Source organism: Pseudomonas gingeri (assembly GCF_013386165.1).
In the GTDB taxonomy this organism is placed as follows: Bacteria; Pseudomonadota; Gammaproteobacteria; order Pseudomonadales; family Pseudomonadaceae; genus Aquipseudomonas; species Aquipseudomonas gingeri_C.
The window spans coordinates 98205-533869 of record NZ_JACAOS010000022.1 but is presented as its reverse complement, the minus strand read 5'-3'; the positions used below and the strand labels follow the sequence as shown (position 1 = coordinate 533869).

The following is a 435665-nucleotide window of genomic DNA, read 5'->3' as shown; positions in this document are numbered from 1 at the left end:
GTAACTTCAACCACTTGCGCTTCCGATCTCTCGTCAGCGGGAGGCGAATTCTACAGCGTTACACGCTGCTGTCAACACCTCTTTTTCAGCGCTTCCGGACTTCGATGAACTGAAGTCCTGCTCTGTCGAAACCTACGTAACTCGTTGAATCTCAAGGAGTTTTCCGTTTCGACTGCGCCGGAAGTGGGGCGAATTATAGGCCTCCAGAATCTGCCGTCAACCCCTATATTCACTTTTATGTCACAAAGCCCGGAAACACTGCAAAATCTAACGTGTAGGAGCCGGCTTGCTGGCGATGGCGTCCTTAATAGGCGGCGCAAGTCTCAAAGGCCCCATCGCGAGCAAGCTTGCTCCTACAAAGGTCGAGGCAGCCCTCAAGTCTTGCAGCGTTCGAACCAACGCCATCGCCAGCAAGCCGGCTCCTACAATCAGGACCGTGTTGTCGTGGGGAGCGGCTTTCTTGCCACAAGCCGGGGAATGCGACGTGCCACCAACGGAATACGCAACACTAATAGCAGCGCACCTATACAGGCATACACCGTCCACTCCTTGAGGTCTGCCCGCACGATCCACAACATATGCAGCAACCCCAACCCGAGAATCGCATAGACCAGGCGGTGCAACTTCTTCCAGCGCGTACCCAGGCGACGCTGACTGTAACGGTTCGACGTCACGGCCAGCGCCAACAGGCAGAGGAAGCCCAGCGCACCGACAATGATGTAAGGCCGCTTGCGCAACTCAACCGCCAATTGCGACCAGTCCAGCCCAAGCACAAACACCAGGTAAGCCGCCAGATGCAGCACCACATAGGCAAAGCACCACAAACCCAATTGGCGCCGTACCGCGATCCAACCCGGCCAACCACTGAGTTTCTGCAGCGGCGTCATGCCCAAGGTCACCAACAGCAGAATCAGCGTCCCCAAGCCCAACCGGTCAACCATGACCTTTCCCGGATCCGGCCCCAGGGCCTGGCTCCAGGCCTGATACAACCAGAGCAACGGCCAGATCGCCGCTGCGATAAAGACGCCGACTCGCCAGAATGGATAGCGCATCAGTAGTTCTTCCGCAGGTCCAGGCCACTGTATAAAGAGGCGACCTCATCCGAGTAGCCGTTGAACATCTGCGTCTCGCGCACATTGGGACTGAACAGACCGCTGGGCAACCGCCGCTCCCGGGCCTGGGTCCAGCGCGGATGGTCCACGGTAGGGTTCACATTGGCATAGAAACCATACTCATCCGCGGCAATGCTCTGCCAGGTGGTCTTGGGCTGCTCTTCCACCAGGCTGATGCGCACAATCGACTTCACGCTCTTGAACCCATACTTCCAAGGCACCACCAGACGCAACGGCGCGCCGTTCTGATTCGGCAGCTCCCGCCCATACATACCCACCGCCAGAATCGCCAACGGGTTCATCGCCTCATCCAGACGCAGCCCCTCTACATAAGGCCAGTCGATCAGGGCAAAACCGGAACGCTGGCCCGGCATGCTCTTGGGGTCCTGCAGGGTTTCGAAACGAATGTACTTGGCCTTCGAGGTCGGCTCGACCTGCTTGAGCAACGCCGAGATGGGAAAACCGATCCAGGGAATCACCATGGACCAGGCCTCGACACAGCGCAGGCGATAGATACGTTCCTCCAGCTGGTAAGGCTTCATGAAGTCTTCCAGGGAATAACGCCCCGGCTTGCCCACCTCGCCATCCACCACCACCGACCAGGGTTCGGTCTTCAGGGAGCCGGCGTTGCGCGCCGGATCGCCCTTGTCGGTCCCGAACTCGTAGAAGTTGTTGTAGTGGGTTGCATCCTTGTAGGGGGTAATCGCTTCATCCTTGACCGTCACCGCGCCCCATTGGGTCCCGGGCAATTTCCCGGCAAACCAGGACGGGGCATTCCCCGCGTCCACATCGGCATACCGCGCGGCCTCGGCGGCACTGGCCCAACGCGGCAGGCTGCCGATCGCCAATCCGGCAACGGAGGCTCCGAGCAAGGTACGACGGGAGAGATAGAGGGATTCGGGCGTGACGTCCGACTCTTGGCAATCGGATCGCTTGGGAAGCTTGATGAGCATGGCAACTCCGTAGCATTGGTGGACTGATGCACCAATAGACTACGGAGTCTGCGGGAAATTACATCACTCGCCGGCTTTGTGCCGACGAAGATGCAACAGGTACTGGATCGGACCGGAAGCCGCGTAGGCGAGGAAAATCAGCAGCAGGATGCGCGGCGGATCGCTGAACACCACGGCGAACACCAGCACCACGGCCAGAATCGCCACGAAAGGCACGCGCCCCTTGAGGTCCAACTCCTTGAAGCTGTTGTACTTGATGTTGCTGACCATCAGCATTCCGGCCGCCGCTACCAGCAAGGCCACCAGGAACGACATCTTCGAACCCTGGATCCCGTAGTCGCTGAACGCCCACACCGTACCCGCTACCACACCGGCCGCAGCCGGGCTGGCCAGGCCGATAAAGTAACGTTTGTCGGCCGTGCCGACCTGGGTATTGAAGCGCGCCAGACGCAACGCCGCACCCGCCACATAGATGAAGGCGACCATCCAGCCAACCTTGCCCATGTCGCCCAGGGCCCAACCGAAGGCCAGCAACGCCGGGGCAACGCCAAAGGCGACCATATCGGACAGCGAGTCATACTCGGCGCCGAAGGCACTCTGGGTATTGGTCATGCGTGCCACGCGGCCGTCGAGGCCGTCGAGCACCATGGCCACGAAGATCGCAATGGCGGAAAAGGCGAAGTACTTGCTCGCCCCCGCCGGATCACCGGCACTGGCGGCGCTCTGCGCACTCATCGCACTGATAATGGCGTAGAAGCCGGCGAACAGGTTCGCGGTGGTGAACAGGTTCGGCAACAGATAGATACCGCGATGGCGGACTTTCTGGCCGTCGGCGTCATGCCCTTCTTCGACATGCTCGTCGATGGGCAACAGGCTTTCGGCTTCGGAACCCTGACCAGGCTCTTCGGGACGTTCAGTCATTGATATTACCTTGCAGCTAAATGAATGGTTTCAACAGCACTCGGCGACCGCGATGGGAGCGCAAAACGATCCAGCTTTATACCAGAAGCGCCCTGGCCTGCGGAAAAACCCAGGACAGACAGCTCGCTCAGCCCAGGACAACATGAGGCAGGAATCGACTGCTGTCCTTGGTAATCAGACTGTCGTCTTCACGAATGCCGATCCCGGCCGCCACATCCCCCACCACCCACGAACCGATCACGGTGTAGCTGTCACCAAACCTCGGCAGCGCTGAGAAAGCCTGCAGGATATAAGGCGCATCGGTGTAAGGCCCGTCCTCGGCCACCACCTGATCGTCGCCGGTGCGGATCTCGATGTTCGCCCCCTCACGGGAAAAGAACGGTTTGCGCACCCAACCCTTGGGCACGGGCTGCTGCGGATTCCGATCGACATAAGCGGGCAGCAGGTTGGGATGCCCTTCATGAAACTTCCACAGCAACGGCAAAATGCCCTTGTTACTGACAATGGACTTCCAGGCCGGTTCGATAAATTGCGTGTCACAACCGGGCACGGCCTGGCCAAACGCCTCGTGGAAGATATGCTCCCAGGCATGCAGCTTGAACAGTCGCTCGATCCAACGCCCGTCCAGGTCGACAAAACGCCCCTGCCCGGTGAGACCGATGTCCTCGATGTCGATATGCCGCGCTTCGATCCCAGCATGGGCGGCCATCTTGCGCAGGAAGTCGGTGGTGCCGCGATCTTCTTCCGAGCCTGACATGGACGAGAAGTAGAACGCCCCACCGGGAGGAAACGCCGCAAAGGCCCTGACCAGATCTTCGGCAAGGGTATTGAACTGGTTGGCATGGGCCGGCAGCACACCCCGGGCGATCTGCTCTTCCAGCCAGAGCAACTGCACCGAACCGGCTTCGAGCAGACTGGTGGGCGTATCGTAATTGGCCTCCAGGCATTTGGCCGGACCGCTGCCGTCATAGGCCAGATCGAAGCGCCCATACAAATGCGGGTGCCCCTGCTTCCAGGAATCGCGGACCAGATCAAAAAACGCCGGCGGTATGGCCAGGCTCGTCAGCAGCTCTTCGCTTTCGACGACGCGCTCGACCACCTCCAGGCACAGGTCATGCAGCGCCTTGGTCGGCGCCTCGAGATCGCGGGTGATCTGCTCTTCGGTGAACAGGTAATAACCGCGCTCATCCCAATAACGCTCACCGCCGATGGTGTGGAAGCCGAAACCTCCACGCTCGACGCTTTCACGCCAGCGCGGGCGTTCTTCGATAATGATCTTTTTCACCCTGGCCGCTCCCCTCAACCACCGGAACTGAAGAAGCTGCTGCTCTTGCCGCCCCAACCGCTGCGCGCGGTAGCCTGGCTGCCGAAACCGCCACGCGAGACCGTCGAGGAGACCGAGCCGGAACCGCTGCCCAAGCTCTTGCCAAGGGTGGCCGGGGTGTAGGTGTTGCTGGAACTGCTGCGGGCCTGGGTCGAACGGCTGAACGACTTGCCCTGTTCGATCTGCCGCGACAGCGTCGAACTGGTATAGGTACCGCGGTTGTCGCGACTGTCGTAGATCGGCTGGGAATAGTAACGCCCGCCGCCACCGCTGTTGCTGAGCAGGTTGCCGAGCAACAACCCGGTCAGCAGGCCGCCATTGCCACCCCCACCGGAGTTGCCGCCCGACTGCGCGGTCGCTTGTTGCTGGGCCTGCTCGAAGTCCTTGCGCGGCACATCACCGGACATCGCCAGTTCAAAGCCGCCCATCTTCGGCATGTACTTGCCGTCCGGAGTGATCTGGCAATAGCCGGGGACGAAGTCGCTGTCGCAGGACGCCTGGTCGTCATAGGTCGGCGCGATCTTCCGGTGGTCGGCCAGCGCCTGCATGAAGGCGTCGGAGCAGATCTCCACCGGCACTTTCGCCGCGACACATTCCTCGACCGACTTGAAGTTGCTCTTGGTGTTGACGGCAACGGTGTCCTGGGACGCACCGCAGGCGGAAAGCGCCAACGGAAAGGTGCCGGCCAGCAACAGCTTTACGGAGCTACGGGTTCTCATCGAATGATCCTTATCCTTGCCCTGGGCTCAGGTTGACGGTGTCATGCAGGCCGAATTCAGCAGCCCGACACTGATAGCCACGGACGCCGAATAGATCGCCGCCGCCATCTCGCCGCGCACGATACGCGCGGACAATCCCTTGACGACCAGGCTGGTCACGACAAATGCGAGCAACTGCACCACCGCCGCGATCAGGACCCAGACCACGAAGTCCACGACACTGACGCTATAGGCAATGATATTGCTGGCCGGCAGGGCAAACCCCAGCAACGAGCCGCCCAACTGGATCGCGGCAGCGGTGTTGCCCTCGCGAATCAGAGCGAACTCCTTGTGGGGAGTCATGCGGGTATAGATGAACTGGAACAGCACGAACAGAACAGCCGCCACCGACATGTAGACGATGAAGCCAAGTAGGGCATGGGCGTTGAGCGACATGCGCAGCGCGTCGAGCATGGTGATTTCCTTGTCAGAGAACTTCGATATCAGTGATTTGCAGCGTCACGCCAACGGCAGTGGACAGGGTGATGACCCCTTCTTCGTCTTCCTCGACCGAAAACAGCAGGAACTCCCGGCGATTGAGCAGGCCGATCTCGCGCGCATAGAGCATGCTCAGGTGCTTGATCGAGTAGGCGCCGTCCGGACTCTTGACGAACTCCTGCATCGGCGTGAGTTCGGTCTGGCCGTCTTCGCCACCCCATTGCCGAACATATTCCTCGCCTTCGAGTTCGTAGAGCGGCATGCCGATCTTCGCATTCGGGCCGGTCAGTTGCAGCAACTGTTGCTTGCTGTTGAGGGTGGTGACGTCGTGGTAGCCGAACAGGATGAGGTCCTGAATGTCGTCGGCCCCTGGTCCATCCATGACCACTTGCAGGAAGTAATCCTCGTTATCGAGGTAAAACCGCTGCAAGCGCATCGATTGACCGAGGTCGATGTCGCCCACTGCCCAGACTTTTTCGTCATCCGGCAGCACCACATAAGACTGCCCCTCAAGCAACAGCTTCAAGGAGCGGTCCAGGCAGAGCATCCGTCCCGAGGCCAACCCCAGGGGATTGCCCGGCGCTGCCGAGGTCGCGCCCGCGGCCGGCTGCGGCGCCTCGAAGCCCATGACGCGCTTGATCCAACTCATCGTGTCTCTCCTTGCTGTCGCGACAACGCACTACCCCGCCCGTTTTCCAGACGGCAAAAAGGGCAAGGCGCTCGCGCGCTTGCCCTGTGACCGGCGGTTACTGGCCTGAGCCAGGATTCTGCCGGGCCTTCAAACGAGCCAGTACATCACTGCCGCTGCCCGATTTGGCACCGATTCCGGCGTCCTGCAGACGACGCTCCAGGTCACCGCCATTGGCCTCGTCGGCCAACTCCTGCGCGGCATCCAGCTTGGCATCCCGCTCGTCCTGGCGCTGCTTGATCCGCGCCAGCGAACCGACCGCGGTTTCCAGCTTGCCGTTCGCCCCGCCGGTCGCTGCGGCAGTAGCCACGCGGGCCTGCTGGACCGTTTCGCGAGCCTTGGCCATCTCGACCTGCTGCTTCAAACCCTTGATCTGGTTTTCCGCCTTGATCACCTGGGCATGCAGCATCTCGACCTGGGCGCCGAACTGATCGGCCAGGGTTTTCTCCTGATCGCGCAGGGCCTCGATCTCGGCCACCTTGTTGGCACACTCGCCGGCCAGGCTTTCCGCACCCTTGTCCAGCGCGGCCATGGCCTTGCCTTCCCAGTTGGCGATGTCGTTGTTCAAGCCGTCGAGGCGTTGCTGCGACAGCTTGTAGCGGGCCTTGATGTCCACCAGGCCATTCTTGGCCTTGGCCACGGCGTTCTCGGCGTCGCGCTGTTCCTGCGTGAGGATGCGAATGGCGTTGGCATCGACGATGGTCTCGCCGACCTCGGAAACACCACCACGAATGGCCGTCATGACTTTCTTCCAGATACTCATCGAAAACTCCTTGGGGACTTCATTAAACGTGGATGTGGTCTTCGAACGCTTCCACCGCGCGGATCACGTTCTCGGCCAGGGTGAAGATTTCCTGGACGATCACCGTGACCGTGGACGCCGCGCTCAACGCGCCGAACATGCAGTAGACCTCGGTGCCGTCCCCGACCCGCTCGATACCCACGGAGGACAACGGGAACAGGTCGCGGCTGCGCAGCACCAGGCTGTTGAAAACCGCCGGATCCTTGACCCGGCTCACCTCCACCAGCGTCGCGTCCACCAGGATCTGGTCACCGGACACGGCAAGATAAAGTGGCAGGTCGCCGAACTCGGTCATGCTCAGCTTGAGGCTCTGCTCCGCGTTCTCGGCGAGGGTCAGGACAATCTCCCCTCCGGAGACGACCTCCAGCTCCGACAGCGCCTTGTGCAGCGAGTTGATCGTCCAGTTGATGTTCTCAGTCATGAAAGCCTCCAGTTTGATCCGTTCACCCAGGAAGGGCTGGCGTAGCGCCTTTTCGATACCCCGCAGGGCCGTCGCATTCTCGGGAAGAATCCAGAATTCCCGTTTCACCAGACCCGCGTCGCGCAGACGTGTACGCATATCGCGGACGTAGTCGGCGGTGGTCTTGGTCTTGGCCGGTGATGACGACTTCTCACCCATCAGGGGCTGGTCGTCCGCTGCTTTTTTACGGGGCATCTGTTTTCCGAAAAATCTTACATGTAAGTAAATTACGTCCTTTATCCGGAATGTTCAACGCCTGACATAAAAGCTTTATGTGACAAAACAAAACGCCCCGACAAGTCGGGGCGTTTGTGTGCAGCCTTTTTCGGTGACCAGCCCCGCAGGGGCCAGGCACCGCTTGAGCGTCGACTCAGTTCTTGGCTTTGTCGACGATCTTGTTCGCACCGATCCACGGCATCATCGAGCGCAGTTGCTCGCCGATGATTTCGATACCGTGAGCGGCGTTGTTGCGACGCTTGGCGGTCATCGATGGGTAGCCGGTAGCACCTTCGCTGATGAACATCTTCGCGTATTCACCGTCCTGGATGCGCTTCAGAGCGTTGCGCATGGCCTGGCGGGATTCGGCGTTGATGACTTCAGGGCCGGTCACGTACTCGCCGTATTCGGCGTTGTTGGAGATCGAGTAGTTCATGTTGGCGATACCGCCTTCGTACATGAGGTCAACGATCAGCTTCAGTTCGTGCAGGCATTCGAAGTAGGCCATTTCTGGCGCGTAGCCCGCTTCAACCAGGGTTTCGAAACCGGCTTTGACCAGTTCAACGGTACCGCCGCACAGAACGGCTTGTTCGCCGAACAGGTCGGTTTCGGTCTCGTCCTTGAAGGTGGTTTCGATGATGCCGGTACGACCACCGCCAACGCCCGAAGCGTAGGACAGGGCGACGTTCTTGGCGTTGCCCGAGGCGTCCTGGTAGATCGCGATCAGGTCAGGGATACCGCCGCCTTTGACGAACTCGGTACGCACGGTGTGACCTGGAGCCTTCGGCGCGATCATGATCACGTCGAGGTCGGCGCGCGGCACAACCTGGTTGTAGTGGATCGCGAAGCCGTGGGAGAAGGCCAGGGTGGCGCCTTTCTTGATGTTCGGCTCGATTTCGTTCTTGTACAGCGCGGACTGGAACTCGTCCGGGGTCAGGATCATGACCAGGTCGGCAGCCGCAACAGCGCTGGCAACGTCGGTCACTTTCAGGCCATGGGCTTCAGCCTTGGCAACGGTAGCCGAACCTTTACGCAGGCCGACAGTCACGTCAACGCCGGAGTCCTTCAGGTTGCAGGCCTGGGCGTGGCCCTGGGAACCATAACCGATGATGGCGACTTTCTTGCCCTGGATGATCGACAGGTCACAGTCTTTATCGTAGAAAACTTTCATGAAATATCCTCTTTAGATCCAGGCCGTTCAGGCCATTCAAAGTTTAAGTTAGATGCTCAGTACTTTATCGCCACGGGCAATCCCGGTGACGCCGCTGCGTACGGTTTCCAGAATCGAGGCCGTCCCGATCGACTGGATGAAGCTGTCCAGTTTGTCGCTCGTACCGGTCAGTTGCACGGTATAAACGCTGGCGCTGACATCGACGATCTGACCGCGATAAATATCGGTAGTGCGCTTGATCTCGGCGCGCTGGGCGCCAGTGGCCTTGATCTTGACCAGCATCAGTTCGCGCTCGATGTGAGCGCTCTCCGACAGGTCCACCAGCTTGACCACTTCGATCAGCTTGTTCAGGTTCTTGGTGATCTGCTCGATCACTTCATCATGGCCCACGGTGGTCAACGTCAGACGCGACAGGGTCGGGTCTTCGGTCGGCGCCACGGTCAGGCTTTCGATGTTGTAGTTGCGTTGCGAAAACAGGCCGACCACACGGGACAGAGCGCCAGGTTCGTTTTCCAGAAGCAGGGAAATGATGTGCCGCATGATTAGGTACGCTCCGTCTTGCTCAGCCACATATCGCGCATGGAGCCGTCTTTGATCTGCATCGGATAGACGTGCTCGCTGGTGTCGACCGAAATATCGATCACCACCAGACGATCCTTCATGGCGAATGCCTCTTCCATCTGCGACTTCAAGTTTTTCGAGTCGGTGATGCGCATGCCAACGTGGCCATAGGCTTCCGCCAACTTGACGAAGTCAGGCAACGACTCCATGTAGGAGTGCGAGTGACGGCTACCGTAGCTCATGTCCTGCCACTGGCGAACCATGCCCAGAACACCGTTGTTCAGGATGACGATCTTCACCGGCAAACCATATTGCAGGCAGGTCGACAGTTCCTGGATGTTCATCTGGATACTGCCCTCACCCGTGACACAGGCAACGTCAGCATCCGGGAAGCTCAGCTTCACACCCATGGCCGCAGGAAAACCGAAGCCCATCGTGCCCAGTCCACCGGAGTTGATCCAGCGGTTGGGTTTGTTGAACTTGTAGTACTGCGCCGCGAACATCTGGTGCTGACCCACGTCGGAGGTGACAAAGGCATCGCCCTTGGTCACTTCGCACAGGGTCTCGATCACGGTCTGTGGCTTGATGATGCTGCCGTCGCCCTTGTCATAAGGGAACAGGCCACGATCACCGCGCCATTCGTCGATCTGCTTCCACCAACTGGCTACAGACTCCTTGTTCGGGGTCTCGCCGATATCCTTGAGGGTCGCCACCATCTCGGTCAGCACGCTCTCCACCGGCCCAACGATAGGCACGTCTGCCTTGATGGTCTTGGAGATCGAAGCCGGATCGATGTCGATGTGGATGATCTTGGCGTTCGGGCAGAACTTCGATGCACCGTTGATCACCCGGTCATCGAAACGCGCGCCCACGGCCAGGATCACATCGGCGTGGTGCATGGTCAGGTTGGCGGTGTAGCTGCCGTGCATGCCGAGCATGCCGACGAACTGTCGGTCGGTACCCGGGTAGGAACCGAGACCCATCAGGGTGTTGGTGACCGGCAGATTGAGCATTTTCGCCAACTCGGTCAGCGGCGCGGAGCCCCCCCCGAGGATCACGCCGCCACCGGCGTAGAGCACCGGACGCTTGGCCGCCAGGAGCATTTCGGCTGCCTTGCGGATCTGCCCGGAGTGACCGCGTACCGCCGGGCTGTAGGAGCGCAGCTTGGCTTTTTTCGGGAAGACGTATTCGAATTTCTCGGCCGGGTTGGTCATGTCTTTCGGGACATCGACAACGACAGGACCAGGACGACCGGATTGCGCCAGGTAGAACGCTTTCTTCATGACTTCCGGGATTTCCGAAGCGTGCTTGATCATGAAGCTGTGCTTCACGATCGGCCGGGAGATACCGATCATGTCGGTTTCCTGGAACGCGTCGGTACCGACCAGAGTGCTAGGCACCTGACCGGAGATGACCACCATCGGAATGGAGTCCATGTATGCCGTGGCGATACCGGTAATGGCATTGGTGGCGCCAGGACCGGAAGTGACCAGGACCACACCAGCTTTACCGGTGGCACGGGCATAGCCGTCGGCCATATGGGTCGCCGCCTGCTCGTGACGAACCAGGATGTGGTTTACATCCGGCTCTTTGAACAGGGCATCGTAGACATGAAGAAGAGCACCACCCGGGTACCCGTAGATGTATTTGACGCCTTCGTCACGCAAAAAGCGGACGAGCATCTCACCGCCAGATAAAAGCTCCACGTTGTTCACCTCTAAAACGCCAGAATACCGTCCACACCACTGGAGGACGGGTCTTAATAGGTTTACTTCTCAGCAGAGCATGAGCGACGGTAGTCGCCGACTACGTCAGCACTGACTGAGCAAGTATTGGGAGCGCCCCAAATGTTGCGGGGGTTTCCCACCCAGCGCGAGGTAACGCGTTGCGGGTGTAACAGGTCGGCGCGGATGTGCGCCTCATGATCTGCCGAGTGGGCCTGCTTCTGGCAGTCCCTCTACAGCGGACTTTGGATTGTTCTGATTCGTCCGGCCCAAGTCAAGTCATCTTGTGAGCTTTCTTCGAACTAAGCGCATGACAACGCAGAAGAAAACCTTTCCCGAGGGAATGTGCTACGTTGCTTATCGCATTGTCTGACAAGGAAACCTGATGCGTAGAAGCATTCTGATGACGGGGCTGCTGTTCGCCTTGAGCCCGCTGTGCCAGGCCGGCCAGATCTACAAATGGGTCGATGCCCAGGGCCAGACGCATTTCGATGCGCAGCCGCCGACCGGACAAACGGCGACCCTGGTCACCCCGGCGATCGGCAACGTCCCCGCACCGCCACCGCCTCCCGCTGTACCGGTGAGCAGCCCGGTGGGCGACCAGCAGGCCGTGGACGCCAAGGTCAAGAAACAGATTGCCGATCAGGAGGTGGTTCGCAAGGCCTATTGCGAGAAAGCGCGGACCAACCTGGCCCAACTGGAAAACAATGCGCGGGTGCGTGAAGAGGTCAATGGCCAGTTGCATCGCCTGAGCGAAGAAGAACGCCAGACGCGCCTGGTGGAGACGCGCAAGACCATCCAGGACAACTGCTCGTAACTGCAGGAGCTGGCTTGCCGGCGATGACTGCCGGAAGATCGATGCACGCCTCAAGGGCCTCATCGCCGACAAGCCGGCTCCTACACGTCAGCGGGTATCGGCAATCAGCTGGTCGAACTGCGCCAGCAACCGCTGCAAGCCGCGCCCCTGTCCCGGCCGCTGGGCATAGACCATTTCGGCCATGGCCAGAATCCCGGAAGCATTGGGCAGCGGCAGGTCGTCCTCGAGGATCACCTTCATCCTCGGCAGGAAGATCCATTGCAGCCACTGCTCGAACTCCAGCGTATCGACACTGAAAGGCTCGACACTGGCCAGAGCCTCGGCGCTGGGCGATACCTCATCCCAGCAGCCCTGGACGCGCAACTCCCGCTCGATCAGCAGGAGTTGCTCGGCAATCAACGGAAAACGCGCATCCATCAGTAACCGACCTTGGCCTTCTGCTGCGCCTGGGCGGCACCGGCGGCATCACCCTGCTTACTCCGCGCCTGGGCAATGATGCCCCAGAGGTTGGCCTGCAGGTCCGCACGACCGCTGGCGAAGCTCAGGCCACGACGGGCCAGTTGCTCGGCTTGCGGCGCATCGCCCTGGGCCATGCGTATCTGCGCCAGTCGATACAGGACTTGCGGTTCACGCGGGGCCACGCGCTGGGCGCGCTCAAGGCTCGACGAGGCGCCATTGAGGTCGCCGCTGGATTGCTGTTGCTGGGCGGTGGTCAACAATGCCAGGACCGGGCCGTCCAGTTGCTCGTCAGCGGACAGGCCGCCGCTGTTGCTGTTGGACGGAATACCGCTCGGCGCCACCGGGCTCGGCGCGTTGTAGGCGCCCTGATTGGCCGCCGGGTTGTAAGCACCCTGGTTATAGGCACCCGAGTCGACCGGTGCGGCCTGGATCGGCGCGTTGTTCGCCGGACCCGGGGTAATCGGCCCCGGTGTGAACGGTTCGGTACTGATCGGCGTCGACACGGCAGCGCCGCCACCCGGAATCATCACCACCACGCCGGAGTCCTGCGGCACCGCCTGGCTCTGGCTCTGGCTCGGCACCGGCCCTCGGGTCACGGTCTTGCGGAAACCGCCCGTGGACGAAATCCGCTCATTGTTTGAGACGGCCGTCCCCGAATCGACCACCGGGATCGAACCCCGGGGCACGGTGGAACAACCACCCAACACGGTCAGCGCTGCAAAAGCTGGAATCCACCACTTGTTCACGTCAAACCCTCTTCACTTAATTCAACCAGCCCTTGACCCAATCCATCACTTCGGTGGCCGGCGCAGGCGCCGTACCACCGCATCCGGCACCGGGTGCCGGTTCACTGCCGCGAATATACGGCATCTGTATCGCACCGGGGCAATTGGCATCGGAACCTTGCCCGGTATGTGGGTCGACCCATTCCTGGACCACGTTATCCGGTTGCGGCATATCCAACGGCAGCGGGTCGGCCTTGCGCATGAAACTGGTCCAGACCTGCAAGGCACCAGTGGCGCCGGTAAATGGCGTCTTGCCATTGTCATCGCGACCGATCCAGACCACCGCCAGCAGGTCCTGGCTGAACCCGGCGAACCAGCTGTCGCGGGAATCGTTACTGGTGCCCGACTTGCCGGCCAGCGTCAGGGTCTTGGGCAGCACGTTGTAGACACTGGCCCCGGTCCCCTCGCGCATCACCCGCTGCATCGCCGCCTGTATCAGGTAGATCGAACCCGGATCGAAGCGTTGCTGGATCTGGAACGGGTAACGTTTGAGCGGCTGGCCCTCGGCCGTCAGCACGCTGCGGATGCCACGCATCGGCGTATTGAAGCCGCCGTTGGCCAGGGTCTGGTACATGGTCGCCACTTCAATCGGGGTCATGCCGCCAGCCCCCAGCAGGATCGCCGGATAGGCCGGGAACTCGCGGGTAACGCCCAATTGCGCGAGGGTCTTGAGGACATTCGGCACACCGACCTCCAGGCCGAGGCGCGCCGTCGACAGGTTGTAGGAGTGCGCCAGGGCCTGATAGAGGAACAGCGTGCCATGGGAGCGGCGGTCGTAGTTCTGCGGTTTCCATATCTGGCCATCCGCGCCCTTCACCGAGAAGGGTTCGTCCGACAGCCAACTGGTCAAGGTGTACTGGCTCGGCTTCTGCAATGCGGTCAGGTACACCGCCGGCTTGATCAGCGAGCCGATGTTGCGCACCGCATCCAGCGCCCGGTTGAACCCGGCGAAACCGGGCTGGCGGCTGCCGATCAAGGCCTGGATTTCACCGGTTTCCGGGTTGGTCACGACCATGGCCGCTTCCATGTCCTCCGCGCCTTTACGCCCGGTCAGGCGCTTGAAGGTGTCGGTGACCGACGCCTCAGCCTTCATCTGCACGATCGGGTCGAAGCTGGTGAAGATGCGCAGGCCTTCCTCGGTCAAGTCTTCGTCGCGGTAGTCTTCACGCAGTTGCCGCTTGACCAGGTCGAGGAAGCCGGGGAACGAGCTGTCCGCCAGGCTGCCACGCGTGGTCACCCCCAACGGCATCTTCTTCGCCGCCGCCACTTGCTCGGCGGTCGCCACGCCCTGCTGTTCCAGCAGGTCGAGCACCAGGTTGCGCCGCTCCAATGCCCGATCCGGGTAACGCCGCGGGTTGTAGTAGGACGGGCCCTTGACCATGCCCACCAGCAAGGCCACCTGATGCAACTTCAGCTCCGACAGCGGCTGACTGAAGAAGAACTGGCTGGCCAGGCCGAAGCCGTGCACCGCCCGCTGACCATCCTGGCCGATGAAGACCTCGTTGAGATAAGCCTCGAGAATCTCCTTCTTGTCGTAATGCAGTTCCAGCAGCATGGCCATCATGGCCTCGGTGAGCTTGCGGCTCAGGCTGCGTTCGTTGGTCAGGAAGAAGTTCTTCACCAACTGCTGGGTGAGCGTACTGCCGCCCTGGCGCATCTGCCCGGCCGAGGTGTTGACCCAGATGGCCCGGGCAATCGATTTGGGCGAAACACCGAAGTGGTGATAGAAATCCCGGTCCTCGACCGTGACCAGGGTATCGAGCAGGTACGGCGGTACCTGGTCGATCTTGATCAGGATCCGGTCTTCGAGGTTCTTCGGGTACAAGCCGCCGATCAGCAGCGGCTCGAGGCGCACCACCGAGAGCTTCGCACCGCTGAGCGAGGACAGCTCGGCCACATAGTCGCCAGAGAAGCGCACGCGCACCGGCTGGGCCGACTCCATGCCTTCATAGAACTGGAAACCGCGGGTATTCAGGTCGACGGTATTGCCGCTGACGGCTGCCGTACCCGGGCCGTTGATCACGGCCTCGCGGCGATAGCCCAGGGCATCGAGTTCGGTGAGGAAGTCTTCCTTGCTCAACTTCTGGCCGGAGAACAGCTCCAGCGGCCGGGCATAGACCTTGGCCGGGATGGTCCAGCGCTTGCCGGAGAACTTCTCCTGCACGATGGCATCGAGGTAGACGGCAAAACCCGCCAGCACGACGAGGCCAACCAGGCTCAGTTTGATTGCCCAACCAAGCCAGGGGCGCAAGCGGCTGGCGGCAGGTTTGGATTTGGGACGGGAACGGGGGGATCGGGTACGAGTCATGGCGGCGGATTATACGCACTTTATTCATGATCAACATGTACGCCCGGCGGTTTGCACCAGAGCCTGCAGCGGCCATAATGACGGCCTTGAATTTACCGCCCCCTTGAAGGATCGCCTGTGAGCCAGTCCCTGATCGCCGCCCTGCAAAACCCGGCCCTCTACCCCCATCCGGTAGACGGTTTCCAGGTTATCGAAACCCATATTTCCTGGGTCCTGCTCACCGGGCCCTATGCCTACAAGATCAAGAAGCCGGTCAATTTCGGTTTCCTCGATTTCACCGAACTGAGCGGGCGCGCACATTTCTGTGCGGAAGAATTGCGTCTGAACCAGCGCCTCACCGACGACCTGTACCTGGAAGTCCTGCCGATCACCGGCAGCGCCGAGGCCCCGGCCCTGGGCGGCAGCGGCCCGGCCATCGAATACGTGCTGAAAATGCGCCAGTTCCCGCAAAGCCAACTGCTGAGCACCCTGCAGGCCAACGGCGAGCTGACCACCGCGCACATCGATGAAATGGCCCAGCAGATCGCCGCGTTCCACCAGAGCGCCCCCGAAGTGCCGAAAGACCACTACCAGGGCACCCCGGAAGCGGTCATGGACCCGGTCCGGCAGAACTTCGAACAGATCCGCCCGTTCCTCAGCGACAAGGCCGACCTGCTGCAACTCGATGCCCTGCAAGCCTGGGCCGAAACCAGCTTCGAGCGCCTCAAGCCACTGCTGGCCCAGCGCAAGGCCGAGGGTTTCACTCGCGAATGCCACGGTGACATCCACCTGGGCAACGCCACCCTCATCGACGGCAAGGTGGTGATCTTCGACTGCATCGAGTTCAACGAGCCCTTCCGCTTCACCGACGTCTACGCCGACACCGGCTTCCTCGCGATGGACCTCGAAGACCGCGGCCTCAAGAGCCTGGCCCGACGTTTTGTCAGCCAGTACCTGGAACTGACCGGCGACTACCAGGGCCTGGCCCTGCTGAATTTCTACAAAGCCTACCGTGCCCTGGTGCGCGCCAAGGTCGCGCTGTTCAGCATGTCGGCCGAAGATCCGGTGCAACGCGCCAGCAGCATGCGTCAGTACCGCAACTACGCCAACCTGGCGGAAAGCTACAGCACCATTCCTTCGCGCTTCCTGGCAATCACCAGTGGCGTTTCCGCCGTCGGCAAGAGCCACGTGGCCCTGCGCCTGGTGGAAGCACTGGGCGCCGTGCGCCTGCGTTCGGACGTCGAGCGCAAACGCCTGTTCGGCGAACAGTCGGTCGAGAACAAGGTCGGCGACGGCATCTATAACCACGATGCCAGCGTGAACACCTATAAGCGCCTGCATGAAATCGCCGACACCGTCCTGCGTGCCGGCTTCCCGGTGGTGATCGATGCCACCTATCTCAAGCGTGAACAACGCGACGCCGCCGCCCAGGTCGCCGAAGCCACCGGCGTGCCATGCCTGATCCTCGACTGCAACGCCCCGCAGGCCGTGATCGAAAGCTGGCTGGCGCAGCGTCAAGCCGATGCTGTCGACCCGTCCGACGCTACACTGGAAGTGATCGCCGCCCAGCAAGCAGGCCGCGAAGCCCTGAGCGCCGATGAAGTCCTGCGCACCAAGCGCGTCGAAACCCACGAAAGCGGGAGCCTCGACGCCCTGGTCGAGCAGATTCGCCAGCGCCTGCCAGGCCTGTAAAAACTATTTCAGCCGTGACGCCGCAAGTGCTTCACGGCTGAAACATAGTGGCATTATACTGGCGTCATAAATCCAACAGGAGACGTCTCATGAGCCATCCCAAGCTACTCGACTCACCCTTGTTTGCCCTGCTGCACAAGGATGACATCGCCGGCTTCAACAAGGCGCGTCCCAAGGACGGCCCGATCGACATGCGCGGCGGCGACTTCCGCGGCCTGGACCTGCGCGAACTGAATGCCGAAGGGATCGACTTCACCGATGCCTATTTCCGCTCCGCCGACCTGCGCGGCGTGGACTTCCAGAAATCCATCCTGATCGGTGCCAGCGTTGCCCATGCGCAGATTTCCGGCGCTTATTTTCCCGTGGAACTGACCCCGGCCGAGATCCTCATGTCGATGCAGTTCGGTACACGCCTGCGCTACAGCGCCTAGCCCTCCGGGCACCGCTGGGGATGACGGCAGCGCCTGCCATTTGCGGCCGGTTCATGACCCGGACCCTGCTCTCGCTGTACGACTTCTTCCTTTGCCCACCGCCCCTGTTCTGCGGGCCAGCGCAGGCAAAGGCTGAGGCTTAGAAGCATTTGCACCAACGCCAAGCAAAGAACCACGCTTTTTCTACTGACCGCTACACTCCTTTTCAGGCTTGCCTATTCTCGTCAACGCAGCGTTCGGCCGTCGCAAGGAGGCTTGATGAACGATGAACTGCAACACCTGAAAAACCTTGGCAAGACCTCGGCGCAATGGCTGCACGCAGTGGGTATCCACAGCGCATCGGATTTGCGTCGACTGGGAGCGGTGGATGCCTACCGCGCGGTGAGAACCCGTGGATTTCGGGCATCGAAAGTGCTGTTGTATGCGATTGAAGGGGCCTTGATGGACATTCATTGGAACGATATCCCTCAAGAACGCAAAGAAGCCTTGAATAAACAGTTGGAAGCGATATCGTCGCGTCACAAAAACTGATTTTGCAGGTTTGGCATGTATCTACTCGGGGAGCAACCGGCCTACGCCGATGAATTGATCAATCGTCTTCAGGCGATCCCGGCCCAATTGCTCAAAGGCTTGAACCCGTGCGCACCTCCCCTTGAGTTTGAGCAAATCGCTGACCTGGGTGCCTTTCTGCCCGCCGATCAGGTTTTCCTGATCGACAGCGGCCTGCTGCATGCGCGGGTCGATGAGCGTGCGCTGTTCTATTTGCACGAAGGCGACCTGGTCGGCCTGCGCCAGGGCATCGACTGGCCGCGCTGTGTATTGAACAGCGATAACCCCGTGAGCCTGATCCCCTATGACCGCCACGAGCTCTTCGCCCACATCTACGCCGACGAAAGCCGTGCCGAAGCGCTGTTGCGCTACCTGATCGGCCAGACAGCCCTGCTCTCCGACGCCGTCACCCGCCTGAAACAACCGGAGTTTCGCAGCAGCAACGGCTTCCAGCAGGTGGCCAGCGGCGAAGTGATGATCCGTCAGGGTGATGCCGCCGACCACGTATTCATCATTACCGAAGGGCACGCCGAGGCCTTTGTCGACGGGCACAAGGTCGGCGACGTGCCCAAGGATGAGATTTTCGGTGCCATGGCCGTGTTCACCGGCGAGAAGCGCAGTGCCAGCGTGATCGCCAACCAGCCCTGCACGGTCATGCTGATTCCCAAGGACCAGTTCCTCAGCCTGACCCAGAGCAACCCGCGCATCGCCCACAGCCTGATCGAAAGCATGGCTCGGCGCATTGACCTGTTGAACAAAGAGGTGACGCGCCTGAGTGCCGCCAGCACGACTCGCTGAAGCGTCAAGACCTCGACCACTCGTCGCCGACAGCACCCCGGACGAACGGTCGATAAAAAGACATTGACTTAGAAATGAGAATCGTTATGATTATCACAACTGATCGCGAGATCGGTTGGATTTTCTGGAAGGCCCTGGTTCGGACTCTCAGATTATCTCCTCATCAGGCTAATCACGGTTATTGACCCGGCTTTTTGCCGGGTCTTTTTTTGCCTGTCCGAAAGCTGGCAGCCCAACCTCTTCAGGCCTCTCCGACCAGCGGCAGCACCGGGCACGACAACCGCGCCAGCAGCTCATCCAGCAAGCCCGAAGCACCGAGCCGCACGTGATCGGCATTGATCCAGGCGGTCCCGAAGCGCGCGCGCGCCAGCTCGATATAGGTGCGCGCATCGTCGAACGTGCGGATGCCACCGGAGGCCTTCAGTCCCACCAGTCCGCCCCGCTCGGCAATAGCCTCGAGCATGATCCGCACGGCCTGCTCGGTGGCGTTGACCAGGACTTTGCCGGTACTGGTCTTGATAAAGTCGGCACCGGCGGCGATGGCATCCTGGCTGGCCTGGCGGATCATCTGGGGATCGCGCAGTTCCCCGGTCTCCAGGATCACCTTGAGCCTGGCACGTCCCGCGCAGACATCACGACAGGCGGCAACCATGCTCAAGCCGGTCTGCGCATCACCCATCAATAACGAGCGGTAGGGATAAACCAGGTCCACTTCGTTGGCACCGGCGGCGATCGCCTCCAGGGTTTCGCCGACCACTGCGGCGACATTCGGTCCGCCGTGGGGGAAATTGACCACCGTGGCGACCTGGATCGCCTGCCCGCCGAAGCTATCGAGCGCCCGCCGTGCCAGGCCGACGAAACGTGGAAACACGCACACCGCCGCCACCGGGCCAAAGGGTGTCTGCGCGCGCTGGCACAGCGCAAGGATGCGCTCGTCATCGTCGTCGCCACTCAGCGAGGTCAAGTCGAGCAGGCCAATGGCCTGGCGTGCCAGTTGTTGATCGGCTTCATTCATCTGCTTCATCTTCACTCCCAACCCGGATCGTTGCATAACCGTGACAAGCGTCCGAGGCACTTCCTCGGCAGCCGGATGGCGCGAAATACGCTAGGGAAGCAACAATAAAGGACTCGTCTGCGCCAGGGCACATGCCAACCCGAGACAAAGACCTGGCTCACAGAAGAACAGGAAATATCCCACCAAGGGTCGTTAACGGGCGATGATCAGCGGATGGCCGCGCTCGGGATGCGCCTGCACCAGCACTTCCAGGCCGAACACGGCCTTGAGCGGCTCAGGACGCAGCACCACGTCCGGACAATCCAGGGCATGGGGCCGGCCCTGTTCGAGCAGCAGGATACGGTCACAGTAACGAGCGGCCAGGTTCAGGTCATGAAGGATGATCAGCACCGCCGCGCCACGGTCGGCAAAGCTCCGGATGGCCTGCAAGGTGGTGTGCTGATGCAGCGGATCGAGCATTGAGGTCGGCTCGTCGAGCAACAGGGTCTGACCACTCTCCCCCGGCCACAGCTGCGCCAGCACCCGCGCCAGGTGCACCCGCTGGCGTTCGCCGCCGGACAAGGCCAGGTAGCTGCGCCCGGCCAGGTGAAAGGCATCGGCCGCCTGCAAGGCCGCCGTGACGATTTCCTCGTCGCGGGCCTGGCCGGTCTGGTGCGGCAAGCGCCCCATGCCCACCACCTCCTCGACCCGGAAGGCGAAATCCAGCGTCGAGGTCTGCGGCAATACCGCCAGGCGTTGCGCCCGCTCGGCCCCGCGCCAGTCGGCCAAGGGTCGTTGATCGAGCCAGACCTGTCCGACGCTCGGCTGCAGCTCACCGCTCAAGGCGCCGAGCAGGGTGCTTTTCCCCGCACCATTGGGGCCCAGGACACCGAGTATCTGACCGGGCTCGAGCGCCAGGTCGATCCCCTCCAGCACCGTCTTGAGCCCGCGACGGATCTGCAGATTCTGCGCACGCAGCATCAGGTACGTCCTCGCAACAGCAGGTAGAGAAAGAACGGCGCGCCGAGAAAAGCCGTGACGATACCGATCGGCAGTTCCGCCGGCGCCAATGCCAGACGAGCGATCAGGTCGGCGAACAGCAACAGGCTCGCGCCCGCCAGGATCGACGCCGGCAGCAGCACGCGATGGTCCGGCCCCGCGAGCAGGCGGACCAGATGCGGCACCACCAGGCCGACAAAACCGATCATCCCGGCCGCCGCCACCGCCGCGCCGACACCCAGGGCCGTGCAAAACACCAATTCGCGCTTGAGCCCTTCGACATCGATCCCCAGGTGACTGGCCTCCGACTCGCCCAGCAACAGGGCATTCAGCGCCTTGGCCCGGCGCGGCAACCAGAGGGCGACCGCCACCGTGACCAGCAGCAACGGCCACAGCCGTGCGTAGCTGGCGCCGTTGAGGCTGCCCAGATTCCAGAAGGTCAGGGTGCGCAAGGTCGCGTCGTCGGCCAGGTAGGTGAACAGACCGACCGCCGAACTGGCCAGCGCGGTCAGGGCGATCCCCGCCAGCAGCATGATTGCCACGTTGGTCTGGCCGTTGCGACGCCCGAGGCGATAGACCAGCGCCGTCACCCCCAGGCCGCCGAGAAAAGCGCAAACCGACAGCAGGTACGGACCCCAGGCGTCCGGCAGGCCACCGAAGGCGGCGCCACCGACGATGGCGATGGCTGCGCCCAACGCGGCGCCACTGGAGACGCCCACCAACCCGGGGTCGGCCAGGGGGTTGCGAAACAGTCCCTGCATGGCCACCCCGGACAGCGCCAGGACACCGCCGACCGCCAGGCCGAGCAAGGTCCGTGGCAGGCGAATCTGCCCCAGGATCAGTTCGGCCTGCTCAAGGCCGGCCGCCGGCAGCGGCAACCCCGCCAGGCGCAACGCCGCGCGCATCGTGTCGAGCAACGGCAGGCTGACCGGACCCAGTGCCAGCGACAACCAGGTCGCCAGCAGGCACAACAGGCCCAGGCCGATAAACAGCGTGCGTGGTTTGACCAGGGCGGTCATGGTTTGGCGGCTGCCGCCGGATAAAATTCATTCGCCAGTTGTTTCAGCGCCTCTGGCAGACGCGGCCCCAGGCCGCCCACCAGCAAGGTCGGGTCGAGTTCAAAAATCTGCCCGGCCTTCGCCGCCCGGGTCGAGGCAAGAATCGGATTTTCCTTCATTAGTGCCTGACGCGCCGCATCGCCCGTCAGGCTGCGATCGGCGAACACCAGCACTTCAGGGTTCAAGCCGGCCAGCGCTTCGACAGAAAACGGCTTGTAACCGCTGTGGGTTGCCAGGTTGTGGCCGCCAGCCAGGGTCAGCAACCAATCGGCGGCGGTGTCCTTGCCGGCGATCAACGGCTTGCCACCCGCATGCCCCAGCAACAACAGGACACCCGGCGCCGCCTGCTTCGCCTGAGCCTGTCGAACCCGTCCCTGCTGCTCGTCGAGTTGCTGTTGATACGTCTGGAACAACGCCGTGGCCTGTTCTTCACGCCCGAGCAATTTACCCAGGTGCTGCAGGTTGCCTTGCAGCGCCGACAGGTCCGCCTGGGCCGAGAACATTTCCACCGGCACACCGGCCTTGCGAATCTGCTCCAGCACCAGCGGCGGGCCCATTTCCTCAGTGCCCACCAGGATTTGCGGGCGCAGGCTCAGAATGCCCTCGGCCGACAATTGCCGCTGGTAGCCGATACTCGGCAAGGCCTTGAGGGATTCAGGGTGCTGGCTGGTGGTATCGACCCCGACCAATTTAGACTCTGCCCCCAGGACACTGACCCATTCCGACAACGCCCCGCCAGCGCTGACCCAACGTTGCGGCAGTTCGGTTGCCAGGGCGGCATGACTGAGCGTGAGCCCGGCGACGAGGACAAACAGGCGGGAATGCAGACGCATAGTGGATAATCCTGAAGGGAGGGCGTTTCTTTTACAGATCATTATCATTTGATAATTATTTGCATTTGAACGTCAACCCGAAACACATCCTGTTGCGTAATCGCCGACAAAAAAGCGTAAGGCCCTTACAAGGATCACTATGAAGTTTCTCTGCGACTCGAACACCCTGGCCGACAACAGCAGTCGAGGCTTTGAAGTGGACGGTCGGCCGCTATTGGCCGTGCGCCGTGCAGGGCAGGTCTATATCTACCAGAATCGCTGCCCGCATCGGGGCATCGCCCTGGAGTGGCGCCCCGATCAGTTTCTCGACCCCAGCGCCAGCCTGATCCAGTGCGCGACCCACGGCGCCCTGTTCCTGATTGAAAGCGGTGAGTGCGTGGCCGGACCTTGCGCCGGGCAGTCACTGCTGGCGATACCCTGCACGGAAGACGCCCAGGGCATCTGGCTACAACCTTGAGCCGTCAGAGCAGCACCGGCAAACGCCGGTCGACGCGGATCCCCTGCGGCGTCAGGCTCACCCCGTAAGCCAGCACCTCGACCCCGGCCGCCACCGCTTCACGCAGGGCCGTGGCATAACCCGGATCAATCTCCTCGGCCGGACGCACCGCTTCGATCCCGGTCAGGTTCACGCAATACAGCTGCACCGCCCGCACACCGTCCCGAGCCAGGGTCGCCAGCTCGCGCAAATGCTTGGCCCCACGCTGGGTCACCGCATCCGGAAAGGCCGCCACCGCGGTGCCGTCAAAGCCGAGGGTCACGCTTTTGACTTCGACAAACGCCGGCCCCGTCGGATAGTCGAGGCGAAAGTCGATCCGGCTGTTCTCCTGACCGTAGGCCACTTCACGCTTCAAGCCGGTAAAACCGTCCAGTTCGCGTATGACCCCGGCACGCAGCGCTTCCTCTACCAGGGGGTTGGCCCGCGCGGTATTCACGCAGGCCAGCCGACCCTGGGGGGTTTCACCGATTTCCCAGGTGCCGGGCAACTTGCGCTTGGGGTCGTTGGAGCGACTGAACCAGACCTGCCCGCCCGGCACCATGCAGTTGAGCATCGAACCGGTGTTGGGACAGTGAATGGTCAGCAACTCGCCGGAGGCGGTTTCGATGTCCGCCAGGAACCGTTTGTAACGCTGGATCAGACGACCTTCTTCGAGGGCAGGAGAAAAATCCATCAGCCTTGCCAGCTCTGCAAGCCGCGGGCAATCCGCTCCACTGCCTGCTCCAGTCGCGGCAGGCTCTGGGTGTAGGCAAACCGCACATGATGGCTGGCCAGGTGCCGACCGAAGTCCAGTCCCGGGGTAAAGGCCACGTGTTCGGTTTCGAGGAAGTGTCGGCAGAACGCGAAGGCATCACCGCCGAACGCGCTGATATCCGCGTACAAGTAGAACGCCCCCTCGGGCTCCACAGCGATCCCGAAACCCAGCTCGCGCAACGCCGGCAAAAGGAAGTCGCGACGCCGTCCGAACTCGGCCCGGCGCTCTTCGAGAATGCTCAGGGTCGCCGGCTCGAAACAGGCCAGCGCCGCGTGCTGAGCCATGCTCGGCGCGCTGATGTAGAGGTTCTGCGCGAGCTTTTCCAGGTCCGCCACCGCTTCCGGCGGTGCCACCAGCCAGCCGAGTCGCCAGCCGGTCATGCCGAAATACTTGGAAAAGCTGTTGAGCACAAAGGCGCTGTCATCGACTTCCAGCACGCTGGCCGCCTCACAACCGTAGGTCAGGCCATGATAGATCTCGTCCACCACCAGATGGCCATGGCGCTCCTTGACCGCCACCGACAGCGCACCCAGTTCGTCACGGGTCAGCAGAGTCCCGGTAGGGTTGGCCGGCGACGCCACCAGGGCGCCGACACTGTCCTGGTCCCAGTGGCGCGCCACCAGGTCGGCGGTGAGCTGATAACGCACCTCCGGCCCGACCGGCACCAGTTGCGCCGCGCCCTCGACCAGGCGCAGGAAGTGCCGGTTGCACGGATACCCCGGGTCGGCCAGCAGCCAGTGCTTGCCGGGGTCCACCAGCAGGCTGGTGGCCAACAGCAGCGCGCCGGAGCCGCCAGGCGTGATCAAAATCCGCTGCGGATCGATATCCAACTGGTAGCGCTGCTGATAGAAGCCCGCGATCGCCTCGCGCAGTTCTGGCAGCCCACGTGCTGCCGTGTAACGGGTCTTGCCCGCCTCCAGCGCGGCCTGGCCGGCACGGATGATCGGCGCGGCCGTGGTGAAGTCCGGTTCACCGATCTCGAGGTGGATCACATCATGCCCGGCCGCCTGCAACTCGTTGGCGCGGGCCAGCAGGGCCATCACATGAAACGGTTCGATTGCGCGACTGCGCGCACTGTAGTGCTGAGTCATTGGCCTTCCTTGATTTGGCAGGGGAATGGGCGATAGACCGATTCTACCCAACCTCGGCCACCCGAGCGTGTTTAAAGCATCCTACGCGCCCCGGAAGTTTGACTAAAATAAACAATTAACCATTGCTTCATGAAGCTGACGCCTTTCCTCCGGCATACATTCGACCGGCCGCCCCAACAATGGGCGTTCAGCCGTGACATTCGGCTCGACAAGTCCAGCCTCGACAACCGGGAGTAGCGCACCCCGATTCGATCTGGTAAGTTCGCCCGCTTGCAGCCGCAGGGCCGGCAGGTGTCGGTGATGTTGAAATCCTGCGCAATGGATTAGAAGAGTAGAGGCGGTCCATTCATGCCCACCCAAGCAAAGCAGCAAAGCACTGAGCCAAAGATCGGCGGCTTCGAACCCTATGTTGAAAGCAAGGGCGAGGAGTACATGGGCGAGCCCATGCGCAAGCACTTCACCAAGATCCTGCAGAAATGGAAGCAGGAACTGATGCATGAAGTCGACCGCACCGTTGATCATATGAAGGACGAAGCGGCGAACTTCCCGGACCCGGCTGACCGTGCCAGCCAGGAAGAGGAATTCAGCCTCGAACTGCGCGCCCGCGACCGCGAGCGCAAGCTGATCAAGAAAATCGACAAGACCCTGCAGCTCATCGAAGACGAAGAGTATGGCTGGTGCGAGTCCTGTGGCGTCGAGATCGGCATCCGTCGACTGGAAGCCCGACCGACCGCCGACATGTGCGTCGACTGCAAGACCCTGGCGGAAATCAAGGAAAAACAGGTCGGCAAGTAATAGCTGTCGAGACCTGAGCAAACGGAGCGTGCGAACGCTCCGTTTTCATTTGTGCCGCCGACGCGACCTGTCGCCTACGGACTCTCCAGTAAACGCCGACCCATGACTGCCACTCCCGCCTATATCGGACGCTTCGCTCCCACGCCCAGCGGCCACCTGCATTTCGGTTCCCTGGTCGCCGCCCTGGCCTCGTACCTCGACGCCCGCGCCGTCGGCGGCCGCTGGCTGCTGCGCATGGAAGACCTCGATCCACCGCGCGAGGAGCCCGGTGCCCAGGCGTCGATCCTCGATACCCTGCAGCGCTATGGCTTCGAATGGGACGGCGAACTGGTCCGCCAAAGTGAACGCCACGACGCCTACGCCCAGGTGCTCGAGCGTCTGTTCAGCCAGGGCCTGGCCTACGCCTGTACCTGCTCGCGCAAGGAGCTTGCGCCCTATCACGGGATCTATCCGGGCTTGTGCCGCAACCTCGGCCACGCCATCGACAATGCCGCCATCCGCCTGCGGGTGCCGGAGTTGAGCTACCGTTTCCAGGACCGGGTACAAGGTCAGTTCCAGCAGCATCTGGGCCGTGAAGCTGGCGACTTCGTGATCCGCCGTCGCGACGGGCTCTACGCCTACCAACTGGCGGTGGTGCTGGACGACGCCTGGCAAGGCATCACCGATATCGTCCGCGGCGCCGACCTGCTCGACTCGACACCCCGTCAGCTCTACCTGCAGGAACTGCTCGGGCTGCCACAGCCGCGTTACCTGCACGTGCCGCTGATCATCCAACCGGACGGCCACAAGCTCGGCAAGTCCTACCGCTCGCCACCGCTGACCGCCGACCAGGCGACCCCATTGCTGATGCGTGCCCTGCGGACACTAGGCCAACAACCGCCCGTCGCACTGGAACAGGGCACGCCCCGCGAGGTGCTCGACTGGGGCATCGGCCATTGGGATGCCACACTGATTCCCAGGACAGCGACCCTGGCGGAAGCGCAATTGCACTGACGCCCCTTGCAGGTTGGCGCCCATCCGTTACCATCGCCGCACGTTTTCGGGCACGCACACAATAAAGAGAGGCCGGGATGTACATCTATCGCTTGGTCCTGCTGCTGGTGGTCGGGATCTACCTGTTCTCGCCGGCCATCATGGACTGGTGGATCGACGCCACCGGCGCCTGGTATCGCCCTTATCTGCTCTGGCTGATCCTGATCGTCGTGACCTTCATCCTGCAGAGCCAAAAAGATGCCGATGAGCTTTAGCCTGACCCAGATGCTGCTGATCAGCGCCGCGTACCTGCTGGCGTTGTTCGGGGTGGCCTGGATCAGTGAACGCGGGGTGATCCCGCGCTCGATCATCCGCCACCCGCTGACCTACACCCTGTCCCTGGGCGTGTACGCCAGCGCCTGGGCGTTTTATGGCACGGTGGGCCTGGCCTATCAGTATGGCTACGGTTTTCTCTCCAGCTACCTCGGGGTCTCCGGCGCCTTCCTGCTGGCGCCGGTGCTGCTCTACCCGATCCTGAAGATCACCCGCACCTACCAGCTGTCGTCCCTGGCCGACCTGTTCGCCTTCCGTTTCCGCAGCACCTGGGCCGGCGCCCTGACCACAGTGTTCATGCTGATCGGCGTGCTGCCGCTGCTGGCGTTGCAGATCCAGGCAGTGGCCGACTCCATCGGCATCCTCACCCGCGAACCGGTGCAGCATCGGGTGGCCCTGAGCTTCTGTGCGCTGATCAGCCTGTTCACCATCTTCTTCGGCTCGCGCCATATCGCCACCCGGGAAAAGCACGAAGGCCTGGTGTTCGCCATTGCCTTCGAATCGGTGATCAAGTTGATCGCCATCGGCGGAGTCGGCCTGTATGCCTTGTACGGGGTGTTCGACGGCCCGCAGCAGCTTGAGCTCTGGCTGCTGCAGAACCAGACCGCCCTGGCCGCCTTGCACACGCCCCTGCAGGAAGGCCCGTGGCGCACCCTGCTGCTGGTGTTCTTCGCCTCGGCCATTGTGATGCCGCACATGTATCACATGACCTTCACCGAGAACCTCAACCCGCGCTCGCTGGTCAGCGCCAGCTGGGGCCTGCCACTGTTCCTGCTGCTGATGAGCCTGGCGGTGCCGCTGATTCTCTGGGCCGGGCTCAAGCTCGGCGCCACCACCAACCCGGAATATTTCACCCTCGGCATCGGCATTGCCGCCAACAACGAGGCCCTGGCCCTGCTGGCCTACGTCGGCGGACTCTCGGCCGCCAGCGGGCTGATTATCGTCACCACCCTGGCGCTCTCGGGCATGGCCCTGAACCACCTGGTGCTGCCGCTCTACCAGCCACCGGCCGAAGGCAATATCTATCGCTGGCTGAAGTGGACGCGGCGCGCCCTGATCGTCGCCATCATCATGGCCGGCTATGGTTTCTACCTGCTGCTGGGCGCCGAGCAGGACCTCGCCAACCTGGGCATCGTCGCCTTCGTCGCGACCCTGCAATTCCTCCCTGGCGTGCTCTCGGTACTCTACTGGCCGACCGCCAACCGACGCGGTTTCATCGCCGGCCTGCTGGCTGGGATCATCGTCTGGATGGTGACCATGCTGCTGCCGTTGATCGGCAACCTGCAGGGTTTCTACGTACCGTTGTTGAACATGATCTACGTGCTCGACGACACCAGCTGGCACATGGCGGCCATCGCCTCGCTGGCGGCCAACGTGCTGATGTTCACCCTGATCTCACTGTTCACCAGCGCCAGCCCCGAAGAGGCCAGCGCCGCCGAAGCCTGCGCGGTGGACAATGTGCGTCGCCCGCAACGCCGTGAACTGCACGCGGCCTCACCGCAGGAGTTCGCCACCCAACTGGCCAAGCCGCTGGGGGCCAAGGCCGCGCAGAAAGAGGTCGAACAGGCCCTGCGGGATCTCTACCTGCCTTTCGATGAGCGTCGGCCTTATGCCCTGCGCCGCCTGCGCGACCGCATCGAGGCCAACCTGTCCGGGCTGATGGGCCCCAGCGTGGCCCAGGACATGGTGGAAACCTTCCTGCCCTACAAGGCCGGCGGCGAAAGCTACGTCACCGAAGACATCCACTTCATCGAGAGCCGCCTGGAAGACTACCACTCGCGCCTCACGGGCCTCGCCGCCGAGCTCGACGCCCTGCGCCGCTACCACCGTCAGACCCTGCAGGAACTGCCGATGGGCGTCTGCTCCCTGGCCAAGGATCAGGAGATCCTGATGTGGAACAAGGCCATGGAAGAGCTCACTGGCGTGGCCGCACAACGGGTGGTCGGCTCTCGCCTGGGCACCCTCGGCGAACCGTGGAAGGATTTGCTGCAAGGTTTTATCAACCTACCGGACGAACACCTGCACAAGCAGCACCTGGCCCTCGACGGCCAGACCCGCTGGCTGAACCTGCACAAGGCGGCAATCGACGAGCCGTTGGCGCCGGGCAACAGCGGCCTGGTGCTACTGGTCGAAGACCTCACCGAAACCCAGATGCTCGAAGACAAGCTGGTGCATTCCGAACGCCTGGCGAGCATCGGGCGACTGGCGGCGGGCGTAGCCCACGAGATCGGCAACCCGATCACCGGCATCGCCTGCCTGGCGCAGAACCTGCGCGAAGAGCGCGAGGACGACAGCGAGCTGACCGAAATCAGCGGGCAGATCCTCGAACAGACCAAGCGCGTTTCGCGCATCGTCCAGTCGCTGATGAGCTTCGCCCACGCCGGCAGTCACCAGCATAACGACGAGGCCGTCTGCCTGGCCGAGGTCGCCCAGGATGCCATTGGTCTGCTGGCCTTGAATCGGCGCAACTTCGAAGTACAGTTCTTCAACCTGTGCGATCCCGAGCACTGGGTCGACGGCGATTCCCAACGCCTGGCCCAGGTGCTGATCAACCTGCTCTCCAACGCCCGCGACGCCTCACCGGCCGGTGCGGCGGTGCGGGTCAAGAGCGAAGCCTTCGAACACACCATCGACCTGATCGTCGAGGACGAAGGCACTGGTATCCCGAAGAACATCATGGACCGATTGTTCGAACCCTTCTTCACCACCAAGGATCCTGGCGAGGGCACCGGACTGGGCCTTGCTCTGGTCTATTCCATCGTTGAAGAGCATTATGGACAAATCACCATCGACAGCCCGGCTGACATCCAAAGCCAACGTGGCACCCGTATCCGGGTCACCCTGCCGCGTCATGTCGAAGCGACGTCCGCTGTGAACTGAGACCGTCGAGAGAACCGAATCAATGCCGCACATTCTGATCGTCGAAGACGAAACCATCATCCGCTCCGCCCTGCGTCGCCTGCTGGAACGTAATCAGTACCAGGTCAGCGAAGCCGGTTCGGTGCAGGAAGCCCAGGAACGTTTCAGCATCCCCTCGTTCGACCTGATCGTCAGCGACCTGCGCCTGCCCGGCGCACCCGGCACCGAACTGATCAAGCTCGGCCAGGGCACGCCCGTGCTGATCATGACCAGCTACGCCAGCCTGCGCTCGGCCGTGGACTCGATGAAAATGGGCGCGGTGGACTACATCGCCAAGCCGTTCGACCACGACGAGATGCTCCAGGCCGTGGCCCGCATCCTCCGTGATCGTCAGGGCAGCCAAGGCGCGCCGGCAGAAAAAGTCGCCGGCAAGGGCAATGGCACGGCGGAAAAAGCCGGTGCCAACAACACCAATGGTGAAATCGGCATCATCGGCTCCTGCCCGCCGATGCAGGACCTCTACAGCAAGATCCGCAAAGTCGCCCCCACCGACTCCAACGTGCTGGTCCAGGGCGAGTCGGGCACCGGCAAGGAACTGGTGGCCCGCGCCCTGCACAACCTGTCCAAGCGCGCCAAGGCACCGATGATCTCGGTCAACTGCGCGGCCATCCCGGAAAGCCTGATCGAGTCCGAACTCTTCGGTCACGAAAAAGGCGCCTTCACCGGGGCCAGCGCCGGTCGCGCCGGCCTGGTGGAAGCGGCGGACGGCGGCACCCTGTTCCTCGACGAAATCGGCGAGTTGCCCCTCGAAGCCCAGGCGCGTCTGCTGCGGGTATTGCAGGAAGGCGAGATTCGTCGCGTCGGTTCGGTGCAGTCGCAGAAAGTCGATGTGCGCCTGATCGCCGCGACCCACCGCGACCTCAAGAGCCTGGCCAAGATCGGCCAGTTCCGTGAAGACCTTTACTACCGCCTGCACGTTATCGCACTGAAGCTCCCAGCTCTGCGTGAGCGCGGCGCCGACGTCAACGAGATCGCCAGCGCCTTCCTCGCCCGCCAGAGTGCACGGGTGGGTCGCACCGACCTGCGCTTCGCCCCTGACGCCGAGCAAGCCATTCGTCATTACGCCTGGCCGGGTAACGTCCGTGAACTGGAGAATGCGGTCGAGCGAGCGGTGATCCTGTGCGAAAGCCCGGAAATTTCCGCCGACCTGCTGGGCATCGACATCGAACTCGGCGATCTGGAAGAGGAAGAATTCATCGGCCTGGCGCCGCAACAGGCCAGCACCAGTAACGCCAGCCACGAGCCGACCGAGGATCTGTCACTGGAAGACTACTTCCAGCACTTCGTCCTCGAGCACCAGGACCACATGACCGAGACCGAACTGGCACGCAAACTCGGGGTCAGCCGCAAGTGCCTGTGGGAACGGCGCCAGCGCCTGGGCATTCCACGGCGCAAGACCGGAGTGGCCAGCGAGAGCTGAACCGGGCGCGCGCCCACAGGTAACACTGCTTCTTGTGAAAAAACTGTTACCCCAGGATTTTCACGTAACAAAAGCCGGGTCTATCGGTAACGAAGATCCGGCTTTTTTTGCCCTGGAAAAAACCATTTTCTCGGGGAAACCCAATGTTTACGGGGTTTCGAAAAAGTTGGCACGGCACCTGCTATAGCTTTGGTACAAGAACAATAACAAGCAATGCACCAGACAATAAAAACAAGACGTATCGACTCACGCAAAATAAAAACAACACGGCGAGAGGCGTAGCTAACTGATTCTTTTGGAGAAGTACTGTAATTGGGGCTTGCCCCACGACCAGGCCGAGAACAATAAAAACTGCCCTCAAAGCAGCGCCTGAACTGGTTGGATCCTCTGGATCATGACACTACAGCGATCAAAGCAATCCGTTTGCTCTTGGCTCCCGATTGGGAGAGCCCACAGGCTTGAAGCCTAGTGGCACAGGGCGATCAACAAAAACAAGAAGCCCGCAACCATAATAAAAATAGAGCACGCAACTACTTCTGGGGGAGCTTCGGCTCCCCTTGTAGTTCCTGAACGATTCAGGCATTCCTCTCCCCCACCCTCAAGCGTTCAACGCTTGCCGCTCGGGGCTTGCAGCTCGAAGCTGCACCTTCCTACACCATCCCTCGACTAAATGCTAGAATCCTCGCCCATCGTGCGGTCATTCTTTGAAGTGGCCGAATATTCCTTCAAACAGTGCCTCCCATGCTGAAGAAGCTGTTCCAGTCATTACGTTCTCCCTCGCGTCGAACGCCACATAAACGCAGCACCCCTGAAGTGCTCAATAGCGGCCAACACTCGCTGCAAAAGGCCCAGTTCAGCCGGTACGCGGTCAACATCGTCGAACGCCTGCAGAACGCCGGCTACCAGGCCTACCTGGTTGGCGGTTGCGTGCGCGACATGCTGCTCAATATCACGCCCAAGGATTTCGACGTCGCCACCAGCGCCACGCCGGAGCAGATCCGCGCCGAATTCCGTAACGCCCGGATCATCGGTCGCCGTTTCAAACTCGTGCATATCCACTTCGGTCGGGAAATCATCGAGGTCGCGACCTTCCGCGCCAACCACCCGCTGGACGAAGACGAGGACAGCAACCAGTCCTCGCGTAACGAAAGCGGGCGGATCCTGCGCGACAACGTCTACGGCACCCTCGAAGACGATGCCCAGCGCCGCGACTTCACCATCAACGCGCTGTATTACGATCCGGTCAGCGAGCGCATCCTCGATTACGCCAACGGCGTACACGATATCCGCAATCGCCTGATCCGCCTGATCGGCGACCCGACCCAGCGCTACCAGGAAGACCCGGTGCGGATGCTGCGGGCCGTGCGTTTCGCCGCCAAGCTGGACTTCGGTATCGAGAAGCACACCGTCGCGCCGATTCGCAAGTTGGCACCGATGCTACGCGAGATCCCCTCGGCACGGCTGTTCGAGGAAGTGCTCAAGCTGTTCCTCTCGGGTTATGCCGCCAGCACCTTCGAAATGCTGGTCGACCTCAATCTGTTCGAACCGCTGTTCCCGGCCAGCTTCGAGGCCCTGGAACACAACCCGACCTACACCCACACGCTGATCAGCGAAGCCCTGATCAACACCGACCTGCGCATCCAGCAGAACAAGCCGGTGACCCCGGCGTTCCTGTTCGCCGCCTTGCTCTGGCCGGCACTGCCTGGCCGTGTGTTGCGCTTGCAGGCGAAGGGTATGCCGCCGATTCCGGCGATGCAGGAAGCCGCCCACGAATTGATCAGCGAACAGTGCCAGCGCATTGCGATTCCGAAGCGCTTTACCCTGCCGATCCGCGAGATCTGGGACATGCAGGAGCGCCTGCCACGGCGTAGCGGCAAGCGTGCCGACCTGTTGCTGGAGAACCCGCGCTTCCGCGCCGGCTACGACTTCCTGCTGCTGCGCGAAACCGCCGGCGAGGAGACCGACGGCCTGGGCGAATGGTGGACGGACTACCAGGATGCCAATGATGCCGGGCGGCGCGACATGATCCGCGACCTGGGCAGCAAGGACGACGGTACTGGCCCGCGCAAACGCCGACGCAGTACCGCCGGCAAGCGCAAGCGTGCTGCTGGTACGGACGAGTAAGTCGATGGAACACGTGTATATCGGGCTGGGCAGCAATCTGGCGGACCCGGCGGAGCAGTTGCGCAACGCCGTCCAGGCCCTGGGGCAACTGCCCGACACGCTGCTGGTGGGCGTTTCCGCGTTCTACCAGAGCGATTCGCTGCTACCCGGCCAGCCGCGTTACACCAATGCCGTCGCCGCCCTCGACAGCGGCCTGGCGCCCCTGGCGCTGCTGGACGCGTTGCAAGGCATCGAAATCGACCAGGGTCGTGAGCGCCATGAGCGCTGGGGGCCACGGACCCTCGACCTGGACATCCTGTTGTTCGGTGAGCGCCTGATCGACGAACCGCGCCTGAAAGTCCCGCATTACCACATGCAGGCCCGGGCGTTCGTGCTGTATCCCCTGGCGGAACTGGCCCCGGCCGATTTGCAGCTGGCCGATGGCCGCAGCCTCAAGGCGCTGCTGGCGGATTGCCCGTTCGTCGGCCTCGAACGCCTCCCAACAATGGCATGATCCACCTGTGTGGCGAGCGGGCTTGCCCGCGTTCGGCTGCGAAGCAGTCGCAAAACCGATCACCGCGGTCTATCTGACACAGCGCGATCACGGGTTTCAGGGCCGCTTCGCGCCCCAGCGCGGGCAAGCCCGCTCGCCACAGGTACTGTGCCAGTACACCACCGACCGCCGCGCCCTACCCTGCTGAATCGCATCAGTCGTGCCGGTAACACTCCCGGCGTAACATTGCGGTAACACACACGATTGACTTCCCCAGTTCTCCTCACGACTATAGGCGTCCCGTTGCCGCCCCTGCGGCGTTTAAAGGGCGCAATCCAGGCTTTTGCAAGCACGACATCAGAACGTGCGCCTGTATACACGACGAATCACGCGCGTTACTCGCAGTCATTTGCACGGCGCCTAATGAGGACTTTTTCATGCCAGACATTACCCTGACCACCCTGCAAGGCCTCAAGCAAAAGGGTGAAAAAATCACCATGCTGACCAGCTACGACGCCACCTTCGCCCACGCCAGCTGCGCGGCCGGTGTCGAAGTGCTGCTGATCGGCGATTCGCTGGGCATGGTTACCCAAGGGCATGACAGCACGCTGCCAGTCACCGTCGCCGACATCTGTTACCACACCGCCAGCGTCAAACGCGGCAACCAAGGCGCCTTTATCGTCGCCGACCTGCCGTTCATGGCCTACGCCACCCTCGAGCAGACCTTCCACAACAGCGGCCTGCTGATGCAGGCCGGGGCGCACATGGTCAAGGTCGAAGGCGCCGCCTGGCTGGCCGAATCCATTCGCCAACTGGCCGAACGCGGTGTCCCGGTGTGCGTGCACATGGGCCTGACCCCGCAGTCGGTCAACCTCTTCGGCGGCTACAAGGTCCAGGGTCGCGGCGAAGCCCAGGCACGGCAGATGCGTGCCGATGCCATCGCCCTGGAACAGGCCGGTGCGGCGATGATCCTGCTCGAATGCGTACCGAGCGAACTGGCCGCGGAAATTACCCAGGCGGTAAAGGTGCCGGTGATCGGCATCGGCGCCGGCAGCGCCACCGACGGCCAGGTCCTGGTCCTGCACGACATGCTCGGCCTGTCCATCAGCGGTCGCGTGCCCAAGTTCGTGAAGAACTTCATGGCCGGCCAGGACAGCCTGCATGGCGCCCTCAGCGCCTATGTCAGCGAAGTCAAAGCTGCCACCTTCCCAGGGACCGAACACGGATTCAGCGCATGAACACAGTCAAGACCGTTCGTGAACTGCGCGCCGCCGTGGCTCGCGCCCGCAGCGAAGGCAAGCGCATCGGTTTCGTGCCGACCATGGGCAACCTGCACAGCGGCCACGCGGCCCTGGTGACCAAGGCGGCCCAGCGCGCGGACTTCGTGGTGGCGAGCATTTTCGTCAACCCGCTGCAATTCGGCGCCAACGAAGACCTCGACAAGTACCCACGGACCCTCGCCGCCGACCAGGAAAAACTGCTCCAGGCTGGCTGCCATCTGTTGTTCGCCCCCAGCGTCGAGGAAATGTACCCCGGCGGCATGGGCGGACAGACCTGCGTCAGCGTTCCGCAACTGTCCGATGGCCTGTGTGGCGCCAGCCGCCCCGGGCACTTCGAAGGGGTCGCGACGGTGGTCAGCAAACTGTTCAACATGGTCCAGCCAGACCTGGCGGTGTTCGGCCAGAAGGACTTCCAGCAACTGGCGGTGATCCGTCAGCTGGTGCATGACCTGAACATGCCGATCCAGATCATCGGCGAACCGACGGTGCGCGCCGCCGACGGCTTGGCGCTGTCCTCGCGCAACGGTTTTCTCAGCGAAGAGCAACGGGCCAAGGCGCCGGCGCTGTATCGCAGCCTGAAGCAGATCGCCGAGGCCATCGAACAGGGCGAACGCGACTATCCCAAGCTGTTGGCCGAGCAGACCCGCGAGATCGAAAGCGCCGGTTTTCGCGGTGACTACCTGGAAATCCGCCACGCCCTGAACCTGCGCCCGGCCACCGCCGAGGACCGTGACCTGGTGATCCTGGTCGCGGCCTTCCTCGGCACCACGCGCCTGATCGACAACCTGCACCTGAACCTCGACAGCCCGGCCTGACCGCCCGATTGCCCGGCCCCACGGCTTCGGGCAAACTGCCGCCGCCCGGCGCCACGTCCCCTGAATGCGTGGCGCCGCTCGAGGATCCGACCAAGGAAACACCCCATGCACGCCATCATGCTCAAAGCCAAATTGCATCGCGCCGAAGTCACCCACGCGGTGCTCGATTACGAAGGTTCCTGCGCCATTGACGGCGAGTGGCTGGACCTGGCCGGTATCCGTGAGTACGAACAGATCCAGATCTACAACGTCGACAACGGCGAGCGCTTCACCACCTACGCCATTCGCGGCGAGGAAGGTTCGCGGATCATCTCGGTGAACGGCGCGGCGGCCCACAAGGCCGGGGTCGGCGACCGGGTGATCATCTGCGCCTACGCCCACTACAGCGAGGCCGAGCTGGTCAACTTCAAGCCACGCATGCTGTACATGGCCCCCGGTAACGAACTGAGCCACACCAGCCACTCGATTCCGGTGCAAGTCGCCTGATCGCCGCTCGGCCACGCCGGTAAAAACGCCTTTCAGCCCTGAGAGTGCGAAAAAGTACCGAGTAAAGGTCAGACAAAGCCAAGACAGATGCAGGCGCGAGCGGTACTGTAATCGCCCCTGCATCATTCAACCGTGCTGACGCAGGTTGCCGGACACTGCCACAAACAAAAGCAGGACGTTCCGGCGTTTCTGGTGTCCAAAAAGCCAAATGTCCAAAAGGCAGCTCTCGTAAAAGGAAACCCGCAGCGATGGCGTACTACCGCACTCCTCACGACGTGACCAACCTGCCCGCTTGGCAGGCGTTGAACCAACACCGCGACAGCATGCACAACTTCAGCATGCGCGAAGCTTTCAATGCCGATCCGCAGCGCTTCAATCAGTTCACCCTCAGCAGCTGCGGGTTGTTCCTCGACTACTCCAAGAACCTGATCACCCAGGAAACCCGCAACCTGCTGGTGGGCCTGGCCAATGAAGTCGACCTGCAAGGCGCGATCAAGTCGCTGTTTGCCGGTGAACTGGTCAACGCCTCCGAAGGTCGTCCGGCCCTGCACACCGCCCTGCGCCGCCCGGTGGGCGACAAGCTCTCGGTCAACGGCGTCAACGTGATGCCCGACGTGCACAAAGTGCTGAACCAGATGACCGAGCTGGTCGGGAAAATCCACGACGGCCTGTGGCGCGGCTACTCCGAGAAGCCGATCACCGACGTGGTGAACATCGGTATCGGTGGTTCGTTCCTGGGTCCGGAACTGGTTTCCGAGGCGTTGCTGTCCTACGCCCATAAAGGCGTGCGCTGCCATTACCTGGCGAATATCGACGGCAGTGAGTTCCACGAGCTGTCGGCCAAGATCCGCGCCGAGACCACCCTGTTCATCGTCTCGTCGAAAACCTTCACCACCCTTGAAACCCTGAAGAACGCCCGTGCCGCCCGTGACTGGTACCTGGCCCAGGGCGGCTCCGAAGCCGAGCTGTACAAACACTTCATCGCGGTTTCGAGCAACAACGCGGCCGCCGTGGCCTTCGGCATCCGTGAAGAGAACATCTTCCCGATGTGGGACTGGGTCGGCGGGCGTTACTCGCTGTGGTCGGCCATCGGTTTGCCGATCGCCCTGGCCATCGGCATGTCGAACTTCAAGGAACTGCTGTCCGGGGCCTACACCATGGACCAGCATTTCCAGACCGCGCCGTTCGAACAGAACATGCCGGTGCTGCTGGCCCTGCTCGGGGTCTGGTACGGCAACTTCTGGGGCGCGCAGAGCCACGCGATCCTGCCGTACGACCACTACCTGCGCAACATCACCAAGCACCTGCAACAGCTGGATATGGAATCCAATGGCAAGAGCGTGCGCCAGGACGGCACGCCGGTGTCCACCGATACCGGTCCGGTGATCTGGGGTGGCGTGGGCTGCAACGGTCAGCACGCGTATCACCAGTTGCTGCACCAGGGCACCCAGCTGATCCCGGCCGACTTTATCGTGCCGATCGTCAGCTTCAACCCGGTGGCCGACCACCATCAGTGGCTGTACGCCAACTGCCTGTCGCAGAGCCAGGCGCTGATGCTCGGCAAGACCCGCGGCGAAGCGGAAAGCGAGCTGCGTGACAAAGGCCTGAGCGAGGCCGAGGTGCAGAAGCTGGCACCGCACAAGGTGATCCCGGGCAACCGTCCGAGCAACACCCTGGTGGTCGAGCGTATCAGCCCTCGCCGTCTCGGCGCCCTAGTGGCGATGTATGAACACAAGGTCTTCGTGCAGAGCGTGATCTGGGGCATCAACGCCTTCGATCAGTGGGGCGTGGAGCTGGGCAAGGAGCTGGGCAAGGGCGTCTACAACCGCCTGACCGGCAACGAAGAGTCTTCGGCCGAAGATGCTTCCACCCAGGGTCTGATCAACTACTTCCGCGGCCGTCATCGCGGTTGATCGCACTATCCCGGGCAGACCTGTCTGCCCGGGATGTCACCAAGCTTGAACCCCACCGCAACAGGGCGCACCCTTGAGACTTGTCGTAGACAAGAACAAGGAACCGCCATGTTCGATCTTCGCACCTACCCCAAGGCCGATGCCGTGCGCCAGGCCGCACAGCTGAGCCAGGACGATTACCAGCGTCTCTACCGCCAGTCCATCGACCACCCCGACACCTTCTGGGCCGAACAGGCCAAACGTTTTCTCGACTGGTCAAAACCCTGGGACAGCGTCCAGCACTGGGACCTGCACACCGGTCAGGCCAGTTGGTTCAGTGGCGCGCAGCTGAATGTCAGCTACAACTGCATCGACCGCCATCTCGCCAGCCGTGGCGACCAGATCGCCCTGATCTGGGAAGGCGACAACCCCAGCGAATCGGCGCAGATCACCTACCGCAAACTGCACCACAACGTCTGCCGGCTGGCCAATGTGCTCAAGGCCCGCGGCGTAAAAAAAGGCGACCGGGTGTGCATCTACATGCCGATGATTCCCGAAGCCACCTACGCCATGCTCGCCTGTGCGCGTCTCGGCGCCATCCACACGGTGGTCTTCGGCGGTTTCTCCCCCGACGCCCTGCGCGACCGTATCCTCGATGCCGACTGCCGCATGGTGATCACCGCCGATGAGGGCGTGCGCGGCGGCAAATATGTGCCCCTCAAGCAGAATGTCGACCAGGCGCTGCTCAGTTGCCCGAACGTGAGCAGCGTACTGGTGGTCGAGCGCACCCAGGCCGACGTGAACTGGGTCCAGGGCCGCGACCTCTGGTACCACGAAGCCCTGCGCGGTATCAGCGCCGATTGCCCGGTCGAACCGATGGACGCCGAAGACCCGCTGTTCATCCTCTACACCTCCGGCAGCACCGGCAAACCCAAGGGCGTGCTGCACAGCACCGGCGGTTACCTGCTGCAGGCCGCCATGACCTTCCAGTACGTGTTCGACTATCGCCCCGGCGAAGTCTTCTGGTGCACCGCCGATGTCGGCTGGGTCACCGGCCACAGCTATATCGTCTACGGCCCCCTGGCCAACGGCGCCACCAGCCTGATCTACGAAGGCGTGCCGAACTATCCGGATGCCTCGCGCTTCTGGCAGGTCATCGACAAACACCAGGTGAATATTTTCTATACCGCGCCCACCGCCCTGCGCGCCTTGATGCGCGAAGGTCCGGCGGCGCTGGAGAACAGCTCGCGGGCCAGCCTGCGTCTGCTCGGCAGTGTCGGCGAACCGATCAACCCGGAAGCCTGGGAATGGTATTTCAATGCCGTCGGCGAGCAGCGCTGCCCCATCGTCGACACCTGGTGGCAGACCGAAACCGGCGGCATCATGCTCACCCCGCTGATCGCCAACAGCCGCATCAAGCCCGGCTGCGCGACCCAGCCGATGTTCGGCGTGCTGCCGGTCCTGCTGGATGAGCAAGGCCAGGAAATCAGCGGCGCCGGCAGCGGCGTGTTCGCGTTGAAAAGCAGTTGGCCGGGGCAGATCCGCAGTGTCTACGGCGACCCGCAACGCATGCTCGAGACCTATTTCAAACCCTACCCCGGTTACTACTTCACCGGCGACGGCGCCCGCCGCGACGAGGACGGCGATTACTGGATCACTGGCCGTATCGACGATGTGATCAATGTTTCCGGCCACCGCATCGGCACCGCCGAAGTGGAAAGCGCCCTGGTGCTGCATGAAAGCGTCGCCGAAGCCGCCGTGGTCGGTTACCCCCACGACCTCAAGGGCCAGGGCCTGTATGCCTTCGTCACGCCGATGAAAGGCGTCGAGGCCGACGACACGCTCAAGAAAGCCCTGCTGGCCCTGGTCGGCAAGGAGATCGGCAGCTTTGCCAAGCCGGACCTGATCCAGTGGGCCCCGGCCTTGCCGAAAACCCGTTCGGGCAAGATCATGCGGCGTATCCTGCGCAAGATTGCCAGCAACGAACTGGACACCCTGGGCGACACCTCGACCCTGGCCGACCCGAGCGTGGTCGACGGCCTGATCGAGCAACGCCTGAACCCCTGACCCCAGCGGCGGACGCTGTTCGCCAGCCTGCTGACCGAGTGCCCATGGAATTCCTTCGCAGCCGTATCGAAACCCAGCTCATGAGCCTGACCGGCCTGTCCCTGGGCATGCTCGACCTGGAAAACCCCAAGGGCGACCCCGGTCTCTTCGGCCCGGACTCGGTGAGCTGGCAGGTCCATGGCGACTTCAGCAGCATGCTCATCGGCGGTATCAGCGCGCTGATGCTGCAAGCCCTGCATCCGCTGGCCCTGGCCGGGGTCTGGGACCACTCCAACTTTCGCCAGGACATGCTCGGGCGCCTGCGTCGCACCAGCCAGTTCATTGCCGGGACCACCTTCGGCTCAACCAGGGACGCCGAATGGCTGATCGACAAGGTCCGCACCATCCACTTGCAGGTAGTCGGCACCGCGCCGGATGGCCGGCCCTACGCCGCCAGCGATCCGCAACTGCTGACCTGGGTGCATGTGGCCGAAGTCAGCAGCTTTCTCAAGGCCCATCTGCGCTACCGCAACCCGCACCTGTCGCCGGCGGATCAGGACCGCTACTACGATGAAATCGCTGTCATCGCCGAACGCCTGGGCGCCCAGGACGTACCGCGCTCACGCCAGGCCATCGCCGAATACCTGCAACGCCTGCGCCCGCAACTGCTTTGCGATGCCCGTAGCCGCGAAGTGTTGCGCCTGCTGCTGGCCGCCCCCGCACCAAGCCGCCTGGCCCAGCCGTTCGGCAACCTGATGATGCAGGCCGGTATCGACCTGCTGCCGGACTGGGCCGGCGAGATGCTCGGCCAGTCACAAAACCCGCTGCAACGCCAGGTCATCCGGGCCGGGGTCAAACGCAGCGCACCGTTATTGCGCTGGGCGATGCGCAACGGTTCCGCCCAGCGCGCCAAACGCCGCATGGGCCTGATCCCCTGAAGGCTGGTAAACTTGCGCGCCAAATCCGACCCCAAGGCGCCGTGCATGTCTTCCTTGAACCAGGCGCTGCGCGCCGCCCTCGATCATCGCCAGGAACTGCTGGACGAGCTGCACAGCCAGGGCACCGACTGCTATCGCCTGTTCCATGGCAGCCAGGAAGGCGCCGGCGGCCTGACCATCGACCGCTACGGCCCGCAGTTGATGGTGCAGACCTTCCACCAGAGCCTGGAACGCGACGACCTGCTCGCGCTGCACACCACGATCAATCAATACCTGGGCCTGGACACCCTGCTGGTCTACAACGACCGCTCCCGGGGCAACTCGCGTATTGATCGTGAAGACACGGTCTATCGCGCCGACGCCGCCGCCCTGGCCGATCTGGTCGGCCATGAAGGCGGCCTGAACTACCGCGTCCGTGGCCGTCATGCCGGCCAGGATCCATTGCTGTTCCTCGACCTGCGTAACGCCCGCCACTGGGTCCGCCAGCACAGTGCCGGCAAGCGTGTGCTGAATCTCTTCGCCTACACCTGCGGCGTCGGCCTCAGTGCCGCAGCCGGCGGTGCCCGGGAGGTCTGCAACCTGGACTTCGCCGAGGGCAACCTGGCGGTCGGTCGGGAAAACGGCCAGCTCAACCCACACCTGGCGCCGATGGACTTTATCCAGTCCGACTACTTCCCCGCCATCCGCCAACTCGCCGGCCTGCCCATCAGCCAGCGTCGCGGCCAGAAGCTGCCCAGCTACCCGCGCCTGGAACAACGCCAATACGACCTGGTGCTGCTCGACCCGCCGGCCTGGGCCAAGAGCGCCTTCGGCACCGTCGACCTGCTGCGCGACTACCAGAGCCTGCTCAAGCCGGCCCTGCTGGCAACCGCTGACAACGGCGTGCTGATCTGCTGCAACAACCTGGCGAAAGTCAGTCTCGAAGACTGGCGCGAACAGGTACTGCGCTGTGCGGAAAAAGCCGGTCGCCCGGTCCGTGAATGGCAGGTGCTGGCCCCCGCCGCCGACTTCCCTTCCCATGACCTGCAACCCCCGCTGAAGACCCTGGTGCTGCACCTGTAGGAATGACTCGCAAACGCCCCTTGCTCCCTCAAAACAAGGGGCTTGCTTCGGAACCGCAAACGCATGCCATACTCCAAGGCACCTCCGACTGAGAGAGACGACGCCTCACATGCCCAAAGGATTGAAACGCGCCCTCGGCGCCTTGTTGACCGGCCTCGCGCTGTACACCGTGCTCGGGTTCCTGATTATCCCGGGGGTTGGCCTGCGCATCGCCAACCAGCAACTGGCGCATTACGCCACGGTGCCTGCCAGCCTCCAGCGCCTGGAGTTCAATCCCTTCAGTTTCGAGCTGACCCTGTGGGGCCTGAATATCGGTGAGCCGGGCAAGGAACAGGTCGCCTTCGAGCGTCTCTATGTCAACCTGCAGATCGACAGCCTCTGGACCCACGCCCTGCACCTGGCCGATATCCAGCTGGACAAACCCAACACCGAGGTGACGTTCAGCAAGGACGGCACCCTGAACCTCGCCCAGTTGTTCAAGCTGCCACCCAGCGAACCGACGCCGGCCGACCCCAACGCCAAGCCGTTCCCGGTGCGCATCGATCAGATCGAACTGGCCGGCGGACGCCTGCATTTCCAGGACCTGCGTCCCAGCGAGCCGATCGAATTCACCTATACCCCGATGGACCTGGCGCTGAAGAACCTCAGTACCCTGCCTGAAGACAACGCCGACATGACCCTGGTGGCAATCGGCGGCGAAGGCGGACGCATCGACTGGAAAGGCAACCTCAGCCTGGTACCGGTCGCCTCCGAAGGCTCGCTCAAGGTCACCGACAGCCATATGAAGGCCTGGTGGCCCTATGTGCGCGATGCCCTGCCGCTGGTGCTGGAAGACGGCGTCGTGAACCTCAGCACGGACTACAAGTTCAGCCTCGCCAAAGACACCGAGTTGCAGCTGAGCAACACCACCGTCAGCGTCGCGCCCTTCGCCATGAAGGCGCCGGATGGACGTCCCCTGGTACGTCTGGAGCGCCTGGACGTCAGCGAAACCAGCGTCGACCTGGCCAAACAGCAGGTGGTGGTCGGCAAGATCCGCAGCAACAAGCTCGAAACCTGGGCCGCCCGCGAGAAAGACGGGCAACTCGACTGGCAGAAACTCTTCGCCGAACAACCTGCCAAACCGGCGCCCAAGGAAGCTCCGGCAACCTCCGACACCGCCAAGACCGAACCACCGGCGCCGAGCAAGCCGTGGCAAGTCCTGCTCAAGGATGTGCAACTGCGCGACTACCGCGTGCACCTGGCCGACCGCGCACCGAAAACCGCCGTCGCCCTGGAGGTGGGTCCACTGAACCTGGACCTGGAGAATTTCGACAGCCTCAACCAGTCGCCCTTTACCCTCAAGCTCGACACCGGGCTGGGCAAGCAGGGCAAGATCCTCGCCAGCGGCGAAGTCGACCTGAACCCGATCAGCGCCAAGCTCAAGGTCAATACCCAGGATATCGACCTGCGGGTGGCCCAGGCCTATGTCGAGCCGTTCATTCGCCTGGAAGTGCGCAGCGGCATGCTCGGCAGCGACCTCGCGGTCAATCTGAAAGGCGTCGATCCGCTGGCTTTCAGCGTGACCGGCAAGGCCCAGGTCGACCAGTTGCACACCCTCGACACCCTCAAGAGCCGCGACTTCGTGAAGTGGCAGAAGCTGACGATCGATGGCCTGAGCTATCAGCACGGCGACAGCCTCTCGATCGACAAGGTCAACCTGCTGCAACCCTATGCGCGCTTCATGATCAACGATGACCGCACCACCAACATCGATGACCTGCTGATCCCGCAACCGGCCACGGCCAAGACCGCGAACAAACCCAAGGCGCAATCCACTGCGGCGAACAGCAAGGCGCTGGGTATCCACATTGGCGGCATTGCCATCAACGACGGTTCGGCCAACTTTGCCGACTTCAGCCTGACCCCCAACTTCGCCACAGCAATCCAGCAGCTCAACGGCCAGATCGGCACCATTGACAGCCGCCAGCCGAAACCGGCGGACGTCGATGTCAAAGGCAAGGTCGACCGCTATGCGCCGGTCACCATCAAAGGCGCCGTGAACCCGTTCGACCCAATGGCCAGCCTGGATATCGCCACCAGCTTCAAGCGCGTCGAGCTGACCACCCTGACCCCCTATTCCGGCAAGTTCGCCGGCTACCGTATCCGCAAGGGCCGACTCAATCTCGACCTGCACTACCTGATCACCAAGGGCCAGTTGAAAGCCGAAAACAAACTGGTGGTCGAACAGTTGCAACTGGGTGAGAAGGTCGACAGCCCGGATGCCGTGGACCTGCCGATCAAGCTGGCGATTGCCTTGCTCAAGGACTCCGACGGCAACATTTCCATCGAACTGCCGGTGACCGGAGACCTCAACAACCCGCAGTTCAGCGTAATGCCGATTGTCTGGCAGACCCTGCGCAACCTGATCGTGCGTGCCGCCACGGCACCGTTCAAATTTATTGGCGGGCTGATCTCCGGCGGCGACTCCCAGGACCTGAGCAACGTGTCCTTTGCTCCCGGCTCCAGCGAGCTGAGCCAAGACGCCCAGTCGTCCCTGACCAAGCTGGCGGCAGCCTTGAAGGAACGTCCCAACCTGCGCCTGGAGATCGAAGGCACCGCGGCCCAGAGCAGCGATGGCGCGCTGATCGCCCAGCAGCGCCTGGATCGTGAATACCAGGCCACCTACTACAAGATGCTCCAGCGCCGTGGTGACAAGGTGCCGGCCCAGGCCACGATGATCCAGGTGCCGGAAAGTGAGAAAGCGCCGATGCTCGAAGGCATCTACCGCACCTTGCTCAAGCAGCAACCCCCTGCCGAATGGGCGAAATTGGGGAGCGACGAGCGTAGCGCCAAACTGTTGGCCGGGGTGATCAGCACCTGGAGCGGGAATGCCCCGCTGCTACGCAAGCTCGGCCAGGACCGCGCCAGCAGCATCAAGGACTTCCTCGTGGACAAGGGTCAACTGGCCGATGATCGCGTGTACCTGATCGACGCGAACCTCGGCGAGGCGCAAAGCGATGGCCGCGTCGTCACCCCATTGCATCTGGATAGCGAGTAAGCATGTTCAAACCCATGATGTTCGGCCTGGCGCTGGCCTTGCTCGCCAGTCAGGCCCAGGCCGACACACTGCGCTGTGGCAGCCAGTTGATCAGCGTGGGAGACCGCAAGTCGGAGGTGCTCGACAAATGCGGCGAGCCGCGCTCCCAGGACATGCTGGGTTATCAACGCAGCTTCGACCGACGCACCGAGGTGCAGATCGAAGAATGGGCCTACCCCCAGAGTGGCGGCATGGTCCAGTACCTGCGCTTTGTCGGCGGGCGCCTGGAGCGTATCGACAGTAAGCGCGGTCACTGAGCCACGCCCAAATAGAACAGGCCCCGACGCACAACGTCGGGGCCTGCGGTTGGTCACTCCCTGTGACCGATCATCTGAACCTCAAGGCTCGGCAAGCGTACTACAAACCCACTTGCCTCACCCTAAAGCGGGCTCAGGCGAGTTCCCTGAGCGTTACTCGGTTTTCAGGCCTGCGGCCGAAACGTCTTTGACACCTTTGATTTTCTTGGTGATGGCCACGGCAGTGTCTTTCTGCGCGGAGGTCACCGGGGTCATGGACGACAGGGAAACCACACCTTTGTTGGTTTCAACCTTGATGTCGGTACCCGGAATGCCTTTTTCAGTCACCAGATCGGATTTGACCTTGGTGGTGATCCAGGTGTCAGAGCTCGCTTCCTCGACCTTGGTGACTTCACCGGCCGCGACAACCATCGGAGCTTGAGAAGTCGATTGGGCAGCGAATGCGGCATTGGCCAAGGTCAGGGTCAGAGCGGTGGCAGTAGCGGCAGCGATAGCGAACTTCTTCATACAAGTAACTCCTGTTCTTCTGGAAAATTCTGCGCCTCAATCCTGGCGGCAGGGTTATCTGTAAGGTTGCAGGCGCTGTGCCAACCCATGAAAACAGAATAATCCGTTATAAATCAACAAGTTAAAATTAACTGCAAAAATCGGAATCGTGCAGATTGCATGACCGGTCGCCAAACTGCATGCAAGTTGCGGGTTTGCCCGGCGAGCAACCCGCTGAAATCACGGACTTTTCCCGCGCCCATAAAAAAAGCACCCCGAAGGGTGCTTTTTCTCAGCCGGAAGTCGAAGCGCGATTAAACGCCCGACGCCTTGGCTGCTGCAACGTCCTTGATGGACAGCTTGATACGGCCGCGGTTGTCCACGTCCAGTACCAGCACTTCCACTTCCTGGCCTTCTTTCAGGATGTCGGTCACTTTCTCTACGCGAGCGTCGCTCAGCATGGAGATGTGAACCAGACCGTCCTTGCCTGGCAGGATGTTGACGAATGCGCCGAAGTCGACGATGCGCTCAACCTTACCGACGTAGATCTTGCCGATTTCAGCTTCCGCGGTGATGCCCAGGACGCGCTGACGAGCTGCTTCTGCCGCTTCCTTGGTTTCGCCGAAGATCTTGATCGAGCCGTCGTCTTCGATGTCGATCGAAGCCTTGGTCTCTTCACAGATCGCACGGATGGTCGCGCCGCCTTTACCGATGACATCACGGATTTTGTCGGTGTCGATTTTCATCGCGATCATGGTCGGAGCATTTTCCGACAGCTCGGTGCGGGACTGACCAATGATCTGGTTCATCTGGCCGAGGATATTCAGGCGCGCTTCCAGGGCTTGGCCCAGAGCGATTTCCATGATTTCTTCGGTGATGCCCTTGATCTTGATGTCCATCTGCAGCGCGGTAACACCTTTGGCGGTACCGGCTACTTTGAAGTCCATGTCGCCGAGGTGGTCTTCGTCACCCAGGATGTCGGTCAGGATGGCGAACTTCTCGCCTTCCTTGACCAGACCCATGGCGATACCGGCAACCGGTGCCTTCATCGGCACACCGGCGTCCATCAGGGCCAGGGAAGCACCGCAGACCGAAGCCATCGAGCTCGAACCGTTGGATTCGGTGATTTCCGATACCACACGGATGGTGTACGGGAATTCAGCAGCATCCGGCAGCATGGCCTGGACCGAACGACGGGCCAGACGACCGTGACCGATTTCACGACGACCTGCACCGCCCATGCGACCACACTCGCCCACCGAGAACGGAGGGAAGTTGTAGTGCAGCATGAAGGGGTCTTTTTTCTCGCCTTCCAGGGTGTCCAGCAGCTGTGCATCACGGGCAGTACCCAGTGTTGCAACAACCAGGGCCTGGGTTTCGCCACGGGTGAACAGGGCCGAACCGTGGGTCTTCGGCAGAACACCGACTTCGATGTTCAGCGGACGTACGGTCTTGGTGTCGCGGCCGTCGATACGTGGCTTGCCGTTGACGATGTTTTCGCGAACGGTGCGGTATTCGATTTCGCCGAAAGCCGCTTTCACTTCGCTGGAAGAAGGCTGGCCTTCTTCACCGGACAGCTTGGCAACGACCTGATCTTTCAGTTCGCCCAGACGTGCGTAACGGTCAGCCTTGACGGTGATGGTGTAAGCCTGGGAGATCGCGTCGCCGAACTCGGCACGGATCGCGCCCAGCAGCGCGGTGGCTTCTGGAGCGGCAGCCCAGGTCCAGGTTGGCTTGGCAGCTTCGGCAGCCAGCTCTTTGACAGCCTGGATCACCACCTGGAATTCGTCGTGGGCGAACAGTACGGCGCCCAACATCTGGTCTTCGGTCAGCTCTTTGGCTTCCGATTCAACCATCAGTACGGCTTCCGAGGTACCGGCAACGACCATGTCCAGGCTCGAAGCTTTCTGTTGCTCGTAAGTCGGGTTCAGCAGGTAGCCGGTGCTTTCGTGGAAAGCTACGCGCGCGGCGCCGATCGGGCCATCGAAAGGAATACCGGAGATGGCCAGGGCTGCCGAGGTACCGATCATCGCAGCGATGTCCGGATCGGTCTTCTTGCTGGTGGAAACGACGGTGCAGACAACCTGCACTTCGTTCATGAAACCTTCAGGGAACAGCGGGCGGATCGGACGGTCGATCAGGCGCGAAGTCAGGGTTTCTTTTTCGGAAGGACGGCCTTCACGCTTGAAGAAGCCACCAGGGATCTTGCCGGCAGCGTAGGTTTTTTCCTGGTAGTGCACGGACAGCGGGAAGAAGCCCTTGCTTGGGTCCGCATGCTTGGCACCGACAACGGTCACCAATACGCTGACGTCGTCGTCAACGGTGACCAAAACTGCGCCGGAAGCCTGACGGGCGATACGGCCTGTCTCGAGGGTAACGGTCGACTGACCGAACTGGAATTTTTTGATGACCGGGTTCACGGTGTCCTACCTTCTTTTGTGGCTCTTGGGGAACTTGTCTTCTTGCGAAATTCTTGGGCAACGGCGGGAATCGGCCCGACTGTGATTGTCCAGATACTGCCTTGGGGTAAAGCAGGTACTCAGATAAAACTAGAGGCTGGGAGCTTGCCATGCGCCTGCGGGAAACCCACTGACACACGGCAAACAACCAACCTCATAGCGCAATCGCTGATTAGCGACGCAGACCCAGGCGACCGATCAGAGCGCTGTAACGGCTCACGTCTTTGCCTTTCAGGTAGTCCAGCAGCTTACGACGCTGGTTAACCATGCGGATCAGACCACGACGGGAGTGGTGATCTTTACCGTTGGCCTTGAAGTGACCTTGCAGTTTGTTGATGTTGGCGGTCAGCAGTGCAACTTGCACTTCTGGCGAACCAGTATCACCAACGGCTTGCTGGTAGTCGGTAACGATTTGAGCTTTTTCTTCAACGTTGAGAGCCATGAGGCAATCCTTTTATCAAGAAACTGTTTCAAAAAAACAGTTTCAACAGGCCAGGGACAAATCCCTGTATCTATAAATGAGCAGTGACCGTGCCTGTTGACAGCCACCCTCTCCAGCCTGCTTTGACACAGACTGGTTTCCGGTCATTCTGACCGAATCAGTCGACGCGGCGCGATGCGCCCGTCTTCGCTCACTTCACCGATACCGATGAAACGACCGTTGTGATCCTGTACCCGCACCATGCCGAACTTCGGTGCATCCGGAGCACGTACCGGCTGGCCGTTGAGCCAGTAGAACGCACTGTGCTCGGAAAAATGCAGCAGCGGCCAGTCTAGCAGACCACTGTCCGAGGGCATGAGGAAGCGATCAACCGCTTCATTGCCACCTTCGGCATGCACGGCCTCGAGCTCTTCCAGCGTAACGGTCTGGGGCAAGGTGAAGGGGCCGGCCTGGGTCCGTCGCAATTCAGCCACGTACGCGCCACAACCGAGCTTCTCACCGATATCCTCCACCAGGGTACGAATATAGGTGCCCTTGCTGCAGTCCACCACCAGCCGGGCAGTATCACCCTCGCTGGCCAGCAATTCCAAGCGCGCAATAGTAACAGAACGCGGTTCACGCTCCACTACTTCACCGGCACGGGCCAGCTTGTACAACGGCTGTCCGTCACGCTTGAGCGCTGAGTACATCGGCGGTATCTGACTGATTTGACCGCGAAATTCCGGCAACACCGCTTCAATATCGGCACGACCAACGGTCACCGGGCGCGTCTGCAAAACGTCGCCTTCAGCGTCCGCGGTGGTGGTGGTCTTGCCCAGTTGCATCAGGGTTTCGTAACCCTTGTCGGAATCGAGCAGGTATTGCGAGAACTTGGTGGCCTCGCCAAAGCACAGCGGCAGCACACCGGTGGCCAGCGGATCGAGACTGCCGGTGTGGCCGGCCTTCTCGGCGTTGAGCAACCAGCGAACCTTCTGCAGGGCCGCGTTGGAGGTGAACCCCAACGGCTTGTCCAGCAGGATGATGCCGCTGACATTACGACGGATACGTTTGACCTGAGCCACCGATTACTCCCCGGCGTCTTCTGGAGTGCTGCCTGGCGCAGCGGCGTCGCCGACATGCTGGCTGTCTTCGGCCACGGCACGCTCGATCAACGCCGACAGGTGCGCGCCACGCACGACGCTTTCGTCGTAGTGGAAGTGCAACTGCGGCACGCTGCGCAGCTTCATTTCACGAGCCAGTTGCATACGCAGGAAGCCCGCCGCCGCGTTGAGCACCTTGATGCTCTGGGCGATGTCTTCCGGGTTGTCCTGGCCCATCACGGTGATAAAGATCTTCGCGTGGCCGACGTCACGGCTGACGTCGACGGCGGTGATGGTCACCAGGCCGACGCGTGGGTCTTTGACTTCACGACGGATCAGCTGTGCGAGTTCACGCTGCATCTGGTCGCCGATACGTTGGGTACGGCTGTATTCTTTTGCCATGTCTTGTTACCTGTAGCTGCCCTGCGGTGAAACCCGCAAGGTCTGAAAGCGGCAAACGCCCGGCCTGGCAGAAGCCGGACCGGGCGTTGCGTTTAGAGTCCTGCCGCTGTGCCGCGCATTTGCATGCGACGACTCAGCGTGGCCCTTGAAGTACGCGAGTCAGAGGCTGCGAGCAACCTGAACCTTCTCGAAGACTTCGATCTTGTCACCGACTTTGACGTCGTTGTAGCTCTTCACGCCGATACCGCATTCCATGCCGGCACGGACTTCGGAAGCGTCATCCTTGAAGCGGCGCAGGGATTCCAGCTCGCCTTCGAAGATAACGATGTCTTCACGCAGTACGCGGATCGGACGGTTACGGTGAACCGTACCCTCGATCACCATGCAACCGGCGATCGCGCCAAACTTCGGCGAACGGAACACGTCGCGGACTTCGGCGATACCCAGGATGTTCTCCCGGACGTCGCTGCCCAGCATACCGGTCAACGCTTTCTTGACGTCTTCGATGATGTCGTAGATCACGTTGTAGTAACGCATGTCCAGACCTTCCTGCTCGACGATCTTCCGTGCGCCAGCATCGGCACGCACGTTGAAGCCGAACAGTACAGCGCTGGAGGCCAGTGCCAGGTTGGCGTCGGATTCGGTGATACCACCGACACCGCCACCGACAACGCGCACTTGCACTTCATCGTTACCCAAGCCGTTGAGCGCACCTTGCAGTGCTTCCAACGAACCACGGACGTCGGATTTGAGGACGATGTTAAGCGTCTTCTTCTCTTCCTGGCCCATGTTCTCGAAGATGTTTTCCAGCTTGCCGGCGTGAGCACGGGCCAGTTTCACTTCGCGGAACTTGCCTTGACGGAACAGAGCCACTTCACGGGCTTTCTTCTCGTCGGCTACAACGCTCATCTCGTCGCCAGCGTCCGGGGTACCGTCCAGGCCGAGGATCTCGACAGGGATGGAAGGACCGGCTTCCTTGATTGGCTTGCCGTTCTCGTCGAGCATGGCCCGTACACGGCCATAGTTCGAACCGACCAGGACCATGTCGCCTTGGCGCAGGGTACCGTCTTGAACCAGAACAGTAGCGACCGGGCCACGACCTTTGTCGAGACGCGATTCAACCACGACGCCACGGCCAGGAGCCGACGGAGTCGCTTTCAATTCCAGGACTTCGGCCTGCAGCAGGACAGCTTCGAGCAACTCGTCCACACCGGTACCGACTTTCGCCGAAACCGATACGAACGGGGTGTCGCCGCCCCACTCTTCCGAGGTCACGCCATGAACCGACAGTTCGCTACGGATGCGATCGAGATCGGCGCCCGGCTTGTCGATCTTGTTCACGGCAACCACCAGTGGAACACCGGCAGCCTTGGCGTGCTGGACAGCTTCAACGGTCTGCGGCATCACGCCGTCGTCCGCTGCAACCACCAGGATCACGATGTCAGTGGCCTTGGCACCACGGGCACGCATGGCGGTAAACGCGGCGTGACCTGGGGTGTCGAGGAACGTGACCATGCCGCGATCGGTTTCAACGTGGTACGCACCGATGTGCTGGGTGATACCGCCGGCTTCGCCAGCCGCTACCTTGGCACGACGGATGTAGTCGAGCAGCGAGGTCTTACCGTGGTCAACGTGGCCCATGACGGTCACGACCGGTGCACGGGAGAACGCTTCACCTTCGAACTTCAGGGACTCGGCCAGGGAATCTTCCAGGGCGGTGTCGCTGACCAGGGTCACTTTGTGGCCCAGTTCTTCAGCAACCAGCTGGGCAGTTTCCTGATCCAGAACCTGGTTGATGGTGGCCGGAGTACCCAGCTTGAACATGAACTTGATGATCTCAGCAGCCTTGACCGACATCTGCTGGGCGAGATCGCCAACAGTGATGGTCTCGCCGATCTTCACTTCACGCACGATAGGGCCGGTAGGGCTCTGGAAACCGTGGGCGTTGCGTTTCTTCAGCTTGGCTTTGCCGCGACCGCCACGACGGAAACCGTCGCTTTCTTCGTCGGTAGTGCGCGGTGCCACACGTGGCGCCGGAGCCTTTTCCTTGACCGAAGCACGATGCGGAGCGTTCTTGCGCTCGCCATCGCCACTGCCGCTACGGCGATTGCTATCGTCGGCACGTGGTTTGTCAGGGCGACGCGGCTCTTCGCGCTTGCGCTCGGCGGCCGGTGCAGGTGCTGCCACTGGGGCTTCACGAACAGGTTCGGCAGCGACCACAGGAGCCGGGGCAACAGCCTCGACCACCGCAGCGTTCCCTGGAGCAGCAGCAGGCTGGCGGCGCGCTTCTTCTTCGGCGCGACGCTTGCTTTCTTCTTCAGCCTTCTGACGGGCAGCATTTTCTACTGCACGACGTTCTTCCAGTTCGCGTTTGCGCTCGGCTTCGATTTCTTCCGGGCTGCGCTGTACGAAGACTTTCTTCTTGCGTACTTCAACGCTGATGCTCTTGCTACCAGCTACCCGCAAGGTGCTGGTGGTTTTGCGCTGCAAAGTAATCTTGCGCGGTTCTTCCACTTTCGCCTTGTGGCTGCTCTTCAAGTGAGTCAGCAAAGACTGCTTCTCACTATCGCTCACACCTTCTTCGGCGGCGGTGTGCGGCAGACCTGCCTCACGCATCTGCTGCAACAGGCGCTCTACCGGTGTTTTGACCTCATCGGCCAGTTGTTTCACCGTGACTTGCGTCATGCACTTCTCTCCTCAGGCCGCGCCTATTACTCGAACCAATGGGCTCGGGCGGCCATGATCAACTTGCCGGCACGATCATCGTCAATGCCGTCGATGTCGAGCAGGTCGTCAATAGACTGCTCGGCCAGGTCTTCGCGGGTAATTACGCCGCGCACCGCCAGTTCCATCGCCAAATCCTTGTCCATACCCTCAAGCGAGAGCAGGTCTTCGGCCGGATGGGCGTCTGCCAGCTTTTCCTCAGTAGCGATGGCTTTAGTCAACAAACGATCCTTGGCCCGAGCGCGAAGCTCGTTGACGGTGTCTTCGTCAAAGCCATCGATGTTGAGCATTTCTTCCAACGGTACGTAGGCAATCTCTTCCAGGCTGGTAAAGCCTTCATCAACCAGTACCTGCGCCAGATCTTCGTCGACTTCCAGCTCGTCGATGAAGTTGCGCAGAATGTCACCGGTCTCTGCTTGCTGCTTAGCCTGGATGTCCGATTCGGTCATCACGTTCAGGGTCCAGCCGGTCAACTGGCTGGCCAGACGCACGTTCTGACCACCGCGACCAATGGCCTGAGCGAGATTGTCTGCGCCGACGGCGATGTCCATCGCGTGGGCATCCTCGTCAACAATAATTGCCGCGACTTCCGCCGGCGACATGGCGTTGATCACGAACTGCGCCGGGTTGTCGTCCCACAGGACGATGTCCACGCGCTCGCCACCCAACTCGCCGGAGACGGCCTGGACGCGCGAACCACGCATACCAATGCACGCGCCTTGCGGGTCGATGCGTTTGTCCTTGGAGCGGACCGCGATCTTGGCACGCGAACCCGGATCACGGGAGGCGGCCATCACTTCGATCAGGCCTTCAGCGATTTCCGGCACTTCGATACGGAACAGCTCGATCAGCATTTCCGGCGCGGTACGCGACAGGATCAACTGAGGGCCACGGTTCTCGGTGCGGATTTCCTTGAGCAAGGCGCGCACGCGCACGCCAACGCGGAAAGTCTCGCGGGAAATGATGTCTTCGCGGGCCAGCAGCGCTTCGGCGTTGTTACCCAGGTCAACGATGACGTTGTCACGGGTGACTTTCTTCACGGTGCCGGAGATGATTTCCCCCAGGCGCTCGCGATAGGCGTCAACAACCTGTGCACGCTCGGCTTCGCGAACCTTCTGCACAATGACTTGCTTGGCGGTCTGAGCGGCGATGCGACCGAACTCGATGGACTCGATCTTGTCCTCGACAACGTCACCAACCTTGGCACCCGGATGGGTTTCCGCCACTTTGCTCGGCCAGGTCTCGATCGCCGGATCATCAAGATCGGCTTCCTCGACGACCGTCCAGCGACGGAAAGTCTCATAGGCACCGGTGTGGCGGTTGATTTCCACACGCAGGTCAACTTCGTCTTCAAAGCGCTTCTTGGTAGCGGTCGCCAGAGCAATCTCCAGCGCCTCAAAAATCACGCTTGCCGGTACACCCTTTTCGTTGGATACCGACTCAACAACCAGCAATACTTCTTTGCTCATCGTACGCCTCGCCTTTCGCAAGCCATTGGATCCGCGGGATCCGCGTCTCAGTCAAAACTGGGAATAATGTTGGCCTTGTCGATCAAATCGATCGGCAACAGAAACTCGTGGTCTTCCACCTGCACCACGACGTCCTGCTCTTCCACTCCGCGCAGAAGGCCCTGAAAATTACGTCGACCTTCGAAAGGCGAGCGCAACTTGATCTTCACTTGTTCGCCGGCATGCGAGGCAAACTGTTCAATCGTGAACAGCGGGCGTTCCATGCCAGGAGAGGAAACCTCAAGGGTGTATTCACTGGCGATGGGGTCTTCGACGTCCAAAACACCACTGATCTGACGGCTGACAATGGCGCAGTCGTCCACCAGCACACCGCCTTCTTTATCGATATAAACGCGCAACACGGAATGGCGACCTTGAGCCGAATACTCAATACCCCAGCATTCATAGCCAAGGGCCACGACCACCGGGGCCAACAAGGCCTGCAACTGTTCTAGCTTGCTCGACACCTGAACCCCCTCGTGCATCTCTGTGCATGCAATTGAAATAAACAAAAAATGGGCGAATCGCCCATCCCTGAAACGCCGTCGAACAGCGGCGTCATGAAGTACCCAGCCAACAAAAAGCCCCTGAAAAGGGGCTCCGCTAAAACTGGTTGCGGGGGCCGGATTTGAACCGACGACCTTCGGGTTATGAGCCCGACGAGCTACCAGACTGCTCCACCCCGCGACAAAGCTGGGGCGGAAGTATACGACCGATCCCTTGCAGGGTCAATGTAACCTTCCACCTACAAGAAAGCCCGCAACAGCGGGCTCTCCTGATAATTGGTACCGAGAAGGGGACTCGAACCCCTACACCCTATGGGCACAACCACCTCAAGGTTGCGTGTCTACCAATTCCACCACCTCGGCAATACAACGTTTACAGCGTGAAACCCGTTTTACTTCTGCTCTGGAGCCTTGGGTACATCAGTCGGTGAGGCCGACTTAGGTTCCTGGAGCACCGGTACATCGTCAGATGCCGGTTTCTGCTTTGGCACTTCCAACACTGCCGGGTTTGGCAAACCTGCTTGAGTCAGCTCATGAGCTTTCTCTTTAGCAAAGTAACCTAACCCTAAGCTGGTTATGAAGAAACCTGCGGCAAGTATAGCAGTAAACTTACTAAGAAAGGTAGAGGAACCTTGGCTTCCGAACACAGTATTTGAAGCACCTGCTCCGAAAGACGCACCAGCGTCCGCACCTTTACCCTGTTGCAGCAATACCAGAGCGACAACGCCCAGTGCACCCAACAGATGAAGAACGACTACGACTGTTTCCAGCATTTTTTCAGTTTCCCGCGGCGCGACAGATCGCACCGAACTCATCTGCATTCAGGGAAGCCCCACCAATGAGCCCCCCATCGATATCCGGCATGCCGAACAGTTCGACCGCATTGGCCGCCTTCACGCTGCCGCCGTATAGAAGCCGCACACCTTGTGCGACCTCAGAATTCTCTGCCGCCAACTGCGCGCGGATGGCGGCGTGCACATCCTGCGCTTGTTGCGGCGAAGCTGTCAGCCCGGTGCCAATGGCCCAGACTGGTTCGTAAGCGATGACAGCCTTGGCAAAAGCGCCGACACCCAGCTCCTCGATAATACTGCCCAGCTGACGCGAAACCACTTCCAGCGTCTTGCCGGCCTCACGCTGCTCCAGGGTTTCCCCTACACAGAGCACCGGGATCAGACCACAGGCTTGCGCTGCCGCAAACTTGCGATTGAGCGTGCGATCCGTCTCACCCATGATCAGGCGACGCTCGGAGTGCCCCACCAACACCAGGGAACACCCTGCATCGAGCAACTGGCTCGGTGCAATCTCACCGGTCAGGGCACCCTGCATGGATTCCACTGCCGAGTTCTGCGCACCGACCGAAATCGATTTGCCTTTCAAACCCTCAACCACCTGGCTGATGTGCAGGCAAGGCGGGAATACCGCCACGTCCACACCGTTCGGCAAGGCCAGGTTACGCAGACCCTTGATCAGCTCGACGACGCTGGCGCGGGTACCGTGCATCTTCCAGTTACCAGCTACCATTGGGCGACGCATGCTGTACCTCGCAGGTCAAAGTGGGCGCAGATGTTACCCAACCACATCCTTACTGGCAAGCCGAAATCAGGCGCAAACTTCAGTCACCAGTTTTGCCAGGGCATCGGCGTGACCACGGACCACAACTTCGTCTTCGCCTTCGACCATGACCCGTACCAGCGGCTCGGTGCCGGACTTGCGCAACAGCACGCGACCACGACCATTCATGGCCTGGGTGACCTGCTCGCAGGCCTGCACCACCTTCGGGTGTTTGACCGGGTCGACGCCACCGGCGAAACGCACATTGACCAGCACCTGCGGGCACTTGCGCAGCGCTTGGCGCGCCTGGGCCAGGCTTTCACCGCGGCGCCGCAGGGCCATCAGGGTTTGCAGCGCGGCGATGATCGCATCACCGGTGGTGGTGTGATTCAGACAGAGAATGTGCCCGGAGTTTTCGCCACCCACCAGCCACTCACGCTCCAGCAGTTCGGCAATCACATAACGGTCGCCGACATTGGCGCGCACGAACGGAATGTCCAACTCCTTGAACGCCAGCTCAAGACCCAGGTTGCTCATCAAGGTCCCGACCACACCGCCGTTCAGCTTTCCACGCTCCGCCATATCCCGGGCAATGATGAACACCAGCTCATCACCATCGACCACGGCACCGGTGTGATCGACCATCAGTACCCGGTCGCCGTCACCATCGAAGGCGATCCCCAGGTCTGCCTGCTCAGCCAGCACAGCCGCCTGGATCGGCTTCATGTGCGTCGAGCCGCAGTTGTCGTTGATATTCAGGCCGTTGGGCGCCGCCGACAGGGCAATCACTTGCGCGCCCAGTTCACGGAATACACTCGGCGCGACCTTGTAGGTGGCACCGTGGGCGCAGTCGATGACAATCTTCAGGCCCGCGAGGTTGGTCCCGGTCGGCACACTGCTCTTGCAGAATTCGATGTAGCGACCGGCCGCGTCGTTGATGCGCGAAACCTTGCCGAGCTTTTCCGACTCGACCACGGTCATCGGTGCATCGAGCAACTCCTCGATCATCAGCTCGACTTCATCCGGCAGCTTGGTGCCCGCGCCGGAGAAAAACTTGATGCCGTTGTCGTCATGGGGATTGTGGGACGCGCTGATCACGATCCCGGCCTCGGCATGAAAGGTCCGGGTCAGGTAGGCGATGGCGGGTGTCGGCATCGGCCCCAGCAGCATCACGTCGGCGCCCGCAGCGGAAAGACCGGCTTCCAGGGCGGACTCGAACATATAGCCGGAGATCCGCGTGTCCTTACCCACCAGCACCCGGCACGCACCCAGCTTGCGGAACGCCATGCCGGCGGCCCAACCGAGCTTGAGCATGAACTCCGGAGTGATCGGGAACTGCCCTACGCGCCCACGAATACCGTCGGTGCCGAAGTATTTTTTCTTCATCAGAGCTCCATCGTTCTTATTGTGCAGCGTCAACGGCGGCGATCATGCGCACCACGTCGACCGTTTCAGCGACATCGTGCACGCGAAGAATTCGCGCCCCCTTGCTCATCGCCAATGCAGCCAGGGCCAGTCCGCCATAAAGGCGTTCACCGACCGGGCGACCAAGGGCCTGCCCTATCATGCTCTTGCGCGAGACGCCGACCAAGAGCGGCCGACCCAGGGTATGCAACGCTTCCATATGCTTGAACAGACTCAGGTTGTGCGCCAGGGTCTTGGCAAAACCAAACCCCGGGTCAAGGACGATGCGTTCAGCCGCGATGCCAGCGGCCGCACACAGCGCCATGCGCTCAGCGAGAAAGTCCACCACCTCACGCGCCACATCGTCGTAATGCGGGTTGTCCTGCATATTGCCCGGCTCGCCGAGCATGTGCATCAGGCAGACCGGCAAGCCGGTGGCCGCAGCCGCCTGCAGGGCACCGTCACGCCGCAGCGAACGCACGTCATTGATCAGGCCTGCGCCCAACCTCGCGCTCTCGAGCATGACCTCTGGCGTGGACGTATCGACCGAGATGATCACATCCAGTTCCCGATGGATACGCTCGACCACCGGCGCGACACGCTCCAGCTCCTCGAGAGGAGACACCACGGGCGCACCGGGACGGGTCGACTCGCCACCGATATCGATCAGCGTCGCACCCGCCTCGACCATGGCCTGCGCATGGCGCAGGGCAGCATCGAGGTGGTTGAAACGACCGCCATCGGAAAAGGAATCAGGGGTGACGTTGAGAATGCCCATGACATGCGTCTGGGCCAAATCAAGAACCCGGTTGCCGCAAGGCAACCGGGTCGAGGACTGAACAGAAGTCATTTCAAACCTTAATGATCAGCAGCAGGACCGCCGATCGGCGCTTCAGGTCGTTCGTTCTGGATCACCGGCGGAGTGCCCGACGTGCCCGAACCACCTTCCCAATCGCGCGGTTCACGCGGCGGGCGACCGGCCATGATGTCGTCGATCTGCTCGGCATCGATGGTTTCGTACTTCATCAGCGCGTCCGCCATGGCGTCGAGCTTGTCGCGGTTGTCGGTCAGGATCTGCTTGGCCGTGCCATAGCACTGATCAATGATGCTGCGCACTTCCGAGTCGATCAGTTTGGCTGTTTCGCCGGAGAAGCTGGTGCTCTGACCGCCACCGCCGCGACCCAGGAACACTTCCTGATCTTCATCGGCATACATCAGCGGGCCCAATTTCTCGGACAGGCCCCACTTGGTCACCATGTTCCGGGCAATCTGGCTGGCACGCATGATGTCGTTGGAAGCGCCGGTGGTGACACCGTCGAAGCCCAAGGTCATCTCTTCAGCGATACGGCCACCGTACAGCGAGCAGATCTGGCTGATCAGCGCACGCTTGGACAGGCTGTAGCGATCTTCTTCCGGCAGGAACATGGTCACACCCAGCGCACGACCGCGCGGGATGATCGAGACCTTGTAGACCGGATCGTGCTCGGGCACCACACGACCGACAATGGCGTGACCGGCCTCGTGATACGCGGTGTTCTGTTTTTCCTTCTCGGACATGACCATGGATTTGCGCTCGGCGCCCATCATGATCTTGTCTTTCGCCAGCTCGAACTCTTTCATCTCGACAATGCGCTTGCCGGCACGTGCCGCGAACAAGGAAGCCTCGTTCACCAGGTTGGCCAGGTCGGCACCGGAGAAGCCCGGCGTACCGCGAGCAATCACCGCCGGTGCGACGTCGTCGCCCATTGGCACTTTGCGCATGTGCACTTTGAGAATCTGTTCACGACCACGGATGTCCGGCAGGCCAACCACGACCTGACGGTCGAAACGACCGGGACGCAGCAGCGCCGGGTCGAGTACGTCAGGACGGTTGGTTGCGGCAATCACGATGATGCCGTCGTTCATTTCGAAACCGTCCATCTCCACCAGCAACTGGTTGAGAGTCTGTTCGCGCTCATCGTGACCGCCGCCCATGCCGGCACCGCGGTGACGACCGACCGCATCGATTTCGTCGATGAAGATGATGCACGGCGCGTGTTTCTTCGCCTGCTCGAACATGTCACGGACACGGCTGGCACCCACACCGACGAACATCTCGACGAAGTCGGAACCGGAAATAGTGAAGAACGGCACCTTGGCTTCGCCGGCAATCGCCTTGGCCAGCAAGGTTTTACCGGTACCCGGAGGACCGACCATCAGCACGCCGCGGGGAATACGACCGCCCAGGCGCTGGAACTTGCCCGGATCGCGGAGGAACTCCACCAGCTCGCCGACTTCTTCCTTGGCTTCGTCGCAGCCGGCCACGTCAGCCAGGGTGGTTTTCACCTGGTCTTCCGAAAGCAGGCGCGCCTTGCTCTTGCCGAAGCTCATCGGTCCGCCCTTGCCGCCCGCGCCGCCCTGCATCTGGCGCATGAAGAACATGAACACCGCGATGATCACCAGGATCGGGAAGCTGGCCACCAGTAACTGGGTCCAGATGCTCTGCTGTTCAGGCTGTTTGCCTTCGACCACAACGTGGTTGTCCACCAGGTCGCCGATCAGGCCGTTGTCCTGGATCGCCGGACGGATGGTCTTGAAGCTGTCGCCATCGTTGCGCTTGCCGGTGATTACGTAGCCGTCCACGGCAACGCGCTCGACTTTGCCATCCTTGACCTGCTGGATGAAGTCGGAGTAGTTGAGGGTCTGTGGCTCGTTAGGGCTGGAGAAGTTGTTCATCACTGTCACCAGGACAGCCGCGATGATCAACCACAGGATCAGATTCTTTGCCATATCGTTCAATTAACTACCCTCATGAAGCGGGATCCGCTACTGGCGCGCGCTTCGCATGATATTCACCGGCATAACTTACTACATTACCTACAGATCCTGCAGGCGCCGTCTGTAACCCTTTGTGAAACAATCACTACACAATATGCGCTTATTCTCACGGGGCGAAATACGAAAAACCTATCGCCCCTGCCAAGAACCTCGAGTTACTCGGTCCGTCCGCGAAAGCCACGGCCCAGCAGATACTGCTCGCGGGACCGATCACGGGAAGACGTCGGCTTGCGCGTCTGGACCTTGTCGAACAGCTTGCGGAAGTTCTTGTGGTACTCGTCGAAGCCTTCGCCTTGGAAAACCTTGATCAAAAAATCACCACCGGGGCGTAGGACGCGTCCGGCGAGATCGAGTGCCAGCTCGCAAAGAAACATCGAACGCGGCATATCCACTTCGGGTGTACCACTCATATTGGGGGCCATATCGGAAATCACAAGGTCCACCTCGGAATTTCCCACCGCTTCGAGGATTTGCGCCAGTACGGCGTCCTCGGTGAAGTCGCCCTTGATGAAGGTCACATCGGGGATGCTGTCCATGTCCAGGATGTCGGACGCGATCAGACGGCCCTTGCCGCCAATCAGACGACTGGTCACCTGGGACCAGCCACCCGGCGCAGCGCCGAGGTCGATCACGCTCATGCCCGGGCGAATAATCCGGTCCTTCTCCTGGATCTCCAGCAATTTGTAGCTGGCACGGGAGCGATAGCCGTCTTTTTGCGCCATTTTGACGTACGGATCGTTGAAATGCTCTTTCAGCCAATTAAGGCTAGTCTTGGAACGGGCCACGGGCCACCTCAAAAAAATAGTCGAATCGCGATTAACTGGGCGGTCCCGGACGCGCTCGGGTAAACTGGCCGCCGCTTTTTACAAGATCAGACGCAGGGGTCAGATTATGCCGCTCACTCAAGAGCAGAAGAAACAGTACAAATCCATTGGCCACCATCTGAAACCAGTATTGACTGTGGCTGACAATGGTTTGACCGAAGGTGTGTTAGCCGAGCTTGAACGCGCATTGGGCGATCATGAGCTGATCAAGATCAAGCTCAATATCCTCGACCGCGAATCGCGCCTGGAGGCCATTGCGCAGCTGTGCAAGACCGGCAAGGCGGATCTGGTACAAGTCATCGGCAAGATGGCACTGATCTATCGCAAGAACTTCAGCGTCAACAAGCAGTTGTCCAACGTCCACCGCTTCAAGTGACGTAGGAACGGGTCAGGGGTACGCAGCGCGTGCCCTGCCACTCTCGCCCGGCACCGGTTGCAGCACCAGCACCAGGCCGCAAAGGCCAAGCACCAGGTAACTGAACAACTGCCAGCGCAACGCATCCGGCAGCCAGGTCCGCACCGCAAAATACATCCCGCACGCATACAGCGACATCAGCAGCAATTGCCCGCGCGTATCGCGCCACAGGCTTGCCCGGCCTTCGGCCTGGAGCAACACCAGAATCTGCACGACCACACAGGCCGTTGCAAACCCTATCAATAAAGAGCCTAGCAGGCTATTGATCTCATCGATCAACAGCGGTGCCAGGCCTATTTGCGTCAACACCGGCAGCAAGCCGATGTGCAGCAGCCACAGGCCGCCCACCCAGAGCATCTGGGTCAGCTGCCAGAGCATGGCGCCCGCACGCAGCGGGCGCCTGCGTTCAGATGTGGCGGACTTCAACAATCTCGTACTCGATAACGCCACCAGGCGTTTTGACAGCCACCACATCACCCTCTTCCTTGGCAATCAAGGCGCGGGCCAGGGGCGAGCCGACAGAGATCTTGCCGAGTTTGAAGTCGGCCTCGTCTTCGCCCACGATGTGGTAGACCACGCTTTCGTCGGTTTCGACGTTGGCGATCTCCACGGTGGTGCCAAAAATCACCTTGCCGGTGTGCGGGATGGTCGTGACGTCGATGATCACCGCGTTCTGCATGCGGCCTTCGATGTCACGGATCCGCGCCTCGACCATGCCCTGCTGCTCACGAGCAGCGTGGTATTCGGCGTTTTCCTTCAAGTCACCCAGCTCGCGGGCCGTCCCGATGTCCTGGCTCAGCTTCGGACGGACGACCTTGGTCAGGTGAGCGTGCTCCTCTTCCAGGGCCTTGGCGCCCTGGACGGTCATGGGGTATTTGGTCATGCCTTCAATCCTGCGTGTAGATCCTGCAAGCGACGCACGGTCTTCTCCGGACCGAACTTGAGCGCTTCGCAGATGGCTTCGCCAGCAGCAATGGTCGTGGTGCAGTAGATCTTGTGCTGCAGCGCGTTACGACGAATGGAATACGAGTCAGCGATCGACTGACGGCCTTCGGTCGTATTGATGATCAGGGTGACTTCGTCATTCTTGATCATGTCGACGACGTGTGGACGACCTTCTGTCACCTTGTTGACCCGACGCACTTTCAGGCCGGCCGCTTCGATCAGCTTGGCCGTGCCGGCAGTTGCCACCACTTCGAAGCCCAAGTTGATCAGATCACGAGCCACGCCTGCAACCAGTGGCTTGTCATCATCACGCACGCTGATGAAAGCAGTACCGCCGGTCGGCAGCACTTCGCTGGCCCCCATCTGCGCCTTGGCGAACGCTTCGCCGAAAGTGTCGCCGACACCCATCACTTCACCGGTGGACTTCATCTCTGGGCCCAGGATCGGGTCCACGCCAGGGAATTTGGCGAATGGGAAGACCGCCTCTTTCACACTGTAGAAGTTCGGAATGATTTCCTTGGTGAAGTTCAGTTCCTTGAGAGTCTTGCCGGCCATGACGCGGGCCGCGATCATCGCCAGGGAGACACCGATGCACTTCGACACGAACGGTACGGTACGCGAGGCGCGCGGGTTGACTTCGATGACGTAGATGTCTTCGCCCTGCAAGGCCAACTGCACGTTCATCAGGCCGACAACGCCCAACTCCAGGGCCATTTTCTTGACCTGTTCGCGCATCTCGTCCTGGACGTGTGCCGGCAGCGAGTAAGGCGGCAGCGAGCACGCGGAGTCACCGGAGTGAACACCGGCCTGCTCGATGTGCTGCATGATCGCGCCGATCACCACGTCGGTGCCGTCGCAGACCGCATCCACGTCCATTTCGATCGCGCAGTTGAGGAAGTGGTCGAGCAGCACCGGGCTGTCGTTGGACACTTTCACCGCATCGCGCAGGTAACGCTTGAGTTCTTCTTCTTCGTAGACGATTTCCATCGCCCGGCCGCCCAGTACGTAGGACGGACGCACCACCAACGGGTAACCGATCTTGCTCGCGGCACGAATCGCTTCGTCTTCGCTGCGCACGGTAGCGTTTGGCGGCTGACGCAGGTTCAGGCGCTCGACCATCTGCTGGAAGCGCTCGCGGTCTTCGGCACGGTCGATGGCGTCAGGGCTGGTACCGATGATCGGCACACCGGCCGCTTCCAGGGCACGCGCCAGTTTCAACGGGGTCTGGCCGCCGTACTGGACGATCACGCCCTTCGGCTTCTCGACACGGACGATTTCCAGCACGTCTTCCAGGGTCACCGGCTCGAAGTACAGGCGATCGGAGGTGTCGTAGTCGGTGGACACGGTTTCCGGGTTGCAGTTGACCATGATGGTCTCGTACCCGTCTTCACGCAGTGCCAGGGCCGCGTGCACGCAGCAGTAGTCGAACTCGATGCCCTGGCCGATACGGTTCGGACCGCCGCCGAGGATCATGATCTTGTCGCGACCCGATGGCGCGGCCTCGCACTCTTCTTCATACGTCGAGTACAGGTAGGCGGTGTCGGTGGCGAACTCGGCCGCGCAGGTGTCGACGCGCTTGTAGACCGGGAACACTTCCAGCTTGTGGCGATGGGTCCGCAGGTTTTTCTCGGTCACGCCCAGCAGCTTGGCCAGACGCATGTCGGAGAAGCCCTTGCGCTTGAGGCGGAACATCAGGTCGCGGTCAATGGCCGACAGACCCAGGGTCTTGACCTTCTCTTCGTCCTTGATCAGGTCTTCGATCTGCACCAGGAACCACGGGTCGATCATGTTCATGCCGAAGATGTCTTCGACGGTCATGCCGGCACGGAAGGCGTCCGCCACGTACCAGATGCGCTCGGCGCCCGGCACGGTCAGTTCGCGCTTGAGCACGCTCATGCTTTCCGGGTTGCTCAGATCGAGCTTCTCGTCCAGGCCGCAAACGCCCACTTCCAGGCCGCGCAGGGCTTTCTGCAGGGATTCCTGGAAGGTCCGGCCGATGGCCATGACTTCACCGACCGACTTCATCTGGGTGGTCAGGCGGGCGTCGGCTTTCGGGAATTTCTCGAAAGCGAAGCGCGGCAGCTTGGTCACGACGTAGTCGATGGACGGCTCGAAGGACGCCGGGGTCTTGCCGCCAGTGATGTCGTTCGACAGCTCGTCCAGGGTGTAACCCACAGCCAGCTTGGCCGCGACCTTGGCGATCGGGAAGCCGGTGGCTTTCGAAGCCAGGGCCGAGGAGCGCGAAACCCGCGGGTTCATCTCGATCACGACCATGCGGCCGGTGTCCGGGCAAATGCCGAACTGAACGTTGGAACCACCGGTTTCCACGCCGATCTCGCGCAGTACCGCCAGGGAGGCGTTACGCAGGATCTGGTATTCCTTGTCGGTCAGGGTCTGTGCCGGCGCAACGGTGATCGAGTCACCGGTGTGCACGCCCATCGGGTCGAAGTTCTCGATGGAGCAGACGATGATGCAGTTGTCCTTTTTGTCGCGGACCACCTCCATCTCGTACTCTTTCCAGCCGATCAGCGATTCGTCGATCAACAGTTCCTTGGTCGGCGACAGGTCCAGGCCACGGGCACAGATCTCTTCGAACTCTTCACGGTTGTAAGCGATACCGCCACCGGTGCCGCCCATGGTGAAGGACGGACGGATGATGCACGGGAAGCCGAGCTTCTCGAGGACCGCGTTGGCCTCTTCCATGCTGTGGGCGATACCGGAGCGCGGGCAGTCCAGGCCGATGGATTTCATCGCCTTGTCGAAGCGCGAACGGTCTTCAGCCTTGTCGATGGTGTCGGCGTTGGCACCGATCATTTCCACGCCGAACTTCTCGAGGACGCCTTCGCGCTCCAGGTCCAGGGCGCAGTTCAGGGCGGTCTGGCCACCCATGGTCGGCAGCAGGGCGTCCGGGCGCTCCTTCTCGATGATCTTGGCGACGGTCTGCCACTTGATCGGTTCGATGTAGGTGGCGTCGGCCATGGCCGGGTCGGTCATGATGGTGGCCGGGTTGGAGTTCACCAGGATGACGCGGTAACCCTCTTCGCGCAGGGCCTTGCAGGCCTGGGCGCCGGAGTAGTCGAATTCGCAGGCCTGGCCGATCACGATCGGGCCGGCACCAAGAATCAGGATGCTTTTTATGTCTGTACGTTTTGGCATGGGTTTGTCACTCAAATCCGCAGGTCAGTCGGCAAGCCGTTGAACAATCCTTGAACAGACCCCGGGGGCCGCCGCCGTGCGGGGCCGCCCTGGGTCTTCAGGCGATCAACGGCGCTTGGCCATCTCATTGATGAAGCGATCGAACAGCGGTGCAACGTCGTTCGGGCCCGGGCTGGCTTCAGGGTGACCCTGGAAGCTGAACGCGCTCTTGTCGGTGCGCTCGATGCCTTGCAGGGAACCGTCGAACAGCGACTTGTGAATCGCCCGGACATTGGCCGGCAGGGTCGCTTCATCCACCGCAAAACCGTGGTTCTGGCTGGTGATCATGACAACGCCGCTGTCCAGATCCTGGACCGGGTGGTTGGCACCGTGATGGCCGTGACCCATTTTCAGGGTCTTGGCGCCGGAGGCCAGGGCCAGCAACTGGTGACCCAGGCAGATACCGAAGACCGGGATCTCGGTTTCCAGGATTTCCTTGATCGCCTGGATAGCGTAGTCGCACGGCTCGGGATCGCCTGGGCCGTTGGACAGGAACACGCCATCCGGCTGCAGGGCCAGCACGTCACTGGCCGGGGTTTGCGCCGGCACGACCGTGACGCGGCAACCGCGCTCGACCAGCATGCGCAGGATGTTGTACTTGACACCGTAGTCGTAGGCCACGACATGGTAAGGCAGCTCAGAAGCTTCGATCGTCGCGTGGCTGTCGGTCTTCAAGTCCCAGACAGTCGAGCGCCACTCGTATTGCTCGGTGGTGCTGACGACTTTCGCCAGGTCCATGCCTTTCAGGCCCGGGAAACCTTGCGCTGCGGCAATCGCCGCGGCTTCGGAAATGTTGTCACCGGCCATGATGCAGCCGTTCTGCGAGCCCTTTTCACGCAGGATGCGGGTCAGGCGACGCGTATCGATACCGGCGATAGCCACCACATTGTTGGCTTTCAGGTAATCGGACAGGGACAGCGTGTTGCGCCAGTTGCTCGCTACCAGCGGCAGGTCGCGAATGACCAGGCCGGCCGACCAGACACGATTGGACTCGACATCTTCCGGCGTCGTACCGGTGTTGCCGATATGCGGGTAGGTCAGGGTAACGATTTGCTGGGCGTAGGAAGGATCGGTAAGGATTTCCTGATAGCCGGTCATTGCGGTGTTAAACACCACCTCACCAACGGTTTGACCGTCGGCTCCAATGGCTTCGCCGCGAAAAATGCTGCCATCAGCAAGGGCGAGTATGGCTGGCTTAGTCAAGAAGACCTCCCGTAAATAAAGCCTGAAAGGGCGATCGCAGGTTGTAAAAAAGCGGAATGACGTATGGACACGTCACCCCGCTCGTTCACTGAATTATTCTGCGCGCTTTTAGTGGACACACTAAAGCTGTAGCTTACAGAAAAAGGCTTTTTTAATCCACCGCTAATGAGCCGAAAAGGCCAGGGAATGCGACAGGGCGTCGCCAAGCGGATTGAAACTGGGGATTGGAGGCCATCTTGCCACCACGACTCACGCGATCCCTGTAGGAGCAAGCTTGCTCGCGATAAGGCCCTCAAGCCTTGCGCCGCCCTTGCGGACGCCATCGCCGGCAAGCCAGCTCCCACAGTAAATACCGCGCCGAACCTGTCAGTGCAGTTCGAGCACGTCCTGCATATCGTACAGGCCTGGCGCCTTGCCATCCAGCCACAATGCCGCACGCACCGCACCCTTGGCGAACGTCATGCGACTCGAAGCCTTGTGGGTGATCTCCAGACGCTCGCCTTCAGCCGCGAACAACACCGTGTGATCACCGACCACATCACCACCGCGCACAGTGGCAAAACCGATGGTTTCCCGCTCCCGCGCGCCGGTATGACCTTCACGACCGTACACCGCGACTTTCTGCAGATCACGATCCAGTGCCTTGGCGATCACCTCACCCATGCGCAACGCCGTCCCCGAAGGTGCGTCGATCTTGTGCCGGTGATGCGCCTCGATGATCTCGATATCCGCATCCTCACCCAGCACCCGCGCCGCCATATCCAGCAGCTTCAGCGACAGGTTGACGCCGACGCTGAAGTTGGCCGCGAAGACAATCGCAATGTCCTTGCCCGCCTCGGCCAGCAAGGCCTTCTGAGCCGCGTCCAGGCCAGTGGTGCCGATGACCATGGCCTTGCCCGCCTTACGGCAGAACGCCAGGTTCTTCAGCATCACTTCCGGCAGCGTGAAGTCGATCAACACATCGAACTTGTCCGCCACCGCCTCCAGCCCTTCGGACAACGGCACGCCGATGCACCCCAGCGAGGCCAGCTCGCCGGCATCCGCACCGACCAGCGAGCTGCCAGGACGGACGATCGCCGCCGTCAGACCGGTGAGCGGCGCGCGCTGCTGCACCGCCTCAACCAGGATCTTGCCCATACGCCCGGCGGCGCCCATCACAGCTATACGTTGCATGCCTCGCTCCTTACAGGTCGCCGAAGAAACGCTTCATGCCTTCGAACCAACCGCTGGCCTTGGGCGAATGCGAGCTGTCGCCGTCCAGGGAGGAGCGGAACTCTTCCAGCAGTTCACGTTGGCGACGGCTCAGATTCACCGGAGTCTCGACGGCCACACGGCACATCAGGTCACCCGCACCACCACCGCGCACCGGGGCAACGCCCTTGCCGCGCAGACGGAACTGCTTGCCAGTCTGGGTACCCTCAGGAATCTTCAGCTTGACGCGGCCATCCAGGGTCGGCACTTCCAGCTCACCACCCAAGGCTGCATCGACAAAGCTGATCGGCACTTCGCAGAACAGGTGCTTGCCGTCGCGCTGGAAAATATCGTGCTCGCGGACATTGATCACCACATACAGGTCGCCGGTCGGACCACCCTGGGTGCCCGCCTCGCCTTCGCCGGACAGGCGAATACGGTCGCCGGTATCGACGCCCGACGGCACTTTCACCGACAGGGTCTTGTACTCTTCCACACGACCCTGACCATGGCAGGAGTCGCACGGATCGGAAATGATCTTGCCCTGGCCATGGCAACGCGGACAGGTCTGCTGCACCGAGAAGAAGCCTTGCTGCATGCGCACCTGACCGATACCACCACAGGTCGGGCAGGTGATCGGCGCGGAACCTTTCTTGGCCCCGGAGCCGTCGCACGGCTTGCAATTGACCAGCGTCGGGACGCGGATATTGACGGTCGTGCCACGCACCGCCTCTTCCAGGTTCAGCTCCAGGGTGTAGCGCAGGTCACTGCCGCGCTGTGCGCCGCCACGGGAACCGCCGCGACCGCCACCAAAGAAATCACTGAACACATCACCGAAGATATCGGAGAAGTTCTGCCCACCGAAGCCGGCACCACCGCCACCCATGCTCGGGTCGACGCCGGCATGACCGTACTGGTCGTAGGCCGCACGCTTGCTGGAATCGGACAGCACTTCGTAGGCCTCGTTGGCCTCCTTGAACAGCTCTTCCGACGCCTTGTCATCCGGATTACGGTCCGGGTGATGTTTCATCGCGAGGCGGCGATAAGCCTTTTTCAGGTCCGCTTCGCTGGAGCCGCGCTCGACCCCCAATACCTCGTAATAGTCACGCTTTGCCATGATTCTTTGCACTCTTGAGGATGTTCGGGACACCCGACTGGAACAGCCCCGCCCCTACCATCAGCACCCGAACGCTGTCGCATGCTGTAAAAATTTGCCTATTCCAGACACGCCAACGCGGGAGCAAGCTCCCGCGCGGCGACATCCTACCAGTCACCGCCTAAAAGCAGTCAACCGGCTGACCTACAAGTGGATTACTTGTGGTCTTTGACTTCTTCGAACTCAGCGTCGACGACGTCGTCCTTGTGGTGCGCTTCTTCCTGGGCAGGCTGTGCACCGGCTTCAGGCTTGGCGCCCTGTTCGGCATACATTTTCTGGGCCACAGGCGCGGAGACCTTGGACAGCTCTTCGACCTTGGCTTCGATAGCGGCCTTGTCGTCGCCTTTGACAGCGGCTTCCAGGGCAACCAAGGCAGCTTCGATCGCGGTCTTCTCTTCAGCGGTCACTTTGTCACCGGCATCGGCGATCATCTTGCGAGTCGAATGCACCAGGGCGTCGCCCTGGTTGCGGGCACTGGCCAGCTCTTCGAACTTGCGGTCTTCTTCGGCATTGAGTTCGGCATCGCGAACCATCTGCTGGATTTCTTCATCCGACAGACCGGAGTTGGCCTTGATGGTGATCTTCTGCTCTTTGCCGGTCGCCTTGTCTTTCGCGCCGACGTGCAGGATGCCGTTGGCGTCGATGTCGAAGGTCACTTCGATCTGTGGCACGCCACGAGGTGCTGGTGGAATCTCGGCCAGGTCGAACTTGCCCAGGGACTTGTTCTGTGCGGCTTGCTTACGCTCACCCTGCAGGACGTGAATGGTCACGGCGCCCTGGTTGTCGTCGGCAGTCGAGAACACTTGGGATTTCTTGGTAGGAATCGTGGTGTTTTTCTCGATCAGCGCGGTCATCACGCCACCCATGGTTTCGATACCCAGGGTCAGCGGGCTGACGTCGAGCAGCAGAACGTCTTTCACGTCACCGGCCAGAACGGCGCCCTGGATAGCAGCACCCATGGCAACGGCTTCGTCCGGGTTGACGTCTTTACGGGCTTCTTTACCGAAGAAGTCGGTCACCAGCTTCTGAACCAGCGGCATGCGGGTCTGACCGCCGACCAGGATCACGTCGTTGATCGCGCCGACGTCGATACCGGCGTCTTTCAACGCGATACGGCAAGGCTCGATGGTGCGCTGAACCAGGTCTTCAACCAGGGCTTCCAGCTTGGCGCGGGAAATCTTCACGTTCAGGTGCTTGGGACCGGTGGCATCTGCGGTGATGTACGGCAGGTTGACGTCGGTCGACTGAGCCGAAGACAGCTCGATCTTGGCTTTTTCAGCGGCTTCTTTCAGGCGCTGCATGGCCAGCGGGTCGCCCTTGAGGTTCATGCCGCTTTCTTTCTTGAACTCGTCGACGAGGTAGTCGATCAGACGAATGTCGAAGTCTTCACCGCCGAGGAAGGTGTCACCGTTGGTGGCCAACACTTCGAACTGGTGCTCGCCATCGACTTCGGCGATTTCGATCACGGACACGTCGAAGGTACCGCCACCCAGGTCATAAACGATGACGGTGTGGTCGCCGCGAGCCTTGTCCATACCGTAGGCCAGAGCAGCCGCGGTCGGTTCGTTGATGATCCGCTTGACGTCCAGACCGGCAATACGACCGGCGTCCTTGGTGGCCTGGCGCTGGCTGTCGTTGAAGTAGGCCGGAACGGTGATGACCGCTTCGGTGACTTCTTCGCCGAGGTAGTCTTCGGCGGTTTTCTTCATTTTCTTGAGGATCTCAGCCGAGATCTGTGGCGGCGCCATTTTCTGGCCGTTCACTTCAACCCAAGCGTCGCCATTGTCAGCTTTGGCGATTTTGTAAGGGACCATCTTGATGTCTTTCTGAACGACGTCTTCGTCGAACTTGCGACCGATCAGACGCTTCACCGCGTACAGGGTGTTATGCGGATTGGTCACCGCCTGGCGCTTGGCCGACTGGCCAACCAGGATTTCGCCATCGTTGGCGTAGGCAATGATCGACGGAGTGGTGCGTGCACCCTCGGCGTTTTCGATCACTTTGGCCTTGCCGTTTTCAAGAATGGAGACGCAGGAGTTGGTAGTCCCCAGGTCGATACCGATAATTTTGCCCATTTCACTCTCCCGAAACTTTGATTTTTTTGCCGCAGCGGTTATGGCCAACTGCGGTAGCACTTAAACGCTTGACTTGTAGATGGGGGCCTTGCGACCGATTTCAAGCCTGCTCGTCGATCGTCGGCGAAACCGGCGCCACTGCCTTGCTGACCACAACCATCGCCGGGCGCAGCAGGCGACCGTGGAGCTGGTAGCCCTTCTGGAACACTTTCAGCACGCTGTTCGGTTCGACATCGGCACTTTCCTGCATGGCCATGGCCTGGTGCAGGGAGGCGTTGAAGGGTTCACCGTGCGGGTCGATGGCTTCCAGCTGATAACGCTTGAGGGTGTCCTGGAACATCTTCAGGGTCAGCTCGATGCCTTCGCGCATCGGCCGGATGTTTTCATCGTCCGGATTGGACAGGTCCAGGCCACGCTCCAGGCTGTCGATGATCGGCAGCAGGTCGGCAGCAAACTTTTCCAGGGCGAACTTGTGCGCCTTTTCCACATCCTGCTCGGCACGCCGGCGGATGTTCTGCAGGTCGGCTGCGACACGCAACCCTTGATCCTGTGCCGCCGCCAGCTGCTCTTCGAGCACCTGCACGCGGGTGGCCAAATCGTCACCCTGAGCCTGTGCGGCCGAGCCGGCTTCCTGATTTTGCGAATCCAGAGTCTGTTCGTCAGCCATAAAAAACCTCCTTTCAATATCGTCCGCGAGCTCGACTCGCGCGTCTGCCCCGATATATGGGGCCGCAATTTCCAGGTTCAAGGGCTGCAACCCAGGCAATCGTGCCCCAGCCTATCGATGCAAGATTACAGATCGAGCTAAGAAACCTCGAAATTCAAGCCAATCGGACTAAGGGCAAGCATTGTCAGTACAAATCAAAACACTGTATAAATAACCAGACCTAAAGCCTGGGAGCGGTCTTTATGCTGGTGCACCTGTCCGTACATAACTACGCAATCGTCGAACATCTCGATCTGGAACTGGATCGCGGGATGAGCGTAATCACTGGCGAAACCGGTGCCGGCAAGTCGATCATGCTCGACGCTCTCGGGCTGACCCTGGGCGATCGCGCCGACAGCGGCGTGGTCCGTCCCGGCGCGGACAAGGCCGATATCCTCGCCACCTTCGACCTCGAGGACATCCCCGAAGCCCGGGCCTGGCTGGCCGAGCGCGACCTCGACAACGACGGCCCGTGCATCCTGCGCCGGGTCATTACCGCCGAAGGTCGTTCGCGCGGCTATATCAACGGTTCACCCTGCCCCCAGGGCGACCTCAAGGCCCTCGGCGAACTGCTGATCGACATCCACAGCCAGCACGAACACCAATCCCTGCTGAAAACCGATACCCACCGTCGACTGCTTGACGAATACGCCGGCGCCACCGATCTCGCCCGCCAGGTACAGCTGGCCGCCCAGCGCTGGCGCCAGACCCGCCAGGAGCTGGAGCGCCTCTCCAACTCCGGCGACGAACAGCGCGCCCGCCACCAACTGCTCAGCTACCAGCTCGAAGAACTCGAGAACCTCGGCCTGGGAGAAAACGAGCTGGAGGACCTGGAACAGGAACACAAGAACCTGACCAACGCCGAAACCCTGCTCGGCATTTGCCGACAGGTGGTGGAACAGTGCAGTGAAAGCGACTCCGGTAATGTGCTCAATGCCCTGACCGCCAGCCTCAATCGCCTGTCCAGCGTCAATAACGGCTCCGGCGCGTTGGGCGAAGCCACCAACCTGCTGTCCAGCGCGCAGATCCAGGTCGAGGAAGCCGTCGGCGAACTGAACCGCTTCCTCGACCACTTCGATGCCGACCCGGCGCGGCTGCAACAGCTTGAAGAGCGCCTGGACGCGATCTACACCCTGGCGCGCAAACACCGGATCCAGCCGACCGAAGTGGCCACCCTCCAGCAAAAGCTGCTGGATGAAATCGAAACCCTCAATGCCAACGACGAAGCCATCGAGCGCCTGACCGAAGAGCTCGCGGCCTATGCCCGGCATTATCAGGAGCGGGCACGGGATCTCAGCGATCTGCGCCATCAGGCGGCAAGCAGCCTCGCCAGCGCCGTGGAACAGGAAATCCAGCGGCTGGGCATGCCCGGCGGCCGCTTCAGCATCGAACTGCACGCCAACACCAGCAACGAGTTGCTGCCTTATGGCCTTGAGCAGGTCGAACTGCTGGTCAGCGCCAACCCTGGCCAACCGCTCAAGGCACTGGCCAAGGTCGCCTCCGGAGGTGAGCTGTCACGGATCAGCCTGGCGATCCAGGTCATCACCGCGCAAACCTCACGCATCCCGACCCTGGTGTTCGACGAAGTGGACGTGGGTATCGGTGGCCCGACCGCCGAGATTGTTGGCCAGTTGCTGCGCCGCCTTGGCGACCGCGGACAGGTCCTGACGGTCACGCACCTGCCCCAGGTGGCCGCCCAAGGACACCATCATCTGTTCGTGCACAAGATGCGCGGCAGCGATGCCACCCGCACAGCGGTCTCGAAGCTGAGCAAGACCGAGCGGATCGAAGAAGTCGCACGCATGCTCGGGGGCATTGACCTGACCAAGGAATCCCTGGCCCACGCGAAAAAAATGGTGATCACGGCCAAGGCTTGAGCCCGGAGATCTACTCCAAGAAAAATCCGGCAACAAAAAGCACGAAGGCGACCCTAAGGTCGCCTTCGATCGCTCCGCGAACCGCTATTCGCGACAGACTTACGACTTCTTCTTGCGCACGTACAGCACCAGGTTGTGATCCACCAACTCGAAATCGTGTGCTTCGGCGATAGCCTTCTGCAGCTTCTCGATTTCCGGGCTGGTGAATTCGATCACCTCGCTGGTATCCACGTTGACCATATGATCGTGGTGCCCGCCGTCCGCCAGCTCGAATACCGCATGGCCGCCATCGAAATTGTGGCGAACCACCAACCCGGCCGCTTCGAACTGGGTCAGTACTCGGTAGACCGTTGCCAGGCCAACATCCTCGCCAGCTTCCATCAGCGCCTTGTAGACATCCTCGGCGCTCATGTGACGCTGCTCGGCAGAATCGAGCATTTGCAGAATCTTGACCCGTGGCAGAGTCACTTTTAAGCCGGCTTTACGTAGTTCGCTATTTTCAACCATGGTCAGCTTTCTCGCGATGCTGCTTCGCAGCTTCTCTTAATACGGGTATGATCGGGGTTTACGTTGTCCCAGCCAAGATAGTGGAAGTCGCCCACCGATGCAAAACACCAAGCTGTTGCTAACCAGTTTTACCTTAGTGGGACTGCTCGCACTCGCCGGTTGTTCATTCCCCGGGGTTTACAAAATCGACATCCAACAGGGCAATGTCGTCACGCAGGACATGATAGACCAGTTGCGCCCGGGAATGACCCGCAAGCAAGTAAGGTTTATCATGGGCAACCCTCTGTTGGTCGATACATTCCACCCCAATCGCTGGGATTACCTGTATAGCCTGCAACCCGGTGGCGGTGAACGCCAGCAGGAGCGCATCAGCCTGGTGTTCAATGCCAACGATCAACTCGCCAGCCTGTCCGGCGACTTCAAGCCCGGCGTAAGCCGCGACGAAGAGATCCTGGGCAAGGACAGCGGCACGACGGTGAATGCTCCGGTGCAGAACGCCGAGAAGCCACAACCTGAGAAACCGGCCAAGCCGGGTTCGCTGCTGGATCAGATCCAGAAGGACGTCGACGGCGTGAAAGCCGTACCGGTCCCGGCTCCAGAACCTCTGGACACCACACCGCAGTAAAACGGCGACACAAAAAAGCCCGGCATGTCCGGGCTTTTTTTATGCCTACAGGTTTTGTGCCTTGGCCTTCGCCGCTTTTTCCGCACGCAGGCGCCGGACCTCCTTGGGGTCGGCCAGCAGGGGACGATAGATTTCGATGCGATCGCCCTCTTCCACCATACGGGTATCGGCATCGGCCATCGCCTTGCCGAAAATCCCCAATGGACAACCCACTACATCCAGCCCGGGAAATTGCTCGGCGATCCCCGACAGGCGCACCGCCGCCCGCAAGGTCGTTCCCGCAGGCACCGAAACCGCCCGCAGGCACTGACGCCCGACGTCGGCGTAGACCACCTCTATAGCGATCAATGGCTCAGCCATGGAGTTGCTTGGCCCGCTGACAGAAAGCATCCACCAGGGTATTGGCCGCCTGGTTGAACAATGGCCCCAAGGTCGCCCGCACCAGAGGCCCGGCGTAATCGAAGGTCATGTCCAGGCTGATCTTGCAGGCTTTCTCGCCGAGGGGCTTGAACACCCAGACACCGTGCAACTGAGTGAACGGTCCTTCCTCCAGGTTCATTTCAATCGAGTGCCCCGGCACCAGCGTATTGCGGGTGACGAACTGCTGGCTCAGGCCCGCCTTGGCTACCCCCAGCGTGGCACGCATGTGCGTATCCGAGCTTTCCAGCACCTGGGCCGTCGAGCACCAGGGTAGAAACTCCGGGTAACGCGCCACGTCGTTCACCAGGTCATAAAGCGCCTGTGCCGGGTAAGGCAGCAAGGCCGAACGTTGAATATGGGTCGTCATGTCAGCGTTGATTCCACAGCTGGGCGGCAAACAAAAGTGCGCGCATTGTCCGGGATTCATCCTACGCGCTCAAGCACGCAGCTTCACCGTAGCCGAGTGACGCGCAACTCCCTATAATGCCGCCCCTATGGCTAAACAGAAGAAGCACCCCACAGGGACCATCGCGCAAAATAAAAAGGCGCGCCACGATTACTTCGTCGAACAACGGTTCGAGGCTGGTCTGGTCCTGGCCGGCTGGGAAGTAAAGAGTCTACGTGCAGGCAAGGCACAACTGGTCGACAGTTATGTACTGCTCAAGAACGGTGAGGCCTGGCTGTTTGGCAGCCACTTCACGCCGTTGACGACCGCCAGCACCCACGTCATTGCCGACCCGACGCGCACGCGCAAGCTGCTGCTCAACCAGCGCGAGCTGGAAAAGATACACACGGCCGTGCAGCAGAAGGGCCATGCCTGTGTCTGCCTGTCGCTGTATTGGAGCAAGCACCTGGTCAAGTGCGAGATCGCCCTGGGCAAGGGCAAGAAGGAATACGACAAGCGCGATACCGAGCGCGAGCGCGATGCCAATCGGGACTTGCAGCGCGCCGTACGCAACAAGGGCAAGGAAGACTGAGCCCTTGCGGGAACCTTGACCGGAACCTTGTAGGAGCCCTGAGACCGACGATATCTTGCGGTTGAATACGGACTTGTGGGAGCCGGCTTGCTGGCGATGGCGTCCGGATGTTCAACATCCCTGTCGCCTGCTAAATCGCTATCGCTGGCAAGCCAGCTCCTACAGGGACCGAGTCGATCCTGGCTGCGCTGGCCAGCCTGCACCAGGCGTTACAAGCCCTTGCGCCGCTCTGCCCGCGCCACTCGCTGCACTTCCTGGCGCACTTCCTCCAGCACCTCCTGCACGTACAGGATGTGCCGGCTGGACACGGCTCGCGCCTCTTCGGCACGCCCTTCGATAATCGCCAGGTACAACTCGCGATGCTGATTGATCAGCATGTCCCGGGTTTCGCTGCGCTGCTTGTACATGCCGCCAATGTTGGTCACCACATTGCGCTTGAGCAGATCGAACAGGCCACGGATGGTATGCAGCAACACCGCGTTATGACTCGCCTCGGCAATCGCCAGGTGAAAACTCGCGTCCGCCGCGCCCTCCTCCGCCCGACTCACCTCGTCCGCCCGACCATAGCAGCTCTGCAACTGCTCAAAGGCCACGCGCAGGCGCTCGCGATCCGCTTCGGTCGCCCGCAACGCCGCGTAATAGGCGCAGGACGCCTCCAGCGTATGACGAAACTCCAGCAGGTCACGCTGGGCTTCCGGGTTACTCTCCAGCAGATGCAGCAACGGATCGCTGAAGGTCGAACCCAGCGACTCCACGACATAATTGCCACCGCCCTGGCGGCTGAGCAGCAGCCCCTTGGCCACCAGCTTCTGGATCGCCTCACGCAGCGACGGCCGTGAGACACCGAACTGCTCGGCCAGCGCACGCTCGGCCGGCAACCGCTCACCGGCCTTGAGCGTGCCCTCGAGGATCATCCCCTCAAGCTGCTGGACAATATCGTCAGACAAACGGCGCTGACGAATCTGATCAAACCCCATCACTTACTCCTCACGATCCCGAACCCTTGCCGGGACTGCCTATTCTCGCCTATCGAGGCGGCGCCAGCACCTGCCAGTCACGACATAAATCACCCGTTCAGCCCTGCGCCGGACACCTATCAGACGAAAGTTTCAGAGCGGCAAATTGACACATACCCAACAAGGCTTTTAACCTAGCGTCCGGCGATTGTAAATTGGTATTACCAATTATCCAAATCATCGACCAGTGCCTGACCAACAACAATTAGGGGCCACCCCACTATGCAAACCTGGCAACAGCTCTACAGCCCTCTCGGCAGCCTCGGCCTGTCTGCTCTCGCAGCCGTGATTCCCATCGTGTTCTTCTTCCTGGCCCTGGCGGTGTTTCGCCTCAAGGGTCACGTGGCGGGCAGCATCACCCTGGCCTTATCGATCCTGGTGGCGATCTTCGCCTTCAAGATGCCGGTCGACATGGCGCTCGCCGCCGCCGGTTACGGATTCGCCTACGGCCTGTGGCCCATCGCCTGGATCATCGTCGCGGCGGTATTTCTCTACAAACTGACGGTCAAGAGCGGCCAGTTCGAAATCATCCGCAGCTCGGTGCTGTCGATTACCGATGACCAGCGCCTGCAAGTGCTGCTCATCGGCTTCTGCTTCGGCGCCTTCCTCGAAGGGGCCGCCGGCTTCGGCGCACCGGTCGCGATCACCGCCGCCCTGCTCGTCGGCCTGGGCTTCAACCCGCTCTACGCGGCTGGCCTGTGCCTGATCGCCAACACCGCACCGGTTGCCTTCGGCGCCCTGGGCATCCCGATCATCGTCGCGGGCCAGGTCACCGGTATCGATGCGTTCAAGATTGGCGCCATGGCCGGTCGCCAACTGCCGTTGCTGTCGCTGTTCGTACCGTTCTGGCTGGTGTTCATGATGGACGGCCTGCGCGGCGTGCGGGAAACCTGGCCCGCCGCCCTGGTGGCCGGCCTGAGCTTTGCCGTGACCCAGTACTTCACCTCGAACTTCATCGGCCCGGAACTGCCGGACATCACCTCGGCACTGGTCAGCCTGGTCTCCCTGACCCTGTTCCTGAAAGTCTGGCAACCCAAGCGTACCGCGGGGGCAAAGATTGCCGGCGCCGCTCCGGGCGTGGTGATCACCGCCAGCGTCGGCGGTTTCGGCCAGCCGCGCAGCAGTCTCTCCTCGCCCTACAGCCTGGGACAGATCCTCAAGGCCTGGTCGCCGTTCCTGATCCTCACCGTGCTGGTGACGATCTGGACCCTGAAGTCGTTCAAGGCGCTGTTCGCCACTGGCGGTGCGCTGTACAGCACGGTGTTCAACTTCGCCATCCCGCACCTGGATCAGTTGGTGATCAAGACCGCGCCGATCGTCGCGACACCAACCCCGATTGCCGCCGTGTTCAAACTCGACCCGATCGCGGCCACCGGCACGGCGATTTTCTTCTCCGCCGTGGTGTCGATGCTGATCCTGAAGATCGACTTCAAAACTGGTCTGACCACTTTTAAAGAAACCCTTTACGAGCTGCGCTGGCCGATCCTGTCCATCGGCATGGTGCTGGCCTTCGCCTTCGTCACCAACTACTCGGGCATGTCCTCGACCATGGCCCTGGTCCTGGCCGCGACCGGCGCCGCGTTCCCGTTCTTCTCGCCGTTCCTCGGCTGGTTGGGCGTGTTCCTCACCGGCTCCGACACCTCGTCCAACGCCCTGTTCAGCTCGTTGCAAGCGACCACGGCGCACCAGATCGGCGTCAACGACATCCTGCTGGTGGCGGCCAATACCAGCGGCGGGGTGACCGGCAAGATGATCTCTCCGCAATCGATCGCCGTGGCCTGCGCCGCCACTGGCCTGGTGGGCAAGGAGTCGGATCTGTTCCGCTTCACCCTCAAGCACAGCTTGTTCTTCGCCACGATTGTCGGACTGATCACCCTGCTCCAGGCCTATCTCTTCACCGGTATGCTGGTGCACTAAAGTGACAAGGGCCGGGGGTCCGTCGAAGCCCCCGGCAGCCGCTCCCTTCCACCCCACGCTGCGAGCCCCCATGATTATTTCCGCCTCTACCGATTACCGCGCAGCCGCCCAACGCAAGCTGCCGCCGTTCCTGTTCCACTATGCCGACGGCGGCGCCTACGCCGAGCACACCCTGCGCCACAACGTCGAGGACCTGGCCAACATCGCCCTGCGTCAGCGCGTTCTGAGGAACATGTCCGAGTTGAGCCTGGAAACCCAGTTGTTCAATGAGACCTTGAGCATGCCGGTGGCACTGGCGCCCGTCGGCCTGACCGGCATGTATGCCCGTCGCGGCGAGGTTCAGGCGGCCCGGGCGGCGGCGGCCCATGGCATTCCGTTTACGATGTCGACGGTGTCGGTCTGCCCGATCGAGGAGGTCGCGCCGGCCATCAACCGTCCCATGTGGTTCCAGCTTTACGTACTCAAGGACCGCGGTTTCATGCGCAATGCCCTGGAGCGGGCCAAGGCTGCGGGTGTCACCACCCTGGTGTTTACCGTGGACATGCCGGTGCCTGGCGCCCGCTACCGGGATGCGCACGCCGGAATGAGCGGCCCGAATGCGCCACTGCGGCGGGTCTGGCAAGCCATGACCCATCCACAGTGGGCCTGGGACGTCGGCCTGATGGGTAAGCCCCACGACCTCGGCAATATCTCGAAGTATCGCGGCAACCCGACCGGGCTGGGCGACTACATCGGCTGGCTGGGGGCCAACTTCGACCCGTCGATTTCCTGGAAAGACCTGGAGTGGATCCGCGAGTTCTGGGAGGGTCCGATGGTCATCAAGGGCATCCTCGATCCGCAGGATGCCAAGGACGCGGTGAAATTCGGCGCCGACGGCATCGTCGTCTCCAACCATGGCGGTCGCCAACTCGACGGCGTACTGTCCAGCGCCCGCGCCCTGCCGGCCATCGCCGACGCGGTGAAAGGCGATCTGAAGATCCTCGCCGACTCCGGCATCCGCAGCGGCCTGGACGTGGTGCGCATGATCGCCCTGGGCGCCGACACCGTACTGATCGGCCGCGCGTTCCTCTATGCCCTCGCCGTCGCCGGCGAAGCGGGTGTGAAGAACCTGCTGGAGCTGTTCGAGAAGGAAATGCGCGTGGCCATGGTGCTCACAGGCGCCAAGTCCATCAGCGAGATCAACCGCGATTCGCTGGTTCGTGAACTGGGCGCCTGAACAGCGCGCCCGGACGAATCACCGCCTGATTGAACGGGGCACGTAGCGCACCAGATGCCACGACCCCGTGAGGAGTTTGCATGAGCCTGCCCCACCCGTTCCTCCAAGCGGTCGAACGCCTGATCCCCCGCGAGCGCCGTTTCGACGATCCGCTCTCGACCCTGGCCTTCGGCACCGATGCCAGCTTCTACCGGCTGATTCCCAAGCTGGTGATCCGCGTCGAATCCGAAGACGAAGTAGTGGCCCTGCTCAAGCTGGCGAGCCGCGACCAGGTGCCGGTGACCTTCCGCGCCGCCGGCACCAGCCTGTCGGGCCAGGCCATCAGCGACTCGGTGCTGATCGTCCTCGGCGACCACTGGAACGGCCGCGAGATTCGCGATCAGGGCACGCAGATCCGCCTGCAACCCGGTGTTATCGGCGCCCAGGCCAACGCCTGGCTGGCGCCGTTCGGGCGCAAAATCGGCCCGGACCCGGCCTCGATCAATGCCTGCAAGATCGGCGGTATCGTCGCCAACAACGCCAGCGGCATGTGCTGCGGCACTGCGCAGAACACCTATCACACCCTGGCCGGCATGCGCCTGATCCTGGCCGACGGCAGTCGCCTGGACACCGAGGATGCGGCCAGTGTCACAGCCTTTCGCCAGAGCCATGGCCCGCTGCTCCAGCAGCTCGCCGCGCTGGCTCGGGAAACCCGCGCCAACAGCGAGCTGGCGGCGAAGATCCGCCACAAGTACCGGCTGAAAAACACCACCGGCCTGTCCCTCAACGCTCTGGTGGATTTCGATGAGCCGCTGGAGATTCTCAGCCATTTGCTGGTGGGCTCGGAAGGCACACTGGGGTTTATCAGCGCGGTGACCTACGACACCGTGATCGACCACCCGAACAAGGCCTCGGCGCTGATCGTCTTCCCCGATGTGGAGACCTGCTGCACCGCCGTCACAGTGCTGAAAAGCCAGCCGGTGTCCGCCGTCGAGCTGCTCGACCGACGCAGCCTGCGCTCGGTTCAGGACAAACCGGGCATGCCGGCCTTCGTGCGCGAACTCTCCGACGCTGCCTGTGCCCTGCTGATCGAATCCCGTGCAGCCTCGTCGTCACTGTTGCAGGAGCAACTGCTGCAGATCATGGCGTCGCTGGCCTCGTTCCCGGTGGAAAAACAGGTCGACTTCACCGAAGACCCCACCGAAAACGCCCGGCTCTGGGCGATCCGCAAAGACACCTTTCCCGCCGTCGGCGCCGTGCGCAAGACCGGCACCACGGTGATCATCGAGGACGTGACCTTCCCGGTCGAACAACTGGCCATCGGCGTCAACCGCCTGATCGCGCTGTTCGACAAACACCACTACGACGAAGCGATCCTGTTCGGCCACGCCCTGGAAGGCAATCTGCACTTCGTCTTCACCCAGGGTTTCAACAACCCTGCCGAAGTATCCCGTTACCAGGCGTTCATGGACGACGTCGCGCAGTTGGTGGCCGTCGAGTTCGGCGGCTCGCTCAAGGCCGAGCACGGCACCGGTCGCAACATGGCGCCCTTTGTCGAACTGGAATGGGGCCACGATGCCTACCAGTTGATGTGGGCCATCAAGCGCCTGCTCGACCCCCTGGGTATTCTCAACCCGGACGTGGTGCTCAGCGACGACCCGCAGATTCACCTCAAGCACCTCAAGCCGTTGCCGGCCGCCGACGAGATCGTCGACAAATGCATCGAGTGCGGTTTCTGCGAGCCGGTCTGTCCGTCGAAGGGACTGACCTTGAGCCCGCGCCAACGGATCGTGATCTGGCGGGATATCCAGGCGAAAAAACGCGCCGGGGTCGATACCACCGAACTGGAGGCGGCCTATCAGTACCAGGGCATCGACACCTGCGCCGCGACCGGGCTGTGTGCGCAACGTTGCCCGGTGGGCATCAACACCGGTGAGCTGGTGAAAAAGCTGCGGGGCGAACACGCCGATCACGGAAAAACCGCTGACTGGCTCGGCACGCATTTCGCCACGGTCCTGCAAGGGACGCGCTTTACCCTGCATGTCGCCAATGGCGCGCGCATGCTGCTGGGGGCACCGCGCCTGGCGAAACTGTCGTCGAGCCTGACACGTTTGTCCAAGGGTCGCGTGCCGCAATGGACCAACGCCATGCCGCAGCCGGAGCGTGCGGTGCGCTTCAGTCCGGCGGTCAACGACGAGCGACCACGGGTGGTCTATCTGGCCGCCTGCGTCTCGCGGGTGATGGGGCCGGCGGCAGGTGACAAGGAGCAGATGTCGCTGCTGGACAAGACTCGCGGACTGCTGGAAAAGGCCGGTTACCAGGTCGTGTTTCCGGACAACACCGACCAGCTCTGCTGCGGCCAGCCGTTCGCCTCCAAGGGCTACGCCGAGCAGGCCGAACACAAGCGCCAGGAATTGATCGGTGCGTTGCTGCATGCCAGCCGTGGCGGTCTCGACCCGATCTATTGCGACACCAGCCCGTGCACCTTGCGCCTGGTTCAGGACCTGGGCGATACCCGCCTCGACCTCTACGACCCGGTGCGCTTCATTCGTACGCATCTGGTGGAGCGGCTGGAATTCACGCCGCAGGATGCACCGATTGCTGTGCACGTGACCTGCAGCACCCAGCACCTGGGTGAGAGCCAGGCCCTAATCGACCTCGCCCGACGTTGCAGCCACAACGTGGTGATTCCCGAAGGTATCCACTGCTGTGGTTTTGCCGGCGACAAGGGTTTCACCACCCCGGAGCTGAATGCCCACTCGCTGCGGACCTTGAAGGATGCCGTGCAGTATTGCGATGAGGGGATCTCCACCAGTCGCACCTGTGAGATCGGCTTGAGCCAGCATGGCGGGATCGACTACCACGGGCTGGTGTACCTGGTGGACCGGGTGACCCGGGCCAAGGCGGCGCACGGATAAAAAATAGAACCCTGGCGACGGGGCGCGGTCAACCTCCTGGAGGCCTCGTAAAGACGGGGCCGTTGCCCATGTTCGGCAGCCGGTTGCGATGGCCACCGATGCCTGGATCCTCGGTATCAAGGAGAGACTCATGAACCGTTCCGTACTGCTTGGTCTATTCGTCACTGCTTCCGTTCTCGCCGCGCCTTCGTTTGCCTCGCCGAAGGATCAATGCCAGGTCAATCTGCTGACCCTGAGCAACGCCAGGGCCGAGTTGGGAACCAGCCAGCAGGCCAACCTCGACACCAGCGTCCAGCAGGCGAAGGCCGCCGAGGCGCAAAAAACCGACAAAGGCACTGACGACTGCGTCGCCATCACCGATCGGGCGATTCTGGAAATCCAGAACAGCAAGAAAGGCGGCTAGTAAACGCGGCTCGCGGCGGGATGGCCTTGCGAGCCAGATTGGCGTACACTGTGCATGCCTGCTGGTTACGTACAGCAGGCACGGGGCCGTTTAGGATTCGACGCCGGTCGCGAAACTCTAGGTGCATGCCGAGTTGGTAACAGAACTCGTAAATCCACTGTTGCAACTACTTATAGTTGCCAATGACGACCATTACGGGGAACAAGCTCTCGCTGCGTAAGCGGCGCTAGCCTTCCTCCTGGCTACTTCGGTGCCAGCAATCATTAGGGGATGTCTGTAAACCCAAAATGATTGTCATATAGAACAGAATCGCCGTGCAGTACGTTGTGGACGAATCGGCTAAAACTTACACAACTCGCCCAAAGCACCCTGCCCGTCGGGTCGCTGCGGGTTAACTCAATAGACACGGCTACGCATGTAGTACCGACAGCGGAGTACTGGCGGACGGGGGTTCAAATCCCCCCGGCTCCACCAAACACGCTACACACATCAGGCACTGAGCGATTCGCGAAAGTGCCTTTTTTGTGCCCGGAAGAATCGTTCTGGCTCGCTCATGCCAGCCTGTTGACCGCCTTTGCAGTGAATATGAAGTGCGTGCCACACGGCAGCTAATCGGCGCCGGGCTGGCCATCGCGCTTGAGGGTAAGGAAGATATGCCACAAGAACAGCTAGACCTGTTACGACTTCCAAAACCCATCCGGGACCCTATCAACGACCTGGTACGGGCCTTCAATGCCACCAGCACCGTCGCGGACGTGGAGGCGGAAAGGGCCATTCAGATTGAGCTGATCGGAGGTTTGGAAAGCGCCAAGCGCTTGCGGCCAGCCGATATCGAAGCGCTCTACATCATTTTTGACGATGCTGTGGAGGCGAAGCTGGCGCAGTTGCGATGAGCCTCAACCCTCAACTAACTCTGTGCCAACGGGTCTCCAGCGCTGATTGACCTGACAAGGGAAATCAACGCCCGAGACCCTTTGCACCATCAACGAGCGACAACGCCGATCTGCTGCAGGAACGTCAGGTTGTCTTCCAGATGCCAGTTTTCGGCGATCCGACCATTCGCGATACGGTAGATGTCGGTGGCGATGAAGTTTACCGCTTGTCCTTTGCCCTGCACGCCATTGAAGGTCCCGGTGAAATGCCCGGTGAAACGCAGGTGGGACACCACCCGGTCACCACTGACGATCATCTGCTGCACTTCACAATTCAAGTCCGGCACGGCGACATGGAAAGCCTTGGAGGCCGCCAAGGGGCCGGCAATGCCCTGTGGCCGACCTTCAGGCAACGCGCGGTCCATGAAGTCCGTTGCCAATGCTTCGCGCGCGAGAGCCGGATCGCCGGAGGACCAGAAGGTCGCATAACGAAGTGCAGCGAGGGTTTGCGCCTGGACTTGCGCCGGCTTGGCGCCGGGCTCAACCACCAGCACTTTGGGGGTGACCAAGGTAGGTTCGGCAGCCATGGCGTTCGAGCTCAAAATGGTGAACGTAAAAGCGGCGGTCAACAGGCCAGGAATCAACGAGCGCATGGTGTTTCTCCTGCGGAGATAAAAGGGTAATCGCTATAGCCCTTGGAGGTGCCGCCAAACAGAGTGCCGTGGTCAAGGGGTGCCAGAGGCAGGTCCTGCGCCAGACGCAAGGGCAAATCAGGGTTGCCTACGAAGGGCCTGCCGAAAGCGACCAGGTCCGCATAACCCTGGCCGATGACCCACTCGGCACGGGCGCGGTCGTAGTTGCCGGCGACGATGATCGGATGGCTGAAACGTTCGCGAATCGCCTGACGGAACGATTCAGTGAACACCGGGGCGTCATCCCAGTCGGCTTCCACCAGGTGCAGATAGCCAATACCCTTGCCCTCCAGGTACTCGGCTGCCTCCAGTATCGTTGGCAGAATATCCGGGCAGGCCATGCCACGAGCGGTCAGAAAAGGGGCCAGGCGGATGGCCGTGCGTTCGGCACCGATCTCGTCGCTGACAGCGTCGACGACTTCCTTGAGAAACCGCAGGCGATTGCTGCGCGAGCCGCCGTACTCATCAGTACGGGTGTTGGAAGTGGTACGTAAGAACTGATCCACCAGGTAGCCATTGGCGCCGTGGATCTCCACGCCATCAAAGCCGGCGCGCATGGCCCGACTTGCGGCCTGGCGAAAGTCTTCGACGATCTGGGCGATTTCCGTCTGAGTCAGCGCTCGTGGGACAGGGCAATCGACCATGGCGCCCTGGCCGGTGGTCGGGTCTACCTTCCAGATTTGTCCTTCGAAAGGCTCGGCAGACGGCGCCACCGGCAATTCACCCTGGTGGAAGTCCGGATGGGACAGGCGCCCGACGTGCCACAGTTGCAGGAAGATCCGTCCACCCTCGGCGTGCACCGCCTGGGTCACTTTCTGCCAACCCTCAACCTGAGCTTCACTGTGGATGCCGGGAGTGAACGAGTAGCCTTTGCCTTGCGGGGAAATCTGCGCAGCCTCGGTGACGATCAGCGCTGCCGAAGCTCGCTGGGCGTAATACTGCGCATTGAGGTCATTGGGAATATCACCGGGTTGGCTGCTGCGGGCCCGAGTCATCGGAGCCATAACCACGCGATGAGGCGCGCTCAGGCCAGCAAAAGCAATGGGAGTAAACAGTGTCGTGGGAGTGGTCATACTGAAAATTTCCTGGGCCAATGAAATGTGATGGGCTCAGTGTGCAATCAGGGATGACGATTGATAATTGGGTTAACCTTTGATGGATTTTCAAATATTTTGGAATAGTCATGGATAATCTGGGTGATATTCGTCTGTTCGTCGAAGCCGCACAGTTGGGCGGGCTGTCCGCCGCCGGCCGCAAGCTGGGCCTGTCGCCCGCTGCTGCCAGCGCGCGACTGCTTAAGCTTGAAACCTCTCTAGCCACCCGACTGTTCGAACGCACCACCCGACAATTACGGCTGACCGACGAGGGTCGGTTGTACCTGCAACACTGCCGTCAGGCGCTGCAAGCGTTGGATGATGCCCGCGCAGCACTGTCGGTGGAAAAGAAGGAAATTCGCGGCAAGATTCGCCTCTCGGCCACCTCGGACTTTGGTCGCCATGTGCTCAGCCCTTGGCTCGACGCGTTTACAGAACGCTATCCGCAAGTGGTTCCGGCGTTGCTACTGTCCGATTCGCTGTCACACCTGGTGAGTGATGACGTCGACCTGGTGATCCGCTTTGGTGTGCCACCGGACAGCTCCCTGATCGCGCGGCCCCTGGCAGCCAATCGACGTGTGCTGTGTGCCGCGCCAAGCTACCTGCAACGCAAGGGCACGCCCGAGCATCCGGAGCAGTTGGGTGAGTTTGATCACATCGTTGCAGGCCAGTCCGGCTGGTCTACCGAGTGGCGCTTGCACCGAGGCAAGGAAGAGGTGCTGTTCAAGGTGCCTCTGGACGCCGCCCGCGAAACCAACGACGGCGCCTTGGCACGCCAATGGGCCATCGCAGGCCACGGTATTGTCCTGAAGTCGATCTGGGACGTGAGCGCCGATCTTGCGGCCGGGCGCCTAAGCCTGCTGCTGCCAGAGTGGCAATCAGTGGAGGCGCCAGTACACGCACTGTACCCGCGTAGCCGTTATCTCGCACCACGGGTGCGGGCGCTGCTGGACTTTCTGCTGGAGCGATTTGAGCAGGCCTCTCGGGAGATGGCCGTCTAGACAAGCCCCTTGTCTAACCTGATACCCGAAGGCTGCCGGATCTGCTCGGCCAGCCACTCGCGCGCCGCAGCCATGGAGTCCACCCCCTCCTTGCGGATAGCATGATCAATCCGGGTAACCACGGCGTTGCCCAGGTGCAGGTCAGCCAGAATCGCCAGGGTCTGCGTACTCAACCGTGGCTCGGCGTCGCGGCGTATCAGCAATGTGGCGTCGTCCGCACCGCCCAACAGCCCCAAAGGCTCATGCAAGGCACGGATGCGATATCGATGATGCAGATACTGGGGGTGCCACAACGGCACCACTAACCAGCGTTCCTCGCTCACCGCCTGCTCGTAGCCGTCGAAGCACGCTGCCTCGCTGCCCGGTTGGAAATGGTATCCCGCCTGGGCCAGCCCATAGGCCTGCACCATGGACTGAGAAAAGCGGCTGATGCCTGCGCCCGGATTGATACCTTGCAGAGTACGATCCATACGCGCCAGTACATCGGGCTTGAGCAGGTCGGCGATCTCACTCACCGCTGATTCGGGCACATAGTCCGGCACGCCCCAGATGCAGTAGGGTTGGTAGAGCACACCCAGCTTGCGAGTGGCGTCTACCAAGGGTTTGAGGTAGGCACCGTGGCTGTCCGGCAACCAGGCGCTCACCAGAAAGTCCACCTCGCCCTCGCCGAAGCGGCGGAACATCTCTTCATGCGCAAAGGCCGACACGATGACTTCATGGCCTTCGCGCTCCAGGATCGCCTGGACCACCGCTGCGCTGGCTTGATGAAAGGACAGGTTGATGTAGCCCAGACGAATCGGCTTATTCATGTTGGCTTGCCTGCAATTAGGACAAACAGGACAGAACGAAACCCCTTCATGAGAATGCTCTCGGTAGTGAATGTCATACTATTTTCATTTCCAGCAAAAAATAGAAAAACAGCCGCAACGAGCAAACACTTTCTGGATTTTGACGAAGATGCTACGACTCGACGATCTTCAGGTTTTCGTTCAGACCGCTGAGGCTGGCAGTTTTCCTGCCGCAACCGGACAGATGGACCTCACGTCCTCCCTGGCCAGCAGTTGCATCCAGCGGCTGGAGCGGGAGTTGGACGCCCGCCTGTTCGTCCGCTCGACACGGCGTCTGCGGCTATCGGATGCCGATGTGGTCCGGCGCTGCAAAAACTGCGGGAGCTCCTGCAGTCCTGCTGCCAGGACAGGCTGCCAACGCCTTTGGCCTGGAAACAGTGATATTTCCAAATACTTTGATAATCCATCAAATGCCAGGCCAATTTTCAGATCCGCCCCCCTCTTTGCACAATGGAGCCACTTCATCGAAAGAGCTAGGCATCCCTATGCATCTGGATCACGCAAACATCGTCACGCCGGACCTCGACAGGACAGTTCGCTTTTTTACTGACGTGCTGGGATTCACAACAGGGCCCCGTCCGGATTTTCGGGTACCTGGGTACTGGCTGTATAGCGCAGGCCGGCCAGTGATTCATTTGACGCAGGCCACCCTCACATTACCTGCAGGAAAAATGTCCCCTCGCATCGACCATATAGCAGTACGAGTTGCCGATCTCGACGAATGGACCGCACTGCTCGGGCGCTTGAAATCCCACAACATCGAATACCAACTCAATGCCCGCAATGACGGCAACGATACCCAGCTTTGGGTAGCGCTGGCGGCTGGCGTGACCATTGAAATCATCGTCGCGAACGAAACCCTTTAAACCTCAAAGGGAAAATTCATGAACGATCTATGCAATACAGGTGGCTACTCTTTTAGCCAGGTAAGCATTCCCGGCGCAGTCTGCCCCAGTGAGTTGGTTTAGGGGGCAATACCAGAACGCTCGACTAACAACACAGCCGCGGCTCTTGCTGGACACACTCAACCAGAAAGTCCATCACCACCTTGACCGACGGCGAGCGACGCAGATCCGGATAGACCGTCAACCAGAGATCTCGAACCGGTGCCTCACTGTCCACTGACAGCCGCCGAAGCGCGGGATCATTGTCGCCCAGCGTGGTCGGCAGCACGACAGCCCCCACGCCAAATCGGGCGGCCATTTGCTGGGACATCAGATCGCTGGCCGAAAACACCACGGGGCGATGCCGGCGGATCTGGTGAAGCCAAGCTTGTTGGGGAAGGTGGTCGCGGCTTTCATCATAGGCAATAAAACTCCATTGCTCGGCCGGCCGCTCGCAGAACTCAGAGCTCCCATACAGCGCGAACCGCACGGCACCGATTTTTCTTCGTACCAGTGCGTCCTCCTCGGGGCGCACCGTGCGCAAGGCGATATCGGACTCACCTTTGTCCAGCGCCGCCATGGACAACGACGGCAGCAAGACAACATTCAGCTTCGGATGCTGCTCGCGCAACACCGCGATACGCGGTGCAATGCAATGGATGGCGATGGACGGCGGCGCGCTGACCCTGACCGTCCCGGCGATCTCAATCGAGGCAACACGGGACAATTGCTGCACCTCGGTAGCAATACCCGCCATGGCCGCGGTTATGCGACTCAAGGCACGTCCATCCTCGGTCAACGGTCGGCTCCTCGGCAACCGATCTACCAAGCGCAGACCAAGAGACTTCTCAAGGGCGTCTATCCGCCGCCCGACCGTCGCATGCTCCACTTGCAGCTCGCGGGCAGCCGCCGACAAGGATTCAGTCCGTGCTAGAACGGTGAAGAAATAAAGATCCTGCCAATCGAACATCGGGTTATTTCCGAACGCATGATGGGAATTATTTGGGAGTTATCGATCCGGGCAATGAGTTTTACCATGGATGAAACCCGAATGGCGACGCGCCGCAAAAACGGAGTCATCACGCAATGAAAGGCATCATGATTGAAAGTTACGGCGGTCCCGACGTCGTGCAAATCCGCACTGATCTGCCAATGCCCAAATCGACTCCCGGCCACGTCGTGGTCAAAGTCGCCTGCGCGGGCATCAACTTCATGGACGTGCACACTCGCCAGGGTAAATACGCCTCCTCCACGACCTATCCGGTGCGTTTGCCTTGCACCTTGGGTATGGAAGGATCCGGTGAAATCGTCGAGGTGGGCGAGGATGTCCATCACCTGGTGCCCGGTGACCGCGTCGCCTGGTGCATCTCCTGGGGCAGTTATGCGCAATACGCCAGCGTGCCCGCAGCGCGGGTCGCAAAAATTCCGGACGCGATTCCTTTCGACCTGGCAGCCGCCGCGATCTTCCAAGGGGCCACGGCTCACTACCTGGTTGAAGACATTGCCCAGTTGCACCCCGGCAGTACCTGCCTGATTCATGCGGCTTCGGGCAGCATTGGCCAGTTGTTGATACAGATGGCCAAGCGTCGCGGGGCAACCGTATTCACCACCGGTAGTACCGAGCAAAAATGTGCAATTGCCATGCAGCGCGGCGCTGATCAAACCCTGCTGTACGACGGGGGCCGTTTCGCCGAACGCATCCATGAGGCCACGCAGGGCAAAGGCGTCGATGTGGTGTTTGATTCGGTGGGCAAAAGCACACTGCGTGACAGCTTCAGAGCCTGCCGAACCCGCGGATTGATCATCAACTATGGCAACGTTTCAGGCTCGATTACCGACCTCGACCCTATCGAGCTTGGAGAAGCCGGCTCACTGTTTTTGACCCGCCCACGGCTGGCCGATCACATGAGCGACGGCCCAACTGTACAGCGTCGCGCCGATACGGTTTTTGCGGAGATCCTTGAAGGCTTCCTGAGCATCGATATCGAGGGCCATTACACGATGGACGAGGTGCAAGCGATTCATGCCCGTATTGAAGCCCGTGAGCAAATTGGCAAATCCGTGATGTGCATCGATCATGCATGCTGACGCAAAAAAAAACGGCCACCCAAAGGTGGCCGTTAGTCTTTCTGCCGACAGAGTCGAAGCCGGTCAACCGCAGCTTATTTGGCCATGGCCGCCGTGATTTTATCCACGTTGTAGCGGAACATCTTGGCATAAGTCGGTGCCGGCCCGTCGGCCGGTGAGAGCGCCTCTACATAGAGCTCGCCGCCCGGCTGGGCGTTCGTTGCCTTGGCGATCTGCTGGACCAGACGGGCATCATTGGAGTTCTCGAAGAAGTAGACCTTCACCTGCTCTTTCTTGATCTGGTCGATCAGCTTCGCCACATCGGCAGCAGAGGCTTCTGTTTCCGTCGAAATGCCCTGCGGCGACAAGAAGGTGACACCGTATTCCTGGCCGAAATAGCTGAAGGCATCGTGGCTGGTCAGCACTTTGCGCTTGGCCACGGGAATAGCGTTGATCTTGGTGTGTGCATAGGCGTTGAGATCCTCCACCTCCTTGGTGTAGCGCGCCGCATTGGCCTTGAAGTCGGCCGCATCTTCCGGATCGGCGGCACTGAGTGCCTTCTCGATGTTGGAGACCCAGACAACCACGTTGGCAGCGCTGTTCCACACATGTGGATCGGTGATGGTCTTGCCATCCTCTTCCATTTCCCGGGTCTTGATACCGGTGGAGACGACGACGGGCGAGCCTTGATAGCCGGAGGCCTTGACCAGGCGCTCGAACCATCCCTCCAGGCCCTCGCCGCTGACAAAGGTGACGTCGGCGGACTTCAGCATTTTCGCGTCACTCGGCGAAGGCTCGAACTCGTGAGGATCGCCATTAGGCGGGACCAGGCTGTTGACGTGGACATGATTACCGCCGACCTGGCTCACCACGTCCGCCAGCACGGTAAAGCTCGCAACAGCCTCGAGTGTCTTGGCCGAAGCAGGAGCGATACTTGCCCCGAGAGCAACAGCAACAAAGCAGCCCGATAATGGTTTCAACAGTTTCATGGAAGTTTCCTTAAGCGAGGGATCAGCCTCGGAGGTGTGACCGTGGGAACAGGCGTCGAAATACTCCGGATGGAGCGATGAGCAGCGAGAACGCGTAAAAGATGCTGGCGACCAGGATGATCGTCGGCCCAGAGGCAAACCCGAGATGGAACGACACGATCAGACCTATCAGGCCCGAGAGGCTGGCGACGACGGCGGCGATCAACACCATGAACGGCAGGGTGCGCGCCCAGAGCTGGGCGATGGCGGCCGGCAGCATCATGAGCCCCACGGCCATCAGGGTGCCGAGCGCCTGGAAACCGGCGACCAGATTGATCACCACCAGGAACAGGAACAGCAGGTGATAAAGCTGACCACGACCGCCTACAGCCCTCAGGAATCCAGGATCGAAGCACTCGGCGACCAGCGGACGATAGACCAGGGCCAGGATGACCAGCGTCAACGAAGAGATGCTGCCAACCAGGGTCAACGCGCTGGCGTCGATGGCCAGGATGGTGCCGAAAAGCACGTGGAGCAGGTCGATATTGGAGCCGCGCAGGGAGACGATCAGTACCCCAAGCGCCAACGAGGCCAGGTAGAAACTGGCGAAGCTCGCATCCTCGCGCAGAGAGGTGGTGCGGCTGACGATCCCGGAAAGAATGGCGACCGAGAGCCCTGCGATCAGTCCACCCAGACCCATGGCCGGCAGCGAAAGACCGCCAGCGATCAGGAAACCGATAGCGGCGCCAGGCAGTACGGCATGGCTCATGGCATCACCCACCAGGCTCATGCGTCGTAGCAAGAGCAGGACCCCCACGGGACCGGAACTCAGGCCAAGGGAAAAGGACGCGACCAAGGCACGGCGCATGAAGCCGTATTCGACAAAGGGGGCGATCAGGGCTGAATAGAGTGTCATACGTCCCCCGCTCCCTTGTCGTCGCAAATCGGAGCCAACTCCTCCCAGTTCTCGGCCATGGCCCGGGCACGCAAAAGGTTGGCGGAAGATAGAGCCTCTGCGGTCTCTCCCCATTCCACCGCTTGCCGCGCGATCAGCAGCGTTTGCGGGAAATGTGCCCGGACCTGATCGAAGTCATGGAGGACGGCGATCACCGTGCGGCCGTCGGCGTGCCAGTTCTGCACCACGCGCAGGAGATCCGCTGTCGTGCGGGCATCGATGGCGGTGAACGGCTCATCGAGGATGATGACGCGGGTGTCCTGCAGCAGCAGCCGGGCGAACAGGACACGCTGGAACTGACCGGCCGACAGCGCCCCGATCGAGCGCCGTTCGAAACCGCCGAGCCCAACTGTCACCAAGGCTTGGCGGCCCCGGTCGGCAGCCGCGGCGCTGATGCCGCCAAAGGCCCCCGTCTCGCGCCAGGCTCCCAGCATGACCGTATCGGCCACGGTCAGCGGGAAATGGCGGTCGATTTCAGCGGCCTGGGGAAGATAGCCAAAGTCCCTGGCCGTCAGGCCGCCGCGATCGATGGATCCGCTCGATAAGGGCAGTTCCCCCATCACCGCCTTGAGCAGCGTGGATTTTCCGGCGCCGTTAGGCCCGACGATTGCCGTCAGGCTGCCCGGTGTGAACCCCCCCGACAGGTGATGAACGGCCGGATGGCGCTCGTAAGCCACGGTCACGTTGTCGAGCCTGATGGCGGGCAAGGTCATGGCAGCGCCACTGCCCAGAAGATCGCCAGCCAGAGACAAGCAAGCACTGCGACGATGGCGGCCAGGCGGGAAATTGAAGCACGCGCCATAAGGGATGAGCGGAACGGATCAGACATGGTCAAGGATCAAGCTTCGTTTGAGTAAATTGAGATACGTTATAATGTAACATTTCGTGTTTGCATCTGAACATACTCGCCTCGGCATATGCAAGCGCGGCGCCTGCGCGAGTGCCTTGCACTGTGCACAACTTGTCGGTACGCGAACGGCTGATTGCCATGCCGCGCGGAGCCGGTCAAACCCTGCTGTAGACAGGGTCGCTTCTCCGACCGTGCCCGTGAGGCCACGCAAGGTCACTCACACATTTTTCTCTTACATGTAAGGGAACTTTCCCCTGTGGTGGTGTCAATTTGATAGCGCCCTTATAGCGCTGAAGCATATTGGCCCCAGCAGTGCCGGGCTGTTCCCTGGCAAATCATGGAAGGGTGTGATGAGAATCGTCATTGCAATGCTGTTGATGCTGAGTGGTTACGCTTATGCCGGCTGCAACAGCATCGGCGACAGCGACCAACGCCACTATTGCTATGCCAAGTTAGGTAAGGAGAGCTGTGGTTCGATCTCCAACAGCGACCTGCGCCATACCTGCGATGCAGAAACCGGCAACGGCAGTTGTGGCGCGATTTCCGACAGCGACCAGCGTGACTATTGCTACGCCAAGTCGGGTCATGGCAGCTGCCTTGCGATCTCCAACGGCGACTTGCGCAATATCTGCGAAGCGGAAACCAGCAAGGGCAGCTGTGGTGCGATCTCCAACAGTGACCAGCGCAACTATTGCTACGCCAAGACCGGCCATGGCAGTTGCCTGTCCATCTCCAACAGTGATCTGCGCGCCCAATGCGACGCCTTGAAGCCGTGACTGAAAGGTCTGCCGGGTGAGTCCTCCAACTCACTCCGCATAGACAGGCGACAAGCACTGCACACTTGAGATTGGGCATGTCCCAGTAAAGGCTTACTCAAAAAATTAATGACACCGATTTGACCGTTGTGAATTGTTAAAATTTACAGTCGTCACCGTGTGCCTTTCAAACAGCTATCGCCCGACTGTATCAGACGCTCTCTGCTCCATCAGAGTCCCGCCCAGTGGCTACTCACTTTTTTGAGCCTCTCTAAAATGAAAAACCCTGACAAAATTAGTGTTCACGAAACCTTCGATGGTTCCGTTCGGTACTCCGCACCGGTGTACCAGCGATACTATGTTTGGGGAAATGAACCATTACAGGCATTGCTGGAAGACATAGAAAGCTCTGGCGACGAAAACCCAGAGCAATTCATTGGTGCCACCGTTGTCCAGGACTTTGGTAAAAAAGGCGGTAACCAATCGCCTAATGAATACCTGATCATCGATGGCCAGCAACGCCTGACCACCATTTATCTGCTCATCTGCGGCCTGGTCTGGTCCTATCTCAAGGGCGGCATGGACGAAGATGCGCTGACGCTCGCGCAGACCTATTTGTCCTTCTCTGCGGGCCGCCATGCGGGCATGCCAAAGCTCCTGCCTACCGTCCAGGACCGTCGGCAGCTATTTAATATTCTACAATCCGAAATCACCTGTATTGAATGGAACTTCAAAGAGGAAAGTATCGATGAACACTCCAGCCGCCGGGGTATTTCAAATCAATGGGAAAACATCAAGCGGCAATTCGATGAAGATTTTTTCAGCGAGACAGGACGTATTTTAAAAAAGAAAATCGAGTACTTTCAGGAGCGCCTCCTGTCTAAAATCGTCTTTATTCAAGTCACCCTCGACGCCACGGACGACGCCAACAGCGTATTCTCGAAGCTGAATTATGAGGGCGTCAAACTGTCGCTGTCAGACCTGATCAGGAACGATATCATTTCCCGTGTCACAGACAAAAACCGGGGCGACCTGAACAAGTTTTATGAGTCCACCTGGAAGCCTTTTGAAAAAGCTTTCCCGGAAAATTCTTTTGATCAATACATCACCACTTATTCTTTCATAAAGTTCAATGGATCTGTCTCTAAGTCCAGGGCCTTTCCCGAGCTGCAGAAGGCCTGGTTCGGTATTGATCCGGGGGCCATCGTCTCGGAAATGAGCCGGTACGCAGACCTTTATTGTGCCTTGGTAAAATACGCGCCACTGAGGGGTATCAGCAAAGAAGTCGGGGAGCGCGCTCATCGATTCAGCCTGATGCCGAAAACCACCGTCACCTGGCCATACATCGTGGAGCTGCTAAATGCATCCCGTGAAGGAACAGCCGCCAAAAGCCACACGCTGCAGTGCTTGTCGATCGTCGAATCATTCCTGGTTCGTCGTGCCGTCGTGGGCCTGGAACCCACGGGCCTGCACTCCGTGTTCAAAGGCCTGTGGGGTAAAGCCGGTGCCGACCCGAAAAAGCTCAAGGAAAAACTGCTCACCGGCACCACACGTTGCCCTAACGATCAGCACATTCGGGAAACCCTGCGAAGCGGGGACATGTACTCGAGGAAAATCACCAAGTACCTGCTGATCCAGAGTGAGCTCCACTACAACAAGGAGAATGGCTATGACAACGCAACCGATGACTTCACCGTGGAGCACGTGCTGCCGCAAAGCCTGAATGCCAAATGGTCGACCTTGTTTACCAAGGAAGAACACAAGGCCCTCCTGCATACCATCGGCAATCTTGTGCCGTTGACTGAAGGGCAAAACGGCAGAATCAAGGACCAGGACTGGGCCAATAAAAAGGTCCATATAAAAGGCTCGAACTGGAAAATCACCCAGAAGGTCGCCCTGGCGAGAAATTGGGACAAGGCGCAGATCCAACGTCGAGCCAAACAGTTCGCTGACTGGGCGCTCAAGGAGTGGCCAGACGTCAAGTAACGCTGCCCACTAGGGGCGTAGCATTCCTTGTGTGAGCACGGGGAGCGCTGCGCCCTTGAGGCGTGTATCTGATTGAACGGGCACTCTATTTAGCTCGAATCCTCGGCACCCCGTGTAGCGATGGCAAACTTCCCGTTACGCCTGAGGTCCTTGGGCGCTATGACCTCCCCTAGCACCGAAAAAATACCCACACCGCCCGCAAGTGCCATGGCCCCTTTGGTCGTCAGCGCCAGCTCCAAAAGATCGGGGCTGAAAGCCGATGTCACCAGGACAACAAATGGGACAAGGGTCGCACCGTTGAGGAACGCCACGACACATTCGTCCTTTCTGATACTCAGGCGCTGCATGAAATAGCGGAGCACTACAGCGCTGAATCCGATGATGACAGTCCACGCATCGAGGGTCAGCTCTGCAACGAGCGCCGGTACCACCGTCAGATAATCGCGAGTGATTTGATTGCAATGAGCGTCGATCCCGCACCGATTGCGGCAAAACCAAAGAATGCAACGAGAGAGGAGGTATCGACACCCAGGATCCCGGCAACAGCGACGCCCACGAGGGCACCCGAGCAAACCAGGCGAAGCGTTCTGAAGTTGATGGCCATATCTCTATCTCCACGAGTGGTCGCCGCCTGATGACAAGACCGAAAGGCGACTGCAATGATCAAAGGCTAGCAATCCTCCAACTACCCATCCACTGCCGTCTCGTTAGAAATAATTTCCGAAACCACCAGTGCCTCGGACTGATCACATTGACGCAGATATTGCGAGGATCTGAAGCCTGGTGACAGTCCCTGAACCCGGCCGTCGGCGGTGGCTTTCGACCGGGCAGGAACACAATGCTCAGGACCGGCTTATGCCGCCGCAACCCCCGCAGCAATGGCATCCGCCCCGCTACTGCCAGTGAACAGAGCAGCCTCGGCGGCGCGACGACGTGTCAGACCAGCCATCACCTTGCCGCCAGCCTTGTTCCAACGCGCGAACTGCTCAACCGCCCCCGCCATGTCCTCGGCATTGATCAGGCTCAGGAGCGTCGAGGTCTGGAAGTTTCCGGCGCCCAGGTTGTAGACAAAGTCCACCAGCGCGTCGAACTGGCCCTGTGTCAGCGGCACGGTGACCGCTTTGGAGACGGCCTGCTCCCGCGATACAAGGTCGCTGGTCAGTTGCGAATCAGCCTGCTCCTGGGTCCACACCAGCCCGGGGGTCACTTCGGGACCGGTATGCCCCCAACCAATCGTCCACGGCGCGCCGCCGCTGGCCGGGTCCGGGTACGCCGTCAGCCGGCAACTCTCAAAATACTTCAGCACTGCGATACCGTTGGGCGATGTCTTCATGATCTCTCCATGTGCAAAAGAACCCGCGGTGCGGGCGTTGTTGTTTTACTTGTGTTTGCAGGAGGCAGCCGAAAGGCTCCGTGGATCACGGAAGACCTGAACGGTTCAAACAGAGAAAAGAGTTGTGCTGAAGGGCTGGTTTGTCGCATGCACCGTTGAATGGCAGAACCCACCAACGGTAATAAAAACAACATCCACGCGAGTAAAGAGTCCATTTTTACACTCACTGCCTTGCATGCGGATATGTAGCTGCTGGATCGAGAGTAGCATGGCTATTGGCCATCATCTGATAAATTGCATTCTCCGCCCTTCGCACACCGGGCTAGAGCATCGATAAAAATTTCATAAATTTACACTCGCCATTTTCTCTCACATTTTGTTACATTCGCCGAAATAACCACGGAGAACTCCCATGGACCCCAGCTCTAGTAGGCCGGTCACACTGACTGGAATGGTGCCACCTGGCAGGTAGGACTGACCCTGGTTGATCTCCCCCCGCTCGAACGCCCCGCGCTTTACGCAGTTCCCTTCAGTGTGACCTCCAAACAACCCGGACCGGCCTCGGTCAGCGGTTGAACAACCCAATTTATTGCGTTTCCCATAACGCCAGGAATGCCTGTCATTTCGTCTCCAACAACGCCCACGGTTTGTGGCCAGGAGAAGGAAGACCCGTGCACGTCTGTCCAATGGGAACCGAAAGCGGCTGCCAACGCCACGCTTTGGAGGAACTCACTATGTCCAACTTGAATGCAGAATCCGCTGTCCTCGACAGCGCCCATATCGGCGATATCCGCGGAGCCTTCGGCACCATTCGCCATGACGATATCGCCCCCCGCAACGGCTGGGCGCAGCGTCTCAAAACCCTGATGGCGATCCTCGGCCCAGGCCTGATCGTGATGGTCGGCGACAACGACGCCGGGGCGTTCAGCACCTACGGCCAGGCCGGCCAGAACTACGGCACGCTGCTGCTATGGACCCTGGCCCTGCTGATCCCGGTGCTCTACGTCAACCAGGAGATGGTCCTGCGCCTGGGTGTGGTAACCGGTGTCGGCCATGCCCGCCTGATCCTCGATCGCTTCGGCAAGTTCTGGGGCGCGTTCAGTGCCATCGACCTGTTTATCCTCAACGCACTGACCATCGTCACCGAGTTCATCGGCATCAGCCTGGGGATGGATTTCCTCGGGGTGCCCAAGGTCGCCGGCGTTTGCCTGGCAGCCGTGTTCATCATGCTGGCAGCGTGCACGGGCAACTTCCGACGTTTCGAACGGTTCGCCCTGGTCCTGGTCTTCGGCAGCCTGCTGCTGGTGCCGATCTTCCTGATGATTCACCCACCGATGACCCAGGTCGCCCATGACTTCTTCATTCCGCAACTGCCGGCTGACGGCAAGCTGTCGGATGTGTTGTTGCTGATCATCGGGATCGTCGGCACCACCGTGGCGCCCTGGCAGTTGTTCTTCCAGCAAAGCTATGTGATCGACAAACGCATCACCCCACGCTTCATCAAATACGAACGCGCCGACCTGTGGCTGGGCATCGCCCTGGTGGTGATCGGTGCGGTGGCGATGATTGCCTTCACCGCACAGGTCTTCGCCGGTAATCCGGAGTTCGGCAACTTCACCGACGCTGGCGCCATCGCAGCCGGCATCGCCAAGTACCACGGCCGTCTACCGGGCGTGCTGTTCGCGGTCGCACTGATCGACGCCAGTATCATCGGCGCCATGGCGGTGTCGCTTTCGACCGCTTACGCCCTGGGCGATGTCCTGAACCTGAAACATTCGCTGCACCGCAAACCCGGCGATGCCAAGGGCTTCTACCTGATGTACTGCGGCCTGATCGCCGTCGCAGCCGCTCTGGTGCTGATCCCCGGCGTACCGCTGGGCCTGCTGACCAACGCGGTACAAACCCTGGCCGGCGTGTTGCTGCCCAGCGCCACGGTGTTCCTGCTGCTGCTGTGCAATGACAAGGAAGTCCTCGGCCCCTGGGTCAACAAGCGCTTCACCAATGTAGTGACCGCAGTCATCGTCGCTATACTCGTGCTGTTGTCGGTGGTGCTGACCTCCGCCGTGGCCTTCCCGGACATGTCCGGTGAAACCATCACCGATATCCTGATTGGTGGCGGTGTCGTGGGCCTGGTCATCGCCATTGCGGTCAACGTGCTGCATGCCCGCGAAGCCGTGGACAAGGCGGGCCTGACCGATAAAACGCCCCTCTTCACCCAGGAGATGATGCACTCATGGCGCATGCCGCCACTGAGCAAGCTCAAGCCCATGATCCTGTCACAACGCAATCGGATCTGGATGGGGGTGCTGCGCGGCTATCTGGTCATCGCCATGGGCATGGTGATTTTCAAGGTAGTGCAGTTGGCGATGGCATAAAGGCTTCGCGCTGAAGGTAGAGACTGATGAATCGGGCCTAACGAAGCCCTGCCCTGAGCAGGGCTTCGTTAGGCCTGCGAGTTGATGGAAATCAACAGAAGGTCCTGGAATAAGACCGATAATGAAAGATTATTCAAGCCGGGTCGTTCTTCCCGGCCTGACTCCCGAACCATCACTCAATGATGTCATAATGAAATGTGACCATGGGGTCAGGGGAAGAGCCAATCAAATGCCTATGAACAGCACCAGAACACAATCGGGATTTACCCTGATCGAACTGATGATCAGTGTCGCCATCGTCGCGATCCTCGCCGCCATCGCCCTTCCGGCCTATAACAGCTACGTCATCAAGAGCAACCTCAAGTCAGCCGAGGCGGATCTGGTCGCACTGAGCCTCAACCTGGAAAACTATTACCAGAAACAATTGGTGTACCCGGTCTCAACCGCCAGCGGTGTGACCCAGATTCAATGTGCGCTGCTCGGCAGCCCGTCGCCCTGCACCAGCCCGACGTCAGGCTGGCAACCCAGCCAGGCCAGCAACTTCAGCTATTCCATCAGCGCCACCGCCACGACCTACACCGTCACCGCCACGGGCACCGGCGCCTCTGTCAGCGGCTGCACCCTTACCCTGGACCAGGGTAATAACCGCAGTCTCGCTTCCTGCAGTCCCTATAGTAGTTGGCTGTAATGCACAGCCGTGGCTTCACCCTGGTCGAGTTGATGATCACGATTACCGTCTTCGCGCTTTTGCTGGTCGTGGGTGTGCCCTTGACCCAGTCCTGGACCAACAGTGCTTATCAGCGCGATGCCGCCGGCCTCTTGAAACAAGGGATAAGCCGCGCCAAGTCGATCGCCCTGCGCAACCAGGGCGCCGTGCAGGGTAGCGCACCCGCCGCCGTGCTCTGTGTCTCCGGCCAGAGCTTTAAGTTATTGAGCCTCACTCCCGGGCAGACCATCGACTGTACCGTGACCACACCGATCCTCTGGAGTACCCCGCTCCCGACCGCCGCCGTTCTCCAGGTCGCCAACGTCAACCTGGCCTGCATCGCCTTCAACAACCGAGGTTTCGCGGTCAGCAGCGGTTCATGCACCACCGGCACGGTTCAAGTCACGGCCGGCAGCGAGATTGCAGTCAATGTCCCGCTCATCTAGATCGGCCCCGAAGCCACAACGCGGCGACATCCTGATCGAGTCGCTGGTCGGCATCCTGCTGATGATGATCATCGGTTTGGGGATCACCTATGTCGCGTCGCGGGTGGCGGTGAGCCAGCGCGACATGAAACTGGAAAATATCGTGGTCAGCCAGATGCGCGGCCTGCTGGAGCAGAACGGTGCGCTGTTGTGCACGACCAACGCCGCCCTGCTCGTCGTGTCCCTCCCCACCCAGACCACGACCCAACCGATCGTGGCGACCTGCACCATCCCCCCGGTCGTCACCGTCGGCACCAGCCTCATCACCGGCGGTACGCCGTTGAGCTCGGTGGTGCTGACCACCCGCACCCAGGACACCGCGATTTTCGGCGGCATCATTCGTGTCGGAGACGAGCCATGAGCCGCGCGCAACGTGGTTTCACGATGATCAGCATGATGGTCGGCACGGTCATTTCCATGCTCAGTATCCTGGCCATGCTCTCGCTGTATAAAAATCTGATCTATAGCTCGGTGACATCGATCCAGAGCGCCAGCCAGGATGGCCAGATCGCCTCGGCCCTGCTGACGGCTCAGCGAGAACTGATGAATGGCGGGTTCTGGAGTGGCAGCGCCACCGTGCGGGCCACCTCCGATATCGGCAATAATTTCGTGCTGCTGTCCGGCGCCACCCTGACCAATGGCACCCTGGCCGGCACCGCCACCGTGCAGACCAATTTCCCGACCCTGACCAGCGCCGCACCGAACGGCACCACCGGCAACGCGATTGTCTGGTCCTATCAGACCAGTGCCACGGCCACCGCCAGTTGCGCCGGGCTGCTGGTCATCAACGGCGCCCTGATCAGTATCAATGGCGGGACCAGTTGTACCCTGGCCGCAACACAATGGAGCAGCGCGACCTGGACCAGCACCACGCTGATCGCTGCCGGCCAGGGCACCACGCCGTTCTCGGTCGGTTTTGCGACCTGTTGGCCCTACGGTCGCAACACCGACAGCACCAATACGGCCTATCGCCTGCAAGTCGTCTTGAGCGCCAATAACAGCACGCTGGACCCCAACAGTACCAATCCGCAGCCCGCCTACGTCCAAAGCAAAGCAACGGCCTGCCTGATCAATTTCGAAAAACCCTCTTCCTGACCGAGCCTCCGATGCGAGCCACATCGTTCACCCTATCGACGCGCACCGCTCAACGCGGCATGGCCGCCACACTGATGATCCTGTTCGTCGGCATGGCCCTGACCGTGACCGCCCTGGGGATGATGTATGGCGTACGCGGCGCCCAGCAGCAGCAACTGGCGGCACACGCCAGCTCGCCGGCGGAGTCGCGGGTCTGGAGCGGCGTGGAATGGGTGCGCCTGTACTTGCAGGGGCAGTTGCTGCTGGACAGCACCCTGGCCAATGTCACCGTGGGCAACCTGCCCATCAGCGCCAGCGGGCTCACGGCGCAGATCATCTCCAAGGTCGCCAGCGGTAGCAGCACCCTGGTCACCGCCACCATTACAGCCACCAACACCCTGGCGACCAACACCCTGCAAGTGGTCTACCTGCTGACGCCGGCCACTGCCGCAAGCGCACCGGCCAGCGGCAACCTGCCACCGGCGTTGCAGTTCAACGGCGACTTCAACTACACCGGCGGCAGCCTGTCGGTCACCAACGGCACGACCCTGGCGAACATCGCCGTGACCGGCGTGCTGACCATTTCCAACGGTTCGACGGCCTATGTCTCCGGTTGCGCCAAGGGCGGTATCAACCTCAGTGGTGGCGGTATCGCGAGCAACGCGACCCTCAACACCGAGGGCACCTTCTCGATGAGCTCCAGCAGCCCGCCGGTCAACCTCACCGTCGGCGCCAAAACCATCAACATCACCCAGTCCGGCGGCAGTTACGCGGCGATCACCGCCGGAGCTTTCACGGCCAACGTCATATCGGCCGGCTCGACCATCGGCACCGGCCTGTTCGGCGGCATAAAAAACGCCGACAACTCGATCACCGCCGCCAACACCGGCACCGCACTGATCACCCTCACCAATGGCACGGTCTACACCCTGGACCTGACCAAGGTCACTCAATCCGCCGGGGTCATCACCACCACGGCCGGCGCACAGTTGATCTCCGGGACCGGCACCCTGCCCGCCACGATCTCGCTGACCTACAACGCGGTGTACGGCGGCGGCGTCAATTTTCTCACCGGCACCGTTGGCAGCTTGTGGGGCAACCTCCTCGCGCTGACCGGCTACAGCGCCACCTACAACGTGCTCAAGGCCAACAACAACGTCTCGATCCTCACCGCAACGGTGGGTCAGTTCCAGGGCGGCGGCACCTTGAGCGTCACGCAATACAACACGCCGTCGTTCACCACCGCCAGCCAGATCGCGGGGACGCTGCTCAACCAGAATGGCACGACCTACACCGGCACTCCGCTGGCGAACCTGACGCAGAACGTCGCCACCGCCTCGCCCGGCCTGCCCGGCGTGCCGTACTGCAATATCACCGCCACCGCGATAGACGTCACGCCGCTGCAAAGTCAGGCCAACTACGTGTTCTATTTTTCCGGGACCACGCCGATGCTGAAGATCCAGAACGTCAACACCGCCGCAGGCACGGCGGTATCGACGGGCCCCTACAACCTGGCGACCACCGACATGCGCACCCTGCTGGGGGCCAACTTCCTGAGCTGCAACTATGGCAATAACAGTTGCGGCAACAGCGCGACCCCCACCAGCGGCTGGACCTTCACCGGCATCAAAGCCATGCCGCCGGGTGTGCTGTGGTTCCAGGGCAACGTCACCCTCGACGGTGTGCAGAGCCTGAGCCGACTGACCAATACCGTGCTCACCACCGGCAGCGTCACCCTGACCAGCAACAGCTCGGTGCCCCTGTATTCGCCGAACTTCTCCGGCTACACCAACCTGTGCACCGGCTCCTTCTACCCGACCAACCTGTGCAACAAAACCGCCACCCCACCGGGACTGACCACCTGGACCGACTCGTCCAACGTTGTCCACAGCGGCTTGCCCATCGGCAACATCGCCATTGAAGCCAACACCGGGCTGAGCACCAGCGGCTGGACCCTCTACGGCAACGTCATCCTCGGCGGCCTGGTCAGTACCTCGGGGGCCACCACCTATATCAAGGGCGCTCTGTCCACCGGCAACAACGGCACCAGCGCGACCACCATTTCCCAAGGCGGCATCTCCATCGATGTGTCGAGCGTCACCGCCGACCAGACCGTCACCACTACCCCCACCGGCACGGGAAGCGGAAGCTCGGCGGTCCCGGCCTCGACGAAAGTGCGCTGGATCCAGGAGTATTGAGCAGCTCTTCCTGACAAACACTCGTCCTGGTTGCCGAAACGCCGATAGACCTCGCGCAAGCTTCAGTCCTGACAGATCGGCAATTGTTCCCGCCCGGGTGCCCGGACTATAGTGCCGGGCAAGTTCAAGGCAGGAGCCTACACAGTGCACTCTCGTTTTCCATCGCGGCATTTCTCTCTTCGCGCCCTGACCCTCAGCCTGGCGCTCAGCCTCGGCCAGGTGCCGTTTTCCTCCGCCGACACCAACCTGCCCGGCGCACCGGAAATCGGCACGGGCTATCGCACCAGCATGCTCACGCAACAGGCGGCCCACCACATGGCGGCGGCGGCCAACCCGCTGGCGGCCGAGGCCGGGCGCGAGATCCTGCGCCAGGGCGGCTCTGCCGTGGATGCCGCGATTGCCATGCAAGCCGTACTGACCCTGGTGGAGCCGCAAGCCACAGGCATCGGCGGCGGCGCCTTCATCATGGTCTGGGACGGCAAAAAAGTGCACGCCTACGACGGGCGTGAAACCGCACCGGCGGGCGCCACCGAGCGACTCTTCCTCAACCCTGACGGCACACCGATGGCCTTCACCCAGGCACAGATCGGCGGGCGTTCAGTCGGCATACCCGGGGTGATGCGTGCCCTCGAACTGGCCCATCGCAGCCAGGGCCGCCTGCCCTGGGCGAAGCTCTTCGAACCGGCCATCCGCCTGGCCGAACAGGGCTTCCCGATTTCGCCGCGCCTGCACAAGCAGATCGTCGCCAGTCCGTTCCTGCCCCACTCGCCCGCCATGGCCGCCTACTTCCTGAATGCTGATGGCAGTCCAAAAGCCGTCGGTACGACGCTGAAAAATCCGCAACTGGCCGCCGTGCTCAAACGTATTGCCAGCGAAGGCACGGATGCCCTCTACAAGGGGGTCATCGCCGAGGAGATCGTCGCCGCGGTCAATGGCAGCGCCAACCCCGGCACCCTCTCGTTGGCCGACCTGCAAGGTTATCAGGCCAAGGAACGCACACCGCTGTGCTCCGACTACAAGCAATGGCAGCTCTGCGGCATGCCTCCGCCGTCCTCCGGCGGGATTGCCATCGCGCAGATCTTCGGCACCTTGCAGGCCCTGGAGGCGCGGGACAAACGCTGGTCGCTGTCAGCCCTCGAGCCGGTGAAAACCGCGAGCCCCGCCGGTCTCGAACCGCGCCCGGAAGCCGTGCACCTGATCGCCGAAGCCGACCGCCTGACCTATGCCGACCGCGGCCTGTATGTCGCCGACAGTGATTTCATCCCGGTGCCGATCGCCGGGCTGATCGATCCCGGCTACCTTGCCAGCCGCGCCCGGCTGATCAGAGAACGCAGCCTTGGCCAAGCCGAACCTGGGGTCCCGGCCGGCATCCAGGTGGCCCTGGCCCCGGACCGCTCGCCGATGCGCATTTCAACCTCACAGATCGTCGCCGTGGACGACCAGGGCGGCGCCGTGTCGATGACCACCACAGTGGAAAGCTCGTTCGGTTCGCACCTGATGGTCGAAGGTTTTATCCTCAACAACCAGTTGACCGACTTCTCCTTTATCCCGAGCGAAAACGGCAAGCCGGTGGCCAACCGCGTCGAACCGGGCAAACGTCCACGCTCGGCCATGGCACCGACCCTGGTGTTCGACCGGGCGAACGGAGAGTTCCTCGGCACCGTCGGCTCACCCGGTGGCTCGCAGATCATCGAGTACGTCTCCAAGACCCTGGTCGGTTTGCTGGACTGGAAACTCGATCCGCAGTCAGCCATCAACCTGCCGAACTTCGGCAGCCGTAATGGCCCTACCGAACTGGAGCAAGGCCTGTTCTCTGCACAACTGGTCAAGGCGTTGCAGGACAAGGGCCATACGGTCAGCGAGATGGAGATGACCAGCGGCACCCAGGCGATCATGCGCGTGCGTGACGCCAAGGGTCAGTCGTCATGGGCCGGCGGCGCCGACCCTCGGCGTGAAGGCGAGGCCCTGGGCGACTGAACCGATCACGGGGTCTCTTCACATTCTGTTGAGAAGTCGCCCCGTATACTTCGCCCATCAACACACTAACTTGCAACCCGCACCCTCTCTTTCGGTATCACTATGCGAATGACACGCCCCTTCCTGCTCCTGCTTCTGCTGGGCGGCTTACTGTTCTTTTTCGGACTGGGTAACCACGAGTTGCAAGGTTCCACCGAGTCCCGGGTAGCCGGGATCGCGATGGAAATGCACCTGACCCAGGATTGGGTCACCCCGCACCTGCTGGGCGAACCCTTTCTGGAGAAACCACCGCTGAGCCTCTGGCTCGATGCCGGCGCCATCCAGCTGTTTGGCGGCACGACCCTGGCCGTGCGCCTCGCCTCGGCTTTCGCCGGCCTGTTCACGGTGCTCGCGCTCTTCGCGTTCCTGCGCAAGATCGGTCGTCCGACCGTACTGGCCTGGACCGCTGCCGCGATGCTCGCCACCATGGCCAGCTACCTGGGTAATGCACGACAGGTCGGCGAAGACGCCCTGCTCAGCCTCGGTGTGTGCCTGGCGTTGCTGGCCTTCTACCGCGCCACCGAACAACGTGCGCAAGGTAAACCGAGCCTGGGCGCCTGGGCGGTATTCATCCTCGGCATCGCGATCTCGACCCTGAGCAAGGGCGTACTGGGCCTCGCCCTGCCGGGCATCGTGATTTTCGTCTACCTGGTGAGTCAAAGCCTGATCGACAAGCGCTTGACCTTCGGCGATTGGCTACGTCCGGCGCTGTTCACTGTGCTCGGCTTGATTCCCCTGCTGATCTGGCTGGTCCTGCTCTACCAGCGCGGTGGCTTGCACGCCGTCGGTGAAGTGCTGTGGGCCAACAGCGTCGGTCGCTTCAGCGGTTCCTTCACCGCTGCCGGGCACTATGAACCCTTCCATTACTACCTGGCCAAGCTGCCGCAAGCCTTCCTGCCCTGGAACCTGCTGGTGTACCTGGGCCTGTGGAACCTGCGCAAGCGCCTGGTGGACAATCGTCACCTGCTGCTCGCCACCGTCTGGATCCTGGCCCAGTTCACCCTGCTGACCCTGGCCTCCAGCAAGCGCATGGTCTACCTGGTATCCATGGCCCCCGCCGCCGCCATCATCGCCGCCGAATACGCCGCAGTGATCCTCGAGTGGCTGCGCCGGCGCTCGGCCACCTCGCCCTTCAGCGCCACGTTGGTAAAACATCACCGCCCCCTGGCAATGGGGCTGATGGCGTTGGTGGTCGTCGGCTACCTGGTGGCGGCGGCGCTGGAGTCGCGCTCCGATGCCAAGGAATCCTTCAAGCCGCTGACCGACCGGATCATCGAACTGCAGGCCCAGGGCAAGCAGGTCGCGCTGTTCTATCCGGAAGAGCGATTGGCCTCCACTGTGTTCTATACCCAACGCCAGCAGCAGGTGCTGATGACCGAGGCCGAGTTGAACGCCTTCCTGGCCGCCTCGCCGGATCACGTGGTCATCGTCAACCAGGGGGTGAACGTGCCGACGCCGCCAGCGCCGATCAAGGTGTTGAGCAGCATCACCATCGGCGGCAAGCGCCTCTATCACTTCTACGGGCAGTAAATCACCCTGCTGGGCCCCCCCGTAATAGAGCCGGCGCCTTTGAGGCGCCGGTTTTTTTGCCTGGAAAATCGGTTTCGCAAACAAATAACACTATCCTCGTCACGGGGATGTCCTGAAACATGCCGCATGACAAAAAGCTTTCAGCTATTTGTGTTACCGCCGATACAAGCTCTACCAATAAATTCAGCTGGCTCCAAAAACAACACCTTCCAGCCACCCGATAGCACGCAACACAACGTTCCTGGAGGAATTTGATGAATAGCTGGTTTGGCAATATCAGCGTCAACCTGAAACTGGGCCTGGGTTTCGGCTTGGTGCTGCTCCTGACCACCATCCTCGCGCTGACTGGCTGGAACAGCCTGGGCGGCCTGATCGACCGCAGCAACTGGATGAGCGACATCACCCAGCTCAATGCCTCGCTGACCAAACTGCGCGTCGCGCGCCTGCAATACATGCTGACCAACGGCGACGAAACCGCCGCGCAGAACGTACAGGTCAACCTGCAAGCGTTCATCGACCAACAACAGAAGCTGATCGGCAGTTTCAAAAGTCCGGAAAACCTCAAACTGCTCAAAGAGCAGGCCGACATCATCACGCAATACCAGCAATCGCTGAACAAGATGCGCGATGCCTATCGCACGAGCAACGGCTCGCGCCAGACCATGAGCGACAACGCCGACACCGTCAGCAAGCTGATCACCACCATCAACGACCAGGTGCTGCACATGCAGCCTGGCGAAGAGGGTCGCTTCGAACGCTTCCAGGCCATCACCCGGGCCAAGGAACAGTTCCAGCTGACCCGCTATGAAGTGCGGGGTTATGCCGCCAACAGCAATCCGGACACCGAGCAGAAAGCCTTCAATCAGCTGAACGAAGCGATCGACGGGCTCAAGGCCCTGGAGCAAGCCTTCAGCAGCGCCGAACAGGCCGCCGTGACCCAACTCGAAACGGCACTGGGCAACTACCGCACCGCCTTGCAGGCCTACAAGACCGCCAACGCCGCCGCCGTGCAGGCGCGCAAGGAAATGACCGACCAGGGCAACGACATCGTATCGCGCAGCGAAGCGCTGTATCAGATTCAACTGGACCGCCGTGACATCGAAAGCGCCCAGGCCCGAACCTTCCAACTGGGCAGTACACTGCTGGCGTTGCTGGTCGGCCTCTTCGCCGCCGTGGTCATCACCCGGCAGATCACCCGCCCGCTCCGCGACACCCTGGCCGTGGTCGAGCGCATTGCCGCCGGTGACCTGACCCATAACCTGGTGGTGACCCGCCGTGACGAACTGGGTGTGTTGCAACAAGGCATCCAGCGAATGGGCAGCACCCTGCGGGACCTGATCAGCGGTATCCGCGACGGTGTCACCCAGATCGCCAGCGCCGCCGAGGAACTGTCGGCCGTCACCGAACAGACCAGCGCCGGGGTCAACAGCCAGAAAATCGAAACCGACCAGGTCGCCACGGCGATGCACGAAATGACCGCCACCGTTCAGGAAGTTGCGCGCAATGCCGAGCAAGCGTCCCTGGCCGCTGCGGCGGCGGACGGCGAAGCCCGCGAAGGTGACAAGGTGGTCGGCGAGGCCATCGCCCAGATCGAACGCCTGGCCAGCGAGGTCGGGCGTTCGACCGAAGCCATGACCGTGCTGCAAAAGGAAAGCGACAAGATCGGTGCCGTCATGGACGTGATCAAGGCCGTGGCCGAACAGACCAACCTGCTGGCCCTCAACGCCGCCATCGAGGCGGCCCGGGCCGGTGAAGCCGGTCGCGGGTTTGCCGTGGTCGCCGACGAAGTCCGCGGCCTGGCCCAGCGCACCCAGAAATCCACCGAGGAGATCGAGGGCCTGGTGGCGGCCTTGCAGAACGGTACCCAACAAGTGGCGAATGTGATGAACAACAGCCGCACCTTGACCGACAGCAGCGTCGCCTTGACCCGCAAGGCCGGCACCTCACTGGAAAACATCACCCGCACGGTGTCGAACATCCAGTCGATGAACCAGCAGATCGCCGCGGCCGCCGAACAACAGAGCGCGGTGGCCGAGGAAATCAGCCGCAGTATCGTCAATGTGCGTGACGTGTCCGAACAGACCGCCGCCGCCAGCGACGAAACCGCGGCGTCCAGCGTCGAACTGGCCCGCTTGGGCAATCAGTTGCAGATGATGGTGAGCCACTTCCGGGTCTGATCCCCGGTCTCGCCAAGCCCCACAGAAGGGAATCTGTGGAACCGGCGGACGTCGTCAGGCGCAAATCGCGTTGGTAAACACCAGCCGATTGCCGAACGGGTCATGCAGGGTCATATCCAGGCTGCCCCAGGGCATCGCCTGAATCTCCAGCGGTACTTCGCCGGTTGCCTTCTCCAGCAACTGCCCCCTGAAAGCTTCCAGTTCGTCCGTTTCAATCCGCAGCGCCGCACCCACTGCGGCATCGCCAGCGTGCTCGCTCAGATGCAGCACGCAATCCCCCCGGGACACTTGCAGGTACAACGGAAACCCGGGCTCGAAACGGTGCTGCCAATCAATGCGGAATCCAAGGAAATCAACGTAGAACGCCAACGCCTTGCCCTCCTCGAGGATCCGCAGGATGGGAGTGGTTTTACCGAAGCTCATGACGGGTCTTCCTGGCTGCCTGGATCAAAGCGCTTCGGCCTGGAAAGCCGATTCTTTAATAGCCACGTGCCACTACTGCAAAAAGCGCGAAGTGGCTCGCAAAAACTGCGTCGTAAAGCCTCTGGACGTGCAGGCAAGCAGGTCGATCCACCGCCTGATGGGCCGCCCAAGCCCGGAGCGATCAACCCGCTGTCGGGTTACACCATCTCGTTGAGAATCCACTCGGTCACCGACGTACGCTTGGGCGCCCAGCCCAGCAGCTCACGGGCTTTCTTGCCACGTACCCGACTGTTGGAACCCAGGCCATAGTTGGCCATTTCATAGCCCCATTCGGCTTCAGCGTCGGCCAGCGGCCAGTCCTGCGGTTCGCCCAGGTTCAGGGCCCGGGCCATGGCGCGGGTCATTTCGACGAACGCGGCCTCGCCACTTTCCACGAAGTAGAAAGCGCCCGCCGGGGTCTTGGTCAGAGCCAGCAGGTACAACGCCACCACGTCATCGATATGCACGTTGGACCAGATATTCCCGCCCGTGCCGACATGGCGTACCACACCACTCTTGCGGGCCTGCTTGAGCAGCCGCGGCAATTGCACGCTGTCGCGGTTCACGCCTTGGCTGTGGCCATAGATCAGTGTGTTGCAGAGCACCGCCGAGCGCACGCCGAAGGCCGCTGCGCCAAGGACCAGGTTATCGATAGCCACGCGCGCAGCCTTGTCGACGGTGGGCTCGGGCAGTTGGTCTTCGTAGTAGATGCTGTCGCTGGCCAGGCCACCAGAGGCGTCGCCGACGATGCTCGAACCGCTGGTGTGCAGGAACACCTTGTCGGAACCACGCAGGGCACCGAGCAAGGCTTCGACCGCACCACGATGGTCGCTGCTGGCGGCGTTGATCACCGCGTCGGCCTGACGCGCCTGCTCGGCGAGCAAGAGGCTGTCATCCAGGGTGCCGATCACCGGGGTAATGCCCAGCCGGCGCATTTCTTCAGCCTGCTCGGCGCTGCGCACCAGGCCCGTGACCTGATGACCGGCCTTGACCAGGCCGGTGGCGATGGAACCGCCGATAAAACCGGCAGCGCCGGTGATGAAAACGCTCATGGAAAAACTCCGTGCAAGGGTCAGTGATGGGTCCAGTATCGAAGACTTATCCGTGCCGAATAAGCCCATATGACCCAATTCACCCTTGCGCAGAGATCACGAATCCACTGAAAAGCCTGACCCTGCACAACCCCTGTAGGCGCCTACACGGCATAACCCGCCAGCTTGTCCTGAATAAAATCGAGAAAACATTGAATCCGCAACGCCAGTTGCGAGTTGCGGTAGTACACCGCGTGAATCGGCTGGCGATAGCCGCTATTGGCCTCGGGCAGAATCACCTGCAGACGCCCGGCCTGAATATCCTGATGGGTCATGAAATGCGACAGACAGACAATGCCCTGCCCCTCCAGCGCCAACTGCCGCAAGGTCTCGCCGCTGGAGGCGCTGATCCCCGGCTGGATCTGCCAGCGATCACCCTGGGCATGCCGCAACGGCCAGTGATTCAGACTTTCGGTCTGGGTAAACCCGAGCAGCGTATGTTCGGCCAGCTCGCTGACGCTGGCCGGCATTCCATGCTTTTCCAGGTACGCGGGGCTGGCCAGGATATTCAGCGGGCTGCTGCCCAGGGAGCGCGCATGCAGGGTCGAGTCCGCCAGGTTGCCGATGCGAATGGCGATATCGGTGCTTTGCTCCAGCAGGTCGATGATCAGATCGTTGCTGTTGAGTTCCAGTTGGATATCCGGATAGCGGAGACGAAACTCCGCGATATAAGGCACCACCGCATGCAACATGAAAGGCGACGCAGCATTGATCCGCAGGCGCCCGGCCGGCCTCTGCTGACGCAACGACAGGCGCTCTTCCAGCTCATCCATCTGCGCCAGGATCTGCTTGGCTCGCTCAAAGAAGAACTTGCCCTCCTCCGTCAAATCCATGCGCCGCGTAGTGCGATTGATCAAGGTGGTTTCCAACTTGTCCTCGAGCCGCGACAGACTCCGGCTGACCGCCGAAGGCGTCTGGCCGACCTGTTCGGCCGCCGCGGAAATCGAGCCGCACTCGATCACGCAGACGAAGACCTGCAATTCATCGGATCTGGCTTTCACTGGTGTCCCTCATGGAAAACTCGCTCGACAGTCGCCGTATTCCCCGGCCACTTTAATCTTGTCTGAAATGTATTAATCCAAACACAATTATTACTTGGGTATTGCTCGCCCCGGGTATGTCATCCCAGAACTAACCTGCCCCATTTATTCCCGCTTTGACGCCAATATCCCGACATCCGTCCCTATTTACCGGCATCTCGCCCCCTCAAGACATGCTGTTTCACGCCCAGGAATAATTCCTTATTCCGGAAACCACGATTATCAATTACTCTCAGCCACACAAGAATCACACTACAGAAGGCGGGCAGGGCTCTCTCTCAGATCAGAGAAAACTCCTACTTATTATGCCTACAGAAAAGACAGTTCAGCTTCCCCGATCTTTCGATGGTGAGGGAATGCATACAAGGCGAGTGCTTTAAGGATGCTTGTATTAATGCGTAACGGACTTACCCATGTCGCTTGATTTCGCCATTGATGTCCAAGACCTGAGCAAGTGCTATCAGATCTACGACGCGCCCAAAGATCGCCTGCTGCAAATGCTGCTGCGCAACCGCAAGCGATTCTATCGTGAGTTCTGGGCACTCAAGGCCTTGTCCCTGCAAATTCGCCGAGGCGAAACCGTCGGCATCATCGGCCGTAACGGCAGCGGAAAATCCACGCTCTTGCAGTTGATCTGCGGAACCTTGATGCCGACCCAGGGCAAACTTCAGATCCAGGGTCGGATAGCCGCCCTGCTGGAGCTGGGCTCGGGTTTCAATCCGGAATTCAGCGGTCGAGAAAACGTCTACCTGAACGCCGCAGTCCTGGGTTTGACCCCGGAAGAGGTCGACACCCGCTTCGAGGAAATCGAGGCGTTCGCCAATATCGGCGACTTTATCGATCAGCCGACCAAAACCTACTCCAGTGGCATGCTCGTGCGGTTGGCCTTTGCGGTGTCGGTGTGTGTGGAGCCGGACATCCTGATCGTCGACGAAGCACTTTCCGTGGGCGACGCGGCCTTCCAGTTCAAGTGCCTGAACCGCCTGGAGACCCTGACGAAAAGTGGCACCACGCTGCTGTTCGTGTCCCACGACATGAGCCTGGTCAAACGCTTTTGCCATCGGGTGATCTACCTGCGCCAAGGCCAACTGGTTGCCAGCGGCAGCCCCGAGGACATGGCCGAGCTGTACCTGCTCGATATGCGTGATGAACAGCGACGCTGGGCCTCCGGAGGCGATATCGCCGTGACGCGCAAGTCATTCCTCGACACCCGGGACGGTATCGCCTTCGGTACGCCGGAGGGGCATATCAGCAGCGCGGTGTTCACCAATACGCAAGCGCTGACCTCCTCCTACCTGTACGGCGAAAACGTCGAAATCCACGTCCAGGCGCGGATCCAGACGTCCATCCGCCAACCGTCAATCAGCTTCACCCTTCAAGAAGCCCACCTGCTGGTTATCGGCGGCGCCAACCTGGCGTTGTCCGTAGAGCCTGCGCAGGAGGGTTGGCACCACGCGTCCATCACCGTCACCTTCAAGGCGAAACTGGCGGCCGGTCGTTACCATGTCACCCTCAAGCTGATGGATGGGCTGGTCGAACACACCTCGCAACTGATCGAAAAACAAGTCGCCCCGCTGGCGTTCGAGATGCTGCCCAATGCCGAAGACTTTCTTGGGATTGTCGACCTCGGCATCCACGCCGTCGACGTATCGGCCCGTGCAACCCTTCCATCCAATAACGGAGCCACGCCATGCAAGTGACGGCACGTACCTGGCACGTAGGGATCTTCGGAACCTTCGATGTCGAGAACTATGGTGACCTGCTGTTCCCCATCCTCGCCGAGGCCGAGCTGAGCAAACGCCTTGGCTCGGTTCAACTCCATCGTTTTTCCTACAATGCGAAAACCCAGGCCGAGTGGCCCTACAGCGTGACTTCGCTAACCGAGCTGCCGGCGTTAGCCGAGCAACTCGACGGCGTCCTGATCGGCGGGGGGTTCATCATTCGCTTCGACAAAGTCGTCGCCCATGGCTATGGCCCCACCACCGCGGACATCCATCACCCCACGGGTTACTGGCTATCGCCGGCGCTGATTGCCCAGCAACATGGCACTCCAGTGGTCTGGAACGCCCCGGGCATGCATTGCAATGATATTCCCGAGTGGAGCACGCCCCTGCTCAAGCTCGCGCTGGAGCACAGCCAATGCGTGCGGGTCAGGGATGAACCTTCACGCGAAAGCCTGAGCGCACTCAGCCCGAACACTGACATCCAAGTGCTGCCCGATACAGCCTTCAACCTGCCTGACCTGATCGACGAACAGCACCCCAGCCCGGCCTTTAGCAAACTTCGCGAGACGTTCGGGCTCGATGTGCCGTATATCGTCATCCAGCCGATTCACGTGGTTGAGCCATTTTTGCAGCTGTTCGAGCGACACCCGCAAGCGCTGGCCGGTTACCGCCTGCTGGTCCTTCCGATCGGCCCGGTACTGGGCGACCATCATATGGTGGTGACGGAGCGGATACCCGAGGCCATCACCCTGCCGTTCTGGCCGGCGCCGTTGCTGCTGGCGGAAATCCTCGGCAACGCCCAGGCGGTCATCGGTCACAGCTATCACCTGTCCATCAGCGCCCTGGTGTTTGGCGTGCCGGTGTTTTCCACCGCGGACCTGAGCACCGGAAAATACACAGCGCTGGCCGAAATGGGGCAGATGCATGCCCTTCCAGAAGCGCAAGAGCTGACAGAACAGTGGTTCACCTCACGGATCGGCAAAACCCAGCCGTCCGCGCAGTTAAAAGCCACCCGGGTGGAACTGGCCGCCTATTGGGACCAGGTCGCGGCCATCATCGTCCAGGGGAAGACCTCGGCTCACCGCGCCCTCAATCGTTTCTGGCAACACCTGCCGACCTTGCTTGAAAACGGTGCCCCGCGGTCTTTGGCAGTCGTCGAGCCAACCCCTACGCTCGACTATATGAATATCGAGCTCAACGCCCGGCAGAAACAGATCTTCCAGTTGAACGAACAACTGGCAACGTTGCAAAACTCCAACAGCTTCAAACTCACGGCGCCTTTGCGCTCACTGGGGCGTGGTTTCAGAAAATTGAGAGAGCGATAAATGCAGCCCATCCTCAACCTGTCGGCGCTCAAACACGGCGCACTCAAGAACGACCCGTATTCATGGGCCGAGATCAGCAACCTGTATTCGGCGCAAGACGCGGCCGCCCTGGCGGCGACCTATCCCCACGATCATTTCAAGACCGTGACGGGCTATGGCGGCGAAAAGAATTATGACTACGAGGCTCGTGCCCTGTTACCCATGGGCAGCGAGACGATTGCCTACGAAGCGGACCTGAGCGATGTCTGGCGCCGGCTTGCCCGGGATCTGTGCAGTGCCGCCTATCGCGAGGCCCTGAGCGCCCTGACCGACCAGGACCTGCGACACGCACCGATGGAAGTGAACGTCTTTCACTACGGCCCGGGGGCCAGCCTGGGCGCCCACCCGGACCTCCCGGACAAACGGGTCACGCATATTCTCTATTTCAACGAGTCCTGGGACCGTGCCCATGGCGGCTGCCTGAACATCCTGCGCAGCAAGGACCCCGCCGAGGTGGCCGCACTGGTCGAGCCGTTGGTGGGCAACTCCGCGGTGCTGGTACGTTCGAACAACTCCTGGCACGCGGTCTCGCCCGTTATCCCGGAGCAAAGAATCTCCCGCCGGAGCATGACGGTGACCTTCTACCAGTCGGGCTCTGAAAGCTCGATGTGGCCGCCTGGCGATACCACGCCGCTGCACAGCTATCCCCGCGACTGATAAAAGAAGACCGGGGTTGGAGCCCTCCTCCCCGGTCACTTCAGGCCATCAACCGCCGATCAGCAGATGCCCACCCAGCAAGCCCATACCGATAAAGAACACCCGTTTGAACAACACGGCACTGACCCGCTGACGCAACCATTGCCCCAGCAACATGCCGACGATGGCGGGCACCAGGGCCAGCAATGAGGCGCCGAGAGCACCGTCGCCCAGCGCCCCACGCCAGAACAGACCGAGTGCCAGCGCCAGGGTCGAGACGGTGAACGACAGACCCAGCGCCTGCACCAGTTCATCCTTGTTCAAACCCAACGCTTGCAGGTAAGGCACGGCGGGAATCACGAACACGCCGGTGGCCGAGGTGATGATGCCCGTGACAAGCCCGCACGCCGGGCCCAACCAACGTTCCATTCGAGTGCCAACCCGCAGCGGTGGTAGCAACAGACCACTCAAGGCGTAGAGCAGCAGCGCGGCACCCAACGCCCGCACCACCCCGTGACCACCGTCCATCCCGCCCAACCACAGCGTACCGGCCCCCGTACCGAGAAAGATCGTCAGCAGCATCGGCCATAACCGTCGGAGCAGCGTCGACAGATGTCCGCCCGCCGCCAGCTGCCAGACATTGGTCAGGGTCGCCGGGATGATCAGCAGGGCCGCTGCCTGCGCCGGAAGCATAGCCAGACCGAGCAGACCCATGGCCACCGTCGGCAGCCCGAGGCCGATCACCCCCTTGACCATGCCGGCCATCAGAAAGGTGCCCAGCACCAGTAACGAAAGGCTCAGGCCGAGGGTTTGGTAAAACGCGAGGAATGTATTCATGCCCATAGACTGGACCCGGTCCGCGGGTTTGAAAATCTGTCATGCATTGAGCTAGCCTCTTGTAAAGAGAGAGGCTTAGCATGCACTTCGACCTGATCGACCTTCGGCTGTACCTGAACATCCTCGACGCGGGCAATATCACCGCCGGGGCCGCGCGCAGTCACTTGTCCCTGCCCGCCGCCAGTGCACGGATACGCGCCCTGGAAGCCTCCTTCGGCATGCCGTTTTTTCAGCGCGGTCGCCGTGGCGTCACCCCCACGCCCGCCGGCAAGGCCCTGGCCCAGCATGCCCGGCTGATGCTGCAACAGGCCGAACGGCTGCGCCAGGACCTGGCCGAGTACGCCCGTGGCGTGAAAGGCCAGGTCCGCCTGCTGGGCAACAGCGCCGCCGTCAGCGAATACCTGCCAGAACGGCTCGCCGACTTCCTGCGCACTCACCCGCATATCGACCTTGACCTGCAGGAACTGCCCAGCCAGCGCATCGTCCACGCCATCCGCCAGGGCGCGGCGGATATCGGTATTGTCTCCGACGCAGTGGATACCCAGGACTTGCAGACCCGGCCCTTTTGCGACGATCCGCTGGTGGTGGCGATCCCCCGGGACCACCCTTTGGCGCAACAAACGCACTTGCGCTTCAGCGACACCCTGCACCACGAACAGGTCGGCCTGCCCGCCGGCAGCGCCCTGGCGGCATATCTGGAAGAGCAGGCCCTGCATCTGGGCATGCGCCTGTCCCTGCGGGTGCGGGCCGACGGGTTTGACGGCGTGTTGCGTATGGTCGCCCGCGGCGCGGGCCCCGGCATCGTGCCCCAGGCGACCCTGGATCGCTGGCCGGGCAGCGCGCCCTTTATCAGCCGCCCACTGCCCGAGCCTTGGGCCCGGCGCAAGCTGCTGCTCTGCGCCCGATCATTCGAGCACCTGCCGGGCTATGGCCAGGCTTTGCTCGAAGCGTTATGCGCTCATGGGCAGGTCGATGTCGACCCTGGACAACTGCCCGGTGCCGGCGACCGCTAGGGTGCAGGCTTCCTCAAGCACCTGCGCCCGGAGTCCAGCATGTCCAATCCACCGATCACCGTTCTGCGCGACACTCACCCATTGCCGGTCCTCGATGCCTGCAAATGGGAAAAACTGGCGGGCGACCCGCACACCGTCAACCTCAACGCCTACACCAGCGAAGACGGCAGCAAGATCATGGGCACCTGGATCTGCACCCCGGGCAAATGGTACGTCGAGTACGTGAAGTGGGAGTACTGCCACTTCCAGGAAGGCTACTGCATCATCACCCCGGAAGGCCTGGCGCCGATCCACCTGCGTGCCGGCGATATCTTCGTGATCGAGCCCGGGATGAAAGGCACCTGGGAAGTGGTGGAAACCGTGCGCAAGTACTTCGTCTTCGCCTGATTCCACGACGCCGCAACTGGCCGCGGGTGAAACGACGGATGACCCTGTCCCCTCGTTTCACTCAGCCGCCATAGCCCCTCTAGACGGTTTCGCCGAGCGCGGAAACGGCCGTCCCCCGCCGATTGGCCAGCACATAGACAATCGCGCCACTGCCGGCACCGATCAGCCAGCCCCAGTCACCGACATTGAAGATCAAGCCGAAGGCGCCCAACAGTGCCAAGCCGATCGACAGGCTTCCCGAAACGATCAGCGCGAACAAGGCCTTGGTGTTCCAGCCGCCCTCGAAATACAGCGAGCCCTGAGGCGACAGCGTGTACAGATCCTCCAGCTTGATGACCTGGCGCTTCACCACGTAATAGTCGGCGACCATGATGCCGAACATCGGCCCCAGCACCGCCCCGAAGATACTCACAAAGATCGTGATCGCCTGGGGGCTCGATACGAACAGCCAAGGGCAGACCAGCACCGACAGGATCGAGGTGATCAAGCCACCCAGTCTGAAGTTGATTTTCTGCGGCGCCAGATTGGCGATGTCATAGGCCGGCGAGACAAAGTTCGCGACGATATTGATGCCCATGGTCGCAACGATGAAGGTGATCGCGCCGATGATCGAGACCAGTGGATTGTTGATTTTCTCGACAATCAGCACCGGGTCCATGATCGCCTCGCCAAACACCTTCATCGAACCGCCGGTCACAATCACCGTGATGATCGCAAAGACGATGAAGTTCACCGGCAGGCCCCAGAAGTTGCCCTTCTTCATCACCGCTTCACTCTTGGCGAACCGAGAGAAGTCGCCGAAGTTCAGCAGCAGTGCGGCGAAGTAGGCGACGATCAGCATCGCGGCGCTGGCCATCAGGCCGATCGACTCCAGCCCCGTGAAGTGTTTGTCGGAAAACTGCATCGAGAAGCTGTCCAGGCCGGTCTTCGAGATCATCCAGCCGGCCAGCGCGAACATGACCAGATAGACCACCGGGCCGCAGAAATCGATGAATTTGCGAATCGTCTCCATCCCGGCCAGGAAGATCACCAGCTGGAAGAACCACATGAAGGCGAAGCTGATCCAGCCCAGGGTGGAAAGCCCCAGCAGGCTGTTGTGGGTGAGATCCGCCGCTGAAGGCAGCACCGCAATCACCAGCACCTGCACGGCCTTGGAAGCGAAATAGGTCTGCACGCCATACCAGACGATGCCCACGACCCCACGCACTATCGCCGCGAGGTTGGCGCCCATGACGCCGAAGGACATGCGCGCGACCACCGGAAAGGGGATGCCGTACTTTTGCGATGGCCTGCCGATCAGGTTCATCAGGAAGTAGACGAGGGTGATCCCGACAATCATCGAGAGCAGCACCTGCCAGCCCTTCAGCCCGAGAAAGAACAGGCTGGCGGCAAAGGTATAGCCGCCGACCGAGTGAACGTCGGACATCCACATCGAGAACAGGCTGAATGTCCCCCAGGTACGTCCCTGCTGCGATGTGGGGGCGAGATCCTGGTTGTAGAGCTGAGCGTGGGCACCGGTGATGACAACCACCGGGACCTGATGTGCATCGATAGACATTGGGGTAACTCCCATGATTTTTCGCATTCTGATTGGCGTTATTTTGAATACATGTACGTGCGATATTGGCCACAACCGCAAACCTGATAGACACGCATCAGCAAAATACGCGCCAGAAAAATCATGAGCCGTCCTGTTCGTACGCGACGGTCCGATCTTGAAGGGGCAGTGCTGTGAGGAGGCTTTTCGATTGGCGCTACTAAACCACTGAAAATGGATACATCTGCTTGTGCAAATTGTTCATTCCCATGCTCGCTCAGCGTAGACGCTTATTTTCCGAGCAAGGCCATCGCCGTCTCTTTTGAGATTCGAAATCCCACTGAAGCCCCATTGAGGGGTCAGAGAAGGGGTCGTTTGGTAGCGCCAAGGCGCGAGACAGGTGCAGCCGTTGCGCCAATCTGGTGCCTGCAAGCGCCCGCTTGCGGCGCTGGGCCGCCCTTCGACCGAAAAACTATCGGTCTGATTAGTTAATTCAATCGCTCCCCCCTGCGGGCTGAAACATTATTGTGCCACCATCGTGACATTCAGAAAGAACCCGCCTTTTTTCCAGAAAACCCTCCCTACCCGACCCTGTTCAGGAGCCGTTCGTCATGCTGTTGAGGAACCTCAAGATCCCCGTTCGCGCTGCCCTGAGTTTCGCTGTCATCACCTTGCTGCTGGTGATCCTGGGGTTGTTCTCCCTGTCGAACATGCAGTCGATCCGTGGCCTGGCCGCGCAACTGGAAGAGCACTCCATGGCCGGCGTCATCGCCGCTGACCGACTCAACGTCGCGGGCCTGAAGCTCTTGCTGGAAAGCCGTCGCCTGATCGGCCAGACCAATTCCGCAACCAACTCCGCTGCGCATGACACCACCGTGCAGAACATTCACACCTTGCGTACCGATCTGCTCGCTCAACTGCAGAGCTACAACGCCTACATCAGCAGCGACCAGGAACGACAACTGTTCACGGTGGTCAGCGACGGCATGCAGCGTCTGGCCCGCCTGTCTGATAGCTGCATCGACCTCAGTCAGAAAGGCCAGTACCCCGAAGCGGCCGCCCTGCTGGACGAACAGGTGCCGCTGAATAAACAGATGCAGCAGGCGATCGACCAGTTGGTGCAGTTGAATATCGACGGTGCCAAACAGTCCGGCCGGGACTCCGACCAGACCTACCACAGCAGCTTCAACGTCATCGTCGCGCTGATCATCATCGCCGCCCTCGTCACCCTGGCCCTGGCCTTTTTCTTCACCCGCAGCATCGTCGAACCGCTGAAGTACGCGCTGGCGATCAACGACACCATCGCCCGTGGCGACCTGCGCAGCGAGATCGTGATCGAGGGCAAGGACGAGTTGTCGACCCTGCTCAAATCCGCCAGCACGATGCAGAACAACCTGCGCGAAACCATCCGCCTGATCGGCGACTCGTCCACGCAACTGGCCTCGGCCGCTGAAGAAATGAGCAGCGTCACCGGTGAATCCAGCCGCGGCCTGCAACGCCAGAACCAGGAGATCGAACAGGCGGCCACGGCGGTGAACCAGATGACCGTGGCTGTCGACGCCGTGGCCCGCAACGCCGCCTCGGCCTCGGATGCCGCACGCTCGTCCGGCCAGTCCAGCCAGGTCGGCTCCGACCGCGTCACCCACACCGTTGCCGCCATCGAGAAGCTCAGCGCCACCGTGCAAAGCACCAGCGGCGATGTCCAGCAACTGGCGGCACAGTCCCAGGACATCAGCCAGGTCCTGGAGGTGATCCGCACCATCGCCGAGCAGACCAACCTGTTGGCCCTCAACGCCGCCATCGAGGCCGCCCGGGCTGGAGAACAAGGCCGCGGATTTGCGGTGGTGGCCGACGAAGTGCGTGCCCTGGCCGGGCGCACACAACAATCGACAGGGGAAATTTCGCAGATCATCGAGCGCATTCGCCAGGGCACCGAGCAGGTCACCAGCGCCATGCAGGACAGCTGCCAGGAAGCCCAGGACACCTTGCGCATCGCCCACGAAGCGGGCACCGCGCTGACGGAAATCTCCACGGCCATCAACCAGATCAACGAGATGAACCTGCGTATCGCCGCCGGCTCCGAAGAGCAAGCCGAAGTGGCGCGGACCGTGGACCGCAACCTGACGAGCATTCGCGACCTGTCCGTGCACAGTGCCACCGGCGCCCAGCAGACCTCGGTGGCGAGTACCGAACTGTCGCGACTGGCGGCGGACATGCATCGGCTGGTGGCGCGCTTCAGTCTCTGAAGCCGGCACCTGGGCGGCTCAGAACAACCCGAGCTGCCCGCCGATCAGGGTACTGAAATCATCCTGCACAAAGGGCAGGATCGCGTCCGCCACCGGTTGTAGCTGCCGGCTGATGTAGTGGTCGTAGTCAATCGGCGCGCGGCGTATCTCCAGCGGCTCGGGACCGGCCAGGGTGATCACGTAGCTGATCCAGCCACCGCTCTGGTACTGCCGGGGTCGGCCCTGGGCATCGTTGTACTCATCGGCCAGGCGCGCCGCCCGCACATGGGGCGGCACGTTGCGCTGGTAGTCGCCCAACTGGCGGCGCAGACGCTTGCGGTAAACCAGGCGGTCATCCAACTCACCCGCCAGGGTCCGGCGCACATAGTCGCGCACATAGTCCTGATACGGCACCCGGTCGAAGATCCGGCGGTACAGCTCCTGCTGGAAATCCTGGGCCAGTGGCGACCAATCGCTGCGCACGGTCTCCAGCCCCTTGTAGATCATTTCCTGGGAACCATCGGCCTTGGTCACCAAGCCGGCATAACGTTTCTTGCTGCCCTCCTCGGCACCGCGAATGGTCGGCATCAGGAAGCGACTGAAATGGGTTTCGAACTGCAACTCCAGGGCGCTGTTCAACCCGAGTTCCTGTTGCAAGTGCTCGCGCCACCATTGGTTGACCTGAGCCACCAGGCTACGGCCGATCTGCGCGGCATCTTCATCGCTGTGGGCACGCTTGAGCCAGACGAAGGTGGAGTCGGTGTCGCCATAGATCACCGTGTAGCCCTGGGCTTCGATCAACTGCCGGGTCCGGCGCATGATCTCGTGGCCACGCAGGGTGATGGAGGACGCCAGGCGCGTATCGAAGAAGCGGCAGCCGCTGGAGCCAAGCACGCCGTAGAAGGCGTTCATGATGATCTTCAGGGCCTGGGACAGCGGCGCATTGTGCTCACGCTTGGCCGTCTCACGGCCCTGCCAGACACTCTCGACGATGGCCGGCAGGCAATGCCGCGTACGGGAAAAACGCGCGCCGCGAAAGCCGGCAACCGAGTCGCTGTCGTCGGGATGGCGCAGTCCTTCCACCAGCCCCACCGGGTCGATCAGGAAGGTGCGGATGATCGACGGATAAAGGCTTTTGTAATCGAGCACCAACACCGACTCGTACAAACCGGGTCGCGAGTCCATTACAAAACCGCCGGGGCTGGCTTCGGGAGTGCGCTCCCCCAGGTTCGGCGCGACGAAACCCTGGCGATGCATCAACGGCAGGTAAAGATGGGTGAAGGCCGCTACCGAACCGCCGCTGCGGTCAGTGGGCAGACCGGTGACCGTGGCGCGTTCGAGCAGGAAGGTCAGCAACTGGGTCTTGTCGAAGATCCGTGTCACCAGCTCGCAGTCCTTGAGGTTGTAGCGCGCCAGGGCGGGCTTGTCCTCGGCGAACATGCGGTCGATCTCGTCCATGCGCTGGTACGGATTGTCGATGGACTTGCCCTCGCCCAGCAGGTGCTGCGCCACGTATTCGAGGCTGAAGGAGGGAAAACTCCAGGTCGCCGAACGCAGGGCCTCGATGCCGTCGATGATCAAGCGGCCGGCGGCCGCCGCGAAGTAATGGGTGTTGCGCGCGCCGTTGTCGCGCCAGCCCATGACGTCGCCGCCACGGCCCAGGCGCAACGGCACCTTCAGGCGCTCGGCGTGTTCGTGCAGCACCCGCAGGTCGAACTGCACCAGGTTCCAGCCGATGATTGCGTCGGGGTCGTGCAGGGCCAGCCAGTCGTTCAGGGCTTCGAGCAGCTCGGCACGGGTGTCACGGTAGTCGAACTTGAAATCGACCGAAGTCGCGTCGCCGTTTGCCGGGCCCAACATGTAGACCTGACGCTCGCCGCAGCCTTCCAGGGCGATGGAGTACAGATCGCCCTGCATGGTGGTTTCTATATCCAGGGACACCAGTTTCAAGCGCGGTCGATAACCCGGCGCCGGCTTCATCTGGGTGTCGAGCAGCGGGCCGTCCGGATTGGCGGTGCCGCCGAACTGGGCCGGGGCGGTGATAAAGCGCTCCATCAGGTAGCGCTCGGGCGGACGGACATCGGCTTCATAGACATCGACGCCACCCTTGCGCAGCAGCTTCTCGATGTTCATCAGTTGCCGGTGCTGCTGGCAATACAAGCCAAGGACCGGGCGATGGTGGAAGTCGAGCAATTCCAGGGGACGTAGCTCGACCCCGCGCTCGCCGCGCAGCAAGGCTTCGGCGCGTTGGCGATGGGCGACGGGAATGAAGGCGACGGAGGGTTGCGGCGGTAGCCGGACATGCCGGGGACCGTTGTCGGTGGCCAGCCAGAACTCGACCTGCGTGCCCGCGGGGGTGTCGCGCCAGTGCCGGGTCAGGACAAAACCCTGCTGTAGATCCACCACCCACACCTCGAAAGCATTTTCAGGGGGATGATTCTACGCGCCCTGGCCCTTCAGGTGTCGTACATACCCAGAAGAACGCCACAAACCCTGTAGGAGCCAGCTTGCTGGCGATGAGGCCAGCAAGAACAACTCAAGGCCAGGGCCTCATCGCGAGCAAGCTCGCTCCTACAGGGGTTCGTGCAGGCCTCCTGGCGTCAGGGCTTGCGATACGCGTTGATAATCGCTGAGAAATCCTGGCCACCTTCCCCACGCAGGCTCATCGCCTGGTAAAGCTGTTGCGCCACGGCCCCCAGCACCACCGGCTGATGCGCCTGGCGAGCCGCTTCGGTCGCCAGCCCGAGGTCCTTCAGCATCAGCTCGGCACCGAAACCGCCGGTATAACCCCGTGACGCCGGCGCCGTGTCGACGATCCCCGGCCACGGATTATAGCTCTCCGAACTCCAGCAACGCCCGGTGGAACTGTTGATCACCCCGGCCAGCACCTGGGTGTCGATCCCCAGCGCCGCGCCGAGGGCCATCGCCTCACTGACGCCGACCATGGAAATCCCCAGCAGCAGGTTGTTGCAGATCTTGGCGATCTGCCCGGTGCCCACTTCGCCGCAATGGACGATATTGCGGCCCATCTGCGCCAGTACCGGCTGCAGAGTGGTGAACAGTTCTGCCGAAGCCCCGACCATAAAGGTCAGGGTCCCGGCCGCCGCACCGCCGGTACCGCCGGACACTGGCGCATCGGCCATGGCCACGCCCTGCTTGGCCGCCGCCGCCGCAACGTCCTTGGCGGTCTGCGGATCGATGGTGCTGCAATCCACCGCCGGCACGCCCCGGCCGATCCCGGCCAGCACGCCCTCTTCACCCAGCCAGACGCTACGCACATGCGCCGCCGCCGGCAGCATGGTGATCACCAGTTCGCTGCCCTGGGCCGCGACTTTCGGCGATTCGCTGATCGTCCCGCCGAGGGCTGCCAGTTCTTCCAATACGCTCTTGTTCAGGTCAAACAGGTTCAGGCTATGCCCGGCCTTGATCAGGTTGCGCGCCATCGGCGCGCCCATGTTGCCCAAGCCGATAAATGCAATCTTCATGGCAGATTCCTCGCTCAGCGCAGATTGATGGTGGTGTTCACACCATGGTTGACACTGTCATCGTCGAACCAGCGACTGGTGACGGTCTTGGTCTGAGTGTAGAACTGCACCACCTGCTTGCCGTACGGACCGAGATCGCCGAGCTTGGAACCGCGCGAACCGGTGAAGCTGAAGAACGGTACCGGCACCGGAATCGGGATATTGATGCCGACCTGGCCGACGTCGATCTCGCTCTGGAACTTGCGCGCCGAGGCGCCGCTCTGGGTGAACAGACCGGTGCCGTTGCCGAACGGGTTGGCGTTGACCAGGGCAATCGCTTCATCGAGGGTGTCGACTTCCAGCACCACCAGCACCGGGCCGAAGATTTCCTGGGTGTAGATCTGCATCTCGGTGGTCACCCCGGAGAACAGAGTCGGACCGACGAAGTTGCCGTGTTCGAAGCCCGGCACCGTGATGTCGCGACCGTCCAGCTCCAGCTTGGCGCCTTCCTTGATACCGCTTTCGATCAGGCCCAGCACGCGCTCTTTCGCCCGTTTGGAAATCAGCGGACCGACATCCGTGCCCGGCTCGCTGCCGGCATTGACCTTGAGTTTCAGCGCCAGGGCCTTGAGGTCCGGCAGCCATTGTTTCGCCGCGCCCACCAACACCACCACCGAGGTGGCCATGCAACGCTGGCCCGCCGCACCGAAACCGGCACCGACCAGGGCATTGAGGGTCTGTTCGCGATTGGCATCAGGCAGCACCACCGCGTGGTTCTTCGCGCCCATCATCGACTGCACGCGCTTGCCGTGACGGCCGGCGAGGTCGTAGACATGGGTGCCGACGGCGGTCGAACCGACGAAGGAAACGGCCTTGATGTCCTTGTGGGTGCACAGTGCATCGACCACGTCCTTGCCCCCGTGCACCACGTTCAGCACACCCGGCGGCACACCGGCTTCCAGCGCCAGTTCCACCAGCAACAGCGTCGACAGCGGGTCCTGCTCGGACGGTTTGAGGACGAAGGTATTACCGCAGGCAATCGCCATCGGGAACATCCACAGCGGAATCATCGCCGGGAAGTTGAAGGGGGTGATCCCGGCGCAGACACCAATGGGCTGGCGCAGGGTATAGGTGTCGACACCACCGGCGACGTTCTCGGCGAACTCGCCCATTTGCAGGGTGCCAATGGAGCAGGCGTGCTCCACCACTTCCAGGCCGCGGAAGATATCGCCTTCGGCGTCGGCAATGGTCTTGCCCTGCTCGGCGCTGAGGACCACGGCGATGCGTTTGGAGTGTTCGCGGATCAGCGCTTGCAGCTTGAGCATGATGCGCATGCGCGCGCCAATCGGGGTCAGCTTCCAGGTCTGGAAGGCGCGGTGCGCGGCGTCGATGGCGGCGTTGACTTCAGCGGCGGTGGCGAACGGGACTTTGGCCAGGACTTCCTGGGTCGCCGGGTTGACGATGTCGTGCCATTCGCTGGTCTGGGATTCGACCCACTCGCCATTGATCAACAGCTTGGCGGTCTTGAGGGTGGTGTCGGACTTGAGAGAAACGTTCATTGAAGTCTCCTGAATTATTGTAGGGGCGAATCCTGGACGGGCGGTCCGAGGCGGGCGAGGCAGCGCCCGAGCATGGTGACTGGACTGTTTTTGGAGTATAGATGTGCGTTCTTCTAATAAGAATGCACATAAAAACCGGACCAACATGCAAAAAAACATCACGTCTTTGGGTTCATTGAACTGGGACGACCTGAAGTTTTTCCTCGAGGTCGCCCGTACCCGCAAGGCCAGCAGCGCCGCCAAGCGCCTGGCGGTGGACTACACCACGGTGTCGCGACGGATCAGCTCGCTGGAGGGTGCATTGGGCACCTTGTTGTTCGAGAAGTCGCGGACCAATGGCTTTGTGCTGACGGCCGAAGGCCAGCGCCTGCTGGGGTATGCGGAGTCCATCGAAAGCACCTTGCACATGGCCTGCGAGCAGGTCTCGGGGTCGGGCGTGGCGCTGTCGGGGCATGTGCGCATGGGCTGCACGGAAGGTTTCGGGAGCTTTTTCATCACGCCGCAGTTGAGTCATTTCGTCGACGCCTACCCGGCGATTTCCGTCGATATCCTGCCGTTGCCACACTTCATCAGCTTGTCCAAGCGCGAGGCGGATATCGTTATTGCGCTGGAGCGCCCGGAGCATGGGCCGTATGTGTGCTGCAAGCTGTGTGACTACCGCTTGCAGTTGTATGCGACCCAGGAATATCTGGACCAGCATCCACCGATCCGACGCGCCAGCGATTTGGGGCGGCATCGGTTTGTCAGCTATGTCGATGACCTGGCGTTCAGCAATGAGCTGCTGTACCTGGCCAATGCCCTGCCGAATGCCACGGCGAATTTGCGCAGCACCAGCGTGATTGCCCAGTTTGTGGCAGCGCAGCAGGGTCGGGCGCTGGCGATCCTGCCGTGTTTCCTGGCGGCCCAGGACCCGAGGTTGCTGCCGGTGCTGGCGGATGAAGTGAATATCACCCGGCAGTTCTGGATGTATTGCCGGGAGGATCTGCGCAAGTTGAAGCGCATTACCTTGTTGTGGGATTACATCCGTGAGGTGACGGAACATAATCAGGCGCTGTTGATGGGGGAAACGCGGAGCATGGTTTTCCACGACTGAGACTGGGCGCGATGACCTGTAGGAGCGAGCTTGCTCGCGATGAGGCCCTTGAGGCTTGCATTGCTTCTGAGGCCGTCATCGCGAGCAAGCTCGCTCCTACAGGGGTCTTGTGGTGCGTCAGCTCCAGCTGTTTTGTCCCATCAAGCCGGCAAGGCGCTTGGCTGACGATCCGTAAACCGCCCCTGCATCGCATCCAATGCATCGCAGCCATCTTGCAACAACAAGTAAGCACCTGCGGCGAAGTGCTGGAGATCGCGGTCGCAGGTATTGCCGATGCTCATGCACGTCAGGCTTTGGCTCAGGTCGCGAGCGGCCTTGAGGCGCTGTATGGCGAACTCGTAGAGGTCTCGCACCGGGACATCGAGCCTGAGGTAGAGCACGGGGGTTTGGGTGAGGTTGCTTTGCAGCGGGTGGAAATTGGTCATGGTGTAACTCCGTAATAGTCATAGAGTCACCAGCATCTGCGGCTAAACAAACGAGGGTGGCAGCTGTACGCGGGTTAGCCGACCGAGACTATTACGAAACTCGGCACACCCGTAGGTGTCCCACGCACAGCCGCCATAGCAAAAAAACAGGCAGCAAAAAGCGCCGACATGATAAGGCGCTTCTGCGTTTCGTAACAGTTTCGATCGGCTAAGACCGGTCACCGATTCGTCGATGACCACCGAACTATAGTCCAGTGAATCGCCGAATAGCTGCCGCTTTTACACCCTGAAATACGTGCCAGTACTGCTGCCAGCGATGGCATTTTCACTCTCTGTGACCAGGCTTTCCGCCTTGCACAAGCCTTCAAACACCGGCCAACTTCAACCGCCGAGCATGCTCCACAAACAACCGGATCGGCTCCGCGCCCTTGCCCACCAGCCCCAGCGACTGGTTGACGATATCGAAGTGATCCAGCGGATAGTCATCGCCGATCACCGTGCCCAGATGCGAGCTGTAGCGGCCGACCATGCCATCGCACTGCCCGGCCTCGCGCACGAAGGTTTTGGCGAACAGCCGGCAACTGCGGTTGGTGCCATCGAACAGATTGCGCCCGCGATCCGTGATACCCGGCTGCAAGGTGCCGGACCAGGAGTAGTAACGCACCCCATTCACCAGCTCATCGCCCTGCCCGCCCCAGCTCTGCGGCAATCCTTGCGGGTATTGCCGATTGAACAGCTCGACGCCTTCGCGGGTCAGCGACTGGTGTGAAGCCGGCAAGTCCATGGGCAGGCGCAGCCCGTGATGACCGGTGTCCAGCCAGCCCATCACGCGCGCCACGACACAAAGCACCAGGCTGAGCAGACGCGCACGCAGCCCCTCGCGGGGGTAGTGTTTGTCGAAATAGTCCGCCAGCTCCGAGCCATGATTGGGGCCGGCGACCGAGGTCACCGAGGCCACCCACTCCGGCCGTTTCGCCGCCGCATAACGGGCGGTCAGCGCGCCCTGGCTATGGCCGATCAGGTTGACCTTGTCGGCGCCGGTGTCGCGGCGGATCTGCTCGATCCGCGCCAGCAATTGTTCACCGCGCACTTCACTGGAATGCAACGGCGAAACCGCCACCGGAAACACCTGCGCGCCACCGCGCCGCAACGCCGGGACAATCCCGTACCAGTAGGGGAAAAACACCAGGCGGACAAAACCGAGCATGCCCGGCACCAGCACCAGCGGATAACGTGTGGCAAGTTCTTGCGACATTCCGTGAGCGTCCCTGAAGATCAAGCACTAAAGCCTGGCTGCACTGCGAAACTCAAAGCATCGGCATTGAAGATGACAAATACAGGGTGGCGAACGGGCCTGGAACTACCAGGCCGTATCTTCAGCCCTTCACCGTCTTCGGCGCCTTGCCCGCCCGCATCTGTTCCAACAGCGGCGCGCATTGGTTCGGTTCATCGCCGCTCGGGGCCACCAGCGCCAGCAGCCCCGCCGCCGGCCCGGCGATCACACCCAGGGCCAGCATGCCCGCGCCGCGCAACATCAACGGCACCGCCTGCACACCCGCATCCGGCTTGATGAACTTGCCCCGGACATACAAGGGCGAGCGCAACGACAACAGGCGGAAGCCCTTGGACTCCGGAGTGACCTTCAAATCCAACTGCTCATTGGCAAAGTTGGCCGTGCCATCGATGTAGATGATCGCGTTCTCGGTATCGAAGACAAACAGCCGGGTGGTCGCCAGACCGCTCTTGATCCCCAGGTCCGCCGCCGCGCAGTTGATCTTCACTTCCTTGTCGCCAAAGATTTTCCCGACCACGTAGTTACCCACGTTGAGTCCGGCGATCTCCATCAGCCCACGGCTGATGGCACCATCGTTGACCAGCATCTTCAGGTCGCCATTGGAGGTGCCGAGCAACTTCGCCACCGAGTTGCCGGTGCCGGCGATATCCGCATCGCCATTGAGTTCACCGAAGCTGGTCTTCATCGGCTCGAAGGTCGGGAACAGTTGCTTGAGTTTGAAGTTGCGCGCCGTCAGTTTGGCCCGGCCCTGCATCGGCGTGGTGCGGCCATTGAGACGGATCTGCGCGTCGAGCTTGCCACCCGCCACGCCGAAACGCAGGGGCTCGAGGCTCAACTCGCCGTCGGTGAGCATCAGGTGGGTATACAGGTCGGTGAACGGCAACTCACTGCTGTGGACGATGCGCTTGCCGGTGAATTCGACGTCGGCGTCCATGTCGCGCCAACGCTCGGTACGAAACTCTTCCACCGGCAGCACCCTGTCCGCCGGCTGCTTGCTTTCGCCGCCACGGGCCTTCTGCTTGGCGTTGGAGTCGGCGCCGATCAGCGGCGCCAGGTCGGTCATCAACAGTTGATTGGAGACCAGGGTGCCGCTGAGTTTGGGCCGCGGCTGGCTCGCCAGATAAACCAGGCTGCCATGAATATCGCTGGTGCCGATCTTGCCGTTGAAGTTCTCGTAGGTGAACGCAGCGCCTGCTGGATCGCGCAGCTTGGCGATCAGATGGCCATCGGTCTCATACGCCGGTGAATCCGGCAGGGTGACGCCGGTCAGCGGGTACAGGTTACCCAGGCTGGCTCCCGACAGCGTCAGGCGCAGGTCGAGGGCGCCGAGATTGCGCGGATCGGTCAGGGTCCCGGCGACGGCGATACGGGTGTCGGCGATCTTCACATCCGCCTGGACCGGGAAAGGCTTGGCCGCGTCCTGCAAGGCCAGCAGGCCGCCGATCTTGCCACTGCCGGCGAGGTTCTGGCCGTGGTACTGACCTTTTACTTTCAACGCAAAAGCATAGTCCTGGGGAGCCGCGCCCTTCTCCAAAGCCTTCTTCGCCGCCTTGTCGCCGACGATATCGCCAAACGGAATCGATTTGCCCAAGGGATCGATCACCAGGTCCAGATGCGCTTTCAGGCTCTGGTCGTCGAAGGTCACGTGGCCCTTGTCAAAACCGATGGCACCGATATCCACCACCCAGCTGGACGGTTCAGCCTTCGGGTCCGTGGGGTCGAACTGAAAGGTCCAGCTGGCACGGCCATCGGCCAGGCGTTCGAGGTTGGCATTGGGCTCGGTCAGGTCGATGCGCGGGATGACCACCTGCTGCGCCAGCAACGGCAGCGGCGAAAGGCGCAACTCGACCCGCTTGAGCGTGACCATCTGCGGGTTCTTCGACCAGTCGGGATTGCCCAGGGTCAGGTCCTCGGCGATCAAGTGCGGCCAGGGCACCCACGCCCGCCAGCCGCCTTCGTCGGCTTCACGCTGCCAACGCACGCTCAGGTCACCATTGATGGCGAAGGGGCGATGGAGGATGGCCGAGACCTTGGCATTGATCGGCGGCTTGACCCGGTTCCAATCGAACAAGGCGATGACGGCAACCAGCACGGCCAGCAGAAGGACAAGGCTGGCGCCGGTCCAGGCAAGAATCTTTCGAGTGCGCGTCATTGCACAGGGCTCCTATAACGGCTGAGCGTCCAAAGTTCGACGCATTATGCCTTTACGACCGGCAAACGCCCGACAAGGTTTAACGCCAAAAACCATTAATCGACAAAGGCCGGGAACGAACGGTCCTGACCAATCCGCCAGCTTTTCGTTCACTGCATGCCCCCATGTGGCGCGGCAGTGAGTCGAAAATACCCAACACAGGGCAAAGGTAACGCGCTGCAAGCCCCGGTCTAGAGGGGTTTGGGTAGAACAATCAATTCCGTTGATTATTACCATTGTGCTTATGAACTTTTATATCGATTTTGCAAGAGTAGCATTAGCTCTGTACCCACTTTATCGCCCTCCTACGGAGCACCCAATCATGAAACGCCAATTGATCCTCAGCCTCACCCTTGCCGTCCTCGCCGCCAACGCCTACGCGTTGCCAGCCCGTGAAGAGGCGGCTCCACAGGCTCAAGCCAGCCATGCAGCCGTTAGCCAAGTGTTGAATACCCTGGCTTCCGATGGTTCCGAACACACCACCTTCAACAAGAAGGAAGACAACCTGAGCGAAGGCGGTTCTGATCGCACTCAACTGGGTCGAGCCCTGGCTTCCGACGGTTCCGAACACACCACCTTCAACAAGAAGGAAGATAACCTCAGCGAAGGCGGCTCTGATCGCACTCAACTGGGTCGAGCCCTGGCCGCCGATGGCTCCAGCAAGACCGCTATCGGTAAAAATGACGAACTCGCCGAAGGTGGCCGTGCTCGCCTGGAAGAGAAAGGCCTGGTCCAAGACGGCGGTGACCGCGTGATCGAACGCAACGGCAGCCTGAGTTAAGGCCTTGCTGGCCTGGAACAAAGCCCGATCCCCTGGATCGGGCTTTGACATTTCAGGGCCCTGAATATTCGAAACGCCCGCGATTACCCCTTCTCTTGGTTCGACGCCGGCAAAGCTGATTTGCTAGAGTGCGCCGCTCTCTTCATCCAGAAAATACCCTTGCGATGCTGCCCCGCGCCGAACAGAAACAACAGACTCGACACGCGCTCATGGACGCTGCCCGGCACCTGATGGAATCCGGCCGTGGCTTCGGCAGCCTGAGCCTGCGGGAAGTGGCGAAGACCGCCGGGATCGTGCCCACCGGCTTCTATCGGCATTTCGATGATATGGACCAGCTCGGCCTGGCCCTGGTACGCGAAGTCGGCCAGACCTTCCGCGAAACCATCCGGCTGGTGCGCCACAACGAGTTCGTCATGGGCGGCATCATCGATGCGTCGGTGCGGATCTTTCTCGATGTGGTAGCAGCCAATCGCTCGCAGTTCCTGTTTCTCGCCCGTGAGCAATACGGCGGCTCGCTGCCGGTGCGCCAGGCCATTGGAGCACTGCGGGAAAACATCAGCGCGGACCTGGCGACCGACCTGTGCCTGATGCCCAAGCTCGACCATCTGGAACAGGCCGGACTGACGGTGATGGCCGACCTGATCGTCAAAAGCGTGTTCGCCACCCTGCCGGACATCATCGACCCGCCCTCCGATCCTCTGCCGGATCACCTCACGCCCCAGGCCAAGATCACCCAGCAACTGCGCTTCATCTTTATCGGGTTGAAGCATTGGCAAGGGCTGGGTAGCACCGAATAGTTGGGACGGGTGCCCTGCACCCAGCCAGAATTCAATGCATCCCGGGTGACGGCTGCCTACGCGATGTTGCAGACGCTTCACCGCCCCTTGTAGGAGCCAGCTTGCTGGCGATAGAACCCGAAAAGCACCACAAAAGCGCGCCAATACCACTTGCGCACCATCTTGAAACATCTAGAAACATGGCTACGCTCCCTTTTCAGGCACCAAGTGCTTTCTGACGGGGCTTTCCTACGACGTTGCAGGCGATTGGCAAGCCCCTTGCTCTAGCTCAACCATCGCTCATTGCCGGAAGCCTCCTGATGTTGGTGATTCATCGCAGAATCGAACCGCAATCCACCTGGGCCGCCGAACTGCACCTGAACTTCGAGGCCCGCAGCAAAAGTCGCCTGCGCTGTTTCAGTGCCGACGGTGAAGATGTAGGACTATTCCTTGAGCGTGGTCAGCCGCCGCTGTACGACGGTGAATACCTGGAAGCCGAAGACGGCCGTATCGTGCGGGTCTGCGCACGCCCCGAACAACTGCTGCACGTGACCTGCCGCAATGCCTTCGAACTGACCCGCGCGGCCTATCACCTGGGCAACCGCCATGTCGCCCTGCAGGTTGGCGATGGCTGGCTGCGGTTGCTCGACGACTACGTGCTCAAGGCCATGCTCGAACAGCTCGGCGCCAACACCGAAACCCTCGAGGCGCCGTTCCAGCCGGAGCATGGTGCCTATGGCGGCGGCCATCACCATTCCCGTCACGGCGACGAAGACTTCAACTATCCGCCGCGCCTGCACCAGTTCGGTGTGCGCCTATGAATCCGGCCTGGGCGCTGTTGCGCCTGGCCAGCCCGCAATTACCCATCGGCGGCTACAGCTATTCCCAGGGCCTGGAAATGGCCGTGGAACAGAGCCGGGTCAAGGATTCCGCTAGCGCCCGGCGCTGGATCGCCGATCAATTGCTGCTCAACCTGGCTCGCTTCGAAGCGCCGCTACTGCTCGCCCATTGTCAGGCGGCGGCGGATGAGCACTGGGGCGAGCTCAAACAACTTGCTGAAGAACACCGCGCCAGCCGCGAAACCCGCGAGCTGCACCAGGAAAGCCGACAGATGGGCTACTCGCTGCAGCAATTGCTGACGGGGCTGCCAGAACTGGATGACGCCGCCCGGGCGTTCCTCGCGCAACAACCCGAACCCCATCTGGCCCTGGGCTGGGCGCTGGCCGCCCGCGCCTGGCAAATCAGTCCCCAGGACGCCCTCGCCGCCTGGCTCTGGAGCTGGCTGGAAAACCAACTGGCTGTGCTGATGAAAACCCTGCCGCTGGGCCAGCAAGCCGCCCAGCGCCTGACCAGCCAATTGCTGCCCCTGCTGCAACAGGCCCAGCAAGCGGCCACGACCCAAGACTTTCAATCCATCGGCAGCGCCGCCTTCGGCCTGTCCCTGGCGTGCATGGCCCATGAGCGCCAGTACAGCCGCCTGTTTCGTTCCTAGGAGAAGATGATGAACGCACAACCTCTGCGTGTCGGTATCGGCGGCCCAGTGGGCTCCGGCAAGACCGCCCTGACCCTCGCCCTGTGCCTGGCCCTGCGCGACCGCTACAACCTGGCGGTGGTCACCAACGATATCTACACCCGCGAAGACGCCGACTTCCTGGTGCGCAACGAGGCCCTGGCCCCGGAGCGGATCATCGGCGTGGAAACCGGTGGCTGTCCGCACACCGCGATTCGTGAAGATGCCTCGATCAACCTCGAAGCCGTCGATCAGTTGAACCGCCGCTTCCCGGGGCTCGACCTGATCCTGGTGGAATCCGGAGGCGATAACCTCTCGGCAACCTTCAGCCCGGAACTCTCCGACCTGACGATCTACGTGATCGATGTGTCGGCCGGCGACAAGCTGCCACGCAAGGGTGGGCCGGGGATCTGCAAATCCGATCTGCTGGTGATCAACAAGATCGACCTGGCACCGCTGGTGGGTGCCTCCCTGGAGATGATGGACAGCGACACCCGGCGCATGCGCGGCGACAAGCCGTTTGTCTTCAGCAACCAGAAAACCGGACATGGCCTGGACGCCATCGTCGCCTTTATCGAACGACAAGGCCTGCTGACAGCGGCCTGATGCCTGGGCCCCCCTCTCTCTCAACACGCCGGAGCTGCGCCCATGACATTGAATAAAATCCTCAGCACCCTCGCCCTGCTGCTGATGCCCGCCGTCGCCTTCGCCCACCCGGGCCATGGCGACAGTGGCTGGGGGCGGGTGCTGCCGCAAGCCGCGGCACCACTGGTGCGCGTGGCCGGTGTCGCGGCGGCGGCGACCGGCGGCTCCTACAAGGAACCGTATTCGCTTAACTGACTGGCATTGGGGCAAGCCCGCCCACCACAAGGAACAGCATCCTCCGTGACCGCCTGTTAACATGTCGCGCAAACACCCCCTTGCCCGACGATCCCAGCCGATGCCCGATGTTTCCAGCTCTGCCTGCACACCAGAATTGAAGACCCTGTTCGCGACCGTGCAACAGCACTTTCGCCAGACCATCGTGCCGCTGTGGCAAGGCCCCGGCTGGAACGCCGACATGGCACTGCCCTACGAAGCGCTGGACGCCGAGCATCGGCCGTTGCCAGCGCAACGCTATCGCGCCATGGCCTGCGCCCGTCAGCTGTATCTGTTTTCCAGCCTGATCGGCGACCCCGCCTTCCCGACCGCAGATGAACGCGCCGGTGCGCTGTTCCGCTCGTTGCAGCGGCACTTCCACGATGCCGAGTATGGCGGCTGGTTCTACAGCATCGACCCGCAAGGCAAACCGCTGGACACCCGCAAGGATCTCTACACCCACGCGTTCATCCTCTTCGCCTGCGCTCATTACTGGGCCAAGGTTCGCGAACCGCTGGTGGAGTCGGTGCTCAACGCCGCCCTGGAAGTGATTGCCGTGCGTTTTGCCAATGGCGACGGTTTGTATGAAGCAAGCCTGGAACGCGACTGGTCGCCGTTGGGCAGTGGGCCCTTGCAGAACCCGCTGATGCACTTGGCCGAAGCCTTCCTGGCGATCTTGTCGGTGCGCGAAGATGCAATCACCGAGAACGCACTGCAGGCCCTGGCGGCCGGCATGCAGCAACGCTTTATCGACCGCACTCACGGCGTGATGCTGGAGAAACCGCTGGGGGCTGTGGATAACTGGTTCGAACCGGGCCATCAGTTCGAATGGCTGTTCCTGCTGGAATCATCGCCTTTACTGCGCGGCACGGCGCTGCATGGCTCGCTGGATCGTGCGTTCGCCTTCGCCGAACAGTCGGGGGTCGATCCGCAAAGCGGCGCGGTCAGCGGCATGCTCGACACCAACGGCAGCCTGCGCGATGGCACCCAGCGGATCTGGGCCCAGGCCGAATACCTGCGGGCGCTGACGTTGCGTGTGGATAACTCGGCGCGCCTGCAGCACCAACTGGCCGCCTTGCAGCAGCACTTCCTGCACGCGGGCGGCTGGCATGAATGCCTGGATGCCAAGGGCGAGGTCAGCCGGCGCGATATGCCGTCGACCACGCCTTATCACCTGGCAACCTGCCTGAGTGGCCTGGCCGACTACTTCGGCTAAGCCCTCGGTCCCCCTGTAGGAGCCGGCTTGCTGGCGATGGCGCCAGTTCAGACGGCGCAAGGCTCAAGAGCCTCATCGCCGGCAAGCCGGCTCCTACAAGTTTTGTAGCGGTCTCAGACCCGATATCAGCCCTTGTTCCGCTCAATGGCAAACCCACTCCAGGTCTGGCTCACCGGCATCAGTTCCAGGCTGTTGATATTCACGTGGGCCGGGGTGTTGAGCACCCAGAAGATCGTATCGGCGATGTCCTGCGGCTGGATCGGTTCGGCACCGGCATAGGTCGCATCGTAACGCGCCTGGTCACCGGCAAAACGCACCAGCGAGAACTCGCTTTCACACAGCCCAGGCTCGATATTCGTCACCCGCACGCCGGTGCCCTGCAGGTCGCAACGCAGGTTCAGGGAGAACTGTTTGACGAACGCCTTGCTCGCGCCATAGACATGGCTGCCCGGGTACGGGTAGTTGCCGGCAATCGACCCCAGGTTGATGATCCCCGCCCCACGGCCATGGGCGATCAAACGTGGCAACAGCAGACGGGTGCTGTACATCAGGCCCTTGATGTTGGTGTCGACCATGGTGTCCCAGTCGTCCAGGTCACACTTGGGCGCCGGATCGACGCCCAGGGCCAGGCCCGCGTTGTTGATCAAGCCACGCAGCTTGGCGAAGCTCGGCGGCAGATTGGCGATGGCCTCTTCCATGGCCTTGCGGTCGCGTACATCCAATACCAGGCCATGCACTTCAGTCTGCTTCGACAGCTCCGCGCACAGGGCATTCAGGCGCTCTTCGCGACGGCCGGTGAGCACCAGCTTCCAACCGGCCTCGGCAAAACGACGGGCACAGGCCTCGCCAAAACCGGAAGTCGCGCCCGTGATAAACAACGTGGATGTCATGGAGTTCTCCTTGCTCGGCCCTCTGGGCCACCAGAAATGAATACGGTCGTTGCGCAGCATGCCTCAACGCCCGCCCGTGAAGAAATGGAATATTGAAAAGCATGAAGTTGTACGAAAAATGATCATCAACGGCAAAGCCATATAACACGTGGCCTGGAGCCTGCTGTACGCACCTTATCCACAGCCCCGTCCACAGTATCCGGGGGCAACTCGAAAACCCGCCGATCCCCGGCACACAAGGCCTCCAGCGCTACTGCCAAAGTTTTTCCCTTGACCCCGCAACATCCGTTGTGCAGCCACCCCTGAAAAAGTCCCCACGGACGATTTTTCGCCAGTGGCTCCAGGCCAGTAACTACGCCGCCCAGGGGCATGTTTCCAGAGTTTGCCCACAGAGTTATCCACAGGTAGTGCAGGGGCGCTCCCGGGCGCAGGGCGTGACAATATACCTGTTGACAAAATGCCTCGGCGCATTGCAAAACGCCACTGATCAAAAAACAACCAGACCGCTGCAAGCCACGGTTTCAAAGGCTCTCAGCCAGCTACTCCCACGTTACCCACAGCCACCTCCACAGCAAACGGGGACAAGTCAAATTGATGACAAAACAATCATTTGCAGCGGTTTCATGTCGCACTTTGGCAGGTTGTTCAGATTGTTTTCCACAATTTCGGATCCAGGCTGTGGACAGACAAAAAAACGCCCCGGATCCGAGGATCACGGGGCGTTTCAGAAGGTTCACATTACCTGTAGGAGCTGGCTTGCCAGCGATGAGGACTTCAAAGGCGATGCAAGTCTCCAAGGCCTCATCGCCGGCAAGCCGGCTCCCACAATGACCGCGCCAGGACAGAACTCAGTGCCCGCCCAGGTAGGCGTTACGCACCTCTTCGTTGACCAGCAGCTCTTTACCGGTACCACTGAGGCGAATCTCGCCGTTGACCATCACATAGGCCCGGTCCGACAAGCGCAGCGCGTGGTTGGCGTTCTGCTCCACCAGGAAGATGGTCATGCCCGAGGCCGCCAGCTCGCGCAGGGTGGCGAAGATCTGTTTCACCACGATCGGCGCCAGCCCCAGACTCGGCTCGTCCAGCAACAGCAACTTGGGCCGGCTCATCAACGCCCGGGCAATCGCCAGCATCTGCTGCTCGCCGCCGGACATGGTCATGGCGCGCTGGTTACGGCGCTCCTTGAGCCGGGGAAACAACTCGAACATGCGCTGCATGTCCTCGTCGACGAACCGGTCGCCAATGGGGATGGTGCCCATCTGCAGGTTTTCTTCCACGGTCATGTCCGGAAACACCCGGCGGCCTTCCGGCGACTGGGCGATACCGTTGGAGGCGATGTAGTGGGACGACTTGTGGGTAATATCGACACCGCGGTAGATGATCTCTCCCGCAGCGGCCCGCGGCTGGCCGAAGATCGACATCAGCAACGTCGACTTGCCCGCACCGTTGGAGCCGATCAGGCTGACGGTTTCGCCTTCATTGATGTGCAACGAGACTTTTTTCAGGGCCTGGATCGGTCCGTAGAACACTTCCAGGTTCTTCAGCTCGAGGATAGGTTGACTCATACCAGTTCCTCTTCATCGGCGCCCAGGTAGGCAGCAATCACTTTCGGGTCGTTGCGAATGGCTTCCGGGCCACCTTCGGCAATCACGTTGCCGTGGTCCAGCACCACGATGTGGTCGGAAATACTCATGACCATGCCCATGTCGTGTTCGATCAGCACCACGGTCAGGTCGTGCTCGTCGCGCAGCAAACGGATCATCGCGCTCAGCGCTTCGGTTTCCTGAGGGTTGAGGCCCGCCGCCGGTTCGTCGAGGCAGATGATCCGCGGCCGCGTGCACATGGCCCGGGCGATTTCCAGACGGCGTTGCTGGCCGTAGGACAGTTCACCGGCCAGACGGTTGGCGCAGTCCACCAGGTCGACCACTTCCAGCCAGTAGAACGCGGTGTCCAGGGCGTCGCTTTCAGCCTTGCGGTAACCCTTGGTATTGAGGATCCCGGAGAGCATATTGCGGTTGACCCACATGTGCTGGGCCACCAGCAAGTTCTCCAGCACCGACATTTCCTTGAACAGGCGAATGTTCTGGAAGGTCCGGGCCAGGCCCGCACGGTTTACCAGATGGGTGCCGCCGAACATCTTGTAGTAGAGCCGGCTGAAGAAGGTTTTCGGCGAAGCGAAATCCCCCAGGCGGAAGGATTCGCCCAGCAGCTGGATCACGTTGGTGCGCTTGTCGCGCACATTCAGTTCGATCTTGCCGCCGGTGGCCTTGTAGAAACCGGTCAGGCAGTTGAACACCGTGGTCTTGCCCGCGCCGTTAGGACCGATCAGGGCAAAGATCGAGTTGCGTTTGACCTGCAGGCTGACGTCGCTGAGGGCCTTGATCCCACCGAAGTGCATCATCAGCTTTTCGACTTTCAGAACGATGTCATCACTCATGGTGAGCCCCTCCCACCAGAACGCCCTTGCGCGGGGTGACCCCGGTGCGGCTGATGCGGATCAGGCCACGTGGCCGCCAGATCATCATCAACACCATCAAGACGCCGAACAGCAAGACGCGGTACTCGGCGAAGCTGCGCAGCAACTCCGGCGCCACGGTCAGTACAAAGGCGGCGATCACCACACCGATGGTCGAACCCATGCCGCCCAGCACCACGATGGCAAGGATCAGCGCCGACTCGAAGAAGGTGAAGGAGGTCGGGTTGACGAAGCCCTGGTAGGTGGCGAAAAACACCCCGGCCAGACCGGCGGTCGAAGCCCCCAGGGTGAACGCCGAGAGCTTCACCAGCACGTGGTTCAAACCCATGGAGCGGCAGGCGATTTCGTCTTCACGCAAGGCTTCCCAGGCGCGGCCCACCGGCATGCGGGTCAGGCGATGCTTGATGTAGAGCACGGCCAGTACCACCAGGAACAACACCGCGTAGATGAAATAGTATTTCACGTCCGGGTTGTAGGCGATGCCGAAGAACTCATGGAAGGGAATCCCGCCCTCCTTCGCCCGCTTGCCGAATTCCAGGCCGAAGAAAGTCGGCAGCGGTGCCGCCATGCCGTTCGGACCGCCGGTCAGCGACAGCCAGTTGTTGAGGATCAGGCGAATGATCTCGCCGAAACCCAGGGTCACGATGGCCAGGTAGTCACCGTGCAGGCGCAGGACCGGGAAGCCGAGGATGCAACCCGCCAGTGCCGCGGTGATGGCGGCCAGCGGCAAGACGCTCCAGAACCCCAGGCCCAGGTATTGATAACCCAGCGCCAGGCCGTAGGCACCGATGGCGTAGAACGCCACATAGCCCAGGTCCAGCAGGCCGGCGAGGCCGACCACGATGTTCAGGCCCAGGCCGAGCAGGACGTAGATCAGACCGAGGATCACCACGCCCAGCAGGTAGGAGTTGGAGAACACCGGAAACACCACCGCGATCACGATCAGCAGCGGGATGACCCAGCGCAGGCTCGACTTGTGGTCCGCCGGCAGCACATGCACGCCGGAACCGGTGCTCTCGAAGCCTTCGAGAATCCGCAGGCCCTTGGACGTTTGCAGGAACAGGCTGAGGGCAAAACGGCCGAGCATCACGATCGCCACCAGCCAGGCGACGCGGGTGGGTTGCAGGTTGAAGCTGTAGCCCTCCAGGACGACCCCGACAATGGGGCCGAAGACAATCAGTGCGACCAGGCCGGCGAGAATGGCGTCAACCAGGCTTTTTTTGATATCGAGCGATTTTTGAGTGGTTGAGGACATTGCTTACACCTTCGACACAAGAGGACGGCCCAACAGGCCTTGCGGCCGAAAGACCAGTACCAGGACCAGCAGCGAGAAGCTGAAGACGTCCTTGTAATCCGAGTTGACCAGGCCGGAGAACAACGATTCGGAGATGCCGAGGATGATCCCGCCCAGCATGGCGCCCGGCAGCGAGCCGATACCGCCAAGCACCGCGGCGGTAAACGCCTTGATGCCGATCACGAAGCCGGCGTAGAAATCGAAAGTGCCGTAGTTCATGGTGATCAGGACACCGGCCAGGGCCGCCATGGCCGCACCGATGATGAACACATAGGAGATCACCCGATCGGTGTTGATCCCGAGGATCGACGCCATCTTGCGATCTTGCTGGGTCGCGCGACACATGCGGCCCAACTTGGTGTACTTGATGACATAGGTCAAAAGGCCCATGCCGAGGAACGCAGCCACCAGGATAAAGACCTTGGTGTAGGTGAGCTGGACAAAACCGGTGCCGACATCGACGCGCCAGGCGCCGGTGAGCAGCGTCGGTACGCCTTGTTGCTTGGCGCCCTGGGCGATCTGCGCGTAGTTCTGCAGGATCAGCGAAATACCGATGGCGCTGATCAGCGGTGCCAGTCGGGTGGAGTTGCGCAGGGGCTTGTAGGCGATGCGTTCGATGACCCAGCCATACACCCCGGTGACGATGATGGTGAAGACCAGTGTGCCGAGCATCAGGAGCGGGAAGGATTCAATACCGAAGTAAGCCAGCAGAGCCAGACTGATTGCCGCGAGGTAAGCGGAAATCATGTAAACCTCGCCGTGGGCGAAGTTGATCATGCCGATGATGCCGTAGACCATTGTGTAGCCGATGGCGATCAGGCCATAGACCGACCCGAGGGTCAGGCCGTTGACCAGTTGCTGCAGGAAAATACCATCCATAACGCAATCTCACGCATTTGAGAGACTGCACAGAAGCGCACCGCGACGGCCGGGGTTCAACCGCCGTCGCAGCACAGCCATGTGCAGTTCTACGAGAAAAGACAGGTACTGCACGGACACGCTTGGCGACTGGCCGGCGCACGGGGCGCCAGCCGGGTCAGGCCTTCATGTCACTTCTGTTTTTCCAGCTGATGGTATTTACCGTCTTTGTCCCACTGGTAAACCACGTAGTCGGAGACTTTCAGGTCGCCCTTGGCGTCCCAGGTCTTCTCGCCCATCACGGTTTTGACCGGGTGCAATTTCAGCCATTTGGCTGCGTCTTCACCTTTGTTGGACTTGGCACCGTTGAAGCCGGCAGCCAGGGCCTGGATCGAAGCGTAGGCGTACAGGGTGTAGCCTTCTGGCTCGGTACCGGCTTTGCGGAAGGCTTCAACGACAGCCTTGCTGTCCGGCAGCAGGCGTGGGTCGGCGCCGAAGGTCATCAGCACGCCGTCAACGTATTGCGGGCCGCCAGCGGTGGTGACCAGCTCATCGGTGACGATACCGTCATCGGACATGAACTTGACGTCTTTCAGGCCTTCGGTACGCAGTTGCTTGACCAGTGGACCGGCTTCCGGGTGCAGGCCGCCGAAGTAGACGACGTCGGCGCCGGCGGCACGGATCTTGGTGACCAGGGCGCTGAAGTCTTTCTCGCCACGGGTCAGACCTTCATAGATCACCGGGGTCACGCCGCGCTTGATCAACTGGGCCTTGGTGGCATCCGCCAGGCCTTGGCCGTAGGTGTCCTTGTCGTGGATGACCGCGACTTTCTTGCCCTTGAGCACGTCAACGATGTAGTCGCCGGCGACGATACCTTGCTGGTCGTCACGCCCGCACATACGGAACATTGCACTCAGGCCACGTTCGGTCACCTGTGGGTTGGTGGAACCCGGGGTGATTGCGATGATGCCCGCTTCGTCGTAGATCTCCGAAGCCGGGATGGTGGAAGAGGAGCAGAAGTGCCCGACAACGCCGGCGACTTTCTGGTTGGTCAGGTCCTTGGCGACCGTCACGGCCTGTTTCGGCTCACAGGCATCGTCGCCCTTGACCAGGACGATTTTCTCGCCGTTGACGCCGCCCGCCGCGTTGACCGCATCGGCCGCCGCTTGTGCACCTTTCATGTACTGCAGGCCAAATGCTGCGTTGGCACCGGTCATCGGACCCGCTACGCCGATCTTGACATCAGCCTGGGCAAACGCAGAAACACCCAACGCGGCAGCCACTGCGAGGGCTACAAAGCCTTTCTTGTAAAACGTCTGGGACATGAGGTGGTGCTCCAAGGTTTTTTTAGTTGGCACTGCGACTTCAATGAATGCTCAGAGCAAGGGGCGTGCCATAGGTTTTTTGTTCTGCAAAAAGTCGCTGTCTTATTGTTTTATGGACTGTTTCGGACCCTTTTTAACTGGGCGTGCAACCGTCTAAACCGCTGAAGGTGAAACCTTTTAAGAAAAAAGGCGCAACCCGACGGTGCCACTATTGCAACCATGGCGCCGAAGGGCGTGCAACCACCCTGTAACAACGTGCGTCACCGAAGTGCACACTCGCGGTGCGCAACTGCTACATCGCGCACCATTACAGGCTAGCCGTGTCGAACAAAAGCGCCGTCCGATTGAGCATTTTTTGTTGTATCAAATGACAACTCGCAAGCACTGGCCCGCGTGATACAGCGAAAAACCCGCCTCATAGAGGCTACTGCGCAAGCCCACCGCAGCTATCGGCCGCATAGGTGCGAAGGGAATCGGCAGGGCTTGAGGATTTCCGTTACACAGGTAATCGGCGAACGCCTTGCCGACCACCGTCCCCGTGGTCACCCCCCGGCCGTTGTAGCCGGTGACTGCCACTAAACCGGGCGCCGGTTCGAACAGGCGCATCAGATGGTCGGGGGTGAAGGCGATACAACCGGTCCAGGTGTACTCCCAGTCGACCTTTTTCAGGTAGGGAAAATAGTGCTGTTGCACCCGATCAGCCCAGGCCCGCAGGAACCACGCCGGTTTCTGGTTGCCGTTGCCCAGGCTGCCCAGCAACAGGCGACCGTCGGCATCGCGGCGAATACTGCTGAGCACCTGGCGGGTATCCCAAGAGCCCTGCCCGCCCGGCAGGATCTGCCGCGCGGCCTCTTCGGTCAGCGGGCTGGAGGCGACCTGGTAGTAGTAGCCCGGAAAGAAGTTGCGCCGCAATTCGGTCCATTCGCCTTCGGTGTAGGCGTTCGAAGCCATCACCACCTGTTCGGCGCTGACCGCGCCCTCGGCGGTCTGCACCGACCAGCGCTGGCCCTGGCGCTCCAGGCGGGTCACCGGGGAATGATCGAACAGTTGCGCGCCGAGCCGCGATGCGGCTTTGGCCAGGCCCGAGGTATAGGCCATGGGGTTGAGGGTGCCGGCACGCCGGTCGAGCAAGGCGGCGGCGATCTTTTTGGTCCCCGTGGCGATTTCGCAGTCCTGGCCGGTCAGCAGTTCCACCGGTGCACCGCGACGTTTCCACTGCGCTTCACGGCTGCGCAGGTCGGCCTCGCCCTTGGCGTTGTGGGCCATGTGCAAGGTGCCTTCGCGGCGCAGCTGGCAATCGATGCCATGCTTGTCCACCAGGCTGAAGACCAGGGCCGGCGCCGCCCCCAACATGCGGTTGAGCTGACTGCCCACCGCCTCGCCGAAACCGGCTTCGATCTCGTCAGGGGGAATCCACAGCCCGGCATTGACCAGCCCCACGTTGCGCCCAGAACCGCCGTGGCCGGTGCGATGAGCTTCCAGCACACAGACGCTCTTGCCTTGTTCACGCAGGTGAATCGCGGCCGAGAGGCCGGTGATCCCTGCGCCGATGACACAGACATCGACCTTGAGCTCGCCCTTGAAGGACGGAGCTTCTGGCCGCTGCGGCGTCAGTTTTTCCCATAGACATTCTTCGCGTAACGGCATTGCCAGACTCCGAAAATGAAACCCAACAAACTCCTGAACTGAACACTGTCCCCGCGCCCCCTGTAGGAGCGAGCTTGCTCGCGATGGACGCAAGAACGCCGCGTGTTTCCAGATACGGCGCGTTATCGTTGACGTTTATCGCGAGCAAGCTCGCTCCTACAGGGGTGTGGGGGGCGTCTCCGGTGTTCAGTCGAAGGTAATGCCCTGGGCCAGCGGCAATTCCAGCGAGTAGTTCACGGTGTTGGTCTGACGGCGCATGTAACCGCGCCAGGCGTCCGAACCCGACTCACGACCACCGCCGGTCTCCTTCTCGCCGCCAAAGGCGCCGCCGATCTCCGCGCCGCTCGGGCCGATGTTGACGTTGGCAATGCCGCAGTCGCTGCCCACCGCCGACATGAACTGTTCGGCCTCACGCACATCGGTGGTGAAGATGCACGAAGACAGGCCTTGTGGCACCGCATTGTTCAAACGCAGGGCTTCGGCGAATTCGCTGTAGCCGATCACGTAGAGAATCGGCGCAAAGGTTTCGTGGCAAACCACTTCACTCTGCTCCGGCATCTCGACGATGGCCGGCGACACGTAATAGGCATTCGGGAAGGTGTCCTGCAACTGGCGCTCGCCACCGAATACCCGGCCGCCTTCGCTCAAGGCCTGCTCCAGGGCGTCCTGCATGTTCTCGAAGCTCTGCTTGTCGATCAGCGGACCGACCAGGTTGCCTTCCAGCGGATGGCCGATGCGCACCTTGGAATAGGCCGCTTTCAGACGGGTGACAATCTCCGCCTTGACCGACTCATGGGCAATCAGACGACGCAAGGAGGTGCAACGCTGACCAGCGGTCCCGACGGCGCTGAACAGAATCGCCCGCACCGCCATGTCCAGGTCGGCACTTGGGCCGAGGATCATCGCGTTGTTACCACCCAGTTCCAGGATGCTGCGGGCAAAACGCGCAGCGACTTTCGGCGCCACTTCGCGGCCCATGCGGGTGCTGCCGGTGGCGCTGATCAGCGCTACACGCGGGTCATCCACCAGCGCGGCACCGGCGTCGCGGCCGCCGATGATCACCTGGCTCAGGTACTCAGGCGCATCGCTGAAGTTCTTCAGGACGCGCTCGAACAGCGCCTGGCAGGCCAGCGCGGTCAACGGCGTCTTCTCCGAAGGTTTCCAGATCACCGAGTTGCCGCAAACCAGTGCCAGGGTGGTGTTCCACGCCCAGACCGCGACCGGGAAGTTGAAAGCGCTGATGACGCCGACCACACCCAGCGGATGCCAGGACTCACGCATATGGTGGCCTGGACGCTCGGAGGCGATGGTCAAACCGTACAGCTGGCGCGACAGGCCCACAGCGAAGTCGCAGATATCGATCATTTCCTGCACTTCACCCAGGCCTTCCTGGGTGATCTTGCCGGCTTCCCAGGAGACCAGCTCACCGAGGTCGGCCTTGAATTCGCGCAACACTTCGCCGAACTGGCGCACCAGCTCACCACGGCGCGGCGCCGGCACCTTGCGCCAGGCGTCGAAGGCATGCTCGGCACGGCTGACCTGCTGCTCGACCTCGGCCGGGCCTTCCCAGTTCACGCCGGCGATGCGGCTGCCGTCGATGGGCGAATGCACGGGCTGTTTGCCCTGTTGATACAGCGCCGGGTTCACACCAAGACGATCAAGCAATGCGGCAACCATGGAGGTCACTCCTGTAGGCGAAAAACGGAAAGCTTCAGTCGCAAAAAACACGACGATTCAGGCCTTCATTTGTAGCGGCCTTCAGCTTTGCCAACAAACGACGATTAGGCGAGATATCATTCCATTTATTCATGCAGCGCAAGACAGAAGAAAAAGGCCCGTCCATGCTGAATAAAAGATACCTGCCTTCGATCACGGCCCTGCAATGTTTCGAGGCCGTCACCCGACATCTGAGCTTCACCCGCGCGGCAGAAGAGCTGAACCTGACCCAGAGCGCCGTGAGCAAGCAGGTCGCACAGCTGGAAGAGCTGTTGCAGCACCTGCTGTTTCGCCGGGTACGGCGCCGCCTGCAACTGACGCCGGCCGGGGATCTGTACCTGGTGGAAGTCCGAAAAATCCTGACCCAGGTGGAGATGTCGACCCACTACCTGCGTTCCTACGGCGGTGAAACCGAAGTCCTGCGGGTGTCCACACCCTCGACCTTCGGCGCTCGCTGGCTGGTGCCGCGACTCAAGGGCTGGCGCCTGCGTCATCCGCATATCCACCTGGACCTGTGCAACGAACAGGAAGCCGACGACCTGTTGCAGGGCCGCAGCGACCTGGCGTTCTATTTCGGCCAGGGTTCGCGGCCGGGTACCGAATGCGTGAGGTTGTTCGGTGAAGAGCTGGTGGCGGTGTGCGCGCCGGCCTGCCTGCCGGAAAAACCCTTCAGCGATCCGACCCAACTGAGCGAGCTGGTCCTGCTGCAGAATGCCTCGCGCCCCCAGGCCTGGCACGACTGGTTCGACAGCCAGGGTTATCACACCGAGCACAGTTACCACGGGCCGCGGTTCGAGACCTTCTATATGTGCATCCGGGCGGCCCAGGTCGGCTGCGGCGTGGCGTTGCTGCCCAGGTTCCTGGTGGAAGAAGAGCTGGTCGAAGGCAAGCTGGTGCTCGCCTGGCCCCATGCGATGCCCGGCCATGACGCCTATTACCTGGCCTACCCGGAGCATTCGGCGGAGGTGCCCAAGGTGCGGGATTTTGTCTCCTGGATGCTGGAGCAGCTCGACCCTCTCACTCAGACCTGATCCCCCGGTGATTGTGGCGAGCGGGCTTGTCGGAACGCCGCTCTCGGCTGCGAAGCAGTCGCAAAACCTGCCCTCGCGATCTGCCAGATACACCGCGCGCAACGGTTTGAGGGCCGCTTCGCGCCCCAGCGCGGGCAAGCCCGCTCGCCACAGAGGTGGGTCCGGCATGACCTCTCGCTAAAAATCGCTGGTAAAACGGCCAACGGATATGCGCCACTAGCGGTCTTCATTCAAGAACTGCCAGGACGCCGATGCCACGCGCGACCGGCATGGAGATACCCGTTATGAGCGATAAGGCCTTTGGCGATCGCATTGTGCAGAACCTGCTGGACACCGACTTCTACAAGCTGACCATGATGCAGGCGGTGCTGCACAACTACCCCAACGTCGAAGTCGAATGGGATTTCCGCTGCCGCAACAGCGAAGACCTGCGTCCGTACCTGGCGGAAATCCGCTACCAGATCGAACGCCTCGCCGAACTGAGCCTGAGCGCCGACCAGCTGGGCTTCCTCGAACGCATCAGCTTCCTCAAGCCGGACTTCCTGCGCTTCCTCGGCCTGTTCCGCTTCAACCTGCGTTATGTCCACACAGGAATCGAGAACGGCGAGTTGTTCATTCGCCTGCGCGGCCCGTGGTTGCATGTGATCCTGTTCGAAGTGCCGCTGCTGGCCATCGTCAGCGAGGTGCGCAACCGCTATCGCTATCAGGAAACCCTGCTGAGCCAAGCCCGCGAACAGTTGTACCGCAAGTTCGACTGGCTCAATGCCAATGCCTCCACCGAGGAACTGGCCGAGCTGCAGGTCGCCGACTTCGGCACCCGCCGGCGCTTCTCCTACCGGGTCCAGGAAGAAGTGGTCAGCGTGCTCAAGCACGATTTCCCAGGACGCTTCGTCGGCACCAGCAACGTGCACCTGGCACGCGAATTCGGCATGAAACCCCTGGGCACCATGGCCCACGAATGGATCATGGCCCACCAGCAACTCGGCCCGCGGCTGATCGACAGCCAGATCGCCGCGCTCGACTGCTGGGTCCGCGAATACCGCGGCCTGCTCGGCATCGCCCTGACCGACTGCATCACCACCGATGCCTTCCTCAAGGACTTCGACCTGTACTTCGCCAAACTCTTCGACGGCTTGCGCCACGATTCCGGCGACGCGGTCACCTGGGCAGAAAAATGCATCAATCGTTATCACCAGTTGGGCATCGATCCCATGAGCAAGACCCTGGTGTTCTCCGACAGCCTCAGCCTGCCCAAGGCCCTGGGGATATTTCGTGCATTGCGCGGTCGGATCAATGTCAGCTTCGGCATCGGCACCAACCTCACCTGTGATATCCCGGGGGTGGAACCGATGAGCATCGTGCTTAAAATGACCGCCTGCAACGGCCAGCCCGTGGCGAAGATTTCCGACGAGCCGGGCAAGGCCCAGTGCAAGGACCCGAATTTCGTGTCCTACCTGCGCCATGTGTTCCAGGTCACCGACTAGAAAATCGCCCAGCCGTACCCGATCAACCCGTTCCAGACCCCATCCCGCAAGGAGTGAATCATGCAAGCCGTACAGCGCCAGATTGCTGAACAGCTCAAGGTCCAGCCACCGTTCGCCGACCAGGCCGCCCTCGAAGCCGAAGTGGCGCGACGGATCGTCTTTATCCAGGATTGCCTGCTGAGCTCCGGGCTCAAGACGCTGGTGCTCGGCATCAGCGGCGGCGTCGACTCGCTGACCGCCGGCCTGCTGGCCCAGCGCGCCATGCGCGAGTTGCGCGAGCGCACCGGCAATCTGGATTACCGCTTCATTGCGGTGCGTTTGCCCTACGAAACCCAGTTCGACGAACACGACGCCACGGCGTCGGTGGACTTCATCGGCCCCGATGAGCGCCATACGGTGAACATCGGTCCGGCAGTCAAGTCGCTGGCCGCGGAAGTCGCCGCCTTCGAAGGCAAAGCCGCGGTGGCGCGGGATTTCGTTCTCGGCAACACCAAGGCGCGGATCCGCATGGTCGCGCAATACACCATTGCCGGTGCCGCCCACGGCCTGGTGATCGGCACCGATCACGCGGCGGAAGCCGTCATGGGTTTCTTCACCAAGTTCGGTGACGGCGCCTGCGACCTGGCACCCTTGAGCGGACTGGTGAAAAACCAGGTCCGGGCCATCGCCCGGCACTTCGGCGCCCCGGAGTCCCTGGTGGAAAAGATCCCCACCGCCGACCTCGAGGACCTGGCACCGGGCAAGCCCGACGAAGCCTCCCACGGCGTGACCTATGCCGAGATCGACGCCTTCCTGCACGGCGAGCCGGTGCGCCAGGAAGCCTTCGATATCATTTGCCGGACGTACGAAAAGACCCATCACAAGCGCGAGATGCCATTCGCGCCATGATTCGTCCGGCGGGAATGTCGTAGGAAAGGTCTATTTTTCCGCGTAACACTTGAGGCAGCATCGGGCACTGGGCAGTCTTCGCCGCATCTAGTTGGCAGGGCTCCCTCCGATGCTGCTCAATCGCAAATACCCCAAGTGGCAAGCGCAAACCGTGCTCCGTCACCCCTGGTTTTTTCCGCTGCTCGGTGCTCTTGGGGTGATCTGCTGGGTCGCCACCGCCGCCAGTACCCCCGACAACCAGGCCGCCGGCCAACCCAGCAAGGCGTCTTTTTTGCTGATCGCGCAGATGCCGGCGCAAATCGCCTTGCGCGCCAACGCGCACTACATCCCGAAAGCCAACCAGACCGGCTGCCCCTATCAACCGCCAGTGCTGCACTTCAATACCTTGCTCGCCGACACGCCCCACAGTTCCGACTTCAAGGTCCCCCTGGGCTACGAATTGCCTGACTGCCAGCTGTATCTGAGTGAAGTGGACTTCGAGACCGAGGGCTTTTACGGGCCTGACAACCTGAACCGCAGCATCACCCATAGCGGCTCGATTGCCGTGCGTGACAACCTGCGACCGGGGGTATCGGGTTTTCCAACTTCAGGGGAAAAACACTATGACGGCTTGTGCGGCTGGGAGATTACCAACCCCGACGCCCTCTTCGGACCGGGCCAGGTTCTCACCTGCCATGCGCTGGACGATCAGGGGCGGGTGATTGGCGGCAATCGCAAACCCTCCAAGCTCGGCGGAACCCTGAGCCTGGATGACCTGCAAGGCAAACGTATTCGCCTGAATCTGAAAATGAAGGATCAACCCTGACCCGCGCCGCTGGGGTCAGGGTTGCAACGCGGGTTACTTGAGGACGACCGCGCCTTTCATGATCGAGTTGTGGCCCGGGAACGAGCAGAAGAACTCGTAGCTTTCACCGGCAGTCAATTTCGACACGTCGAAGGTCACAGAGTCCTTTTCACCGGCACCAATTATCTTGGTGTGGGCGATGATGCGGGTGTCGCCGTCCTTCAGGTAATTCTTGTCGATCCCGGCACCCATGCCATCAGCGGCGATCCCGGCCATGTCGGAGGCCTTGCTCAGCACCCAGTTATGGCCCATGACGTTCTTCGGCAGGCTGCCGGCATGGCTCAGGTTCACGGTGAAATTCTTGCAGCTCTTGTCGATGCTGATTTCCTTGACGGTGAAGGACATCTGGTCGGTGGAGTCGACATCGACCGAGCAATCGGCGGCAAACAACTGGCCACTGGCGAGGGCCAACAACGATACCGCAACAACTTTGGCGAACATGGTGAATCTCCAAGGCAGGGTATTAAAATCAAGGGTCAAACGGGGAGATTGCCCGAAATCAGCGGCAGTTCTCCTGATCTGTATCAACAGATTGTATACAATCCTAAGCTATCGCTTCGATGGATACAATCAAACAGCCAGACGAACTGGCGCCCCCTAACATTAAGACGTTCTCACTCAACGGAGCGTCTACCATGTCTATCAACAGCCTGCTGCAAAGCTTGCTCGCCGCTTACGCCTGTGGTGCCAGCGGTACCTTTGAAGGGCCTTCGCGCGAGGTTTAATCCTTGGAGAGTTGTCGGCCAGCCTTTACTCTGGGGTCAAGCTTGTCGCGAAAAACCATTGTTTCGTGTGCTGCGCCACGAACACAGGCAGAATACGCGCCGCTCAACCTCACCTTCGACCCCAGAGGATCGCCCATGGCCAAACCCAATTACTCCTTTGCCAAACGTCAGCGCGACCTGGCCAAAGAGCAGAAGAAAGAGGAAAAACTGCAACGCAAGAAAACCACCGCAGAAGAAGAGGCTGCGGCCCTGTTGAATCCGGAAGCGGAAAGTGCGGAAACCGAGGCGCAGGACCCAACGCCAAACGCCTGATCGATTGATGCTGTCTTGCCCGGCAACGCGCAACCACGATTGACGTAGTCCCTGTAGGAGCAGCCGGTCGACGCTCGATTGCTCGCGATGAGGCCCCCAAGCCTTGCGGCGTTCTTAGTAACGCCATCGCCAGCAAGCCGGCTCCCACATTAGGACCGCGTCTCACCACAAAAGTATCGTGTTGCCAAAGCCTCTGTAGGAGCTGGCTTGCCAGCGATGAGGCCCTTGAGCCTTGCGGCGATCTTACTGACGCCATCGCCAGCAAGCCGGCTCCTACAGGGGGGCCGGTTTAGCCGGCGGGCCGCCCCACATCCCCCATCGGCATCACCGTCACCTGGACTTCCGGGTCATGGCTGCCGCCCCCCAGAATCACCCCACGCAACGGCGACACATCGGAAAAATCCCGGCCCCAGGCCAGGGTGATGTGCTCCAGGGCCGGCTGCACATTGTTGGTCGGATCGAAATCCACCCAACCCGACACCGGACAGAACACCGACACCCAGGCATGGGAGGCATCGGCGCCGATCAGGCGCGCCTGGCCAGGCGGCGGCTGGGTCAGCAGATAACCACTGACATAACGCGCCGCCAGGCCCCGCGAGCGCAGGCAGGCGAGCATCAGGTGGGCAAAGTCCTGGCAGACCCCGCGCCGTCGCTCCAGCACCTCCACCAGCGGCGTGGCGACCTGGGTCGCTTCGGCATCGAAGGTGAACTCACTGAAAATCTTCTCCATCAACGCCTGGACACCCACCAGCAACGGACGCCCGAGCGGGAAGCAGCTCTCGGAAAACTCGACGAAGCTTTTCTTCAGATGCACGTAGGGCGATTCGAAGCGATAACGGCACGCCTCGAGAATCTGTGGATTCAACCCCTGGCCGCTATAGGTCAGGGCGTTGCGGGTGTCCTCCCAAGCGGCGGACAGATTGAAATCCACTGCCGGTCGCGCCAGCACCTCGACATTCAGCCAGGCATTGACCAGCAGTTCGTCATGGGGCCGCTCGAATGCCAGCCGGGTCAACGGATTGCCGAACACATCGAGTTCATCACGGCGACTGGTGGGCTCGGGGCTGATCTTCAGCATCTGCTCGCTGCACACTTGCCAGTCACAAGCCCGCGGCCACAGGTGGGCGAGCTGCTGGGCCAGGGACACCGGGCTGTCGTAGTGATAATGGGTATCGTGGAAAATCTGGTAGAGAGCACTCATCACACGGACACCGTCTGCTGGCTGACATCGTCGACATGGGCAAAATGCCGCAAGGCCAGGCGATCGGACACCTGGCTGCTGGCATCGGCGACCTCTTGCAACAGCTCGGCCAGACCGTCGAGCACATCACGCACGCCGGTATCGCCGAACAGGGCGCTTTCCAGGTTGCCCAGGTCGAAACGCCCCAGGCGCTCGACCAACTGGTTCAGCCCCAACTCCCGTGGGACACCGAAGTCATCGTTCAAACGGCGCAAGGTACGACTGACCAATTTCAGTTGGAACAACACGGCATGGGGGTTCTGCTCATCCAGCAGCAGCAGGTCGAGCACCGGGATCAGTTGAGGCACCGCCAGGTAGCGCGAACGGTAGGTGATGCTGCTGTTGCCCAGTTCCAGCAACCATTCCAACCCGGCCTGATCGAACACCGCAATGCCGCGCAGGAAGGCCGCGAGGCTGCTGCTGAGAAATTGCAGGCGCTCGATGCGCCGGCCGATCATCAGGAAACGCCAACCCTCGTCGCGGGTCATGTCGTCCAGGGCAAAGCCGGACAAGGCCGCCAGGGACATCACCAGGCGGTTGAGGAAATCCAGCAGCTCGCCGAAGTTCGGGTCTTCACTTTCCAGGCTCATCGCCTCGCGTTGCAGCTCCACCAGCGCCTGCCAGTTTTCCCGTGACAGCTTGCCGCGCACCTGGGAGGCCGCCCACTGCAAGCGCTGCAGGTTGGAGCGCAGGCTGAACGGCCAGTCGTCGCCGAGCAGGGCCGCCAGCAGGCGTTCGGGCAACTCGCCTTCGTCCGGCAGCAGCATCAGGCTTTCGCCGAGGTCCACCGCCGCCTGCAAGGCTTGCGGATCGTCGCCGTCGACGTAACGCGCCAGCATGATCCGCAACAGGCGCGCACTGTCATCGCAACGCTCGCAGTAGCGGCCGAACCAGAACAGGTTTTCCACCACCCGCGACGGCAGGTAGGGATCGCGCCGCACCAGATCGCGAACCCCGAGGGCACGCTGGGTGCGCCAATGCTCACCGCTGGGCGTGCGCTCGCTGAGCACCCAGGTGTCCTTGCTGGCGCCGCCGCGCTGCATCGACACCACCTCGGCGTCGGCCTCGGCCGCCACCCGCGTCAGGCCACCGGGCAACACCCGGTAGCCGTCGGCGCTGGCCGCGGCATACACGCGCATACCGATGGCCCGTGGTTGCAGGGCACCCTCCTCGGCTTGCCAGATCGGCGCCTGGGACAGTTGCGCCAGTTCCTGGGCGACATAAGCGTAAGGCCGTGCGCGTATACGCTCGGCCAGGGCCAGGCGTTGTTCGTCATCGAGGTCACGGCCAAACACCGGGACAAAACTCTGGGACGGAAACGCCGGTTTGATCAACAGTTCAGGCAGTTTTTCCAGGGCCTGAGCCAGCACCGGCGGCTCGCCGCACCACCAGGTGGCGATGGACGGCAGGATCAGTTCCTCGCCGAACAGGTGCTGGTTGATCCTCGGCAGGAAGCCCAACAGGCCAGGGGACTCCAACACGCCGCTACCCAGGGCATTGGCCACCAGCACCCGGCCCTGGCGCACGGCCTCGAGCAAACCGGGCACGCCCAGGGCCGAGTCGGTGCGCAACTCCAGCGGATCGCAGAAGTCGTCGTCGAGCCGGCGCATGATCGCATGCACCCGTTGCAAGCCACTCAGGGTCTTGAGGTAGACCGTGGCGTCGCGCACGGTCAGATCGCCGCCTTCCACCAGCGGATAGCCCAATTGGCGCGCCAGGTAGAGGTGTTCGAAATAGCTTTCGTTGAAACGGCCCGGGGTCAGCAGCACCACCAGCGGCGACTCGGCATCGCTCGGCGCCTGGCGCACCAGGGTCTCCTGCAAAGTGCGGAAGAACCCGGCCATGTGATGCACCCGCAGGTCGCGGTACAGGTCGGGGAAGGCCCGCGACACGATGGTGCGATTTTCCAGGGCATAACCGGCGCCGGAAGGGGCCTGGGTCCGATCCGCCGTCACCCACCAGCGACCGTCGGGCGTGCGCGCCAGGTCCACGGCGAACAGGTGCAGAAAGGTCCCGGCCGGCGGCTGGATGCCTTGGCAAGGCCAGAGAAAATTGTTGTGCCCGAACACCAGCTCGGCGGGCAACAGGCCGTCGCGAATCAGGGTTTGCGGGCCATACAGGTCCGCCAGCACCGCGTTCAGCAGCCGGGCACGCTGGGCAATGCCCGCCGCCACACGCTGCCATTCGTCAGCGGGAATGATGTGCGGCAACAGGTCGAGTTCCCAGGGCCGATCAGCGCCCTTGGGGTCGGCGTAGACGTTGTAGGTCACGCCGTTTTCCTGGATCTGCCGGGCCAACAAGGCCTGGCGCTGAGCCAGTTGCAAAGGCGTGCTGCGTTGCAATTGGTCAACCAGCGGCTGCCAATGGGCACGCACAGCTCCGCCGTCGTCCAGCAATTCGTGATAGGTCCCCGCTGTCAGCGGGTAGCGGTCAAGCAGGTCGGGCATGGAAAGCTCGGCAGACGGCAAGGGCAATCAGGTTAACGCAGACAGATGACGCACGGATACGCGAAAACTCCGTGCGCCCTGTCAGATTTATGTGTGTCGCAAGTCCAATGTCATCGGCAGTTCGTCGTTGATCTTCAACGTCGGAATCGGCAATGTCCCGGGACTGTGACCCAGGCGGAAAAACCGCGCCATACGCCGGCTTTCCGCTTCGTTGGCGTTCACCGGCAAGGTTTCGTAGTTACGCCCGCCCGGGTGGGCGACATGATACTGACAACCGCCCAGGGAGCGATGCATCCAGGTGTCGAGCAGGTCGAACACCAGCGGCGCGTGCACCGGGATATTCGGTTGCAGGCAGTTGGCCGGCTGCCAGGCGCGATAACGCACGCCGGCGACAAACTCGCCCACTCGCCCGGTCGGTTGCAGCGGCACCGCCACCCCATTGCAGGTCAGCAGATAGCGTTGCGGCGCAAGGCCGGTCAGCTTGACCTGCAGACGCTCCAGGGACGAATCCACATAGCGCACCGTACCGCCGACCGCGCCCTCCTCGCCCAGCACATGCCAGGGTTCGAGGGCTTGGCGGACTTCCAGCTCGATACCGCTGACGGCGTAGTCGCCGACCTTCGGAAAACGGAACTCCAGGTGCGCGGCAAACCATTCGGCACGCAGGGGATAACCGGCGGCGTTGAGGTCGACGATGACATCGGCGAAGTCCTGCTCGATAAAGTGCGGCAGCAGGAAGCGGTCGTGCAGCTCAGTGCCCCAGCGTGCCAACTTGGGCGGTGCATAGGGCTCGCGCCAGAACCGCGCCACCAGCGCCCGCAACAGCAGTTGCTGGGTCAGGCTCATGCGCGCATGGGGCGGCATTTCAAAGGCGCGCAGCTCCAACAGGCCAAGGCGACCCGTGGCGCCGTCCGGCGAGTAAAGCTTGTCGATGCAGAACTCGGCACGGTGGGTGTTGCCGGTCACGTCGATCAGCAGGTTGCGCAGCAGGCGGTCCACCAACCAGGGCGGACACTCCTCGCCCGGCTCTGGCATCTGCGCGAAGGCAATCTCCAGCTCGTACAACGAGTCGTTGCGCGCTTCGTCCACCCGTGGAGCCTGGGACGTCGGGCCGATAAACAACCCGGAGAACAGGTAGGACAACGACGGGTGGTTATGCCAGTAGCTGATCAGGCTGCGCAGCAGGTCGGGACGCCGCAGGAACGGCGAGTCCGCCGGTGTTGCGCCACCGAGGACAAAATGGTTACCGCCGCCGGTGCCCGTATGACGCCCGTCGATCATGAATTTTTCGGTGGTCAGGCGGGTCTGGCGCGCTTCCTCGTAGAGGAATTCGGTACGCTCGACCAGTTCGTCCCAAGTCGCGGACGGCTGCACATTGACCTCGATCACGCCCGGATCAGGGGTGATCCGGAAATTCCCCAGGCGGGCATCGTGGGGGGGCTCGTAGCCTTCCAGCAATACCGGGCAATGCAGCTCCTCGGCGGTCGCTTCAATGGCGCTGACCAGCTCCAGATAGTCCTCAACCCGTTCCAGCGGCGGCATGAACAGATACAAACGCCCACCGCGGGCTTCGGCGCACAAGGCGGTGCGGGTCAGCCAGGCGGCGGACTCGTCAATATTCGGCACCCGCTCTTCGCCGACCACGGGCTCGCCGTGGACCTTGAGTGCTTCGGTGCCTGGCAACTCGGGCAAATCCTGGTTCGGATCGGTCGGGTGCACGAACGGATATTCCGCCGCCGTCACCCACGGCTGGGAGGCCAGCGGCAGACGGTAACCCAGGGGCGAATCCCCCGGCACCAACCGGCAATGGCTGTCACGCAGGTACCAGCGCCCGCTCTGCCAATGGTCATTGGCGGCGGTGCGAGCCAACGGCAGCACCTGGCCAATGACCTTGTCCAGGCCCTGGGAGAACACCTTGCGCAGCCGTGCACGCTCCAGCTCGTCGTCCAGGCGCGGATCTTTGGCGCTGACGTTGATCGGCAACTGCCCTTCGCGCCAGAGATAATAGAAATTGTCTTCGTAAGCCGGGAATACAAAGCGTGCCGGCAGTTTCAGACGCTCGGCGATACTCGCCAGGAAACGCCCGGCCATTTCGCCATCAGCGCCGTAGTCTTCCTGCTCGTCGGCAATCAGCGCGCTGTTGTGCCAGATCGGCACGCCGTCGCGGCGCCAGTAGCTGTTGAGGGACCAGCGCGGCAATTGCTCGCCCGGGTACCACTTGCCCTGGCCGAAGTGCACCAGGCCTTGCGGGGCATAACGCTTGCGCATGCGCTGGAACAGTTCGGCGGACAGCCGGCGTTTGTCCGGGCCGAGGGCGGCGGTGTTCCACTCGGCGCCATCGGGGTCGTCGATGGAGACGAAGGTCGGCTCGCCGCCCATGGTCAGGCGCACATCGCCTTCGAGCAGGTCGGCGTCGATTTGCCGACCCAGGGTCTGGATCGCCAGCCATTGCTCCTCGGTGTAGGGCTTGGTGACGCGCGGCGCCTCCCAGATCCGCTCCACCGACATTTCGTGGCTGAATTCGCTCTCGCAGGGTTCCACCAGGCCGCTGATCGGCGCCGCTGATGAAGGATCGGGGCTGCACGCCAACGGAATATGCCCTTCCCCGGCGAACAGCCCGGAAGTGGCGTCCAGGCCGATCCAGCCGGCCCCCGGCAGATAGACTTCGCACCAGGCGTGCAGGTCGGTGAAATCGACCTCGGTGCCGGACGGGCCGTCGAGGGCTTTGACATCGGCGGTGAGCTGGATCAGGTAGCCGGAGACGAAGCGTGCCGCCAGGCCCAGATGCCGCAGCAGTTGCACCAGCAACCACGCCGAGTCGCGGCAGGAGCCGGAGGCGTTGTCGAGGGTCTGCTCGGGCGTCTGCACGCCGGGCTCCATACGGATCAGGTAGCCGATGTCTTCGCTGAGGCGCTGGTTGAGGGCCACCAGGAAATCCACGCTGGGCAACGGCGTGCGGTCGATGCCATCCAGGTAGGCCTGGAACTTCGGCGTCAGCGGCAGCTTTTCCAGGTAGGGCGACAGCTCGTGCTTCTCATCGGCGGCGTAGGTGAACGGGATCTTCTCGGCGTAGGGCTCAAGGAAAAAGTCGAACGGATTGAACACCGCCATCTCGGCGACCAGGTCGACCTCGATACGCAGCTCATTGGTCTTTTCCGGGAACACCAGCCGCGCCAGGTAGTTACCCTGGGGGTCCTGCTGCCAGTTGATGAAATGCTGTTCGGGCGCAACCTTCAGCGCATAGGACAAAATCCGCGTGCGACTGTGGGCTGCCGGACGCAGGCGAACGATCTGCGGACCGAGCTCGATGGCGCGTTCATAGCGGTAATGCGTGACATGGTGCAATGCGACATGGATCGACACGGCGTGCCTCCTGCGAGCCTGGGCTTGAACCGACGTGCGCAAGACTTATGCCACTTGGCCAAGCCCTGCGCTTTCGGCATGAGTCGTGCTCGCTCAGCTAAGCACAGCACCAGAATGGCGCCAGCCTAAGGGCGTAGTGCAGAGAGTCGCACAGAAACGGGGCGAATGTTCGAACCGTGTTCTCAGCGCGATTTTCGCCGGGGCTTCAGGGCTTGTTTCAGGGCTTCGCGCTGATGGCGGATGTCGACGAGCTTGCTGCGCATTTCGCGATGACGTTTGCTGTTGAGCAGCAGCAGGCCCAATAGTGGGAACAGCACCGCCAGTGCATAGATGACTTTATGCGGACGGTCCTCGATGGTCGGCAATACGCCCAACAGGCACACAACCAGTACCCCGACCACGCCCCACACCCACTGCGGCCGGCCGCGCACCACCATGAAATTGCAGTGCACCACGACCATTGTGAGCGCCGCGCCCCCCAGGACCGACCAGGTCGCTTGCTCGCCGAGTGAGGCCTCGGCGAAATAGGACATAGCCACCAGGGGAATAGCACAGGCCAATGAGAACAGCGCCGAAAAAATACCGCCGATAAAGGTCGGGAAATAGCGCGCCAGGAAACGTGGCAGATCCACCAGGAACATCATGCTCTACGCTGCGCCAGAGCACGCCGCAGCTTCTCCCGCTGCGCGCGGATATCCACCAGTTTGCGCCGCATGTCTCGCTGCCCCTGGCTATTGAGAAACAGTAACCCCAGCAAGGGAAACAACAGCGCCAGCCCATAGAGCCCACGATGCGGGGAATAGGTGATCATCGGCAGCACGAACAACAGGCAGGCCGCGAATACGCCGATCAGCAACCATACCCAGCGTGGCCGCCCCCACAGCACCATGAGGTTGCCGTGCACGATCAGCAGCGTCATGACCGCCCCGGCCAGGAGGATATATAACCCGCTGTCGGCCAGGGGCAAATGCTGGAAGTAGGTCACGAATGCCAGGACGACACTCAACCCCAGCGAAAAATAAGCCGCAAAGATCCCGGCAATAAATCCAAGAAAGTGTTCGCGGAAAAAGCCACGTAGCGTCAGTGCCTCACTCACTCGTCGAACTCCTCGTAGAGTCCCACGGCAATGGTTTTGACATTGCCGGACACAGCGCTTCCGGTCAATCCGATGGCCGCGCCGAGGGAGTCCTTGATCTGGGTGATCGTGCCATGCTTGAGCTGGGTGGGGGTGTAACGCTTGGGCAACTCGCCGGCCAACTGCTTGAGTTTGAGCATCTTCGAGGTCAATTTCGGGTCATTGATGCTGAGCAGTTCCTTGGTCAGCTTCGCCCGCTCCTGCCGGCTCAGACCCCGCAGTACCTCGCGCAGGGTTTTCCCGGTGGTAGCCTTGGCGATCCGCACCAGCTTGATGGTGGTCAGGGCGGAAGCACCCACCCCCACCAGCGAGGCCGCATCCAGCCCGATGGAAGCGTTCTGATACCAGGCTTCGCTGTCCAGCCAGTCATTCACTTCGGGCTTGGCGATTTCCAAGCCCGTGCGGACAAGGCCGTTGACGCACTGCAAGCTGCTGGCACCGGCTGCGGTATAGGCGATGGCGACCACCACCCCGCTGGCACCGGCCGTAAAGGGCACCAAGATGCTGCCGCTGGCGATCACCATCCAACTGATCACCGCCCCCGCGCACGACAGCGTAGTGTTCACCGCCTCCATCGCCAGACGCGACTCGCGCGGATTGTTTTGTACCTGCTGGGCGAACTGCGTGGGCGCGATGTACTTCTGCGCCTCACGCAAGATGATCCGCTTGGGCTGGATGCTGCAGATCGGTTGGAACTCACGCAGGGTCACGACATTGAAATCGGCATCGATATACACCACGCCCGCGCCGACAATGCCTGGATCGGCATCGATCGCGGCAAACAGCCGTGGCAGGTTGATCTGGCTTTCGATGCGCTGGCGGGCGAGGAACTGGGAAGGGTTGCTGTCCATGCCGATGCCGGGTAGCGGGGTGCTCACGCGGTGTTCATCCTTGAGTCGAGCGGTGGAAATTCGCGGCAACCTTAGCAAATGAAAGAAGCGCCCGATAGAAAGCAAAACGCCAGCATCCGTGGCCCGCAAGTGAGTTCGTCTATCCACTGTGGCGAGCGGGCTTGCCCGCGCTGGGCTGCGAAGCGGCCCTAAAACCAGTGTTCGCGGTATGTCAGGTAGAACACGGTGATCGATTTTGCGACTGCTGCGCAGCCGAGCGTGGGCAAGCCCACTCGCCACGTATCTCGGTCAGACTTGAGATTGTCCTTACTGACTGGCATTGGGCTTGGAGGCTTATTCTCGATCCGCCACCCGCTCGCAAAACCTCTGGTATAGCCGATGAAGGTCTAAACCTGCACAAATTTTCTGATACACCCTCCACCGAGTCTGAATCGCTCCCACCCAGCACGCCCCACTTGCTCGATACCCCGGATGCTCTGCTTGAGGGGACGGCCCGGTCTCAGGTGTAAAGGGCAGTCAGCAAAACGCCAGCACGAGGCTGGCGTTTTGCGTCTAACTTGCAGCTTGTCGCTCAGCGCTGCTTCAGCGCGGCACCACCGGCTTGCGGGTCGGCTTATTGCCTTTGCCCTTGGCCGCGTCGGCACGCTCCTTGGCCGCCTGCTTGTTGCGGGCAAACGCGGCGGCCTTGGCCTGTTCGCGTTTGTCCCAGGCGTTACCGCCGTCACTGGCACGTGGCGGCAAGCCGGTGTGCTGGGTGAGGATCTTGGTGGTGGTTTCCTTCGCTACCTTGTGGCTGCCAGCCGGTGTCGAGTTCTTCCGGCGGGCGCTCTGGTAGCTGTCGGTCGCCGGCTGGTGCAGCGGGATCAGTTGATCCTTGCCCGGCCCGATCAGGTCGCCACGGCCCATGCGCTGCAAAGCCTCACGCAGCATCGGCCAACCCTTCGGATCGTGGTAACGCAGGAACGCCTTGTGCAACCGGCGCTGCTCCTCGCTCTTGACGATGGTCACCGCGTCACTCTTGTAGGTGACCTTGCGCAGCGGGTTCTTGCCCGAGTGGTACATGGCCGTGGCGGTGGCCATCGGCGACGGGTAGAACGCCTGCACCTGGTCGGCACGGAAACCGTTGCCCTTGAGCCAGAGCGCCAGGTTCATCATGTCTTCGTCGGTGGTGCCCGGGTGCGCGGCAATGAAGTACGGAATCAGGTACTGCTCTTTCCCGGCTTCCTTGGAGTACTTCTCGAACATGCGCTTGAACTTGTCATAGCTGCCGATGCCCGGTTTCATCATCTGGTTGAGCGGACCTTCCTCGGTGTGCTCCGGGGCGATCTTCAGGTAACCGCCGACGTGGTGGGTCACCAACTCCTTGACGTACTCCGGCGACTCGACCGCGAGGTCGTAACGCAGGCCGGAAGCGATCAGGATCTTCTTCACACCCGGCAAGGCGCGGGCACTGCGATAGAGCTGGATCAACGACGAGTGGTCGGTGTTCAGGTTCGGGCAGATACCAGGGAACACGCACGACGGCTTGCGGCACGCGGATTCGATTTCCGGGGTCTTGCAGGCAATGCGGTACATGTTCGCGGTCGGGCCGCCGAGGTCGGAAATCACCCCGGTAAAGCCCGGCACCTTGTCGCGGATCTCTTCGATCTCACGAATGATCGACTCTTCGGAACGGTTCTGGATGATCCGCCCTTCGTGCTCGGTGATGGAGCAGAAGGTGCAGCCGCCGAAGCAGCCACGCATGATGTTCACCGAGAAACGGATCATGTCGTAGGCCGGGATCTTCTCCTTGCCATACGCCGGGTGCGGGATGCGCTGATAAGGCATGCCGAACACGTAGTCCATTTCGTCGGTGGTCATCGGAATGGGCGGCGGGTTGAACCAGACATCCACGTCGCCATGTTTCTGCACCAGCGCACGGGCGTTGCCCGGGTTGGTTTCCAGGTGCAACACGCGGTTGGCGTGGGCATACAGCACCGCATCGCCACGGACCTTTTCCACCGACGGCAGACGGATCACGGTCTTGTCGCGGGTCATCTTCGGACTGGCCAGGATCTGTACGACCTTGGCTTCCTCCGGATCATCAACCGGCCCCTTTTCCTGCTCGATGGCGCAGGCCTGGGTGTCCTGGGTGTTCACGTACGGGTTGATGATCTTGTCGATCTTGCCCGGCCGGTCGATGCGCGTGGAGTCGACTTCGTACCAACCCGCGGGCGTGTCACGGCGAATGAACGCGGTGCCGCGCACATCGGTGATGTCTTCGATCTTGTGGCCGTAGGACAGGCGCTGGGCGACTTCGACAATCGCCCGCTCGGCGTTGCCGTAAAGCAGGATGTCGGCGCTGGCGTCGATCAGGATCGAGTTGCGCACACGGTCCTGCCAGTAGTCGTAGTGGGCGATCCGACGCAGCGAAGCCTCGATACCGCCGAGGACGATCGGCACATGCTTGTAGGCTTCCTTGCAGCGCTGGCTATAGACCAGGCTGGCGCGATCCGGACGCTTGCCGGCCATGCCGCCCGGCGTGTAGGCGTCGTCGGAGCGGATTTTCTTGTCGGCGGTGTAGCGGTTGATCATCGAGTCCATGTTGCCGGCCGCGACCCCGAAGAACAGGTTCGGCTCGCCGAGCTTCATGAAGTCGTCCTTGGACTGCCAGTTCGGTTGGGCAATGATCCCGACGCGGAAGCCCTGGGACTCCAGCAGCCGGCCGATGATCGCCATGCCGAAGGACGGATGGTCAACGTAGGCGTCACCGGTGACGATGATGATGTCGCAGGAATCCCAGCCAAGCTGATCCATCTCTTCCCGACTCATGGGCAGGAAGGGTGCTGGCCCGAAACATTCGGCCCAATACTTGGGATAGTCGAATAACGGCTTGGCTGTTTGCATATCGATGACCGGTGTGAAGATGAAAATTCGCGGGCGCGGAATATAGCACAAATTTTGATCAAGTCCGACGATAACGCTCGGTTTTACCCGCGCCGATTTCTCCAGTACAGGCTGACAACTATCTAGTGCAGCCTTATCAACGCTTTGTCGTTAGCTGACGCTTCAAAAATCCGCCAAGGCTACCGACATGACGCCCTCCTCTCCTCCGATCCCCAGCGAACAGTCGCATTTCGAGGTGATCAAAGATCATTTGCCAGAGTGGCTACTCGAGGCTTCCCGCGAACAACGCAACGCCTTGCGCCAGAGCCTGATAGCCAGTTGCAATTCCCGGCATGAACTCAAGCAGATGATGGCAAAACTGCAATCGCCCGCGCAATTCGTCAAGCCGCTGCTGGAACAGGCCATCATCTTCAATTTCCGGCTCACGCTGGACGTCGAACAGGCGACCTTCGTTCATGTGCGCAAAAACGACTATTTCTTCGGCTTGGTCTCGGTCCAGGGCGAGACCCGCGAGCAAACGCTGCTGTCCGCGGCCCTGCAAAACTTCGAAGAATCGCTGACCAGCGCCGACAGCTTCGCCACAGGCTCGGGGATTTACCGGGTGCCTGGGGTCCAGGACAGCAAAACTGCGATCAAACCCGAAGAGTTCGCCCTGGTCTGTCGCCAGCTCGACTTCGGCAGCCTTTATCAGGCTCACCTGCGCTCTGTTCTGAAGGCGACCGCCCAGGCCGATCAGGACGCCGCAGACAGTGCCCAGGACACGCTGATCAAGAGTTACAGGGACGCTTTCGCCGTGACGATACACTTGGCCATTATCCGAAAAGAGCTCTCGACGACCTGCCATCGGGTACTGCTCGACGTCCTGCTGGGTCAGTATGTGGTCCGCTATGGCACGCAACCTTGCTCACGGCTCGGACTCCTTGGCATGGACGTCAGCGAAGTGCTGGTGATCGGCTTGGACGCCGAGGAGGGGACGAGTCCGTGCCTCGTCTATATACCGCAGGACCCGATCGGCACCTTGGCACGCTACGCCTCAATCGAGGATTTCGAAAACGAGCTGAGCCGCAGGCTGCTGTCGCACAGCTACCGGCGTTTCTTTTCACGATTCCTTCCGTTCAGTCATCAGGGACAGCTGCTCAGCCAGATGATCCGCCAGGCCATCGTGCAGAAATGGCGTCCGCACATCCGCCATATCCCGCCGCCCGGGCCTGCTTTCCTGACGCTGCACCCCATCGCAGGCAACGTATTCAAAGGCCTGCACGACCAGCGCGTGCAACAGATCGAACGGCACGGACGCATGGTCGTCATCCCCACGGCGGATACCGATGCCCAGGCCCGCCAACACCTGCTGGAGGCCTACGAAAACGCCGGCCTGAATGTCCTGGTCTTCGCCGCATCGTTCATCCCGGTGATCGGTGACATCCTGCTGATCTTCACGGCGGCACAGTTGCTCCAGGAGGCCTATCAAGGATTCGATGCCTGGCGGCGCCATGAGAAGGTGGAAGCACTCAACTACCTGATGGACGTCACCGAACAGGTTGCGCTCATGGGCGCAAACGCGGGCGCCCTCAAGGCCGGTCGTTTCGTCAACTCGCTGCTGCGCGTCAAGCTTTCGCCCAGCCAGTCCGGCTTGTGGAAACCGGACCTGACCCCCTATCGCCAAGCCCTTGAACTCCCTGAAGCGCTGCTCCCCGATGAACAGGGCTTGTACGACTATCAAGGCAAGCACTATCTGTCACTGGACGAGCAACTCTATGAGGTAGGCTCTGCCGGCACCCCACCGGAGTGGTCCATTCAGCATCCCGACGACCCATGGGCGTATTCACCGCCTTTGCTGCACAACGGCAGCGGGGCTTGGCGCACCCTGTATGAAAACCCACAAGACTGGAGCGAATTGAAGCGGCTCAGGCGATTGGGACCGTTCGCGGCGAGCACCTCGCCCGAAGACCTGGCGCCGATCCTGCACGCCAGCGCCAGCGATTCGAACCTGCTGTTTGAACTTCATCGCGACAACCAATCGCCGCCGGCACAACTGGTCGATACCCTGAAACGCTTCCGGCTCGACAGGCAGGTCCAGCATCAGCGACTGCTGGAAAGTCCCCCGGGCACCGACGGCGCCGGCCCTTCCGTGACCGCCGAGCAAAACACATCGACCCGCTTCGAGGACCTTTATCGACAGAGCGAACAGGTCGAAGGGCCTTTGCCCGAGCAGATCCGCCAGGACTTTCCGAACCTGCCGAAAAGTTATGTAGAGGCGATGGCGAGATCCATCAATCCCGCCGAAGCCCGGCAAATCCTGGACCAGAAAAGCCTGCCGGCCTACCTGAAAGATGAAGCCGAGCTTTCCCAGCAGAACGTGGAGACCGCCCGACTCAATGAGGGCCTTTATCTGCACGCGACCTTCAATCCGTCCTCGGATCAAATGGCGCTCCAGACGCTTGAAGCCCTGCCGGGCTGGTCGGGCAATGTTCGCCTGGAACTGTATTCCCACACACTGGCCAACCCGCCTGCCGCCAGCGTCGGGGACGACAGCGCAACGATCGTCAGGCGCCTGCTCCGGGAAGGCTCACGCTATCGGGTCTACGATGCCGACGGCGAGCAAATCCTCGCGCCGAGCGACCTCTATTCGGCCATCGGGAGAAGCCTGCCCGCAACCGAACTGGAGAACCTGGGCTTCATCGGCCCCAACCGAAACAGCGCCCTCAAGCAGTCACTGATTGATAAAATCACGCAACTGGATGCTTCGCCCCGGCGCGTACTCCGAATTCCTGCCTCTCCCCCCTCGCGGCCTTACCGGCCCGGCCGTGCACTGGATACTCACTTCGCCCTGGAAACACCACCGAGCGACCTGAAGCCGGTGGGCGACGGCTTGTATCAGGGGGCCTTTTCCCGTCGTTACATCGAGGAAGGCGAACGGTATTACGAGGTCAAGCCCTCGGACCTTGGCTGGAAGTTGATCGACGCCCGTAGCCCTTTCCGTTTTTATCGTCCGGTGCTGCGGCGCAGGGCCGGGCACTGGGAAATCAATACCGACATCGGCCTGAAGGGCGGCGCTCCGGGTCCGGTACACAGCAAGATCGAACTTGTGGAAAGTGAATCCAGCATGGTGTCGGCGCTTGAGTACATCAAGCCCGAGCCCTTCACCCGCACAGACCTGGAGCGCATGAAAGCCATCAAGTCCTATCAGCGGGCGCCCAACAGGATGGGCGACTATGACCGCGCGAACAATGGTCGCTATCCATTGCGGGACCTGTCGGGGAATCCGCTACGCATCAAGAAGATCCAGCACACCAGTGAGATCGCGGACTCGGGCGTACGCTACCAGGCCAAGGACATCCTGCCGTACTTGAAATGGGGCAGCCATGAAGAGGTCGCCAAGCTTTATGAAGAGAAGCTGCTGCTGCGCCCGTTCACCGAAGAGGACGCCAAGTTTACCCAGGAAAAAAGCATGGTGGGCCAGGCCATGGTCGTTGCCAGAAGGCCCTTGAAAGCCGGGGAAGCCATCGGCGTGTATGGCGGCAACTTCCTCCCCTTTCATGTCAGCAATGCGCGCCAGGATCCGTTCGTGATCGACATCCTGCCCGCCCCCCTCTCCCGCAGGCCGAAATGGGATCGGCTGATGCTGTCGGGAGACAACATCATTTCGCGTATCAACTCCATTTTCGAATACGAAGAAAACCTCCCGGTCCGCCAAGCCGGCAGCGGCTACAACGTCGAGGGCGCGACGTTCCCCGTCGATGTCGATATCGGCGGGGGGCGTCTGGAGCAGTTCCTGCTCAGCGCGTTCTTTACCACCCGGGACATTCCCGCCGATGAAGAGCTGCGCTGGAATTACGGTTATACCGAAGCGGGGGTTCGGACCACGTTCGCCGCCTCCGAGACGAGCCCGGAAACCGGCACACAAGCCCACGGCCCCCTAAAGTCAATCCGAGAGTGAGCAGTGCCATGCCCACGACACCCGAAGAACAGGATCACAGTACAGCGCCCCATTACACCTTCATCAGATCGCGCTTGCCGGCCTGGCTGAAAAACGCCAGCGCCGAACAATACGCCGGCCTGCGCTCGGCTATACAGGAAAGCAACATCTCCAGGATCTTTTCCGCGCACATCCTGAGCCATCTCAAAAGCATAGAGGCCTTTGCCGAACCCATTCTGGAGCTTGGCCTGAGACCGCTCTCTCCCGATCTCACCGACATGCAGGCCGCCACCCTGGTCAAACGCTGGAAAAGGGACAGCTTGCTGGGCATCCCCCTCTACGATGCCAGCCCCGAACACTCATTGCTGGAGGCCGCGCTCTACAATTTCGAGGAATGGGAAACCCGCGACAATGGTTTCGGCAGCGGATCGGCCATCTATCCCTCAGGAAAAGCCGCAGGCCTGAAAAGCAGCCTCACACCCAAGGCGTTTGCCCGGCACTGCCGCACGCTCAATCTCGGGCTGAAATACCAGCATCACCTCAAGCAGATACTCGACCTGGACCGCCCCGCCGACGAGATCATGCTCTTCGCTCACAAACGCGAGCATTTTGTACGCCATGAGTGGAGCCGCTTCAAAGTCGCGCTATGGATAGCCCTCATGAAAAAAGACATCACGGACGCCTGTGCGGTCCGCTTGAAATACTTTCTGTTGCCGGTCAGACAAAGAATCGGAAAGCTTCCGCTCTATGAAGAGGTGAAATTGCTCGGCCATACGTTGCCCGGCGTCATTCATCTCTCTTCCGACCCGGACGACAACAGCGGCCCCTGCGCCATCTACTTTTCAGACCACCCCGAGGCGGCGCTCAAGGAATACCCGTCGCTTGTCGAGTTTCAAGAGGATTACCTGGAGCAACTGCGCTCGGTGGATTTCCGGCAATTGATCAGCCGACTCATGCCGATTGACTATCAGGGCAGACTGTTGGCGGCGAAGATCAGCCAAGCCGCCAGCGGACGCTCGCCCGCCCAATTGAGGGATCTCATCAGCCTGGCAACGATTGACGGCGAGTTGTTCGAAGAGATTCATTGGCAGCGCCTGCGACGTCTTGAAAATGACGTCGGCAGACTGGCTACTCCCCGCGCGCAGGCCAATGCCATCAGCCGCGAAGCATTACTGGATGAATACCACAGCGCGGACCTGGACCTGCTGTTCGGCCTGAAGGCGTTCATTCCCCGATTCCACCAGACCCTGTTGGCACCGCCAGGTAGCCAGCTCACGGCCATTGTCTATCAGGACTTCTCTATCTGGAGCGCCTGGGAAATGAACGCCGGATTGATCCATTTGCTGAATGTGGCCGAGACGGCGAAAAACAGCCGGACATTCACCGCGGCAGAGGGACTGCCCGAGTTGATCCCCGTCCGCTTTCAGGGGCGCACGCGCCTTTGGAACCCGGACCTGACCCCCTATCAATCAGCGATAAGACCAGCTGATGAGCATTGGCAAGCGGACTCCCTGGGTTTGTACCCATGGGCGCAGGCTACCGTCCTGAAACTGGACCAGCAGTATTACCAGGTCGAGCACAATGAAGACACCGACCGCTGGCATATCGTGCTGACGGATTATCCAGGCGTTTACGCGCCACCACTGCGGCACAACGGCGTCGGCGCCTGGCGGACGATCCACGAGGACGTCTCGATGTGGTCGCAACAGCAGTTGATCACACGCCTGGGGCCACCCGCCGACAGATTGTCCGAATCCCTTGCGAGCGCCGCTCTGACGTTCAGTGGTACACGCCTTGACACACTGCGCCAGATTCATCACTACAGCCGCCGAACACCGCCCCTGCTGCTCGATAGCCTCAAACGCCTGTGGATCTTTCAGGAAATAGAGCGCTTCGATTTCGACCGGGCCAGGGGCAACGTGGTCTCGCAACTGTCTCCCAGGATCCAGTCCTATCTGCTGACCAGGCTGCCCGGATGGCCCAAGGGAAAAATGCTGGAAGTCTTGCGTGGCAGTTCGCAGGGGGCCATCCAATATGGCGCGGGGTCGAGTACGGTAAGTATTTCCGAGGAGCACTGGATGGCTGGAAAGCTGCTCGACGTGCTGCTCAAGGCACTCGACCCGGGAGAAATCGACGGGTTGCTGGAAAGCAATACTCACCAACCGGGTCAACTGAACCCATTGGCGCTGAATCTGCTGGTCCAGGCGAAACTACAAAGCCAGGCCCTGCTCGAATACCTGTATATCGAGACGGAACAACCGGACACCGCCACGCAACGACGAATACGCCAAGAGAATGCCGAACTCCCCAAAAGTCATCTGGCCGACGCGATTTTCTCATTGGACATCCAGGAGCAAAGCGCATCAGAAACAGGGTCGTCGCTAACAAGAGAGATTGACCGAGCCCTGGAACAGGTTCACATCTCCCGGGTATTCGAAGGTCTTTATCCGGGTTGGCCACACCCCCAGCAAAGTGATCGGCTGGCTTTTTCACTGCTGGAAACCCTGGGCGCCTGGCCACAGGATATTCGTCTTGAACTGTGGGACACGGACATCGACATCGACGCCGCCCTGGAGAGCATCGGGCGCCTGGACAGCCTGACCTACAGGTGCCTGAAGAAGACCGGAGCTTTCTACCTGCTTCAAGACCGCCAGGGCAACACGCTGTCCGGCCCGCACGACCTGTACACGGGCGCCTGGCTGGCGATGCCGAAACTGACGCAGCAAGCCCTGAACAGCAGGCTTGACATAAGCCTGGACGAAAAACGCGCGGCGAGGGATCTGCAACAGGCTGTCTTTTACAACGCTTCGATATTACGCAGTGAGGCGCCGGCTCTGCGCGTCGCGCAGCACACCCTCGGAAAGCCAGAGCTGGGCTTGCGCACTCGGTTCCCGGAGAGCTTCGCCGTGGGCGGAACCACAGTGTCCGGTCTGGACCTGCGCGAAGACGGTATTTTCTGGAATCTGAACAATAAGCCCCTGGCCGCCCATGCTTACTCGCACTACATCCGAGACGGCGGCCGCTACTACCCGGTCAGGCAGACCCCCGAGGGCTGGCGACTGCTGAATGCCAGGACGCCCTACAGCTTTTATCAACCGTTACTGCAACGCAAAACCAACGGTGGGTGGATGTTGCATCCAGGCACCGACCCCGCCGATCTCACGGCAGGCAGCCTCTCGGTGCAGACACAAGGCAGTGCGCGGTCCAGCCATCTCGACGACCGGAGCTTCACCCAAGCTCAACGAGTGCGCATGCGCAGCCGGAAATCCTACCGCGACCATTTGAACTCGCCCCTCACCTATGATCGCGTCGACAACGGTCGCTATCCCTTGCGTGATCTGGACGGACACCCCATGACCATTGTCGCCATTCACTACTCAGAGGCTGAAGGGAGCCACCAGTCAAAAGCGCGCGCTCAACAAGTCATTCCGTATCTGCAATTGCACGGCTATGAAACGGTCGCACGGCTCTACGAAGACAAGCTGGAAATAGGACGGTTCGAACACGACGACATCAGCTCCACGCAGGAAGAGCATCTGGCCGGGAGGTTTCTGGTTTCAGCCAAGCGCCGCATCAGGCGCGGTGAAATACTGGGAGTTTATGGCGGTATGTTGATTCCGCTGATCACCAGCCACCACCGTCGCGACCCGGGTCCGAAAAGACTCCACGCTGGAATTGATCCGCTTTCGCACCGGCCGGCCAGAACCGGCCGCTCCCTGCCTGTCCGGCGATAACATCCTGTCGAGAATCAATACGCGCTACGAATACAGCAACCATGTCCCCATTCGCCAAGCCGAGATCGGCTATAACGTGGAGTCGGTCGCATTCGCGGTCGATATCCAGGGCCGAGACGGCAGCCTCGAAAAAGACCGCTACTTCATCACCGCGCTGTTCGCCAGCCAAACCATCTTCAGCCTCAGCGAGTTACGCCTGAATCACGGTTACACCTGGGAGCAGATTGAGACCCTGGAGATTTTACCGCGCAGCCCTTAGCGCGCTAACGGGATAACACCCCAAGCCTCGTCCTCACACGTGAGGCCCTTACTCGTCATCGTCGAAGTTGTAGCTGCCCGGCGCCAGGTTCTCGAAGCGCGTGTACTTGCCGATAAAGGCCAGGCGGATAAAACCGATCGGGCCGTTCCGCTGCTTGCCGATGATGATTTCGGCAATGCCCTTGTGTTCGGTTTCCGGGTGATAGACCTCATCGCGGTACACGAACATGATCACGTCGGCGTCCTGCTCGATCGCTCCCGATTCCCGCAAGTCGGAGTTCACCGGGCGCTTGTTCGGGCGTTGTTCCAGGGAGCGGTTGAGCTGGGACAGGGCCACCACCGGGCAGTTGAATTCCTTGGCCAGGGCCTTGAGGGACCGGGAAATCTCGGAAATCTCGTTGGTCCGGTTATCGCCGCTGGAGCCGGGGATCTGCATCAGTTGCAGGTAGTCGATCATGATCAGGCCGATATCGCCGTGCTCGCGTACCAGGCGTCGGGTCCGCGCACGCATTTCCGACGGGCTGATACCGGCCGTATCGTCGATAAACAGCTTGCGGTCGTTGAGCAGGTTGACCGCCGAGGTCAGCCGTGGCCAGTCGTCGTCTTCCAGGCGACCGGCACGGACCTTGGTCTGGTCGATCCGGCCGAGGGAGGACAGCATACGCATGATCAGCGATTCGCCTGGCATCTCGAGGGAGTACACCAGCACCACCTTGTCGCTGCGCAGCACCGCGTTCTCCACCAGGTTCATGGCGAAGGTGGTCTTGCCCATCGACGGACGGCCGGCGACGATGATCAGGTCGGACGGCTGCAGGCCGCTGGTCTTCTCGTCGAGGTCGGTGTAGCCGGTGGACAGTCCGGTGATGGCGTTGTCGGTGTTGAACAGCGTATCGATCCGGTCGATGGCCTTGGTCAGCAAGTCGTTGACGCTGACCGGACCGCCGGTCTTGGGCCGCGCTTCGGCGATCTGGAAAATCTGCCGCTCGGCCTCATCGAGAATCTCCGAGGCGCTGCGCCCTTGCGGGTTGAACGCGGTGTCGGCGATTTCGGTGCTGATGCCGATCAGTTGGCGCAAGGTCGCCCGCTCGCGCACGATCGCGGCGTAGGCCTTGATGTTGGCCACCGACGGAATGTTCTTCGCCAGCTCCGTCAGATAACCCAGGCCGCCGACCTGGGAGGTCTGCCCTTCCTTGTCCAACTGCTCGGACAGGGTGACCACGTCGATCGGCATGTTCTGATCGGCCAGCTTGGCGATGGCGCGGAAGATCAGGCGGTGGTCATGTCGATAGAAATCGCCGTCCGAGACTTGATCGAGCACGCGCTCCCAGGCGTTGTTGTCCAGCATCAGACCACCGAGCACGGCCTGTTCGGCCTCGATGGAATGCGGCGGCACTTTCAGCGCGGCGGTTTGCAGGTCGTATTGCTCGGGAGCGGAGATATCGTTCATGGCCACTTGGAATCAGGGGGTTTGCAAAAGGACGTTGCCCAAAAAACAAAGGGCACGACCTGAATGAACAGAGTCGTGCCCGATGTTAACCGTCTGGCGCGCAAGTCGCCAGACGATTGGGTACTGCTTAAGCAGCCACCACAACAACGCGTACGGTTGCTTCGACTTCGGCGTGCAGGTGCACGGCCACGTCGAATTCACCCACGTTGCGGATGGTGCCGTTCGGCAGACGAACTTCGCTTTTTGCCACTTCAACGCCGGAGGCGGTCAGGGCATCAGCGATGTCGTGGGTGCCGATCGAACCGAACAGCTTGCCTTCGTCACCGGCGGTGGCAGTGATGGTCACTTCCAGCTCAGCCAGTTGGGCGGCGCGCGATTCAGCCGAAGTTTTCTTGTCTGCTGCGGCTTTTTCCAGCTCAGCACGACGCTCTTCGAACGCAGCCAGGTTGGCAGCGGTCGCAGCGGTGGCTTTGCCGAATGGCAGCAGGTAGTTACGACCGTAACCGGCCTTAACGTTTACCTTATCGCCCAGGTTGCCCAGGTTGGCGATTTTTTCCAGAAGGATCAGTTGCATGTGGAAATCCTCTTAACTTTTAACCTTCACCGTTCGCGGAACCGTTATCGGCATCTTTCGACGCCAGGCGTCCGCGAAAATCAATCAGGCTGTCGACAATGGCCAATACCATGAGCAACGGACCGAGCAAGTGCATGAATGGCACGAGCGTGACGTACAACCCCACCAGCCAGAAACTGGCCAGCTTCTTCTGCGCCACCAGCCCGTGAATCAGGGCCAGGCCGGCGAAGACCAGCGGAACACTGCACAGCGGCAACAGAATCAATGCATGCAGGCCGATGAACGGCGAGACAAACATGACGGCCAGCAGCGACAGCGCCACTTTCTTGGGGATTCGGATGGCGCGAAACTCGCGCCCGAAACCACCAGGGTTGTACAACAACGCTTGCCAATAGCGCCCAAGAATCAGGCACATCACACTAAAGACCTGCAGCGAGATCGCCGTCGAGGTGATCAAGAGGGGCACGGCCAGTGACGCGAGGAACGCTCGCTGATCTACCGACAACTTGTGGTAGACCTCACCCAGAGCCAGCGGCACGACTTGTTCAAACGTCTGCGCCAACCCTTCGATGAAGGGACTGAAAATCGTCCCCAGGCTCACTGCACATACCAACCCTACAGCCATGCTGACCAGCAGCACGCGGTTCCAGGAGTAGCCAGCGCGTAAAACCAGCGCCAGGCTGCAAGACCCGAGCAGCACCAAAAGGGCCGTGGGATCTTTCTGGATGTTGAAGTGCCAGAACAGCAGCACCGACAACACACCCAGACCAATGACGCCAAGGGCGTCCGAACCGCGCCGCAGGAGCACAAGGCACCCGGCGGCGGCACTCAACCAGAACAACAGCGGCAATGCCGCAGATCCGGCCACGACGAGCATGGCCTGCATACGTCCGCGCATGATGAATCCAGCTAAGGCGCGCATGCATTCAATCCTTTACTGCGTGTCGACTGCCCGGTCTCAGCGGCCGTGGCTGTCGGTGTAGGCCAGCAGGGCCAGGAAGCGGGCGCGCTTGATAGCGGTGGCCAGCTGACGCTGATAACGAGCTTTGGTACCGGTGATACGGCTTGGAACGATTTTGCCGGTTTCGGATACGTAGGCTTTCAGGGTGTTGAGATCTTTGTAATCGATCTCTTTCACGTCTTCAGCGGTGAAGCGGCAGAATTTACGACGACGGAAGAAACGTGCCATGTAATTGGCTCCTCAAAAGGTCCGTGGATTACTCGTCAGCGTTATCGCTGGCGTCGCTGTCATCACCATCAACGCCATCGGCGTCGGAGTGCTCAGGACGGTCGCGACGCTCACGGCGCTCACTGCGGTTTTCTTCAGCCTTGAGCATCTCGGACTGGCCGGTAACGGCTTCGTCGCGACGGATGACCAGGTTACGGATCACAGCATCGTTGTAGCGGAAGTTGTCTTCCAGCTCGGCCAGGGCCTTGCCAGTGCATTCAACGTTCAGCATCACGTAGTGAGCCTTGTGAACATTGTTGATTGCATAGGCCAGTTGACGACGGCCCCAATCTTCCAGACGGTGGATTTTGCCGCCGTCTTCTTCGATCAGCTTGGTGTAACGCTCTACCATGCCGCCGACTTGTTCGCTTTGATCCGGGTGGACCAAAAAGATGATTTCGTAATGACGCATGAATGCTCCTTACGGGTTGTAGCCTGCCGCTCAAAAACGGTCAGACAAGGAGTGAATGACACTTGTGTGTCTTGCCTGGAGTAGGCACAGATGCGCCAGCCATCAAGGCAAGGGGCGCAATTGTAGAGAAGGGGCGAGAGGGGTGCAAGACAATTGGTGATTATTTGAGCAGCCCGGTGCGCAACGAATGGCCAATTCCGTGGGAGCCGGCTTGCTGGCGATGCAGACGCCGCGGTATTTCAGGGACACCGCGTTATCGTTCATCGCCGGCAAGCCGGCTCCTACAGGGGGTGCAAGCGGTCAGGCCTTCTTGCTGGCAGCCTTGACGCTACGCTGACGCAGCGCTTCGAACAGGCACACGCCGGTCGCCACGGAGACGTTGAGACTGCTGACGCTACCGGCCATCGGCAGGCGCACCAGGTAGTCGCAATGCTCGCGGGTCAGGCGACGCATGCCCTTGCCCTCGGCACCCATGATCAGGATGGTCGGGCCGGTCAGGTCCTGCTGGTACAACTCCTGCTCCGCCTCGCCCGCCGTACCGACGACCCAAAGGCCGCGCTGCTGGAGCTTTTCCAGGGTCCGCGCGAGGTTGGTCACGGCCACCAGCGGAATCACTTCCGCCGCGCCGCAGGCCACCTTGCGCACGGCCGGCGTCAAAGTCGCCGACTTGTCCTTGGGCACCACCACCGCCAACGCACCCGCCGCATCGGCAGTACGCAGGCAAGCGCCGAGGTTGTGCGGGTCGGTCACGCCGTCGAGCACCAGGATCAACGGTGCGCCTTCAGTGCGATCGAGCAGTTCGTCGAGCATCGCCTCACCCCAGACCTGGCTCGGACTCACGTCCGCGACCACGCCCTGGTGCACGCCCTCGACCCACGCATCCATCTCGCGACGTTCGGCCTGACCGACCGACACGCGGTTCTCCGCAGCCAGGCCCAACAACACCTGGACCCGCGGATCACTGCGGCCTTCAGCCAGCCAGATCTGCTTGACGCGTTTCGGGTGATGACGCAACAACGCCTCTACGGCATGTACGCCGTAGATTTTTTCCAACTGACTCATGACTTGCCCTTGGGTTTACGCGCCCCGCCGCTTTTCGCGGGACCAGCGCCCGCTTTTGGCGGGCCTTTACGATGCTTGCTCGGCTTTTCCGACGGCGCCCCGCGAGCGGGCTTTCCCTCGGTCTTGCCTTTACCGCCGTTCTTGGCTTCGGCCAACAACGCCTGCTTCATTTCGCGACTCTTGCGCACTTCGGCGTTTTTGGCCGCCGCGTCGCTTGGGCGATAAGCCTCGTCCGACTTCTTCGCCACCGCACCACGGCGCCCGGCCTTGGCCGGCTCCGGCGCTTTTTCGACAGGCGCTGGAGCGGAGGTTTCAGCCCCACGCTTCTTGCGACCGATCGGTGCGCTGAGGGTTTTCTCGGCCATTTCGAAGTCGATCTTGCGTTCGTCGAGGTCGACGCGCATGACCTTCACTTCCACCGTGTCGCCCAGACGGAAGCTGCGACCGGTGCGCTCGCCCGCCAGACGGTGATGGACCGGATCGAAATGGTAGTAATCACCCGGCAAGGCGGTGACATGCACCAGGCCTTCGACGTAGATATCGGTCAGTTCGACGAACAGGCCAAAACCGGTCACGGCGGTGACCACACCCGGGAACGACTCGCCCACACGATCTTTCATGAACTCGCACTTGAGCCAGTTCACCACGTCGCGGGTGGCCTCGTCGGCACGTCGCTCGCTCATCGAGCACTGCTCGCCCAACTGCTCCAGCGCCGCTTCGTCGTACGGATAGATCCGCGCTTTCGGAATGGTCATCGCGCCGGCACGACGTACGTGCGGCGTGTCTTGCTTGGAGTGGATGACGCTGCGGATCGCGCGATGCGTCAGCAGGTCCGGGTAACGGCGGATCGGCGACGTGAAGTGGGTGTAGGCCTCGTAATTCAGGCCGAAGTGGCCCTGGTTATCGGCGCTGTACACCGCCTGGCTCAGGGAGCGCAGCATCACGGTCTGGATCAGGTGGAAATCCGGGCGGCTCTGGATACTGGCCAGCAAGGCCTGGTAGTCCTTCGGCGACGGACCGTCCTTGCCCTTGTGCAGGGACAGGCCCAGTTCACCGAGGAAGGCGCGGAGTTTTTCCAGGCGCTCCGGCGGCGGACCGTCATGCACCCGGTACAGAGCAGGAATCTCGTGCTTCTTGAGGAACTCGGCGGTGGCCACGTTGGCCGCCAGCATGCATTCCTCGATCAGCTTGTGGGCGTCGTTGCGGGTGGTCGGACGGATTTCCGCGATCTTGCGCTCGGAACCGAAGATGATCCGCGTTTCCTGGGTTTCGAAGTCGATGGCGCCACGGGTATGACGGGCCGCCAGCAGGACCTTGTACAGGGCGTAGAGCTGCTTGAGATCCGGAACCACTTCCGAATACTCGCCACGCAGCTTCTTCGCTTCGGTGGTCTTCGGCTGCTCCAGGATCGCGCTGACCTTGTTGTAGGTCAGGCGGGCATGGGAGTGGATCACCGCTTCGTAGAACACGTAGTCGGTCATCTGCCCGCTTTTGTTGATGGTCATCTCGCAGACCATCGCCAAACGGTCGACGTGCGGGTTCAGCGAGCACAGGCCGTTGGACAATTGCTCAGGCAGCATCGGTACGACGCGCTCGGGGAAGTACACCGAGTTACCGCGCACCTGGGATTCGGCGTCCAGCGCCGAACCGATCTTCACGTAGCTGGAAACGTCGGCAATCGCCACGTACAACTTCCAGCCGCCGGAGAACAGGCGCAGCTTGCCCGGCTTGGCTTCGCAGTAGACCGCATCGTCGAAGTCGCGAGCGTCTTCGCCGTCAATGGTGACGAACGGCAGATGGCGCAGGTCGATGCGCTTCTCTTTGTCCTTCTCCTCGACTTCCGGCTTGAGCTTGGCAGCTTCCTTGAGCACGGCCTCGGGCCAGACGTGGGGAATGTCGTAGGTGCGCAGCGCGACATCGATTTCCATGCCGGGCGCCATGTAGTTGCCCACCACTTCGATCACATCGCCCTGGGGCTGGAAGCGCGGCGTCGGCCAGTGGGTGATTTTCACCTCGACGAACTGACCGACACGGGCGTCGGCATTGCGGCCCGGGGTCACCAGCACTTCCTGCTGGATCTTCGGGTTATCCGCCACGACAAAGCCGATGCCGCCTTCTTCGAAGTAACGCCCGACGATGCTCTCATGGGCACGGGACACGACTTCGACGATCACGCCTTCACGACGCCCACGGCGATCGAGGCCGGAGACCCGCGCCAGGGCACGGTCGCCATCGAACACCAGGCGCATTTGCGCCGGGCTCATGAACAGGTCGTCGCTGCCGTCGTCCGGGATCAGGAAACCGAAGCCGTCGCGGTGACCGGCGATGCGGCCCAGGATCAGGTCGAGCTTGTCCACCGGCGCGTAGGTACCGCGGCGGGTGTAAATCAGTTGCGCATCGCGCTCCATGGCACGAAGGCGACGGCGCAGAGCCTCGATCTGATCTTCAGTGGTCAGACCGAACTCATCCACCAGCTCCTCGCGACTGGCCGGCGATCCACGCTCGGACAGGTGCGCCAGGATAAGCTCGCGGCTAGGAATGGGGTTTTCGTATTTTTCCGCTTCACGAGCGGCCTCGGGATCGAGGGACTGCCAATCGGCCATTAGATAAATTTCACCTTGTCTATATGCGGGTTAGTTTGGCATACGCGTATTGAAACGGGAAATTTCAGGCACACAGGCCGCCTTAAAACCCATTTGTCAGCGTGAAAAATGCCGCCTGAAGCACATTGAAGCGTTTTTCTTGGTTTTTTTCATGACAGGGGTTTACAGTTAAAAGGCGCGTCCGTATAGTGCGCGCCATCGACGACGGAGACGTTGACGATACTGCCCAGATGGTGAAATTGGTAGACACGCCAGCTTCAGGTGCTGGTGACCGCAAGGTCGTGGAAGTTCGAGTCTTCTTCTGGGCACCAATTCAAATTTCAGAGTAACACTCTGGAATCTCACAAAAACCCGCGAAAGCGGGTTTTTGCGTTTCTGCCCCTGCCATTTCCTGAACTCGGTGCGCCCGCCCCTCACGGAAGCATGACGAACGGCAAACTCGCACCCGAGATTTAATTAAAAGCAAAAACAGGGGTTTACAGATCAAAAGCCGCTCCGTATAGTGCGGTCCATCAACGGCGCACAACGCTGCTGATGCTGCCCAGATGGTGAAATTGGTAGACACGCCAGCTTCAGGTGCTGGTGACCGCAAGGTCGTGGAAGTTCGAGTCTTCTTCTGGGCACCAATTCAAATTTCAGAGTTTATCTGGAATTTACCAAGAACCCGCGAAAGCGGGTTTTTTGCATTTCTGTTCCCCGCAATTTCTTGGGCACTCGACACTTCTGTGGCGAGCGGGCTTGCCCGCGCTCGGCTGCGAAGCAGCCGTAAAACCGATCAACTCAATCTGCCTGATGCACCGAGTTCAGAGGTTTTGGGGGCGCTTCGCACCCCAGCGCGGGCAAGCCCGCTCACCACAAAACCGCGTTCGACTTCACCGGCACAAGGGCTAGCACCGCCACCGCAGACAGGCCCTCCTCCAGCAAACAGTCAGGCCCGGAACTGCCCCAGACTCGCCTTGAGCTGCCCCGCCAGACTGTCCAGCACCTTGCCGCTGGCCGTGGTCTCCACCACCGCCTGCGCCGCGCGCTCGGCCTGGGCATGGATCACCTCGACCCGCCCACGCACCGCATGCGCGCCCTCGGCCTGGTGCGCCGCCGCCTGGGTCGCCAGACCAATCGCCGCGTGCACCTGCTCCACCGACGACTGCACGCTCTGCTGCAGCTTCACACTGCTGCGCAACACCGCCAATCCTTCACTGGCCTGGCGCCCTGCCTGACCAATGGCCGCCACGGCCTCCCGCGCACCCTGCTGCAAGGCACCGATATGCGCCTGGATATCGCCGGTGGAGCTTTGCGTCTTGCTCGCCAACGCCCGCACCTCATCCGCCACCACGGCAAACCCGCGACCGGTTTCACCCGCCCGCGCCGCCTCGATGGCCGCGTTCAGGGCCAGCAGGTTGGTCTGCTCGGCAATCCCGTGAATCACCGTCAGCACCACTTCAATCTGTTCACTCTGCTGCGCCAACCGCTCGATCACCTTGGCACCGGTATCCACCTGCCCGGCCAACGCCTCAATCAGATTGCCGACCTGGGTCGAGGTCCGAGTGTTTTCATTGGTCGCCTGGCGAATATCCACCACCTGCTTCAACGCCGCCTGCATCGCATGGCTCTCGGCCTGGGCGTCATCCGCCATCTTCGACAGCTCGCGCAAGCTCTGCGCCACTTCGTCACGCTGCAATCCGGCGGCAGCATCGGCCCCGGCGTTGCGCAAGGTCATCTGGCCGATTTCCACCCCCGTACGCTGGGCCACATCACCCGCCTCACGCACGATGGGCTGCAGCTTGTCGACAAAGCGGTTCACCGCCGACGCCATGTCGCCGATCTCGTCATTGCTGCTGAGCTGGACACGCTTGGTCAGATCACCCTCCCCGGCCGCCAGGTCATTCAACGCAGCGATCAGCAAATGCAGTTTGTTGACCACCCGCCGCCCCAGCACCACCGCCAGCAACAGCAAGACGCCGAGACCGACCAGGGCCAGGCCCATGCCGATCCGCCAGCGCAAGGTTTGCGCGGCGTCCTGCACCGTTGCCGTGGTATTGACCTGCATTTGCGAAGCCGTGGCCTGTGCCGACTGCAAGCGGGCCTGCATCGCCTTGGAACTATCCGCAGCAGCCCCTTGCAGGCTGTCGCCCACCAGCTTGTCGCTGCTGGCGATCAAGGTACTGAAACGCTGGTCCAGCGCCTTCAGGTCCGTCTCGACCGAGGCCGTGGAAACGCCCATGCGCACCTTGCCGATTTCCACGCCGTTGGGGCTGATCGAAGCCTCGAGGTAATAGACCGAAGGATCATTCTTCGCCGCGTTGAGCACCTTGTCCAAGGCCCGCTCACCCTCGCCCTTGGCCAAAAGGGCCTGGTTGATCGGGTTTTCCCGGTTCAGGTAGCGGGTCAGGTGCTCGCCGGTGGCATCGTCATAGACCACGAACAGTACGTTCGGATTGCGCTGGGCACGTCGGGCGAATTCGGAAAGGGTGGGGACGTCGTTGTCCCACATGGCCCGCGGGGCCACGGAGGCGAGCAACTGCGCCATGTCGTTGGCCGAATCCCGTAGATCCTTCTCCAACGCCGTACGCAACTGGGCCTGCTCATCCTTCAAGCGCGAGGACAAGCCGCTGGTCAGGCGCTGGCGCGTGCTGACCGAAAGATTGTCGAGACTCGACGTCACTTCCTTGCCAGCCTGCTCCAGCTCGCCGGACAGCTTCTGGCTGTCGATCCCCAGACGAGTGCCCAGATCAGCCTCCAGCGCAGTGACTGTGCTTCGGGTCAGAGCAACCGCCACCAGCACCTGCACCAAAAGAGCGATACCCAGGGTAACGAACACAGGCCGCAGTAAACGGCTTTGTAACAGTGAGAGAACGGCCGACACTGGAGATTCCTCGACTTTGGCGCCATTAATTTGATGGCACCCTTTTTAGAGGATAATCCCAGCAAGGCCCGTGCCGAACAACAGGCAGAAACGACAAAGGACCCCAAAAGGGGCCCTTTGTGATCTACATCAATCGCTTATCAGGCGAACGGGTGACGCAGAACGATGGTTTCGTTGCGATCCGGACCTGTCGAAATAATGTCGATCGGCGCGCCAATCAGCTCTTCAACACGTTTGATGTAGGCACGGGCGTTAGCTGGCAGCTCCTCCAGGGTTTTGGCACCCACGGTCGATTCGGTCCAGCCCGGCACTTCTTCGTACACAGGCTGCAGGCCCAGGTAGCTGTCAGCGTCAGTCGGGGCAACGTCCTTACCCTCTGCATCTTTGTAGCCGACACAGATGTTGATGGCTTCCAGACCGTCGAGTACGTCCAGCTTGGTCAGGCAGATGCCCGAGATGCTGTTCACATCGATAGCGCGACGCAGGATGACCGCGTCGAACCAGCCACAACGACGAGCACGGCCAGTGGTCGCGCCGAACTCGTGACCTTGCTTGGCCAGGTGCGCGCCGACTTCGTCGAACAGCTCAGTCGGGAATGGACCCGAACCTACACGGGTGGTGTAAGCCTTGGTGATGCCCAGAATGTAGTCCAGGAACATAGGGCCGACACCCGAGCCGGTGGCAACGCCGCCAGCGGTGGTGTTGGAGCTGGTCACGTACGGGTAGGTGCCGTGATCGATGTCGAGCAACGAACCTTGGGCGCCTTCGAACATGATGTCTTTGCCAGCGCGACGCAGGTCGTGCAGCTCGGCCGTCACGTCCAACATCAGCGGCTTGAGCAGCTCAGCGTATTCCTTGCACTCGGCCAGAGTCTTGTCGTAGTCGATGGCCGGCTCTTTGTAGTAACCGACCAGCATGAAGTTGTGGTATTCCACCAGCTCACGCAGCTTGTCCGAGAAGCGCGGCATGTTGAGCAGATCGCCAACACGCAGGCCACGACGCGCAACCTTGTCTTCGTAGGCCGGGCCGATGCCGCGACCGGTCGTACCGATCTTCAGCTCGCCACGCGCCTTTTCACGGGCCTGGTCCAGCGCGACGTGGAAGGACAGGATCAGCGGGCAGGACGGGCTGATACGCAGGCGCTCGCGCACCGGTACGCCTTTCTCTTCCAGCTTGGTGATTTCCCGCAGCAGGGCATCCGGTGCAACCACAACGCCGTTACCGATCAGGCACTGCACGCCTTCGCGCAGGACACCCGACGGGATCAGGTGCAGGACGGTTTTCTCACCGTCGATCACCAGGGTGTGGCCAGCGTTGTGGCCGCCTTGATAGCGCACCACGGCGGCAGCATGTTCGGTCAGCAGATCAACGATCTTGCCTTTGCCCTCATCACCCCACTGGGTGCCCAGGACTACGACATTCTTACCCATAACACTTGTCCTCATTCGCGCAAACTTGGTGCCGGCAGCCGCCGGCGGGAAAACTCAAGAAGCCAGCGGCAATACTTGCCAAAGCCCGTTCTGCTGAATCAATTGCCGGTCGCAGTCCGCTTCGCGGGCGGCGGCCAATGGTTGTCCGGGCAAGCCCTGGACCACACGCTGACCCTCACCGCGCAACTGGCAAACCAACTGCCAGAGTGCCGCATCCGTGCTGTCAGGCATCCAGATACCGCCAGACGGTAACTCGATCTCGGCACGCCCCAGGGTCACCAGGGTTTTCAAATCGGTGGAAAAGCCCGTCGCCGGACGCGCACGCCCGAAGTCCGCGCCGATGTCGTCGTAGCGACCGCCCTGGGCGATGGCCTGGCCGACACCCGGGACGAACACCGCGAACACCACACCGGTGTGGTAGTGGTAACCGCGCAGCTCGCCCAGGTCGAAATACAGCGGCAACTGCGGGAAACGCGCGGACAGCCGCTCGGCAATCGCCAGCAGGTCGTCCAGCGCCGCCGTCACCTGTGCCGGTGCACCGGCCAGGCGCACCCGCGCCGCTGCCAGGACTTCGCGACCACCACACAAATCCACCAGCGCCCGCAGCATGGCCGCCAGATCGGCCGGCAGACCTTCGGTCAACTGGATCACTTCATCGATCGCCTTGCGCTGCAGGGCATCGAACAACTGTTGCTCCACCTCACCGGACAAGCCGGCGGCGCGGGCCAAGCCACGGTAGATACCGACGTGGCCGAGGTCCATGTGCACATCCGGCACATCGGCCAGTTGCAGCATCGCCAGCATCAGGCTGATGACCTCGACGTCGCTGCTCGGACTGGCATCGCCGTACAACTCGGCGCCCAACTGGATCGGGCTGCGTGACGAGGACAAAGCCCGCGGCTGCGCATGCAGCACGCTGCCGGCGTAGCACAGGCGGCTCGGGCCTTCGCGACGCAGGGTGTGGGCGTCGATACGCGCCACCTGCGGCGTGATATCCGCCCGGAAACCCATCTGCCGACCCGACTGCGGGTCGATCACCTTGAAGGTGCGCAGGTCCAGGTCCTGGCCGGCGCCGGTCAACAAGGATTCCAGATACTCGATATGCGGGGTGACAACGAACTCATAGCCCCAGCTCTGGAACAGGTCCAACACCTGACGCCGCGCCACTTCGATGCGCGCCGCTTCAGGCGGCAGTACTTCTTCGATGCCATCTGGCAGAAGCCAGCGATCTACCGTTGCCATTACGCCTTTCCCCTAATGATCCGGGCGGCAAGCCCACAGGCGAGCCTTGAGTGAAGCAGAAAATGGTTAACGCGCGCGCAAGAACGACGCGACGAACAGCCTGAAACCGGCTTCGTCTACCACTTTCCTCGAAAAACCTGTCGGGTCGATCAACCCGTTGTCTGCCAACCTGCTTCAGCTAATGAAGCATGCAGACGCAAAAAAGCCGGGAATTTCCCGGCTGCCGCATCATACACCCGTTTTCCGAAAGGATCACCCCGCCCGGCGTTTTAGCTGCCGGGCGGAGGGGGAACACGATGCGTTCTGGATCAGGGCTTGGCTTTTTCCAGGTAACGGAAGAAGTCGCTGCTCGGGTCCAGTACCAGTACGTCGCTCTTGTCCGCAAAGCTTTCACGGTAGGCGCGCAGGCTACGGTAGAACGCGTAGAACTCCTGGTCCTGGCCGTAGGCCTTGGAATAGATCGCGGCGGCCTGGGCGTCACCATCACCACGGGCTTCTTCCGACTGGCGATAAGCTTCGGCCAACAACACACGGCGCTGGCGATCGGCGTCGGCACGGATGCCTTCGGCCAATTCGTTACCCTTGGCGCGGTGCTCACGGGCCTCGCGCTCACGCTCGGTGCTCATGCGCTCGAAGACGCTGCGGTTGACTTCCTTCGGCAGATCGATGGCCTTGACCCGGACATCGACGACTTCGATACCCAGCTCCTTGGCGGCCATGGCGTTCAGCGAAGCAGTAATGTCAGCCATCAGCGCATCGCGCTCACCGGACACCACTTCGTGCAGGGTGCGCTTACCGAACTGGTCACGCAGGCCCGACTCCAGACGACGGGACAGACGCTCGTCGGCAATCTGCTTCAGACCCGAGGTCGCGGTATAGAAGCGCTCGGCGTCCTTGACCCGCCACTTGGCGTAGGCGTCGACCATCACCGCTTTCTTTTCCAGGGTCAGGAAACGCTGTGTCGGTGCATCCAGAGTCATCAGACGGGCGTCGAACTTGCGCACCTGGTTGATGTAAGGAATCTTCACATGCAGGCCCGGCTGGACATCGGCCTCGACCACACGACCGAATTGCAGCAGGACAGCCCGCTCGGTCTGCAACACGATGTAGAAGCAGTTCCAGGCAGCCACCGCCACTATGACCCCGAGGATCAGGGCGATCAGTGATTTATTGCTCATCAGCGGCTCTCCCGGGTACGTGTGGGTTGCGGCTCGGTGATGTGCGGGGTGACATCAGTGTTGCCACTGGCCATCGGCCCCACGCCCTTGGCCGGCGAACTGCCGCCCGAACCGCTCTGGATCATCTTGTCCAGTGGCAGGTAAAGCAGGTTGCTCTGGCCGTTCTTGTTGCCGGTCACGAGTACCTTGCTGGTGTTGCTGAAGACTTCCTGCATGGTGTCCAGGTACAGACGCTCACGGGTGACTTCCGGTGCCTTGCGGTACTCGGCCACCAGCTTGGTGAAGCGGTCGGCCTCACCCTTGGCGCGGGACACCACTTCGTCGCGGTAACCATTGGCATCCTCAAGGATACGCTGGGCCTGACCACGGGCTTCCGGCACCACGCCATTGGCATAACCTTCGGCCTGGTTGCGCGAGCGCTGTTCGTCTTCGCGAGCACGGATCACGTCATCAAAGGCTTCCTGAACTTCACGGGGCGCCGCAGCGCTCTGGACGTTCACCTGGGTCACGGTGATACCGGTGCGATAAGTGTCGAGGAACCGTTGCAGGCGCTCCTTGATCTCACTGGCCATCTGTACGCGACCTTCGGTCAGCACCTGGTCCATCGCGGTGGAACCCACCACGTGGCGCAGGGCACTGTCAGTGGCCTGTTGCAGACTGATTTCCGGCTGGTCGACGTTCAGCACGAAGTCCTGCAGGTTGCTGATCTTGTACTGCACGGTCAGCGGCACTTCGACGATGTTCTCGTCTTCGGTCAGCATCTGGCCCTGCTTGGTGTACGCCCGCTCACGCGTGACGTTCTCCAGGAACTTCTTGTCGATCGGCGGGAAATAGATGTTCAGGCCCGGCCCTACGGTTTCGTAGTACTTGCCGAAGCGCAGCACCACGGCCTGCTCCTGTTCATCGACGACGTAGACCGCGCTGTACAGCCACATGGCCGCGAGCACGACAAGGCCGATGCCGAGCAGACCGAAACCGCCGCCCTTGCCACCGCCCGAACCGCCATCATCACCGCGTTTCTTACCGCCACCGAACAACCCGTTCAGGCTCTCCTGCAGCTTGCGGAAGGCTTCGTCGAGATCCGGCGGCCCCTTGCGGTCGCCGTTGTTACGGCGCTTGCCACCCCAAGGGTCCTGATTGTTCGAGTTGCCACCCGGCTCATTCCAAGCCATAGCGCTCTCCATCTGATAAAGCAAAGACGCGCCCGCGGCGCGCCGACCAATGCTACAGAATGCCTGTCAACGCGGCACAACCGCTTTCCCAGGCTTTTATTGCAAAGTGTGTTGTTCGATGAATTCCGGCGGCTTCATCCCTTCGCGCGAGACCACTCGATTGAGCTCGGCCCTGGGCAAACGGACGGACAGCAGACAACTGCCTTCTTCGTCGTGTTCTTCCTTCTGCACTGCGCCCATCTCGAAGAACTGTGCACGCAGTCGAGCAAAACGCTGCGGCAAGCGCAAGGTGCCGACGAACAAATCGTTGCCCAGCAACTCGGCAATCGCCTGTTCGAGCAGTTCCAGGCCCTGCCCGTCCCGGGCGCTGAGCCAGACCCGCTGCGGCTTGCCGTCTTCATCACGCTGGATTTGCGGTTCGACGCCCTCGAGCAAATCGAGTTTGTTGTAGACCTCCAGGATCGGCAGATCCTGGGCTCCGATCTCGCCCAGTACCACCATGACCTGCTCGATCTGCAGCATCCGGTCCGGCTCCGCGGCGTCGATCACGTGCAGCAGCAGGTCGGAGTTGCTCGACTCTTCGAGCGTAGCCCGGAAAGCCTCGACCAGCTTGTGCGGCAGGTGCCGGATAAAACCCACGGTGTCGGCCAGCACGATCGGGCCGAGGTCGTTGAGATCGAGACGGCGCAGGGTCGGGTCGAGGGTGGCGAACAACTGGTCCGCCGCATACACCTCGGACTCGGTGACCGCATTGAACAGCGTCGACTTGCCGGCGTTGGTGTAGCCCACCAGCGACACGGTCGGGATATCGGCGCGCTTGCGCCCACGGCGAGACTGTTCGCGTTGGCTGCGGACTTTCTCCAGCCGCCCCTTGATCTGCCGCAGGCGCACCCGCAACAGTCGCCGGTCGGTTTCCAGCTGGGTTTCACCCGGGCCGCGCATGCCGATACCGCCGCCCTGGCGCTCAAGGTGAGTCCAGCCGCGGACCAACCGCGTACTCATGTGCTCAAGCTGGGCCAGTTCGACCTGGAGCTTGCCTTCATGGGTGCGGGCGCGCTGGGCAAAAATATCGAGAATCAGGCCCGTGCGATCCAGTACGCGACACTCGAAGACACGTTCGAGGTTACGTTCCTGGCTGGGCGTGAGGACGTGATTGAAAATCACGATATCGATCTGTTCGGCCTTGACCAGGTCGCGAAGTTCCTCGACCTTGCCAGTGCCAATCAGATACTTGGCGGTTGGCCGATGACGCGGCACGTTGAAAAACGCGACGGTCTCGGCGCCTGCCGATGCTGCCAACTCCTGAAACTCCTGCGGATCTTCGCGCGCCTCAGGGTCCTGACCTTCCAAGTGAACGAGAATGGTCCGTTCACCACCACCGTGGCGCTCAAAGAACAAAGGAGACTCCTATCAGGCGTTACCCGGCTCAGCGTCACCCTGTTCGTTTTCGGTTGCGCTAGGCAGACGAATTGGACGAACCGGCACCACTGTCGAGATAGCGTGCTTGTAGACCATCTGGCTGACGGTGTTCTTCAGCAGGATCACGAACTGGTCGAAGGACTCGATCGTGCCTTGCAGTTTGATACCGTTGACCAGATAGATGGAAACCCCAACCTTCTCTTTACGCAAGGTATTCAAGTAAGGGTCTTGTAGCGAATGCCCTTTTGACATGTGCCGCACTCCTTTAAGGATCAATAATAAAAAATGGGTAAATGGATGGCTTGTACCGCCTTTCCCCCAAGGATAGACGGCAATTGCAAGGACTCAGCCCAATATGGAGATCGTCCCAAGGTATTTCAAGGCGCGTGGCAGATTGTCGCAATCCAGGCTGTCCAGCCAGTGCAGATCCGTCCAGCTGCGCAACCAGGTGAACTGGCGCTTCGCCAACTGGCGCGTGGCAATGATGCCGCGCTCCTGCATTTCGGCTGACGTCAGCTTGCCCTCGAGGTGCTCCCAGACTTGTCGGTAGCCCACAGCACGTATGGACGGCAACCCGACATGCAGGTCACTTCTCCTACGCAAAGCTACGACCTCGTCTACGAACCCCTGTTCCAGCATTTGTGTGAATCTTTGTGCAATTCGGTCGTGCAGAACCTGGCGATTCGCCGGGGCGATGGCCAGGTTGGCAACAGTATAGGGCAATTGAGGCCGTCCCGAAGCGGCTGCGTCAGTACTTTGCGCAGATTGTCGCTGGCGGTGGGCGGTCATGCTCGATCCGCTGACCCGATAGACTTCCAGGGCCCGACTCAGACGCTGGGGATCATTGGGGTGGATGCGTGCCGCCGAAACCGGGTCGATGACCGCCAACTGGTCGTGCAGGACCTGCCAGCCCAGGCGTGCGGCCTCTTCTTCGATTTCGGCACGGATCTGCGGATCGGCCGCCGGCATCTCCGCCAGGCCCTCCAGCAACGCCTTGTAATAAAGCATGGTGCCGCCCACCAGCAGCGGAATCTTGCCGCGCGCGCTGATCTCGGCCATCGCCGCCAGGGCATCGCTGCGGAATTCGGCCGCGGAATAACTTTGCGCCGGGTCGAGAATATCGATCAACCGGTGCGGAAACTCCGTCAGCTGGGCTTTCGAGGGCTTGGCCGTGCCGATGTCCATGTCCCGGTAAACCAGGGCCGAGTCGACACTGATCAGCTCGCACGGCAGCACCTTGGTCAGTTCAATGGCCAGGTCGGTCTTGCCCGCCGCCGTGGGGCCCATCAGGAAGATGGCCGGTGGTAATGCCTTGGAAGCCGTCATCAGCGACCACGCAGGAACAGTTTGTCCAGATCATCCAGCCCGAGCTGGGTCCAGGTCGGCCGACCGTGGTTGCACTGGCCGCTGCGCTCGGTATTTTCCATATCCCGCAGCAAGCCGTTCATTTCCGCCAGGGCCAGGCGCCGATTGGCGCGGATCGCGCCGTGGCAGGCCATGGTGCCGAGCAATTCGTTCAGGTGCGCCTGGATCCGGTCGCTGGTGCCGTATTCCATCAGGTCGGCCAGTACATCCTGGACCAGGCGATTGGCCTCGGCCTGCTTGAGCAGGGCCGGAATCTGCCGGATCGCCAGGGTTTCCGGGCCCAGGCGCTGCAATTCAAAGCCCAGGCGCTGGAACCAACTGACGTGCTCTTCGGCACAATCGGCTTCGCGCTGGCTGACCGCCAGGGATTCCGGCACCAGCAATGGCTGGCCGCTCAGGCCTTCACTGGCCATGGCGATCTTCAGGCGCTCATACATGATCCGCTCATGGGCCGCGTGCATATCCACCAGCACCAGGCCCTGGGCGTTTTCGCTGAGGATATAGATGCCCTTGAGCTGCGCCAGCGCATAACCCAGCGGCGGCACATCGCCCTGGCTGTCGGGCAGGGTCGGCGACGCCACGGCATCCGGCAATGGCGCAAAAAACTCGCGATAGACGCCCTGGGCCTCGGCGGCAGGCGGCATCTGGGTCGATTGCGGGCGGTACTGATATTGATAACCGGCACCGGACCCCGATCCGGCCGTCGGCGCAAACGCCGACGAAGGCTGAGCCTGGGGCTGTTCCAGCAGATTGGCCGCCAGGCGCATTTCGCCCTGGGGACCGAACTCACCGGCCTCGATCCCTGTCGGTCGGACCATGCCGGACACTGCGGCGGGCGCGGCCAGATGATCTTCCGGACGCACATCGCCCAAGGCGCGATGCAGGGTGCCGTAGAGGAAATCGTGGACCATGCGCCCGTCGCGGAAACGCACTTCGTGCTTGGTCGGGTGCACGTTGACGTCCACGACCGACGGATCAACCTCGAAAAACAGCACGAAGGTCGGATGTCGGCCATTGAACAGCACATCGCGATAGGCCTGGCGCACCGCATGGGCCACCAGCTTGTCGCGCACCGCGCGGCCGTTCACATAGAAATACTGCAAGTCCGCCTGGCTGCGGGAGAAGGTCGGCAAGCCCACCCAGCCCCACAGGTGCAAGCCATTGCGCTCCACTTCGATGGGCAAGGCCTGTTCAAGGAAGCCCGCGCCGCAGACCGCCGCCACCCGCCGGGCACGGGCCGCATCGTCATGGGCCTCGTGCAGGCTGAGAATGCTCTTGCCGTTATGGCGCAGGTGAAAGGCCACATCGAAGCGCGCCAGGGCCAGGCGCTTGATCACTTCCTGCAGGTGATCGAATTCGGTTTTCTCGGCCTTGAGGAACTTGCGCCGGGCCGGGGTATTGAAAAACAGGTCGCGCACTTCCACCGACGTTCCCACCGGATGGGCCGCCGGCTGCACCCGGGCATCCATGTCGCGGCCTTCGGTTTCCACCTGCCAGGCCTGGTCGGCGTCGCGGGTGCGGGAGGTCAGGGTCAGGCGGGCGACGGAGCTGATGGAGGCCAGGGCCTCACCACGGAAACCGAGGCTCATCACCCGTTCCAGGTCTTCCAGATCGCGAATTTTGCTGGTGGCGTGACGCGCCAGGGCCAACGGCAGGTCGTCGGCAGAGATACCGCTGCCATCGTCGCGCACCCGTAGCAGCTTGACGCCAGCCTGTTCGACATCCACATCGATGCGCTTGGCGCCGGAGTCCAGGCTGTTTTCCAACAGTTCCTTGATCACCGAGGCCGGGCGCTCAACCACCTCACCGGCGGCAATCTGGTTCGCCAGGCGTGGGCTGAGCAGCTCGATACGGGCGCTGCTGTTCAGGGTTTCGCTCATTGTTTGGCCGCCAGTTCAGCACCGGGAATGGTCAGGTTCTGCCCCACCTTCAGCTCATCGCTGGTCAGGTTGTTGGCGCTGCGCAAGGTCGCCGCCGAAACCTGGTAACGCACGGCCAGCATGGCCAGGGTCTCGCCCGGCGCCACGCGATGGTCACGCGGGCCCTCGGCGATCTTGCCGGAGTCCCGCAGCCAGGCGATATAGGTGCCCGGCGGTGGGTTCTGCTGGAAGAACTGGCGGATACCGGCGCTGATGGAACGCGCCAGTGCCTGCTGGTGGTTCGAGGAGGCCAGCTTGGACGCCTCGTTGGAGTTGGAGATAAACCCGGTCTCCACCAGGATCGACGGAATATCCGGCGACTTCAGGACCATGAACCCGGCCTGCTCGACGCGCTGCTTGTGCAACGGCGTGACCCGGCCGATGTTGCTCAGGACCTTCTGGCCGACGTTCAGGCTGGAGGTCAACGAAGCGGTCATCGACAGGTCGAGCAATACGCCGGCGAGCATCTTGTCCTTGTCGTCGAGGCTGACGTTGCCAGCCCCCCCGATCAGGTCGGAGCGGTTTTCACTGTCCGCCAGCCAGCGGGCGGTCTCGGACGTGGCGCCACGATCGGACAGGGCGAACACCGAGGCACCGAAGGCTGCGGCCGAAGGAGCGGCGTCGGCGTGAATCGAGACGAACAGGTCGGCGCCCTTCTTGCGGGCGATCTCGGTACGGCCGCGCAGCGGGATGAAGTAGTCGCCGGTACGGGTCAGTTCGGCGCGATAGCCCTTCTGGCCGTTGACCTGGCGTTGCAGTTCGCGGGCGATGGCCAGCACCACGTCTTTCTCGTGCTGACCACGGGAGCCGGAGGCACCCGGGTCTTCGCCACCGTGGCCGGCATCGATCACCACGATGATGTCACGCTTGCCCGCCGGGGCCGGCGGCAGCTTGATGGCCGGCTCCGTCGGCGTCACCGGGATCGCCGGTACCGTCGCCACGGCAGGTGTCGGCGCGACGGGCGGCGCGGCATCGGCGGCATTGTCGAACAGATCGACCACCAGGCGGTTGCCATACTGCGCGTTCGGCGCCAGGACGAAGCTTTTCGGGGTGACGGCCTTTTTCAGGTCGACCACCACCCGCAGGTCGGTCGGCGTGCGCTGGGCGGCCCGCACGCTGGTGATCGGGGTGTTGGCAGTCGGCACGTTCAGCGGGCCGCCCAGGGTCGCGCCGTTGATATCGATCACCAGCCGATCCGGGGAAGTCAGGGTAAACACACTGTGCTGCACCGGGCCGGACAGGTCGAAGACCAGGCGCGTGTTGTCCGGGGCCCGCCACAAGCGAACACTCTTGACCTGTGTCGCCGCTACGGCGTCAACGGCCAGTGCCGCCAGCAACAATCCCACGACAACAACCAACGCGCGAATGCGCATACCAAACCCCATCATTTATTTAATTTCCAATGCCAGATCGGCACACCAGGAGTCGCCTCGAGCGCCCTGGGACAACAGATACAGCGAACGGCCGCCATTATGCGGGCTAATGGTAATGGTCAGGTCAGGCTTTGGCAAAAAGCCCTGGCCCTGCTGCGGCCACTCCACCAGGCACAGCGCCGCGCCGTCGAAGTAGTCGCGAATGCCCATGTATTCCAGCTCTTCCGGGTCGACCAGGCGATACAAGTCGAAATGGAAGGCACGGATATCACCGATTTCGTACGGTTCAACCAGGGTAAACGTCGGGCTTTTCACTGCGCCGACATGGCCCAGGCCGCGAATGATGCCCCGGGACAAGGTGGTCTTGCCGGCGCCGAGATCGCCTTCGAGGAAAATCACGCCGACACCACCGGTGACCTCGGCAAGGGTCCGGCCGAACGCGACCATGGCTTCTTCATCAGGCAGTTGAAGGGTTAGTTCAGACACGGTGATTGCTCCTCCAGCAACTGTCGAATGACGGGAATCAGATCGCTGGCCGCCAGTCCACGGCCGTTTTTACCCAACTGCTCACCGGCGCTGGCGTGCAGCCACACCGCCAGGCAGGTGGCTTCGTAAGCCGGCAGACCCTGGGCACGCAGGGCACCGAGCAAACCGGAGAGGACATCGCCCAGGCCAGCGGTGGCCATGGCCGGATGGCCGCGCTCGCAGATCGACAGGCGCCCGTCCGGCGCGGCGATCAGGCTACCCGCGCCCTTCAGCACGCAGACCGCCTGGTACTGCTGGGCCAAGCGGCGAGCGGCAGCGGGACGATCAGCCTGTACGGCCGCCGTCGAAATACCCAACAGCCGCGCCGCCTCCCCCGGATGCGGGGTGATGACGCTGTCCGTCGGTAACGCAAAGCCGCCAGCAGCCAGCAGATTCAAGGCGTCAGCATCCCAGACTTGCGCCAAGCCGGCATTCGCTGCCAGCGACAACAGGCTGCGGCTCCAGGCGGATTGGCCGAGTCCCGGGCCGACCACCAGCACGCTGGCTTGGGCCAACACGGTCATCAGTTGATTGGCCGATTCGATCCCCAGCGCCATAAGCTCCGGCAGCCGAGCCAGCGCGGCGGTCACATGCTCGGGACGCGTCGCCAGGGACACCAACCCCGCGCCATTGCGCAAGGCCGCTTCGGCCGCGAGCAGGATGGCACCGCCAAAACCCCGGTCACCGCCGACCAACAGCACATGGCCGAACTGCCCTTTGTGGGCGTCCAACGCTCGTGCGGGAAGGCTCGGCAGGGTGGCGAGGGTCAATGACTGAATATCGGAAAAAGGCGCTTTGGTCTGCGGCATACGTCGTCGAGCTCTGATGTCTGGCAGAATTATACGCACCAAAGCCTAGGTTTCTCCTGTCTCATGCCTGTAATTAGCGTCGACCTCCCCGCCCTCGCCCAATCCATCAAGGAATGGGGTCGTGAACTGGGCTTCCAGCAAGTCGGTATCGCCGGTCTTGAGCTGGGCGAGCATGAGCAGCACCTGCAACGCTGGCTCGATGCCGGCTACCACGGTGACATGGAGTACATGGGTGCCCACGGCAGCAAACGCTCGCACCCCGACGAACTGGTGCCCGGTACGTTGCGGGTGGTCTCGTTGCGCATGGACTACCTGCCGGGCGATACGCAGATGGCCCAGCGCCTGGGCCAACCGGAAAAGGCCTATGTCTCGCGCTACGCCCTGGGTCGTGACTATCACAAGCTGATCCGCAAACGCCTGCAACAGCTCGCCGAACGTATCCAGCAGGTCATCGGGCCCTTTGGCTATCGCGCCTTTGTCGACAGCGCCCCGGTGCTGGAAAAGGCCATTGCCGAACAGGCCGGGCTCGGCTGGATCGGCAAGAACACCCTGGTGCTCAATCGCAAGGCCGGTAGCTATTTCTTTCTCGGCGAGTTGTTCGTCGACCTGCCGCTGCCGGTGGATGCGCCCCATGCCACGGAGCATTGCGGTCGCTGCACGGCGTGCATGGATATCTGCCCGACAGCGGCCTTTGTCGGGCCCTATGTGCTGGATGCGCGACGCTGCATCTCGTACCTGACCATCGAGCTGAAAACCGCGATCCCCGAGGATCTGCGCCCGCTGATCGGCAACCGGGTGTTCGGCTGCGACGATTGCCAGATGGTCTGCCCGTGGAACCGCTTTGCCCGACCGTCCGATGAAGGCGACTTCAAACCCCGGCACAGCCTGGACAATGCCGGGCTGGCCGAGCTGTTTCTGTGGGACGAAGAGACCTTTCTCAAGAACACCGAGGGCTCGCCGCTGCGCCGGGCCGGTTATGAGCGCTGGCTGCGCAACCTGGCAGTGGGCCTGGGCAATGCACCCTCGACCATCGTGGTGCTCGAAGCCCTCAACAGCCGCCGGGATTATCCCTCGGACCTGGTGCAGGAACATGTGCACTGGGCGCTGCGCCAACATGCGGGCCGTGCGCTGCCGACGAACTCAACACCCTGACCCCAAGGCTCAGATAGACACCGCAAAACCGCTGACAGAAGCCTGAAGTTCGATATCGCAACGACTGACTTCTCTCCTGAGCAACAACAGGGAACATCCCGTCGAGTTTCTCAATGTGATCTGCGACCGGTCACCCACCACCGCCATCACCGGGTAGTTCTCGCCGCTCTTGAAGCGGATATCGGCGGGCAACTGAACGGTTCGCACCACCTGCTCCAACGCGCAGGCGCCGTGGCCATCGGCGTTAACCAGATCAAGCCGAAAGGTGCTCTTGCCCTTGAACTTGGTGACCTCCAGGGAAGAACCGGACAAGTCCAGCTCCCTCAGCGCCTCACGGGCATCCTGGCCGGACAGGTCCAGGCTCACTTGCGGCAGCGCCCCGGGTGGAACGACCAGTTCCGTGCGGCTGCCAAAGTTCGAGTCAAAGTCCTTTGACGTCATCACGCTCTTCTTGAATTGCAGCGTATAGGGCGTCCCGGGGTGCAACCTGACCTGGTATTTATTCCGGGCCTGCTCCTGGGGCGACTCTCCCACCGCCCAGCCAAAGGGATTGGCCTCCAACAGCAGATGAGGGGTGGCACCGAACAGCAGGATCGTCGGGACCGGACCAAAATCCAGCACCTCCAGGCGTGTGTTCGGCGTGGCAGGCATCGTCACCATCAGCTTGCGCTCGCGCCCTCGACGAGCCTCCCGACGTCGCAGGTACCAGCCTTTGTGGACGTGCTCAGCCGTTCCCCTGCCCTTGGCGTCCGCCCAGGAGCGCAAATCGTCCGGGCTCAACCCCCTTGGCGACAACGTATACCCCATGGGTTGGGAACCCTGGCTGAGTGCACCGATGCCCTTGAGCGGGTTGGTCTGGTCGCGGTCGTCCGAGTCATTGATCATCGGCGTCAGGAACAGATCGACGCCATCCTCCTGTACGCCCGTGGTGACCTGGCCTTGCCCAGGGTCGCGATAACCGTCGAACAGTCGATCCGCCGCCTGGCGCATCTGCTGTTGGGTCAGGATGCCTTGCAATGCCGAAGCACCGAACAGGTTGCTGAAAAACAGACCGACTTTCTCGTCCCAGCGATAGTTATCCAGTTGCGCAAGACTGACGATCGCATTCAGGAGAATATTCACGACGGCCAACGCCATGCCCACCAGGATCAACGCAACGCCCACCCCCGGTACGCCGATCAGGATAAATCCCGCCAGGTTCACCCCGAACGAGACCCCGTCGATCACCGTCATGGTGATATACAGAGCCTGCTCTTCGGCGCTCGTCGCCAACCGCGCACCTTCGACGTTGCGATACAGGCTGACCGCCGTGAACAGCACATCCAGGGGCAGCAGCACCTTGTTCATCTTGAAGAACAGATGATCCAGCCTCGGTTGCCAGAGCGCCCGCGAAGCACTGGAGGCCAGGCGCAAGGCCAGCGCCGGCCCGATATCGCTGGTGAAATCAAAGACCCCCTTGACCACTGCCAGGGAATCGCTGGTGGTGAGCAGGCCCGATCTGACCGAGGAAAAATCGAGATGGAAGGGCTGGGTGCGGAAGTCCACGAAAACCCCGAATGCCCCGAGCAATCGACTGGAGCCGGCGGCCACCCGTGCAGTGGTCTTCAGGGCGATGGGGGACAGTTGCTTTTTTTCGATGGCGTTTTTGGCGCGACCCAGGTTTTCCTGGGTCTCTTGCAGGTTTCTCAAGGACGCCGAGTCCCGCAGCAGCGCCTTTTTTTGTCGCAGGCTGTTTTCCAGTTGCTCGATGGCGGGAAGCATTCTGCTGTCCTCGCCTGATTCGAGTACCGCCCTGAGGTCCCGTGTCGATACACCGAGTTGTTCACTGCCCAAGAGACTGCGATAGAGGGGCGCGCCAAGCAATATCCGGCGCCCATACCAATCGGTAACGGGTTGTTGAGCCGTCCTGAAAATAGAGTCTGGCACACCACTCTCAAGGAACAGGTGAATCCTGTCCACCTCAATCCCGGTGATCTCCCTGTACTCCTGTTTGGTGGTGAAAAACAGAATCTGCGCCAACTGTTGATTATAGTAGGACGTCGACGCGTAATTATCAGGCTGCACACCATACACCTGCGTATCATGCGAACTATAGAATGGGAAATCCTGAAACTCCCTGTCGACAATACCCAAGTGCTCGCGAAAGCCTTTCAGTATCAACTGCCGCTTGTAATGATAGCGGTGATCTGCCGGATCAATCAAAAACTTGATTCTATTTTCTTTTCGCAGATCTTCCAGGGCCTGCTTGAACTGTCGACTATTGATCTGCGCATCAATATCAATAGTCCCGTCAGGTCTGCGAGAGCGATAGCGGTTTTTTATTCCCGCATAATAGCCGTGCAACAGACGCATGGTTTCAAAGGTGTTGACCGGTAAAAACGCCCCAGTTCCCCCGGGCCTGATGGAAACCCTCTCATAAGCCAGGTGTTCCATGCGGGCAACGTGCTGCGCCTCTGTCGAAGGCAAAAACAGCGACGAAGTCATTTCACTCATGCTCAATGTCTCTGCCCTTCTCCTCTTCCTTTCCTCTTCAAGATCGTGCTCGTAAACAGCATAGTCAGAGGTTTTTTCCTGTTTAGCCTGGTCAAACTCGGCCTCTGATACAACACCGCTCTCAAAGGCCGGTTTGACCAGGCCGGTCACGGAAAACACATGGGTTTCCTGCAAGAAGCGCTGGACCACGGGATCAGCAAAATCCAAAGTAGCCGACTTCGATATAAAATGACGAAACTCGTCCGCTGGCATGTCCTTCATGATATTCAGCACCACCCCGGGAAGTGGCGGCATCCGATCCTTCGATTCCAGCACACGGAACGGTACCAGGACCGCTTTTCCGGCAGCCATCAAAGAAGAGTGAGGGCTACAAATAACGGTGATATTCGGGATCCAGCGCCGGGTGACACCGTCGCCTCCCACGACATTAAAGCGCCCGGCCTCCAGGCAGCGCTCGACAAAAAGAACCGCGACATACTCGGCCATGGCCTTGGGGAAATTACACGCCGAAAAATTGAGATACTTGATTTCCTTGAATCTGGCCGAGCGCTCTCCAAACGCCGCGGTAAAATTACTATAGATCCAGCCGGCTATTCTCTCAGCGCTGGAGACGCCCGCCAAACCCCAGACATCCGCATGACCGACTATATTGATGATGCCGTCGAACGGAACGCCAACTCCCCCTGGGCTGATATAGTCAATCGAGAGGACATCAATCGGCTTGGGCCGGCCGCCGCCCAGCAATGTATCGATATCGTGTGATCGCGCCCGGTGGTAGCTGCTGATGCTATAGACGCCCAACTCCTGATCACTGCCAATCAGTCGATCCAGGTTATCCTTTCTGAAACGTACAAACTCCTTGTCCAGATTAGCGATATATCGATGTGCAGCCTCTGGATCGGCAGGTATGGCCGTGTTGGGCTCCAGCATATCGACAATGGTGGGGAACGTGAGTGCACTGATCCGCCATGCATCGCCATGGGTCTGTCGAACCGTCTGCCTGAACGAAATAGCGAACTTGATTAAATCCTCGGGACTTTGCAGCACGCCTTTACTTTTGTAGGAAAAATAATGCTCGATAAATATCAACGGATATTGCTCTTGATAGGACATCAGAGCCCAATACAGCAGGGGAGCGGCAACATCTTCACCAATCAGCAGATTGAGGGACGCTCCCACCGCACGTTTTACACGACCACTTGACCGGGATGGCGTCACCGGCAGGTTGACCCCCAGAAACTCCCGCTCTTGTTTTTGCGCAATACCCAGGTAATGGAGAGAAATCAAGCCCCTCAGAAAATTCAACTCATGCTGTTTTTGAACCGCGTTATTACCCTCGACCTTGGCCATTGCGATGAAGTCCTTGAGCAATGCCAAATGGACCCGCGCACGCGCGGCATCCTCTCTTGCACTCAACAAACCCGGCTCCAGCTCCGAGTACGTCGCCCGCAATGCCTCGCTCATGTCCTTCCAAAGCAGCAAGGACTGGATATCCCGAGTAAAATCGAAGCCCCATTGGTGCCGAAAACAGGGGTAGATCACTCTCTGCTCGCCAATTCCCTGGGTGTAGATATCGCCCAGCGTGTAGGTTCTCCCGGCCAGCATTGCCGTTATTTTTGTATCTTTCAGATGAAGATCCGGAAAAACAACCGCGTAGCGCCTCAAGATTTTCAGGACGGACTGAAGATAGGCCAGGCTTTCCTTGTCCAGCCCCCGGCCTGATATTTCATATTGATTCAGGCTGTAGTCGAACGATAACTTTTGCATACGTCCACCTAAACCTTCAGTGATTTTTTATATTGTTCGACCAGAGGCTGGAGCGAACCGGAAAAGCTCAGGTGGGCTAATGTCTTCACGTTATAGTCCTTGTCGACCTTGTCCCCGACCGTCAGCAAGCCCTCACGTCGCCACAACGCGCTACGCCAAAGACTCAAGTCCCGGATCGAAATCATCGGACCGTTAGCGCTTTTCTTTCCCAGGCCCAGCGTCAGGATGACTTCATCGATGGTTTGATTTTTTTGAGGTCCTGCCTGACCGATCGCATAGGTCAAAGAGGCTTCCAACTCGGCACAAAGATCACTGTCCGCGCCGGCGGCGAACAGGTTGAAGGCCCTCCGATCATCGCTCAGGGAAAGCAGCAGGAAACAGGGGAAGTCCTTCAGCTCTATCGCCCCACGGTCGTTACCCTGATCGTCGCGCAAAAGCATCTTTGCCTCATGGCTCAGCTCCCCACTCGCTGAATCCACCTTTATTCGCCTCAGTATTTGAACAGTGAAGACGACGTTGTTCTGAGGTACGGAGGCCTTGCAGGTGAGCACACCGATATCTGCTCGATGGCTGTAAAGTGCCTTTTTATCTTCGTTCAGCTTGAGCTGAAGCTGGCTCATGGTGGTCTTCAGTTGCCCCGCCACTTCAAAGTTCGACACGCTCAGTTGCCCGATAAACAGCGGAAGCTGGCTCGCCAGCGTGCTGGTCTTGATGACGTCCACGAGGGTTTGATCTTTATAGTCAGCACTGGGTACAAAAGACCCGGACGGATCAAAACGCTCTACGTCCCGCACAATCCTTTTAAGGCGCAAGCCGTGTTGTCGCCTTGAGAAAACAGACTCTGACAAGCTCCAGCGCTCGATCAGCGAGGCGACGGTCTGGAGTTCGAATGAGCGCAGTTCCTGCACCCACAGATTCAACATGAAACTGGCGCAGGCACCGCGATCTGCCGAAGGCGTCAAGGAAACAGAGACTTTATTTTCGAATGCATCGAAACACAGTCCCTGAGTCGTCTCGATAGCGAAATGAGCGTTTTCCACGGAATAAAACAAATCGTTGCCGAGCAGCCCCCATCTGTTTTTCTTAAAGGGGTAATAGGCGGACAAGCACTCCAGCGGCAATTGCCGGTATGCAAAGCTCTTCAATCGTTGTTTTTTTTCTTCCAGGTAATCCCTGAAAATCTCTTTTCCCTCTGGCTGGGCATTGCCCACCCACGCCGCCACTCGCTCCAGGCGCAAGGAATGCTGGCCATTCTTGATGGACACGGGAATGGTATTGAACTGAAATTCACTGAATCCCGAGAAAAAATCCCTGAACCCGTCACCGAAATCACTCAGGATATAGGGCTCCTCCCCGGTCTTCTCGGTATTCCAGACCTTGATGGTCGAAAGACCGTCCTTGGTTTCCAGCTTGATCACACAGGGCTTTTCATGGGAGAACATCAGCGCCTCGGTTTTTCCCGAGACCATTCGGGCAGCGACTTTCAACGCGCTTTTACTGCGCCGACTCGCCGCTGAAACCTGCCCCTGTTGATTTTCTTCCCAGACCCTGAGCATCAGGTACAACTGATCGTTCAAGCAGACCAGGGTAAAACTGCGACCCAGCCGATAGGAAAAGGCTCTTTCATCCGCAGCACCTGGCCGTTGCTCAAGCACATAATGATCTTCCCTTTCTTCGCCCATCCAGATATTCGGCTTGGCCACCAGGCTGGCGGAATCGGCATCATTGGCCTTCCAGACAGCGTTAATGGCGGTAAATTCGAAGGTGAACGCATAGTCCTTTTCTCCATAAAAAGGGCACGCCACCTTATAACGATCCTCGTTCATCTCGAACCGCTTGACTTGTGCAGACATCAGGGACTCTCCTTATTCCTTTTCGACCACGTCATACTGGTTGATCTGATCTTTCAGATACGCCTTCGAGTGCTTATCCTCGGCAACTCTGTCGGCCAATTGAACAAAGCCTTGTTGAATAGCCGGTTGCGGCAAAGCCGATTGCAAACGATAGGCCTCCTCTCGCTGACTCAACTGCGACTGTCGCAAAAAATCAATTAATTGATCGGCGCTGAACATGCCCTCCTGAAGCAGCAGGCTGAGCCGGTTTTGCGCGGCGCGTTGCCATGCCACGATGCCCTTCAAACAAAGGGTCAATAGCTGGTTTTCCGTTTCCAGAAAGAAGAACAGGTCGTTATCTTTTATTTGCGCGGTTCTGAAACTGACTGCGGCTGCCGAAAGGAAGTTGAGTGCCTCTTTTTTTGTCGACAGGAACAAAACCTTGTCGCCGCCCAGCACACCGGAAACTTCAATGGTATTCCTGTAACCATTGGCAATCACATTGTCGGTGCCGCCCTGGTCGAGATAGAAGAAGTTCTCAGGCAGGTTGCCGACCAACTGGGTTTCATGTCGGCCGCCATGCAGATAGGCCACGTCGCCACGGGCAATCAGGATATCCTGGCCGTCTTCGCTGGGATAAAGCGCTGTATCGGGTTTGCCCAGAATGCTGTTTCGCGACACGTACTCTGTCTTGCCGCTCCACTGACGAAGCACGGTGTGCTCACCCAGCGTTTCACGACTGAGGTCGACTTGCCTGCGCCAGTAAACTTTTCCGTCGGTTTGCGAAACCTCCAAGGTGTACAGACGCCCCTTTATCTCGATTTCCAGAAACTCGCCGAACGGCTCTTTCAGGAAATTGACCAGCGTCAGCGAACCCTCCTTGAGTAACGCCTTACTGCCCTCCAGGCTGGCCCGGACCGCCGAATCCTGGATCGACGCCAGCTCCTTTTCAGGATCGACCAGCAGCGCCCACTCCAGGACGATACTGCCCCAGCGCTCGTCCTCCGGACCCGGCACCTGTATCACAACGTTTTCCAACTCGACCCCCATGAGTTTCAAACGAGAAGGCGCCAGCCCTTTCTGAAGATCTTCCTCCGCGGCGAAATCAAAGGTGGTGTGGGAGTCCCACATCAGGTAAATCGTGTTCGGTGAACCTCGACCTTGAACGTTGCTGCGTCCCTGCCCCACATACAGGATATTGCTGAAGAGCGGGTCCAGTTCATATGCGTGATTGCCTTTCAGGCAGGGAATATAGGTATAAGGATTAAACTTCCCTTCGACGTTCAGGAAATACGGGGCGTCATAGGTTCCGCCCTCAAACTCCCTTTCTGCACGGTATGAGTAAGGTGAGGGGGTTGCCGAAAGCGCATCTTTTCTCATCCAGATACAGAGCACCAGTATTTCCACGCCCCGCCACCAGGCAGGCACAACTTCGATGCCGGTTTTGTGCAACCAGCGCGTACTGAACAGCTTGCTTGCCGTTTTCGAATAGCCATGGACAGAGACATTCTTCGCCACCGCGTCGGGAAAGGCTGCGCTCATGAGCACATCCTTTGCCATTCTTTCAAACGAGAAGGGAATCGCCGTATAGGCCAATGTATGCTGCTCAAGAAACGCCGGCAGTTTGGAGCCCTGGACCACGGGATCGATATCCAATCCGTCATAGGGCAGATCCACCTCTTGGGCAATCTGCGCAAATGTCAGCGTGCGATTGAAATAAAAATCGACTCCGGAGAAAAATACTTGATCCATTTCCGGCAAGGCAAGAGGTGAAGTCAAATGGATCCGATAATAACAAACCGAGGTATTTTCTTTTAAAGGGTCCTTGATATCCATCTCGAAAAAATAGGGATCGCCCCGCGTGTCCAGATTGAACAGTCGCCTCGAGGCCAGCGCCTCGACGACTTTTCGAAAGTGGCAACGCCCGACATAGGTTTCCTCGCTCAGCGGCTGATAATCCGTGCCGAGCATCTCATAGGAAAAATTGACCCATTCCTCTGGGGCCTGCTCAAAATATGCCAGGCCCTTGAGACGCAAAAAAGACTCTTGATCACGATAGGCAACCGACGCGAGCGATGCCATATCAATCAGCAGTCCATGCTCTGTTTTTTTAACCGCCGTCGAAAGATCAAGGTGATGAACACTGTTATAGGACACCTCACTGCCCGAATCATAAAAGAGCCTGAACCGGGGGAAATCGACATTCAAGTACTTGAACAGGCCTTCGCCATTCAGCAAAAATTTCATATTGAGCGATTCGAGCGCATGGCTTTTATTGATCGATTTCATATCAATGAGTTGACGGCTCGACGCGTTGACCCTGACCTGCAAAAAATCCTTTTTTTCATCCTCCAAGGCGTCTACCCGCGCGCCCCCACGGGTCGTAATGCGGTAGGAAAACTGCAGGGAACTCAAACCAAAGGCTGAAGTTGTTGCCGCCGCCAGGAGCACGAAGCCTTTTGACCGGGTATTTTTTATCTCCGCAAAACTCAGGTACCCAATGGTAGGGTTCGTCGGCTGTCCATCATGCCGGGTCAGCCTGATTTCGTAATTAATGAGGGTATCACCGGGATACCGGTCGAGCTCCGCCAGCCTTTGCGCGTTGAATACCAGCGCCGTCGAGTCATAGGATCGACTGGTCGCGCTGCCCAACGGAACAGGCTGGTTGTTTCCCGGAACCAGCAACTCTGGCAGGTCCATTTCCAGAACGTTATATAAACGATTCCCATAATAGAGATCGGGATTCAGGGTAATGCTCTGGTTCTGCAGAACGATTTTTAAATGACGTTCTATATTTTCTTTTAATACTATTTCATCGTGTTTGACTTCGCGGACAAAAAAATTGCCCTCCAGGGACACCTGAAGTTTCGCTCGATCACGATCTTCGATTTTAAATGACTGCCGGTTAAGCGTTGTCACCCGTGGGTCCAGCCAGGTGAAGAGATCATGATACCTGAGCGAGGTATCCGTCAGAATCAACTCGACCTTGTCCAACCGGGAGTCCGCCGCCGGACTATGACCGGTAATCTTTATGACCTTCCTGTCACTCATCACTTATATTTCCTTTAAGTGTTTGAATTTATTTAAAACGCCAGGCTTGCAGCTAAACGGAAAGCGCAAAACCGCTGACCGGGGCCTGTATCTCAATCTCGCAACGGCGAACCTCGCGCCTCAACAACAGCAACGAACGCCCCGACGCGTTTCTCAGGGTGACCCGCGAGCCCTCCCCCAGCACCGCCATCACCGGATGTGTCTGGCCGCTCTTGAACTGGATATGTGCCGGCAGTTGAACGGTTCGAACCACCTGCTCCAGCGCGCAGGCGCCATGCCCTTCGGCGTTCACCAGGTCGAGCCGGAACCGGCTCTTGCCCTTGAACTTGGCGACCTCCAGCGAGGACTGCGACAAGTCCAGTGCCGCCATCGTCTCGCGATCCTGGCCGGACAGGTCCAGGCTCACTTGCGGCAACTTCTGGAACGGCTCCTGCGGGACGATCAGCTGCGTCCAGCCGTCAAAGTTCGAGTCAAAGTCCTTTGACGCCATCTCACTTTTCTTGAATTGCAGGGTGTAGGGCGTCTCGGCATGCAGCCTGACCTGGTATTTGTTCAGGGCCTGCTCCTGGGGTGACTCTCCCGCCGCCCAGCCGAAGGGACTGGCCTCCAGCAGCAGGTGGGGCGTGGCGCCGAACAAGAGGATCGTCGGGATCGGGCCAAAATCCAGCACCTCCAGCCCCGTGCTCGGCGTCGACGGCATCGTCACCATCAGCTTGCGCTCCTGCCATCGGCGAGAATCCCGGCGTCGCAGGTACCAGCCCTTGTGGACCTGCCCGGCCTTGTCCTTGCTCTTGGCATCCGCCCAGGATTCCAGGTCATTCGCGTCCAGCCCCAACGGCGACAACGTATACCCCCTGGGCTGCTGGCGAACGCTGGTGTCCTGGCTCACCATCCCGATGTCCTTGAGCGGGTTGGTCTGGTCGTTGTCGTCGCGGTCATTGATCATCGGCGTCAGCAACAGATCGATGCCTTCTTCATACAAGCCGCTACTGATGACACCTTGCGTGTGATCAGCATTGCCCTCGAACAGCCGATCCGCCGCCTGACGCATCTGCTGCTGGGTCAAAATACCCGGCAGCGCCGAAGCTCCGAACAGGTTGCTGAAAAACAGACCGACCTTCTCATCCCACCGGTAGTTGTCCAGGTGGGCCAGGCTGACGATGGCATTCAAGAGAATATTCACCACCGCCAGGGCCATCCCCACCAGGATCAACGCCACCCCCACCCCCGGCACGCCAATCAGGATAAATCCCGCCAGGTTCACCCCGAACGAGACCCCGTCGATTACCGTCATGGTGATATACAGCGCCTGTTCCTCGGCGCTCTTCGCCAACCGCGCACCTTCGACATTGCGATACAGGCTGACCGCCGTGAACAGCACATCCAGGGGCAGCAGCACCTTGTTCATCTTGAAAAACAGATGATCCAGCCTCGGCTGCCAGAGCGCCCGCGAAGCACTGGAGGCCAGGCGCAAGGCCAGCGCCGGCCCGATATCGCTGGTGAAATCAAAGACGCCCTTGACCACCGCCAAGGAATCGCTGGTGCTGAACAGGCCCGATCTGAGGGAAGAAAAGTCGAGATGGAAGGGCTGGGTGCGGAAGTCCACGAAAACCCCGAATGCCCCAAGTAACCGACTGGAGCCGGCGACCACCCGCGCAGTGGTCTTCAGCACGGCGGGGGACAGTTGTTTCTTCTCGACGGCGGCTTTGGCGCGGCCGAGGTTTTCCTGGGTCTCTTGCAGGTTTCTCAAGGACGTCGAGTCCCGCAGCAGCGCCTTCTTTTGCCGCAGGCTGCTTTCCAACTGCTCGATAGCGGGAAGCATCCTGCTGTCCTCGCCTGATTCGAGCAGCGCCCTGAGGTCCCGCGTCGACACGCCGAACTGCTCACTGCCCACAAGACCCTGCCGCAGAGCGGAGTCCACCACGATGGTGTTCGACTGGGGGCTCGCCTCTTGAAAGGAATGGAACACCTGCGGAGTGAACTCTACATGCGGTATGTTTTTGAAAAACTGCCGGGCGGCCGCATCGAGATTGATGTTGGTCATCTCGAAGTAATCCTGCTTATCGAGTAGAAACAGCTTCTTGTAAGCAAGCTGGTAATTGGTCTCGCTGCTCGGTACCGGGCTACCACACAACCCGAAAATCACGTCCGTAAAGCTCCTTATCTTTAACGGACCGGCAGGATCATAAGGATCAATCAGAACTTTCAACTTCGTGCTCGTATACAGGCTATAGCCGCCCACGAAATCACGTCGCGCCCTGGCCTGTTTCAAATTCGCCAGAAAAGCCACCACCTTTTTGATGGTTTTAATTTCACCGACCGGCAATAGCTGTGAGGCCTCCGCGATAGAGGCCACCTTGACCAATGAGCGAATCGCATCAACATTCTCGGGAAAATGTTCCTGGATGAGCTGGCTGTACTCATCAACACCCTGCTGCCGGGCATTAAAATACTCTGTGACAACCCCCCTGAAATACTTGATCGATACGGTTTCCAGCTCGGAACGCTCTGTCGGAGATATCCGACTCACCTTGAGCACGTTGGTGCTCTTCAAGTACTCCACGAATGAAGGGTTGCTCAAATCGGGATCATGACCCGGCCATTCAAAATGCTCGCTGACCGCCAGCTGAATATTGGGGTAGGTATTGATGAGGTGTCTGAACGCCTTGAGCACATGACCCGGAAAAACCAGATACTGCTCTTGCCAGCGGCTCGACAGGTGCCCGAGGGGTGGCTCGGCGGTTAAGACAAGCGATGCGCTGGGACTGCTGACAACAAGTACATTGGGAACTTTATCTTTTTCAAAATGAGGCCGGGCCTTCTCCAAAAGAAGAAGCGTGATGTGGGTGGCCAGCCCTTGAGAAATATGGCAGGACTGAAAATTGACAACTTTTAACTTTCTGAATCCGTCCCCGGCATAGGCAGTGAGTAAATTATTGAACAGCCAATCCGCAACCTTTTCTGCGTGCCCGAGAACGTGACCCTCTATATCAATGCCATGCCCTATAACATTGACAATCCCATCAAAAGGCACACCCTCTGCGGCAGAAGACGCATAACCTATCAGCAAGCGGCTATTGCTTAAGGTATAGGTGGTGTCCAGATTTAAATAAGGACGATTGCCTGGGCTGAGTGCGCCCGTCAGGATTCTTCCCCTGGCAGTCGTAAATTCCTCATGGACACTGAACAGCATCCGCCGCCATTCCGCCGAGTTTACGTTAGGTAGCGAAAGAAGCGTTTGTGCCAGGTTACGCTCTCGCAAGGCGGTTAATTGGTGAAGTCCGACAAAGTGAACAAGGGGAACTGAGCGGAGATTGATGGTTGCCAAGAAATCAATGAAATCTTTCCGTGTATTGATACGCCCTTTCCATCGCGTGTAGTACGTAGAAAGCATGTGCATGGACGCTCGGTCGGTCACACTTTGCGCAGCGATGACCTGATAGAGCCTGACATCGGCAACGTCATCCCCCACCAGGAGATTCAACGAGTGTTCGGCGGCTCGTTTGCGTCGGCTGTTTTTCGTCGTGGAGACCGTGGCATGCGTCAGGACCACCCCCCGCAACGCCCTTATCCTGGCCTGTGCGACGCCCACCTGACAAAGAGAAAGCAGTCCATTCAGAAACCCAAGCTCTTCTTTTTTCTCCCTGAAGTTACCGCCTTCCAACCGGGCCTGGGTCGTGAAATCCTGGGTCAGCAAAAAATTGATTCGGTGCTCTTCGGCGGCGGGCGTTTTTATCAACTGCGACTTCAGGGCGACATACTCATCCCGTGATCCGTCATTCATCGCCGTCCAGAGAGAAAAGGTCGGTATTTCCTTTATGAAATCAAATACAAACGTCTCCCGAAAGCAGGGATAAATAATGCGTTGCTCATGCGTCCCTTGCGTATAAATCCGACCTAAAACATAGGCCTTTTCACCCAGTGCCGCGTAGATCTCCCTATCCTTCAGATAAAGACCCGGTAAAGAAACAGCGTATTTCTTCAAGGTGCGCCGAACCGCATCCAGGTAGATCAGGCTGTCTTTGTTCAAGGCACTACCCGACACCTCATAATGGTTCGCGCCATAGTCAAACAGTAGCTTTGCGCCCTGCACCAGGGCGCGCGCAGGGCGGCTGCCGGGGGGAAAAGACTCAAGCATCGCAATATCCTTATTACTCTTGATGAGTCACAAGGCTACGCGCAGTCCTTTTCTAAAGAAAAACGGAATTTATTGATCAGACCCCGGCACAACGAATCAACAATAAGGGATCAAACAATAGATAGATAGGCCCACTAGGCCTGGTCATTATAAACAAACTTTGGCATTTCCCAATGAAAGCGAATCGCCAATAAGCGGAGCAGAAAACCACCGGACAGCGTGATCAAAATCGCCTGTTCATTGGGCAACTGCCAGTAGGTACAGCCGAGAAAACACCAGGCAGCGGCGAACGAGACGCTGGCGTAGAGTTCACGACGGAAGACCAGGGGAATATCGTTGCAGAAGATATCTCGAAGCACCCCACCAAACACCCCGGTGATCACCCCACTGACCGAAGCCACCATCATGCCTTGCCCCATTTCCAGGGCGGTCATGCAGCCGATCAGGGTAAAGGCCACCAGGCCCAGGGCATCGAGCACCAGGAACAGTGAGCGCAAGTGGCGCATCAACGGCGCAATGAACACCGTCACCAGGGCCGCGACCGAGGTCAGCACCAGGTACTCCGGGTGCTTGACCCAGGTCAGCGGGTAATGCCCCAGCAACACGTCGCGCACCGATCCGCCACCCAGGGCGGTGACGCAGGCGATCAGCACCACGCCGAACCAGTCCATGCCGCGGCGTCCGGCCGACAGGGCGCCGGTCATGGCTTCAGCGGTAATGGCGACGAGGTAGAGCATCAGCAACATGATGGCGATCCGGGCAGGTAAAGGCCCGCAGTCTACTGATTTGCGCCGCGCCCCAAAAGGGCGCAGCTAACCCGCGGTGCGACTCAGAACTTGATGAAGTGCTTGCGGTAGTGCTGCAACTCGGCAATCGACTCGCGAATATCGTCCAGCGCCAGGTGCGTGCTGCCCTTCTGGAAGCTGTCACGCACTTCCGGTGCCCAGCGTGCGGCCAACTCCTTGAGGGTGGAGACATCCAGGTTGCGGTAGTGGAAATAGTTTTCCAGGGCCTTCATGTGGCGCGCGAGAAAACGCCGGTCCTGGCAGATGCTGTTGCCGCAGATCGGCGACTTGCCTTTCGGCACCCATTGCTCCAGGAAGGCGATGGTTTGCGCTTCGGCTTCGGCCATGTCGATACGGCTGTCGCGCACACGCTGGGTCAGGCCCGAGCCACCATGCTGACGGGTGTTCCACTCGTCCATGCCGGCCAGGATCTCATCGCTGTGATGGATCGCGATCACCGGGCCTTCGGCCAGGGTGTTGAGATTGCTGTCGGTGACGATAGTCGCCATTTCGATGATGACGTCGGTGTCCGGGCTCAGGCCGGTCATCTCCAGGTCGATCCAGATCAGGTTCTGTGGGTTTTGCATGGGGGGGGCTCCTCGGCGTAGCCGCACAGTTTAGCGCAGGCCGCGCTTGCCGGGCGTGCTAAACTCGCGACCGCTTGACCCTCCCCGCCGATTCAACGACACGGAACACCCATGGCCAAACGCCAGCTCAACCGCCGCCAGAACTGGCGCATCGAAAAGATCCAGGGCGAACGCGCCGCACGCGCCGCCAAACGCGAGTCCCAGGCCGTTGAGGCACTGGAAGGCGGCGACCTGGGCACCGAGCAGACAGGCCTGGTGATCGCGCACTTCGGCGTGCAGGTCGAAGTCGAGGCGCTGGAAGGTGAGCTCAAGGGCCAGGTATTCCGCTGTCACCTGCGGGCCAACCTGCCGGCGCTGGTCACCGGCGACCAGGTGGTCTGGCGCGCCGGCAACCAGGGCATCGGGGTGATCGTCGCGCAACTGCCGCGCACCACCGAACTGAAGCGCCCGGACAGCCGTGGCCAGCTCAAGCCGGTGGCGGCCAACGTCGACATGATCGTGATTGTCTTCGCCCCGCTGCCTGAGCCCCACGCCAACCTGATCGACCGTTACCTAGTGGCCGCCGAACACGCCGGCATCCGACCGTTGCTGCTGCTGAACAAGTTCGACCTGATCGACGAGCAGAATGCCCCGGCGCTGAATGCGCTGCTGGCGGTCTACCGGCAGTTGGGTTATCCGTTGCTGGAAGTGTCGGCCCATCACGGCAACGGCATGGAACAGCTCCAGCAACAACTGGACGGGCGCATCAGCGTGTTCGTCGGCCAGTCCGGGGTCGGCAAGTCCTCGCTGGTCAACAGCCTGCTGCCCGAGGTGGACACCCGCGTCGGCCCACTCTCCGAACTGTCCGGCCAGGGCACCCACACCACCACCACCGCCCGGCTGTTCCACTTCCCCGGCGGCGGTGAACTGATCGACTCCCCGGGTATTCGCGAGTTCGGTCTGGGTCATGTGAGTCGTGCCGATGTCGAAGCCGGCTTTATCGAATTCAACGACCTGATCGGCACCTGCCGCTTCCGCGATTGCAAGCACGACCGCGAACCCGGCTGTGCCCTGCTCAAGGCCCTGGAAGACGGCCGCGTGCAGCAGCAACGGATGAACAGCTACCGCTCGATCATCGCCAGCCTGCCGCAAGACAGCTACTGAGGTGACCGAAACAACAAGGCCGCGATCATCGCGGCCTTCTTGTTTGACTTGGCTGTCTGGCTTATGAGCCCGTCTTGGGCTTGCCCGGCTCATCCATCTTCAACACCCCATCCTCGAAGATGTTCAAGCGTTGCCGCACCTCGTGGGCCGGCAGCGGCTGCTTGTCGGCCGGCACGGCGTTCGGGTCCACCGGCACCTCGCCCGGAGCCCCCTGCCCTTCGGTAGGCGTCGGCGCCGCGTCATCCGCGCCCTGCTCACCTTCGATCGCCTTCTGCGCCTTCTTGGTCAAGACCACGATATCGATACGGCGGTTGACCGGATTGAACGGGTCGGCCTTGTCGAACAGGGACGAGGAGGCGTAGCCCACCACCCGCGCCACTTGCTCGTCCGGATAGCTGCCAGCCACCAGGGCACGCCGGGCCGCGTTGGCGCGGTTGGCCGACAACTCCCAGTTACCGAAACCGCCGGTGCCGGTGTAGGGCTTGGCATCGGTATGACCGCTGACGCTGATCTTGTTCGGCACTGCCTTGATGGTGTCGGCCATGGCCAGCAGGATGTCTTCGAAGTAAGGCTTCAGACGTGCACTGCCGGAGTCGAACATCGGCCGGTTTTCCGCGTCCATGATCTGGATACGCAGGCCATCGGGGGTGATCTCGAACTTGATCTGGTCCTTGAACTTTTGCAGTTCCGGGCTCTCGTCGACCTTTTTATGCAGCTCCTGCATCAGCAGTTCCAGGCGCTCTTTCTCCACCTGCTCGGCCATGCTCTCGACCTGATCGGTGTCGACCGTGACCTTGTCCGGCTGCGGCTGGGATTTGACTTCCGGGCTGAGGGTCTTGTCCGGCGCCAGCACCGGCGAGCCACCCAGGTCGATGATGTAGGGCGTACCGCTCTCGGAGAAGCCGATCGGGTCCTTGAAGTAGCCGGCGATGGCGATCTTCTGTTCCGGGGTCGCGGTGGACAGCAGCCACAACACCAGGAAGAACGCCATCATCGCCGTCGCGAAGTCGGCGAAGGCGATTTTCCAGGCGCCGCCGTGATGCCCGCCGGCAAAGCGCTTGACGCGCTTGATTATGATCGGCTGATTGTTTTCCATGACTCAGCGACCGCGAACCGCTTGTTCCAGCTCGGCGAAGCTGGGACGGTGCTTCGGATACAGGACCTTGCGCCCGAACTCCACAGCCAGCGAAGGCGGCATGCCGGAGGCCGAGGCCACCAGGGAGGCCTTGATCGCTTCGTAGATGTTCAGCTCTTCCTTGGCATCGTGGGTCAGGGAAGTCGCCAATGGACCGAAGAAACCGTAGGCGGCGAGAATACCGAAGAAGGTACCTACCAGTGCCGCACCCACGTGCATACCGATGGCTTTCTGGTCGCCTTCCCCGAGGGAAGCCATGGTCACCACGATCCCCAATACCGCCGCGACGATACCGAAACCGGGCATGGCATCGGCCACGCCGGTCACGGCGTGGGCCGGATGTTCGAGCTCTTCCTTCATGGAGAACAGCTCCATGTCGAACAGCCCTTCGAGTTCATGGGGCGCCATGTTGCCGGAGGACATGATCCGCAGGTAGTCGCAGATGTAGGCGGTCATGCGCTCGTCTTTGAGCACTGCCGGGTACTTGGCGAAAATCGGGCTGGCGGCGGCATCTTCGATATCGCCTTCAATCGCCATCATGCCTTCACGGCGGCTCTTGTTGAGGATCTCGTAGATCAGTCCCAGGACCTCAAGGTAAAAGGTGTGGGTAAACCGCGAACTGAACATGCTCAAGGACTTCTTGATCACGTGCATCGTCATGTAGCCGGGGTTGGCCTGCAAAAACGCACCGAGGGCCGCACCGCCGATGATCATCACCTCGAAGGGCTGGATCAGCGCGGCGATCTTGCCGTGGGAAAGCACGTACCCGCCGAGCACGCTCGCGAATACGACGATGATGCCGATAATTTTAGCCATAGGTAGAGAGCACTTACTGAGTCGGGTTCAAGGTCATATTCGGAAGTTAATAAATCTCTTCTTCTCCTTATCGGCGAATCTGCGCCAGACTATAGCCAGTTCAGGCGAAAAGCCAGAAAACCGGCCATGTGCCAGCTTGCACGGTCGATTGCGCAGCGCCTGCCCAGCCCTTTACGGGCCTGTTAACAGTGATGATGATCGCGCTCGAATATGGCTAACGAAACGACTGTTTCCACGCAAAAACCCAACACGTTGCAGGGCTGGATCAAGCTGCTGCAAGCCGTGCGTTTGCCCGTCCCCCAGGACAGTCACGACCGGGTCTGTCGCGCCATCCGCGACAACCGCAGCTCGCTGCGCGATATCGCCGAACTCATGCAGGATAGCCCGGCCCTGGCGCTGAGTGTGATCTGTGAAGCCAACCAGCACACCCATGGCAGCATGACCGAGCCGGCGGAAAACCTTGAGGTGGCGATCAATCGCCTGGGTTTGAAGCGCACCGAGGCATTGCTCGCGCGCCTGCCAGCCAAGGCCCCGGAAGAAATTCCAGTGGCCTTGCGTCAGCTCCAACTGATCAGCCAGCACGCCAGCCAGCAGGCCAACGGCCTGTTCGCCGCGCGCCTGGCGCGCCTCTGGCAGGACATCCATTGGGGCAGCCTGTTGTTTCTCTCGCCCCTCTGGCCGCTGGCCCTGACCCACCCGAACCTGCTCGAAGACTGGGAGTTGCGGGTGATTCACAAAAATGAGTCCGCTGCTGCCGTCGAGCAGGAACTGTTCGGCGTACGCCTGCTGGACCTGTGCCAGGCCCTGGCCGATATCTGGCGCCTGCCGAACTGGGTCACCCAGGGCTATCAGGTGCTGAAGAACGAATTGCGCCCCCTCGCCAGGGCGTTGCACATCGCCCGTGACAGCGAGCACGGCCTGCACCAGCAACAGCAACTCGACGCCGATCCGGAGCTGCGCCGCTGGCTGAACCAACCCTCCAATACGGTATTGCTGGCCAACGGCCTGGCGCTCTCGGCACAACAGGCCTGGGACAGCCCCCATCACCTGCGCTGGCAATACCTGACCAGCCTGTACCTGCAACAATCCATGGACGACTTGCAGCAGCAACTGCACCAGCAGGCCGCGCAGAGCGCCAACCAGCACAGCATGCCGGACCTCTGGCACCCGGCCGAAGCACTGATCTGGCGCGGCAGCATGCGTCGGGTCCACAGCGGCCTGCTGCCGGCGGTCGATCCTTCGCCCCAGGCCCTGGCGCTGTGGCGCAAACACTGCGCCGAACTGCTCGCCGAACCCAGCCGGTTCACCAACGCCATGCACCTGACCGGCATCGCCCGCGACGCCCTGAGCACCTGCGGTCTGCGCCGGGTGATGATCCTGATGGCCGACCGGACCCAGAGCACCCTGCGCGTGCACCAGATCGCCGGGCTGGCGAAGGAGTCGGCCAACCTGGTGATCCAGGTCGGCTCGAGCCCGGTCCTGCAACGACTGCTGAGCCAGCCGGCGCAGATTCGCCTGACCCCGGCCAACAACGCGCAGTTCTCCGCCCTGTTGCCCGGCAACCTGCGGGCACAATTCCCTGGCGAACATCTGCTGCTGCGCTCCCTGACCAGCAAGGGCCGGGTGGTCATGCTGGTACTCGCCGACCAAGGCGGCGGGCCGTTCTCGGAAATGACCGTGCAGGCCTTCGGCAAAACCGCACAATGCATCGAGAAGGCGCTCCACGCCTTTACCAACCGCGGCACATGACGCTGCGCTACAATCCCCCCTTTTGCGCCCAGGAGACCTCACATGCCTGACTTCTCTGGCTTGCCGCTGGTGATCGAGCCCGGCGACCTGCTGCCCCGCCTCGACGCCCCTGAACTGATCCTGGTGGACCTGACCAGCAGCGCCCGCTACGCCAGCGGGCATATTCCCGGCGCACATTTCGTCGACCCCAAGCGCACCCAACTGGGCCAGCCACCAGCACCCGGCCTGATGCCGCCCAAGGCTCTGCTCGAAGCGCTGTTCGGCGAACTGGGGCATAACCCGAATGCGGTCTACGTGGTCTACGACGACGAGGGCGGCGGCTGGGCCGGGCGCTTCATCTGGTTGCTCGACGTGATCGGTCATGGCCGTTATCACTACCTGGATGGCGGCCTGCACGCCTGGCTTGGCGAAGGTTTGCCCGTCGACGGCGACATACCCGCAGCCAAAGGCGGCCCCGTGGCCCTGACCCTGCATGACGAACCCACCGCGACCCGGGACTACCTGCAAAGCCGCCTCGGCGCCGCCGACCTGGCCATCTGGGACGCCCGCGGCCCGCTGGAATACAGCGGCGAAAAAGTCCTAGCCGCCAAGGCTGGACACATCCCCGGCGCGGTGAACTTCGAATGGACCGCCGGCATGGACAAGGAACGCCAGTTGCGCATCCGCCGTGACATGCCGCAGATCCTCGCAGGCCTCGGCATCACCCCGGACAAGGAAGTGATCACCCACTGCCAGACCCACCACCGCTCTGGCTTTACCTACCTGGTTGCCAAGGCGCTCGGTTACCCGCGCGTCAAAGGTTATGCCGGCTCCTGGGGCGAATGGGGCAACCACCCCGACACCCCCGTAGAGATTTGAGATTCCCAAGGACCCTTGATGAAAAAGCGTTTGTTCATCCTCAGCCAGTACCTGCTGCCCCATCACCTGCTGTCGCGCCTGGCCGGCTGTATCGCCGAATGCCGCGTGCGCTGGTTCAAGAACGCCTTTACCGCCTGGTTCGCCAAGCGCTACCAGGTGGACATGTCCCAGGCCCTGGTCGAAGACCTGACCGCCTACGAACACTTCAATGCCTTCTTCACCCGCGCCTTGAAAGACGGCGCGCGCCCGTTGGATCAAACCCCGGGGGCGATTCTCTGCCCGGCGGACGGTGCGGTCAGCCAGCTCGGCCCGATCGAACACGGTCGGGTATTCCAGGCCAAGGGTCACAGCTACAGCGTGCTGGAACTGCTCGGTGGCGACGCCGCTGCCGCCGCGCCCTTCATGGGTGGCGACTTCGCGACCATCTACCTGTCGCCCAAGGACTATCACCGGGTGCATATGCCCCTGGCCGGTACCCTGCGGGAGATGGTCTACGTGCCAGGACGGATTTTCTCGGTCAACCAGACCACTGCGGAAAACGTACCGGAGTTGTTCGCTCGCAACGAACGTGTGGTCTGCCTGTTCGATACCGAGCGTGGACCGATGGCCGTGGTGCTGGTCGGCGCGATGATCGTTGCTTCGATCGAAACCGTCTGGGCCGGCCTGGTGACGCCACCCAAGCGCGAACTGAAAACCGTGCGCTACGATGAAGCCGCCCGCCAGCCGATCCATCTGGAAAAAGGCGCGGAACTGGGACGCTTCAAACTGGGCTCCACCGCCATCGTGTTGTTTGGGCCACAGCAGGTACAATGGGCTGAAGAGCTGGTCGCGGGCTCGCCCGTGCGCATGGGCCAAGGTCTCGGCGCGCCAGTCCAGGCTTGATGCAGCTCGGTTCTTTACAGCTCGTAACAGGCATCTCGAGCTGTAAAGACCGGAGTACGGACAACGGGTCGCAGCCGGATTCGACCGGCAAGGCTGCAGCTGTCCGGCAACCCTGCTAGAGTCATGGCATTATTTTGCCATCTTTTTTCTGTCATCCTGACCCATCGAGGGTTCAGGTTGTTTCGCTGCCGGAGCTGGGCCGCTGCATGAGTAATCCGAGTCCCCATCTGTTGTTGCGCGCACCGACGCCTACGCAGTTGAGCCTGTCTTTCTGCGATGCGACACCACGCGACCTCAAGCGCTGGATCGCCGGCCTGCCGAAAGCCAATCTCGGGGAAACCGCTCGCCTGCTGTATCAGGGCCTGGGCGAACTCAACCTGTTGCTCACCCCCAGCGAAAACCGTCTGCAACTGCTCGAACTGCTGCGCCCTGAGGTGTACTACGTCTGCAAGCACCTGGAGCGGCACTTTCTCAACCAGTCCATCGTCCTCGACGAACGCCCGAGAAAAGTTGCCAACCTCTGTCAGGCCCTGCAAAACCACCTGGCCATCGGTTACAAGCAGATCGCCATGCGCGTCGCCTCCAAGGGCGGCAAAGATCGCTCGGTCCTGCTGACCACCTCCATACAACGGGCCCTGCACTGCCTCAACGGCCCCCTGGTGCGCGCCAGCCAACTGTATTGTCCGGTGCCGGAAAGCCTCTGGTTCGAGGTGCACCAACTCTATCAACTGGCCCTCGCCCATCAGGTGCACACCACCCCGGTGTTCGACGAGCAGGCCAGCCAGGCGCTGCCCCTGAGCGTCGAGCGAACCTATATTGTCGCCCTGCTGCTGGGTTGCGCACGCAGCAACCAGCTACGCCAGAACAACATTGCCCGGCTGAGCGAAGTCCTCGAGCCCTGGAGTTCCCAGGTCAAGCTGCAAGGCGCCGAGCAGGCTTCGAGCCTTTTCGCCGTGTCGCCCGGGAGCGATGCCCCGCCACGCTATACGTCGCTGTTCGCCGTTGAGCAACTGCCGAGCCTGATCGGGATCGACACCCTGCCCCTGGTCGAGGCGATCAAGGACTACCTCGATCTGCCCGCCGACCTGCGCAGCCAGTCGCGCCTGCAAGTACCCGCCGGCTTGAGTCTCGACGTGCTGCAACACCTGAGCGCCGCGTGGGGCGAAGCCGCCGAGCGCACCTTCCAGCGCACCCCGGGCCAGGGCACCGTGACCCTGTGCGTCGGCATGAGTGCCCTGCACTTCTACCTCGGTGGCCAGCGCTCCTTCAGCGACATCCTCAAGATTCCGGCAGCCAGCAAGGCCGCGCAATTCACCGTGCAGTTGTCCAACAGCGCGGAAAAAGATGCCTGGAACAACGCCTTCGATGCCCAGCGCGCCGGTGGCTCCGACACCCTGCTGCCTTACGAGGAAATCCAGTATCACGTCAGTGATGCCGACAGCAGCCAGGCCGCCTTCAACAGCGCCGAAGATTTCCCCACCCATGGCCTGCAGATCATCAACCATAGCCCCGGTGGCTACTGCCTGGCCTGGCCCAAGGAAGTACCCGCGCAATTGCAGGCCGGAGAAATGATCGGGGTCCAGGACCCTTCAAGCCAGGGCTGGAGCGTTGCCGTGGTGCGCTGGATACGCCAGGTGCGCAGCGGCGGTACGCAGATGGGCATCGAGCTGATTGCTCCCCATGCCCAACCTTGTGGCCTGCAATTGCTCCGCGGTGGCGAAGGCCACAGTCAGTACCTGCGCGCCCTGCTGCTGCCGGAGATCAGCGCCATCGGCGTACCGGCGACGCTGCTGGCGCCGCGCCTGCCCTTCCAGGAAGGGCACAAGGTGGTCATCAACAGCAACGGTGAAGAGCGCCGCGCCGTATTAAGCAAGCGCCTGGCCAGCACCGGCAGCTTCAATCAGTTCGAGTACCGGCTGCTCGAACAGCCAGCGGCACCCAAGACCGATCCGAGTGCCGGTGGCCTGGGTGTTGCCGAGGATGATTTCGGTTCGCTGTGGAAAATCCTCTAGGCGCCGGCTTGCCGGCGACTCCATCGGACAGACGCTGAAATTCAGCGTTGGCCGTCCTGATCACGCACACCCAGCAGATACAACACGCCATCCAGCCCCAGAGTCGAGATCGCCTGTTTGGCCGAGTGCCTGACCAGCGGCTTGGCGCGGAACGCCACACCCAACCCGGCAATCGCCAGCATCGGCAGGTCATTGGCACCATCGCCGACCGCGATGGTTTGCTCCAGGCTCAGGCCTTCCTTCAACGTCAACTCACGCAACAGATCGGCCTTGCGCTGGGCGTCGACAATCGGCTCGATGGCCACGCCCGTGCATTTGCCGTCCACCACTTCCAGTTCGTTGGCAAAGACATAGTCGATGCCCAGCTTCGCCTGCAATTGCTTGGCGAAATAGGTAAATCCGCCCGAGAGAATCGCCGTCTTGTAGCCCAGGCGCTTCAACTCGGCAAACAGCACTTCGGCGCCTTCGGTCAGGCGCAGCGACGCACCGATGGCGTCCAGCACACTGACGTCCAGGCCTTTGAGCAGCGCCAGGCGCTCCTTGAAACTGGCACGGAAATCCAGCTCTCCGGCCATGGCCCGCTCGGTGATGGCCGAGACCAGTTCGCCGACGCCGGCAGCCTTGGCCAACTCGTCGATCACTTCGGCCTCGATCAGGGTCGAGTCCATGTCGAACACCGCCAGGCGCCGGTGACGACGGAACAGCGAGTCTTCCTGGAGGGCGATATCGGCACCCAGCTCCTGGGCCGCGTTCAGGAATTCACGGCGCAAGGCCTGTGGATCGGTCAGTTCGCCGTTCAGGGAGAGTTCGAAGCAGCTCTTGCTCAGCGCCGAGGCTGCCGCTGACGGCGAGTGCGCCGACAACCGCTCAATCCGCTCGACCTCCAGGCCGTGGCGCGCGGTGATCGCGACCACCTGCTGCAACTGCTCGGCGGTCACCTGGCGGCTCATCAGGGTCGCGACATGGCGCTTGCGGCCCGATGTCGCCAGCCAGTCCTGATGCTCGGCCTCGGAAAGCCGATTGAAGCGCACCTGCTGCGCCCGCCCGGGAATGTTGGCCTCAATGTCCAGGTGCGTCGACGCGGACCGCGCGGAGTCAGCAAATTCCACCAGAATGCCGAATGCCAGACTGCCGTGGATAGCCGCCTGACGGATATCGAGAATGTTCACTGCACCTTGTGCCAGCACGCCAAGAATGGCTGCGGTGAGACCTGGACGGTCCTCTCCGGTGATGCTGATCAGGACGATTTCGCGCAAAGCGCACCCCCGCTCGTTAAAAAAAACGCATTCTACCCACTTTCACTGACCATCGGGCACAGCCAGCGCTTTGCCGGTCTAGGGCCTCTCGCTATACTGCGCGTCAACTTCACGGACAAAAGAGCCGCGCTCAGTGAACCGGCCCACGCCAGTCAAAACCGATAACTTCTTCCTGCTGATCTTCCGGGCCTTGCGTCACCGTCGTGTACCGCTAGCCTTGCGCATCGCCAGCCACAACGTGATCCTCGTCGCGCTGGCGCTGGTGATCTACGCCTGCGTGATGGGATTGCAGTTCAAGGAAGCCATGCACCAGCAGGCCGATGCCCTTGGCCAGAGCCTGACCACCCAGACGGCGACTTCGGCCACGGAACTGCTGGTGTCCAACGACATCCTCAGCCTCAACGTGCTGCTGAACAACCTGACGAAGAACCCGTTGGTGGCCCACGCGGCGATCTACAGCGTCGACAACCGCATCCTCGCCGAAGCCGGCCAGCGCCCGAAAAACGGCCTGCTGGGTGAAGCCGAAGGGTTGTACCAGACCAAGATCACCTTCCAGGACGTGACCGCCGGGCATCTGCGCATCAGCCTGGACATGGCGCAATTCCAGCAGCCGATGACCATCAGCCTGCAAAGCATGGGCATTCTCAGCGCGATCCTGCTGGCGCTGGCCCTGGCCTTGAGCCTGCGCCTGGGCCGGCATATCTCCACGCCGTTGCTGCAACTGCGGGTCTGGCTGCGGGACATGGACGAACATACCCCGGCCACCCAGCGCCAGGATGAAATCGGCGACCTGGCGCGCCAACTGCATTCGCGCTTCGCCCCGGTCAAACCGGAGCCTGAGCCGGAGCCGGAAATCGACTACGACGAGAATGACTACGTCGAGGAAGAAGAGGACACCGAACCGGCCTTCCAGGTCCGCAACCTGCGCGATCCGAGCTTCGACGAGACGGCAGCGGCCCCGGCGCCCAAACCGGCGCCCCGGCATTTCGTCAGCAACGTGGAAGATGAACTGGACGACGACGAAGACCCATTCGCCGACCTGCGGGAAAGCCCCCAGGCAGCCAACGCTGTCGTGCCGAAGCCGCAACCAAAACCGCTGGTCCCGGCGCAACCGCAGCACAGTGCCGTGCTGGCGGTACAACTGGGCGCCCAGGAACAACTGCGACGCCTGCCGCGCACTCGCCTGATGGAGCTGTTGCAGCGTTACCGTGATTGCCTGGACCAGGCCGCGTCGCTTTACGAGAGCGAACTGCACACCTTGAACGACGGCAGCACGCTGATGCTCTTCCACAGCGAAGACAGTGGCGACGACTACCTGACCAACGCCATCTGCTGCGGTGAACTGCTACGGGCCCTGGGCCATCAGTTGCAGATCGAAGTCGCCGACAGCGGCATCACCTTGCAACTGCAGTTGGGCCTGACACTGGGGGACGAGTTGTTCGGCCTGAGCCAGATCGACCTGCTGCTGACGGAAACCGCCCAGGATGCCCTGGCGCTGTCGCAACACAGCCGCAACCTGCTGCTGGTGGAGCGACGCATCAGTGACGACTCGCTGATTCGTCAGCGCGCGCGTATCCGCCCGATTGCCAGCCCCGAGGGCGCTTGCTGCGTGGAGCGCTTGATGGAGCCGTATCCATCGATGCTCGAGCGACAGTTGGCGCGGATGCACGAGACCCGGACCAAGAGCTGATCAAGTAGACACCGCAAACCCTGTAGGAGCTGGCTTGCCGGCGATGGCGCGCGCTGGATCGCCGCAAGGCTCAAGGTCCTCATCGCCGGCAATCGAGCGTCAACCGGCGCTCCTACAGGGGCGAGGCATGACAACAGTCCGGGTGGACAAACATACCCCCAACAAAAAGCCCGCATTCGATGCGGGCTTTTTGTTGTTTGGGCATTGGCCTCAGAAGCGGAACACTTCCATATCCGTGCGGATCGGCGAAGCCATCGGGATCTTCGGTTTCTCTGGTTCGACCTGTTTGGCCGGAGCCGGGGCCGCTGCCTTGCGGTTTTCCACCAGCGGCGCTTGATTGGCCAATGGCTTGAGCGCCACGCTCAGCTGCTCGGCCAGGCGCTGCAACAGCTCGCCCTGGGCCTGTACCTGCGCCGCCGAGGTGCCGGTGTGCTGCTGCTCCAGATGGACGATGCGGTTATCACGCACCTGTCCACGACGGTCAAGCAGACGCCACTGCGCATCGAGAATGGCCGGTTGCCGGGTACCGGAGTCCAGCCGGGTAATCGACAGCAGCACCTGCACATCCGGGGTGCTCCCGGCAATCGCCGGGGCCAGGACCACACGCTGGCTGTCCAGGCGCCAGGCCAGCTGGCGCACCAGCAACTGATTGATATCAGACGACAGGCTGCCGGCCCAGCGACCGTCGGTCGCCGCAGTCAGGCTGCCATCAGGCTGGCGTTGCAGCAGGGTTTCGCGTTGCAGGTAGTCGGCCAGGGAAATCGGGCCAAGCACCACCGACATCCCTGCGGTTTGCTGAGGCTGGCCGGGTGTGCCGCTGTCCAGCTGATACAAGGACACCGGCTGGTGCACGCTGCATCCGGCCAGGCCAAGCAGGCCGGTCAGCAGCACAATAAAAGGAAGGCGCAGAACAGTCATCATCCCATCCAGGTGGCCGCCATAAGGGCCTGCCACAGTCTGATCCAAAAATTCGTTTGGGCACGCCGCCACGCGGGTGCCGCAAGTGGCGCATATCATCCGTGAATATGCGCCATGACTCCAGTGCTGCGGTAGCGATCTTCCTGCTAATAGGCTGAACGAACGCTCTAAACCGCTTTAACCGAGACTTTCCACCAACAAAGCGTCAACCCGCTGGAAGCCCCGTGGCAGCTTGTTGCCACGCCGGCCACGCTCACCCTTATAGTGCTCCAGATCGTCGGCCTTGAGCGACAAGGTGCGCTTGCCCGCCTGCAGCACCAGGGTCGCGCCGTCCGGAATCACCGCCAGGTCAGTGACGTATTCCTCGCGGCTGGCTACGCGCTCACCGGGAATCCCGATGATCTTGTTGCCCTTGCCTTTGCCCAGTTGCGGCAGGTCGCTGACCTTGAAGATCAGCAGCCGGCCTTCGGTGGTCACCGCCGCCAACCAGTTCTGCTCACGGTCGGCCACCGGCTTGGGCGGCATCACCTTGGAGCCGTTGGGCAGGCTCAGCAGGGTCTTGCCCGCCTTGTTCTTGGCCTGCAGGTCTTCACCCTTGACCACAAAACCATAACCGGCGTCGGAAGCGATGACATACAAGGCCTCGTCTTCAGGCAGCATCACGCACTCGAAGCTGGCGCCCGGCGGCGGGGTCAGACGACCGGTCAGCGGCTCGCCCTGGCCACGGGCCGAAGGCAAGGTATGCGCCGCCACCGAATAGCTACGCCCGGTGGAGTCGATAAACACCGCAAACTGATTGGAACGCCCCGCGGCCGAGGTCTTGAAGCCATCACCAGCCTTGTAGGACAGGCCCGTGGCGTCAATATCATGGCCTTTTGCACAGCGAACCCAACCTTTTTCCGACAGAACGACCGTCACCGGCTCAGTGGGCATCAGTTCGTTTTCCGACAGCGCCTTGGCTTCGCTACGGGCAACAATCGGCGAGCGACGGTCGTCGCCGTAGGTTTGCGCATCGGCGACCAGCTCAGTGCGCACCAGCTTCTTCAACTTGGCTTCGCTGGCCAGCAGCGCTTGCAGCTTGGCCTGCTCCTTGAGCAGCTCATCCTGCTCATTGCGCAGCTTCATCTCCTCCAACCGCGCCAACTGCCGCAGGCGGGTGTCGAGGATGTAGTCGGCCTGGATCTCGCTAAGGTCGAAACGTGCGATCAACTCGGCCCGCGGGTGTTCCGCGGTGCGGATGATATGAATGACCTCATCCAGATTGAGGTAGGCGATCAGCAAACCGTCCAACAGGTGCAGACGCTTCTCGACCTTCTCCAACCGGAATTTCAGGCGACGACGCACGGTGTTGACGCGAAACTCCAGCCACTCGACCAGCAAGGCCCGCAAGTTCTTGAGCTGCGGCTTGCCGTCCAGGCCGATGACATTCATGTTGACCCGGTAGCTGGACTCCAGGTCGGTGGTGGCGAACAGGTGCTGCATCAGCTCGTCGAGTTCGACCCGGTTGGAACGCGGAATGATCACGATACGGCACGGGTGCTCGTGGTCGGATTCGTCCCGCAGGTCGGCGACCATTGGCAACTTCTTGGCCTGCATCTGCGCGGCGATCTGCTCCAGCACCTTGGACCCGGAAACCTGGTGCGGCAGGGCATGGACCACGATATCGCCGTCTTCGATACGATAGACCGCGCGCATGCGCACCGAGCCACGCCCGGTTTCGTAGATTTTCAGCAGGTCAGCCTGCGGCGTGATGATTTCCGCTTCGGTCGGATAATCCGGGCCCGGAATGAACTTGCACAGCTCCTCAACGCTGGCCTTAGGATCATCGAGCAGATGCACACAGGCGTTGGCAACTTCCCGCAGGTTGTGCGGCGGCACGTCGGTGGCCATGCCCACGGCGATACCGGTGGTGCCGTTGAGCAGGATATTCGGCAGGCGCGCAGGCAGCACCGCCGGCTCGTCGAGGGTCCCGTCGAAGTTCGGCACCCAGTCCGCCGTGCCCTGGCCCAGTTCGGCGAGCAGCACTTCGGAATACCGCGAAAGCCGCGATTCGGTGTAGCGCATCGCGGCGAAAGATTTCGGATCGTCCGGCGCGCCCCAGTTGCCCTGGCCGTCCACCAGCGTGTAGCGGTAGCTGAACGGCTGGGCCATCAGCACCATGGCTTCGTAGCAGGCGGAGTCGCCGTGAGGGTGGAACTTGCCGAGCACGTCGCCGACGGTGCGTGCGGACTTCTTGTGCTTGGCATCGGCATCCAGCCCCAGCTCACTCATGGCGTAAATGATACGCCGCTGTACCGGCTTCAGGCCGTCGCCAATATGCGGCAGCGCACGGTCCATGATCACGTACATGGAGTATTTGAGGTAGGCCTGTTCGGTGAAGTCAGTCAATGACCGGCGTTCTACGCCATCCAGGCTGAGATCAAGGGAGTCGCTCATGCGGGCCTCATCAGTTCGTAGTCTGGCGCGGCGGCTGTAGCGCCGCGCAAGTGAATTCGGTGGTGTTCAACGGGGCGGGCCCGGCAGCGCTCATTGGCCGCCGGGGCAATCGCGCATCAGGTCAGGACCTCGGCCAGGTCGCCTTTGGACTCGAGCCAGGTCTTGCGATCGCCGGCACGCTTCTTCGCCAGCAGCATGTCCATCATTTCCGTAGTGGCTTCGAAATCATCCAGGGTCAACTGCACCAGGCGTCGGGTATTCGGGTCCATGGTAGTTTCCCGCAACTGCGGCGGGTTCATCTCACCCAGGCCTTTGAATCGGGTGACCTGGGGTTTGCCGCGTTTCTTTTCCGCCACCAGGCGATCGAGAATGCCGTCACGCTCGCCTTCGTCGAGGGCGTAGTAGATTTCCTTGCCCAGGTCTATCCGATACAGCGGCGGCATCGCCACGTAGACGTGCCCGGCATCCACCAGCGGACGGAAATGCTGGACGAACAGAGCACAGAGCAGGGTCGCGATGTGCAAACCGTCGGAGTCGGCGTCGGCGAGGATGCAGATCTTGCCGTAGCGCAGCTGGCTGATGTCCGCGGCCCCCGGATCGACGCCGATGGCCACGGCGATGTTGTGCACTTCCTGGCTGGCGAGTACTTCGCTGCCGTCGACTTCCCAGGTGTTGAGGATCTTCCCGCGCAACGGCAGGATCGCCTGGAATTCCTTGTCCCGCGCCTGCTTGGCCGAACCACCGGCGGAATCGCCTTCCACCAGGAACAGCTCGGCACGCATCGGGTCCTGCCCGGCGCAGTCGGCCAGTTTGCCCGGCAGCGCCGGCCCCTGGGTCACGCGCTTGCGTTCGACCTTCTTGCTCGCCTTCAGGCGCCGGCCGGCATTGTTGATCGCTAGTTCCGCCAGTTGCATACCCAGCTCGGGGTTGGCGTTGAGCCACAGGCTGAAGGCGTCCTTGACCACTCCGGAAACGAACGCGGCGGCTTCACGGGAAGACAGGCGCTCCTTGGTCTGGCCGGAGAACTGCGGCTCCTGCATCTTCATCGACAGGACAAAGGCAATCCGCTCCCAGACGTCTTCCGGCGCCAGCTTCACGCCACGGGGCAGCAAGCTGCGGAATTCGCAGAACTCGCGCATCGCATCGAGCAGGCCCTGGCGCAAGCCATTGACGTGGGTTCCGCCCTGGGCCGTGGGGATCAGGTTGACGTAGCTTTCCTGGACGCTGTCGCCGCCTTCCGGCAACCACAGCAAGGCCCAGTCCACCGCTTCTTTATTACCGGCGAGGCTGCCGCAGAACGGCTCGTCCGGCAGGCGTTCGAACTCACTGACCGCATCCACCAGGTAGGAACGCAGGCCGTCTTCGTAATGCCACTCGACCTTCTCACCGGTGGCCTTGTCCTCGAAGCTGACCAGCAGCCCCGGGCACAAGACCGCCTTGGCCTTGAGCACATGCTTGAGGCGGCTGACGGAGAACTTCGGCGAATCGAAATACTTCGGGTCCGGCGCAAAGTACACACTGGTGCCGGTGTTGCGCTTGCCGACGGTACCGACCACTTCCAGCTCGGTGGCCTTGTAGCCATCGGCGAAGGTCATCTGGTATTCGTTGCCGTCGCGCTTGACCCTGACCCGCACCTGGGTCGACAGGGCGTTGACCACGGAGATCCCCACGCCGTGCAGGCCGCCGGAGAACTGGTAGTTCTTGTTGGAGAACTTGCCGCCGGCGTGGAGCTTGGTGAGGATCAGCTCGACGCCCGAGACACCCTCTTCCGGGTGAATGTCCACCGGCATGCCGCGACCGTCGTCGGAGACTTCCAGGGAATGGTCGGCGTGCAGGATCACCTGCACCGATTTCGCGTGCCCGGCCAAGGCTTCGTCGACGCTGTTGTCGATGACTTCCTGGGCAAGGTGGTTCGGCCGACTGGTGTCGGTGTACATGCCCGGGCGTTTGCGCACCGGGTCGAGGCCCGAGAGGACTTCGATGGCGTCTGCGTTATAAGAGCTAGCGCTGGGAGTGGCCATGGGGTCTCGTCGTCAGTCGTCTATGAATAGGGGTCATTCTCAGGGCTCCGCGCCTCAGGGCATCAGAGCTGCGAGAAATCAATCGCCTGGTATGTATCGGCAGCGATGCCGGCAAAGCTGAGCAAGGCCGGCAATTGTTCGGCAAAGCCCTGGAAACTATGATCGCCACCGGCCTGGATACGTAAGGCACAGGCCCGGTAATACTGCTGGGCGGCACGATAATCCAGGGTTTCGTCAGCGGTCTGCAGCCAGACCTGGAAACGTTGCGGATCCTGGGGAGCCGGGACTTCCAGTTCGGCCAGGGCCGTCACGTGGTCGTGGGTCAGGTCCCAGGTCTCGCCGCTGTAGAGGTTCTGCTGGGGACCGAGGTAACCGTCGAACATCCGGTGCGGCGCCACCGCCGGGTTGACCAGCAACGCCTTCAGGCCATGGCGCTCGGCCAGGCATGTCGCATAGTAGCCGCCGAGCGAGCTGCCGACCAGCAGTGGACGACCGAGTTCGGCAATCGCTGTTTCCAGCTGGGGCATCGCCTGGCGCGGATGATGGTGCAAGGCCGGTACCCGCAACTGCGCTTCCAGGCCCAGGCGTTCCATCAGTTGAATCAACTGAGTGGCCTTCTTCGACAGCGGCGAGCTGTTGAAACCGTGGATATACAGGATCGAACCGGGCATGTGATCACTCTCCATTGGCAGCCTCTCGCACAAAAAAGCCAGGCACCGCACAGGCAAAGACGCGCAGTTTAGCCTGACTCTGGCGCCCTGACTCGCCCCGAGACGTTTCCTACCTATTAAGAAGAAGTGGTCAGTAGCCGGTACCGCCGTAATCGACCTCGAAATCGAAGCCGTGGACCCGGGAAACCGCCGTCTCCAGCCGTCCGTCCGAATGCAGGCGCAGCCAGCGATAGCCCGGCGCCTTGTCGTCGACCGTGAAATCCTCGGTGCCCGGCGCGAACTGCACGCAGGTGGAGGGTGACGCCAGCAGGCGCACGCCCTTGCGCTCGCGGTCCAGTTCCTGGTGGATATGGCCCCAGAGCAGCGCCCGAACCTGGGGGAAACGGTCAAGCACGGCGAACAGGGCTTCCGGATTACGCAAGCCGATGGGCTCCATCCAGGCACAATCGATGGAAATCGGATGATGGTGGAAACACACCAGGTGATGACGTTGTGGCGCTTCGCTCAGCGATTGCGCCAGCAACTGCAGTTGTTCGTCCTGCAGATACCCCGGCACCGAGCCCGGCACCGCCGAGTCGAGCAGGACAATACGCCAGTTGCCGATATCCACCACTGCTTCGAGCAGATCGCTGTGGCGAGCGGCTTCGGCCATTTCCCGCAACTCGTCGTGGTTGCCGGGTAACCAGCGCGCCGGCGCGTCGATCGCCGCGCTCATCTCACGGAACTGCAGATAGGACGCCACCGTCCCGTCTTGGGACAGATCGCCCGTGGCCAGCAGCAGATCGACGTCAGGCTGTTCCGCCAGCACACAGTCGATGACCCGTTGCAGGCTGTTCCGGGTATTCATGCCCAACAGCGTGCCTTCCGCTTCGGCAAACAGGTGGCTGTCGGACAGTTGCACCAACAGCACCGAGTCCGCGGGGGTCGACTGAGTGGATACGCTCGGCAAAATGCTCTCCTGCAAAATACTGAGGGGTCGTTTCTGGACTGCTCGGTTAAAAACCGCACTGGACGCAATTATGGTCGGGGAATCGACAAAGAGGAAATAGGCGAAACGGACACACTTCACATTTAACCGGATACAACCTGGAAATCACCGCAGGCGTTCGCCACCGTGATGCTCGACCGCCAGTAGCATCAGCATAAGGTGCCGGGCCGTTACGGCACCTGCAGCCGCTCCCGTTTCGTGGGGGCGGCGAGGCCGTATGACGCCCGGATTACAGGGCCCTTCTATCCGCCGGAGCCACTTCAAGCTGCCCGACAAATTGCGCCCAGACCGTTTCCGGACGCATCCCCTCCACAAAACAGGCGGCATCCGCTCCGAACTTGCATTGCTGTCGATAGCAAGGCGCGCATTCGTATTCGGCGCTCAAATGCCGTTGATGCAATCCCGTCGCACCAATCAATGCCGGATCCGTTGGGCCATAAAGATGCACCGCCGGCTTGTCCAGGGCCGCCGTCAAATGCCCAAGCCCGGTATCAACACAAATAGCGCCCGCCGACTGTGAAATCATCGTCGCTTGCTGGGTGATCGATAAACGCGGCAATACGATCGCCTGTGGCGAAGCCTCGGCAAGCCGTATCGCGCGCGCCTGCTCATTGGCATTCCCCCACGGCAAAACAACCTGATAGCCGGCCTGCACAGCCAGCTTTATCAATTGCTGCCAATACCGCTCAGGCCAATGCTTGGACGCCCAGGTAGTACTGTGAACAAACACCACATAAGGCACCGGCAACACGACCGGCAACGCCGGCAATCGCTGTTGATCGATACCAAAGTCAGGCAATGAATCAGGCAGCGGGTAGCCGAGTGCCTGGGCAAACAGCTGACGTTGCCGGGCAACCGCATGCTGCTCCCGAGGAACGGCAAAGGTCTTCTCGCACACCCAGCTCGCGAACGCCTCCCGGGTACTGTGCTTGTCCATCCCACAGCGTAAGCCCCGGGTAAAACTCATGACCACTGCGCTTTTTAAATTGTTTTGCGCATCGATGACGACGTCATATTTTTTGGCCCGAACCTTTTTCCACAACTCAACAAGCTCACCCCGCTTGATGCTGCGCCACAGGTCACGACGCCAGCGACGATGCGCGGTTGTGACGACGGTATCAATCGCCCCGTGCAACCTTGGAATCTCTGCAAACGCTTCATCCACTACCCAGTCGAACTGAATATTCGGAATCGCCTTGACCGCATCACTGATAGCCGGCAGGGCGTGAAGCAAATCGCCCATGGAGGTGAGTTTGACAACCAGAACATTCATGAAGTGTTTTTACCAAAAAAACGCCTGCGCCAGGCTTTGAATTTTGCAGAAAACCGGTGGCGCGCAGCATGCTTGTTCAATACGGTCTCGTTAGTCACATAATTCATCTGCAAGACCTTGCGCGCCCCGATAAATGTTTTATGTCCATGCCAGCCATTTTCAGCCACTTTAAAAAGCAACATGGTACCGGCCGTCGGCGGGACTTCGGCGGCGTAATGGTCAAGGTCATGCTGATCATATAACAAACGCAATCGACCCTCATCGGCCGACCATTCATCGTTCAAATATAAAAGCACGGTAATCAACTTGCTTTTACTGTCAGTGTGAATACGCCCATCTTTATGATCAGCCTTGCCACGCACTGTGATCATGACAGGCTTGTCCGCGAGATCGATCGCAAACTTCTCGGCAATCACCTGACGAAAAGCATCGCTATGTAACTCATCGATCAACTTGGCGAACGCCGCCCCATAGCGAACACTCGCCAACGGAAAGCTGCCCGCATCCTCAATAGCCGGAAAGTCCTGCTGAACGTTGGCTAAAAAACGCTCGGACAATACATTGCCAATGATACTGTAAGGGAAGGGGGTCAACTGAACCGGGGTCGTCTCTATCGCGACAAGATCAATGATTTCACAAGTCGTCATACACTCATCCTTAAATCTTTTCCTCATCTGCTTTAACGGTCCCAAGGGACTTTTTATCCACTACCGCGCCGCGAGAGAATCTACTACGGCTATTGATCCTCGGCCCCCGAAAAACGAGGACACTGACTCACCAAGCGTCACGTTGAACCTTGAACAACCGCGCCGAATTTCAAGGGTATACCAGCCCACGGATGAAAATCAAAAGCCGCCCGGAAAAGAAAGATAGGCGACCGACTACCAAGCAGCCTCATCCCTCGCCGCGGTACAGGCCATCGGTTAAATATCCGGGGGGGTAAAATCCTGAGACGGGACGGCCCTCTAGCTAGCGAACCGCCTCGAATTCATGGCCACAGGCCAGGCAATGACTCAACCACTCGCCGAGGAATACATTGAGCTGGGCTTTTTCGTCCGGCTGGTGCATAGCCGAGTTCGGATACGGATAGATGCTGCGAAAACGCCGGGCGTGCTCGGCGCTGATCACCTCGGCCATGCGCGCGTCGTGGTAAACCTGCACCTGCAATTGCGGCACCGGCAACCACGGCAGGCTGTGTTCCTGTCGCACCAGCAGGGTGGTGGTGTAGGGATTGTCCTGCAACACTTCCAGCGCCAGCACGCCGAGCATCTGCTCGCCCTGGGTCATGGCAATGCGCCGCGCACGCTGCTGCTCGCGCATCTGCGGCAGCAGCCGCATGAGACGCGCATAGTTGGCTTCGCAGGCGGCCTGCAGCCCCGCCAGGTCGACCCGATAACGTTCGCGCAACAGACTTACGACCATAACCCCCTCACTTCAGCACGGTTCAATGCCAGCCATTGCAAGGCAATGATCGACGCCGCGTTGGCAATTCGCCCATCGCGCACGGCTTGCAGGGCATCTTCGAACGCCCAGACCGTGGCACGGATATCTTCATTTTCTTCTGCCAGCCCGTACAGGCCGCCAGCCCCTTCGGTGTTGCAGCGCCCCAGGTACAGATGCACGAATTCGTTGCTGCCACCCGGTGACGGAAAGTACTGGGAGATCGGCCACAGGGCCACCAGATTCAGGTCAGCTTCCTCTTGTGCCTCACGGTGGGCAACCTCTTCCGGTTGTTCGTCCTTGTCGATCAGACCGGCGACCAGTTCGATCATCCAGGGATTCTTGGCCTTGCCCATGGCCCCTACCCGGAACTGCTCCAGCAGCAGCACTTCATCGCGCCGGGGATCGTAGGGCAGGACACACACCGCATCGTGGCGGACAAAGACTTCGCGATTGATCGTATTGCCCATGCCACCAGCGAACAGTTCATGGCGCAGGTGCAGGCGATCAAGTCGGTAGAAGCCCTTGAAGCAGTTCTCCCGCTGGATGACCTCGACTTGGGTCGGGCCGGACTTGCTGGTGTCGGTCATCATGATCCTCATTGCGATAGCGGCGAGGCTCTCCCTCGACTTCGCGCCATCCTAACGCGCCGAAGTACCATGATGCAGCCCCTTTCCCCTCGCCGGGATAGACGGGCGCCCCCGAAACCTACTCTAATTAGCTTAGTGGCGAACCGAGTACGCCGCTGACAGTCGAAGCACGATCACCTGACCTTTCTTTCGCTGACGAAGGACACCCATGTCGTTTTTTAAAATCGCCGCGCTGACGGCCATCGCCCTGACCCTGGGCGCCTGCCAAAGCTTGTTCGAGCCGAGCCTGAAGACTCCGCTGAGCGTCAAGAGCGACATCTCCGAACAGCTCAAGCCGGGCTGCAACAATCCGGATTGCCCGCTGGTGAACATCGATACCGTGCATTTCCCCGATGAGCCGCAACTGGACGCCGCAGTGGAGCGGGCACTGCTGCAGATGGGCAGCACTTCGACCGACGTGCCGTTGCAGGCCTCGCTCAAGGTCTATCGCGAACAGTTCCTCGCCACTGCCGCCAGCGGCCACGGCATCTACTTGCAAGCCAAGGTACGCGAGCAGCATGACGGCTTGGTGATCATCGAGCTGGCCAGCTACCTGGACGACGGCGCCGAACATGGCATGCCGGGGCGTGGCTTCCTCACCTGGTCGCGCGAGGAGCACAAGGCCCTGGGCTTGCAGGACATGCTCCTGCCCGGCCAGGAAGAGACGTTCTGGAAGCTGGCCAAGGTCGCCCACAACAACTGGCAGATCAACAACCGGCTGGACCAGGACTTCATTGCGTCCTGGCCCTTCCAGAAAACCCCGAACGTCACCCTGGCCAGCGACGGCGTGATCCTCAAGTACAACGTGACGACCATCGCCCCCTACGCCATGGGCCTGATCGAGCTGAACATTCCCTATCAGCGCCTCAATGGCGTGCTCAAGCCCGAGCGGTTCCCCGCCCGACGTTGAATGCACGGCCGAGCAGCCCTTGCAGCAGCCCTGCCAGTACCAGTGACGGCAGGGTTGCGCCCACTTCAGGATGGAAGTTGGCCAGCAGGTGATAGGTCGACACGCCGCCCAGCCAGGCCAGCAGTGCCGGCCAGCGCAACAGCGACGAGGCGCCGCCGGCACTGCGACCGCGCAGGATGAAGTGATCCACCAGCACCACGCCGAACAACGGCGCGAACACCGAACCGATCAGCAGCAGGAAGTTCTGGTACTGCGCCAACGGTGCAAAGCAGGCGATCAGGGTACAGAGCACACCGATCGCCAGGGCCAGGTGCTCGACCTTCCAACGCAGCAGGATGCCGACGGAGACCGCCGCCGAGTGGATATCGGCAAAGGCGTTTTCCGACTCGTCGAGCAGGATCAGCAGCAGCGGAATGCCCAACCCGGCACCGGCCAGGGCCAGCAGCAAGGCATTGGTTTCACCGCTGGGAGCAAACGCCAGGGTGTAAGCCACGCCCAGGCTCATCAGCCAGAAGTTACCAATCAGAAAGCCCAGCGCCGTGCCGCCGAACACGCTTTTCGCGCGTTTGCCGAAGCGTGAGTAATCGGCGATCAGCGGCAGCCAGGACAACGGCATGGCAATCGCGATATCAAACCCTACGGCAAACGGCATCGAGCCGTCACCGGCCTGCGCCCACAGCGCCGCCAGGTCGGCCTTGGCGAAGAGGTTCCAGGTCAGCCAGAGGCAGGCCGCCAGCAACAGCCAGATACCCCATTTACGCAGGATCTTGCGCACGAAGGTCAAGGGACCGCTGACCGCCAGCAAGGTCGCCAGTGCACCGAACACCAGGGTCCAGAGCAGCGGGTTGGCCAGCAGGCTGCCTTCGCTGAACGCCCGGGCGCCCAGCAGGCTGGCCGCATCGCGCATGACGATGATCTCAAACGCGCCCCAACCCACCAGTTGCAGCAGGTTGAGCAGTGCCGGCAGGCTCGCGCCGTACTGGCCAAGGCTGAGCTTGAGCGCGGCCATGGAGGACAGGCCGGTGTCGCTGCCGATCACACCCACCGCGGCCAGCAGCAGGACGCCCACCACGGTACCGAGGAAGATCGCCAGCAACGAGCCGGACAGGCCCAGGCCCGGCGCCAGCAGGGCGCCGGTTTGCAGGACCATCAGGCCGATACCGAGGGAGAACCACAGGGAAAACAGATCACGCGCGCCGAATACACGCTTGTCGGCGGGGACCGCGAGATCGGGGGAGTAGGTGCTGCTGGGTGTGTTCAAGAGTGTCATCTCAAGGGAAGCAAAAATACCGGATGTAGATAGACCTGTGGCGAGCGGGCTTGCCCGCGCCCGGCTGCGAAGCAGTCGTAAAACCTGACATCTCGTTCTACCTGATACACCACGATCGCCGGTTTTAGGGCCGCTACGCGGCCCAGCGCGGGCAAGCCCGCTCGCCACAAAGGTTCGGCTCCCGCCAGGGAGCCGGTTTACTCAGACCTTCTGGTACAGCTGGCTGCCTTCGCGCTTGAAGCGCTCCGACTGCTCCGCCATACCCTGGGCCGCTTCCACATCGACCGCCTCGATCCGCTGGTTGGCCGCGTACTCACGGACTTCCTGGGTGATCTTCATCGAGCAGAACTTCGGCCCGCACATCGAGCAGAAATGCGCGACCTTGGCCGAATCCTTCGGCAGGGTCTCGTCGTGGTAGGACCGCGCGGTGTCCGGGTCCAGCCCCAGGTTGAACTGGTCTTCCCAACGGAACTCGAAGCGCGCCTTGCTCAAGGCGTTGTCACGGATCTGCGCGCCCGGGTGACCTTTTGCGAGATCGGCAGCATGGGCCGCGATCTTGTAGGTGATGATCCCGGTCTTCACGTCATCCTTGTTCGGCAGGCCCAGGTGTTCCTTGGGCGTGACGTAGCAGAGCATGGCGCAACCGAACCAGCCGATCATCGCCGCACCGATACCGGAGGTGATGTGGTCATAGCCCGGCGCAATGTCGGTGGTCAGCGGGCCGAGGGTGTAGAACGGCGCCTCGTCGCAGCACTCCAACTGCTTGTCCATGTTCTCCTTGATCAACTGCATCGGCACGTGGCCAGGGCCTTCGATCATGCACTGTACGTCGTGCTTCCAGGCGATCTTGGTCAACTCGCCGAGGGTCTCCAGCTCACCGAACTGCGCTTCGTCGTTGGCATCGGCAATCGAGCCCGGACGCAGGCCGTCGCCCAGCGAGAAGCTGACGTCGTAGGCCTTCATGATTTCGCAGATTTCGTCGAAATGGGTGTAGAGGAAGTTTTCCTTGTGGTGCGCCAGGCACCACTTGGCCATGATCGAACCGCCACGGGAGACGATCCCGGTGACGCGCTTGGCGGTCATCGGCACGTAGCGCAGCAGCACGCCGGCGTGGATGGTGAAGTAGTCGACGCCCTGCTCGGCCTGTTCGATCAGGGTGTCGCGGAACAGCTCCCAGGTCAGGTCCTCGGCCACGCCGTTGACCTTCTCCAGCGCCTGGTAGATCGGCACGGTGCCGATCGGTACCGGCGAGTTGCGGATGATCCACTCGCGGGTCTCATGGATGTGCTTGCCGGTGGACAGGTCCATGACCGTGTCCGAACCCCAGCGGATGCCCCAGGTCAGCTTGGCCACCTCTTCCTCGATGGAAGAACCCAAGGCGCTGTTGCCGATGTTGCCGTTGATCTTCACCAGGAAGTTGCGGCCGATGATCATCGGCTCCAGCTCCACGTGGTTGATGTTGGCCGGGATGATCGCGCGACCACGGGCGATTTCCTCGCGGACGAATTCGGCGGTGATCTGTTTCGGGATGCTCGCGCCGAAGCTGTGGCCCGGGTGCTGCTGCTTGAGCAGACCGGCGGCCCGGGCTTCTTCCAGCTTGAGGTTCTCGCGGATGGCGACGTATTCCATCTCGGCGGTGATGATGCCCTGGCGCGCGTAGTGCATCTGGCTGACGTTGGCGCCCGCCTTGGCCCGGCGCGGATTGTTCACATGAGCGAAACGCAGCTTGGTCAATTCCGGGTCGGCGAGGCGCTGCTGGCCGAAGTTAGAGCTCAGCCCGCTCAGGCGCTCGGTGTCGCCACGGCTGTCGATCCAGGCCGAACGCACGTCGCCCAGGCCCTTGCGCACGTCAATGCTCACGTTCGGATCGGTGTAAGGACCGGAGGTGTCATAGACCAGCACCGGCGCGTTGACCTCACCGCCGAAATCGGTCGGGGTCACATCCAGGCTGATTTCGCGCATCGGCACGCGGATATCCGGGCGCGAGCCCTGCACGTAGATTTTTTGCGAACGGGTAAAAGGCTTTACCGATTGCTCATCGACCTTGGCTGAATCGCTGAGGTTGGCGGCATCTTTTGGTTTTGTACTCATCACGGCTCTCCAGACGGCATCCAGGGGGATTGTCGGGACGAACCTGAAAGGCACGGACGCACCAGGACTGGTGCTGTGCTCGGTCCTCGTGAAGGCTGTTCGATTGTCGAACAACATCCCGGACGGAGCACAAGAGGACTCGCCGGGGGACGAGAAATCTTGTTCCCTACGCAGGCGCTAACCTGATCAGGTTCAACGGGATCCGGAATTATCCGATCTCAGCCTCATAGCAAGGCACCCCGACAAGAACAGGCCGAGTGTAGAGAAGACTGCGACATAATGCCATCTCCCCCTTATTCGTCTGGATAAATGGCAGATATGCAGGATTGTTGCCGACCCGCCACCGGCACTACACTCGCTACTTCTTGACGCTGGGCAAGCCAGGCAATAGCCTCGGCCATCGCATTACCACCGTAATATCTACTCTAGGAATCGTCTCATGCTGCGCAAACTTTCACTGGCCCTGGCCGTGTCTTGTGCGACCAACGGATTGGTCTGGGCAGCTGAAACGCCCCTGACGGCCAAGACCGACCTGGTCAGCGTGTACCAGGAAGCCGTGAGCAATAACGCCGACCTGGCCGCCGCCCATGCCAACTATGACGCGCAAAAGGAAGTCGTACCCCAGGCCCGGGCCGGCCTGCTGCCGAACCTCTCGGCCGGGGCCAACTTCAACAGTGTGCATACCTCGATCGATCAACCGGCGGCGTCGATGAACCGCAGCGCCAATATCTATCAGGCGACCCTGAGCCAGCCGATCTTCCGCGCCGACCGCTGGTTCCAGTTCCAGGCCGCCAAGGACATCAACGAGCAGGCGGCGCTGCAACTCTCGGCCACCGAACAGAACCTGATCCTGCAAAGCGCCGAAAGCTACTTTGCCGTGTTGCGGGCCCAGGACACCCTGGCCTCGACCAAGGCCGAGGAAGCGGCGTTCAAGCGTCAGCTTGACCAGTCCAACGAGCGCTTCGATGTCGGGCTCTCGGACAAGACCGACGTACTGACCTCCCAGGCCAGCTACGACACCTCGCGGGCCAACCGCATCGTCGCCCAGCGCCAGGTTGAAGATGCGTTCGAAGCGCTGATGACCTTGACCAACCGTCAGTACAACTCGATCCAGGGCATCGCCCACACCTTGCCGGTACTGGCGCCGACGCCCAATGACGCCAAGGCCTGGGTCGACACCGCCGCCCGCCAGAACCTCAACCTGCTGGCAAGCAACTACGCGGTCAGCGCCGCCGAGGAAACCCTGAAGCAACGCAAGGCCGGCCATGCGCCGACCGTCGATGCCGTGGCCCAGTACCAGAATGGTGACAACGATGCGTTCGGCCTGACCAACCCCAATGCGCTGGGCCAGAACTACGGCGGTCCGGTCAAGCAGACCAGCATCGGCCTGCAATTGAGTATCCCGCTGTACAGTGGCGGCCTGACCAGCTCGCAGGTGCGTGAGTCCTATTCGCGCCTGAGCCAGACCGAGCAGCAGCGTGAAAGCCTGCGCCGCCAGGTGGTGGAAAATACCCGCAACCTGCACCGGGCGGTGAACACCGACGTGGAGCAGGTGCAGGCGCGCAAACAGTCGATCATCTCCAACCAGAGTGCGCTGGAAGCGACCGAGATCGGTTACCAGGTGGGCACACGCAATATCGTCGATGTGCTCGATGCCCAGCGCCAGCTGTACACCTCGGTGCGCGACTACAACAACACCCGCTACGACTACATCCTCGACAACCTGCGCCTGAAGCAGGCAGCCGGCACCCTGAGCCCGGACGACCTGAGCGCCCTGGCGCATTATCTGAAGGCGGACTACAACCCGGACAAGGACTTCCTGCCACCGGACCTGGCGAAGGCGGCTGCGGCCAACCTCAAGGCCAATCCGAAGTACTGACAGGGCTCCGAGAACACTACAAAACTTGTAGGAGCCGGCTTGCCGGCTCCTACAAGGATCGCTAACGCGATCGCGCCAGCAATCGCCCCAACCCGTCCAGCAAACGCTGCAACGCGCCCTGGTTGGCACGCATCACCTTGAGCCCCGCCTCACCCATCTTCTGCGCATCACGCGGCAACTCGAACAGACGCTGCACCGCCACCGCCAGACCGTCGGCATCCTCCACTTCCTGCAACGCCCCCGCCTCACGCATCAACGCGGCGATCTCGAGGAAGTTGAACAGGTGCGGCCCGCTCAACACCGGCTTGCACAGCGCCGCTGGCTCCAGCAGGTTGTGCCCGCCGTTGGGCACCAGGCTGCCGCCGACGAACGCGCTATCGGCCAAGGCGTAGAGAAACAGCAACTCGCCCATGGTGTCGCCGAGCAACACCGCGGTTTGTGCACTGACCGGCGCACCACTGGAACGCCGCACCGTGGCAAACCCCTGCTCCTGGCACAACGCAAACACGCTGTCGAAGCGCTCCGGGTGACGCGGCACCAGAATCAGCAAGGCGTTCGGATAGTTGCCGAGCAATTGCCGATGGGCCGCCAACACCACCGCATCCTCACCTTCATGGGTGCTCGCGGCGATCCACACCGGCCGCTCCTGCGCCTGCCATTGCCCACGCAGTTCGGCAGCGCGTACCAGTAGTTGCGGATCGATGCTCAAGTCGAACTTGATCGACCCCGTCACCTCGACAGATTCAGGCCGTGCACCCAACTGCCGGAAACGCTCGGCTTCGGCTTCGGTCTGCACGGCGATCAGGCTCATTTCCTCTAGCATCGGCCGGGTCAGACGGGCGAATCGCCCATAGCCCCGTGCCGAACGCGCCGACAGCCGCGCATTGGCCAGCGCCACCGGAATCCCGCGCTTGGCGCACTGATGGATATGGTTGGGCCACAACTCGGTCTCCATGATCACCGCCAACTTCGGCCGCGCCGCATCGAGAAAACGCGCCGCCGCCCACGGCAAATCGTAAGGCAGGTAGCAGTGCTGGATTCGCGGCTCGTCGGCGAACAGTGCCTTGATCCGCTCGGAGCCGGTGGGCGTCATGCAGGTGACCGTGATCGGCAGTTGCGGATACTTCGCCAGCAACGCACGGATCATCGGCGCAGCGGCAATGCTCTCGCCGACCGACACCGCGTGCACCCAGATGCCGTCCGGGCGCAACGCCGGCAGGCCGCGGGCAAAGCGTTCACCCACGCGCCGGGCATAAGCCGGCGCCTTGCGAGCCCGCAGCCATAGACGCAACGCCACCAGCGGCAGCCCCAGATGAAACAAAAAGCTGTAGAGAGTTCTATTCATGGCGACGGAGTTTATCGGCTTTTTCAGCCGATCGCCTGCAAGTGCTCGGCAAACCGTTCGGCCAGCCAGCGCGCCGCCGGCCCCAGGGGTTCGTCGCGCCGCCAGACCAGCTCCACCACCAGCGCCGGCGGCGTCCATTCGCTGCTCAGCTCGACCATCTGGTTCTGGTACGCCGGGTATTGCACCACATGGCGCGGCAGCCAGGCCCAGCCCAGGCCACGCATCAACAGTTCGGCCATCACGTAGAAGGAGTCCGCCCGCCAGACCTGCGGGCTGAGCTGCTCGCCACCGGGATAACCACTCTGCTGCGGGGCGATGAGCAATTGCCGATGCCGGGCCAGTTGCTGGCGGTTGACCCGCAGCGACGCCGCCAGCGGATGATTGACCGCACACACCGTGACCATTTCGACACTGCCCAGCGCCCGCCGCTCCAGGGTCTGCGGCATCTGGTCATGGTGGAACAGCAAGCCCAGGTCCGCCCGTCGCTCCACCAGCTTGCGCGCGACATCGCCCTGGGCGCCGCTGGCCAGTTGCACCTCGACGCCGGGGTAGTGCTCCGACAACGCCTCCAGGCTGTCGAGCACCGGCTGATAAGGCATGGCCTCGTCCTGGGCCAGGCGCAAACAGGCCTCCTCGCCGCGCATCAGGGCCAGCGCCCGGCCATTGAGACGCTCGCACTGGCGCAGCACTTCCCGCGCCTCCTCCAGCAACGCGACCCCGGCCTCGGTCAACTTCGGCTGGCGACCGCTGCTGCGCTCGAACAACGCCACCCCCAGATCGGCCTCCAACAGGGCGATGCCGTTGCTCACCGCCGATTGCGCCTTGCGCTGCTCACGGGCCACGGCGGAAAACGAACGCTGCTCGGCAACGCCGACAAACAGGCGCATCTGTTCCAGGTTCCACTGAATACTCATGGCAAACCCATCTTATTTTCAGATAGGTAATGACTTTACCCCATCTGCGGAATCTCTAGAATGCCCACATTGTCAGCAAGCCCAAACACGAGAGATTGCCCCATGCACGCCTACTACTACCTGGCCATCGCCATCTGCGCCGAAGTCATTGCCACCGTTTCCATGAAAGCGGTCAAGGGCCTGAGCACGCCGCTGCCCCTGCTGCTGATCATCGTCGGTTATGCCATCGCGTTCTGGATGCTGACCCTGGTGGTGCGCACGGTGCCGGTGGGCGTGGCCTACGCGGTCTGGGCCGGAATGGGGATCGTGATGGTCAGCGTCGCGGCGCTGTTTCTCTACGGCCAGAAGCTGGATATCCCGGCGATGCTGGGCATGGGCCTGATCGTGCTCGGGGTGGTGGTGATCCAGCTGTTCTCGAAGACTGCAGGGCATTGAAGCAGCTGCGAGCCTCAAGCTTCAAGCGGCAAGCAAACGCGGCACCGACCTGCTTCTAACTTGCAGCTCAAAGCTTGCAGCTCGCCGCTACCCTGTATACTCGGGCCTTGTTTTGAACAATGAGGTCGTCGCATGCCATCCGCTCTTTCCACCGATGTCCTGATTGTCGGCGCCGGCGTTGCCGGTCTCTGGCTCAACGCGCGCCTGCGCCGCCAGGGCTTTTCGACGGTGCTGGTGGAAAGCGCCAGCCTTGGCGGCGGGCAGAGCGTCAAATCCCAGGGCATCATCCACGGCGGCGCCAAGTACGCCCTGCACGGCGCCCTGAGCGGCGCCTCGGAAGCCATCGCCGATATGCCCCGACGCTGGCGCGAAGCCCTGGCCGGCAACGGCGAACTCGACCTGACGGGCGTGCGCCTGCTGTCCGAAGCTCACTACCTCTGGTCCCCGGGCACCCTGGCCGGCAACCTCACCAGCTTTTTCGCCAGCAAGGCCGTGCGCGGCCGGGTCGATCAGGTCAAGGGCGAGCAACTGCCGCCCGCCCTGCAAGACCCGCGCTTCAAGGGCAAGGTCTATCGCCTGGCCGAACTGGTGATCGACGTGCCGAGCCTGATCAGCCGCCTGGCCGAGCTGGCCGGCGACGGCCTGCTCGCCGGCCAAGACATCGAACCGCTGCTGGACAACGGCCAACTGGTCGGCCTGCGGGTCGATGGCCGGGATATCCACGCCCAGCGCATCGTGCTCAGCGCCGGCGCCGGCAACGCCGCGCTGCTCAAGGCCCTGGGCCTGAGCCAGCCGGCCATGCAGACACGCTCCTTGCACATGGTGCTGGTCAAGGGCGCGAGCCTGAAACCGCTGTATGCCCATTGCCTGGGGGGCGGACCCAAGCCGCGCATTACCGTGACCACCCATCCGGCGGCCAATGGCCAGTGGGTCTGGTACCTCGGCGGCGACATCGCCGAAGCCGAAGGCGTCGCCCGCGAGCCCGCCGCGCAGATCGCCACGGCGCAGAAGGAGCTGGGCAACCTGCTGCCCTGGGTCGACCTGAGCCAGGCGCAATGGGCCACCTTGCGGGTGGAACGCGCCGAACCGCTGCAATCGGGCCTGACCCGCCCGGACAACGCTTTCCTCGCCGAGCAGGATCGCCTGCTGGTGGGCTGGCCGACCAAACTGGCCCTGGCGCCGGACTTTGCCGACCGTGTGCTCAAGAGCCTGGAGCGCGACGGTATCCGTCCCGGCCCGGCAGCCAGCCTGCCCGAATTGCCAAAGCCGGCCATGGCGCAAACCCCATGGGAGCAACTGCTGCCATGAGCCAGCCGACCCTCCACGACCTGCATCGAGCCCTCGGCAGCACCGGTTTGCAGGTCTCGCCCCTGGGCCTGGGCACCGTCAAGCTCGGCCGCGACCAAGGGGTCAAATACCCCAACGGTTTCAAGATACCGGACGATCAGGAAGCCCGTCAGCTGCTGCAACTGGCGCGCAACATGGGCATCAACCTGATCGACACCGCGCCGGCCTATGGCCGCAGCGAAGAACGCCTGGGCCCGTTGCTGCGCGGACAACGCCAGGAGTGGGTGATTGTCAGCAAGGTCGGCGAAGAGTTCGAAGCCGGTCAATCGAGCCATGACTTCAGCGCCGCCCACACGCGCTTTTCCGTGGAGCGCAGCCTGCAACGCCTGGAAACCGATTTTATCGACCTGGTGCTGGTGCACTCCGACGGCAACGACCTGGCGATCCTCGAACACAGCGAGGTCTACCAGACCCTCGCGGCCTTGAAGGGCGAAGGCAAGATTCGCGCTTTTGGTTTTTCCGGCAAGAGCGTCGAAGGCGGCTTGAAGGCTCTGGAACAAGGTGATTGCGCCATGATCACCTACAATCTGAACGAACAGGCCGAGAAGCCGGTCATTGACTATGCTGCCCGTCACGGCAAGGCGATCCTGGTGAAAAAGGCCCTGGCCAGCGGCCACGTCTGCCTGGACCCCGGTATCGACCCGGTCCGGGCCAGCTTCGAACTGCTATTTGCACAGCCCGGCGTTGCCAGTGCTATTGTCGGCACCATCAACCCGCTGCACCTCGCCCATAATGTGGCGACGGTCGCCCGGGTCATTCGCCAAAACTGATGCCGCCCAGGCGGCCGACCCCGACGCAAGAAGGAGCCGAGATGCCGCGGACGCTGATACGCAAGAACCCCAGCGACTTCAAGACCCTGCCATTACTCGTCGAGGCGACCCCCGAAGGCTTGTGCTACCAGAGTGTCGGGATGCCGCTGAACTTCGCGCAAACCTTGCACAAGCGCAAGCCGGTCTCGGTGCCCGACCCCGAGCGTTTCAGCGTGGAGCTGGCCAACCTCGGGGTATCGGTACGGCTGACGCTGCACTGGCACAACCGCGACTACTGGGTACTGGTCCGCCAGCGCCGCCAGGACCGTGGCGATGTGGTGCTCAAGCTGATTTCCGGTTATGTCCCGGCCCACGAACTGGCCATTCCACTGCTCACCGCGATTGCCGAAATCGCCGAAGAGTGCCTGCTGGAAACCCCGGAAGGCTGGCTTATCGGGCGCTTCAACGACACCTGGTTACCGGCCCCCTACTCGACGGCGCTGCACTATCGAGAAGCCCTGCCCTTTCGCCTGACGCCTTTGTCCGGCGCAGCACGACCCGTGCGTTGCGGCGCCCTGCAGTTGATGGAGCGACCGCAAACCTACGTGCACCTGCCAACGGCCTCATTGCAGTTGATCTATGACCTGCGGCTTGAGGTTCCCCGCGAGGCCAAGTCCCTGAGCCTGTTCCATGTCGACGAACGCCTGGAGAACGATCAACTGGTGGCGCGCCTGGACCGCAGCCGACCCGACCTGTACCTGATGCCGCTCAAGGACGGGCAGCCCTGTGCCGAGCTTTACACCCTGAAAAAAGATCAACTGCATCCGGCGAGCACCCGTGGCCTGTACCTGGCGGAAAGTTTTGCCCAACAGGAAGGCTGGGTGGTACGCGAGGAACGGATTCGCTGGAAGGATTGGGTCCATCAGCAAGGACTGGCGGAGCCTGAAAAGGACTCGAAGATCAGACGCCTGACCGGCAAGGCGCGGCAGATCCTGCGCAAGATCGTGCCGGTGAAAAGCGGACGCTGACACAGGAAGGGGAGCCGGCTTGACGACTCCCTTCCCGCGCTTCAGTTGCTGCGGATCTTCTCGACAATCGCCGTGGTCGAGCTGTTTTCCACCAGCCCCAGCACTTTCACCGTACCGCCATAGGCCGTCACGATGGAAGCGCCGACCACCTGGTCGATCCCATAATCACCGCCCTTGACCAACACATCCGGCTTGACCTGGGCCAGCAGGTTTTCCGGCGTGCCCTCGGGGAAGCTGATCACCCAGTCCACCGCACCCAGGCCGGCCAGTACGGCCATACGCCGATCAACGCTGTTGATCGGACGCCCCGGGCCCTTGAGACGGCTTACCGAAGCATCGTCATTGACCGCGACAATCAAGCGATTGCCCTGGGCTCGCGCCTGCTCCAGGTAGGTCACGTGACCGGCATGGAGAATGTCGAAGCAACCATTGGTGAAGACGATCGTCTCGTTGTGCGCGCGGGCATCGTCGACCGCCAGCAACAGTTGTTCGAGGCCCAGCACACCGCGCTCGGAACCTTCCTCACGCTGGATTGCCCGGCGCAACTCAGGCGCACTGATGGCCGCCGTACCCAGCTTGCCGACCACGATGCCAGCAGCCAGGTTGGCCAAGGCCACGGCGTGGGGCAGTTCTTCACCCGCGGCAATGGCTGCCGCCAGGGTCGAGATCACCGTATCGCCGGCACCGGTCACATCAAACACTTCACGGGCCCGGGCCGGCAGGTGCAGCGCCTGATGATCAGGACGAAGCAAGGTCATGCCATGCTCGCCACGGGTCACCAGCAAGGCGCCGAGGTCCAGGTCCTGCATGAGCTGGGCACCCTTGGCCACCAGTTCATGCTCATCGGCACAACCGCCGACGATGGTTTCGAACTCGCTGAGGTTCGGGGTGATCAGGCTCGCGCCACGATAGATCGAAAAGTCCTTGCCCTTGGGGTCGGCCAGCACGGGAATGCCCCGCGCCCGGGCGGCCTGGATAAGGACCTGATGATTCTTCAAGGCGCCTTTGCCGTAGTCGGACAACACCAGCACCTTGACGCCTTCGAGCAGGCTGTCGACTTCGGAGGCCAGGGCCAGGGCATCGGTGGCAAAAGGTTCTTCAAAGTCGATCCGCAGCAACTGCTGGTGACGGCTCATGACCCGCAGCTTGACGATGGTCGGCTGGTGCGCAATGCGCTGGAACAGCGCCCGGACCCCGGCGCCCTTGAGGCTGTTGGCCAGGCTGTCGGCGGCCTCGTCGTCACCGGTGACGCCCACCAGCGATGCCGGGGCACCCAGGGCAGCGATGTTCAGGGCAACGTTGGCGGCGCCGCCAGGACGATCTTCGATATGCTCGACCTTGACGACCGGTACCGGTGCCTCAGGAGAAATCCGTGAGGTACCACCATGCCAGTAACGGTCGAGCATGACATCGCCGACCACCAAGACAGGGGCTTGATCGAATCGCGGCATGGACAACTTCATGGAGCAACCCACATAAAAAATGAACAGGGGCGCGATATTAACACAGGGTTGCCGAAGGCTTGCCTAGACAAAAAACAGGGCGCAACGATCAGCATCGTTGCGCCCTGCTGACGGATCAGACGATCCCGGCGTGTGCCGGTTCGTCCAGGCCCATGGCATTGAGCCGGGCGTAGTAACCGTTCTGGGCCAGCAGCTCGGCATGGGTGCCGCGCTCGACGATACGGCCCTGGTCCATGACCAGAATCAGGTCGGCCTTCTCGATCGTCGACAAGCGGTGAGCGATCACCAGGGTGGTGCGCCCTTGCATCGCATGATCCAGGGCGGCCTGGATATGCCGCTCCGACTCGGTATCGAGGGCCGAGGTCGCTTCGTCGAGGATCAACAGCGGCGCGTTCTTGAGCAATGCCCGGGCGATTGCCAGACGCTGGCGCTGGCCACCGGAGAGCAGCACGCCGTTTTCACCAACCAGGGTGTCAAAGCCCTGGGGCAGTTGCTCGACGAAATCCTTGGCATAGGCGTCTGCTGCCGCGGCCTCGATATCGGCCCGGGGCGCGCCGGCCAGATCGCCATAGGCGATGTTGTTCGTCACAGTGTCGCTGAACAGCGTGACATGCTGGCTGACCTGGGCAATGTGTCGACGCAGGTTCAGCAGTCGATAGTCCTCGATCTCCACGCCATCGAGAAGAATCTCCCCGCTGTCATGGTGATAGAAGCGCGGGATCAAGGCCGCCAGGGTCGACTTGCCGCTGCCGGAACGACCAACCAGCGCCACCATCTGACCGGGTGCGACACTGAAGCTGACGTTATCCAGAACCTGACGTTCGGTACCCGGATAGGTGAAGCTCAGGTTGCGCACTTCCAGATGGCCCTTGACCGACTCACGCTCCACGGTCCCGGTGTCCACTTCAGGGGCAACGTCGAGTTGCTCGAAGATACTTTCGGCGCCGGCCACACCCTTCTGGACCGTGGAACTGACTTCGGACAACTGGCGAATCGGCTTTGGCAGCAAACCGGCCAGGGTGATGTAGGCGATCATGTCGCCCGCCGAGGCGTCGCCACGCAGGTAGAGCACCAGGAACAGGAGCACGGCCATGGCGCTGTAGATCACCATCTGCAGCATGGGCGTATAGATCGCACCGGTGCGGGTCATGCGCAACTGCCGGTCGGTGTTGCTCAAACTGGCCTTGAGGAAGCGCCGCTGCTCGTAGGCTTCACCGCCGAAACTGCGAACCACGCGATAGCCCTGGATGGTTTCCGAAGCAACGTGGGTGACATCGCCCATGGCGACCTGGATTTTCTTGCTCTGCTTACGAAACTTCTTGCTCGACGTGCTGACCATCACCGCGATCAACGGCAGGATGGCAACCATCACCAGGGTCAGGCGCCAGTTCATCCACAGCAGCGAGAGGAACAGGAACACCACGGTCATGCCTTCGCGGATCACCACCTTGATCGCGTCGGTCACAGCTCCAGTGACCATGGTCACGTTGAAGGTGATGCGCGAGATCAGATGCCCGGAGTTGTGGGTGTCGAAATAACGATTGGGCAAGGTCAACAGGTTGTTGAACAGCTCTACCCGCAAATCGTGGACCAGTCCCAGGGACACCCTGGCCAGGAAGAAGTTACCCAGGTACGAACCCAACCCTTGCCAGGCGGCGATCAGTACCAGCAGCAGGGGCACCGCCTGCAGCAACCGCAGGTCACGCAGGTAAGGCACTGTTGGGAACAGAGCAGCCTGCGGATCGGAAAGGCCGTCAACGAAATATTTCAGAATGTAGCCGAGCATCGGCTGGGTCGAAGCGAATATCAGGAAACCCACGATACTCAGGGCGAACAGGCCGATATAAGGCCGTACGTAGCCGAGTAGGCGGAAGTATACTTTCAAGCTCGAGGGGCTTGCGCTGAGACTGGATTCGGTCATATCACGCGGCGATTATGAAAAAGGAGGCTGACTTTAGCACAGCTTCCCGGCTGTACCTGCACGCGGTACAACCAACAATACCAGGCCTCGACCAATGACATTGCAATGCCGCCCACTTATCATGGGCACTGAACACTCTTGTGGAATGACCTGCCTGCATGCAAGCCAATCGTCTTACCTCTGCGTCAACGCGTATTTTCGACTTCCTGTGTCAATGGATTCTGCCGCTGGGCTTGCTGATCCTGCTTTCAGGGATGTTCTATCTCAGGAGCCGCAGTGCGCTGGCCACCTTTTACCTCGGGCTGTTCGGTATCCCCTCGCTGCTGATGCTCTGCCTGCGCCCAAGGGAAATCAAGACCCTGCTGGGAGAGCCGATTATTGCCGGGTTCCTGGCGCTCTGTATCTGGCTGTGCCTGAGCGTACTGTGGAGCCCTCCGGCAAACCCGGATTTCGGGATGATGAAAATCCCTCTGCAACCGCTCATGCTCTTCGCCGGTTGCGCCATGCTGCTGCAGTACCGCAATGAGGCCTTGAAACCCCTGATGTTCTGCGCGGCGATCATCGCCCTGGTCGCGACCATCAGCTATCTCGTGCCGTTCATCAGTACCTATGCGCCAGGTGAACGCATGATCGGAAGAGCAGCCTTCACCAACCCGCTGCTGAGTTCCCATCTGTTCGGCTTTTTCTGTATTTACTGGTTGTGCATGTGCATTACCACCCAGCGCCTGCCAACCCTCTGGCTCAGCGTGCCAGCCATGGCCATCATGTTGATCGCGATCATCGCAACGGGGTCGCGGACACCGCTGGTAGCCCTTGTGCTGTCCAGCGTGTGGCTAAGTATTGTCAGCCGCAATCGAAGGGCCTTGATCATGGTCGCGGGCGTGCTGTTGGGCTCAGCCGCCATCCTGCTGTTATTCCCGGAAATCCTCGGCGACCGCGGCGGCTCCTATCGCCTGCAGATCTGGCAAGTCGCCTTGGGGAAAATCGCCGAGCATCCCTGGATCGGTCACGGATACAACTCCGACCTGCATATTGATGTTGGTATCGGCTATCTGCTGGCGGAGCCCCACAATTTTGCCCTGGGGGTTCTCTACTACATCGGGATTATCGGCATGATCCCCTGGGCCTTCGTGTTGTTCTGGGGACTGCTCAGCGGCTATCGGCAGCGCCTCCAGCCACTCTTCGTCCTCGCCTCGACACTGCTGGTCTACGGCATTGGTGCCGGCCTGACCGAAGGCGGCGCAGTACTCACAAGACCGCGCGAGCACTGGTTCCTGCTGTGGATCCCCCTGGCCCTGATCGCGGGCCTGAGCATCGTCAATCGCCGCAATCAACTGGCAAAGAGCAAACAAGCTCAAATTTGAGTCATGTCCTGCTCGCTGACAATCCATGCCGTCGTGACCCACACGACGGCAAGAGGACCAACAAGCGAGCAGCGGGCATCAGATAGCGTTTAAGCCAACCCACGCTGCTATCCCTTATTCTGCGGCGAGAAAAACAAGCGACCCACACCCCGCCAGGTCTTGCTATCAAAGTATTTGAACGGGAGTTGCTTGAGCAACTCGCGAGCCAATGGCCGATCTCGACTGGCGGTTTTGACAAACATCGAGTTCAGGAATTTGTACCGCGCGATATCGTAGCCCGGATGGTCGCTGAACAAGGCATAGGTCTTGAGAACGTTATCGATCATGAACCGGTGGTTCTTGTACGAATTGGTCGGATGTTGGCGGTACTGGGCCATGACCACATTCAGGATATCGATGTAATAACCGGCGTGACTGATCTTGAGCTCGATGTACAGATCTTCCAGGGGAATCTGCGGATCGAAGCCACCGACCTTGTCCAGGGCCTCACGGCGCAGCATCAGCGTCGGTGCCGGCGGAAACGGCTTGAGCCCCATGAACATGTCGTCGAAGCTCAGACGCCGAAAGGGTAGATCACGGCGCTGGCGTTTTTCCGGCCTCAGCTCGCCATGGCTATCAATCAGCTCGATATTGCCGGCACAGATACCCACTTCGGGCTTATCGGCCATATAGGCAACCTGGGCGGCGATCCGATCAGGGCACATGATGTCATCGGAGCCGAAAGAGACAATCAGGCTACCCTTGGTCCTGGCAATGACACCGTTGAGGGTCCGCGTCAGCCCCTGGTTCTCCTGGGTCCGGAAATCAAAGCCATGCTCGGCCTGCAAGCGCGTGATGCGCTCGACGCTGTCGTCTTTCGAACCATCGTCGACCACCAGCAGCTCAATATTCGGATACGTCTGTCCAAGCACGCTCAGAATGCTCTGCTCGATGTAGGGCCCATGGTTGTAGGACGCAATGACGACTGATACCAACGGCTGCGAACTCATGCCCGGCCTACCTCACGCAGAGTGTTTTCAATCAGGTCCAGGTACTTTTGCCGGAACTCCGCCAGGGTGTGATTCTCTTCCAGGTAACGATAGGCCTGCTCGCCCTTGGCGCGCAGTTGCTCATCCGTCATTGCCAGGTAGGTATCCAGTGCGGCGGCCAGTTGCTGCACATTGCCCGGGTCGTGGGACAGGCCGCCGGCACCTTGCACCAGCGGCAACATCGCCGGGACGTTGGAAGCGATGACCGGCAAGTGCCCGCTCATCCCCTCCAGCAACGCCAACCCCAGCCCTTCGGTCAACGAAGGCATGGTCCAGATATCAAACGCCCGCACGTACTTCATGGCATCTTCGCGGAACCCGAGCAGATGCGCACGCCCCGTCAGTTCCAGGCGCTCGATCTCCGCCCGCAAGTCCGCTTCAGCGCGCCCGGAGCCGATAATCGCCACCTGTGCATTCGGGTACTTGTCCTTGAGCAAGGCAAAAGCCTGCAGCAAATGGTTATGCCCCTTGAGCGGCACCAGTCGCCCCAAAGCCCCGATGACCCTTGGCTCGGATGCAAGGCCCAACGCCTCGCGGGCCTCGTCACGTGTCAACTGCAACGCCTCGGACTGTTCGATATCGATGGCATTGGTGACATAGGTGGTGTTCTGCGGCGTGAAGCCACAGTTCAAGCCCACGAGATAGTCCCTGACTGCCGGCGAAACACCGACGAACTTCCAGCTCGGGCTGACCCAACGCTGATGATGGCTACGACGATAGCTGCGCTCGTACTCTTCAACGGCGTGGACGACCGCCATGCACAGTGGGATTTTGAGCCAGCGATTGAGCGTCAGCATCATGTTCACTGACTTGTAGCGGTTGCAAATCACCACATCGAACTTCTGCTCGCGGCAGTACTTGTAGATCCGCCACATGGCTCCCAGGCGACGCACGCCCTTGATGGCCGCATAGGAAAATTCGAAATACTTGGAGTGCTCCGCCACGCTCAAGGGTTGCCCTGGTTCCGGATGCCCCCGGAGAAAGGCTGACGTCACCTCGAAGCGATCGACTGGAAGCGATTTGACAATCTGCTCTCCCAGATCGGCAAAGTCATTTTCCTTTACCCGGTAATCCGGCAGTAGCTGCAAAACCTTGAAACGGGGCTTCATATATTCTCCATGCTGCAATGATAGTGGCGCCGCGACCATGAAAGTGGATCAATGGGCTAACAGTCCTGCTCGCGGCCAGCCTTACAAGCAGCGGAGCCTCAGCCGCCGAAAAAGACGACATCAGTCCTGTGAGTCATAGGCCTGCGCCCCGTCCTTGACCACTAGGATGTCTTCCATGATCAGGTATTGCAGGTCCGAACCGAAGAACATGTTCAGGGCATCGGTCGGCGAACAGATCATCGGTTCGCCGCGACGGTTCAGCGACGTATTCAGGGACACACCGTTGCCGGTGAGCACCTCCAGCGCCTTCATCATGTCGTAGTAGCGCGGATTGTATTCGCGCTTGAGCACCTGGGCCCGCGAAGTACCGTCCTCATGGACGACTTCCGGTACGCGGGTCTTCCACTCTTCAGCCACTTCGAAGGTGAAGGTCATGAACGGCGCCGGGTGATCGATCTTGATCATCTGTGGCGCCACGGTGTCGAGCATCGACGGGCAGAAAGGCCTCCAGCGCTCGCGGAACTTGATCTGGTGGTTGATCCGATCCGCCACGCCAGGGATGCTCGGGCAACCGATGATCGAACGACCGCCCAGGGCCCGTGGACCGAACTCCATGCGCCCCTGGAACCAGGCCACCGGATTACCATCGACCATGATCTTGGCGATCTGCTCCGGCATGTTATCGAGCTTGCGCCACTTCGGCGCATTCTCGTGACGCGCACAGGCGGCGATCACGTCTTCGTTGCTGTAGGACGGGCCGAGATAGACGTGTTCCATCTTCTCCACCGGCACACCACGGGCATGAGAGACATAGGCCGCCGCACCCACCGCCGTACCGGCATCACCGGAAGCCGGTTGCACGAACAGCTCCTTGACGTCGTGGCGGGCGATGATCTTCTGGTTCAGCTTGACGTTCAGCGCGCAACCGCCGGCGAAGGCCAGCTTGCCGGTTTGCTTGAGAACATCGCCCAGGTAGTAGTCGATCATCTGCAGCGAGATCTTCTCGAACAGCGCCTGCATGCTGGCCGCGTAGTGAATGTAGGGCTCGTCGGCAATATCGCCTTCGCGCTTGGGCCCCAGCCATTCGATCAGTTTCGGCGAGAAGAAGAAGCCCTTGCCCTTTTCCTTGTAGCGACGCAGGCCGACGACGTTGGCGTAGTCGGTGTTGATCACCAACTCACCGTTTTCGAACGAGGCCAGACGTGAGAAATCGTACTTGCTGGCATCGCCGTAAGGGGCCATGCCCATCACCTTGAATTCGCCGTCGAGCATTTCAAAGCCGAGGAACTCGGTGATCGCGCCGTACAGGCCGCCCAGGGAATCCGGGTCGAAGAACTCCTTGATCTTGTGGATCTTGCCGTTTTCGCCATAGCCGAAGAAGGTCGTGGCGTACTCGCCCTTGCCGTCGATACCGAGGATCGCGGTTTTCTCTTTGAAACCGGAACAGTGGTAGGCGCTGGAGGCGTGGGCCAGGTGGTGCTCGACCGGCTCGATCTTGATTTTCTTCGGATCGAAGCCCAGTTGCTCCAGGCACCAGACGATCTTGCTGCGATAACGCTTGTAGCGGCGGTTACCCATCAGGATCGCATCCAGGGCGCGATCCGGGGCGTACCAGTAACGCTTGGCGTAGTGCCAGCGAGCCTTGCCGAACAGGCTGATGGGGGCGAACGGAATCGCCACCACGTCAACGTCGGACGGTTTGATACCGGCCTGTTCCAGACAAAATTTCGCCGACTCGTAAGGCATGCGGTTCTTTGCATGCTTATCGCGTACGAAGCGTTCTTCTTCGGCCGCAGCAATCAATTTGCCATCGATGTACAACGCTGCGGAGGGATCATGACTAAGGGCGCCAGACAGGCCGAGAATCGTCAATGCCACAGGGGGTTAGCCTCTCAAAGTCTACAGACAGGCGACAGGGCGCCTGGAAAAAATGCGTTGCCACCAAAGGGGCGGCGAACAACTAAAGGGCGGGATTATAGCAAGGATTGCCCACTTAGGAGCCGACCGCGGGCAGACGAGCGCTCTGGCTCGCCTGTCCCGGCCTCCTGCGGCAGGGGCATCAGCCCTGGTGGGGCGCGGCCGAACGGGGCAAACGCTGATCGATCACCTGGTACAAAGCGCTGCTCGTTGGCCAGTTGCGCATGAAGCGCGCCCGGTCTCGGGCATAGGCCTTGGCGAAGCTGTGCGCCGAACTGTGTTGGCGCATCGAGTCCAGGTCGATCAGGGTCCAGCGGTCGTCCTGCCAGAACAGGTTATGCCCCTTGAAATCACCGTGACTGATACGCTCGCGAATCAACTCGGTGAACAGTTGCTCCAACCCGTCGAGCTCGGCCGACGGCACTTCGCCCGACTCCACGTAGGGCGCCAGGTGTTCGATCACATCCGCTCCGGACAGATGCTCGGTGAGCAGATAGGCGCGGCTGCGCAGCCAGAAAAACCGTCGTTCCAGCACCGCGAGGGGCTTGGGCGTGGAGAACCCGAGGAACGCCAGGCGATTGCCCTCGCGCCAGGAGTGCCAGGCTCGGCTCGGCCGCCAGAAACGCTTGAGCCAATGACTGAAGCCCTTGATGTTGTAGCGCTTGAGCACCAGCGGACGGCCGTCGACATCCACTCGCCCCACCGTTGCCGAACCACCATTCTTGTACAGCGGGCCTTGAGCGAGCAGCGCATCGGCCTGCTCCAGCACCGGTCCCAGCACCGCGCTTTCTTCGCGGCGAATCGCCCGCAGGCCGAAGGCGCCACTGCGCACGCTGAACAGCGAGCACTCGCGCGCGACCTTGCGCAGAAAGTCCTTCAACCGCCAGGCCCGGACCTTGTCCACCTGCTTGAGCAACGCCTCCAGCGGTAACGCATGCTCGCCATTGCTCAGCAGGTAATGCACCAGCAGCTCTTCGATAAAGGGTTCGAGCGCCTTGGGCAACTGGGCGAAAAACACCCCGAGGTTTTCCAGCACCTTCTCCCGCGACAACGGCTTGCCCGCCTGTTCGACACGGATCCCGCCCCCATCGATCAGATAGAGGGTACCGTCACGGAGCAGCAGATTGTCCAGGTGCAAGTCGTCCTGCCAGAGGCCCTTGCTGTGCATCTGCGCAATCGCCGTCAGCGCCTTGGCCAATACCGCTTGTTGCTCATCGGCCAGCAACGGCAGCGACTCGACCTTGCTCCAGGCGGTCGCCAGGCTCTCGGCGCCTTCGATAAACTCGAACAGCAACCAGCCGCCCTCGCCCTGCTTCAAGCCGTCGACCAGCAACAGCGGCGTGCTCAGGCCCTGCTCGGCCAGCAGCCGAACACCCCGCAACTCACGCTGGAAGTGCCGCGCCGCCTTGCGGCCCACCAGTAACTTGGCCAGCACCGTGCGCCCACGCCAGACCCCGGCACCGACATAACGCTGGCCAGGCAGCACGCGCAACAGGCTCAGCAACTGCAATTGTGCGCTACCGGCGGCGTCCTCCAGTGCAAGGCTCAAGGGTAATGCCGGAGCCCGTCCGGCCGCTTTCAATTCAGACAAATGCATCAACGAGTTCCCTTCACAAACGACGCAGGCGCAGCGACATCAAAGTGCGCCGCCGTAGCGCTGCTTGCGCTGGTAGAGTTTTTCCGCCTTGGTTTCCATCCAGGCCAGCAGCGCTGCTTCATCACGCAGGATCTGGCGCAACGGCTGCAGGAAGTAGCCCTTCAGGAAACGCAGCTTGTCGCGCTGGGTCAAACCGATATCCAGCGCCGAGAAATAGAGCCCGGCCAGATCCTTGTTGCGCCAGCGGGGCGTGATGGCCGCACGGGTCTGGGCACGATGCAGGTCGATGACCGAAATCTTGAGGTCATCGGCCGTGACCGGTTTGTCGGTATGCAGCAGGAAGTGGCAGATATAGCAGTCGCGGTGGTTGACCCCGGCGCGGTGCATCATGCCGGTCATACGCGCCACTTCAGCGATCAGCGCATGTTTGAGCCGAGGCTCGGGCGGCTGCGTGGGCCAGTCCATGCAGAAGAATTCAAGACTGATGGTCGGCGCCAGTTCTTCAGTGATGATGAACGAATGCTGGTCCGCCGGATTGTTGCCACGCTCGCCATAAGCCACGGCGGTCATGGTTGGCACACCGGCTTGCTGCAGGCGCTGGATCGCCTGCCATTCGAGGCCCGCCCCCAGGACCGGCAGCTTGGCGGTCAGCAGGTTCTTGAAAATCTCGCGCCAACCGATGCCACGGTGGATCTTCACGAAATAACCACGACCGGCCACTTCCGTACGCAAGGTGCGCCGCACCTCCATCTCACGGAAAATCTCGCCTTCCAGGCGCTCGACCTCAGCGAACGCATCGCGCCCACTCCACAAATGTTTGAACGGCTCAGCCAGGATCAGCTTCATCGTTATTACTCCTCCAGAATCTTGTCTGCTGCGCGTTGCGGCAGGCTGTAGAGGTCAGTCGTCTCGGCGAAGGCCAGACCATGCTGGCTCCACGTCAGGCGCGCAGCCTGATCGGACAACATCCGCGCCAGATATTGATTGAGCTGGGCCTGCCCGAAAGGCTCATCCAGCACCAGCCCGCTGTCGGCTTCGGCAATGTAATGGGCATAACCACAGACCGCGCTCACCAGCGCCGGCAAACCGGCCACCAGGGCTTCAAGCAGAACCATGCCGGCATTTTCGTCATAGGCCGGATGAATCAGCAGATCGGCACCCAACAGGAAGCGCGGGATATCGCTGCGCCCCTTGAGGAACTGCAGCCGCTCGCCCAAGCCCAGTGCATCACCCTGCGCCTGGAAAGCCTTGGCGTTGTCCTGGCCGATCACAAAAAATCGCGCGCGTTTTTTCAAGTCCGGCGGCAACGAAGCCATGGCCTTGAGGCTGCGATCCAGGCCTTTTTTCTTGAACCCGGAACCGATCTGCACCACCAGCAGGTCATCGTCAGCCAGCTTGAACTCACGGCGAAACTCGGCGCGGATCTCAGCGGCATCGGGCGGTGCCCGGCGATCCAGGGCAATCCCCGGCGGCAGCATGTGCAGGCGTTCCAGCGGCGTGTCGTAATACTTGATGAACAGCTCTTGCTCCGCTTCGGAGATCATCATGATTTCAGTCTTCGTATCACTGGCGAACACGGCCCGCTCATACGCGGCGAAATGACGATAGCGGCTCCAGAGGCGATACAACGGACCGTGCAGATTCTGCGCCTTGTCTTCAAAGCAACTGTCGGCGGCGTAATAGACATCCAGACCGGGCATTTTGTTGAAACCGACCACCCGATCCACCGGATCCTTGGCCAGATCGGCGTTCATCCAGGCCGTGAACTTTGCATAACGCCAATGATTGAACAACGCCTTGACCGGCACCACCCGCACGTCGAAGCCCGGCGGGATATCGCCGTCCCAGCGCAGGACATAGACACGGATCTGATGCCCGCGCTGCTGGCATTCCAGGGCGATGCGCATGAAGTCACGCTGCAAACCGCCAAAGGAAAAATATTTGTACAGTACAAAAGCCAGTTGCATCAGTGCTTATCCTCAGTCATTAACAGGGCGCTCAGTCGGCTGGCCACACGTTCGGGATTCAACCGTGTGAAGCACAGAGGCAACTCGCGTTTCAGATCGAAGCGCTGCTGGTCCTCCGCTGTCGGAACGTAGGTGCATTTCTTTTGAAGACAGGGCGAGCAGGAGAAATTGCTCGCCAGATGGATCTGCGAACGGCCATAGGCCCCCGTCAGCATCGAGCTGGTCGGACCGAACAACGACAGCGTCGGCACATCCAGCGCAGCCGCCAGGTGACCGAGACCGGTATCCACTGCCACACAGGCCGTGGCGGCGGCAATCACTTTCGCGACCCCGGCCAGATTCAGCCTGGGCAGGACCACGACATGTTTCAGGTTGCGGGCAATCCGCTCGGCCCGGGCCTTTTCCTCGGCATTGCCCCAGGGCAGCTTCACCGGCACGCCTAACTGGCCCATGCGCACGGCCAACTCGCGCCAGTAGGCTTCCGGCCAGTGCTTGGTGTCCCAGGTGGTGCCGTGCAGAAAGAGCACGAAAGGCGCCTTGCGCGGCAATTCGACCAGTTTGTCGACATCCAGGCCGTAGTCGCCGATGCCCCTGGGCAGGTCGTAGCCCAGCGCCAAGGCAAACAACTGGCGCATGCGATCAACCGCATGCTGATTGCGCGCCACCGCCAGGCGCCGCGAATAAAAGCGGCTGGCCAGGGGCTCGCGGGCCGACTGCTTGTCCGGGCCGGCCACCGGGGCCTTGGCATAACGGGTCAGCAACGCGCTTTTCACCAGGCCCTGGGCATCGATCACCAGATCGTACGGGTGGGCGCGCAGGCTCTCCTTGAAACGCCGCCACTCGCCGCTCTTGATGGTCTGCCAGACATTCTCACGCCAACGGCGGATCGCCACCGGGATCACTTTATCCACCGCCGGGTGCCAGCCCGGGAGTTCGGCGAAGCCTTCCTCGACCACCCAGTCGAAGCGGATCCCGGGAATCGCCCGCGCGGCATCGGTGAGTGCCGGCAAGGCATGGATCACATCCCCCAGGGAGGAAGTCTTGACCAGCAATACGCGCAATTAGTGGACCTCGACCGCAGTACCTTGCAAACGCTGCAAGGCTTCGTTCACAGGGGTCGGCTCAAGCTGGCGCAAACAGTTGTAATGGCCGAAGCGGCAGGTCCGGTCGAAACAGGGGCTGCACTCCAGGCCCAGGCGAACGATTTCCACCTGGTCGGCCAGCGGCGGGGTAAACGCCGGCGAAGTCGAGCCATAGACCGCCACCAGCGGGCGGTTCAACGCGGCGGCGACGTGCATCAGCCCCGAATCATTGGAGACCACCGCATCGGCGCACGACATCAGGTCGATGGCCTCGGCCAGGGACGTGGCGCCACTGAGGTTCACCGCCTCCTCCCGCAGCCCCGGGATCAAGCGCTGGCGAATGTCCTCGCCGACGCCATGATCGTTCTTCGAACCGAACAGCCAGACCTGCCAGCCTTCACGAATCCGCGCCTCGGCGACTTTCGCGTAGTGCTCCGACGGCCAGCGCTTGGATTCGCCGAACTCGGCTCCTGGGCACAGCGCCAGCACCGGGCGATCCAGACTCAGCTCGAACTTGGCCAGCGCGGCCTCGCGGCTGGCCGGGTCGATCTGCAAGCTCGGCCGCGGATACGGCGTCGGCAGGCTCTCACCCGGCGCATAGGCCAGGGCCATGAAGCGCTCGATCATCAGCGGATAACGTGCTTTATCCAGCTTGCGCACATCGTTGAGCAGACCGTAGCGCAACTCGCCGCGCCAGCCGGTGCGCTTCGGCACGCCGGCAAAAAAAGGCACCAGCGCCGACTTCAGCGAGTTGGGCAACAGGATCGCCTGGTCGTACTGACCGACCAGGGACTTGCCGATGCGCCGCCGCGTGGCCAGTTCCAGCGCGCCGTGGCCGAGCGGAAAGCTCAAGGCGGCCCGTACCTCGGGCATGCGCTCGAGGATCGGGCGGCTCCACTCGGGGGCCAGCACATCGATCTCACACTGCGGATGACGCTGCTTCAGACACTGGAAGAGTGTCTGGGCCATCACCATGTCACCGACCCAGCTGGGCCCAACGATCAGAATATTCATAGGTTTCCACAAACGATGCGGGGAGGCTTCTGCCTCCCCGCCTCTAAAATTCTGTAGGAGCGAGCTGGCTCGCGATGGCCTCCCGGAGGTCGGTGCAAGATCAGGGGCCTCATCGCGAGCAAGCTCGCTCCTACAATAACCAGACTTCAGCTCAATCCCAGTTCGGCCCAGATCCGCATGACATCCTGTCGTTCGACGACGAACTGATCGCCGGTAATCACCCCTGCCTCCTTCTGCAACGCCTGACGGTGGGCGGCGGAACGATAAGCCTTGTAGGCCTCGCGCAGCAGGTTGGCGTCCGTGGCGGGGATCAGGCCCGCCTGCTCCAGCCCTTCGAGAATACGGATATTATCGGTATAGCGGAGTAACGCCGGGTGCGCTTTCGACCAGGCCAATGTCGCGTATTGCACCATAAATTCAATATCGACGATACCACCGGCATCCTGCTTGATATCGAAGGGTGCCGTGGCTTCGAAGGCATTGGTCGCCGTGCCCGCCGCGGTGGCCTTGCTCCCCAGGTTGTCACGCATCTTGGCGCGCATCTCGCTGACTTCCTGGCGCAAGGTCGGCAAATCCCGCTCACGCCCCAATACCGCCGCCCGTACCTTCTCGAAGGCCGTGCCGACCTCGTTGCACCCCACCAATACCCGGGCGCGGATCAGCGCCTGGTGCTCCCAGGTCCAGGCTTCGTTCTGCTGGTAACGCTCGAAAGCCCCCAGGGAACTGACCAGCAGGCCCGAAGCCCCGGACGGGCGCAGGCGCATGTCCACTTCATAGAGCTGACCGGAGTTGGTCTGGGTGGTCAGCAGGTGAATGATCCGCTGGCCCAGGCGGGTGAAGAACTGCGCGGTATCGATCGGCTTGGCGCCGTCGGTCTCGGCATTCGGGTCGCCGTCGTGGATAAACACCAGGTCCAGGTCCGAACCATGGCCCAGCTCGATGCCGCCGACCTTGCCGTAGCCGACAATAATGAAGCCCGGGTCGCACAAGCTGCCGTCGACGCGCCGCGGCGAACCGTAACGACCGACGGTCTGGCGCCAGGACAGGGCCAGCACCTGCTCGAGGATCGCCTCGGCGAGCCAGGTGAGGTAGTCGCTGACCTTCATCAACGGCAGGCTGCCGGAAATTTCCGAGGCCGCGACCCGCAGGCGATGCGCCAACTTGAAGTGCCGCAAGGCCTCCATCTGCTGCTCGAGGTCGTCTTCCGGGATCCGCGTCAGGCGTTCACGCAATTCCGCCGCCAACTCCGGCGCCAACGGCGGCTTGAACAGCCGGCCTTCGTTGAGCAACTCGTCGAGCAGCATCGGGAAACGGGTGATCTGTTCGGCAATCCACGGGCTGGCCGCGCACAAGGTCAGCAAGCGGCGCAGAGCGCCGGGGTTTTCCGTGAGCAGTACCAGGTAGGCCGAGCGCCGGGCCACGGCTTCCACCAGGGGCAACACGCGCTCCAGCACCAGATCCGGCTCGGCGTGCTCCACTGCCTGGGCCAACAGACGTGGGATAAAGGCATCGAGACGCTCCCGGCCGAGACGCTGCATGGCGCGCAACTGCGGACTGGTACGCAGCACCGTCAATTGCTTCAGGGCCTTGGCGGCATCCTTGAAACCACCCTCCTGCAACTGCCGACAGGCTGCTTCCTCGTCCTGGGACTCTTCCCACAGCGGCAACCATTCGCCACCGACCATTACTTCGCTCTCGGCGCCGTCTTCTTCGTCCGGATCGGCGATCACCTGGCGGAAATGCCAGTCGACCCGACCGCGCCAGTGCATCAGTTGTTCATGGAACGCCGCCCAACTGTCGAAGCCCATCATGAAGGCAATCCGCGCGCGGTCCTTATCGCCGTCAGGCAGCATCTGGGTCTGGCGGTCGGCAATCGCCTGGATCGCGTGCTCGGTGTAACGCAGGAATTCATAGCCGCTACGCAATTCGCCGATCACGGCCGGCGGCAGGTAACCCTGGCCTTCCAGGGTTCCCAGCACCTTCAACAGCGGTCGCTGCTGCAGGCTCAGGTCGCGCCCGCCGTGAATCAGCTGGAAGGCCTGGGCAATAAACTCGACCTCGCGAATGCCACCGGAACCCAGCTTGATGTTCTCGGCCATGCCCTTGCGCCGGACTTCCTGCTGGATCAGCTGCTTCATGGTGCGCAGCGCTTCGATGGCAGAAAAGTCCAGGTAACGCCGATAGACGAAAGGCCGCAGCATCTCCAGCAATTGCGCGCCCGCCACCTGGTCACCGGCCACGACCCGCGCCTTGATCATCGCGTAGCGTTCCCAATCGCGCCCCTGATCCTGGTAATACTGCTCCAGCGCATTGAAGCTCAGCACCAGCGCACCCGCCGAGCCATAAGGCCGCAAACGCATGTCCACGCGGAACACGAAACCGTCGACGGTGATCGGGTCCAGGGCCTTGATCAAGCGCTGGCCCAGGCGGATGAAAAATTCCTGGTTGTCCAGTGGGCGCTTGGTCCCGACCGTCTCGCCGCCTTCCGGGTAGGCAAAGATCAGGTCGATGTCGGAGGACAGGTTCAACTCCACGGCACCAAGCTTGCCCATGCCGAGGATGACCATCTGCTGCGGCTCGCCGCTGCGCCGTCCGGTGGGCGTGCCGAACTGCTGGCAGTGCCGTGGGTAGAGCCACTGATAACCCTGGTCGATACAGGCGTCGGCCAGATCGGAAAGGTCGCGACAGGTCTGCACCAGGTCCGCCTGGCGCGTCAGGTCACGCCAGATGATCCGCACCTGCTGGCGCGTGCGCTGTCGGCGCAGGGCCCGACCCAATTCGTCCTCGGTTTCAGCCTGCTGCAGCGCCGCGGCGACCTGCCCGCACATCTCCCCCGGCGCAAAGCCGCGATCAAGGTCGCCGAACTGCGCCAGCTCCAGCAACATCAAAGGGTCACGTACCGATTGTTCAATAAAGAAGTCGCTGGCCGCGCCGACCCGGGCGAACTGCGCCCAGCGCTCAGCGGGCCATTCGGCCAGCCCGTGATCGTCCTCCAGGGCGGCGACGGCGGCACGAAACGACTGCTCGGCACGACTGGCGGCAGGCAGGAGAATGGCCGGCAGATCGGCCAACGTTGGAAGGCTCATGGTCTATCCTTGGTGATCGAACAATCAGCCGCAGTCTGTGATAGCGAGAAACACGCTCTGGAAAGGACTGTCGAACAAAAGTTAGAAATAGCTGATAATGGTTATTTTTTGGCAGCCACCCTCAAAAAGATGGTCGCCTTGATTGATTTCCAACCAACAATATCGATTACGCTCACAACATAGCAGGAAGTTTTTGCTCGTCGCCCTGTAGTTTTACTACTCGTCTATACATTCGAAAGGCTGAAATGGCCGACGATTTGTAGTAAAACTACAGGACTCCGGTACAACCTCCGGACATCCAAGAATTTATGTCGTCTGCCCACAAGGCCAGTCGCAAACTCAGGCAACCGATTCTGGAAGCCTTTCCGCCCTGGAGCAAGCCATGCAAGACCTCGATCCCGTCGAAACCCAGGAATGGCTGGACGCCCTGGAATCGGTTCTCGACAAAGAAGGCGAAGACCGTGCTCACTACCTGATGACCCGTATGGGCGAACTCGCGACCCGCAGCGGCTCGCAACTGCCCTACGCCATCACCACGCCTTACCGCAACACGATTCCCGTCACCCACGAAGCACGCATGCCTGGCGACCTGTTCATGGAACGCCGCATTCGCTCGCTGGTGCGCTGGAACGCGATGGCCATGGTAATGCGCACGAACTTGAAAGATTCTGACCTGGGCGGTCACATCTCCAGCTTCGCCTCCAGCGCCACCCTGTATGACATCGGCTTCAACTACTTCTTCCAGGCCCCGACCGACGAACACGGCGGCGACCTGATCTACTTCCAGGGTCACACCTCGCCAGGCGTCTACGCCCGTGCGTTCATGGAAGGCCGCATCACCGAAGAACAAATGAACAACTTCCGCCAGGAAGTCGACGGTCAGGGCCTGTCGTCCTACCCGCACCCTTGGCTGATGCCTGACTTCTGGCAGTTCCCGACCGTTTCCATGGGTCTGGGCCCGATCCAGGCGATCTACCAGGCACGCTTCATGAAGTACCTGGAAGCCCGTGGTTTCATCCCGGAAGGCAAGCAGAAAGTCTGGTGTTTCCTCGGCGACGGCGAGTGCGACGAGCCGGAATCCCTGGGCGCGATCTCCCTGGCCGGCCGCGAGAAGCTGGACAACCTGATCTTCGTCATCAACTGCAACCTGCAGCGCCTCGACGGCCCGGTTCGCGGCAACGGCAAGATCATCCAGGAACTCGAAGGCGTGTTCCGTGGTGCCCAGTGGAACGTGACCAAAGTCATCTGGGGCCGTTTCTGGGACCCACTGCTGGCCAAGGATGTCGACGGCATCCTGCAACGCCGGATGGACGAAGTCATCGACGGCGAGTACCAGAACTACAAAGCCAAAGACGGCGCGTTCGTGCGTGAACACTTCTTCAACTCGCCAGAACTCAAGGCGATGGTTGCCGATCTGTCCGACGACGAGATCTGGAAACTCAACCGTGGCGGCCACGACCCGTACAAGGTCTACGCGGCGTACCACGAAGCGGTCAACCACAAGGAACAACCGACCGTCATCCTGGCCAAGACCATCAAGGGTTATGGCACCGGCGCCGGCGAAGCGAAGAACACCGCGCACAACACCAAGAAGGTTGATGTTGAAAGCCTGAAGCTGTTCCGCGATCGTTTCGACATTCCGGTCAAAGACGACCAGCTGGAAAACCTGCCGTTCTTCAAGCCGGAACCGAACAGCGCCGAAGCCCGCTACCTCAGCGAGCGTCGCACCGCACTGGGCGGTTTCGTGCCACAGCGCCGCGCCCAGAGCTTCAACATCCCGACGCCGCCACTGGATACCCTCAAGGCTATCCTCGACGGTTCGGGCGACCGTGAAATCTCCACCACCATGGCTTTCGTGCGGATCCTCGCGCAACTGGTCAAGGACAAGGACATCGGCCCGCGCATCGTCCCGATCATCCCGGACGAAGCCCGTACCTTCGGTATGGAAGGCATGTTCCGCCAACTGGGCATCTACTCCTCCGTCGGCCAGCTCTACGAGCCAGTCGATAAAGACCAGGTGATGTTCTACAAGGAAGACAAGAAGGGCCAGATCCTCGAGGAAGGCATCAACGAAGCGGGCGCCATGAGCTCCTTCATCGCTGCCGGTACTTCGTACTCCAGCCACAACCAGCCGATGCTGCCGTTCTACATCTTCTACTCGATGTTCGGCTTCCAGCGCATTGGCGACCTGGCCTGGGCCGCAGGCGACAGCCGTACCCGTGGCTTCCTGATCGGCGGTACCGCCGGCCGGACCACGCTGAACGGCGAAGGCCTGCAGCACGAAGACGGTCACAGCCACATCCTCGCGGGCACCATCCCGAACTGCCGTACCTTTGATCCAACCTACGGCTATGAGCTGGCGGTGATCATCCAGGACGGCATGAAGAAGATGACCGAAGAGCAGCAGGACGTTTTCTACTACATCACCGTGATGAACGAGTCCTACCAGCAGCCAGCCATGCCGGCCGGTGTCGAGGAAGGCATCATCAAGGGCATGTACCTGCTCGAAGAAGACACCAAGGAAGCGGCTCACCACGTGCAACTGATGGGCTCCGGCACCATCCTGCGCGAAGTGCGTGAAGCGGCGAAAATCCTGCGTGAGCAATTCAACATCGGCGCCGACGTCTGGAGCGTGACCAGCTTCAACGAACTGCGTCGCGACGGCCTCGCCGTGGAACGCAGCAACCGCCTGCACCCTGGCCAGAAGCCAAAGCTGACATACGTCGAAGAATGCCTCAACGGCCGCAAAGGTCCGGTGATCGCTTCGACCGACTACATGAAATTGTTTGCCGAACAGATTCGTCAGTGGGTCCCATCCAAGGAATTCAAAGTCCTGGGTACCGACGGTTTCGGTCGCAGTGACAGCCGCAAGAAGCTGCGTCACTTCTTCGAAGTCGACCGTCATTTCGTGGTGTTGGCAGCCCTGGAAGCCTTGGCTGACCGTGGTGAGATCGAACCCAAGGTGGTGGCGGACGCCATCGTCAAGTTCGGGATCAACCCGGAAAAACGCAACCCACTGGACTGCTGAGGAGACACCCTGTGAGCGAACTCATTCGCGTACCTGACATCGGCAGCGGTGAAGGTGAAGTAATCGAACTGTTTGTGAAGGTCGGCGACCGTGTCGAAGCCGACCAGAGCATCCTGACGCTGGAATCGGACAAGGCGAGCATGGAAGTGCCCGCGCCGAAAGCCGGTATCATCAAGAGCCTGAAAGTGAAGCTGGGCGATCGCCTGAAAGAAGGCGACGAACTGCTGGAACTGGAAGTCGAGGGCGCCGCGGCTGCGGCTCCTGCGGCGGCGCCAGCACCGGCGGCCCAAGCGGCCGCACCGGTTGCTGCCGCTGCACCGGTTGCCGCGCCAAGCGCTGCGCCTGCTGCCGCCTCGGCCCAGCAAGTACACGTGCCGGACATCGGCTCGTCGGGCAAGGCCCAGATCATCGAGATCTCGGTCAAGGTCGGCGACACCATCGAAGCTGATCAATCGCTGATCACCCTCGAATCCGACAAGGCCAGCATGGAAATCCCGTCGCCGGCTGCCGGTGTCGTGGAAAGCATCAGCGTCAAGCTCAACGACGAAGTCGGTACCGGCGACCTGATCCTGGTCCTGAAAGTCGCGGGCGCAGCAACTGCCGCGGCTCCAGCACCGGCCCAGACTGCCGCCGCTCCTGCCGCTGCCGCCCCGGCGCCAGCCGCTGCACCGGCCGCTCCGGTTGCCGACAGTGTCCAGGACATCCACGTGCCGGATATCGGTTCGTCGGGCAAGGCCAAGATCATCGAGCTGTCGATCAAGGTCGGCGACACCGTCGAAGTCGATCAATCGCTGATCACCCTCGAATCCGACAAAGCCAGCATGGAAATTCCATCGCCGGCCGCCGGCGTGGTGGAAAGCATTTCCGTCAAGCTCGACGACGAAGTCGGTACCGGTGACCTGATCCTCAAGCTGAAGGTCAAGGGCGCCGCCGCGCCAGCCGCTCCTGCTCCTGCTCCCGCCGCAGCCCCTGCCGCACCGGCAGCGGCTGCAGCAGCACCGGTTGCTGCGCAGGCTCCAGCCGCTGCGCCAACCGCCGCCCCGGCCAACCCGGGCGCCAAGGTTCACGCCGGCCCGGCAGTCCGCCAACTGGCCCGTGAATTCGGCGTCGAGCTGAATGCGGTCAGCGCCAGCGGTCCTCACGGTCGCATCCTCAAGGAAGACGTGCAGGTCTACGTCAAGGCGATGATGCAGAAGGCCAAGGAAGCACCGGCCGCTGCGGCTGCCGGCGCAACCGGCGGGGCTGGCATTCCGCCAATCCCGGTCGTCGACTTCAGCCGCTTCGGCGAAATCGAAGAAGTGCCGATGACCCGCCTGATGCAGGCTGGCGCCGCCAACCTGCACCGCAGCTGGCTGAACGTGCCGCACGTGACCCAATTCGACTCGGCGGATATCACCGAGTTGGAAGCGTTCCGCGTGGCCCAGAAAGCCGTGGCCGAGAAGGCTGGCGTCAAGCTGACCATCCTGCCGCTGCTGCTCAAGACCTGTGCTCACCTGCTCAAGGAACTGCCGGACTTCAACAGTTCGTTGGCCCCAAGCGGCAAGGCGATCATCCGCAAGAAGTACGTCAACATCGGCTTCGCTGTGGACACCCCGGATGGCCTGCTGGTCCCGGTGATCAAGAACGTCGACCAGAAGAACCTGCTGCAACTCGCTGCCGAAGCGGCTTCCCTGGCTGAAAAGGCCCGGACCAAGAAGCTCTCCGCCGACGACATGCAGGGCGCCTGCTTCACCATTTCCAGCCTCGGGCACATTGGCGGCACCGGCTTCACGCCGATCGTCAACGCGCCGGAAGTGGCGATCCTCGGTGTTTCCAAGGCCACCATCCAGCCAGTCTGGGACGGCAAAGCCTTCCAGCCCAAGCTGATGCTGCCGCTGTCGTTGTCCTACGATCACCGTGTGATCAACGGCGCAGCCGCCGCGCGCTTCACCAAGCGCCTGAGCGACCTGCTGGCGGATATCCGCACGATCCTGCTGTAACCGCGAACCCGGTCTCTTCTTCCCCCGGAGAGACCGAGCCCGCGTAGCGATTTCCGAGCGCCACGCTCGTACCTCAACCCCGCCAATTGGCGGGGCTTTTTTTGTCCGTTTTCCGGACAGTCGCCCAAACGATTCAGCTAACGCCGTGGGACTCGCGAAATAGACGGGTCACACCGCTCGTTCACTGAAGAAATTCTTCCTCCTGCCGATACATTGAAGGCACGGAGCCACTGTTGTGCTTGTCAGCCTGACCCGCTTAATGCAACCTTGCCCAACACGCCAGAAAAACGGTCTTTACCCAGCGTGACCCGTACTCTTGAAGCGAGCTCTCAATGAAAAGCCAACCGGATGTCGCCAATAGATTGGCGGCCGAGGTAGTAACGCAATTGCCGGTGCCCTCGCGGCTCGGCATGCTGCGTTTCGAACGGCTGAATGAAGCAAGCTGGGCCCTGCTGTTTCTCGATCCCAATTGCGAGCGCCAGTTCGGCCAGCCGGCCATCGAACTCTGCGCCCTGGTCGGCTCGCCCTATGCCAGCCTGATGGAGCCCGAAGCCCGTTATCGCCTGCACGACACCATCCAGCAGCAACTGCTCGACAGCCCGCATTACCTGATTCGCTACACCCTGCACACCGCCCAGGGGCCGCTGAGCCTGCTGGAAGTCGGTGAAGCCTACAAACAGCACAACCGCCACCTGCTGCGTGGCTACCTGCTGGTGGTCGAGGGCCTGCTCGGCCAGGAAGCGAGCTTGCCGCCCGCCGACCTGGAAACCCAGAACAGCCGCCTGCAGATTGCCCTGGAACTGAACCAGCGCGCCCAGCAGGAACAACTGCTCCACCTCGACCGGGTGCGCGCCCAGCAGGACCTGATCCTGCGTCTCGCGCGCCAGCGCTACAGCGCCGGAAAATCCCTGCTCGAAGCCGCCGAACTGATCACCCGTTGCGCGTGCGACATCTACGAAATCGACGCGGCGAGCATCTGGAACCTCGAAGGTAATCGCCTGGTGCCGATCTGCGCCTATTACCGCGATCGCCAACAATACGTGCTGCCGGAGGTCATCGACGCCAGCGGTTTCCCCAACTACCTGGAAGCCCTGCATACCAGCCGCGCCATCGATGCCCACAACGCGATCCGTGACCCGCGCACCCGGGAAATGGCCGAAAGCCTGCGCCCACGGGACACCAATGCCATGCTCGACGCCAGCATCCGCATCGACGGCCAGGTGGTCGGCGTGTTGTGCCTGGAACAGACCGGCAGGACCCGCGCCTGGCAGTCCGATGAAATCGCCTTTGCCGGCGAACTGGCGGACCAGTTCGCCCAGGTCATCAACAACCACAACCGTCGGGCCGCCACCAGCGCCCTGCACCTGTTCCAGCGCGCCGTGGAACAGAGTGCCAACGCCTTCCTGCTGGTCAGCAGCGACGGCGTGGTCGAGTACGTCAACCCCAGCTTCACCGCCATCACCCAGTACAGCACCGAGGAAGTCCACGGCCAGAAGCTCTCCGAGCTGCCGGCCCTGGAAAACCTCAGCGAACTGCTCTTCGACGCGCCCTCAAGCCTGGCCAAGAGCAACAGCTGGCAAGGCGAGTTCAAGAGCCGGCGCAAGAACCTGGAACCCTACTGGGGCCAGCTGTCGATTTCCAAGGTCTATGGCGACAACCGCGAACTGACCCACTACATCGGCATCTACGAAGACATCACCCAGACCAAGCTGGCACAACAGCGCATCGAACGCCTGGCCTACACCGACAACCTGACCAACCTGGGCAACCGTCCGGCCTTTATCCGCAACCTCGACGAGCGTTTCGCCCGCGACAGCGACTCGCCCATCAGCCTGTTGCTGGTGGACATCGACAACTTCAAGCGGATCAACGACAGCCTTGGCCACCAGACCGGCGACAAGCTGCTGATCAGCCTGGCCCGGCGCCTGCGCAACAGCCTGAGCCCGAGCGGCAGCCTGGCGCGCTTTGCCAGTAACGAATTCGCGGTACTGCTGGACGACACCGACCTGGAAACCGGGCAACAGATCGCCAGCCAACTGCTGACCACCCTCGACAAGCCGATGTTCGTCGACAACCAGTTGATCAGTGTCACCGGCTCCGTGGGCCTGGCCAGCGCGCCGCTGCACGGGCGCGACCCGCAGACCCTGATGCGCAACGCCGGCCTGGCCCTGCACAAGGCCAAGGCCAACGGCAAGCACCAGGTCCAGATCTTCACCGAGGCGCTGAACGCCGAGGCCAGCTACAAGCTGTTTGTCGAGAACAACCTGCGCCGGGCCCTGACCCAGAACGAGCTGGACGTGTTCTACCAGCCCAAGCTCTGCCTGCGCACGGGTCGCCTGCTGGGCATGGAAGCGCTGTTGCGCTGGAATCACCCGGAACGCGGCATGATCCGCCCGGACCAGTTCATCAGCGTCGCCGAAGAAACCGGCCTGATCATCCCGATCGGTAAATGGGTCGCCCGCCAGGCCTGCCGCATGAGCAAGCAACTGACCGCCTCCGGGCTGGGCAACTTGCAGGTGGCGATCAACCTGTCGCCCAAGCAGTTCTCCGACCCGGACCTGGTGGCCTCCATCGCCAGCATCCTCAAGGAAGAACAGCTACCCCCGAGCTTGCTGGAGCTGGAGCTGACCGAAGGCCTGCTGCTGGAAGCCACCGAAGACACCCACCAGCAACTCGACCAGTTGAAAAAGCTTGGCCTGACCCTGGCCATGGACGACTTCGGCACCGGCTACTCGTCCCTGAGCTACCTGAAGAAATTCCCGATCGACATCATCAAGATCGATCGCAGCTTCATCCATGAAATCCCGGACAACCAGGACGACATGGAAATCACTTCCGCAGTGATAGCCATGGCCCACAACCTGAAGATCAAGGTGGTGGCCGAAGGGATCGAGACCTACGAACAGCTGACCTTCCTGCGCCGCCATCGCTGCGACGTCGGCCAGGGCTACCTGTTCGACCGCCCGATCCCCGGTCTCGACCTGATCCAGCAGCTCAAACGTTACCCGCGCGGCCCTTTGGCCTGACAGCGCTGTAACACTCGGGCACACTGGCGGTCTACTTTCCTGTATCGCTTATCCCAACCTGACTGAGAGGACTGCGACATGGTCTTGCGCTCGGAAATACTGGTGAAAAAAAACGTGCTCCCCACCAAAGAACAAGCTCTGCCTGGCCGTGAAACCCCAATGACCGTGCCGGAGAATCATTTCGTCAACGGCAATCCACTGCTGGGCCCATTCCCCGGCAGCGTGGAATTCGCGATCTTCGGCCTGGGCTGCTTCTGGGGCGCGGAACGGCGCTTCTGGCAACGTGAAGGGGTGCACAGCACCTCGGTGGGTTACGCCGGCGGCCTCACGCCGAACCCGACCTACGAGGAAGTCTGCTCGGGCCTGACCGGCCATAGCGAAGTGGTACTGGTGGTCTATGAGCCGGAAATCGTCAGCTACGAACAGCTGCTGGCCTTGTTCTGGGAACTGCACGATCCGACCCAGGGCATGCGCCAGGGCAACGATATCGGCACCCAGTACCGTTCGGTGATCTACGCCACCAAGCCGCAGCAGCTGGAAGCGGCGCTGAAGAGCAAGCAGCTGTTCCAGGCCGAACTGAGCAAGGCGGGCCACGGCACTATCACCACGGAAATCGACGAAGCACCGACCTACTTCTACGCCGAGGCTTATCACCAGCAGTACCTGGCGAAGAACCCCGAGGGTTATTGCGGGATCCGTGGCACGGGCGTGACCTGCCCGATCTGAAGCGGAACAATTGTTGATCACCGACAATTGTGGCGAGGGGGCTTGCCCCCGCTGGAGGGCGAAGCCCTCCTAAAACCCGACACTGCATTGCCTCAGAATGAACGAGGCTGCTGACTTTACGGCTGCTACGCAACCGAGCGGGGGCAAGCCCCCTCGCCACAAAAAACCTTCACAGCAAGCCACACCCTCGCAGCAAACCCTTGCCAGCGTTGCAAGCTACTCCGCGATCAACCAATCCATCCGCCAGTCGCCCTGGGTCTGGCCCAGTTTCTGCGCCAGCCATGGCAGCAACTCCCGCAGTTCCTCCTCCAGCCCCCACGGCGGATTGGCAATCGCCAGGCCCGAACCGTTCAGGCTCGCCGGCGTATCCAGGGGATGCACCAGCAATTCCACCCGCAGCAGCTTCGGCGCGCCGCTACCGGTCAGGTCCTGGTAGAAGCGCTTCAACGCGCGCTGATCCTTGATCGGATACCAGATCGCCGCCACCGTCTGGCGCATGCGCCCGATGGCCTCCTTGAGCGAAGCGGCACAGCGCTGCATCTCATCCAGTTGTTCGAACGGCGGATCAATCAACAACACCGCACGTTTCTCCGCCACCGGCAGCAGCGCCCGCGCCACATGCCAGCCTTCGCCCAGGTGCACTGCCACGCGCCGGTCGCCCTTCATGTTGTCCTTGAGCAGCTTGCCGTCTTCCGGATGCTTCTCGTTGAGCAGGATGCGCTCGCGCTCACGGGTCAGGCGCCGTGCCAGCTCAGGCGAGCCCGGGTAGTAGCGCAATTCGCCGTCCGGGTTCATCTCATGCAGCACGCGCATGTAATCGGCGGTCACTGCGGGCAGTTCCTGCTCGCCCCACAAGCGGGCGATCCCCTCCAGGTATTCGCCGGTGCGGCTGGCCTGGTCGCCCTTGAGGTCATACAGGCCAATGCCGGCGTGACTGTCGAGATAGGCGAACGGCTGCTCCTTGCGCGCCATCAGGGCGATCAGGCGAGTCAGGATCAGGTGTTTCAAGACGTCGGCGTGGTTGCCGGCGTGGAAGGCGTGACGGTAGTTCATGGCGACTCCTGCGAAGGAGGCGAAGTTTACCTTGTGCCCGAGCCTACGTCAGGTCGCAGCGTACCGGCGGCATCGGAAGTGTCTGACATATTCCCGAGAGCCAGCAGTGATAAGGTCGTTTTCCCGCCTATCGGAAAGAAGGATCCGAGCAATGACCAGTCGCTACGCCAAGATCATCCTCACCCTGGCCCTCGCGGCCTTCGCCTTCATGGTCACTTTCAGCAACATCACCGATTACGGCTCCAACTTCGCCTTTGTCCAACACGTCCTGAGCATGGACACCACTTTCCCGAACAATGCCGCCATGTATCGGGCGATCACCACGCCCGCACTCTGGCACGCCGCCTATTGGCTGATCATCTTCGGCGAAGGCCTGACCGCCGCGCTGCTGACCTATGGTGCCCTGTCGTTGTGGCGGGCGCGCAAGGCCGATGCCGCCACCTTCGCCCTGGCCAAGAAATGGGTGATCGCTGGCGCAACCGTGGGTTTCCTGGTCTGGTTCTTCGGTTTCATGGTGATCGGCGGCGAATGGTTCCTGATGTGGCAATCACATATCTGGAACGGCCAGGAGCCGGCCTTCAAGTTCTACATGGCGATCCTCGGCGTGCTGATCTTCGTCAATCAGGCGGACAACGAGCCGGCTTAAGCCGGTTCACTTGCCGATTGAGCGCCAGTATCGGACACTGGCACGCCGGTTTGCGGTCCGACCGTGGGCGCAGAACCCAAGGTCATTGGCGACTCAGACACACGAGACCATTAAGCGACCGCATCTGCCTGGCAGTGCTCATTAATGGAATTTCACTGAGTCGAGACTTTATGAAAGACGCAACGATTGCGCTCCATCACGGTTTCAAGTCGGACCCGACCACCAAGGCCGTGGCCGTGCCCATCTACCAGAACGTCGCCTTCGAATTCGATAACGCCCAGCATGGCGCCGACCTGTTCAACCTGGATGTGCCGGGCAATATCTACACCCGGATCATGAACCCCACCAACGACGTGCTGGAACAGCGCCTCGCCGCCCTCGAAGGCGGGATCGCCGGGCTGGCGGTGTCCGCCGGCAGCGCCGCGATCCACTACGCGATCCAGACCCTGACCCGCGCCGGCGACAATATCGTCTCCACGCCGCAACTCTACGGCGGCACCTACACCCTCTTCGCCCACCTGCTACCCAGTTTCGGTGTCGAGGTGCGTTTTGCCCGCGACGACTCTGCCGAAGCCATCGCCGAACTGATCGACGAGAACACCAAGCTGATCTATTGCGAAAGCATCGGCAATCCGGCGGGCAATATCGTCGATCTCGAGCGCTTCGCCGAGGTGGCTCACGCCCGTGGCGTACCCTTGATGGTCGACAACACCGTGGCCACGCCGATCCTGTGCAAGCCGATCCAGTTCGGCGCCGATATCGTCGTGCACTCGGTGACCAAATACGTCGGCGGCCACGGCAACTCCCTGGGCGGAGTGATCGTCGATGCCGGCACCTTCCCCTGGGCTGACTACCCGGAAAAATTCCCCGGCCTGAATACCCCGGAAGCGGCGTATCACGGCGTGGTCTACACGGAAAAATTCGGGCCGGCGGCCTTTATTGCCCGCGCCCGCACCGTGCCGTTGCGCAATACCGGGGCGGCCCTGGCGCCGATGAACGCCTTCCTGCTGCTGCAAGGCCTGGAAACCCTAGCCCTGCGCATGGAGCGTCATACCGAAAACGCGATCAAGGTGGCACAGTTCCTCAAGGCCAACGAACAAGTGGCCTGGGTCAGTTACGCCGGCCTGCCGGACCACCCGCACCATGAACTGGCGCTCAAGTACATGAAAGGCAAGCCGTCGGCGATCCTCTCGTTCGGTCTCAAGGGCGGCTATGAAGCGGGGGTGCGGTTCTACGATGCGCTGCAGATCTTCAAGCGCCTGGTGAATATCGGCGACGCCAAGTCCCTGGCCTGTCATCCGGCCTCTACTACCCACCGGCAGATGAACGAGGAAGAGCAGGCCAAGGCCGGCGTGAAGCCGGAGATGATTCGGCTGTCGGTCGGTATCGAGGCCATCGAGGACATCCTCGAAGACCTGCAGCAAGCACTGCGCGCCTGAAACAAAACGCGGTCTTGTGGCGAGCGGGCTTGCCCGCGCTGGGCTGCGAAGCGGCCCTAAAACCGGTGATTGCGGTGTATCAGGCAGGCCGCGATCACCGGGTTTACGACTGCTTCGCAGCCGGACGCGGGCAAGCCCGCTCGCCACAAATCTCGGCCAACCTTGAGATGGCTCTTAACTGACGGACATCGGCCTCAGCCCCCTGCCGATCAGTGCTCCTGGCGGAACTGGTTTTCCGCTGCGGCGAAACGCTGCAGCATCAGCGCCGAAGGGCTGCCCATCTTGCTCACCAGGTAGATCGCAACACTGGCGAACAGGAAGCCCGGGATGATTTCGTACAGGCCCAGCAGATTGAAGTGCTTCCAGACGATCACGGTAATCGCCCCCACCAGAATCCCGGCCAACGCGCCATTGCGGGTCATGTCCTTCCAGATCACCGAGATCAACACCACCGGACCGAACGCCGCGCCAAAACCGGCCCAGGCATAACTCACCAGGCCCAGCACGCGGTTTTCCGGGTTGGCCGCCAGGGCAATGGCGATCAGCGCCACCAGCAACACCATGGCCCGACCGACCCAGACCAGTTCGCGCTGGGAGGCCGATTTACGCAGGAAGGTCTTGTAGAAGTCTTCGGTCAGGGCACTGGAACACACCAGCAACTGGCAGCTCAGGGTACTCATCACCGCTGCCAGGATCGCCGACAGCAATACCCCGGCAATCCACGGATTGAACAGGATCTTCGCCAGCTCGATAAACACCCGCTCATGGTTCTCCGCCACAGGACCGGCCACCTCGGGGTGCGCCGAGAAGTAGGCGATGCCGAAGAAGCCCACCGCCACGGTGCCGCCCAGGCAGAGGATCATCCAGGTCATGGAGATGCGACGAGCCTTGGCAATCGACTTCACCGAATCCGCCGCCATGAAGCGCGCCAGGATATGCGGCTGACCGAAGTAACCCAGACCCCAGCCCATCAGCGAAAGGATGCCGACGAAAGTGGTGCCCTTGAGCATGTCGAAGTTGGCCGGGTCCTTGGCTTCAATGGCCAGGAAAGTGGTATCGATGCCACCGGTGGCCAGCAGCACGATGATCGGCGTCAGGATCAGCGCAAAGATCATCAAGGTGGCTTGCACGGTGTCAGTCCAGCTCACGGCCAGGAAACCACCGACAAAGGTGTAGGCAATGGTCGCTGCCGCACCGGCCCACAGGGCGGTTTCGTAGGACATGCCGAAGGTGCTTTCAAACAGACGCGCGCCGGCAACGATGCCCGAGGCGCAGTAGATAGTGAAGAACACCAGGATCACCACCGCCGCAATGATCCGCAGCAGGCCGCTGTGGTCCTCGAAACGACTGGAGAAATAGTCCGGCAGGGTCAACGCATCGCCGTTGTGCTCGGTTTGCACCCGCAGGCGCCCGGCGACGAACAGCCAGTTCAGGTAGGCACCGACGATCAGGCCGATGGCAATCCAGCTTTCCGACAGGCCGGACAGGTAGATCGCGCCGGGCAAGCCCATCAGCAACCAGCCGCTCATGTCGGAAGCCCCGGCCGACAGCGCGGTGACCACGCTGCCGAGACTGCGGCCGCCGAGAATGTAATCGGACAGGTTATTGGTCGAGCGATAAGCCATCAGGCCGATCAGCACCATGGCGGCGATATAGATCACGAAGGTGATCAGGGTGGGGTTGCTTACACTCATTGAAAAATCCCTGGCATTGTTTTTATTGAGCGACGGTCCGACCGAGGCAAAGCATGATGTTTGTCAGACGATTAAACGCGACAGGCATTTATGACCGATATTTCCTCAGGGAAATCGTCCATCACTGCCTACGACATGTAGGAGGTTGCACTGCGGCGGCGAATGCTATTCAACAACCTGAATAAGGTGCAACCCATTTCGCCCGAATAAGTTGCACCTATTGAATTTTGCGTGCTTTCCGACGTTTTCCCGCACCTTTTCAGTGCGGGAAATACGCCAGCCGCCCGAAAAACCCCGGCCGAGAGCCCATAACAGCCTGCGGGAAAATAATTCCTGATCTGTCGCCATTTTTTCCTGAAAAAAATAGGTTGCACCCGGTTGCACCTCAGCCAAGCCAGCGCTACTCTTTCCGCCAGCTGATGCCACGCCATCGTGGTAACCATGAGGATAAGAAAATGGCTACGACCACCCTTGGGGTCAAACTCGACGACCCGACCCGCGAGCGCCTGAAGGCCGCGGCCCACTCGATTGACCGCACCCCCCATTGGCTGATCAAGCAAGCCATTTTCAACTACCTGGAAAAGCTCGAGAGCGGTGCAACCCTGGGTGAAATCAACGGTTCGTCCCGTAGCGACGCCGAAGACAGCGGCGAAACCCCGAGCGACCACGCCCATCAGTGCTTCCTCGAATTTGCCGAAAGCATCCTGCCGCAATCGGTACTGCGCGCCGCCATCACCGCCGCCTACCGTCGACCGGAACCGGAAGTGGTGCCGATGCTGCTGGAGCAGGCGCGCCTGCCCGCAGCAATGGCCGACGCCACCTACAAGCTCGCCTCCTCGATTGCCGAGAAACTGCGCAACCAGAAGAGCGCCGGGGGCCGTGCCGGCATCGTCCAGGGACTGCTGCAGGAGTTTTCCCTGTCGTCCCAGGAAGGCGTGGCGCTGATGTGCCTGGCCGAAGCGTTGCTGCGCATCCCCGACAAAGGCACCCGCGACGCCCTGATCCGCGACAAGATCAGCACCGGCAACTGGCAACCGCACCTGGGCAACAGCCCTTCGCTGTTCGTCAACGCCGCCACCTGGGGCCTGTTGCTGACCGGCAAGCTGGTCGCCACCCATAACGAGACCGGCCTGACTTCGTCCTTGAGCCGCATCATCGGCAAGAGCGGTGAGCCGATGATCCGCAAGGGCGTCGACATGGCCATGCGCCTGATGGGCGAACAGTTCGTCACCGGCGAAACCATCGCCGAAGCCTTGGCCAACGCCAGTCGCTTTGAAGCCAAGGGCTTCCGCTATTCCTACGACATGCTCGGCGAGGCGGCACTGACCGAGCACGACGCGCAGAAATACCTGGCGTCCTACGAGCAGGCCATCCATTCGATCGGCAAGGCCTCACACGGTCGCGGTATCTACGAAGGCCCGGGCATCTCCATCAAGCTCTCGGCCCTGCATCCGCGCTACAGCCGCGCCCAGTACGAACGGGTGATGGACGAGTTGTACCCGCGCCTGCTGGCGCTGACCCTGCTGGCCAAGCAATACGATATCGGCCTGAACATCGACGCCGAGGAAGCCGACCGCCTCGAACTGTCCCTCGACCTGCTCGAACGCCTGTGCTTCGAACCCCAGCTGAGCGGCTGGAACGGCATCGGCTTCGTGATCCAGGCCTACCAGAAGCGCTGCCCGTATGTGATCGACTACGTCATCGACCTGGCCCGCCGCAGCCGTCATCGCCTGATGATCCGCCTGGTCAAGGGCGCGTACTGGGACAGCGAAATCAAGCGCGCCCAGGTCGAAGGCCTGGAGGGCTACCCGGTGTACACCCGCAAGGTCTATACCGACGTGTCCTACATTGCCTGCGCACGCAAGCTGCTGTCGGTACCGGAAGTCATCTACCCGCAGTTCGCCACCCACAACGCCCACACGCTGTCGGCCATCTACCATATCGCCGGGCAGAACTATTACCCGGGCCAGTACGAATTCCAGTGCCTCCACGGCATGGGCGAACCGCTGTATGAACAAGTGGTCGGCAAGGTTTCCGAAGGCAAGCTGAACCGTCCGTGCCGTGTCTACGCCCCGGTCGGCACCCACGAAACCCTGTTGGCCTACCTGGTCCGACGCCTGCTGGAAAACGGTGCCAACACTTCCTTCGTCAACCGTATCGCCGACCAGTCCATCTCGATTCAGGAGCTGGTAGCCGATCCGGTGGCCAGCATCGAGCAGATGGCGACCCTGGAAGGCGGCTTCGGCCTGCCGCACCCGCGTATTCCGCTGCCGCGCGACCTTTACGGCCGCGACCGTGCCAACTCCGCCGGCATCGACATGGCCAACGAACATCGCCTGGCCTCGCTCTCCTGCGCCCTGCTGGCCAGCGCCCACAACGAGTGGAAAGCCGTGCCGCTGCTGGGCTGTGTTGCCAGCACCGAAACCCCGGTGCCGGTGCTCAACCCATCGGACCATCGCGACCTGGTCGGCTATGTCCAGGAGGCCACGGCCGAAGATGCCGACAATGCGATCCAGTGTGCCCTGAACGCCGCGCCGATCTGGCAGGCCACCCCGCCGGGCGAACGCGCGGCGATCCTCGAACGCGCCGCCGACCTGATGGAGGCCGAGATCCAGCCGCTGATGGGCCTGCTGGTCCGCGAAGCCGGCAAGACCTTCGCCAACGCCATCGCCGAAGTGCGTGAAGCCGTGGACTTCCTGCGCTACTACGCAGTGCAGGCGCGCAATGACTTCAGCAATGACGCCCACCGCCCGCTGGGCCCGGTGGTCTGCATCAGCCCATGGAACTTCCCACTGGCGATCTTCAGTGGCCAGGTGGCCGCGGCACTCGCGGCCGGTAACCCGGTACTCGCCAAGCCCGCCGAACAAACGCCACTGATCGCGGCCCAGGCCGTGCGCCTGTTGCTCGAAGCCGGAATCCCCGAAGGCGTGGTGCAACTGCTGCCAGGCCGTGGCGAAACCGTCGGCGCGCGCCTGGTGGGTGACGAGCGGGTCAAGGGCGTGATGTTCACCGGCTCCACCGAAGTCGCTCGCCTGCTGCAACGCAATGTCGCCGGTCGCCTGGACAACCAGGGCCGACCGATTCCACTGATCGCCGAAACCGGCGGGCAGAACGCGATGATCGTCGACTCCTCGGCACTGACCGAGCAGGTGGTGATCGATGTGGTGTCCTCGGCCTTCGACAGCGCCGGCCAACGCTGCTCGGCCCTGCGCGTGCTGTGCCTGCAGGAAGATTCCGCCGACCGCGTCATCGAAATGCTCAAAGGGGCCATGGCTGAATGCCGCCTGGGCAACCCGGAACGCCTGTCGGTGGATATCGGCCCGGTGATCGATGCCGAAGCCAAGGCGGGCATCGAGAAACATATCCAGGCCATGCGCGACAAAGGGCGCACGGTCTATCAGGTGGCCATCGCCGAAGGCGAGGAATGCAAGCGCGGCACCTTCGTGATGCCGACCCTGATCGAACTGGAAAGCCTCGACGAACTGCAACGGGAGATCTTTGGCCCGGTACTGCACGTGGTGCGCTACAAGCGCAAGGACATCGACCAGCTGATCGCGCAGATCAATGCCTCGGGCTATGGCCTGACCCTCGGCGTGCACACCCGCATCGACGAGACCATTGCCAAGGTGATCGACAATGTCCACGCCGGTAACGTCTATGTGAACCGCAATATCGTCGGCGCCGTGGTCGGCGTGCAGCCGTTCGGCGGCGAAGGTTTGTCGGGCACCGGGCCGAAAGCCGGTGGGCCGCTGTATCTGTATCGCCTGCTGTCGACCCGGCCGACGGACGCCATCGAGCAGTCCTTCGCTCGCGGCGACGCCCTGGCGGCACCGGATATGCGCCTGCGCGAAGTGCTGCTCAAGCCACTCAATGCCTTGCAGGCCTGGGCTGACAGCCAGAAGCTGGCGGACCTCGGCGCGTTGTGCGTGACCTTCGCGGCACAGTCGCAAAGCGGCATTACCCGTGCGCTCAACGGCCCGACCGGCGAGCGCAACAGCTACGCCATCCTGCCCCGCGAGCATGTGCTGTGCCTGGCGGATATCGAAGGTGACCTGCTGACACAACTGGCGGCCGTGCTGGCCGTGGGCGGCTCGGCGGTCTGGCCGGAGGGTGAGGTGAGCAAGGTGCTCTACGCCCGTCTGCCGAAGGAAGTGCAAGCGCGCATCCAGCGCGTGGCTGACTGGAGCAAGGACGAGGTGCTGTTCGATGCGGTGCTGCACCACGGTCATTCCGACCAGTTGCGTGGTATCTGCCAGCAGATCGCCCAGCGCAGCGGGGCGATTGTCGGGGTTCACGGCCTGTCCCAGGGCGAAACCGGCATTGCCCTGGAGCGCCTGGTGATTGAGCGGGCGTTGAGCGTCAACACCGCAGCGGCGGGCGGTAACGCCAGCCTGATGACCATCGGTTAAGACCTCCTGGAGAGCCGGGCGCCTGCAATGGGTGCCCGGCTTTAGAGTTTTTATCGCCAGGACGGCCGCCATCGCGAGCAAGCTTGCTCCTACAGGAATCCGGGTTGTACGCATCTTTTGTGCATGGCGAAAACCTGTAGGAGCAAGCTTGCTCGCGATGAGGCCAGCCCGAACAACATTACCCCCACATTCTGCCTCCCCATCACCCACATCAATCTTGCTAGGCAACCCTTATTCAGCCACCTAGACTCGGCCGACTCCCCAACAGGTAGGCCGCCATGTCCGAGATGCTGCTCAGTTCCCGCAATCTGGCTTTCGAGCTGTACGAAGTCCTCGATGCCGAGGGCCTGACCCAGCGCGAGCGATTCGCCGAGCACTCCCGGGAAACCTTCGATGCCGCCATCGGCACCGCCCGTACCATCGCCGAAAAGTTCTTCGCCCCGCACAACCGCAAGAACGACGAAAACGAACCGCGCTACGAAAACGGCGAAGCCATCCTGATTCCGGAAGTGAAACCGGCCGTCGACGCATTCCTGGAAGCCGGCTTTCTCAACGCCGCGCGCAGTTTCGAGGATGGCGGCATGCAGTTGCCGACCCTGCTGTCCCAGGCCTGCTTCGCCCACTTCCAGTCAGCCAACGCCGCCTCGACCTCCTACCCATTCCTGACCATGGGCGCGGCGAACCTGATCGAGAGCTTCGGCAGCGACGAGCAAAAACGCCGCTTCCTGCAACCGATGATCGACGGCCGTTTCTTCGGCACCATGGCCCTGACCGAGCCCCATGCCGGCTCTTCGCTGTCGGATATCCGCACCCGCGCCGAACCGGCCGCCGACGGTACTTACCGGCTCAAGGGCAACAAGATCTTCATTTCCGGTGGCGACCACCCGCTGTCGGAAAACATCGTGCACATGGTCCTGGCCAAGCTGCCGGACGCACCGCCCGGGGTAAAGGGCATCTCGCTGTTTATCGTGCCCAAGTTCCTGGTCAACGACGACGGCAGCCTCGGCCCGCGCAACGATGTGCTGCTGGCCGGGCTGTTCCACAAGATGGGCTGGCGCGGCACCACCTCCACCGCGCTGAATTTCGGCGATAACGGCGCCTGTGTCGGCTATCTGGTAGGCAAGCCGCACCAGGGCCTGAGCTACATGTTCCAGATGATGAACGAAGCGCGGATCGGTGTCGGCATGGGCGCGGTCATGCTCGGTTATGCCGGTTACCTGTATTCCCTGGAATACGCTCGGGAGCGTCCGCAAGGCCGCCTGCCCGACAGCAAGGACCCGACGACCGCGCCGGTTTCGATCGTCCAGCACGCCGACGTCAAGCGCATGCTGCTGACCCAGAAGGCCTACGTCGAAGGTGCCTTCGACCTCGGCCTGTACGCCGCTCGGCTGTTCGATGACACCAGCACCCTGACTTCGGAAGTCGAACGCCGGCAGGCCCATGAACTGCTGGACCTGCTGACCCCCATCGTCAAATCCTGGCCGTCGGAGTTCTGCCTGAAGGCCAACGAACTGGCGATCCAGATTCTCGGCGGCCACGGCTACACCCGTGAATACCCGGTGGAACAGTACTACCGCGACAATCGCCTGAACCCGATCCACGAAGGCACCCACGGCATTCAGTCCCTCGACCTGCTGGGGCGCAAACTCGCGCAGAACGGCGGCGCCGGCTTGAAGCAGTTGATTCGACTGATCGCCGACACGGCGAAACGCGCTGCCGCCTATAGCGCCCTGGACGCCTTGCGTCAGCCGCTGGAGGCGCTGGTGGAGCGCCTGCAAAGCGTGACCATCGGCCTGCTCACCGACCTCGCCCAGGGCAAGGTCAACAGCAGCCTCGCCAACTCGGCGTTGTACCTCAAGGCCTTCGGCCATACGGTCATCGGCTGGCGCTGGCTGGAACAGGCGGTGCGGGCCGAGGAAGGCCTGGCCAAGGGCAATCCGGCGGACCTGCCCTTCTACAAGGGCAAGCTGCAAGCGGCGCGCTACTTCCTTACTTGGGAAGTTCCCGGTTGCCATCATGAACTGGCCATTCTCGAAGCCCGCGACGATACCTGCCTGTCGATGCAGGACGCCTGGTTCTAAAGCTTTTGACAGCGGTACATTTCAACAGGTTAGAATCGCTGGCACGCAGACTGCATGGTCAGTCTGCGCCCAGCCTTTGCAAGCTTTCCTGGAGTACTGCCTTTGAATGCGACGACCATCAACAGCCTGTTCTTGATCGGCGCGTTGCTGGTAGGCGCAAGTATCCTGGTGAGCTCGCTGTCCTCGCGCCTCGGCATCCCGATCCTGGTGATCATCCTCGCCGTGGGCATGACCGCCGGCGTCGACGGCGGCGGCATCATCTTCGACAACTACCCCACCGCCTACCTGGTCGGTAACCTCGCCCTCGCCGTGATCCTGCTCGATGGCGGCCTGCGCACGCGGGTCGCGAGTTTCCGCGTGGCGCTCTGGCCGGCGTTGTCGCTGGCCACCGTCGGCGTGCTGATCACCACCGGCCTGACCGGCATGGCCGCCGCCTGGCTGTTCAACCTGAACATCATCCAGGGCCTGCTGATCGGCGCCATCGTCGGCTCCACGGACGCCGCGGCGGTGTTCTCGCTGCTGGGCGGCAAGGGCCTGAACGAAAGGGTCACCGCCAGCCTGGAAATCGAGTCCGGCAGTAACGACCCGATGGCGGTGTTCCTCACCGTAACCCTGATCGACATGCTCGCCAGCGGCCAGACCGGCCTGCACTGGAGCCTGCTCGGCCACCTGATTCGTGAATTCGGCATCGGCGGCATCATCGGCCTCGGCGGCGGCTGGCTGATGCTGCAAATGGTCAACCGTATCAACCTGGCCAACGGCCTCTACCCGATCCTGGTGATTGCCGGCGGCCTGGTGGTCTTCGCCCTGACCAACGCCCTGCACGGCAGCGGCTTCCTCGCCGTGTACCTGTGCGGCCTGGTGATCGGCAACCGCCCGGTGCGCAGTCGCCACGGCATCCTGCACATGCTCGACGGCATGGCGTGGCTGGCGCAGATCGGCATGTTCCTGGTGCTGGGCCTGCTGGTCACCCCCCATGACCTGCTACCCATTGCGCTACCGGCCCTCGGCCTGGCGCTGTGGATGATTTTGTTCGCCCGGCCACTGTCGGTGCTGGTCGGACTGCTGCCGTTCAAGGCCTTCCATGGCCGGGAAAAAGCCTTTATCTCCTGGGTCGGCCTGCGCGGCGCGGTCCCGATCATCCTCGCGGTGTTCCCGTTGATGGCCGGCCTGCCCCATGCGCAGCTGTACTTCAACCTGGCGTTCTTTATCGTGCTGGTCTCGCTGCTGGTGCAAGGCACCAGCCTGCCCTGGGTGGCCAAGCTGCTGAAAGTGACGGTCCCGCCGGAGCCGGCGCCGATCTCCCGGGCCGCCCTGGAAGTGCATGTCACCAGCGAGTGGGAGCTGTTCGTCTATCGCCTGGGGGCCGAAAAATGGTGCATCGGCGCCGCCCTGCGCGAGCTGAAAATGCCCGAAGGCACCCGGATCGCCGCGCTGTTTCGTGGCCAGCAACTGCTCCATCCGTCGGGTAGTACCACCCTGGAAGTCGATGACCTGCTCTGCGTCATCGGTCACGAACACAACCTGCCGGCCCTCGGCAAGCTGTTCAGCCAGGCACCGCAACGCGGGCTCGATCTGCGCTTCTTCGGCGACTTCGTACTCGAAGGCGACGCCCAGCTGGGCGCGGTCTCGGCGCTCTACGGCCTGAAGCTCGAAGGCGTCGACCCGAACACCCCACTGGGTGCCTTTATTGCCCACAAGGTCGGCGGCGCACCGATCGTCGGCGACCAGGTGGAGTGGAACAACACGCTCTGGACTGTCGCGGTCATGGACGGGAACAAGATTGGCAAAGTCGGCGTCAGATTCCCCGAAGGAAGTCGCCCGGGTCCGGGTCTCTTCCTCTAAACTGCCCACTTTCTTCACGCTGCTTGACCGGTATCTATGTCCTCCTTGCGCACTTTTCTTGCCATGGCCCTGCTGGGCCTGAGTCTTTCCGTCGGCACGCTGCAGGCTGCCGAGCCCCCCTCCGCCGAATCGGTCCAGCAGAGCCTCGACAAAATTGCCGACCGCAAGCTGGCTGACGCCGACCAGAAAGCCCTGCAAGCGGTGTTGCAGCAAACCCTGCTGTTCCTGTCGAGCACCGACGACTACGACAAGCGTCTTGCCGCGACCAAGCAGCAAGTCGCCGATGCGCCGCGCCAAACCGTCGAAAACCAGCGTGAACTGGCCCGCCTGAAAGTCACCAAAGTGATCCCGGTGGCCCAGCGCTATGCCAGCCAGTCGGTCCCGCAACTGGAACAATTGCTGACCGAGCGCACCACCCAACAGGGCGATCTGCAAAAAGCCCTGGCCGATGCTAACAGTCTGATCATCACGGCCCAGACCCGCCCCGAACGTGCGCAGTCGGAAATCAGCACCAGCCAGACCCGCATCCAGCAGATCAACAGTGCCCTCAAGCTGGGCAAGGACAGCGGCAAGTCCCTCAGCGCCGACCAGCGCAACCAGCTGAATGCCGAACTGGCTTCGCTCAACTCGCTGATCCTGTTGCGCCGCCAGGAGCTGGCCGGCAACAGCCAACTGCAGGACCTGGGCAACAGCCAGCATGACTTGCTGATGGAGAAAACCGCGCGCCTGGAACAGGAAATCCAGGACATGCAGTCGCTGATCAACCAGAAACGTCTGGCTCAGTCCCAGCAGACCGTCACCCAGCAATCCATCGAAGCACAGAAGGCCGGCGACAGCAGTGTGCTGGCCACCGAAAGCGCCACCAACCTGAAGCTCTCCGACTACCTGCTCAAAAGCACCGACCGCCTCAACGAGCTGACCCAGCAGAACCTGCAGACCAAGCAGCAGCTCGACAGCGTGACCCAGAGCGACCAGGCCCTGGACGAGCAGATCAGCGTGCTCAAGGGCAGCTTGTTGCTGTCGAAGATTCTCTACAAGCAGAAACAGGCCCTGCCGCGCCTGCAAGTGGACAAGAACCTGGCGGATGAAATCGCCGATATCCGCCTCTACCAGTTCGAGGTCAACCAGCAGCGGGAACTGATCAGCAGCCCGGCCACCTACGTCGACAACCTGCTGGCGACCCAGCCACCGGAACAGGTCAACGCGCAGTTGCGCAGGACCCTGCTGGACCTGGCCGTGACCCGCAGCGACCTGCTGGAGCGCCTGAACCGCGAACTGAGCGCCCTGCTCAATGAATCCATCACCCTGCAACTGAACCAGAAGCAGCTGCTCAGCACCGCCCAGAGCCTGCGCGCGACCCTGGATGAGCAGATGTTCTGGATTCCGAGCAACAAGCCCCTGGACCTGGACTGGATCGAAAGCGTACCGACACGCCTGCAAAAGCAAGTCACCACCCTGCCCTGGGCCTCCAGTTTCAGTGAGCTGACCGACGGCCTGGGCCAGCATCCGCTGTTGTTCCTGCCGCTGGTGCTGCTGATCGGCGCCCTGCTGTGGCGCCGCAAGTCCCTGTATGCGCGCCTGAGCAAGGTGCACAAGGACATCGGCCACTTCAAGCGCGACAGCCAGTGGCACACGCCGCTGGCCATCCTGGTCAACATTGCCCTGGCGATGCCCATTACCCTGGCATTGGCGTTGTGCGGCTACGCCCTGCAGATCGACGCCCGCGGCCAGAACGCCAGCCTGGGCGCCGCGCTGCTGCAGATATCCCTCGCCTGGCTGGTGTTCTACACCGCCTACCGGATTCTCGCCCCGGGCGGCGTGGCCGAGCTGCATTTCCGCTGGGAAAAACCCCAGGTCGAATTTCTCCAGGGCTGGGTCCGCAAGCTGGGCTTCGTGGTCCTGGCGCTGGTGGCCATTGTCTCGGTGGCCGAGCTGCAACCGGCCTCACTGGCCGGTGACGTACTCGGCATCGCCGTGGTCCTGACCTGCTACGGCCTGATGGCCTGGCTGCTCAGTCGCCTGCTGCTGGGCACTCCGAATCACGGCAGTGCCTCGCTATTTCGCAAACTGATCGGCGTGATCTTCACGGCGATGCCCATCGCGCTGTTTATCGCGGTGTGTTTCGGCTACTACTACACCGCCCTGAAACTCAGCGACCGGCTGATCGAGACCCTCTACCTGCTGATGTTGTGGCTGGTGATCGAAGCGACCTTCGCTCGCGGCCTCGGGGTTGCGGCCCGACGCCTGGCCTACCAGCGCGCCCTGAGCAAACGCCAGGCGGCCAAGGACGCCGGCGACGGCGAGTTGCTGATCGAAGAACCGACCCTGGACATCGAACAGGTCAACGAACAATCCATGCGCCTGATCCGCCTGGCCCTGCTCGGCGGCTTCGTCGCGGCGCTGTATTGGGTCTGGTCGGACCTGATCAGCGTGTTCTCCTACCTGGACAACATCACCCTCTACGAATACACCAGCGGCACCGGCGCGACCATGAGCATGGTGCCAATCAGCATCGGCAACGTCATCGGTGCACTGGCGATCATCGGCATCACCTTCGCCCTGGCGCGCAACCTGCCGGGCCTGCTGGAAGTGCTGGTGCTGTCCAAGCTCGACCTGGCCCAGGGCAGCGCCTACGCCACCACCACCTTGCTCTCCTACGTGATCGCCGGCATCGGCTTCGTCTCCACCCTCTCGACCCTCGGCGTGAGCTGGGACAAGTTGCAATGGCTGGTGGCGGCGCTGTCGGTGGGCCTGGGTTTCGGCATGCAGGAAATCTTCGCCAACTTCATCTCCGGCATCATGATCCTGTTCGAGCGTCCGGTGCGGATCGGCGACACCATCACCATCGGCACCCTGTCGGGCACGGTGAGCAAGATCCGCATCCGCGCCACCACCATCACCGACTTCGACCGCAAGGACATCATTGTCCCGAACAAGACCTTTATCACCGGGCAACTGATCAACTGGTCGCTGACCGACACCGTCACCCGCGTTACCCTCAAGCTCGGCGTCGACTACGGTTCGGACCTGGACCGGGTCAAGGAGCTGCTGCTCAAGGCCGCCCGGGACAACCCACGGGTGCTGAAAGAGCCCGAGCCCCACGTGTACTTCCTGAACTTCGGCGAAAGTACCCTGGACCACGAACTGCGCATGCACGTGCGTGACCTGGGCGACCGCAATCCGGTGGTCGACGAGGTCAACCGCTTCATCAACCGCGAGTTCAAGAAAGAGCACATCAACATCTCGTTCCGGCAGATGGAGGTCTATCTCAAGAACCTCCATGGCCAGGAATACAAGCTGGTGCCGGTGGAAGGCGAAACCCCTGCCGCCGCACCGCCGGCAGTGGCCAAACCCAGCCAATTGCCGCCGCCGGACAAACTCGACTGAGGCGCTACAAAGCTGGCGATCATGCCGTTTGCCTGTCGCCACTGGTGTCTGCCGGCTAATCGCAGCAGAATGCTCGGACATTCTGCTGGAGCCGGCCGTTGAAAGCCCTCGACGAACTGACCTTCGATAACCGCTTCGCCCGCCTGGGCAACGCGTTTTCCACCCATATCCTGCCCGAGCCCCTCGACAACCCGCGCCTGGTGGCGGTGAGTCCGGCGGCCATGGCCCTGCTCGACCTGGACCCGGCCATTGCCGAGGAACCGGTATTCGCCGAGCTGTTCGGCGGGCACAAACTCTGGGCCGAAGCCGAGCCACGGGCGATGGTCTATTCGGGGCATCAGTTCGGCTCCTATAACCCGCGTCTGGGTGATGGTCGCGGCTTATTGCTGGGTGAGGTCTACAACAACGCGGGCGAGCATTGGGACCTGCACCTCAAGGGCGCCGGACAAACGCCGTATTCGCGCATGGGCGACGGCCGCGCGGTGTTGCGCTCCTCGATCCGTGAGTTCCTCGCCTCCGAAGCCCTGCATGCCCTGGGCATTCCCAGCAGCCGGGCGCTGTGCGTGATCGGTTCCGACACGCCGGTCTGGCGTGAGAAACAGGAACGTGGCGCCATGGTCCTGCGCATGGCCCCCAGCCATGTGCGCTTCGGTCATTTCGAATACTTCTACTACACCAAACAACCCGAGCAGCAGAAGCAGCTCGGCGAGCATGTGCTGGCCCTGCATTTCCCCGAATGCCTGGAGCAGCCGGAGCCTTACCTGGCGATGTTCCGCGAGATCGTCGAGCGCAATGCCGAACTCATCGCCAAATGGCAGGCCTATGGTTTCTGCCACGGCGTGATGAACACCGACAACATGTCGATCCTGGGCATCACCTTCGACTTCGGTCCGTTCGCCTTTCTCGACGATTTCGATGCGAACTTCATCTGCAACCACTCCGACGACCAGGGCCGCTACTCGTTCAGCAACCAGGTGCCCATCGGCCAGTGGAACCTCAGCGCGCTGGCCCAGGCGCTGACGCCGTTCATCAGTGTCGAGGCGCTGCGTGAAACCCTGGGCCTGTTCCTGCCGCTGTACCAGGCCCATTACACCGACCTGATGCGCCGCCGCCTCGGCCTCACCAGCGCTGAAGACGACGACCTGAAGCTGGTGGAAAACCTGCTGCAACTGATGCAGGCCGGCGGCGTCGACTACAGCCTGTTCTTCCGGCGCCTGGGGGATGAGCCGGCGGCCCTGTCCACAGCGCGATTGCGCGATGACTTTATCGACATCAAGGGCTTCGATGCCTGGGCCGAACGCTACAAGGCCCGGGTCGCCCGCGAAGCGGACCAGGACGAAAGCCGGCGCAAGGCACGGATGCAGGCGGTCAATCCGTTGTACATCCTGCGCAACTACCTCGCACAGAAGGCCATCGATGCGGCGGAAGGTGGTGACTACGAGGAAGTGCGGCGCCTCCACGCGGTACTGAGCAAACCGTTCGAAGAGCAACCGGGTATGCAAGGCTATGCCGAGCGGCCACCGGAGTGGGGCAAGCATCTGGAGATCAGTTGTTCGTCGTAACCACCGCGTACCACTGTCCAAATGGAAGCCGGCCCCAAAAATGGGGCCATTGTCGATGACTTATCAGAATCGACGTCTCTCGCTCAGACCTTTCAGATAAACGTCTCCGCTGACACGCCAAAACGCTTGGCCAGCCAACGAATCTGCCGCAGATTGAGTTCGCGCTTGCCACTGAGGATTTCCGAAACCACCGACTGAGCCCCGACGCCCGGCAAGTCACTCTGGGTCAGGCTGTGCTCCTGCATGATCGAGCGCAGCACACTCACGCCGCTGGCCTTTGGCATAGGGTGATGCAGGTGATCATATTCCTCGATGTAGTCGCTGATGATATTCACCAGGCTCATGAGCGGATTCGACTCGTCTTCACCGATCGTTTCCAGCAACGCGTCGAGAGCCCCCACCAAGGCGTCGTAGTCGGCCTCGTTTTTTGGCTTGCGTAGCAACGGTTCCACAAAGGGCCAATGCTCGCAAGCCTGTTTGACGACAGCATTCATCAACACCTCTCCTTCCATTTACCTTTGTCATATTCACAGTGATCCAGCACATGTTTGATGTACAACTGCTGGGCGCCGTAGTGCACCCCAGCAATCAGGCGCAGCTTGTTCCCGCCGATATCAAACACATGCAAGCTCCCCACCTTGTCGGTCGCCGGGAACATCGCCTTGAGGGCCGCAAAGTTTCCGGGACTGCTTCCCTTGACCCTTCGACACCAAGCATCCAGCGCACTGGCCGTGTCGGGCCATTTTTCCTTGGCTTCACGGATCCGTTTTTCGGTAATCACGCGCATGCAACATCCTTATCGCATCTTGCTATGGAGACTAGCCGCCGAGTCCAATTATCGCAATCCGCTATGGACAGAAATAGACCGGCGGCGTGTCCCTTCAGGCTAGATTCTCAAGGCGACCTTCATCGTCTGAAAATGTGAGGGCATGCGACAAGGCTCCGAAACCTTGATAAAGCCTGCTTGCGACTCCAGATAGAGCCCATTGGCCACTTCTCTGGAGCCCCCCATGTCCGAACCCCTGCTGATCCCCTGCCCCCACTGCAACGGCCTCAACCGCATCCCCGCCGACCGCCTCGGTGACCAGCCGAAATGCGGGCGCTGCAAGGCCGAGGTCCTGCTGGATAAACCGTTCGAATTGAAACAGGGCGACTACGCCAGCCAGATCAAGGGCGACCTGCCGTTGCTGGTGGACGTGTGGGCGGACTGGTGCGGGCCGTGCAAATCCTTTGCGCCAGTATTCGAACAGGCGGCGACCCAATTGGCCGGCAAGTGCCGCCTGGCCAAGCTCGACAGCGAGGCCAACCAGCAGCTCTCCGCACAGTTGGGGATTCGCTCGATTCCCAGCCTGATCCTGTTCAGAAATGGCCAGGAAGTGGCACGCCAGAGCGGCGCGTTCCCCCTGCCGCAGTTGATGGCCTGGCTGCGCAGCCAGGGCATCTGAGCCCCGCGCCCGCCAGGCGCCAGCGAAAAGGCGTTAAGCGTTGTTTTCCAGCAGGGCGTGCAATTCGACGAACTGCTGGGTCAGCTTGTGCCGCGGGTCGAAGTGGATCAGCGGGCGGTTCGCTTCATGGGACTCGCGCATCTTCACCGAACTGGTGAGGTACACCGGCAACACCGGCAAGCCCTCGGCGATCAGGCTGTCGAGCATTTGCTGCGGCAAACTGGCCCGGGCCTGGAACTGGTTGACCACGATCCCTTCCACTTGCAGATCTTCGTTGTGATCTTCCTTCAGCTCTTCGATCTCGGCCAACAGACCATACAGCGCCTGACGGGAAAAGCTGTCGCAGTCGAAGGGAATCAATACGCGGTCGGCGGCAATCAACGCCGAAACCGCATAAAAATTCAGTGCCGGCGGCGTATCCAGATAGATGCGGTCGTAATCTTCCGACAACTCATCCAGCAGTTTGCGCAGCTTGTTGATCTTGTGTTTCGCCTCAAGCTTGGGCTGCAGATCCGCCAGCTCGGCCGTGGCGGTGATCACGTGCAGGTTGTCGAAAGGCGTCTCGTAGATGTCCACCTGGTTTTTCTTCGAGAACGGCCCGGACGAGAGGATCTGCTTGAAAAAGTCGGCGATGCCCATGGGAATGTCCTCGCCGGTGAGCCCGGTGAGGTATTGCGTGGAGTTGGCCTGGGCATCGAGGTCCACCAACAGGGTCCGATAGCCCTCGCTCGCGCTCACCGCCGCCAAATTGCAGGCAATGCTCGACTTGCCGACCCCACCCTTCTGATTGAACACCACACGCCGCATGACAAGACCTCCGTGTATCAATGGATCACCGAGTGTAGAGGGCTTGACCGCTACCGCGCCACCTTGGCGGGACGAGGACTACCTCTCAGACCACAATAACTTCACTCAACCGAGGTAATTTCCCTTTGATCCGGGAAATCTCTGACATACGTATCGAAAAAAATACGAATAATAGCCAGTTGCTAGCTATTCCTTCACGTTTTGCACATTTAATCGTGCAAAATGTAACCAATAATTTGCTACAGGCCTTGTGCACCGGGATAATGCGCGCCACTCGGCCATCGCGCCACGCCAGGGTTGGTAGGGGTTCAGGGATCAACCACAGCGTTCAAGGAAGCCCGCAGGGGCGGGAAGACATTCAGTGATCAACTTCAACATCGCCCAATGGCGCGCCTGGGCCCCGGGCCTGGAAAGTGCGGACGACTGGCAGGCCTGGAGCCGCCAGCCCTGCGTGCCCACGCCCAGCGATGCGGCACCGGATGTGTCCTTTCTGCCGGCCATGCAGCGCCGCCGCCTCAGCCGCCTGGCGCGCATGGCCTTCAGCGTCGGCTGGCCGCTGGCCGAGGGTCACGTACAACTGCCCCTGGTGTTCATCTCCCGACACGGCGAAACCCCACGCACCTTCGACATCCTCAGCGACCTGGCCGCCGACCAGCCACTGTCGCCGACCCAGTTCAGCCTCTCGGTGCACAACGCGGTGATTGGCCTGTGGTCGATCCTGCGCGGCTCGACCTGCGAAATGACCGCCCTGGCGGCCAACGGCGACGGCCTCGAACACGGCATGCTCGAAGCCGCCGCGCTGCTCGCTGAAGGCGCCCCCGCGGTCTTGCTGGTGATCACCGAAGAACAACCACCCGAGGCCTACCGCCACTGGATCGACGACGTGCCGTTCCCCTACGCCCTCGGCCTGCTGCTGACTCCGGGCGACGAGTGGCAGCTGTCCCTCGAAAGCACCACGGACGAACAGCCCCCGAGCGAGTGGCCCCATGCCCTCGATCTGTTGCGTACCCTGTTGGGCCAACACACCACCTGCCAACACCAATGGAAGTCCCGGGTATGGAACTGGCAACGCCGACCATGACCAAGCCCAGCGACGCCTATTACTGGCGCCTGCTGGCCACCGCCGTGAGCTTTGCCCTGTTCGGGTTGGGCGGCCTGTGCCTGCGCCTGGTGGTCTTCCCCCTGCTCGGCTGCCTGCCGGGCAATGCCGAACGCCAGCGCCTGCGCGCACGACAGACGGTCAGCCGACTATTCTGGCTGTTCATCCGCTTCATGGCCCGCACCGGCGTGCTGACCTATGAAGTCCAAGGCGCGGAAAAGCTCGGGCGCCCCGGCCAGATGATCATCGCCAACCACCCGTCGCTGATCGACGTGGTGTTCCTGATCGGCCTGGTGCGCCATGCCAACTGCGTGGTCAAGCAGAGCCTCTGGCAAAACCCCTTCACTCGCGGGCCGGTGCGCTCCACTGAATACATCAGCAACGACGGCAGCCTGGAGATGCTCGACACCGCCGCCGACGCCCTGCGAGAAGGCCAGACCCTGATCGTGTTCCCCGAAGGCACCCGCACCACACCGGGCGCGGCCCCGACCTTTCATCGCGGCGCCGCCGCGATTGCCCTGCGCGGTGCGAATATCATCACCCCGGTCGTGATCAAGGTCAGCCCCAGCACCCTGACCAAGGCCGAACCCTGGTATCGCATCCCACAACGCCGGGTGCACTTCAGTTTTCGTGTCGGCGCCGATATAGATCCACACAGCTTTGCCGCACAGGGCCCCGCGCCCCAGGCCTCACGCAAACTCAACGATTATCTGCACCATTACTTTATTAAGGAGCTCGCCTCAGATGAGCGATCCAACCCCCGCCCTGCACCTTGAGATCAAGGAACTGATTATCGAGGCCCTCGGCCTGGAAGACATCAGCGCGCAAGACATCGGCAACGAGCAAACCCTGTTCGGCGAAGGCCTGGGCCTGGATTCGGTGGACGCCCTCGAACTCGGCCTGGCGATCCAGAAGCGCTACGGCATCAAGATCGATGCGGACGCCAAGGACACCCGCAACCATTTCTCCAACGTGGCCAGCCTTGCGGCTTTCGTCACGGCAAAACAGGCAGCGTGAGGCCGTACCATGCAAACCCGTGACGATATCTTCAACACCCTGCGCGATGCCCTGGTCGAACTCTTCGAGCTGGAACCCGAACGCGTCACCCTGGACAGCAATCTGTACCAGGACCTGGAAATCGACAGCATCGACGCCGTGGACCTGATCGACCACATCAAGCGTCAAACCGGCAAGAAAATCGCCGCCGAGGAATTCAAGTCGGTGCGTACCGTCAACGATGTGGTCGAGGCGGTGTTTCGCCTGGTGCAACCGGCCGCATGAAACGCCTGATCGGCCTGGGCCTGCTGCTGGCGGGCCTGCTGTACCCCTTTGCGGTGTATTTCGGCATGGAGCATTTCGCGCCCTGGCAGTTCGGGCTGTTGCTCGGCGGCCTGTGGCTGGCCCGGGCCCTGACCGGCGAACGGCGACCCGGCAGCCTGTGGATGGCCCTCTGCGCCATCGCGTTCTGCGGCTTGCTGGCATTGCTCAACAACCCGCTGCTGCTGCGCTGGTATCCGGTGCTGATCAGCGCCTTCATGCTCGGCCTGTTCAGCCTGAGCCTGAAATTCGGCCCGCCGGTGGTCGAGCGGCTGGCCCGCCTGCGCGAGCCGCAACTGCCGCAAGTGGCCATTGTTTATACGAGACAGGTGACCAAAGTCTGGAGCCTGTTTTTTCTCTGTAACGGCCTGATCGCCGCCGCCCTGACCCTCTGGGCGCCGCTGAGCTGGTGGACGTTGTACAACGGCTTGATCGCCTACGGGCTGATGGGCTTGCTGTTTGCCATTGAATGGCTGGTACGACAACGGGTAAGAGGCCGCGCATGAATTGGATAAACCTTGAGCAGTTGTTGCTCAAGTCGCACGCACTCCGTGCGGTCACCCTTGATCCGCCGCTGGATCATGCCGGACTGACGCAACAGGCCTTGAGCCTGGCGGCCGGCTTGCAGGCCCGTGGCGTGAAACAGATTGCCGTGCACCTGGAAGACGCCGGGGACTTGGCCATCGCCTTGCTCGCTGCCTGGCGCGCCGGCGTTCGGGTGCTGCTGCCCGCCGACCTGCAAGAGCAGACCCGCCAACGCTGGGCGCCGGACGTCGACCTGTGGCTGACGGACCGCAGCGCCATCGAATACCTCAGCGCCGATCCCTTGAGACCGGCCGCGCTCGAGCTCGATGACTGCCACCTGAGCCTGTGCACCTCCGGTTCCAGTGGCGAACCCAAGCGCATCGAAAAAACCCTGCGCCAGCTGGCCAATGAAGTCCTGGCCCTGGAACAGCTGTGGGGCGCCGACCTCGGCCAGGCCTGCATCATCGGCAGCGTCGCCACCCAACATATCTATGGTTTGCTGTTCCGCGTGCTCTGGCCGCTGTGTGCCGGCCGGACCTTCGTGCGCAAGCAACTGGCCTTTCCCGAAGACCTGCAACGCGCCAGCCGTGAACACGCGCAATTCGCCTGGGTGGCGAGTCCGGCGCTGCTCAAACGCATGGGCGACAACCTCGACTGGCCGGCCTTGAGCCAGGTCCGCCAGGTGTTCTCCTCGGGCGGAGCACTCCCGCCGGAAGCGGCCTCCAGCCTGCAACAACGCCTGCGACAATGGCCGACGGAAATCCTCGGCAGCTCGGAAACCGGCGGTATCGCCTGGCGCCAGGGCGACCCGCTGTGGCGGCCTTTCGCCGATGTGCGACTGAGCCAGGACCCGGACGGCGCCTTGCAGGTGGCTTCGCCTTATCTGCCCCACGGTCATATCGAACAGACGGCGGACGCGGTGCGCTTCGAAGCCGATGGGCGGTTTGAACTGCTGGGTCGGCTGGACCGCATCGTCAAGCTGGAAGAGAAACGTATCTCCCTGCCGATGCTCGAACAGGCCTTGATGGCACACGACTGGGTCGCCGAAGCACGGCTGGGCGTGGTGCAGGAAAACCGCGCCTATCTCGGGGCGCTGCTGGTGCTCACCGCTCAAGGGCTGCACAGCCTGCGCAACCAGGGCCGCCGCGCCCTGACCGAAGCCCTGCGCGCGCACCTGCTCAAACATTGCGAAGCCCTGGCGCTGCCACGGCGCTGGCGTCTGCTGCGGCAATTGCCGCTGAACCCCCAGGGCAAGTTGCCGCAAGCCGAGGTCCAGGCGCTGTTGCGGGCTCCGCGTCCCAAAGGTCCGGAAGTGCTGGCGCAACAGGAGATGGATGGTGAATGGCTGTTGCAGTTGGCCGTTCCGCCGGACCTGGCCTACTTCAGCGGGCATTTCCCCGCTACTCCGGTGCTGCCTGGTGTCGTGCAAGTGGATTGGGCCCTGGACCTGGGACGCGAGCGTCTCGAACTGCCGGAAAAATTCGCCGGCATGGAAGTACTGAAATTCCAGCAACTGGTCCGTCCGGGCGATCGCCTTGAACTGAGCCTGCGCTTCGACCGCGAACGCAGCAAACTGCACTTCGCCTTCCGCAACGCCACCGCCGCCTGTTCCAGCGGGCGCATTGTGCTGGAGGCCAGCCATGCATAAGCCCTGCGCCGTCATCCCCGTCTATAACCATGAGACCGCCGTGCCCGCAGTGGTCGAAGCCCTGTTGCACGCCGGTCTGCCCTGCGTGCTGGTGGACGACGCCAGCAGCCCGGCCTGTGCCGCGGTGCTCGAACAATTGGCCAGCCACGAGGCCATCTTCCTGGTGAAACTGCCGGTCAACCAGGGCAAGGGCGGCGCGGTCATGGCCGGGCTGCGGGAGGCCTCACGTCTGGGCTTCAGCCACGCCCTGCAGGTGGATGCCGACGGCCAGCACGACCTGGCCGATGTCACCACCTTCCTCGACGCTTCACGCGAGCATCCCGAGGCGCTGATCTGCGGCTACCCGCAATACGACGAGAGCGTGCCCAAGGGCCGGCTCTATGCCCGTTACCTGACCCATGTCTGGGTCTGGATCAACAGCCTGTCGTTGCAGATTCCGGACTCCATGTGCGGCTTCCGGGTCTATCCGCTGCCGCCGGTGCTGGCCTTGATCAACAACGCCCGGCTCGGCAAACGCATGGACTTCGACCCGGAAATCCTCGTGCGCCTGGCCTGGCGCAACCAGCCCATGCGCTGGTTGCCGACCCGGGTCCACTACCCCCAGGACGGCCTCTCGCACTTTCGCCTGTTCCACGACAACGCGCTGATTTCCGGCATGCACACCCGGCTGTTCTTCGGCATGTTGCTGCGCCTGCCAAACATTCTCTGGCGACGGTGGCGGGCATGAGTGCCGAACCGAAACACTGGGCCGACCAGCAGGAACGCGGCAGCTTCTGGCTGATGAAACTCACCGCCTTCGGCATCAAGGTGCTCGGTCGCAAAGTGCTCAGCCCGGTGCTGCACGGTATTGTCCTGTACTTCTTCCTGTTCGGCCGCAGCGCCCGGCAAAGTGCCTGGCAATACCAGCAACGCCTGGCTGACTGGAGCGGTCAAAACGCCCTGCGCCCGACCCGCATGAAGGTCTTCCGGCAGTTCATGGCCTTTGCCGATGCGCTGCTGGACAAGCTCGACGTGTGGAACGGCAAGTTGCGCATCGAGCAGATCGAGATCGTTGACCCGGCGCTGCTGCGCGATCAGTTGCGCGGCGAGCGCGGGCAGATGCTGGTAGGCGCCCACCTGGGCAACCTGGAAGTCTGCCGCGCCCTCGCCGAACTGGGCGAAAAGGTCACCATGAACGTGCTGGTTCACACCCGCCACGCCGAAGGCTTCAACCGCCTGCTGGGCGAAGCCGGGGCGACCAACCTGCGGCTGATCCAGGTCAGCGAACTGGACCCGGCGGTCATGCTGCAACTCAGCCAGCGCCTGGACCGTGGCGAGTGGCTGGCGATTGCCGGCGACCGTGTGCCGCTGCAAGGTGCACGCCACGTGCGGGTGGATTTCCTCGGCCAGCCGGCCGCCTTCCCGCAAGGCCCGTGGCTGCTGGCCGGATTGCTGAAATGCCCGGTCAACCTGTTGTTCTGCCTGAAGCTCCAGGGTCGCTACCGCATTACCCTCGAACCCTTCACCGAAGCGGTGCAGTGGAAACGCAGCGACCGCGACCAGGTGATCGCCCACTGGGCCGCCCGCTACGCCGAACGCCTGGGCCAGTACTGCCTGCAGGCACCGCACCAATGGTTCAATTTCTACCCTTTCTGGAAATCCGATGACAACGCATCCGCTTGAGCCGGTCACCTTCGGCGAACTCCCGCTGCGCATCAAAGATGTGCTGGCCCTGGCCAACCGTCAGGTGCCCACCCAGCTGCAAGGCGACCCGGCGTTCCGCCAGCGCATTGCCAAGGGCGCGCAGTTCCTTGACTCGTTGCTGGACAAGGAAGGCGTGATCTACGGCGTCACCACCGGCTACGGCGACTCCTGCGTGGTGGCGGTGCCGCTGCAGCATGTCGAGGCGCTGCCGCGTCACCTCTACACCTTCCACGGCTGCGGCCTGGGCCAGTTGCTCGACCCGCAGGCGACCCGTGCGGTGCTGGCGGCGCGGTTGCAGTCGCTGTGCCATGGCGTGTCCGGGGTGCGTGTGGAACTGCTGGAGCGCCTGCAGGCCTTCCTCGACCAGGATATCCTGCCGCTGATTCCCGAAGAGGGCTCGGTCGGCGCCAGCGGTGACCTGACACCGCTGTCCTATGTGGCCGCAACCCTTTCCGGCGAACGCGAAGTGCTGTTTCGCGGCGAACGCCGCCAAGCCTGCGACGTGCACCGTGAACTCGGCTGGGACCCGCTGGTGCTGCGGCCCAAGGAAGCCCTGGCGTTGATGAACGGCACCGCCGTCATGACCGGCCTGGCCTGCCTGGCCTTTGCCCGCGCCGACTACCTGCTGCAACTAGCGACCCGCATCACCGCCCTCAACGTGGTGGCGCTGCAAGGCAACCCCGAGCACTTCGACGAACGCCTGTTCGCCGCCAAGCCGCACCCGGGGCAGATGCAAGTCGCCGCGTGGTTGCGCAAGGACCTGGCCATCGACGCACCGACCGCGCCGCTGCACCGTTTGCAGGATCGTTACTCGCTGCGCTGCGCGCCCCATGTTCTCGGGGTCCTGGCCGACAGCCTGGGCTGGTTGCGTGCGTTCATCGAAACGGAATTGAACAGCGCCAACGACAACCCGATCATCGACGCCGAAGAAGAACGCGTGCTCCACGGCGGGCACTTCTACGGCGGGCATATCGCCTTCGCCATGGACAGCCTCAAGACCCTGGTGGCCAACGTCGCCGACCTGCTCGATCGCCAACTCGCGCTGCTGGTGGACGTGCGCTACAACCATGGCCTGCCGAGCAACCTGTCCGGTGCCAGTGCCGAACGCGCGATGCTCAATCATGGCTTCAAGGCCGTGCAGATCGGCACCAGCGCCTGGACCGCCGAAGCCCTGAAAAACACCATGCCGGCCAGCGTTTTCTCGCGTTCCACCGAATGCCACAACCAGGACAAGGTGAGCATGGGCACCATTGCCGCCCGCGACGCGATCCGTGTGCTGGAACTGACCGAACAGGTCGCCGCCGCCACCTTGCTCGCGGCCAATCAAGGTGTCTGGCTGCGCAGCCAGGCCGACGATGCACGGCCGCTGCCGCCGGCCCTGGCGGCGATGCACGAAGCCCTGGCCAAGGATTTCCCGCCGGTGATCGAAGACCGCGCCCTCGAAGCCGAGCTGCGCCTGTGCCTGAAACGCATCGCCGAGCAACACTGGAGGCTGCATGCGTAGCCGCGGCGTGTTGCATGTCGATACCGAGATCCTGGTGCCGTTTTTTGACGTCGACACCATGCATGTGGTCTGGCACGGTCATTACGTGAAGTACCTGGAAGTCGCCCGCTGCGCGTTGCTGGACCATATCGGCCACAACTACACGCAGATGCTCGAATCCGGCTATGCGTGGCCGGTGATCGACCTGCAACTGCGCTATGTGCGCGGGGCGGTGTTCGGCCAGAAGATCAATGTGCGGGCCAACCTGGTGGAGTGGGAGAACCGCTTGAAGGTCAGCTACCTGATCACCGACCTGGCCAGTGGCGAACGCCTGACCCGCGCCAGCACCGTGCAGGTGGCCGTGGAGATCCAGAGCCGGGAAATGCAGTTGGCCTCGCCAAAAGTCTTCGTCGACGCTGTCGAAAAGGTGCTCGCATGAGCCCCCTCACCTGGATACAACACACCCTTTGTAGGAGCTGGCTTGCCAGCGATGGCGTCCGCAAGCTCTCCACAAATCTCGCGGGCCTCATCGCCGGCAAGCCGGCTCCTACAGGGGTCGTGCGCGACCTGTTGCTCGTGTTCTGCCTGGGCCTGTCCACCCACGCCTCGGCCTTCGACCTGCAACAGCTCAGCGAGCAGCTGGCCAAACCGTCGGTGATCCACGGCAGCTTTATCCAGGAAAAACACCTGCGCGCCTTGCCGCAACCGCTGACCAGCAAGGGCACCTTCGTCCTCGCCAAAGACCACGGCCTGCTCTGGCTGCTCAAGACCCCGTTGCAACAGGACTACCGCATCAGCGCCAAAGGCATCGCCCGGCGCGACCCGAGCGGCTGGCAAATGGTCCCGAACAAAAGCGCCGGGGCCGAACAGAACCGCTTGTTCATCGCCGTGCTGCAAGGCGACAGCAGCGGCCTGCAACGGGACTTCGAACTGCAACTGCAAGGCGAGGCCCAGCACTGGCAACTGACCCTGATTCCGCGCTCGGTACTGCTCAAACAGATCTTCACCCGGATCAATATCGACGGTGGCGATCTGGTGCAACGCATCGAACTGCTGGAAACCCAGGGCGACAGCACGGTCCTACGCATGCAGGACAGCACCTCGGCCCTGCCCCTGAGCGACGCGGAGCAGCACGACTTTGCCGAGTGAACGCCTGCTGCCGCGTCTGTTCCTGATCCTGCTGCTGGCCGTGCTGGCGCTCGCCGGCTGGCAATGGCGCCATGGCGCGCCCGTGTCGGCCGACCTCATGGAACTGGTTCCGGGCTCGGCACCCAATGCCCTGGAACTCAAGGCCGAACAGCGCATGCAGGAGCCCTTGAACCGGGAAATGCTGGTGCTGGTGGGCCAGGCCGATCGCCAGAAAGCCATTGCCCTGGCGCAACGGCTGGGTGAACGCTGGCAGGCCAGCGGGCTGTTCGAAACGGTGCAATGGAGCTTGCAGGCTGACCTCCCGGCCTTGCGCCAACAACTGCTGGCCAGCCGGCTGGCGATGCTCACCCGCGCGGACCGGCAACAACTGATCGAGCACCCGGCGGCGTTTATCCAGCAACGAGTCCAGGCCCTGTTCGATCCCTTTGCCGGGGTCAGCCTGGTGCCGAGCCAGGACGACTGGCTCGGCCTGACCGGACGGATCCAGGACAGCCGCCCGAAACCCGGCGCGGTGCAATTTGATATCGGCAGCGGCGCGCTGGTCGCCGAGGCCGACGGCAAAAGCTGGGTGCTGTTGCGCGCCCGGACCCAGGGCAACGCCTTCGACATGAAGCTGCCCGTGCAAGTCGCCGAGCTGCTCAAGCACAGTCGCGAAGAAGCCGCCCAGGACGACGCCCAACTGCTCGCCGCCAGCGGCCTGCTGTACGCCGCCAATGGCCAGCAACAGGCGACCCGGGAAATTACCTGGGTCGGCGGTGGCGCCACTGTCGGCATTCTCCTGCTGCTGTTGCTGGCCTTCCGCCGCTGGCGCGTCTTGCTGGCGTTCGTCCCGGTGCTGGTGGGCATGCTGTTCGGCACCGTGGCCTGCGTGGCGCTGTTCGGCCATCTGCACGTGATGACCCTGGTGCTGGGGGCCAGCCTGATCGGCGTGGCCGTCGACTACCCGCTGCATTACCTGTCCAAGAGCTGGAGCCTGAAACCCTGGCACAGCTGGCCGGCCCTGCGCATCACCCTGCCCGGGCTGAGCCTGAGCCTGGCCACCAGTTGCATCGGTTACCTGGCCCTGGCCTGGACACCGTTTCCGGCCCTGACCCAGATCGCCGTGTTTTCCGCCGCCGGTCTGCTCGGCGCCTACTTAACCGCCGTGTGCCTGCTGCCGGCGTTGCTCAAGGGCACCGACCTGCGTCCGGCGCAATGGCCGCTGCGGGTCTGCGAAGTTTTGCTGAGGCTGCGTGAAGCGCTGCTGCGCAAGGTGAGCAGCCGCCTGCTGCTGGCGCTGCTGGTGCTGTTCTGCGCCGGTGGCCTGTGGCACCTGAGTACAAAGAACGATATTCGCCAGTGGGTCGGCGCGCCGCCGCAATTGCAGGCCGAGGCCCAGGCCGTCGCACGGATCACCGGCTACCAGCCCACCAGCCAGTTCTTCCTGGTCCGCGGTGCCGATCAACAACAGTTACTGGAGCGTCAGGCCACCCTCGGCGAACGTCTCGAACAACTGGTGCAGCAGGGCAAACTCCAGGGCTATCAGTCCCTGGACCAGGTGGTCAGCCTGCCTCGGGAACAACAACAGTTGCACAATTCCCTCAAGCAACTGCCGGGGTTCTGGCAACCCTTGCTCGACCTCGGCGTACCGGCCGTGGCCTTGCAAAACGAATTGGCACAACTGCAAGCCTTGCCGATCCAGGATATCGACAGCGCCCTCAAAGGCCCGTTGTCCGAACCCTGGCGCCTGCTGTGGCTGGGCGCGGACGCCGACGGCGTGGCGGGCATGGTCAGCTTGCGCGGCTTGAACAACGCCGACCTGTTGCGGTCGCAAACCGTGGGTCTGCCGGGCGTCCAACTGGTGGATCGGCTGGGCGAGCTGAACAAGGTCTTTGCCGCCACCCAGGTCAGCGCCGCCGAACTGAAACTGGCCTCCTGCGTACTGATCGTGCTGTTGCTGATCCTGCCGTTCGGTCTCGGCGGCGCTCTGCGAATCGTTGCACTGCCACTGCTGGCGGCCCTCTGCAGCCTGGCCAGCCTCGGCTGGCTCGGTCAGCCGTTGACGCTGTTCAGCCTGTTCGGCCTGCTGCTGGTGACCGCCATCAGCGTCGACTACGCGATCCTGATGCGCGAGCAGATCGGCGGGGCTGCCGTCAGTCTGTTGGGCACCCTGCTGGCGGCGCTGACCACCTGGCTGTCATTCGGCCTGCTGGCGATTTCCAGTACCCCAGCGGTGAGCAATTTCGGCCTGGCGGTCAGCCTGGGGCTGGCCTTCAGCTTCCTGCTCGCGCCTTGGGCCGCACGTCCGAGCGACAAGACACCAGCGCCGCAGAACGCCCAGCCGATCACGGCCGCCAAGCGTGACGACAGCAAACCTATCCCTATGAATCCGTCGAACCCCGCAAGGAGCCTGTGTGCCAATGATTGAAATGGAGCGTCGCGAAGTCGTGGTGATTGGCGCCGGCCCTTCCGGCGCCATCGCTGCCGCCTTGCTCAAGCGCAACGGTCACGACGTGCTGATTGTCGAGCGCCAACACTTCCCGCGCTTTTCCATCGGTGAAAGCCTGCTGTCCCACTGCCTGGATTTCGTCGAAGAAGCCGGCATGCTCGACGCCGTCAACGCCGCCGGGTTCCAGTTGAAGAACGGCGCGGCCTTCGCCTGGGGCGAACACTACAGCGCCTTCGACTTCGGCAAGACATTCAGCAACGGCAAGCCGACCACCTTCCAGGTCCAGCGTGCCGATTTCGACAAGCTGCTGGCGGATCAGGCACAACTGCAGGGCGTGGAAATCCGCTACGGCGAAGCCGTGGTCAGCGTTGATTTCGACCTTCCACAACCGCAACTGCGGGCCCGTCGCGAAGACGGCAGCGAGTACCTGATCGAAGCCCGCTTCGTCCTCGATGCCAGCGGCTACGGCCGGGTGCTGCCGCGCCTGCTCGACCTCGAAGCACCCTCGAATTTCCCGGTGCGCCAAGCCGTCTTCACCCACGTCGAAGACCGTATCGAACACCCCGGTTTCGAGCGGGAAAAGATCCTTATCACCACCCATCCGCAAAAGCGCGATATCTGGTTCTGGACCATCCCGTTCAGCAATGGCCGTTGCTCCATCGGTGTGGTCGCCGCCGCCGAACACTTTGCCGGGCGCACCGATGACCTGGATGCCTGCCTCAAAGGCTTCGTCGCACAAACTCCGAGCCTGCAAGCGGTGATGGAAAACGCCGTGTGGGACACCCCGGCACGGACCATTGGCGGCTACTCGGCCAACGTCAAAACCCTGCACGGGCCGGGCTTCGCCCTGCTGGGCAACGCGGCGGAATTCCTCGACCCGGTGTTTTCCTCCGGCGTGACCATCGCCATGCGTTCGGCGAGCATGGCCGCCGGCCTGCTGCATCGTCAACTGCAAGGCGAAAGCGTTGACTGGCAGACCCAGTTCGCCGAACCGCTCAAGCGCGGAGTCGACACCTTCCGCTGCTACGTCGAAGGCTGGTACGCCGGGACTTTCCAGGATGTGATTTTTCATCCCGGCAGCTCGCCGGAAATCCGCGCCATGATCAGTGCGATCCTCGCCGGCTATGCCTGGGACGAGCGCAACCCCTTTGTCAGCGAACCTCGGCGCCGTCTGCGGATGCTGTCGGAAATCTGTGCGAGTACCCCGGCATGAGCAACCCCTACCTGAGTGACACCTACGTCGAAGAAACCCGTTTCGGTTTCTGGTTCCTGCGCAGCCACACCTGGCAGCACCACGTGCTGCGGGTGGCAATCAACGATCTGCGCGGTCTGTTCAGCGACGCCCTGCCGGCCAACCCGGTGATCCTCGATGCCGGTTGCGGCCAGGGCAAGTCCTTCCAGTATCTGCAGCAGGTCTTCGCCCCGTCGCGCCTGATCGGCCTCGACGCCGATCCCCAGAGCCTGAAATTGAGCGGCGAAGAAGCGCAACGTCGCGGCCTGCAGGTCGAGTTGATCGGCAGTGACTGCGCGACCCTCGACGTGCCCTCGCAAAGCGTCGATATCCTCTTCTGCCACCAGACCTTCCACCATCTGGTGCAGCAGGATCGCGCCCTGGCCGAGTTCTATCGCGTGCTGAAACCGGGCGGCTATCTGCTGTTCGCCGAGTCCACCGAAGCCTATATCGACACCTGGGTGATCCGCTGGCTGTTCCGCCACCCGATGCATGTGCAGAAAAGCGCGGCGCAGTACCTGGACATGCTCAGCGACCAGGGTTTCGAATTCACCCCGCAGAATGTCTCCTACCCGTACCTGTGGTGGAGCCGGTCCAAGGACTTCGGGCTACTGGAACGCATGCGCCTGAAGAACCCGCCGCCGATCGGCCAGCGTGAGGAAACCCTGGTCAACGTGGTCGCCCGCAAACCCCTCGGCGGGCCTGTCGAATGATCCGTGCCCTGTTGCTGGGCTGCCTTGTGCTGCTGAGCGCCTGCGCCAGCCGCGCACCGCTGCCCGTGCAAACGCCGACCCTGGCCTTGCCGCTGCAATTGCATATCGAGCGCGAACAGGCCGGACAGCGCCAGGACTGGCTGTTGGTGATCCAGCGCGAAGCGAACAGTCTGCGCTGGTCGCTGATGGACCCGCTGGGCATTCCCCTGGCCCGCCAGCGCCTGTCGGACGGTGAGTGGCAGGCCGACGGCCTGTTGCCGCCCAACCCCCAGGCCCGCGAATTGTTCGCGGCGTTGCTGTTCGCCCTGACCCCGGATACCGAACTGGCGGGCAACTACCCGACGGCGCAACACCAGGCCACGGAACGCACCCTCGATGCCCGCTGGCGAGTCAGCTATCGCCAGCCGCTGGACTTCACCCTGAGCCTGCCGGACAGTCTGCAATACCGCATCAGTCCGTTGAGCGAGAACACCCCATGACCGCCTACCTGAACGCCCTCGGCGTGATCTGCGCCCTGGGTCGCGACAAGCAGACGGTGGCCCGCAACCTGTTTGCCGGCGACTGCTCGGGCATGCGCGTGGAAAGCGGCTGGGTGCCGGAGCGCAGCCTGCCGGTGGCCGCCGTGCTCGGCGACTTGTCGGCGATTCCTGCTGAGTTGAGCACCCAGGCCAGTCGCAACAATCAACTGCTGATGGAAGCCACACAGCAAATTGCCGCGCCGATCCAGCGCGCCATCGACACCTACGGTCGCGAGCGGATCGGTATCGTCCTGGGCACCAGCACCTCGGGCATCGACGAAGCCAGCCGTGGCATCGCCAATTATCTGCGCGAGGGCCACTTCCCCGAAGGTTATGACTACCAGCAACAGGAACTGAGCGCCCCGGCGACCTTCCTCGCCGACTGGCTGCAACTGCGCGGCCCGGCCTACGTGATCTCCACCGCCTGCACGTCCAGCGCACGGGCACTGATGAGTGCCCGGCGCCTGCTTGATCTGGGGCTGTGCGACGCCGTGTTGTGCGGCGGGGTCGACAGCCTGTGCCAACTGACGCTCTGCGGCTTCACCTCGCTGGAGGCCGTGTCGGCGCAGCGCTGCAACCCGTTTTCGGTTAACCGCAACGGCATCAATATCGGCGAAGCGGCGGTGCTGTTCCTGATGACCCGACGGGCCGACCATGGCCCTGCCATTGCCCTGCTGGGGGCCGGCGCCAGTTGCGACGCCCACCATATTTCCGCCCCAGACCCAACCGGCCAGGGCGCCGTGCAAGCCATGCGCAAAGCGCTGAAGCAAGCCAGCCTGCAACCGTCCGATATCGGCTACCTGAACCTGCACGGCACCGCGACCCAGCACAACGACGCCATGGAAAGCCTGGCCGTGTCCAAACTGTTCCCGGCGAGCCTGCCCTGCTCCTCGACCAAACCCATGACCGGCCACACCCTGGGTGCCGCCGGTGCACTGGAGGCAGCGTTCTGCTGGTTGAGCCTGAGTGCCGACAACCCATCCGCCGCCTTGCCACCGCACCTCTGGGACGGCCAGGCCGACCCGGCGCTGGCGCCCCTGAACTGGGTCAAGCCGGGCGACCGCCTCGCTGTCCATCCACTGCGCCGCCTGATGAGCAACTCCTTTGCCTTCGGCGGCAACAACGTCAGCCTGATTATCGGAGACGCCCCATGATCGATTGGCCGCTCGCCGAATTGCTGCCCCATGCCGGGGACATGATCCTGATCGACCAGGTCCTATCCTTCGATGAAGAACAGATCCACACCTGCCTCACCGTACGCCCGAACGGCCTGTTCAATCGCGAGGACGGCAGCCTGCCGGCCTGGCTCGGGATCGAGCTGATGGCCCAGAGCGTCGCCGCCTATGCCGGTTGCCGCGCCCGTGGCGAGGGCAAACCGGTGGAGCTGGGTTTCCTGCTCGGCACCCGCAAGTTCGAGTGCAACGTCGAGCACTTTCCCGTCGGCAGCCAATTGCGCATCCACGCCTTGCGCTCGCTGGAGGACGACAACGGCATGGGTGTGTTCGAATGCCACCTGACCGGTCCCGACATCCATGCCAGCGCGCGCCTGAACGTGTTCCGTCCGCCCCAGGCCGCCGCTTATCTATCCGAATCACAGGAGTCGCGTCATGACTGAATCCATCCTGGTCACCGGCTCCAGCCGCGGTATCGGCCGTGCTATCGCCTTGCGCCTGGCCCGGGCCGGCTTTGACCTGGTGCTGCATTGCCGCAGCGGCCGCGCCGACGCCGAGTCCGTGCAGGCCGAAATCCAGGCACTGGGGCAACAGGCCCGAGTGCTGCAATTCGACGTGTCCGACCGTGAAGCCTGCCGCACCCGCCTTGAGGCCGATGTCGAAGAACATGGCGCCTACTACGGCGTGGTGTTGAACGCCGGACTGACCCGTGACGGCGCGTTCCCGGCCCTCTCCGAAGAAGACTGGGACCTGGTCCTGCGCACCAACCTCGACGGTTTCTACAACGTCCTGCATCCGGTGATGATGCCGATGATCCGTCGTCGTGCTCCTGGGCGGATCGTCTGCATCACCTCGGTGTCCGGGCTGATCGGCAACCGTGGGCAGGTCAACTACAGCGCCTCGAAGGCCGGCCTGATCGGTGCCGCCAAGGCCCTGGCCATCGAACTGGGCAAACGCAAGATCACCGTCAACTGCGTCGCCCCGGGCCTGATCGACACCGCCATGCTCGATGAAAACGTGCCGGTGGAAGAACTGCTGAAAATGATCCCGGCGCAACGCATGGGCACACCGGAAGAGGTCGCCAGCGCGGTGAATTTCCTGATGTCCGGCGAAGCTTCCTATATCACCCGGCAAGTGCTGGCCGTCAACGGAGGCCTGTGCTGATGAAGCGCGTCGTCGTCACCGGCATGGCCGGTATCACCTCCCTGGGCAGCGACTGGGCCAGCATCGAAGCCAACTTCCGCGCCAACCGCAGCGGCATCCGCTACATGGCCGAGTGGGAGCGTTTCACTGAACTGAACACGCGCCTGGCCGGGCCTATCGATGACTATGCGGTGCCGTCGCACTGGACCCGCAAGCAGCTGCGCAGCATGGGTCGGGTCTCGCGCTTTGCCGTTGGCGCGGCGGAAATGGCCCTGGCTGACGCCGGCCTGCTGGGCAACGACATCATCCGCGATGGACGCATGGGCGTGGCCTGCGGCTCGTCCACCGGCAGCACCGACGAGATCAAGGCCTTCGGCATGATGTTGATCAACTCCGTGGCCGAGGGACTCAACGCCAACTCCTACGTGCGCATGATGCCCCACACCACGGCGGCGAATATCAGCATTTTCTTCGGCCTGACCGGACGCCTGATCCCCACCTCCAGCGCCTGCACCAGCGGCAGCCAGGGCATCGGTTATGCCTACGAGGCGATCAAGTTCGGGCGCCTGCCGTTGATGCTGGCGGGCGGCGCCGAGGAACTCTGCCCGACCGAAGCCATGGTGTTCGATGCGCTCTACGCCACCAGCCTGAAAAACGATGCACCGCACACCAGCCCGCGCCCCTACGACAGCGGCCGCGACGGCCTGGTGATCGGTGAAGGCGGTGGCATGCTGGTGCTCGAAGAGCTGGAGCATGCCCTCGCTCGTGGCGCGCCTATTCATGCGGAAATCGTTGGTTTCGGCAGCAACGCCGATGGCCAGCACGCCACCCGGCCGGAGCAGAGCACCATGCGCCGGGCCATGGAGCTGGCCCTGGAAGATGCCGGCGTAACGGCGGACGCCATCGGCTATGTGAACGGCCACGGCACTGCCACCGAGCAGGGCGATATCGCCGAAACCCTGGCCACCAGCAGCCTGTTCGGCAAGCGCATGCCCATCAGTTCGCAGAAGAGCTTCTTCGGCCACACACTGGGTGCCTGCGGTGCACTGGAAGCCTGGTTCAGCATCGAGATGATGAACCGTGACAGCTACGTCCCGACCTTGAACCTCGACCAGATCGACCCGCAGTGCGGCGACCTGGATTACCTGCGCGGCGAGTTCCGGCAGATGAGCAACGAGTATGTGATGAACAACAACTTTGCCTTTGGCGGCGTGAACACCTCCCTGGTGTTCCGTCGTTGGCGCTGATTTTTTAACCCTCCTGGAGAAAACGGAATGTCTTCCCTGCTTCGTGTTGCACTTGTCACCCTGGCCCTGCTGCTGACCGCGGGCTGTACCAGCAAACCCATCGTCAACCCGAGCCGCACCCTCACGCCGCAAGTGCAGGCCAGCGAGGAAGAGGTGAAACAAGCGATTGTCACGGCCCTGACCAAGCGCACGTGGAGCGTGCAGCGCGTCAACCCGGGCCAGGTCCAGGCCGAGATCACTGTGCGTGAGAAATTCCACGTCGAGATCGACATCAACTACAGCGCCAACGCCTACACCATCGTCTACCGCGACAGCAGCGGCATGGGTTACCAGGACGGCAAGATCCACAAGAACTACCTGCGCTGGGTACGTTTTCTGGACCAGGACATCCTGGCCGAGCTGCGCGCCCATCATGACCAGCCCACCGCGCAAGCCATCGGCGTTGGCGAGGCGCAACCGCTTTCCCGGTAACTGAGTTTCTTCCCTGCATCACACAAGGAGTTGAGCATGAAAACAAACCTCTGGGCCGCGGCGGCCACGCTGGTCTTGTGCAGTCTGCCGGGCTTAAGCCAGGCCCGCGATACCCTGTTGAACCTGCCGTTCGACAAGGTCGTGGCTGAAGCGGTGAGCACCGGCAAGATTGATGGCAGCGTGAAGTTCTATCTGGCGGGCAATACACCCAAGGGCAAGGTCAGCGTGGTCAGCCCGGATGCGGTGACCAACAAGAAGACCAATGCCTTCAACAAGAGCGACGAGGAGGCCTGTGCCTGGGCCCTGCAGTCGGCGCTGATCACCCTGAACGATGCGGCGAAGAAGGTCGGGGCGAATGCCGTCACCAATATCGTCAGCTACTACAAGCGCAACGAAACCAAGAGCCCGAGCACCTATGAGTGCCATGCGGGTGCGTTTATCGGTGGTGTGGCGTTGAAGGGTGATTTGGCCAAGGTTCAGTAAGCTGCCGGTCGAGCTGAATACGCTTTCCCAAGCGGGCTTGCCAGCGATTGCGAGGTGACATCCACCGTCGCTATCGCTGGTGAATCATGGGACTACCGGCCCTGCAAAAGCTCGTCGACCACGGCCATGAATGCCTCGACCAGCAGCGTACGACCTTGTGCTCGGGTCAGGATCAGCAACTGCGCGTAGGCGTCGGGGTCTGCCAGCGGTCGGTAGGTCACCCCCTTCCTGGCCAGGCTCATGGTGCACTCGGGGACCAGGGCGACACCTTGGCCCGCGGCCACCAGGGCGATGATCGAGGTGATCTGCCGCCCGCACGGGCCCGGACGCATGGACAGGCCATTGCGTCGGTACAGTTGTTCGATGGAGTCATTGAGCCCGGAACCATAGTCGGCCGGAAACAGAATCAGTGGATGCGCGCTGAGCTGGGTCAGGGTGACTTCGTCCAGGCCGGCCAGCGGGTTATCGCTGCAAAGGGCGGCCACCAGGGGTTCTCTCCCATGGGACACAACCTGCACTTCGGTTTGCCCGCTGTCGGGCAGCAACCGGCTCATGCCGATATCGATGCTTCCCTCCACCACTTGCGAGTAAAGACTGCTGGAAGCACTTTCCACCAGTGTCAGGTGAACGTCGGGGAAGCGCTGGGCAAAGGCTTGAATCGTTTGGCTGAAGAGATCCGACAGCGCAATCGAGCTGGCGTAACCCAGCGTCAGTTGACCGGCCGATCCGGCGGCCAGCTTGCTGGCGATGACCTCGGTCAGATTGGCCTGTTCCAGCACGGCGCGCGCGTAAGGCAGAAAGTGCTGGCCTTGCGCAGTCAGCGTGACCGTACGGCTGGTGCGGTCGAACAGACGAAAGCCCAGTTCGGACTCGAGGGCCGAAATCTGTCGGGTCAAAGGTGGCTGGGCGAGGTGCAGGCGCAACGCTGCGCGGCCGAAGTGCAGTTCTTCGGCGACCGTCAAAAAATAACGTAACTTGCGTAGGTCGAGCATCCTGTTCCCTGGGTATTGATCCGTCCGAATTTGGTATTGGTGTTTGGCCGGCTGCGCATTCTATAAAGACCTTCGAGGATAAAACGAGAGGTCTTATGAGTTCGCGCTTGCATAGTGCCAGTGTCGCTCTGTTTCTGTGCGGCTGTGCGGCCTTTCTCAACCTCTATTCAACCCAGAGCATCCTGCCAGCGCTTGCGCTGGATTTTGAGGTGAGCGCCCGAGAGGCCGGATGGAGCATCACGGTGACCACCCTGGCGGTCGCCCTGACGGCGCCCTTTATCAGCCGCCTGCTCCATCGCTTCGAACAACACTCGGTGATTGTCGTCGCGGCGCTGCTATTGGCGGTGCCGGCGCTGCTGGCCGCCAATGCCGACAGCTTTGCCGAGCTGCTGGTCTGGCGCTTTATCGAAGGCATGCTGATCCCTGTGGTATTCGCCACGAGCGTGGCTTACATCGGTGATCGCTGGAGCGGTGGCACCGTCACCGAAATCACCAGCCTGTATGTGGCGGGTACGGTGTTGGGCGGTTTTGCCGGGCGCTTCGTGTCGGGGCTCATGACGGAGTACGCAGGCTGGCGTGAGGCTTTTGCATTGCTGGCGGCGATGAGTCTGTGTGTCGGTGTCGCCATCTACTTTCTGTTGCCCGCCAATCCGATCGCCGCGCCGAAAACCTCACCTGTTCGTCTGAGCGCGTTTCGCGAGCTGTGCAGCAGGCCTTTGCTGGCCGCGTATGGCGTCGGTTTTTGCGTTCTGTTCTCACAAGTGGCGACTTTTACCTACGCCGGCCTGTACCTCGGTCAGGCGCCATTCAGCCTGGGCGCGGGGGCACTGGGGACGATTTATACGGTGTTCCTGCTGGCCCTGGTGGTTATCCCGATTGCGGGGCGCTTGAGTAAATCGCGACCGCAATCCGAATTGCTGATGGGCGCGGTGCTGTTAGGTGTCTGTGGCTCGATCCTGACCCTGCTGCCTTCGTTGTGGCTGATCGTGCTGGGCCTGGCCTTGAGTTCGACCGGGGTATTCCTCGCCCAGGCGTCCGCCAATGCCTTCATCACCACAACGGCCCGAGACAACAAGGCCGGGGCGGTGGGGCTGTACCTGACGGGTTATTACCTGGGGGGGAGTTTCGGCGCCATCGCCCCTGCGCTGATCTGGACTCGTTGGGGCTGGCAGGGCTGCGTGGCGATGATCACCGGCTTCCAGTTGTTGTCGCTGCTGATCGCCTTGATCGGATGGAGACCTCTCAATTCCGATACAAGGAGCCCAGCGTGAATATAGCCAACTGGCTGAATACAGCCGGCCTTTGTCATCCGAAACGCCCGGCTCTGTTCGAGGGACAGCAGCCCGTTGCCAACTACGGTGCCTGGGTCGCCCTGGTGCGGCACCGGGCCGCCACTCTGATCAATGAGTATGGTCTTGCCCCGGGTGACCGGGTCGCACTGTTCATGAAGAACTGTTGCGAATACCTTGAGCTGCTCTACGCCATCTGGTGGGCGGGTGCCGTAGTCGTGCCGATCAACTGCAAGCTGCACCCCGTCGAGGCCAGCTGGATCGTCGATAACACACAGGCCCGGCTGATTTTTACCGATGGCGGCCAGGTGTTCTTGCCCGGAGCTCTGCCCCAGACCTGTCGAGAGCTGGATCGAGAGGACATGGGGGCACTCATGTCGATCACTTCCCAACAGGACAGCCCTTATCCGCGTCATACCGATGACCTGGCTTGGCTGTTCTATACCGTCGACCCCACCGGGCGTTCCAAGGGGGTGATGCTGAGCCACGGCAACTTGACGGACATGTCGCAGTGCTGTCCGATCGACGCTGATGAAGCGTTGGTCTATGCGGCGCCGATCTCTCACTGCGCCGGTCTCTACAGTCTGAGCCATGTGCGCCGGGCCGCTCGCCACGTTGTCCCAGCGTCTCGCGACTTCAAGCCCGACGAGTTGTTCGGGCTGGCGAGGCAGTTCGGCAATATCAGATTGTTCGTCGCCCCCGCCCTGTTCACGAGCATGGTCGAGCAGGCCCGCAGCCTGGGCTACAGCGGCGAGGGGATCAAAACCATCATCTACGGGGACATCCCCATAGGCTCGACTGACTTGCGCAATGGGCGGTTCAGGAACAGCTATGGTGATCTGCTCAAGACAGAACTGCGCCTGTGGTTGAAGGCCAGTGCAAACGACATTTCTGCCGCCTGAAGCCCACCTTCAACTTCAGGCAAAAACTTCCATGCCGGCAATGGTGCCGGGGTCCGCCGTCAGTGGCTTTCTACAGGTGAATAATCATGCGTGTCGAGTCCGATTCAATGGGTTCCATCGAGGTGCCCTCCGATAAATATTGGGGTGCCCAAACCGAACGTTCCATTCTAAATTTCCCGATTGGCCGGTCGCGTTTCCAATGGGGTACGCCGATGATCAAGGCGATGGGGCTTCTGAAGAAATCGGCGGCGTTGGCCAATCTCAAGCTGGGTGAGTTGCCCGAGGCTATCGCCCTGCCGATTGTCGCGGCGGCGGACGAGGTAATTGCCGGGCAGTTGGATGCACACTTTCCATTGGTGGTGTTTCAGACCGGCTCCGGGACCCAGTCCAACATGAATGCCAACGAAGTCATTTCAAACCGCGCCATCGAGATGGCAGGCGGCGTCATGGGGAGCAAGACGCCTGTCCATCCCAATGACCACGTCAATCGGGGGCAATCGTCAAACGATACCTTTCCGACCGCCATGTACATGGCCGTGGTCAGTGAGATCTTCGAAACCTTGCTGCCTGATGTCTCACGATTGCGCGATACCCTGGCCGACAAAGCCGTGCAGTATTCAACGGTGGTGAAAGTCGGGCGGACCCACCTGCAAGATGCTACGCCGATCACCCTCGGGCAAGAGATTGGGGGCTGGGTCGAGCAGATCGATTATGCGCTGGCGTCGATCAGGCACACGATGACCGGCCTCTACGACCTGGCCATTGGCGGCACCGCTGTGGGGACAGGCTTGAATGCCCACCCGTTGTTTGGTGAAACCTGTGCGGGTGTCATTGCCGAGTTGACCGGTTACCCGTTCAAGGCCTCCGCCAACAAATTCTTCTCCTTGTCCGCCCATGATGCGCTGGTGAACACCTCCGCTTCGATCCGCACCCTGGCCATGGCCCTGCTCAAGATTGCCAATGATGTGCGCTGGCTGGCGAGTGGGCCTCGATGCGGTATCGGCGAGATCGATATTCCGGAGAATGAACCGGGTTCGTCCATCATGCCGGGCAAGGTCAATCCGACCCAGTGCGAAGCGCTGACGATGGTGTGTACTCAAGTCTTCGGCAACGATGCGACCGTGGCATTCGCCGGCAGCCAGGGCAACTTTCAGCTCAATGTCTACAAGCCGGTGATGGTCCACAACGTGCTGGAGAGCATCACATTACTGGCCGATGCGTGTCGGGCCTTCAATGACAACTGCGCCGTCGGTATCGAACCGAACCTGGGGAAAATCAACGAAAACATCGAAAAAAACCTGATGCTGGTGACCGCACTCAATCGGCATATCGGCTACGACAAGGCGGCGGTGATCGCGAAGACGGCCCATCACGAAGGGAAGTCGCTGCGTGAGGTGGCCGAGGCGCTGGGCTGGGTTTCCATGGAGGACTTCGACCGGTATGTGGTGCCTCTGGAGATGACTCATCCTTAGCGGTCAGCCACTGCTCGCCCTATGATAAAAATGGAGCTTGGATTTAGTGGCCGCGTTTTATGGTGGCTGTGCGTGGGTGACCTTCGGGTCAGCCGGTGTGCCTGATGTTCCGGTCTTGCAGGCTCGCGTACAGCTGCCACCTTTAACTGACACGCGTAGGTGCTGGCGTTCTCGGCCATACACCTGGTGGAGATGGCGAAAGCCGAGTTGGATAATCTGCACCGCAACCCTCTCCACATCACCGCCGATCCCCATGTAGGAGCAAGCTTGCTCGCGATCGGGCGCGCAGCGGCCGCAATTGGCTTGACTCGGTGTGTCAGGAAAATCGCGTTCTGAGGTTTTACGACTGCTGCGCAGCCGATCGCGAGCAAGCTTGCTCCTACAAGTGTCCGCGTCGCTCAGGGTTTAGTGTTCTGCGACTCAATATTCTCAAGTCGATGCGTGGAGCTTCAAGCCCAATGCCTTGACCACTTTCAGAATGGTCCCGAACTCAGGGTTTCCTTCGCCGGATAGCGCGCGATAAAGGCTTTCACGGGAAAGACCCGACTCACGGGCCACTTGCGTCATCCCACGTGCTCTGGCGAGAGTACCCAGCGCCTTGGCAATAAACGCCGGATCATCACCCGCCTCCTCCATGCAGGCATCGAGGTAGTTAGCCATGTCCTCTTCAGTCTTGAGGTACTCGGCCGAATCCCATTTTGCAAATTGCTCGGTCATGCTTTTTGTTCCTTCCAGGCCTTGGCAATCAGAGAAGCTTGCTTGATATCGCGGCGCTGACTGCTTTTATCTCCGCCACAAAGGAGGATCACCAAATGCCGGCCTTGATAGGTGAAATACAGCCGATAACCAGGTCCATAGTCGATTCGAGCCTCACTCAGCCCATCACCCACTGACTTCACATCACCAAAGTTACCTTCGGCCATACGATCAATCCGAACCTGCACACGAACCCGCGCACGGCTATCGGATAACTCGCTGAGCCAATCGGAAAATACCGCACTTCGAATAATTTCAATCATGCGGCCCAGTGTCGCCCACAGGCTACACCAAGTAGATCAGTCGAATAAGCACCCTCTGTCAGAAATCCTTCTTGAGCTCAACAGAATCAAACTCGATCCTTCGTCAGACGTGTCAGCAACTCGATAAACGCCTTGGCCATCGGCGACTTCTGGTCCTTCCTCTGCACCAGCCACACTGCCGACACGGCGTCCGGGTCCAGCAACGGTCGATAAACCACCCCCTCGATCCGGATCCTCTGGTAGGACGCCGGCAACACCGACACCCCCAACCCCGCCGCCACCAGACCGATAATGGTCATCGCCTCGCCTGCCTCCTGGGCAAAGTGCGGGCTGAACCCGGCCTGCCGCGCCAAGGTCAGCAACTGCGCATACAAACCACTGCCGTAACTGCGCGGGAAAAACACAAAAGGCTCCAGCGCCAACTCGGACAAATACATCCCCTCCTCGCTGCCACTGGCCAACGGATGCTTGGCACTGAGCACCGCCACCAACGGCTCATGCATCAATTCCACGACACTCAAGGCCTCCGGTAGCGCCAAAGGCCGCATCAAACCCACCTCGATGGACTCATCCATCAAACCATCGGCAACCGTCTTGCTGCTCATCTCCCGCAGGTTCAGGTGCACCGCCGGGAACGCCTGGCGAAAAGCGAAAATCGCCTGGGGAATCGTCGAGTTGAACGGCGCCGACGAGGTAAAACCGATCTTCAATTCCCCCAACTCCCCCAACTGCGCCCGCCGCGCCACATCCGCCGCCTTGTCCACCTGGGCCAGCACCAACCGCGCCTCTTCCAGGAACAAACGCCCCGCCTCGCTCAACTCGACCCGACGATTGGTACGGTCGAACAAGCGCGCCCCCAACTCCTGCTCCAGCGCCTGGATCTGCTGGCTCAACGGCGGCTGGGAAATCCCCAGCACCTCGGCCGCACGGCCAAAATGCAGTTCTTCGGCCACCGCGATGAAGTAGCGCAAATGCCGCAATTCCATGAACACCTCATCAAGTCGTAAAACCTATCAAACAGGTCGAATAATATATTGGAAAGAATCGTTAGCCAGCTATATGCTTTTTCCACTGCCCGACCGGTTGCTCCCCCCGAGGTCCCCGTGAAAACTGCTGTCGCTCCCCTCGCCCACGAAATTCCCCCCACTGCGCTGGACGATGTGGTCGCCCAACTCAACGACACCTATATCGAAAAAGGCACCCCGGCGTTTATGCGTACGGTGCTGGCGCTGTTCTCCGGCGGCTTTGCGACCTTTGCCCTGTTGTACTGCGTACAACCGATGATGCCGGTGCTGTCCAAGGAATACGGGATCAACGCCGCCCAGAGCAGCCTGATCCTCTCGGTGGCCACCGCGATGCTCGCCATCGGCCTGCTGATCACCGGCCCGATCTCCGACAGCCTCGGGCGCAAGCCGGTGATGGTGGTGGCGTTGTTTGGTGCGGCGCTGTTCACTATCCTCGGCGCGATGATGCCCAGCTGGCAGGGCGTGCTGGTGATGCGGGCCCTGGTGGGCCTCTCCCTCAGCGGCCTGGCGGCAGTCGGCATGACCTACCTGAGCGAGGAAATTCATCCCAAGCACATCGGTCTGGCGATGGGCCTGTATATCGGCGGCAACGCCATCGGCGGGATGAGCGGACGGCTGATCACCGGCGTGCTGATCGACTTCGTCAGCTGGCACATGGCGATGCTGGTGATCGGCATCCTGGCGCTGATCGCGGCGACGGTGTTCTGGAAAATCCTGCCACCGTCGCGCAACTTCCGCGCCAGCCAATTCAATACCCGCAGCCTGATCGACGGCTTTACCGTGCACTTTCGCGATGCCGGTCTGCCGTGGCTGTTCCTCGAGGGTTTCCTGTTGATGGGCGGCTTCGTCACCCTGTTCAACTACATCGGCTACCGCCTGCTGGCCGAACCCTACGGCATGAGCCAGGCGTTCGTCGGCCTGCTGTCCATCGTCTACCTGTCGGGTATCTACAGCTCGGCGAAAATCGGTGCCCTGGCCGACAAACTCGGCCGACGCAAAGTGCTCTGGGGCATGATCCTGATGATGCTGGTGGGCATCGCCTTGACCCTGGTGACGCCGCTGCCGGTGGTGGTGTCGGGCATCCTGCTGTTCACCTTCGGCTTCTTCGGCGCCCACTCGGTGGCCAGCAGCTGGATCGGCCGGCGTGCGCTGAAAGCCAAGGGGCAGGCCTCGTCGCTCTATCTGTTCTGCTACTACGCCGGTTCCAGCGTGGCCGGGACCCTGGGCGGCATGGCTTGGCACTATGCGGGCTGGAATGGCGTCGGCCTGTTTATCGGCGGGCTGCTGGTGGTGGCCTTGCTGGTGGCGCTGAAGCTGGCGCGGTTGCAGGCATTGCCAGGCAATGTAACAGTCTGATCAGAAGGTGGGTGCCAGCCAGGGCATAGGGGCTCGAACCGTCAGGAGAAAGCCCCTTGCGACCTTAGTCAGCCCGCCACGCAACCTGCGCCATCAACCCGTTGTCGCGCTTCTCCAGACTCAAAGACTGCAACACCGCGCCCGCTTGCTCGGTCTGATCCAACCACTGCAGCAAGGCCAATGCATTGCCAGCCAGCGTGACCCGCAGCGACTGGCCGTCCTGATCCAATTGCTGCAATTCCAAACCCGCCGCGATCACCGTTTCACTCAGACGGGTCGACAAGGATCGCGATGGGCTGGAGCGCTGACGCACAGGCTGCGCACGCTGGACTTCAGCCGCCAGCAGCAGGCGTTGTTGGTACAAGCGCTCGCCCCGCTCCAGGCGCTGTTGTGCCGGTTGCCACACAGCGCTGAACAAGGTCACCACCAGCAGGAAAACAGCCAGCCCGATCAGCATTCGCCGATCCCGAAGACCCAGGCCCTGCCACCTTTGCGTGAGCATTGTCGGTAATGCCAGTGACCTGATCATCCGTTTTTCTCCTCCAATACCAACACGGCCTGCACCCGCTCGCGATCCTTGCTGGCGCTGCCCAGCCTGATCGGTAAACCGCTGCCATGGCCGCGCTCGCGCAAACCCTCAAGCTCGCTGAAGCTGCCGGCCGTCAGCAGCAGCGTCCAGCCCGTGCCGGCCCGGTATTCGATACGCTGTACTTCAACCCTGCTGCCACCAACCACTTGCTCGATCAGTTGCAGCAGACGGCCCATCTGGCTGTCCGATTGCTCGCTCCGGCCCTGCAACGCCTTGAGCTGGGCCGAGAGGTCGACAATACGAGTCTGCTCGGGATACAGGCTCTGGAAGCGTTGCACACTCTGCTCGTACAACTGCTGTGCAGCACTTTCCAGGTAGTGGGCACGCGCCAGGGTAAAACCCCAGGACAGCGCGAATAGCGCCAGCGCCGACACCACCAGCGCTCCCCACGGCCAACGCGCTCGCACCTGACGAAACTCACCTTGCAGCAAGTCCAGCGCGCCCGGATGACCGGCCATCAGCAACGCGGCTATATCACCCTGTCGATCGGCGTCCATCCAACACAGCGCCTCCGGCAATCTCGGCCGCAGCACTTCAAGATCCTCGGGCGACAGCGCGAGCCGGGCCTCGATGGCCCCACCCAGCAACCAGCGTCCGGCCCACCAGACGCCATAAGCCTGATGATCCGGTAACAAATCGGCGTCCACCTTGACGCTGACCACCTGCAACCCCGAGCCCTGCAACAACGCCAGGATCGCCTTGAAGCGCTGCTTGTTGATCGCCAGCAACGGGTAACGCGATTCCTTGGACGCCACACCGACCGCGATATGCAGTCCATCCAGCTCCTCGGCCAATCGATCTTCAACGGCATAGGCCAGCGCCTGGACCGTGGGTTTGCGTCGACCGGGCCAGGGCTCGCTGCGCAAGTGGCTGCAGATTTCCATGGGCAGGATCACCCGCACCGATTGCCCCGCCAGGAACGTCGCCGCCTCAGCCAGGGTGATACGGCGGTACTCGCCTCCCACCTGCCAATAACCAACCGGCCAGGTAGCGTCGCAGGCGGCCAGGCCTTCGGCAGTGAGATAAAGCCAATTGCTCATAACGGAGATTCACCTTGAATCGGAGCCAGGAAGCGGCGTTGCAGGACACGCAGGCGACGGCTGTCGCGAGGCCGCTCAAGATCGCTGACCAGCCGCAGTCGCGCCGTGCCCGCACTGGCCTCGACCGTGACCCGGAACCAGCGGCTGTCGACGCCCAGGCCATGGCTGGCAATACCCAACCCATCCAGGCCCGGTGCACGGGTAAACTCATGGGCGTCGACATAACCTTCCTGCGGGCGCTGGGCAACAAAGTCCCGGGCACTGGCGACGGTCATGCCCTCCAGCGTCGCCAGCAGCGTGGCCGACGCGGTATTGACGTTCAGCGTCGCATCGGCCGGCAGCAACGCGACGAAGGGTTGCAGGCGCTGCAAAATACTCTGGTCGACGCCAGGCAACAGGCGCAACTGGCTGCTGTCGCTGACCTCGGTGCCCCGTAGCGGCGCCAGGTCGAATGCAGGGATCTCCAGCGCCGCCAGCAACCGAGCCCAGCGCTCCAGGCTGATTTCATCAGCCTTGCCGGGCAGCAGCAGGCGGGTCAGGTTGAACCGCCCGGCCAGGTCTTCGATCTCGATCCGCACCTCGACGCCCGGCAGCTCGAACGGCAGCGACGGATGCGCCCAGGGCTGGGAAAGATTGATCGTCTTCACCTCATGCGGATCAGGCGGCAGCAACAACGCTTGTGCCCAGCTCTCCCCGGCGATTGCCCACTGGCGCAATTGCACCTGATGAATATGCTGCGCGCCGCTCTGCACGGCCCGTGTATGACTACGCAACAGACCACCGACCACGAACAGGGCCAGGGTCATGATCAGCAGCACGCTGATCAAGGCCACGCCGCGTTGACCGGTTCGGCTCATAGGCCCTCCGGCAACAGGACCACACGGCGGATCTGCTCGAAGCGATCAACCGACAGGGTGATTTCCAGCGCCCGTGGATGCACGGCGCTACGGCCCGGCGTAGACGCGCCATCACTGCGCCAACCGACCTTGTCCACATACAATCGCCACTGCAAGGCACGGACATCCTTGAGTACCAACTGCTTGTGCGTCTCGGGCAGATCCAGGTGGCGCTGGTAACGCCACAACACGCCGTCCTCCAGGCGATAGGCAAGCTCCTGGCGCTCGCTGCGAGGCTCATCCAAGGGGTTGCGCGCATTGCCGCGTTGCAGGTTCAACTGCCCCGCGTTCAGTGTCACGGCCACGCCCTCTTTCGGGATCGTCGCCTGCATGACATCGCGCTCCAGCAGCGCCATCGCCCGTTGCAGGCGGCGCAAGCCCTGCTCATGCGCGCTGACCCGCGCCTGGGTCAGCAGCACCCCTTCGTACAGCCGATAACTGGCCAGGCCGATCAGGCTGAAAATCGCCAGGGCGATGACCAGTTCGACCAGGGTAAATCCGCCCTGTCTATTCATCCGGGGTCCGTACCCAGGCGCTGGCGCTATGCAGCACTGGCCCACCACTGTCCAGCCGCACGGCGATCTCGACCTTGAGCAGACGCGGGTCGGAGGCCTGCGTGACCACTTGCTCCAGGCGCCACTCACGCTGGTCGAAACCCACGCGTTGCTGCTGCCGGCCCTTGGCCGGAGGGGCCTTCAAGCGCAGTTCATTCAACTGATTGTCCGCCAGCCAGGTCGCGAACAACCGCTCCTGCAAAGTGCCGCTCTGCTGCACCACGAACTGGCTGGCGGACAGCACGGTCGCGGACAACAGGGCAAAGATTGCCAGGGCGACCATCACCTCCAGCAAGGTAAACCCCGACTCAGCTTTCATCGATGGCCGGATCACCGAGGCCGTCACCGGACACACTCAACCAGCGCCGCTGCGCGGATTCGTAATGCAGGGTGAAGGCGCTCATTTCATCGCTGCTCAGCACCAGCAGTTGCGGCTGGTTCACCCGGTCGCCCAACTTCAGCGGACGGCCCTCAAGCTCAAGACGAAAATACAGGCCGTCGGGCAACCGATAGGCCGCCCCCGCCGGACGCCAGTCGGGTCGTTCGAAGACCATCACCTGATAACCCTCGGCACCGATTCGCAAGCCATACTCCTGACTGTTGAGCACCGCGTATTCACGCAGATGTTGCAGCAGGTGCACCAGCGCACCGGCCTCCTGGCGCGCCTGACGCACCGGGCTGGGGTTCATGCCAACGGCGATCATTCCAGCCAGCACGCCGATCACCACCATGGACACCAGCAACTCCAGCAGGGTGAAACCACGGGAATGTCCGGGCATCGGTCAATCGCTCCAGTTGCCGATATCGGCGGCAAACTCTTCGCCGCCGGACACGCCGTCGGAGCCAAAGGAATACAGGTCGTAGCCCTTGGTCCGGGTGCCCGGGCTCAGGTATTGGTAAGCCGTGCCCCAGGGATCGACCGGCAGTTTTTTCAAATAACCCTGGGGGTTCCAGTTCCTCGGTTCAGGCACGCCCAGCGGGCGTTTGACCAACGCCTCCAGCCCCTGCTGGGTCGAGGGATACTGGAAGTTGTCGAGCCGGTACATTTCCAGCGCGGTGCCGATGGCCTTGATATCGGCATGGGCCGCCGTGACCTTGGCCTGGTCCGGGCGGCTCATGAACTGCGGCAGGACCATCGCCCCGAGCACACCGATAATCACCACCACGACCATGATCTCGATCAGGGTGAAACCGCGTTGTCGCTGCATTCCAAAGGTTTTCATAAGATCAGTTCACCAGTTGGTTGAGGCTAAGAATCGGCAACAGAATCGCCATGACGATCAACAGCACGATGGCGCCCATGAGCACCAGCATCGCCGGCTCGAACAGGCTCACCACCAGGGCGATACAGGCCGCGAGGGTTTTCTCCTGCTGCTCGGCGGCGCGGGCGAGCATGCGGTCGAGTTCGCCAGCGCGTTCGCCACTGGCGATCATGTGCAACATCAGCGGCGGGATATCACCGCCGCGCTCCAGGCCACGGGTCAGGGTGCCGCCCTCGCGCACCGAGCGCGCGACCTCACCCATACGGGCGCGAATCGGCAGGTTGCCGATCACCGCCGCGGCGATTTCCAGGGCGTCCACCAGGGGCACGGCGCTCTTGCCGAGCAACGCCAGGGTGCTGGCGAAACGGGACGCCTCCATGGCCTTGAGGACACCGCCGATCAGCGGCGCGCGCAGCAACCAGGCATGCCAGCGCCAGCGCACCGCGGGACGAGCCAGAGCCCAGCGCACCAGGAGAGCCAGCCCCGCCAATCCAATCAGCAACAACCCGCCGTAACGCTGCAGGCCGCTGCTCAGGGCGATCAGGCCCTTAGTCAGCAGGGGCAGGGCCTGACCATTGTTGATAAAGACCTTCACCACATCCGGCACCACATAACCGAGCAAGCCGGCGACGATGGCCAGCGAGGCAAACAGCAAGATCATCGGATAGACCAGCGCCATCTGGATCTTCTGCCGGGCCTGCTGACGGGCCTCGGTGTATTCGGCCAGCTGTTCGAGCACCGCGCCCAGGTGCCCGGCGCGTTCGCCAGCGGCGATGCTCGCGCGGTACATGTCCGGAAACGCCTTGGGAAAACCTCCGAGTGCCGAGGCCAGGTCATAACCTTCCATGACCCGGCTGCGCAGCGCCGCCAGCAGGTTGCTGACCCGGCGCTTTTCACTCTGCGCGGCCACCGCCCGCAACGCCTCTTCCAGCGGCAAGCCGGCCTGGATCAGGGTCGAGAGTTGCAGCGTCAGCAAGGCCAGTTCACCGGCCTTCAAGCCGGCCGAGCGCTGACTGCCGTTGCCGGTCACCGCCTGGCCGCGAGCGCTGTTCAACTGCGTGGGCAACAGGCCGCGCTCACGCAGCAACTGGCGCGCGTGGCGCGGGCTGTCGGCCTCCTGCTGACCGCGACAGCGGCGACCGTTGGCATCCTGGGCCTGATAATCGAACGTCGGCATCCTCAGTCCTCCTGGGTGACGCGCAGCAGTTCGTCGAGGCTGGTGTGGCCTTCGAGGACCAGCCGCAGGCCATCCTGGAACAGGCTGCGCGATGCCTTGCGAGCTTCACGGATCAGCTCCGGTTCACTGGCGCCGTTGTGGATAAGTACTGCCAGGGCCGGGGTAATGCCGATCAGTTCGTAGAGCCCGATACGCCCGCGATAGCCTTGCTGGCAGTGTTCACAACCGTTGGCCCTGAAGAGCCTGGGCGGGTTGCTCGCCTCGACACCCAGGCGCTGGCAGGCCGCCGCATCCGCCACATAGCCGCTCCTGCACGCTCGGCACAGGGTACGTACCAGGCGCTGGGCCAGCACCCCGACTAGGGACGACGCCAGCAGATAGGCATCCACGCCCATGTCGAGCAACCGCGTGACCGCGCCCACCGCGCTGTTGGTGTGCAGGGTCGACAGCACCAGGTGCCCGGTCAACGAAGCCTGCACGGCGATCTCGGCGGTTTCGCGGTCACGGATCTCGCCGACCATGACCACGTCCGGGTCCTGGCGCAGGATCGCCCGCAAACCCCGGGCGAAGGTCATCTCTACCTTGGGATTGACCGGCGTCTGGCCGATGCCCGGCAGGTGATACTCGATGGGGTCTTCGACGGTGAGGATATTGCGCGTCTGGTCGTTGAGGCTGCTCAGCGCCGCATAGAGGCTGGTGGTCTTGCCCGAACCGGTCGGGCCGGTGACCAGGAAGATGCCGTGGGGTTTGCCGAGAATCTGCTGGAAACGCTCCAGGGTCGGCGCCGGCATGCCCAGGCGTTGCAGGTCGAGACGTCCGGCCTGCTTGTCCAGCAGGCGCAGGACCACCCGTTCGCCATGGGCCGAAGGCAAGGTCGAAACCCGCACATCCACCTCATGCCCGGCCAGCCGCAAGGCGATCCGACCGTCCTGGGGCACGCGCTTCTCGGCGATGTCCAGCCGGGCCATGACCTTGATCCGCGACACCAGCAGGTTGGCCAGTTCACGCCTGGGCTTGAGCACTTCACGTAACTGGCCGTCCACCCGCATGCGCACCGACAGCGTGTGCTCGAAGGTTTCCAGGTGCACATCAGAGGCTTTCTCGCGCACGGCTTCACTGAGCAGGGCATTGATCAGGCGGATGATCGGTGCATCGCCCTCCTGCTCCAGCAGGTCGGCGGTCTGCGGCAACTGGTCGGCCACGCTCATCAGGTCCAGCTCGTCGTCCAGGCCTTGCGCAACCTGCTCGGCGGCACTCTGCCCGTCGCTGTAGGCGGCGGCGAGGCGCGCGGCGAACAGCGACTCATCGAGTACCTGCAACGGCAACCGACCAGGGATCAGGCGACGGGCCTCGGACACGGCGGCCAACGGCGTATCAGCGCGGATCGCCAGGCACGCCGCCTCGCCCTGCTGTTCCAGCAAGATCCCGTAGCGACGGGCAAAGCCGAACGGCAAGCGTGGCGTTGTCATGGCGCCCCGACCTTCTGTCGGCGCAGGTCGATCGGCGGCTCGTCATCGTCGCCGTCGAACAACTGCCGGGCCTCACGCGGCAGCAACAGCGAGTTGCTCTTCCCGGCGGCGGGCTGGCTGAGCTTGCGCAGGCCGTTGTAGCGATGCTCGCTGACCTCGGCGATATCCTCCTTGGAGCGGACGATGGTCGGCCGCAGAAACACCATCAGATTGGTTTTTACATGTTTCTCGCTGTTCCAGCGGAACAAGGCCCCCAGGTACGGGATATCCCGCAGCAGCGGCACACCGCTTTGCTGGACACTCACACTGTCCTTGATCAGCCCACCGATAACGATGATCTCGCCGTCGTCAGCCAGGATGGTGCTTTTCAGGGTGCGCTTGTTGGTGATCATGTCAGTGGGCGTCAGCGTATTCGGGGCGAGTTCGGAGTTTTCCTGCTCGACCTGCAGGCGCAGGGTCGACCCTTCGTTGATATGCGGACGGATCTTCAGCTTGATCCCGATATCATGGCGCGTGACCGTGTTGAAGGGCCGGTCGGTACCCGTACCGGAGGTCTGGTAGGAGCCGCTCTGGAATGGCACGTTCTGCCCCACCAGAATCTCGGCCTCCTGGTTGTCCAGGGTCAACAGGCTGGGCGTGGACAACACGTTGTTATGGCTATTGCTCGCCAGGGCCGACACCAGCATGCCGAAGCGATCGTTGCCGATGCGCAACACGGCACCATCGGGCAGCTTGGTCTCGCTGCCATTGAAATTCGGCAGGGTGATATTGGTTCCGGCAAAGCTCACCCCGCCCTGGGCACTCCCGGTGTTGGCGCCCCACTGCACACCCAGGGCCTCGTTGATATCCCCGGAAATCTCGACAATCGCCGCATGGATCAACACCTGCGAACGCGGCTGGTCGAGCTGGCGAACAATGTTTTCCATGGTACGGACCTGGCTCGGTTCGGCGATCAGCACCAGGGCGTTCTGGCTTTCATCGGCCTTGACCACGGCCTTGCTGGAAACCGCATCCCGGCTGGTGGCAGCCCCCGCTTCCTGGCCGAGCCCCTGGCCCATGGCATCCAGCACTTCGGCCAACTGCTTGGCATCGCTGTAGCGCAGGCGGATCACCCGGGCATTGTCGGCCATGGCCGCCGTCGGGGTATCGAGGGAGCGGGCCAGATCGCCCAGGCGCTTGCGTACGTCCTGGGTGCCGATAAGCACCAGGCGGTTGTTGCGCGAATCGGCAATGACCTGACTCCCCGCTTCGGCGCCTTGCCTCCCCAGGGATTGCTCCAGCATCCGCGCCAGCTCATTGGCCAGTCCATGACGCAACTGGATGACGTCATGGGCATTCTTCTGCCCCAGGTCCAGCTGCCGGACGATCTTCGCGATCCGTCGGACATTCGCCGCGCTGTCGGTGATGACCAGGGCATTGGCCGACGCCGATGGTCCGACATAGCCGTTGACCGAGACCAGTGGCCGCACCAGCCCGGCAATATCCGCCGCGACGCTGCTACCGAGCGCCACCACTTCGGTGACGAACTGACCCGTCTGGGCACTGGCGCTGTCGGCGCTGCTGGCGCGGGTGCGGGCATCGGCCACGGGGGCGATCAGAATGCGGTCGCCTTCGTCGATCACCGTGAAGTTATGCGCGTCGAGTACCGAATAGAACAACCGGCGGACCCCTTCACGATCCAGGGCCTGCTCGGAGAGGACGGTGATCCGCCCCTGCACCCGCGGGTCGAGCACCACGGTGGTGCCGAGAATCGAGGACATTTCCCGCACCACATCACGCAACTCGGCATCGTTCATCGCCAGTTGCCATTGCGGTTCATTGGCCCGCACGCCCGACGCCAGCATCAGGCCGACGATCAGACCCAAGAGTTTCAGGCAGCGCCGACCGGATTCGAAGGATGGGTTCATTTACTCACTCTGACGCGGTGTGGCCGTCGGCCGCAGATAAAGGGAAGACACTGGGGCGCCGGCGACGGGCTCCTTGAACGCCTGCAAGATGGGGCGGCCGGGGGGCTCCAGCGACAACAGCTCCTCGCGGCCATTGCGCCAGAGCACCACCCGACCGCTCTCGATCCGCCGCAGGACGCTGCCACCCGGCAGGCTTTCGCCCACCCGGTAGATGCGCTGACCACTGGCCCCCGCCAGCAGGGCTCGGGAATCGCCGGCGCTGGAGACAAAGCTGGCCTGCAGCTTCAAGGGTTCAGCACTGCGAGCCAGGGATTCCTGGGCGACCAGCCCCATCACCGTGGCGACGGCGGCATGATTGAGCGGCGCACGTTCGGCAGGCACGGATCGGCTGTTGGCTTGCACCGTGGGTAACGTCGGCAATGCCTGACGGAAGATCCGCTCGCCCCACAACGACAGCGCCGCATAACCCAGCGGCAGCGCACATAACGCAAGGCTCAGAAAGCCCATTCGCCCCCTGAGCGTTACCACAGCATCCGCCTGAGTATTCGATGACCGGAGACTTCATGACGAATAACCGCGCCAATATGCAAAACCACCAGGACGGCCAGAACAACGCAGGAAACATCATGGAGTTTTTTAAAAACAGCGATGAGGCCAGCACTATCAATCGGTGCGGGTATCAAGAGCAGGTCGAATAGATTGATGGCCCGGTCCATCATCATGACGCCCGTTGCCAACACGATGCCGGTCACCAGATAAATAACTTTATGAACCCAAAAAGCCGTCCATTGTGCGAGCGTTCTGGCCGTCTGTTCTCTCGGAGAAAAAGAAAGAAAAATCCTGACAACAAAAAACGGAATAAACAGCGCCGTGACAGACACATTAAAAGAACCTACGACTTGTTTAAGCGCCAGCGAAGTGCTCAAGAAAGCCACATAAAAACCGCTGACCAACGCCCATAAAATAATGGCGGCGGACAGCCAATGAAGAAAAATTTGTGCTCTAGAGTAAAACAATGGTGTTCACCCAAAAACCAGCCGACAACAACATCGCCAATAAACCGAATACACCGGGCTGCCCAGCAGCCCGGCGCTCAACCTTGAGGGATTACTTGACGGTCCAGGCGTCTTGCCAGCTTGGGCCGACACCCGGGATATAGTGGTGACTGTTGATCTTGCACCAGGCGCCTGCGGGGAATGGCAGACACTCGTAGACGTTACCGTTGGACAGGACCTTGGTCCCGGACTGATAACCTTCGATGCCTTCCGGATAGGCGAAGTCGTAATCCTGACTGCCACCCTCGCCGCCAAGCTCTACGGACACCAGGTCCTGGCGAGTGCTGCGACCGTCTTCAGTCACGCCCACCAGCTTGAGTTCATGGGTACCCGGCTCACTGCGCACGTCCACGTTCAGCCAGGTGCTACCAGCCTCAACCAACTGCGTCATGACGCCTACCGGCTTGTTGGCCGCATCGAAGACCGTGGCCTCGAGGTTCATTTTCCGGTTCGTGAGCACCGGGAAAGGCATCGCCAAGCGTCCTTCCTTGAGTTCCAAATCAGTGCCAATAGTGGAAATGCTCATACTCGCATCGGCGTCGTCCTGCATCTGCACATCGAGCTCATAGCGATTCACACCGCTTTCAGCCTTGGCGAACAGCTGGTTAACGCCCTTGATCGGCTCGATGGCACCGTTTTCACCACGGACACCGGCTCGGACCAGTGTCTGGCTCCGGTTGATTTGCTCGGCCAGCTTGAACGCCCAGTTCTCCGGCTTGCCGTCCTCGCTGTCGACGATGGTGATTTCAGCGCTGTACTCGGCACTTTCACCCTCGCCGGTCAAGGCCCGGGCCTTGACCTTGTCAGCGGCCAGCAGGGACTGGGTCGGCGTGATGTTGCCGACGGTTTTCCAACCGTCCGGCGCCTGTTCCTCAGCCACGATATTCACGTCGACCACGTTGTGGAACGCCCCGCCGGTATCAGCCACGGTCCACATCCCGAGGATCACGTGATACCCGCTCTTGTCGGCGGGTATCTCGCAGGGGTGTTTCTCACGGGCAGGCCCGTCACTGCCCTGGGGTTGGTCGGTGGGCAGCCGGCCGCCCGCGTCCACGGAGCAGAACGGCGTCAGGTCGAACGAAGCGCGTGCCAAGGGCTGGTTGGGGTTCCAGCCGTTCCTGGTGATGAAGTACTCATACTTGCTCGCCGGATGAGTGGCCCTGTAGTACCAGTCAAAGTTGATCGCACGGTCGGTGATTTCAGTCTTGTACCAGCGGCTCGCCGACTGGATATCCATTGGCGCGAACAACGCGATCGCACCACTGGCGATCTTGCCATCCGCCACGCCGGTCGCCGGGAAGCCCTTGGCGGTTTCACCGACGCTTTGCGGCTCGTATTGCGCCTGACCGCAGTCATTGTTCAAGCCTTTCTGGCAAGCAAAAGCCCGGGACGGCGGATCATTCAGGTAACCGTGCGCGGCGACATGCTGCGAGGCGACCAGGGTCGCGATCACCGCCAGGGAAGAGACACACCCCGACGCCTTGCCAAGTGCCGACATCTTTCTTTTCATTCGATTCAACTCCAGACTTATCCTGTTTATTGGGTTGCCAGACATCCCTCCAAGATGAACGCACCCTTTTTTACTTTCATCAGTGCTCAAATCGATCCACGCCGCCGTCCTGACTGCAAAGATCAACCGCGAAAGTTCCCTACTTCATCAATTGATTTTCAAGGTACGCATTGTACGAACTTGTATTTTTTTATATGTAGGAAAGGTCTTATGAGGGTGCGCGACAGCTCTGGACTTCACTTATTCATACAAGTGCTCGAACTTTGCCTAGGACTTTGTAACCAAACACAACAAACCACAAAGACATCAAGCAAATGTCTCCGCATTAACGTTCAGAAAAAGAATACTCCGACATCTTCAGGGAGAAAGACGGCATGGCACTTTGATAACCCGCTCAGATCCTCCGGCGGCCCTCCGAATATATGGCGACACATGAGCCAGTCGCATCAGGAAAGGAAAAGCCGCAAAGGGCTAAACGCAAAAACCCCGCCGAGGCGGGGTCATTGAAGAGGCAGGGTAACAATCAGCGATGGTACTGCGCGGAGAACTCGTGCACGGCATTGATAAACGCACCGGCGTGTTCCGGATCGACTTCCGGCGTGATGCCGTGGCCGAGGTTGAACACATGGCCGGAACCTTCGCCATAGCTGGCGAGAATCCGCGCCACTTCAGTACGGATGGCTTCGGGCTTGGCGTACAGCACGGTCGGGTCCATGTTGCCCTGCAAGGCCACCTGGTGGCCGACCCGACGACGGGCCTCGCCCAGGTCGCAGGTCCAGTCCAGGCCCAGGGCATCGGCCCCGGCGTCGGCAATGCTTTCCAGCCACAGGCCGCCGTTCTTGGTGAACAGGATCACCGGTACCTTGCGCCCTTCGTGTTCGCGGATCAGGCCGCTGACGATCTTGCGCATATAGGCCAGGGAAAACTCCTGGTAGGCCGCCGCCGACAGGTTACCGCCCCATGTGTCGAAAATCTGCACGGCCTGGGCCCCGGCAAGGATCTGGCCATTGAGGTAGGAGGTGACCGACTGCGCCAGTTTATCCAGCAACAGGTGCATGGCCTGGGGGTTGTCGTAGAGCATGGCCTTGGTCTTGCGGAAGTCTTTCGACGAACCGCCTTCGACCATATAAGTGGCCAGGGTCCAGGGGCTGCCGGAGAAGCCGATCAGCGGCACGCGACCGTTGAGCTCGCGACGAATGGTGCTGACCGCGTCCATGACATAGCCCAGGTCCTTCTGCGGATCGGGGATCGGCAGGGCCTCGATATCGGCCAGGGTGCTGACGACTTTGCGAAAGCGCGGGCCTTCGCCGGTTTCGAAGTACAGGCCCTGGCCCATGGCATCGGGGATGGTCAGGATGTCGGAGAACAGGATCGCCGCGTCCAGGCCCGGGTAGCGGTCCAGAGGCTGCATCGTGACCTCGCAAGCGAACGACGGGTTCATGCACAGGCTCATGAAGTCGCCGGCCTTGGCGCGACTGGCGCGGTATTCCGGCAGGTAGCGACCGGCCTGGCGCATCATCCACACAGGGGTGACGTCCACGGGTTGCTTGAGCAGGGCGCGAAGGAAACGGTCGTTCTTCAGGGCAGTCATGTCGGCATCCGGAAAAAAAGTGCGGGCATTTTCTCAGAGCGCGACGCAAAAGGCACGGCAAGAGCCGTGCCTTTTATCTATCGGGTCAATTTGTCGCGGGCATAACCCACACTTGTAGGAGCGAGCTTGCTCGCGATCGCGCCCTTCCAGGCGCCGCAAAATCCACCTGCCGGCGGATCGCGAGCAAGCTCGCTCCTACAGGGGCCGGGGTCGGCCATTGTGTGAGAATGACCGGCCCCAGGATCAGACATCGAGGTAGTCGAGGATCCCTTCGGCGGCATTGCGCCCTTCGAAGATCGCCGTCACCACCAGGTCGGAGCCACGCACCATATCGCCACCGGCAAAAATCTTCGGGTTGCTGGTCTGGTGCTTGAACTGCGCCTGTTCCGGAGCCACTACACGTCCCTGGCTGTCGGTCTGGATGCTGAACTGCTCGAACCATGGCGCCGGGCTCGGACGGAAACCGAAAGCGATGACCACGGCGTCGGCCGGGATGATCTCCTCGGAACCCGGGATCGGCTCAGGGCTGCGGCGGCCACGGGCGTCCGGTTCGCCGAGACGGGTCTCGACCACTTTCACGCCTTCGACCTTGTCTTCACCGACAATCGCGATCGGCTGGCGGTTGTAGAGGAATCTCACGCCTTCTTCCTTGGCGTTCTTCACCTCTTTGCGCGAGCCGGGCATGTTCGCCTCATCACGACGATAGGCACAGGTCACCGACTTGGCGCCCTGGCGAATCGACGTACGGTTGCAGTCCATCGCCGTGTCACCACCCCCGAGCACCACGACCTTCTTGCCTTTCATGTCGACGAAATCTTCCGGCGACTTTTCAAAGCCCAGGTTGCGGTTGACGTTGGCGATCAGGAAATCCAGGGCGTCGTAGACACCCGGCAGGTCCTCGCCGGCAAAGCCGCCCTTCATGTAGGTGTAAGTGCCCATGCCCATGAACACGGCATCGTATTCGGCGAGTAACTGCTCCATGGTCACGTCCTTGCCCACCTCGGTGTTGAGGCGGAACTCGATGCCCATGCCACTGAAGACTTCGCGACGATTGCTCAGCACGGTCTTTTCCAGCTTGAACTCGGGGATGCCGAAGGTCAGCAGGCCACCGATTTCCGGGTTCTTGTCGAACACCACCGGAGTCACGCCACCGCGCACCAGCACGTCGGCACAGCCCAGGCCCGCAGGCCCGGCACCGATGATCGCGACCCGCTTGCCGGTCGGCTTGACCTTGGACATGTCCGGACGCCAGCCCATGGCGAACGCGGTGTCGGTGATGTACTTCTCCACCGAACCGATGGTCACCGCGCCAAAACCGTCGTTGAGGGTGCAAGCGCCCTCGCACAGACGATCCTGCGGGCACACCCGACCGCAGACTTCCGGCAGGGTGTTGGTCTGGTGGGACAGCTCGGCGGCGGCGAGGATATTGCCCTCGGCCACCAGCTTCAGCCAGTTGGGAATGAAGTTGTGCACCGGGCACTTCCATTCGCAATACGGGTTACCGCAACCCAGGCAGCGGTGGGCCTGGTCGGCCGACTGCTGGGGTTTGAAGGGTTCGTAGATCTCCACGAACTCTTTCTTGCGCTGACGCAACAGTTTCTTCTTCGGATCCTTGCGCCCGACATCGATGAACTGGAAGTCGTTACTCAGACGTTCAGCCATTACAAAAACCTCATCAAACTCTTCAGGCGCATATCACTGCGGATTGGCACGGATGCTGGAAAGCAGCGATTTCAGGTTGGCAGCCTTGGGCTTGACCAGCCAGAAACGACGCAGGTAATCATCAAGGTTTTCAGCGAGGTTGCGACCCCATTCGCTGTTGGTTTCCTCGACGTATTCGTCCAGCACATGCTGCAAGTGGTTGCGATAGGATTCCATGGCTTCGCCGCTGATCCGCTGGATCTCGACCAACTCATGGTTGACCTTGTCGACGAAGGTGTTGTCCTGGTCCAGCACGTAGGCGAAACCGCCGGTCATGCCAGAACCGAAGTTGTAGCCGGTCTTGCCCAGGACCGCGACAAAACCACCGGTCATGTATTCGCAGCAGTGGTCGCCCGTGCCTTCAACCACGGTGTGGGCACCGGAGTTACGCACCGCGAAACGCTCACCCGCCGTCCCCGCCGCAAACAGCTTGCCGCCGGTTGCGCCGTACAGGCACGTGTTGCCGATGATGGCACTGTCTTGAGTCTTGTAGATGCTGCCTTTAGGCGGAACGATCACCAGCTTGCCGCCGGTCATGCCCTTGCCCACGTAATCGTTGGCGTCGCCTTCCAGGTACATGTGCAGACCGCCGGCGTTCCAAACGCCGAAGCTCTGGCCAGCGGTGCCCTTGAAGCGGAAAGTGATCGGCGCCTTGGCCATGCCCTGGTTGCCGTGACGACGGGCGATTTCACCGGAAATCCGTGCGCCGATGGAACGGTCGCAGTTGCAGATATCCAGGGCGAAGTCGGCACCGCTGAGATCGCTGATCGCCGGCAGGGCCATCTCGACCATCTTCTCGGCCAGCAGGCCCTGGTCGAAGGGCGGGTTGCGCTCGACCTGGCAGAACTGCGGCTTGTCCGCCGGGATGTGATCGCTGCCCAACAGCGGCGTCAGGTCCAGGTGGTTCTGCTTGGCGGTTTCGCCTTTGAGGATTTCCAGCAGATCAGTACGCCCGATCAGCTCCTCAAGGGTCCGCACACCGAGCTTGGCCAGCCACTCACGGGTTTCCTCGGCGACGTAGGTGAAGAAGTTCACCACCATGTCGACGGTACCGATGTAGTGATCCTTGCGCAGCTTCTCGTTCTGGGTCGCGACGCCGGTGGCGCAGTTGTTCAGGTGGCAGATGCGCAGGTATTTGCAGCCCAGGGCGATCATCGGCGCGGTGCCGAAGCCGAAGCTCTCGGCGCCGAGGATGGCCGCCTTGATCACGTCGAGGCCGGTTTTCAGGCCGCCGTCGGTCTGCACCCGGACCTTGCCGCGCAAGTCGTTGCCGCGCAGGGTCTGGTGGGTTTCGGCCAGGCCGAGTTCCCACGGCGCACCGGCGTACTTGATCGAAGTCAGCGGCGAAGCACCGGTGCCGCCGTCGTAGCCGGAGATGGTGATCAGGTCGGCATAGGCTTTCGCCACACCGGCGGCGATGGTGCCGACACCGGCTTCCGCCACCAGTTTCACCGAGACCAGCGCCTTCGGGTTGACCTGTTTCAGGTCAAAAATCAGCTGCGACAAGTCTTCGATGGAGTAGATGTCGTGGTGCGGCGGTGGCGAGATCAGGGTCACGCCAGGTACCGCATAACGCAGCTTGGCGATCAGGCCGTTGACCTTGCCGCCGGGCAGTTGACCGCCTTCACCGGGCTTGGCGCCCTGGGCCACCTTGATCTGCAGCACTTCGGCATTGACCAGGTATTCCGGGGTGACACCGAAACGACCGGTGGCCACCTGCTTGATTTTCGAGCTCTTGATGGTGCCGTAGCGCGCCGGGTCTTCGCCGCCTTCGCCGGAGTTGGAACGCGCACCCAGGCGGTTCATGGCTTCGGCCAGGGCTTCGTGGGCTTCCGGCGACAAGGCGCCCAGGGAAATACCCGCCGAATCGAAGCGCTTGAGGATCGACTCCAGCGGTTCGATGTCGCTGATCGCCAGCGGCGTGTCCAGGGTTTTCACCTGGAACAGGTCACGGATCATCGAGACCGGACGGTTGTCCACCAGCGCGGTGTATTCCTTGAACTTGGCGTAGTCGCCCTGCTGCACGGCGGCTTGCAGGGTGCTGACCACGTCCGGGTTGTAGGCGTGGTATTCACCGCCGTAGACGAACTTCAGCAGACCGCCTTGCTGGATCGGCTTGCGCGCGCTCCAGGCTTCGCCGGCCAGCAGTTTCTGTTCGGCTTCGAGGTCGACGAAACGCGCACCCTTGATCCGGCTCGGCACGCCGCGGAAGCTCAGGTTGACCACTTCCTCGGACAAGCCGATGGCTTCGAACAGCTGCGCACCGCGATAGGACGCGATGGTGGAAATCCCCATTTTCGAGAGGATCTTCAGCAGACCCTTGGTGATGCCCTTGCGGTAGTTCTTGAAGACTTCGTAGAGATCGCCCAGCACTTCGCCGGTACGGATCAAGTCGCCGAGCACTTCGTAGGCCAGGAACGGATAGACCGCCGAAGCACCGAAGCCGATCAGCACGGCAAAGTGGTGCGGGTCGCGCGCGGTGGCGGTTTCCACCAGGATGTTGCTGTCGCAGCGCAGGCCTTTCTCGGTCAGGCGGTGGTGCACCGCACCGGTCGCCAGGGACGCGTGCACCGGCAGCTTGCCCGGGGCGATATGACGGTCGCTGAGGACGATCTGGGTCCGTCCGGCGCGCACGGCTTCTTCGGCCTGGTCGGCGATGTTGCGCACGGCCGCTTCCAGCCCGAGGCTCTCGTCGTAGTTCAGGTCGATGACCTGGCGAGCGAAACCCGGACGCTCGAGGTTCATCAGCGAGCGCCACTTGGCCGGGGAGATCACCGGCGAGCTGAGAATCACCCGCGAGGCGTGTTCCGGCGACTCTTCGAAGATGTTGCGCTCGGCACCGAGGCAGATCTCCAGCGACATGACGATGGCTTCACGCAGCGGGTCGATCGGTGGGTTGGTCACCTGGGCGAACTGCTGGCGGAAATAGTCGTACGGCGTGCGCACACGCTGGGACAGGACCGCCATCGGCGTGTCGTCGCCCATGGAGCCGACCGCTTCGTAGCCCTGCTCGCCCAACGGACGCAGCACCTGGTCGCGCTCTTCGAACGTGACCTGGTACATCTTCATGTACTGCTTGAGCTGCTCGACGTTGTAGAACGCCGAACCGTGGTCGTTGTCTTCCATGGTCGCCTGGATGCGCAAGGCGTTCTTGCGCAGCCACTGCTTGTACGGGTGACGCGACTTGAGGCGGTTGTCGATGGCATCGGTGTCGAGGATCTGGCCGGTTTCGGTGTCCACGGCAAAGATCTGCCCGGGGCCCACACGGCCCTTGGCGATAACGTCTTCCGGCTGGTAGTTCCACACGCCGATTTCCGACGCCAGGGTGATATAGCCGTTCTTGGTGGTCACCCAGCGCGCCGGACGCAGGCCGTTGCGGTCGAGCAGGCAGACCGCGTGACGACCTTCGGTCATCACCACGCCCGCCGGGCCGTCCCACGGTTCCATGTGCATGGAGTTGTATTCGTAGAACGCGCGCAGGTCGGCGTCCATGGTGTCGACGTTCTGCCACGCCGGCGGAATCAGCATCCGCACGCCCCGGAACAGGTCGATACCACCGGTCACCATCAGCTCCAGCATGTTGTCCATGCTCGAGGAGTCGGAACCGACACGGTTGACCAGCGGGCCCAGGTCGTCGAGATCGGGGATCAGGTCATTGGCGAACTTGGTGCGACGGGCCTGGGCCCAGTTGCGGTTGCCAGTGATGGTGTTGATCTCGCCGTTGTGCGCCAGGAAGCGGAACGGTTGCGCCAACGGCCATTTTGGCAGGGTGTTGGTGGAGAAGCGCTGGTGGAACACGCAGATCGCGGTTTTCAGGCTCGGGTCGCTGAGGTCTGGATAGAAGGCGGTGAGGTCCGCCGGCATCATCAGGCCTTTGTAGATCATGGTCTTGTGGGAAAAGCTGCAGATGTAGTGATCGGTGTCGGCGGCGTTGGCCACCGACGAGCGACGACGGGCACTGAACAGCTTGATGGCGAACGCCTGGTCACTCAGGCCCTCACCACCGATGAACACCTGCTCGATCTGCGGCAGGCGCTCCAGGGCCAGGCGGCCGAGGACGCTGGTGTCGATCGGCACCTTGCGCCAGCCCACCAATTGCAGGCCGGCCGCGAGGATTTCGCGATTCATGTGCGCACGGGCGGCTTCGGCTTTGACCGGGTCCTGATTGAAGAACACCATGCCCACCGCATATTGCTTGGGCAAATCGCTACCGAATGTCGCTTTGGCGACAGTACGCAGGAACTGGTCCGGCTTCTGAATCAGAAGGCCGCAACCGTCACCGGTCTTGCCGTCGGCGTTGATCCCACCGCGGTGGGTCATGCAGGTCAGGGCCTCAATGGCCGTCTGCAACAGGTGATGACTGGGCTCGCCCTGCATATGGGCAATCAGGCCGAAACCACAGTTATCCTTGAATTCATCTGGTTGGTACAGACCTGCTTTCATAGACACTTTCTCACCAGGCTGCCTCTTTATAGAGACAAATTTCTTTTCAATTCAACCATTTACCATCCGCGCCGAACGTACGCCAGCTTTGCAGGGGCAAAAGGGAGGTCATTGTACACACGGACATACACGCCCACAAATTTAACGACGAATCGTTGAAAATTCATGTCGCATTTATGAAAGGTTTAAAGCGATATCTCGTGCTAGTCAAAACATTTTTAAATTTTGACCGTGACGACTCAAAACCACTGTGACGCAGACACCACAAGGCACGCGGCTTTGAAAGCAGCATGCGCTTGCGGAAATTTTGAGGTGCTGGGAAGGCGGCCTGGATAAGGCCGCCGATTCTTCAGCGAGTTGTGGCCAGGTCCTGTTGGACGCTGGCGACAGTACGAGGCCAAGGTTTACCAGCCTGAACCTTCGCTGGCAAGGCCTTGATGGCGCTGACGGCCGCATCGCGGCTGGAGAAACTACCGTAGGTGATCACGTAAAGCGGCTTGCCGTTAAGGACTTTCTTGAAATAACGGTATTCGCCGCCCTGTTCCTTGACGAAATTTTGTGCCGTGGTTTCCGAGCTCGTGCCCAGGATTTGTACCACATAGTTGCTCGACGACTGACCGGCGTACCAGCTATGGCCAGTCGCGGCAGCCTTGGCGACCACGACAGGTTTCTCGGCAGCCCTCTCAACGGCCTTCTCCGGCGCCCTGGCGACCGGTTTTGGTACCGGAACCGGGGTCTGGGCCGGTTTGGCAGTGGCGACCTGAGCCGGCACCGGCTTGACCACCGGCGTCGGCGTCGGGCCCGCCGGCACGCCGACAGGCGGTGCAATGGTGGTGACGGTCGGCGGCTTGGCCGGACCACCATCAACCGGTGGGGCGATGCCATCATCGCCTTCCATGCTGCCACCCGCGGCCTCGGCCAGCGGACCGCGCATCACCGGCTGCGACTGGCCGACCAGCGGTAGCGGCATCGGCTGCGAATTACCGGCGAACTCCACCGTCGGGTTACCCGAGGCGTTCGGCTTGGGCGCTTGCCCCAGCGGCAGTTGCGCCTGCTCGCTGGCGGTTGTACCGGCAGTTGCCGGCGCCTTGTTGCGACCCGGAATCATCCAGGCGGCCGCCACGGCAACCACTACCACGGCGGACAACGCCAATACCTGCTTCTTAGGCATCTTGAACCCCATACTTGGACGCTTTACCGCGGAGCGGCTGGCGATCATCGCTTCGATCATGGCGTCACGGGCGACCTGGTTGATGTTGCCAGGCCAACCTTCGGCGCTTTCGTGAATCTCAGTGATCTGCTCAGCGGAAAAAAGTTCGATTCCCTGACCCGCGCCATCAAGACGCTGGGCCAGGTATTCACGTGTTTCTTCTTCGGTGTAGGGCTGCAATTCGATCACGTGGAAGCGTTCTTCCTCCGCCCCGTGCTGCTCCAGCGCCGCGATCAGCGACGATTCACCAAACATGAAGACATGCGGGCGGCCTTCCGGTGCGCCGGCCGCCAGGGCCAGCAGGGCCTCGATGGCGGACTCGTCGAGCGACTCGGCATCGTCCACCAGCAGGTAGACCTCCTGGCCGGTCAGCGCCAGTTGCACCACCTGGTTGAGGATCTCGCGGATCTCGGCCTGGGCGACATTCAACGCCTGGGCGATCTGCCGCAGCACACCCCCCGCATCGCCGGCACCACGCGCGGAAACCACCACGCTCTGCACCGACTGCTTGTTGGTGCTGGCCACCAAGGCCTGGCGCAGCAGCGTCTTGCCGCTGCCCTCCGGACCGGTGACCACCAGCAGCAGTTGGCTGTACCGGGCCAGGTGATGCAATTGCCCGAGCACAGGCTTGCGCTGGGCGGGGAAGAACTTGAAGCCAGGCACCCGGGGAGCGAAAGGGTCGTGACTTAACTGGTAATGGCCGAGGAAAGCCTCGTCGGCATGCAAACTGGTCATCGGAATCCTATCAACCTTTAAGCTGAGCCAGAGTGCGGTAGTCCGCCCCCAGCGTGGCCTGTAGAACTTCTTTCGGATAATCGTCGGTTACCACGGCTTCGCCCATTCGGCGCAACAGCACCAGGCGCAGGCGACCGTCGATCACTTTCTTGTCAATTGCCATGTGTTCGAGAAAATCGGCTTCGGTCATTTCCTCAGGCGGAATGACCGGCAAACCGGCACGCTGGAACAGACGAATACCGCGATCACGCTCCTGGGCACTGATCCAGCCCAGACGCGTGGACATTTCCAGGGCCATCACGGTACCCGCCGCCACGGCTTCACCGTGCAGCCAGACACCATAGCCCATGTGGGTTTCGATGGCATGGCCGAAGGTGTGCCCGAGGTTGAGCGTGGCACGCACGCCGGACTCGCGTTCATCGGCACCGACCACCGCCGCCTTGGCCGCGCAGGAGCGTTCGATGGCGGCCGTCAGGGCGCTCTGGTCGAGGGCGCGCAACGCGTCCATGTGCTCTTCCAGCCAGGTCAGGAAGGGTTCGTCACAGATCAGACCGTACTTGATCACTTCCGCCAGGCCCGCCGACAGCTCGCGCGGCGGCAGGGTGTTCAGGGTGGCGGTATCGATCAGCACCACATTGGGCTGATAGAAGGCGCCGACCATGTTCTTGCCCAGCGGATGGTTGATGCCGGTCTTGCCGCCCACCGACGAATCGACCTGGGACAACAAGGTGGTCGGCACCTGGATAAAATCCACGCCGCGCTGGTAGCAGGCCGCAGCGAAGCCGGCCATGTCGCCGATCACCCCGCCGCCGAGGGCGATCACCGTGGTGCGACGGTCGTGGCGAGCCGTCAGCAGGCCGTCGAAGATCAGTTGCAGGGTTTCCCAGGTTTTGAAGGCCTCGCCGTCAGGCAACACCACCGACACCACGGAGTAGGCCGACAGACTGCGGGTCAGGCGCTCAAGGTAGAGGGGCGCGACGGTTTCATTGGAGATAATGGCAACCTGCCGACCGGCAATGTGCGGCGTCAGCAGCCCGGGCTGATCCAGCAGCCCTTCGCCAATGTGAATCGGGTAGCTACGCTCGCCAAGATCGACCTTAAGTGTCTGCATGTGTCCCCACAGTGAAGATGGACGCGGGCGTCCAGTCTCAGGATTAACGATTGTCGGCGGCGCCTGGTATGGACGCGGCCCGATGGCTCTAAGCCATGACCGACACCGAGCATGGCGATTGCCGAGGATAGCGCATTTCCTCCCGCGCTTTAACGGGGAGGCAGCTGCTGCAAGCGTTCAAGAATGTCCAGCACCACCATGCGCGGAGGTCGTTCGTCGGTTTCAATCACAAGATCGGCGATTTCCCGATACAGCGGATCACGGATCGCCAGCAGGTCACGCAGGGTCTTGGCCGGGTCGGCGGTGCGCAGCAAAGGCCGGTTGCGATCACGCGCGGTGCGCCCGACCTGCTGCTCCACCGAGGCGTGCAGGTAGACCACCCGCCCCCCGGCGTGCAGGGCCTGGCGGTTTTCGCCGCGCATGACCGCGCCGCCGCCGGTGGCCAACACCACACCGTCAGACGCGCACAGCTCGGCAATCATCGCCTGTTCGCGGTCGCGAAAGCCCGGCTCGCCTTCCTTGTCGAAGATCCACGGAATATTCGCACCGGTACGCAGTTCAATTTCCTTGTCGGAATCTTTGAAAGGCAGGCGCAGCTCTTTGGCCAGCAAACGGCCTATGGTGCTTTTTCCAGCCCCCATAGGCCCTACAAGAATCAAATTTCGCACAGAATCAACGACTCACAGCAATCGCCTGGTTATTCATGATACGCGGAGTCAGGAATACCAGCAGTTCGGATTTTGCTTCCGAGACAATGTCTCGACGGAAGAGGCGGCCAACATACGGCACATCGCCGAGAAATGGCACCTTCTCTTCGGTTTTGCTCTGGGTATTGGAGAACACACCACCGATCACCACGGTTTCACCGTCATTGACCAGAACCTTGGCGTTGACCTGGTTTTTCTTGATCGGTGGAACGTTGTTCAGCACGTTCTGGTAGTCCGGCTCATCCTTGGTCACTTTCACTTCCATGATGATCCGGTTGTCCGGGGTGATCTGCGGGGTCACTTCCAGGGACAGCGAAGCCTCCTTGAAGGACACCGAGGTCGCGCCACTGGAGCTGGATTCCTGGTACGGAATCTCGGTGCCCTTGAGGATCTTGGCGGTTTCCTTGTCGGAGGTGACCACCTTGGGCTGGGAAACCACTTCACCGTTGCCGGTTTTCTCCATGGCACTGAGTTCCAGGTCCAGGGTCGTGTTGTTGGTCACGAAGCCGATGCCGATCCCGGAGGTGGCGGTGGTCGCCCCGAGGTCGACGAACGGTGTGCTGGCGCTCTGCCCGGTGAGGCTGGTGAGGGTCGGCGAGCCGCCCGTGGTATTCCAGTTGCCACCGCTGATCTTGCCACCCCAACGGGCGCCGAGCTGCTTGTCGTAACCGACGGTGGCTTCGACGATCCGCGCCTCGATCATTACCTGGCGCACCGGAATGTCCAACTGGGCGACGATGCGTCGCAGTTCGTCGAGGCGGTCCTGGGTCTGGTAGGCGATGATGTTGTTGGTGCGGTCATCCACGGTGATCGAGCCACGCTCGTCGGCCTTGGACTCGGCACTGGTCACCGACTGGAACAATTTGGCGATATCCGCCGCTTTGGCGTAGTTGACCTGCAACAGCTCGCGGCGCAAAGGCGCCAGTTCGGCAATCTGCTTCTGCGACTCCAGTTCCTGACGCTCGCGGGCAGCAATCTCGTCCGCCGGGGCCACCAGCAGTACGTTACCGATCTTGCGCTTGTCCAGGCCCTTGGTTTTCAACACCAGGTCCAGCGCCTGGTCCCACGGCACATTCTGCAGGCGCAAGGTGATCCCGCCCTGCACCGTGTCACTGGCCACCAGGTTGAGATTGGTGAAGTCGGCGATCAGTTGCAGCACCGAACGCACGTCGATGTCCTGGAAGTTCAGCGAGAGTTTTTCGCCGCTGTAGACGAAGCGCTCGGCATTACGCCGCTGCAGGTCGTCGACAGTGAGCGGGCGCACGCTGATGGTCAGCTTGTTGTCGGTCTGATAGGTCGAGTAATCGAAGGCACCGCTGGGCTCGATGGAGATATTGGCCTTGTCGGCGACGACGCTGGCGTTGACGAACTGCACCGGCGTGGCGAAATCCTTCACGTCCAGGCGCACCCGCAGGGGGTCGGGCAGTTGGGTCTTGGCGAAATCCACGCTGATCTTGCCGCCACGTTCCTGGATATCCGGGCTCATGGTCGGATCGGACAGCTCGATGACCACATTGCCTTCACCCTGCTCGCCGCGCTGGAAGTCGACATTGCGGATGGCCCTACCCACCGCCCCATAGGACTTGGTAGCCGTCCGCGCCGGCGACGTCACCGCAGCAGCAGGCCTTGCTGCACGGGCCTGGACCGGAGCGACCGAGCTGCCACCCTGCCCTACCACCACGAACAGGTTGCTGCCTTCGATACGCGTGCTGTAAGGCGCGAGCTTGGTCAGGTTGATGATCAGCCGCGTGCGATCCTTGGCCTCGACCACGGTCACGCTGCGGGCGTTGCCCACGCCCAGATCCTGGGTCTTCTTGAGCAACTGGCTGGTGACACCGGTCAGGTCCAGGGCGATCCGCGCCGGCTGGTCGGTGGTATAGCCGTGGGGCACGGCGGGAGGGCCGTCGAAGCCCAGCTTCAGCTCTACCCGGTCTCCGGGCAATGACGCCACATCCAGGGTTTTCAGGTTGGACGCCAGCACCATCGGCGACACCAGCGCTATCCATAGCGAAATGCCGAGGGATGAAATAATCCTGTTCATGTCGAATTCCACTATGAGTGCTCTTTCAAAGGGATGGAGCGCGGTCGTTCCAGCCAGGCGCCTTCGCCATCCGGAACGATCTCGATCACCTCAACCTGGGAGTCGGTGATAGCCACGATACGGCCATCATTGCGTCCCAGGTAATCGCCTACTTTCAATCGATGGACACCACCGGCCCCACGCACCAGGGCAAAGGTGCCGCTGGCATTGGAGAGGGTACCGACCATCTCGAATTGCTCGATGTTGAAGCCCTCGAGAAATTGCTTGGTCCGATTCGGATCAGGCTTGACCTCGTGGGAACCTTTCTGGCGGTTGACCAGGTCGATTTTCATCGGCGGCTGGAACGGGCTGCGCAACGCCGCGGCACTGTAGGTGAACATTTCGAAGGCGCGAAATTTCGGCGTCGGCTCGATACTGCCCGCCGGGCGCGCACGCACTTCTTTCATGTACGCGTCCAGGTCGCTGAAGTCGTTGCTGTTGCCGCAGCCGGCCAGCATCAGCGCCAGCAAGGCCATACAGATCGTTTGCAAGCGGCTCATTTCTGCAGCCCCTTGTCGTTGTAGCGATAGGTCTTGGCCAGGATGCTCATGCGCAACTTGTTGCCGCCGGCCGGTGACGCCGCGACCGGTTTGATCTCGAAATCATGCAGGGTGACGATCCGTGGCAGGGCCGCCACGCCGCTGACGAAGGTGGCCAGGTCATGATAGGCGCCGGTCACGGTGATCTGAATCGGCAACTCGATATAGAACTGCTGGGTGACTTCCGGCAACAGCTTGATTTCCTCGAACTCCAGCCCACTGCCCAACCCGGTGCGCGTGATGTCCTCCAGCAGTCCCGGCACCTCTGTGTCGCTCGGCAGTTGCTTGAGCAAGGTGCCGAAGGAGGTTTCCATCTCCTCCATCTGCCGGGTATAGGCTTCCAGGTTGGCGGCCAGGTGGGCCTTGGTGGCGAACTGCTCCTTGAGGGTCACTTCCGTCAGGCGCTGCGTGTCCAGTTGATCGGTCAGGTCCTTGATGTAGAAGTTGTAACCCAGGGCCAGTACCAGGATCGCGGTCAGTATGCCGCTGACGACCTTGACCACCACGGGCCAGGAGCCGATGTTCTGCAAGTCGAGCTCAGCGAGGTCGATCTTGCGCAGGTTTTCCATCCAGACGGAGACATTCATTTGGCTGCCCCCTCGGACTTCGGCTGGGTCTGGCGCACGCTCAACTGGAAGGTGTTGGCCTGGTCCACCGCACCGGCGGTGGTCGCCTTGACCTCGGTCAAAACCGGCGCCGTGAGCCAATCGGAAGCATCGAGATTACGCATCAGGTCCGAAACCCGGTTGTTGGACTCGGCCGCGCCGGTGATCGCAATGGTTTTATCAGTCATCTTCACTTCGGTGAAATACACGCCGTCCGGCAGGGTCCGCACCAGTTGATCGAAGATCCGTCCGCTGATGGTCCGGTTGCCCTGCAGGTCCTGGATGATCTTCATGCGCTCGATCAGTTGCTGGCGACGCGCCTTGAGTTCGCTGATCTGCTTGATCCGGCCGTCGAGCTGGGCAATTTCCTTGTTCATGTAGGCATTACGCGCGACCTGGCGGTCGACGGCGCCGCTGAAGTACTGGTCCGTCAGCAATACCACGCCGACCGCCGCCACCAGCACGCCGACCAGGGCGGTGAGGAAACGTTTGCGTCGCTCTTCGCGCAGTTGCTCGCGCCAGGGCAGAAGGTTGATCCGCGCCATCAGTCAAAACTCCTCAAGGCCAGACCGCAAGCGATCATCAGCGCCGGCGCATCGCTGGCCAGGGCCCCGGCGTTGACCTTGCTGCTCAAGGCCATGTCGGCGAAGGGGTTGGCCACCAGGGTCGGCGTACCGAGCCGCTGCTGAATCAGGTGATCGAGCCCGGCAATCGACGCGGTGCCACCGGCGAGCAGGATGTAGTCGACATCGTTGTATTGCCCGGAAGCGAAGAAGAACTGCAGGGAACGCGACACCTGCTGGACCACGGCATCCTTGAACGGCTGCAACACCTCGGCGACGTAGTCGTCGGGCAGGCCACCCTGCTTCTTCGCCAGCCCCGCTTCTTCGTTGGACAGGCCGTAGCGGCGCTGGATTTCCTCGGTGAGCTGGCGACCGCCGAACAATTGCTCGCGGGTGTAGATGATCCGGCCATTGTGCAGGACGCTGAGGGTGGTCATGGTGGCACCGATGTCAACCACCGCCACGGTCAGCTTTTCATGGTCGCTGGCCAGTTGCGCGGCGAGCAGCCCAAAGGAACGCTCCAGGGCGTAGGCCTCGACATCGACCACCTGGGCCTCGAGTCCGGCCAAAGCCAGGGCCGCTTCGCGAACCTCGACGTTTTCTTTCCGACAGGCGGCAAGCAAGACTTCGACACGCTCGGGATTGCGCGCCGAATAACCCTGGATCTCGAAGTCGATGGCCACTTCTTCCAGGGGATAAGGGATGTATTGGTCAGCTTCGATCTTCAGCTGGTTTTCCATTTCGTCATCGGAAAGCCCGGCGTCCATCTCGATGGTCTTGGTGATCACCGCGGAACCGGCCACGGCCACGGCCACGCCGCGCACATTGGTCTTGGCCTTGAACAGCACCCGTGAAAGGGCCTGCCCCACGCCTTCGAGCTCGGCGATGTTCTTTTCGACCACAGCATTGGCCGGCAAGGGCTCCACGGCGTAGGACTCGACTCGATATCGGTTGCCGGAACGGCTCAATTCGAGGAGTTTTACCGAGGTGGAACTGATGTCGATCCCCAGGAGCGAATGCGCTTTTTTGCCAAAGAGTCCAAGCACTACCGATTCCCTATTACTATCCGCGACTTACGGACCCTTTATGATGATGGGCATTTAATAGCAGTCTTGACATAAGCGCAAATGACGCTCACGCCCAAAAATGCTTATAATGCCCAGCGTTTTTTTCCGAACCGTAGAACCTGCGCTTGCTGCGAATTTAGCCTGACGCCTAACCCATTCTTTTATCTGGAAATCCACAAGCCTTGATTCGTCTGCTGAAGTTTTTCGGGTGGTCTTTCGTCGCCGTGTTCTGCGGGCTGCTGCTCGTCCTGAGCGGCGCTTTTCTTTATCTTAGTCCGGGCCTGCCGTCCGTCGAGACTTTGCGCAGCATTCAATTGCAGATTCCGCTCAGGGTCTACACCAGCGATGGCAAGCTGATCGCCGAATTCGGCGAGATGCGCCGTTCGCCGCTGAAGTTCGCGGATATTCCGCCGAACTTCATCAACGCCCTGCTGAGCGCCGAGGACGACAACTTCGCCAACCACTATGGCGTCGATCCCAGCAGCCTGATGCGTGCCGCGACCCAGTTGGTCAAAAGCGGCCATATCCAGTCCGGCGGCAGTACCATCACCATGCAGGTGGCGAAGAACTTCTTCCTGTCCAGCGAGCGTAGCTTCTCGCGCAAGACCAACGAAATTCTTCTGGCCCTGCAAATCGAGCGCCAGCTGACCAAGGATGAGATCCTCGAGCTGTACGTGAACAAGATCTACCTGGGTAACCGCGCCTACGGTATCGAGGCGGCATCACAGGTTTATTACGGCAAGTCGATCCGTGACATCACCCTGGCCCAGATGGCAATGATTGCCGGCCTGCCGAAGGCCCCGTCCCGTTTCAACCCGCTGGCCAACCCGGTACGCGCCAAAGAGCGCCGCGACTGGATCCTGGGCCGCATGTACAAATTGGGCAAGATCGATGAAGCCGCCTACCAGGCCGCCATCGTCGAGCCGATCAACGCCAGCTATCACGTGCCGACGCCGGAAGTGAACGCGCCGTACATCGCCGAAATGGCCCGTGCGGAAATGGTCGGTCGTTATGGGAGCGAAGCCTACACCGAAGGTTTCCGCGTCACCACCACCGTGCCGAGCAACCTGCAGGAACTGGCCAACCACTCGATTGAAGAAGGCCTGATCGCCTACGACCAGCGCCACGGCTACCGTGGACCGGAATCGCGCCTACCGGGCAAAACCCGTGACGCCTGGATTGCCGAACTGGGCAAGCAGCGCACCATCAGCGGCCTGGACCCGGCCATCGTCACCCAGGTCGACAAGACCAGCCTGCACGTACTGACCCGCAACGGCCCGGAAATCGTCAACTGGGACAGCATGAAATGGGCGCGTCCGTACCTCAACACCAACAGCCTCGGTGCCGCACCCAAGCAGCCATCCGACGTCTCCCAGGTCGGCGACCTGATCCGCGTCCAGCGCCAGGCCGACAACAGCCTGAAGTTCAGCCAGGTACCGGTGGCCCAGGGCGCGCTGGTCTCGCTTGACCCGCAAAACGGCGCGATCCGTGCGCTGGTCGGTGGTTTCGCCTTCGAGCAGAGCAACTACAACCGCGCCACCCAGGCCAAGCGCCAACCGGGTTCGAGCTTCAAGCCGTTCATCTACAGCTCCGCGCTGGACAACGGCTATACCCCGGCGAGCCTGGTGAACGACGCGCCGATCGTGTTCGTCGACGAATACCTGGACAAGGTCTGGCGTCCGAAAAACGACACCAACACCTTCCTCGGCCCGATCCGCTTGCGCGAGGCGCTGTACAAGTCGCGTAACCTGGTTTCGATTCGCCTGCTGCAAAGCCTGGGCGTCGACAAGACCATCGACTACATCACCCGGTTCGGTTTCAACAAGCAGGACCTGCCGCGCAACCTGTCCCTGGCCCTGGGTACCGCGACCCTCACACCGATGGAAATTGCCACCGGCTGGAGCACCTTCGCCAACGGCGGCTACAAGATCACCCCGTACCTGATCGACAAGATCGAAAGCCGCAACGGTGAAACCCTGTTCGTCGCCAATCCACCGAGCGTGCCGGCGGGCGCGACGGCCAGCAGCGGCATCGCGGCACCGAGCCAGCCATCGTTCACCGTCAACAGTACCGGCGAAGCTCCTGCACCGGCTGCCCAGGCGCCGGCGGTGGCCGAGCGGATCGTTGACGGACGTACCACCTACATCCTCAACAGCATGCTCGAGGACGTGATCAAACTCGGTACCGGGCGTCGCGCCCTGGCACTGGGTCGTAGCGACCTGGCGGGCAAGACCGGTACCACCAACGACTCCAAGGATGCCTGGTTCACCGGTTACAACGCCGACTACATCACCACCGTCTGGACCGGCTTCGACCAGCCCGAGAGCCTGGGTCGTCGCGAGTTCGGCGGCACCGTGGCGCTGCCGATCTGGATGGACTACATGGGCGCCGCCCTCAAGGGCAAACCGCCCCACACCCAGGCGGAGCCGGAAGGCATCCTCAGCCTGCGGGTGGACCCGATCAGCGGTCGCGCGGCCACACCGGGCACGCCGAATGCCTACTTCGAGCTGTTCAAGAGCGAAGACACGCCACCGTCGGTCAACGAGATCGGCAATGGCGGCAGCGCCCCAGGCAGCCCGCTGCCGGCGGACGAGGCGGCGCCAATCGATCTGTTTTAGAGGGGCAGCGGCAAGCTGCAAGAGAAATCAAAAGCGACGCAATGCGCTTTTCACTTGCAGCTCAAAGCTTGCCGCTTTGAGCCCATAAAAAAACCCGGCTGATAAGGCCGGGTTTTTTATGGGCGACTGCTTTTAGCCGTTGAACACATCATCCACGCTTTTCAGCGGGTAGTTCTTCGGATACGGCAGGGTCGCCACACCAGTCTCGATTGCAGCCTTGGCCACAGCATCGGAGATCAGGGTGATCAGACGGGCATCCATTGGCTTCGGAATGATGTACTCACGACCGAATTCCAGCTTGATACCGCCGTAGGCGTCGCACACTTCCTGAGGCACCGGCAGCTTGGCCAGTTCGCGCAGGGCGTTGGCGGCAGCCACTTTCATCTCTTCGTTGATGCGCTTGGCGCGAACGTCCAGGGCACCACGGAAGATGAAGGGGAAGCCGAGGACGTTGTTGACCTGGTTCGGGTAGTCCGAACGACCGGTGGCCATGATCACGTCGCTACGAGTGGCGTGAGCCAGCTCTGGCGAGATTTCCGGATCCGGGTTCGAGCAAGCGAACACGATCGGGTTAGCCGCCATCGACAGCAGGCCTTCTGCATCCAGCAGGTTCGGGCCGGACAGACCGACGAACACGTCAGCGCCCTTCAGGGCGTCAGACAGGGTGCGCTTCTCGGTAGCGTGGGCGAACACCGCTTTGTACTGGTTCAGGTCGTCACGGCCAGCGTGGATCACGCCAGTACGGTCAACCATGAAGATGTTCTCGATCTTGGCGCCCATGCTCACCAGCAATTTCATGCAGGAGATAGCGGCGGCGCCGGCGCCCAGGCAGACAATCTTGGCTTCCGGCAGGGTCTTGCCGGCGATTTCCAGGGCATTGATCATGCCGGCCGCGGTAACGATCGCGGTGCCGTGCTGGTCATCGTGGAACACCGGAATATCGCACTGCTCGATCAGAGCACGTTCGATCTCAAAGCACTCAGGTGCCTTGATGTCTTCCAGGTTGATGCCACCGAAGGTGATGGAGATACGCTTGACGGTGTCGATGAAGGCTTGCGGGCTTTCCGAATCAACTTCGATGTCGAACACGTCGATACCGGCAAAGCGCTTGAACAGCACGCCCTTGCCTTCCATCACTGGCTTGGAGGCCAATGGGCCGAGGTTACCCAGGCCGAGAATCGCGGTGCCATCGGAAATGACTGCAACCAGGTTGCCCTTGCCAGTGTACTTGTAGGCCAGCTCAGGATCGCGGGCGATTTCGCGTACTGGCTCAGCGACGCCAGGGCTGTAGGCCAGCGACAGGTCACGGGCAGTGGCGGTGGCTTTGGTGAGCTCGACGCTCAGCTTCCCTGGACGAGGATTGGCATGATATTCGAGAGCGGCAGTTTTCAAATCTGACATGTGGGCATTCCGCTTTTTACTGTGGGACTGACGGACCGCCGAGGATACGCGTGTCGCCAAGTCCTCACAAGACTGACCAGTCACAGGTGTCAAGCGCCTGTCCCTACGACTTTGGCCCAAGAGCCGCGGAATACAAGGCGACAACTGTTCACAATCGATCGTAAAAATGTCTACAATTTTTTATGCGACAGCCATCGATACAAATGCCGCCCATAAAAAAAGGCGTCCACGAGGGACGCCTTTTTCATCGGCCGGGAAAAGCCTGAGGCCTGTTTTCCCGGAGCGATCAGTCTCAGGCCTTTTTGGCGCCGAACATGCCGAAACGGTCGGCGAACTTCTGTACGCGGCCGCCGGTGTCCAGGGTCTTCTGCTTACCGGTGTAGAACGGGTGGCATTCGTTGCACACGTCGATTGGCAGTGCTTTGCCGTGAGTCGAACGGGTCACGAACTTGTTACCGCAGCTGCAGGTAACGTCGATGTCTACGTATACTGGATGGATATCGGCTTTCATGGGTACTTCCTCGGGCTGGCGTGCCGCCGCTCAACACTATTGTTGAACACCGCACGTAATTTAGCCGGCGATCATACCAGAGCTTTGCCATGACGCAAGCGGCCAGCAGGCCCCTCTGTCGGGAAGACACTGCCCGGGCCGTCTGCTAGGCTCGCGCCCTCCATAAAGCCTGACCCGAGAAAACCGCGTGCCCGACGCCATCCTGCGCCTTGCCCTGCCTTCGCCATTGCGTCGCCTGTTCGATTATCGGGCACCGGAAGGCGTGCCGCGCGCCGCGCTGCAGCCTGGCATGCGCCTGCGGGTGCCGTTCGGCCGCCGGGAAATGATCGGCATCCTGGTGGAGGTCGCCGAACACAGCGAAGTCCCGGCGGACAAGCTCAGGCGCGCCACGGCCCTGCTCGACGCCACGACGCCGCTGCCGCCGGCGCTGTTCAAGCTGTGCCTGTGGACCGCCCAGTATTATCAGCACAGCCTCGGCGACACCCTGAGCTGGGCACTGCCGGTACTGCTGCGCCAAGGTGAACCGGCCGAGGCCCGCCAGGAACGCTTCTGGTCGATGGTCCCCGGCGCGCGCCTCGACGATCCGCGCATTGCCCGGGCCCCGCGACAACGTGAAGCCCTGGCGACCCTGGCCCAGCATCCCCACGGCGTAGCCCATCAACTGTTGAGCAAACTGATGCTGAGCAAGGACAGCCTCGACCTGTTGCTGGCCAAGGATCTGGTGCAGGTCGAGGTTCGCCGCCACGCCCCCGGCGAACGCCACGAACACTGGCTGGCGCAACCGGAACTGCCGCTCAACAGCGAACAACGCGCCGCCTGCGAAGCGATCCGCGCCGGGCTCGACAGTTTTCACGCATTCTTGCTGGCCGGCGTGACCGGCAGCGGCAAGACCGAAGTCTATCTGCAACTGATCCGTGAAACCCTGGAAGCCGGCAAGCAGGCGCTGGTGCTGATCCCGGAAATCAACCTGGGGCCACAGACCCTGGCGCGCTTCGAGCAGCGGTTCAATGCCCGCATCGCCCTGCTGCACTCGGCGGTGAACGACCGCGAACGCCTGGACGCCTGGCTCGCGGCCCGCGACGGCGAAGCCGACATCATTATCGGTACACGTTCGGCGCTGTTCACCCCGATGAAAAACCCCGGGCTGATCATCATCGATGAAGAACACGACGGCTCCTATAAACAGCAGGAAGGCCTGCGTTATCACGCCCGCGACCTGGCGCTGGTACGCGCCCGCCAGGAAAACATCCCGATTGTGCTGGGTTCGGCCACGCCGTCCCTGGAAAGCCTGCACAACGCCTACACCGGGCGTTATGGCCTGCTGCGCCTGAACGAGCGCGCGGGCGGTGCCAAGCAACCGCGCTTCCTGCGCCTGGACGTTAAAAGCCGTCCACTGGACAGCGGCATTTCCGGCCCCATGCAGCAGGCCATCGGCCAGACCCTCGCTGCCGGCCAGCAGGTGCTGGTGTTCCTCAACCGGCGCGGCTTTGCGCCAACGCTGCTGTGCCACGACTGCGGCTGGATGTCCGAATGCTCGCGCTGCGATGCACGGATGACCGTGCACCAGCGCTCCGGCGAACTGCGCTGCCATCACTGCGGCTACGTCGAACGCGTGCCGCGCAATTGCCCGCAGTGCGGCAAGGTCGACCTGCGCCCGGTAGGGGCCGGGACCGAGCGCGCCGAGGAGCGCCTGGGCATCCTCTTTCCCGATTACCCGGTGCTGCGGGTCGACCGTGACAGCACCTCGCGCAAGGACGCGATGAACCAGCTGTTCGCGACCATCCAGAAAGGCCAGCCGTGCATCCTGGTGGGCACGCAGATGCTCGCAAAAGGCCATCACTTTCCCCGAGTGACCCTGGTGTCGATCCTCGATGCCGACGGCGGCCTGTTCTCCGGCGACTTCCGCGCCAGCGAACGCATGGCCCAGTTGATCGTCCAGGTGGCGGGCCGGGCCGGCCGGGCGGAGGAACCGGGCAAGGTGATTATCCAGACCCATCTGGCAGATCATCCGCTGCTGATTCAACTGACCGAGCAGGGCTATTTCGCCTTTGCCGAGCAGGCCCTGAGTGAGCGCCGGGCCGCGGGTTTGCCGCCCTTTGCGCACTTGGCGCTGCTCCGGGCCGAAGCCCACAAGCCAGGGCAGGCCGAGGGTTTCCTTGATGAGGCCTGTAGCGAGGCCGAGCGTTTGCTGGCTGAAATGAACCTGGGCGGCATCGAGTTGCTGGGGCCGGTGCCGGCACCCATGGAACGCCGGGCCGGACGTTACCGGGCGCAGTTGTTGTTGCAGGCCAATGGCCGGGCTTCGCTGCACCGATTGCTGAGCAGTTGGTTGCTGGTGCTGGAGCAAATGCCCAGCGGGCGGCAGGTGCGCTGGTCGCTGGATGTCGATCCGGTGGATTTGTATTGAGCCAACGGACGTCATCGCCAGCAAGCCGGCTCCTACAGGAGGCCGTGAGTTATCCACAACCTCTGTAGGAGCCGGCTTGCCGGCGATAGCGATCGAATAGGCACCGCGGCACCCCGCTCCGTCGACTAAGGTTGGCAAGCTCGCCCCGGCAACGGATAATGCCCAGTTTTTCCACCTGCGCATCGAAGCGCCGCCGCGCTTGCGGTCGAAAGAGAAGACCATGAAAGACACCATTCGCCAGCTGATCCAACAAGCCATCACCCAACTCGTCACCGAAGGTGTGTTGCCTGAAGGGCTGTCGCCGGCGATCCAGGTGGAAAACACCCGGGACAAGACCCACGGCGACTTCGCCAGCAATATCGCCATGATGCTGGCCAAGCCGGCCGGCCTGAAGCCCCGCGACCTGGCGGAAAAGATCATCGCCGCCCTGCCCGCCGCCGAGAGCGTGAGCAAGGCCGAGATCGCCGGCCCCGGCTTCATCAACTTCTTCCAGAACACCCAGGCCCTGGCCGCGCGCCTCGATGCCGCCCTGGCCGACGCCCATATCGGCGTACGCAAGGCCGGTCCCGCACAACGGGTGGTGGTCGACCTCTCGGCCCCCAACCTGGCCAAGGAAATGCACGTCGGCCACCTGCGCTCGACCATCATCGGCGACGGCGTGTCCCGGGTCCTCGAGTTCCTCGGCGACAGCGTGATCCGGCAGAACCACGTCGGCGACTGGGGCACCCAGTTCGGCATGCTGATGGCCATGCTCGAAGACAATCCCGACATGCTCAAGAGCGCCCTCTCGGACCTGGAAGACTTCTACCGGGCGGCCAAGAAGCGCTTTGACGAAGACCCGGCGTTTGCCGATCGCGCCCGCAAGCTGGTGGTCGACCTGCAAGCCGGCGACGAGACCTGCATCAAGGCCTGGAGAAGCTTCACCGATATCTCCCTGTCCCACTGCCAAAGCACTTACGAGTTGCTGAACGTCAAACTGACCATGGCCGACGTGATGGGCGAAAGCGCCTACAACGACGACCTGATCAATGTCGTCAACGACCTCAAGGCCAAGGGCATGCTGGTCGAGAGCAACGGCGCCCAGTGCGTTTTCCTCGACGAATTCAAGAATGCCGAAGGCGAGCCGCTGCCGGTGATCATCGTCAAGGCCGACGGTGGTTATCTCTATGCCACCACCGACCTGGCGGCCGTGCGCTACCGCAGCAATGTGCTGAAAGCCGATCGTGCCCTGTACTTCGTCGACCAGCGCCAGGCCCTGCACTTCCAGCAGGTGTTCGCGGTGGCACGCAAGGCCGGCTTCGTCGGCCACCCGATGGAAATGGAACACATGGGTTTCGGCACCATGAACGGCGCCGACGGCCGTCCGTTCAAGACCCGCGACGGCGGCACCGTGAAGCTGATCGACCTGCTGACCGAGGCCATGGACCGCGCTTATCTGCTGGTCAAGGAAAAGAACCCGGAGCTGGCCGAAGACGAACTGCGCACCATCGCCCGTGTGGTGGGCATCGGCGCGGTCAAGTACGCCGACCTGTCCAAGCATCGCACCAGCGACTACAGTTTCAACTTCGAACTGATGCTCAACTTCGAAGGCAACACCGCGCCGTACCTGCTCTACGCCTACACCCGCGTGGCCGGTGTGTTCCGTAAACTGGGCACGGATTTCAGCCAGGTCGAAGGGCAGATCGTCCTTGAAGCCCCCCACGAGCAGGAACTGGCCGCCAAACTGGCGCAGTTCGGCGAAGTGCTCGGCAGCGTCGCCGAGAAAGGCACGCCGCACGTGTTGTGCACCTACCTGTACGATGTCGCCGGGTTGTTTTCCAGCTTCTACGAGAACTGCCCGATCCTGTCCGCCGAAACCGCCGAACAGAAACAGAGCCGCCTGCGCCTCGCCGCGCTGACCGGTCGCACCCTCAAGCAAGGCCTGGAACTGCTGGGTCTGGAAACCCTGGAGCGTATGTAAGTTGGCTGCCAAGAAAACCCCTGCACCCAAACGTGGCGCCAGCCGTTACCAAGCTCCTGCGAAAAAGCCGATCCCGGGCTGGTTGTGGCTGGCCATCGGCCTCAGCGTGGGCGCCTTTATCGTCTTCCTGATGAAGCTGGAGCCGGGCAGGGGCGATGACGTCAAACGGGTCAAGCAGGAACAGCTGAAGGCGAGCAAGATCGCCGAAGCCAACAAGACCCCACCGAGCCCGACCCAGCCGGTGAAGCCCAAGTACGACTTCTACACCTTGCTGCCGGAATCGGAAGTCATCGTGCCGCCCGAAGCCGTGCCGGAAAAAACCCTGCCGACGCCGCAGACCGTGCCGACGCCGACCACGCCGGTGACCCCGGCCGAAGCGGCAAAGATCGACACGGCCCGGGCCCAGGCCGCGTTGTCCGGGATTACCCCGCCACCGCCACCTCCCGTGGCGGTGACAAAGCCGGCGGCGGTGACGCAGTTCTTCCTGCAGGCCGGCTCATTCCGCAAGGAAGCCGATGCGGACAAGGTGCGGGCGCAGATCATCCTGCTCGGCCAGGCGGTGGCGGTGGAGTCCGGAACCGTGAAGGACGAGACCTGGTATCGGGTATTGGTCGGACCGTTCAGCAACCGCGAACAATTGACCAAGGCCCAGAAACAACTGGCCGGCAGCGGCTTCAACAACCTGTTGTTGCAGCAACGGCAGAACCGCTGAACACACTGAAATTTGTGGCGAGGGGGCTTGCCCCCGCTGGGGTGCGAAGCGCCCCTAAAACCAGAGAATTCGTTGTGCCTGACACAGCGAGGTGTGCGGTTTTCCGACTGCTTCGCAGCCGAACGCGGGCAAGCCCGCTCGCCACAAAGGTTAAGTGCAGCCTTGAAGCCTGCGGCATAAGATCAAACACAGCATTTCCTACGCCGCTCATCCTCTAGTCCCGCCCACGGTTGAAAATCCCACCACCACCCCCATATGAGTTTCCATCAGGCATTTTCGCCCCGCTGCGTGGAGATTCTCCCTTGACCACCATCGTTTCAGTTCGTCGCCACGGCAAAGTCGTCATGGGCGGCGACGGCCAGGTTTCCCTCGGCAACACCGTCATGAAGGGCAACGCGAAAAAAGTCCGGCGCCTCTACCACGGTGAAGTTCTCGCCGGTTTCGCCGGTGCCACCGCCGACGCCTTCACCCTGTTCGAACGCTTCGAAGGCCAACTTGAAAAACATCAAGGTCATCTGGTCCGCGCCGCTGTCGAACTGGCCAAGGAGTGGCGCACCGACCGCTCCCTGAGCCGCCTGGAAGCCATGCTGGCGGTCGCCAACAAAGATGCTTCACTGATCATTACCGGCAATGGCGACGTCGTCGAACCGGAAAACGGCCTGATCGCCATGGGCTCCGGTGGCGGCTATGCACAGGCCGCAGCCAGCGCGATGCTGAAGAAAACCGACCTGTCGGCCCGTGAAATCGTCGAAACCGCACTGGGTATCGCCGCCGACATCTGCGTCTTCACCAATCACAACGTCACCATCGAGGAGCAGGACCTCGCGGAATAACCAGCCCATCCGGCTGCTCGTTCCCGCTTGAGGACCCACATATTATGTCCATGACCCCCCGCGAAATCGTCCACGAACTCAATCGCCATATCATTGGTCAGGACGATGCCAAACGCGCCGTCGCCATTGCCTTGCGCAACCGCTGGCGGCGGATGCAGCTCCCCGAGGAGCTGCGTGTTGAAGTGACGCCCAAGAACATCCTGATGATCGGCCCGACCGGCGTCGGCAAGACCGAAATCGCCCGGCGCCTGGCCAAACTGGCCAACGCCCCGTTCATCAAGGTCGAAGCGACCAAGTTCACCGAAGTCGGCTATGTCGGCCGTGACGTCGAATCGATCATCCGTGACCTCGCCGACGCCGCGATCAAGCTGCTGCGCGAGCAGGAACTGGTCAAGGTCCGCCATCGCGCCGAAGACGCCGCCGAAGAACGCATCCTCGACGCCCTGTTGCCACCGGCCCGCATGGGTTTCAACGAAGACTCGGCCCCAGCCCAGGACTCCAACACCCGCCAGCTGTTCCGCAAGCGCCTGCGCGAAGGCCAGCTGGATGACAAGGAGATCGAAATCGAAGTGGCCGAGTCGTACGGCGTCGAGATCGCCACGCCGCCGGGCATGGAAGAGATGACCAACCAGTTGCAGAACCTCTTCGCCAACATGGGCAAGGGCAAGCGCAAGAGCCGCAAGCTCAAGGTCAAGGACGCGCTCAAGCTGGTCCGTGACGAAGAAGCCGGGCGCCTGGTCAACGACGAGGAATTGAAGGCCAAGGCCCTGGAAGCCGTCGAGCAGCACGGTATCGTGTTCATCGACGAAATCGACAAGGTCGCCAAGCGCGGCAACGTCGGCGGCGCCGATGTCTCCCGTGAAGGCGTACAGCGCGACCTGCTGCCGCTGATCGAAGGCTGCACGGTGAACACCAAGCTGGGCATGGTCAAGACCGACCACATCCTGTTCATCGCCTCCGGTGCGTTCCACCTGAGCAAGCCGAGCGACCTGGTACCCGAGCTGCAAGGCCGCCTGCCGATCCGCGTCGAACTCAAGGCCCTGAGCCCGGAAGACTTCGAGCGTATCCTCAGCGAACCGCACGCCTCGCTGACCGAGCAATACCGCGAGTTGCTGAAGACCGAAGGCCTGACCATCGAGTTCCTGCCGGACGGCATCAAGCGCCTGGCGGAAATCGCCTGGCAGGTCAACGAGAAGACCGAGAATATCGGTGCCCGTCGCCTGCACACGCTGCTGGAGCGCCTGCTGGAGGAAGTCTCGTTCAGCGCCGGTGATCTGGCCAGCGCCCACAACGATGAGCCGATCCGCATCGACGCCGAATACGTCAACAGCCACCTCGGCGAATTGGCGAAGAACGAAGACCTGTCGCGGTATATTCTTTAAAGCGGCGAGCTGCCAGCTTCGAGCTGCAAGCTGATGTTCACTGGCTTGTAGCTTGTAGCTTGTAGCTTGTAGCTTGTAGCTTGTAGCTTGTAGCTCGAAGCTTATACTCCTCCCATGACTAGACTTCCTGTTTCCATCAACCTGCACAAAGCCTCGAAAACCCTGACCCTCAAATACGGTCCGGGCGAGGAATATCACCTGCCCGCCGAGTTCCTGCGGGTGCACTCGCCCTCCGCCGAGGTCCAGGGCCACGGCAAACCCATCCTCCAGTTCGGCAAACTCAACGTCGGCTTGAGCCAGCTCGAACCCGCCGGCCAATACGCACTGAAACTGACCTTCGACGACGGTCATGACAGCGGACTGTTCACCTGGGACTATCTCTACGAGCTGGCACGTCGCCAGGATGACTTGTGGGCCGATTATCTTGTCGAACTCAAAGCGGCCGGAAAATCCCGCGACCCCTCCGAGTCCGTCGTCAAGCTGATGCTCTAGCCCGGACCTCTGGTCGTTTTGGGGGGCATTTTCTAATCACATCTGATTCAATCCCCCACGGCGTGGCTAACGATTGGCCCGCTTGCGAAAAAAATCAAACTCGGGTAACCAATGGAACTGGCAAGTTCCGTGCATTTAACGATGCGCAATCAACGGTCACCCGAGCAGTAGTACTTGGCATTCGCTGTGCCATTTGCACAGCTGTACCCGGTACTCGTCTCAGGACAATGGAGCGTCGTAGATGAGTAACAAGAACAACGATGACCTGCAGCGGCAAGCCTCGGAAAACACCCTGGGCCTGAACCCCGTCGTCGGCTTGCGTAGAAAGGATCTTCTTACTTCTGCACGAATGGTATTGACCCAAGCCATCAAACAACCCATCCACAGCGTCAAGCATGTCGCCCATTTCGGCGTCGAACTCAAGAACGTGCTGCTGGGCAAGTCCGGCCTGCAGCCGGAAAGCGATGACCGTCGCTTCAACGACCCGGCCTGGAGCCAGAATCCGTTGTACCGGCGGTATCTGCAAACCTACCTGGCCTGGCGCAAGGAGCTCCATTCCTGGATCGACGAGAGTTCGCTGTCGCCACAGGACATCAGTCGCGGCCACTTCGTCATCAACCTGATGACCGAGGCCATGGCCCCGACCAACACCGCGGCCAACCCGGCCGCGGTCAAGCGCTTCTTCGAAACCGGTGGCAAGAGCCTGCTCGACGGCCTCTCGAACCTGGCCAAGGACCTGGTGCACAACGGTGGCATGCCGAGCCAGGTGAACATGGGCGCCTTCGAGGTCGGCAAGAGCCTGGGGACCACGGAAGGTGCCGTAGTGTTTCGCAACGACGTACTGGAACTGATCCAGTACAGCCCCATCACCGAACAGGTGCATGAGCGGCCGTTGCTGGTGGTACCCCCACAGATCAACAAGTTCTATGTGTTCGACCTGAGCCCGGACAAGAGCCTGGCGCGCTTCTGCCTGCGCAGCCACGTGCAGACCTTTATCGTCAGTTGGCGCAACCCGACCAAGGCGCAGCGCGAGTGGGGCCTGTCGACCTATATCGACGCCCTCAAGGAAGCCGTCGACGTGGTCACCGCCATCACCGGCAGCAAGGACGTGAACATGCTCGGGGCCTGCTCCGGCGGCATCACCTGCACCGCCCTGCTCGGCCATTACGCCGCCCTCGGCGAGAAGAAGGTCAATGCCCTGACCCTGCTGGTCAGCGTGCTCGACACCACCCTCGACACCCAGGTCGCGTTGTTCGTCGACGAACAGACCCTCGAGGCCGCCAAGCGCCACTCCTACCAGGCCGGCGTACTGGAAGGCAGCGACATGGCCAAGGTCTTCGCCTGGATGCGCCCCAACGACCTGATCTGGAACTACTGGGTCAACAACTACCTGCTGGGCAACGAACCGCCGGTGTTCGATATCCTCTTCTGGAACAACGACACCACGCGCCTGCCGGCCGCCTTCCACGGCGATCTGATCGAGATGTTCAAGAACAACCCGCTGGTGCGTCCCGACGCCCTGGAAGTGTGCGGCACCGCCATCGACCTGAAGAAAGTCGACGCCGACATCTTTGCCCTGGCCGGCACCAACGATCACATCACGCCCTGGAAGTCCTGCTACAAGTCGGCGCAACTGTTCGGCGGCAAGGTCGAGTTCGTGTTGTCCAGCAGCGGCCATATCCAGAGCATCCTGAACCCGCCAGGCAATCCGAAGTCGCGCTATATGACCAGCAGCGAGATGCCGGCCAAGGCCGACGACTGGCAGGAAAACTCCACCAAACACACCGATTCGTGGTGGCTGCACTGGCAGGTGTGGCAGGCCGAGCGTTCGGGCAAACTGAAAAAATCGCCGACCAGCCTGGGCAGCAAGGCCTACCCGGCGGGCGAGGCGGCACCGGGCACTTACGTGCACGAGCGCTAGGGTTTCAAGAACACCGCAACACCTGTAGGAGCCGGCTTGTCGGCGATGGGGCCCTTGAACCTTGCAGCGTTCATACGGGCGCCATCGCCGGCAAGCCGACGCCCACAATGACCACGTTCAGTTTTTCCCCCTGAACCAACAGGGATAGCGTTAGATCAGGCAAACAGGTTCAACCACAGGGCTTCGAGCATGCCGCAACCGTTTATCTTCCGAACCATCGATCTGGATGGCCAGACCATCCGCACCGCGGTTCGCCCCGGCAAGCCTCATCTGACGCCTTTGCTGGTCTTCAACGGCATCGGCGCCAACCTGGAGCTGGTGTTTCCGTTCGTCCAGGCCCTGGACCCGGACCTGGAAGTCATCGCCTTCGACGTCCCCGGTGTCGGCGGCTCGTCGACCCCCAACCGACCCTATCGTTTTCCGGGCCTGGCCAAGCTCACCGCGCGCATGCTCGATTACCTGGATTACGGCCAGGTCAACGTGGTGGGCGTGTCCTGGGGTGGCGCCCTGGCGCAGCAGTTCGCCCATGACTACCCGGAGCGCTGCAAGAAGCTGATTCTCGCCGCCACCGCCGCCGGTGCCGTCATGGTTCCGGGCAAACCCAAGGTGTTGTGGAACATGGCCAGTCCACGGCGTTATATCCAGCCTTCCCACGTTATCCGCATTGCCCCGACCATCTACGGCGGCGCCTTCCGCCGCGATCCGCACCTGGCAGCCGAACATGCCGCCAAGGTCCGTTCGGCCGGCAAGCTGGGCTACTACTGGCAACTGTTCGCGGGGCTGGGCTGGACCAGCATCCACTGGCTGCACAAGATCCACCAGCCGACCCTGGTACTGGCCGGCGACGACGATCCGCTGATTCCGCTGATCAATATGCGTCTGCTGGCTTGGCGAATTCCCAATGCCCAGCTACACATAATCGACGACGGCCATTTATTCCTGATCACCCGGGCCGAGGCCGTGGCGCCGATCATCATGAAGTTCCTCGAGGAAGAACGCCTGCGGGCGGTGATGCACCCGCAACCGGCGCCCTTCAAGAACACCTAGGAGTCGTTCCCCGGCAGTAAGCGCATGCGGGCAGGACGTCCGTGTCGCGCACCAGATCCGTGACCGACAGAGCTGTCCGTCGCGGTTTCCTGTGTTGGTTGATAGCTTGATGACGAAGGAGTGTTGACTCATGCGAGACAAACCAGCGACGGGCTCGATGCCCGCACCCGCCGCGTTCATCAACGCACAGAGTGCGATTACCGGCCTGCGCGGCCGGGATCTGTTTTCCACCCTGCGCAGCGTAGCCGCCCATGGCCTGCGCAACCCGCTGCACACCGCCCGGCACGCCCTGGCCCTGGGCGGACAACTGGGCAAGGTACTGCTCGGCGATACGCTGCACAAACCCAACCCCCATGACCCGCGCTTCGCCGACCCGGCCTGGAGTCTCAACCCGTTCTACCGCCGCAGCCTGCAAGCCTATCTGGCCTGGCAGAAACAGGTGAAACACTGGATCGACGAGAGCCACATGAGCAACGACGACCGCGCCCGTGCGCACTTTGTCTTCTCTCTGCTCAACGATGCCATGGCGCCGTCCAATACCCTGCTCAATCCGCTGGCGGTCAAGGAAGTGTTCAACTCCGGCGGCAACAGTATCGTGCGCGGCATCAGCCACTTGGTGAACGACCTGCTGCACAACAACGGACTGCCCAGCCAGGTCACCAAGCACTCGTTCGAAGTCGGCAAGACCGTAGCCACCACCCCCGGCGCGGTGGTGTTTCGCAATGAGCAACTGGAGTTGATCCAGTACAAGCCGATGAGCGAAAAACAGTACGCCAGGCCACTGCTGATCGTGCCGCCGCAGATCAACAAGTACTACATTTTCGACCTGAGCCCGTCCAACAGCTTCGTCCAGTACGCCCTGAAAAATGGCTTGCAGGTGTTTATCGTCAGTTGGCGCAACCCGGATGTGCGTCATCGCGAATGGGGCCTGTCCAGCTATGTCGAGGCACTGGAGGAAGCCCTGAACGTCTGCCGGGCGATCACCGCCAGCCGCGAGGTCAACCTGATGGGCGCCTGCGCCGGCGGCCTGACCATCGCCGCCCTGCAAGGTCACCTGCTGGCCAAGCGGCAACTGCGTCGGGTGTCCAGCGCCAGCTATCTGGTCAGCCTGCTCGACAGCCAGCTGGACAGCCCGGCGACCCTGTTCGCCGACGAGCAGACACTGGAAGCGGCCAAGCGCCGCTCCTACCAGCAAGGTGTGCTCGACGGCCGCGACCTGGCGAAGGTCTTCGCCTGGATGCGGCCCAACGACCTGATCTGGAACTACTGGGTCAACAACTACCTGCTGGGCAAGGAACCGCCGGCGTTCGACATCCTCTACTGGAACAACGACAACACCCGCCTGCCCGCGGCCTTCCACGGCGACCTGCTGGATTTCTTCAAGCACAACCCGCTGAGCCATCCGGGCGGCCTGGAGGTCTGCGGCACCCCCATCGACCTGCAGAAAGTCACGGTCGACAGCTTCAGCGTCGGCGGCATCAACGACCACATCACGCCCTGGGACGCGGTCTACCGCTCGACCTTGCTGCTGGGCGGCGATCGCCGCTTCGTGCTGTCCAACAGCGGGCATATCCAGAGCATCCTCAACCCGCCGAGCAACCCCAAGGCCAACTACGTCAACAACCCCCGGCTGAGCAGTGATCCACGGGCCTGGTACTACGACGGCAAACAGGTTGAAGGCAGTTGGTGGACCCAATGGCTGAGCTGGATCCAGGAGCGCTCGGGGGCTCAGCGTGAAACCCAGATGCCCCTCGGCAACGCCAATTACCCCCCCATGGAGGCGGCACCCGGCACCTATGTGCGAGTCCGCTGACAGATACCGGCCACGACTGCCGGACAGCCGTGGCGAACGGTCGGAACGACCTAAGAAGACTGGATGAAAACCCGCGACCGGATCCTTGAATGCGCCCTGCAACTGTTCAACCAGAAAGGTGAGCCCAACGTTTCGACCATGGAGGTGGCCAATGAAATCGGGATCAGCCCGGGCAACCTCTACTATCACTTCCATGGCAAGGAGCCATTGATCCTCGGTTTGTTCGAGCGCTTCCAGGGCGAGTTGGCGCCCTTGCTCGACCCACCGGCCGATGCCCGGCTGGCGCCCGAGGACTATTGGTTCTTTCTACACCTGATTGTCGAGCGGCTGGCCCACTACCGCTTTCTGTTCCAGGACCTGTCCAATCTGTCCGGGCGCCTGCCCAAGTTGGCCAAGGGCATCCGCAACCTGCTCAATGCGCTCAAGCGGACCCTGGCGTCGCTGCTGGCGCGCCTGAAGGCGCAAGGTTTGCTGCTGAGCGAAACCCAGGCGCTGGGGCAACTGGTGGAACAGATCACCCTGACATTGCTGTTTTCCCTGGATTACCAGCGGATTCTCGGGCGCGAAGGTGAAGTGCGACTGGTGGTGTACCAGATCATGATGCTGGTGGCCCCGCACCTGCTGGGCCCAGCGCGGGTGGTGACGGAGCAGATGGCGTTGCAATACCTGGAGGATCACGACTGAGGCTCCGGCAGCGCCCTTACGGGCGCTATCTCGAGCAAGCTCGCTCCTACATGGGAATCGCGGGACGCCGAGCCTTCTGCGTTGAAACACCGCTCCCCCCTGTAGGAGCAAGCTTGCTCGCGATGGGGCCCTAAAGCCCTGCACCGCCTTCGCGAACGCCATCGCCGGCAAGCCAGTCCCACCTCACAGCACCACCCATAAAAAAACGCCCGACCTTCACAGGCCGGGCGTTTTCATGCGAACAACGACTCAGGCTTGAGAAGCAGGTGTCGGTGCGCTTGGCGCCGCCGTTGGGGCGGTGGCCGGTGCCGGAGCGGCAGAGTTGGCTGCCGATACCGGAGCTACAGCAGGCTTGGCCGCCGCAACAGGCGCCGGCTTCGCAGCAGCAGGCTTTTTCGCCACGGCCGGTTTGGCCGCTGGTTTCGCGGCGGGCTTGGCTGCCACAGGCTTGGCCGCTGGTTTCACAGCCGGCTTCGCCGCTGCTGCCGGTTTAGCGGCAGGCTTGGCGGCAGGTTTTGCCGCTGGCTTGGCAACCGCTTTCGCTGCCGGTTTGGCCGCTGCGGTTTTCGCCGCAGGCTTGGCAGCAGGTTTAGCTGCTGGCTTGGCCGCTGCTTTGACCAAAGGCTTGGCTGCCGCTTTCGCCGCAGGCTTGGCCGCTGCCGTTTTCGTCGAGGCCGCAGGCACCGAGTGACCGGTGAGCTTCTCGATCTGCTTGGTCAGGGTATCGACCTTGCTGTGCAGCGCTTTCACTTCATTGCGGCTCGGTACACCAAGGCGCGAAATGGCGCTGTTCAGGCGCTTGTCGAAAGCCCCTTCCAGCTCGTCCCATTTGCCCAGGGCACGATCTTTCACGCCACTGATACGCGACTTGGCCGAACCGGCGGTGTCTTTGGCCGCATCAACGGTTTTACCAACAGCACTCTTGGTGAGCTTTTCGGCTTTCTCACCATCCTTGACCAGCGTATCGAAGTATTTGCCGCCGTCAGTGCTCGCCTTCGAGTACACGCCTAAACCAGCAAGCCAGATTTTGCGGGAATACTCTTCAACCTTCCCGATCCACGAGCTGCTTTCTTTCTCGGTATTCTTTTTGCCAGCCATCCCGTTCTCCTTAATGTTTACGCGCGACACGTTCGAGCAATGCCGTCAGCTCATCGAGCTTAGCAGAGAGTGTCTCCACATCATGTTTAGACGGAATCCCGATGCGATTCAAGGCACTGGCGACACGGTTGTCGAAGGCCTTCTCGACCTTGTCCAGTTGCACTTCCACCTTGCCCTTGAGGCTGGTGACTTCGCTCTTCACGTTATCGATCTGGCTGTTGGCCGCATCACGCTGCACGCCAATCAGTTTTTTGCCTTCTTTTTCAACGTCTTGACCGGCTTCCACGAGTTCCTTGAAGTACTCGCTGCCTTCGCGGCCGACCTTGGCATAAGCGCCCAGACCCGCCAGCCAGATCTTGCGGGCATACACTTTCACCTCAGCCAGGGCGGTTGGCTGACCGTCGGATTTTTTCTTCAGACTTACTTTGGCCATGGTGCACCTCACACGTGAAGGGTTGGAGGATCTGCCCACCGAAATGGGGGCTTGTGCACAAAGTAATGACAAAAATTAGAATGGGCACCCTAACCCATGCGATGGCAGGGTCTTTTGTGGGGGCCGGCCCCCACAGGAATGCCTATCAGACCAGCACCTTGTCCAGGGCCTTTTCGATCTCGGCCTTGATGGTGCCGCTCATGGCCGACATCAGCAGCCCCAGCTCGACATCGATGCGGATCGTTGCTTCGCTCACATGCACCGCGCCTTTGACCCCGGAACGCTTGAGGTTCAGGGTATCGCCGGACCATTGCGGCTCCAGGCCATATTGCCCGGCCAACTTCTGCGCCACCTGGTCGGCCTTCTCGCGTGCACCGGCCTTGCCCAGGCCATGGGCGCGTTCAACACTAATACGGGCCATCGAATGACTCCTGCTCTATCGGGACTTGCCCGGAGCATCCTGACCCTGCTGCGTCAAAACGTCCCGGCGGTTGCCTATCTTACATGCACCCTTGCCAAGACAAAGCCGGCCACCGGGATTAGAATGCCCGCATTCTCTTCTGGTGACAGCGACATGACTGATCAGCGCAAAGGCAGCGATGCCGAACCCACCACGCACTTCGGCTTCAAGAACGTACCGGAAAGCCAAAAGGCGGAAAAGGTCGCCGAGGTGTTCCACTCCGTGGCCGCCAAGTACGACCTGATGAACGACGTGCTGTCCGCTGGCATGCATCGCCTCTGGAAGCGCTTCACCATCGAACTGTCCGGCGTGCGCACGGGCAACCGGGTGCTGGATATCGCCGGCGGCACCGGCGACCTGGCGCGCAAGTTCTCGCACCTGGTCGGCCCTACCGGTCAGGTGGTGCTGGCGGACATCAACGCCTCCATGCTCAAGGTCGGCCGTGATCGCCTGCTCGACCTGGGCGTGGCCGGCAACGTCGAGTTCGTCCAGGCCGACGCGGAAAAACTGCCGTTCCCGGACAACCATTTCGACTGCGTGACCATCGCCTTCGGCCTGCGCAACGTGACCCACAAGGAAGACGCCCTGCGCTCCATGCTCCGGGTCCTCAAACCCGGCGGTCGCCTGCTGGTGCTGGAGTTCTCCAAGCCGACCAACGCACTGATGTCGAAGATCTACGACGCCTACTCGTTCGCCTTCATGCCCCTGGCCGGCAAGCTGATCACCAATGACTCGGAAAGCTATCGCTACCTGGCCGAATCGATCCGCATGCACCCGAATCAGGAAACCCTGAAGTCGATGATGGTGGACGCCGGTTTCGACCGCGTGACCTACCACAACATGACCTCGGGCATCGTCGCCCTGCATCGCGGCATCAAGCCCTGATGATCCTCAGCGGCCTTCTCGCCGGCGTCGAACACGGCCTCAACCGTGTGTTGCGCCTCGACAGCACGGCCTTGAGCCGCCTGGGCCACCTGACCGGCAAAGTCATCGAAGTCGACTGCGCCAGCCCGGCCCTGAAGCTGTTCATCCTGCCCAGCGACGAAGGCCTGCTGCTGGCCGCGCACTGGGCCGCCGAGGCCGACTGCATCCTCCGCGCCCCGGCCGCGAGCCTGCTGAACCTGGCCCTGAGCCGCGACAAGACCGCCGTGTTGCATGGCCCCGAGGTGCACCTGGAAGGCGACAGCGCGGTGCTGCTGGACCTGGCCGGCGTGCTCCAGGACCTGGAGCTGGACTGGGAGTACGAACTCTCGCGCTGGCTCGGCCCGATTGCCACGCCCCTGCTCAGCGGCCACCTGCGCAGCCGCGCCGGCTGGTACAAGCAGGGTTTTGCCAGCCTCAAGCAGAACCTCGCCGAATACCTCAGCGAAGAGTCCCGCGCCCTGGTCGGCACCCACGAGGCCGAAGCACGCTTCGCCGAACTGGACCGGGTCAAGCTCGACCTGGAACGTCTCGAGGCGCGTGTCGAGCGCCTTTCCCGATCCCTCAAATCCAGCGATAACGCATGAAGCTGCTTGCCGTCCGCCGTCTGTTGCGCATCCAGCGCGTCGTGATCCGTTACCGTCTCGATGACCTGCTGTTCGAATTGCCCCTGCCCTGGTTCCTCCTGGCGCTGCGCTTTGCCCTGCCCTGGCGCTGGTTTCCGCGCAAGCCCCTGGACCTGAGCCGTGGCGCACGCCTGCGCCTGGCCCTGCAGGACCTGGGACCGATCTTCATCAAATTCGGCCAGATCCTCTCGACCCGCCGCGACCTGCTCCCCGAAGACATCGCCGACGAGCTGATGCTGCTGCAGGACCGCGTGCCGCCGTTCGACTCGCAGACCGCGGTCAAGCTGATCGAATCACAGCTGGGCAAGAGCATCAGCGAGGTCTTCAGCCGCTTCGATATCGCGCCCCTGGCCTCGGCCTCGGTGGCCCAGGTCCACGCCGCCCAACTCAAGAGCGGCGAAGAAGTGGTGGTGAAAGTCATCCGCCCGGGTCTCAAGCCGATCATCGCCCAGGACCTGGCGTGGTTGTTCCTGCTCGCCCGGGCCGCCGAGCGGGTCTCGGCCGACGCCCGCCTGCTGCACCCGGTGGACGTGGTCAGCGACTACGAGAAGACCATCTACGACGAACTCGATCTGTTGCGCGAAGCCGCCAACGCCAGCCAGCTGCGACGCAACTTCGAAGGCTCGGAAATGATGTACGTGCCCCAGGTCTACTGGGACTGGTGCCGGCCGAAGGTGCTGGTGATGGAGCGCATCTACGGCATCCAGGTCACTGACCTGGCGACCCTGGCCGACCAGCGCACCGACATGAAAATGCTTGCCGAACGCGGTGTGGAGATTTTCTTCACCCAAGTGTTCCGCGACAGTTTCTTCCATGCCGACATGCACCCCGGCAACATCTTCGTCAGCACCGTGAACCCGTGGAGTCCGAAGTACATCGCCATCGACTGCGGCATCGTCGGCAGCCTGACCCCGGAAGACCAGGACTACCTGGCCCGCAACCTGTTCGCCTTCTTCAAGCGCGACTACCGCCGCGTCGCCCAACTGCACATCGACTCGGGCTGGGTGCCGGCGCATACCAAGCTCAATGAGTTCGAGGCGGCGATCCGCACCGTGTGCGAACCGATCTTCGAAAAACCGCTGAAGGACATCTCCTTCGGCCAGGTCTTGATGCGCCTGTTCCAGACCGCACGGCGCTTCAATATGGAAGTCCAGCCGCAGTTGGTGCTGTTGCAGAAAACCCTGCTCAATATCGAAGGCCTGGGCCGTCAGCTATACCCCGACCTGGACCTGTGGAGCACCGCCCAGCCGTTCCTCGAACGCTGGATGCGCGAGCGCGTCAGCCCGAAAACCCTGCTGGGCAACCTGCATGGCCAGATCGAACAACTGCCGCACCTGGCCCAGATGACCCGCGACCTGCTCGAGCGCATGGCCCAGCCCCAGGCCAGCCAGCCCGCGCCGAAAGAAAGCAAAAGCAAGGACGACTGGCTCCTGCGCCTGATCGGCTCCGTGCACCTGGGTAGCGGCGCGCTTCTGGCCGCCGGTGGGCCGATGCAGGACCTGGGTCACTGGCCGGCGGGCCTCATGGTCATCATCGGCTTGTATCTGATCGTGCGCCGATAGCCAGTCAGGCCATGGGCTGGCACACTGTTCATTCGCCGAGACAGAACCACGCGGGTTATGTCCGGTTGTCGGAGTCGAAGATGAAAGACTGGCTGGACGAGATCAAATGGGACAGTGACGGCCTGGTGCCGGCCATTGCCCAGGATCACAAGACCGGGCGCGTGCTGATGATGGCCTGGATGAACCGCGAGGCGCTGCAACTGACCGCCAGCGAGAACCGCGCCATCTACTGGTCGCGTTCACGCGGCAAACTCTGGCGCAAGGGCGAAGAGTCGGGCCACGTGCAGCATCTGCACGAAATGCGCCTGGACTGCGACGCCGACGTGATCATCCTGATGGTCGAGCAGGTCGGCGACATCGCCTGCCACACCGGCCGCCACAGTTGCTTCTACCGCGTGTATGAAAACGGCGGCTGGAAGATCGTCGAACCGGTCCTCAAGGACCCGCACAGCATCTACGCAGCAGGACACTGAACATGACTGACACCCTGACCCGTCTGGCCCAGGTGCTGGAAGAGCGCAAAGGCGCCGCCGCCGACAGCTCGTACGTCGCCAGCCTGTATCACAAGGGCTTGAACAAGATTCTGGAAAAAGTGGGCGAAGAGTCAGTCGAGACTATTATTGCTGCAAAGGATGCCGCGATCAGTGGCGACTGCAGCGACGTCATCTACGAAACCGCCGATTTGTGGTTCCACAGTATGGTCATGCTCGCCCAACTGGGGCAGCATCCGCAGGCCGTGCTGGACGAGCTGGATCGTCGCTTCGGCCTGTCCGGACACGACGAGAAAGCCTCGCGCCCGTCCGCCTAATCAACTTTCGAGAGGAGCAGCACCATGGGCATTTTTGACTGGAAACACTGGATCGTCATCCTGGTTGTCGTCGTGCTGGTGTTCGGCACCAAGAAACTGAAGAACCTGGGCACCGACGTCGGCGAATCGATCAAGGGCTTTCGCAAGGCCATGAACGACGACGAAAAGCCGGCCGAGCCGGTGGTTCCTCCTGTCGTGCAACCGGCCCCGCCGGTACAGCCACAGGCCACCGCGCAGCAAAACACGCCGCACACCATCGACGTGCAGGCACAGAAAGTAGAAGAGCCCCGCAACAACTCGTGAGCACTGACTAATGTTCGGTATCAGCTTCAGTGAACTGCTGCTCGTGGGCCTGGTGGCCCTGTTGGTGCTCGGCCCCGAGCGCCTGCCCCATGCCGCGCGTACGGCAGGCCTGTGGGTTGGACGTTTGAAGCGCAGCTTCAACGCGATCAAGCAGGAAGTGGAACGCGAAATCGGCGCCGACGAGATCCGTCGGCAACTGCACAACGAGCATATCCTCTCGCTGGAGCAGGAGGCTCGCAAGATCCTCTCGCCGATCGCCACGAGCACGCCGGCCGAGCCGGTGGCGGAGCAGTCGATCGCCCCACCGATGGCAGCGCAAATCCCGCTGACACCGGTGAGCGCCGCCGAGCCGGTGCCAGTACTCGGTGCCGTGGAGCCCGCGCCGCACCTGACAGAACCCGCAAGCGCGACGCCCAGTGGCACGCCTGCGCCTCATGACCCTACATTGCCGCCGCGAGCCCCATGAGCGATATTCCGGAAAACGACCAGCACATGCCGCTGGTTTCGCACCTCACCGAGTTGCGCACCCGTCTGCTGCGTTGTGTCGCGGCGATCTTCCTGATCTTCGCCGGGCTGTTTGCCTTCACCCAGCAGATCTACACCTTCGTCTCCATCCCGCTGCGCCAGTACCTGCCGGCGGGTGCGACGATGATCGCCACCGACGTGTCGTCACCGTTCCTGACGCCGCTCAAGCTGACCATGATGGTCTCGCTGTTCCTTGCCATCCCGGTGATCCTGCACCAGATCTGGGGCTTTATCGCGCCGGGCCTGTACAAGCATGAAAAGCGCATCGCCGTGCCGCTGCTGGTGTCGAGCATCCTGCTGTTCTACACCGGCATGGCCTTCGCCTACTTCCTGGTGTTCCCGCTGATCTTCAAGTTCTTCGCCGCCGCGACTCCCGCCGGCGTGGAAATGATGACCGATATCACCAGTTACCTCGACTTCGTGATGACGCTGTTCTTCGCCTTCGGCGTGGCCTTCGAGATCCCGGTGGCCGTGGTGCTGCTGGTGTGGATCGGCATCGTCGACGTCAAATACCTGAAGAAGATCCGTCCCTATGTGGTCATCGGCTGCTTCGTGGTCGGCATGATCCTGACCCCACCAGACGTGTTCTCCCAGACCTTGCTGGCAGTACCGATGTGGCTGCTGTTCGAGATCGGCATCCTGTTCGGTGGCCTGGTCCGCAAACGCAGTGATCAAGAAGCCGCCGACCGCGACGACGCCCAGCCGCCAGCCCCGCTGACGTGAACCTGCTGCTCCTGGAGGAGGCCGACTTTACTGCGGCCGACCTCGTGGTGCTGCGCGATCGGCGCCTGACCCATATGCAGGAAGTCCATCGCGTGGCAGTGGGCGACAGCCTGCGGGTGGGGCGTATCGGCGGCCTGATGGGCAACGCCGAAGTGCTGCGCCTGGACGCCGGCGAAGCCGAGCTGCGGATCAGCCTGGATCGCGCACCGCCGGCAAAACTGCCACTGACCCTGATCCTCGCCCTGCCGCGCCCGAAAATGCTCCGGCGGGTGTTCCAGACCGTCGCCACCCTCGGCGTGCCCAAGGTGGTGCTGGTCAACAGCTACCGGGTGGAAAAGAGCTTCTGGCAGACACCTTTCCTCGAGCCCGCGGCGATTCGCGAACAGCTGATCCTCGGCCTGGAGCAGACCCGCGACACCGTGCTGCCGGAGATCATCATCGAGAAGCGCTTCAAGCCTTTCGTCGAAGACCGTCTGCCGGCCATCAGCGCGGGCACCCTCGGTCTGGTCGGTCATCCCGGCGACTACCCGTCCTGCCCGCGCGGCCTGGATGAGCCGGTGACCCTAGCCATCGGCCCGGAAGGTGGCTGGATTCCCTACGAGATCGACCTGCTGGGCAAGGCCGGGCTGCAACCGGTACAGCTCGGTGAGCGGATCCTGCGGGTCGAAACCGCCGTGACCGCCCTGCTCGCCCGGCTGTTCTGATCCAGCATTTTTTACGCCTGCCACGACACCTTGTAGGAGCGAGCTTGCTCGCGATAACGTCCTCCCAGACAGCACAACATCCGCCTGCTGGCGGATCGCGAGCAAGCTCGCTCCTACAAGGGGCAACAGGGCGTTCAGCCTTGGAAGTAAAAACCTTCAGATTTAAGAGACTTCTCCCACACACCCTTCAGGTCGCGTCTCCCGCCATCCAGCCGATGAGAGGACATCGCCCCACGCACTGCGCGTGAGGCCCATGGACTCATTTGTTTGGCAGGAGATTCACCATGTTCCGTTGGCTGACCCGCGCACTGCGCGACCGCAGTATTCGCTTCAAACTGGCCCTGGGATTTGGCCTCGTACTGCTCTTGACCCTGGCGGTCACCCTCACCGGTTGGCACGCCCTGGGTGCCATGACCGAACGCTCCCATACCCTCTCGAACATCGCCCGGCTCAGCCGCCTGAGCAGCGACATGCGTGCCGACCGCATCGCCTTCCGGGTGCTGAACGATCCCCAGAGTCATACCCGGATCGACCGCCAGCTGGCGAGCATCGAGAAACTGCTGGCCAAACTCCTGCCGCGCCTGACGGACCCGGGAGATCAGCAGATACTCAGCGACCAACAGCAAGCGGCCCGAGCCTTCCAGACCACCCTCGACGATCTCGATGAAAGCCTCCACGACCGCGAGCGCGCCCGCAAGCGGATGAGCGCCGCCCTGCTCCAGGCCACACAGGCCGTGGCACGCTTCGCCGCTCATCAACTGCGCGAGGCGAGCAAAAGCCCCCATGAGCAGCAGTGGCAGGCACCGCTCAAACGGGTCGAAGAATTGCACCAACGGGTCAACGACGCCCACGCCAGCGTGCAGACCCCGGCCTATCTGTTCGACTCTCTGCAAGCCTATTCAGAGCAGGCGCTGAAAGCGATCGACCGGCTTGGGCAACTTGAGACCCAGGTGACACCGCTGACCGCGCCACTGGCCGACGACCACAAACGCATGCTGCTGGAGCTGCGTCATTATCACGAGGCCCTGCAGCGGTTCAAGGATGCACAACTGCTCACCGAATCGGCCCACAACGTGATGGAAGGTTTGGGCAACCGACTGCTGGCCGGTAACGAGGAACTCAGTCGCAGCCAGACCCAGGCCCGCGACCGCCAGGCCCAGGCGGCGAAATGGATGCTGGCGAAAATAGCCCTGCTGGCCTGGTTGATCGCCACCCTGGCCGCCTGGTTGATCAGCCGCCAGTTGCTGATCCCGCTCTCACGCAGCCTGAAGCTGGCCAACCACATCGCCGCCGGCGACCTGAGCCGCGATGTGGCGGTCGATCGACAGGACGAGCTGGGTCAGTTGCAGCAGGCCATGCGCGGCATGACCCTGGGTCTGCGGGAGCTGATTCGCGGCATCGGCACCAGCGCTTCGCGGGTGGCCAGCGCCGCCGAGCACCTGTCGACCAGCACCGAACAGACCGACGCCAGTGTCAGCAGCCAGTACGCCGTCACCGAGCAAGTGGCCGCCGCCATGAAACAGATGACCGCCAGCGTGCTTGAGGTCGCCCGTCACGCCGAAACCGCCTCCGTGGCGGCGACCCAGGCCGACCAGCAGGCTCGCGAAGGCGACAGTGCCGTGGCAGATGCCATCGAGCAGATCGAACAGCTTGAGCAACACATGCAGCGCTGCTCCCAGGCCATGGACGGGCTCCAGCGTGAAAGCGAGCGGATCGGCAGCGTGCTCGATGTGATCAAGTCGGTGTCCCAGCAAACCAACCTGCTGGCCCTGAATGCCGCCATCGAAGCGGCCAGGGCCGGCGAGGCCGGCAGCGGCTTTGCCGTGGTCGCCGATGAGGTCCGCTGCCTGGCGCAACGTACCCAGGATTCGGCGCAGGAGATCAAGGACCTGATTGCCGCCTTGCAGGGCGGGACCCTGGAGGTCGCGGGCATGCTCGACAATAGCCGCAAGCTGACCCGCCACAGCGTCGAGTCGAGCCGCCACAGCGGCGGCAAGCTGGAAGCCATCAGCCGTAGCGTGTCGCAGATCCTCGGGATGAACGAACAGATTGCCGCTGCCGGCGAAGAACAGAGTGTCGTCGCCGAGCAGATCAGCCGCAGCGTGCTGCATGTACGGGACATCTCAAAACAGACTGCCAACGCCTGCGACGAGACCGCCGCCGCCAGCCTGCAATTGAGCCAGCTGGGGGCGCAGTTGCAGCGGCTGGTGGAGCGGTTCAAGGTCTGAAGACGCCAGCCCTTACCCGAATCCATTGTAGGAGCCGGCTTGTCGGCGATGGGGCCAGTAAGCCTTGCATCGCCTGATCGGCCGCTATCGCCGGCAAGCCGGCTCCTACAGGTTGGTGGAGCGCGTAAAATAGCGCCTGGACTCAATCGATCTCGGCCAGCCAGTCGCTCGCCTTGAACCACTTGTCATGGATGCGATCATAGGTGCCATCTTCGGCAATCTGGTGAAGAAAGTGATTGATCCAGTTGAGACTGTCGTGATCGCCCTTCTTCACCCCGAACGCCAGGGGTTCATAGGTGAACGGCTGGTCCAGGCACAACAGCTTGCCATCGCCCAGCTTGTTCACCGCCACCAGGTTGTAGGGCGCGTCATGCACAAAGGCGTCGGCCTTGCCGTCGAGCACGGCCTGCACACCGTCCTCCTCATTGGCATAGGTGCTCAGCTGGGCCGCGCCCATCATTTTCCGGGCGACAATTTCCCCCGTGGTCCCGGCCTTGGCGGCGATACGATAGCCAGCCTGGTTGAGGTCTTCGAAACCCTGCACCTGGCTGCCGAGCGCCAGGGGAATCAGCAACGTCTGCCCGACCACGATAAAAGCATCGCTGAAATTGAGCCGCAGGTTGCGCTCCTGGGTCAGGGTCATGCCACTGGCGATCAGGTCAAACTTGTTCGCCAGCAAACCGGGGAGCAGTTCGGCGTAAGGGCTGGAAACCAGCTCCAGCCTGACCCCCAGCGCCTGACTCATTTCACGCAACAGATCGATCTCGAAGCCGATGATTTCGCCGCGTTTACTCGTCATTTCGAAGGGGATATACGTAGGATTGGTCCCGACTTTCAACGTGCCGCGCTTGAGCGCATCGTCAAGGGCACCCGCCTGCGTCCCACAGGCGTGCGCAAACACAACGATGCCCGACAGCAGCATCGACAGAAACCTTTTCATCATGAAACTCCCCTGGGCCGCTTTTCCGATCGTGCCTGCCAGCCCTGCGGCGGGTGCGTGAACACACCGTCGCCGTAATCGGACGGGCACAATTTTGGGGGGCGATCCTAACGTACTCGGCGGCAGGGCAACACCGAGGGGAGGCGGGTCTTTTGTTACCAAATGACAAAGGGGCCGCGGTGTTTATCACACCGCGGCCCCTCGGGCGTCAGGCGGGCTGGGCCGCCGCTGTGGCCGGCTGCAGAGGCAGCAACGGCGCATGGGGATCAGCCTTGATCGAAGCACGCCAGGCCGCCAGCCACTCGGCATGGCCTTCGTCCCAGACCTGCGCATGCAGGCGGGTCAGGGCCACCGGATCGCTCAGCAGGTGCAGGCGTGACTGATTGTCCAGGCCCGAGGGCCCGACTTTCAAGGCATGCCGCACACGTTCGACACGCAGCCATTCGATTGGCTCGGACTGACCATGGCGAGCCGTCGCCAAGGCACAGGCCAAGGCATTCTGGCGCGGATCGACCACGGCCCGGACAAAGCCGTCATTCAGGGCATGCCAACGGTTTTCGTGGGTGTACTCATCCGTCGCCAGCAGCGCTTGCGGCGGGCTGTATTCCTCGGGAATCAGAAACAGGCTCTCATCCCTGGAACGCAAGCCCAGCTTGACCCGGCTGGAGATCACCGAAACCGGGATCGACAACATCAGCGAACCGACAATCGGGACCAACCACCAGAGGAAGCTCGGGTTGAGCCAGACCACCAGCAGCGCCCAGAGCGCGCCCAGCAGCGTTTGCGGGCCATGCCGGCGCACCGCTTCGCTCCAGGGCGTGGAGTCGTCGTCACGCTGCGGAGAGTTCCAGGTCGCTGCCCAGCCGAGGAACGCGGCCAGGACAAAACGGGTGTGGAAAATCATCCGTACCGGCGCCAGCAGCATGGAGAACAACATCTCCAGCAGCATCGACAGGGTCACCTTGAACTTGCCGCCAAACTCTTTCGCACCCTTGGCCCAGATCAGGATGATGCTCAGCAGCTTGGGCAGGAACAGCAGCACGATGGTGGTGGAGAACAGCGCCACCGCCTTGTCCGGATGCCATTGCGGCCACAGCGGATAGAGCTGGCGTGGCTCCATGAAGTACTGCGGTTCCATCAGCGTATTGACCGCCAGCAGGGCCGTCGACAGCACCAGGAAGAAGAACCACAACGGCGCCGACAGGTAGGACATCACGCCGGTGAGGAACACCGCGCGGTGCACCGGGTGCATGCCCTTGACCAGGAACAGCCGGAAGTTCATCAGGTTGCCGTGGCACCAGCGACGGTCGCGCTTGAGCTCGTCGAGCAGGTTCGGCGGCAGCTCTTCGTAGCTGCCCGGCAGGTCGTAGGCAATCCATACACCCCAACCGGCACGGCGCATCAGCGCAGCTTCGACGAAGTCGTGGGAGAGGATCGCACCGGCGAAAGCCCCTTTACCCGGCAACGGCGCCAGGGCGCAGTGCTCGATAAACGGCTTCATGCGGATGATCGCGTTATGGCCCCAGTAATGGGATTCGCCCAACTGCCAGAAGTGCAGGCCGGCGGTGAACAGCGGACCATAGACGCGGGTCGCGAACTGCTGCATGCGTGCATAGAGGGTGTCCATGCCCGACGCCCGTGGCGCGGTCTGGATGATCCCGGCATCCGGCGTCGCTTCCATCAAGCGCACCAGGCTGGTCAGGCATTCGCCGCTCATGACGCTGTCGGCGTCGAGCACCACCATGTACTTGTACTCACCACCCCAGCGACGGCAGAAGTCGTCGAGGTTGCCGCTCTTGCGCTTTACGCGGCGGCGGCGGCGGCGGTAGAAGATCTTGCCGAAGCCCGAGGCTTCGCTGCAGACATCCAGCCAGGCCTGTTGCTCGGCGACGCAGATATCGGTGTCGTTACTGTCGCTGAGGACGAAGAAGTCGAAGCGGTCCAGGTCACCGGTGGCCGCGACCGACTCGAAGGTCGCCCGCAGGCCGGCAAAGACTCGCGGCACGTCTTCGTTGCAGATCGGCATGACGATAGCGGTACGCGCATCCTTGGCGATCGGCTCGCTGCCGGCGCTGGCGCCGGAGATGCGGTACTTGTCATGCCCGGTGAGCAATTCGAGAAAGCCCATCAAGGCCGTCCAGAAACCTGCCGAAACCCAGCAGAACAGAATCCCGAACAGCACCAGGATGCTGGTTTGCAGCAAATACGGCAGCACTTGTTGTGCGGTCTGCAACAGCGGTTGATGCACCACTTCGTTGAGGTCGACGAACGCCCAGCCCTGGTAAGGCATGATGCCTTTCATATACCAACCGGCAACAATGGTCTGGCCGAGCATCAACACCAGCAGGATATAGCGGCGAATCGAACCCACGGTGCGCCAGCGCGCATGGGGCAGGTCGCGTTTGTCGTCCTTTGGCGCCGGCGGATTGCTCCGTCCGGTCATGCGCCGCCAGCCGCGCACCAGGATATTGGTGCGCCACGGCTCCGGTACCACCTTGGTCCGCTGGATCGGCGGCGTGGCCTTCAGGCGCACGCGCCCGGCGGCATCCACCGCGAGCATCTCGGCGTCTTCCAGATCGGCCGCCGAATCGAGGACCAGGCGCCGACCCACCGAAGCCTGTGCGGCCTCCGAGGGGTCAACCGCCGGCTGCTCGCTCAGGCGCTCATGCAGTTCAGCGAACGAGGTGCAGCTCGCCAGCTCCGCGCGCTGCTCGTTGCTCAGTGGCAAGTGCGCCAGGTACTCGAAAAGAGCCTCTGGCTGGACGTTTGGGTTACTCATCGGCAGGCAACTGATAGCTCCAGGTCTCGGTCAGGACTTGCTCAGTCGGCACCGGTTCCGGGGTGGTTGGGGCAGCCTCGGGAGCTGGCGCCGCAGCGTCATGCTCTTTCTTGTCCTGGGCCGGCTCTTTCTTGTCCTGAGCAGGCTCTTTTTTATCCTGAGCGGGCTCTTTCTTGTCTTGAGCCTGTTCTTTCTTCTCCAGGGCCTTCTCTTTCTCTTGCTGCTTGGCCGCGACCTTGTCGGCCTTGACCACCTGGGAGGAGACCGCAACCTTGGCCGGATCCGCCGTGGCGATGTCCTTGACCAGGTTCGCGCGCAGCTCGGTAGCCTTGCCCGGATCCTTGACCTTCAGACGCAGGGTCAGGCGCCAGCCCTGGGTTTCCGGGTTGTAGCGCAGGCTGTTTTCCACCAGTTCGGCGTTGTCGCCGACGCTGACCTGGCTGCGTACCGGCGCGTCTTCAGGCAAGGCCTTGAGGGACGGGCCTTCGAAGTCGATCAGGTAGGCCACGCTGCCGTCCGGTTGACGGATCAGGTTGGATTGCTTGACGTCGCCGGTGGACTTGAGGGTCTGCTTGACCCAGGCGCTGTCCGGCGAATGCAGGGACGCTTCGTCGGTGGTCCAGTGCAGGCGGTAGGCGAAGTTCATCGGCTGGCCAGCGTCGGCGCGCTCGGCCGGGTTCCAGAAAGCCACGATGTTGTCGTTGGTTTCGTCAGCGGTCGGAATCTCCACCAGGTCGACGGTGCCCTTGCCCCAATCGCCCTTCGGCTCGATCCAGGCGCTTGGACGCTTGTCATAGCGGTCGTCGAGGTCTTCGTAGTGACTGAAGTCACGACCCCGTTGCAGCAAGCCGAAGCCCCGTGGGTTTTCCACGGAGAAATTGCTCACCGCCAGGTGTTTCGGGTTGTTCAATGGACGCCAGACCCACTCGCCATTGCCGGCATGGATCGACAGGCCGCTGGAGTCATGCAGCTCGCGACGGTAGTTGAGAACCTTGGACGGCTGGTTGGCGCCGAACAGGAACATGCTGGTCAACGGGGCTACGCCCAGCTTGCCGACCTTGTCGCGCAGGTACATCTGCGCCTTCACATCGACGATGGTGTCGGTGCCAGGACGCAGGATCAGGCGGTAGGCGCCGGTGGCCCGTGGCGAGTCCAACAGGGCGAAAATCACCAGGTGCTTGTCGGTCGGCTTGGGCTGCTGGATCCAGAACTCGGTGAAACGCGGGAACTCTTCGCCGGACGGCAAGGCGGTGTCGATGGCCAAGCCACGGGCCGACAGGCCATAGGTCTGGCCCTTGCCGACGACGCGGAAATAACTCGCGCCGAGCATGGTCATGATCTCGTCCTGCTTGTCCGCCTTGTTGATCGGGTAAAGCACGCGGAAGCCGGCATAACCCAGCTGTTCGGTGGCTTTGGGATCGAACTTGACGTCACCGAAATCGAAACGGGTCGGGTCGTACTTGATCTCTTTCACATCATCGGCGGTGATTTCGTTGATCTTCACCGGCGTATCGAAGTGCATGCCCTGATGGTAGAACGACAGCTTGAACGGGGTCTTCTCGCCCGCCCATTCGGCCTTGTCGGTCAGGAAACGGATTTTCTGGTAGTCCGCGAACTTCATGTCACGGAACTCGTTCGGCAGATTGCTGCGCGGAGCTTCGTATTTCTGCCCAGCCAGCGTCTTGGCCTTGGCCGACACATCATCCAGATTGAACGCAAAGAGTTGGCCAGCGCTGAGCAGGCACAGCAGTGCGGAGCCCGCTACCAGTGCTTTTCGTAACCCTTTGGCAGTCAGTGTTGGAGCATTACAGGGACTAACAATCACGAGCAACCCTCGCCGAAAACAGATCAAAAACCAACGGCCAGCTATCTATATGCCAGGTTGGCGAGCATTGTTCCGACTCCCATGGGGGCAAATGATTCCCCAAACGGTCACGGACAAGTCTCTACCTAAGTCAAAATGGACCAACGAACGCCGATCCCCGTAGCGCGCGATTATCTAGTAGGCCGCGTTACAACGCATCAGGTGAAACAAAGTATTTATCGCGAAAACCTCCTGTTTTCAGCCAAATACGTCGTTTTTGGTGCATTCAAGTCTGTAACAGGAAGGTCACAGGGCCATCATTGACCAAGTGCACCTGCATGTCCGCCCCGAAACGTCCGGTCGCCACTTGCCCATGCAAGCGTTGCGCCTGTGCCACTACGTAATCGAACAGCGCCTCGGCCAGCGCCGGAGGCGCCGCCGTGGAGAAGCTCGGACGCAATCCACTCTGGGTATCGGCCGCCAGGGTGAACTGCGACACCAGCAGCAAACCGCCGCCGACGTCCGCCAGGGACAAGTTCATCTTGCCCTGCGGATCACTGAACACCCGATAGTTAAGCAGCTTCTTCAGCAGTTTGTCGGCGTGCGCCTGGGTATCACCGGGTTCCACCGCCAGCAGCACCAGCAAACCCTGGTCGATGGCCCCGACCACGTCGCCGGCCACCTCCACTCGCGCGCCAGTGACCCGTTGCAACAAGCCCTTCATGCTTCTTCGAGAGGCAGGTCAAGCAGGCGTCGGGCCATCTGGTCGGCCGCCCGCACCAGGGCATCGGTGATACCCGGCTCGGAAGCCGCATGACCGGCGTCGCGAATCACCTGCAATTCGCTGTTGGGCCAGGCCTGGTGCAACTCCCAGGCGTTGTCCAGCGGGCAGATCACATCGTAGCGACCGTGCACGATCACCCCTGGCAGGTGGGCGATCTTGCCCATGTCGCGGATCAACTGGTTGGGTTCGAGGAAGGCGTCGTTGGTGAAGTAGTGGCATTCGATCCGGGCAATCGACAGCGCGCGCTGCGGCTCGGCGAAGCGGTCGACCACCAGCGGGTTCGGGCGCAGGGTCGCGGTACGGCCTTCCCACAGGGACCAGGCCTTGGCGGCGTGCATCTGGGCGATCTGGTCGTTGCCGGTCAGACGTTTGTGGAACGCATTGAGCAGGTCGTCGCGCTCATCCAGCGGGATCGGCGCCACGTAGTCCTGCCAGTAGTCCGGGAACAGGCGGCTGGCGCCGGACTGGTAGAACCACTCGATTTCCTGTTGGCGGGCGAGGAAGATCCCCCGCAGGATCAGGCCATGCACCCGATCCGCGTGGGTCTGGGCGTAGGCCAGGGACAGCGTCGAGCCCCAGGAGCCGCCGAACAGCACCCATTTGTCGATTTCCAGGTGCTGGCGAATCCGCTCGAGGTCGGCCACCAGGTCCCAGGTGGTGTTGTTTTCCAGGCTCGCATGGGGAGTCGAGCGGCCGCAACCGCGCTGGTCGAAGGTGATGATGCGAAACAGGTTGGGATCGAAATAGCGCCGGCTCTGGGCGTCACAGCCCGCTCCCGGTCCTCCGTGAATGAACACCACCGGCAAGCCTTCCGGCGAGCCGCTCTCATCGACATACAGTACATGCGTTTCATCCACGGCCAGATCGTGCCGGGCGTAGGGTTTGATCTGCGGGTACAAAGTCTGCATCACGCGCTCCGTAGGGGTCGAGGTCATCCCTGATGGGGACTTCATATTATTCTGCCGTTCGGCATCATAAACCCGAAACGCGGAATCGGCATGCCCTTGTCAAAAGTGCGGGTGTGCAGGCGTATTTATCGCGGTTCCCCTCCCGTCGGACGCCGCCTAGCCGTTCGGTCAGTGTTCAAGTCGGTCCGATAAACGCTTCAATAGTCAGGTCATGTAGAACGGCAGGAGCCGTTAAGCCGGGGTATCCGTGAAAAAGTGAAAGGGAGTTTCCAATGCAACAAGACTGTTTGCCGGGCCTGCTTTCCTACCCGGAGAAGGCCATCATCCTCGCTGACAACGAAATGTTTATCCGCGCTCTCTCCGAACTGGGGCTGGACGCCGCCGCCATCGACTCGACAGAACCGCTGCCGGCGCAAAGCCTGGTGTTTTGCTTTACCAACCAGGGCGCCCGGCACTTCTATGAACGCGCGGCCAGGACCCGGGACAAACAAAGCATCCTCTGCCCGCTGCACGCCTTCGACCCGGGTCTGGAGAACGCGCTGTACAGCCTGATGCTGTTGCTGCGCAGCGATTTCGCCGACTGCCTGAGGCGCCAGCGCGAGCACCTCAAGCTCTTGAGCCGGCACCAGCGCCTGCACCTGGCCGGCGAAGGGTCACGGGCCGACGTCTGGTTGAAAAGCCGCTCGGCGCCCTACGTCACCACCCGCGACGAAATCGGCGACCGGTTCGTGCTGTCCGTTTCGGAGTTGTTCGAAGTGCACTACGCCCACATGCGTCCGGACAGCCCCGACCTCTTTCAATTGAACGGCATCCTGCGCATCAGCGGCCTGCTGACGTCCCAAGGCCGGCGCAGGACGCCGCTGGCCAGCGGCATCGACGAACAGTTGCAGGAGCTGATGCAACGTATCGCCAGGCACCAGGCCTGGCTGCACATCGAACATAATCAGGTGCGCTCGCTCAAGGTCGCCGGGCAGGAATACGCCGGCCTGCTGAGCCGCGCGGCAGGCGACCGGGGCCTGTACCTGAGCGAATTCGCCATCGGCGTCAACGACAGCATCGGGCCGAACATCAACTACAGCCACAACTCGCCGATGAACGAAGGCGTCAGCGGCGTGCATGTGGGCCTGGGGGATGGCGCCAGCGGTTATCACATCGACTTCCTGAGCCCGGGGGTCGAAGTGCTCCCAGGATAATTGCAGATACCGTCTTGCGCGCTAACGCGCACCAACCTTCGACTCGGTCCCTGTAGGAGCCGGCTTGCCGGCGATGGGGCCCTTGAGCCTTGCGGCGCTTGTTCGGACGCCATCGCCGGCAAGCCGGCTCCCACATCAAGACCGTATTCAACCAAGGACCGCCTCAGCGCCCGTAGTGCTCGCGCCCCCAGGTCAACAGGCCCTGCAGCAGTTCCTTGAGCACCACCCGGGTCGGCTCGGCCAGGTCGCTGCGGTAGTTGAACGGTTCGAACTCTTCCATGTAGGTGCACTGCCCCAGTTCGAGTTGCACCGCGTGGATGTTCTGTGCCGGGTCGCCATAGTGGCGGGTGATATGCCCGCCCTTGAAGCGCCCGTTCAGCACATGGCTGTAGGCCGGATGTGCGGCACAGATGCCTTCCAGTCGCGCCGCCAGTTGCGGATCGCAGGCCGCGCCGTTGAAGGTGCCCAGGTTGAAGTCCGGCAGCTTGCCGTCGAACAGGTGCGGGATCACCGAACGAATCGAGTGGGCGTCGAACAGCAAGGCATAACCGAACTCGGCCTTGAGCCGCGCCAGTTCCTGTTGCAGGGTCTGGTGATACGGCGTCCAGACCTGCTCCAGGTAGCTCGCCCGTTCTTCGGCCGACGGCACCTTGCCCTCGACGAACAACGGCACGCCGTCGAACAGGGTCGCCGGGTACAGGCCGGTGGTGGCCCCGACATACAGCGGCTTGTCGTCGGACGGCCGGTTCAGGTCGATGACAAATCGCGAGTAACCGGCCGCCAGGGTGCTGGCGCCCAGTTCGGCGGCGAAATCATAGAGCCGCGGGATGTGCCAGTCGGTGTCCGGCAGGCTTTGTGCCTCGGGGATCAACCCGGCCTTGACCGCCGGGGTCAGTTGCACACCGGCATGGGGCATGCTGATCAACAGCGGCACGCGACCTTGTTTGAAACTCAGAACGTTATCCACAGGACAGTCTCCTAGATCAGTACTTCGACACCATGGCGCACAACGCGCTTGCCCAGATCACCGCCCAGCCAGTAGGCCAGGTCCGCCGGCCGCTCGATCTGCCAGGCGACGAAATCCGCCACCTTGCCGATTTCCAGCGAACCGTGGGTAGCGCCCATGCCCAACGCCGTGGCGGCATGCTGGGTGACACCGGCCAGGGCTTCTTCCGGGGTCATGCGGAACAGGGTGCAGGCCATGTTCAGCATCAGCCGCAAGGACAGCGCCGGTGAGGTGCCGGGGTTGAGGTCGCTGGCAATGGCCATCTTCACGCCGTGCTTGCGCAAGGCGTCCATCGGCGGCAACTGGGTTTCGCGCAAAAAGTAGAACGCCCCGGGCAGCAGCACCGCGACGGTACCGGAGGCGGCCATGGCGATGGCGTCCTCTTCGGTCATGAATTCCAGGTGGTCCGCCGACAGCGCCTGGTAACGCGCCGCCAGGCTCGAGCCGTGCAATGACGACAACTGCTCGGCATGCAGTTTCACCGGCAGGCCCAGTTGCTGCGCGACCTTGAAAACCCGCTCGACCTGAGCCGGGGAAAACGCCAGGTATTCGCAAAAGGCGTCCACCGCGTCCACCAGGCCTTCGGCGGCCAGGGCCGGGAGCATCTCGCTGCAGATATGCTCGATATAGTCGTCGGCCCGCCCGACATATTCCGGCGGCAAGGCATGGGCCGCCAGGCAGGTGCTGCGCACGCTGACCGGCAGTTCGGCGCCGAGACGGCGAATCACCTTGAGGATCTTGCGCTCGCTGTCCAGGTCCAGGCCGTAGCCGGACTTGATCTCGACGCTGGTCACGCCGTCGCGCAACAGGCAGGTCAGGCGTTGCCGGGCACTGGCGAACAGCTCGTCCTCGCTCGCGGCGCGGGTCGCCCGCACGGTGCTGGCAATCCCGCCACCGGCGGCGGCGATCTCGGCGTAACTCACGCCTTGCAGGCGCTGTTCGAATTCACCGCTGCGGTTGCCGCCGAACACCGTGTGGGTGTGGCAATCGATCAACCCCGGCGTCACCCAGGCCCCTTCCAGGTCCTCGACCTGTGGATAATCCGCAACCGGCAGCTCGGCGCGCGGGCCGATCCACTCGATCTTCGAGGCCACGGTCACGATGGCGGCATCCTCGATGATCGAGTAGCTGCCTTGCGCCATGCTTGCAACGTGACAGTTCTGCCAAAGCGTTTTCATCCGGGGCCTCCGTTAGGTTATCGATGAGACAAAGCAGGGTCTTGCTGAACGCGTGCATCCCGGGCCGCCGCCGGCTTGACCCAGATCTGGTAGGCCAGCACCAGCAGGCCGATCCAGATCGCACCGACGATCAACGCCGGCCGGGTGTCGGGGAAGTAGCCCAGCACGCCAAAAATAAACACCATGAAGGCAATCGCCGCCATCGGCGCATAGGGCCAGAACGGCACCGGAAACTTCAATTGCGCGGCCTCTTCACGACTCATGGAACGGCGCATGGCGACCTGGGTGACCAGGATCATGATCCACACCCACACCGTGGCGAAGGTGGCGATGGAGGCGATCAGCAGGAACACGTCTTCCGGAATCAGGTAGTTGAGCAGCACGCCCAGCAGCAGGGCGGCGGCCATCACCAGCACGGTCATCCACGGCACGCCGGCGCGGGACAGTTTGGCAAAGCCCTTGGGCGCATGGCCTTGCTGGGCCAGGCCGTACATCATGCGCCCGGCGCCGAAGATATCGCTGTTGATGGCGGAAATGGCCGCCGAGATCACCACGATATTGAGGATCGTTGCCGCCGAGCCGATCCCCAGGTTCTGGAAGATCTGCACGAAGGGGCTGCCCTGGTTGCCGATCTGCTGCCACGGGTAGAGGGACATCAGCACGAACAGGGTCAGCACGTAGAACAGCAGGATGCGCAGCGGTACCGCGTTGATCGCCTTGGGGATCACGCGTTGCGGGTCCTGGGCTTCACCGGCGGTGACGCCGATGATCTCGATGCCGCCGAAGGCGAACATGACCACCGCGAACGAGGCGATCATCCCCGCCGCGCCGTTGGGCATGAAACCGCCATAGGCCCAGAGGTTGCTGATACCCACGCTCGCCGAGGGCGTGGCGGTGCTGATGCCGAAGAACAGGATGCCGAAACCGCCGAGGATCATCGCGACAATGGCGCTGACCTTGAGCAGCGACAGCCAGAACTCCATTTCGCCGAAGACCTTCACGGTGCACAGGTTCAGCGCGCCAATGAAGAAGACCACGCCGAGCACCCAGATCCAGCGGTCGACGTCGGGAAACCAGAAGCCCATATAGATGCCGAAGGCGGTGACGTCAGCCAGGCCGACGATGACCATCTCGAAGGCATAGGTCCAACCGAGGATAAAACCGGAACGGGGACCGATGTAGGTGCTGGCATAGTGGCCGAAGGAACCGGCGACCGGATCGTGCACGGCCATTTCGCCGAGGGCGCGCATGACCATGAACACCGCGGCGCCGCCGATCAGGTAGGCCAGCAAAACGGCCGGTCCGGCCATCTGGATCGCCGAGGCTGAGCCGTAGAACAGCCCGGTGCCGATCGCGGACCCCAGGGCCATAAAGCGAATATGTCGGGCTGAGAGCCCGCGTTTCAAACCTTTGACTTGCTGTTGCATTGCTCGTCCTTAATTATTCTTATCGGTAAAACTCGATGAGAATCAGACTGTTGGCGAGTGTCTTGCGGCCGCCCGGCCGCAAAAGGGGTCGCAGAGTACCCAACCCGGCACGCGCAGGCAAAACGCATCTGCCGGGTGGCAACAACCCGCAAACTGACTGGCGACACCCTTGTGGTGAGCGGGCTTGCCCGCGCTGGGGTGCGCAGCAGCCCTAAAATCAGCGCCCGCGTTGTATCTGATATAACGCGGTGTCCGGTTTTAGGGGCGCTTCGCACCCCAGCGTGGGCAAGCCCACTCGCCACAATGGATCTCCATGTAACGCCCTGCCCCAGTCTGTTCCCGTGCAACCGTTACAGACTTGGCAACAACTTCGCCGGGACCAGCGCATTCAGGCAACGGGACGCCAGCAGCTCAGTGGCCGCCTCGATATCCGGGGCGAAGAAACGATCCTTCTCGTAATACGCCACCTCTTCGCGCAAGGTCGCCCGCGCGGTTTCCAGGGCCGGCGAGGTTTTCAAACCATTGCGCAGGTCCAGGCCCTGACAGGCCGCCAGCCATTCAACAGCCAGAATCCCACGGGTGTTCTCAGCCATTTCCCACAGACGTTTGCCCGCCGCCGGAGCCATCGACACGTGGTCTTCCTGGTTCGCCGAGGTCGGCAGACTGTCGACACTGTGGGGATGCGCCAGGGCCTTGTTCTCGCTGGCGAGGGCCGCAGCAGTCACCTGGGCGATCATGAAGCCGGAGTTGACGCCGCCATTGGCCACCAGGAACGGCGGCAATTGCGACATGTGCTTGTCCATCATCAGGGAGATGCGGCGCTCGCTCAGGGAACCGATTTCGGCAATCGCCAGGGCCAGGTTGTCAGCGGCCATGGCCACCGGCTCGGCGTGGAAGTTGCCGCCCGAGATCACATCGCCTTCGGCGGCGAACACCAGCGGGTTGTCGGACACGGCGTTGGCTTCGATCACCAGCACTTCGGCGGCCTGGCGGAACTGGGTCAGGCAGGCGCCCATGACCTGTGGCTGGCAGCGCAGGGAGTACGGATCCTGGACCTTCTCGCAGTTCTCATGGGAGTCGGACACTTCAGTACGCTCGCCCAACAGGTGGCGATAAGCGCCAGCGGCGTCGATCTGACCGTGCTGACCACGGGCCGCATGGATACGCGGGTCGAATGGCGAACGCGAACCCAGCACCGCTTCAACCGTCAGCGCACCGCTGACCAGGGCACCGGCGAACAGGTCTTCGCCTTCGAACAGGCCGCGCAGGGCAAAGGCGGTGGACACCTGGGTGCCATTGAGCAACGCCAGGCCTTCTTTCGCAGCCAGGGTCAGCGGTTGCAGGCCGGCCTGCTTCAGCGCGGCGTGTGCGTCCAGCCATTCGCCCTTGTAGCGGGCCTTGCCTTCACCCAGCAATACCAGGGACATATGGGCTAGCGGCGCGAGGTCGCCGGAAGCACCGACCGAACCTTTCAGCGGAATGTGCGGGTAGACCTCGGCATTGATCAGGGCGATCAGCGCGTCGATCACCTGGCGGCGAATCCCGGAGAAACCACGGCTCAGGCTGTTGACCTTGAGCACCATGATCAAGCGCACCAGCGCATCGCTGATCGGCGCGCCGACACCAGCGGCATGGGACAGCACCAGGGAGCGCTGGAGGTTTTCCAGGTCTTCGCTGGCGATACGGGTCGAGGCCAGCAGGCCAAAACCGGTGTTGATGCCATAGGCGGTGCGGTTCTCGGCGAGGATCTGCTCGACGCAGGCGACGCTGGCTTCGATCTGTGCCGAGGCACTGTTGTCCAGGGTCAGCTTCACCGGCTGCTGATAGATAGCACGCAGTTGGGCCAGGCTCAGTTGGCCGGGAATCAGGTTCAACGCAGTCACATTCATGCTCCTTTTGAGAGTTTTTATTAACTACCAGACGCTCCGGAAGCTTCCGTTATCCGTCGCCAACTGCTTTTTGAGCAGAGGGCGCCTTGGCACGCTGGTTATTCGTGGAATCAGCGCAGGTCGGGAAACCTGCCCTGGATCAATACAGGGTCCTTGAGCAACGCCGCGGCGCTGGCAATGTCCGGCGCCAGCCAGCGGTCCTGGTCGTAGGCCGGAACGCGCTCACGCAGCAGTTTCCAGGCTCGCTCGGTGCCGGCGCCGAAGCGCTGCTCCTTGAGGAATTCGAAGGCCTGGGCCGCCAGCAGGTACTCGATGGCGAGGATCTGCGTGCAGTTTTCCAGGGCCCGGTGCAATTTCAGCGCGGCGTTGGTGCCCAGGCTCAGGTGGTCTTCCTGCAGGCCCGAGGTGACGTAGTTGTCGAGCACCGCCGGCTGCGCCAACTGGCGGTTTTCCGCACAGAGGGACGCGGCGACGTACTGCACGATCATCATCCCGGAGTTGACCCCGGGGTTGCTCACCAGGAAAGCCGGCAGGCCGCTGACATGGGGGTTGATCAGGCGGTCGAGGCGACGCTCGGCAATCGAACCGATTTCCGCCATGGCAATCGCCAGCAGGTCCGCCGCCAGGGCAACCGACTGACCATGGGGGTTGGCCTGGGACATCACCCGGTAGTTGTCCGGCGTGCCCAGCAGCAGCGGGTTGTCGGTGCAGCCGTTGAGTTCGATTTCGATCTGCCGGGTGGCGTGGTCCAACTGGTCGCGGGCAGCACCGTGGACCTGCGGGATCGAACGCAGACTCAGGGCGTCCTGGGTACGGATACCCAAGCTGGCGGCGATCACTTCGCTGCCGTCGAGCAGGCTGCGCAGATTGCTGCCGACCTGCTGCATGCCGGGGTGCGGCTTGAGCGCGATGATTTCAGCGTCGAACGCGGCGATCTGCCCGCGCTGGGCCTCGAAGCTCATAGCCCCGACCACATCGGCCCATTGCACCAGGCGGGTCGCGTCGGCCAGGGCCAGGCAGCTCAGGCCGGTCATGCACGGCGTGCCGTTGACCAGGCAGAGACCGTCCTTGGCCCCCAGTTGCACCGGTTGCAGGCCCTCCTCGGCCAGCGCCTGTTGCGCCGGAACGATCTGCCCGCGATAGCTGACCTGGCCGACACCGAGCAAGGCGATGCCGATATGGGCCATATGGGTCAGGTAACCCACCGAACCCTGGGCCGGCACTTGCGGGGTGATGCGCCGGTTGAGCAAGGCCAGCAGGGCTTCGACCACCTGGCGGTGCAGGCCGGATTTGCCGTGGCTGTAGTTGACGATGGCGGCGCAGAGGATCGCCCGGGTCTGCTCGTCGGGCAGCGCCGCGCCGACGCCGCAGGCATGGCTGAGCAGGGTATTGCGCGACAACTGGCTGAGCTGCTCGCCGGACAGCGACACATTGCACAGGGCGCCGAGGCCAGTGTTCACGCCATAGGCGCGTTCACCGCTGACGACGATGCGCTGGACGATGGCCTGGGCATTGTCGATCCGCGCCCAGGCTTGGGGCGACAGTTCGAGCCGCGCGCCATGACGGGCAACCGCAACCACATCCTGCCAACGCAATGGCGCATCGGCGATAACGATTTTTTCAGCCTGGGACATCTTCGACCTCATCCGTACAACCTGAATATTGATACAGCTTCACCGCCACCCTCTGTAGGAGCTGGCTTGCCAGCGATAGCGATGGCGAATGTCACATCGCATCGCCAGCAAGCCGGCTCCTACAGATCCGTGTCGAACTCCAATTTTGCGTACAAGCACAAAGCCGCAGTCGCTTACACCGTTGCCGCACGCCGCTTCACAAACCGATCCACATACTCATCCGCTGGCGAATGCAGGATCTCCTTAGGTGTCCCCACCTGAATCAACTTGCCATCCTTGAGAATCGCAATCCGATTGCCGATCCGCACCGCCTCATCCAGGTCATGGGTGATAAACACGATGGTCTTGTGCAGGGTCTTCTGCAGGTCCAGCAACTGATCCTGCATCTCCGCCCGGATCAACGGGTCCAACGCGCTGAACGCCTCGTCCATCAGGATGATGTCGGTGTCCGCCGCCAAGGCCCGGGCCAGCCCCACACGCTGGCGCATACCGCCCGACAGCTGGTGCGGGTACTTGTTCTCGTAGCCCTTCAGGCCCACGGTATCGATCCAGTGCAAGGCACGCTCGGCGCAGACCGACTGGCTCTCGCCGCGGACCTTGAGGCCGTAGGCGACGTTTTCCTGCACGCTCTTGTGGGGCAACAGGCCGAAGCTCTGGAACACCATGCTGATCTTGTGTCGGCGAAACTCGCGCAACGTCTCCATGTCGTGCTGGAGAATGTCCACGCCGTCCACCAGGATCGCGCCGCTGGTCGGATCGATCAGGCGATTAAGGTGCCGCACCAGGGTCGACTTGCCGGAACCGGACAGGCCCATGATCACGAAGATCTCGCCGGTATTGACGCTCAGCGACAGGTCGTTGACCCCGATCACGCAACCAGTCTCGGCCAGCACCTGGTCCTTGGTCTTGCCCTGGCGAATCAGGCTCATCGCGTCATTGGCGCGGGAACCGAAAATCTTGAAGACGTTCTTGACTTCGATCTTGCTGACGATGGGCTCGCTCATTTGCTCACCTCATGGCGTGGACGACCATAAGCCTGGGTAATACGGTCGATCACCACGGCAAGAATCACGATCGCCAGGCCCGCTTCCAGGCCACGACCGACGTTCAGGGTCTGGATGCCCACCAGCACGTCTTCACCCAGGCCACGGGCACCGATCATCGAGGCAATCACCACCATCGACAGCGCCATCATGGTGGTCTGGTTGATCCCGGCCATGATGCTCGGCAGGGCCAGCGGCAGTTGCACGCCGAACAGTTGCTGCCAGCGATTGGCGCCAAAGGCGTTGATCGCCTCCATCACCTCGCCATCCACCTGGCGGATACCCAGGTCGGTCAGGCGGATCAGCGGCGGTGCCGCGTAGATCACCGTGGCGAAGATCGCCGGGACCTTGCCCAGGCCGAACAGCATCAGCACCGGAATCAGGTACACGAAGCTGGGCATGGTCTGCATGATGTCCAGCAGCGGCATCAGCACCGAACGCAGGCGATTGCTGCGTGCCGAAAGAATCCCCAGGGGAATCCCGATCAACACCGAAATCAGCGTGGCCACCAGCATCAGCGCCAGGGTCTGCATCAGCTTGTCCCACAGGCCGACCGCACCCACCAGGAACAACAGGCCGACGATCACCAGGCTGGTCACCCACTTGCGGGTCGCATGCCAGGCGATAGCGCCGACGATGGCCAGCATCAGCCACCAGGGCGCCATGCGCAGCAGGCCTTCCAGATTGACGATGGCCCACAGCAGGGTGTCGGAGATCTGGCGGAACACATCGCCGTAGTTGGTCACCAGTGCATCGACCCAACTGTTGACCCAGTCGGCGATGGAAAATGTGAAACGTTCGGGAAACATTGGAAACTCTCGATCAAGTGGTTGTGGCGAACTTCCCGGCCAGCCTCTCGGTTAGCCGGGAGGTAGTCGACCTACAGAGCCGCGTTGATTTTCTTGGCAGCGTCAGCGCTGACCCAAGCCTGCCAGACCTCAGGGTGTTCCTTGAGGAAGACTTTCGCCAGTTTCGGCGATTCGATCCGCTCCCGGGTCATGCGCCCCAGGTTCTGGTTCAACAGATCGATGGGCAGGTTAGCCTTTTCCAGTACGGCGACCAGCTCGGGCGCTTGCTCGTGGAAGGCCTTGGACAGACCGACCTTGATGCTCACGCGCTTGTCGACGCCGGGTTTCTCCTCCAGCTTCACCAGGTCGACCTGGCCCATCAGAGGCGTCGGCGACCAGTAGTAGAACAGAATCGGCTCGCCACGCTTGTAGCTCGACAGCACGGCGGCGTCCAGTGCCGGACCGGTGCCAGGGCGAAAGTTGGTATAGGACTTTTCCAGACCGTAGCTTTTCAGCATCGCGCTGTTCTCCAGCTCACAGGTCCAGCCGGCCGGGCAGTTGTAGAAGCGGCCTTTGCTCGGCTCTTCCGGGTCCTTGAACAACGCGGCGTATTGGCCCAGGTCAGCGATGTGCTTCAAGCCCGGCGCCAAGGCCTTGAGATTGCGCTTGGCGTCGCCTTCGATCACGTAACGCGGTACGTACCAACCTTCGACCGCACCCACCACCGGCGCACCGACCCCAACGACCTTGCCGGCTTTTTCAGCCTTGTTCCAGACTTCGCTGCGGCCTACCCACTCCTCGGCGAAGACCTGGATATCGTTGCTGCTCAAGGCGTTTTCCATGGTGATGGAGTTGCCCGGCAGGGCGTCGGTCTTGCAGTCGTAACCCTTTTCCAGAACGAATTGCAGCACGTCGGTCAAGAACATGCCGCTTTCCCAATTCAGACCCGCGAACTTCACCGGTTTGCCGGATTCGCACCAACCGGCGGCCTGGCTGGCGCCGGCCACTACCAACAGGCCCAGGGACAGCGCCGTGGTCAGCAGGGTCTTGGTCATCTTCATTCTGTGCCGCTCCTAATCTTCAAAGGGTTAACGCCGGTCGAGAAACCTCCGGCCCGGGTTGGCCTGCCAGCAGGCCATGCCCACGCTTACCTGCGTGGACGCCCGGCTGCAACCGGTCAGTTCGACGCCGGTTGTGCACGACCATGGGTCTTGACCGTCGTTTGCGCGCCGGGTTCTACCGGCAGGATCAGACGCTCAGGAATTGCCCCATGCCACTTCTTCGCCGCGACGTAGTACAACGCCGCCGGCACCACCAGGCCGATGATCCAGGAGATATCAGTATCGCCCAGGCCCGCCACCAGGGAACCGGTATAGAACTGGGTGTTGATAAACGGCATCTGGACCAGCACGCCGAACACATAGATGCTGATGCCCAGCAGGTTCCAGCCGCCGTAACGGGCCTTGGGATCGGACAGCGCGGGAATGTCGTAGCGCTCCTTGGTGATGCAGTAGAAGTCCACCAGGTTGATCGCGCTCCAGGGCGTGAAGAACGCCAGCAGGAACAGGATGAAGGAGGAGAATTCCTTGAGGAACGAATCCTTGCCCAGCAACGCCAGGGCCGCGGACACGCTGACCATGATGAAGATGTACAGCAAACGCACGCCGCTGGAGATATGCCGGCTGCCACGGAAACCGCTGATGATGGTGGCGATCGACATGAAGCTGCCATAGGCGTTCAGGGTAGTGACTGTCACCTTGCCGAAGGCCACGGCGAAGTACAGCGCCGCCGCCACCGCCCCGGTACCGCCGAGGCTGACGATGAACGAGACTTCGTGGTGGGAGAACTGCGAACCGGCCAGGGCCGCGGCGAACACACCGAAGACCATGGCCGCCTGCGCGCCGATCACCGAACCCAGGCCCACGGCCCAGAAGGTTTTCACCGGCGAAGTGCTACGTGGCAGATAACGCGAGTAGTCCGCCACATAAGGCCCGAACGCGATCTGCCAGGATGCCGAGAGCGACATCGCCAACAGGAAACTCGCCAGGGAGAAATGCTTGTTGCCGAGCAATGCCGAGATATCGTTGCCGGCCAACAGTTTGTAGAACAGGTAGACGAAGGCAATCACCCCCAGCACGCTGGCGATCCGGCCGATGCCATGGATCACCCGGTAGCCGAAGATGGTGCAGACCAGGATGCTGGCGGCAAACAGCACGATGCCGACCCAGTCTTCCACGTGCAGCAACTGCGCCACCGCCTGCCCGGCCAGCAGCGAACCGCTGGCCGAAAAGCCGATGTACATCAGGCACACCAGCACCAGTGGGATCACCGCCCCATAGACACCAAACTGCACCCGACTGGAAATCATCTGCGGCAGGCCCAGTTGCGGACCTTGCGCGGCGTGCAGGGCCATGACCCCACCGCCGATCAGTTGCCCGATCAGCAAGCCGATCAACGACCAGTAGACGTCACCGCCGAGCACAACCGCCAAGGCGCCGGTGACAATCGCGGTGATTTGCAGGTTGGCACCCAACCACAGGGTGAACTGACTGAGTAGACGACCGTGTCTTTCCGCTTCCGGGATGTAGTCGATCGAACGCCTTTCGATCAACGGTTGGGTACTTGCACGATCATTTGAAACAGCCATGTATGTTCAACCTCTGATGGATTGTTTTTCGGTGTTTGCACAGTTCTTGTAAAACACGATCCCTGTTGACTCGCCACGATTCTGTGGGAGCCGGCTTGCTGGCGATCCAGGCGACGCGGTTTAACAGAGCATCGCGTCGATGCCATCGCCAGCAAGCCGGCTCCTACAAGGCCCGCATTCCCATCCAGGGTCTGTGTTCCAACAGGCGGTACGCCGCCTTATTTGCCGGTGATCATCGGCAGGTTCAAGCCTTGCTCTTTCGCGCAGTCGATCGCGATCTGGTAACCCGCATCGGCGTGACGCATCACCCCGGTGGCCGGGTCGTTGTGCAGGACGCGGGCAATCCGCTCGGCTGCTTCGTCGGTACCGTCACAGACGATCACCATGCCCGAGTGCTGCGAGAAGCCCATGCCGACGCCGCCGCCATGGTGCAGGGAAACCCAGGTCGCGCCGCTGGCGGTGTTCAGCAGGGCGTTGAGCAGTGGCCAGTCGGACACGGCATCGGAACCATCCTGCATCGACTCGGTTTCACGGTTCGGGCTGGCTACCGAACCGGAGTCCAGGTGGTCACGACCGATCACGATCGGTGCCGACAGCTCGCCGCGACGCACCATTTCGTTGAACGCCAGGCCGAGCTTGGCGCGCTGACCCAGGCCAACCCAGCAGATACGCGCCGGCAGACCCTGGAAGCTGATGCGCTCGCGAGCCATGTCCAGCCAGTTGTGCAGGTGTGCGTCGTCCGGGATCAGTTCCTTGACCTTGGCATCGGTCTTGTAGATGTCCTGCGGATCACCCGACAGCGCGGCCCAGCGGAATGGACCGATGCCACGGCAGAACAGCGGGCGGATGTAGGCCGGGACGAAACCCGGGAAGTCGAAAGCGTTTTCCACGCCTTCTTCCTGGGCCATCTGACGGATGTTGTTGCCGTAGTCGAAGGTCGGGATGCCTTGCTTCTGGAAGTCGAGCATGGCCTTGACGTGCACGGCCATCGACGCCTTGGCGGCCTTCACCACGACGGCGGGTTCGGTCAGGGCGCGGGCACGGTACTCTTCCCAGGTCCAGCCGGCGGGCAGGTAACCGTTGAGCGGATCGTGGGCGCTGGTCTGGTCGGTGACCATGTCCGGGCGCACGCCGCGCTTGACCAGTTCCGGGAGGATTTCAGCGGCGTTGCCGAGCAGGGCAATGGAGATCGCCTGGCCGGCGGCGGTGTACTTGGCGATACGCGCCAGGGCGTCGTCGAGGTCGGTGGCTTGTTCGTCGACATAACGGCTGTTCAGGCGGAAATCGATGCTGACCTGCTGGCATTCGATGTTCAGCGAGCAGGCACCGGCCAGGGTCGCGGCCAGCGGTTGCGCGCCGCCCATGCCGCCCAGGCCTGCGGTCAGGACCCAACGACCTTTGAGGTTGTTGTCGTAGTGCTGGCGACCGGCTTCGACGAAGGTTTCGTAGGTACCCTGGACGATGCCCTGGCTGCCGATGTAGATCCAGCTGCCGGCGGTCATCTGGCCGTACATGGCTAGGCCTTTGGCGTCCAGTTCGTTGAAGTGCTCCCAGGTGGCCCAGTGTGGCACCAGATTGGAGTTGGCGATCAGCACACGGGGGGCGTTGCTGTGGGTCTTGAACACGCCGACCGGCTTGCCGGATTGCACCAGCAGGGTCTCGTCGTCATTCAGGTTAGTCAGGCTTTCGACGATCTTGTCGTAGCATTCCCAGTTCCGCGCAGCCCGGCCAATACCGCCGTAGACCACCAGTTCCTTGGGGTTCTCGGCCACTTCCGGGTCGAGGTTGTTCATCAGCATCCGCAGCGGCGCTTCGGTCAGCCAGCTTTTCGCGGTCAACTTGTTGCCACGGGCGGCGCGGACTTCAACATCACGGCGCTTGGTAAAAGTGGCGGTAGGTTTCTGGGTATTCTCAGTCACGAAACAACTCCTCTGCGATCGTCCAAACCAGCCCAGGCAGTGGGCGAGCGAGCCTGTGGGGGGAAGACCCCATCACAAGCGGAAATTAGGGTGGTGCGCCGATCTCCCTGATGACTCATACGCACACATCTTTACTTGTACATACAAGCATATGCAATCGAGCGGCCAACTTGGTAATCGTGAGCTGAAGATTTTTTCGGGATGGCCTGCAGAGGCCGTGGGGCGGGGATTTTGGCGGGGAACGAAAGCGCGGGAAGATGACAGACAGCCGGTCGGAGGATGTTACCGAGGGAGGGTTTTGCGCCATGTTGGGGCGTTCGGTAACAAAACAGGGCGGGATGGAAGCAAGCGTTCTTGTGGCGAGCGGGCTCGCCACAAGGGAACAGTCTGTCAGGCGGGAGTCAGCTCAATCACACAGCAGCGCCCGGTCACCGCCACTTCCAGCAGGCCGTCGTTACTGTCCAGTTGCAGGCAGTCATGCCGGCCCAGTACTTCATAGCCGCTGTTGCCCAGGCCGACATGCAATTGTTCGCTGACACTGAAAATCAGCAGCACTGCCGCCGAGCTGAAAAAGCGCTTGGGCTGCGCGGCATCGAGCCACTGCAAGCGCGCGCTATAGCGATCCGGCGCATAGATCAGGTTGAAGTCGCGGATCGACCCGTCGATCAGGGTGCAGCTCACCTGGCTCGCACCACTGAAGGCAAACGGGTCCAGCGGCAACAAGGCCCGCGTGCGCTGACCATCGACCTGCAAGGTCATGCCCGCGCCTTGCAGCACAGTAATGATCCGCTCATAGCCGGCAAAGGTGGAAAACCCGCCCGACTCGCCGATATCGGCAATCGACAGGCGCCAGCCGAAACCGTCCAGGCCTTCGCCCGCGTCCCGGGTGATTTCCTCGGTGCTACCGCCGCCGTTTTTCCACGGCATGCGCGGGTAATCCGCCGCGCGCAAGACTTTCAACTGGCTCATTTGCTAAAGCGTCCTTCCAGACGATGACGGGAACCGGGGTGGATCAGGCGGGCGGCGGTCACTGGCTGACGGCCGGACCAGGTCCGACGCCGAATCATCAGGCACGGCTCGCCCGGCTCGATCTGCAGCAGCTTGCACTCTTCGGCGTCGGCGAGGATGGCTTCGACCACGTGCTCGCCCTCGGTCAGCGGTGCGACCTGGGACAGATAGGCGTAAGGCGTCTGCAGGGTGAAATCCTGCTTGAGGTAGTCCGGCGCCACCAGCGCATTGACGAAACGATCCTCGATCTGCACCGGGATATCGTTCTCGAAATGCACGATCAGCGAATGGAATACCTTCTGCCCTTCACGCATGTCCAGGGCCACGGCACGTTCGGAACCGGCGGCCTCTTCGCCCAGAGTGATGATCTTGCAGGTGTGCCGGTGGCCGCGCGAAGCGATCTCGTCGGCGATGTTGTGCACTTCGAACAGCGCCGACTGGCTCTTGGGCTCGGCGACGAAGGTGCCGACACCCTGCATGCGCACCAACAGGCCTTCGGCGGTCATTTCCCGCAGGGCCCGGTTAATGGTCATGCGGCTATAGCCCAGTTGCTCCACCAGCTCGCTCTCGGACGGCACGCGGTAATGCGGCGGCCAGTTTCCGCTGTCGATCTGCTGACCGATCATCTGTTTGACGCGGGCGTATAGCGGCGCCGGACTGTCGCCCATATGGGCAGCCAGCGGGAGGTTGGCAGGCGGAGTCGGCACGGGAAATCCTTGTTTGATTCAAAGATGGCTAGCTTGCCGGAGTTTACCGGGCAGGCAAACGTCTGTATATGTATATACAAATAACACACGATGGGGTGCTGAACCATGTCCGCCTTCTTTGCCGAACGCGCGCTGCTGCCTAGTGGATGGGCCAACAATGTACGCCTGGAGGTCAACGCCGTGGGCGTCCTGACCCAGGTCCAGGCCGATTCCCATGCAGAAGGTGCCGAACGGCTGAGCGGCCCGCTGCTGCCGGGTATGCCGAACCTGCACTCCCACGCCTTCCAGCGCGCCATGGGCGGGCTGGCGGAAGTGGCGGGTAATCCCAACGACAGCTTCTGGACCTGGCGCGACCTGATGTATCGGCTGGTGGGCAAGATCAGCCCGGAGCAGATGGGCATCATCGCCCGCCAGTTGTATATCGAGATGCTCAAGGCCGGCTACACCTCGGTGGCCGAGTTCCACTATGTGCATCACGACACCAACGGCCAGGCCTACACCGACCCGGCCGAACTGGCCCTGCGCATCAGCCAGGCGGCCAGCGATGCCGGCATCGGCCTGACCCTGTTGCCGGTGCTCTACAGTCACTCCGGTTTCGGTGGCCAGGCGCCCAACGAAGGGCAACGCCGTTTTATCAACAGCACCGAGAATTACCTGAAGTTGCAGGCACGTTTGCAGCCGCTTCTCGCCAAACAGCCGGCTCAGGCCCTGGGACTGTGCTTCCACTCGTTGCGCGCGGTGACGCCCGGGCAGATCAATGAAGTGCTGGCCGCCAGCGACAAGCACTGTCCGGTGCATATCCATATCGCCGAGCAACAGAAGGAAGTCGACGACTGCCTGGTCTGGAGCGGCAAGCGCCCGCTGCAATGGCTGTACGACAACGTCGAGGTGGATGAGCGCTGGTGCCTGGTCCACGCGACCCACGCCGACGCCGAGGAAGTCACGCGCATGGCCCGCAGCCGGGCGATTGCCGGCCTGTGCCTGACCACAGAGGCCAATCTCGGCGACGGGATTTTTCCGGCCGTAGACTTTCTCGCCCAGGGCGGGCGGATGGGCATCGGTTCCGACAGCCATGTGTCATTGAGCGTGGTGGAAGAACTGCGCTGGCTGGAATATGGCCAACGCCTGCGGGATCAGCGGCGCAACCGCCTGTATCGCGCTGATCAGCCGATGGTCGGACGTACGCTGTACGACGCCGCGCTGGATGGCGGTGCCCAGGCCCTGGGGCAGGCGATCGGTCGACTGGAAGTCGGCAAGCGCGCCGACTGGCTGGTGCTCGATGGCAGCGACCCCTATCTGGCGACAGCCCATGAAGACGGCATTCTCAACCGCTGGTTGTTCGCCGGCGGCGACCGCCAGGTGCGCGATGTGATGGTCAACGGCCAGTGGGCGGTACGCGGTGGACGGCATGCGGGCGAAGAAGAAAGCGCCCGGGCCTTCACCCAGGTGCTGCGCGACCTGCTGAACTGACGGAACGCGATCCCTGTAGGAGCGAGCTTGCTCGCGATGGACGTCAACGATAACGCTGGGTACCTGATACCCAGCGGTGTCTGGACTACCATCGCGAGCAATCGAGCGTCGACCGGCTGCTCCTACATAAAAGCCCGTGCCTGACGGTATTTCGCGGTGAAACACGGCCCCCGTAGGGGCGGTGTTTCTGGGTTCAGTTGGGCATCTTCGAATCCGGCGTGCGCCAGATCAATCGGGTGGTGTCGTAACCCTGCTGGCGCGCCCGGCTCAGCAGGTCCTCACGGGTCTCCGCAGTGACCTTGGTCGAACGCGACAACAACCACAGGTAGCGACGATTCGGATTGCCGACAATCGCCGTCTTGTAGTCGTCGCTGACGTACAGGATCCAGTAGTCGGCCTTGGCCACGCCCGGTAACAGCGACGTGAACCAGTTATCGAACTTCACCCACAGCTTGTCGGTCTGCCCCGGCACCTGCGGCGTCGCCGTGCCCTTGGCTTCTTCCCAGGTCCACTGCTCGGTCAGGCAACGATTGAACACCGCCACCTTGCCATCGGCCATCAGGCTGTAGCGGGCTTCCGACTGCGCGCAATTGCGCTGGAAATACATCGGCATCCGGGCCAATTCGTACCAGGTGCCCTGATAACGGTTCAGGTCCACATGACCTGCGGTCTTGGGCGCCAAATCGTCGCCGGACGTAGCGCAACCGGCCAGCAACAAGCCGGCCAAAAGAGTGACCACTAAACGCAACATTATTCTTCTCCCGCGGGCGATCGCCCCGGTTTACTTCAGGCCTTGCCCGGAAAACATCAGGACTTTGTCACCGGCATACTGCACGCTGATAAAGCTGTTCTTGTTACCCCAGGTGCAACTGGACATGCCGAGTGCACCGGAACAGTCCGACGGCGAGCCGAGCAGTTTCTCGACCTCGACCTTGTCCATGCCCGCAGAGATTTTCGAGTAGTTTTCCTGATTGACCTTGCTGCACGCGACCAACAGCACGCAGAACGACAAAAGGGCGAGAGAGCGCAACGACATGGGGAACTCCTGGGGCTCAAAAGGTGGGCACGGCTGCCTACCGCAAGCTTAGAAGAGAAAAGAGCCATCTGGTTCCCGAGCCCAGGTGCTTTTCTTACAGCGATTTCCTTCAAGAGTTTTCAGGCACTTTATCCAGCGAAACCGGCATTTCGTCGGCTTTATCGCCTGGAGACTAATCTTCGGCGCAAAGATGTCGACATAATTGAGTAATAGTATTTTGCCTTCATGGAAGGCCCGTAGGCCTATATACAAGGCGCTACCTCCCGCCATGGCGAGCAATGGAAAAACAGGACAAGGACTTCCGACGCCGACGTTGACCAAGAGAAATTGCCCCACAGGTCATGACCTGTGGCAAATTGACGCCCCTCGTTGACCAGCCCCCCCTGTGGACAGCTCATTTCATGACCAAAAACCTCAAATTCAGCCATAAAATCCTGTTGGCGGCGGCCTTGGTGGTCGCGGTGGCGTTCGCCTGCTTCATTCTGTTCAACGATTACCGCCAACGCGAGGCCCTGCGCAGCAGCACCGAAGACTCGATGCAGGCATTGGGCAGCTTGACCACCAGCAACATCCAGACCTGGTTGGAAAGCCGTATTCAACTGCTGCAATCGCTGTCCCAGCAGATTGCCGTGGACGGCAGCTCCGCCGACAGCCTGAAACACGCCATCGGCCTGCCCACCTACGCCAGCAACTTCCAGCTCAGCTATTTCGGCAGTGCGCAAGGCGTGATGACTTCGGTTCCGGTGGGCAACCGCCCCGCCGACTACGACCCACGCTCACGCGGCTGGTACAAGGCTGCCACCGCCGCCCAGCAGACCATCGTCACCGAACCCTACATCGCCGCGTCCTCCGGCAAACTGGTGATCACCCTGGCCACCCCGGTGCAGAACCAGGGCCAGTTCATCGGCGTGACCGGTGCCGATATCGACCTGGGCAGCGTCAGCGCCATCATCAACTCGTTGAACTTCGGCGGCCACGGCCATGCGTTTATCGTCAGCGCCGACGGCAAGATCCTGATTCACCCGGACAGTAAACTGATCCTGAAAAACCTCTCTGACGCCTACCCGACCGATACCCCGAAAATCAGCACCGGGCTCAAGGAAGTCGAGGCGGACGGCAAGCATCAGTTCATCTCCTTCACCCACGTCAACGGCGTGTCTTCGGTGGACTGGTACGTCGCCCTGGTGCTCGACCAGGACACCGCGTTCTCCATGCTCAGCGAGTTCCGCACCTCGGCGATCATTGCCACGGTGATCGCCGTGATCATCATCATCGCCCTGCTGGGCATGCTGATCCGCGTGCTGATGCAGCCGCTGCACGTGATGGGCCGGGCCATGCACGACATCGCCGAGGGTGAAGGCGACCTGACCAAACGCCTGGTCATCCACGGCCACGACGAGTTCGGCACCCTGGGCATGTCCTTCAACCGCTTTGTCGAACGTATCCACACCTCGATCCGCGAAGTCGCCTCGGCCACCGGCCAGGTCAACGAAGTGGCCTTGCGGGTGGTCAGCGCCTCGAATTCGTCGATGATCAACTCCGACCAGCAGGCCAACCGTACCAGCAGCGTGGCGGCAGCGATCAACCAACTCGGTGCCGCGGCCCAGGAGATCGCGCAGAACGCCGCCCTCGCCTCGCAACATTCGAGCGAAGCCCGCAGCCTGGCCGAAGACGGTCAGCAGGTGGTGGAGAAGACCATCACCGCGATGCAGCAACTGTCGGCCAAGATCAGTGATTCGTGCGGCAATATCGAAACCCTGAACAGCAACACGGTGAACATCGGGCAGATTCTCGAAGTGATCACCGGTATTTCCCAGCAGACCAACCTGCTGGCGCTCAACGCGGCCATCGAGGCGGCGCGGGCTGGGGAAGCCGGGCGTGGGTTTGCGGTGGTGGCCGATGAAGTGCGCAACCTGGCGCACCGTACCCAGGATTCGGCGCAGCAAGTGCAGAAGATGATCGAGGAGTTGCAGGTCGGTGCCCGGGAAGCGGTCAGCATCATGACCGACAGCCAGCGCCAGAGCGACAGCAGCGTGGGCATCGCCAACCAGGCGGGCGAGCGGCTGGGTAGCGTGACCCAGCGGATCGGCGAGATCGACGGCATGAACCAGTCGGTGGCGACGGCGACCGAGGAGCAGACAGCGGTGGTGGAGTCGATCAACGTCGACATTACCGAGATCAACACCTTGAACCAGGAAGGCGTGGAAAACCTGCAATCGACCTTGCGCGCCTGCGCGGACCTGGAACAGCAGGCGGCGCGGTTGAAGCAGTTGGTGGGCAGTTTCCGGATTTAACGCTCCGGGGCTGGCACCCTTCCTGTGGCGAGCGGGCTTGCCCGCGCTGGGCTGCGAAGCGGCCCTGAAATCGGTGATTGCGGTGTTTCAGGTAGAACACGGTGATCGGTTTTACGACTGCTTCGCAGCCGAGCGCGGGCAAGCCCGCTCGCCACAAGAGTTAGAAGCGTGAACCCGGCTCGCGCAAGAACGCCAGCTCCTCGTCCGTGGACTCACGCCCGAGCATCAGATTGCGATGGGGAAAGCGCCCGAACCGGGCAATGACCTGGCGATGCCGTTCGGCATAATCCAGATAATCGGCAAATATCCCCCGATCCGCCTCCGACTGCTGCGCCAGCAGCGCCGCAAAACGCGACACCGCCTCGTCCTGCACCGTCAGCGCCTCGCAGTGCTCCAGCACCAGGTAGATAAACACCCGCTGCAACGCCGACAACTGCCGATCGAAACCCGTCGTTATCCCCTGCGCGACAAGCACCTGGGCACGCGCATCACCGGAAAAAGCCTTGGGGGTATCGCGGAAGATCATCCGTGGTAGCTGATCGAGCAACAGCACCACCGCCAGCCAGCCTTCGGGACATTGCGTCCACTCGGCCAAATCGCCAGCCAGTGCCTGCTCGACCCAGGCCCCGAAACGCTCGCGCGCTTCAAGGTCCTGGCTGTCGCGCTTGCCGAACCACAACCGGCCCTTGTCAGCCACCTGCCCGGCGGTCGTCTCGGCTGAACCGAACCACCACTCAAGCAAGGGCTGCCAGGACGCGGACATGGGTTCAGTCCTTGTGGTAGCCGGTGATCCGCGCCACTTCTTCCTTCGAGCCGAGGAACACCGCCACACGCTGGTGCAGGCCTTCAGGCTGGATGTCGAGAATGCGCTGGTGGCCGTCGGTGGACGCGCCGCCCGCCTGTTCCACCAGGAACGACATCGGATTGGCTTCGTACATCAGACGCAGCTTGCCCGGCTTGGACGGCTCGCGGCTGTCGCGCGGGTACATGAACAGACCGCCACGGGTCAGGATGCGGTGCACGTCCGCTACCATCGCGGCCACCCAACGCATGTTGTAGTTCTTTTTCAGTGGGCCTTCTTCGCCGGCCAGCAATTCGCCGACGTAGCGTTGTACCGGCGCTTCCCAGTGACGCTGGTTGGACATGTTGATCGCGAATTCCTGAGTGGAGGCCGGGATCGTGATGTCTTCGTGGGTCAGCACGAAGCTGCCCATTTCACGGTCAAGGGTAAAGCCTTTCACGCCATCACCCAGGGTCAGCACCAGCATGGTCTGCGGGCCGTAGATGGCATAACCGGCGGCGACCTGCTCGGTCCCTGGCTGCAGGAAAGCCTTTTCGTTCAAGGCTTCGTTCTGGCTCAGGTATTCGTTCGGGCAACGCAGTACCGAGAAGATGGTACCGACCGGGGCGTTGATATCGATGTTCGACGAACCGTCCAGCGGGTCGAATACCAGCAGGTACGCGCCTTTCGGGTACTTGCCGGGGATCTGGTAGGCATTGTCCATTTCTTCGGACGCCATGCCGGCCAGGTGACCGCCCCATTCGTTGGCTTCGAGGAGGATTTCGTTGGACAACACGTCGAGCTTCTTCTGCACTTCGCCCTGTACGTTCTCAGTTCCCATGCTGCCCAGAACCCCACCCAACGCGCCTTTGGAGACGGCATGGCTGATTTCCTTGCAAGCACGCGCGACCACTTCGATCAGGAAACGCAGATCGGCAGGGGTGTTGTTGCTGCGGGTCTGCTCAATCAAATAGCGACTCAGGGTAACGCGGGACATGGATGGCTCCGGAGATGGGGGGGGCTGAAAACCCGCGCAGTTTAACGCGAGTCGGCCTGTATTGCCTCCTGTCAGACCGAGTTCCGACACGGAGAGTTCATGGACCGGGTTGAGCGTAGTGCAAAAACAGCAGAAATCCCCTGCTCCGGATCATGACCACACACCCCGGGAACGACGCAAACCCTGTAGGAGTTAGCTTGCTGGCGATGAGGCACGCAAGCCCTGCGTCGCCCAATCGGCCGCCATCGCCAGCAAGCCAGCGCCTACACCTGCGGTTTGCGCAGCAAGCTGAAGGCCATCCCGGCCAAGGCCGCTACCCCCAGCAACAAGACGGCCCACAAACCGATTTTCTTCCAGTCGGTGCCCAGCGCAACCGGCACCACCGGAGGTTGCAGCGTGGTGACCGCCGCCCCGGTCGCCGTGGCCTGGCCCAACCCCGCCAGGCGCTGTGGGCTGTAATCGGGGATCAGGGTCGACAACGACAGGTTCGCCGCCTTGACCGTCGGGTTGCCCAGCGCCAGGGAAAACGGCGGCTCGCCACGGGCCAGGAACACCACTTGCGTGCTGCGCACCGCGAAACGCAAGGTCGGCGCCTGGGCGCCCAGGCCACCACCACGTTCGTCGACCACCAGCCTCAATTGCGCCACGGCACGGCCGGGCAACTGCAACTGATCCTGGACCACGTCCTGGCCATTCTGGGTCAGGCGGTAGAGCAAACCGCTGCTGAGCGTCTGCCAGGGCGCATTGCCATCCTGGCGTCCATACAAGTTCACCGGCGCCAGGCTGTTGGCCTGCGCCAGTTCGACCCGCACCTGTTCAAGCGGCAAACCGAGGGGCAACTGCCAGGTGTATTCCCCGGCCTTGGCGCTCGTGCCGGCCAGCGGCTGCGACCACACCAACGGCAATGGCAGGCTGCTGGTGGTGGAACTGGCCAACTGCGCCGAACTGAGCATCGGCGCCGCCTGCGGCGATTGCCACAGCAGGCGCAAGTAGCGCGCCGACAACCCCGGCAAGGCCACTTCATGCTGCTCCACCCGCTCATCGGCAAACGACAGACGCGCCACCTGCCCATCCCCCCAGGCCTGCCAGTGCTGCAAGTCGTCGCTGGCCTCGATGCTGAAGCGCTGGAAGCCGTCGCGCTCGCTGCCCCAATCCAGGACAAGCTGCTGCAACGGCGTCTTGATCGCGCTGGCATCCAACAGCCAGCCACGCAGCACTTTTTCACCCGCTGGCAACTGACCTGAAGGACTCACCTCCACCAGGGTCCCGTTGGCCGACGACTGGACCCGCACACTCGGCGTGGCCTGGGGCGCATCCGCCGAGTTGTACAGCGGGAACCACTTCACATCCGTCAGGCTGTTGCTCTGGGTCGCCTGCGCCTGTTCCCGCGCCAGGGCATAGGCCTGGGGTTCGCCCGCGGCATTGAACACTCGCACATCGCTGAGATCGGACTGGCGTGCATTCAACTGCAACGTCAGCGGCAATTCCAGGCGATACCAAGGCCCCTCGCCACTCAGGGTCAAAGGCACCCGGGTGCTGTAGTCGGTGGGTTTTTCCTGGGCGAACGCCGACAGCGCCGCACACAACCCCATGATGCCCAACCAGCCCGGGCTCGATTTGTGAATCAAGACGACACTCCTTCAGTTTCCCCGGTCAGCGGCTTTGGCTCCGGACGTTTTGGCGGTAGCGGCGCAAAGTAACCGACCACCAGCAACAGCACGCCCACGCCGATGAACGAGACAATCCGCGCCAGCCCGCCACGGTTGCTCAATTCGACAAAAAACAGCTTGGCGACCACCACGGCGATCAACGCCGCTCCCACCAGCCAGACTTCGCGGCGATGGCGCAGATGCCCGCCGATCATCAGGCCCAGCGCAATCAGGGTCCAGGCAATCGACAAGCCCGCCTGCACCTGCATCGACTCCAGCAGGTCATCCAGATTGAACGGCACGCCGCCCCAATGGTGCGCGGTGCGCATCACCAGCGCGCTGACAAAGGCGAACAGCGACAGCCCGGCCACGGCCTGGGTGACCAGCGCGGCATAGTCGCGACGCAAGGCCCATTGCGCCACGGCGCTCTGCGACCAGAGATAGATCCCCAGCAGGGCGAACATCAGCCCCAGCTCCAACGGGTTGAGCAGCGGCACATACGGCAACGGCTCGGCCTGCCCGTCGCTGAAGGTGTTCGCCAGCCAGAACCAGGCCAGCATCAACACGGCCAGGGGCAAGGCGGCGTAGAGGCGATATTCACGCGGGTACGCCGCCACCGGCCACGGCCATTGGCGGGGCGCGGCCATCAGCACCAGATAGAGGCTCGGCAGGATCGCCCAGCCCAGCCAGCGCCAGGCGTTGTAGTGCTCGGACAGGCTCATCAGGCCGAAACGCAGCTCCAGCGCCAGCACACCGAGGATCAGCCAGCAGCCCAGCACATGGGCATAACTCAGGGCTCGGGCAGGCAGGATCGGCGCCAGACGGCGCAAGGACAGCAGATGCACGACGAACACCGCCGCCCAGGCCAGCCAACCGTAATCGGCCGCGGGATGATAAGCCGGGTGCCAGGCACCATAGAGCACCAGCACCGCCACCGGCGTCAGCAAGGTGCAGAGCCGGCCCAGGGTCGGCCAGTTCAAGCGCGAGGCCAGCAGCGCCCAGAGCGCCACGCTGATCGCCGCCAACCCCAGCAATACCTGGGCCTGGAGATGCGTCGAGACAAACCGCAGGATTTCACTGACCCAGGCCAGTCCCCACCAGAGCGCGCCCCAGACCAGCAGGACATTGGATAGGCCGCCCAAGCTCAGGGCGTTGAAGGCCGCCGCCGGGGTGCCGCGCTGCAAACGCCAGGCACCGATCATGGCGGCCAGGCTCAGGACCATCGGCGTCCAGAAACCACTGTGGGCCAATGGTCGCAGCCCCTCGGCGGACAGTGCCTGGAACAGCTCCGGCTCGGCCATCAGGAAGGCCGCGCCGCCGATCACCTGCAACAGCAGGCCGAAGAAGAAACTCAGCCGTTGCTGCAAGTACAGGCTCAGCCAGATGATCAACAAGCCACTGGCGGCCCAGACCCCGCTGGCGGTTTCCCACGGCAGGACAAAGAGCACGGCGAGGTTGATCAGCACCAGCCCCGCCAGCAACACCACCGACAGGCCACGGAGCAGGCGAGCATCGTTGCGCACCATGTCGTCGCGAGCCGCCAGCAACATCCCGGCGATCAGCGACAAACCGATCAGCGAAGCGCTCATCAGGCCGCTCCAGCCGGCGTTGAACACCGCCGTCGAGTCACCCTGGGCACCTTGCAGGCGCAGCAGGAACAGCGCACCGCCGAGCAACTGCACGGCAAAGGCACTGAACAGGAAGCTGCGCGATTGCAGGCGCAGGCCGACAAATAGGGTCGCCAGCCCGGCCAACGCCCAGCTGATCGCCGTGCCCTGGGTAAAGAAGAACAGCGGCGCCAGCAGGTAGAGGAAGGTCAGGCCACTACAGGCCAGCACCGGGGCCAGGTTGCGCTCCCAGGACGAGAGCTGTTCAGGCATGGCCTTGCGCACTTGCTGGAAGCTGAAAAGCAAGGCCAAGCCCAGCAGCAGGGCACCTAGCGGGGCACCACTTAACAGACTGGTTTCACCGAGTTGCAGCTTGCCGAGAAACGCCAGCGCCGAGCCGATCTGCAACAACAGGGCAAACGCCCGGGCGAACGGCCGCTGCTGGCGCACGCCGAGCCAGAAGATCCCCGCCCCTTCCACTGCCCAGGCCGCTGACGTCCAGCGCGCATCCAGGCCCAGCGGGATCGCCAGGCTGGCGAAGATCACACCCAGGGCCAGGCAGGTTTCCCCCAGCAGCAAGGCGCGACCACCGGCGAGTATCCGCGCCAGCCCCATGTAGATAATCCCCAGGGCCAGGGCACTGAAGGCCGCCGCGAACTCCAGGTGCTGGACCACCGCGAATTGCAGGCCGAAGCCCACCAGCGGTGGGCCGAACAACATGGCGCCATCGACATAATCACCCTGGCGAGCCGACCAGCGCAGCAGCGCCTCACGGCTGTCGTCCTCGGGACCGGCGGCCATCTCGCGCAATTTGCGTCGGGCAAACAGCAGGCCGATCGCCAGGTACATCAGGAAGAACAGCACCAGGAAGGGTTCGGTGCTCCAGAGCAATTCCGGCTGATACGAACGCAGGCCCCAGGCGAAACCGATCCCGAAGGTGCCGACAAAACCGATCAGGTTGAGCAAGCGCCAGGTCTTGAACCAGGCAATCGCGAGGATGCCGGCATTGAGCAAGGCGAAATAGCTGAACAGCGCCACATGGTTGCCGCTGCCGGTGGAGGTCAGGATCGGTGCGGCGAAACCGCCCAGTGCGGCGGCGGCAGCCAGGCCAAGGGCGTCCTGGGTGATGGCGAGAATCGCCGAAAACAGCGTGACCGCCACCAGCAGGCCGAGGGCGGCCGACGGGTCGAGCAGCGGATGCAGGCGCATCGCGGCAAACACCGTCAGATACAACACCGCGATCCCGGTACCTTGCAGCATCAACGCGTAATTGCCGTTACGCAGGCGCAGCCACCAACCGAGCCCGAGCAGGCCCAGGGCGCAGGCGGCGACCCCGGCGTAACGGGCCTCGATCGGCACCACCATGCCTTCGGTGGCATAACGCAACAGGAAGGCCAGGCCGAGGAACAGCAGGAGCACACCGACCCGCAGGACCGTGTTGCCGCCGAACAGCCAGCTGCGCGCACCGGCCAGGGCACGTTCGATCAGATTGGGTTCTCGTGGGCCAGGAGGCGCTTGCGGCTCGCGGACCCGAGCCATGGCCGGTTCCGGCGCCCAGGCATCGACCTCAGGGTGCAGACTTTCGACTGGCGGCGTTTCATGCAGGGGCTGCTGGAAGTCGTCCGGCAGTTCCCAGACCAATTCGGGAACGGCGCGCAGGGCTTCGGGGATCGATTCAGCGGGTTGTTCGACCGGAGCCTGTTCGGCAACGGCTTGCGGCGTTTGCGCGGCTGCCTCGGGGGCGACCTCGGTCACCAGAGGGGCAACCGACGCCTCAGGCGTTCTGCTCGAGGCAATTTCAAGCTGCCGTACACGCAGTTCGACGGTCGCCAGGGCTTTACGCGCCTGCTCCAACTGAACCACCTGCGCCGCCGCTTGCCGACCCAGGCTTATCAGCCGAAAACCCTGGCCGATGCCCAGGCCCAGCAGGGCGCCGATCAGGGCGTCGGTAAACACCGAATCCACCAGCCAGCCGAGTGCCAGGCCCACCAGCATCAGAATCCATTGCATGCGCGATATCCCTATGCGGCGTCCGAAAAGATGCCGCGTAGTATATCGATCCGGCCCCCGGAAAGTGGGGCCGGACGCACAACTTGCCGCAAAAGATCAGTCCAGCGCTTTCCAGATTTCCGTGGCGTATTCACGAATCGTCCGGTCCGAAGAGAACCAGCCCATTCGCGCACTGTTAAGTACGGCAGAACGCCACCACTCTTTGGAGTCGTGCCAATGGGCTTCGACCCGGGCCTGGGCATTCCAGTAGGAATCAAAATCGGCGCAGACCAGGAAGCGGTCATAGTCGATCAGCGAATCCACCAGCCCGACATAACGGGACGGATCATCCGGTGAAAACACCCCACCACGAATCGCTTGCAGCACATCGTTGAGTCGATGGGAGGCGGCCACATCCCCCGCCGCACTGAATTCGCCGTTGCGTTTGCGCGACTCCACCTGCTGGGCGCTGAGACCGAAGATGAACATGTGCTCCTCGCCGATCCGTTCGCACATCTCCACGTTGGCCCCGTCCATGGTGCCGATGGTCAGCGCGCCATTGAGGCCGAACTTCATGTTGCTGGTGCCCGAGGCCTCGAAACCGGCAGTGGAAATCTGCTCCGACAGGTCCGCCGCCGGAATGATGCTTTCCGCCAGGCTGACGTTGTAGTTGGGCAGGAACACCACCTTGAGCAGACCGCGCACGGTCGGGTCGTTGTTCACCGTCCGGGCAATATCGTTGGTCAGCTTGATGATCAACTTGGCCTGGTGATAGCTGGCCGCCGCCTTGCCGGCGAAAATCTTCACCCGGGGCACCCAGTCGGTTTCCGGCTCGGCGCGGATGGCCTGGTACAGGGCCACGGTGTGCAGCAGGTTGAGCAACTGGCGCTTGTACTCGTGGATGCGTTTGACCTGCACGTCGAACATCGCCGCCGGGTTCACCGCGATCCCCAGGCGCTCATGGATCAACGCCGCCAGGGCGCGCTTGCTGTGCAGGCGCTGCTCGGCGAACTGCTTGCGAAAGCCGGCCTTCTCGGCAAAGGGCTCCAGGCCCAGCAACAGTTCCTCGGGGTTATCCAGCAGCTCGGGGCCCACGGCATCGACCATCATCGCGGTGAGCTTCGGGTTGGCCTGGTAGAGCCAGCGGCGGAAGGTGATGCCGTTGGTCTTGTTGTTGATCCGCTCCGGATAGAGTTTGTGCAGCTCGGAAAACACCGTGCTGCGCATCAGTTGGGTGTGCAGGCCGGAAACGCCGTTGACGCTGTGGGAACCGAGGAACGCCAGGTTGCCCATGCGCACCCGCCGACCGTTGTCCTCCTCGATCAGCGACACCGCGCGCAGGACGTCGAAATCGTGGGTGCCCTTGGCCCGCAGCGAATCGATGTGCTGGGCGTTGATCAGGTAGATGATCTGCATATGCCGCGGCAGCATGCGTTCCATCAGGCCTACCGGCCAGGTTTCCAGGGCTTCGGGGAGCAACGTGTGGTTGGTGTAGGAGAGGGTTTCCACCGTCACCTGCCAGGCCGCGTCCCAGGCGATATCGTGCAGGTCGACCAGTTGGCGCATCAACTCGGCCACGGCAATCGAGGGGTGGGTGTCGTTGAGCTGGATCGCCGCGTGCTCGCCGAGGCTGAGCACCGAGTCATGCATGTTCTTGTGCCGCCGCAGCAGGTCCTGCAACGACGCGGAGACAAAAAAGTACTCCTGGCGCAGCCGCAGTTCCTGGCCGGCCTCGGTGCTGTCGGCCGGGTACAGGACCCGGGAAATGCTCTCGGCCCGGGCCACTTCAGCCACCGCGCCGAGGTGGTCGCCGGCGTTGAAGCGCTCCAGGTGCAGCTCTTCGGTCGCCCGCGCCCGCCACAACCGCAAGGTGTTCACACTGGTCCCACGCCAACCCACCACGGGCGTGTCATAGGCCACCGCGCGCACGGTTTCCGACGCGGTCCAGACCTGGCGGGTCGCGCCGTTTTCGTCGGTGACAGTTTGCACATGGCCACCGAACCCCACGGGATAGATCACTTCGGCGCGTTCGAACTCCCAGGGGTTGCCAAAGTCCAGCCAGTTCTCGGTCTGCTCCTGCTGCCAGCCATCGACGATGGCCTGGCGGAACAAGCCGTGCTCGTAACGGATGCCATAACCGTGGCCGGCGATGCCGAGGGTCGACATGCTTTCCATGAAGCAGGCCGCCAAGCGCCCCAGGCCACCGTTGCCAAGCGCCGCATCGGGCTCCAGCAGGCGAATACGCTCCAGGTCCACGCCGAGCTCCACCATCGCCTCGCGAACCACCTCCAGCAGGCCGAGGTTGCTCAGGCTGTCGTAGAGCAGCCGACCGATCAGGAATTCCAGCGACAGGTAATACACCCGCTTCTGGCCCTTGCGGTAAATATGCCGGGTGTGGTCCATCCAGCGCTCGACCATATGGTCGCGGGCGGCCAAGGCAATCGCCTCGAACCAGTCATGATCAAACGCGTGGTCCGGGTCCTTGCCCACCGCGTATGTAAGTTTGGCGAGGACAGCGTCGCGAAAAGCAGCGACCTCGGCTTCACGGACAAGCGGTTCCTGAGACATCGATACGACCTCTAGCGAGATGGACGATTTGAAAGACGAGTTTTCTGAGCCTAGACGGTTCGACAGGGGGCGACAGCGCAGGTTCGGCGTTTTTTGCGGGAACGGTCTGGAAAAGCCGATGAACCGCTGTTGCCCCAAAAGCATGCAGTCATTTGGAAATCTCCCTGCAAACGCGCATTTGTATGAAAAACCGTCAAAAGGTTGTTCACAAATCCACCAGCCCCGGTATCATCGCGCGCCCTGATACACCCTGGACAACACGCCCGATGAAACCGACCCTGATCGCTGCCGCGGAACTCGACCGTCTCGAGACCTGGCAGAAATACTCCAGCCATATGTGCGGAGGCTGCATGTCCAGTTGCTGCACCTTGCCGGTGGAAGTGAAGATCAAGGACCTGATCCGCATCGGCATCGTCGACGAATTCGAGCGTGGCGACCCGCCGAAGAACATCGCCAAGCGCCTGCAGAAGGAAGGGATCGTCGAGCGCTACAACCAGAAGTCCGAGATCTTCACCTTGCAGCGCATGAGCAACAACGATTGCCTGTACCTGGATCGCAAGACGCGGTTGTGCACCATCTACGAAAAACGCCCGGACACCTGCCGTAACCATCCAAAAATCGGGCCACGCCCCGGCTATTGCGCCTACAAGCCCAAGACCCCGGAACGCCAGGCACCGCTGAAGACGCTGGAACGGTTCTAAGCCCACAGGCACCTGCTCACTACCTCAATTGCAGCTATTGCTCCGGGCATAAAAAAACGCCCCCGACCGCAAGGTCGGGGGCGTTTTTTATTCAGCCGGGGCTAAACGATCAAGCCTTGGCTTTCTTGGCAGCGCGGGTACGCTCGCTTTCGTCCAGGATCTTCTTGCGAAGACGGATGGACTTAGGCGTGACTTCGCACAGCTCGTCGTCCTGGATGAATTCCAGAGCCTGTTCCAGGGTGAAGCGAACAGGTGGAACCAGGGCGATGGTTTCGTCTTTGCCCGAAGCACGCATGTTGTCGAGCTTCTTGCCTTTGGTTGGGTTGACACCCAGGTCGTTGTCGCGGCTGTTCAGACCAACGATCTGACCGTTGTAGATCTCTTGACCGTGTTCAACGAACAGCTTGCCACGCGCCTGCAGGGTTTCCAGGGAGTAGGTCAGTGCCTTGCCGGTTTCAACCGAAACCAGAACGCCGTTCTGACGGCCGGACATGTCGCCGGACTTCATCACGTCGTAACGGTCGAAGATCGAGGTCAGGATGCCGCCACCGTTGGTCAGGGTCAGGAACTGGTTACGGAAACCGATCAGACCACGAGCAGGGATGTTGTATTCCAGACGAACACGGCCCTTGCCATCCGGCACCATGTTGGTCAGGTCGCCCTTACGCAGGCCCATCTCTTCCATCACCTTGCCCTGGGATTCTTCCGGCAGGTCGATGGTGACGTTTTCGTACGGTTCATGCTTCACGCCGTCAACCAGACGGATGATCACTTCCGGACGGCCTACAGCCATTTCGAAGCCTTCGCGACGCATGGTTTCGATCAGTACCGAGAGGTGCAGCTCACCGCGACCGGAAACCTTGAACTTGTCAGCCGAGTCGCCTTCTTCAACGCGCAGAGCAACGTTGTACAGCAGCTCTTTGTCCAGACGTTCCTTGATGTTACGGGAAGTCACGAACTTGCCTTCTTTACCGCAGAATGGCGAGTCGTTTACCTGGAAGGTCATGGAAACGGTTGGCTCGTCGACGGTCAACGGCTTCATCGGTTCAACGGTGTCCGGGTGGCACAGGGTGTCGGAGATGAACAACGACTCCATACCGCTGATGCAAACGATGTCGCCTGCGGCTGCTTCTTCAACGTCTACACGGTGCAGACCGTGGTGACCCATCAGCTTCAGGATACGACCGTTACGCTTCTTGCCGTCGGCGCCAATGGCGACAACCGGAGTGTTCGGCTTGACGCGACCACGAGCGATACGGCCAACACCGATAACACCCAGGAAGCTGTTGTAGTCCAGTGCGGAGATCTGCATCTGGAACGGACCGTCACGGTCAACCGCCGGCGCTGGTACGTTGTCGACGATCGACTGGTACAGCGGGGTCATGTCTTCAGCCATTTCGTTGTGGTCCAGACCGGCAATGCCGTTCAGGGCCGAGGCGTAGACGACTTTGAAGTCCAGCTGTTCTTCGGTAGCACCGAGGTTGTCGAACAGGTCGAAGATCTGGTCCAGAACCCAGTCCGGACGCGCGCCTGGACGGTCAACCTTGTTGATGCAGACGATCGGACGCAGGCCGGCTTCGAAAGCCTTCTTGGTCACGAAACGGGTTTGCGGCATAGGGCCGTCTTGAGCGTCAACCAGCAGCAGAACGGAGTCAACCATCGACATTACACGTTCAACTTCGCCGCCGAAGTCGGCGTGGCCCGGGGTGTCCACGATGTTGATGTGGTAGCCGTTCCAGTTGATGGCGGTGTTTTTCGCCAGAATGGTAATACCGCGCTCTTTCTCCTGGTCGTTGGAGTCCATCACGCGCTCGTCGTTGAGCTCGTTGCGCTCCAGGGTGCCGGATTGACGCAAGAGTTTGTCTACCAGGGTGGTCTTACCATGGTCAACGTGAGCAATGATGGCGATGTTACGTAGATTTTCGATCACTTGTGTATCTCGATCAGAGGATTCGGTGTGCTGACAAGTCTTGGCAGCGATTTACAGCAGAGTCCGGCAAGGCCGTTACAGCTTGACGGCGGCGTCGGGGGGCCGGTGACGCAAGCCACAGGCAAACAGCCCCGGGCACTTAGCTCGGTCGATAAACGCGCACATTGGCATGCCCCTCACTGAGCAAATGGTGGGCATGCAGGCGACTCATCACGCCTTTGTCGCAATACAACAGGTACTGGCGAGTAGGGTCCAGTTCCTTGAAACGAGCGTTCAGAGCATAAAACGGCATCGCTTGTACCTCGATGCCAGCGATCGCCAGCGGGTCGTCGTCCTGGGCATCCGGGTGACGGATGTCGATGACGATATGACCGGCCAGCGCCTCGCTGACTTCTTCAATCTGCAAATCCTGGCCCAACTCGTCGATCACCCGATCGATGGGTACCAGTTTGGCCCGCTCGAGCGCACGCTCGAGAATCGCCATGTCGAACTGTTGTTCTTCATACTCCACGCGGTTGCGCTTGGCGTGGGTCTTGGGGTTCACCGAAATGACCCCGCAATATTCCGGCATGTGCTTGGCGAAATCCGCCGTGCCGATCTGGGTCGCCTGGTCGATGATGTCCTGCTTGTGACTGGCGATCAGCGGGCGAATCACCAGCTTCTCGGTCACGCAGTCGATCACCGACAGGTTCGGCAGCGTCTGGCTGGATACCTGGGAGATCGCCTCACCGGTCACCAGTGCGCCAATGTCCAGGCGATCGGCCATGACGGTAGCAGCGCGCAACATCATACGCTTCAATACTACGCCCATATGACTGTTATCGACTTTACCGAGAATTTCTCCCAGCACTTCCTCGAACGGCACGCTGACAAACAGCACCCGCTGGGAGCTGCCGTACTTCTTCCACAGGTAGTGGGCGACTTCCATCACCCCCAGCTCGTGGGCGCGGCCGCCCAGGTTGAAGAAGCAGAAATGGCTCATCAGGCCGCGGCGCATCATCTGGTAGGCAGCCACGGTGGAATCGAAACCGCCGGACATCAGCACCAGCGTCTGTTCGATGGAACCCAAGGGGTAGCCGCCCAGGCCATTGTGCTGGCTGTGGATGACAAACAACCGTTGGTCGCGAATTTCCATCCGCACTTCGATTTCCGGCTCCTTGAGGGAGATCCCGGCGGCATTGCACTGTCGGCGCAACTGGCTGCCGACGTATTTTTCCACGTCCATGGAGGTGAAATCGTGCTTGCCGGCGCGCTTGCAGCGCACCGAAAAAATCTTCCCGGGCAGGGCGTCGCCGAAGTGCTCTTTGCACAGGGCGGTGATCGCGTCGAAGTCGCCCAGCGGGTACTCGTCGACCTGCAGGAAATGCGCGATGCCCGGCATGCAGCACAGGCGCTCCGTCAGCTCCTGCAAGGCCTTGGGCTCGCTCAGCGCGGTTTCCAGCTCGAGGTTGTCCCACACGCCGTTCACCACCACGTTCGGGTCCAGGTCGCGGAGCACGGTACGGATGTTCTTGGCCAGCTGGCGAATGAATTTCATCCGGACAGGGCGGCTTTTAATGGTGATTTCGGGGAAGACTTTTACGATAAGTTTCATGAAAACAGCGCGCGAAGGGCCGGCCGAAAAAGGGGGGCGCGGATTATAGCGGAAATTGCTCAAGGTTTAACCAGTTATTGTGCAGATGGTTTTACGCGCACCAAAATGGTTCGTTACGCATTATCCTGGAACCATATTGGTGCGACAAATGCCCGAAAATTCTCCTATGCTCGCTGCAACGCTTGAAATCGGGGCAAAAAACCCATCACGGGGCACTGGCATGCAATTTGCTCTCTTGTGAGGCAGGTTGCCTTGGCCGATATTCGCGCCGGCATCACCACTCTTTCAGGGCTAATTCCACTACCCAGCCCGAAGCCACCCGGAGGACACTATGTCGAAGTCGGTTCAACTCATCAAAGATCATGACGTTAAATGGATTGATCTGCGCTTCACGGACACCAAAGGTACTCAGCACCACGTGACCATGCCGGCCCGTGATGCACTGGATGACGAATTCTTCGAAATCGGCAAAATGTTCGACGGCTCCTCCATCTCCGGCTGGAAAGGTATCGAAGCCTCCGACATGATCCTGATGCCGGACGACAGCACTGCCGTACTCGACCCGTTCACCGAAGAGCCGACCCTGATCCTGGTCTGCGACGTGATCGAGCCTTCGACCATGCAAGGCTACGACCGCGACCCACGTGCAATCGCCCGTCGCGCCGAGGAATACCTGAAGTCGACCGGTATCGGCGATACCGCTTTCTTCGGTCCAGAGCCTGAGTTCTTCATCTTCGACTCGGTCAAATTCAAGTCCGACATCTCCGGCTCCATGTTCAAGATCTTCTCCGAACAAGGTTCGTGGATGTCCGACCAGGACGTGGAAGGCGGCAACAAAGGCCACCGCCCAGGTATCAAAGGCGGCTACTTCCCGGTTCCACCGTTCGACCACGACCACGAAATCCGTACCTCCATGTGCAACGCGCTGGAAGAGATGGGTCAGACCGTCGAAGTTCACCACCACGAAGTGGCGACTGCCGGCCAGAACGAAATCGGTGTGAAGTTCAACACCCTGGTCAACAAGGCTGACGAAGTTCAGACCCTGAAGTACTGCGTACACAACGTGGCGGATGCCTACGGCCGTACCGCTACCTTCATGCCCAAGCCTCTGTACGGCGACAACGGCTCGGGTATGCACGTTCACATGTCCATCTCCAAAGATGGCAAGAACACCTTCGCTGGCGAAGGTTATGCCGGCCTGTCCGACACCGCCCTGTACTTCATCGGCGGTATCATCAAGCACGGTAAGGCCCTGAACGGCTTCACCAACCCGTCGACCAACTCCTACAAGCGTCTGGTCCCAGGTTTCGAAGCGCCAGTGATGCTGGCCTACTCGGCTCGCAACCGCTCCGCCTCGATCCGTATTCCTTACGTCAACAGCCCCAAGGCTCGTCGTATCGAAGCCCGCTTCCCGGATCCGGCTGCCAACCCTTACCTGGCCTTCGCTGCACTGATGATGGCCGGCCTGGACGGTATCCAGAACAAGATCCACCCTGGCGACGCTGCTGACAAAAACCTGTATGACCTGCCGCCTGAAGAGGCCAAAGAGATCCCACAGGTTTGCGGTAGCCTGAAAGAAGCCCTGGAAGAGCTGGACAAAGGTCGTGCGTTCCTGACCAAAGGCGGCGTATTCAGCGACGACTTCATCGATGCCTACATCGAGCTGAAAAGCGAAGAAGAAATCAAAGTCCGCACCTTCGTACACCCACTGGAATACGAGCTGTACTACAGCTGCTAAGCCAGTCGCGCTCGCGCAAGCGGCGTAACAAAAGGCCACCTTCGGGTGGCCTTTTTCATGGCCGGAAATCGAGACTTCTTGAAACGCTTCAAGACTGGCAGGGCAATCCGACGCGGCGTTAACTAGGACTCCCGACATACCGACGGGAACCACAGGCACCGCGCATGGCGTGCGGTACAAGGACGTTAACCTGGAAGCCAGCCCATGAACCCGATCTCGACACCCGCAGCCCAAACCCCGCCCCAACCCAGCGCCCAAGTGCTGCTACGCAGCACCTGTTCCTGGGACGGCACACCTTACGAACGCTACCCCAAGGGCCCACCGGAACTGACCTTGTTGCAGGTCAATATTCCGGCCGACACCGAACTGGGCTGGCATATCCATCCGATTCCCAGCGCCGCCTACATCCTCTCGGGTGAGGTGTGGGTAGAGACCCGGGAAAGCGGCCATCACAGGCTCTTGAAACAGGGAGACACAATAGCGGCCCTGGTCAATATCCAGCACCGCGCCAAGACCGGCGCGACGCCGGTGGACCTGCTGGTGTTCTATGCCGGCACCGAGGGCATGCCGCTCTCGGAATCGAACCTTTGACCGGCCCCTGTAGGAGCGAGCTTGCTCACGATGACGGTGGCGAACATTGCCTCGCAATCGCCAGCAAGCCCGCTCCCACAGGTTTCGCCCTCCACTCTGATGCAGACCCGCATTTTCTTCATGAAAAGAAACTGGCAACTGGCGGCGCTTGTGACGTTTACTCAAGCCCCCTGCACCCACCCTCTGGACGAAGCTCGATCCATGCGCCTGACCAAACGCCTTGCCTGCCCGCTGCTACTGCTCTTTCTCAGCACCAGCGCCTTCGCTGCGGCCCCGAAAGCCACAGCCGCTCCCGCCTCCCTCGCACCCTTGCTCCAGGCCATCAGCGAACGCCTGGACATCGCCGATCAGGTCGCCCTGACCAAATGGGACAGCGGTAAACCGATCCAGGACAGCCCCCGCGAACAGCAGGTCATCGCCAACGCCGCTCAGGAAGCCGCCACCTATCAGCTCAACCCTGAAGACGTGAGCCAATTCCTCGCCGCCCAGATCGAAGCCAACAAATTGGTGCAATACGCCCTGCTGGCCAAGTGGCACGCCGCAGGCAAGGCCCCGACCATCGCCCGTCCCGACCTGGTCAAGCAGATCCGCCCGGCGCTTGACCAGTTGCAAGTCCGCCTGCTGCAACATTACGCCGCCTTCGCCAGTTCCCGGCAGGACCCGCAATGCCCGGCCTGGCTGGCCAAGGAGCGTCAGGCCCTGAGCACCGACAAGGTCCACGACCTGGCCCTGATACGCGCCGTGGGCGAGTTGTGCATCAGCGGACACTGAAGCCGTTGAAGGTTGTGCTCTATGCTGACACCCTGAAGCACCTCGGCGGGATGTCACCGCCCAGACCACTCTCGGGAGCGCCCATGGGTCGAAACCTTCTTTTGCTGCTGATGGCCATCGCCTTGCCGGCCGCCGCACAGATCTACAAGTACACCGATGCCAGCGGTAACACGGCCTATAGCAACCAGCCACCCGACGGCACCGCCGCACAAACCGTCGAACTGCCGCCGCTCAACAGCGTGGGCCAGCAGCCGTCGTACACGTTGCCGCTGCCCACGCCAGCGACACCCGCCCCAGCGGCGGCAGCCGCCAAGACTGGCGCGGCCTACAGCACCCTGGAACTGACGGATATCCCGACCCAGGAAGCCCTGCGCGCCAACAACGGGACCTTTACCGTCGGCGTGAAGCTGGAGCCACGCCTGCAACGCGAGCACCTGCTGCGCCTGGTGCTCGACGGCGCGCCCTACGGCCAGCCGAGCAATGTGCCACGCCTGCAACTGGTGAATATCGACCGCGGCGACCACACCCTCGGCGTCCAGGTACTGGCGGGGGAACAGGTCGTCCAGCAAAGCGCCACCGTGCCCTTTACCGTCCAACGGGTGCACCTGCCTTGAGCCGCTCATGATTCGAGCTCCAATCCGCCTGTTGCCACTGCTGCTGACGCTGTGCGCCGGCTCGGCGCTGGCCGAGATCTATACCTACATCGACAGCCAGGGTAATCGGGTCTTCACCGACCAACGCCACGCCGGAGCCAAAACGGTGCCCTTGCCGCCGGTCAATCGCCTGTCGCTGACACCGGCGGCGCCTCTGCCTGCACCCGCCGCACCGGAAAAGCCCAAGGTCCAGCCGATCTTTCATTACCAGATGCTGCGCATCCTGGTGCCGGACCCCGACGCGACCATCCGCAGCACCGAAGGCAACCTGATCGTCAGCGTCACCAGCGAGCCCGGCCTGATGCCCGGCCACACCTATCGCTTGCTGCTGGACGGCAAACCCACCGCTGCGCCCGGACCCAGCCCGGTGTTCGCCTTGAACAACATCGACCGCGGCAGCCACCAACTCGCGGTGGAGATCCTCGACGACTTGGGCCGGATCGCCGAACGCACGGCCAACCAGCCCTTCCATATGGTGCGCATCTCGCTGGCGCAGAAACGCCAGGCCAATCCCTGCCAGACCGCCGATTACGGCCAACGACCGGAATGCCCGCTGGCGGACAAGCCCGAGGAAGAAAGCAGCAGCATCTTGCCGTTTCTCTGAGCGCCAACCACCAAGGCACCACATTGGTGCACTAAACTGCACACCTACCCGAACCAAATCCCATTTTGGTTCGAAAGTACCCGCCGTGCCTGGCAGAACGCCACTCAATCGAGCCTGAAACGCCCATTTCAGGGGATTCGCGCTTCTTTTCGGAGCCTTGGTTTGTTTTTTGCATTTTCCTCGTATCGGCGCCTTGTTCGCGCGCGCAAATCGGGACCGGCCCCGTTTGCCATGCTCCAAAAGAGGTCCCCATGACCATCAGCGACGCCCTGCACAGACTGTTACTCGACAACCTGACCACCGCGACCATCCTGCTCAACGCCGAACTGCGTCTGGAGTACATGAACCCGGCGGCGGAAATGCTCCTGGCCATCAGCGGCCAGCGCAGCCATGGCCAGTTCATCAGCGAACTCTTCACCGAGTCGGTCGAGGCCTTGAATTCCCTGCGCCAGGCAGTGGAACAGGCGCACCCGTTCACCAAGCGTGAAGCCATGCTCACCGCGCTGACCGGCCAGACCCTGACCGTCGACTACGCCGTGACGCCGATTCTCAGCCAGGGCGAGACCTTGCTGCTGCTCGAGGTCCATCCCCGTGACCGCCTGCTGCGGATCACCAAGGAAGAGGCGCAGCTGTCCAAGCAGGAAACCACCAAGATGCTGGTGCGCGGCCTGGCCCACGAGATCAAGAACCCCCTGGGCGGGATTCGCGGTGCCGCGCAGTTGCTGGCCCGCGAGCTGCCGGAAGAAAGCCTGAAGGACTACACCAACGTCATCATCGAAGAGGCCGATCGCCTGCGTAACCTGGTGGACCGCATGCTTGGCTCGAACAAGCTGCCGTCCCTGGCGATGACCAACGTTCACGAAGTGCTGGAACACGTCAGCAGCCTGGTGGAAGCCGAGAGCCAAGGCTGCATCAATCTGGTGCGCGACTATGATCCCAGTATTCCCGACGTGCTGATCGACCGTGAACAGATGATCCAGGCCGTGCTCAATATCGTGCGCAACGCCATGCAGGCCATCAGCAGCCAGAACGAGCTGCGCCTGGGCCGCATCAGCCTGCGCACCCGGGCGATCCGCCAGTTCACCATCGGCCATGTGCGCCATCGCCTGGTGACCAAGATCGAGATCACCGACAACGGCCCGGGGATTCCCGCCGAGCTGCAGGAAACCATCTTCTATCCCATGGTCAGCGGCCGCCCGGACGGTACCGGGCTGGGCCTGGCCATTACCCAGAACATCATCAGCCAGCACCAGGGCCTGATCGAGTGTGAAAGCCACCCCGGCCACACCACGTTCTCGATCTTTCTGCCACTGGAACAAGGAGCCACATCGACATGAGCCGTAGTGAAACCGTGTGGATCGTCGATGACGACCGTTCTATCCGCTGGGTCCTGGAAAAAGCCCTGCAGCAGGAAGGCATGACCACCCAGAGCTTCGACAGTGCCGATGGCGTAATGAGCCGCCTGGTCCGTCAGCAGCCGGATGTGATCATCTCCGACATCCGCATGCCCGGCGCCAGTGGCCTGGACCTGCTGGCGCGCATTCGCGAGCAGCACCCGCGCCTGCCGGTGATCATCATGACCGCTCATTCCGACCTCGACAGCGCGGTGGCTTCCTATCAGGGCGGTGCGTTCGAATACCTGCCCAAGCCGTTTGACGTCGACGAAGCGGTGTCGCTGGTCAAGCGTGCCAACCAGCATGCCCAGGAACAGCAAGGCATGGCCGTGGCGCCGACCCTGACGCGGACCCCGGAAATCATCGGTGAAGCACCGGCGATGCAGGAAGTGTTTCGCGCCATCGGGCGCCTGAGCCACTCCAACATCACGGTCTTGATCAACGGCGAATCCGGCACCGGTAAAGAGCTGGTGGCCCACGCCCTGCACCGCCACAGTCCACGGGCGGCCCAACCGTTTATCGCCTTGAACATGGCGGCGATTCCCAAGGACCTGATGGAGTCCGAGCTGTTCGGCCACGAAAAAGGCGCCTTTACCGGTGCGGCCAACCTGCGTCGTGGGCGTTTCGAGCAGGCCGATGGCGGCACCCTGTTCCTCGACGAGATCGGCGACATGCCGGCCGACACCCAGACCCGTCTGCTGCGGGTGCTGGCGGACGGCGAGTTCTACCGGGTCGGCGGGCATACGCCGGTCAAGGTCGACGTGCGCATCATCGCCGCGACCCACCAGAACCTGGAAACCCTGGTGCACGCGGGCAAATTCCGCGAGGACTTGTTCCATCGCCTGAACGTGATCCGCATTCATATCCCGCGGATGTCGGACCGTCGCGAAGACATCCCGACCCTGGCCAAGCACTTCCTCGCCCGCGCCGCCCAGGAGTTGTCGGTGGAGCCGAAGCTGCTGAAGTCGGAAACCGAGGAGTACCTGAAGAACCTGCCGTGGCCAGGTAACGTCCGTCAGTTGGAGAACACCTGCCGCTGGATCACCGTGATGGCCTCCGGTCGCGAGGTGCATATCAGCGACCTGCCGCCGGAGCTGCTGAACCTGCCACAGGATTCGGCACCGGTGACCAACTGGGAGCAGGCGCTGCGCCAGTGGGCCGACCAGGCGCTGGCCCGGGGCCAATCCAGCCTGCTGGACAGTGCCGTGCCGAGTTTCGAGCGGATCATGATCGAGACCGCCCTCAAGCACACCGCCGGCCGCCGTCGCGACGCCGCCGTGTTGCTGGGCTGGGGCCGCAACACCTTGACGCGCAAGATCAAGGAGCTGGGCATGAAGGTCGATGGTGGTGATGAGGATGACAGCGACGAAAGCTGAGTCCGCCACCGGCTTCAAACCAAACCCTCTACAGCCAGGCTGTAGAGGGTTTTTTGCTTTTTTGTAGGAGCAAGCTTGCTCGCGATGAACGATAACGCGGCGCACCTGAAAGACCGCGCCGCCTGCATCGCGATGCAATCGAGCGTCGACCGGCTGCTCCTACAAAAGGCCTGCGTGCACCACGGCAATGCGTGTTGAGCCAACACCGAGCAGGCACTCAAAGCTCACAAGCGTCTGCGACGCTTTCTCACATCATCGCGAAAGGCCCCGTATTCAGGGGCTTTCAGCGCATCCGCAAAAAAATCAGGGGCAGTTATTGGCTTTTTTCAAAACCTGGCACGCGCCCTGCAATAGCCCTAGTACAACCCAGTTTTGGGGACCTTGATACAGGCAGGTCAAGGACTCCCCTTCTTTACACCGGGACTCACACCGCTCACAGCGACGAGTCCCAAAACGCTTTTGGGAACCCTGGTACAGGCAGGCCAGGAATTCCCTCTTTAACACCCGGGCTCTTACCGCTCACAGCGACGAGTCCAGATGCTTTCGGGGACCTTGATACAGGCAGGTCAAGACTCCCCTTCTTTACACCGGGACTCACACCGCTCACAGCGACGAGTCCCAAGACGCTTTTGGGAACCCTGGTACAGGCAGGCCAGGAATTCCCTCTTTAACACCCGGGCTCATACCGCTCACAGCGACGAGCCCAGATGCTTTCGGGGACCTTGATACAGGCAGGTCAAGACTCCCCTTCTTTACACCGGGACTCATACCGCTCACAGCGACGAGTCCCAAGACGCTTTTGGGAACCCTGATACAGGCAGGTCAGGAATTCCCTCTTTAACACCCGGACCCGCAGTGTCGAGTCCAACAACCGTTCTGGGAGCTCCGGTACAGGCAGGCCGGAAATTCCCTCTTTTATTCCTCCCGGAGATTGATCGCCAATCTCCAGCGCCCGTCCACCTTTGCACCGGCCCAATCGCCATGCAGCGGACGCGCCGCCAGCAACGTCAGCAACAATCCCTTGTCACTCAAGCGCACACGCCAGTTGGCGTCCTTGCCAGCCACCTGCAAGTGGCCGTTCTGCGCCTTGCCCTCGGCGTCGAACAGCAGCGCCACCGTGCCGTCGACCTGCTCGCCGTGCACCTTGGGCTCGGCACTGAACCACAGCACCACCCCTTCGGGCACCACTTCGACCTGTTGCAATTCCAGGGACTCGGGCGCAGTCAGGCGACCGATCATCATCCCGACCATCAGGCCGACAATCGCCAGCGATCCCACTACCCGCGGCAATAGCTTCGATCGAGGGTCCTCTTCAGGGGTAGAATGCTGCCCATCTTCATCTTCGGAGCCGTGCATGTTTCACGTCATCCTTTTTCAACCAGAAATTCCGCCGAATACCGGCAACATTATCAGGCTGTGCGCCAACAGCGGCTGCCACCTGCATTTGATCGAGCCCATCGGTTTTGAAATGGACGACAAGCGCTTGCGCCGCGCCGGCCTCGACTATCACGAGTACGCCACGCTCAAGACCCACGCCGACCTCGCCAGTTGCCTGGAAAGCCTCGGCCATCCGCGCCTGTTCGCCTTCACCACCAAGGGTTCGCGGGTGTTCCACGATGCACGCTTCGCCGAGGGCGACGCGTTTCTCTTCGGCCCGGAAAGCCGTGGCCTGCCGGCCGAGGTGCTTGACGCCCTGCCCGGCGAACAACGCCTGCGCCTGCCCATGCGCGAAGGCTGCCGCAGCCTGAACCTGTCCAACACCGTGGCAGTGGCAGTCTACGAAGGCTGGCGCCAGCTGGGCTTTGCCTGAATAAAAAAAGCGCCGAATAAGGCGCTTTTTTCTGTAGGAGCAGGCAATCCGCTTATTGAACGGTTTGCGCGCCGTCTTCCTGCAGACGCTGCAGCTCTTGCGCGTACAGGGCATCGAAGTTCACCGGGGCCAGCATCAGTGCCGGGAACGAGCCACGGGTGACCAGGCTGTCCAGGGTTTCACGGGCGTACGGGAACAGGATGTTCGGGCAGAATGCACCCAGGGTGTGGCTCATGGAAGCCGCATCGAGGTTCTTGATCAGGAAGATACCGGCCTGCTGCACTTCAGCGATGAAAGCCACTTCTTCACCGTTCTTGACGGTGACCGACAGGGTCAGCACCACCTCGTGGAAGTCACCTTCCAGGGCTTTTTGACGGGTATTGAGGTCCAGGCCAACGCTCGGCTCCCACTGCTGGCGGAAGATCGCCGGGCTTTTCGGGGCTTCGAAGGACAGGTCGCGCACGTAGATACGCTGCAAGGAGAATTGCGGTTGGCTATCTTCTTCAGTAGCAGCAGTGTTCTGTTGGTCAGTCATCGCAGCAGATCCTTCTTGATCTTCAGGTCTTTAAAGGGTTGGGGGAATCAAGCTTCTAGCAACGCATCCAGCTTACCGGCGCGCTCGAGGGCGAACAGGTCGTCGCAACCACCGATATGCCGGTCGCCGATCCAGATTTGCGGCACGGACGTGCGCCCGGCCTTCTGGGACATTTCGGCCCGTAGCTGCGGCTTGCCGTCGACCTTGATCTCGTCGAAAGCAATATTCTTGCTACCGAGCAACGACTTGGCGCGCATGCAGTAAGGGCAGTAATCGCTGGAATAAACGACGACCTGGCTCATATCACTTCACCAGCGGCAGATTGTCGGCTTTCCAGGTGGAAATACCACCGGACAGCTTGGCGGCGATAAAACCGGACTTCAGCAGTTCGCGGGCGTGAGTCCCGGAGTGCTGGCCCTGGGCGTCGACCAGAATCAGGGTCTTGGCCTTGTGCTTCTCCAGTTCACCGATGCGAGCCATCAGTTTGTCCTGGGGAATGTTCAGCGCGCCGACGATGTGACCGGCAGCAAAGTCCTTGCTCGGGCGCAGGTCGATGACCACGCCCTGGTCCTGGTTGACCAACGCGGTCAGCTGGCCAGTGCTGAGGCTGGCGCCGCCGCGGCTCATTTCATGGGCAATCAGCAAGGCCAGCAGGAGCACGAAGGCGCCGGCTAACAGGTAGTGGCTAGTGGCAAATGCAATCAGGTGATCGACCATCAGGAGGTTCCAGGGCGTTAAAATGTGGGCCAGTATACACAGCCGTCAAGGTCGGCCAAACCCCGCCCGGCGGTGACTGCATTTGAACTTGGCTTTAAACTGCGACTCTTTTTTCAATGACCTTTCAATCCAGCCGCGAGTGCCGTCCATGACTACCACGCCTAAACCTTTGGTCCTGATCATCCTGGATGGCTTCGGTCACAGTGAGAGTCATGACTACAACGCTGTTTATTCAGCGAAAAAGCCCGTGCTTGACCGTCTCGTCGCCAACCAGCCGAACGGCCTGATTTCCGGCTCCGGCATGGATGTCGGCCTGCCGGACGGGCAGATGGGCAACTCCGAAGTCGGCCACATGAACCTCGGCGCCGGCCGGGTGGTGTACCAGGACTTCACCCGCGTGACCAAATCGATCCGCGACGGCGAGTTCTTCGAGAACCCGACCATCTGCGCGGCGGTGGACAAAGCCGTGGGCGCGGGCAAGGCGGTGCATATCCTCGGCCTGCTCTCCGACGGTGGCGTGCACAGCCACCAGGACCACCTGGTGGCCATGGCCGAGCTGGCCTTCAAACGCGGCGCCGAGAAAATCTACCTGCATGCGTTCCTCGACGGCCGCGACACCCCGCCGAAAAGCGCCCAGTCGTCCATTGAACTGCTGGATGAAAGCTTCCGTACCCTGGGCAAAGGCCGTATTGCCAGCCTGGTCGGGCGTTATTTCGCCATGGACCGCGACAATCGCTGGGACCGCGTGGCCCAGGCCTACAACCTGATCGTCGACGGCCAGGCCGAGTTCCAGGCCGCCAACGCCCAGGAAGGCCTGCAGGCCGCCTACGAGCGCGGCGAGAGCGACGAATTCGTCAAGGCTACCCGTATCGGTGAGAAAGTCACCGTCGAAGACGGCGACGCCGTGGTGTTCATGAACTTCCGCGCCGACCGTGCCCGCGAACTGACCCGGGTGTTCGTCGAAGACGACTTCAAGGACTTCGAACGCGCTCGCCAGCCGAAAACCGCCGGTTTCATCATGCTGACCCAGTACGCCGCCAGCATTCACACGCCATCGGCCTTCGCCCCGGGCAGCCTGGAAAACGTCCTCGGCGACTACCTGGCGAAAAACGGCAAGACCCAGCTGCGGATCGCCGAAACCGAAAAATACGCCCACGTGACCTTTTTCTTCTCCGGCGGCCGTGAAGAACCCTTCCCGGGCGAAGAACGCATCCTGATCCCGTCGCCGAAAGTCGCCACCTACGACCTGCAACCGGAAATGAGCGCGCCCGAAGTCACCGACCGCATCGTCGATGCCATCGAAAACCAACGCTTTGACGTGATCGTGGTCAACTACGCCAACGGCGACATGGTCGGCCACAGCGGTGTGTTCGATGCGGCCGTTAAAGCAGTGGAATGCCTGGATTTGTGTGTAGGACGTATCGTCGATGCCCTGGACAAGGTCGGCGGCGAAGCGCTGATCACCGCTGACCACGGCAACGTTGAACAAATGGAAGACGAATCCACCGGTCAGGCCCACACCGCCCACACCACCGAGCCGGTGCCCTTCATCTATGTTGGCAAACGTCCCCTGAAGGTCCGTACGGGCGGCGTGCTGGCGGATGTCGCACCGACCATGCTCAAGCTTCTGGGCCTGAAACAGCCGAAAGAGATGACTGGTACGTCGATCCTGACTGACGTCTAAATGCCGCAAATCAGGTAGACCGCAGGCCTGCGGCCTACCTCTTTATCGGAAACGCCTGAAAGCAACCGCTTTTGGGCGTTTTTTTTGCAGCCCGCGGCGGGCATACTAGGGCGTCTCGTTCCCAGGTGTCGCCCGCCCCATGCTTCGCGCCCTTATCGCCCTAGCCTTGATCTGCCTGCTCCAACCGGCCTTTGCCGACGAGCGCGCGCAAACCCAGCAGCAGTTGGACGCCACGCGTCAGGATATCGCTGAGCTGAAAAAGCTCCTGGGCAAGCTGCAGGAAGAAAAATCCGGGGTGCAGAAAGAGCTGCGCGGTACCGAAACCGAGATGGGCAAACTGGAGAAGCAGGTCGACGAGCTGCAAAAAGAGCTGAAAAAGAGCGAAAGCGAATTGCAGCGGCTCGATGGAGAGAAAAAAAAACTCCAGAGCGCGCGCATTGAACAGCAGCGATTGATTGCCATCCAGGCCCGCGCCGCCTACCAGGGTGGCCGCCAGGAATACCTCAAGCTGCTGCTCAACCAGCAGAACCCGGAAAAATTCGCCCGCACCCTGACCTATTACGACTACCTGAGCCAGGCGCGCATGGCGCAGTTGAAGAATTTCAACGAAACCCTGCGCCAACTGGCCAATGTCGAGAACGACATCAATCTGCAGCAAGCCCAGTTGCTGGTGCAGAAAAGCAGCCTGGACAGCCAGCGCGACGAACTGGACAAGGTTCGCAAGGAACGCCAGGCGAACCTGGCCAAGCTCAATGACGACGTGAAAGCCCGCGACCAGAAACTCGCCAGCCGCGAGCAGGACCAGGCCGATCTGTCGAAAGTCCTCAAGACCATCGAAGAAACCCTGGCGCGCCAGGCCCGTGAGGCGGAGGAAGCGCGTCAGAAAGCGCTGCTCGCCCAGCAGGAAGCCGAAAAAAAGCGCCAGCGTGAGGCTGCGGTCGCCAGCGACGACAGCCCTCGCGCACCGCGTAAAACCACGCCTGGAGCCCTGGTATCGAGTTCGGGAGAATCCTTCGGCGGCCCTTTTGCTTCAGCGCGCGGCAAACTTCCATGGCCAGTTGATGGTCGATTGCTTGCGCGCTTTGGTGAAACCCGTGGCGATGACGCCCGAACCAAATGGGACGGGGTAATGATCAGCGCCCCCGCCGGCAGCCAGGTGCACGCCGTGCACGGTGGCCGCGTGGTGTTCGCCGATTGGTTGCGGGGCGCCGGTTTGCTGGTCATTCTGGACCACGGCAACGGCTACCTGAGCCTCTACGGGCACAACCAGACGTTGCTCAAGTCCGCAGGCGATGTGGTAAAAGCCGGTGAGTCGATCTCTACTGTAGGCAACAGTGGTGGTCAGGAAGCACCGGCGTTGTATTTCGCTATACGTCAGCAGGGTCACCCGAGTGATCCGGCCCAATGGTGCCGCGCCCAAGGATAGGCCCGCATCTTAATCAGGAGTTCGTTCGACATGTTGCATTTGTCCCGCCTCACCTCGCTGGCCCTGACGATCGCCCTGGTGATCGGTGCGCCCCACGCGTTCGCTGCGCAACCTGCCCAGCCCGCTCCGGCTGCCGCTCCGGCCGTCACCGCCAAGGCCCCGCTGCCGCTCGACGAGCTGCGCACCTTTGCCGAGGTCATGGACCGGATCAAGGCCGCCTATGTCGAACCCGTGGACGACAAGACCCTGCTGGAGAATGCCATCAAGGGCATGCTCAGCAACCTTGACCCGCATTCCGCCTACCTCGGGCCGGACGACTTCGCCCAGTTGCAGGAAGACACCAGCGGCGAATTCGGCGGCCTGGGCATCGAGGTCGGTGCCGGCGAAGAAGGCACCCTCAAGGTCGTCTCGCCGATCGACGACACCCCGGCGTCCAAGGCGGGCGTGCAGGCCGGTGACCTGATCGTCAAGATCAACGGCCAGCCGACCCGTGGCCAGACCATGACCGAATCCGTCGACAAGATGCGCGGCAAGGCCGGCCAGAAAATCACCCTGACCCTGGTGCGCAATGGCGGCGTGCCGTTTGACGTGACCCTGACCCGGGCGATCATCCGCACCAAGAGCGTGCGCAGCCAGTTGCTGGAAAACGGCTACGGCTATATCCGCATCACCCAGTTCCAGGTCAAGACCGGCGAAGAGGTCTCCAAGGCCCTGGCGTCCCTGCACAAGGATAACGGCAAGAAGCTCAACGGCATCGTGCTCGATCTGCGCAACAACCCTGGTGGCGTGCTGCAAGCCGCCGTGGAAGTGGTCGACCACTTCATCACCAAGGGCCTGATCGTCTACACCAAGGGCCGCATCGCCAACTCCGAACTGCGCTTCTCGGCCACCGGCCACGACGAAAGCGAAGCGGTGCCGATGGTGGTGCTGATCAACGGCGGCAGCGCCTCGGCCTCGGAAATCGTCGCCGGCGCCCTGCAGGACCAGAAACGCGCCGTGCTGATGGGCACCACCAGCTTCGGCAAGGGCTCGGTCCAGACCGTATTGCCGCTGAGCAACGACCGCGCGCTGAAGATCACCACCGCGCTGTACTTCACCCCCAACGGTCGTTCGATCCAGGCCCAGGGCATTATCCCGGACGTCGAAGTCCGTCAGGCCAAGGTCACCGGCGCCCAGGACGACGACACCTTCAAGGAAGCCGACCTGCAGGGTCACCTGGGCAACGGCAACGGCGGCGCGGACAAGCCGAGCGTCAAGGCGGCCAAGGCCAAGCCGCGCCTGCAGGATGACGACTACCAGTTGGGCCAGGCCCTGAGCCTGCTCAAAGGCCTGAGCGTCACACGCGGGAACTGAGATGGGCCGCTGGCTGCTGCTGCTGATCGGCTGTTGGATCGGCGTTGCCCAGGCAACGCCGGTCGACGCGCCGGCTCCGGCCAAGGCCTACTTCACTCTGATTATCGATGACCTGGGGCAGAACCTGCCCCGGGATCGTCGTGTGCTGGCCCTCCCCGGGCCGGTCACGCCGTCGATCATGCCGGACACCCTCCACGCCGCCGAACTCGCTCGCGAGGCCCATGCGGCCGGCAAGATCGTCATGCTGCACATGCCCATGGACCCGGCCACCGGACCATTCGCCTGGCACCCCGACCTGCCCCTCGATGAACTGCAAGCGCGCCTCGCGGCAGCCTTCAAGGCCGTGCCCCTGACCAGCGGCATCAACAACCATGAAGGCAGCCGCATGACCGCCGAACCGGTGGCCATGGCCTGGCTGATGGGTGAATTGCAGCGGCGCAACAAGTTCTTCGTCGACAGCCGCACCAGCGCCAAGACCGTCGCCGCGGCCGAAGCACAGAAGATCGGCCTGCCCAGCGTGTCGCGGGATGTCTTCCTCGACAATGAACGCACGGAAGCGGCCATCACCGCGCAACTGGAAGAAGCGATCAGGCTGGCGCGCAAGCACGGCTCGGTGGTGGTGATCGGCCACCCCTACCCGCAGACCCTGGCGGTCCTCGAACGCGAGCTGCCCAAACTCAAGGATGAGGGTATCGACTGGATCGATATCAAGTCGATGATTGCCCTACGCGGCAATCAGGCGGGCGAAGCCCACGGCAAGCAGGGCGTTTATCACTGATTGGGCCTCTTAGAGGTAACGGCCAAAGGCCTGATCCACCGCACCTTCACGACGCAGCTGATCGAGTGCCGACTGCAACTTGGCGACAACAGCATCGGGCACTTCTTTGTTGAGGCCCAGGTAAAGGGAAGCCCGGTTGAAACGCAGCACCGTCTTCAGCCCGGAAACACCCACCTGCTTGGCCAGGTAGCGTCCGGCGGGATCGCCCGAGGCCCACAGGTCGATCTGACCGTCGACCAGCTTCTTTGCGTTGTCCTGATCACGCAGGGCGATCACCGGGTTGAACCCGTGTTGCGCGAGGTATTGGGCGATGGCGTCGCCCTTGTAGGCGCCGATCCGGTAGCGATGGGCCTGCTCCATACCCGACAAGGCGATAGGGCTGTCAGCCTTGCCCAGCAGTACCCAATCATCAGGGCCGATCGGCCCGACCCACTTGAACAGCTTCTCGCGCTCCGGCAGCCGGGCCATGACGAACACCCCGTAGCCGGGATTTTCCAGGGCGAGTTTGTAGATACGCTCCCAGGGGAAACGCAGGGTCAGGCTGTAGGAAATACCGGCACGCTTGAAGGTTTCGCGCACGATATCGGCGGCGATGCCCTCGATGTTCTCGTCACGGGCGAAGTTCTTGCCGTTTTTCGCCATGTTGTAGGGCGGGAAGTTTTCCGTCAGCAGGACAATGCCGTCATCGGCTGCGTCCGCCGCACCCGCCGTGCCCGACAACAGTCCGATCAGGCAAAACAGCGCAAGGAAAAAGCGTTTAGACATAGTAGGCAACCGGAATCCATGGCGGCCTCAAGAGTGACTTGAGGCCGCCATGCTGTCCAGTGGACTGTTGCCCTCAGCGCACCACGATACCGCGCGCGGCCATATAGGCCTTGGCTTCCGGCACCGTGTATTCGCCGAAGTGGAAGATGCTCGCCGCCAGCACCGCGCTGGCGTGGCCTTCAAGAATCCCGTCGGCCAGGTGCTGCAGGTTGCCGACACCCCCCGAGGCAATCACCGGAATGCCCAGGGCGTCGCTGATGGCCCGGGTCACGCCGAGGTCAAAGCCGCTTTTCATGCCGTCCTGGTCCATGCTGGTCAGCAGGATCTCACCGGCACCGAGGCCTTCCATCTTTTTCGCCCATTCCACCGCGTCGAGCCCGGTGGGCTTGCGCCCGCCGTGGGTGAAGATCTCCCAGCGCGGGGTTTCGCCCGGCAGCGAAACCTTCTTCGCATCAATGGCAACGACGATGCACTGCGAACCGAAATGCTGCGCCGCTTCACCGACGAACTCGGGGTTGAATACCGCCGCCGTGTTGATCGAAACCTTGTCGGCACCGGCATTGAGCAGGTTGCGGATGTCCTGCACGGTGCGCACACCGCCGCCGACCGTCAGCGGGATAAACACCTGGCTGGCCATGCGCTCGACGGTATGCAGCGTGGTGTCACGGCCGTCGACGCTGGCGGTGATGTCGAGAAAGGTGATCTCGTCCGCACCCTGCTCGTCGTAGCGCCGGGCGATTTCCACCGGATCACCGGCATCGCGGATGTTCTCGAACTTGACGCCCTTGACCACGCGACCGTTGTCGACGTCCAGGCAAGGGATGATGCGCTTGGCTAACGCCATAAGTTTTATCTCCGATAAAAAGCGGCAAGCTACAAGCGGCAAGTAAGAGCGGATCGCGGTTGCGCTTCTAACTTGCAGCTTGCAGCTTATGGCTTGAAGCTGGCCGCATAGCCATCACACAACGCTTGGGCCTCTGCCACATCCAGCGTGCCTTCATAGATCGCCCGGCCGGTAATCGCGCCGATGATGCCAGGTGCCTTGGCGTCCAGCAGGGACTTGATATCGCCCAGATTGTGGATACCGCCGGAAGCGATGACCGGAATCCGCGTCGCTGCGGCCAGGGCAGCGGTGAAGGGTACGTTACAGCCCTGCATCATGCCGTCTTTGGCTATATCGGTGTAGACGATGGCGC

363 protein-coding genes, 4 tRNA genes, 1 other RNA gene, 4 pseudogenes and 1 riboswitch (1 of these 373 only partly in view) are annotated in these 435665 nt (G+C 61.7%); of the genes and pseudogenes, 163 read left to right on the top strand and 209 right to left on the bottom strand.

The features are described 5' to 3' along the window. Positions 1-428: 428 nt before the first annotated feature. From msrQ to HX866_RS29930, 12 genes are all read right to left on the bottom strand, one after another. A complete protein-coding gene (gene msrQ, locus HX866_RS29985) occupies positions 429-1052 on the bottom strand; it encodes a protein-methionine-sulfoxide reductase heme-binding subunit MsrQ (protein ID WP_177124128.1) in 624 nt (207 codons plus the stop codon). Beyond that, the gene (gene msrP / locus HX866_RS29980; protein WP_177090203.1) at positions 1052-2065 is read right to left on the bottom strand and encodes a protein-methionine-sulfoxide reductase catalytic subunit MsrP; all 1014 of its coding nucleotides are present in this window, start codon (positions 2063-2065) and stop codon (positions 1052-1054) included. Before msrP ends, msrQ begins: the two co-directional genes overlap by 1 nt. A gap of 63 nt (positions 2066-2128) precedes the next feature. Beyond that, entirely contained in the window at positions 2129-2986 is an 858-nt protein-coding gene (pssA, locus tag HX866_RS29975; RefSeq protein ID WP_100939556.1) for a CDP-diacylglycerol--serine O-phosphatidyltransferase, read from the bottom strand. Between the two features lie 127 nt (positions 2987-3113). Then, entirely contained in the window at positions 3114-4271 is a 1158-nt protein-coding gene (locus HX866_RS29970; protein WP_177140986.1) for a glutathionylspermidine synthase family protein, read from the bottom strand. Between the two features lie 14 nt (positions 4272-4285). Further along, a complete protein-coding gene (locus tag HX866_RS29965) occupies positions 4286-5029 on the bottom strand; it encodes a DUF1190 domain-containing protein (RefSeq protein ID WP_177105882.1) in 744 nt (247 codons plus the stop codon). A gap of 27 nt (positions 5030-5056) precedes the next feature. Continuing rightward, on the bottom strand, positions 5057-5482 hold the full coding sequence (locus tag HX866_RS29960; RefSeq protein WP_177090209.1) for a DUF350 domain-containing protein: 426 nt from the start codon (positions 5480-5482) through the stop codon (positions 5057-5059). A 13-nt stretch (positions 5483-5495) separates the two neighbouring features. After that, positions 5496-6155: a DUF2491 family protein gene (locus HX866_RS29955; protein ID WP_177090211.1), complete on the bottom strand. Its 660-nt coding sequence runs from the start codon at positions 6153-6155 to the stop codon at positions 5496-5498. A 97-nt stretch (positions 6156-6252) separates the two neighbouring features. Further along, a complete protein-coding gene (locus HX866_RS29950; RefSeq protein ID WP_177140985.1) occupies positions 6253-6957 on the bottom strand; it encodes a PspA/IM30 family protein in 705 nt (234 codons plus the stop codon). 22 nt (positions 6958-6979) lie between these two features. Beyond that, positions 6980-7651 (bottom strand): YjfI family protein, encoded by a 672-nt coding sequence (locus HX866_RS29945; protein WP_371316813.1) that lies wholly within the window; start codon positions 7649-7651, stop codon positions 6980-6982. 175 nt (positions 7652-7826) lie between these two features. Then, positions 7827-8843: a ketol-acid reductoisomerase gene (gene ilvC, locus HX866_RS29940; RefSeq protein ID WP_177105884.1), complete on the bottom strand. Its 1017-nt coding sequence runs from the start codon at positions 8841-8843 to the stop codon at positions 7827-7829. Between the two features lie 48 nt (positions 8844-8891). Further along, positions 8892-9383: an acetolactate synthase small subunit gene (gene ilvN / locus HX866_RS29935; RefSeq protein ID WP_060783453.1), complete on the bottom strand. Its 492-nt coding sequence runs from the start codon at positions 9381-9383 to the stop codon at positions 8892-8894. Positions 9384-9385: 2 nt separating this feature from the next. Continuing rightward, positions 9386-11110: an acetolactate synthase 3 large subunit gene (locus HX866_RS29930; RefSeq protein WP_177090217.1), complete on the bottom strand. Its 1725-nt coding sequence runs from the start codon at positions 11108-11110 to the stop codon at positions 9386-9388. 403 nt (positions 11111-11513) lie between these two features. On the opposite strand from HX866_RS29930, the gene HX866_RS29925 reads away from it, so the two are divergent. Beyond that, the gene (locus tag HX866_RS29925) at positions 11514-11945 is read left to right on the top strand and encodes a DUF4124 domain-containing protein (protein ID WP_177090219.1); all 432 of its coding nucleotides are present in this window, start codon (positions 11514-11516) and stop codon (positions 11943-11945) included. Between the two features lie 87 nt (positions 11946-12032). On the opposite strand, the gene HX866_RS29920 is transcribed toward HX866_RS29925, so the two are convergent. Genes HX866_RS29920 through mrcB form a run of 3 tightly spaced genes read right to left on the bottom strand, consistent with a single transcriptional unit; the run spans position 12033 to position 15497 of the window. Continuing rightward, positions 12033-12362: a YqcC family protein gene (locus tag HX866_RS29920; RefSeq protein WP_177090221.1), complete on the bottom strand. Its 330-nt coding sequence runs from the start codon at positions 12360-12362 to the stop codon at positions 12033-12035. Next, positions 12362-13150 (bottom strand): tetratricopeptide repeat protein, encoded by a 789-nt coding sequence (locus tag HX866_RS29915; RefSeq protein ID WP_177140984.1) that lies wholly within the window; start codon positions 13148-13150, stop codon positions 12362-12364. The genes HX866_RS29920 and HX866_RS29915 overlap by 1 nt, the downstream gene beginning before the upstream one ends. A 16-nt stretch (positions 13151-13166) precedes the next feature. Continuing rightward, on the bottom strand, positions 13167-15497 hold the full coding sequence (gene mrcB / locus HX866_RS29910) for a penicillin-binding protein 1B (RefSeq protein WP_177090225.1): 2331 nt from the start codon (positions 15495-15497) through the stop codon (positions 13167-13169). Positions 15498-15614: 117 nt separating this feature from the next. On the opposite strand from mrcB, the gene HX866_RS29905 reads away from it, so the two are divergent. From HX866_RS29905 to HX866_RS29890, 4 genes are all read left to right on the top strand, one after another. Continuing rightward, positions 15615-17168, top strand: coding sequence for a bifunctional aminoglycoside phosphotransferase/ATP-binding protein (locus HX866_RS29905; RefSeq protein WP_177140983.1), 1554 nt, complete (start codon positions 15615-15617; stop codon positions 17166-17168). Between the two features lie 89 nt (positions 17169-17257). Beyond that, a complete protein-coding gene (locus HX866_RS29900; RefSeq protein WP_100939568.1) occupies positions 17258-17599 on the top strand; it encodes a pentapeptide repeat-containing protein in 342 nt (113 codons plus the stop codon). 258 nt (positions 17600-17857) lie between these two features. Next, entirely contained in the window at positions 17858-18130 is a 273-nt protein-coding gene (locus HX866_RS29895; RefSeq protein ID WP_177090230.1) for a TfoX/Sxy family protein, read from the top strand. A gap of 15 nt (positions 18131-18145) precedes the next feature. Continuing rightward, positions 18146-18946, top strand: coding sequence for a Crp/Fnr family transcriptional regulator (locus tag HX866_RS29890; RefSeq protein ID WP_177140982.1), 801 nt, complete (start codon positions 18146-18148; stop codon positions 18944-18946). Positions 18947-19187: 241 nt separating this feature from the next. On the opposite strand, the gene deoC is transcribed toward HX866_RS29890, so the two are convergent. From deoC to HX866_RS29870, 4 genes are all read right to left on the bottom strand, one after another. Further along, a complete protein-coding gene (gene deoC / locus HX866_RS29885; RefSeq protein ID WP_177140981.1) occupies positions 19188-19970 on the bottom strand; it encodes a deoxyribose-phosphate aldolase in 783 nt (260 codons plus the stop codon). A 183-nt stretch (positions 19971-20153) separates the two neighbouring features. Further along, positions 20154-20921, bottom strand: a complete 768-nt coding sequence (locus HX866_RS29880; protein ID WP_177105890.1) for a heme ABC transporter ATP-binding protein — start codon at positions 20919-20921, stop codon at positions 20154-20156. Then, on the bottom strand, positions 20921-21904 hold the full coding sequence (locus HX866_RS29875) for a FecCD family ABC transporter permease (protein ID WP_177091285.1): 984 nt from the start codon (positions 21902-21904) through the stop codon (positions 20921-20923). The genes HX866_RS29880 and HX866_RS29875 overlap by 1 nt, the downstream gene beginning before the upstream one ends. A 50-nt stretch (positions 21905-21954) precedes the next feature. Then, entirely contained in the window at positions 21955-22830 is an 876-nt protein-coding gene (locus HX866_RS29870) for a heme/hemin ABC transporter substrate-binding protein (RefSeq protein ID WP_177090238.1), read from the bottom strand. Between the two features lie 139 nt (positions 22831-22969). Here HX866_RS29870 and HX866_RS29865 point away from each other — a divergent pair, with 139 nt between their 5' ends. Beyond that, positions 22970-23287 (top strand): Rieske (2Fe-2S) protein, encoded by a 318-nt coding sequence (locus HX866_RS29865; protein ID WP_177090240.1) that lies wholly within the window; start codon positions 22970-22972, stop codon positions 23285-23287. Between the two features lie 4 nt (positions 23288-23291). On the opposite strand, the gene sfsA is transcribed toward HX866_RS29865, so the two are convergent. Together sfsA and HX866_RS29855 are read right to left on the bottom strand one after the other, a co-directional pair. Continuing rightward, the gene (sfsA, locus tag HX866_RS29860) at positions 23292-23999 is read right to left on the bottom strand and encodes a DNA/RNA nuclease SfsA (protein ID WP_177090242.1); all 708 of its coding nucleotides are present in this window, start codon (positions 23997-23999) and stop codon (positions 23292-23294) included. Beyond that, on the bottom strand, positions 23999-25171 hold the full coding sequence (locus tag HX866_RS29855; RefSeq protein ID WP_177090245.1) for a pyridoxal phosphate-dependent aminotransferase: 1173 nt from the start codon (positions 25169-25171) through the stop codon (positions 23999-24001). The genes sfsA and HX866_RS29855 overlap by 1 nt, the downstream gene beginning before the upstream one ends. A gap of 348 nt (positions 25172-25519) precedes the next feature. On the opposite strand from HX866_RS29855, the gene dksA reads away from it, so the two are divergent. From dksA to HX866_RS29775, 16 genes are all read left to right on the top strand, one after another. Next, positions 25520-25966 carry an RNA polymerase-binding protein DksA gene (dksA, locus tag HX866_RS29850; RefSeq protein WP_100939578.1) on the top strand — a complete coding sequence of 149 codons (447 nt, stop codon included), beginning with the start codon at positions 25520-25522 and terminating at the stop codon, positions 25964-25966. Between the two features lie 102 nt (positions 25967-26068). Continuing rightward, complete coding sequence (gluQRS, locus tag HX866_RS29845) at positions 26069-26959, top strand: tRNA glutamyl-Q(34) synthetase GluQRS (RefSeq protein ID WP_177124136.1); 891 nt, start codon at positions 26069-26071, stop codon at positions 26957-26959. Between the two features lie 77 nt (positions 26960-27036). Further along, complete coding sequence (locus tag HX866_RS29840) at positions 27037-27213, top strand: hypothetical protein (protein WP_003176118.1); 177 nt, start codon at positions 27037-27039, stop codon at positions 27211-27213. After that, complete coding sequence (locus HX866_RS29835; RefSeq protein WP_177105895.1) at positions 27197-30151, top strand: sensor histidine kinase; 2955 nt, start codon at positions 27197-27199, stop codon at positions 30149-30151. The genes HX866_RS29840 and HX866_RS29835 overlap by 17 nt, the downstream gene beginning before the upstream one ends. A gap of 22 nt (positions 30152-30173) precedes the next feature. Beyond that, positions 30174-31610 (top strand): sigma-54-dependent transcriptional regulator, encoded by a 1437-nt coding sequence (locus HX866_RS29830; RefSeq protein WP_177124137.1) that lies wholly within the window; start codon positions 30174-30176, stop codon positions 31608-31610. A gap of 741 nt (positions 31611-32351) precedes the next feature. Further along, positions 32352-33734 carry a polynucleotide adenylyltransferase PcnB gene (locus HX866_RS29825; protein WP_177090252.1) on the top strand — a complete coding sequence of 461 codons (1383 nt, stop codon included), beginning with the start codon at positions 32352-32354 and terminating at the stop codon, positions 33732-33734. Between the two features lie 4 nt (positions 33735-33738). Further along, the gene (gene folK, locus HX866_RS29820) at positions 33739-34227 is read left to right on the top strand and encodes a 2-amino-4-hydroxy-6-hydroxymethyldihydropteridine diphosphokinase (RefSeq protein ID WP_177090254.1); all 489 of its coding nucleotides are present in this window, start codon (positions 33739-33741) and stop codon (positions 34225-34227) included. A gap of 416 nt (positions 34228-34643) precedes the next feature. Next, the gene (gene panB / locus HX866_RS29815) at positions 34644-35444 is read left to right on the top strand and encodes a 3-methyl-2-oxobutanoate hydroxymethyltransferase (protein ID WP_177090256.1); all 801 of its coding nucleotides are present in this window, start codon (positions 34644-34646) and stop codon (positions 35442-35444) included. After that, positions 35441-36301, top strand: coding sequence for a pantoate--beta-alanine ligase (gene panC / locus HX866_RS29810; protein WP_177124138.1), 861 nt, complete (start codon positions 35441-35443; stop codon positions 36299-36301). Before panB ends, panC begins: the two co-directional genes overlap by 4 nt. A gap of 105 nt (positions 36302-36406) precedes the next feature. After that, positions 36407-36787: an aspartate 1-decarboxylase gene (gene panD / locus HX866_RS29805; protein ID WP_177090260.1), complete on the top strand. Its 381-nt coding sequence runs from the start codon at positions 36407-36409 to the stop codon at positions 36785-36787. Positions 36788-37035: 248 nt separating this feature from the next. Further along, positions 37036-38700: a glucose-6-phosphate isomerase gene (gene pgi, locus HX866_RS29800; protein ID WP_177090262.1), complete on the top strand. Its 1665-nt coding sequence runs from the start codon at positions 37036-37038 to the stop codon at positions 38698-38700. A gap of 108 nt (positions 38701-38808) precedes the next feature. After that, positions 38809-40746, top strand: a complete 1938-nt coding sequence (gene acs / locus HX866_RS29795; protein ID WP_177090264.1) for an acetate--CoA ligase — start codon at positions 38809-38811, stop codon at positions 40744-40746. 44 nt (positions 40747-40790) lie between these two features. After that, positions 40791-41663, top strand: a complete 873-nt coding sequence (locus tag HX866_RS29790) for an oxygenase MpaB family protein (protein WP_177140980.1) — start codon at positions 40791-40793, stop codon at positions 41661-41663. A gap of 45 nt (positions 41664-41708) precedes the next feature. Next, complete coding sequence (locus HX866_RS29785; protein WP_177140979.1) at positions 41709-42725, top strand: class I SAM-dependent rRNA methyltransferase; 1017 nt, start codon at positions 41709-41711, stop codon at positions 42723-42725. Positions 42726-42834: 109 nt separating this feature from the next. Then, entirely contained in the window at positions 42835-45762 is a 2928-nt protein-coding gene (locus HX866_RS29780) for a DUF748 domain-containing protein (RefSeq protein ID WP_177140978.1), read from the top strand. 2 nt (positions 45763-45764) lie between these two features. Continuing rightward, positions 45765-46058, top strand: coding sequence for a DUF2845 domain-containing protein (locus tag HX866_RS29775; RefSeq protein WP_177140977.1), 294 nt, complete (start codon positions 45765-45767; stop codon positions 46056-46058). Positions 46059-46211: 153 nt separating this feature from the next. Here HX866_RS29775 and HX866_RS29770 read toward each other — a convergent pair whose 3' ends face one another. The 16 genes from HX866_RS29770 to rlmE all read right to left on the bottom strand — a co-directional run bounded on the left by HX866_RS29770 (position 46212) and on the right by rlmE (position 62221). Next, positions 46212-46565, bottom strand: a complete 354-nt coding sequence (locus tag HX866_RS29770) for a BON domain-containing protein (RefSeq protein ID WP_177090274.1) — start codon at positions 46563-46565, stop codon at positions 46212-46214. A gap of 293 nt (positions 46566-46858) precedes the next feature. Continuing rightward, positions 46859-48964, bottom strand: coding sequence for a polyribonucleotide nucleotidyltransferase (gene pnp / locus HX866_RS29765; RefSeq protein WP_177090276.1), 2106 nt, complete (start codon positions 48962-48964; stop codon positions 46859-46861). A gap of 211 nt (positions 48965-49175) precedes the next feature. After that, the gene (gene rpsO, locus HX866_RS29760) at positions 49176-49445 is read right to left on the bottom strand and encodes a 30S ribosomal protein S15 (RefSeq protein ID WP_177090278.1); all 270 of its coding nucleotides are present in this window, start codon (positions 49443-49445) and stop codon (positions 49176-49178) included. A 143-nt stretch (positions 49446-49588) separates the two neighbouring features. Then, a complete protein-coding gene (truB, locus tag HX866_RS29755; RefSeq protein ID WP_177090280.1) occupies positions 49589-50506 on the bottom strand; it encodes a tRNA pseudouridine(55) synthase TruB in 918 nt (305 codons plus the stop codon). A gap of 3 nt (positions 50507-50509) precedes the next feature. Beyond that, the gene (rbfA, locus tag HX866_RS29750) at positions 50510-50926 is read right to left on the bottom strand and encodes a 30S ribosome-binding factor RbfA (RefSeq protein ID WP_177090282.1); all 417 of its coding nucleotides are present in this window, start codon (positions 50924-50926) and stop codon (positions 50510-50512) included. 159 nt (positions 50927-51085) lie between these two features. Next, positions 51086-53611, bottom strand: a complete 2526-nt coding sequence (infB, locus tag HX866_RS29745) for a translation initiation factor IF-2 (protein WP_177090284.1) — start codon at positions 53609-53611, stop codon at positions 51086-51088. A 26-nt stretch (positions 53612-53637) separates the two neighbouring features. Next, the gene (gene nusA / locus HX866_RS29740) at positions 53638-55119 is read right to left on the bottom strand and encodes a transcription termination factor NusA (RefSeq protein ID WP_100939596.1); all 1482 of its coding nucleotides are present in this window, start codon (positions 55117-55119) and stop codon (positions 53638-53640) included. Between the two features lie 47 nt (positions 55120-55166). Further along, on the bottom strand, positions 55167-55625 hold the full coding sequence (rimP, locus tag HX866_RS29735; RefSeq protein ID WP_177090286.1) for a ribosome maturation factor RimP: 459 nt from the start codon (positions 55623-55625) through the stop codon (positions 55167-55169). 143 nt (positions 55626-55768) lie between these two features. Beyond that, positions 55769-55845, bottom strand: a tRNA-Met gene (locus HX866_RS29730). Between the two features lie 96 nt (positions 55846-55941). Next, positions 55942-56027, bottom strand: a tRNA-Leu gene (locus tag HX866_RS29725). 29 nt (positions 56028-56056) lie between these two features. Then, on the bottom strand, positions 56057-56437 hold the full coding sequence (gene secG, locus HX866_RS29720) for a preprotein translocase subunit SecG (RefSeq protein WP_177090288.1): 381 nt from the start codon (positions 56435-56437) through the stop codon (positions 56057-56059). Between the two features lie 4 nt (positions 56438-56441). Beyond that, entirely contained in the window at positions 56442-57197 is a 756-nt protein-coding gene (tpiA, locus tag HX866_RS29715; RefSeq protein WP_177090290.1) for a triose-phosphate isomerase, read from the bottom strand. 66 nt (positions 57198-57263) lie between these two features. Further along, positions 57264-58601 carry a phosphoglucosamine mutase gene (gene glmM / locus HX866_RS29710; protein WP_177090292.1) on the bottom strand — a complete coding sequence of 446 codons (1338 nt, stop codon included), beginning with the start codon at positions 58599-58601 and terminating at the stop codon, positions 57264-57266. A 16-nt stretch (positions 58602-58617) separates the two neighbouring features. Beyond that, complete coding sequence (folP, locus tag HX866_RS29705; RefSeq protein WP_177140976.1) at positions 58618-59469, bottom strand: dihydropteroate synthase; 852 nt, start codon at positions 59467-59469, stop codon at positions 58618-58620. A gap of 8 nt (positions 59470-59477) precedes the next feature. Beyond that, entirely contained in the window at positions 59478-61388 is a 1911-nt protein-coding gene (gene ftsH, locus HX866_RS29700) for an ATP-dependent zinc metalloprotease FtsH (protein ID WP_177090296.1), read from the bottom strand. A 203-nt stretch (positions 61389-61591) separates the two neighbouring features. Next, a complete protein-coding gene (rlmE, locus tag HX866_RS29695; RefSeq protein ID WP_177090298.1) occupies positions 61592-62221 on the bottom strand; it encodes a 23S rRNA (uridine(2552)-2'-O)-methyltransferase RlmE in 630 nt (209 codons plus the stop codon). 106 nt (positions 62222-62327) lie between these two features. On the opposite strand from rlmE, the gene HX866_RS29690 reads away from it, so the two are divergent. Continuing rightward, the gene (locus tag HX866_RS29690) at positions 62328-62636 is read left to right on the top strand and encodes a YhbY family RNA-binding protein (RefSeq protein WP_177090300.1); all 309 of its coding nucleotides are present in this window, start codon (positions 62328-62330) and stop codon (positions 62634-62636) included. Between the two features lie 12 nt (positions 62637-62648). Here the strand turns inward: HX866_RS29690 and HX866_RS29685 are convergent, their stop codons facing one another. The 8 genes from HX866_RS29685 to grpE all read right to left on the bottom strand — a co-directional run bounded on the left by HX866_RS29685 (position 62649) and on the right by grpE (position 73107). Beyond that, positions 62649-63053 (bottom strand): MFS transporter, encoded by a 405-nt coding sequence (locus HX866_RS29685; protein ID WP_177090302.1) that lies wholly within the window; start codon positions 63051-63053, stop codon positions 62649-62651. Positions 63054-63081: 28 nt separating this feature from the next. After that, entirely contained in the window at positions 63082-63558 is a 477-nt protein-coding gene (greA, locus tag HX866_RS29680; protein WP_024077441.1) for a transcription elongation factor GreA, read from the bottom strand. Continuing rightward, positions 63555-66776 carry a carbamoyl-phosphate synthase large subunit gene (gene carB, locus HX866_RS29675; RefSeq protein ID WP_177090304.1) on the bottom strand — a complete coding sequence of 1074 codons (3222 nt, stop codon included), beginning with the start codon at positions 66774-66776 and terminating at the stop codon, positions 63555-63557. The genes greA and carB overlap by 4 nt, the downstream gene beginning before the upstream one ends. Positions 66777-66881: 105 nt before the next feature. Further along, positions 66882-68018: a glutamine-hydrolyzing carbamoyl-phosphate synthase small subunit gene (carA, locus tag HX866_RS29670; protein ID WP_177105907.1), complete on the bottom strand. Its 1137-nt coding sequence runs from the start codon at positions 68016-68018 to the stop codon at positions 66882-66884. A gap of 366 nt (positions 68019-68384) precedes the next feature. After that, positions 68385-69191, bottom strand: a complete 807-nt coding sequence (dapB, locus tag HX866_RS29665; RefSeq protein WP_177140975.1) for a 4-hydroxy-tetrahydrodipicolinate reductase — start codon at positions 69189-69191, stop codon at positions 68385-68387. Between the two features lie 10 nt (positions 69192-69201). Continuing rightward, positions 69202-70326, bottom strand: a complete 1125-nt coding sequence (dnaJ, locus tag HX866_RS29660; RefSeq protein ID WP_103494940.1) for a molecular chaperone DnaJ — start codon at positions 70324-70326, stop codon at positions 69202-69204. A gap of 194 nt (positions 70327-70520) precedes the next feature. Then, on the bottom strand, positions 70521-72440 hold the full coding sequence (gene dnaK, locus HX866_RS29655; protein WP_177090310.1) for a molecular chaperone DnaK: 1920 nt from the start codon (positions 72438-72440) through the stop codon (positions 70521-70523). Between the two features lie 100 nt (positions 72441-72540). After that, a complete protein-coding gene (grpE, locus tag HX866_RS29650; protein ID WP_121136287.1) occupies positions 72541-73107 on the bottom strand; it encodes a nucleotide exchange factor GrpE in 567 nt (188 codons plus the stop codon). A 242-nt stretch (positions 73108-73349) separates the two neighbouring features. On the opposite strand from grpE, the gene recN reads away from it, so the two are divergent. Continuing rightward, positions 73350-75023: a DNA repair protein RecN gene (gene recN / locus HX866_RS29645; RefSeq protein ID WP_177090312.1), complete on the top strand. Its 1674-nt coding sequence runs from the start codon at positions 73350-73352 to the stop codon at positions 75021-75023. A 99-nt stretch (positions 75024-75122) separates the two neighbouring features. Here the strand turns inward: recN and fur are convergent, their stop codons facing one another. Beyond that, positions 75123-75530, bottom strand: a complete 408-nt coding sequence (gene fur, locus HX866_RS29640) for a ferric iron uptake transcriptional regulator (RefSeq protein WP_177090314.1) — start codon at positions 75528-75530, stop codon at positions 75123-75125. 97 nt (positions 75531-75627) lie between these two features. On the opposite strand from fur, the gene HX866_RS29635 reads away from it, so the two are divergent. After that, positions 75628-76155: an outer membrane protein assembly factor BamE gene (locus HX866_RS29635; protein ID WP_177090316.1), complete on the top strand. Its 528-nt coding sequence runs from the start codon at positions 75628-75630 to the stop codon at positions 76153-76155. Positions 76156-76200: 45 nt separating this feature from the next. Here HX866_RS29635 and HX866_RS29630 read toward each other — a convergent pair whose 3' ends face one another. After that, positions 76201-76515: an RnfH family protein gene (locus HX866_RS29630; RefSeq protein WP_177105909.1), complete on the bottom strand. Its 315-nt coding sequence runs from the start codon at positions 76513-76515 to the stop codon at positions 76201-76203. Next, positions 76508-76942 (bottom strand): type II toxin-antitoxin system RatA family toxin, encoded by a 435-nt coding sequence (locus HX866_RS29625; RefSeq protein WP_177090320.1) that lies wholly within the window; start codon positions 76940-76942, stop codon positions 76508-76510. The genes HX866_RS29630 and HX866_RS29625 overlap by 8 nt, the downstream gene beginning before the upstream one ends. Positions 76943-77069: 127 nt before the next feature. Here HX866_RS29625 and smpB point away from each other — a divergent pair, with 127 nt between their 5' ends. Next, positions 77070-77552 carry an SsrA-binding protein SmpB gene (smpB, locus tag HX866_RS29620; RefSeq protein ID WP_177140974.1) on the top strand — a complete coding sequence of 161 codons (483 nt, stop codon included), beginning with the start codon at positions 77070-77072 and terminating at the stop codon, positions 77550-77552. 209 nt (positions 77553-77761) lie between these two features. Here the strand turns inward: smpB and HX866_RS29615 are convergent, their stop codons facing one another. After that, entirely contained in the window at positions 77762-78529 is a 768-nt protein-coding gene (locus HX866_RS29615) for a GntR family transcriptional regulator (protein WP_177090322.1), read from the bottom strand. Between the two features lie 261 nt (positions 78530-78790). Here HX866_RS29615 and HX866_RS29610 point away from each other — a divergent pair, with 261 nt between their 5' ends. The 6 genes from HX866_RS29610 to HX866_RS29585 all read left to right on the top strand — a co-directional run bounded on the left by HX866_RS29610 (position 78791) and on the right by HX866_RS29585 (position 85894). Beyond that, complete coding sequence (locus HX866_RS29610; RefSeq protein ID WP_177105910.1) at positions 78791-80485, top strand: lactate permease LctP family transporter; 1695 nt, start codon at positions 78791-78793, stop codon at positions 80483-80485. Between the two features lie 70 nt (positions 80486-80555). Then, positions 80556-81701, top strand: coding sequence for an FMN-dependent L-lactate dehydrogenase LldD (gene lldD / locus HX866_RS29605; protein ID WP_177140973.1), 1146 nt, complete (start codon positions 80556-80558; stop codon positions 81699-81701). A gap of 80 nt (positions 81702-81781) precedes the next feature. Then, the gene (locus HX866_RS29600) at positions 81782-84598 is read left to right on the top strand and encodes an FAD-binding and (Fe-S)-binding domain-containing protein (protein ID WP_177140972.1); all 2817 of its coding nucleotides are present in this window, start codon (positions 81782-81784) and stop codon (positions 84596-84598) included. A gap of 130 nt (positions 84599-84728) precedes the next feature. Beyond that, positions 84729-85001, top strand: coding sequence for a hypothetical protein (locus tag HX866_RS29595; RefSeq protein WP_177090330.1), 273 nt, complete (start codon positions 84729-84731; stop codon positions 84999-85001). An 82-nt stretch (positions 85002-85083) separates the two neighbouring features. Continuing rightward, positions 85084-85475, top strand: a transfer-messenger RNA (tmRNA) gene (ssrA, locus tag HX866_RS29590). 179 nt (positions 85476-85654) lie between these two features. Then, positions 85655-85894 (top strand): hypothetical protein, encoded by a 240-nt coding sequence (locus HX866_RS29585; RefSeq protein WP_177140994.1) that lies wholly within the window; start codon positions 85655-85657, stop codon positions 85892-85894. A gap of 89 nt (positions 85895-85983) precedes the next feature. Here HX866_RS29585 and HX866_RS29580 read toward each other — a convergent pair whose 3' ends face one another. Together HX866_RS29580 and HX866_RS29575 are read right to left on the bottom strand one after the other, a co-directional pair. After that, entirely contained in the window at positions 85984-86526 is a 543-nt protein-coding gene (locus HX866_RS29580; protein WP_177140971.1) for an ester cyclase, read from the bottom strand. Next, on the bottom strand, positions 86514-87638 hold the full coding sequence (locus HX866_RS29575) for an alkene reductase (RefSeq protein ID WP_177140970.1): 1125 nt from the start codon (positions 87636-87638) through the stop codon (positions 86514-86516). Before HX866_RS29575 ends, HX866_RS29580 begins: the two co-directional genes overlap by 13 nt. A gap of 110 nt (positions 87639-87748) precedes the next feature. Between HX866_RS29575 and HX866_RS29570 the strand changes: the two genes are divergently transcribed. Continuing rightward, complete coding sequence (locus HX866_RS29570; RefSeq protein ID WP_177124157.1) at positions 87749-88660, top strand: LysR family transcriptional regulator; 912 nt, start codon at positions 87749-87751, stop codon at positions 88658-88660. Here the strand turns inward: HX866_RS29570 and HX866_RS29565 are convergent. Continuing rightward, positions 88657-89469 carry a glycine betaine ABC transporter substrate-binding protein gene (locus HX866_RS29565; RefSeq protein WP_177140969.1) on the bottom strand — a complete coding sequence of 271 codons (813 nt, stop codon included), beginning with the start codon at positions 89467-89469 and terminating at the stop codon, positions 88657-88659. The genes HX866_RS29570 and HX866_RS29565 overlap by 4 nt on opposite strands. Positions 89470-89539: 70 nt before the next feature. Here HX866_RS29565 and HX866_RS29560 point away from each other — a divergent pair, with 70 nt between their 5' ends. After that, positions 89540-90058, top strand: a complete 519-nt coding sequence (locus tag HX866_RS29560; protein ID WP_371319297.1) for a helix-turn-helix domain-containing protein — start codon at positions 89540-89542, stop codon at positions 90056-90058. Beyond that, positions 89994-90374, top strand: coding sequence for a VOC family protein (locus tag HX866_RS29555; RefSeq protein WP_177102753.1), 381 nt, complete (start codon positions 89994-89996; stop codon positions 90372-90374). The genes HX866_RS29560 and HX866_RS29555 overlap by 65 nt, the downstream gene beginning before the upstream one ends. A 124-nt stretch (positions 90375-90498) precedes the next feature. Here the strand turns inward: HX866_RS29555 and HX866_RS29550 are convergent, their stop codons facing one another. Further along, positions 90499-91362 carry a LysR family transcriptional regulator gene (locus HX866_RS29550; RefSeq protein ID WP_177124160.1) on the bottom strand — a complete coding sequence of 288 codons (864 nt, stop codon included), beginning with the start codon at positions 91360-91362 and terminating at the stop codon, positions 90499-90501. 128 nt (positions 91363-91490) lie between these two features. Here HX866_RS29550 and HX866_RS29545 point away from each other — a divergent pair, with 128 nt between their 5' ends. Further along, entirely contained in the window at positions 91491-92480 is a 990-nt protein-coding gene (locus tag HX866_RS29545; protein WP_371319296.1) for a quinone oxidoreductase family protein, read from the top strand. Positions 92481-92554: 74 nt separating this feature from the next. Here the strand turns inward: HX866_RS29545 and HX866_RS29540 are convergent, their stop codons facing one another. From HX866_RS29540 to HX866_RS29530, 3 genes are read right to left on the bottom strand one after another with little or no spacing between them, the layout of a single operon-like run. Then, positions 92555-93448, bottom strand: a complete 894-nt coding sequence (locus HX866_RS29540) for a metal ABC transporter substrate-binding protein (RefSeq protein WP_177090366.1) — start codon at positions 93446-93448, stop codon at positions 92555-92557. A gap of 22 nt (positions 93449-93470) precedes the next feature. Next, the gene (locus HX866_RS29535; protein ID WP_177090368.1) at positions 93471-94343 is read right to left on the bottom strand and encodes a metal ABC transporter permease; all 873 of its coding nucleotides are present in this window, start codon (positions 94341-94343) and stop codon (positions 93471-93473) included. Next, a complete protein-coding gene (locus tag HX866_RS29530) occupies positions 94340-95095 on the bottom strand; it encodes a metal ABC transporter ATP-binding protein (RefSeq protein ID WP_177140967.1) in 756 nt (251 codons plus the stop codon). The genes HX866_RS29535 and HX866_RS29530 overlap by 4 nt, the downstream gene beginning before the upstream one ends. Before the next feature lie 487 nt (positions 95096-95582). Here HX866_RS29530 and HX866_RS29525 point away from each other — a divergent pair, with 487 nt between their 5' ends. Further along, positions 95583-96008 carry a hypothetical protein gene (locus HX866_RS29525; protein WP_177090372.1) on the top strand — a complete coding sequence of 142 codons (426 nt, stop codon included), beginning with the start codon at positions 95583-95585 and terminating at the stop codon, positions 96006-96008. 255 nt (positions 96009-96263) lie between these two features. Beyond that, positions 96264-97973: a DUF262 domain-containing protein gene (locus tag HX866_RS29520; protein ID WP_177140966.1), complete on the top strand. Its 1710-nt coding sequence runs from the start codon at positions 96264-96266 to the stop codon at positions 97971-97973. Positions 97974-98062: 89 nt separating this feature from the next. Here HX866_RS29520 and HX866_RS29515 read toward each other — a convergent pair whose 3' ends face one another. The 3 genes from HX866_RS29515 to HX866_RS29505 form a co-directional block, all read right to left on the bottom strand. Continuing rightward, positions 98063-98404: a hypothetical protein gene (locus HX866_RS29515; RefSeq protein ID WP_177090376.1), complete on the bottom strand. Its 342-nt coding sequence runs from the start codon at positions 98402-98404 to the stop codon at positions 98063-98065. Positions 98405-98406: 2 nt separating this feature from the next. Continuing rightward, complete coding sequence (locus HX866_RS29510; protein WP_177140965.1) at positions 98407-98577, bottom strand: hypothetical protein; 171 nt, start codon at positions 98575-98577, stop codon at positions 98407-98409. A gap of 249 nt (positions 98578-98826) precedes the next feature. Beyond that, on the bottom strand, positions 98827-99306 hold the full coding sequence (locus tag HX866_RS29505; RefSeq protein WP_177090380.1) for a lysozyme: 480 nt from the start codon (positions 99304-99306) through the stop codon (positions 98827-98829). Positions 99307-100040: 734 nt separating this feature from the next. Here HX866_RS29505 and HX866_RS29500 point away from each other — a divergent pair. The 10 genes and pseudogenes from HX866_RS29500 (at position 100041) to HX866_RS34930 (ending at position 111867) form a co-directional block, all read left to right on the top strand. Continuing rightward, entirely contained in the window at positions 100041-101681 is a 1641-nt protein-coding gene (locus HX866_RS29500) for an NRAMP family divalent metal transporter (protein WP_177102769.1), read from the top strand. Positions 101682-101910: 229 nt separating this feature from the next. Further along, complete coding sequence (locus HX866_RS29495; RefSeq protein ID WP_305729597.1) at positions 101911-102369, top strand: type IV pilin protein; 459 nt, start codon at positions 101911-101913, stop codon at positions 102367-102369. Further along, a complete protein-coding gene (locus HX866_RS29490; protein ID WP_177090384.1) occupies positions 102369-102833 on the top strand; it encodes a pilus assembly FimT family protein in 465 nt (154 codons plus the stop codon). The genes HX866_RS29495 and HX866_RS29490 overlap by 1 nt, the downstream gene beginning before the upstream one ends. Beyond that, positions 102817-103233 carry a hypothetical protein gene (locus tag HX866_RS29485; protein WP_177140964.1) on the top strand — a complete coding sequence of 139 codons (417 nt, stop codon included), beginning with the start codon at positions 102817-102819 and terminating at the stop codon, positions 103231-103233. Before HX866_RS29490 ends, HX866_RS29485 begins: the two co-directional genes overlap by 17 nt. Beyond that, a complete protein-coding gene (locus HX866_RS29480; RefSeq protein WP_177140963.1) occupies positions 103230-103967 on the top strand; it encodes a PilW family protein in 738 nt (245 codons plus the stop codon). Before HX866_RS29485 ends, HX866_RS29480 begins: the two co-directional genes overlap by 4 nt. Before the next feature lie 11 nt (positions 103968-103978). Then, positions 103979-106144 carry a hypothetical protein gene (locus HX866_RS29475; protein ID WP_177090390.1) on the top strand — a complete coding sequence of 722 codons (2166 nt, stop codon included), beginning with the start codon at positions 103979-103981 and terminating at the stop codon, positions 106142-106144. A gap of 144 nt (positions 106145-106288) precedes the next feature. After that, entirely contained in the window at positions 106289-108121 is a 1833-nt protein-coding gene (ggt, locus tag HX866_RS29470; RefSeq protein WP_177140962.1) for a gamma-glutamyltransferase, read from the top strand. 102 nt (positions 108122-108223) lie between these two features. Further along, on the top strand, positions 108224-109690 hold the full coding sequence (locus tag HX866_RS29465) for an ArnT family glycosyltransferase (protein ID WP_371316721.1): 1467 nt from the start codon (positions 108224-108226) through the stop codon (positions 109688-109690). A 389-nt stretch (positions 109691-110079) separates the two neighbouring features. Then, a pseudogene (locus tag HX866_RS34935) lies at positions 110080-110964 on the top strand (methyl-accepting chemotaxis protein); the annotation flags it as partial. 39 nt (positions 110965-111003) lie between these two features. Continuing rightward, positions 111004-111867 (top strand): methyl-accepting chemotaxis protein, encoded by an 864-nt coding sequence (locus tag HX866_RS34930; protein WP_371319302.1) that lies wholly within the window; start codon positions 111004-111006, stop codon positions 111865-111867. Positions 111868-111921: 54 nt separating this feature from the next. Here HX866_RS34930 and HX866_RS29455 read toward each other — a convergent pair whose 3' ends face one another. The 3 genes from HX866_RS29455 to HX866_RS29445 form a co-directional block, all read right to left on the bottom strand. After that, positions 111922-112290 carry a glyoxalase superfamily protein gene (locus tag HX866_RS29455; protein WP_177090398.1) on the bottom strand — a complete coding sequence of 123 codons (369 nt, stop codon included), beginning with the start codon at positions 112288-112290 and terminating at the stop codon, positions 111922-111924. Between the two features lie 197 nt (positions 112291-112487). Further along, positions 112488-113381 (bottom strand): NAD-dependent epimerase/dehydratase family protein, encoded by an 894-nt coding sequence (locus HX866_RS29450; RefSeq protein WP_177090400.1) that lies wholly within the window; start codon positions 113379-113381, stop codon positions 112488-112490. 143 nt (positions 113382-113524) lie between these two features. Beyond that, on the bottom strand, positions 113525-114421 hold the full coding sequence (locus tag HX866_RS29445; protein WP_177140961.1) for a LysR substrate-binding domain-containing protein: 897 nt from the start codon (positions 114419-114421) through the stop codon (positions 113525-113527). Between the two features lie 452 nt (positions 114422-114873). On the opposite strand from HX866_RS29445, the gene HX866_RS29440 reads away from it, so the two are divergent. Genes HX866_RS29440 through HX866_RS29430 form a run of 3 tightly spaced genes read left to right on the top strand, consistent with a single transcriptional unit; the run spans position 114874 to position 118205 of the window. Then, complete coding sequence (locus HX866_RS29440; RefSeq protein WP_177140960.1) at positions 114874-116160, top strand: ABC transporter ATP-binding protein; 1287 nt, start codon at positions 114874-114876, stop codon at positions 116158-116160. Next, positions 116151-117509: a polysaccharide pyruvyl transferase family protein gene (locus HX866_RS29435; RefSeq protein ID WP_177140959.1), complete on the top strand. Its 1359-nt coding sequence runs from the start codon at positions 116151-116153 to the stop codon at positions 117507-117509. Before HX866_RS29440 ends, HX866_RS29435 begins: the two co-directional genes overlap by 10 nt. After that, positions 117510-118205 carry a 2OG-Fe(II) oxygenase gene (locus HX866_RS29430; RefSeq protein ID WP_177090409.1) on the top strand — a complete coding sequence of 232 codons (696 nt, stop codon included), beginning with the start codon at positions 117510-117512 and terminating at the stop codon, positions 118203-118205. It abuts the gene before it with no gap. A gap of 48 nt (positions 118206-118253) precedes the next feature. Here HX866_RS29430 and HX866_RS29425 read toward each other — a convergent pair whose 3' ends face one another. After that, positions 118254-119021, bottom strand: a complete 768-nt coding sequence (locus tag HX866_RS29425; protein ID WP_177090411.1) for a sulfite exporter TauE/SafE family protein — start codon at positions 119019-119021, stop codon at positions 118254-118256. Positions 119022-119101: 80 nt separating this feature from the next. On the opposite strand from HX866_RS29425, the gene HX866_RS29420 reads away from it, so the two are divergent. Together HX866_RS29420 and HX866_RS29415 are read left to right on the top strand one after the other, a co-directional pair. Further along, on the top strand, positions 119102-120034 hold the full coding sequence (locus HX866_RS29420; RefSeq protein WP_177090413.1) for a LysR substrate-binding domain-containing protein: 933 nt from the start codon (positions 119102-119104) through the stop codon (positions 120032-120034). Positions 120035-120073: 39 nt separating this feature from the next. Continuing rightward, positions 120074-120421, top strand: a complete 348-nt coding sequence (locus tag HX866_RS29415) for a cupin domain-containing protein (protein ID WP_177090416.1) — start codon at positions 120074-120076, stop codon at positions 120419-120421. Positions 120422-120500: 79 nt separating this feature from the next. Here the strand turns inward: HX866_RS29415 and HX866_RS29410 are convergent, their stop codons facing one another. Then, positions 120501-121979, bottom strand: coding sequence for an NCS1 family nucleobase:cation symporter-1 (locus HX866_RS29410; protein WP_177090418.1), 1479 nt, complete (start codon positions 121977-121979; stop codon positions 120501-120503). Positions 121980-122575: 596 nt separating this feature from the next. Between HX866_RS29410 and HX866_RS29405 the strand changes: the two genes are divergently transcribed. Next, positions 122576-124204, top strand: a complete 1629-nt coding sequence (locus HX866_RS29405) for a methyl-accepting chemotaxis protein (protein ID WP_177140992.1) — start codon at positions 122576-122578, stop codon at positions 124202-124204. Positions 124205-124222: 18 nt separating this feature from the next. Here HX866_RS29405 and HX866_RS29400 read toward each other — a convergent pair whose 3' ends face one another. The 3 genes from HX866_RS29400 to HX866_RS29390 all read right to left on the bottom strand — a co-directional run bounded on the left by HX866_RS29400 (position 124223) and on the right by HX866_RS29390 (position 129206). After that, on the bottom strand, positions 124223-126586 hold the full coding sequence (locus tag HX866_RS29400; protein WP_177140958.1) for a DNA polymerase II: 2364 nt from the start codon (positions 126584-126586) through the stop codon (positions 124223-124225). Between the two features lie 197 nt (positions 126587-126783). Further along, positions 126784-127668, bottom strand: a complete 885-nt coding sequence (mmsB, locus tag HX866_RS29395) for a 3-hydroxyisobutyrate dehydrogenase (RefSeq protein ID WP_177102795.1) — start codon at positions 127666-127668, stop codon at positions 126784-126786. Between the two features lie 14 nt (positions 127669-127682). Next, on the bottom strand, positions 127683-129206 hold the full coding sequence (locus tag HX866_RS29390; protein WP_177090425.1) for a CoA-acylating methylmalonate-semialdehyde dehydrogenase: 1524 nt from the start codon (positions 129204-129206) through the stop codon (positions 127683-127685). A gap of 145 nt (positions 129207-129351) precedes the next feature. On the opposite strand from HX866_RS29390, the gene HX866_RS29385 reads away from it, so the two are divergent. Further along, on the top strand, positions 129352-130299 hold the full coding sequence (locus HX866_RS29385; protein WP_177140957.1) for a LysR family transcriptional regulator: 948 nt from the start codon (positions 129352-129354) through the stop codon (positions 130297-130299). A gap of 140 nt (positions 130300-130439) precedes the next feature. Here the strand turns inward: HX866_RS29385 and HX866_RS29380 are convergent, their stop codons facing one another. The 3 genes from HX866_RS29380 to HX866_RS29370 all read right to left on the bottom strand — a co-directional run bounded on the left by HX866_RS29380 (position 130440) and on the right by HX866_RS29370 (position 134170). Continuing rightward, positions 130440-130724: a hypothetical protein gene (locus HX866_RS29380; protein ID WP_177140956.1), complete on the bottom strand. Its 285-nt coding sequence runs from the start codon at positions 130722-130724 to the stop codon at positions 130440-130442. Between the two features lie 364 nt (positions 130725-131088). Next, positions 131089-131979 (bottom strand): esterase/lipase family protein, encoded by an 891-nt coding sequence (locus HX866_RS29375; RefSeq protein ID WP_177090429.1) that lies wholly within the window; start codon positions 131977-131979, stop codon positions 131089-131091. A gap of 121 nt (positions 131980-132100) precedes the next feature. Next, positions 132101-134170, bottom strand: a complete 2070-nt coding sequence (locus tag HX866_RS29370; protein ID WP_177124650.1) for an AsmA family protein — start codon at positions 134168-134170, stop codon at positions 132101-132103. A 361-nt stretch (positions 134171-134531) separates the two neighbouring features. On the opposite strand from HX866_RS29370, the gene HX866_RS29365 reads away from it, so the two are divergent. From HX866_RS29365 to HX866_RS29335, 7 genes and pseudogenes are all read left to right on the top strand, one after another. Beyond that, on the top strand, positions 134532-134990 hold the full coding sequence (locus HX866_RS29365; RefSeq protein WP_177090433.1) for a hypothetical protein: 459 nt from the start codon (positions 134532-134534) through the stop codon (positions 134988-134990). Positions 134991-135154: 164 nt separating this feature from the next. Continuing rightward, on the top strand, positions 135155-135787 hold the full coding sequence (locus tag HX866_RS29360) for a TetR family transcriptional regulator (protein WP_177090435.1): 633 nt from the start codon (positions 135155-135157) through the stop codon (positions 135785-135787). A 299-nt stretch (positions 135788-136086) separates the two neighbouring features. After that, a complete protein-coding gene (gene ureE / locus HX866_RS29355; protein ID WP_177124651.1) occupies positions 136087-136587 on the top strand; it encodes an urease accessory protein UreE in 501 nt (166 codons plus the stop codon). Next, positions 136584-137258 (top strand): urease accessory protein UreF, encoded by a 675-nt coding sequence (locus tag HX866_RS29350; RefSeq protein ID WP_177102806.1) that lies wholly within the window; start codon positions 136584-136586, stop codon positions 137256-137258. Before ureE ends, HX866_RS29350 begins: the two co-directional genes overlap by 4 nt. A 9-nt stretch (positions 137259-137267) precedes the next feature. Further along, entirely contained in the window at positions 137268-137882 is a 615-nt protein-coding gene (gene ureG, locus HX866_RS29345) for an urease accessory protein UreG (RefSeq protein ID WP_103495679.1), read from the top strand. Positions 137883-137924: 42 nt separating this feature from the next. Next, positions 137925-138011: pseudogene (locus HX866_RS29340) on the top strand (HupE/UreJ family protein); the annotation flags it as partial. A 205-nt stretch (positions 138012-138216) separates the two neighbouring features. Then, the gene (locus HX866_RS29335) at positions 138217-139350 is read left to right on the top strand and encodes an AGE family epimerase/isomerase (RefSeq protein ID WP_177140955.1); all 1134 of its coding nucleotides are present in this window, start codon (positions 138217-138219) and stop codon (positions 139348-139350) included. A gap of 125 nt (positions 139351-139475) precedes the next feature. Here the strand turns inward: HX866_RS29335 and HX866_RS29330 are convergent, their stop codons facing one another. The 8 genes from HX866_RS29330 to amaB form a co-directional block, all read right to left on the bottom strand. Further along, positions 139476-140240: an SDR family oxidoreductase gene (locus tag HX866_RS29330; protein WP_177090443.1), complete on the bottom strand. Its 765-nt coding sequence runs from the start codon at positions 140238-140240 to the stop codon at positions 139476-139478. An 848-nt stretch (positions 140241-141088) separates the two neighbouring features. Continuing rightward, positions 141089-141805 (bottom strand): ABC transporter ATP-binding protein, encoded by a 717-nt coding sequence (locus HX866_RS29325; RefSeq protein ID WP_121136216.1) that lies wholly within the window; start codon positions 141803-141805, stop codon positions 141089-141091. Next, a complete protein-coding gene (locus HX866_RS29320; RefSeq protein ID WP_177140954.1) occupies positions 141802-142677 on the bottom strand; it encodes an ABC transporter ATP-binding protein in 876 nt (291 codons plus the stop codon). The genes HX866_RS29325 and HX866_RS29320 overlap by 4 nt, the downstream gene beginning before the upstream one ends. Then, positions 142670-143971, bottom strand: a complete 1302-nt coding sequence (gene livM, locus HX866_RS29315) for a high-affinity branched-chain amino acid ABC transporter permease LivM (protein WP_177090445.1) — start codon at positions 143969-143971, stop codon at positions 142670-142672. The genes HX866_RS29320 and livM overlap by 8 nt, the downstream gene beginning before the upstream one ends. A gap of 3 nt (positions 143972-143974) precedes the next feature. Continuing rightward, positions 143975-144889: an ABC transporter permease subunit gene (locus tag HX866_RS29310; protein ID WP_100939679.1), complete on the bottom strand. Its 915-nt coding sequence runs from the start codon at positions 144887-144889 to the stop codon at positions 143975-143977. A gap of 170 nt (positions 144890-145059) precedes the next feature. Then, complete coding sequence (locus HX866_RS29305) at positions 145060-146193, bottom strand: branched-chain amino acid ABC transporter substrate-binding protein (protein ID WP_177090447.1); 1134 nt, start codon at positions 146191-146193, stop codon at positions 145060-145062. A gap of 363 nt (positions 146194-146556) precedes the next feature. Then, a complete protein-coding gene (gene amaA / locus HX866_RS29300) occupies positions 146557-147840 on the bottom strand; it encodes an L-pipecolate oxidase (protein ID WP_177090449.1) in 1284 nt (427 codons plus the stop codon). A 186-nt stretch (positions 147841-148026) separates the two neighbouring features. Beyond that, positions 148027-149517 (bottom strand): L-piperidine-6-carboxylate dehydrogenase, encoded by a 1491-nt coding sequence (gene amaB, locus HX866_RS29295; RefSeq protein WP_177102810.1) that lies wholly within the window; start codon positions 149515-149517, stop codon positions 148027-148029. 164 nt (positions 149518-149681) lie between these two features. On the opposite strand from amaB, the gene HX866_RS29290 reads away from it, so the two are divergent. The 4 genes from HX866_RS29290 to HX866_RS29275 all read left to right on the top strand — a co-directional run bounded on the left by HX866_RS29290 (position 149682) and on the right by HX866_RS29275 (position 153764). Then, a complete protein-coding gene (locus HX866_RS29290; RefSeq protein WP_177090454.1) occupies positions 149682-150587 on the top strand; it encodes a LysR family transcriptional regulator in 906 nt (301 codons plus the stop codon). Between the two features lie 284 nt (positions 150588-150871). Beyond that, complete coding sequence (pncB, locus tag HX866_RS29285; RefSeq protein WP_177090456.1) at positions 150872-152071, top strand: nicotinate phosphoribosyltransferase; 1200 nt, start codon at positions 150872-150874, stop codon at positions 152069-152071. Between the two features lie 60 nt (positions 152072-152131). Next, positions 152132-152959 (top strand): ammonia-dependent NAD(+) synthetase, encoded by an 828-nt coding sequence (gene nadE, locus HX866_RS29280; protein WP_177090458.1) that lies wholly within the window; start codon positions 152132-152134, stop codon positions 152957-152959. A 109-nt stretch (positions 152960-153068) separates the two neighbouring features. Next, positions 153069-153764, top strand: a complete 696-nt coding sequence (locus HX866_RS29275; RefSeq protein WP_177140953.1) for a hypothetical protein — start codon at positions 153069-153071, stop codon at positions 153762-153764. A gap of 33 nt (positions 153765-153797) precedes the next feature. Here HX866_RS29275 and azu read toward each other — a convergent pair whose 3' ends face one another. Continuing rightward, positions 153798-154244, bottom strand: coding sequence for an azurin (azu, locus tag HX866_RS29270; RefSeq protein WP_177140952.1), 447 nt, complete (start codon positions 154242-154244; stop codon positions 153798-153800). 419 nt (positions 154245-154663) lie between these two features. Between azu and HX866_RS29265 the strand changes: the two genes are divergently transcribed. Beyond that, positions 154664-154840: a hypothetical protein gene (locus tag HX866_RS29265; RefSeq protein WP_177090464.1), complete on the top strand. Its 177-nt coding sequence runs from the start codon at positions 154664-154666 to the stop codon at positions 154838-154840. A gap of 289 nt (positions 154841-155129) precedes the next feature. Here the strand turns inward: HX866_RS29265 and HX866_RS29260 are convergent, their stop codons facing one another. The 7 genes from HX866_RS29260 to HX866_RS29230 all read right to left on the bottom strand — a co-directional run bounded on the left by HX866_RS29260 (position 155130) and on the right by HX866_RS29230 (position 166762). Continuing rightward, the gene (locus tag HX866_RS29260; protein WP_177090466.1) at positions 155130-156041 is read right to left on the bottom strand and encodes a transglutaminase family protein; all 912 of its coding nucleotides are present in this window, start codon (positions 156039-156041) and stop codon (positions 155130-155132) included. Continuing rightward, entirely contained in the window at positions 156041-158527 is a 2487-nt protein-coding gene (locus HX866_RS29255) for a circularly permuted type 2 ATP-grasp protein (RefSeq protein ID WP_177140951.1), read from the bottom strand. Before HX866_RS29255 ends, HX866_RS29260 begins: the two co-directional genes overlap by 1 nt. An 87-nt stretch (positions 158528-158614) precedes the next feature. Further along, positions 158615-161890, bottom strand: a complete 3276-nt coding sequence (locus HX866_RS29250; protein ID WP_177140950.1) for a transglutaminase family protein — start codon at positions 161888-161890, stop codon at positions 158615-158617. Positions 161891-162072: 182 nt separating this feature from the next. Beyond that, positions 162073-162534 (bottom strand): hypothetical protein, encoded by a 462-nt coding sequence (locus tag HX866_RS29245; RefSeq protein WP_371319295.1) that lies wholly within the window; start codon positions 162532-162534, stop codon positions 162073-162075. Further along, a complete protein-coding gene (locus HX866_RS29240) occupies positions 162531-162986 on the bottom strand; it encodes a hypothetical protein (protein WP_177090472.1) in 456 nt (151 codons plus the stop codon). The genes HX866_RS29245 and HX866_RS29240 overlap by 4 nt, the downstream gene beginning before the upstream one ends. After that, on the bottom strand, positions 162983-163903 hold the full coding sequence (locus HX866_RS29235; protein WP_177140949.1) for an NAD synthetase: 921 nt from the start codon (positions 163901-163903) through the stop codon (positions 162983-162985). Before HX866_RS29235 ends, HX866_RS29240 begins: the two co-directional genes overlap by 4 nt. 555 nt (positions 163904-164458) lie before the next feature. Further along, complete coding sequence (locus HX866_RS29230) at positions 164459-166762, bottom strand: YgiQ family radical SAM protein (protein WP_177090484.1); 2304 nt, start codon at positions 166760-166762, stop codon at positions 164459-164461. Between the two features lie 187 nt (positions 166763-166949). On the opposite strand from HX866_RS29230, the gene HX866_RS29225 reads away from it, so the two are divergent. From HX866_RS29225 to HX866_RS29215, 3 genes are read left to right on the top strand one after another with little or no spacing between them, the layout of a single operon-like run. After that, positions 166950-170699, top strand: coding sequence for an SET domain-containing protein (locus HX866_RS29225; protein WP_177090486.1), 3750 nt, complete (start codon positions 166950-166952; stop codon positions 170697-170699). A gap of 8 nt (positions 170700-170707) precedes the next feature. Next, positions 170708-174412, top strand: a complete 3705-nt coding sequence (locus HX866_RS29220; RefSeq protein ID WP_177140948.1) for a dermonecrotic toxin domain-containing protein — start codon at positions 170708-170710, stop codon at positions 174410-174412. Beyond that, positions 174354-174671 carry a hypothetical protein gene (locus tag HX866_RS29215; protein ID WP_177140947.1) on the top strand — a complete coding sequence of 106 codons (318 nt, stop codon included), beginning with the start codon at positions 174354-174356 and terminating at the stop codon, positions 174669-174671. Before HX866_RS29220 ends, HX866_RS29215 begins: the two co-directional genes overlap by 59 nt. A 48-nt stretch (positions 174672-174719) precedes the next feature. On the opposite strand, the gene dnaB is transcribed toward HX866_RS29215, so the two are convergent. The 7 genes from dnaB to rnr all read right to left on the bottom strand — a co-directional run bounded on the left by dnaB (position 174720) and on the right by rnr (position 181996). Further along, complete coding sequence (gene dnaB, locus HX866_RS29210) at positions 174720-176117, bottom strand: replicative DNA helicase (RefSeq protein ID WP_177090490.1); 1398 nt, start codon at positions 176115-176117, stop codon at positions 174720-174722. Positions 176118-176244: 127 nt separating this feature from the next. Then, a complete protein-coding gene (gene rplI / locus HX866_RS29205) occupies positions 176245-176691 on the bottom strand; it encodes a 50S ribosomal protein L9 (RefSeq protein ID WP_121136197.1) in 447 nt (148 codons plus the stop codon). A gap of 19 nt (positions 176692-176710) precedes the next feature. Continuing rightward, entirely contained in the window at positions 176711-177613 is a 903-nt protein-coding gene (locus HX866_RS29200) for a hypothetical protein (RefSeq protein WP_177090492.1), read from the bottom strand. 36 nt (positions 177614-177649) lie between these two features. After that, complete coding sequence (rpsR, locus tag HX866_RS29195) at positions 177650-177880, bottom strand: 30S ribosomal protein S18 (RefSeq protein ID WP_002551829.1); 231 nt, start codon at positions 177878-177880, stop codon at positions 177650-177652. Between the two features lie 28 nt (positions 177881-177908). Next, a complete protein-coding gene (gene rpsF, locus HX866_RS29190; protein ID WP_177090494.1) occupies positions 177909-178331 on the bottom strand; it encodes a 30S ribosomal protein S6 in 423 nt (140 codons plus the stop codon). Positions 178332-178631: 300 nt separating this feature from the next. Continuing rightward, positions 178632-179393: a 23S rRNA (guanosine(2251)-2'-O)-methyltransferase RlmB gene (rlmB, locus tag HX866_RS29185; RefSeq protein ID WP_177090496.1), complete on the bottom strand. Its 762-nt coding sequence runs from the start codon at positions 179391-179393 to the stop codon at positions 178632-178634. Next, positions 179390-181996: a ribonuclease R gene (rnr, locus tag HX866_RS29180; RefSeq protein ID WP_177090498.1), complete on the bottom strand. Its 2607-nt coding sequence runs from the start codon at positions 181994-181996 to the stop codon at positions 179390-179392. Before rnr ends, rlmB begins: the two co-directional genes overlap by 4 nt. 224 nt (positions 181997-182220) lie before the next feature. Between rnr and HX866_RS29175 the strand changes: the two genes are divergently transcribed. Both HX866_RS29175 and HX866_RS29170 read left to right on the top strand, forming a co-directional pair. Beyond that, a tRNA-Leu gene (locus HX866_RS29175) sits at positions 182221-182307 on the top strand. Between the two features lie 228 nt (positions 182308-182535). After that, positions 182536-182622 (top strand) — tRNA-Leu (locus HX866_RS29170). A 302-nt stretch (positions 182623-182924) separates the two neighbouring features. On the opposite strand, the gene HX866_RS29165 is transcribed toward HX866_RS29170, so the two are convergent. From HX866_RS29165 to HX866_RS29110, 12 genes are all read right to left on the bottom strand, one after another. Further along, positions 182925-184859 carry a methyl-accepting chemotaxis protein gene (locus tag HX866_RS29165; protein WP_177140946.1) on the bottom strand — a complete coding sequence of 645 codons (1935 nt, stop codon included), beginning with the start codon at positions 184857-184859 and terminating at the stop codon, positions 182925-182927. Positions 184860-184999: 140 nt separating this feature from the next. After that, entirely contained in the window at positions 185000-186289 is a 1290-nt protein-coding gene (locus HX866_RS29160) for an adenylosuccinate synthase (RefSeq protein ID WP_177140945.1), read from the bottom strand. Between the two features lie 54 nt (positions 186290-186343). Further along, positions 186344-187531, bottom strand: coding sequence for an ATP phosphoribosyltransferase regulatory subunit (locus HX866_RS29155; RefSeq protein ID WP_177140944.1), 1188 nt, complete (start codon positions 187529-187531; stop codon positions 186344-186346). Positions 187532-187839: 308 nt separating this feature from the next. Further along, entirely contained in the window at positions 187840-188709 is an 870-nt protein-coding gene (gene hflC, locus HX866_RS29150) for a protease modulator HflC (RefSeq protein ID WP_177090506.1), read from the bottom strand. After that, positions 188709-189881, bottom strand: a complete 1173-nt coding sequence (gene hflK, locus HX866_RS29145; RefSeq protein WP_177090508.1) for an FtsH protease activity modulator HflK — start codon at positions 189879-189881, stop codon at positions 188709-188711. The genes hflC and hflK overlap by 1 nt, the downstream gene beginning before the upstream one ends. Before the next feature lie 96 nt (positions 189882-189977). Continuing rightward, the gene (gene hflX, locus HX866_RS29140) at positions 189978-191279 is read right to left on the bottom strand and encodes a ribosome rescue GTPase HflX (RefSeq protein ID WP_177090510.1); all 1302 of its coding nucleotides are present in this window, start codon (positions 191277-191279) and stop codon (positions 189978-189980) included. A 12-nt stretch (positions 191280-191291) separates the two neighbouring features. Beyond that, positions 191292-191552 (bottom strand): RNA chaperone Hfq, encoded by a 261-nt coding sequence (hfq, locus tag HX866_RS29135; RefSeq protein ID WP_177090512.1) that lies wholly within the window; start codon positions 191550-191552, stop codon positions 191292-191294. Positions 191553-191645: 93 nt separating this feature from the next. Next, a complete protein-coding gene (gene miaA, locus HX866_RS29130) occupies positions 191646-192626 on the bottom strand; it encodes a tRNA (adenosine(37)-N6)-dimethylallyltransferase MiaA (RefSeq protein ID WP_177140943.1) in 981 nt (326 codons plus the stop codon). After that, positions 192626-194545, bottom strand: a complete 1920-nt coding sequence (gene mutL / locus HX866_RS29125) for a DNA mismatch repair endonuclease MutL (protein WP_371319294.1) — start codon at positions 194543-194545, stop codon at positions 192626-192628. Before mutL ends, miaA begins: the two co-directional genes overlap by 1 nt. After that, a complete protein-coding gene (locus HX866_RS29120; protein ID WP_218177470.1) occupies positions 194542-195969 on the bottom strand; it encodes an N-acetylmuramoyl-L-alanine amidase in 1428 nt (475 codons plus the stop codon). Before HX866_RS29120 ends, mutL begins: the two co-directional genes overlap by 4 nt. A 3-nt stretch (positions 195970-195972) precedes the next feature. After that, complete coding sequence (gene tsaE, locus HX866_RS29115; RefSeq protein WP_177125525.1) at positions 195973-196443, bottom strand: tRNA (adenosine(37)-N6)-threonylcarbamoyltransferase complex ATPase subunit type 1 TsaE; 471 nt, start codon at positions 196441-196443, stop codon at positions 195973-195975. Further along, positions 196431-197291 carry an NAD(P)H-hydrate dehydratase gene (locus HX866_RS29110; RefSeq protein WP_177140942.1) on the bottom strand — a complete coding sequence of 287 codons (861 nt, stop codon included), beginning with the start codon at positions 197289-197291 and terminating at the stop codon, positions 196431-196433. The genes tsaE and HX866_RS29110 overlap by 13 nt, the downstream gene beginning before the upstream one ends. A 63-nt stretch (positions 197292-197354) precedes the next feature. Between HX866_RS29110 and queG the strand changes: the two genes are divergently transcribed. Next, positions 197355-198443 carry a tRNA epoxyqueuosine(34) reductase QueG gene (queG, locus tag HX866_RS29105; protein ID WP_177090523.1) on the top strand — a complete coding sequence of 363 codons (1089 nt, stop codon included), beginning with the start codon at positions 197355-197357 and terminating at the stop codon, positions 198441-198443. 9 nt (positions 198444-198452) lie between these two features. Here the strand turns inward: queG and HX866_RS29100 are convergent, their stop codons facing one another. From HX866_RS29100 to orn, 6 genes are all read right to left on the bottom strand, one after another. After that, positions 198453-202703, bottom strand: a complete 4251-nt coding sequence (locus HX866_RS29100; protein ID WP_177140941.1) for a hypothetical protein — start codon at positions 202701-202703, stop codon at positions 198453-198455. 8 nt (positions 202704-202711) lie between these two features. Beyond that, positions 202712-204556, bottom strand: coding sequence for a hypothetical protein (locus HX866_RS29095; protein ID WP_177140940.1), 1845 nt, complete (start codon positions 204554-204556; stop codon positions 202712-202714). Between the two features lie 12 nt (positions 204557-204568). Next, positions 204569-207586: a hypothetical protein gene (locus tag HX866_RS29090; RefSeq protein WP_177140939.1), complete on the bottom strand. Its 3018-nt coding sequence runs from the start codon at positions 207584-207586 to the stop codon at positions 204569-204571. Positions 207587-207638: 52 nt separating this feature from the next. Further along, complete coding sequence (locus HX866_RS29085; protein ID WP_256345030.1) at positions 207639-211724, bottom strand: hypothetical protein; 4086 nt, start codon at positions 211722-211724, stop codon at positions 207639-207641. A 134-nt stretch (positions 211725-211858) separates the two neighbouring features. Further along, positions 211859-212473 (bottom strand): trimeric intracellular cation channel family protein, encoded by a 615-nt coding sequence (locus HX866_RS29080; RefSeq protein ID WP_177091306.1) that lies wholly within the window; start codon positions 212471-212473, stop codon positions 211859-211861. An 80-nt stretch (positions 212474-212553) separates the two neighbouring features. After that, positions 212554-213096, bottom strand: a complete 543-nt coding sequence (gene orn / locus HX866_RS29075; RefSeq protein ID WP_177090531.1) for an oligoribonuclease — start codon at positions 213094-213096, stop codon at positions 212554-212556. A gap of 111 nt (positions 213097-213207) precedes the next feature. Here orn and rsgA point away from each other — a divergent pair, with 111 nt between their 5' ends. Then, positions 213208-214239 (top strand): small ribosomal subunit biogenesis GTPase RsgA, encoded by a 1032-nt coding sequence (gene rsgA, locus HX866_RS29070; RefSeq protein WP_177090533.1) that lies wholly within the window; start codon positions 213208-213210, stop codon positions 214237-214239. Between the two features lie 61 nt (positions 214240-214300). On the opposite strand, the gene motB is transcribed toward rsgA, so the two are convergent. After that, entirely contained in the window at positions 214301-215335 is a 1035-nt protein-coding gene (gene motB, locus HX866_RS29065) for a flagellar motor protein MotB (RefSeq protein WP_177090535.1), read from the bottom strand. A 3-nt stretch (positions 215336-215338) separates the two neighbouring features. Then, positions 215339-216190, bottom strand: a complete 852-nt coding sequence (motA, locus tag HX866_RS29060; RefSeq protein WP_177090537.1) for a flagellar motor stator protein MotA — start codon at positions 216188-216190, stop codon at positions 215339-215341. A 210-nt stretch (positions 216191-216400) separates the two neighbouring features. Here motA and HX866_RS29055 point away from each other — a divergent pair, with 210 nt between their 5' ends. The 4 genes from HX866_RS29055 (at position 216401) to HX866_RS29040 (ending at position 221691) form a co-directional block, all read left to right on the top strand. Next, the gene (locus HX866_RS29055) at positions 216401-217939 is read left to right on the top strand and encodes an HDOD domain-containing protein (RefSeq protein WP_177125518.1); all 1539 of its coding nucleotides are present in this window, start codon (positions 216401-216403) and stop codon (positions 217937-217939) included. A gap of 42 nt (positions 217940-217981) precedes the next feature. Continuing rightward, positions 217982-218797: a rhodanese-like domain-containing protein gene (locus tag HX866_RS29050; protein ID WP_177125517.1), complete on the top strand. Its 816-nt coding sequence runs from the start codon at positions 217982-217984 to the stop codon at positions 218795-218797. An 18-nt stretch (positions 218798-218815) separates the two neighbouring features. Continuing rightward, complete coding sequence (asd, locus tag HX866_RS29045) at positions 218816-219679, top strand: archaetidylserine decarboxylase (protein ID WP_177102845.1); 864 nt, start codon at positions 218816-218818, stop codon at positions 219677-219679. A 206-nt stretch (positions 219680-219885) separates the two neighbouring features. Continuing rightward, positions 219886-221691, top strand: coding sequence for a molecular chaperone (locus tag HX866_RS29040; RefSeq protein ID WP_177090545.1), 1806 nt, complete (start codon positions 219886-219888; stop codon positions 221689-221691). A 41-nt stretch (positions 221692-221732) separates the two neighbouring features. On the opposite strand, the gene serB is transcribed toward HX866_RS29040, so the two are convergent. Beyond that, positions 221733-222947: a phosphoserine phosphatase SerB gene (gene serB, locus HX866_RS29035; protein WP_177140938.1), complete on the bottom strand. Its 1215-nt coding sequence runs from the start codon at positions 222945-222947 to the stop codon at positions 221733-221735. 133 nt (positions 222948-223080) lie between these two features. Between serB and HX866_RS29030 the strand changes: the two genes are divergently transcribed. Continuing rightward, positions 223081-224637: an AhpA/YtjB family protein gene (locus HX866_RS29030; protein WP_177102849.1), complete on the top strand. Its 1557-nt coding sequence runs from the start codon at positions 223081-223083 to the stop codon at positions 224635-224637. Between the two features lie 210 nt (positions 224638-224847). Here the strand turns inward: HX866_RS29030 and HX866_RS29025 are convergent, their stop codons facing one another. The 9 genes from HX866_RS29025 to HX866_RS28985 form a co-directional block, all read right to left on the bottom strand. Next, complete coding sequence (locus HX866_RS29025; RefSeq protein WP_177090551.1) at positions 224848-225558, bottom strand: PqiC family protein; 711 nt, start codon at positions 225556-225558, stop codon at positions 224848-224850. A 174-nt stretch (positions 225559-225732) separates the two neighbouring features. Next, positions 225733-227991, bottom strand: coding sequence for a DNA topoisomerase IV subunit A (parC, locus tag HX866_RS29020; protein ID WP_177125516.1), 2259 nt, complete (start codon positions 227989-227991; stop codon positions 225733-225735). Between the two features lie 116 nt (positions 227992-228107). Next, a complete protein-coding gene (gene parE, locus HX866_RS29015) occupies positions 228108-230012 on the bottom strand; it encodes a DNA topoisomerase IV subunit B (RefSeq protein WP_177090555.1) in 1905 nt (634 codons plus the stop codon). 62 nt (positions 230013-230074) lie between these two features. Beyond that, positions 230075-230683: a YqiA/YcfP family alpha/beta fold hydrolase gene (locus HX866_RS29010; RefSeq protein WP_177090557.1), complete on the bottom strand. Its 609-nt coding sequence runs from the start codon at positions 230681-230683 to the stop codon at positions 230075-230077. A gap of 130 nt (positions 230684-230813) precedes the next feature. Continuing rightward, entirely contained in the window at positions 230814-231632 is an 819-nt protein-coding gene (gene cpdA, locus HX866_RS29005) for a 3',5'-cyclic-AMP phosphodiesterase (protein ID WP_177090559.1), read from the bottom strand. 268 nt (positions 231633-231900) lie between these two features. Continuing rightward, positions 231901-232944 carry a lipopolysaccharide heptosyltransferase I gene (waaC, locus tag HX866_RS29000; protein WP_177090561.1) on the bottom strand — a complete coding sequence of 348 codons (1044 nt, stop codon included), beginning with the start codon at positions 232942-232944 and terminating at the stop codon, positions 231901-231903. Next, positions 232941-233591 (bottom strand): 2OG-Fe(II) oxygenase, encoded by a 651-nt coding sequence (locus HX866_RS28995; RefSeq protein WP_177090563.1) that lies wholly within the window; start codon positions 233589-233591, stop codon positions 232941-232943. Before HX866_RS28995 ends, waaC (HX866_RS29000) begins: the two co-directional genes overlap by 4 nt. A gap of 322 nt (positions 233592-233913) precedes the next feature. Further along, positions 233914-234366 (bottom strand): DUF1249 domain-containing protein, encoded by a 453-nt coding sequence (locus tag HX866_RS28990; protein WP_121136163.1) that lies wholly within the window; start codon positions 234364-234366, stop codon positions 233914-233916. Beyond that, positions 234357-234974: an NUDIX domain-containing protein gene (locus HX866_RS28985; protein WP_177090565.1), complete on the bottom strand. Its 618-nt coding sequence runs from the start codon at positions 234972-234974 to the stop codon at positions 234357-234359. Before HX866_RS28985 ends, HX866_RS28990 begins: the two co-directional genes overlap by 10 nt. 208 nt (positions 234975-235182) lie before the next feature. Between HX866_RS28985 and HX866_RS28980 the strand changes: the two genes are divergently transcribed. After that, positions 235183-235923 (top strand): RsiV family protein, encoded by a 741-nt coding sequence (locus HX866_RS28980; RefSeq protein WP_177090567.1) that lies wholly within the window; start codon positions 235183-235185, stop codon positions 235921-235923. On the opposite strand, the gene cytX is transcribed toward HX866_RS28980, so the two are convergent. Together cytX and thiC are read right to left on the bottom strand one after the other, a co-directional pair. Then, entirely contained in the window at positions 235892-237193 is a 1302-nt protein-coding gene (cytX, locus tag HX866_RS28975; protein ID WP_371318785.1) for a putative hydroxymethylpyrimidine transporter CytX, read from the bottom strand. The two genes, HX866_RS28980 and cytX, sit on opposite strands and share 32 nt — an antisense overlap. Before the next feature lie 201 nt (positions 237194-237394). Then, a complete protein-coding gene (gene thiC / locus HX866_RS28970; RefSeq protein WP_177125513.1) occupies positions 237395-239284 on the bottom strand; it encodes a phosphomethylpyrimidine synthase ThiC in 1890 nt (629 codons plus the stop codon). Positions 239285-239430: 146 nt separating this feature from the next. Continuing rightward, a riboswitch (TPP riboswitch) is annotated at positions 239431-239536 on the bottom strand. Between the two features lie 187 nt (positions 239537-239723). Here thiC and HX866_RS28965 point away from each other — a divergent pair. After that, positions 239724-241163, top strand: coding sequence for a TolC family outer membrane protein (locus HX866_RS28965; protein ID WP_177140937.1), 1440 nt, complete (start codon positions 239724-239726; stop codon positions 241161-241163). A 61-nt stretch (positions 241164-241224) separates the two neighbouring features. On the opposite strand, the gene waaA is transcribed toward HX866_RS28965, so the two are convergent. Then, positions 241225-242508, bottom strand: coding sequence for a lipid IV(A) 3-deoxy-D-manno-octulosonic acid transferase (gene waaA / locus HX866_RS28960; protein WP_177102863.1), 1284 nt, complete (start codon positions 242506-242508; stop codon positions 241225-241227). 23 nt (positions 242509-242531) lie between these two features. Next, complete coding sequence (locus HX866_RS28955; RefSeq protein WP_177140989.1) at positions 242532-243416, bottom strand: LysR family transcriptional regulator; 885 nt, start codon at positions 243414-243416, stop codon at positions 242532-242534. 108 nt (positions 243417-243524) lie between these two features. Between HX866_RS28955 and HX866_RS28950 the strand changes: the two genes are divergently transcribed. From HX866_RS28950 to HX866_RS28935, 4 genes are all read left to right on the top strand, one after another. Further along, positions 243525-243857 carry a DMT family transporter gene (locus HX866_RS28950; protein WP_100940484.1) on the top strand — a complete coding sequence of 111 codons (333 nt, stop codon included), beginning with the start codon at positions 243525-243527 and terminating at the stop codon, positions 243855-243857. Positions 243858-243989: 132 nt separating this feature from the next. After that, a complete protein-coding gene (locus HX866_RS28945) occupies positions 243990-245165 on the top strand; it encodes an NAD(P)/FAD-dependent oxidoreductase (RefSeq protein ID WP_177140936.1) in 1176 nt (391 codons plus the stop codon). Next, a complete protein-coding gene (locus HX866_RS28940; protein ID WP_177140935.1) occupies positions 245162-245974 on the top strand; it encodes an aldo/keto reductase in 813 nt (270 codons plus the stop codon). The genes HX866_RS28945 and HX866_RS28940 overlap by 4 nt, the downstream gene beginning before the upstream one ends. A gap of 41 nt (positions 245975-246015) precedes the next feature. Then, on the top strand, positions 246016-246981 hold the full coding sequence (locus tag HX866_RS28935) for a metal ABC transporter ATPase (protein ID WP_177140934.1): 966 nt from the start codon (positions 246016-246018) through the stop codon (positions 246979-246981). Positions 246982-247022: 41 nt separating this feature from the next. On the opposite strand, the gene hldE is transcribed toward HX866_RS28935, so the two are convergent. After that, entirely contained in the window at positions 247023-248444 is a 1422-nt protein-coding gene (gene hldE, locus HX866_RS28930; RefSeq protein ID WP_177090583.1) for a bifunctional D-glycero-beta-D-manno-heptose-7-phosphate kinase/D-glycero-beta-D-manno-heptose 1-phosphate adenylyltransferase HldE, read from the bottom strand. A 115-nt stretch (positions 248445-248559) separates the two neighbouring features. Beyond that, entirely contained in the window at positions 248560-250365 is a 1806-nt protein-coding gene (gene msbA / locus HX866_RS28925; RefSeq protein WP_177090585.1) for a lipid A export permease/ATP-binding protein MsbA, read from the bottom strand. A 158-nt stretch (positions 250366-250523) separates the two neighbouring features. Between msbA and HX866_RS28920 the strand changes: the two genes are divergently transcribed. Then, a complete protein-coding gene (locus HX866_RS28920; RefSeq protein ID WP_177090587.1) occupies positions 250524-251729 on the top strand; it encodes an O-antigen ligase family protein in 1206 nt (401 codons plus the stop codon). A 107-nt stretch (positions 251730-251836) separates the two neighbouring features. Here the strand turns inward: HX866_RS28920 and HX866_RS28915 are convergent, their stop codons facing one another. The 9 genes from HX866_RS28915 to glnE form a co-directional block, all read right to left on the bottom strand. After that, positions 251837-252718, bottom strand: a complete 882-nt coding sequence (locus tag HX866_RS28915) for a glycosyltransferase (RefSeq protein ID WP_177090589.1) — start codon at positions 252716-252718, stop codon at positions 251837-251839. Continuing rightward, complete coding sequence (locus HX866_RS28910; protein WP_177090591.1) at positions 252715-253866, bottom strand: glycosyltransferase family 4 protein; 1152 nt, start codon at positions 253864-253866, stop codon at positions 252715-252717. Before HX866_RS28910 ends, HX866_RS28915 begins: the two co-directional genes overlap by 4 nt. A gap of 120 nt (positions 253867-253986) precedes the next feature. Beyond that, the gene (locus HX866_RS28905) at positions 253987-255744 is read right to left on the bottom strand and encodes a carbamoyltransferase family protein (RefSeq protein ID WP_177090593.1); all 1758 of its coding nucleotides are present in this window, start codon (positions 255742-255744) and stop codon (positions 253987-253989) included. Positions 255745-255925: 181 nt separating this feature from the next. Continuing rightward, positions 255926-257380 carry a lipopolysaccharide kinase InaA family protein gene (locus HX866_RS28900; protein WP_177090595.1) on the bottom strand — a complete coding sequence of 485 codons (1455 nt, stop codon included), beginning with the start codon at positions 257378-257380 and terminating at the stop codon, positions 255926-255928. 39 nt (positions 257381-257419) lie between these two features. Next, complete coding sequence (gene rfaP, locus HX866_RS28895; protein WP_177102886.1) at positions 257420-258226, bottom strand: lipopolysaccharide core heptose(I) kinase RfaP; 807 nt, start codon at positions 258224-258226, stop codon at positions 257420-257422. Positions 258227-258231: 5 nt separating this feature from the next. Further along, complete coding sequence (locus HX866_RS28890; RefSeq protein WP_177090599.1) at positions 258232-259347, bottom strand: glycosyltransferase family 4 protein; 1116 nt, start codon at positions 259345-259347, stop codon at positions 258232-258234. Next, on the bottom strand, positions 259347-260408 hold the full coding sequence (gene waaC / locus HX866_RS28885) for a lipopolysaccharide heptosyltransferase I (protein ID WP_177090601.1): 1062 nt from the start codon (positions 260406-260408) through the stop codon (positions 259347-259349). The genes HX866_RS28890 and waaC (HX866_RS28885) overlap by 1 nt, the downstream gene beginning before the upstream one ends. Beyond that, complete coding sequence (waaF, locus tag HX866_RS28880; RefSeq protein WP_177090603.1) at positions 260409-261443, bottom strand: lipopolysaccharide heptosyltransferase II; 1035 nt, start codon at positions 261441-261443, stop codon at positions 260409-260411. A 146-nt stretch (positions 261444-261589) separates the two neighbouring features. Beyond that, entirely contained in the window at positions 261590-264529 is a 2940-nt protein-coding gene (glnE, locus tag HX866_RS28875; protein ID WP_177090606.1) for a bifunctional [glutamate--ammonia ligase]-adenylyl-L-tyrosine phosphorylase/[glutamate--ammonia-ligase] adenylyltransferase, read from the bottom strand. A gap of 382 nt (positions 264530-264911) precedes the next feature. On the opposite strand from glnE, the gene aceE reads away from it, so the two are divergent. The 4 genes from aceE to msrA all read left to right on the top strand — a co-directional run bounded on the left by aceE (position 264912) and on the right by msrA (position 273288). Further along, entirely contained in the window at positions 264912-267557 is a 2646-nt protein-coding gene (gene aceE, locus HX866_RS28870; RefSeq protein ID WP_177090608.1) for a pyruvate dehydrogenase (acetyl-transferring), homodimeric type, read from the top strand. A gap of 11 nt (positions 267558-267568) precedes the next feature. Beyond that, positions 267569-269536 carry a dihydrolipoyllysine-residue acetyltransferase gene (gene aceF, locus HX866_RS28865; RefSeq protein WP_177140933.1) on the top strand — a complete coding sequence of 656 codons (1968 nt, stop codon included), beginning with the start codon at positions 267569-267571 and terminating at the stop codon, positions 269534-269536. 332 nt (positions 269537-269868) lie between these two features. Further along, positions 269869-272562, top strand: a complete 2694-nt coding sequence (locus tag HX866_RS28860) for a putative bifunctional diguanylate cyclase/phosphodiesterase (protein WP_177125502.1) — start codon at positions 269869-269871, stop codon at positions 272560-272562. 78 nt (positions 272563-272640) lie between these two features. After that, positions 272641-273288: a peptide-methionine (S)-S-oxide reductase MsrA gene (msrA, locus tag HX866_RS28855; protein ID WP_177125501.1), complete on the top strand. Its 648-nt coding sequence runs from the start codon at positions 272641-272643 to the stop codon at positions 273286-273288. A 216-nt stretch (positions 273289-273504) separates the two neighbouring features. On the opposite strand, the gene HX866_RS28850 is transcribed toward msrA, so the two are convergent. Further along, entirely contained in the window at positions 273505-274341 is an 837-nt protein-coding gene (locus HX866_RS28850) for a 23S rRNA (adenine(2030)-N(6))-methyltransferase RlmJ (protein WP_177090616.1), read from the bottom strand. A gap of 151 nt (positions 274342-274492) precedes the next feature. Here HX866_RS28850 and HX866_RS28845 point away from each other — a divergent pair, with 151 nt between their 5' ends. After that, positions 274493-274987 carry a DUF2165 family protein gene (locus tag HX866_RS28845; RefSeq protein WP_177090618.1) on the top strand — a complete coding sequence of 165 codons (495 nt, stop codon included), beginning with the start codon at positions 274493-274495 and terminating at the stop codon, positions 274985-274987. Positions 274988-275157: 170 nt separating this feature from the next. Beyond that, complete coding sequence (locus HX866_RS28840; protein ID WP_177140932.1) at positions 275158-276426, top strand: O-acetylhomoserine aminocarboxypropyltransferase/cysteine synthase family protein; 1269 nt, start codon at positions 275158-275160, stop codon at positions 276424-276426. Between the two features lie 209 nt (positions 276427-276635). Here the strand turns inward: HX866_RS28840 and putP are convergent, their stop codons facing one another. Next, on the bottom strand, positions 276636-278120 hold the full coding sequence (gene putP / locus HX866_RS28835) for a sodium/proline symporter PutP (protein WP_177102905.1): 1485 nt from the start codon (positions 278118-278120) through the stop codon (positions 276636-276638). A gap of 455 nt (positions 278121-278575) precedes the next feature. Here putP and putA point away from each other — a divergent pair, with 455 nt between their 5' ends. From putA to selO, 5 genes are all read left to right on the top strand, one after another. After that, positions 278576-282529, top strand: coding sequence for a trifunctional transcriptional regulator/proline dehydrogenase/L-glutamate gamma-semialdehyde dehydrogenase (gene putA / locus HX866_RS28830; protein WP_177140931.1), 3954 nt, complete (start codon positions 278576-278578; stop codon positions 282527-282529). Between the two features lie 278 nt (positions 282530-282807). Then, a complete protein-coding gene (locus HX866_RS28825) occupies positions 282808-284610 on the top strand; it encodes an acyl-CoA dehydrogenase (RefSeq protein WP_177090626.1) in 1803 nt (600 codons plus the stop codon). 102 nt (positions 284611-284712) lie between these two features. Continuing rightward, positions 284713-286455, top strand: a complete 1743-nt coding sequence (locus HX866_RS28820) for a potassium/proton antiporter (RefSeq protein ID WP_177090628.1) — start codon at positions 284713-284715, stop codon at positions 286453-286455. 36 nt (positions 286456-286491) lie between these two features. Continuing rightward, the gene (gene mscK / locus HX866_RS28815) at positions 286492-289842 is read left to right on the top strand and encodes a mechanosensitive channel MscK (protein WP_177090630.1); all 3351 of its coding nucleotides are present in this window, start codon (positions 286492-286494) and stop codon (positions 289840-289842) included. Positions 289843-289940: 98 nt separating this feature from the next. Then, positions 289941-291404 carry a protein adenylyltransferase SelO gene (gene selO / locus HX866_RS28810; protein ID WP_177090632.1) on the top strand — a complete coding sequence of 488 codons (1464 nt, stop codon included), beginning with the start codon at positions 289941-289943 and terminating at the stop codon, positions 291402-291404. A gap of 92 nt (positions 291405-291496) precedes the next feature. Here selO and HX866_RS28805 read toward each other — a convergent pair whose 3' ends face one another. Next, positions 291497-291898 (bottom strand): helix-turn-helix domain-containing protein, encoded by a 402-nt coding sequence (locus HX866_RS28805; protein ID WP_177090634.1) that lies wholly within the window; start codon positions 291896-291898, stop codon positions 291497-291499. Next, positions 291898-292191 carry a type II toxin-antitoxin system HigB family toxin gene (locus tag HX866_RS28800; RefSeq protein ID WP_177090636.1) on the bottom strand — a complete coding sequence of 98 codons (294 nt, stop codon included), beginning with the start codon at positions 292189-292191 and terminating at the stop codon, positions 291898-291900. The genes HX866_RS28805 and HX866_RS28800 overlap by 1 nt, the downstream gene beginning before the upstream one ends. A gap of 223 nt (positions 292192-292414) precedes the next feature. Between HX866_RS28800 and trxC the strand changes: the two genes are divergently transcribed. Continuing rightward, the gene (gene trxC, locus HX866_RS28795) at positions 292415-292849 is read left to right on the top strand and encodes a thioredoxin TrxC (RefSeq protein WP_177090638.1); all 435 of its coding nucleotides are present in this window, start codon (positions 292415-292417) and stop codon (positions 292847-292849) included. 33 nt (positions 292850-292882) lie between these two features. On the opposite strand, the gene HX866_RS28790 is transcribed toward trxC, so the two are convergent. After that, the gene (locus HX866_RS28790; protein ID WP_177090640.1) at positions 292883-293656 is read right to left on the bottom strand and encodes a ParA family protein; all 774 of its coding nucleotides are present in this window, start codon (positions 293654-293656) and stop codon (positions 292883-292885) included. A gap of 361 nt (positions 293657-294017) precedes the next feature. Between HX866_RS28790 and HX866_RS28785 the strand changes: the two genes are divergently transcribed. The 21 genes from HX866_RS28785 to HX866_RS28685 are packed head-to-tail and all read left to right on the top strand — an operon-like array spanning position 294018 to position 311966. Beyond that, complete coding sequence (locus tag HX866_RS28785) at positions 294018-294737, top strand: beta-ketoacyl synthase chain length factor (protein WP_177090642.1); 720 nt, start codon at positions 294018-294020, stop codon at positions 294735-294737. Next, complete coding sequence (locus tag HX866_RS28780; RefSeq protein ID WP_177090644.1) at positions 294713-295531, top strand: lysophospholipid acyltransferase family protein; 819 nt, start codon at positions 294713-294715, stop codon at positions 295529-295531. The genes HX866_RS28785 and HX866_RS28780 overlap by 25 nt, the downstream gene beginning before the upstream one ends. Continuing rightward, entirely contained in the window at positions 295500-295772 is a 273-nt protein-coding gene (locus HX866_RS28775) for a phosphopantetheine-binding protein (RefSeq protein WP_121136122.1), read from the top strand. Before HX866_RS28780 ends, HX866_RS28775 begins: the two co-directional genes overlap by 32 nt. Positions 295773-295781: 9 nt before the next feature. Next, positions 295782-296036, top strand: a complete 255-nt coding sequence (locus HX866_RS28770; protein WP_100940447.1) for an acyl carrier protein — start codon at positions 295782-295784, stop codon at positions 296034-296036. Then, positions 296033-296578: a hypothetical protein gene (locus tag HX866_RS28765; RefSeq protein ID WP_177090646.1), complete on the top strand. Its 546-nt coding sequence runs from the start codon at positions 296033-296035 to the stop codon at positions 296576-296578. The genes HX866_RS28770 and HX866_RS28765 overlap by 4 nt, the downstream gene beginning before the upstream one ends. Then, complete coding sequence (locus tag HX866_RS28760; RefSeq protein WP_177140930.1) at positions 296575-298245, top strand: AMP-binding protein; 1671 nt, start codon at positions 296575-296577, stop codon at positions 298243-298245. Before HX866_RS28765 ends, HX866_RS28760 begins: the two co-directional genes overlap by 4 nt. Continuing rightward, the gene (locus tag HX866_RS28755) at positions 298238-298972 is read left to right on the top strand and encodes a glycosyltransferase family 2 protein (RefSeq protein WP_177140929.1); all 735 of its coding nucleotides are present in this window, start codon (positions 298238-298240) and stop codon (positions 298970-298972) included. Before HX866_RS28760 ends, HX866_RS28755 begins: the two co-directional genes overlap by 8 nt. Beyond that, the gene (locus HX866_RS28750) at positions 298969-299907 is read left to right on the top strand and encodes an LpxL/LpxP family acyltransferase (RefSeq protein WP_177140928.1); all 939 of its coding nucleotides are present in this window, start codon (positions 298969-298971) and stop codon (positions 299905-299907) included. The genes HX866_RS28755 and HX866_RS28750 overlap by 4 nt, the downstream gene beginning before the upstream one ends. Beyond that, on the top strand, positions 299888-301432 hold the full coding sequence (locus HX866_RS28745; protein WP_177140927.1) for an HAL/PAL/TAL family ammonia-lyase: 1545 nt from the start codon (positions 299888-299890) through the stop codon (positions 301430-301432). Before HX866_RS28750 ends, HX866_RS28745 begins: the two co-directional genes overlap by 20 nt. Next, entirely contained in the window at positions 301425-301850 is a 426-nt protein-coding gene (locus HX866_RS28740; RefSeq protein WP_177090656.1) for an acyl-CoA thioesterase, read from the top strand. The genes HX866_RS28745 and HX866_RS28740 overlap by 8 nt, the downstream gene beginning before the upstream one ends. Further along, a complete protein-coding gene (locus HX866_RS28735; RefSeq protein ID WP_177140926.1) occupies positions 301847-302560 on the top strand; it encodes an outer membrane lipoprotein carrier protein LolA in 714 nt (237 codons plus the stop codon). Before HX866_RS28740 ends, HX866_RS28735 begins: the two co-directional genes overlap by 4 nt. After that, positions 302550-304967 carry an MMPL family transporter gene (locus HX866_RS28730; protein WP_177140925.1) on the top strand — a complete coding sequence of 806 codons (2418 nt, stop codon included), beginning with the start codon at positions 302550-302552 and terminating at the stop codon, positions 304965-304967. The genes HX866_RS28735 and HX866_RS28730 overlap by 11 nt, the downstream gene beginning before the upstream one ends. After that, a complete protein-coding gene (locus tag HX866_RS28725) occupies positions 304954-306201 on the top strand; it encodes an NAD(P)/FAD-dependent oxidoreductase (protein WP_177140924.1) in 1248 nt (415 codons plus the stop codon). The genes HX866_RS28730 and HX866_RS28725 overlap by 14 nt, the downstream gene beginning before the upstream one ends. Further along, positions 306198-306932, top strand: coding sequence for a class I SAM-dependent methyltransferase (locus HX866_RS28720; protein ID WP_177140923.1), 735 nt, complete (start codon positions 306198-306200; stop codon positions 306930-306932). Before HX866_RS28725 ends, HX866_RS28720 begins: the two co-directional genes overlap by 4 nt. Further along, on the top strand, positions 306929-307411 hold the full coding sequence (locus HX866_RS28715; RefSeq protein WP_177140922.1) for a DUF3261 domain-containing protein: 483 nt from the start codon (positions 306929-306931) through the stop codon (positions 307409-307411). Before HX866_RS28720 ends, HX866_RS28715 begins: the two co-directional genes overlap by 4 nt. Next, positions 307408-308604, top strand: coding sequence for a beta-ketoacyl-[acyl-carrier-protein] synthase family protein (locus HX866_RS28710; RefSeq protein WP_177140921.1), 1197 nt, complete (start codon positions 307408-307410; stop codon positions 308602-308604). The genes HX866_RS28715 and HX866_RS28710 overlap by 4 nt, the downstream gene beginning before the upstream one ends. After that, on the top strand, positions 308601-309065 hold the full coding sequence (locus tag HX866_RS28705) for a hotdog family protein (protein ID WP_177125485.1): 465 nt from the start codon (positions 308601-308603) through the stop codon (positions 309063-309065). Before HX866_RS28710 ends, HX866_RS28705 begins: the two co-directional genes overlap by 4 nt. Next, complete coding sequence (locus tag HX866_RS28700) at positions 309058-309786, top strand: 3-ketoacyl-ACP reductase FabG2 (protein ID WP_177090671.1); 729 nt, start codon at positions 309058-309060, stop codon at positions 309784-309786. The genes HX866_RS28705 and HX866_RS28700 overlap by 8 nt, the downstream gene beginning before the upstream one ends. Then, on the top strand, positions 309786-311012 hold the full coding sequence (locus HX866_RS28695; protein ID WP_177125484.1) for a beta-ketoacyl-ACP synthase: 1227 nt from the start codon (positions 309786-309788) through the stop codon (positions 311010-311012). Before HX866_RS28700 ends, HX866_RS28695 begins: the two co-directional genes overlap by 1 nt. Before the next feature lie 27 nt (positions 311013-311039). Beyond that, on the top strand, positions 311040-311483 hold the full coding sequence (locus tag HX866_RS28690; protein WP_177090675.1) for a hypothetical protein: 444 nt from the start codon (positions 311040-311042) through the stop codon (positions 311481-311483). A 36-nt stretch (positions 311484-311519) separates the two neighbouring features. After that, a complete protein-coding gene (locus tag HX866_RS28685; protein ID WP_177140920.1) occupies positions 311520-311966 on the top strand; it encodes an excinuclease in 447 nt (148 codons plus the stop codon). Between the two features lie 92 nt (positions 311967-312058). Here the strand turns inward: HX866_RS28685 and HX866_RS28680 are convergent, their stop codons facing one another. Then, positions 312059-312958 (bottom strand): LysR family transcriptional regulator, encoded by a 900-nt coding sequence (locus HX866_RS28680; protein ID WP_177102951.1) that lies wholly within the window; start codon positions 312956-312958, stop codon positions 312059-312061. Between the two features lie 95 nt (positions 312959-313053). Here HX866_RS28680 and HX866_RS28675 point away from each other — a divergent pair, with 95 nt between their 5' ends. The 3 genes from HX866_RS28675 to fumC all read left to right on the top strand — a co-directional run bounded on the left by HX866_RS28675 (position 313054) and on the right by fumC (position 316621). Further along, on the top strand, positions 313054-314229 hold the full coding sequence (locus HX866_RS28675) for an MFS transporter (RefSeq protein ID WP_177140919.1): 1176 nt from the start codon (positions 313054-313056) through the stop codon (positions 314227-314229). Then, the gene (locus HX866_RS28670; RefSeq protein ID WP_177140918.1) at positions 314226-315149 is read left to right on the top strand and encodes an AMP-binding protein; all 924 of its coding nucleotides are present in this window, start codon (positions 314226-314228) and stop codon (positions 315147-315149) included. The genes HX866_RS28675 and HX866_RS28670 overlap by 4 nt, the downstream gene beginning before the upstream one ends. 83 nt (positions 315150-315232) lie before the next feature. Continuing rightward, positions 315233-316621, top strand: coding sequence for a class II fumarate hydratase (gene fumC, locus HX866_RS28665; RefSeq protein WP_371319301.1), 1389 nt, complete (start codon positions 315233-315235; stop codon positions 316619-316621). A 429-nt stretch (positions 316622-317050) separates the two neighbouring features. Here the strand turns inward: fumC and HX866_RS28660 are convergent, their stop codons facing one another. From HX866_RS28660 to HX866_RS28650, 3 genes are all read right to left on the bottom strand, one after another. Then, positions 317051-317338, bottom strand: coding sequence for an addiction module antidote protein (locus tag HX866_RS28660; RefSeq protein WP_177090687.1), 288 nt, complete (start codon positions 317336-317338; stop codon positions 317051-317053). After that, positions 317335-317640 carry a type II toxin-antitoxin system RelE/ParE family toxin gene (locus HX866_RS28655; protein WP_177090689.1) on the bottom strand — a complete coding sequence of 102 codons (306 nt, stop codon included), beginning with the start codon at positions 317638-317640 and terminating at the stop codon, positions 317335-317337. The genes HX866_RS28660 and HX866_RS28655 overlap by 4 nt, the downstream gene beginning before the upstream one ends. Positions 317641-317726: 86 nt before the next feature. After that, complete coding sequence (locus tag HX866_RS28650) at positions 317727-318626, bottom strand: LysR family transcriptional regulator (protein WP_177125478.1); 900 nt, start codon at positions 318624-318626, stop codon at positions 317727-317729. Positions 318627-318776: 150 nt separating this feature from the next. On the opposite strand from HX866_RS28650, the gene HX866_RS28645 reads away from it, so the two are divergent. Next, positions 318777-320021: an MFS transporter gene (locus HX866_RS28645; protein WP_371319300.1), complete on the top strand. Its 1245-nt coding sequence runs from the start codon at positions 318777-318779 to the stop codon at positions 320019-320021. Positions 320022-320085: 64 nt separating this feature from the next. Here HX866_RS28645 and gspM read toward each other — a convergent pair whose 3' ends face one another. The 24 genes from gspM to HX866_RS28525 all read right to left on the bottom strand — a co-directional run bounded on the left by gspM (position 320086) and on the right by HX866_RS28525 (position 347811). Continuing rightward, positions 320086-320523: a type II secretion system protein GspM gene (gspM, locus tag HX866_RS28640; RefSeq protein ID WP_371319299.1), complete on the bottom strand. Its 438-nt coding sequence runs from the start codon at positions 320521-320523 to the stop codon at positions 320086-320088. A gap of 23 nt (positions 320524-320546) precedes the next feature. Continuing rightward, a complete protein-coding gene (gene gspL, locus HX866_RS28635; RefSeq protein ID WP_177140914.1) occupies positions 320547-321650 on the bottom strand; it encodes a type II secretion system protein GspL in 1104 nt (367 codons plus the stop codon). After that, positions 321647-322507, bottom strand: coding sequence for a type II secretion system protein GspK (locus HX866_RS28630; RefSeq protein ID WP_177140913.1), 861 nt, complete (start codon positions 322505-322507; stop codon positions 321647-321649). The genes gspL and HX866_RS28630 overlap by 4 nt, the downstream gene beginning before the upstream one ends. Then, a complete protein-coding gene (gene gspJ / locus HX866_RS28625; RefSeq protein WP_177140912.1) occupies positions 322504-323061 on the bottom strand; it encodes a type II secretion system minor pseudopilin GspJ in 558 nt (185 codons plus the stop codon). Before gspJ ends, HX866_RS28630 begins: the two co-directional genes overlap by 4 nt. After that, positions 323054-323419: a type II secretion system minor pseudopilin GspI gene (gene gspI / locus HX866_RS28620; protein ID WP_177125473.1), complete on the bottom strand. Its 366-nt coding sequence runs from the start codon at positions 323417-323419 to the stop codon at positions 323054-323056. Before gspI ends, gspJ begins: the two co-directional genes overlap by 8 nt. Then, complete coding sequence (gspH, locus tag HX866_RS28615) at positions 323409-323879, bottom strand: type II secretion system minor pseudopilin GspH (RefSeq protein ID WP_177125472.1); 471 nt, start codon at positions 323877-323879, stop codon at positions 323409-323411. Before gspH ends, gspI begins: the two co-directional genes overlap by 11 nt. 3 nt (positions 323880-323882) lie before the next feature. Continuing rightward, the gene (gene gspG, locus HX866_RS28610) at positions 323883-324323 is read right to left on the bottom strand and encodes a type II secretion system major pseudopilin GspG (RefSeq protein WP_305729595.1); all 441 of its coding nucleotides are present in this window, start codon (positions 324321-324323) and stop codon (positions 323883-323885) included. 4 nt (positions 324324-324327) lie between these two features. Next, positions 324328-325539, bottom strand: coding sequence for a type II secretion system inner membrane protein GspF (gene gspF / locus HX866_RS28605; RefSeq protein WP_177140911.1), 1212 nt, complete (start codon positions 325537-325539; stop codon positions 324328-324330). A 2-nt stretch (positions 325540-325541) separates the two neighbouring features. Further along, positions 325542-327008, bottom strand: a complete 1467-nt coding sequence (gene gspE, locus HX866_RS28600) for a type II secretion system ATPase GspE (protein ID WP_177140910.1) — start codon at positions 327006-327008, stop codon at positions 325542-325544. Further along, entirely contained in the window at positions 327005-328915 is a 1911-nt protein-coding gene (gspD, locus tag HX866_RS28595; protein ID WP_177140909.1) for a type II secretion system secretin GspD, read from the bottom strand. The genes gspE and gspD overlap by 4 nt, the downstream gene beginning before the upstream one ends. Beyond that, positions 328916-329422 carry a type II secretion system protein N gene (locus HX866_RS28590; protein ID WP_177102981.1) on the bottom strand — a complete coding sequence of 169 codons (507 nt, stop codon included), beginning with the start codon at positions 329420-329422 and terminating at the stop codon, positions 328916-328918. It abuts the gene before it with no gap. A gap of 14 nt (positions 329423-329436) precedes the next feature. Beyond that, positions 329437-329931 carry a cytochrome b gene (locus HX866_RS28585; protein ID WP_218177457.1) on the bottom strand — a complete coding sequence of 165 codons (495 nt, stop codon included), beginning with the start codon at positions 329929-329931 and terminating at the stop codon, positions 329437-329439. Between the two features lie 91 nt (positions 329932-330022). Beyond that, complete coding sequence (locus HX866_RS28580; RefSeq protein WP_177140908.1) at positions 330023-331480, bottom strand: lytic polysaccharide monooxygenase; 1458 nt, start codon at positions 331478-331480, stop codon at positions 330023-330025. Positions 331481-332003: 523 nt separating this feature from the next. Continuing rightward, on the bottom strand, positions 332004-333071 hold the full coding sequence (hemE, locus tag HX866_RS28575) for a uroporphyrinogen decarboxylase (RefSeq protein ID WP_177090716.1): 1068 nt from the start codon (positions 333069-333071) through the stop codon (positions 332004-332006). Positions 333072-333314: 243 nt separating this feature from the next. Next, positions 333315-334733, bottom strand: a complete 1419-nt coding sequence (locus HX866_RS28570) for an FAD-dependent oxidoreductase (protein ID WP_177090718.1) — start codon at positions 334731-334733, stop codon at positions 333315-333317. A gap of 33 nt (positions 334734-334766) precedes the next feature. After that, complete coding sequence (gene gltB / locus HX866_RS28565) at positions 334767-339215, bottom strand: glutamate synthase large subunit (protein WP_177140907.1); 4449 nt, start codon at positions 339213-339215, stop codon at positions 334767-334769. A 349-nt stretch (positions 339216-339564) separates the two neighbouring features. Then, on the bottom strand, positions 339565-341160 hold the full coding sequence (locus HX866_RS28560) for an SPOR domain-containing protein (protein ID WP_177090720.1): 1596 nt from the start codon (positions 341158-341160) through the stop codon (positions 339565-339567). A 10-nt stretch (positions 341161-341170) separates the two neighbouring features. Next, on the bottom strand, positions 341171-342271 hold the full coding sequence (gene aroB, locus HX866_RS28555; protein WP_177090721.1) for a 3-dehydroquinate synthase: 1101 nt from the start codon (positions 342269-342271) through the stop codon (positions 341171-341173). 149 nt (positions 342272-342420) lie between these two features. Next, positions 342421-342939, bottom strand: a complete 519-nt coding sequence (gene aroK / locus HX866_RS28550) for a shikimate kinase AroK (RefSeq protein ID WP_177090722.1) — start codon at positions 342937-342939, stop codon at positions 342421-342423. A gap of 4 nt (positions 342940-342943) precedes the next feature. Further along, complete coding sequence (gene pilQ / locus HX866_RS28545) at positions 342944-345019, bottom strand: type IV pilus secretin PilQ family protein (protein ID WP_177090723.1); 2076 nt, start codon at positions 345017-345019, stop codon at positions 342944-342946. Positions 345020-345030: 11 nt separating this feature from the next. Then, positions 345031-345558: a pilus assembly protein PilP gene (locus HX866_RS28540; protein ID WP_177090724.1), complete on the bottom strand. Its 528-nt coding sequence runs from the start codon at positions 345556-345558 to the stop codon at positions 345031-345033. Continuing rightward, positions 345555-346184 carry a type 4a pilus biogenesis protein PilO gene (gene pilO / locus HX866_RS28535; protein ID WP_177090725.1) on the bottom strand — a complete coding sequence of 210 codons (630 nt, stop codon included), beginning with the start codon at positions 346182-346184 and terminating at the stop codon, positions 345555-345557. The genes HX866_RS28540 and pilO overlap by 4 nt, the downstream gene beginning before the upstream one ends. After that, positions 346181-346747 carry a PilN domain-containing protein gene (locus HX866_RS28530; RefSeq protein ID WP_177090726.1) on the bottom strand — a complete coding sequence of 189 codons (567 nt, stop codon included), beginning with the start codon at positions 346745-346747 and terminating at the stop codon, positions 346181-346183. Before HX866_RS28530 ends, pilO begins: the two co-directional genes overlap by 4 nt. Continuing rightward, complete coding sequence (locus HX866_RS28525) at positions 346747-347811, bottom strand: pilus assembly protein PilM (protein WP_177090727.1); 1065 nt, start codon at positions 347809-347811, stop codon at positions 346747-346749. Before HX866_RS28525 ends, HX866_RS28530 begins: the two co-directional genes overlap by 1 nt. Positions 347812-348017: 206 nt before the next feature. On the opposite strand from HX866_RS28525, the gene HX866_RS28520 reads away from it, so the two are divergent. After that, positions 348018-350450: a penicillin-binding protein 1A gene (locus HX866_RS28520; RefSeq protein WP_371316729.1), complete on the top strand. Its 2433-nt coding sequence runs from the start codon at positions 348018-348020 to the stop codon at positions 350448-350450. 132 nt (positions 350451-350582) lie between these two features. Here the strand turns inward: HX866_RS28520 and HX866_RS28515 are convergent, their stop codons facing one another. Together HX866_RS28515 and rpmE are read right to left on the bottom strand one after the other, a co-directional pair. Further along, positions 350583-351851: a malic enzyme-like NAD(P)-binding protein gene (locus HX866_RS28515; protein ID WP_177090729.1), complete on the bottom strand. Its 1269-nt coding sequence runs from the start codon at positions 351849-351851 to the stop codon at positions 350583-350585. A 292-nt stretch (positions 351852-352143) separates the two neighbouring features. Beyond that, positions 352144-352362 (bottom strand): 50S ribosomal protein L31, encoded by a 219-nt coding sequence (gene rpmE / locus HX866_RS28510; RefSeq protein ID WP_177090730.1) that lies wholly within the window; start codon positions 352360-352362, stop codon positions 352144-352146. A gap of 187 nt (positions 352363-352549) precedes the next feature. Between rpmE and HX866_RS28505 the strand changes: the two genes are divergently transcribed. The 10 genes from HX866_RS28505 to HX866_RS28460 all read left to right on the top strand — a co-directional run bounded on the left by HX866_RS28505 (position 352550) and on the right by HX866_RS28460 (position 365613). Continuing rightward, entirely contained in the window at positions 352550-354769 is a 2220-nt protein-coding gene (locus HX866_RS28505; RefSeq protein WP_177102999.1) for a primosomal protein N', read from the top strand. Positions 354770-354989: 220 nt separating this feature from the next. After that, positions 354990-356729 carry an arginine--tRNA ligase gene (argS, locus tag HX866_RS28500; RefSeq protein WP_177140906.1) on the top strand — a complete coding sequence of 580 codons (1740 nt, stop codon included), beginning with the start codon at positions 354990-354992 and terminating at the stop codon, positions 356727-356729. A gap of 1 nt (position 356730) precedes the next feature. Beyond that, complete coding sequence (locus HX866_RS28495; protein ID WP_177140905.1) at positions 356731-357441, top strand: SPOR domain-containing protein; 711 nt, start codon at positions 356731-356733, stop codon at positions 357439-357441. 302 nt (positions 357442-357743) lie between these two features. Next, on the top strand, positions 357744-358274 hold the full coding sequence (gene hslV, locus HX866_RS28490; protein ID WP_177103003.1) for an ATP-dependent protease subunit HslV: 531 nt from the start codon (positions 357744-357746) through the stop codon (positions 358272-358274). A gap of 44 nt (positions 358275-358318) precedes the next feature. After that, positions 358319-359656: an ATP-dependent protease ATPase subunit HslU gene (hslU, locus tag HX866_RS28485; RefSeq protein WP_177103005.1), complete on the top strand. Its 1338-nt coding sequence runs from the start codon at positions 358319-358321 to the stop codon at positions 359654-359656. Between the two features lie 114 nt (positions 359657-359770). Further along, positions 359771-360148, top strand: a complete 378-nt coding sequence (locus HX866_RS28480) for a gamma-butyrobetaine hydroxylase-like domain-containing protein (protein ID WP_177090738.1) — start codon at positions 359771-359773, stop codon at positions 360146-360148. A gap of 241 nt (positions 360149-360389) precedes the next feature. Further along, entirely contained in the window at positions 360390-362069 is a 1680-nt protein-coding gene (gene phaC, locus HX866_RS28475) for a class II poly(R)-hydroxyalkanoic acid synthase (protein ID WP_177090740.1), read from the top strand. Positions 362070-362258: 189 nt separating this feature from the next. Then, positions 362259-363116, top strand: a complete 858-nt coding sequence (gene phaZ / locus HX866_RS28470) for a poly(3-hydroxyalkanoate) depolymerase (protein WP_177090742.1) — start codon at positions 362259-362261, stop codon at positions 363114-363116. Between the two features lie 130 nt (positions 363117-363246). After that, positions 363247-364929 (top strand): class II poly(R)-hydroxyalkanoic acid synthase, encoded by a 1683-nt coding sequence (phaC, locus tag HX866_RS28465; RefSeq protein ID WP_177090744.1) that lies wholly within the window; start codon positions 363247-363249, stop codon positions 364927-364929. A 63-nt stretch (positions 364930-364992) separates the two neighbouring features. Then, entirely contained in the window at positions 364993-365613 is a 621-nt protein-coding gene (locus HX866_RS28460; RefSeq protein WP_177103008.1) for a TetR/AcrR family transcriptional regulator, read from the top strand. 249 nt (positions 365614-365862) lie between these two features. On the opposite strand, the gene HX866_RS28455 is transcribed toward HX866_RS28460, so the two are convergent. The 3 genes from HX866_RS28455 to HX866_RS28445 form a co-directional block, all read right to left on the bottom strand. Continuing rightward, positions 365863-366711: a phasin family protein gene (locus HX866_RS28455; RefSeq protein ID WP_177090748.1), complete on the bottom strand. Its 849-nt coding sequence runs from the start codon at positions 366709-366711 to the stop codon at positions 365863-365865. 10 nt (positions 366712-366721) lie between these two features. Beyond that, positions 366722-367144: a phasin family protein gene (locus tag HX866_RS28450; RefSeq protein ID WP_177090750.1), complete on the bottom strand. Its 423-nt coding sequence runs from the start codon at positions 367142-367144 to the stop codon at positions 366722-366724. 145 nt (positions 367145-367289) lie between these two features. Further along, on the bottom strand, positions 367290-367565 hold the full coding sequence (locus tag HX866_RS28445) for a polyhydroxyalkanoic acid system family protein (RefSeq protein ID WP_177140904.1): 276 nt from the start codon (positions 367563-367565) through the stop codon (positions 367290-367292). 153 nt (positions 367566-367718) lie between these two features. Between HX866_RS28445 and ubiE the strand changes: the two genes are divergently transcribed. The 11 genes and pseudogenes from ubiE (at position 367719) to HX866_RS34920 (ending at position 376004) form a co-directional block, all read left to right on the top strand. After that, positions 367719-368489 (top strand): bifunctional demethylmenaquinone methyltransferase/2-methoxy-6-polyprenyl-1,4-benzoquinol methylase UbiE, encoded by a 771-nt coding sequence (gene ubiE / locus HX866_RS28440; RefSeq protein WP_177090754.1) that lies wholly within the window; start codon positions 367719-367721, stop codon positions 368487-368489. Next, positions 368489-369112 (top strand): ubiquinone biosynthesis accessory factor UbiJ, encoded by a 624-nt coding sequence (locus tag HX866_RS28435; protein ID WP_177090756.1) that lies wholly within the window; start codon positions 368489-368491, stop codon positions 369110-369112. The genes ubiE and HX866_RS28435 overlap by 1 nt, the downstream gene beginning before the upstream one ends. Beyond that, on the top strand, positions 369109-370713 hold the full coding sequence (gene ubiB, locus HX866_RS28430; RefSeq protein WP_177140903.1) for a ubiquinone biosynthesis regulatory protein kinase UbiB: 1605 nt from the start codon (positions 369109-369111) through the stop codon (positions 370711-370713). The genes HX866_RS28435 and ubiB overlap by 4 nt, the downstream gene beginning before the upstream one ends. Positions 370714-370793: 80 nt before the next feature. Continuing rightward, positions 370794-371186, top strand: coding sequence for a phosphoribosyl-AMP cyclohydrolase (hisI, locus tag HX866_RS28425; RefSeq protein ID WP_100940386.1), 393 nt, complete (start codon positions 370794-370796; stop codon positions 371184-371186). A 2-nt stretch (positions 371187-371188) separates the two neighbouring features. Next, positions 371189-371521, top strand: a complete 333-nt coding sequence (locus HX866_RS28420) for a phosphoribosyl-ATP diphosphatase (protein ID WP_177090760.1) — start codon at positions 371189-371191, stop codon at positions 371519-371521. A 24-nt stretch (positions 371522-371545) separates the two neighbouring features. Then, a complete protein-coding gene (locus tag HX866_RS28415) occupies positions 371546-371824 on the top strand; it encodes a twin-arginine translocase TatA/TatE family subunit (RefSeq protein WP_177090762.1) in 279 nt (92 codons plus the stop codon). A gap of 10 nt (positions 371825-371834) precedes the next feature. Next, positions 371835-372290 (top strand): Sec-independent protein translocase protein TatB, encoded by a 456-nt coding sequence (gene tatB / locus HX866_RS28410; RefSeq protein ID WP_177090764.1) that lies wholly within the window; start codon positions 371835-371837, stop codon positions 372288-372290. Next, complete coding sequence (gene tatC / locus HX866_RS28405; RefSeq protein WP_218177459.1) at positions 372287-373072, top strand: twin-arginine translocase subunit TatC; 786 nt, start codon at positions 372287-372289, stop codon at positions 373070-373072. Before tatB ends, tatC begins: the two co-directional genes overlap by 4 nt. Further along, a complete protein-coding gene (locus tag HX866_RS28400; protein WP_177090787.1) occupies positions 373069-373776 on the top strand; it encodes a 16S rRNA (uracil(1498)-N(3))-methyltransferase in 708 nt (235 codons plus the stop codon). The genes tatC and HX866_RS28400 overlap by 4 nt, the downstream gene beginning before the upstream one ends. A gap of 284 nt (positions 373777-374060) precedes the next feature. Beyond that, positions 374061-375146, top strand: a pseudogene (locus HX866_RS34925) (methyl-accepting chemotaxis protein); the annotation flags it as partial. Next, the gene (locus tag HX866_RS34920; RefSeq protein WP_371318786.1) at positions 375132-376004 is read left to right on the top strand and encodes a methyl-accepting chemotaxis protein; all 873 of its coding nucleotides are present in this window, start codon (positions 375132-375134) and stop codon (positions 376002-376004) included. The pseudogene HX866_RS34925 and the gene HX866_RS34920, both read left to right, overlap by 15 nt. A gap of 142 nt (positions 376005-376146) precedes the next feature. Here HX866_RS34920 and HX866_RS28390 read toward each other — a convergent pair whose 3' ends face one another. The 5 genes from HX866_RS28390 to pip all read right to left on the bottom strand — a co-directional run bounded on the left by HX866_RS28390 (position 376147) and on the right by pip (position 383219). After that, entirely contained in the window at positions 376147-376947 is an 801-nt protein-coding gene (locus HX866_RS28390) for a transporter substrate-binding domain-containing protein (protein WP_177090790.1), read from the bottom strand. Positions 376948-377152: 205 nt separating this feature from the next. Next, on the bottom strand, positions 377153-379723 hold the full coding sequence (gene mdoH / locus HX866_RS28385) for a glucans biosynthesis glucosyltransferase MdoH (RefSeq protein ID WP_177140902.1): 2571 nt from the start codon (positions 379721-379723) through the stop codon (positions 377153-377155). Beyond that, complete coding sequence (locus tag HX866_RS28380) at positions 379716-381548, bottom strand: glucan biosynthesis protein G (protein ID WP_177090792.1); 1833 nt, start codon at positions 381546-381548, stop codon at positions 379716-379718. Before HX866_RS28380 ends, mdoH begins: the two co-directional genes overlap by 8 nt. 265 nt (positions 381549-381813) lie before the next feature. Next, positions 381814-382251, bottom strand: coding sequence for a D-aminoacyl-tRNA deacylase (gene dtd / locus HX866_RS28375; RefSeq protein WP_177090794.1), 438 nt, complete (start codon positions 382249-382251; stop codon positions 381814-381816). Further along, complete coding sequence (gene pip / locus HX866_RS28370; RefSeq protein WP_177090796.1) at positions 382248-383219, bottom strand: prolyl aminopeptidase; 972 nt, start codon at positions 383217-383219, stop codon at positions 382248-382250. Before pip ends, dtd begins: the two co-directional genes overlap by 4 nt. A 272-nt stretch (positions 383220-383491) precedes the next feature. Between pip and HX866_RS28365 the strand changes: the two genes are divergently transcribed. Then, complete coding sequence (locus HX866_RS28365) at positions 383492-384412, top strand: hypothetical protein (protein WP_177140901.1); 921 nt, start codon at positions 383492-383494, stop codon at positions 384410-384412. Between the two features lie 163 nt (positions 384413-384575). Here HX866_RS28365 and hutG read toward each other — a convergent pair whose 3' ends face one another. The 12 genes from hutG to hutC all read right to left on the bottom strand — a co-directional run bounded on the left by hutG (position 384576) and on the right by hutC (position 399619). Further along, complete coding sequence (hutG, locus tag HX866_RS28360) at positions 384576-385379, bottom strand: N-formylglutamate deformylase (protein ID WP_177140900.1); 804 nt, start codon at positions 385377-385379, stop codon at positions 384576-384578. Between the two features lie 11 nt (positions 385380-385390). Then, positions 385391-386596, bottom strand: a complete 1206-nt coding sequence (hutI, locus tag HX866_RS28355; protein ID WP_177090801.1) for an imidazolonepropionase — start codon at positions 386594-386596, stop codon at positions 385391-385393. A 17-nt stretch (positions 386597-386613) separates the two neighbouring features. Beyond that, a complete protein-coding gene (locus tag HX866_RS28350) occupies positions 386614-388023 on the bottom strand; it encodes an amino acid permease (RefSeq protein ID WP_177140899.1) in 1410 nt (469 codons plus the stop codon). Positions 388024-388373: 350 nt separating this feature from the next. Next, on the bottom strand, positions 388374-389912 hold the full coding sequence (gene hutH / locus HX866_RS28345) for a histidine ammonia-lyase (RefSeq protein WP_177125655.1): 1539 nt from the start codon (positions 389910-389912) through the stop codon (positions 388374-388376). A 110-nt stretch (positions 389913-390022) separates the two neighbouring features. Next, positions 390023-391546 carry a histidine ammonia-lyase gene (gene hutH, locus HX866_RS28340; RefSeq protein WP_177140898.1) on the bottom strand — a complete coding sequence of 508 codons (1524 nt, stop codon included), beginning with the start codon at positions 391544-391546 and terminating at the stop codon, positions 390023-390025. Positions 391547-391719: 173 nt separating this feature from the next. Next, a complete protein-coding gene (locus HX866_RS28335) occupies positions 391720-392550 on the bottom strand; it encodes a quaternary amine ABC transporter ATP-binding protein (protein ID WP_177090810.1) in 831 nt (276 codons plus the stop codon). Further along, on the bottom strand, positions 392547-393398 hold the full coding sequence (locus HX866_RS28330; protein WP_177090812.1) for an ABC transporter permease: 852 nt from the start codon (positions 393396-393398) through the stop codon (positions 392547-392549). The genes HX866_RS28335 and HX866_RS28330 overlap by 4 nt, the downstream gene beginning before the upstream one ends. 71 nt (positions 393399-393469) lie before the next feature. After that, positions 393470-394438: an ABC transporter substrate-binding protein gene (locus HX866_RS28325; RefSeq protein ID WP_177140897.1), complete on the bottom strand. Its 969-nt coding sequence runs from the start codon at positions 394436-394438 to the stop codon at positions 393470-393472. A gap of 116 nt (positions 394439-394554) precedes the next feature. Then, positions 394555-396024 (bottom strand): purine-cytosine permease family protein, encoded by a 1470-nt coding sequence (locus HX866_RS28320; RefSeq protein WP_177140896.1) that lies wholly within the window; start codon positions 396022-396024, stop codon positions 394555-394557. Between the two features lie 218 nt (positions 396025-396242). After that, positions 396243-397943, bottom strand: a complete 1701-nt coding sequence (hutU, locus tag HX866_RS28315; protein ID WP_177103033.1) for a urocanate hydratase — start codon at positions 397941-397943, stop codon at positions 396243-396245. A gap of 390 nt (positions 397944-398333) precedes the next feature. Continuing rightward, positions 398334-398912 carry a HutD/Ves family protein gene (locus HX866_RS28310; RefSeq protein WP_177125658.1) on the bottom strand — a complete coding sequence of 193 codons (579 nt, stop codon included), beginning with the start codon at positions 398910-398912 and terminating at the stop codon, positions 398334-398336. Continuing rightward, positions 398909-399619 carry a histidine utilization repressor gene (hutC, locus tag HX866_RS28305; protein ID WP_177091316.1) on the bottom strand — a complete coding sequence of 237 codons (711 nt, stop codon included), beginning with the start codon at positions 399617-399619 and terminating at the stop codon, positions 398909-398911. The genes HX866_RS28310 and hutC overlap by 4 nt, the downstream gene beginning before the upstream one ends. 144 nt (positions 399620-399763) lie before the next feature. On the opposite strand from hutC, the gene HX866_RS28300 reads away from it, so the two are divergent. Then, a complete protein-coding gene (locus HX866_RS28300; protein ID WP_177140895.1) occupies positions 399764-401128 on the top strand; it encodes a formimidoylglutamate deiminase in 1365 nt (454 codons plus the stop codon). A 193-nt stretch (positions 401129-401321) separates the two neighbouring features. Here HX866_RS28300 and HX866_RS28295 read toward each other — a convergent pair whose 3' ends face one another. Continuing rightward, entirely contained in the window at positions 401322-401879 is a 558-nt protein-coding gene (locus HX866_RS28295) for a lipocalin family protein (protein WP_177090824.1), read from the bottom strand. Positions 401880-401909: 30 nt separating this feature from the next. Beyond that, the gene (locus HX866_RS28290; protein ID WP_177090826.1) at positions 401910-402164 is read right to left on the bottom strand and encodes a hypothetical protein; all 255 of its coding nucleotides are present in this window, start codon (positions 402162-402164) and stop codon (positions 401910-401912) included. Positions 402165-402505: 341 nt separating this feature from the next. Here HX866_RS28290 and HX866_RS34915 point away from each other — a divergent pair. Both HX866_RS34915 and HX866_RS34910 read left to right on the top strand, forming a co-directional pair. Then, positions 402506-403600 (top strand): annotated as a pseudogene (locus HX866_RS34915) (HAMP domain-containing protein); the annotation flags it as partial. Continuing rightward, entirely contained in the window at positions 403580-404458 is an 879-nt protein-coding gene (locus tag HX866_RS34910; protein WP_371319298.1) for a methyl-accepting chemotaxis protein, read from the top strand. The pseudogene HX866_RS34915 and the gene HX866_RS34910, both read left to right, overlap by 21 nt. A gap of 160 nt (positions 404459-404618) precedes the next feature. Here the strand turns inward: HX866_RS34910 and HX866_RS28280 are convergent, their stop codons facing one another. The 5 genes from HX866_RS28280 to HX866_RS28260 all read right to left on the bottom strand — a co-directional run bounded on the left by HX866_RS28280 (position 404619) and on the right by HX866_RS28260 (position 414049). Then, entirely contained in the window at positions 404619-405221 is a 603-nt protein-coding gene (locus HX866_RS28280) for a DUF924 family protein (RefSeq protein WP_177140894.1), read from the bottom strand. A gap of 4 nt (positions 405222-405225) precedes the next feature. Then, the gene (locus HX866_RS28275; RefSeq protein ID WP_177090832.1) at positions 405226-406236 is read right to left on the bottom strand and encodes a class 1 fructose-bisphosphatase; all 1011 of its coding nucleotides are present in this window, start codon (positions 406234-406236) and stop codon (positions 405226-405228) included. Between the two features lie 263 nt (positions 406237-406499). Then, the gene (locus HX866_RS28270) at positions 406500-407828 is read right to left on the bottom strand and encodes a DUF3999 domain-containing protein (protein WP_177140988.1); all 1329 of its coding nucleotides are present in this window, start codon (positions 407826-407828) and stop codon (positions 406500-406502) included. A 32-nt stretch (positions 407829-407860) separates the two neighbouring features. Continuing rightward, a complete protein-coding gene (locus HX866_RS28265; protein ID WP_177140893.1) occupies positions 407861-411502 on the bottom strand; it encodes a DUF2339 domain-containing protein in 3642 nt (1213 codons plus the stop codon). Between the two features lie 96 nt (positions 411503-411598). Next, a complete protein-coding gene (locus HX866_RS28260; RefSeq protein WP_177103043.1) occupies positions 411599-414049 on the bottom strand; it encodes a glycogen/starch/alpha-glucan phosphorylase in 2451 nt (816 codons plus the stop codon). A gap of 266 nt (positions 414050-414315) precedes the next feature. On the opposite strand from HX866_RS28260, the gene HX866_RS28255 reads away from it, so the two are divergent. Next, complete coding sequence (locus tag HX866_RS28255) at positions 414316-414750, top strand: YkgJ family cysteine cluster protein (RefSeq protein ID WP_177090838.1); 435 nt, start codon at positions 414316-414318, stop codon at positions 414748-414750. A 109-nt stretch (positions 414751-414859) separates the two neighbouring features. Here the strand turns inward: HX866_RS28255 and typA are convergent, their stop codons facing one another. Next, positions 414860-416680, bottom strand: coding sequence for a translational GTPase TypA (gene typA, locus HX866_RS28250; RefSeq protein ID WP_177090840.1), 1821 nt, complete (start codon positions 416678-416680; stop codon positions 414860-414862). Positions 416681-416819: 139 nt separating this feature from the next. Continuing rightward, entirely contained in the window at positions 416820-418274 is a 1455-nt protein-coding gene (gene thiI, locus HX866_RS28245; RefSeq protein ID WP_177103044.1) for a tRNA uracil 4-sulfurtransferase ThiI, read from the bottom strand. Between the two features lie 331 nt (positions 418275-418605). Here thiI and glnA point away from each other — a divergent pair, with 331 nt between their 5' ends. From glnA to HX866_RS34505, 8 genes are all read left to right on the top strand, one after another. Beyond that, positions 418606-420012: a type I glutamate--ammonia ligase gene (glnA, locus tag HX866_RS28240; RefSeq protein ID WP_100940351.1), complete on the top strand. Its 1407-nt coding sequence runs from the start codon at positions 418606-418608 to the stop codon at positions 420010-420012. 204 nt (positions 420013-420216) lie between these two features. Continuing rightward, entirely contained in the window at positions 420217-420603 is a 387-nt protein-coding gene (locus HX866_RS28235) for a cupin domain-containing protein (RefSeq protein WP_177140892.1), read from the top strand. Between the two features lie 201 nt (positions 420604-420804). After that, on the top strand, positions 420805-421374 hold the full coding sequence (locus HX866_RS28230) for a chorismate mutase (RefSeq protein ID WP_177090846.1): 570 nt from the start codon (positions 420805-420807) through the stop codon (positions 421372-421374). A gap of 83 nt (positions 421375-421457) precedes the next feature. Next, entirely contained in the window at positions 421458-421988 is a 531-nt protein-coding gene (locus tag HX866_RS28225; protein WP_177140891.1) for a DUF4124 domain-containing protein, read from the top strand. A gap of 7 nt (positions 421989-421995) precedes the next feature. Continuing rightward, a complete protein-coding gene (locus tag HX866_RS28220; protein ID WP_177140890.1) occupies positions 421996-422631 on the top strand; it encodes a DUF4124 domain-containing protein in 636 nt (211 codons plus the stop codon). 251 nt (positions 422632-422882) lie between these two features. Further along, positions 422883-423968: a nitrogen regulation protein NR(II) gene (glnL, locus tag HX866_RS28215; protein WP_177090852.1), complete on the top strand. Its 1086-nt coding sequence runs from the start codon at positions 422883-422885 to the stop codon at positions 423966-423968. Continuing rightward, a complete protein-coding gene (ntrC, locus tag HX866_RS28210) occupies positions 423965-425401 on the top strand; it encodes a nitrogen regulation protein NR(I) (protein ID WP_177090854.1) in 1437 nt (478 codons plus the stop codon). Before glnL ends, ntrC begins: the two co-directional genes overlap by 4 nt. Before the next feature lie 75 nt (positions 425402-425476). Further along, positions 425477-425599: a hypothetical protein gene (locus HX866_RS34505; protein ID WP_256345029.1), complete on the top strand. Its 123-nt coding sequence runs from the start codon at positions 425477-425479 to the stop codon at positions 425597-425599. Between the two features lie 717 nt (positions 425600-426316). Here the strand turns inward: HX866_RS34505 and HX866_RS28205 are convergent. Next, the gene (locus HX866_RS28205) at positions 426317-426757 is read right to left on the bottom strand and encodes a hypothetical protein (RefSeq protein WP_177140889.1); all 441 of its coding nucleotides are present in this window, start codon (positions 426755-426757) and stop codon (positions 426317-426319) included. Here HX866_RS28205 and HX866_RS28200 point away from each other — a divergent pair. Then, a complete protein-coding gene (locus HX866_RS28200) occupies positions 426756-427211 on the top strand; it encodes a tRNA (cytidine(34)-2'-O)-methyltransferase (RefSeq protein WP_121136020.1) in 456 nt (151 codons plus the stop codon). The two genes, HX866_RS28205 and HX866_RS28200, sit on opposite strands and share 2 nt — an antisense overlap. A 52-nt stretch (positions 427212-427263) precedes the next feature. On the opposite strand, the gene secB is transcribed toward HX866_RS28200, so the two are convergent. Genes secB through HX866_RS28185 form a run of 3 tightly spaced genes read right to left on the bottom strand, consistent with a single transcriptional unit; the run spans position 427264 to position 428463 of the window. Continuing rightward, the gene (secB, locus tag HX866_RS28195; protein WP_103496807.1) at positions 427264-427746 is read right to left on the bottom strand and encodes a protein-export chaperone SecB; all 483 of its coding nucleotides are present in this window, start codon (positions 427744-427746) and stop codon (positions 427264-427266) included. A 47-nt stretch (positions 427747-427793) separates the two neighbouring features. After that, on the bottom strand, positions 427794-428048 hold the full coding sequence (grxC, locus tag HX866_RS28190) for a glutaredoxin 3 (RefSeq protein WP_177090857.1): 255 nt from the start codon (positions 428046-428048) through the stop codon (positions 427794-427796). 1 nt (position 428049) lies between these two features. Beyond that, positions 428050-428463, bottom strand: coding sequence for a rhodanese-like domain-containing protein (locus HX866_RS28185; RefSeq protein WP_177090859.1), 414 nt, complete (start codon positions 428461-428463; stop codon positions 428050-428052). 148 nt (positions 428464-428611) lie between these two features. On the opposite strand from HX866_RS28185, the gene gpmI reads away from it, so the two are divergent. The 4 genes from gpmI to HX866_RS28165 all read left to right on the top strand — a co-directional run bounded on the left by gpmI (position 428612) and on the right by HX866_RS28165 (position 433704). Then, a complete protein-coding gene (gpmI, locus tag HX866_RS28180; protein WP_177090861.1) occupies positions 428612-430147 on the top strand; it encodes a 2,3-bisphosphoglycerate-independent phosphoglycerate mutase in 1536 nt (511 codons plus the stop codon). 139 nt (positions 430148-430286) lie between these two features. Next, positions 430287-431573, top strand: a complete 1287-nt coding sequence (locus HX866_RS28175) for a murein hydrolase activator EnvC family protein (protein ID WP_177090863.1) — start codon at positions 430287-430289, stop codon at positions 431571-431573. Positions 431574-431603: 30 nt separating this feature from the next. After that, positions 431604-432926 (top strand): S41 family peptidase, encoded by a 1323-nt coding sequence (locus HX866_RS28170; RefSeq protein ID WP_177090865.1) that lies wholly within the window; start codon positions 431604-431606, stop codon positions 432924-432926. A gap of 1 nt (position 432927) precedes the next feature. Next, the gene (locus HX866_RS28165) at positions 432928-433704 is read left to right on the top strand and encodes a divergent polysaccharide deacetylase family protein (RefSeq protein ID WP_177140888.1); all 777 of its coding nucleotides are present in this window, start codon (positions 432928-432930) and stop codon (positions 433702-433704) included. A 9-nt stretch (positions 433705-433713) separates the two neighbouring features. Here the strand turns inward: HX866_RS28165 and HX866_RS28160 are convergent, their stop codons facing one another. The 3 genes from HX866_RS28160 to hisA all read right to left on the bottom strand — a co-directional run. Further along, positions 433714-434469 (bottom strand): substrate-binding periplasmic protein, encoded by a 756-nt coding sequence (locus HX866_RS28160; RefSeq protein WP_177125348.1) that lies wholly within the window; start codon positions 434467-434469, stop codon positions 433714-433716. Positions 434470-434542: 73 nt separating this feature from the next. Further along, complete coding sequence (hisF, locus tag HX866_RS28155; RefSeq protein ID WP_027617357.1) at positions 434543-435313, bottom strand: imidazole glycerol phosphate synthase subunit HisF; 771 nt, start codon at positions 435311-435313, stop codon at positions 434543-434545. 86 nt (positions 435314-435399) lie between these two features. Then, positions 435400-435665: the 3' portion of a 1-(5-phosphoribosyl)-5-[(5-phosphoribosylamino)methylideneamino]imidazole-4-carboxamide isomerase gene (gene hisA, locus HX866_RS28150; protein WP_177090871.1), read on the bottom strand. It continues 484 nt past the right edge of the window; only the last 266 of its 750 coding nucleotides appear in the window; its start codon lies off the right edge, out of view; the stop codon is at positions 435400-435402.

Excerpts from the sequence above, each read along its gene's own strand:
- HX866_RS29565 (WP_177140969.1), bottom strand. The coding sequence starts at position 89,469 with ATGAATAAGCCGATTCGTCTGGGCTACATCAACCTGTCCTTTCATCAA.
- HX866_RS28705 (WP_177125485.1), top strand. The coding sequence starts at position 308,601 with ATGATCGATTGGCCGCTCGCCGAATTGCTGCCCCATGCCGGGGACATG.
- HX866_RS28910 (WP_177090591.1), bottom strand. The coding sequence starts at position 253,866 with ATGAAGCCCCGTTTCAAGGTTTTGCAGCTACTGCCGGATTACCGGGTA.
- HX866_RS29290 (WP_177090454.1), top strand. The coding sequence starts at position 149,682 with ATGCTGAATAAAAGATACCTGCCTTCGATCACGGCCCTGCAATGTTTC.
- HX866_RS28695 (WP_177125484.1), top strand. The coding sequence starts at position 309,786 with ATGAAGCGCGTCGTCGTCACCGGCATGGCCGGTATCACCTCCCTGGGC.
- HX866_RS29425 (WP_177090411.1), bottom strand. The coding sequence starts at position 119,021 with ATGAATACATTCCTCGCGTTTTACCAAACCCTCGGCCTGAGCCTTTCG.
- HX866_RS28280 (WP_177140894.1), bottom strand. The coding sequence starts at position 405,221 with ATGTCCGCGTCCTGGCAGCCCTTGCTTGAGTGGTGGTTCGGTTCAGCC.
- gspF (WP_177140911.1), bottom strand. The coding sequence starts at position 325,539 with ATGCCGACGTTCGATTATCAGGCCCAGGATGCCAACGGTCGCCGCTGT.
- HX866_RS28365 (WP_177140901.1), top strand. The coding sequence starts at position 383,492 with ATGCAACAAGACTGTTTGCCGGGCCTGCTTTCCTACCCGGAGAAGGCC.
- HX866_RS34920 (WP_371318786.1), top strand. The coding sequence starts at position 375,132 with ATGCGCGGCATGACCCTGGGTCTGCGGGAGCTGATTCGCGGCATCGGC.
- HX866_RS29965 (WP_177105882.1), bottom strand. The coding sequence starts at position 5,029 with ATGAGAACCCGTAGCTCCGTAAAGCTGTTGCTGGCCGGCACCTTTCCG.
- pip (WP_177090796.1), bottom strand. The coding sequence starts at position 383,219 with ATGCAGACTTTGTACCCGCAGATCAAACCCTACGCCCGGCACGATCTG.
- HX866_RS29440 (WP_177140960.1), top strand. The coding sequence starts at position 114,874 with ATGTCGCTTGATTTCGCCATTGATGTCCAAGACCTGAGCAAGTGCTAT.
- HX866_RS28350 (WP_177140899.1), bottom strand. The coding sequence starts at position 388,023 with ATGCAACAGCAAGTCAAAGGTTTGAAACGCGGGCTCTCAGCCCGACAT.
- msbA (WP_177090585.1), bottom strand. The coding sequence starts at position 250,365 with ATGACCGAATCCAGTCTCAGCGCAAGCCCCTCGAGCTTGAAAGTATAC.
- deoC (WP_177140981.1), bottom strand. The coding sequence starts at position 19,970 with ATGAAGCAGATGAATGAAGCCGATCAACAACTGGCACGCCAGGCCATT.
- HX866_RS29495 (WP_305729597.1), top strand. The coding sequence starts at position 101,911 with ATGCCTATGAACAGCACCAGAACACAATCGGGATTTACCCTGATCGAA.
- HX866_RS28995 (WP_177090563.1), bottom strand. The coding sequence starts at position 233,591 with ATGACGACTTGTGAAATCATTGATCTTGTCGCGATAGAGACGACCCCG.
- HX866_RS29370 (WP_177124650.1), bottom strand. The coding sequence starts at position 134,170 with ATGACGCGCACTCGAAAGATTCTTGCCTGGACCGGCGCCAGCCTTGTC.
- HX866_RS28760 (WP_177140930.1), top strand. The coding sequence starts at position 296,575 with ATGAATTGGATAAACCTTGAGCAGTTGTTGCTCAAGTCGCACGCACTC.
- hutI (WP_177090801.1), bottom strand. The coding sequence starts at position 386,596 with ATGAAAACGCTTTGGCAGAACTGTCACGTTGCAAGCATGGCGCAAGGC.
- HX866_RS29855 (WP_177090245.1), bottom strand. The coding sequence starts at position 25,171 with ATGACTCAGCACTACAGTGCGCGCAGTCGCGCAATCGAACCGTTTCAT.
- HX866_RS29410 (WP_177090418.1), bottom strand. The coding sequence starts at position 121,979 with ATGTCTATCGATGCACATCAGGTCCCGGTGGTTGTCATCACCGGTGCC.
- HX866_RS29770 (WP_177090274.1), bottom strand. The coding sequence starts at position 46,565 with ATGAAGAAGTTCGCTATCGCTGCCGCTACTGCCACCGCTCTGACCCTG.
- fur (WP_177090314.1), bottom strand. The coding sequence starts at position 75,530 with ATGGTTGAAAATAGCGAACTACGTAAAGCCGGCTTAAAAGTGACTCTG.
- HX866_RS28985 (WP_177090565.1), bottom strand. The coding sequence starts at position 234,974 with ATGACCGACACCAGCAAGTCCGGCCCGACCCAAGTCGAGGTCATCCAG.
- amaA (WP_177090449.1), bottom strand. The coding sequence starts at position 147,840 with ATGCCGTTACGCGAAGAATGTCTATGGGAAAAACTGACGCCGCAGCGG.
- pncB (WP_177090456.1), top strand. The coding sequence starts at position 150,872 with ATGAGCGATAAGGCCTTTGGCGATCGCATTGTGCAGAACCTGCTGGAC.
- gspI (WP_177125473.1), bottom strand. The coding sequence starts at position 323,419 with ATGAAAGCTGAGTCGGGGTTTACCTTGCTGGAGGTGATGGTCGCCCTG.
- HX866_RS29555 (WP_177102753.1), top strand. The coding sequence starts at position 89,994 with ATGCATCTGGATCACGCAAACATCGTCACGCCGGACCTCGACAGGACA.
- HX866_RS29840 (WP_003176118.1), top strand. The coding sequence starts at position 27,037 with ATGTACATCTATCGCTTGGTCCTGCTGCTGGTGGTCGGGATCTACCTG.
- dnaK (WP_177090310.1), bottom strand. The coding sequence starts at position 72,440 with ATGGGCAAAATTATCGGTATCGACCTGGGGACTACCAACTCCTGCGTC.
- putP (WP_177102905.1), bottom strand. The coding sequence starts at position 278,120 with ATGAGTGTAAGCAACCCCACCCTGATCACCTTCGTGATCTATATCGCC.
- HX866_RS29835 (WP_177105895.1), top strand. The coding sequence starts at position 27,197 with ATGCCGATGAGCTTTAGCCTGACCCAGATGCTGCTGATCAGCGCCGCG.
- ureG (WP_103495679.1), top strand. The coding sequence starts at position 137,268 with ATGAACGCACAACCTCTGCGTGTCGGTATCGGCGGCCCAGTGGGCTCC.
- ilvC (WP_177105884.1), bottom strand. The coding sequence starts at position 8,843 with ATGAAAGTTTTCTACGATAAAGACTGTGACCTGTCGATCATCCAGGGC.
- HX866_RS29100 (WP_177140941.1), bottom strand. The coding sequence starts at position 202,703 with ATGCAAAAGTTATCGTTCGACTACAGCCTGAATCAATATGAAATATCA.
- dapB (WP_177140975.1), bottom strand. The coding sequence starts at position 69,191 with ATGCAACGTATAGCTGTGATGGGCGCCGCCGGGCGTATGGGCAAGATC.
- HX866_RS28790 (WP_177090640.1), bottom strand. The coding sequence starts at position 293,656 with ATGCGGCGTGTGGTGTTCAATCAGAAGGGTGGGGTCGGCAAGTCGAGC.
- HX866_RS29540 (WP_177090366.1), bottom strand. The coding sequence starts at position 93,448 with ATGAAACTGTTGAAACCATTATCGGGCTGCTTTGTTGCTGTTGCTCTC.
- dksA (WP_100939578.1), top strand. The coding sequence starts at position 25,520 with ATGCCCACCCAAGCAAAGCAGCAAAGCACTGAGCCAAAGATCGGCGGC.
- tatC (WP_218177459.1), top strand. The coding sequence starts at position 372,287 with ATGAGCGATATTCCGGAAAACGACCAGCACATGCCGCTGGTTTCGCAC.
- smpB (WP_177140974.1), top strand. The coding sequence starts at position 77,070 with ATGGCTAAACAGAAGAAGCACCCCACAGGGACCATCGCGCAAAATAAA.
- HX866_RS29635 (WP_177090316.1), top strand. The coding sequence starts at position 75,628 with ATGCAAAACACCAAGCTGTTGCTAACCAGTTTTACCTTAGTGGGACTG.
- tatB (WP_177090764.1), top strand. The coding sequence starts at position 371,835 with ATGTTCGGTATCAGCTTCAGTGAACTGCTGCTCGTGGGCCTGGTGGCC.
- HX866_RS29040 (WP_177090545.1), top strand. The coding sequence starts at position 219,886 with ATGAGTAATCCGAGTCCCCATCTGTTGTTGCGCGCACCGACGCCTACG.
- infB (WP_177090284.1), bottom strand. The coding sequence starts at position 53,611 with ATGACGCAAGTCACGGTGAAACAACTGGCCGATGAGGTCAAAACACCG.
- secG (WP_177090288.1), bottom strand. The coding sequence starts at position 56,437 with ATGCTGGAAACAGTCGTAGTCGTTCTTCATCTGTTGGGTGCACTGGGC.
- gspL (WP_177140914.1), bottom strand. The coding sequence starts at position 321,650 with ATGAGCAATTGGCTTTATCTCACTGCCGAAGGCCTGGCCGCCTGCGAC.
- HX866_RS28300 (WP_177140895.1), top strand. The coding sequence starts at position 399,764 with ATGTCCGCCTTCTTTGCCGAACGCGCGCTGCTGCCTAGTGGATGGGCC.
- HX866_RS28165 (WP_177140888.1), top strand. The coding sequence starts at position 432,928 with ATGGGCCGCTGGCTGCTGCTGCTGATCGGCTGTTGGATCGGCGTTGCC.
- HX866_RS29610 (WP_177105910.1), top strand. The coding sequence starts at position 78,791 with ATGCAAACCTGGCAACAGCTCTACAGCCCTCTCGGCAGCCTCGGCCTG.
- HX866_RS29895 (WP_177090230.1), top strand. The coding sequence starts at position 17,858 with ATGAACGATGAACTGCAACACCTGAAAAACCTTGGCAAGACCTCGGCG.
- HX866_RS28860 (WP_177125502.1), top strand. The coding sequence starts at position 269,869 with ATGAAAAGCCAACCGGATGTCGCCAATAGATTGGCGGCCGAGGTAGTA.
- HX866_RS29560 (WP_371319297.1), top strand. The coding sequence starts at position 89,540 with ATGTCATACTATTTTCATTTCCAGCAAAAAATAGAAAAACAGCCGCAA.
- HX866_RS28945 (WP_177140936.1), top strand. The coding sequence starts at position 243,990 with ATGCCATCCGCTCTTTCCACCGATGTCCTGATTGTCGGCGCCGGCGTT.
- HX866_RS29110 (WP_177140942.1), bottom strand. The coding sequence starts at position 197,291 with ATGCCGCAGACCAAAGCGCCTTTTTCCGATATTCAGTCATTGACCCTC.
- HX866_RS28850 (WP_177090616.1), bottom strand. The coding sequence starts at position 274,341 with ATGAACTACCGTCACGCCTTCCACGCCGGCAACCACGCCGACGTCTTG.
- HX866_RS29825 (WP_177090252.1), top strand. The coding sequence starts at position 32,352 with ATGCTGAAGAAGCTGTTCCAGTCATTACGTTCTCCCTCGCGTCGAACG.
- HX866_RS28750 (WP_177140928.1), top strand. The coding sequence starts at position 298,969 with ATGAGTGCCGAACCGAAACACTGGGCCGACCAGCAGGAACGCGGCAGC.
- argS (WP_177140906.1), top strand. The coding sequence starts at position 354,990 with ATGAAAGACACCATTCGCCAGCTGATCCAACAAGCCATCACCCAACTC.
- HX866_RS28260 (WP_177103043.1), bottom strand. The coding sequence starts at position 414,049 with ATGTCTCAGGAACCGCTTGTCCGTGAAGCCGAGGTCGCTGCTTTTCGC.
- HX866_RS29520 (WP_177140966.1), top strand. The coding sequence starts at position 96,264 with ATGAAAAACCCTGACAAAATTAGTGTTCACGAAACCTTCGATGGTTCC.
- sfsA (WP_177090242.1), bottom strand. The coding sequence starts at position 23,999 with ATGGATTTTTCTCCTGCCCTCGAAGAAGGTCGTCTGATCCAGCGTTAC.
- HX866_RS29450 (WP_177090400.1), bottom strand. The coding sequence starts at position 113,381 with ATGAGCGTTTTCATCACCGGCGCTGCCGGTTTTATCGGCGGTTCCATC.
- rbfA (WP_177090282.1), bottom strand. The coding sequence starts at position 50,926 with ATGGCAAAAGAATACAGCCGTACCCAACGTATCGGCGACCAGATGCAG.
- HX866_RS29920 (WP_177090221.1), bottom strand. The coding sequence starts at position 12,362 with ATGGATGCGCGTTTTCCGTTGATTGCCGAGCAACTCCTGCTGATCGAG.
- HX866_RS28845 (WP_177090618.1), top strand. The coding sequence starts at position 274,493 with ATGACCAGTCGCTACGCCAAGATCATCCTCACCCTGGCCCTCGCGGCC.
- HX866_RS29260 (WP_177090466.1), bottom strand. The coding sequence starts at position 156,041 with ATGAGTGCTCTCTACCAGATTTTCCACGATACCCATTATCACTACGAC.
- dnaB (WP_177090490.1), bottom strand. The coding sequence starts at position 176,117 with ATGAACGATATCTCCGCTCCCGAGCAATACGACCTGCAAACCGCCGCG.
- HX866_RS28675 (WP_177140919.1), top strand. The coding sequence starts at position 313,054 with ATGAGTTCGCGCTTGCATAGTGCCAGTGTCGCTCTGTTTCTGTGCGGC.
- ntrC (WP_177090854.1), top strand. The coding sequence starts at position 423,965 with ATGAGCCGTAGTGAAACCGTGTGGATCGTCGATGACGACCGTTCTATC.
- glnL (WP_177090852.1), top strand. The coding sequence starts at position 422,883 with ATGACCATCAGCGACGCCCTGCACAGACTGTTACTCGACAACCTGACC.
- HX866_RS29785 (WP_177140979.1), top strand. The coding sequence starts at position 41,709 with ATGTCTTCCTTGAACCAGGCGCTGCGCGCCGCCCTCGATCATCGCCAG.
- HX866_RS28515 (WP_177090729.1), bottom strand. The coding sequence starts at position 351,851 with ATGTCAGATTTGAAAACTGCCGCTCTCGAATATCATGCCAATCCTCGT.
- secB (WP_103496807.1), bottom strand. The coding sequence starts at position 427,746 with ATGACTGACCAACAGAACACTGCTGCTACTGAAGAAGATAGCCAACCG.
- HX866_RS29245 (WP_371319295.1), bottom strand. The coding sequence starts at position 162,534 with ATGATGTTCCTGGTGGATCTGCCACGTTTCCTGGCGCGCTATTTCCCG.
- HX866_RS29455 (WP_177090398.1), bottom strand. The coding sequence starts at position 112,290 with ATGAGCTTCGGTAAAACCACTCCCATCCTGCGGATCCTCGAGGAGGGC.
- HX866_RS29120 (WP_218177470.1), bottom strand. The coding sequence starts at position 195,969 with ATGGGGTTTGGTATGCGCATTCGCGCGTTGGTTGTTGTCGTGGGATTG.
- HX866_RS29200 (WP_177090492.1), bottom strand. The coding sequence starts at position 177,613 with ATGCGCGCCTTAGCTGGATTCATCATGCGCGGACGTATGCAGGCCATG.
- hflK (WP_177090508.1), bottom strand. The coding sequence starts at position 189,881 with ATGGCTTGGAATGAGCCGGGTGGCAACTCGAACAATCAGGACCCTTGG.
- gspJ (WP_177140912.1), bottom strand. The coding sequence starts at position 323,061 with ATGAATAGACAGGGCGGATTTACCCTGGTCGAACTGGTCATCGCCCTG.
- hldE (WP_177090583.1), bottom strand. The coding sequence starts at position 248,444 with ATGAAGTTGTCCATGCCGCGATTCGATCAAGCCCCTGTCTTGGTGGTC.
- HX866_RS28330 (WP_177090812.1), bottom strand. The coding sequence starts at position 393,398 with ATGTTTCCCGAACGTTTCACATTTTCCATCGCCGACTGGGTCAACAGT.
- ubiB (WP_177140903.1), top strand. The coding sequence starts at position 369,109 with ATGAAGCTGCTTGCCGTCCGCCGTCTGTTGCGCATCCAGCGCGTCGTG.
- HX866_RS28170 (WP_177090865.1), top strand. The coding sequence starts at position 431,604 with ATGTTGCATTTGTCCCGCCTCACCTCGCTGGCCCTGACGATCGCCCTG.
- panD (WP_177090260.1), top strand. The coding sequence starts at position 36,407 with ATGCACGCCATCATGCTCAAAGCCAAATTGCATCGCGCCGAAGTCACC.
- phaC (WP_177090744.1), top strand. The coding sequence starts at position 363,247 with ATGCGAGACAAACCAGCGACGGGCTCGATGCCCGCACCCGCCGCGTTC.
- HX866_RS29530 (WP_177140967.1), bottom strand. The coding sequence starts at position 95,095 with ATGACCTTGCCCGCCATCAGGCTCGACAACGTGACCGTGGCTTACGAG.
- msrA (WP_177125501.1), top strand. The coding sequence starts at position 272,641 with ATGGTCTTGCGCTCGGAAATACTGGTGAAAAAAAACGTGCTCCCCACC.
- HX866_RS29525 (WP_177090372.1), top strand. The coding sequence starts at position 95,583 with ATGAGAATCGTCATTGCAATGCTGTTGATGCTGAGTGGTTACGCTTAT.
- mscK (WP_177090630.1), top strand. The coding sequence starts at position 286,492 with ATGTCCTCCTTGCGCACTTTTCTTGCCATGGCCCTGCTGGGCCTGAGT.
- HX866_RS29390 (WP_177090425.1), bottom strand. The coding sequence starts at position 129,206 with ATGAACGTTTCTCTCAAGTCCGACACCACCCTCAAGACCGCCAAGCTG.
- HX866_RS29570 (WP_177124157.1), top strand. The coding sequence starts at position 87,749 with ATGGATAATCTGGGTGATATTCGTCTGTTCGTCGAAGCCGCACAGTTG.
- waaF (WP_177090603.1), bottom strand. The coding sequence starts at position 261,443 with ATGAATATTCTGATCGTTGGGCCCAGCTGGGTCGGTGACATGGTGATG.
- HX866_RS29505 (WP_177090380.1), bottom strand. The coding sequence starts at position 99,306 with ATGAAGACATCGCCCAACGGTATCGCAGTGCTGAAGTATTTTGAGAGT.
- HX866_RS29955 (WP_177090211.1), bottom strand. The coding sequence starts at position 6,155 with ATGAGTTGGATCAAGCGCGTCATGGGCTTCGAGGCGCCGCAGCCGGCC.
- HX866_RS28230 (WP_177090846.1), top strand. The coding sequence starts at position 420,805 with ATGCGCCTGACCAAACGCCTTGCCTGCCCGCTGCTACTGCTCTTTCTC.
- ilvN (WP_060783453.1), bottom strand. The coding sequence starts at position 9,383 with ATGCGGCACATCATTTCCCTGCTTCTGGAAAACGAACCTGGCGCTCTG.
- rpmE (WP_177090730.1), bottom strand. The coding sequence starts at position 352,362 with ATGAAAGCCGATATCCATCCAGTATACGTAGACATCGACGTTACCTGC.
- HX866_RS29435 (WP_177140959.1), top strand. The coding sequence starts at position 116,151 with ATGCAAGTGACGGCACGTACCTGGCACGTAGGGATCTTCGGAACCTTC.
- nadE (WP_177090458.1), top strand. The coding sequence starts at position 152,132 with ATGCAAGCCGTACAGCGCCAGATTGCTGAACAGCTCAAGGTCCAGCCA.
- HX866_RS29090 (WP_177140939.1), bottom strand. The coding sequence starts at position 207,586 with ATGAGTGACAGGAAGGTCATAAAGATTACCGGTCATAGTCCGGCGGCG.
- amaB (WP_177102810.1), bottom strand. The coding sequence starts at position 149,517 with ATGGTTGCCGCATTGCTTGATCGTCTTGGTGTGAACCCGGCGCTGTAT.
- HX866_RS29420 (WP_177090413.1), top strand. The coding sequence starts at position 119,102 with ATGCACTTCGACCTGATCGACCTTCGGCTGTACCTGAACATCCTCGAC.
- HX866_RS28780 (WP_177090644.1), top strand. The coding sequence starts at position 294,713 with ATGGAACTGGCAACGCCGACCATGACCAAGCCCAGCGACGCCTATTAC.
- HX866_RS28590 (WP_177102981.1), bottom strand. The coding sequence starts at position 329,422 with ATGGGCTTTCTGAGCCTTGCGTTATGTGCGCTGCCGCTGGGTTATGCG.
- parE (WP_177090555.1), bottom strand. The coding sequence starts at position 230,012 with ATGGCCACTCCCAGCGCTAGCTCTTATAACGCAGACGCCATCGAAGTC.
- HX866_RS29255 (WP_177140951.1), bottom strand. The coding sequence starts at position 158,527 with ATGCCCGACCTGCTTGACCGCTACCCGCTGACAGCGGGGACCTATCAC.
- HX866_RS28840 (WP_177140932.1), top strand. The coding sequence starts at position 275,158 with ATGAAAGACGCAACGATTGCGCTCCATCACGGTTTCAAGTCGGACCCG.
- HX866_RS28420 (WP_177090760.1), top strand. The coding sequence starts at position 371,189 with ATGACTGACACCCTGACCCGTCTGGCCCAGGTGCTGGAAGAGCGCAAA.
- HX866_RS29950 (WP_177140985.1), bottom strand. The coding sequence starts at position 6,957 with ATGAGTATCTGGAAGAAAGTCATGACGGCCATTCGTGGTGGTGTTTCC.
- HX866_RS28900 (WP_177090595.1), bottom strand. The coding sequence starts at position 257,380 with ATGCATTTGTCTGAATTGAAAGCGGCCGGACGGGCTCCGGCATTACCC.
- dtd (WP_177090794.1), bottom strand. The coding sequence starts at position 382,251 with ATGAAGGGCTTGTTGCAACGGGTCACTGGCGCGCGAGTGGAGGTGGCC.
- rpsO (WP_177090278.1), bottom strand. The coding sequence starts at position 49,445 with ATGGCTCTCAACGTTGAAGAAAAAGCTCAAATCGTTACCGACTACCAG.
- HX866_RS29025 (WP_177090551.1), bottom strand. The coding sequence starts at position 225,558 with ATGATGACTGTTCTGCGCCTTCCTTTTATTGTGCTGCTGACCGGCCTG.
- tpiA (WP_177090290.1), bottom strand. The coding sequence starts at position 57,197 with ATGCGTCGCCCAATGGTAGCTGGTAACTGGAAGATGCACGGTACCCGC.
- HX866_RS28540 (WP_177090724.1), bottom strand. The coding sequence starts at position 345,558 with ATGAGCCGCTTGCAAACGATCTGTATGGCCTTGCTGGCGCTGATGCTG.
- HX866_RS28825 (WP_177090626.1), top strand. The coding sequence starts at position 282,808 with ATGTCCGAGATGCTGCTCAGTTCCCGCAATCTGGCTTTCGAGCTGTAC.
- HX866_RS29865 (WP_177090240.1), top strand. The coding sequence starts at position 22,970 with ATGAAGTTTCTCTGCGACTCGAACACCCTGGCCGACAACAGCAGTCGA.
- aceE (WP_177090608.1), top strand. The coding sequence starts at position 264,912 with ATGCAAGACCTCGATCCCGTCGAAACCCAGGAATGGCTGGACGCCCTG.
- HX866_RS28720 (WP_177140923.1), top strand. The coding sequence starts at position 306,198 with ATGAGCAACCCCTACCTGAGTGACACCTACGTCGAAGAAACCCGTTTC.
- hutH (WP_177125655.1), bottom strand. The coding sequence starts at position 389,912 with ATGAATGTGACTGCGTTGAACCTGATTCCCGGCCAACTGAGCCTGGCC.
- HX866_RS28160 (WP_177125348.1), bottom strand. The coding sequence starts at position 434,469 with ATGTCTAAACGCTTTTTCCTTGCGCTGTTTTGCCTGATCGGACTGTTG.
- livM (WP_177090445.1), bottom strand. The coding sequence starts at position 143,971 with ATGTCCTCAACCACTCAAAAATCGCTCGATATCAAAAAAAGCCTGGTT.
- HX866_RS29510 (WP_177140965.1), bottom strand. The coding sequence starts at position 98,577 with ATGGCCATCAACTTCAGAACGCTTCGCCTGGTTTGCTCGGGTGCCCTC.
- motA (WP_177090537.1), bottom strand. The coding sequence starts at position 216,190 with ATGGCTAAAATTATCGGCATCATCGTCGTATTCGCGAGCGTGCTCGGC.
- HX866_RS29625 (WP_177090320.1), bottom strand. The coding sequence starts at position 76,942 with ATGACGACCCATATTCAACGTTCGGCCTTGCTGCCTTACCCGGCACAG.
- orn (WP_177090531.1), bottom strand. The coding sequence starts at position 213,096 with ATGCAAAACCCACAGAACCTGATCTGGATCGACCTGGAGATGACCGGC.
- glnE (WP_177090606.1), bottom strand. The coding sequence starts at position 264,529 with ATGAGCCTTCCAACGTTGGCCGATCTGCCGGCCATTCTCCTGCCTGCC.
- HX866_RS28200 (WP_121136020.1), top strand. The coding sequence starts at position 426,756 with ATGTTTCACGTCATCCTTTTTCAACCAGAAATTCCGCCGAATACCGGC.
- asd (WP_177102845.1), top strand. The coding sequence starts at position 218,816 with ATGAAAAAGCGTTTGTTCATCCTCAGCCAGTACCTGCTGCCCCATCAC.
- HX866_RS29615 (WP_177090322.1), bottom strand. The coding sequence starts at position 78,529 with ATGGGGTTTGATCAGATTCGTCAGCGCCGTTTGTCTGACGATATTGTC.
- HX866_RS28755 (WP_177140929.1), top strand. The coding sequence starts at position 298,238 with ATGCATAAGCCCTGCGCCGTCATCCCCGTCTATAACCATGAGACCGCC.
- rfaP (WP_177102886.1), bottom strand. The coding sequence starts at position 258,226 with ATGAAGCTGATCCTGGCTGAGCCGTTCAAACATTTGTGGAGTGGGCGC.
- gspM (WP_371319299.1), bottom strand. The coding sequence starts at position 320,523 with ATGCTCACGCAAAGGTGGCAGGGCCTGGGTCTTCGGGATCGGCGAATG.
- HX866_RS28700 (WP_177090671.1), top strand. The coding sequence starts at position 309,058 with ATGACTGAATCCATCCTGGTCACCGGCTCCAGCCGCGGTATCGGCCGT.
- HX866_RS28530 (WP_177090726.1), bottom strand. The coding sequence starts at position 346,747 with ATGGCGCGGATCAACCTTCTGCCCTGGCGCGAGCAACTGCGCGAAGAG.
- gpmI (WP_177090861.1), top strand. The coding sequence starts at position 428,612 with ATGACTACCACGCCTAAACCTTTGGTCCTGATCATCCTGGATGGCTTC.
- grxC (WP_177090857.1), bottom strand. The coding sequence starts at position 428,048 with ATGAGCCAGGTCGTCGTTTATTCCAGCGATTACTGCCCTTACTGCATG.
- pssA (WP_100939556.1), bottom strand. The coding sequence starts at position 2,986 with ATGACTGAACGTCCCGAAGAGCCTGGTCAGGGTTCCGAAGCCGAAAGC.
- glnA (WP_100940351.1), top strand. The coding sequence starts at position 418,606 with ATGTCGAAGTCGGTTCAACTCATCAAAGATCATGACGTTAAATGGATT.
- carB (WP_177090304.1), bottom strand. The coding sequence starts at position 66,776 with ATGCCAAAACGTACAGACATAAAAAGCATCCTGATTCTTGGTGCCGGC.
- HX866_RS29385 (WP_177140957.1), top strand. The coding sequence starts at position 129,352 with ATGCAAAAAAACATCACGTCTTTGGGTTCATTGAACTGGGACGACCTG.
- HX866_RS29685 (WP_177090302.1), bottom strand. The coding sequence starts at position 63,053 with ATGCTCTGGCAGCTGACCCAGATGCTCTGGGTGGGCGGCCTGTGGCTG.
- HX866_RS28455 (WP_177090748.1), bottom strand. The coding sequence starts at position 366,711 with ATGGCTGGCAAAAAGAATACCGAGAAAGAAAGCAGCTCGTGGATCGGG.
- HX866_RS29500 (WP_177102769.1), top strand. The coding sequence starts at position 100,041 with ATGTCCAACTTGAATGCAGAATCCGCTGTCCTCGACAGCGCCCATATC.
- rplI (WP_121136197.1), bottom strand. The coding sequence starts at position 176,691 with ATGCAACTGATCCTTCTGGAAAAAATCGCCAACCTGGGCAACCTGGGC.
- HX866_RS29155 (WP_177140944.1), bottom strand. The coding sequence starts at position 187,531 with ATGGCAACGGTAGATCGCTGGCTTCTGCCAGATGGCATCGAAGAAGTA.
- HX866_RS29945 (WP_371316813.1), bottom strand. The coding sequence starts at position 7,651 with ATGCCCCGTAAAAAAGCAGCGGACGACCAGCCCCTGATGGGTGAGAAG.
- HX866_RS28770 (WP_100940447.1), top strand. The coding sequence starts at position 295,782 with ATGCAAACCCGTGACGATATCTTCAACACCCTGCGCGATGCCCTGGTC.
- HX866_RS29375 (WP_177090429.1), bottom strand. The coding sequence starts at position 131,979 with ATGTCGCAAGAACTTGCCACACGTTATCCGCTGGTGCTGGTGCCGGGC.
- waaC (WP_177090561.1), bottom strand. The coding sequence starts at position 232,944 with ATGAATGTTCTGGTTGTCAAACTCACCTCCATGGGCGATTTGCTTCAC.
- msrQ (WP_177124128.1), bottom strand. The coding sequence starts at position 1,052 with ATGCGCTATCCATTCTGGCGAGTCGGCGTCTTTATCGCAGCGGCGATC.
- HX866_RS28175 (WP_177090863.1), top strand. The coding sequence starts at position 430,287 with ATGCTTCGCGCCCTTATCGCCCTAGCCTTGATCTGCCTGCTCCAACCG.
- HX866_RS28185 (WP_177090859.1), bottom strand. The coding sequence starts at position 428,463 with ATGGTCGATCACCTGATTGCATTTGCCACTAGCCACTACCTGTTAGCC.
- HX866_RS28480 (WP_177090738.1), top strand. The coding sequence starts at position 359,771 with ATGACTAGACTTCCTGTTTCCATCAACCTGCACAAAGCCTCGAAAACC.
- acs (WP_177090264.1), top strand. The coding sequence starts at position 38,809 with ATGTTCGATCTTCGCACCTACCCCAAGGCCGATGCCGTGCGCCAGGCC.
- HX866_RS29265 (WP_177090464.1), top strand. The coding sequence starts at position 154,664 with ATGGCCAAACCCAATTACTCCTTTGCCAAACGTCAGCGCGACCTGGCC.
- HX866_RS28435 (WP_177090756.1), top strand. The coding sequence starts at position 368,489 with ATGATCCTCAGCGGCCTTCTCGCCGGCGTCGAACACGGCCTCAACCGT.
- HX866_RS28715 (WP_177140922.1), top strand. The coding sequence starts at position 306,929 with ATGATCCGTGCCCTGTTGCTGGGCTGCCTTGTGCTGCTGAGCGCCTGC.
- HX866_RS29550 (WP_177124160.1), bottom strand. The coding sequence starts at position 91,362 with ATGTTCGATTGGCAGGATCTTTATTTCTTCACCGTTCTAGCACGGACT.
- HX866_RS28915 (WP_177090589.1), bottom strand. The coding sequence starts at position 252,718 with ATGAGTTCGCAGCCGTTGGTATCAGTCGTCATTGCGTCCTACAACCAT.
- ftsH (WP_177090296.1), bottom strand. The coding sequence starts at position 61,388 with ATGGCAAAGAATCTGATCCTGTGGTTGATCATCGCGGCTGTCCTGGTG.
- hisF (WP_027617357.1), bottom strand. The coding sequence starts at position 435,313 with ATGGCGTTAGCCAAGCGCATCATCCCTTGCCTGGACGTCGACAACGGT.
- hisI (WP_100940386.1), top strand. The coding sequence starts at position 370,794 with ATGAAAGACTGGCTGGACGAGATCAAATGGGACAGTGACGGCCTGGTG.
- HX866_RS28745 (WP_177140927.1), top strand. The coding sequence starts at position 299,888 with ATGACAACGCATCCGCTTGAGCCGGTCACCTTCGGCGAACTCCCGCTG.
- dnaJ (WP_103494940.1), bottom strand. The coding sequence starts at position 70,326 with ATGGCAAAGCGTGACTATTACGAGGTATTGGGGGTCGAGCGCGGCTCC.
- HX866_RS28255 (WP_177090838.1), top strand. The coding sequence starts at position 414,316 with ATGAAACCGACCCTGATCGCTGCCGCGGAACTCGACCGTCTCGAGACC.
- HX866_RS34910 (WP_371319298.1), top strand. The coding sequence starts at position 403,580 with ATGTCCTTCAACCGCTTTGTCGAACGTATCCACACCTCGATCCGCGAA.
- phaC (WP_177090740.1), top strand. The coding sequence starts at position 360,390 with ATGAGTAACAAGAACAACGATGACCTGCAGCGGCAAGCCTCGGAAAAC.
- HX866_RS29225 (WP_177090486.1), top strand. The coding sequence starts at position 166,950 with ATGACGCCCTCCTCTCCTCCGATCCCCAGCGAACAGTCGCATTTCGAG.
- aroB (WP_177090721.1), bottom strand. The coding sequence starts at position 342,271 with ATGCAGACACTTAAGGTCGATCTTGGCGAGCGTAGCTACCCGATTCAC.
- thiC (WP_177125513.1), bottom strand. The coding sequence starts at position 239,284 with ATGAGTACAAAACCAAAAGATGCCGCCAACCTCAGCGATTCAGCCAAG.
- HX866_RS28335 (WP_177090810.1), bottom strand. The coding sequence starts at position 392,550 with ATGAGCGAGCCCATCGTCAGCAAGATCGAAGTCAAGAACGTCTTCAAG.
- HX866_RS29630 (WP_177105909.1), bottom strand. The coding sequence starts at position 76,515 with ATGGCTGAGCCATTGATCGCTATAGAGGTGGTCTACGCCGACGTCGGG.
- HX866_RS29360 (WP_177090435.1), top strand. The coding sequence starts at position 135,155 with ATGCTGCCCCGCGCCGAACAGAAACAACAGACTCGACACGCGCTCATG.
- HX866_RS29575 (WP_177140970.1), bottom strand. The coding sequence starts at position 87,638 with ATGACCACTCCCACGACACTGTTTACTCCCATTGCTTTTGCTGGCCTG.
- HX866_RS29085 (WP_256345030.1), bottom strand. The coding sequence starts at position 211,724 with ATGCTTGAGTCTTTTCCCCCCGGCAGCCGCCCTGCGCGCGCCCTGGTG.
- HX866_RS29485 (WP_177140964.1), top strand. The coding sequence starts at position 102,817 with ATGTCCCGCTCATCTAGATCGGCCCCGAAGCCACAACGCGGCGACATC.
- HX866_RS28950 (WP_100940484.1), top strand. The coding sequence starts at position 243,525 with ATGCACGCCTACTACTACCTGGCCATCGCCATCTGCGCCGAAGTCATT.
- HX866_RS29595 (WP_177090330.1), top strand. The coding sequence starts at position 84,729 with ATGAACCGTTCCGTACTGCTTGGTCTATTCGTCACTGCTTCCGTTCTC.
- HX866_RS28935 (WP_177140934.1), top strand. The coding sequence starts at position 246,016 with ATGCCGCGGACGCTGATACGCAAGAACCCCAGCGACTTCAAGACCCTG.
- HX866_RS29305 (WP_177090447.1), bottom strand. The coding sequence starts at position 146,193 with ATGTCCCAGACGTTTTACAAGAAAGGCTTTGTAGCCCTCGCAGTGGCT.
- HX866_RS29480 (WP_177140963.1), top strand. The coding sequence starts at position 103,230 with ATGAGCCGCGCGCAACGTGGTTTCACGATGATCAGCATGATGGTCGGC.
- HX866_RS29330 (WP_177090443.1), bottom strand. The coding sequence starts at position 140,240 with ATGACATCCACGTTGTTTATCACGGGCGCGACTTCCGGTTTTGGCGAG.
- panC (WP_177124138.1), top strand. The coding sequence starts at position 35,441 with ATGAACACAGTCAAGACCGTTCGTGAACTGCGCGCCGCCGTGGCTCGC.
- HX866_RS28570 (WP_177090718.1), bottom strand. The coding sequence starts at position 334,733 with ATGGCTGAACGTCTGAGTAACGACTTCCAGTTCATCGATGTCGGGCGC.
- HX866_RS28965 (WP_177140937.1), top strand. The coding sequence starts at position 239,724 with ATGCTGCGCAAACTTTCACTGGCCCTGGCCGTGTCTTGTGCGACCAAC.
- HX866_RS28415 (WP_177090762.1), top strand. The coding sequence starts at position 371,546 with ATGGGCATTTTTGACTGGAAACACTGGATCGTCATCCTGGTTGTCGTC.
- HX866_RS28800 (WP_177090636.1), bottom strand. The coding sequence starts at position 292,191 with ATGCGCGTGATTACCGAAAAACGGATCCGTGAAGCCAAGGAAAAATGG.
- motB (WP_177090535.1), bottom strand. The coding sequence starts at position 215,335 with ATGGAAAACAATCAGCCGATCATAATCAAGCGCGTCAAGCGCTTTGCC.
- gspH (WP_177125472.1), bottom strand. The coding sequence starts at position 323,879 with ATGCCCGGACATTCCCGTGGTTTCACCCTGCTGGAGTTGCTGGTGTCC.
- HX866_RS28310 (WP_177125658.1), bottom strand. The coding sequence starts at position 398,912 with ATGAGCCAGTTGAAAGTCTTGCGCGCGGCGGATTACCCGCGCATGCCG.
- HX866_RS28450 (WP_177090750.1), bottom strand. The coding sequence starts at position 367,144 with ATGGCCAAAGTAAGTCTGAAGAAAAAATCCGACGGTCAGCCAACCGCC.
- ureE (WP_177124651.1), top strand. The coding sequence starts at position 136,087 with ATGTTGGTGATTCATCGCAGAATCGAACCGCAATCCACCTGGGCCGCC.
- mrcB (WP_177090225.1), bottom strand. The coding sequence starts at position 15,497 with ATGACTCGTACCCGATCCCCCCGTTCCCGTCCCAAATCCAAACCTGCC.
- HX866_RS28690 (WP_177090675.1), top strand. The coding sequence starts at position 311,040 with ATGTCTTCCCTGCTTCGTGTTGCACTTGTCACCCTGGCCCTGCTGCTG.
- mmsB (WP_177102795.1), bottom strand. The coding sequence starts at position 127,668 with ATGAAGATTGCATTTATCGGCTTGGGCAACATGGGCGCGCCGATGGCG.
- HX866_RS29600 (WP_177140972.1), top strand. The coding sequence starts at position 81,782 with ATGAGCCTGCCCCACCCGTTCCTCCAAGCGGTCGAACGCCTGATCCCC.
- HX866_RS29870 (WP_177090238.1), bottom strand. The coding sequence starts at position 22,830 with ATGCGTCTGCATTCCCGCCTGTTTGTCCTCGTCGCCGGGCTCACGCTC.
- HX866_RS29465 (WP_371316721.1), top strand. The coding sequence starts at position 108,224 with ATGCGAATGACACGCCCCTTCCTGCTCCTGCTTCTGCTGGGCGGCTTA.
- hflC (WP_177090506.1), bottom strand. The coding sequence starts at position 188,709 with ATGAGCAATAAATCACTGATCGCCCTGATCCTCGGGGTCATAGTGGCG.
- thiI (WP_177103044.1), bottom strand. The coding sequence starts at position 418,274 with ATGAAACTTATCGTAAAAGTCTTCCCCGAAATCACCATTAAAAGCCGC.
- azu (WP_177140952.1), bottom strand. The coding sequence starts at position 154,244 with ATGTTCGCCAAAGTTGTTGCGGTATCGTTGTTGGCCCTCGCCAGTGGC.
- HX866_RS29415 (WP_177090416.1), top strand. The coding sequence starts at position 120,074 with ATGTCCAATCCACCGATCACCGTTCTGCGCGACACTCACCCATTGCCG.
- HX866_RS29475 (WP_177090390.1), top strand. The coding sequence starts at position 103,979 with ATGCGAGCCACATCGTTCACCCTATCGACGCGCACCGCTCAACGCGGC.
- mdoH (WP_177140902.1), bottom strand. The coding sequence starts at position 379,723 with ATGAGTAACCCAAACGTCCAGCCAGAGGCTCTTTTCGAGTACCTGGCG.
- hemE (WP_177090716.1), bottom strand. The coding sequence starts at position 333,071 with ATGACTGCCCTGAAGAACGACCGTTTCCTTCGCGCCCTGCTCAAGCAA.
- HX866_RS29310 (WP_100939679.1), bottom strand. The coding sequence starts at position 144,889 with ATGGATGGTATTTTCCTGCAGCAACTGGTCAACGGCCTGACCCTCGGG.
- HX866_RS29055 (WP_177125518.1), top strand. The coding sequence starts at position 216,401 with ATGGCTAACGAAACGACTGTTTCCACGCAAAAACCCAACACGTTGCAG.
- hfq (WP_177090512.1), bottom strand. The coding sequence starts at position 191,552 with ATGTCAAAAGGGCATTCGCTACAAGACCCTTACTTGAATACCTTGCGT.
- grpE (WP_121136287.1), bottom strand. The coding sequence starts at position 73,107 with ATGGCTGACGAACAGACTCTGGATTCGCAAAATCAGGAAGCCGGCTCG.
- HX866_RS28660 (WP_177090687.1), bottom strand. The coding sequence starts at position 317,338 with ATGACCGAGCAATTTGCAAAATGGGATTCGGCCGAGTACCTCAAGACT.
- HX866_RS34930 (WP_371319302.1), top strand. The coding sequence starts at position 111,004 with ATGGGCAGCACCCTGCGGGACCTGATCAGCGGTATCCGCGACGGTGTC.
- rlmB (WP_177090496.1), bottom strand. The coding sequence starts at position 179,393 with ATGAGTCAGTTGGAAAAAATCTACGGCGTACATGCCGTAGAGGCGTTG.
- pilQ (WP_177090723.1), bottom strand. The coding sequence starts at position 345,019 with ATGAACAGGATTATTTCATCCCTCGGCATTTCGCTATGGATAGCGCTG.
- HX866_RS28580 (WP_177140908.1), bottom strand. The coding sequence starts at position 331,480 with ATGAAAAGAAAGATGTCGGCACTTGGCAAGGCGTCGGGGTGTGTCTCT.
- HX866_RS28290 (WP_177090826.1), bottom strand. The coding sequence starts at position 402,164 with ATGTCGTTGCGCTCTCTCGCCCTTTTGTCGTTCTGCGTGCTGTTGGTC.
- ubiE (WP_177090754.1), top strand. The coding sequence starts at position 367,719 with ATGACTGATCAGCGCAAAGGCAGCGATGCCGAACCCACCACGCACTTC.
- phaZ (WP_177090742.1), top strand. The coding sequence starts at position 362,259 with ATGCCGCAACCGTTTATCTTCCGAACCATCGATCTGGATGGCCAGACC.
- rnr (WP_177090498.1), bottom strand. The coding sequence starts at position 181,996 with ATGGCCGATTGGCAGTCCCTCGATCCCGAGGCCGCTCGTGAAGCGGAA.
- panB (WP_177090256.1), top strand. The coding sequence starts at position 34,644 with ATGCCAGACATTACCCTGACCACCCTGCAAGGCCTCAAGCAAAAGGGT.
- HX866_RS29275 (WP_177140953.1), top strand. The coding sequence starts at position 153,069 with ATGCTGCTCAATCGCAAATACCCCAAGTGGCAAGCGCAAACCGTGCTC.
- HX866_RS28220 (WP_177140890.1), top strand. The coding sequence starts at position 421,996 with ATGATTCGAGCTCCAATCCGCCTGTTGCCACTGCTGCTGACGCTGTGC.
- HX866_RS29880 (WP_177105890.1), bottom strand. The coding sequence starts at position 20,921 with ATGCTGCGTGCGCAGAATCTGCAGATCCGTCGCGGGCTCAAGACGGTG.
- HX866_RS29585 (WP_177140994.1), top strand. The coding sequence starts at position 85,655 with ATGCCACAAGAACAGCTAGACCTGTTACGACTTCCAAAACCCATCCGG.
- gltB (WP_177140907.1), bottom strand. The coding sequence starts at position 339,215 with ATGAAAGCAGGTCTGTACCAACCAGATGAATTCAAGGATAACTGTGGT.
- trxC (WP_177090638.1), top strand. The coding sequence starts at position 292,415 with ATGTCCGAACCCCTGCTGATCCCCTGCCCCCACTGCAACGGCCTCAAC.
- HX866_RS29350 (WP_177102806.1), top strand. The coding sequence starts at position 136,584 with ATGAATCCGGCCTGGGCGCTGTTGCGCCTGGCCAGCCCGCAATTACCC.
- folP (WP_177140976.1), bottom strand. The coding sequence starts at position 59,469 with ATGACTTCTGTTCAGTCCTCGACCCGGTTGCCTTGCGGCAACCGGGTT.
- HX866_RS29925 (WP_177090219.1), top strand. The coding sequence starts at position 11,514 with ATGCGTAGAAGCATTCTGATGACGGGGCTGCTGTTCGCCTTGAGCCCG.
- parC (WP_177125516.1), bottom strand. The coding sequence starts at position 227,991 with ATGAGCGACTCCCTTGATCTCAGCCTGGATGGCGTAGAACGCCGGTCA.
- HX866_RS29490 (WP_177090384.1), top strand. The coding sequence starts at position 102,369 with ATGCACAGCCGTGGCTTCACCCTGGTCGAGTTGATGATCACGATTACC.
- HX866_RS29830 (WP_177124137.1), top strand. The coding sequence starts at position 30,174 with ATGCCGCACATTCTGATCGTCGAAGACGAAACCATCATCCGCTCCGCC.
- nusA (WP_100939596.1), bottom strand. The coding sequence starts at position 55,119 with ATGAGCAAAGAAGTATTGCTGGTTGTTGAGTCGGTATCCAACGAAAAG.
- HX866_RS28205 (WP_177140889.1), bottom strand. The coding sequence starts at position 426,757 with ATGCACGGCTCCGAAGATGAAGATGGGCAGCATTCTACCCCTGAAGAG.
- gspD (WP_177140909.1), bottom strand. The coding sequence starts at position 328,915 with ATGAACCCATCCTTCGAATCCGGTCGGCGCTGCCTGAAACTCTTGGGT.
- gspG (WP_305729595.1), bottom strand. The coding sequence starts at position 324,323 with ATGAAAACCTTTGGAATGCAGCGACAACGCGGTTTCACCCTGATCGAG.
- HX866_RS29320 (WP_177140954.1), bottom strand. The coding sequence starts at position 142,677 with ATGAGTGATGACATCGTTCTGAAAGTCGAAAAGCTGATGATGCACTTC.
- rpsF (WP_177090494.1), bottom strand. The coding sequence starts at position 178,331 with ATGCGTCATTACGAAATCATCTTTTTGGTCCACCCGGATCAAAGCGAA.
- gluQRS (WP_177124136.1), top strand. The coding sequence starts at position 26,069 with ATGACTGCCACTCCCGCCTATATCGGACGCTTCGCTCCCACGCCCAGC.
- HX866_RS28920 (WP_177090587.1), top strand. The coding sequence starts at position 250,524 with ATGCAAGCCAATCGTCTTACCTCTGCGTCAACGCGTATTTTCGACTTC.
- HX866_RS29325 (WP_121136216.1), bottom strand. The coding sequence starts at position 141,805 with ATGAGTCAACCTATCCTCGAGCTGAAGAACCTGGAAGTGTTCTACGGA.
- HX866_RS28940 (WP_177140935.1), top strand. The coding sequence starts at position 245,162 with ATGAGCCAGCCGACCCTCCACGACCTGCATCGAGCCCTCGGCAGCACC.
- HX866_RS28445 (WP_177140904.1), bottom strand. The coding sequence starts at position 367,565 with ATGGCCCGTATTAGTGTTGAACGCGCCCATGGCCTGGGCAAGGCCGGT.
- miaA (WP_177140943.1), bottom strand. The coding sequence starts at position 192,626 with ATGACGGCTTCCAAGGCATTACCACCGGCCATCTTCCTGATGGGCCCC.
- folK (WP_177090254.1), top strand. The coding sequence starts at position 33,739 with ATGGAACACGTGTATATCGGGCTGGGCAGCAATCTGGCGGACCCGGCG.
- HX866_RS28890 (WP_177090599.1), bottom strand. The coding sequence starts at position 259,347 with ATGCAACTGGCTTTTGTACTGTACAAATATTTTTCCTTTGGCGGTTTG.
- HX866_RS29960 (WP_177090209.1), bottom strand. The coding sequence starts at position 5,482 with ATGCTCGACGCGCTGCGCATGTCGCTCAACGCCCATGCCCTACTTGGC.
- HX866_RS29220 (WP_177140948.1), top strand. The coding sequence starts at position 170,708 with ATGCCCACGACACCCGAAGAACAGGATCACAGTACAGCGCCCCATTAC.
- HX866_RS28805 (WP_177090634.1), bottom strand. The coding sequence starts at position 291,898 with ATGAATGCTGTCGTCAAACAGGCTTGCGAGCATTGGCCCTTTGTGGAA.
- HX866_RS28990 (WP_121136163.1), bottom strand. The coding sequence starts at position 234,366 with ATGGTCGTAAGTCTGTTGCGCGAACGTTATCGGGTCGACCTGGCGGGG.
- rsgA (WP_177090533.1), top strand. The coding sequence starts at position 213,208 with ATGGCCAAACGCCAGCTCAACCGCCGCCAGAACTGGCGCATCGAAAAG.
- HX866_RS29690 (WP_177090300.1), top strand. The coding sequence starts at position 62,328 with ATGCCGCTCACTCAAGAGCAGAAGAAACAGTACAAATCCATTGGCCAC.
- HX866_RS29775 (WP_177140977.1), top strand. The coding sequence starts at position 45,765 with ATGTTCAAACCCATGATGTTCGGCCTGGCGCTGGCCTTGCTCGCCAGT.
- HX866_RS29790 (WP_177140980.1), top strand. The coding sequence starts at position 40,791 with ATGGAATTCCTTCGCAGCCGTATCGAAACCCAGCTCATGAGCCTGACC.
- HX866_RS28650 (WP_177125478.1), bottom strand. The coding sequence starts at position 318,626 with ATGGAATTGCGGCATTTGCGCTACTTCATCGCGGTGGCCGAAGAACTG.
- HX866_RS28325 (WP_177140897.1), bottom strand. The coding sequence starts at position 394,438 with ATGAAGATGACCAAGACCCTGCTGACCACGGCGCTGTCCCTGGGCCTG.
- HX866_RS28710 (WP_177140921.1), top strand. The coding sequence starts at position 307,408 with ATGACCGCCTACCTGAACGCCCTCGGCGTGATCTGCGCCCTGGGTCGC.
- HX866_RS29335 (WP_177140955.1), top strand. The coding sequence starts at position 138,217 with ATGCCCGATGTTTCCAGCTCTGCCTGCACACCAGAATTGAAGACCCTG.
- HX866_RS29430 (WP_177090409.1), top strand. The coding sequence starts at position 117,510 with ATGCAGCCCATCCTCAACCTGTCGGCGCTCAAACACGGCGCACTCAAG.
- HX866_RS29095 (WP_177140940.1), bottom strand. The coding sequence starts at position 204,556 with ATGTCTGCACAAGTCAAGCGGTTCGAGATGAACGAGGATCGTTATAAG.
- HX866_RS29160 (WP_177140945.1), bottom strand. The coding sequence starts at position 186,289 with ATGGGTAAGAATGTCGTAGTCCTGGGCACCCAGTGGGGTGATGAGGGC.
- pgi (WP_177090262.1), top strand. The coding sequence starts at position 37,036 with ATGGCGTACTACCGCACTCCTCACGACGTGACCAACCTGCCCGCTTGG.
- HX866_RS29535 (WP_177090368.1), bottom strand. The coding sequence starts at position 94,343 with ATGACACTCTATTCAGCCCTGATCGCCCCCTTTGTCGAATACGGCTTC.
- msrP (WP_177090203.1), bottom strand. The coding sequence starts at position 2,065 with ATGCTCATCAAGCTTCCCAAGCGATCCGATTGCCAAGAGTCGGACGTC.
- HX866_RS29380 (WP_177140956.1), bottom strand. The coding sequence starts at position 130,724 with ATGACCAATTTCCACCCGCTGCAAAGCAACCTCACCCAAACCCCCGTG.
- HX866_RS28740 (WP_177090656.1), top strand. The coding sequence starts at position 301,425 with ATGCGTAGCCGCGGCGTGTTGCATGTCGATACCGAGATCCTGGTGCCG.
- HX866_RS28980 (WP_177090567.1), top strand. The coding sequence starts at position 235,183 with ATGTCGTTTTTTAAAATCGCCGCGCTGACGGCCATCGCCCTGACCCTG.
- mutL (WP_371319294.1), bottom strand. The coding sequence starts at position 194,545 with ATGAGCGAAACCCTGAACAGCAGCGCCCGTATCGAGCTGCTCAGCCCA.
- HX866_RS29900 (WP_100939568.1), top strand. The coding sequence starts at position 17,258 with ATGAGCCATCCCAAGCTACTCGACTCACCCTTGTTTGCCCTGCTGCAC.
- gspE (WP_177140910.1), bottom strand. The coding sequence starts at position 327,008 with ATGACAACGCCACGCTTGCCGTTCGGCTTTGCCCGTCGCTACGGGATC.
- putA (WP_177140931.1), top strand. The coding sequence starts at position 278,576 with ATGGCTACGACCACCCTTGGGGTCAAACTCGACGACCCGACCCGCGAG.
- pilO (WP_177090725.1), bottom strand. The coding sequence starts at position 346,184 with ATGAATGTCTCCGTCTGGATGGAAAACCTGCGCAAGATCGACCTCGCT.
- HX866_RS28460 (WP_177103008.1), top strand. The coding sequence starts at position 364,993 with ATGAAAACCCGCGACCGGATCCTTGAATGCGCCCTGCAACTGTTCAAC.
- HX866_RS28655 (WP_177090689.1), bottom strand. The coding sequence starts at position 317,640 with ATGATTGAAATTATTCGAAGTGCGGTATTTTCCGATTGGCTCAGCGAG.
- HX866_RS28765 (WP_177090646.1), top strand. The coding sequence starts at position 296,033 with ATGAAACGCCTGATCGGCCTGGGCCTGCTGCTGGCGGGCCTGCTGTAC.
- HX866_RS29010 (WP_177090557.1), bottom strand. The coding sequence starts at position 230,683 with ATGCCCGGTTCGATCCTGTATATCCACGGTTTCAACAGCTCGCCGCTG.
- HX866_RS29780 (WP_177140978.1), top strand. The coding sequence starts at position 42,835 with ATGCCCAAAGGATTGAAACGCGCCCTCGGCGCCTTGTTGACCGGCCTC.
- HX866_RS29890 (WP_177140982.1), top strand. The coding sequence starts at position 18,146 with ATGTATCTACTCGGGGAGCAACCGGCCTACGCCGATGAATTGATCAAT.
- HX866_RS28225 (WP_177140891.1), top strand. The coding sequence starts at position 421,458 with ATGGGTCGAAACCTTCTTTTGCTGCTGATGGCCATCGCCTTGCCGGCC.
- HX866_RS28265 (WP_177140893.1), bottom strand. The coding sequence starts at position 411,502 with ATGCAATGGATTCTGATGCTGGTGGGCCTGGCACTCGGCTGGCTGGTG.
- HX866_RS28735 (WP_177140926.1), top strand. The coding sequence starts at position 301,847 with ATGAGCCCCCTCACCTGGATACAACACACCCTTTGTAGGAGCTGGCTT.
- HX866_RS28630 (WP_177140913.1), bottom strand. The coding sequence starts at position 322,507 with ATGAGCCGAACCGGTCAACGCGGCGTGGCCTTGATCAGCGTGCTGCTG.
- HX866_RS28235 (WP_177140892.1), top strand. The coding sequence starts at position 420,217 with ATGAACCCGATCTCGACACCCGCAGCCCAAACCCCGCCCCAACCCAGC.
- HX866_RS29230 (WP_177090484.1), bottom strand. The coding sequence starts at position 166,762 with ATGCAAACAGCCAAGCCGTTATTCGACTATCCCAAGTATTGGGCCGAA.
- HX866_RS28390 (WP_177090790.1), bottom strand. The coding sequence starts at position 376,947 with ATGATGAAAAGGTTTCTGTCGATGCTGCTGTCGGGCATCGTTGTGTTT.
- HX866_RS28680 (WP_177102951.1), bottom strand. The coding sequence starts at position 312,958 with ATGCTCGACCTACGCAAGTTACGTTATTTTTTGACGGTCGCCGAAGAA.
- HX866_RS28320 (WP_177140896.1), bottom strand. The coding sequence starts at position 396,024 with ATGGCTGTTTCAAATGATCGTGCAAGTACCCAACCGTTGATCGAAAGG.
- HX866_RS28560 (WP_177090720.1), bottom strand. The coding sequence starts at position 341,160 with ATGACCAGTTTGCATGCCGACGAGGCTTTCCTCGGCCATTACCAGTTA.
- HX866_RS28685 (WP_177140920.1), top strand. The coding sequence starts at position 311,520 with ATGAAAACAAACCTCTGGGCCGCGGCGGCCACGCTGGTCTTGTGCAGT.
- recN (WP_177090312.1), top strand. The coding sequence starts at position 73,350 with ATGCTGGTGCACCTGTCCGTACATAACTACGCAATCGTCGAACATCTC.
- HX866_RS29545 (WP_371319296.1), top strand. The coding sequence starts at position 91,491 with ATGATTGAAAGTTACGGCGGTCCCGACGTCGTGCAAATCCGCACTGAT.
- waaA (WP_177102863.1), bottom strand. The coding sequence starts at position 242,508 with ATGAATAGAACTCTCTACAGCTTTTTGTTTCATCTGGGGCTGCCGCTG.
- hutH (WP_177140898.1), bottom strand. The coding sequence starts at position 391,546 with ATGTCCCAGGCTGAAAAAATCGTTATCGCCGATGCGCCATTGCGTTGG.
- HX866_RS28275 (WP_177090832.1), bottom strand. The coding sequence starts at position 406,236 with ATGTCCCGCGTTACCCTGAGTCGCTATTTGATTGAGCAGACCCGCAGC.
- glmM (WP_177090292.1), bottom strand. The coding sequence starts at position 58,601 with ATGAAGAAAAAATACTTCGGCACCGACGGTATTCGTGGGCGCGTAGGG.
- hslU (WP_177103005.1), top strand. The coding sequence starts at position 358,319 with ATGTCCATGACCCCCCGCGAAATCGTCCACGAACTCAATCGCCATATC.
- queG (WP_177090523.1), top strand. The coding sequence starts at position 197,355 with ATGCCTGTAATTAGCGTCGACCTCCCCGCCCTCGCCCAATCCATCAAG.
- HX866_RS29050 (WP_177125517.1), top strand. The coding sequence starts at position 217,982 with ATGCCTGACTTCTCTGGCTTGCCGCTGGTGATCGAGCCCGGCGACCTG.
- lldD (WP_177140973.1), top strand. The coding sequence starts at position 80,556 with ATGATTATTTCCGCCTCTACCGATTACCGCGCAGCCGCCCAACGCAAG.
- greA (WP_024077441.1), bottom strand. The coding sequence starts at position 63,558 with ATGACCAAATACCCCATGACCGTCCAGGGCGCCAAGGCCCTGGAAGAG.
- rpsR (WP_002551829.1), bottom strand. The coding sequence starts at position 177,880 with ATGGCACGTTTCTTCCGTCGTCGTAAATTCTGCCGCTTCACCGCTGAA.
- HX866_RS28270 (WP_177140988.1), bottom strand. The coding sequence starts at position 407,828 with ATGGGGTTGTGTGCGGCGCTGTCGGCGTTCGCCCAGGAAAAACCCACC.
- HX866_RS28295 (WP_177090824.1), bottom strand. The coding sequence starts at position 401,879 with ATGTTGCGTTTAGTGGTCACTCTTTTGGCCGGCTTGTTGCTGGCCGGT.
- HX866_RS28775 (WP_121136122.1), top strand. The coding sequence starts at position 295,500 with ATGAGCGATCCAACCCCCGCCCTGCACCTTGAGATCAAGGAACTGATT.
- hutC (WP_177091316.1), bottom strand. The coding sequence starts at position 399,619 with ATGGGCGACAGTCCGGCGCCGCTATACGCCCGCGTCAAACAGATGATC.
- cytX (WP_371318785.1), bottom strand. The coding sequence starts at position 237,193 with ATGACACTCTTGAACACACCCAGCAGCACCTACTCCCCCGATCTCGCG.
- HX866_RS29365 (WP_177090433.1), top strand. The coding sequence starts at position 134,532 with ATGAAACGCCAATTGATCCTCAGCCTCACCCTTGCCGTCCTCGCCGCC.
- HX866_RS29580 (WP_177140971.1), bottom strand. The coding sequence starts at position 86,526 with ATGCGCTCGTTGATTCCTGGCCTGTTGACCGCCGCTTTTACGTTCACC.